Origin of the sequence: Corallococcus sp. bb12-1, from assembly GCF_026626765.1 — a bacterium.
In the GTDB taxonomy this organism is placed as follows: domain Bacteria; phylum Myxococcota; class Myxococcia; order Myxococcales; family Myxococcaceae; genus Corallococcus; species Corallococcus terminator.
In genome coordinates, this window is the sequence record NZ_JAPNJZ010000018.1 from 402540 (window position 1) to 863912 (window position 461373).

The following is a 461373-nucleotide window of genomic DNA, read 5'->3' on the forward strand; positions in this document are numbered from 1 at the left end:
CAAGGCGCGGGACCTGCGCGTGCTGGGCGCGGCGCGCGAGCGCGGACTGCCCGCGGTGCTCACGCTGGGCGGCGGCTACGCGAAGCCGTTGGCGCCGTCACTGGAAGCCCACGTCGGGACTTATGTGGCGGCCTGTTCGTTGTTCCGCTGACGCCCGCCCTTCCCCCTGGCCGCTTGCGGGCCCTTCTCCCCCAGCCCATGCTCCTCACCGCTTCGTCACCCAGGAGAGCCCCCATGCAGCGTCCCCTTTCCCGACTCACCCTCCTTGTCTGCGCCCTGGTCCTGGACATGGGTTGTGGCAGCGGAGCGCCGTACTACCGCCTGGACTGGGCGGGCGCGGACACGGTGACGGTGACGCCCGGCGATTCCGTCCCCTACGACATCGCCGTGCAGCGCATCGCGGACAACCTGACCGAGATGCCCATCCGCGTGACGGGCACGCCCGAGGGCGTCACCCTGGGCCCGGACTTCGTCCTCCCGGCGGGCGAAACCATCGTCAACGCCACCCTCACGCTCGCCGTCTCGGCCACCGTCACCACCTACGGCGTGGGCGGAATCCAACTGGTCGCCGATGATCCGGCCAACAACGTCACCGCCAGCAGCGGCATCGCCGTGGTCATCCTGCCGCCGCCCGTGACCCAGCCGGACTTCTCCGTCGCCGTGACGCCCCGCCAGGTGGACCTCATCCCGGGCGCGCGCGCCCAGACGACGGTCACGGTGACCCGCGCGGAGGGCTTCACCGGTCCGCTCGTCATCACGCTCGAGTCTCCTACCCAGCGTCTCACCGCCGACGCGCTCACCCTGGCCGAGGGCCAGACGAGCGCGCAGCTCTACGTCACGGCGGACCGCTCGCTCAGCCTCGTGCCCGTCGTCACGCGGTTCGTCGCCACCGCCGGGGATGGTCGAACCGCCAGCACCGGCTTCACGTTCAACCTGCGCAGCTTCTAGACGGCGGCCCCGGCTCCAAAGCCGGGGCCCGCCGCTCGCTTCAAGACGCCCTCAGGCCATGTCGAAGAGCAGCGCCTCCGTGGGAGCCTTCGCGGCGAACGCCAGCGCCGTCTCCTCCGACACCGCCGCGCCGTCACCGGCCTTCACCGTCACCCCGTTGAGCGTGGCCTCGCCCCGGATGACCTGGAGCCACGCGTGGCGGCCGGGCGAAAGCACGTAGTCCGCCTTCTCGCCTTCTGCGAGCACCGTCGCGGACAGCACCACGTCCTGGTGCACCGTCAGCGACCCGTCGCGCCCGTCGCGGGACGCCACCACGCGGAACCTGCCGCGCCGCTCTTCGTCTTCGAAGCGCTTCTGCTCGTAGCCCGGCGGCAGGCCCTGGCGCTCCGGCAGCAGCCAGATCTGCAACAGGTGCAGCGGCTCATCCAACGGGTTCATCTCGCTGTGCAGCACGCCCGTGCCCGCGCTCATGCGCTGCACCTCTCCGGGCCGGATGACCGCCTTCGTGCCCATGCTGTCCTGGTGCTCCACCGCGCCGCTCACCACGTAGGTGAGGATCTCCATGTCCCGGTGCGGGTGCTTGCCGAAGCCCCGGCGCGCCGCGACGGTGTCCTCGTTGATGACGCGCAGCGAGCGGAACCCCATGAAGTCCGGGTCGTAGTAGTCCGAGAAGGAGAAGGTGTGATGGGTGTCGAGCCAGCCGTGGTTGGCGTGGCCCCGCGCTTCGGACGTTCGTACGTAGATCATGGTGTCGCTCCCTGCTTGTTTCACTGCACATCGTGAGGTCCCGCCGCACGCGGGAAGGGCTGTCAGGCCGCCTTGTCCGCGGGCACCGTGGCCGGCACCGCCTGCACATCCAGGCTGATGTCCACCCGCTCGCCCACCAGCACCCCTCCCGCTTCCATCGCCTGGTTCCAGGTCAGCCCGAACTGCTTGCGGTCCAGGTGCGTGGTCGCCTGGAACGCGATGCGCTCCGTGCCGAACGGATCCTTCGCGCGGCCCAGCAGCTCCGCGTCCAGCACCACCTCGTGCGTCTGGTCGCGCACCGTCAGGTCGCCCACCACGCGGTAGTGGTCGCCCTTCACCGCCTCCACCCGCTTGCTGCGGAAGATGAGCTTCGGGAAGGCCGCCACGTCGAAGAAGTCCGGCGAGCGCAGGTGGTTGTCACGCGCCTCCACGCCGGTGTCGAGGCTCGCCGCCTCCAACTTCACCTCCACGGAGGCCTTCGTGAAGTCGTCGCCCTGGAGCGTCACCTTGCCCTCGAAGCGCGTGAAGCGGCCGTGCACCTTCGCCACCACCATGTGGCGCACCGTGAAACCCACGGTGGTGTGCGTCGTGTCGAGCTGCCAGGTCTGGAGGGGCATGGGGAAGGTCCTTTGGATTCGTGCAGCGGGTGGATGCCCTCCCCTAGAGCAACGCCCGGGCCATACCCCAACCCACTGGAATCACTCGAAAATGCCGCCTGCAAAAAGCGCCATTGCTTTCAAAATGAGAATCCACCCACTCAATCAGAGAGACATCCCGCCACTCCCGCCGACGGCTCCGCGCGAAAGGGATGGGAGGCCGCCGTCAGGGAGGCGGTACCCGTGTCGTCCCCCCGGCGCTACGTTGAGGACTGCCATGACGCCGACGACCCCCGTTGCACCCCCCGCACGACGCCAGGCCGCCCGGGCGGCCCTCGCCCTGGATGACGAGGCCCTGCTGAAGGTCTGCGACGTGGATTTCTTCATCGCCTCCGGTCCCGGCGGACAGCACCGCAACACCACCGCCAGCGGCGTGCGCCTCAGCCATCCGCCCACGGAGCTGTCCGTCACCGCGACCGAGCGCCGCAGCCAATCGCAGAACAAGGACGCCGCCGTGCGCCGCCTGCGCGCGGGCCTCCAGGCCCTCACGTTCGTGCCCAAGGTGCGCAAGGCCACCCGCCCCACCCTGGGCTCCAAGCGGCGCCGGCTGGAGGAGAAGAAGCGCACCTCCGAGAAGAAGGCCGGCCGCGGCGGCCGGGGCGGGGAGTAGACGGCCCGCCACCGCGCCGCGCTACGCAGCCCGGTGCGGACCTCGCAAGGTTTGCGTAGTCGCTGGCTGCGCCCGGCCACAACGCCACGGTTTGTTTCCAGGCCTCCCCTCGGGTGATGGCCGTCGTTGGCGGGGCACACGGCGTGCACAACGAGGGTGACCCCTGACCCCGAGGGGTCGGCTGGCCCCTCAACCCCCCGGTGAACCCTTGGCACACCCCTCCTTCGGAGCCTCCTCCTGGCGGCGCGCCCTGTTGGGCCTCGCGCTGCTGGCGGCCGCGCCCGCGTCGGCCACGGACATCGTCACCTTCAGCCAGGGCTCGCTCATCATCCCCGAGCAGGCCACCTTCCAGCAGGGCTGCGGCAGCCTGTCGGCCTACGGGCTGGTGTGGCGCCTCCTGCAGTCCAACGAGGCCGGCGGCTTCAACGCCGCGCACCCGGTGACGGTGTACCTGGCCATCGACGACACGAAGAAGTCGCCCAACCGGTGCGTGCCCACCAACAAGCACCTGCCGCCCGCGCCCAACAGCGGCCAGTGGAATGATCCGCAGTGGAATGACGGCTGTGACTTCCACGTCTCGCGCGCGGACGCGGCGCCGGTGGTGCCGGTGCCCCCGCTGACGGCGCTGCCCGCGAGCGGCCTGTTCCCCGAGGCCGAAATCGAGAACTTCACCACCACCACCGGCGAGGCCCGGCCGGCCTTCCGGCGCACGGCGCTCGACACCGGCAGCGGCTTTCGCGACGTGCAGTACATGGGCGGCAGCTTCATCATCGACGCGAAGGACGCGAAGAACGCGCTCGACTTCCTGAACTCCGCCGCCGGGGCGGACGCGCCGAACAAGTTCCGCACCGAGTGCTCCTGCAACACGTTCAGCACCGGCATTGGCTGCTTCTACGTGCGCATGCACCAGGCCACCATCGAGTTCAACGCGCCCATCGGCCGTCGCCTCAACCGCGTGCCGCCGAAGATCGCCCTGTTGGACCGGCACGACAACAACACCGGGGACAAGTCCTATGTGAAGGGCGGCATGCTGGACGACTACCTGCGCAACGCGGGCCTGGACTTCCCCGGCGCCGGCGGTTGCCCCGAGGGCACCAGCACCCCGTGCACCCTCAACGGCGGTCGCCCCGGGCTCATCTACGACGCGCTGCACGCCAACGGGGACCTCATCAGCACCGCCGCGTTCCCCAACGGCCTCATCAACGCCATCGACCCGGCGACACAGAAGCCGCGCTACCGCGTGTTCTGGGCGCCGCACTGGGAGATCGGCAACAGCACCCGCGCCGAGTACAGCGCCAACGGGGACGGCGCCGTCAACCAACGCGAGAACGTGCTCAACAACATCGCCCACTTCACCGACCAGCGCGGCAACGGCCTGTTCGCCGAGTGCGCGAGCATCTGGTCCTATGAGACGAGCACGCGCCCGGACGGTACGCCCATGGCCCGCTCGCGCTTCCAGGGCGACGCCAACTTCGAGATCAACAAGCTGGGAGGCCCCGGCGCCAACTGGGACGGCCGCAACTGCTCCGACCCGGACTACCTGAGCGAAAGCCGCGGCCGGCCGGCCTGCATGATCTACCCCAACCCGGGCGACCCGTTCTCCCAGATGGGCGACTTCCGCTACAAGAACGTGGCGGGCCACACGGAGAACTACCGCGCCGCCGCGTACAAGGACGGCGTGCGGCGGCTGGCGGTGAGCTGGAAGGACTACGACCGCGGCGAGCGCTATGACAGCGCCCTGGATGTGGCGGCCAACCCCTCCACGCGCGGCCATGACTTCTTCTCCTTCGGCCAGAAGGACAATGATCCGCAGAAGGCGACGGTCGTCTACCTGGCGGGCCACGACTTCAAGGACAGCGTCGCGGGCACGCGCATCGTGCTCAACACGCTGCTCAACCTGGGCTCCGAACCGCTGCAGAGCGAGCGCACCGTCTCCGCCCCGGTGACGCTGGACGACACCAACGGCAGCGACTCGAATGGCTCTCGCGCCCTGCTGTTCAAGACCTCCTACGACGCGGTGTCCGGCTACCCGCCCGGCGCGGACACGTACACCCCCGCGCAGGGTTCGCACTGGGTGTTCCCCTACTACCCGGGCACGCTGCGCGCCCACTCGCTCATCGGGGGCAACGCGCTGTCCACCGGCGAGAACAGCCTGGACGACGGCACCCTCTGGAACGCGGACGCGCGCATGCCCCGCCCGGGCGCGCGCAACCTCTTCACCTACTTCGGCGGCGAGGTGACGGAGAACCCGGTGCTGGGCCCCAACCGCACCGCGCCCCACGGAGTGCTCCAGGTGGGCTGGGTGCCAGAGGAGGTCTCCGGCACGCGCATCAACAGCAGCTACGGCAGCGCCCCCAACCCCGGCTGCGTGGACGTGATGAAGCTGGGCCGCGCCACGTCCCGCGACGGCAGCTTCCGCTATGACTTCGTGCGCGGCGCCGACGGCGTGTGCGACCTGCAGCAGGCGACGCAGTACACGCCGCAGGTGGGCGGCGCCGACTTCGGCGTGCTCAACACGCTGCTCAACCAGACCCAGTTGGCCATCGACTTCCGCGCGGTGACGCAGATGCTCCAGCGCGTGCGCGGCTTCTGCTTCGCCACCTCCACCGGCCGCGACGGCAGCGGCACGGCGGTGCTGGAGCCCAACGACAACGAGTGCAACAACGAGGACGCGGACAACCGCGCGCACCTGGGCGGCTTCATCCACTCGTCTCCGGTGGTGGTGCCCGCGAGCGAGAACATCCCGGACAAGAACAGCCCCCGTCCGACGGTGGCCTACGCGGCGGGCCTGGACGGCCAGCTTCACGCCTTCTACGTCTCCGGCGGCAAGCGCTACGACGGCCCCCAGGAGGACCTCCAGTTCGCCAACCCGGACGCCACCGCGCGCTTCAAGACGGACTACGCGGCGGGCTTCCGCGGCGGTTCCACGCCGCCCCCGGGCACGGAGCTGTGGAGCTTCCTGCCGGCCACGCAGCTCGTGGGCCTGCGCAACAACACCGCGCGGGTGAACAGCGCTCCGGTGGTGTTCGACGTGTTCGCGGACTTCGTCGGCACCGGCCGGCGCGAATGGCACACCGTGCTGGTGACCAACGTGGGCCAGACGGGCCGCGACCTGTTCGCCATGGACGTCACCAACCCGCTCAAGCCGGTGCTGCTGTGGCACCTGGTGGGCAGCCACTACGGCAGCGCCAGCGCGCCGCACACGGCCGTGTCGCTGGCGGACCGTGGCCAGGGCGGCCTGGACTGGACATACACCTGGGACGAGGACACCAGCCTCTTCCTGCTGCCGCCCGCGTCGGATCCAGGCCGTGGCGCCAGCGGCCTCTACGACTACAGCGGCCTGGGCGGTTCGCGCGGCCTGTCGGTAGGCGTGGGCCGGCTGGGGCTGGAGCCCGTCTACACCGTGTTCGTCGCGTCCAGCAGCTCCGGCGCGCCGGGCACTCCGGCCAAGGGCGTGCAGGTGTTCGCCATCGACGCGGCCAACGGCCAGAAGCTGTGGCAGTGGCAGCAGGGCTACACGACGGGCGTGGACAACAGCGCGCCCGCCGCGCCCACCGTGTCGCAGGACATGAGCGGCGCCGCGCGCCTCTACGTGGGCGACATGGAGGGACGGCTGTGGGAGCTGGACGCGTCCACCGGCGTGAACGTCAACGTGGCGCGCCTGGGCCCCGCGTGCAGCGAAGCCTCGCCCTGCAAGTACACCGCGATGAACATCGGCGGACTGCCGGCCACGTCGCAGCCCATCAGCACCAACGTGGGCCTGGCGCGGATTCCCCGCGAAGGGGTGGATGAGGCGTCCGCCTTCGCCAACTACCAGGGCAAGATGGTGGCCCTGGTGGGCACCGCCGGCATGGACTGGGTGTCGGACTCCGTCGCGGGCCGCTTCCACATCCTGCTGCTGGACGCGGAGTACCGGCTGCCCCTGAGCACGGATGGCAAGCAGCTGGACGGCGTCACGCCCATCTCCGCGAGCGTGGCCCATTCGGAAGCGACCACCTACGGCGTGCTGCGCGAGCCACCGCCCTTCCCGCTCGTCTTCAGCGCGCCCGAGCACGTCTACGGCAACATCACCATCGCCGGGCGCACCGCGTACTTCAGCACCGCGCAGGAGTCGGTGAACGACCCCATGCTGTTGAGCGGCTCCATCCGGGGCGCCACCTACAGCATCGACCTGGGCGAGGCGCCCACGTCCGCGGGCGGCTACCGGCCGATGGCGGGCACGTCGCTGGCCAACTACGGCGGAGTGGCCGTCTACCACCGCGACAACGGGGGCGCGTCGCAGGACTTCGTGGTGGGCGCGCAGGTCAGCGCCCTGCACGTCACGCGCATCGACAACGCCACCACCGAGGGCCCCTCCAGCCCCAACACGAAGGACTCCGTGAACGGCAACAACGGCGTGCTCTACCAACTGCTCAACTGGAGCCAGAGGTTCTTCGAATGAGCCCCTCCGTCCGCCTCAATGCCCGTGGCCGCGCGCGCGGCAGTGGCCTGCTGGAGGTGCTCATCTCCATGAGCATCCTGGCCCTGGCCGCCGTGGGCGCCGTGATGGGCATGGTGGCCGCCACGCGCGACGTGAAGGACGGCCAGGTGCTCCAGGGCCGGCGCATGCTGCTGGAGGCGCGCGTCCAGCGGCTGTGGCTGGCGTCGAAGTCGGACCTGCTGCTCCAGGCCGTGGACCGGCCGGGCACCTTCCCCCCGGAGATTCCCTTCGGCACGGCGCCGTGGACGCTGGACCCGAGCGCCCCCGTGGCGGCGGACATGGGCACCGGCGCCTACTTCCGCGTGAAGCCCACCGGCGAGGTGGAGCCCATGACGAGCGTGCCCGACAACACGCCGTGCGTGGACTCCACCCCGGACGCGGTGCTGCCCAAGGATGTCTACTGCCGCGAAATCCTGGTGACCAAGGGGCTGCCCCGCGACCTGCCGCCCGCGTCCCAGGCGCTGGTGCCCGCGGGCGCCCTGCCCTTCACCGTCTGGACGCGCGTGTTCCGCAAGGGCGACAGCCTGGAGCGCGCCGTCGTCCACAGCGAGGTGTTCGTCCAATGACGCGGGTGCACCGGATGGAAACGAAGCAGGCCCACGGGCGAGCCGCGCCGCGCGGCATGACGCTGCTGGAGACGATGGTGGCCTCGGCGCTGGCCACCATCATCCTCGCGGCCGCCGCGGCCCTGCTGCTGGCGGGCGGGCGCGTGGTGCACAACACGGAGCACGTGGGCGACAGCCACGACCACGCGCGGCTCGCCGGAGAAGCCCTGCTGTCGGCCGTGCGGCAGGCCGGCGCGGGCATGTCCGAGGGCCTCTGGGTGGTGTCCGCGGGCGTGCCCCAGCGCATCAACCCCGTCTTCGGCGGGGACGGCGCGGGCACGGGCCTGCTCACCGCCACCACCACCGGCAACGTGCCGGGCACCGAAGGCACCGACGACTTGTGGCTGGTGGTGCCGGACCGCGACTACCTGGGCCGCGACTGCGCGCCGGGCGCGGCGATGACGGTGGTGCAGCCGGGCACCGGCTCGCTCCAGGTCAACTGCGTGGGAACCCCGAGCACCGCCCCGGCCGCCAACGCCATGCTGGTGGCCAGCAACATGAAGAGCGCCGCGCTGCTCACCCAGGCGACGGTGGTGAGCAGCCCGCCCACCGCCACGGTGAGCTACCTGGAGACCGGCGTGCCGGGCTTCTCCAACGCGCCCCACAAGGGCGGCTTCCAGCGCGGGGACCTCGTGTACACCGCGCGGCTGTTGCACTTCTTCATCGCGCCGAACCCCGCCACGGGGGGCCGCAAGGCGCTGATGCGCGCGGAGGGCATTCCCGCCACCGACGCCGCGGGCCGCCCCTTCATGGACATGGGAGACCCGCTGGTGCTCCAGGACTTCGTGGAGGACTTCCAGGTGGCCTTCGGCGTGGACGCCACGAACTCGGGGGACCCTTCCCGCTACGTCTTCCAGGACGGGCTGTCGCCGGAGTTCACCCCGGGCCTGCGCTCGGTGCGCATCAGCGTGGTGGCCACCGGCCGCAATCCCCGGCGCGACACGCGGAACCAGGCGGTGCTCGCCGAGGACCTGCCCATCGCCGTGGAGAACCACACCCCGCCCGCCTCCGCCACCGCGGATGGCTACTTCCGCAGCCTCTTCTCGCGCCGGGCGGAGCTGCCCAACCTGGCGTCGGCCAGCCTGTGAGTCCGCCCATGTCCCCGCGACCCTCTTCCCGTTCCGCCCGAGGCGCCACGCTGCTGCTCGTCGTGCTGCTCGTCACCGTGCTGCTGGGACTGGTGGCGGGCGTGATGGCCTACGCCAGCAGCGAGCGCACCCGCGCGGTGTCCTACAGCCGCGTCGGCCAGCGGCAGAGCTGCGCGGGGAGCGGCCTGCAACTGGCGCGCGGCTATTTCGGCCGCAACTACGCGCAGTGGAACACCTTCCTCGCCGCGCCGTCCGTCTACGACCCCGTGGCCTCGTCCACCAACACCGCGCCCGCCATGCCGCGCGACCCCACGGCCGCCACGGGCCGCAACGCCATCAAGGCCGCCAACCCCGTGCTGTTCGCGGACCTGGACGGGGACGGCAACGACGACGTGTACCTCTACATCCGGGACAACGAGGACGAGTTCAAGCCGCTCGACAACGACTGGACGCGCGACAACGACCAGCAGGTGGTGGTGGGCGCGCTGTGCATCAGCGAGACGCTGATTCCGCGCCGGGGTGACACCAACCAGCAGGACACCACCGGCCTCGCCGTGGAGGGCATCCTCCAGTACAACGGCGGCGGCCAGGCCTACACCGCGCAGAACGCGGGCGGCACGGGCTCCGGGAACCTGAACCGTTGAACGGTTGAACCGGCACATGGCGGGCGTGAGAAGCTGCCCGTCATGCCCACGCTCGAAGACGCCATCGCCCTGTCGGTGGCCGCGCACCAGGGTCAGCGCGACAAGGCAGGACAGCCCTACATCCTCCACCCCCTGCGGGTGATGCTGCGCCTGTCCTCGGACGCCGAGCGCACGGTGGCCGTCCTCCACGACGTGGTGGAGGACACGCCCTACACACTGGAGCGCCTGCGCGAGCTGGGCTACGCGGAGGACATCCTCTCCGCGCTGGACTGCCTCACGAAGCGCGAGGGGGAGAGCTACGAGACCTTCATCGAAAGGCTCCTGCCCCACCCCCTGGCCCGCCGCGTGAAGCTGGCGGACCTGGAGGACAACATGGACGTGCGGCGGCTGTCCGCCGTCACGCCGAAGGACGCCGAAAGGCTGTCGCGCTACGTGGCCGCCTGGACGCGCCTGCGCGCGCAGTAGTCCCCGACACGCGCCGAAAAGACGACGGCCCGGCGACCCTCCGTGGAGCGAGGGCGGCCGGGCCGGGAACGGCAGACTCCGGAACGCGCGTTACGCCTTGGCGAGCTGGCGCAGCACGTACTGGAGGATGCCGCCGTTGCGGTAGTAGTCGAGCTCGTTGGGCGTGTCGATGCGGCACACCGCCGTGAACTCGATGGGGCCCTTCTCGCCGCCGGTGGCCTTCACGGTGAGCTTCTTCTGCGGCGCGAGTCCGTCCGCGACGCCCGTGATTTCGAACGTCTCCTGCCCGGTGAGGCCCAGCGACTGCGCGTCCTGGCCCGCGTCGAACTGGAGGGGCAGCACGCCCATGCCCACGAGGTTGGAGCGGTGGATGCGCTCGAAGCTCTTGGCGATGACGGCCTTCACGCCCAGCAGCTGCGTGCCCTTGGCCGCCCAGTCGCGGCTGGAGCCGGTGCCGTACTCGGCGCCCGCCAGCACCACGAGCGGGATGTTGTCCGCCTGGTACTTCATGGACGCGTCGTAGATGCTCATCCGCTCGCGGGTGGGGATGTGCACGGTGACGCCACCCTCCACGCCGGGAACCAGCAGGTTCTTCAAGCGGATGTTGGCGAAGGTGCCGCGCACCATCACCTCGTGGTTGCCGCGACGGGCGCCGTAGGAGTTGAAGTCCTTGGGCTCCACGCCCTCCGCCATCAGGTACTTCGCGGCGGGGCTCGTCTTCGCGATGTTGCCGGCGGGCGAGATGTGGTCCGTCGTCACGGAGTCACCCAGGAGCGCCAGCACGCGCGCGCCCTTGATGTCCTGCACCGCCTTGGGCTCCTTCGGGAGGTTCTCGAAGAAGGGCGGCTTGCGCACGTAGGTGGACTTCTCCTCCCACTGGAAGGTGGAGCCCTTGCTCACCTGGAGCTGCTGCCACAGCGCGTCGCCGTCCATCGCGTTGGCGTACTGGCTGCGGAACTGCTCCGGCTTCACGGCCGTGCGGATGGTCTCGCGGATCTCCTGGTCGGAGGGCCAGATGTCCTTGAGGAACACCGGCTTGCCGTTGGGGTCCGTGCCCAGGGGCTCGTTGTTCAGGTCGCGGCCCACTTCACCGGCCAGCGCGTACGCCACCACGAGCGGGGGGCTCGCCAGGTAGTTCATGCGCACGTGCGGGTTGATGCGGCCCTCGAAGTTGCGATTGCCGGACAGCACCGCGGCCACCACGAGGTCGCCCTCCACCACCGCGTTGGACACGGCCTCCGGCAGCGGGCCGGAGTTGCCGATGCAGGTGGTGCAGCCGTAGCCCACGACGTGGAAGCCCACGGCCTCCAGGTAGGGCAAGAGGCCCGCGTCGCGCAGGTACTCGGTGACGACGCGGCTGCCGGGGGCGAGGCTCGTCTTCACCCACGGCTGGGGCTTGAGGCCCTTCTCCACGGCGTTCTTCGCCAGGATGCCGGCGGCCACCAGCACGGCCGGGTTGGACGTGTTGGTGCAGGAGGTGATGGACGCGATGACCACCGCGCCATGGCCCACCTGGTAGCTCTGCTTGCCGTTCTTCACGGTGACGCTCTGGGCCAGCCGCTCCGGGGGCACCGGGGCCGCGGGGGCCTTGGCGCCGCCCTTGGGGCCTTCGTCATCCTCGCCCTTGCTCTTGCCGGCGGACAGCATCTCCACGAGCGACGCCTCGTAGCCCGCCTTCATGTCCTTCAGGGGCACGCGGTCCTGCGGACGCTTGGGGCCCGCGAGGCTGGGCACCACGGAGGCCAGGTCCAGCTCCAGCGAGTCGGTGAAGAGGGGGTCCTGGGCTTCATCCGTGCGCCACAGGCCCTGCTCCTTCGCGTACGCCTCCGTCAGCGCCACGACGTCATCCGGGCGGCCGGTGAAGCGCAGGTAGTTGCAGCTCTCCTCGTCCACGGGGAAGAAGCCGATGGTGGCGCCGTACTCCGGGGCCATGTTCGCGATGGTGGCGCGGTCCGGCAGCGACAGGTTCTTCAGGCCGTTGCCGTAGAACTCCACGAACTTGCCGACGACGCCCTTCTTGCGGAGCATCTGCGTGACGGTGAGCACCAGGTCCGTCGCCGTCGCGCCCGCGGGGAGCTTGCCGGTGAGCTTGAAGCCCACCACCTGCGGGATGAGCATCGTGATGGGCTGGCCCAGGAGCGCCGCTTCCGCCTCGATGCCGCCCACGCCCCAGCCGACCACGCCCAGGCCGTTGATCATCGTCGTGTGGCTGTCGGTGCCCACGAGCGTATCCGGATACACCATGGTGCCCTGGCGGAACGTCACCTGCGCCAGGAACTCCAGGTTCACCTGGTGGCAGATGCCGATGTCTGGCGGCACGACGCCAAAGCCCTTGAACGCGCTCTGGCCCCAGCGCAGGAACGCGTAGCGCTCACGGTTGCGCTCGAACTCCAGCTCCGCGTTCTCCTTGAAGGCCGCGGTGGTGGCGAACGAGTCGATCTGCACCGAGTGGTCGATGACGAGGTCGGCCGGGTTGCGCGGGTTGATCTTCGCGGGGTCGCCACCCATGGCGGCGAGCGCCTCGCGCATGGCGGCCATGTCCACGACGGCGGGCACGCCAGTGAAGTCCTGGAGCAGCACGCGCGCGGGGTGGAAGGAGATTTCAGTCTCGGGCGTGGCCTTGGGGTCCCAGGCGAGCATCTTCTCGATGTGCTCGCGCTTGACGACGCGGCCGTCCTCGTTGCGCAGCAGGTTCTCCAGCAGCACCTTGAGGGAGAACGGGAGGCGGTTCACCGCCGGGTGGGACTTCGCCAGCGTCCCCAGGCTGAAGAGGTCATAGGTGGTCGAGCCCACCTTGAGCTTGGCTTTCGTGCCGAAACTGTCCGTCATTTTCGTTGCCGTCCTTCCGTGCCGGAATGAGGCAACTTCTATGGCCCTCGCACGCGGCATGCAAAGGGTTCCTGCACCGCGTTGACGACGGTGGACGGTTGCCTGGAACCCCCTGTTTCCCCAGAGGGCTCCGGGGTCGGTTCCGGGATCGGGCTCAGAGGACCTTGCGGAAGAAGTAGAGCACCCGCTCCACGGCCTTCTGCCAGAGGGGCCGACGCTGGAAGACGGCCAGGTCCACCTCGCGACAGTCGCCGCAGTCCGTGCGAAAGGAATCCTCCAGCTCGCGCCCCAGTCGGGGGTCCGCGAACACCGCGTTCACCTCGTGGTTGAACGCCAGGGACAGCCGCTCCAGGTTGAACGAACCGATGGTGCCCCAGACGCCGTCCACCACCGCCGTCTTGGCGTGCAGTACGCCGCGCTGCCATTCGAAGATGCGGATGCCAGCGCTCATCAGCGGTTCATAGAACGCGCGCGTGGCGTGCTCCAGGAAGGGGTGGTCGCTCTTGCCGCCGTTGAGCAGCAGGCTCACCTCCACGCCGCGCTTCGCCGCGTCCTTCAGCGCGGCGACCAGCCGGCGGTCCGGCACGAAGTAGCCCGCGGCGATGAGCACGCTCTGTCGCGAGCGCTGGATGGCGTGCAGGTAGGCGCGGTGGATGCTGCGGCGGCTGGACAGCACCGCCAGCCCCACGTCCCCGCGCCGCGGCCCGGGCTCCGGCAGGCGCACGCCGCCCCGGATGCGCCGCTTGAGACGGCTCAGCCGGTCCTGGAACATCATCCGCCACGTGGCGAGGAAGCGGCGCTCCAACTCATGCACCGCGGGGCCCTCAATCTTGAGCACATCGTCGCGCCACGCGACGCCCTGCCCCTCCGGCGCCCAGTGCGCGGCGATGTTCACCCCGCCCGTGAAGGCCACGGTGCCGTCCACCACCAGGATCTTGCGGTGGTCACGGCGGAACAGGTGGCGCAGCCCGCGCGACAGGCTGAAGGGCTTGAAGGCCCGCACGTCCACGCCGCGCTGGCGCAGGCCCTCGAAGAAGCTCCTGCGGCTGGTCCATGAACCCACCGCGTCGTAGAGGACCTTCACGTGCACGCCGCGCTCGGCGGCCTCCGCCAGGGCCTGACCGAACAGTTCGCCCACCGCGTCGGTGACGAACATGTACGTCTCCAGGCGGATGGAGCGGCGCGCCCGGCGGATGGCCTCCAGCATCTCCGGATAGGCCTCCACGCCGTCGCGCAGGAGGCGGCACGCGTTGCCCTGCAGCGTGGTGTGGCGCTGGGGCAGGTAGTAGCGGGCGAGCAGCCGCCGGGACACCCCGGGGCTCCACACCGGGCCGTGCTCGGGCACCGGCCCCGGGCTCCGGGCCAGGGCCCTCACCGGCGGACCCCCTGTCGGAAGCCGCTCCTCCACCCCGCCCTCCTCCCCCCGAAGCTCGCGCATCACCCTTGTCAGGGTGGGAACGGAAGGGGGGGTCGGCAACCCGGACGGGCCCTGCCCGCCTCCCAGGCGGGGTTGCACCGTCGGCTATCGGACCTGACGGCTAGAGGCCGTACTCGGCGCGCTTGTTCTCCGCGCGCGTGGCGCACGGCTGGTCGAACTCGGGGAAGTACTCGCGCACGTGGTCCAGCGTGGAGGCGGCCTTCTTGAACTGGCTCTGGTTGTAGTAGCCCTCCACCTCCAGCAGCAGCTTGGAGCAGGTCCGATCCAACTCCTGCTGGGCGTTCTTCATGCCTTCCTGGGACTCGTAGTACAGCTCCGGCTTGGGGTCCGGGTGGGCCTCCAGCATCAGCCACGCCTCGCGGAAGGACTTCCACGCCTCGTAGCGGTTGCGCGCGCCGATGTCCGGCGTCTCGAAGTTCTTGCGGCCCTTCTTGTAGGACTCGCGGGCCAGGTTCACGAGCTGCACCGACGTCAACTGCTCGGGCAGCAGGGCGCGCTCCACCCAGACGTTCCACACGCGCCAGGGGTCCTCGCCGGGCGGGTTGCGGGTGTTGTCGAAGATGATGCGGTTGGGCTCACCCTTGCGCAGGTGCTGGGGCGGGATCATCAGCTCCAGCGAGCGCTCCTGGCTGGCCAGCGTGTCCGGGGGCACCTTGCCCACGTCCACGCCGTTGACGCTCACCACGACCTCGTCCTTGGAGATACCCGAGGCCTGGTAGTGGAGGATGACCACCGCGCGCGTGGCGGCGACGAACTCCCACTCGAAGACCTTCATGTCCGGCCGGCTCCAGGTGACGCCGTCGCCCAGACCGAACGAATCGTTGATGGGCTGGTTGGTCAGGCGCACCGGCTCCTCGCCGCGCTGCACCATGTCGTCGCCGCCCAGCACCAGCCAGTACAGCAGGCCGAAGAGGGCCAGCACCACCACGCCACCGCCGGCCATCACGCCCGTGCGGACCTTGGAGCTGGCCTCCGCCCAGAACAGGCGCAGGTTGGCCGCGAGTCCCGGCGTCTCACGGCGGATGCGGGCGCGCTCGGCGGCGGACAGGCCTCCGCCCCCGCCGCCAGCACCACTCCGGGGCGAGGAGACGCGGGCCACGGAGCGGGAGGACTGGGAGCCCGTGCGGCGCGCCGGAGCGGACGACCCGGACGGACGCGGCGCCAGGGCCTGGGGGGCGTCATCGGCGGGCGGGGGCGCGGCGGCGCGCTGGGGGTTGGTGGTGGGCCGGCGGATCGCGCGCATGTTCATGCGGGTGGACTCCGCGCGGATGCCCTGCAGCTCCTCCTCGTCGGCGCCTTCCGGGGCCATCGCCGCGGCGGCCTTCTTGTTGCGCTGCTTGCGCAGCGAGTCCATGGACACGATGCGGGTGCTGTTGGCGCCGTCTTCCGCGGGCGCGTCCTCTTCACCGGTGGTCGCGTCGTCCTGCGCGAACGCGAACAGGAACGTCACCGGCCCCAACGTGATGGCATCCCCGTCGGTGAGCGCCTGCTTCTGCACCGCCGCGCCGTTGATGAGCGTGCCGTTGGCGCTCTTCTGGTCCTCCACGCCGTAGCCCTCGCCCATCTTGAGGATGCGGCAGTGGCGGCGGGACACACCGGGGTCGTACAGCACCACGTCACACTCGGAGGTGCGACCGATGAGCACGGAGTCCTGGTCGAAGACGAACTCCTTGCCGGCGTCTTTTCCCTCGGAGATCGTCAGTTGGAAAGCCATGTCGTCCTAGGAGCCTATCGAGGCATGCACGGCTCGGGCAACGGCGGCGCGAGCGCTCGCCGGCTCCAGCACTTCCGCCTCGCCGCCGAAGGATAGCACCCACTGCGTGAGCCAGCGCTCACTGTCTCCAGCCACGCGCACTTCCACCCCTCCGTCAGCGAGCGGGCGGGCGTCCTGCCCGAAGCGCTCCTTCACGTAGGGCGCGGCGATGGGGGAGAAGCGGACCCGGACGGAGGCCTCGCTCGCGCCGCGCGCCGGGTTGGGCACGTCCGCGCGGGCGTCCGCCGGGGGCTGGAAGGCGGTGGTGGTGACGGCCAGGTCCTCCATCCGGTCCAGGCGGAACAGGCGCGCGTCCTGGCGGGTGTGGCAGAAGCCCTGGAGGTACCACTGGCCCCGGTTGCTCAGCAGCTCGTAGGGGCGCACCTGGCGCGACTCCGCCGGACGGCCCGGGGTGGCGTAGCCGAACGTCACCTCCAGGCGCTCCAGGATGGCCTGGGTGAGCGGCCCCAGGGCCAGGGGCGCCTCGCCCGTGGCGTCGATCTTCCGGTACATGTCCCGAAAGCGCTCGCGCGCGGCGGGCGGGATGATGTTCTCCAGCTTGGTGAGGGCGCTCTGGAGCGCGTCCCCGGTGGCCGGGCGCAGCAGCTCCGCCGCGGCGGCCAGGGCCGCGGCCTCGCCCGCGGTCAGCCGGGGCGGCGCGAACAGGCGTTGATCCAGGTCCACGTAGACGCGGTCGTTGTCCACGTAGATGTCGATGTAGTCGTCCGGATTGAAGGGCGGCCGGCCCACGCACGTGAGCAGGTCCAGCTCCTCCAGCAGGTCCTCCCGGCTGATGTTGAGGGCCTTGGCCAGGGCCTCCACCGTGACGCCCGGGTGCTTGGAGACGTAGGGGACGAGGAACAGCAGGCGGCGCAGCCGCTCGTGGACGTTGCTCATGCGCTCACCTGCTGGCCTTCCACCATCGCGTGCTTCTCCAGGATGCGCGCCGCCATCCGCTCCAGCGGCTCGCGCGCCTCCAGCGGGCCCTCCACGCGGCAGTCCGCGCCGAGCGACAGGACGAACCGCGCCAGCCCGTCCACGAACGTCACCGGGAAGCGGGCGCGCGTCACGCCCTCCTCCACCGGCTCCAGCGCCGCGCCGGGGAACAGCGAGGCCCCGCGCGAGGACAGCGGCCCCTTCAACAGGAGCGTCACCTCCATGGGCTCATGGAAGCGGTACTGCCAGGGGAAGTACGCCACGTGCGCGTCGAGCGAGAAGTCGGCGGGCACCTCGAAGTCCGGGGTGCGCGGCCGGGCGGTGTTCGCCTTCAGCTCGCGGATGCGATGCACGTGGAAGGTGCGCAGGCCCTGGCGCAGGTGGCAGTAGCCCACCAGCGTCCACACACCGCGCCGGAGCGCGAGGCCGTACGGGTCCACGCGCCGCTCGGTCAGCCCCGCCTGCTTGGGGCTGCCGTAGGTCAACTGCACCCACTTGTGGGCGGAGCACGCTTCCCAGAGCGTCTCCAGCCGGGCGGAGACCTCCTTCTCCTGGCCCACCTGGCCGGTGCCCAGCTCCATGCGCACGCGCGGGGTGGGCAGGGATTCCCCTGCGAAGAAGCCAATCTTGCGCAGGGCGTGCGCCAGGTCGTCGCGGCCCGGGAAGGCCCCGGATGCCAGCGCGGCGGACCCGGCGGCGTAGAGCACGGCCAGCTCCTCCTTCGTGAGGTCCGCCTCCGGCAGGTAGTAGACGTTGCGGTCGACGAGGTAGCCGTCGCGCCGCTCGTCGTCGCCCTGCACGTAGCTCAGGGGGAAGCCCAGTTCGACGAGCTCCGCCTTGTCGCGCTCGAACTTGCGCTCCGCGGCGTCGTCCGAACCGCCGTAGTCGGCGGGGAAGTGCTCGCGCAGCTCGGCCCACGAGATGGGTTCCCGCGCGTCGAGCAGCAGTGCCACGAGATCAAGGATGCGTTCCGTGCGGTCCATTCAGAAGATCGGTCACGATGGCGGACAGGACCCGGGAGATCAAGCAGACCGGGTACTTCCGGAGGGTTGGGGGCGAGGGCAGGGGGAAAGGGGCAGCGACATCAACAGCGGAGGCGGCCGCGCCCGTCCAGGAGGGATAGTCGCACCTACCTGAACAGGCAAGCAGGTATCGACAGGTACCCCCTGTTTCGTCCGCAAGGCAGCAGACAACCAGGGGCGTGGGGCTCGCACTCGGGGCGCGTCTGGGTTATTCCTTGGGAATTGTCGAATCGGGTGTGAAGCGACAGCGGCGCCTCCGGGCCCGCTGCCAGCCGTGGGGCCGACGCGGCGGACGGATGCTTTGGACGAGGGCTCAACCATGGACCGCACCTCCCTGCTGAAGACGTGGCTTCCCGGGCTGGCGCTGGTGCTGCTGGCCTTCTTCATGCCCACCCCGGCGCACGCCCGCTCCGAACCGCTCTACTTCGCGCTGGAGGTCCGGCGCGACGGCCGGCTCATCGCCCAGCCCAAGCTGCTGGGCCAGTCCGGCCGCACGCTGCGGGCCGAACGCCGCCGTCCGGGCGCGCTGGCCCCGGACTACCGGCTGGTGCTCACGCCCCGGGGCGAAGGGGATGGGTTCCAGTTGGAGCTGGACCTGTCGCTGCCCGAAGGCGAAGGCCATTCGCAGCTCGCCCTGCTGCACGGCCAGGAGCGCAAGCTCCAGCTCGGCCGGGTGCCGGGGGAGCTGGAAGTGTCCCTGCTCCTGATGAAGGTGGACTCGCCGGAGTTCCGCGCGCTGATGCGGCTCACGGAAGAGAAGCCCGGCACGGTGCAGTCCGTCTCCAGCTCCATCTAGGCGGCCTCCGTCTGCGGCCACCCCGCCCCCAGCTACAGCACGGCCAGGTCGTCGCGATGCACCGCTTCGTCCAGGTAGCGGTAGCCCAGCACCGCCTCGATGTCCGCGCTGCGCCGTCCGCTGATGCGCCGCAGGTCGCTGGCGTCATAGGTGGAGAGGCCCCGGGCGAACACCGCCCCGGTGGCATCCGCCAGATCCACCGGGTCCCCGCGGCTGAACTCCCCCTCCACGGCCTTCACGCCGCTGGGCAGCAGGCTGCGCTTGCCGGTGACGATGGCCTCCCGCGCGCCCGCGTCCACCACCAGCCGGCCCCGGGGCCTGAGGGCGTGGGCGATCCACGCGGTGCGAGCGCTGCGGCGGTTGCCGGCGGGCTCGAAGAGCGTGCCCACCTCCTCGCCCAGCAGCACGGTGCGCAGCCGGCCGGGCACCGCGCCGGAGGTGATGACGCACGGGATGCCCAGCTCCGCGGCGCGCGCGGCGGCGCGGACCTTGGACGCCATGCCTCCGGTGCCCACGGCGCTCGTCGCATCTCCCGCCAGGGCAAGCACCTCCGGGGTGACGCTCGGCACGGAGGGCATCAGGCGCGCGTCAGCGTCGCGGCGGGGGTCGGCGGTGTACAGGCCCTCCACGTCGGACAGGAGCACCAGCGCGTCGGCCTCCACCACGCCGGCCACCAGGCTCGCCAGCGTGTCGTTGTCGCCGAACTTGAGCTCGTCCACCGACACGGTGTCGTTCTCGTTGATGACGGGCACCACGCCCGCGGCCAGCAGCCGGTCCAGGGTGTGCTTCACGTTGAGGTAGCGCCGGCGCTCCTGCACGTCCTCGTGGGTGAGCAGCACCTGCGCCACCGCGCGGGCCGCGTGGCTGAAGGCCTCCTCGTACGCTTGCATCAGGCGGCTCTGCCCCACCGCCGCGCACGCCTGCTTGCCCGGAATGTCCCGGGGCCGGGAAGGAAGCCCCAGCCGCTCCATGCCCAGCGCGATGGCGCCGCTGGACACCACCACCAATTCCCGCCCCTGGGCGGCCCACAACAGGTCCTGGCCCAGCGCCTCGAAGTGGGCGCGGTTGAAGCGGCCGGTGGCGCTCGTCAGCGCGTTGGTCCCAATCTTCACCACCACGCGGCGGGCCCCGCGCAGGGCGTTGCGTGCGGAATCAGTCACAAGGCGGAGCGTAGGCTGGAAATGGAAAGACCGCGCGCCGCCCGATTGTTCTTGAGGGTCCGTACGCGTCCGAAGGGTGGTGGCTTTGTCATGAAACCCGAAGGCCCGCTGTCCATCCAAAGCCTTGAACGTGGCGCGGGCCTTTCGTTGGCCGTGCCAGGAGAAACGGTTTGAAGGAAATCTTCGGCAACACCCTGGGTCTCAAGTCGAGCGAGCAGCAGCGGCTGCGCAACACCTTCCGCCGCCGGGTGGATCCGCGCGAAATCGTGTCCGCGGAGCTCGCCCGCCACCTCACCGAGCTGTCGCACGAGTTCAACCGGCAGGTGGGCGTCCTCATCAACCGCAAGGGCGACATCGAGCACGTGGTGGTGGGCAACGCGCACAAGCTGGAGCTGCCGGACATCGGCCGTGCGCGCGCCGGGCAGATCCGTCTGCGTGGCCTGCGCCTGGTGCACACGCACCTCAAGAGCGAACCCCTGACGAAGGACGACCTCACGGACCTGGCGCTGCTGCGCCTGGACTGCGTGGCCGCCGTGGGCGTGGGCCCGGAGGGCCTGCCCGGGGTGCTGCACTACGCCTATCTGGTGCCGGAGAACGGCACCGGCGAGTTCTGGCAGGTGTCCAAGCTGCCCTCGGTGCACGTCGAACAGCCGGACGTCCTGGCGACGCTGGACGCGCTGGAGGAGGAGTTCAACCGCAAGGCGGCCGCGCGCAAGGTGTCCGGGCGCGAGCGCGCCATCCTCGTGGCGGTGTGCCTGGACGGCAACCGCGCGCGGGCGGAGTCCTCGCTGGATGAGCTGAAGGAGCTGGCGCGCACCGCGGGCGTGGAGGTGATGGACAGCGTGCTCCAGGTGCGGCGGGAAGCGGATCCGCGCTACCTCATCGGCCGGGGCAAGCTGGATGACCTGAACCTGCGCTCCATGCAGTCCATGGTGGACGTCCTCATCTTCGACAAGGACCTCACCCCGTCTCAGGGGCGCCACATCGGGGACGCGACCAGCCTCAAGGTGTTGGATCGCACGCAGCTCATCCTGGACATCTTCGCCCAGCGCGCGCAGACGGCGGAGGGCAAGCTCCAGGTGGAGCTGGCGCAGCAGAAGTACCGGCTGCCCCGGCTGGTGCAGGGCGACGATTCACTCAGCCGGCTCATGGGCGGTGGCGTGGGTGGACGTGGCCCCGGCGAGACGAAGCTGGAGATCGACCGTCGCCGCGTGCGCGAGCGCATCACCAATCTGGAGAAGCGCATCGACCTCATCAGCCGCGAGCGCAGCGTGCGGCGGGCCCAGCGCAACCGGCGCGAGGTACCGGTCATCTCCATCGTGGGCTACACCAACGCGGGCAAGTCCACGCTGCTCAACGCCATCACCAACGCGGAGGTGCTGGCGGAGGACAAGCTGTTCGCCACGTTGGATCCCACCAGCCGCCGGCTGCGCTTCCCGCGCGAACGCGAGGTCATCATCACCGACACGGTGGGCTTCATCCGGGACCTGCCCAAGGACCTGGTGGCCGCCTTCCGCGCCACGCTGGAGGAGCTCTATGACGCAACCCTCCTCCTGCACGTGGTGGACGCGGGCGACCCGGCGCGTGACGACCAGGTAGAGGCGGTGGAGACCATCCTCAACTCGCTCGGCCTGATGGAGAAGCCGCGCCTGATGGTGTGGAACAAGGCGGACCTGCTTCCCCCGGACGAGGTGGAGCAGTTGCTGCGCTCCCGGGGCGGCGTGGCCATCAGCGCCGCGAAGCGCGAGGGCCTGGCGACGCTGCTGGCCAAGGCGGACACCACCCTGTTCGCCGAGGGGGCTTCCGAGTCCATGGGCGTCGTCTAGGTAGGCGTGGGGTGGATGGCGGGTTGCCGGCAAGGGGGCCTCCCCTCTAGAGTCGAGGGGCCTTGGCTCCCTTGCTGAAACTGCTCATCCCCCTGTTGACGGCTCAAATCGAAGGCCTGCCCGGACAAGACTCCGAGCCGGCCTACGACAAGCCCGTCTCCTCCATCTCGACCGACTACATCGACGTGCTGGAGAAGAACAGCCACATCGTCTACCCGGTCATCGCCGTGGTGACGCTGGCGCTCATCGCCTGGGGCATCCTCTCCGCGTGGCGCACGCAGGACATGGACGGCCTGCAGAAGAACCAGTTCAAGCAGAACATCATCAACGAGCTGCGCCGGCAGATCAGCGGCATGCCCGGCGACCAGTTGGGCAAGACCATCGGGTTGGACCGGCTCAAGACGAACCGCCTGCTGGAGGAGATGCAGACGGAAGGCCTGGTGTTGAGCCACACCAACTCGGAGCGGCTCACCGTGTGGCGTGTACGAGGGGCCGGCCCCGAAGCCAAGCCCCGCAAGTACTGACCGCGCGCGGCCAGCGCGCTAGACGCCGGACAGCTCCGACTTCGGCTGGCGCGTCATCAGGTCCACCACCGCGTTCTTCGCGCTCTTGCCCTCGTAGGCAATCTCGTAGACCTGCTGGCAGATGGGCAGCTCCACGCCCGTCTTGAGCGACAGGTCGCGCGCGCTCTTCGCCGTCTTCACGCCCTCGGCGACCTCCTTCATCTCCGCGAGGATGTCCGGCAGCTTGCGGCCCTTGCCCAGCTCCATGCCCACGTGGCGGTTGCGGCTGAGCTCGCCCGTGCACGTGAGCACCAGGTCGCCCATGCCGGACAGGCCGGAGAGCGTCAGCGGGTTGGCGCCCTTCCTCACGGCGAGCCGGGTGATCTCCGCGAGGCCGCGCGTGATGATGGCCGCCCGGGCGTTGTGGCCCATGCCCAGGCCGTCCGCCATGCCCGCCGCGATGGCGATGACGTTCTTGAGCGCGCCGCCGTACTGCACGCCCACCACGTCCGTGGAGGTGTACGAGCGGAAGGTGTCCGTCTGCAGCGCCTTCTGACAGCGCAGGGCCACCTTGTCCCAGTGCGACGCGATGGTCACCACCGTGGGCATGCGCCGCGCCAGCTCCTTGGCGAAGCTGGGGCCGGAGAGCACCGCGACGTACGGGTGGAACTCCTCCGGCAGACAGTCCTCCAACAGCTCCGTCATGGTGAGGAGCGTTTCGTTCTCGATGCCCTTGGACACCGTCACCAGGGGCACGCCCTTGGGCAGGAACGTCTTCGCGCGCGCGAGCACTTCACGCGTGGCGTGGCTGGGCGTCGCGAGCACCACCATCTCCGACCCCGCCAGCGCCTCCTCCAGGTCGGTCGTGGCGCGCACGCGCTCGGAGAGGGGGATGCCCTTGAGATAGGTGGCGTTCTCGTGGCGGGTGTTGATGGCTTCCACCGCGCCGGGCTCACGGCCCCACAGACGGACCTCCTCGCAATTCACCGCGAGCACGTTCGCGAGCGCCGTACCGAACGAGCCTGCACCAATGACACTGCCGCGCATGGATGACCTCGAGTCCAGAAGGAGGGGCTTCAGAACAACGCGGACACCACGCCCATGGACAACGTGGGCATGAACTCCGCGTCCGTGGAGCGACTGCGGAAGTCGCCGCCGATGGAGACAGCGTAGGACGTCTTTTCACCGACCGGAAACTCAGCGCCCAGGCGCAGGAGGATGGACGCGTCCACCTTCCACGCGGGCGGCAGGCCTCCCAAAGGCGAGGACTGGATGGGGTCCAGGTCGAAGGCCAGCAGGCACCGCAGGTCCATGTACGGACGCACCGAGCGCGGCAAATCGCCCTGGATGGAGGCCACGACGCCCGGCGCCACGTTCCAGTCGCGCCGGCCGCTCAGGTAGCGCGCGCCCTTCTCCTCTGTGTCCGGGGGACGCAGGAAGAACGCCCGGCCGCCATCCACCACGACCGCCAGGCTGCCGTTCGAGCCATCCAACAGGTTGAAGCGGGCCGCCGCGCGCACCTCCGTCATCAGGCCGTAGACGCTGTCCACGCCCAGCCCCAGGTCCAGGCGCGGCAGGACGCCATACAGGCCCCTCGCGGACACGAAGGGGAAGCCCAGCTCCATGCCCACGCCCAGGTGCCCCGACCCCAGCGACCGCCCCCCGTAGAGCCCGTACCGGTTGGGTGCCTGGGGAGGGCGGGGAGGTCTTGGCGACTTCGGGGGCCTGACGGCCTGCCCCTGGCGCTCGGGCGGCGGGGGTGGCGTGTATCGAGGAGTGGCGTCCGGCGCCCCTGGGAACGCTTCCCAGCCGTCGTCACCGGCAGGAGGCGTCTGGGGGGACGCGCCCGGCTCACCCCGGGGAGGCGCCTTGGAGGGCGGGGGAGTTCCCGGCTCGCTCCAGGACTCGTCGGGCGATGCGTTCCGGCTCGGAGGCGGCGAGGCGGGGGCCTGGGCCAGGACGGGGGAACCCCAGCAGAGGAGCAGGGCCGACAGGGTGGGGAGTCCGGGGATGCGCATGGAAGAGGGCGGGCAGCCTAGCCCACGCTCCGGCCATGAACGAGGCCGGCCTGCCCGTCCTGCGTCCCGCCATCCGGTCGCGTCCGGAAAGTGGCAGCCGCGCCACAATGCTGACGAAGGGGGCTGGCCCCGGTCTACCATCCCGTACTCGCGACAAAGGCGTCGGTGAGGAGAGCAGACGGGATGAGGGTCGGACGGGGTGCACTGCTGATGGCGCTCGCCCTGGGCGCGTGCAGCAGGCCCGGCGCGAACAAGGAAGCGACGGATGCGGGCGTCATCGGGCTGCCGGGAAGGCCCTCCCCGCTGGCGATTCCCTTTTGCGACGTGCTGTTGCCGGAGGACCTGCGCGACCTCACGCTCAACGGGTTCGCGATGAAGGAGGAGCGGGCCTGTCCCACGTGTGGACCGCTCTGCACGTTGCATTCGGCCGCCATGCCGGACGTGTCCCTGTCGGTGGCCTATGACTGCCAGCCCGGCTACGCGAGCGCGGACGTGCGCGCATTGCTCGAGCCCACGTTGAACGCGGGCGGCGAGGAGGTGTCCGCGCTGGGCCGGGCCGCGGCTCGGCGCAGTCCCGTGCAGGGCATGACGCAGGTGGTGGCGTGGGATGACGACACGCCGTGCGTCGTCGTCGTCACCCTGCTGGGGGATGATCCCGACCGCGCGATGGATGTGGCCCGCCTCGCGGTGACCTCGCACAAGGGGATGGACGCGGCGGAGGATGCGGGCACGGAGGCACCGGGTGCCGCGGGCGACAACCCGTTCGGGGATGCGCCGCTGGAGCCGCTGGACACCCTCACCGCGCCGCGCGCTGGAACGACGGACGTGCTGTCCGCGCCTTCGGGCACCCGAGCGCCGCCGCCCGTCTTGCCCTCCCCTGCCCGGCCGCCTCCGCGCCCCACCACGATGGCACCGTCGGGCGTTGGAACCACGATGGGAGGAACGACGCCGGTCCGCCCCGCGGCGGTGCCGCCCCCCGTGGTGAAACCCCGTCCGGCGACGACGCCCGTGACGCCCGTGTTGGCGCCTGCTCCGATGGCACCGAGCGCCGCGACGCCCGCGCCGACTCCCGCCCCGAGCGCAACGACTCCCGCTCCGAGCGCGCCCACCGCTCCGGCTTCCGACACGACCGCACCCAATCCCGTGACTCCCGCTCCGAACTCCGGGTCGGTCGCACCCGACGTCGCGCCGAACGCAGGATAGGCATCGCGGCGCATCACGCCTGTGATTGCGCAAGGACGGGTGAATCCCTCCCAACCCCAGGCGCGCCACGACATCGAAATTCCGGCCCGCGGGGGAGGGGCGTGGAGGACGTGTGCTAGGACTCGCGGGGATCGGCAGACACTCTCTCCCACTCCTTCGCACCGGCTCCAGTCCTCTAAGGAGTACGTCTGGGGCCCCCGGTTCGGGGATCCGCGCAAGTGGAGCACGACCCTGTCCCTGGGCCGCCCCAACATCTCCGCCGGTGACATCCGGGGCGTCATCTTCAGCGACTTCCTGCCTCACCGCATGGAGGACGTGCCCGTCGCGCGCATCCGGGGCCCACTGTCGTTCTCCCTGCCCGCGACCATCGCGGTGTCATCCGTCACGCCGCTGAGCCTGCACACGCGGGCCACGCTCAGGGAGGCACGCTTCCATGTCATGTCCATCGAAGAGGAAGAGGTCAGCCTCCTGAGCGAGAACACGGAGCAGCCCGGCTTCTCGGCGGTGTTCACCGACGCGAAGGGAAACCCCATCCGCGCGAGCCTGAAGAAGCGCGAGGACTTCGACGACGCGACCTTCCGGCTCGACTTCGAAACCCGGAGGCCCGTGCGCCAATGGCAGAGGCTCCAGGCCCAGGGCGCGAGCAAGACCTATACGTACCCGTTTGAAATCACGGCCCACGTGCTCAAGCCCGTGTCCTCGCGGAAGAAGTAACGCCCCCCGGCGCAATGGCAGACACCTTGCGCCGGAGGTTCACTGCCCCCTGCGGGCTTCCATGAGGCTCATGCCCGTGCGGCTGGGCGAGATGCCTTCCAGCGTCCAACCGGTGGCGGCGAAGAGCGTTCGGAACTCCTCCACCGTGCGCTCCTTTCCGCCCACCACCGCCAGCATGTTCAGGTCCAACAGCGACGCGAACGAAGGACTGCCGTCGTCCGGAATCACCTGCTCCAGCACGAACAGCCGGGCCCCGGACGGTGAGCCGTCGTGGATCCGCTGGAGGATGCGGGAGGCCTGGGTGTCCGGCCAGTCGTGGAGGATGAACTTGAGCAGGTACGCCTCCGCTTCGGGGATGCCGGATGCGAAGAAGTCACCGCCCACCAGGTCCACGCGGTCCGCCAGCCCCTGCGCTTCCAGGCGGGCCCGGGCGCTGGGGATGACAGCCGGCTGGTCGAAGAGGATTCCCCGGCAGCCGGGATGGGCCTTGAGCACATGGCCCAGGAGGACGCCCTGGCTGCCTCCGATGTCCGCCACCCGCGCGAGGCTGGAGAAGTCGTGGAGCGCGGCGAGCTCCACGCCCACCTCGTCGGAGATGTTGCCCATGGCCTCCGCGAACTCCTCGGTCAGCACGGGGTCGCGGTTCAGCCACCCCCAGAAGTCCGTCCCCAGGGTTTCGAGCGTGCGCGGTTTTCCCGTGCGGACCGCTTCACCGAGCTGACCCCAGGGCAGCCAGTGGCCAGGGTTGCTCATCGCGAGCGCCATGCCCCGCATGGAGCCCGGCACGCCCCTGCGCAGGGCCTCCCCCAGGGGCGTCAACGCGAAGGTGCGCGGCGGGGCTTCCACGAGCATGCCCGCGGTGACGCCACCGCGCAGCAGCCGGTACAGGTGCTGGCCCTCCAGGCCCAGCGCCCGCGCCACGTCGTCACAGGGACGCGGGCCCCCGGCCAGTTGCTCCACCACCTCCAGCCGGACCAGGGTGCCGAGGATCTGCGTGATCCAATACCCCGTGACGTACTGCATGAACCGCACGGTGGGCGAAGCCATCTGTTCCGAGGGAGGAGCCATGCACGCCAGTGTGGAAGCCCCGGACGCGGGAGGACACCCCGCCCCGGAGGATGAGGTTTGTGTGTGAAAGCGTGTAACGCCTGCCGTTGCCTGGAGAAGGTACTCACAGGTTGTCGGGTGACGCGAACCAGGCCCAGTCCTCTTCCGTCAGGGGCAATCCCTCGCGCTGACGGCGGGCAAGCAGCACCTCCTGCCTCCACGCAGCGAACCCTCCCGCGACGGGCCAGGCCCGGGAGACGGTGCCCTTCAGGGGCTGCGCGAAGTTGAGCAACAGCATGCGGTTGACGCGTTCGACGACCTGCGGGCTCGCCCCGGTGCGCAGTTGGAACTCCGCGCTGAACAGGGCACCCGCTTCCCGCACGCTGCTCGCGGGGGTGCCCGCCACCAGGACCGAAGGCCACAATCCGAGCAGGGGCGGCTCCACGCCTTCGAGCAGCGCCGCGTGCAGCCGGTCATGCCCGTCCAACACCAGCCACTTCGCCAGGATGTCCACGTAGAGCAGCAACGCGGGTGGCAGCGTCCCGTCCCGCGCGCGCTTGCGCCAGCTCTTCACCCGGCCGTCGTCAGGGGCGGAAGGTGCGCGGAGCGGAAGCACGGCACCCGGCCGTTGCGCGGGCAGCGTGTCCCACCAGTTCTCGTTCCAGGCCGGACTGAACCGCGTCACGGCGTCCAGCGAATGGGGGGCCTGGGGTGGCTGGCCGAAGCACCACTCCATGGGAGAGACGGGATGGCGCTCCGCCTTGTCGGCGGACACGGCGCTCACGGGACGCAGGCACCACTGCCCGGAATGCAGCACCGACGCCGGAGCCTCCACGAGCTCCCGCGCCAGCTTCCACTGCCAGGCCTCCCACCAGGGGGCGGAGCCCGGAGCGTGGGATACGGCACGGACCTCGGGCGCTGACAGCGAAGGCAGCCTCCACGGGAATGGCGCCGTGCCGCGCAGGAAGACCGCGCGATCCCACCAGTCGTCGATGCGCACCCACAACAGCGGCGCATCCCCGCTCATCAAGCGGAGCCGGTAGCGCCCGGCCGCCTCCAGGCGCAGGGCCGGACGCCGGGCCTGTCGGGCTCCAATGGGCACGTCCAGCAACAGGCCGGGGCCGGGCGTGCGCAGGCCCCAGGTCTCCGCCGCGTCCACGGTGAGGGAGACGCCCGTCGGGCCTCGTGTCAGCGCCACGACGGGGACCTTCCGGGGCTCACCGCGCGCGGGCTTCGGGAAGACACGTGGCTTCGCAGAGGCACCGCGAACTCCTGGGGGACAGCCCTGTCCCGCGCCTGCACTCCGGGGCCCTGCTTCGCCCCGGAGCGAGGGTGGGGTCTACAGCGTCTGCAGGTACGCCACGAGGTCGTCCACGTCCGCGTCCGACAACTGCGACGTCTGGCCGTGCTTGTTCGTCTCACGGCCGTTCATCATGCGGGCCCGGAGCGTGGGCGCGCTGCCGTCATGCAGGTACGGCGCGGTGCGGCCCACACCCAGCAGCGACGGGGTGTTGAGCCCCGACTTGATGACCGCCGCGGCGTCCTGCAACACGCCCGTGCGCACGAACGTGCCCACGTCCGCGTTGGTGTTGTTGGTGAGCAGGGCGCCCGCGTGGCAGGTGTCGCACGCCGCCTTCTTGTAGAGCGCTTCGCCGCGCGTCTGCGCCTCGGTGAGCGGCGTGCCCTGGTGCGGGTTGTCCGTCGCCGGGATGGAGTCGATGAACGCCGCCAGCTTCGACACCGTGTCGGTGTCCAACTGCGTGCCGCCCATGCGGTCGATGACCGTGGCGTTCATGAACTCGCCCAGCCCGGAGAACTCCCCGCTCCAGTGGAAGGGCGCCGTCGACGTCGTCATGCGGCCCGCGAGGCTGGGCGTCTGGCGCGGCCCGTCCGGGAAGCCCCACACGTGTCCGTCCTCGCGGCCCTCCAGGTGGCACGACGCGCAGGAGACGGCCACCATGGGGCTGGTCATCTTCGGATCCGCCGCGGTGAAGAACAGGCGCCGGCCCGCCGCCGCCAGCGGGGACAGGACGTCGCCCGCGAGCGCCAGCCGCTGGCGCTCCTCGGACACGAAGCCGTCCCTGCCCTCGCCGCTGCTCACCAGCGTGCTGAGCGTGTGGTCGAACGCGTTGTAGACATACGCCTTGCTCCCATCGCGGGTGATGGCGATTCCGTTGGGCCCCGCGCCCACCGACACCACCTGCCGCACGGAGCTCGCCTCGTTCGGCAGGTCGCCGCCCGAACGGCGCCACGCGGGCACGATGGCCACGTTGTTCGTCTCCTGGTTCACCAGGAACAGCCACGCGCCCGACGGGTCCACCACCGCCGCGGCGGGGCCCTGAAGGGGTGAATCCATCGACGGGCTCGCGATGAGCGACGTGGGGAAGTCCGGCTTCTCTTCCGGCGGCGGCTTGCACTCGTCCAGGTCGTCCACCACCGGCGCGGGGGCATCCCCTTCCGCGTTGAAGGTGATGAGGCCCGCGGCCACCACGCCGCCGCCCACGCCCGCGCCGCACGGCGTTCCACCGCCGTACATCGAATCGCCGCCCCCCATCCCGTCGTCGGGCTCCGCGGCCAGCGGATCCTCGCGCGACCAGAGCACCGGCGCGAAGAGCCGCCGTCCATCCGGAGCGCCCAGCAGGTCCACCATGCCGCGCGCGCGGAAGGTGCGCGCCCCCTGGGGACTTCCAGGGTCGGACAGGGAGTCCAGGGCGGAGACGCGCCCCGGCCTGGAGGACGCACGGTTCGCTCTCGTGTTCAGGTCCGTCCCTTCGCGCAGCACCCGGGGCCGGTCCGCGTCCGACAGGTCCACCGTCATCACGTCGCCCTGCCGGAACAGCGTCACCGCCGCCTTCTTGCCGTCCTCCAGGAGCGCGATGCCGCGAGGCTCTTCCCCCAGCGGCAGCTCCCAGCGCGCGGTGAGCGAAGCGGTGTCGATGGCGGTGAGGCTGCCGTGCTCGCTGGAGGTGCGCGTGGCGCTGTTCACCACGTACAGCGTCCGGCCGTCCGGCGACACCGTGAGCCCCGTGGGCTCCACGCCCACGTCCACGCGCGCCGCCTCCACCGTGTCGCCCTTGCGGATGACGGACACGCTGCGGCCGCCGCGGTTCGTCACGTAGACCGTGTCGTCCGGGCCCACCGTCACGCGCTCCGGACGCGGGCCTACCCGCACCTCGCCCACCTTCTCCCGGCGCTCGGTGTCCACCACCGCGAGGATGCCGTTGTCGGCGTCCACCACGTACAGTGTCGAGTCGTCCCGGCTGAGCGCCACGGAACCGGAGGCATTGCTCCAGGTGCCCGCCACCTCGCGCTCACTGCACCCCGAAAGCACCAGCGTCGTCACCGCGCAGAACGCGGTCCATCCCTGCCGTCGCATCGGAATACCTTCCCCTCCCGTGTGGCCCGCGCGCCGTCCCGGCCTTCGCCTCTTGAGCGCGCATATTCCCCACGGCCTGTCGGGTGCGTGCCGGCCCTGCTCACACGCCGTCCCGAGGGCCGCATGCTCGCCCACCCGTCCACCGGAAGTCGATGCCCTCCACACCGGCCGTGCGCCTCCGGACAGTGTGGGGAAGCCTCCTCCCTCCCCCAAATGCCCCGAGCACCCGGCCCCCGTCGCGTGTAGACACGGAGGTCGTGTTACGCCCCGCGCCCGTCATCCTCAGCTTCCGGCGCACGTTCGCGCTGCTCATCCTGCTGGTCGTGCTGCCGTCGGCCGGCCTGTCGGGCTTCGGCGTGGTGGCCATCATCAACGAACGCGCCGCGGTGGAGAAACGCCTGGAGGCCGCCTGGCGCGGCACGCTCGCGGACCTGTCCGCGGAGGTGCCCCGCGCGCTCAACAGCGGACGGTTGGAGACGGTGGAGGGCGGACGGCTGGCGTTCCTGCTGCCGGACGACCAGGAGCTGTCCGACCCAGAGGGCACCTTCCACGTGGAGAACGGCCTGGTGCGCACGAAGGATCCGCAGCTCGCGGAGTCCCTGGCGGCGCTGGTGCCGGAGGCCGCCTCGCTGCCCACGGTGCCCACCGTGTTCTCGCTCGCCCCGGGCAACCGGGCGGTGATGGTGGCCGCCGAGCGCAAGGGCACCACGGTGCAGGGCGTGCGGCTGTCCGCCGTCGCGCTGGACAGCCTGTTGTCGGAGAAGGCTCAGGGACGCGCCACGTCGGAGCCGGTGCGCTTCACGCTCCTGCCGGTGCCGCGCGACACGTCCGGCGAGGGCGGGCTCGTCAACCGGCTGATGTCGGAGGTGGCGCAGGCGCGGCAGAACGCGATGGGGCCGCCGGTGCTCGCGGAGCGGGTGCTGTCCGCGCCGTTGCAAGACTTCCGGTTGGTGGTGCTGCCCACCGGCGAGGACCCCGTGGCGAGCACCTCCACGCGCAACCGCGCCGTGTACGGCGTGCTGCTGGGCTTGTTCTATCTGACGCTCACGTTTGGCGTCATCTACACCGGCCGCGTGCTCTACCGCGAGGCGCGCCTGTCGCGCATGAAGACGGACTTCGTGTCGCTGGTGAGCCATGAGCTGCGCACGCCGCTCACCTCCATCCGCATGTTCATCGAAACGCTGGCGCTGGGCCGGCTGAAGGACCCCGCGCAGATGCAGGAGGTGTTGGACCTGCTCACGCGTGAGACGGAGCGCCTGTCGGACCTCATCGAGCGCGTGCTGGACTGGGCCCGCGTCGAGAGCGGCCGCAAGGTGTACCAGCGCGAATCCGTGCCGGTGGCGGACGTGGTGGACGCGGCGGTGGCGGCCTTCCGCGCGCAGCGGCTGGGGGACGGCATGGAGCTGAGCGTGGAGGTCGCGGGAGGCCTGCCTCCGGTGGACATGGACCGCGTCGCGGTGTCGGGCGCGCTGCTCAACCTGTTGCAGAATGCGTACAAGTACAGCGGGCCGACGAACCGGAAGATCGCGCTAAAGGCGCTCAGGGACGGCAGACACGTGAACCTGTCGGTGGAGGACAACGGGGTGGGAATCGCCAGGAAGGACCGCAAGCGCATCTTCGAGCGCTTCTACCGCGTGGACAACCTGCTCACGCGCAAGACGGAGGGCAGTGGCCTGGGGCTCGCCATCAGCAAGCGCATCGTGGAGGCGCACGGAGGCCGCATCGACGTGCAGAGCGAGCCCGGCCAGGGCAGCCGATTCACCATCCAGCTTCCGGCGGGCCGCGCATGAGCACGCCCGACGAGAAGCCGCGCCGCATCCTGGTGGTGGAGGACGACCTGTCCATCCTCACCGGCGTGTCCATGAACCTGCGCTTCGAAGGCTACGAAGTGCTCCAGGCGCAGGACGGCCGCACGGGCCTGGCCAAGGCGTTGGACGAAGCGCCGGACCTGCTGGTGTTGGACCTGATGCTCCCGGAGCTCAACGGCTACGAGGTCATCCGCGAGCTGCGTCAGCGGGGCCGCGACACGCCCGTGGTGGTGCTCTCCGCGAGGGGCCAGGAGTCGGACAAGATTCTGGGCCTCAACCTGGGCGCGGACGACTACGTGGTGAAGCCCTTCGGGCTCCAGGAGCTGCTCGCGCGCATCAAGGCGGTGCTCCGGCGCAGGTTCGGGGCCACGGGCACCAGCGCGCCGCCGGTGACCTTCGGGGACGTGAAGGTGGACCTGGCGCTGCGCACGGTGGCGCGCGACGGGCAGCCGGTGGAGCTGACGGCGCAGGAGTTCAAGCTGCTGGCGCACTTCCTGGCGCACCCGGGCCGCACCTTCACCCGCGAGGAGCTGCTGTCCGGCGCGTGGGGCTACCACTACGAGGGCAGCGCGCGCACGGTGGACAACTTCATGCGCCAATTGCGGCTGAAGTTCGAAACCGACCCGGAAGCACCCAAGCACTTCCTCACCGTGCGGGGCCTGGGCTACCGCTTCGAGCGCTGAAGCCAGCGCCAAGGCTCCGGGGCGGCGTCACAGCCCCGCGACGCCGATCTGGCGCAGGTCCTCCAGATCGAAGGGCTTGCCGTCGAAGCGGCCGAAGCGCTCGCGGGGGGTGAGGCCGCTGGAGGTGAGGGCGACCTCCAGCTCCTCGGGGAGGAAGTGGCGCAGCTTGAGGCGGCGGATGGGACTGGAGCCCCCGGGAGTACGCCGTTCGCGCAGGTGCAGGGCGAACAGCGGGCGGCGGGGCTCCACGGCGGAGCCGGGCTCGTCCTCGTCGCGCGGCAGCACGGGTTCACGCGGGGCGTTGAGCACGTCGTAGACGAAGGTGCCCCCTGGGGCCAGGTGGTGGACGACGGTGGCGAGGAACGCCTCCACGTCATCGTGGCCGGGCATCAGGCCCAGCGCGTGCTGCGGGGCGAGCACCAGCGGGAACTTCTCCGGCAGCCGCAGCGTGCGCAGGTCCTGGGCCAGCAGGCGCGTGCGCTCGGAGACTTCGGGGGGTTCGGAGGCGCGGCGCTCCTCGGCGGAGCGGATCATCACGTCCGACGGATCCACGCCCACGGTGGCGAAGCCGTGGCCGGCCAGGGCCCAGGGCACGCGGCCATTGGCGGCGCCCAGCACCAGCACGGGCGAGCCGTGTTCAGTCGCCTGCCGCGTGTAGAAGACGAGATCCGGCTCCTGTCCCACGAGGGACAGCGGGGTGCGGCCGCGTGCGTCGTTCCCAGCCATTGTCGAGGCCCTAGCACGGTTGCGGGGCCCTTCGGGACTCCCGGGTGCGCACCGTGGGCAATCCTTTGCCCACACGCTGTCCAACAAGTGACTCCCTACGACGCTCCCCGACGGTTGTCCCATCCCGGAGGGCTGGCACCCTCCTTGCCTAGGACTCCCGCATCACGGGGTGCCCGCGTGGGTGCTCCGCCTTTGAGTGTGTGTGAGGTGTTCGTCATATGAGGCACGGCGGGTGGCGGTGGACGGGGGCGGTCCTGCTGGTGGGAACGCTGGGGTGGGCGGGCTGCGGCGGCGATGACGGCAACACGCGCGACGTGGATGATCCGGTGGTGCCAGTGGTCCCCGTGGAGGACCCAAGGCTCCCGGATGGCGGCACGGAGGTCCCGGACTCGGGCACGACGGTTCCCGACGCGGGGCCGGGTGGAGTTGACGCGGGCACGGGCGGCACCGACGCGGGCACGGGCGGCGGCACCGACGCGGGCACGGGCACGGATGCCGGCACCGGGGGGCCAAACGAGACGGTGCAGACCTATCCCCTGCCCTCCGCGCCGGGCTGGACGTTCTACAACCAGGAACTGGGCGCGCCGCGCTACGTGTACGGCATCTCCGCGGACCAGGGCGGCAACGTCTGGGTGGCGGGCGGCGAGGAGGGGCTCTTCCTCATCAAGAAGGGCGAGAACACCATCAAGCGCTTCACCATGTCCGAAGGCCTGCATCCCTTCGGGCGCATGCGCGACGGCGTAGGCGGTCCTCCGCCGGGCATCCCGTATCTCAAGGTCATCTCCGTGGCGGGTGGACCCGCGGGCACGGTGTTCGTCGGCTACGCCGGCAAGCCGCCCCAGCCGGGCATGCCCACGTGCGAGGACGAGTGGGACCAGTCGGAGCACGACGGTCGCGAACCGGACGCGAGCGTCTACAAGAGCGGTGACGCGGACAAGGTGACGCTCAAGGCGGACGGCACCCTCGACGTCGTGCACTACGACATCCACACCGGCCCCACCAAGGTGGGCGCGGAATTGCGCGGCCGTGAGAAGGTCTGCACCATCCACCGCATCGCCTACGACCCGGTGAAGGAACTCGTCTGGTTTGGCGGCAACCATGGCTTCGCCATGGGCGACGCGAAGTTCGATGGCAACGTCCCGTCCTACTGCTGGGATCCGCGCCCGTGGACCACGCCGGGCTTCAAGTGGGAGTTCGTGTGCGCGGGTCTCTACGAGCACGTGCATCCGCACATCTCGGGGTCGAAGGGTGAGCTGCTGTCGGACCGCTACTTCGGCATCGCCATCGCTGAGAACCACGACGTCTTCTTCGGCGGGCAGATCCGCTCGACACGTTTCCGCTACGGCACGAACGGCGATGACTACTGGACGGCCCAGGGGGAAACGGAAGATCCGCCCTACAGCGCGAACCGCTTCGACATCTGGGCGGACAAGGTTCCGGACTATCCGACCGCGGCGGACCGCGTGGATGACAACGTCTCCGGCATGGCCATGGCGGGCAACGGCGACGTCTGGGTCAGCTCCTTCTACTTCGGTCTGGCGCGCCTGGGCCCCAACGGCGAGGTGCAGGGCAAGGTGATGCAGGACCTGGTGAACTACACGCCGGCCAAGGGCAACACCGCCGCGATGGCACCCACCTCCGCGGTGGCGACGGATCCGCTGGATGGAAGCCTCTGGGTGGGCGCCAACTGGTGGGGCGGCCTCACGCGCCTGAAGGGCGGCGGCACGGTGAAGTACGGCGCGGATGTCTTCGGCACCACGCTCACCTCTGTCAGCGCCGTGTCGGACATCCAGTTCGACCGCTCCGGCGGCAAGCGCCGGGTGCTCGTATCCTTCGAAGGCACCAAGGTCGCGAAGACGGGCGTCGTCACCCCGGGCCTCATCGGCATCTACGACGGCGACTGACCGGCGGAGTCATCACGAAAGTACTTCACGGCCGTCCTTCTCATTTTCCGAGGAGGGCGGCCGTGGTGTTTCCGCCCACTTCCAAGCCGGGGCGCCCCGCCGCCATGACGCACCGTGCCCGGCCGTCCACCAGCCGGGCACCGACTTCCGACAGAAAGCACGCGCGGGCCGGAAGCCGACTAGAATGCCGTCCCGTTCATGTCCACCGTCCCTCCCGCCCCCATTCCCGCGCACACCGTCGTCGTCGCCCGTGCGCAGGCGGAGCGGCTGTCCGCGCAGCGCTTCCACCTGGTGCTGCTGGACACCGAACGCGCGGGGACCGTGTACCCGCTGGCCACCGAGGACCTGCGCGTCGGCAAGTCCACCGACAACGACGTCGTCATCGACCACCCCACGGTGAGCCGCAACCACCTGGTGGTGCGCCGCCAGGGGGACCGGTTCCTCGTGCAGGACCTGGGCTCCACCAACGGCACCTTCCTGGACGGCGCCCAGGTGCGTGAAGCCTACCTGCGCCCCGGTGCCCTGCTGGAAGTGGGTGACGTGCGCCTGCGCTTCAGCCCGCAGATGGCGCCCGTGCAGGTGGAGCCCACCGTCGAGGACCGGCTGGGCGACCTCGTGGGCCGCAGCGTGCCCATGCGGCAGATCTTCGCGCTGCTCCAGCGCATCGCCCCCACGGACTCCACCGTGCTGCTGGTGGGCGAGACGGGCTCCGGCAAGGGCGCGGGCGCCAAGGCCATCCACAAGTTGAGCACCCGCACCGCGGGTCCCCTGGTCGTCTTCGACTGCGCCAGCGTGTCCGACTCCCTCATCGAGAGCGAGCTGTTCGGCCACGAGAAGGGCGCCTTCACCGGCGCCGTGTCCCAGCGCATCGGATGCCTGGAGCGCGCCAACGGGGGCACGCTCTTCCTGGACGAAATCGACGACCTGGCGCTGGACCTGCAACCCAAGCTGCTGCGCGCCATCGAGGACCGGGAGTTCCGCCGCCTGGGCTCCTCCACGCCCATCTCCTTCGACGCGCGCATCGTCGTGGCCAGCAAGAAGGACCTCTGGTCGGAGACGCAGGCGGGCCGCTTCCGCGAGGACCTCTACTTCCGCCTGTCCGTCTTCACCGTCAGCCTGCCACCCCTGCGCGACCGCAAGGAGGACATCCCGCTGCTCGTGGGCGCCTTCGCGGGCGAAGGCCTGTGGCCCCGGCTGCCGGAGAAGATTCAGGAGCAGTTCCTGGGGCACACCTGGCCGGGCAACGTGCGCGAGCTGCGCAACGCCCTGGAGCGCGCCCGGCACATGGTGGACATCCCCGGCCTCACCGGGGACAACCTGCTGCGCGAGTTCACCCGCGATGTGCCGTCGCCCGCCGGGGACTTCCTGCCAGTGGAGTTCACCGGGCCGTTCAAGGTCTGCAAGGACGAGCTGGTGCGCGCCTTCGAGCGCGAATACCTCACGCGTCTGCTGGGCCGCGCCCGGGGCAACATCGCCCGCGCCGCCCGCGAGGCGGAGTTGGATCGCAAGCACCTCTATTCGCTGCTGCACAAGTACGGCCTCGTCCAGAGCGAGTCGGACTGACGCTTCGTGGCATGGTGGCGCCGCTTTCGCGGTTCCCCCTCCCCCTGGAGTGTCCATGAAGATGCGTCCGTCCCGCTGGCTGGGCGTGCTGTGCGCCAGTTTCCTGATGATGCATGCGACGGGCTGCTTCGGCTCGTTCAAGCTCACGCAGAAGATCTGGCAGTTCAACAAGGGCATCTCCGGAAACAAGTTCGTCCAGTGGCTGGTGTTCCTCGTGTTCATCGTCGTCCCCGTCTATGAAATCGGAACGCTCGTGGACGCGCTCGTCGTCAACAGCATCGAGTTCTGGACCGGCAGCAACCCGGTGAGCAGCGTGGAGGGCGAGGACCCCAACACGCGCATCGTGAAGCTCAGCCCCACCGACACGCTGAAGATGACGCGCGACCTGGAGTCCGGCGTCATGCGTCTGGAATTGCAGCGCGAGGGTCAGGCCCCGCTGGTGCGCTACTTCGAACCGCTGGAGGACGGCATGGTCGCGCGCGACGAAGCGGGCGCCCTGCTCATCCGCGCGCAGGGTCAGGAGGACGGCGCCGTGAAGGTGACGAACGCCACCGGCACCACGGTGACGGTGCACGCCCGGGACGCGGTGGACACCGCGCGGCAGCTCTTCCTGGACGGTGGCGCCCCGGCGCTCGCGCAGTTCGCCACGCACCAGGGACAGCTCTCCCAGGGCATGGCGGCGCTGAACACCTGCACGCCCTGAGTCCCAACGCTTGATGCAAGAGGGCTTCCGGTGAGTGTCTCCACCGGAAGCCTCCAGTCACGGCGGTCCGGGCAACGCCCAGAGGACCTGCAGGTAGTACAGCGTTGGAACCGGGCGGAAGAACACGGCCAGCATGAGCAGGACCGCCGTGGTCGCGCCCACCACCGCGCAGGCCAGCCGAAGTGCCCGGGGCGCTGGAAAGCGGCGCACCTGCACGAACGCCGAGACAAGGCTTGCCAGCAGCAGCAGGGGCCACCAGAAGAAGGCGGAGCCCACGAACACGCCAAGGGAATCCGGAAGCACTCCGCGTCCACGAAAATGGAGGAGCAGGAGCCCCAGCACCACCGGACCCGCGATCCACCGGAGGACTTCGGTGAGCGCGATGGAGGCCCAGAACAGCGAAGCGGCGTCATGACGCCAGGCACGCCGGGCTCCGGCGAAGCAGAGCCCCAGGATGACGGCGGCGCCAGCAACGTCCCCCACCTGCTCGCCGCCATGCATCGAATCCTGCAAGAGGATGATGGAGGGGGCGAACCTCCCCAGAAAGGTCGAAACCAGGCCTTCGGCCAGGACCGCGCAGAGGCTCCCCAGGAGCGCGGTGGCGAACCAGCGAGGCAGCGACGCGCGGGTTGATGCGTTCATGGGGTGGACACCCACCAAGCCCTGGGCTCCGGAGCAACACCGCCGCTCCCCTCCCGGAGGTGGGGAGCGGCGACACCGGACGACCTCTCAGGAGTTCAGGGTGCGGGCTCTTCCCCCACCACGTCACCCAGGTCCGGACCGAAGCCCGCGTCGAGCGCGGTGGCGGAGAACGTCCCCTCCAGGCTGCGGCCCGCGCCGTACCCGTCCCCCTTCTTGAATGACAGGGAGAAGTCACCGCGCGTGAGCTGATCCGGGTTGCCACCCTCGTCCAGCACCAGGTCGCCGCGCTCCACCAGGGTGAACACGCGCGCGGGCTCACCCGCCGCCACGTGCACCACCGAAGCGCGATCGCGACCGGACGGCGTGGTGCCACCCAGTTGCACCTTCGTGCCCGGCTTCAGGTCCACCCCTTCGGTGTCCACGGTGAGCCGCGCGATGAGGTCCACGTCCAGGTTGTTGTTGCGGAAGTAGCTCACCTGGAGCGCCTCCGGGTTGCGGCGCACCTCCACGCGCGACACGTCGGTGATGGTGAACAGCTCCGACACGCTGCCGGACAGCTCATTGTCCCCCCGGCAGCCGACGATGCCCGCGCCGGACACCAGCCCCGCGAGCCCCAGCGCCGCCAGGATGCGTCCCGCGTGGATCACCGCTCCACCGCCAGGTTCAGCGCGGTGGTCGCCGGATTGCGGTAGAGCACCACGCGCTGTCCCGTGGACAGGAACGCCAGCTTCGGCGACCAGCCTCCGTCGAAGTCCACCGTCGTCTCACGCCACTGGCCTTCCACGCGCGTGGCGATGACGAGCGCGTCGTCCGACGGCGAGCAGCCGCCCTCGTTGCGTCCGGGCTCCAGCGAGCAGACGTGGAACGCGATGGACGGATCATGCGTCGCCGGATCGAACGCCAGCGACGGGTACCAGCCGCCCGAGCCCGTCTGGTAGACGGGATCCGGCACTGTCCAGTCCGAAGCCAACGCGCACTTCGACCCCGTCTTGCCGTCGCAGGTGATGAAGGTGAGCTTGTTGTCCGAGCGATCCACCACCGCGACGCCGAAGCCCACCGTGGCGTCGTACGCCAGCGACGCGCCCAGCTGCGTGTTGCCCACCGACTGGATCTTCCTCGCGGGCGACCAGGTCTGTCCGTCCGCGCCCCGGCGCTGGAAGTACACGTTCGTTCCCGGCGCGTCCGCGGCCGCGATGGCCAGGTCGAACACCAGCGCAGGCTGCCCTTCCGCCATCACCACCTGGGAATGGCCGCCATACGCGGGCTTCTCCTCGCCTCCATTGCCTCCCGCGGCCGCCATCTGGTGCTGCCACGACGTCGGGCCACCAATGGCCAGCTCCATGTCACTGGCGTTCCAGTCCTGCTGCGGGTACTGCCCGTTGTGCACGTCCCGGTAGGCGACGATGGCCTGGTTCCCGTTGAACACCATGGACGGACTGACGCCCACCACGTGGCCTATGTCACTGACGGTGTTGGCCGGGGCCTCGTTGCTCATCCGCACGGCGACCTGTTCGGTCCACGTCCCGTTCGCGTTGCGGTAGGCCACCGCCAGGTCGCTCTGGAACCAGAAGATGGACTCTGGCGTGGTGCCGTCGTTGACGCCGCCCAGGTAGCTCACCGCGGGCTGCCCGTTCGCGGCGAAGGCCAGCGACACGCCGTACACGCGCTGCACGGTCCGGATGAGCTCCGGGGTCTGCTGCACCTGACCGTCCTTCACCTCGCGGTAGCGCAGCTCGTAGTCCAGCTCCTTGCCGGCCACCTTCACGAAGTACGCGATGCCGATGCGGTCATCGGGCCCCACCGCCATCGAGATGGAGGAGATGCGGTGCAATTCACTCGGGCCGGTGTCCACCACCAGCCGCACGAAGGGGGTTTCCGTCGTGCCCGCATCCGTTCCGGGCTTCGGTCCCGCATCGGGATTGGCCGGCTTGCCGCCGCCACATCCCAGCGCGAGCGCCGCACCCAGTAGCCACGCGTGCCGTTTCATGGGGTTCTTCTCCTTGGTCAAAGTCGGCCTGCTTGAGCGCGCCATCCTATGCCAGCCGAGCGACTTCCAGGTCGGACAAGCCGCGCGGTGCGAGCTTCCTGCACCCCGGCGGTGGGCGGCCAACCGACTCCGGACCCATCCTCGCACCGTGCAGGATGCGCATTTGGGCTAGGCTTCCTGCCCCATGGCTCGCGCGCGTTCGCTCCCCCGACGGTTGTCCCGGCGCACCTTCATCCAGCGCCTCACCTTCTTCGGAGGTGGCGTGGTGCTGCTGGGCGGCGCCGCCTGCAAGCGCTCCAAGGACCCGGAGCCCGCGAAACCTTCCGAGCCATCGGGGATCACCGCCACCGGGCAGCCCCTGCGCACCTTCTCCGCCTTCGAATACGCCGTCGTCGTCGCGGCCACCGAACGCCTCCTGCCGCGCGACGAGGACCCCGGCGCCCAGGACGCGGACGTGGCCCTCTACATCGACCGCATCCTGGAGACGCAGGGCCTGGAGTCCATGCACCGCGACTTCCTCCAGGGCCTCGCCGCTCTGGAGCGCCGAGCGGACCGCATGTTCCAGAAGGGCTTCGCCAAGGCCACGCCCGCCCAGCAGGACGAGCTGCTCGCCATCTTCAAGGACAGCCCGGCCGGCAGCGGCGAGGCGCACTTCTTCGAGCTCCTGATGACGCTCAGCCTGGAGGGCTTCCTGGGCGATCCGTCCTATGGCGGCAACAAGGGCCGCGTGGGCTGGCGGCTCATGGGCTTCGACACCGTGGGCACCGTCGCCATGGCGCCCCCGGAGGGCTACGACGGCCCCAAGTGCCTGCGCGAGTGCGGAGGTCACCCGTGAAGGCGGTGGACGTCTGCATCATCGGCAGTGGCGCGGGCGGCGCACCCCTGGCGCTGGAGCTGGGCCGCGCGGGCTTCAAGGTCGTGGTGCTGGAGAAGGGCCGGCACTACCAGGCCAAGGACTTCGTCCACGACGAGATCCTCAACAGCCGCCGCAACTTCTTCATGCCGCTGCCGTGGGATGAGCCCCACCTCGTCCGCCACGGCGCCAAGGCCCGCTACGAGCGCAGCAACGTCGCGTGGACCGCCAACTGCGTGGGCGGCGGCACCGTGCACATGAGCGGCTTCTTCTACCGCCTCAAGCCGGTGGACTTCCGCCTGCGCTCCACGCTGGGCGCTGTCTCCGGCACCACCGTGGCGGACTGGCCCATCTCCTACGAGGATATGGCGCCCTTCTACGACAAGGCCGAAGCGGAGATGGGCGTCTCCGGCTACGCCGTCCCCCACCCCTTCGCGGAGCCCCGGAGCGGCCCCTACCCGCTGCCGCCGCTGGACGTGCACCCGGTCGCCTCCGAAATCGACAAGGCGTGCTCGGCGCTCGGCTGGCACTCGACGCCCACCGCGCGCGGCATCCTCAGCAAGCCCTACAAGGGCCGGGCCTCGTGCGCGTACTGCGCGCTGTGCGGCAGCTACGGCTGTGAGACGGGCGCCAAGAGCGGCACCAACGTCAGCCTCATCCCCGCCGCGCTCGCCACCGGCAACGTGGAGGTGCGCCCCGGCAGCATGGCGCGCTCCATCGAGGTGGACCGCCAGGGCCGCGCCAAGAGCGTGGTGTACCTGGACAAGGACGGCGTCACGCAGGAGCAGCCCGCGAAGGTCATCATCGCCTCCGCCACCGCTGTGGAGAGCGCGCGCCTGCTGCTCAACTCCACCTCCAGCCGCTTCCCCAATGGCCTGGCCAACGGCAACGGGCTCGTGGGCAAGAACCTGCTCTTCAGCTCCTTTGGCGGCTCACGCGCCATCTTCCGAGTGTCGAAGCAGAAGGAAGCGCGGCCGTGGCTCACGGACCCGGCGCCCTTCGTCAACCGCAGCATCCAGGACTTCTACCTGATGCCGGACGCGCGCCACGGCTTCAGGAAGGGCGGCACGCTGGGCTTCATGTGGTCGCACCCCAACCCCATCTTCGCGGCGGTGGGGCTCGCGGGCGCAGGCAAGTCGGGCGTGTTCGGCAAGGAGTTGAAGGACCGCATGCGCGCGTACCGCGACTCGCGCATCCTTGAGTTCGAGGTCTACGCGGAGTTCCTCCCCACGCCCGGCACCTCCGTCACGGTGGAGTCCGGGGTGAAGGACAAGTACGGCATCCCCGTGGCCGCCATCACGTTGGACCGGCACCCGGCGGACTACGCCGCCACGCGCTTCCTCGTGGAGCGCGGTGAAGAGGTGCTGCTGCGCCTGGACCCGGACTCGGTGGAGCGCGTGGGCACGCAGGGCGAGACGACCATCCTGCAGCACGGCACCTGCCGCTTCGGCGACGACCCGGCCACCTCCGTGCTGGACAAGCACTGCCGCGCGCACGAGGTGCCCAACCTCTACGTGGTGGACGGCAGCTTCATGCCCACGGGCGGCAGCGTGCCCTCCACGCTCACCATCGCGGCCAACAGCTTCCGCGTGGCCCACCACCTGGTGAGCACCCTCAAGGGCTGAGCGCGCCGCGCGTCACTCCTGGACGCGCAGCGGCGTCACGTCCACCTTCACGACGTAGCGCGCCTGCATGTCGGAGTCGAACTCCACCAGGTGGTCGCCCACGCCGGTGACGTCCACCTGGCGCGTGAATTCGCCGAACTTCTCCATCTGATCCAACGCCGCGCGGCCCGTGGACGACTGGCGTTGCCGCGCCCGGCAGCCCTCCTCGTGCACGGTGACGGCCGTCTCCTCGCCCGCCGCCGTCACCTCCTCCAGGAAGAAGCTCACCTTGATGGTGGACGCCTCCGGCACCCGGACGATGAGCTGCCCGCGCCCGGGGAAGCGGCCTTCGGAATAGCTCTCAGGCCCCAGGATGCAGCCGGCGAACTGGTTGCACACGGGCCAGGACGCCTTGCAGACATCCTGCACGCGCGCACCGATGAAGTCCTCGCGCGAGCCGCCGCAACCGCCCAGCACCATCACCAGCAACGCCCCCGTCAGCACGCGGGCACTCCGTGTTACAACGCCAAACATTCTCTGAACCTCACCGAGGAGTGGATGTCCATGCGTCTGCGCAACCTGTGGCTGCCCCTCACCATCATCGCCCTTGCGGGCTGCGGAGACGAAGCGGAGGAGCTGCCCAACACGCCGCAGCTTCTCATCGACCGTACCGAGCTGAGCTTCGACACCGAGTTCTCCGCCGGCACCTACGTGGGAGCGACCACCTTCAACACGCTCTATCTGGAGAACCGCGGCCTCCAGACGCTGGAGCTCAACGAGGCCTCCATCTCCGGTCCGGGCGTCTTCACCATGAAGAAGCCGGAGACCTGGCCGGAGAACGGGCCCCTGAAGCTGGAAACCTACCAGCGCACCTTCATCGAGGTCGCCTTCAAGCCCAACGCGGAGGCGACGTTCGAGGGCAAGCTCACCATCAAGTCCAACTCCGCCGACGGCGACACCCGGGAGCTCGCGCTCAAGGGCAAGGGCATCGCCCGGTAGCGGTCCCGAAGCACCCGGAGGCGGCGGCGGTGTGAAACCCCGCCGCCCGCCCGGGCCCGCTAGCGGGTGAACTGGCAACCGCCCACCCACGTCCCAGCGTCCTGCGTGGGCGCCGGGCACTGGGTGGGGCTGCCACCATCCGGCGCCGTATAGGTGCGCGGGTAGTCGCCGTAGCCGGTGCGCACCGTGTAGCCCACGCGCCCGTAGTCGCTGCGCTCGGTGGCGCTCACCGCCACCTTGAGCGTGCCGCCCTGGATGAAGCGCCGCTCCAGGCAGGCGCACGCGTAGGGCGCCACCGTGACGCGCGTGGTGGTGGCCGTCTTCTCCAACTGGTACTGCGCCTGGTAGCTGCTCAGGGGCGTGCTCGCCGTGGTGTGCCACGCGCGCATCACCGACCCGCTGTACGCCAGCGTCAGCGCTCCACCCGTGCTCGTGGTCGACACCGGCGTGCACGTGCCGGTCCCGCCGTCGGTGGGAGGGGTGCCGTCGCAGAAGGTCAGATCCAACGCCAGCCCATGCGGGGTGCCACCGTCGGGCAGGTTGTCCACCTCCCACTGCACCAGCCACGACGCGTCTTCCGGCGCCGTGCGGCTGGGGAGCGTGTACGCGTACGTGTCCGTGTCGGACGGCACCGCGTCGTAGTCCGTGGGGCCGCGCACGCCCAGGCCCGTGGCACGGTCGTTGTCGCGCAGCCGGCCGTGGCCGTAGGACAACTGGCCCTTGGCCTCGAAGGTGGCGTCGTTCGCCGGCAGGTTGCCCGCGCCCACGCCGTTGAGCGTCTTGGCGCGCGGCTGTTCGACGCTTCCGCTGTAGGCGGCCACTTCCTCCGCGTCGTCGTCCTCCCAGCTCACCTCCAGCCGGTAGTCGCGGTCATCCGCCCAGTTGGTGCCGTCGTCCTGCACCACGAAGTGGTACGTCGCGAGCCCCGCGTGCGCCGGCACCGGCAGCGCGCCCTGGAAGTTGCTCAGGTTGGGGAAGCGCGCCGGCTCACCCTCCTCGCGCAGCGACTGGAGGCACAGCACCGCCTCCGCGTTGTTGCAGTAGGTCTGCACCAGCGACGGCGCATCCGGGTGCTCGCGTGCGTCGCGGGGGCACACGGTGGCGTCGTTGGAGCACTGGGTGCGCAGCTCGGGGGTGGGCGCCGCGCCCACGGTGGTGAAGACCAGCACCTGCCGGTCCGTCAGCTGGCCCAGCGGCAGGGGCAGCGGGTCGAAGCGGCCGCCCGTGGCCAGGGGCACCAGCCGGTAGCGCAGCACGCTGGGCTTGTTGTACGCGGGCACGCGCAGCGCGAACCAGTCGCGGTCGGACACGTAACCCAGCCGGCCGGAGAAGGACGTGGACGTGCCGGGCGCGCCCACCAGGTCGCGCGAGAACGCCCGCGCGTACGCGTCGTTGTCCCCGGACTGGTCCTGCGGATCCGCCTCGTCCAGGACGCGCACCTCCACCTCGTACGGCTGGCGCAGGTCGCCCGCGGGAGGCGGCTCATTGGCCGGGCGGTAGCCCTTCACCACCAGCGTCCACGTGCCGGCGAGCTTCACCTTGCGCGCGGTGGCCAGCACGCCCGGGTGCACCTTGGGCAGCACGTTGCCCTCCGACTCCTTGTCGGTGGTGCCCGGCCGGAGCAGCTCATAGGACAGGCGGTAATTGGGCGCGAAGCCCTGGTCCGGCGCGGTGACGCGCACGTAGGCAATCTTTCCCACCGTCAGCGGGAAGCTGAAGCGGTCCACGTCGTCGTCCGTCGCCAGGTAGCCTTGCGCGGTGCCCACCTGCACGGCGCCTTGCGCCGCGAGCGCGATGGGCGTGGGCGTGACGTCGTTGGGCTCGTTGGTGTCCGGGTTCTCGATGAGCTCCACCGTGAGCCGGTACGGATTGCGCGCGTCGTAGGCGGGGCGCGCGGGGTTCGTCGGCGCGTCGCGCACCACCACCACCAACTGCGTGTCCGGCGTGCCGTACGGCAGCACGATGTCCACCGGCCGGGGCGCGCCCGCGCCGTGCTGATCCGACTTCGACACCAGCGCGGTGTCCTTGTCCTTCTCCCGCACGCTGACGGACAGGTTCACCGGCGTGCTGGAGGCCAGGTACACGCCGGTGATGTGGACCAGCGTGCGCGCGTTGGCGCTGGCGGGGATGCGGATGCTGTACCAGTCCTCATCCCCCGCCTTCACGTCGCCGGTGAGCGCCAGGAAGCGCTCCATCGCCACGCCGGGCTTCAATTCACAGTCGGCGTTCGTCAAGGCCTCGTCGCGGCTGTTGCAGAAGTCCTCCACGACGCCAGTGCCGGCATCCGGCGTGTCCTCCCCATCCGAGGAACAGGCTGCCAGGAGGAAGAGCGCGAGCGGGAGCAGTCGGAAGCGGAGGCGCATGGGGAACTCGGGGAGGCTTTCAGGGGACAGGCGCGAGGGTGGGAAGGACGCCGGGGCAGCCCTCCACGAAGTCCTCGGGGTTCACGCGGATGACGCCATCCGGGGGCGACTTGATGCCGCCCACCGGGTAGCGCACGGAGTCCACGCGGAAGGTGCGCACCAGCGTGCGCGCGGTCGGATCATCCGCGGGCAGCATGGCCACGGACAGGTAGATGTCGTTGTAGCCCGCGCCGCGCTGCACCGTGCCGGCATCCACGCCACCGTCCACGCCGCCATCCGCGATGAGGGGCAGCGTGTTGGCCAGCAGCACGTTGTCCACGCGGAAGCGGTAGCACTGGCGACCGTCCGCATCCACGGGGCCATCCGCCTCCACGCTGTAGCGGTACGCCTCCGAGGCCAGGTTCGCGGTGTCCACCTGGAGCGGCCGCATGTGCATGCGCACCTCGTTGCGGTTGGTGAGGCTGTCGGTGTCCGGGTCCTCGTCCAGGTCGTTGCTCGCGCCCTGGGTGCCACCGCGCCACTCCATGCCGTCCGGCACGCCGTCGCCGTCGCTGTCCTGCAGCGTGGCGTTGGTGCCGATGAACTGCTCATCGCAGTCCAGCAGGCCGTCACAGTCGGTGTCCACGCCGCGCAGCGCGGGCGGGCAGCCCTTGTCCAGGCCGCCGCCGTCCGGCTGCACTTGCTGGTTCGGGTCGAACTGCACGCCCCGGTCGCGGAAGTAGACCTCCACGCCGTCGCTGAAGCCGTCGCCGTCCGTGTCGCGCAGGTTGGGGTTGGTCCCCAGCTCCGCCTCGCGCGCGTCGGTGAGGCCGTCGCCGTCCGTGTCCGCTTCGTCCAGCGGGCTGCCGGGGGGCGCGGAGAAGTTGGAGGCGATGAACTCCTTCACGATGAAGGCGCGGCGCACCTGGCCGAACTGGAAGTTGAGGAAGTTGATGGGCTCGTTGTTGCGGAAGTCGCGGAAGTTGCCGCCACCCAGGCCCGCCATCTTCTCCAGCCGGTCCGCGTTCTGGTTGATGATGAGCAGCGGGCAGCCGCCATCCCCCAGGCCGCCGTCCTCCGCCACCAGGTCGCACACCGAAGGCACCGGCTGCGTAGGGTTGAACACGTGCACGGTGTTGAAGCGCACGTCCTCCACCAGGTCGCGCAGCTGCCGGATGCGCACCACCGCGTCACCGCGGATGAGCTCGTCATCCTGGTTGTTCGTGGGCTTGCCGTCCGACAGGAAGATGACGGAGTAGCGCGCCTGCGCCAGCGCCTCGTTGCCGCCGGGCTGCAACCGCGCCCGCGCGATGTCCGTGTTGATGAGCGAGTAGATGTCCGACAGCGGCTTGACGAAGTCCGTCGAGTCCCGGTTCGGAGAGGTGTCGGTGTTGCGGAAGGTCAGCAGCTGTTCGGTGAGCTTCGCCTTCGCCGTGGCGTCCAGGAGCGACAGCTGTACGAAGCCGTCCTCCAGCGGAGGCCCCGGGTTCTGCGTGAGGAACGCCGTGGTGCTGCCGGCGAACAGCATCACCGCGATGGACACCTCGTCGTCCTGCGGGAGGTTCTCGATGAGGTCCACCAGCGCGGTGGCGCGGCTGCCGTCCGGGTCGCTCACGCGCATGGACTGGCTGGCGTCCATGGCGACGATGATCTTGATGGGCCGGAGCACCTCATTGGCGCCCAGCGAGCAGAACCGCCCGTCCAGCGCCACCGCCCGGTCCGCCGGCACGTCCGTGTCCCGGCGCGGGTCATAGAGGTACGAATCCGTGCAGGCCACCACCACGGCGAAGCCCACCAGGGCCAGCGCCAACAAACGTCCGGTGCGACTCACGGAGACGCGCCCCCCTGCGTCGGCGACACCCCGACGCAATTGCCCTGTGCCCTCCAGGGATCCACCAGTTGGTCCGGACGAATGAAGTTCCGGTCCTCCATCGCCAGGTCCGGCCCCAGCGGCACGCGCACGCTGGGCGGCGCGTACTGCGCCCAGGCACACGCGGTGCGCCAGACGCCGTAGTCCGTCGCGACGCCGCTCTCCGGCGCCTCCGCGAACCACACCTTGAACAGGTTGTAGCCCTGCTTCACGCCCGAGCGGTCCGGCGGCGTCACCATCTGGAGGTTCGACACGGTGAAGTCGTAGCAGACGCCGTCCGTGTCGGTGCCGCCCGCGACCTTCTTCACCTCGTACTGGATGCCGTACTTGTCATGGAAGGGCCGGTCGCGCCGGGTGGGGTCGCTGCCCGCCTTCATCTCCACGTCGTCCGGCACGCCGTCACCGTCGGTGTCGAGGCCCGACACGCTGGACTGCAGCGGGTTGAGGCCGTACTTCGCCTCCAGCCCGTCCGGGATGCCGTCGCCGTCGCTGTCCACGATGCCCTGGCGCGTCTTGAGGTAGTCCTCGGCGAACTGGGACAGCCCGTCGCCGTCCGTGTCGCGGCACACGCAGCCGGGCGTCAGGGGGGACTGGGGGTCGCAGCCGCGCGCGTCCAGGTCGTTGCCCGGGCGGAAGCCCTGGTCCTGGCGGCGGTATTCGAAGCCGTCGCTCAGGCAGTCACCGTCGCTGTCGATGGTGAAGGGGTTCGTCTTGAGCTGGAAGCTGTTGTCCAAATCGTCCGGCACGCCGTCGCCGTCGCTGTCCAGCACGCGGCCGGTGTCCCCGGGCGCGGAGCTCAGCGGCTCCACCATCAATGTCTTCATCACGTTGGGCGAGGCGAAAGACGAATAGTCCAGCGCGCCCAGGCCCAGCTCGCCAATCTCCGCCGTGTCGCTGAACTCCTGGTAGACGCCGTTGCCCATCTCCGCGAAGCGCTTGAGCAGGTACGAAGCGATCTTCTTCGCCGCCGCCGGGTACTGCGCCTCCGGGACGCCCGGGTAGGTGCCGTAGATGTCCTGGCAGATGGGGCCGCAGGCGCGCACCGCCTCCTCGTTGAAGAGCAGCACCGTGTGCATGCGCACGTCGCCCACGTTGTACTGCGTCTTCAACTCCATCAGCCGGCGCACGTAGCTGAAGAGCTGGTAGTTCTGGTTGCGGTCGGTGCCCACCTCGAAGCCGGTGATGGCGTCCGTGGTGCTGGTGGCGTTGCAGAAGCTGGAGATGGAGTCGCGCCAGGTGAGGTCCGGGCTGTCCGGCCCCGCGTAGACGGTCAGGTTGTCGTTGCCGGAGCAGCGCGGGTACGGCGTGCCGTCGGTGAGGAACACGACGACGTAGCGCGTGCGCGGCAGCAATTCCGGCGTCGCCTGCGACACCGCGGCGATGTCGCTGGCGATGAGGCTGTATGCGTAGCTGAGCGCGCCCTGGTAGTCGGTGCCCTTGCCCAGCTGCGACTGGAGGCCTTCGATGTAGCCGTTGATGTTCCCCGGAGGCGCGAAGCGGTCACCCGTCGCCGCGGGCGGCCAGGTGTTCTTCACGTTCGTCTCGAACGGGGCGATGGCGATGCTGATGTTGCCCTCGCGGCGGTCGTTGATGCGCTTGAAGCCCGCCACCAGGTTCTTCAGGGCGCGCACCCGCGCCGGCTCCGTGACGCCGGGCGGGATGATGCCCGTCACCTCGGCGCGCTCGCAGAAGCCACTGCCCTCCTGCGAGCCTGGAGGATCCGACACGCACATGCTGCCGGACTCGTCGACGACGAGCACCACCTTCACCGGGAAGCCGGTGGGGTTGGCCGGGCGCGTACACACCCGGCCGGTGAGCGTCAGCTTGTCATCCAGTTGCGACTGCTCCTGGGCACGAGGCTCCAGGAGCGAGTCGGAACAGGACAGCCCACCCACCAGGGCCAGGAGGCCGGTCGCAAGAAACGGAACCACGAGCTGACGGCGCATGCGATGCGGACCTCCGGGCATGGGGGTGTGGACCTTACGCCTTCCGACGGCGGCGCAAGAGCAGGCCGAGCACGCCCGCTCCCAGGGCGGCGACACTGCCCCCCGCGGGAAGCGACGTGCAGCCGCCGCCGGTGTCTTCCTTGCCCACCTTCAGGAACAGGCTGGACACGGAGGCGCGCTGGTCGGGGAACACGCGGTCGGCGAAGGCCAGGCGCGTGGAGACCTGGAGCTCGTACTCACCTTCCTTGTCCGGCTGGAAGTTGGGCACGCTGCCGTCCACGTACTGGTACTCCCAGTGGCGGCTGTAGGTGACGGCGCCCTTCGGGTTCTCCACCACCGCGGTGGAGCCGGAGGGGCGCTTCACCACCGTCCAGGTGTACTCGATGGCCGCGCCGTTGCGGTTGGCGAACAGCGGCGGGCGCACGGCGATGCCCGTCTTCTCCACGTTCAGCACGCCACCGGTGCCCACGCTGAAGGGCGCCTTCGGGTCGAGGCAGTCGTTGGGGCGGTCGCGGTTGAGCACCACGCAGTAGCGCGTGTCGCACGCGTCACCGAGGCCGTCACCGTCGTCGTCCGCCTGGTCGCGGTTGGCGACCGCCGGGCAGTTGTCCTGCGCGTTCAGCACCGAGTCGTTGTCGATGTCCGCGTCGCAGTCATCGCCGATGCCGTCCGCGTCCGAGTCCTTCTGGGTGGGGTTGGACAGGCCGGGGCAGTTGTCCAGGTTGTCGGAGACGTTGTCCCCGTCCGCGTCCACGCGGCACAGGCTGAGGTCCGCGGGCAGCACCGTCTGGTCCCGGTTCGCGACGAGCGGGCAGTTGTCATCGCCGTCGTTGTGCCCGTCGTTGTCGTCGTCGGCGTCACAGACGTCACCAATGCCGTCGCCGTCGTTGTCCGCCTGGTTGGCGTTGGGGATGGAGGGGCAGTTGTCCTCGCCGTCCGCCTTGCCGTCGTTGTCGTCGTCGGGATCGCAGTCATCACCGATGCCGTCGCCGTCGGTGTCCAGTTGCGTGCCGTTGGCGACCGCCGGGCAGTTGTCGCAGGTGTCACCGGCGAGGTCGCCGTCGCCGTCGTTCTGGTCGCGGTTGGACGTGAACGGGCAGTTGTCCTTGTCGTCCGCCTTGCCGTCGCCGTCCGCGTCATCCGTGTACGACAGCGTCTTGCCGTCGTCCGTGTACGCGACCCAGACGGAACACCCACAGCCACAGCCACAGCCGCCACCCACTTCCTTGGGGCGACCGCACTCATCTCCGAGGCACTCCGGGTTGTCCGCGTTCTGATCCTGAGCCTGCACGGTGCTGGGGGTCAGCACCAGGAAGGCGCCAAGCGCCAGCATGGGGGCAAAGCGAGCGATAGTCATGGTGACTCCTTTCACAAGCCCTCTCCTAGCAAGAGGCGATCCGTCTGCTTGTCTGCTGTGAAGGCCAGGAACTTCAAGGGGTTGCGGGCTCGTGTGGGGGTGCTACAGGCTGGGTGTGGGGGGCACACCCCATTGAGACTGTGGGGGAAACCCCACGTCCGTGCGGGGGCTCAGGTCCCGACGATGAAGTCGTCGGAGGTCAAGGGAACGATGCCGGCGGGGGTGCGGCCGGTGTCGGCGTCGTACTCAATCTCCTGGATGAAGAGGGACCCCACGCCGGCGCCGCGCGGATCATTGTCCCGGCCCACCTGGAGGTAGAGGTAGACCTCGTTGGTGCCCGCCTTGATGAACTCACCGGGGAAGAACGGGTGGGGGCGCTCCAGGGTGGGGACCAGGGAGACGTTCTCCACGCGGGTGCGGTAGCAGGCGCGGTTGCTGGTGCCCACCGGGGGCAGCGGGACGATGGAGTAGCCGTAGCCGCGCTCGCGGTGGAAGTCGCGGTCGGCGCTCAGGGGGTCGCCGTGGGCTTCGACCTCGGCGACGTTGGAGAGGCCGTCGCGGTCGCTGTCGAGCAGGTCCTCGGGGACGAGCGGGTTGGTCTGCGACAGGGCCTCCACCAGGTCCGGGAGCCCGTCGCCGTCGGTGTCGCCCACGCAGGGGTCGGTGCCGAGCACGCGCTCCTCGCAGTCGTTGAGCCGGTCACCGTCGGTGTCCAGCACCACGCTGCACCCGTTGATGATGTCCACGGCGAGCGGATCCAGGCCCATGCGCAGCTCGACGCCGTCCATCAGGCCGTCCTGGTCGGTGTCGGCCACGGTGGGGTCCAGGCCGAGCGCGCGCTCGTCGTCGTCACCGACGCCGTCGCCGTCGCTGTCGACGAGCATCTGGCCGTTGCGCACCTGGACGTTGCGGTTGAAGGCGAGGAAGCGCTTGAGCTTGAGCGCGTTGTCGAGTGAGCCGTAGTCCAGCCGCGCGAGCGCGTTGGGCAGGCCGGCGAAGTCCGTCTCCACCGGCTCGCTGCCGCCCGCGTTGGCGATGGCGGCCACCTGGAGGCGGGTGACGGGGTCCGGCACGGCGCCGCGCACGTAGACGGGCTGGATGCTGACCTCGCCCGCGCCGAACTGCTCCGCGAGCGCCTTGAGCTCGCCCACCACGGCGGTCAGCTCGCACTGGCTGCACGACGCGTTGCACGTGGCCTGGGATTCGGGGGTCGTGTTGCAGCCGGAGGCCTGCGCCAGCGCGGTGCAGCGGCTGTCGATGCCGATGTTGTACGCCGGGTTGTCGCAGCTCACGTCCGAGCTGCGGATGACGGGCACCACGATGTAGCGCGAGCGCGCGACCTCGCCCCGACAGGCGGCCTGCATGTCGCCGGACATCAGGCTCTTGGCCAGCCGCAGCGCGGAGCGGATGCTGATGGGGCCCTGCTGCTGGTAGCTGGCGTAGCGCGGCAGCACCGCCTGGAAGGAGGCCGCGTCGGTGTAGCTGCCCTGCAGGCCGGTGGCCACCGAGTGGAAGGCGACCAGCCCGAAGCGCAGCTGCGGGCCGGTGAAGCGCGAGGTGAGCGTCGTGAGCCCGTCCACCGCGTAGCCCACCAGCTCCGTCTCCACGCCGCTGCCGCCCTGGAGGGCGAAGATGACCTTCACGGGGAAAGCATCCCCGGTGGCCTCGGGGACGCACACGTCGCCCTCGAAGCTGGCGCGGTCCCGGGAGCCACCCGAGCGACGGTCGAGCGCGTACAGCCCCGCGTCGGAGCAGGACAACAACAGCGCTGGAACCAGGAGCCAGGCGACCCGGGGGGAGGAACGCATTCGTTGGATTGTAGACCCCAGCCCCCCAGTCCGACGCAAGCGTCCAGCGGCATGAGCCCGCGCGAGGACGCGCAGTCAGGACCGACATTTCGTGCCGGTGGAGAAAAACCGCGCCTGCCTGCCGCTCATGGGCGTCCGCGTCCTTCATGCCTCCAGCGCCCAACAGAATCCTGGGCTTACCGGGATGCTACCGATTTCCAGGGGAGGCAAAACATTGCCGTCGTTGTCCAATCCCAAGGAGCACACAATGAAGACTCACATGAAGCTGGGCGGCACGGTGGCGATGTTCGCGTTGGCGCTGAGCGCGACGGGGGCGCTGGCCCACGGCTCCGACGTGAAGAGCAACGACCCGCGTCAGGCGGTCGCGATGGAGGAGGTCGTCCTCGTGTCCAAGGACGGCGTGCTCGCGGGCGGTAGCGGCGGCAGCGGCAACGGCAACTGCGGCAGCTTCCTGGGCCTCCTCCTGGGCAACATGGTGGGCAACCTCCTGGGTAACGCCTCGGGCGCCATCCTGGGGGGTGCTCTCATCGGCAACGGGAACGTGAGCGGCAACGTCAACGGTGGCGGCAACTGCGCCATCTGAGCAGGCCCCCGCCTACTCATTCCTCTTGTAACGATTCTCCCCAGACGCATCCGACGCCGGAGGACGCATCCTCCGGCGCTCGGTCTGGAGCCCCCATGCGATACCCCCTGTCTCCCTGGCACGGACTGCTCACCGGTCTGGCCGTACTGCATCTGTCCCTGTCGGCCGCTGGCGCGCTGCATGTGTCCATCTTGAAGGCCGAGGGCTCCGCGACGCCCTGGGTCCAGGGGTACGCGCACTGGACGGGCGCGAGCAGTGGCTTCAGCTTCTTCGCCCCCGGGGTGAGCCCGGCGACGCGCGTGTCCTTCGAACTGGAGGACGCATCCGGCGAACGCCTGCGCGACGACTTCCAGTACGGCAGCAGCGCGGTGAACGTGCGCATCCATTCCATGTTGTTGCGCTTCGTCCTCCCGGACAGCCGGGACGCCCTGGCCCAGGCCTGGGCGGCGGCGATGTTCGGCCGGCATCCGGAGGCCCGTAAGGTCACCGTGCGCGTGGAAGCGCTCCGTCTGCCGAGCATGGAGGCGCATCGCGGCGGCGGCCAGCCCGAGTGGACGGACGCCTATCGCGCGGTGTTCGAGCGCCGGAGTCCGACCCCCTCTTCCGCCCAGGCGGTGACGCCATGACCTCGAAATCCGCGGCTTCCCCTTCGGCCGGTCAGCGCCTGGCCGCCTTCATCAGCGCCCCTTCCTCCGCGGGGCCGCTGGCCGTCTTCCGCATCGGTGTCGCGTCGTTGCTGCTGGTGCAGGCGTGGACGTTGGCGGGGAGCCTTCCGGAGCTGTTCGGCGAGCGGGGGCTGGTGCCCTCGAGCGTCTCCGGACCGATGGCCTCCCCGTGGGTGCCCCGGCTGGACGCGGTGGCGGGCGCGCTGGCTCCGCTGGGCATCTCCCAGGCGGCGGGCGTCCAGGGGCTGGCGTTCCTCTACGTGGTGGCGCTCGTCGGCCTGCTGCTGGGTGTTCGCACGCGGCTGTCCGCGGTGGCGGCGTGGGTGGTTCACACGGTGCTGATGAACAGCGGCAACTTCTTCGCCTACGGGGTGGAGACCTTCGCGCACATCAGCCTGTTCTACTGCGCGGTGATGCCTGTGGGCGAGGCGTTCTCCCGCGACGTGAGCACGGGGCGGCTGTCCGGCGCACCGTCCGCGGCGGCCACGCTTTCGCTGCGCGTGTTGCAGATGCACCTGTGCATCATCTACGCGACGACCGGCGTGGAGAAGGCGGTGGGTCCGGTCTGGCAGGATGGAACGGCGCTCTGGGAGGTGCTGATGCAGCCCCAGTACGGCCAGTTCGACTTCGCGTGGCTCGCGTCGGTGCCGTGGGTGGTGAAGCTGGCGACGTGGGGCACGCTGGTGGTGGAGGTGGGCTACCCCGTCTTCGTCTGGCCCCAGCGCACCCGGGGGCTCTGGGTGCTGATGACGCTGGGCATGCACCTGGGCATCGCGGTGATGATGGGACTGTGGCTGTTCAGCGGGATGATGTCGGTGCTCACGTTCGCGGCGTTCGGCTGGACCCTGTTCGCCGAAGCGCTGCGTGCGCGGGCCCGGGCCGCGGTGGTGCTCCCGTTCCACTCCACCCCGGCGCGGTGAGCCGCATCCACGCCTGCCTCACAGCGTGAGCAGGTAGGCGAGCAGGTCGTCGCGCTCTTCCGGGGTGAGGGCCTGCGCGTCGCCGTGCTTCAGGCCCGGCGTCTCCAGCAGCGTGCGCAGCGGGAAGCGGGAGTCCACCACGAGCCGGTCCTCCCGCACCGCGTAGCCCGCCGTGGCGCTCGTCAGCAGCGGCCAGACGTCCCAGGTCCCCACCAGCGACGGCGGCGCCGCGCCCGTCACCAGGTGCTGCTGCTCCAGCCGCAGGGGCAGTGCCACCGGCGTGCCGACGTCCTGATACTGCCCTCGCGTCGAGGGGTCTTGATCCAACGTGTACAGGGGCGCGGGATGGCACGCCATGCAACGGGCCCTTCCCTCGAACAGCGCCCTTCCCTTCGCCGGATGCCCGGGCCTGCCGTCTGGCAGCGTCACCGTCTCCAGTGGGGCTCCATCCGCGCCCCGGTAGGGATTCGGCGGCGTGGGCATCAGGGACGTGAAGAGCGCCAGCGCCTCTACCTCCTCGGGGGATGGATCCGGGTTGTGGTAGCGGTTGCGCCCGCCCACCGTGTGCGCCGTCTCCGCGAGGCTGCGCGTGCTCGCCGGGGTGAAGTAGGGCGGCGTGTCCCGGCTGCCCAGCACCGTCGTCGACCGGTAGATGCGCATGGGCCGCGTCTTCTCGAAGAACACGCCGCCGGTGTGCCCCTCGATGTGGCACGCATCGCAGCTCATCCCCGTGCGTCCCACGTCCGAGAAGTAGAGCACCTGCCCCAGCCGGCGCTGTTCGCGCGAACGCACGTCCACCACCGGCCACTGCCGCACCACCTGGGCCCGGCCTGCCCGGGCCTCGCGCACGTCCACCACCGCCACCGTGCCCGTGAAGCGGTTGAGCACGTAGAGCGTGCGCCCGTCCGGCGCCAGCACCAGCGAGCGCGGCCCCGAATGCAGTTCGTCCCCCGCCCTCCCCTTCGTCCCCAGCGCCTCCTTCGGGAGGATCCGGGGCGTGCCCTCGGCCACCGGGATGGGCAACGTCTGGAGCACCGCCGCCCTCGCGGCCGCGTCCCCCGTCACCAGCGCCTTCGCGTCCAGCACCCGCACCTGTCCCAGTCCGACATCCGCCGCGTAGAGCAGCCCGGAGCGGTCATCCAGCGCGAGGCCCTCCGTCACGCCCGCGCCGAAGCCCAGGTGCCGCACCACCTGCTGCCGGTCCAGGTCCAGCACCGCGACGCCGCTGTTCGCGCTCACCTCCATGCGCTGGGCGTTGGGCCCCACGTTCGGCCCCAGGCTCGCCATGAAGACGCGCCCCAGCCGCTCGCTCGCCACCAGCGCGCGCGGCGCCTTGCCGCCCATCACCTGCGCGGAGAACGCCTCCGTGGTCCCTCCGACGATGGGCACACCCGGCTTCGGCACCAGCGGCGCCAGCTCCCGACCGTCGTCCTGCCGCAGCAGCACCACCTGCCCCGTCTGGAGGCTGCCCACCGCCAGGAAGCCCTTCCACCGCGCCAGCGCTCGCGGATTCGGATCCACGGGTGCGCTCCAGCGCTCGCGACCGTCCTCCAGCGCCAGCGCATGCACCGTGTCGCGCACATGCTCGGCCACGTAGGCCGCGCCGCGTGCGCCATCCACCTCCAGCCCCCATACGCCCGCGGGCGTGGGCACGACGCGGGGCTTCCGCTCCGCCGCATCCAGCGCGTACAGCCAGAGCCCGGCGTCGGATTCGTGCGCCACCCCCAGCCAAGGACGCCCACCCGGGTCCTTCCACGTCGCGAGCGCCGACGGCCCGTCCCCCACCGGCAGCGCCTCCACGCGGCCGGACGCCACGTCGAGCGCCAAGACCGTGTCCGTGGGCGGCGAGGCGACGAAGAGCGTGCGCCCGTCCGGCGCGATCGCCAGCGCCGTCAGGTCCGGGAAGGCCACGTCATTGACCACCGTGAGCCGCGCGGTGCCCGTGGGCCGGGGCCCCGTGCTCGCGGCCAGCGACAACTGCACGTCCGCCTGGAACGCGCCCGCGGGCAGGGTGAGCCCCGTCGGCAGCCTCGCGTACGCGTGGCCCGCGTCCACCACCGTGAGCGGCAGCTCGCGCGAGAAGGGTGCGCCGAGCACCAGCTTCAACCCCGGCACGAAGGCCTCACCATACAGCGAGAGCGGCTGCGAGGTCTGGTTGCTGGTCAACCTGGGGCCCACGGCCCGCAGCACAGGCCGAGGCTCAGAGGGAACGGGTGCCGCGACAGGGGGCGCTCCGGGCGGCGCAACGGCTCCGCGCTGACGGATCCCCACGACCGCGAGGCCCAGGACCCCGAGCACTCCCGCAGCCAACCCCCACCAACGAATGCCTCCCTTCACGCGCGCGAACCTCCAGCCCGCGAGCATCCTCCATCCGCCCACCGTCCCGTGAAGACTTCGCACCACGTCTGCTCGCATGCTGGGGGAGCAAACCGATGGAGGGAATCCCACGCGACCTTTCCAGCGTGCCGGAAAGAAGCGGGACCGGCGTGGAGATCCCGCCCCACGTGAGGTGGACTGCCCCCCACACCTGCCCGACACCCGTCAACGCATGGCGCTGGAGTGTGCGTTGACAGCTTGGGGCTCGCATCGCTTAACCTGTTGATGATGCGACGTTTCCTCTTCTTCTGTGCCGTCGCCAGCGTGCTTGGCTTCGGTCCCCTCTCCACCGCGAACGATGCCTGGGCCCAGGGGCGTGGACGCTCCTCCAAGGCGAAGGCCGCCAAGGCCAAGAAGGGCGCGACCAAGGCGCCGCCGCGCATCGACACGAAGTCGAGTCCGGGCGCCTCCTCCGTCACGGATCCTGTGACGGGCGAGGCGGGCGCCACGGCGTCCTCCGCGCCTCCGCAGCGGGGACCCGCGCGCATCGACTTCGACGATCGGCTCATCCAGGGCCAGACGAACAAGTCCGGCGCGGTGTACCTGTATGACCGCAAGGAGTTGAAGGTGAGGTCGATGCTCCGTGAGCGCGACAGCTTCCGCTCCGAGACGCTCGCCACCGTCTACGATCAGTAGGGCTGTACCGCCCATCACCCTTCGAAGGGAGCGTCACCGTTGAGCGGCCAGCCCAGCGTCCTGCAAGTCGTCATCCTCCGCGACGGCCTCCTGGTGGGGACGGAGGTGTTCGTCCCCGGTACCTACGCGCTCGGCTCCGATGCGTCGTCGGACTTGCGGCTGGACGACACCTCCGTGTCCCCGCGCCACGCGATGTTGTACTTCCAGAACGGTCGCACCGCGATCCAGGACGCGGGCGGCGGCACCAGTGGCGTCTTCGTCAACGGGCACCAGGTCACCGCCTGTGAGATCCGCTCCGTGGACGAGGTGCTGTGCGGTCCGTTCGTCCTGAAGACGCGGATCCTGAACCAGCGCCCCGTCGAGTCCAAGCCGCAGCCGCCCCCCGAGGTCGCCGCCCTCTTCGGCAACGCCGGAGCACCGCCCGCCGCGCCGCTGCACGCCCCCGCGAACGGAGCGCCGCACGGCTTCGCGCCACAGCACGGCGCGCCGGCACAGCAGGCCGCGTATGCGCAGCAGCAGGCCCAGCAGGCCGCGTACGCACAGCAGCAGGCAGCGCAGGCCCAGCAGGCCGCTCACGCGCAGCAGCAGGCGCAACAGGCGGCCTACGCGCAGCAGCAGGCGGCACAGGCTCAGCAGGCCGCTCACGCGCAGCAGCAGGCGCAACAGGCGGCCTACGCGCAGCAGCAGGCGGCACAGGCTCAGCAGGCCGCGTATGCGCAGCAGCAGGCGCAACAGGCGGCCTACGCACAGCAGCAGGCGGCGCAGGCCCAGCAGGCCGCATACGCGCAGCAGCAAGCGCAACAGGCGCAGCACGCCGCTCACGCGCAGCAGCAGGCAGCCCACGCACAGCATGCCGCGCAGGCGCAGCACACTGCCCACGCGCAACACGCCGCGCACCCGCAGGCCTTGCACGCCCAGCAGCAGGGAGCCCACGCGCAGGCAGGGCATGCGCAAGCCGCCCATCCGCAGGCCGCCTTCGCCCAGGCGGCTCACGCGCAGCAAGCGGCGCCTCACGCCCAGCCCGCGCCCGCGACGCGCGCCCCTCCGCAGGGTGTTCCCGCAGGGACCGTCCCCTCCACCCGTCGCCGGCCTCCTTCCGAGGTCATGCCCAGCCTCCTCGTCGCGGACGAGCTGCTGGCGGACGTGGACCTGGAGGCCGCGGCCTCCTCCGGCCCGCTCCTGCACGACAAGGCCGTGGCCACCCGCCCCACGCACGCGCCGAAGATCGGCCCGGGCAAGGGCGCCTCCCAGCTCTACATGGAGCTGTACTGGGGTGCCGTGCGCCGCGACGCGCGCCGCTTCGCCCCGGACGCGAAGAAGCCCGTCAAGGCGGCCCTGGAAGAGCGGGCCCCCATGCCGCTGTGGGGCTTCACCCTCCCCGAGGGTGACGCCTTCACGCTCGCCGAATCCGTCAACGGCAACTACCGCCTCTTCGTGCCCCCCGGCACCGACGTGGAGAAGGGCGGCGCCGATGGCCGCTTCGCCCCCGTCACCTCCGCGGCGCTCGAGTCCGACGGCAGCCGCCGCTTCGTCACGCTGCGCGACGGCGCCGCGGCCCGCCTCACCCAGGGCAAGATGTCGCTCGTCGCCTACGCGGCGCCCAAACCCGAGCGCGTCTTCGTCAACCCGCTCAAGGGCCTGCCCTGGCTGACCCTCTTCTTCCTCGCCATCTTCGGCGGCGGCCTGGCCTACTTCATCGCCACGCGCCCGCAGGGCCCCGCGACCGCGGACTTCACCCAGAAGAACCTGCCCCCCGTGGCGCTGCGCCTCATCGCGCCCGAACCCAAGAAGAAGGAAGAGGCCAAGAAGAAGCTGGAGGCGCTCAAGAAGAAGGAGCCCGTGAAGGAGAAGCCCGTCGTCGCGGAGAAGGCCCCGCCCAAGCCGGTGAAGCAGGCCCCGCAGCCCAAGGCCGTCGCCGCCGCGCCGGAGAGCAAGGCCCTCAAGGCGCTCGCGAAGCTGTCCGCCGCCGGCCCCGCCGCCAACGACCTGCTGGCCGCCGTGGACAAGCTGGGCAGCGGCCCGGGCAGCAAGAACGTCAAGCAGACCAATTACAAACTCTCCGGCCTCATCGGCAAGGCGCCCATCGCCAACGCCGGCCTGGGCACCTTCGGCCTGGGCGGCGGGGGCAAGGGCGGCGGCGCCACGCTCGGCGCGGAGCTCTTGCGCGGCAAGGGTGGCGGCGGCATCGGCGCGCTGGGCGCGGGCGGCGTGGGCAAGGGCGCGGTGGGCGGCACCGTCACGCGCGCCACCGCTCGCAGCATCTCCTCCACCCAGGGCACCGTGGACCGTGAGGCCGTGGCCAAGGTCATCAACAGCCACCTCAACGAGGTGCACGGCTGCTACGAACGCGCGCTGCTCAAGGACCCGGGCCTCGCCGGCAAGGTCGTGCTGGAGTGGAGCATCGGGCTCAACGGCCGCGTGGCTTCCGCGAAGACCAAGTCCTCCACCCTGCGCAACGCCTCCGTCGAAGCGTGCATCCTCAGCAGCCTGAAGGGCTGGCAGTTCCCCACCCCCAAGGGCGGCCTCGTCATCATCACCTATCCATTCCTCTTCAACTCGGTCGGCTACTGACGCGGGGGCTCCACCCCCACCCGCGCCAGCCCCGTCCCCCCCGACAGGAAACATCCCCCGTGCGATTCATCCTGCTCACCCTCCTGTGCCTGGTGCCCGGCCTCGCGCGCGCCCAGGCCGAGGAACTCGAGAACCCCGGCACCGTCTCCGCGGTGCAGGACCGCCTCTACCGCATGCACCACGAGCTGACGCTCGGCGTGGGCGTGCTGCCCGCGGACGCCTACTACAAGGGGCTCATCGGCAACGTCGGCTACACGTACCACTTCAGTGACAGCTTCGCGTGGCAGGTGGGCCGCGGCACGTACAGCTACAACGTGCAGACCAGCCTGCGCCGCCAGTTGGAGCGCGACTTCGACGTGTCCCCCACCAACACCGCCTTCGAGGATCAGGTGCAGTGGATGGTGGGCTCCGACCTCGTGTGGAGCCCGCTGTACGGCAAGACGTCCTTCCTCAACACCAACGTCATCCACTTCGAGGTCTTCCTCCTGGGCGGCGGCACGGTGGTGAAGGTGGAGCGCAGCGACGGTTTCCGTCCCGCCATCAACCTGGGCCTGGGCCTGCGCGTGTTCTCCAGCCGCAACGTGTCCTTCCGCCTGGACGTGACGAACAACACCGTCTTCGCGGGCGCGTCGCGCATCATCAACGTGCCCACCGTGCAGTTGGGCACGGCCTTCAACTTCGGCGCCACGGAATGACGTCCCGCCCGCTCATCGTCGCAGCGCTCGCCAGCGCCGCGCTCTTCGTGTTCCCAACGGTCGCCCGCGCCGCCCCGGACGCGGGCCTGCCGCCCATGCCCGCCGCGCCCGCCACCGCGAAGCCCGGCACGCCTTCGGGCCCCGCCGACGCGGGCACGCTCCCCACCGACGCGGGCACCGCTGGCGCGCCCGCCGGCCCCGCGAAGGCCGCCGTCGCGGAGGCCCCGCCGCCTCCGCCCCAGAAGGTGCCTCCGGAGACCTTCGACAACGCCCTCAAGGCGTACTTCGACGGCAAGCCGCGCGACGCCGCGGGCCCGCTGTACGCGTGGCTCCAGGCCACGCCCCGCACGGACGACAACTATGCATGGGGCCAGTTCTTCCTCGCCAAGAGCCTCATCGACCTGGGCCTGACCCACGCGGGCGCCACGTATCTGGCGCGCATCGCTCGCGAGCGCACCAACCCCAACGTGCTGCCGCGCGCGCTGGACGCATTGAAGGACCTGACGGACCGGCCGCACGACGAGGTGATGATCGACGAGCAGGTCTTCGGCGCGCTGGATCTGGGCTTCCTGCCGGAGGAGACGGGCGCGTACGCGCACTACCAGCAGGGCCTGGTGGACCTGCGCGTGGGCAACGAGCGCTGGGCCGGCACGCACTTCTCCAAGCTCCCGGAGACGAGCGCCGAGGCGAGCCGCGCGAAGTTCGCCCTGCTCGTCACCCGCCTCAAGCAGGTGAAGGATCCGCCGGATGAGATGGTGAAGGACTTCCTGTCGCTGTCCGAGGACGAGAAGCTCACCCGCGAGTCGCGCAACGAGGCCGCCCTCGCGGTGGCCCGCCTGCGCTACGAGCGCAAGGACTGGTCGGGCGCGCTGGACGCGTACGGCAAGGTGAAGCTGCCGCAGTTGGATCCGGGCCGCGCGAGCCTCTACCTGGAAGAGGCGTGGACCCGCTACAAGCTGGGCGACCTGCGCGCGTCCCTGGGCATCCTCACCACGCTGGACGCGCCGTCCTTCCGCGACGAGTTCATGCCGGACAAGTACCTGCTGCGCGCGCTCATCTTCCGCGACCTGTGCCACTACCTGCCCGCCAAGCGCGCGGCGAAGGAGCTGACGCGGCGGTACGCGGACTCACTGGAGTCCGTGCGCTCCCGCGACGACCTGAGCCAGGACGCGCGCCTGCGCCGTGCCGCCAACGCGCACGGTGGCACCAAGCGCGCCGCCCGGTTCGTGTCGCTGCTGGACCTGGAAGGAGAGCGCCTGGGCCGCTTCGCCGGCAGCTTCGGCGACCGGCTCTTCGGACACCTGACGCGGCTGTATGACCTGTCCCACGCGGAGGCCGTGCGCGTGTACGACGCCCGGCTCGCGGAGGCCGTGCGCCAGGAGGCGGACACGCTCTTGCGCGCCGCCGAACAGGTTCGCCTGATGGAGTACGAGGTGGGCCTGAAGCTGTACGAGCGCGTGAAGAAGGGCGCCCAGGTGGTGGCCGCCGAAGAAGAGCAAATGTTGTCCCCCGCGCAGGTCGCCTTCCGCTTCGACAACGAATACTGGAACGACGAGCTCAAGTCCTACCGGGTCCGCATCGAGAGCCGTTGCATCGAGGAAACCCCATGACCGGCCCGTTCACCGGCCTCATCACCGCCGCCATGCTCGCGGCCGCAGCTCCTGGCGCCGCCGGCCGCGTCGGGCCCAACCTCAACCCCATCGTCTCCAAGGCGAAGGAGCGCGACGAGCTCATCGCCAAGCTCAAGCGCGACATCTTCAAGGTGGACCGCTCCATCGGCGAGACGGAGAAGCTCATCTCCAAGAGCCGCAACGCCCCGTACCTCCCGGACCTGCAGTTCCGGCTGGCGGAGCTGTACGTGGAGAAGAGCCGCTACGTCTATTACCTCCAGGCCGAGGAGCGGCCGGAGGGCGCGTCTGGCGCCATCGTCTCCCCGGAGACGCGCCTGATGAAGCAGAAGGCGGTGCAGATGTACTTCCGCCTGCTGCGCGAGTACCCGGACTTCAAGGACGGCGACCAGGTGACGTTCTACCTGGCGCACGAGCAGCGCGAACTGGGCCAGTTCGATGAGATGCTCAAGACGTTGGGCGACCTGACGCGCAAGTTCCCCAACAGCCCGCTGCGTCTGGAATCCGAACAGATTCTCGGCGACCACTTCTTCGACAAGGCGGACCTCGTCGAAGCGGAGAAGCACTACCAGGCCATCCTGGAGCTGCCGCCGTCGCCGGTGCACGACCTGGCCCGCTACAAGATGGGCTGGATCCGCGTGAACCAGGCCAAGCACGCGGAGGCCGTCACGTTCTTCGAGGCGGCGGCCGCCAGCGCGCCCCTGCCCGGCGTGGACGTGAAGAAGGCGCTCAACGTCAAGCGCGAGGCGCTGCTGGACCTCGTGTACAGCTACACGGAGGCCAAGCCCCCCAAGGGCGCGCTCAACTACTTCGAGAAGCTCAGCGACAGCCGCGCGACCTACGCGCTCGCGCTGGACAAGCTGGGCAACCGCTACTTCATCAAGCAGCAGTACGAGTGGGCCATCCCCACGCTGCGCAAGCTGATGGAAGTGCAGCCGGACCCGGAGCTGGACCTGGAGCGCGGGCAAAAGCTGTACGACTCGCTCAAGGCCGCCAAGGGCAAGGTGCTGCCGGAGCCGGACGACATCCGCTTCCTGGTGCGCGCTTCGGTGCAGAGCAAGACGGATCCGGAGCTCGCGGAGACGGAGCGCAAGAAGCAGCTCGTGGAGCTGGAGGAGATGGCGCGCGACCTGTCCACCCAGGTGCACCTGGCGGCGCAGAAGAAGGACGAGCGCGACCTGTACGTGAAGGCCGCGGCGGCCTACCGCGAGTACCTGGGCCTGTTCCGGCCCGAGCAGTACGTGCGTCCCATCATGAAGAACCGCGCGGACGCGCTCTTCGCGGCCAAGGAGTTCCCGGACGCCGCGCGCCAGTTCGAGGAGCTGGCCCGCTACGAGGACAAGGCCAAGGCCAAGGACGACAAGGCCGTGGACGCGGCGATGTACGGCGCGCTGCTGGCCCACTTCTCCACGCTCAAGCCCGAGGAGGCCCTCAAGCGCAACGCCTTTGAAGTGGCCGACGCGCGGCAGGCCCTGAAGCTGCTGGGCGCCAATTACGTGTCGCGCTACCCGCAGAGCCCGCACGTGCTGGACGTGAAGTTCAACATCGCGCGCGCCCACTACGAGGACGGCGACTACCCCAAGGCGGCGGAGCTGTTCACCGCGTTCGCGCTGGCGCATCCGCAGTACAAGGACGCGCCGGTGGCGGGCAACCTGGCGCTGGACAGCCTCCGGCAAGTGAACGACTTCAAGAAGCTGGACGAGACGGGGCGCAAGTTCCTCGCGTCGTCGCTGCCGGCCAACTTCCGTGGGGAGGTGCAGAAGATCCTCACGCAGAGCAAGTCCGAGGCGCTGGACGAGCTGGCCCTGCAGAGCGCGCAGGAGACGGGCGACGTCATCTCCGGCCTGATGAAGGTCGCGGACGAGAACAAGAACACCGACATCGGCGAGAAGGCGCTCTATGGCGCGTTCACCGCGGCGCGCGAGAAGCGCGACCTGCCCCGCGAGCGTGAGCTGGGCACGAAGCTGGTGCAGTCCTATCCGAAGAGCCAGTACCTGTCGGACGTGCTGTTGACGTTGGGCCGGCACTCGGCCGAAGCGGCGGCCTTCACGGAAGCGGCCGGCTGGTTCGAACAGGTGGGCCAGAAGCTGGGCGGCGACCTGGCGGCGGTGGACGGCTGGATGGCCGGCGCGCGGCTGCGGCTCGCGCTGGGTGAGTACAAGGAAGCGTCCCGCAACCTGGAGACGGCGGCGGAAGCGGCCGGCGCTCGCAAGGGCGAGGTGCTGTCACTGCTCGCCGAGACGCGGCTGAAGCAGAAGGACTACGCGCGGGCGAAGACGACCGCGGAGTCCGCGCTGCGGCTGGACAAGAACAACGTGGCGGCCGCTGCGGTGCTCGCCGAGGTGCAGGCGGCGACGGCGCCCACGGCGAGCCCCGACGCGCTCATCGCCACCCTCACCGCCGCGGTGCAGGGCCCCAACGGCCAGTCGGAAGAGGCGGCCAAGGGCCTGTGGTACCTGGGGGAGATCCTGTTCCGTGGCTACAAGGACCTGCCCGCCGACAAGGTGGAGGAGAAGGTCGCCGCGCTCCAGGCCATGGAGGGCGTCTACACGCAGGCCGCGTCGCTCGGGTATCCGGAGTGGGCGGTGGCGTCGCTGTGGAAGATTGCCCTCGCGTACGGCCACATCGCGGACGTGGTGGACCAGACGCCGGTGCCGGGCGGGCTGTCCGCCGCGGAGACGAAGCAGTTCCAGGACGCGGTGAAGCAGCAGGTGGGACCGCTGAAGTCCCGCTCGGACGACGCCTTCAAGGCGTGCCTGTCCCGCGCGGAGTCGCTGGAGGTCTTCAACGCGGCAGTGCTCGGCTGCCGCAACCGCACGGACGTGGCCTCGCTGCCGGTGCCTCCTACGGCCGCGCCCACGCAGCCGGCTGCCTTGGACGATCTGCGCAAGAAGGCGGAGAAGGTGCTGTCCGCCGAAGCGCTGGAAGCCCTGGGCATGGGCTACCTGGACGCGCACCAGTACGGCATGGCGCAGCTCACCTTCGGCCGCGTGACGGAGTTGCAGGACACGCGCGCCTCCGCGCACGCCGCGCTGGGCTGGGCCATGCTCAACCTGGGCGACGCGATGGGCGCTCGGGCCGCGTACGCCAAGGCGCTGGAGGCGGACCCCACCTACGACAAGGCCCGCCTCAACCTGGCCGCGCTGCGCTGCCGCTTCGGCGACACGGACGGCGCGCGCCGCGAGCTGGCCGTGCTCAAGGACATGGGCACGCTCAACGGTCCGGACGTGGACGCGGGCTGGAAGGCGTGCAAGTGAGCGCGCGCCTTCGCTTCATCGCTCCAGCGCTGTTCGCGCTCGCCGCCGCCGCGTGTGGCGATGGCGAGGGCGGCGCGCTGGAGGGCAGCGTGACGCCGCTGTTGGACCTGCGCTACCAGCGGTCCGAGGCGCGGCTGGCGGAGGGCACGCTGGCGGTGAGCTTCGTCGAAACGCAGGGCACCGGGCAGGACGTGGTGCTCAAGGTGAGCGCGCGCGTGGCGGACATGCTGCCGGAGGATCCGGAGTACGCGGGCTCGCTGGACATCAATCTGGCGGAGCCCCTGGAGGACGGCTCGCAGCGGGGCAGCGTGGACCGCAGCGTGCTGGATGAGCCGGTGCGCCCCTTCCCGCTGCTGGCGCGCGGCAACCTCTTCGTGAAGTCCCTTCCGAAAACCCCCGGTGACCGCGTGTCGGGCGAGTTCAACGTGACCTTCGTCAACGGCACCGACGTATACTCCGGCCGCACCATCTTCGGCCGCTTCGAGGCGACCGCTCCATGAAGCGCACCCTGCTGTTAAGCCTGACCCTCCTGGCCTCCGCCTGCGGCCCGCGCTACGGCATGCGCGTGCCGGACTCGCTGGTGAAGAAGCTGCCGTACGAGACGCGCATCGAGCTGCTGGAGTCGGAGAACGACCTGGCGCTGGCCATCGACCGCGTGGACGAAGCGGACAACGAGGTCAACCGCGCGCGGGACAACATCCGCCGGGCCAAGTCCCGCCAGGAGGCCGCCGAGGACGAGGAGGACCGCGCCCCGGACGCGTCGTCGCGCGAGGTGGCGCAGTTGGCCATCGCGGAGTCGGAGTCCCGCGTGGAGTTCCTGCGCGCGCACCAGCGCCTCAACGTGGGCCTGCGCGAGGTGGAGAAGCTGTCGCTTCGTTGTGCATTCGCGAAGTTCGAGCTGGCGCGATTGACAGCGGCTCGCAAGGCGAAGGTGCAGGGCAGTGAACGCCTGGAGCCCAAGGACTACGAAGCGCAGGTCTCCGAGTGTGAAGCGGCGGTGAAGGAAGAACGCGCGGGTCTTGCCGAGGACACGAAGGAAGCGCAGACCGCGAAGGAGGCCTGGGAGGCGAAGAAGGCCGCCCTCGCCAAGAAGACCTTCGACGCACGCGCCAGCCCCTACGTGGAGAACCTGTGATGACGAACGCCACCGTCCTCATCCTCCAGTTGCTCGCTGCCCAGGCCCCCGCTCCGGAGGCCGCGCCCCCGGAGAAGCCCGCCATCGCCGCGCCGCGCGCGGACAAGCTCCCGGATGATCCGGACGCGCTCTACAAGCTGGCCACGGCCTTCCTGTCGCAGAACCAGCCGCGCCGCGCGGTGGCCCCGCTGACGAAGCTGGTGGGCCTCACCCCGGACGGCGTGCCGGCGAGGGTCGCCCTGGCGCGCGCCCTGCGGCTGTCGGGCGACGTGGACAAGGCGAAGGCGGTGCTGGACTCGGCGCTGGCGGGCTTCCCGGAAGAGGCCACGCTGCGCTCGGAGCGCGGTTTGCTGGCGCGCATCCAGGACGACACGGACGAGGCCATCACCCAGTACTCGGTGGCGACGGAGCTGGCGCCGCAGGACGCGGAGCTGCGCTTCAACCTGGGCGAAGTGCTCCAGCGCGCCAACCGCACGGACGACGCCATCGAGGCGTACCGCGAGGCGCTGAAGCTGGACGGCAAGCTGCACGTCGCGCGGGTGAACCTGGGCAAGGCGCTGGCGGAGAAGGGCCAGAACGCGGAGGCCAAGGAGACGCTGCGCGAGGCGCTGCGCCAGAAGGACGGCGACGCGGAGGCGCACTACAACCTGGGCGTCATCCTGATGCGGGAGAACGACGCGACGGGCGCGTTCGCGGAGTACAACGCCGCCATCAAGGCGGACCCGAAGCACGCGCGGGCGCAGAACAACCTGGGCGTGGTGCTGGACGGTCAGGGCAACGCGCGCAAGGCGGCGGAGGCCTTCACGCGCGCCATCGCGTTGGATCCGAAGTACGCGGAGGCGCACTTCAACCTGGGGCTCGTGTGCTTCCAGTTGGGGGAGAACGCGAAGGCGACGCGCGCCTTTGAAAAGGCGCTGCTCCTGGAGCCCCGTCGCGCGAGCGGCCCGTACACGCAGCTGGGCCAGCTCTACCTCGCGCAGGGCAAGCAGAAGCAGGCCGTCACGGCGTTCCAGAAGGCCATCGAGAAGAGCGCCGACGACGGGAAGAAGACGACGGAGGCGTACCAGGGGCTCGCGCGTGCGTACCTGGGGCTGGGCAAGGTGGACGAGGCGGTGGCCACGCTGAAGACGGCGGTGGAGACCTTCCCGGACGAGCCCGGCACCCGCTCCGGCTACGGCGACGCGCTCCGCGCCAAGGGCGACCTGGACGGCGCCATCGCGCAGTACACGGAGAGCCTGCGGCTGGCGCCCACGACGGAGAACCGGCTGGTGCTCGCGGAGGCCTACGCGAAGAAGCACGTGGGCGCGCAGGCCAAGCCCCTCTACGAGGCGGTGCTCAAGGAGGATCCGAACCACCGCGGGGCGAAGCTGGGGCTCGCGGACCTGCTGCTGGCCATGGGCGACTACGTGGCGGCGGAGAAGCTCCTGACGCCCGCCGCGGGCGAGGAGCCGGACACGGCGGCGCTCGCGCGGCTGGGCATCCTGCACTCGCGGCGTGGCCGGCCGGACCTGGCCGTGCCGGAGCTGGAGGCGGTGGTGGCGAAGGACCCGGCGCAGTTGGAGGCCCGCGCGGAGCTGGGCTTCCTGTACCTGCGCGGTGGTGACGAGTCGAAGGCGGTGCAGGTGCTGAGCGACCTGCTGGCGGTGGAGCCGCGCAACTCGCTGGGCCTGCTGTACCTGGGCCACACGCTGTACCGGCAGGGCAAGGCGAAGGACGCGGAGAAGTCCTTCCGGGGTGCTTCGCAGGTGGACCCCATCGCGGGCGAGCCGCACTTCGCGCTGGCGCAGTTGCTGGAGTCCACGGGCCGCAAGGACGAGGCGAAGAAGGAATACGCGGAGGCGGTGCGGCTTCAGCCCGACCACGCGGACGCGAAGACGGCGTTGCAGAAGCTCGCAGCCGACGTGCCCTGAAGTCTCACGGGACCGGACCCGGGGTTCACTCGCGGGCCCGCATGAGGCTGTCGGGAAGAGGAGGCCCTTGGGGGACGGGAAGTGCTGCTTCGGCGAGCGTCCGTCCAAAGGAATAGCGGGCCTCCGCGTGGACTCCGAAGGACTCACCTTCGGCGCTCGCCAGCAGCACGAGGTCCTCTTCGGGACGCGTGCCCGCGGGAAGGTGCAGCGTCCAGGAGACTTCCTCCACGTCGGCCTCCAGGACCGCTGGCGACATGGGGCCGTCCTGGAGCAGGACCCGTGAAGGCACGCGCAGGGAGACCCGCACGGGAGCGGTGAAGCCGGGGCTGCGCTCCAGCCGCGCGACGAGCCGCACGGAGTCCTCGCGCGACTCCACCACCCGCCAGGAGACATGCAGGGGCGCGGGGATCCTGGCCGAGGTGTGAAGCACCGTCGGCGGTGATGCCGCGCTGTCCGCTGAGGAAGCGTCATCCCCCGAGTCCGGCGTGAGCGCCACGGAAACGGTGCTCGGGGAAGAAGCCAGGTCGTGCGGCTTTCCAGCACGGGGTGCCGAGCCCTGCCCTTCACCCGACAGCGCGTCCCGTGCGCCATCCGCGCGCGCGAGGAGGGAGGCCGGACGTGCCGACAGGTGCGGTGTCCGCGAGGAACGCTGGGGCACCTCCTCGGCCTGGGGTGGCGGCTCGGAAGCCCGTGGCAGCTTCTTGCGCCGCGCACGGTCCACGCCCGAGGCCATGCCCGCCGACAAGGCCCCCACGAGGGCCAGGGCCAGCATGGCGCCCGCCAGCCGTGTTCGCAGTCGGGAGCGAGGCAGCTTCATGGGCACAGGGGCTCGTGGCTGGGATACGGGAAGGCGGAGGCGGGTTCGGTGGCCGCATCCACGAGGGTGCGCGCAAAGCCCTGGCACACCAACGCATCCAGGAAGTCCGCGAGGAACGGCGAGGACCTGCCGGTGTCCACCACGTCCGTGAGCGCGCCCTTCGCGTCCCGGCTCCAGGTGTGCCGCGTGTAGCCCCGCGCCCAGGGAGCGCGGTTCATCGAGGGCGCGGCGAGCGCGTCGTACAGCGGCTGACTCGACGGAGTGGCGGTGGCGGTGCGGTAGAGGATGGCGGCCACCTCGTTTTCATCCACGCGTTGCAGCAGGCCCTCCTCCGCGTGCGGCCGCGTCCAGGGACTCACCGACGAGGCGCGCGCGGACAGGTCCACCCAGAACATCGTCCCGCCCTGCCGGTCGTAGTAGCGCGGGCTGCGCCGTGCGTCGGCGCTGAACCATGTGGCCCAGCCCTCGCTCCACGCCTGTCCCGGAAAGGTGGGCACGCCCACGTAGTGCGGTCCACCCTCGTCGGGGCTGGAGCCCCGGCTGGCCATCACCCAGTGCCCCAGTTCGTGCATCACCATCGCGTCCGACCACCACGCCGCATCCGAGTCCCCGGGCAACCACACCTGCGCGGACCACTCGCGGCCCACCGCCGTCACGGGCCACTGGGCGAAGCACGCGCCGCAGGACCAGGTCGTCCCGAAGCCCAGCCACGCCACCACGGGCAGGCCGTCCCGCCCGTTGTAGCGCTCACGCATGCGGCGCCACGCCGTGCCCAGCACGTCGAACACGGCCGCCGCGCCAGAGCCCTCCGCTTCGGTGAGGGTGAGCGTGGGTTGCTCCGACAACTCGCGCGTCGTGCGCGCCCAGCTCCAGATGCGAGCCGCGTCTCCTGGCGCTGTCGGCACCGCTTGCGCGCCCGGCAGTCCGGGATCCGCCACGGCGTAGGCCACCTCGCCGTCGCGGCCCCGCCCCGCCGCGTACACGACGATGCGGTCGTCCTCGTTGGAGGTGGAGGGCACCTTCAGCGTGAAGCGTCCGGCGTCGTCCGTCACCTGCGAGTCCAGCACGGTGCGACTCTGGAAGGACACGATGAGGAAGCCCTGCGCAGGCACGGTTTGCGCGTCCAGCGTCCAGGCGCGGAACTCCGCATCCGGGAAGCGGCGGGCGTAGCGCACCGTACCGCTCAGCGTGGGGCCGGGCGCGCCGCAGAAGCCCCGGCCCGGCGCGGCTTCACAGCCGGCGTCGCAGGCCCGAGAGGTCCACCGGCCGTTCAAACACACCTGCAAGCCCCGGGACTCCGTGCACCGCGAGACACCATCGACACACGCGGAGCCCGTGACACAGGCCACCGAGGGCGCTTCGACACAGGTGGTGTCAGCGGAGCAGTCCTCCCGGTGCACGGCGCCGCCTTCGCAGCGCTCCAGCACGCGAGGCCCCAGGCACCGCGATGGCGCCGGAAGCTGATCACACGCCAGCGCGGGGCGAAGCGATTCCTCGGGTCGCGAGGAGACACAGGCCAGGCAGGCCACGCCCTCGCAGTCGGCGGCGCACGGCGTCAGTTCCACGCCCGGGTCGCAGCCCGTGAGGCCCAGGGCCACGAGCGCCCAGAAGCAGAACCCTGTCAGCCACCGCGCCAGAAGCCCGCGCCCCACCGTGAGGAAACCTCGTTCGAGCCGCCCCTCTGAGTCAGGGCCGGATGCGTGCGAAAGACAGCACGCGCGCCCTAAAGCCCGGCATAGACAGGCGGCCTACAGCCCCCCTGCCCGCCCGCTCATCCGGGAGCGCCCCCTGAAGGTCCGTGCCTCCGGATGCATCCACCCGTGCGACACCTGCTACCGCGCAGGAGGCTCCGCACGAGCGAGGAACGCGGCCAGCAACGCCTGTCGCTCCTCCTCCCCCAGCACTGAATCCAACGCGGGGAACAGGTACGTCTCCTCGCGCAGCGAGTGGTGGTGCTCCAGGTGCTTGAACGTGCTCTCCATGTCGAACACCCGCAGCACCGCGCGGCGGTAGTCCGCAGCGGAGGGCTCCAACGCGTCCACCGCGTCCTGACACTTCGCCAGCAGCTCCAGCATGCGCTGGTGCTCGCCAGTGAAGAGCTCCGGCGCGGCCCCGCGAATCCTTCCGGCCCGGGGCAGCTCCGGCAGCAGCAGCGCCTCTTCGGCCTCCAGGTGCCGCGTGAGGTCCTCGCGGTAGCGCGACAGCCGCTCACGGGCCACGGGCAGCTCCATGCCCATCAGCGCTTCCTGGTGCAGGAGGAACAGCTCCTCCAGTGCGCGGTGGAGCGCGCCAAGGCTGACGAAGTCGGAGGGCACGGACATCACGGGTGACGCGCCTTCAGTGCACCTTGTCGTCGCGGGCGCCCGTCTCGCGGACCACCCGGGGACGCGGCGTCACCATGCGGGCCACGCCGGAGAAGAGCTGCTCCTCGGTGTAGACCTTGCGCACGCGGCGCTTCGCCATGCGCGGGTCGTACGCGGGGCCCGGACGCTCCAGCCATTGCAGCACGCGCACCTCGCCCGAATGGGCCAGGGCGGTGAGCAGCGCCTCCGGACACAGCTTGAGGTAGCGCCGCACCAGGGGCCGCAGCCGACGACCGAACTCGTCGCCCAGCTTCGCGTGACGGCGGCCCGCATGCAGCGTGCCGTCGAAGCGGCGCGACATGTGGAAGAGCTCGTGCATCAGCGTCTCCAGCCGCGCCTTCGCGGTGGAGCCCCGGAAGAAGAGCGGCCGCAGCGTGATGCAGTACAGCATGCGCCGGTCCCGGATGCGCACCACCGGCTTGCGCCGGCCCGCCTTGTCCACGCTCTTGCCGCCCTTGAAGCACAGCGGCTTCACCGTGCCACGTGACGCCCTCCGGGCCTCGCCCGCGACCACCAGGATGCGGCCCACCTTCACATGCCGGAACTCGGGCATGCGGGCGGCGATGTCCCGGATGAGGGAGCGCAGGGTGCGGTTGAAGTTGGGACGTCGGGGAGCCACGGTTGGTGGACAGTCTAGCGGAAAACCCCTTGGGGCCAGCCCCCCGCCTCCCCAGAATGTCCAACGTGAATCGCTCGACCTGCCGGCTGTCCGTGGTGTCCGTGGTGTTCGCCCTCCTTGCCGGGTGTGCTTCCGCCCCGGTCCGCTCCGGCGGCCCCCCCGCCCTCACGGCGCAGGAGACCGCCGTGGTGTCCCAGGGGCTCACCGACGCCGCCGTGCGCTACACCGGGCAGGTGACGGGCACCGCCAACGGCGTGATTGAACGCGCCGACTACGAGCTGGTCTCCGACGGACAGGTCATCAAGACGGGCACCGCGAAGCTGGGCGTGCCGTTCGCGCCGGGCACGCCCGCGGACTTCTCCTTCGAGGAGCGCTCCTCCTACGTGAAGAGCCCCGAGGACCTGACGCGCCTGAGCGCCCAGGGCGGCACGGTGCTCATCGCCCTGCGCGGCACGCTGGTGGTGCGCACGGGCGACACCGAGGACACCCTGCCCTTCGCCGCGAGCCGCGCCGTGCGCGTGCCCCGCCTCCCGGAGATCATCGTGGAGGGCCTGGACGGCGCGCGCTATTCGCCCGAGGAGGTGCAGCTCAACCTGCGCCTGGGCGTACGCAACCCGAACCCGTTCCCGCTGCGGCTCGACTCGCTCACCTACCAGGTCTTCGTGGCGGACAAGCCGCTGGAAGAGGGCACCGTCGCCCAGGCGGACACCGTGGATGCGTCCGCGACGGGCGTGTACCCGGTGGAGGTATCGGTGACGCAGCAAACGTGGGGGCCGGGCGTCAAGGCGCTCATCGCCAAGGGAACCCTGCCCTACAGCGTGAAGGGCGAGGTGAAGGGCCCCATGCTGCAACTGCCCTACACCCTGAAGGGTGACGTGAAGCTCAACGTGTCCCGCTAGACTGGGGCGCGAAAGTGCCCATCTACCTGTTGAGCGATGACGAGCCGGAGCTGTTTCCCCCTCCGGGCAAGGCGGACAAGAGCGGTCTTCTGGCGGTGGGCGGAGACCTGCGCCCGGAGCGCCTGGTGGCCGCCTACGCGCAGGGCATCTTCCCCTGGTACAGCGAGGGGCAGCCCATCCTGTGGCACTCGCCCGACCCGCGCTTCGTGCTGGAGCCGGCGAAGGTCCACGTGGGCCGCTCGCTGCGCAAGGTGATGAACCGGGGCACGTACACCGTGCGCTACGACACCGCGTTCGCGAAGGTCATCGACGCGTGCTCGCGCGTGCACCGCCCCGGGCAGGACGGCACGTGGATCACCGACGCCATGAAACAGGCGTACATCACACTGCACGGGTTGGGGCTCGCACACTCGGTGGAGGCGTGGGACGATGAGGTGCTGGTGGGCGGGCTGTATGGCGTGTCGCTGGGCGCGGCGTACTTCGGGGAGAGCATGTTCGCGCTCGCACCGGATGCGTCGAAGGTCGCGTTCGCCACGGCGGTGGAGCGCTTCAAGGGCTGGGGCTTCCACCTCATCGACTGTCAGGTGGAGACGGAGCACCTGGAGCGCTTCGGCGCGGAGACGTGGCCACGCAAGCGCTTCCTGGCGGCGCTCGCGGAGGCGCTGAAGGAACCCACCAGGAAGGGTCCCTGGACGGAGGTCGAACCGACGTAGCAGCACGGTGCGCCCCGGGAATTTTGAAGTCCTGGTGAACACGAAGGCGCGTCCATAGACTGCCGGCTCCTCATTCTCCTGGAGTCGCCGCGGATGGATGTCCACTACACCTGGATTGGCCCACCGCCGACGGATCGCCAGCGAGACATCGCCGAGCCCAAGCTGCTGGCGGCCCGCGTGGGCTCGGGCGTGAAGATCTACTTCTGGTGTCTCGACGCGCAGGTCGCGGCGTACACGCGGGACTTCGCCGCGCACCCGAACGTCACGGTGCGGGGCATGCAGGCGTTCCTGGCGGGGGCCACGAAGACGGCCTACCGCTGGTACTACTGGTACAAGGAATCCGACGACTGGGCGGTCGCGGCAATGACAGACATCCTCGACTGGGGATTGGCCCTGGCGACGCCGCCCTCGTATCGAGCGTTCGTGAAGGACGCGTGGTCACTCTTCCTCATGTACACCTGGGGCGGCTACGTGCTGGACGCGGGCGTGGGTCCGCACGGAGGCGGCGCGTTCGCGCTCCCGGAGCCCAAGGCGTTCATGGGTCCGTCGCTGACCCAGGACGACGCCCTGATGATGCGCCGCTTCACGTTGTCGCGGCTCGCGGGCTGGCAGGCGCAAGGTGACGTGACCTTCAACGAGGCGCGCGCGGACGAGGTCTGCGAAGCGATGCACTACGGCGCGGCGGACGACGGTGAGGGGGAGACGTGTCCCCAGCTGGAAGTGTGGATGCTGGCGAGCCCCCGCTATTCGAAGGGGGCCTGGGCGGCTCTGAAGCAGTACTGCGTCGTGTGGAAGGAGATGCAGCAGAACAACGAGCTGGTCAGCGTTACCGCGCCCCAGGTGTTCCGCTACCTCATCGCCGGATCCGTCTACAACGGGCTGACGCACGGGCATAACGGCGCGCTGCCACGGACTTCATTGTGGTTCTGCCAAAGCGGGCAGAACGGCACCGTGGAAGTGCCGGTCCTGAAACTGCGCAAGACGTATCATGGGTCCAGCGCGCACTGAGCGGTACGGCATCGCCCCTTCACAAAGGGCGAGGGCACCGTCGAAGCGCTTCTTCCCGGGTGCGTTCGAGCACTGCGGCGGGCACCTCGTGCTCCTCGCCCAGGTCCAGCTCCGTCAGGGGTTGGTCCGCCAGCCATTCAGGATGTGCTGCATCTCCCCACCGCCACACAGCGCCGTAGACCTCGATCTGGCGACGGGGCCACCCGTCCACGACCTCCAGGAAGGCAAAGCCCTCCCCATGTTCGGACTCAGCGACATGCTTGAAGTACCGCAGCTCCATTAGCGACTCCATCACTCCTGGGACGGCCACGCGCGCAACGCCGACCAATCATTCCGTGGACGATCCTCCACGAACGCGATGCGCGCGAAGTGCTCATCGAAGAACCGAAGCATGCCGTACGAGTGGAGCAGGAACCTTCCCTGCTTCGCGTCCGAGAACATCACCACCCTCAAGACAAATGAATCCCCAGCAGGGCTTCGCACCGGCTGGACCCAGAAGTCGGGCTGGGACAGCGACTGCCCGAGACGCGCAAGATCGTCGTCGGAAACAAGGTTCACCGCTCCGACCGTCCGGATCCTCCACTCCTGGACCCAGGTCCCGTCCTCCTGAGCCTTCGCCTCAGGGAAGACGACCTTCACGATATTCGCGGCATCCTTCGAATAGTCATCGACCACGAAACCCTCCTGGGAGTTCAAGCCCCCCATGGCTCCAGCTCACACAGGGCGGTGTGTGCTGGAGCCAGCCTCGAACTTCATCGGCGGCTGCGCGGGCACTGCGTCTTGCCCGCGAAACCAGACACAGCGATGCGCCAGACTTCAGCACGGCGCACGGGTGAAGCCATCATGAGGGCAGCGTGCGCGCCTGAACCCCCAAGGGTATCGAGGGGAACGCGCCAGCCCATACTCGCCTGATTGCGGCCAACAAAGCCGTCCCCTCGGCATTGCGCGGCGCATCCATGGCGACGTGCTGCTCCCAGTAGGGGAAATGCGCGAACACGGTTTCATGGTTCGCCACAACCTCCCCGTGGAAGTCCATCAGGCTGTACCTGTGAATTCCCCGGAGAGCCTCCAACTGGGCGCCAGCATCCTTGCCGCGCAGGGAGAACGCATTCGGCACGCGCCCCACAAAACCAGGCCCGAAGTACGCGGCGGCCAGGCGAATGATGCCCTGGATGTGGGAATTGAACTCATCCAGAGCCTCGGCGGGCACCCAGAGTTCCTGATGTATCCGTCCTCCAACCTGATGAGGCTCGAACAGTTTCGAGTACTCATCATCAACATCAAAAACCATCACATACCCCACCAACCCCTCACCCGCCGCATTCCAGTCGCGAGCAATCTGAATGGCGTACTCCTCATTGAGCACAGGGTAGAAAATGGGCTGTCCAGGCAGCCGTGGCGGGAAACACCTCAACCCCGAGCGATAGATCAACAGAAGCTCTTCAACACCCACGGGACGATAGAGAATCAATGAATCACCTTGATCCCACCCAGGAACCAATCATAAAAACCAGGGAACTCATACACGTCAATCCCCACGGCTCGACCCACCCCACCCGGATCAGGGTGTTCTGTCATAAAGGGAAGCTTCTCCGTCGGAATATCAACATATGTCTTCATATAGGTGCGATCCGGATTTGCCTTGATAAATGAATCCAGGTCAGCCTCAAGGAAAGCAAACCTCTTGAAGGTCGAATTCGGGTGGATATTGTAATCGCCAAATCGAAAAACATCAGCCAACTCGTCTGGCTCGACGGCCCGCCAGAGCCGCGTCGTCGAGCGCCCTCCGCCCTTCAGGGCGATACCCGCCCCATCCGTCAGACTCCCTGCGACAGCAACGGTCGCAACGGCGGCCATAGTTCCATTGAATCCAGCACTTCGGTAGTTACCATTATACCAAGCATCTTCCGCCTTGGAGAAGGCAGTCCAAGCACTGAACACGGGGACGACCGAATCAATGGCTCCCCGTCCAGCCCCCAGCACTCCGCTCTTGGAGTAGCCCGCGATCCCAGCTCCAAAAGCAACAGTCACCGGCTCCAGGCTCATGTAGGCCACGGGGTAGGCGGCGAACAGCGCCCGCTCCTGCCAGGACTTGTTGACTTCATGATCCCAAGCGGAATTCGCAAGGTTGGAGACGGCTTGACTGGAGCCATCGCTCACATCATCCATTTTCTGCGCGGTGCCGTTCCAATCCGAGATTCCCGTGACGATCTCAACAATCCCATGGGCCGCGGTAACGGCCGTGTCAGCCAGCCAGGCACCAATTGCGGCCGCAGGATTGGTCAGGTCCAGTCCCACTCCACCGCCTCGCCCGCCGCACCCGTAACAACCCGTGACGCCTTCGGCGGTGAAGCCCGAGGGGTCCGTCATCGACAGGGGATTGTTGAAGACGTAGCTGTAACGGTTGTACCCCTGGCTGGAGAACGGCGCGGAGACGAACGGATCCGCCGACAGGAAACGTCCCGCGCGCGGGTCGTAGAGCCGGCCTCTCATGTTCACCAGCCCGGACTCCGCGTCGTCCTCATGGCCCGTGAAGCCCAGGCGGATGGAGTCCGTCGTCGGCAGCACCCGTTGCGTCGGATTCAAGGGGTTCGCCTGCGCGCCGAAGGGCTGATACTTCCGCCGCTGGACCATGCCTCCCGCCTGGTTCGAGAGGGTCTCGATTGAGCCCAGGTGGTCGCCGTGGAGATAGAGGGTCTCGGCGTTGAATCCACCCCCTGCCGCCGTCCACTGCACCTGGGCTACCGGCCCGCTCGCCCCGGGAATCAGGAAGACGTGCGAGACGACACCCGCCGTCCCCCGCTTCTCGTAGAGCCCCGACACGTAGAGGGTGGAGTCCCCGTTGTTGCGCAGCTTCAAGACCCGCTTCTGGAAGGCGTCGTACGTGAAATCCAGCCGCCCCGCCTGCGCCGACTCCAAGACCTTGGGCAGGCTGAACGACGTGTACGTCACCTGGCGGTAGTCCCCGTTGGGCGCCGCCCAGGAGAGCTGATTGCCGGCGTCGTCATACCCGAACACCTCTCCGCCCATCCCGGTCATCGCGTTGGGACCAGCCCCTGCTTCGCCATACCGGTAGCCCTGCTGCTCGGTGAACGCGTCCGGCCCTTGCTGGACCACGTTGCGCTGCAACAGATTGCCGACGTTGTCGTAGGCGAAGCTCGTCGCCGAGGTATTGCAGGCAGTCTTCACATCCCACGTCGTCAACCGGCTCAGCGCGTCGTAGGAGAAGCTCTCCTGGACATTGGCCAGCATGTCATTCCGGAGACGGAGCTGCCCCCCTGAATGCCATGCATAGGCGAGCCGCTGGAGCGTGCCCTGGCTGCCCTGGGACTCGATGAAGCGGAGCCGCCCCTGATTGTCATAACGGCTCAGGGACGAAACACCGTTTCCGAAGAGCTCCCGCGTCAACTGCCCCGCGGCGTTGCTCTCCAGGGCGCGCCAGTAGGACTGCCCCGTCACCGTGTCGCGGATCCCGCTGAACCGCCCGTTGTGGCTGTTGTACTCAAGGGTCGTCCCCAGACGCAGCTGGGAGTCGACCTGCGGGTAGATGAGCGAAGCCATGCGCCCGTAGGCGTCGTAGCCCCGGTCGACCCGGTACGTGCTGCCCCCCCCATCCACACTCGTGGCCTCCCACAGTGAGCGGCCCAAGGCGTCGTAGCCATACGTCAGCACCACATCCGTCGGGCTCGAAGTGGCGGAAGGACCGGACCTGCTCCAGGCCGGGGCCCCCACGCCAAACGGAGCGGTGTCCCATTCGAAGCGCGAGACGCCCTCCGGCGTCTGCACCGACACCGGCCGTCCCAGGAAGTCACGAATGAAGGTGGTGACGTTCCCCAGGGAGTTGGTCTGCTCGCGGACGGCGCCCAGGGCGTCGTAGCGGGTCTCGGACGCACCTGCCTCCGGCGTCACGAGCCTCGTGCGGCGCCCGAGGACGTCGTAGTTCATCGTGGTGAGGTTGCCATTGGCATCCTCCACCGAATCCACCACTCCGAAGGGGCCGTAGCTCAGGTGCGTGATGACGGCACTCTGGGGATTGCCCACCGTCTTGTAGTCCTGGCTTTCCACCACCTGCCCACGGGCATTCACCACCAGCACCCGCTCCGACGTTCCACTCCGCTGCCGGACGTTGCGCCCTTCGTATTTGCGCCACTCCTTGATGGTGCCACCAGCCTCCTGCTGGAGAGGCCGTCCCGCCTTGTCATAGGTGAAGACGGTGAACGCGGGCGCTTCCCGGTCGGAATAGGGGAAGGACTGCCGCCACAGGCGTCCCAGCGCGTCGTACTCCCGGGACGCATGGCTCCAGGTCCCATCCGAAGCCCGCTCGCGCTCCTCGACGAGGCGCTCGAAGCCATCCAGGAGGCTCACGTGTTCCCCGCCGCCGTCCTGCTTCACCGTGACGGTCGTCCGGGACTGCTCCTTTCCGTAGCTCACGGTCCTGTGCGCCGCGGACGCCACCGCCTGGCTTCCCACCCGGTGCGGGGCACCCTGCCTTCTCAGGCGACCCAATCCGTCGTAGCGCCATTCCTCGCGCACGCCATTGGCGTCCTCCTGGATGGCCAGCACGCCCAGGCCCGGGTGATACAGCCGCTCCATGCGGTGTGACGGAGCCGAGAGGTCGTCGGCCAGGAACGTCTGGTCCACGACTGGGAAGATGCGCTCCACCGGGTCGTACTCGCGAAGCGAGAACGACTTGACGATGCCCTGACGGATCCGCTGCTTCTGGGACGTCACCTGTCCTGTCGCATCCCGTCCCACCGTCGTCGCCAACCAGACGTCGGCGCCCGCCGTCCCCGTCGCATTCGGTTCGACGACGACCTTGTGCAGCAGGTTGGAGTCCGGGCACTGCTCCGTCTCTTCCTCCTGGTACTCATGCTGCGTGCAGTAGCTGTAGCGCACGGTGCGCGAGGCAACGCCTCCCGCTGGATGTTGCGCATCTTGTGGAATGCTGTCGGTTTCGGTCCTGGACATCGGCATGCCCAGCGTCCAGTTGGGCGTGTAGTTCGAGTAGCTCACCTCCGCCCGATGGCGGTTGGGGTTCATGTCCTGGGCATCATTCGCCACGAGCGTTTCTTCGCTCACGATGTTGCCGTAGGCATCACAGTCCCGGTTCGTGACGACATCCCGGAGCTGGCCCTGCTCGCTGTCGGACTCCGAAGAGAACCCGAGGGTCGGGCACAGGAACTTCGTGCGGTTCTCGGGCCCGTTGCGCAGCTCCCATTTCCGGGTGGTCTGCCGCGAAAGGGTCACACTGGCGGACGCGGGAATCGAGGTCGTCTCCAGGTAGGGCAAGCGTGCCCAGGGATAGAGCGACCCGGCCTGCCGGGCGTTGTCCATCCGCACCGTGGACGTCTGCAGGGTGGTCGAGTCGTAGGTGGTCCTGGAGGCGAAACCCAGCCACCCCTGGCCTCGAAGCGCATAGCGGCTGTCCGCGTAGCTGAAGCTCGCGTAGCGGCTTCCCCCCTTGCCATCCGGGGCCTGCAGGCTTCCGACGACCGGGAGCGCGGACGAGGCACAGTACTGGGGATAGGTGCACGTTCCCGGCGTGTAGAGCGCGGTGCCGAACCGGAAGTCCGTCAACGCCCTGTAGCCCACCGTCGTCCGGTTGCCATTGGCGTCCAGCACCGCCTTCATCAAGTCGGGCCGGATGTTCTGGCGGCGGTAGATTTGAAGCGAGAACTCGTTGAGGTTTCCGGTGGGCTCCGCCTGCACCAGGTCCGTGAGGCCATCGCCGTCGACATCCAACAGGCGCGACAGGCGGTAGCCAAAACCGGTTCCCGGCTGCGTCTGGGGCTGGAGGGCACCACCACTGCCCGTGCTGATTCCCGTGGGGACGGTCGTCAGGGTCCGCGGCACGAAGCCACTGCCCGTCGACTCGAGGACCGTCACCTTCGAGCGGTTCACGGAGTTGGGATAGACCCCGTCATTGAACGAGTCCATCAACAGGAGGTCCTGTTTGCCGTCCATGTTGAAGTCCAGGATGCGGACCCCGTTGTCGATGTAGCGCCCCTCGTTGACCTGGACGGGGCTGGGCATCGCGCCCAGCGGAATGTCGAGGTGCACGGGCGACAGGTAGCCCACGCCCGTGTTCAGCGAGAGCAGGAGATCCCGGGGCGTGCGCACTCCGCCGATCTTGGCCTCCTTCGCCATGCTCACGACGTCCTGGAGGCCATCGCCGTTGACGTCCAGGAACCACCGCTGCAGGTGGTGATAGGGGCCCTGGGGCCGCTGGATGTAATCCCAGGGCAGGGCCGCCAGGGTGGCGACCGCCTCCGCGGGACACGACGTCCCCGCGGGTCCACCGGAGCACGGCGTCGGAGCGACCTCCACCGCCGAGTAGAACTGCTCGAAGCCATCCACCGTCGCGGTGGAGGCAGGCTGCCGCAACAACACGTCGACGGCGCCATCCCCGTCCATGTCCGTCGCGAAGCCGCCGGGCGCCGCGGTCCGAGCGAAGTCCCCTCCGATACGGGTGGGCGCCGAGAAGGTCACCCCGGCATTGGTGGTGGTGTTGAGGCGGTAGCTCCAGTTCGCGACGCTCGCGGACGCAATCGGCTGGCGCGAGCGCAGCAGGTCCGGCCGGCCATCGCCGTCCAGGTCCGCGACGTGCATGATGGGGGCCGGTACGTCCTGCACCGAGTCGTAGCAGAGGTCGTAGAGTTCCTCGCCGCTGTTCCACTTCGCTTCAAAGCCAGACCCCGTGGAGCGGTAGAGCTGGTAGTGCCCGTCACAGGGAGCCGTGGGATGACCGGAGTTCACCCGGTTCAAGCCGATGATGTCGGTCTTCCCATCCATGTCCATGTCGACGGTGATCAGCTCATCCAGCGAATCCCCCACCACGGCCCTGGGGAGGTTGTTGGCGGCCTGCGCGGGGCCGAAGCCCAGCCCGGTCGAGAGCCGGTACCTCCAGACAGGAGGCAGACGCACGCCATTGCTCGTCACGCCCGTGTATCGGTAGAGGATGTCGGCCCGGCCGTCCCCATTGATGTCCAGCGTCTGGAGCGTCCAGAAGTCGAGGCCCAGATAGTCAGCGCTCTGGAGGGGATCGTTCGGGTAGACGACTCCGTTGGCGGCCATGTCCGTGATGCCCGTGTTGATCTTCTCGTAGTAGTCGTCGCGATACGGCTCGATGCCCTTCTCCCACTCGAACTGGAGCGGGCTGCGGCAGACCTCCTTCCCGTCGCACTCCTCGATGCTGGTCAGCAGGCTGCGCTTCGAAATGCTGTCGTTCCGGTAGGTGAAGCGGTACTCGCGGAGCCGTTCGATGACCGCGCCCTGGGAATCCACCGGGGCCGCCATGGAGATGTGGGTCAACCGCTGGGAGGACCTCAGCTTCAAGCCCGCGACGTAATGGACATCCGCGTCCGGCCGGTCTTCGTAATGAAAGCTGACGCGCCGGAGCGGCTGGAGCTGGGGGACGGTCGCCGTCGAACCCGTGTATTCGATGGAGGACGGCACCTGCTCGACGGCGGAGTCATTCTCCGTCCGGGTGTAGAGCACGCGCATGAAGTTGCCGCTGCGGTCCTCGACCTTCGAGACGGACCAAGCGTACCGGACGCGAGGCGCCCCGGTGTACGTCGCGGAAACCCATGAAGGAGGAACGGCCGAGACGATCACCCGAGAGCCCTCCACCACGGAGCCTTCCGCGGCCCCGCCATAGCCGCCGTAGGTGAGGATCTGCCCATCGCGGGTGCGGACCTCGAACTGCTTCGGGCTGTGCGCGTCCGCGTCGGTGACCGTCACCTGCGAGAAGCTGTCGATCTCCGTCCGGTACTTCGCGCCGATGGAGCCCGCGGTTCCGGTGATGAGCACCAGCCGCGCCCCGTCCAGGCAGAGGTCATCCGCCTGGGTGAACTGCAGGGGCAGGCGCTTGCCCGCCCCGTCCAGTGAGGGATTGCAACGGGTGATGCGGGAGAAGCCGCTCACGGACCAGCCCATGCCCAGCAGGCCATTGCCGCCCCGGCTGTTGTAGGACAGCGTCGGCGACGGCTGGATGCCCGCCCGCCCCGGCGGAACCCACAGGGGCAGGGCATAGGTCGCGGCACCGTCCGTGGAGACATCCAGACGGCCCACCGTGAGTCCCGTGGCGACGCCGTTCACGGTCTCCGTGGGCAGGACCGTCGACGCGGGCAGCGTCAGGCTTGTCGCCCCGTCCAGATGGGACGAAGCCGCCCTGCGTGCATCCTCCACCGGGAGGGGGCCGCAGCTGCTCAACACCTGCACGAGGTACAGCGCCAGGACGGATGAGGCGAGGAACTGCTTCGAACGACGTGAACCTGAATTCCTGAGATCGGTTTCCATCACATCCCCCCCTTTCACTGACACATGCCACCTGCCTTGCAGTACGTGCCCTGGGAACACGTCCCGCATTCCACCAGGCCACCACATCGATTGCTGACGTTGCCGCACTCGCGCTCACCACAGACCTCGGCAGGGGTCTTCGGCGTGCATCCACAGACGTTGGGCGTGCCGCCGCCACCACAGCTTTGGGGACTCGTGCAGGTGGCACCACATGTATAGGTCCCACCGCACTCGTTGCTGACCGTGCCGCAGCTCTTCCCCGCGCAGGCCGTGGCCTGGGGAATGGGGGTGCAGCCACAGACATTGGCCGTGCCGCTGCCGCCACAGGTCTGCGGCGACGTGCAGACCCCGCTTCCGCAGGTGTACGTGCCCCCACAGCCATTAGGCACCGCGCCGCAGTTCTTCCCCGCGCAAGCCGTGGCCTGGGCCGTGGGCGTGCAGGCACACACATTGGGTGTTCCGCCGCCGCCACACGTCTGGGGACTGGTGCAGGTTCCCGTGCCGCAGGTGTGGGAGCCTCCACAGCCATCGGAGACCGTGCCGCAGTTCTTCCCCGCGCAGGCCGTGGTCTTGGAGACATAGGCGCAGGTCGCGCAGACATTGGCCACGCCTCCGCCGCCGCAGACCTGCCCTCCCTGGCAGGAGCCACACTCCAGCGTGCCGCCACACCCGTTCGAGACGCTGCCGCAGTTCTTCCCCAGGGAGGCACAGGTCGCGGGACAGCAGGCACTGGTGCTCAGACCGCACACCTCGCCGTCCCACCCCTGGGCCCCTTCGTCGATGCGGCCGTCACAGTCGTCATCCAGGCCGTTACAGCTCTCCGCGGTACTCGCGTTGCCGTCCCCGACCCCATCCCGGTCGTCATCACAGTCATTGCAGGACACTTCGCGCACAGCCACCGGGGGCTGACAGGGGCCGAGCGCGCCGTTCATCAGACACGCCTGGGTCCCTCCCGTGCCACAGGTGCTACAGGCCTTGCGGCTGTCAGGGCCGACGACACACGTGGGCCCCGACGCCGAACAGGCCACGACGCCGGAGCAGCCATTGGGCATCGTGCAGGGCCCGCCGGTGAGCCCTTCGTCCACCTCTCCGTCCCCGTCGTCATCACAGCCGTTGCAGAGTTCCGCCCGGTAGGCACTGCAGGACTGGGTGTTCAGCGTAAAGTCCGTGCAGGTCTTGAATCCAGCGCGACCACAGACGTTGCAGGTCACGCTCGAGGTGCCCGTGGGCTCGCATTCTCCCAGCGACGTTCCGACGCAGTAGGCGGCGCCACCACAGACGCCCTGCGAGCAGGTATGGGGCGAGGTATCGGATGCGCTGCACGGGGCCGCGGCGGCCGGGGTTGTCCCCGCCACCACGACCGCGACGCACAGCAAACGCAAGATGAGCGCGGCCTTCCGGCCCACGCGGAACAACCCAAGCCACTGCATGAATGAACTCCCCTTGACCGACCCACGGGTCGGCACCAACCCTGAAGAGGGCTGGCCGAAGCACTTCAGACTCTTCGTGCGTTCGCTTGGGGGAGCACTGCTTCAAGCGGGCATAGCAATAACGACGGGCCCACTTTTTCTTGAGCGGCTCGTGAAAATCAAGTGCTTTTCGAAAAGCCCTCTGGGCGTCTGGGCAAAGGGCGGCGTCCAGGGGCTCCGCGTATGACCGTCATTGTCCGGCGATGTCTTTCAGCTACTTCTTGCAGGGCGACAGGCTGCGCTTCGCGTGGATGAGGTCCTCTTCCGTGGGGCTGCCGTAGCGCACGGTCTTGGGCGTCATCTTCGGCCTGGGCGCCTTCAACTGCTGATAGTCGTACGCGTAGAACACGCCCATCTGCCGGCTCAGGACGTAGCGCAGGCCGTTGAAGTCCCAGAGCCCGCCGAACAGCACGCCGCCCGGCTTCAACTCCTGCAACGACGTGCTCTCCGCGTGCCGGACGAACAACTTGGACAGGTCATCCGTGGCCCAGTTGCAGGGGTTGCTGCCATTGCGGTGCAGATAGGACACCGTCAAATCAAACGCACCCGCCGAGTCCTCGCCGCCCGTCACGCCGAAGTACTCCCACAACCGCACGCACTCCGGGGACGCGCAGTCCTGCGGCGGGATGTGCTCCGCGTAGTCCGGCGGGAGGCCATCCGAATCCTTGCCCGTCTGACTGCGATTGGGCCGGCGCAGCCTGCACCCCGTGGGCTCGTCCTTCTGTCGCACCGCGATGGGCGTGCCCGACAGCCTTCCGGGCGGCAGCAGCTCACACTCCACCGCCACCTCCGCCATCAGGTACGTCTGCCGGTCCTCGTCCGTGCCCATCCGCACCGCCCACCACGCGGTGGGCGTCGCCTTGCACGCCTTCGAGTTCTCCTTGCCGAACACCCAGAGCGGCACCTTCGTGTCGGGCGCCCCCAGCTTGCGCGCCATCTCCGCCGGCACCGGCTTCACCCCGGAGCGGCTGCGCGCCCCCGCCTGGAAGAACTTGTCCTTCCCCGTGGGGATGATGGCCTGGTGCACCAGCCAGCCCATCCGCTCGATTCCCACCAGCGCCATGGGCGTCATCGGCATGAACTCCGGCTTCGCCGGGCAGCCGCGGTCCGGCTCCGGCATGTCCACCACCACCGCGTCGCCGTTGTCCGCATCCACCTGGGCCCGCGCGGCCATGGGCCACACCGCCAACACCAGCCCCCACGTGAGCACCGCGCGCATCGCTCTACCCGTCATCGTCGGACCTCCGCCGGAAGTCATACCGCAAGCGGAGGCCCGGGCGGAGGACGTCCCGCCTCATCCGGGGAACCCTACGCTCAGCGCTTCTTCTTGCCCGGCACGGCGGCCTTCGGCTTGCCCTTCACGGGCACCATCCCCGCGTCCGGCGCGGGCACGTCCGACACCGTCGGGTCCACGGTGTCCTCCTCCGGCGGGGACTCGGGCTTCGGGGGCGCTTCCACCTCCGCCCGGTCCTCCAGCGGAACGCGTCCCACCGCGCGGCGGAACAGCTCCCACAGCGCCTTGCGGTGCCCGGCCCGGTCGGTCTTGCCCGTCAGCACCAGCCCCGCGCCGCTGTAGCGCACCGCCAGTCCGGGTGGCAGCCCCGCCGTGAAGTCCTCCAACTGCGCCTGGAGCTGCGGCATGTCGAACGTCAGGTCCAGCTCCCGCGCCAGATACGCCTCCGTGCGCAGCAGCTCGCGCAGCGCCGTGCGGCACGCGCCGTTCTTCACGGTGACCGTCAGCGACTTGTCCACGCCCTGCGTCGCCTTCAGGTCCGGACACGCCTTCTTCGCCGCCGCCAGCTGGGGCGCGAAGTTCTCCAGTTCGGTGGGTCCCACCGCCAGACGCCACACGGCGAAGCGTCCCTCCGCGTAGAGCAGCATCTGCGTGACGCCGGGCTTGTGGGCCGTCAGCAGCAGCTCGCCACTGCCCGACAGCGCCTCCGCCGACACCACGGAGGGGTCCTCCACCTCCGCCCAGTCCACGGCGGTCAGCTTCTGGAAGGTCTCCTTGCCCGGCTCCAGCGTCAGGGCCTGGTCCACCGGCCAGGCCAGCGCCGCCGCGGGCGCCAGCAGGCCCAGCAGTCCGCCAATGACGTACATCCGACGTCCCCGCATGGTGCCTCCCGCCAGGGTGGTATGCCCGTCTAGCACGGGATAAGAACGTCGCCCTATGCCTACCTGGACCCTCTGGGTCGCCTGCCTGGCCCTCTGTTTCACGAGGTCCCTGGTCGCCGCCGCGGAGTCCGCCCTCTACGGGACCTCGGACCTGCGCGCCCAGGAGCTCGCCGAGGAGAGCAAGACCACCGCTTCCCGCCGCGTGCTCCGTCACAAGACGGAGCGTGAAGCCACCGCCACGGCCCTGCGCCTGGGCATGGTGCTCAGCGGCTTCCTGGCCGCCGCCATTGGCGCGTTCGTCCCCCCGCGCTTGCTGGACTTCAGCCGCTACGGCGAGGCCGCCTGGGTGCCCGTCGCCACCGTGTGCGCGGGCGCCCTCTTCGTGGGCGTGCTCGCGAGCCTCATGGAGGTCACCATGCGGGGCCTCGCCAACGGCAACCCGGAGCGCTGGGCCCTGCGGCTCGCGTCGCTGGTGTCCGTGCTGGTGCTGCTGCTCTACCCGCCCATGCGCATCATGCTGGGCCTGCTCAACCTGGGCGCCCGCACCTTCGGCCGCACCCTGCGCTTCGAGCCGCCGCCCCCGCCCCTGGAGGAGCTGGAGAAGCTGCTCGCCGCCCAGGCCGCCCGCAACGAGGTGGACAAGAGCGCGCCCCAGCTCATCCGCTCCATCTTCGAGCTGTCCGACAAGCGCTGCCGCGACGTGATGGTCAACCGCACGGACGTCATCTCCGTGGACGTCACCACCCCGCCGGACGAGGTGCTGCGCATCCTGGCGGAGGAGAACCACTCGCGCATCCCGGTGTACCTGGACGACGTGGACCACATCGTCGGCGTGCTGCACGCGCGCGACCTCATCCCGCTGCTCCAGCACCCGGAGCTCATCGTCCTCCAGGACGTCATCCGCCCCGCCCACTTCGTGCCGTGGATGAAGCCCGTGGGCGACCTGCTCCGGGACATGCAGAAGCGGAAGATCCACATGGCCATGGTCGTCGACGAGTACGGCGGCTTCATGGGCGTCGTCACGCTGGAGGACATCCTCCGCGAAATCGTGGGCGACATCGGCGACGAGTTCGAGGTGGAGGAGAAGCTCGTCGAGAAGATGGCCGACGGCTCCTCGCTGGTGGACGCCGCGATGGAGGTGGACCAGTTCACCAAGGTCTTCGGCTTCCCCCTGCCCGAGGGCGACTTCGACACGCTGGGCGGCTACCTGTCGTCGCTCGCGGGCCACCTGCCCGACGTGGGCGAGCGCTTCACCTACAACGGCTGGCAGTTCGTCGTGGCCACCAAGGAAGGCGCCCGCATCGACCGCGTGCGCATGAGCCGCCTCAAGAGCTCCGTGCCCGGCCTGCCCGAAGGCACGCCCCGCGACGGCGGGTCCTCGCCTTCCGTGAAGGAAGAAGCCCGGGACGCCGCGCGCCGCGCCGACAACGAGTCGCCTCCGGACTCCGGCTCGTCACCCGAAGCCAAGAGCTGAGCGAATCAGGGACCCGTCGGGGCCGCCGCTCCGCCCGGCATCCACGCGATGCCCAGCACGCGCGCATCCCGGAAGGGGGCTCTCCGCTCGGAGCCTCCGAAGCGCAGCACCACGCCCCCCTCCACTCGCACCGCATGGGGCGTGGGCTCCGGACGGGCCGCCGAACGGGGAACGGCCAGGGGGAAGCTCAGCTCCAGCGGGACTTCACTCCGGCCATCCAGCGGCACGACCATCACCTGCTCGCCGGTGATCATCCGCTGGCCATCCACCCGCAGGTCGATGTCCGCTCGGGTGAGCGAGGCCGCGTCGGAGGACGGGTTTGTCACCTTCAGCTTCAGCGTGAGCGTCCCGGTGCCCTCGCGCGTGAAGGCCAGGTCCACCGCCTCCACCCGCACCGCCTCGTCGTAGGCGCGCGGATGGAAGGGCACCACGCCCAGACAGCCCGACCCGACGACGGCGCTTCCCAGCACCAGCCCGAGCACCGCCCGGCGCGAGCGCATCAGCCGCCCAAGAGAGGCTGCAGCGCCTCCACCGTCAGGGGCCAGCCCGCGCGGCGCGACAGCACCTCCAGCGCCTTGATGAACTCCGCCGCGGACTGGAAGCGACGCGCCCGGTCCGCGAACAACGCCTTGCGCGCCACCTGCGCCGCGTAGTCCGGCAGGTCCGGCGACACCGTGGACAACAGCGGCACTCGCGCGTCCCGCACCTGGTGCATGAGCTGCGCTTCGTTCTCGCCGGTGAACAGGCGACGGCCGCCCCACAGCTCCCAGAGCATCACGCCCACCGCGTACAGGTCCGTGCGCGCGTCCACCGCCTGGCCCAACACCTGCTCCGGGCTCATGTACGGCAGCGTGCCGCGCAGCGCGCCGGACTCGCCGCGCATCATCCCTTCCACTTCCGCCACGCCGAAGTCGGTGAGCTTCACGTCGCCCTGGATGCCCAGGAGCACGTTGGCGGGGTTCACGTCGCGGTGGACGATGGTGGAGCCGTTCTCCCCCACCTTGGCGCGGTGGATGTAGTCCAGCGCCTTGAGCACGCACCACGCGATGTAGCAGGCGGACTCCGGCGGCATCGCGGCGCCCGCCTTGATGAGCAGCTCCTGCATGTAGCCGAGCGTCCGGCCACTCACGAGCTCCTGCACCATCAGGTAGTCGGGCCCGGCGCGGAACAGTCGGAAGGTCCGCACGATGTGCGCGTTGCGCAGGCGCACCGTGAGCTTCGCCTCGTCGACGAAGGCCTTCACATACGCGGGGTCGTTGCGGAAGGACGGGTGCAGCCGCTTGATGACGACTTCCTCGGGCTCGCCCGGGGAGCGCTGCGTCGTCTCGCGCGCGCGTGCTTGATACACCTCCGCCATGCCGCCGACCGCCAGCCGGCCGACCACTTCATAGCCACCCAGGTCCGGAGCTTCCGCCACGGCGGTAACACTATCCTGGTTCCGGAGCGCGCCCCACTATTCCGCTACCAGGGCGGCGAAGAGGGACTCGTACTTCCGGGCGGACGCCGCCCAGGAGAAGTCCTTGCCCATCCCCCGGCCCCGGAAGTCGCCCAGGCGCACGGGATCCGCGTAGAGGGCCAGCGCCCGGCGGATGGCGGCCAGGAGCGCCGAGCGGTGGAAGGACTCGAAGAGGATTCCGTTGCCGTCCAGCCCCCCCTCCACCGTATCCACCAGCCCCCCCGTGGCCCGGACGATGGGCACCGTTCCGTAACGCAGTGAATACATCTGGTTCAGGCCGCACGGCTCGTAGCGGCTGGGCATCAGGAAGAAGTCCGACCCCGCCTCCACCAAGTGTGACAATTCCGGGTCGAACCCGATGTGCACCCCCACCTGCTTCGGGAAACGCGCCTGCAACGCGAGCAGGCCCGCCTCCAGGACCGGATCGCCGTTGCCCACCGCCACGAAGCGCAGGTCCGCCTGGAGCGCCGCGGGCAGCGTCTCCAGCAGCAGGTCCACGCCCTTCTGCCACGCCAGCCGGCTCACGATGCCGAACACCGGCGCCCCGGTGTCCCCGGGCAGCCCGAAGCGCTCCAGCAGGGCGCGCTTGCAGGCAGCCTTGCCGCCCAGGTCGTCCGGGCCGTAGCGCTCCGGCAGGTAGGAGTCCGTGCGGGGGTTCCACTCGTGAGCGTCGATGCCGTTGAGGATGCCGGTGAGCGCGTGCGAGCGCCGCCGCAAGAGGCCATCCAGCCCGTAGCCCTGCTCCGCCGTCTGGATTTCGCGCGCGTACGTGGGCGACACGGTGGTGAGCGCCTCGGAGAAGACGAGCCCCGACTTGAGGAAGTTCACCTGGTCGTAGAACTCCACGCCGTCCGGGGTGAACAGGTCCCAGGGAAGCCCCAGGTCCCCCATCGTCCCCTTGGGGAAGTGCCCCTGGTAGGCGAGGTTGTGGATGGTGAAGACGCACTTCGCGCGGGCGAGCGGCGTGCCCTGGAAGCCCCGGCGCAGCGCCACCGGGACGAGCCCCGTCTGCCAGTCGTGCAGGTGGATGATGTCCGGGAAGAAGCGAAGCCGCTGCGCGGCCTGGAGCGCCCCGATGCACAGGTAGGCGAAGCGGCGGGGGTTGTCCGGGAACTCCCCGCCCCCATCGCCGTAGAGCCCCTTGCGGCCTCCGAAGAAGGCCTCGTTCTCCAGGAAGAGCACCTCCAGGCGTTCGGAGAGGCGCGCGGACAGGACGGGGCCTCCCGCCTCACCGAAGGGGAAGCGCAGCACCAGGGACTGGCCGGTGGGCTCCAGGTGGCCGGTGTTGCGCACGTCCTGGTAGCGGGGCGTGACGATCTTCACGTCGTGCCCCAGCGCGGCCATCGCCGTGGGCAGGGCCCCTGCGACGTCGCCCAGCCCCCCCGTCTTCGAGAAGGGGGTGACCTCCGAGGCGATGAAGAGAATCTTCATGAACACACGATCGCGGGTCCAGACAGGGAGTCAACCGCGAACGTGCGCCCCGAGGTGGGGTTTCCTATGGTGCGGCGCGTGACGATCCCGCCCGACCCCATCCAGCGCTTCGCCGAACTCTTCGCCCAGGCAAAACAGGCCATCCCCGTGGACCCCAACGCCATGGTGGTGGCGTCGGTGGACAACGAGGGCCGCCCGAGCGCCCGCGTGGTGCTGCTCAAGGACTTCGATGCGCGGGGCTTCGTCTTCTTCACCAACTTCCACAGCCGCAAGGGCCGTCAGCTCACCGCGCACCCGCACGCCGCGCTGTGCTTCCACTGGCAGCCCCTGGAGCAGCAGGTGCGCATCGAGGGTCGGGTGGAGCAGGTGACGGACGCGGAGGCGGACGCGTACTTCCAGAGCCGGGCGCGCGGCAGCCAGATTGGCGCGTGGGCCAGCCTCCAGAGTGAGGAGCTGCCGGACCGGAGGCTGCTGGACACGCGCGTGGCGGAGGTGGAGGCCCGGTTCCAGGGCAGGCCGGTGGAGCGGCCCCCGCACTGGAGCGGCTTCCGCGTGGTGCCGGAGCGCATCGAGTTCTGGCACGCCCGCCCCAGCCGCCTGCACGAGCGCAACCTGTACCTGCGCGAGGGCGAAGGCTGGAAGACGGAGCTCTTGTTCCCCTGAGCAGGTGCGGTGCTACCAGGGGATCTCCGCGCCCTCGTAGTCGAAGAACCGGCCGCTGTGCTCCAGCGAGACGCCGTCGATGACCCGGAGCATCCCGCGCACCGAGTCGTCCGCCGGCAGCGGCGCGTCCTGGCCGCCCATGTCCGTCTGCACCCAACCCGGATGCAGCAGCACGCACGCCAGGCCGTCGCGGCGCAGGTCGTTGGCCATGGAGCGCACGCCCATGTTCAGCGCGGCCTTGGACATGCGGTAGGCGTACGCGCCGCCTTCCGTGTTGCTGGAGAGCGAGCCCATCCGCGACGTCACGTGCGCCACCTTGCGGCCGACACCCTGGCGCAGCGCGGGCAACAGCGAGGAGGTGATCCGCAGCGGCCCGAGCGCGTTCACCGCGATCGTGCGCTGCAGGTCCTCGAAGTCCAGCTCGTGCAACCCCACCCACTGGCCCGACACGCCCGCGTTGTTGATGAGCACGTCCACCGGCTCGCGACTGACATTCTCCGCGAACGCGCGCACGCTGTCCCCGCTGGTGACATCCAGCGGGTGGATCCGCAAGCGATTGCCGGCCTCGTGCAGCAGCGGCTCCAGGCGACGCGCCATCTCCGGGGCGCGCACGCCCGCGTCGACGGTCTCTCCTCGCCGCAGCAGTTGCTGCACGAACTCGAAACCGATTCCGCGGCTGGCTCCCGTGATGACGTAGCGCATACCTGTATTAACGCGCGGGGTAGCGCTCCTTGGCAAAGCACCTTCCTTCGCACTAAGGCGCCCGTGGGTGCTCACCTCACGACAGCAGGGGTAGGACGACATGACGGTCGCGGTCATCGGCGGGGGGCTTTCAGGACTGGTCCTGGCTCACAGATTGCGGTCGCGCGGCACGGCTGCCGTGCTGCTGGAGTCCGCGTCGCGCGTGGGCGGAAACGTGCAGACCCGCACAGAGGGGGACTACCTCCTGGAAGCCGGACCCAACAGTTTCCTGGACCGGGAGTCCACCACGCGTTCACTGGCGGAGGCCCTGGGTCTTGAAACACGCATCCGTCCGGCGGATGCGGCGGCAAAAAACCGCTACATCTTCACTCGCGGTGCGCTCCGAAAGGTGCCGTCGTCACCGCCCGCGTTCTTTAAATCCGACGTGATTTCCCTTTCCGCGCGCATGCGGGTGCTGGCGGAGCTGTTCAGCGGCCGCGGCCCCACGGGCGTGGATGAAACACTGGCGCAGTTGGGCCGGCGCCACCTGGGCCGCGAGGCGACGACGGTGCTACTGGACGCGTTCCAGACGGGCATCTACGCGGGCGACCCGGAACAACTCAGCGCGGAGGCCACCTTCCCGCAACTCGTGAGGTTCGAACGGGAACACCGCAGCCTCATCCTGGGCGCCATCCGCTCCCAGCGCGCGGCGCGCAAGGCCCAGGCCCCGTCTCAGGACGGCGGCCAGAAGTCGAAGCTCACCGGCCTCTTGAGCACCTTCGACCGGGGGCTGGGCGTGCTGGTGGACGCACTGGCGGCGTCGCTGGGGGACGCGGTGCGCACCGACGCGAAGGTGGAGGGCCTCACGCGGACAGAGGACGGGTGGAAGGTCCAGGTGCGGGAGCGCGGACAACCCGTGGAGTTGCTCGCGTCCCAGGTCGTGCTGGCGGTGCCCGCGCACGTGGCGGCCGACCTGCTGCGTCCGCTGGACGCGCCCCTGGCGGGGACACTGGAGGGCATCGGGTACGCGCCCATCGCCGTGGTGCACCTGGGCTTCGCGCCGGGAGCGACGGCGAAGCCGGACGGGTTCGGGTTCCTGGTGCCGGCGGTGGAGGGCAAGGCGGTGCTGGGCACCATCCATGTCTCCACCACGTTCCCCTTCCGCGCGGAGGGCGGGCGGGTGCTGCTCACGTGCCTGATGGGCGGCACGCGCAAGCCGGAGGTCGTCGCGCGGGACGAGGACGCGCTGGTGGCGCTGGCGCGCGAGGAGTTGAAGGCGATGACGGGCCTCACCGCGACGCCGGAGCTGACACAGGCCGTCCGCTGGCCGCGCGGCATCCCCCAGTACACGGTGGGCCACCTGGGGCGGGTGGCGTCCCTGGACGCCGGACTGAAGCGCTGGCCTGGCCTGCACCTCACCGGCAACGCGTACCGGGGCGTGGGCGTCAACGACTGCATCCGCGAGGCGACCCGGCTGGCGGATGCGCTGGGGTAGCGGCGCGAGGAGCGGCCGGGGGCTCGGGAGCGACCGCTCACCTCGATTCCTCGACGGCCGGGTGCAACCCTCCCCCCGGGGCCCCTGGGGCACGGACAGAGTGCGTGGGCATGTTTCACGGACACTGGAGAAACCCCCCATGTTCTCACTGCGCTCGCCGCTGCTGTTCGTGCTCTCCGTCCTCTTCTTCCCGGCCGTCCTCGCCGGGGCGCTCGCCCTGGACCTGGTCCCGGCGCCCGTCCCCCGGCACTAGGACGCCGGACGGTGTAGCCTTCCGCTGGAGCATGTCGGAGACGCCGGAAGGCTCCATCGTTCGCGCCACGCTGCGCGCCCTCGTCGCGCCGTGGCGGCTGGTTCCCATCGTCCTGGTGTCGCTGCCGCTGCTGGCGGCCCAGGTGCGCTGGAGCATCGACCCCCATGCGTTCTGGCTGGGCCTGCTCCTGTGCCTGCTGTGCGTCGCCGTCGCGCCCGTGTCCTACCGGGTGCTGTTCCCGGAGGGGCTGGACCTGAGCCATGGCGGCATCCGCCTGCTGCTCTACGGGGCGGTGGGCTGCGGCGTGGTGCTGTCCGTGGGCTATGCCCTGCCCCGCGTCACCCAGATGCAGCCCACGTTCCTGTCGGAGCCGTACAACCTGGCCATCTGCGGTGGCCTGTTCCTCGTGGCCGGCTGGGGCCTGGGAAGGGACATCGGCTTCGAGGAGACGCTGCTGCGCGAGCGAGCGCGTGCCACCCGCTTCGCCTGGGAAGCCGAGCAGGCGCAGTTGCTGGCCATCCGCAGCCACCTGGATCCGCACTTCCTTTTCAACACGCTCAACGCCATCGCGGAGTGGTGCCGCGAGGACGGCGCTGTCGCGGAGGTCGCCGTGCTGCGGCTGTCCACGATGCTGCGCTCGGTGCTCGCGGGCGTGCGCAGCGTCACCTGGCCGCTGTCCCAGGAGCTGGAGTTGATGCGCACGCTGTTCGACCTGCACCTGTTGCGCGACCCGGACCTGTTCCAGCTCCACATGACGGTGGCGCAGGGGCTGGGCGACGTGCCCGTGCCGCCGCTGTTGCTGCTGCCGCTCGCGGAGAACGCGGTGAAGCACGGGCCAGCGTCCGGGCACCGGGGCTCGATGCGCGTGGACGTGGCGGCCCGCGACGGAGGGGTGGTGGTGTCCATCGACAACCCCGGCGCCTCCAAGGGGCCGCGCGAGGGCAGCGTGGGATTGCCCACCGTGGAGCGCCGGCTGGCGCTCGCGTATGGCGGACAGGCCTTGCTGGCGCTGGAGAGCGCGGACGGGCGCACCCGTGTCACCGTCACCCTGCCCCGTCGTGGCCCCCAACCTGGAGTCCTCACGTGAGAGAGCCCCTGCGCGTCCTCATCGCCGATGACGAACTGCTGGCCCGCAAGCGCTTGTCCCGCCTGTTGGCCGCGCTGCCGGATGTGAGCGTGTGCGGTGAAGCGGTGGACGGGGACTCGGTGCTCGCCGCGGTGCGCGCGGGCGGCGTGGACGTCGTGCTGCTGGACATCCACATGCCGGGCCTGAGCGGCCTGGATGCGATGGCGCTGCTGCCGGAAGGAGGGCCGCACGTCATCTTCTGCACCGCGCACGCGGAGCACGCGGTGAACGCCTTCGAGCACGGCGCGGTGGACTACGTGCTCAAGCCCGTGGAGGCGGCGCGGTTGCAGAAGGCGCTGGAGCGCGCCCGGGCCCGACAGCCGGTTCTCGCGCAGCCCGCTGTTCCGGCCGCTCGGGCGAAGAACGTCACCGTCCCGCCACCGGCCTCCGGAGGAATGGGGCCCGCCTTCGCGCGGCTGCCCATCCCCACGCGTCAGGGACTGGTGCTGGTGTCACCGGACGCCATCTCCCACGCGTCGCTGGAGGATGAGCTGGTCACGGTGTTCACCACGCAGGGGGACTTCCTCACCGACTTCACCCTCAACGAGCTGGCGGACAAGCTGCCCACCGAGCACTTCCACCGCGTGCACCGGCGGGCCCTGCTCAACCTGTCGCACGTGACGCGGCTGGAGCCGCTGGAGACGGGCGGCTACCTGGCGCGTACGGCGCGGGGGCACTCGGTGGAGGTGAGCCGCCAGTCCGCGCGTGAGCTGCGCCGCATGCTGGGGCTGCGCAAGGGCGCGGAGGACGAGGGCTGAAGCGCCCCCGCCCCGCCTTCCACGTCAGTTCCAGACGAACAACTGGTGCACCTGCCCGGCGTCGTCGCCCAGCGTGTCCACCAGCGCCTGCCGCGCGGGGCCGGGGAGCTCCGCACCACCCCGAGCGCAGCGGGCCGCCTCCTCACGGGTCAGCGCGGGCGCGGTGCAGAAGGAGTCCTGCCAGCGCGCCAGGAGCGTCCGGAAGAAGGTCTGCTCGTAGCCCTGGAGCTCGCCGTCCAGCCACCCGTCCTTGCTGGGCTGCGCGAACTTCTGCGGCGTCACGCCGCCAGGGGTGAAGGTGATGTTGTGGTCGTAGCCGGACGCGGTCAGCGACTTCTCCGCCTTCACCGCCAGGGGCGCGTGCTGTTCCTGGAGCACCGCCTGGGCCACCACCGCGAAGTGGTACTCCACCTCCCGGAGCAGCGCCCGGTACTCGAAGGCGCGCGGCACCTCGCGGTACTTCGTCACCTCCACCGTCGTCGTGTACTCCACCGTCTTCTTCTGGGTGACGAGCCGCTTCTTCATCACCCCCTGCTCCTCGTACGCCTCCTCCACCGAGTACGGCACCTCCGCCGTCGCGGTGCGGTCCTCGTGGTCGGTGTACGGCACCTGCTCCGTCCACGGCGCCGTCAGCGACACGGGCTGGCTGCTGCGGTCCTCGCTGAAGCTGCCCTCCAGGGTCAGCGGCACGCGGCGCGAGGAGGCCTCCGAATACCAGGGCGAGGCCTCGAACGCGCCCGACATCCGCGCCATCAGGTATTTGACGACGTCGTTGCTGATGCCATCCACGGACACCTGGAACACGGGCACGCCCAGCGCCTCCGGGAACAGCGGCGCCCGGGGCGCGTCCTGCTGGTAGTGCCGGCAGTAGCGCGACACCAGCTCCGCCCAGTGCGCGGTGCCCACGGAGGGCGCCTGCTTCAGCCGGGCGCACGTCGCCTCGCCGCCCTGCTGCACCGACTCCTCCATGTCGCGCCGGATGGGCGCCATCTCCGCGTGGGCCAGCAGCGCGCGCTTGCGGTTCAGGTGCGACTCCGCCGTCAGCGCGTGGCCCCGCTTCGCCTGTTCGACGATGAGCTGGCGCAGGTGCTGGTGCGTGCCCGCCATCTCCTCCAGGAGCGAGCTCTCCATGCCGCCGTCCAGCTTGGAGTTCCACTTCACCTTGTAGGCGAGGAACTGCTCCAGGTTCTGCTCCGCGTCCTCGTCCCGCCCTTCCACCCGCGCCTGCCGCGACCAGGTGAGCAATTGGGACAGGCCGCGCCAGCGCAGGTCGTCCAGCGAGGAGCGCAGCGACGGGTCATTGGGCGAATCCTCGACGACCTTCACGTACAGCTCGGCCGCCTCGACGAAGCGGCCCTTCTCCGCCAGGTCGTTCGCCCTGCTGCGGACGGTGGAGCACGCGGTCACCGTGCTCGCCAACACGAGCAGCGGCATGAGGAACAACCTCCGGCGCAGGCCGGAGCGGAGGGACGGGGAGGCGGAGGCGATCACGAACGGCACCCTTCAGCGCGTGGCGCGTGGCACGCGGGCTGACGACCAGGATGAGCGCCATATTCACCGCGACGCCCCGGTCCCGACAAGGGCCCCCCAGGTCAGCCCTGCCCCCGCCAGCACCGGCCGCCGCTCAGTCCACGGGCCACGTGTGCACCGGCAGCCCCTCCTCCGCGTGCTGGAGGTAGCGCTCCAGCATGGCGGCCAGCGCGTCCGGTCGGGGCATGTGGGCCTCCAGCTTCGCCAGCACCTCCCGCTGCCAGCGCGACCCGGTGCGCCGCAGGGCCACCCGCTGCGCGATGATGTCCAGCATCGCGTCCGCCTCTTCCGGGTCCACCCCGTGCTCCGTCAGGCCGCGCCGCGCCACCGGCAGGAGCTGCTTCACCAGGTCCACCACCGGCACCGGCCGGGGGCTGGGCGCGACCTCCGCCGGCCACAGCATCACCGCGTCCAGGCCGTGGCGCGCCGCCTGCTTGAAGTTGCGCCGCGCCTGCCAGAAGGGCAGCGCCGGCAAGAGCGCGTCCACCCGCTCCGCCAGCCCCAGCGTCAGGCCCAGCAGGAACGCCCCGTTGGCCACCATGTCCACCAGGGTCGGGCCCGCCGGCAGCGCGCGCAGTTCGATGCGCACGTGTCCGTCCCCGTGCGGATCATAGATGGCCCGGTTCCACGACCAGACGGTGCTCTGATGCAGCCGCAGCTCCCCCAGCCCCGGCACGCCCCCCGCCGCGACGACCTCCATCGGGGCCTCGTCGCCCACCACCGGCAACAACGGCGGGTAGAGCGCCACGGCCTCGGAGAACAGCTCGTGCACGCCCTCGCGCACCCAGCCGTGGCCGAACGTCACCCGCGGGTGCAGGTGGGCCACGTCGTCCCCGGCCTCGCCCCGGTCGTCGGTGGCCTGCTGGAAGAGCGCCACGCGCGTCTCCTCCCAGAGGCGCTTGCCCAGGAACAGCGGCGAATTGCCCGCCACCGCCAGCACCGGCCCCGTGGCCAGCTGCGCGGCGTTGTACACGTGCGCGAAGTCCTCCGGCGCCACGCGCAGGTGGAACTGGAGCGACGTGTTCGCCCCCTCCAACGTCACGTCGTCCCAGGAGAGGTTGAGCGTGTCGTCGCCCGCGATGGCCACCTGGAAGGGCCCGTTGCGCCGCTTGCGGATGGCCGAGTTCAGGGCCCGGTAGCGGGCCTGCTGCGTAAGCGCCCCCTTGCCCAGGTCCGCCTGCCTGAGCGTGGGCAGGATGCCGATGGCCGCCACGCGCGCGCCCTGCGTCGCCGCCGCGCGCCCCAGCTCCTTCAGAACGTCCTCGAACTCCGCCCGCAGCGCGGTGAACGGCCGCCCCGCCAGCAGCGAAGGCCGCACGTTCATCTCCATGTTGAAGCGGTTGATCTCCAGCGTCAGCCGTTCGTCCTTCGACTGGGCCAGCACCAACTGGTTCACCGGCAGCGGGTAGCCCGCGCGGTCCACCAGGTACACCTCCAGCTCCGCGCCCATCGTCGTGGGCCCCACGCCGAAACCGGGGCGGCGCAGCAGAGCCCTCAGGGCCTCCAGGCACTCCGCGAGCCGCTGCACGAACTGCTCGTGCTCCTTCGGTGTGAACTCCTCCTGCTGGATGGCGAGTCCCATAGACCCTCCACGATTGGCACGACGCGACGCGCTGGCACGCGAGGTGTCAGCCGCTGGACGCCGCACCTTCCCGCGAAGCGTCCGCCACCGGCCCCCACGCTCCCCTGGTCGCCCTCCGAGCCGGTTCCTGGCCCGGGCTCCGGTACACCCCGGGTGCGCGGGGGCACGGGTGTGTTATCTCGGCTTCGTCATGTCGGACGCCCCTACCGCCCCCAACCTCTACGACCTGCCGCGCCCCGCGCTGGACGCGCAGTTGGCCGGCTGGGGCTTCAGCCCCCAGTACCGCGAGCGCGTGTGGACGGGGCTGTACCGCGACGGGGTGATGGCGCTGGACGAAATGACGGGCCTGCGCCCGGACCTCCAGGCCGTGCTCCAGGAGCGCGCGCGGCTGGGCCACCTGGCCACGCACCACGAGAGCTTCAGCAGCGACGGCCTCACCCACAAGCTGCTGTTGCGCCTGCACGACGGGCAGACCATTGAAACGGTGCTGATGCGTTTCAAGGGCCGCGCCACCGTGTGCGTGAGCACGCAGGCCGGGTGCGCCATGGGCTGCGTCTTCTGCGCCACCGGACAGATGGGCCTGTCGCGCCACCTGACGCCGGGCGAAGTGGTGGGCCAGGTGCTCCACGTCACGCGCATCCTGAAGGCGCAGGGAGAGACGCTGCGCAACATCGTGCTCATGGGCATGGGCGAGCCCCTGCACAACTACGACAACACGATGGCCGCGATGGACATCCTCGTGGACCCCAAGGGGCTCGCGCTGGCGCCGCGCTTCATCACCCTGTCCACCGTGGGCGTGGTGCCCGGCATCATCCGGCTGGCGGACGAGGCGCGCCCGGTGCAACTCGCGGTGAGCCTCCACGGCGCCACCGACGCGGAGCGCGCCGCGCTGGTGCCCGCGGGCCGACGCTGGCCGCTGAACGAATTGATGGACGCGTGCCGCTACTACGTGGAGAAGCGCAAGCGTCGCATCTTCTTCGAGTGGACGCTCATCTCCGGCCGCAACGACACCGCCGAACACGCGCACCACCTGGGCGCGCTGCTGCATGGGATGGACGCGCACGTGAACGTCATCCCGCTCAACCCCACCGTGGGCTACGACGGCGGGCCCAGCGTGCCGGACGCGGTGCGCGCGTTCCAGGACGTGCTCACTTCGTACGGTGTGCCCAGCACGGTGCGCCAGCGACGGGGCATCGACATCGACGCGGGCTGCGGCCAGCTCAAGGCCGCCGTGGAGCGCAAGCCCCGCCGCCCCCTTCCCGTCGCGTCCTGAGCAACCCGCCGGAGCACGCGGGGTCGCTCGACACACCCGGGCACGTCCATCCGACCTGCCGTGTCACCCCCCTCCAGTAGCGTCCGCCCCGCCCCCACGTACAACATCACGTGTGGGCCTTCGCGCATTTCCAGGGCCCCTTGCATGGCACTGGCTCGTGGGCACATTCTTCACGACGGCTTCCACGCAACCCCAACGGCTTTCCCGGAGGAGGTGGGCATGCTTTCCATCCAGGAGCACGGCACAGTGGAAGAGGCGAGCAGCAATCTGCTCGACTTCATCCTCATCCCCGACAACTGGCTCGAACAGGCGGCGCCGCAGCCTGAGGGCTCCGCTTCGTGGCCTGCGTCGGACATGCAGTACCAGCGTCGCGTGGGCACCCTGCGCATCTGCGCGTCGGTGGACGTCGCGCCGTCGCTGGACGTCACGCTCCACATCGCGTTCCGCGCGCCCGGGCTCACGCCCATCAAGGCGGCGGACCACCTGGAGAGCTTCCTCAAGCAGCGCCTGCCGCTGACGCCCAACAGCGAGTGGCAGGTGGAGGTGGATGATCGCCGGTGGATCCACTTCTCGCGCCGCTACGCGGGCGCGTACCTGCTGGCCTGACCTCCACGGAAGGCCACTCGGCCCACGCCGCTCGCGCGCCTGCCGTTTCGCCTACAGCGACATCCGGTAGTGCCGCAGCGGCTGGGCCACGTTCTTCACCGGCGTCTCGGTGAGGGCCCCGAACTGGAGCTTGCGCACGAAGGGCTCCTGGGACGTCTTCAACGCCTCGTGCACGCTCTGCATCACCAGCGTTTCGCGGAAGCCCGCCAGGGACTGGAGCCGCGCGGCCTGGTTCATCCCGCTGGAGAAGGCCGTGTAGTTGCGGTTGGGACCGAAGAGGCCGCAGTTCGCGGTCGCCAGGTTCACGCCCACCGCCACGCCCAGCCCCGGCAGCCCCACCCGCTGACACAGGGCTGAAACCTCCTCGCGCGCGCCCAGCTCCGCGGTGAACGCCTGGATGTCGCACGCAGCGCGCACGGCGGCCTCCGCGCGGCGCACGGAGTCCGTCTGGAAGAAGGGCGGACCGAAGAGGCCGATGACGCAGTCACCCACCATCTTGTCGAACACGCCCCCGTGCGCCCAGATGCAGTCCACGGCGCGCGCGCTCCACTCGTCCACGAAGCGGCCGATGCTGCGGGGGCTGTCGAAGCCCTGCTCGCAGATGCGCGTGAAGCCGTTGATGTCCGCGAACAGGATGCCCACCTCCTGCTCCTGCGCCCGCAGGTGCCGCGCGTAGTCGGGGTCTTCCAGCAGCGAGTCGATGGCCACCGTGGGGAAGAACTGCGACAGGTGGATGCGCTCGCGGTTGTAGTCCAGGAGGCGCTGGCTGAGCGTGGAGGCCAGCACGCGGATGAGGTCCATCGCGTACGCGGAGAAGCCTTCATTGCTCCAGACGACGATCTTGCCCAGGGGCTCGCTGCGCGCGCCCGCGGAGATGAGCACCGCCTCCGTGGTGCGCCCGTCGAACAGGCGCTTGAGCACGCCCGCGTCGCCGTGCAGCAGCCGGGCGCCGTGCTGATGCAGCAGCGTCTCCAGCGGGGCGCTGGGCTGCTCCCCGCTCTCGTACTCCAACTGGCCGTGGCGGTACGTGCGGTAGTGCAGCACGTGCGGCTGCACGGCGTCGCGGTAGAGCAGGAGGAAGCCCGGCAGGCGCACGCGCTGCGCCAGCGTGCGCACCGCCTGGTCCATGCCCGCTTCGAAGACGGGGTTGGCCAGGTGTTCGTTGCACTGGAGGATGACCTGGTGCTTCTCCGACGCGGTGTGGACCAGCATCAGCACCGTGTCCAGTTCCTCCGCCAGCGCGTCCAGCGTGCGCACCTGACGGGCGCGGGTCTCCACGTCGCCGGGCGGACCCGCGAAGAGCAGTCCCATCGTGCCCACCGGGGAGCCCGCCACGTCCAGCGTCTGGGTGACGAGCGTGTGGCCCTCGTGGGCGCGCACGCCCGCGGCACCCGCGAGCAGCGAGCCCGGGAAGACGCCACCCCAGTCGCCCTCGCTCCAGGTCTGCTCCACCAGCTCCTCGTCGCGCGTGGTGAGGGCGATGGCGCGCGCGCCGGTGTGCTGGAGCAGCACGGGGAAGCAGCGCCGGAAGCACTGGGTGAGCGTTTCGCGCTCCCGGAGGCTCTCCTCCAGGAGGTCGTCCGCGACACGCCCGAGCTGGCGCAGGAAGCGGTACTCCTCCAGGGACAACTCAGCGGGTGGGGCGTTGGGCGCGGGGGTCATGTGCGCCCCTTGTACCGCCGCCCGTGGGCCCTGTCACAGGGCCGGCGCGTGCTTCGTGCCGCCCACCACCACGCCGCCTTCCACGTCGATGAGCCAGTAGCCCTCGCGGCCCGCCTGGGTGGAGGACCCCGCGCCGAACAGGTGGGGCCGGTCCGCCGTCGCCGGGTGGTGGTAGCGCTGGTGGATGTGGCCATGGAGCACCGCGAAGCGCGGGCCCGGCAGCAGCTTCAAGAGGGCGTCCGCGTCACGCAGCCCGTGGTGCCAGCCGTCCGCGTGGTCGGAGGCATTGCGCGGCGCGTGGTGCACCACCACCAGGATGGCGCGCCCGTCCAGGCGGGGGTCCGTCAGCAGGGCGGCCAGCCCTTCGAGCTGCGCGGGGCCCACGGTGCCGTAGGACAGCCCGGGCGTGGGCAGGGGCCGCGCCGAACACAGCCCCACCACCGCGGCGCCCTCCCCCACCAGGCGCACGAAGGGGAAGGCGCCCTCGCGGCGGTATTCGGGCAGGTCGCTCTCCAGCAGGTGGCCGAAGTGCTGGGCGAAGCGGCCACTCTGGTGGGCCCCCGGGGTGAACACGTCGTGGTTGCCGGGGATGACGGTGCAGCGTGAGGGCTGCTGGGCCAGGGGCCCCAGCGCGGCGCGGGCGGCGCGGAACTCGCCCTCCAGCGCGTAGGCGGTGAGGTCGCCGGAGAGGATGAAGTGATCCACGCCGGGCGCCTGCCCTTCGCGCGCGATGACGGAGAGCGTGTGCTGCGCGTGGCGGTAGGCCTTCGCGCGTCCGCCGGCCGTCAGCTCGACGAGGGCCACCCAGCGCCGCCAGCCCAGCTTGTGCAACGGGAGGGCGAAGTAGTCCTCGGTGATGTGGACGTCGGAGCAGTGCAGGAAGCGCATGGACGGGGTCACACCCAGGGGAACGCCAGGAGGCGGCGGGGCATTCTCTCCCAGTCGCGCGGAGGAGGAAGTTATGGTCGCGCCCACGATGAGAGGACGTTTCGCGCCCAGCCCCACCGGGCGGATGCACCTGGGCAACATCCGCAGCGCGCTCTTGGGCTGGCTCCAGGCCCGGGCCGCGGGAGGCGCGTTCCTGTTGCGCATCGAGGACCTGGACCGCGCGCGCTGCAAGCCCCAGTTCCTGGAGGACCTCTACGCCGACCTGCGCTGGCTGGGCCTGGACTGGGACGAGACGCCGCTGGTGCAGAGCGCCCGCGACGACGTGTACCGCGAGGCCCAGGCGAAGCTGGAACGCGAGGGCCTCATCTACCCGTGCTTCTGCACGCGCGCGGAGATCGCCCGCGCGGCGAGCGCGCCCCACGGCCTGTCCGACGAAGGCCCCCGCTACCCCGGCACCTGCGCGCACCTCACCGCGGAGCAGGTCTCCGAGCGCACCCGCACGCGCGCCCCCGCGTACCGCTTCCGCGCGCGCCCCGGCGAGGTGCGCTTCACCGACGACCTGATGGGCCCCTACGTCCAGGACGTGCAGGCGCTGGTGGGGGACTTCGTGGTGCGCCGCAACGACGGCGTGGCCAGCTACCAGCTCGCGGTGGTGGTGGACGACGCGGACAGCCGCATCACCCACGTCCTCCGGGGCGATGACCTGTTGCCCTCCACGCCCCGGCAGCTCCAGCTCTACGAAGCGCTGCGCCTGCCCGCGCCCGACTTCCTCCACGTGCCGCTGGTGATGGGCGAGGACGGCAAGCGGCTGGCGAAGCGGGATGGGGCGTTCGCGCTGGCGGAGCTGCGCGCGCGCGGCCGGCCCCCCGAGCACGTCCTGGGCCTGCTCGCCGCCTGGAGCGGCCTGGGCGATGGCAGCCCGGTGTCCCTGCCCTCGCTGGTCGCCCGCTTCGACCCGAACGTGCTGCCGCACGCGCCGGTGGTGGCGAGAGAGTCACAGCTCCTGGATGCGCTAGGGCTGCGCTGATGCGAGCGGGCCGTCCGCCCCACCCTCCGGGGTGGAGCGGCCGTGCGGAAGTGAAATGAACGCGTTCAAGTGGTGCGCACCTTCATTCCAGACACGTACGTCCTCGCCGTGACGACCGCGGCAGGCGACACACGGAAGCGAGGGTTGAAATCAATGGCAACCATTGTCGAAAGCGAACGCGCCGGAATCATCAGGGAACGCTCCGGAGGCATCCCGGCCATTCCGGGCACCGCCTCCAAGCTCAGTTGGGGGGCCATCTTCGGGGGCACCTTCGTGGCGCTGGGGGTGTGGATCCTCCTGTACACGCTGGGGCTCGCCCTGGGCCTGTCGTCGGTGGATCCCGCCAACGCGAGCAGCGCGCGCTCGGCGGGCATCTTCACCGGCATCTGGAGCGTCATCGTGCCGCTCGTCGCCCTCTTCGTGGGCGGAGTGGTGGCCGCGCGCACCGCGGGCATCGTGGACAAGGCGGGAGGCGCGCTGCACGGCGCGGTGCTGTGGGGCATGACGACGCTCGCGGGCGTCATCGTGCTGGGCATGCTGCTGTCGTCGGTCATGGGTGCGGTGTTCAACGTCGGCAAGGCGGCGGTGGGCGCGGGTGGCGCGGCGGCGGTGGGCGCCGTGACGGGAGGCGGCAACGCGGCGCAGGCGTTCGGCCTGAACGCCAATGACGCGCTCGCGCCGGTGAACCAGCGGCTGCGACAGGAGGGCAAGCCCGCCATCACGGCGAACCAGTTGGAGGCGGCGACCAAGGACATCGTCACCGAGGGCGTGCGCCAGGGCCGGATGGACCGAGAGCTGCTGGTGAGCAACATCGCGCAGAACACCAACCTGTCGCGCGCGGACGCCGAGGACGTGGCCAACCGCGTGGAGATGCAGGTGGATCAGGCCAAGGCCAAGGCCGGTCAGGTGGGCCAGGACGTGCAGCAGGGCGCGCTGAAGGTCGCGGACCAGTCCGGCCGCGTCTTCTGGGGCCTCTTCGCCGGGCTGCTCCTGGGGCTCATCGCCGCGGTGCTGGGCGCCACCCTGGGCGTCAGCCGCCGCCAGCGCATCCTCGGGGAAGGCGTGGTGGCGACGACCACCACCACGACCCCGACGACGCCGACGTCGCGTCGCGAGGTGTACCCGTAGTCTCGGGCGCTCGCGTGCATCCCCGCTTCACGGTGAACCCGTGAGGCGGGTATGACACGCGGGTGGCGCCCTCGCACCGCACCCTCCTCCACTGGCTCGTCATCCCCGGCGTGAGCCTGGGCCTGCTGCTGCTGTGCGCGCTCGTGGCCTCCTGGCTCACGCGGCCCGCGGAAGCCCCGGAGGAGTCGCACGTCCTCGCGCCCGCGCCGCCCCCGGTCGCTGGCCCCCGCGCGCCGGTCCCCACGAGCGAGCCGCCCCGCGTGACGGCGCCCCCCACGCCTTCGCCTCCCCCACCGGTACCGGCCCCCCCGCGCGAAGTCGCACCGCGCACGGGCCCCGACGCTCCCGACCCGCGCCGCGTGGCGCTCGTGGAGCCCCAGGTGGAGTCCTCTACCGGACGCATCGACGCGGAGGACCTGCGCCTGGCGCTCCAGGCCGTGACTCCGCTCGTGCAGCAATGTTTCGAGGACGCCGCACAACGCAACCCAGGCACACAAGAAGTGAAGTTGCGTTTCACCGTGGAAGGGGAGAACGGGGACGGAAAGATGAACCGGGGCGAGCTGCTCGCGAGCAGCATCCCCGACCCGATGGTGCAGGCGTGCGTGCTGGACTCGCTCCTGGACGCGCGCTTCCCGGCCCCCCGGTTGGGGGGGACGGCCACGGTCGTCCATCCGTTCCGCTTCGGACCCCCTGGGGAGGCTGGCCCGTGAGGTCGGGTTGCGCGTAAGGTTCGGCTCTCTTCCCCCGCGCATGCCCGTCACCGTCGAACAGCTCGTGCCTTCCCACACGGACGCCTTGCGCGCGCTGTTGGCGAAGGATGCCGTCCACAACCTCTACCTGCTGGGGTTGCTGGAGGAGTTCGGCATCGCGGCCCCGGCGCGCGAGGCGGCCTTCTCCTTCCACGGCCGCTTCGACAGCGGCGTCCTCACCGCGGCCATCTTCGTGGGCGGCGAGGGCGGACTCGTGGTGCCCAGCGCCAGCGACGCCAGCGCCACCGGCGTCATCGCGGACGCGCTCGCCGCGTCGCTGAAGCTGCGCGCCACCGTGGGGGACAAGTCCGCGGTGGACGCGCTGGTGCGCAGCCTGTGTGAGGGCAAGCCGCGCCTGTCGCGCACCCAGCGGCTGTTCAGCGTCTCCGCGGACGACCTGGGGCCCTTCACCAACCCCACCCTGCGCCTGGCCCGCGAGGAGGACGTGCCCCGCCTGCTGCCCCTGGCCCAGGGCTACGTGCGCGAAATCCTGGAGCGCGACCCGTTGGCGGAGGACCCGGCCCACTACGAGGCCCGCCTCCTCCAGCGCGTGCGCCAGCGCCGCACCTACGTGCTGGAAGGGAACGGCGAGCTCGTCTTCAAGGTGGACATCGGCTGCCGCTCGCAGTTCGGCGCGGAGCTGGAGGGCATGTACACGCTGGCCTCCCGCCGCCACGAGGGCCACGCCACGCTGTGCCTGGGACAGATTTCCCGGCACCTCTTGTCCTCGCTGCCCCGGCTCGCGATGCGCATCGACGAGCGCGACGAGAGCACCGCCCGCATCGCGCGCAAGGTGGGCTACCACGCCGGCCGCACCCAGCGGCTCGTGCTGGTGGAGTAGCCCCACCCGGGCCGCACGGAAGACAGCGCATCGGCCGGCCTGCCCACGAAGGAGGCGGGCTCATGGCGCCCCAAGACACGCGCACGGCGCCCGGCGGATGCCCTACAGTCGCGCCCCGCATGAGCCGTCCCACGCCCACCCGCCGTCCCCTCTCCGGAGCGGGCCCCGTCATCCTCCACGCGCCCACGGACCCCGGCTGGCTGCCGCTGGCCCTGGCGAACTTCGACGCGGTGCTGGTGGACCACGCCCACTGCGAGAAGAAGGCCGCCGCCAACGCGCTGTCCATGCTCCAGGCCTACCCGGACCTGCCCGGCCTGCCCGCGCAGATGGCCCGGCTGGCCCGCGAGGAGAGCGCCCACCTGGCCCGCGTGCTGGACCTGATGGCCGCGCGCGGCCTCACCCTCACGAAGGACGCGGGCGACCCGTACGCGCAGGGCCTCCAGAAGCACGTGCGCACTCCCGCCCTGGAGCGGCGCGTGGACCGGCTGCTCGTCGCCGCCATCATCGAAGCGCGCTCCTGTGAGCGGCTGTCACTGCTCGCCGAAGGGCTCACCGACCCGGCGCTCGCCCGGTTCTACGGAGAGCTGGCGCAGTCCGAGGATGGCCACCAGTCCCTCTTCCACCGGCTGGCCGTCACCGCATCGGGTGGAGACGAGGCCGTCGTGGACGCGCGCCTGCAACACCTGCTGACCCAGGAGTCCCAGGTGCTCGCGGCCGTGGGCCTGCGGGCCGCCATCCACTGAAGCGAAGCGCCGGAATACGGAGGTTGGGGGCCCAACATGGGCACGACGCGAGGCGCCGGCAGAGTGTGCCGCACCGCGCCGTTTACTGATGGGCGCCCGGGCGCTGATAAGTGGAATTAGGCCAGAGCGGTCGAAAGTCCGGTTGACTGCCGGACGTCAGTTGCTTTTGGGGCGCTGCTCCAGAAGGTTTGGTGTTCTTCCGCTGGTAGGTTCTCGCCCCCTTTGTGAACCGGTACGCGGGAGATCCGCTCATGAGACACCCCGAGGAAAACTCCATGACTTCGACGCACGCGGCAGCCGCCACCGAGCAGGCGCCCACGAAGAACCCCACGCTCCTGGCGTGGGTGGCCCGGATGGCCGCGATGACCCAGCCGGACAGCATCGTCTGGTGTGACGGCTCCGAGGCGGAGAAGCAGCGCCTCACCGAGCAGGCCGTGGCGGAGGGCACGCTCATCCCGCTCAACCCGGAGAAGCGCCCGGGCTGTTACCTGCACCGCTCCAACCCGAATGACGTGGCGCGCGTCGAGCACCTCACGTTCATCTGTACGCCGAACAAGACGGACGCCGGCCCCACCAACAACTGGATGGATCCGGAGGCCGCGTACACGAAGCTGGGCCACCTGTTCGAAGGCTGCATGAAGGGCCGCACGATGTACGTGGTGCCCTACGCCATGGGCCCGCTGGGCAGCCCCTTCACGAAGATCGGCGTGGAGCTGACGGACAGCAACTACGTGGTCCTCAACATGCGGATCATGACCCGCATGGGGAAGGCCGCCCTGGACATGCTGGGCGACAGCGACGACTTCAACCGCGGCCTGCACTCCACGGGCGACGTGAACCCGGACCGCCGCTACATCTGCCACTTCCCCCAGGACAACACCATCTGGAGCTTCGGCTCGGGATATGGCGGCAACGTGCTGCTGGGCAAGAAATGCCTCGCGCTGCGCATCGGCAGCTACCTGGGCCGCGAAGAGGGTTGGCTCGCGGAGCACATGCTCATCCTGGGCGTGACCAGCCCCAAGGGTGAGACGACCTACGTCGCCGCCGCCTTCCCGTCCGCGTGCGGCAAGACGAACTTCGCGATGATGATCCCGCCCAAGGAGTACAAGGGCTGGAAGATCGAAACGGTCGGCGACGACATCGCCTGGATGCGCCCCGGCCCGGATGGCCGGCTGTACGCCATCAACCCGGAGGCCGGTTACTTCGGCGTGGTGCCGGGCACCAACTTCAAGACCAACCCCAACGCGATGGAGACCATCGCGAAGGACACCCTCTTCACGAACGTGGCCCTCACGGCCGACGGCGACGTGTGGTGGGAGGGCAAGGACGGCGAGGTCCCCGAGGAGCTCACCGACTGGCAGGGCAAGCCCTGGAAGAAGGGCAGCCCGGAGAAGGCGGCGCACCCGAACAGCCGCTTCACCGCGCCCATGAGCAACAACCCGGTGCTCAGCACCCACGCCAACGACCCCATGGGCGTGCCCATCAGCGCGCTCATCTTCGGCGGTCGCCGCTCCAACACGGTTCCGCTGGTCCTCCAGGCCTTCAACTGGACCCACGGCGTGTTCCTGGGCGCCACCATGGGCTCCGAGACGACGGCCGCGGCCACCGGCAAGGTGGGCGTGGTGCGCCGCGACCCGATGGCCATGCTGCCCTTCTGCGGCTACCACATGGGCGACTACCTCCAGCACTGGCTGGACATGCAGAAGTCCATCCCGCAGCTGCCGAAGATCTTCCAGGTGAACTGGTTCCGCCAGGACAAGAACGGCAAGTTCATCTGGCCGGGCTTCGGGGACAACATGCGCGTCCTCGAGTGGATCGTGAACCGCGTCCACGGCCGCGTCCCCACCCAGGAGACGCTGCTGGGCTGGGTGCCGCGCCAGGACCAGGGCCTCAACCTGGAGGGCCTGGACCTGTCCAAGGAGGCCATCGCCGAGGCCACCTCCATCAAGGAGGACGAGTGGAAGTCCGAGCTCAAGAGCCAGGAGGTCTTCTTCGAGCAGCTGGGCACCAAGGCCCCCGAGGCCCTGATGCTCCAGCGCAAGCTGCTCATCGCGCGCCTGGACGGCTGACCGCCCTGTAGCACCCGGGTGTCGCACCCGGGATGAGCCCTCGGGGCTGCTCTGCTCCCCTCTGGAAACGGGGGGGTGTGGGCGGCCCCGGTGTATTTGGTGGGGTCGCCACTTCGACGGCCGGAGTGTTCGGGGCTAGGCTCTTCGTCCCATGAGACTGGTTTTCGTGTTGTCGCTGGCGCTCGCGCTGGCGCCGGGCTCGGCCCTGGCGCAGCGGAGCGGGACCAAGGCCCCCAATGTTCAGGCGCTGCTGAAGGAAGGCAAACGCCTCTATGACGCGGGTAAGTACAAAGAGGCCGCCGACGCGCTGAAACAGGCGCATGAGGCGCAGCCCCATCCGCAGCTCATGTACAACATCGCCGTGGCGCTGGAGTACGCGGGCGAGCCGCGCGAGGCCATGACCTGGTATCGCCAGTACGTCACGTCCAACAGCGAGGACACCAACCCCACCCTGCTGAAGAACAGCAACCGCGCCATCGACCGGCTGCGCGTGCAGCTGGACCGCGAGGACCAGGCGCAGGCGACGGCGGACGCGGACCGCAAGCGGCTGGAGGGCGAAGCGGACGCGGCGCGGCAGCAGGCGGAAGAGGAGCAGCTGGCGGCCCGGCGCGCGGAGGAGGACAGCTCGCGCCAGCGGCAGGCGGAGTTCGACCGCGCGATGAAGTCCTACCAGCGGCAGCGCATTGGCGCCTTCGCGGTGGGCGGCGTGGCGGTGCTGGGCGTGGGCGCGGGCGTGCTGTTCGGCATGCAGGCGAGGGACGCGCGTGAGCAGTTCGACAGCGCCTCCACGCTGGAAGACAAGGAAACGTTCTCGGACAGCACGAAGAGCAAGGCGCTGCTCGCGGACATCGGCTTCGGCGTGGGGCTCGCGGGAGCCATCACCGCCATCATCCTGTATCCCAAAGAAGGTCCCCCCACGCAGGGCGAGGTCCGGGTGACGCTCGCGCCGCGCGGTGTCGGGGCCGGCATGGAGGTCCACTTCTGATGCGCGCGCTGGGAATGATGACGTTGGGCATGGCGCTGTTGACCTCCGGGTGCAGCTTCACCACGGCGGGTGGCCTGTCCGAATGCGTGACGAGCAGTGACTGCGGCACCAACAGCGTCTGCACGGCGGGCTTCTGCCTGCCGCAGCCGGCGGGGTGCGGCCAGGTGGTGGGCGCCACGTCGGCGGCGAACACCATCGCGCTGGGCGCGCTGGTGCCGCTCACCAACCGCAGCGGCAACGCGGAGATTGAGCAGCAGCGGCTCAACGGCCTGAAGCTGGCGCTGGACGAGGTGAACGCGCTGGAGGGCGTGGGTGGCCGGCAGTTCGTCATGTACATCTGCGACACGCAGGCGGACGTGGAGACGGCCAAGACGCAGGCGCGCTGGCTGGTGAACGACAAGCAGGCGGTGGCGGTGTTCAGCGCGGGCAGCGCGCAGACCATCGGCATCAGCTCCATCACCATCCCCAAGGGCGTGCTGCTGATGAGCCACACGGCCACCAGCGCGGCCTTCACGTCGCTGGAGGACAAGAACAACGGCACGGTGGGTCTGGTGTGGCGCACGACGCCGTCGGACGCGCTCCAGGGCCGCGTCATCGCGGACGTGCTGCGGGGCACCACGGTCATCAATGATCCGGGCGTGACGTTCACCCCGCCGAACAAGGTGGGCGTGGCGTACGTCAACGACACCTACGGCCAGGGCCTGTATTCGGCGCTGTTGGACCGGCTCACCACGAAGACGCTGGACGGCGCGCAGTACGAGCGCGGCGGCGACGTGACGGGCGCGGTGACCCGCCTGGTCAACTTCAAGCCGGACCTGACGGTGCTCGCGGGCTTCACGGAAGACAACGCGCGGCTCTTGCCCCAGGCGGCGACGGCGGGCGTGTCCGTGACGAACAACAACCGGTGGTTCCTCACCGACGCCAGCAAGGACCCCACGCTGCTGACGAGCCTGGGCTCGAACAAGAACGAGATCGTCGGCGCCTACGGCACGGCGCCCGCGTCCGCGCGGCCCAACGACTCCACGTACAAGCTCTTCGCGGACCGCTTCAACACCGCCTACAAGGTGGATCCGGGGCAGTTCTCCTTCACCGCGCATGCGTACGACGCCATGTACGTGGTGACGCTGGGCGCGGCGTACGCGGTGGGCAACGACCTGGCCAATCCGCAGCCCGTCACCGGCACCCGCATCGCGGAGGGGCTCACGAAGATGACGCCCGCCGCGGGGCAGACGGTGAACAGCTACCCGTTGGGCCCGGTGGCGTTCACCGGCGCGCGCGACGAGCTGCGCCAGGGCAAGGTCATCAACGTGCGCGGCGCCAGCGGCGACCTGGACTTCAACAGCGAAACGGGTGAGGCGCCTTCGCCGTACGAGCTGTTCAAGGTGGAGAGCACCGGCTTCCGTACGCTGCAGCTCATCACCCCGCCGGCGGACTGAAAGCCTCAGGCGGTGAGTTCGCGCACCAGCGGCGCGAGCGCGGCGGTGAAGACCTCGGGCGTCGGCAGCAGCGACAGCACGAGGTACGCACCGCCGCCGAAGTCGTAGAAGTAACCCGGCTGCACGCGCACGCCGGCCGCGAGGAGGCGCAAGCAGGTGGCCTCCTCGCCGGGCTGAAGCGGGATGCGCAGCACCGCGCTCCAGCCTCCGTGCGCGGGCACCACGTCCCAGGCCGCGTCCTTCGGGCGCGCCGCGACCAGCCGCTCCCGGTTGCCCTTCACGCGCGCCAGCAGGGCCTGCTGGAAGCGCGGCGCATGGGCCAGCAGTCCTGGCAGGGCGAGCTGCACGGGCGTGCCCACGGACAGGGCCGCGTCCGCCACGTCCTCCAGCCGGGCCAGGGCCTCGTCGCGCGGGGACGTGGGGCCGCCCGCGTGCAGCCATGACAGCTTGAGGCCGGGCATGCCCGCCACCTTGGACAGGCCGGACAGGGCGAAGGTGAGGCACGGCAGGGGCAGGCCCGCCACCGACGTCACCCTGTCCGCGTCGGTGTCCCAGGCGAAGTCGGAGAACACCTCATCGCAGAGGAGCGCCAGGCCATGGCGCGCGCACACGTCCGCGAGCGCTTGGAGTTCGCCAGCGTGGAGGAAGTGGCCGGTGGGGTTGCCGGGGTTCACCACCAGCACCGCGCGGGTGCGCGCGTCGATGGCCGCCTCCACCGCGCCCGCGTCCAGGCCGAAGCCGTGCACGGAGGGCAACCGGTAGGGGCGCGTGTGAACGCCCTCCAGGCGCGCCAGCACGTCCAAGAGCGGATAGCCGGGCGCGGGGACGAGCACGGTGTCCCCCGGGTCGCACAGGAGCTTGAAGAGCCAGCCGTAGGCCTCGCTGGTGCTGGCGCCGAGGACGACGTGCGCGGCGGAGACGGGCGCGCCCCGCGTGGACAGGTAGTCGGCCACGGCCTCGCGCGCGGAGGGCAGGCCGAAGGGCTCCGGGGCGTAGTGGAAGGGACTGGCTCCGGGGGCATCGCGGCGAGGCGCGGACGGATCACGAACGCCTCGTCCATCCGGAGCGTGGAGGCCGGGTGCGGCGGGTGCTTCCGTCGCGGGCGGGCCATGCCCGGCGACGTCAGCCGGTGTGTTGGACGGAGCGCGGATCCGCTGCGCTCCGGACATCAGGAGGGCCGGTTCAGGCAGGGGCAGCCCGACGCGGGTGGGGTTGGTCTCCGAGAGATCCAGCAGGGGCAGCCCGCGCGACTGGCGCTCGGCCGCGGCCTGGGACAGCGGATTGGGCGTGCGCGAGAAGGCGGTGCGGAGCGAGAAGCGGCTCACAGCCCCGTCTGCAGCATGGCCGTGGCCACGCGGCGGATGAGCTCGCGGCGCAGCTCCTGCCGGCAGTGCTCGATGGCCTTCTCGTGCGGTTGTGGAAGCTCCGGGTTACGGGTGCGCATCGCGGTGCGGAGGACCAGCTCGACCTTGGAAGGCTCAAGCTGAAACAGCCGGGGACCGTCTTTCTGGAGGAAGTAGGACAGCCCGCGCTGTTCGATGAGCTTCTGGAAGAAGCGTCGGACGTCCGCGAGGAGCGTGATGTCGATGATGTCCGCCATTCGTGCCGGCTTTCTCGCGCGGAACAAACGGGTCGTCCATTTCGCGGCCACCACCACGCGAAAACTTGCGCGACCTGTAGCACGCGTCCGAAAGCCGAACGCGGCGGGGGCCGATTTATCGGGCCCGCGCGCGTTCGGGCACCAGCGGCGCCAGCGCCCGCCGGAACGCCAGATGGCGCCTGCGCGCGTCCTCCACATGCGGCACTGGACCCAGCACCTCCACCCCGTGTCGGGCCTCCAGGTAGCGTCGGTTGTCCCGCTCCGCCAGGTCGCTTCCGGGCACCCCGCGCGACAACACCACCGCCCGCACGGACAGCTTCCTTGACGCCAGCGCTTCCAGTGACAAGGCCACATGGTTGAGCGTGCCCAGCCCCGCCCGCGCCACCAGCACCACCGGCAGGTTGAACGTCTGGATCAGGTCCACCACGTCGCGCTTCGAATCCACCGGGACGAACAGTCCCCCTGCCCCCTCCACCACCACCGCCCCTCCCTTCAGCCGCTTCCACGCCGCCAGCGTCACCCGCCAGTCCGGCTCCTGCCCCAGCCGTTGGGCCGCGATGCCCGGAGCCAGCGGCGCGCGGAAGCGGTGCGGACACACGGCCTCCACCGGCAGGGTGCTGCCCGCCGCCTCCCGCATCGCCAGCGCGTCCGACGGGGCCTTCAGGGATGCACAGCCGCTCTCATAGGGTTTGAACCCCTGGGGTGACAGGCCCGCGTCCCGCATCAGCGAAAGGAGCGCGCACGACACCTGCGTCTTGCCCACTCCGGTGTCCGTGCCGGTGACGAAGAAGCGGGGTTCAGGACTGGACACGGGAGACTCCCACCCGGCGCAACGCCTCCAGCGCCAGGTCGATGTGGTCGTTCGAATGGGCCGCGGAGAGACAGAAGCGCAGTCGGCTGGTGCCCTCGGGCACGGTGGGCGGACGGATGGCCTTCACCAGCAGCCCCGCTTCCCGAAGGCGCTTCGCCGCGTCCATGGCCCGCGCGGGCTCGCCCAGGATGACCGGGAAGGTGGCGCTCCGCGCTTCCGCTGGCAGTCCCAGCGCGCGCAGCCCCGCGGTGAAACGGTGGATGTGTCCCCACAACCGCTCACGCAAGGCCGGGTCGTTCTCCACCAGGTCCACCGCGCATGCGGCTGCGGCGCACAGGGCCGCGGGCAGCGCGGTGGAATAGACGAAGGGCCGAGCGCGGCTCACCAGCAGATCCGCCACCGCGCGCGAGGTGGCCACATACGCTCCCAGCCCGCCCAGCGCCTTGCTCAGCGTGCCCATGCGCAGGTCCACGCGGTCCTCCAGGCCCAGCGCCTCGCACAGCCCCGCGCCCCTCGGGCCCAGGACGCCGGTGGCGTGCGCCTCGTCCACCATCAACGCGGCGCCGTGGGCCTCGCACGCCTCCACCAGTTCCCGCAGGGGCGCCACGTCTCCATCCATGGAGAAGACGCTGTCGGTGACGACCAGCTTGCGCCGGGCCGGCGTGTCCGCGAGCGCCCGCGCCAGGGCCCCAGCGTCCGCGTGCGGATAGACGACGACGCGAGCGCGCGACAACCGACAGCCGTCCACCAGGGACGCGTGGTTGAGGGCGTCGGAGAAGACAGCGTCACCGGGCCCCACCAGCGCGGGGAGGATGCCGGTGTTGGCCGCGTAGCCGGAGTTGAAGAGACGCACCGCTTCCGCGCGCTCGAAGCGGGCAAGCCGCGCCTCCAACTGCTGGTGCGGCACCATGTCCCCCACCACCAGCCGGCTCGCGCCGGTGCCCACGCCGTAGCGCTCCAGCGCGGACACGGCGGCGGCGCGCACGGCGGGCGACGCCGCGAGGCCCAGGTAGTCGTTGGAAGAGAAGTTGATCAGCCGCTCGTCCCCCAGGCGCACCTCGGCGCCCTGGGGTGAGTCGAGCGGTTCGAGCACGCGGCGCAGGCCCTTCGCGGACAGGGCCTCCAGGTCCTCGCGCGCCCAGCCCTCCGCGACCGGGCCGGCGGACTTCACCGGTCCTGCCGGGGCTCCAGGGGGCGGATGCCCGCCTTCTCCAGGAGCGCCATGTCCTGGGTGTACTCGGGGTTGCCGGTGGTGAGCAGCTTCTCCCCGAAGAAGAGCGAGTTGGCGCCCGCGAGCATGCAGAGCAGCTGCGCCTCCTCGTTCATCTGCATGCGGCCCGCGGACAGGCGCACCATGGCCTGGGGCATCAGCAGGCGGGCGGTGGCGATGGTGCGCACCATGTCCACCGTCTCCACGCGGTGTTGCTCGGCCAGCGGCGTGCCCTCCACGGGGACGAGCGCGTTGATGGGCACCGACTCCGGGTGGACCTCCTGGTTGGCCAGCGTACGCAAGAGGTTGCAGCGATCATCCACGGACTCGCCCATGCCGATGATGCCGCCGCAGCACACGGAGATGCCCGCGTCGCGCACCCGGTCCAACGTGCGCAGCCGGTCGTCGAAGGTGCGGGTGGAGATGATGTCGCCGTAGTGCTCCGGCGACGTGTCCAGGTTGTGGTTGTACGCGGACAGGCCCGCCTCGCGCAGGCGCTTCGCCTGGCTCTCGGACAGCATGCCGAGCGTGGCGCACGCCTCCATGCCCAGGGCCCGGACGCCGCGCACCATCTCCAGCACGCTGTCGAACTGCGGACCGTCCTTCACCTCACGCCACGCCGCGCCCATGCAGAAGCGCGTGGCCCCCGCCTGACGGGCCTGCGTCGCGGCGGCCAGCACCTCCGGCACCGCCATCAACTTCTCCGCCTTGACGCCCGTCTTGTAGCGCGCCGCCTGCGGGCAGTACGCGCAGTCCTCCGGACATCCGCCCGTCTTGATGGAGAGCAGCGAGCACAGCTGCACCTTGTTCTCCACGAACACCTGCCGGTGCACCGTCTGCGCCTTGTGCACCAGGTCCAACAGCGGCAACTGGTACAGCGCGCGAACCTCCGCGAGCGACCAGTCGTGTCGCACCGTCACCCCTTCCGGGGCGGGGGCGGCGTGGTGGGCGTGGCCGTGGAAGGACTCGGCGGTCTCGGACATGCGGGCTCGGGCTCCTGGAACAGGGACGTCAGGAGCCCGACGGTGCGTGGGCGAAAGCCCATTGTCAACGCTCTCGCGCCAGGGGGTTGACGATGCCCGTCCGGGGCGAACGCGAGAGCCCGCGAAGACGAAGGGACGTCCGTGCGTGACGGACGTCCCTCGTGCTGTCTTCCGCCTCATCGGCGGGGAAGACCTTGCGTGGCTAGACGTGGACGCGGCGACCGCGGCCGGCGAGGCCCACGAGGAACAACACCGCCAGTGCGCCCAGGACGGAGAAGAGCAGACCCGTGGGGTGGAGGTCGAAGACGCGACCATCACGCGAGAACAGTGAACCCACGAAGCCGCCCACGAACGAGCCGGCGATACCGAGCAGCGTGGTGGCGATGAGCCCCATCGACTGGTTCCCCGGCATGATGGCTCGAGCAATCAGACCCGCGACCAGACCAATCACCAGAAACGCGATAATCCCCATGACAACCTCCCTGTGTGTGGGGGGCTCGCTCGACGCGACGCCCGTGAACCAGAAACTGGGTTGCCCCTCCCTGTAGGGCAACTCGCTACCTGATCCTGGAGGGTGAGCTTGCCTGCTCCCCTGCCGTGGTCTCACACGGGACGAGGAAACGTCAGGGGTCTGGGCTAGACACCTCAACCCATGGCGAAGGCGAAGACGCACTACACCTGTCAGGCCTGCGGCTACCAGACGGCGAAGTGGCTCGGGAAGTGCCCGGACTGCGGCGCGTGGAGCTCGCTCCTGGAGGAGACCGAGGCGAAGGTGGACGACAAGCGCCCGGCGTGGGGCGCGTCGGGCGGGGCCTCGCGGCCGGTGAAGCTCCAGGACGTGACGGGGGAGACGGAGGTGCGCCGGCGCACGGGCATCGCCGAGTTCGACCGCGTGCTGGGCGGCGGTGTGGTGAGCGGTTCGCTGGTGCTGTTGGGCGGCGACCCGGGCATCGGCAAGTCCACGCTGCTGCTGGCGGCGCTGGACAAGCTGGCGCGGCACGGGCCGGTGCTCTACGTGTCGGGTGAAGAGAGCCTGCGGCAGACGAAGATGCGCGCCGAGCGCCTGAAGGTGGAGAGCGAGCACATCCACCTGTTCGCGGAGACGGACGCGGACCGGGTGCTGGCCGCGGCGGAGGCGATGAAGCCCCAGGCGCTGGTCGTGGACTCCATCCAGACCATGTACCTGCCGGAGCTGGGCAACGCGCCGGGCAGCATCACCCAGGTGCGCGAGGTGGCGGGCCGGCTGATGGCGTTCGCCAAGCGCAGCGGGGTGCCCACGTTCCTGGTGGGGCACGTAACGAAGGAAGGCTCCATCGCGGGTCCCCGGGTGCTGGAGCACATGGTGGACACGGTCCTCTACTTCGAGGGCGAACGGGGCCACCCGTTCCGCCTGCTGCGCGCGCACAAGAACCGCTTCGGCAGCACCAACGAGATTGGCGTCTTCGAGATGAAGGGCGCGGGGCTGATGGAGGTGGCGGATCCGTCCGCGCTGTTCCTCTCCGAGCGGCCCCAGGGCAAGTCCGGCAGCGTGGTGACGAGCACGCTCAACGGCACGCGTCCCCTGCTGGTGGAGGTGCAGGCGCTGGTGGCGCCCACGGGCTACGGCACGGCACGGCGCACGGCGATCGGCGTGGACGGCAACCGGGTGGCGCTGCTGGCGGCGGTGCTGGAGAAGAAGGAGGAGATTCCGCTGGTGGGCTGCGACCTGTTCGTCAACGTGGCGGGCGGCATGCAGTTGAGTGAACCGGCGTGCGACCTGGCGGTGTGCGCGGCGCTGGTGAGCAGCCTGCAGAACCGGCCGTTGGATCCGAAGACGCTGGTGCTGGGAGAGGTGGGGCTCGCGGGCGAGGTGCGCGCGGTGGGCCAGGTGGAGCCCAGGCTCGCGGAGGCCGCGAAGATGGGCTTCCAGCGGGTGGTGATGCCCGCCGGCAGCGCGCGGCGGTTGGAGAAGACGAAGATGCAGGTGGTGGGCGTGGAGACGCTGAGCGAAGCGCTGGCCGCGATGTTCGACTGACGGTTCAGGACACGCGAGGCAGTGAGGACACGTCGGGCACGCGCAGGGGCATGGCGTTCGTCTGGTGGTCGTAGAAGGACGCGGGCCCCAGGGTGGCGATGAGCCGGGCCTCGGCGGCGTCGCCGTCCGGGGTCATGGCCTGGCTGGGCAATTCGTAGGGCTGGACGAGCACGAGGCCGCCGTCCAGGGTCTGGCGTTGTTCTGGGGGAATCGCATCCAGGCGTGCGCCGAAGAGCTTCACGAACGGAGCGCCGAAGATGTTGCGCCAGAAGAGGCCATCCAGGCCTTCGCTGTAGTCGCGCACGTTGAAGACCAGCGTGGAGCCGAAGCCGTCCTCGTTCGGCACGATGCGCTGGGTCTTGCGGTTGAAGTCATCATCGAGCCCGGCCTGGACGAGGGGCGAACCCAGCAGGTGCATGACGTCAACGACCTGCCGCAGGTGGGCTTCGCGCCAACCGGGCTTCTTCGCCTCCGCGACGGATGTCATCCAAGTGAACTTGCCGGTGAAGGGGTACCTGCCGTGGCGCTCCGGATGGAAGTGGAGGAAGTCCCGATCCGTCTTCGCGCCGAGCATGAATCTCTTGAACTCGTCGTAGCAGGCCATCAGGGCTTCCGGGTCGAAGGGCCCGGGCGCCAGACGCTCAGACATGCCGCCGCTCCCGAAACGCGCGGGCTGGAACCACCGGTGCTCCGAGAAGAACCGCTGGACCAACTCACGGACGGTGCTCGTCCCGGGAACGCCGGGGGGAAGGTGGAAGTCTGTTGTGAAATACCGCAGGGCCATCACCTGTCCTCACGGGAAGGGCTTGATCGTCGCCCGACCCTCCATCTGGAGAATTTTCAGTTTGCTGCTCAGCGGCCCGGTGAGTTGAGTCATACCCGCCGCGTGCTTGGAGGACCGGACCCAGAGTTCGATGGAGCCACCGTATTCTTCGATGTACTCAAGCATGGCCTTCAAGTTGCCCGTGAGCGGCATCTCCGCGCGGCCCTTCACCTCCACGAAGTTGTAGGGCTGGCCCCAGACGAGGTCGCCCGGTTTTCCCAGCACGGAATCCGGAACGAAACCCTGGGCCGAGCTCCCAGGTGGTGGCAACAACAGGCTCGTGTTCTTCGGGTAGTTCCTGCTCTGGAGTACAGCCTGCTCGAACTCGCTGCCCACACCCTTGTTCTTGATGACCGTCTGGTAGAGCCGCTCCCATTCCGGATCCACCGCGTACTGGATGCGGGGGTATTTCATCGGATGGCGGAACTGGTAGTCCACCCACGCCTGCGCCAGGTGCTCCGCGCTGCCCGGCACCAACCGAGCCCCCTCCGCCGTCACCCGGGAGCCCACCAGCGCCACGCGCTTGCCCTGCGCCAGCACGCGACCCGCTTCCGCCAGCGGGGACTCCAGCCGCTTCGCCACGGCTTGCAGCTTCGCCAGGTCCTCCGCGGACACCGCATCACCGCGCGCCGCTGCTCGCAACACCCGACGGATCTCCTGCGCATCCTGGGGTGACAGGTGCTGCACCACGCGCTGCAACACCTGCACCTCGCGCAGGCTCCGGCCCGTCAACAGCGCCACCCGCTCCGCGCCCTGCGCGCCCTCTGACAACAGGCGCCCCGACACCACCGGCAGCGCCACGCTCACCGCGCACAGCAACCGCTCTCCGTCCGTCAGCGGGTAGCCCAGGATGCTCTCCCCGAGCACCACGCCCTTGATATCCGCCACTTCCCCGGCGACGGGCAGCATGCCCACCGCTATCTCCAGCACGAGTTCCTCGGGAGGAATGCCCGGAGGCTCCGGGCTCGGCTCCCACGTCGGGGGCGCGAGGCGGCCCGCCTCCACCGCCGAGGCCAGCAGGCTGTGGCGCGCCAACAGGTAGAGCGCCACTTCACTGGGGCTCTTGCGCACGAAGTCCGGATCCAGCGTGTGCGCGTAGGCCCAGTCGAGCACCGCCTCCACCAATGCCCGCTGCGTCTCTTCGTACAGCGCGCTTTCGGTGAGCAGCCCGTCCTGACCGAGCCTGCGGAAGTGCGCCTCGGCCAGGGCCCGACCGCGCGCATCCGCCCAGCGGTGGTACTCGTCCAGCTTCGCGTCCACCTGCGACGAGTGTGCCCCGTCCTCGCGCTGTCGCTGCGCGTTCTCGACCTTCAGGCGCAGGTACACCTCCAGCGGTGAGTCCGCCGCGAGTTGCTCCTCCGTCCGCGCAAGGGCCCAGATGAACAGCTCATTCAGCGCGGCATGGCCCGCCTGACGCTCCGCCTCCGTCACCGCGGGCTTCCTCAACTCCGCCCGCTTTTCATTGATGAACGCGAGGTAGCGGTCCAGGACGACTCCACCCACGGTGCCCACCGTGCCGCCCGAGCCACCCGTGCCCCGGCGCTCACGAGGGAACGGAGGCGGCGAAGCACTGTGATAGCGCGTGTAGCCATGCTGCCCCACCGGCAGCGCACCTGAGCCCGCCGTGGTGCACGCCGCGAGCGACAGCATCAACACCAGACTTCCGCCGAAACGCCCCAGACGTCCATCCGGCATGTCCTGCCTCCCCAGCACTTTCAAATATCAGTCAGCACTGACGTGCTCCGTGCGGCGCTTCCTGACGCGTGCCGCGACACGCATGCCCCCGCTGGAGCATTCGCGACATCGTCAGCAGCCAGTGCATCTGGACCGTTCATCGACGCGAGGACCCGACACGTGCGCGACATGTCTTTCCCCTGGGAACATCCACGGCACTGTCTGCCGTCAGGCGTTCGCGGCCCTGACGCGGGGAACCAACGCCTGGGGTGACACGTTTCACCTGCCGGCCCCGCCACGCATCCGCGGAGACGGCGCGCCCGGAGCGGATCCTGACGCGCGGCCCCAATGCGTGCCGCGACACGCATTTCCCCCGGACCTTCCACGCCCCCGCGTCCTGAATGGCTCCGGCCGTTCAGACAACACCGTGCCCGCGCGGGTTCCCGAAGCACTCCGGCCCCGCGTCTTTCATCCCCGTGCGCGCAGAACGAGTGCTGGTCATGGCCCGGGGCATGCCGTTTGATGCGTGACACGAGGAGCGCCGCCCGGATGACGCATCGCCCCCTTTCCTCCCGCCTGCGGGACGCGCTGGGCTCGCTGTCGGCACGGCTGCTGGTGGCGTTCCTGCTGCCCACCCTGCTCTTCCTCGCGCTGGCGGGAGCCTCCGTGTACGCGCTCGCCCGCGCGAGCCTGGAGGACGAGCTGGGATCGAGCCTGTCCGCGCTCGCCGCCGCCACCGCCAGCCAGGTCAGCGGCGAGCGCATGCTCACCATCGAACCCGGCGATGACGTGTCCGGCACCCGCACCTGGCGCAACCTCGTGCGACTGCTCGACGGCGTGCGCACCGCCAGCGGGGTGCGCCGCGTGTATGCGGTGGATGCGCACGGCCGCGTGCGCACCGACGTGGGCGGCAACCTGCCCGTGGGCACCGAGGTGCCGGAGCTCGCGCGCGACCGTCTGGAATTGACCCGCGTCCTCGCCGGCAAGCGTGCCGCCAGCCAGGTGCTCTTCACCGGCTCCGACGGGCTGCTCTACAAGACGGGCTACGCGCCCGTGGTCCAGGACGGTCAGGTAGTAGGCGCCATTGGCGTGGAGGGCAGCGCGGCCTTCTTCGGCCCGCTGCGCCGACTCTGGCGCACCTTCGCCATGGCCAGCGTCGTGGCGCTCGTCGCGCTCGCCTTCATCGCATTGCTCACCGCCCGGGGACTGGCCCGGCCGCTGCGGCGGCTGATGGACTCCGCGCTGCGCATCGGCCGGGGTGACCTGACCACGCCCGTGCCGCCGGAGCCCACCCGGGAGATTGGCGTGCTCGCGCGCGAGCTGGAGGTCATGCGCGGCGCCCTGGAGAGCCGGGACCGCCAGCTCAAGCTCATGCTCGCGGGCGTGGCCCATGAGGTGCGCAATCCCCTGGGCGGCATCGCGCTCTTCTCAGGCCTCCTCCAGGAAGACCTGCGCGCGGGCGCCCACGCGGACGCCGGCAGCCACGTGGACCGCATCCAGCGCGAGGTCACCTACCTCCAGCGCATCGTGGAGGACTTCCTCGCCTTCGCCCGCGAACAACCGCTGGCACGCGCGCCCATGGAAGCGCCCGACCTCGTGTCGAGCGCCTGCGAGCTGCTCTCCATGGAGGCCAGCGGCAAGGGCGTGACCCTGGACGTGGACGCAGCACCCGCGCACCTGGAGGCGGACGGAAGCCTGCTCACCGCCGCGCTCGTGAACCTGGTGAAGAACGCCGTGCAGGCCGCGCCTGGCGGCAGTCGCGTGAAGGTCCGCGGACAGCGACGCGACGGCGGCTATGCCATCGACGTCCAGGACTCCGGGCCCGGCGTCCCCGAGGCCGAACGCGAGCGCATCTTCGAACCCTTCTTCACCACTCGCGAGCAGGGCACCGGCCTGGGTCTGCCCTTGGCGCGGAAGATCGTCCGCGCGCACGGAGGCGAACTCGCCCTGCGCTCCGCCCCGGGCGACACCGTCTTCACGCTCACGCTGCCCTGCGCTCCAGCTTCAGGGGAGGCGCGGGCCCTGCCCTGAACCCCCACGAGCGCCCAGGGCCTCACGCGCCTTCTGCAACATGCGTCGCAGCGGTGCTTCATCCCCGCGAGCCAGCGCCTCGTCCCAGGACAACCACTGGATGCCGAACGACTCCGCGGGGTCGTGCGCGAGCGCTTCGGGGTCTTCCGCCACCACGAGGTAGCGCACGTCCAGGTGCCGGTGCTCGGGCTCGTCCTTGCGCGCGGGGATGGTGTGGATGTCCACGTCCAGCGGGCGGGGCGCGGTGGGGTGCAGGTGCACGCGACACCCGGTCTCCTCGCGGGCCTCGCGCAGGGCGGTTGCTTCCATGTCGCCTCCATCCCCGGACTCCGCGTGCCCCCCGGGCTGCAACCAGCGCTTCAGCTTCGCATGGTGCAGGAGCGCCACCTTCGCGCCGGTGGGATCCACCACCACCGCGCTGCCGGTGAAGTGCGCTTCGGCCTGCGCTCGGGAGAAGGGCTCCCCCAGCGACGTGGCGAAGTGGCGCATACGGGACAGGTCCTCGCGCTCCTTGTCGTCCTGGGGGACGTGGCGCGCGAGCAGTTCGACGAGGGCGTTGGAAGCATCAGCCATGCGCCAGGGTTTAGACACACGGCGCACGGGGGACGCCAGCGCTTTCACCTCTCCGGACGTGCGGCCGTCCCGGTCCGGTGTAGGGTGCCTCCCCCCAGGTGCGTCCCTTCCGGCGGACCCTTCGAGCAGGTGAGCAGGCCATGGCGCGCATCCTCGTCATCGACGACCACGACACCCTCCGCGAGGGCATGACCGTCACCCTCACCCGCTCCGGCCACACCGTGTCCGCCGTGAAGAGCGGGGCGGACGGACTGGCCGCGTACAAGAAGGCCCCGTTCGACCTGGTCGTCACCGACCTGAAGATGGACGGCATGGACGGCATCGCCGTCACGCGCGCCCTCAAGCAGTTGGACCCGGGCGCGGTGGTGATGGTGGTGACGGCGTTCGGCACCATCGAGACCGCCGTCCAGGCCATGCAGGAGGGCGCCTACGACTTCATCACCAAGCCCTTCCCCCCAGAGGTGCTGCGCGCCAAGGCGGACAAGGGCCTGGAGCTGTCCGCCACGCGCCGGCAGGTGGAGCGCCTCACCGCCCGCACCGACGCGCATGACGCCGACGCCGCCCTCACCCACCGCGACATCGTGGGCGACAGCGAGCCCATGCAGAAACTGCTCGGACAGGTGCGCAAGGTGGCCGCCAGCGACGCCACCGTGCTCGTGCGCGGAGAGAGCGGCACCGGCAAGGAGCTGGTCGCCCGGATGATCCACCAGCAATCCCCCCGCCGGGACGGGCCCTTCGTCGTGGTGCACTGCGCGGCCCTGGCGGAGACCCTGCTGGAGAGCGAGCTGTTCGGCCACGAGCGCGGCTCCTTCACCGGCGCGGTGAAGCGCAAGCTCGGCCGCTTCGAGCTGGCCGACGGCGGCACCCTCTTCCTGGACGAGATTGGAGAGATTCCCTCCTCCGTGCAGACCAAGCTGTTGCGCGTGCTCCAGGAGAAGGAGCTGCAACGCGTGGGCGGAGAAGAGACCCTCAAGGTGGACGTGCGCGTGGTGAGCGCCACCCACCGCGACCTCCAGGCGGAGGTGAAGGCGGGCCGCTTCCGCGAGGACCTCTACTACCGGCTGCACATCGTCCCGCTCACCCTGCCGCCCCTGCGCGAGCGCCCCGAGGACATCACCGCGCTCGCCCGCCACTTCGTCGCCAAGCATGCGCCCCGGGTGAACCGGCGCGTCACCGGCATCGAGGACGCCACGCTGCACGCCCTCACCCGCCACGCGTGGCCCGGCAACGTGCGCGAGTTGGAGAACGCGATGGAGCAGTCGCTCGTCTTCGCCGAGGGCGAAACGCTCACCCCCGCGGACCTGCCCCCGCACCTGTCCGGCCAGACGCCGCGCATGGACGCCGGGCTGCCCGTGCCCCAGGGCGACCGCCCCCTGCCCGAAATCCTGGAGGACCTGGAGCGCCAGCTCATCGCCCGCGCCTACGAGAAGGCCGGCGGCGTGAAGACGGAGACGGCCCGGCTCTTGGGCATCAAGACCTCCGCGCTGTACTACAAGCTGGAGAAGTACGGCTTCCTCCCCCGGGGAGAGCGCCCTGAAGAGGTATGAAGCCGAGGTATGAAGCCGGGCCCTGAGCCCCCGCGCCTCGGAAATCCGTCACCCCCGCCCTGGCCCCATGACTTTCCACCGCCCGGCTTCCCCACCCCTGCCCACCTCCTCCGCGCCAGGTGCCCGGAACCAGGAGACTTTCCGGCCGGGCAGGGAAGCAACCAGCAGGGCGGGACTGGCATCCGCCTTGCTGAAGGTTTCCCCACGATGACGCTGCGTGCCCTAGCCCTTCTCGCGTGCCTGCTCCTGGGCGCTCCCGCCGGGGCGGCGTCCGGGCTGGAGCAGGCGCGGGCGAAGGCCCAGTCGGCGCGAAGCGGCGTACGCACCCTGCGCACCCAGCAGCAGGGCCTGCGCGACGAGCTCAACGGGCTGGCCGCGCGCATCGAAACGCTCAAGTCCCAGCGCCAGGGGAAGCTGACGACGGGCGGGGAGCTGGAGTCCGCGCTGCGTCGCTCGCAGGAGCTGAGCGGGGAGCTCACGGGGCTGGCGCAGTCGGTGTCCGGCGCGGAGGGCGAGGTGGAGCGCGCGCAACTGGTGCTGCACGGCGCGCTGTCGCAGGAGCTGACGCGGCTGCGCTCGGCCTGGGACGCGACGACGGACCGGCCGGAGCGGGCGCGGCTGCTGGAGCAGATGCGGTCGGTGCGCGAGGAGCGGGAGGCCGTGCGCGCGGCGCTGCCCGCCTCCCAGGTGCCGGCGCTGGACGGGGCCGCGCGGGGGGATGACCCGGAGGACCTGCTGGCCCAGGCGGACGCGCTGCGCGACAGCCAGGACAAGGTGCGCCAGCGGCTCCAGGCGCTGAAGACACGCATCACCGAGGTGCGCGAGGAGCGCGACCTGGACCGGCGCATGAACGACTTCCTCGGCGAGGAGTCCATGTTCGATGACCAGGACCGGCGCCTGCGCCTGCGCTCGACGGGCGACCAGGGCCTCCAGGTGGCGCCTACGCAGCGGACCGGCCCCCGGGCGCCGTCGTTCGCCGCGGACGACATGGCGGACCCAGCTCCCACGGTGGGCGGCGGTAACGAAGCGGGCGGCGGGGAGACTCCCACGGGAACACCGGGCGGGTCGCTGTCGCCAATGTCCGGCTCCACCGCGAGCGACCGGCGGCCCCAGGTGGATCCGGTGCGCGCCCAGGCCCTGGCCGCGGGCGGGCTGGAGGACCTGAAGTCCCTGGAGCAGGAAGCCGCGAAGCTGGAGTCCCTGGCGCGCGAGCTGGACGGACGCGCGGGCGCCCTGGAGCGCCGGGCGAAGACGCTGGCCCCCTGAAGCACGGCCGGGCCCGCTAGAGCAGGCCCCCTTCCACCTCCAGCACCACCGTGGCCTGCAGGCGCACCTCGCGCTCCGGCAGGCGCCCGGAGCCGCGCAGGATGATGGCCATGGTGGGCGCGGCGACGTAGGGCCGCAGGTCCACGCTGCCGTCCGCCTTCAGGGTCAGCGTGGGGTTGGGCGGGTTCAGCCCCAGCCCGGCGATGCCGTCCCGTCCCGCGAAGCGCGACTCCCGGTCCCCCGCGCGGGCCACGGCCTCCAGCGAGTCCAGGAAGTCGAAGCCTTGATCATTTGGGTTGAGCACCTTGAGCGACAGCGACTTCACCTCCACGCGCGTCACCTCCTCCTTGGTGACGTCGCGGTTCTTGAAGTCCTGGTTCTCGTTGAAGTCCAGGGCCGCGAAGCTGCTGATGGCGGGAAAGGCATTGAGCAGGGTGGGCGCGCCGGTGGTGTTCGCCGGCACCGTCGCCTCGCCCTGGACCTGCGTGGTGAAGGACGACGGAGAACAGGCGACGAGCCCCAGGCCGGCCACCACCGCGAACAAGAACACTTGAGACATGGCCCCAATGTACCGGGCGTCCGGGTGCGGCGTCACCGACCGCTGGCGCCACCGGTTGTCCCCCGGAGGACGCCCGGCCGGGGGCTTCGTGAGGATGGGGCGTGCAGGCGGCCCGGAGTATGGTGCGCGCGTCTTGGCCCGCCGCCTCCGCCCGCTCCTGCTCGTCCTCGCCACCCTCTGGGGCGGGGGTGCGCGCGCGACCGAGTGGCAGGGCTCGCTCAAGGGCACCGGCCGGATGCTCGTGGACAGCAACGCCCCGCGCGACTTCTCCGACGGCGTCACGCCAGGGCCCGGCGCGGACCTGGCGCTGAGCGTGCTGGGCACCGCGGAGGGCCGGGGCACCGGCGAGGGCTCGCAGGTGGTGGGGCGCTATGAGCTGGGCGCGCGCAAGTACGTGGACTACGGCAACGAGGACACGCTGGTGCAGGCGGGCGCGCTGGAGGGTTCGCTGGCGCTGGGCACCGAGTGGGGCGTGGGCGCCGAAGGCCACGCCAAGGATCGGCGGGGCGGCAGCCGCGCGTACTCGGACCTGGGCGCCAGCCTCTTCGCCGAGTACGCCCCGGACGTGCGGCTCGCGCTGCGCGTGCGCCTGGGGGCCCGCCGCTTCGTGTACCGCCCGGACCACACCGCCGACTTCGGCGGACCGGAGGTGGGCGTGCTGGGGCGCTACCGGTTGGACCGGCGCCATTCCCTGAGTGTGTTTGGCGAATGGGGCTCGCGCCGCTACGGCCCCCTGGCCCGGCCCTTCCCGGGCTACATCCAGACGCTGGACCGGCGCCAGGACGGGGCCCTGGTGGCGGGGGCGGGCTACACGTACCGGGGGCCGGTGAAGCTGTCGCTCACGTATGCCTTCCAGGAGGTCAGCTCCAACAGCTTCGGTGAGACGGCGCTGCGCCACCGGCTCACCGGGAGCGCGGGGGTGCGGCTGCCGTGGAACGTGACGCTGCTCGCGCAGGGCAGCCTGGGCCTGGCGCGCTACCCGGACGGCATCTTCCTGTCCCCGGAGATCATCCTGGTGGAGGAGGACGAAGGGCAGAACTCCCTGTCCCTGAAGCTCGTCCGGCCTGTCTCCCCCCGGGTGGACCTGGAGCTGTCCTGGGGCATCTGGAGCACGCGCCTGCCGCGCAACGGCCTGGGCTACACCCGTCAGGTGTTCGGCCTGGGTTTCACCTGGCGCGACCAGGAGTAGGACTCGGGGCCTGGGGCCCGGGTCAGTCCAGGTCGGCGATGCGCTCGTCGATCTCCTCGGCCAGGCCGGGGTGACCCTGGGCGAGGGCGTGGTCCCGGCCGGTGGTCAGCACCTGGCGGGCCTTGTCCGTCTGTCCGGCGGCCACATAGGCGTCCCCGAGGGAGACCAGGGCGGCGGCATAGTTCGGGTCCAGACGGACGGCGGACTCCAGGCTCTGGATGGCGTCGGTGTATTCCTTTCGCTCCAGGTGCAGCTTCCCCAGGGAGAACCAGGCCATGGGGGCGTCGGGGAACTGGGCCACCATCTTCTTGAATTGTTCCAGGCGGGCGTCGCTCATGGACCAAACCCATTAGAGGACCGCTGGAAGGTTGCCAAGGGTGCGCTAGGGTAGTTGGCACATGGCCACGAAGAAGAAGACCCCCGCATCCAAGACGACGAAGACCAAGACGAAGGCGAAGGCGAAGAGCGCCACCCGCGCTCCGGCCCGGAAGAAGACGGCGGCGAAGAAGTCGGCGAAGTCCAGCCTCCGTCCGCCGCCGCGCAAGACGACCGCCGCCGCACGCAAGAAGGCTCCGCGCGCTCCGGCGCCGCCGCCTCCGCCGAAGATCGCGGAGAACCCGAAGGCGCGCGAGCTGGCGGGCCGCATCGGCGATCTGCTGCTCGACAAGAAGGCCTCCGACGTCGTCATCCTCGACATGCGCGGGATGACGTCCTACGCGGACTACATCGTCATCGCCTCCGGCGAGAGCGACCGTCAGGTGAGCGCCATGGCGGAGAACGTCCAGGTGCAGCTCAAGACGGGTTCGCAGCCCCTGCGTCCCATCAGCACCGAAGGCATGGAGACCGGCCAGTGGGTGCTGCTGGACTACGACGACGTCGTGGCCCACCTGTTCAACGGCGAGGTGCGCGCCTTCTACGACCTGGACGGGCTGTGGGCGGACGCGCCCCGGGTGAAGCTGGCCTGAGGTGAAGGTCCGCCTGCTGTCCATCGGCAAGGACCGCTCCGGGCTGTTCGAGCCCGCCGTGCAGGAGTACGCGCGGCGGCTCGAGCACTACACGCGCTTCGAGCTGATTGAGTTGACCGAGGCGTCGGGCAAGAAGCTCAAGCCCGGCGAGGCCAAGGCCGCGGAGGCCACCGCCATCCTGTCCAAGCGCAAGCCGCAGGACTGGGTGGTGGCGCTGGACGAGCGCGGCACGCTGCTGGATTCGGTGGCGCTGGGCCGCTACGTCGCCAAGGCCCAGACGGGCGCGAAGGACCTGCTCTTCGTCATTGGCGGAGACGAGGGCCTGGACGACTCGGTGAGGGCCGCGGCGCACCAGGTGCTGTCGCTGTCGAAGATGACGCTGCCCCACCGCCTGGCGCGGGTGGTGCTCATCGAGCAGATCTACCGCGCGTTCACCATCCTCAAGGGCGAGCCCTACCACAAGTAGGCGGCCGGGCAGCCCGCCCGGGTGATGGGGCCCGCGCGTCAGGGCGCGCGCGGAGCCCGCGTCCGAGCGGCCCATGTCCACGTCACTTCCTGAAACCTCCCCGGCCGTCGCGCCGGCCGCCACGGTGCGCATCATCGCTTCGCCCCAGTCCTGGGTGGAGGGCGAGGCGGTGCGCCAACTGGAAGCCGTGGCGCGACTTCCCGGCATGCGCCTCGCGGTGGGGCTGCCGGACCTGCACCCCGGCAAGGGCGCCCCCGTGGGCGCGGCCTTCGAATCCGAGGGTTTCCTCTATCCCTACCTCGTGGGCAGCGACATCGGCTGTGGCATGGGCCTGTGGGACGTGGACCTGCCGGTGCGCAAGGCGAAGGCGGAGCGGTGGGCGGCGAAGCTGGACCTGGAAGGTGCGTGGGAGGGAGACGCGGAGGCCTTTCTCGCGGAGCACGGCGGCAAGGCCACGGGCTTTGAAGCGGCGCTGGGCACGGTGGGTGGAGGCAACCACTTCGCGGAGGTGCAGCGGGTAGAGACGGTGCACGACGCGCGCGTCTTCGAGGCGCTGGGGTTGCGGGCGGAGCGGTTGCTGTTGCTCGTGCACTCGGGTTCGCGCGGGCTGGGCGAGGCCATCCTCCGGACGCACGTGGACCGGCACGCGGCGGGCGGGCTGGCAGCGGGAACAGCCGAGGCGCGTACCTATCTGGAGCGGCACGACGGCGCGGTGACGTGGGCCCGGGCGAATCGCGCGCTGGTGGCGCAGCGGACGCTGGACGGTATCGGGGCGACGGGGCGGCGGGTGCTGGACGTGTGCCACAACAGCGTCACCATGCGGCACTCGGACGGGCGCGTGGGGTGGTTGCACCGCAAGGGCGCGGCGCCCTGGGACGAGGGGCCGGTGGTGATTCCCGGCAGTCGCGGCGCGCTGAGCTATCTGGTGTTGCCGGTGGGCCCGGGCGAGCACAGCGCCCACAGCCTGGCGCACGGCGCCGGCCGCAAGTGGACGCGCACGGCGGCGCGGGAGCGATTGAAGGAGCGCTTCACCGCGGAGTCCCTGACGCGCACGGTGTTCAAGAGCCACGTCGTCTGCGAGGACCGGGACCTGCTCTTCGAGGAAGCGCCGCCCGCGTACAAGGCCATCGACCGCGTGGTGACGGACCTGGTGGAGGCGGGACTGGTGAGGGTGGTGGCGACGCTGGCGCCGGTGCTCACGTACAAGACGCGGGGCCGTTCAGCGGAGTGAAGAGGAGGCGGCACGGGGCTCGCACGAGGGACGCGGCATGCGCTGTCCCCCGGAGTCCCGGTGATGTGGAAGGCCCTGTTGGACCTGGTGTATCCGCCCATGTGTCTGGCCTGCGCGAAGGTGCTGCCGGGCGTGGGCGCGGTGTTCTGCGAGCCGTGTGACACGGCGCTGGAGCGATTGCCGCCGGTGTGTTGCCGGACGTGCGCGGAGCCCGGCACATTCCCGGGGAACACCTGTCCCCGGTGCCGGACGGTGCCACCGCCGTTCAGCCGGGGCTGGGCGCCCTTCGCGCACGAGGGGCCGGTGGCGCGCGCCATCCATCGCTTCAAGTACGAGGACCAACCGGACCTCGCCGCGCCGCTGGGGGTGCTGCTCGCGGACGAGGCGCGGAGGTTCCTCCGCTCAGCGCCGGAGTGCGTGGTGGCGATGCCGCTGCATGTCCGCAGATTCCGCGCGCGGCAGTACGACCAGGCGCAGCTGCTCGCGGGGACGCTGGCGAAGGCCACGGGGCGGGTGGCGCCGGTGGGGTGGCTGGAGCGGACGCGAGAGACGAAGCGACAGGTGGGGCTGAGCGAGGCGGAGCGCACGGGCAACGTGGCGGGAGCCTTCGTGGCGTCGCGGGCGGTGAAGGGGCGGGAGGTGCTGCTGTTGGACGACGTGTTCACCACCGGGTCCACCGCGCGGGCCGCCGCGATCGCCCTGCGGGAGGCGGGGGCCACGCGGGTGGAGGTGCTGACGTTGGCGAGGGCGTTCACCCTCGCCTGAGCGGGTGACTCAATCCGCGGACTGCTTCAGCCAGTCAATCTCGAGCTGCATCTGAACGATCCGGTGTTCCAACTGCTCCCTGTATTGCTCTTCCAGTTGGCGGATCCGTTCCGAGGAACGCAACAGCGGTGAATCGCCTGACCAGAAGCGCAGGCCGTCCTTCTCTACTTGGAGTTCAAGTCCCAGGATCTCGGAGACATACCGTCCCTCCCTCGACACCATGCGAGCGTAGACACCTGCCCCGGGAGCGGTCTGCCGATAGCCCTCCAGTGTGAGCCGGCCTCCGTCAAAGATGAAGTACTCAGGGATTCCCAATCGGGCGTAGCGCTGCACGTTGTCCTCGGCGGCCTTTTTCCGATCACCGCCAACGTGCATTTCCATGACCCAGTCCAACCCGTGCTCCTCGGCACTGCACACCCACTTGTCGCGACGGCGCTGCTCCGCATCCAGGACAACCAGCAGGTCGGGGGCGAAGCGTGGTTCCTCGGGGTAGTACACAGGCAAGGCTGAACTCACGTACGCGGTACGTGGCTGGTGATCCCAGTGCCTTCTCAGCACGTCCAGTACCTGAGCGCGGGGTCCGGTATGCCAGTCCCCTTCCGGCATCGGCATCTCGTTCCAGGTCACCTCGCCCGGAAGCGCCGCCACCACGAGCGCCCGCGCCTCCGTGCTCAGTGCATCCCATGCCTGCTGGGACGGGGCTCGTGGATAGGCGGACAATACCTCTGGAGTATGACGCCCCATCAACGACATAATGGGTCCTACTCCACGGGTAGGTCAATCGCCAGAAGCAATCGGCTGAGTACAAGCCCTGGCCACCACGAATCACTGCGGCAGCGCTCAGGGTGCCTTCGCCGTCTCCAGCGCCTGCGCCTCGCCGCGAAGCTGCGCGTCCAACCAGAACGTCCCGCCGGGCACCAGCGAGGCCGCGAAGGCCACGAAGATGCGCTTCACCCCCCAGCGGTATTCGATGGAGGCCATCAGCAGCGTGTACAGGTACGCCATGAAGAGCACGCCGTGCGCCATGCCCACCGCGCGCACGCCCTGGGGAAAGCCCAGCGCATACTTCAGCGGCATGGCGATGAGCAGCAGCACCAGGAAGGACAGCCCCTCCCAGAAGGCGACAGCGCGAAAACGTCCCAGGGCGGTCTTCAGCATGACCTCTTCTCGCCTCCGCACCGCGACACCGTCAAGCGGCGGAGCCTGAACCGCATGGGCCCACGTCGTGCCCCCGGTGAGCACGGGTGATGGGACGGCCCATGCTCGATGCCCCTCCTGACCACCTCGCGGGGGGCAGCTTCCCTGGTCGCCCGGAGTGCCCGCCCTGGCGGTATCGGGTCCGATGAGCCTCGCGGTCCAACCGGACGGTGCGGCCCGCCTTGCGCGTCACCATTGTCGGAAGGTGTTCCGCCCTCGCCTTCCTCCACCCGCGCGGCCCCGGAGACTGCTATCCCCTGCGCCGTGAGCACACCGCGATGACTCCTCCCCTCCCCCTCCTCGCGCGCGAGGCCGCCCAGGCCCCCGCCGCCGCCCGCCTCCAGCTCGACCGCTGCCGGGACACCCTGGCGTACCTGGGTGCCCGCCTCCGCCGGACCCCGCCCCGCTTCGTCGTCACCTGCGCGCGGGGCAGCTCCGACCATGCGGCCGTCTACGGCAAGTACCTCATCGAGACCACGCTGGGCCGCGCCGTCGCCTCCCTGGGCCCCAGTGTCGCGTCCGTCTACAACACCCGCTCGCTCGACCTGCGCGACTCGCTCTTCATCGCCATCTCCCAGTCCGGCCAGAGCCCCGACCTGCTGCGCATGACCGAGGCCGCTCGCGCGGGCGGCGCCGTCGTCCTGGGCTTCATCAACGACGAGTCCTCGCCCCTGTCCGCGCTGTGCGACGTGCGCGTCCCCCTGTCCGCCGGCCCCGAACACAGCGTCGCCGCCACCAAGTCCTATCTGCTCTCCGGCCTCGCCTTCCTCCAACTCGTCGCCTACTGGTCGGACTCACCCGAGTTGCACGATGCCGCCCGCCGGTTGCCAGACGCGCTGGAGGCCGCGAGCAAGCTCGACTGGTGGCCCGCGCTCGCCACCTTGAAGGACGCCTCCAGCCTCTACGTCGTCGGGCGCGGCAGCGGCCTGGGCGCGGCGCTCGAAATGTCCCTCAAGCTCAAGGAGACCTGCCGCCTGCATGCGGAGGCCTTCAGCTCCGCGGAGGTCCTCCACGGTCCGCTCGGACTCGTGCGTCCGGGATTCCCCGTGCTCGCGCTGGGCCAGGAGGACAACGCGGCGCAGGGCATGCGCTCCGTCGTGCAGCGCATGGTCGAACTGGGCGCCAGCGTCCACGCCACCCTGCCCGTCCCCGGCGCGCAGCTCCTGCCCACGTTGCCGAATCTGCCCTCGGTGCTCGCGCCCCTGTGCCAGGTGCAGAGCTTCTACTTCGCGGTCCACCAGCTCGCGACCGCGCGCGGATTGGATCCGGATGCCCCCGCGCACCTGCGCAAGGTCACGGAGACGGTGTGATGGCTGACGCCACGGTCGTCGTCCTCCACGGCGCGCGTGTCTTCACCGGGGACCTGCTCCTCGAAGGACAGGCCGTCATCATTGAAGGCGACACCGTGCGCGCCGTGGTCCCCACCGCTGAAATCCCCACCGGCGCCACCGTGCACACGCTGCCCGGGGACACGCTGCTCGCGCCCGGCTTCGTCGACGTGCAGGTGAACGGCGCGGGCGGCGTGCTCTTCAACGACACGCCCACCATGGAGGCCGCGCTCGCCATCGCCTCCGCCATGCGGCGCACCGGCACCACGGGCCTGCTGCCCACCTTCATCACCGACGACCCCTCGCGCATGCGTGAAGCGTGCGAGGCCGCGCTCGACGCCACCGCGCGCGCCGACAGCGGGGTGCTCGGCATCCACCTGGAAGGCCCCTTCATCAGCCGCGAGCGCGCCGGTGTCCATGCACCGGGCTTCATCCGCGCCCCTGACCCGAGCGACCTCGACTACCTCACCGCCCTGCCCCGCCGCTTCGCCGCGCACGGAGGACGCGTGTTGATGACGCTCGCGCCGGAGTGCGTGGACGACGCCACCCTGCGCCGCCTCGCCACCTCCGGCGTGGTGCTCAGCGCAGGCCACACCGCCGCCACCAGCGAGCGCACCACTCAGGCACTCAGGGCCGGCGTGCGCGGCTTCACGCACCTGTTCAACGCGATGCCCCCGGTGATGAACCGTCAGCCCGGCCCCATCGTCGCCGCGCTCACCCATGACGACGCGTGGTGCGGCGTCATCGCGGACGGCGTGCACGTGCACGCGGACAACCTGCGCCTCGTCCTCAAGGTCAAACCTCCCGGCAAGGTCTTCCTCGTGACGGACGCGATGCCGCCCGTGGGCACCTCCGTCACGTCCTTCATGCTCCAGGGCCGCACCATCCTGCGCCGCAACAAACGCCTGGAGACGGAGGACGGCACGCTCGCGGGCGCGGACATCGACCTCACCGCGGCCGTGCGTCACTGCGTCCACTCGCTCGGTGTTCCGCTGGAGGAAGCGCTGCGCATGGCGTCGCTCCATCCCGCGACCTTCCTGGGCGTGCACGGCCACCGGGGCCGCATCGCCCCAGGACATCGCGCGGACCTCGTGCTGTTGAAGGAAGACCTTTCCGCCCACACCACCTGGGTCGGCGGACAGGCGCGAAGCCCGGAAAAATAACTCCGCGATTAACCCTGAAAAATGGGGGCGTGACTCCTTCCGCGTGTACCGCAGGCGAGGAGAACACGAATGCTGCGTAGCAAGTGGATCATGGGCCTGGTCGCGTCCGCGCTGACCGTCACCGGATGTGGCCAGGAACTCTTCACGCCCGAGGCTGACGGCCCGGGCAGCGTGATGAAGGCGCCGCTGGAAGCCGCGTGGGCCGTGGGCGTCGCCTATACGTCGGGCACACGCGTCTCCTATCAGGGCCGCATCTATGAGTGCCGGCAGCCGCACACGTCCCAGTCGGACTGGACGCCCTCGGCCGTGGCCTCGCTGTGGCTCGACATCGGGCCCGCGACGGGCGGCGGTGACACGAAGGCCCCTGTCGTCACCGCGTCCAGCAGCGCGTCCAACATCACCGCCGCCGGCTCCATCACCGTCTCCGCCAGCGCCACCGATGAAGTGGGCGTGACGAAGATTGAAATCCTGGAGAACGGCACGCTCGTCGCTACCGCGTCGTCGTTCAGCCGAGCGTTCTCTTCCTCCTCGCAGAACGGCACGTACACGTACACCGTGAAGGCGTACGACGCGGCCGGCAACGTAGGCACCAAGACGCTCACCGTCACCGTGGCCATTCCCGGCACTGGCGACACGAAGGCCCCCGTCGTCACCGCGTCCAGCAGCGCGACCCACGTCACCACCGCTGGCTCCATCACCGTCTCCGCCAGCGCCACCGACGAGGTGGGCGTGACGAAGATTGAAATCCTTGAGAACGGCACGCTCGTCGCCACCGCGTCGTCGTTCAGCCGCGCGTTCTCCTCCTCCGCGCAGAACGGCACGTACACGTACACAGTGAAGGCCTACGACGCGGCCGGCAACGTGGGCACCAAGACGCTCACCGTCACCGTGGCGCTGACCACCACGCCTCCGCCGGGAGGCAAGCACATCGTCGCGTACTTCACCGCGTGGGGCATCTACGGCCGCAACTACCAGGTCTCCAACGTCCCGGCGTCCAAGCTGACACACATCAACTACGCCTTCTCCAACATCACGCCGGACGGCAAGTGCGTGCTCGGTGACGCGTTCGCGGACATCGACAAGGGCTTCGGCTACCCCGGCGAGTGGGACCCCGGCGCGCTGCGCGGCAACTTCCGCGCGTTCCAGGAGATGAAGAAGACGAACCCGCACCTCAAGCTGCTCATCTCCATTGGCGGCTGGTCCTGGTCCAAGTACTTCTCCCAGGTGGCGGCCTCCTCCGCGTCGCGCGCCGCCTTCGTGAAGTCCTGCGTGGACCTGTACGTGAAGGGCCAGTTCCCCGGCGTCACCCCGGCCAACGGCGTGGGCGTGTTCGACGGCATCGACGTGGACTGGGAGTACCCCACCGGCGGCGGCCTGCCGGACAACATCAGCAGCCCCGCGGACAAGGTGAACTACACCCTGCTCATGCAGGAGTTCCGCACCCAGTTGGCCGCCTTCACCGCGCAGACCGGCAAGCCCTACCTGCTCACCATCGCCACGGGCGCCTCGCCGGACCTGCTCGCCAACAAGCAGGAGACGCTGAAGCTGTCCAACATCCTCGATTTCATCAACGTGATGTCCTACGACTACCACGGCGCCTTCGAGCCCACGGTCAACTTCCACTCCGCGCTCAACCGCGTGACGGGTGACCCGGGCGCCAACGACGGCTTCTACACCGACGGCTCCATCGCGAAGATGCTCCAGTTGGGCGTGGCCCCGTCCAAGATTGTGTTGGGCGTTCCGTTCTACGGCCGCGGCTGGGGCAACGTGCCCAACGTGAACAACGGCCTGTTCCAGAGCGGCGTCCCCACCAAGGGCACCTGGGATGACGGCCAGTCGGGCCTCACCGGCGTGTTCGACTTCAAGGACATCAAGAACAACTACGAGCGCGCGGGCTCCGGCTACACCAAGTTCTTCCATCCGGAGAGCAAGCAGGCCTACGTCTACAGCCCGACCACGAAGGTGTGGGTGGCCTACGACGACGCGCAGAGCGTCACCGCCAAGTCGGACTACATCCTGTCCAAGGGCCTGGGCGGCGCGATGTTCTGGGAGCTGAGCGGCGACGACGGCACCCTCGTCAACGCCCTGTACTCCAAGCTGCACTGACGGCCGGGCAGCCTCCGGACCTCAACAGCGGCACACATCGGGGCCGGCACGGGCATCAGCGCCCATGCCGGCCCTGTGCATTTTCGACTTTCCGCCTCCACGGGCCCACCCCGCCCCACACCGGTCCGACATAGAGTGGAGCCCGATTGGGTTGCCTGCCCGCCGTCCGGGGCCACATGCAGGGGAAGGCCGCGACGGGTCCGCCTGTTCATCGGCGTCATCGCCCCCTGCTGTCCCGGCGTCGCTGCTGGCGCCGCTGCTCTACCGAGGAGAACGGATGTCGCGTTTCACATCGCTGGCCGCAGTCTTCGTGCTCACCTGCCCCGTGCTGGCGCTCGCGAAGCCGAACGCGGACGACCGGGCCCGCGAGTACGCGGCCGAGGCGCAGAAGGCCGCCACCTCACCGCGCGGGGGCGCGGCGCTGCTGCGGATGCACGCGCTGGTGGACGACGTGGAGGACCTCACCCCGCTGGTGAGCACCTACCAGCAGGTCGCGTCCCGCCGCACGTCCGACGTGAACACGCGCACCACCGCGCAAATCCTCCTGATGGACGCGGAGCGCTCCCGCGGCCGGATGGTGCGCGCCAACGAAGTCCGCCAGTGGCTGGGCTTCGTCAATGACTACTACGTCGTCGGCGGCTTCGAGAACGAGGGCAAGGCCGGCTGCGACACCCACTTCGGTCCGGAGACCGCCGCGTTGGACTTGACGGCGCGCTACCCCGGCGCCAAGGGCCACGAGGCCACCTGGCGCAAGCTGTCCGTCACGTCCGCGGACGGCTACGTGGACCTGGCCACCGCCGTGCGCCCCAACAAGGAGGCCGTGGCGTACGCACTCACCTGGCTGGAAGTGCCGCAGGACACGCGCGTGGCGCTGGGCCTGGGCACCTCCGGCGGCTACCGCCTGTGGGTGAACGGGCAGTTGGCCTCCAAGGAAGACCGCTACAACCTGCCCCGCCCCGACCAGACCCGCGTGTCGGTGAAGCTGAAGAAGGGCCTCAACCGCGTCCTCGTGAAGGTGTGCCAGGAGTCCGGTCCGCTGGGCTTCTACCTGCGCTCGGAGACGGCGTCCGCGCGCGCCACGCTGCCCGCCAAGGCCCCCGCGCTGGAGCGCATGCCGGCCCCCGCGCCGCAGGTGCTGCCCACGCTCACCTCGTCGCTGCGCGCGCTGGTGGAGAAGAACCCGGACGACGCGGCCCTGCGAGGCGACTACGCCCAGGTGCTCGCCTTCTTCCGCGCCTATGACGAGCGCGAGCACACCGCCAGCGCCGAGGCCGCCGCCGCCGCCGAGGCCGCCCCCAACGACGCGCGCCTCCAGTTGCTGGCCGCCAACACCCAGACGGACGACCTGAACGAGCGCCGCCGCTTCCTGGAGGCCGCCGTGAAGGCGGATCCGACGTTCGCTCCGGCGCGACTGGCGCTGTCGGACCATGAGATGGACCGTGGCCACCCGGAGCGAGTGCAGCCGCTGCTGGCCCCGCTGATGGAGAAGGACGACGGCCGCAACGAGCCGGGCGCCCGTCTGCTGCTGGCCCGCGCCGCCGAAGCCCTGGGCGAGCGCGCCCGCGCGCATGCGCTGGTGGAGGAGACCTTCCGGCAGCAGCCCCGCGTCCCCCGCGTGGTGCGCGTAGCGGCGGCGGCGTCCCGGCAGTTGGGCCGCAACCAGGAGGCCATGGACCGCATGCGCGTGGTGCTGGCGCTGCGCTTCGATGACACCAACACCCGCCGGCAGCTCGCCTCGCAGCTCGCGGACGCGGGCAAGGTGGACGCCGCCGAGCGCGAGTACGCGAAGCTCACCGACCTGAACCCGTTCGACAACGGCTCGCGCGTGCGGCTGGCGGAGCTCAAGGCCTCCAACGGCGCCGCCGAAGAGGCCGCCGCGCTCTTCACCGAGGCGAAGGCCCTGTCCCCCGACGAGCCGGAAGTCTACGAGCGCGAGGGCCGCGCGCTGCTCGCCGCGGGTCAGCGCGAGCCCGCCCTGGCCGCCTTCGAGCGCTCGCTGGTGCTGCGTCCGCAGAACCCCGGATTGAAGGAGGCCCTGCGCACGCTCAAGGGTGAGACGGAGAGCGCGGGCACGCAGTACCTGGTGGACGCGAAGCCGCTGGCCAAGGAGGCCGAGGGCTACGTGCACGAGGACGCCGTCTACCTCGTGGACAACACCTACGTGCGCGTGCAGAAGAGCGGCCTTTCCAGCCGCATCCAGCAGATGGTGGTGAAGGTCCTCAACACGCGCGGCGTGGACGCGTTCCGCAGCCTCCCCGTCAGCTACTCGCCGGACCGCCAGGAAGTGCGCGTGCTCAAGGCCCGCGTGACGAAGCCGGACGGCTCCGTGGTGGAGAGCTACGGCGACGCCGAGCGCAACATGAACGAGCCGTGGACGGGCATGTACTACGACGCCCGCATGCGCGTGCTGTCGTTCCCGTCGCTCGCCGTGGGCGACACGCTGGAGCTCACCTACCGCCTGGACGACACCGCGCAGGACAACCTGCTGTCGGACTACTGGGGCGACGTGGAGAGCGTGCAGGGCGTCTACCCGAAGGTGCGCTTCCAGTACGTCGTGGACATGCCCAAGGAGCGGCCGCTGTACTGGAACAAGAGCCGCCTTGCTGGCGTGGAGCAGCAGCAGTCGCCGCTGGAGGACAACACCCGCACGCTGTACCGCTTCGGCGCGAAGCACGTCTCCAAGGTGGTGCCGGAGCCGGGCATGCCGGGCTGGGCGGAGGTCGCGCAGAACCTGCACATCTCCACGTACAAGACGTGGGAGCAGGTGGGCCACTACTGGTGGGGCCTCGTGCGCGACCAGCTCCAGCCGAACGCGGAGTTGAAGGCCACGGTGGACCAGGTGCTCCAGGGCGTGGACCGCAAGAATGAGCTGGCCGTCGTGCGCGCCATCTACTCCTTCGTCGTCACCAACACCCGCTACGTGGCGCTGGAGTTCGGCATCCACGGCTTCAAGCCCTACCGCGTCGACCGCGTGCTGGCCCGGCGCTTCGGTGACTGCAAGGACAAGGCGAGCCTCATCTACTCCATGCTGAAGGTGGCGGGCGTGGACAGCCGGCTGGTGCTCCTGCGCATGCGCAACCTGGGCTCGCTGGACGCGGAGCCCGCGTCGCTGGCGGCCTTCAACCACGCCATCGCGTACGTGCCCAAGTTCGACCTGTACCTGGACGGCACCGCGGAGTTCCACGGCGCCAAGGAGCTGCCCAGCGCGGACCGCGTCGCCAACGTGCTGGTGGTGGACCCCAACGGCACCAGCACCTTCCTCACCACGCCGGAGGCGAAGGCGCAGGACAACACCACCACGCTGGCCATGGAGGTCGCCCTGCGGCCCGACGGCGGCGCGGAGGTGAAGGGCCAGAGCAGCGTGTCCGGCCAGTCCGCGCCGGACTACCGCCGCGCCTACCGCCCGGAGTCCACGCGCAAGTCCACCTTCGAGCGCTCGTGGGCGCAGAGCTTCCCCGGCCTCACCGTGCGCGAGGTGAAGCTCAGCGACACCACCCGCCTGGATGACGACGTGGCGCTGGACTTCAAGATGGGCATCCCGCGCTACGCGGAAGTGCTCCCCGGCGGCAGCCTGCGCTTCCTGCCCTTCGGCACCGGACGCACCTACCAGCAGGCGTACGCGTCGCTCGCCGAGCGCCGCTTCGACCTCGTCATGCAGAGCCCCTGGGTGAACACCTTCAAGCTGCGCTACACGCTGCCCGGCGGCTACACCGTGGCGGAGATGCCCCAGGCGGTGGAGGAGACGACGCCGTTCGGTCGCGTGAAGCTCTCCTACCGCGTGGAGGACGGCGCCCTCGTCGCCGACGGCGAGGTGGCCCTCTCCGTCGCCCGCATCAAGGCGGACGAGTACCCGCAGTTCCGTGAGTTCCTGGGCCGCGTGGACCGGGCCTTCGGACGCCGCATCCTGCTCCAGGGTCCGGGGCAGAAGACGGCATCTCGGTAGTCGCAGTGGAACACTCCCGGCGCGTCTCTTGCGCCGGCATGCACGGAGGGCTTGACCCGGATGCGGCCCTCCGTGCTTAAGCAACACATGCACCTTGCACGCGCGCTCGTCCTTGGCTGCCTGCTGGTGGCGGGCACAGCCGCCGCCGCCACCTCCGTCGTCCAGCTTCCCGAAGGAGGACGGGCGGTGGAGGTCGTCCCGAAGGGCATCCTCTGCGGCCCCGTGCGCGGCGGCTGGGTGCTCTCTTCGGACGGACGCTCCCTCAAGCCTCCCACCAAGGCGGAGGACGCCGCGCGCACGCTGGAGCTGAAGGTCGCCGCGGACGAAGCCGCGTGCGCCTCGGCCACCGACACCGTCGTCGTGGTGGCGACCGGGCCCTTCCCGCGCATCGACAGCGCCGCCACGACCTTCTACCCGGACGACGGCCGGCTGGAGCTCAAGGGCACCGGCCTGAAGAACGTGACCATCGCCTGGTCCGGCGTGCCCCGGGGACCGGATCCGCAGGGCAAGAGCGTGGACGGCGAGGACCTGTGCCTGGAGCCCAACGGCCCCTCCGAGTGCGCGGTGCCGGTGACACCCGGGCTGCCCACGGACGCGACGCTGTCGTGGCGCCCCGCCTTCGCCCGCTCGGGTGCGGGCGTGACGACGTACGACGCCAACGGGCGCTTCCTGGACGACGAGTACTTCCGCCTGCGCCCCGGCCGCACGGTGCTCACGCGACCCCTGGTGCAGTCCTCCGGCGTGGACCTGTCCAAGGGCCCCGGCTATGTGTCGGTGACGCACTCGGAGGCCATCGCCTCCGTGGACTGTGGCTCCGCGCGCTGCGAGGTGACGGACGGCGCCGTGTCCATCCGCAACGTGCCGGGGTTGAACCCCACCGTGTCCCTGCGACTGCGGCTGACGCCGCGCGTGTTCTTCGCCCGGGGGGACGCGCTGGAGACGTCCGTGGCGGAGACGCTGCCCGTGCTGGCGTGCCCGCTGACCGCAGTGGAGGGCACGGTGCTGCGCGACGCGGAGGACTCCGGGCTCGTCATGCGCCTGGACGCGGCGTGCGCGCATGATCCGCGCGGCCTCTTGTGGACGGTGAATGGCGCACGGACGCGCGTGGAGCGCGTGGTGAAGGTCCCGGAGGGCACCTATGTCCTGCTGCGCACCCGGGGCACCGACGAACCCCAGGTGACGGTGACGGCCACCACGTCGCGCGTGGACGGCACGGTGGTGGCCTCCGAAACGGCGGAGACTCGGCCGGTGCCGGACCCGCGCGCGATGCTGGAATTGCCCGGCCACGGCGGCATCGACTTCGTGCCCACCAACCGCCCGGCGGAAGTGACGGTGGCCTCCAACGGCGGCCTGGGCCGCTTCGTGCTGCGCCCCCTGGGCGGCGCCTACACCGTGACGATACGGGACACCGCCACCCTCGTGCAGGGTGAAGCCACCGCCGGCGGCTTCGTGTCGCTGCGCTTCGGCTACCGGCTGCCCACGCTGCCGGCGGAGCTGGCCACCACGGACCTGTTCCTCACCAGCGAGCGCGTTCAGCGCGCGGTGCGCGAGGCGAGCGTGCCCACCAACGTGGAGAACCTGGTGGAGTTCATCTGCGCGGACAAGGACGGCCATGACGAGACGCTCAAGCCCAGCCGCCCGCACCGGCTGGACTACGCCATGCGCAACACCTGCCGCGTCATCATCCACCGCGAGCGCCTGACGCCCCAGGAGGGCAACCAGGAAATCACCCTGCGCATCGATGTGACGAAGTCCGACGGCTCCAACCGGGGCGAAAGCCACGTGGAGCAGCGCCTGTTCCTGCGCCCCAATGGCGAGATGCGCGTCATCCCCGTGCAGGGCAACCTGGGCCAGTACGACCGCATCCTCGTGCAGGTGTCCCACGTGGCGGACGAATCCCGCTACGCGCTGTCCACCGTGGACCGCACCGGCCTGCCCTCCGCGCAGTGGACCGCCATCGTGCGCGGCGGCATGTTCCGCCTCTACACCATGGCCACCATCCCCGCGGGCCTCTACCGCGCCACGCAGCCCACGGGGCAGTTGGCCATCAACTTCGGCGTCCTGTCGCGTCTGGCATTGCTCAACAACGAGGGCCAGGAGCGCCTTTTGGGCATCGAGATGGGATTGATGGGATTGGGGTTGGTGCCGCAGTCCGGGGACATCCAGTTCCCGCCCACGCTCGCCGCCGTGCTGGGGCTGGGCCTGCGCGTGCCCATTGGCCCGGGCGCGGCGGTGGGTGCCAACGCATGGATTGCCCGCGAGTTCCGGGGCGACATCACCCGGCGCACCAACGGCGACCCCAACACCAACACCGTGGTGCCCTCCAGCAAGTGGTCCTTCATCTTCGGACCCAGCATCTCCGTCGGGAACGTGGGCTTCAATCTCTGAAGCCCCACCCCGTCCGGGCCACGCGCCAAGGACAGACAAGGCCAGGACCACGCGTCGCGTTGGCGCCCCGCGCCTTCACTGTCGGCATGGGTCAATCCCTGCTCATCCCGTGGACCCGGGGGAAACCCCGTAGCCGCGCACCCGGATCGCAATCCTTCACGCTAGCTGAAATTGCCTGAATTACCAGCTATCGTTTGATTTCCAGACAAACGTGCTGTTAGAAAGGAATTGGCTCCGGCCAACACCAGACACCACAGGACAAGACCATGACGAACAACGTGAAGCGCTTCCTGGCCGCCTCCCTGCTGTCCCTCATGCCTTCCGTCGCGCTCGCCGAGCACTACGACGTCAGTGGCCTGCTCGCCAACCGCAGCGACTATGTCAGCCTCCGTCCGACGGAGACGATCAAGCTCCCGTCGGGACGCCTGGAAGGAGTTTCGGCGACGCTCGCGGGCACCACCGTCGACACCTTCTTCGTGGCCAACTGGACCGGCGTGAACACCTTCCCCGGCTACACCCTGGTGGGCACGCCCAACATCCTGCCGCCCAACCCCCTGGCCCCCACCGCGCCTCCCAGCATCTCCGGCGTCTTCCAGATGGGCGTCCCGCAGCTGACGCCGCTGACCCAGGTCTACTACTACACGACCAACGCGGCGGATCCGACCGGCGCCGCGAAGACGTGTCTGTGGCAGCTCAACATCGCCGTCACCGGCACCACCTGCTCGGGCACCATCAACATGACCGCCTACGGCAATCAGGGCGTCCTCTGCAGCATCGACACGGCGCAGACCCTGGTCGACCCCACCACGTGCCAGGCGCAGGTCGTCACCATCATCCAGTAGGCTGAACGCATGCGCCGCTGGCGGTCCCCTCGTGGGGGCGCTGGCGGCGTCGCGCCCTTCGTCCGCGTGTCGCCCCCGGGCCGCCGCTACTGGCCGAGCAGCGCCTTCAGGAACCGCCGCACCTCCCGCGGGCCTTCCATGCGGTACGCCGCGCGCGTGTGCTTGTTGCCCGCGTGCACGGTGAGGCCGCCCTTGGGGATGGCCGCGAACAGGTCCTCGTCGGTGACGTCATCGCCAATCGCAAGCACGCGCACGTCTGGGGCTTCGTGCTTCAGCACCTCCGGCACGACGCGGCCCTTGTTGACGCCCCGGGGTCGCACCTCCACCACCCGGTCGCCGGGGAGGATGTGCATGGGCTCCTGGGAGAACTGCTCGAAGAGCAGCAGGCGCAATTCGCGCGCCTGGAGCGCGCCAAACTCCGCGTCCACCTTGCGGTAGTGCCACGCGAGCGACGCTGTCTTCTCCTCCACGAACGAGCCCGTCACCCGCCCAGCGAACGCTTCCAGCACGGGCTTCACCCGGGGCTTCCACTCGAAGGACACGCCCGGCAGGGCCTGCCACGGCTGTCCCCGCCGCATGCGCGACCACAGGCCGTGCTCCGCGTGCAGGCCCATGGGCAGCTCGCCGAACCACGCCTCCAGGGTCTCCTTCGGGCGTCCGCTCACCACGTGCACGGACATGTCCGGCCGGGCGCAGAGGTCCTGGAGCAGCTTCATCAGCTCCGCGTCCGGCGCGGCCTGCTCCGGCGTCGGCGCGAAGCCCACGAGCGTGCCGTCGTAGTCCAGGAACAGCACCTTGCGCCCGGGGCCCTTGAGCTTCTCCAGCGCCTGCATCCCGTCGGGCAGCGGCGGGCGCTCCTCCACGGACTTCAGCCCCTGGAGGCGGCCCAGGAAGCTGTCCACCCACCAGTGCACGTCGCGCGCCTTCACGCCCGCGCGCAGGCAGCGCATGCGCTGCTGACGTTCGGCCTTGGGCATCTCCAGCGCCTCTTCGATGGCGTCCGCCATGCCCTCCACGTCGTAGGGGTTGATGAGCAGCGCGTCGCGCATCTCCGACGCCGCGCCCGCGAACTCGCTCAGCACCAGCACGCCGTCCTCGTCCGGCCGGGCCGCGCAGAACTCCTTGGCGACCAGGTTCATGCCGTCGCGCACGGGCGTCACCAGCATCACGTCCGTGCCCCGGTAGAGGCTGACGAGCTGCTTTTCGTTGAGCGACCGGTAGAGATAGTGCACCGGCGTGCTGTGCACGGTGCCGTACTGGCCGTTGATGCGGCCCACCAGCTCGTCCACCGTCTCTCGGTATTCGGCGTACGCCTTCACCTCCGTGCGGCTGGGGACGGCGACCTGGATGAAGCGCAGCCGTCCGCGCAGGGCCGGCGAGCGCTCCAGCACGCGCTGCACCGCGAGCAGGCGCCGGGGAATGCCCTTGGTGTAGTCCAGCCGGTCGATGCCCAGCAGCAGCCGCTCGTCGTGGGCGCGCTCGTGCAGGACCTTCACCTCCTCCAGCACCGCGGGCTCCTGCGCCAGCGTTTCGAACGCGGTCGCGTCGATGCCCATGGGGAACGCGCCCACGCGCACCTCGCGCCCCTGGAAGAGGATGCGGTCGATGTCCGTGTCCAGCCCCAGTTGCCGCAGCAGCGTGCCGGAGAAGTGCCGCACGTAGCTCACCGCGTGGAAGCCGATGAGGTCCGCGCCCAGGAGGCCCTTCAACAGCTCCGCGCGACGGGGCAGCGTGCTGAAGATTTCCGACGACGGGAACGGGATGTGGTGGAAGTAGCCGATGCGCGCGTTCGGCAGACGCTCGCGCAGCAGGCCCGGCACCAGCATCAACTGGTAGTCGTGCACCCAGATGGTGTCGCCCGGCTGGTAGTGCTTCGCGGCCAGGTCAGCGAAGCGCTCGTTCGCCTTGCGGTACGCATCCCAGTCCCTGTCCTGCCGGGGGATGCGGTCCAGCATGTAGTGGCACAGCGGCCAGAGGACGCGGTTGGAATAGCCCTCGTAGAAGCGGCTGACCTCGCTGGCGGACAGGTACAGCGGCACGCAGTTGAGCTCCGCCAACTGCCCCTCCACCTTCGTGCGCTGGGCGTCCGTCAGCCGGGAGACATCTCCGGGCCAACCAATCCAGAGGCCTCCGGAGCGCTCATGCGGACGGCTCAGGCCGGTGGCGAGCCCCCCGGCGCTGCGCCCCACGGAGACGCTGTCCTTCTCCACCTTGACGGTGACGGGGAGACGATTCGAGACGAGCAGGAGTCGGGCCATGGCCCATATGCTCTATTCACCCACGTCGGGAATGGCTACGGCCGAGTGAGCCTGGCTGCTGGTTGCCGGACCCTGGGTGCCACGAGCCCAGCCCAGCCTGTTCAGCAGCGCGGGCTCCCGGCCGGCCTTCCAGATGAACGCGTCGAGCACATAATGCGTGGCCTGGGGAAGCGCCAGCAGCGGCACCACCAGCGCCATCAGGTCCGACTCCAACGCCAGGCCGCTGTCGCCGAACAACACCGGGCGGTCGTGCCACACCAGCACGTCCCACAGCCCTTCCTCCAGCAGCGCCAGCACCCCGAGGAACAGCAGGAAGCCGGGCAGCCCCGCGCGCAGGAGCACGCCCTTCGCGCCGAAGCCCCCTTCCGCGTGACGGCCCCGCGCGTAGCGGAACAGCAGCGCGAAGTACGGCACGCCATGCAGCACCACGTTCATCACCGTGAAGGCGAAGTCGTCGCGCGCGAGCACGATGCCCCCGAACCACGCGACCCACGTCGCCGCCACCAGCAACACCTTGCCCGCCTGCACCCCTTCGCCCCGCGCGATGCGCACGCCCTGGAACACGGCCCACGCGCCCAGCACCACCGCGTGCGCGCCCAGCGCCACCGTGCCCGCCCACGTCGGCAGGCCCGCGAGGAAGTCGTTCTCCACGAACCACCAGAAGGCGCGGGGCAGGTTCGCGTGCCACCAGACGACGGGGCCCAGCGTCGCGGCGTAGACGGCCGCCGCGTCCAGGCGCCGCTCGAACGCGGAGATGCGCGCCTTGCGGTCGTAGAGCGCCACCCAGCCGTACTGCTGGCGGATGAAGTGGAACAGCGCCACGTAGGCGAACACGCTCCAGAACGCGCCAGGGGACGCGGAGTACGCGAGCACGCCCACCGCGTACGCGGCGAGCGGCGCACCCACGTAGAGGCCGGGACGGCGCTCCACCTCCTCGCCATCCAGATACGTGCGGAACAACGTGGACCACACGTGCGCCACGTCCACGCCCACCACGAACAACAGCCACGCCCAGGCCGGCGTGTCCCCCACCGCGCCCAGCCACGGCGCGGCCAGCACGAACGCGATGGACGCGAGCGCACTGCCGGCGAACACGGTGAGGTCCACGGACGGGCCGAACAGCCAGGCCTGCGTGGGCGCGAGGAGACGGGGCATCGGGCCGGGAGGATAGCAACCTCCGCCCGTGGACGAAGACACGCCCGACGTGGGTCCGTTTCACCAACTGGCGGGGGCCCGCCTGGAGCGCGAACGCAAGGGACACCGCGCGTTCCGGTCCAGCGTGGACGCCCGGAGCCTCACACCAGGCCCTGGCGCACCAGGGACTCCGCGCTGGCGACCAGCGCCTCCGTCGCGGGGCGCGCCCGCCAGCCCAGCATCCGTTCAGCCTTCGCGGTGCTGAACGTCCGCCGCAGGCCCAGGTTGGGCATGAGCTGGCGGATCTCCGGATTGAACAGCGCCCCGAACCGCACCAGGAAGTCCGGCGCCGTCCGCGTGGACACCTTCGCGGCCGGCCCGCCCAGGTGCTCGCGCAGCACGCGGGCCATGTCGCTCATCCACAGGAAGTCCCCACTGCCCGCGAAGCGCTCTCCGGCGGCGCCGGGTGCGGTCATCGCCTTCAGGTGCAGGTCCGCCAGGTCCCGGACATCCACGATGCTGAAGCCCAGCCTGGGCAGCGGAGACAGCTCCCCTCGCAGCATCCGCGCCACCACCTCCAGCGAACCGGAGATGTCCCGGCCCAGCATGGGGCCCTGGATGAAGGCGGGCAGCACGGTGGAAAGCGTCATGGCGCCAGCGCCGCCCTGTCGCATGAACGCCCAGGCATCCTGCTCCGCCAGGGTCTTCGCCTGTGTGTAGTGGGTCGCGTCCCTGGAGGCGAGGTCCGTCCAGACGCGCTCATCGCTCGCGGGCGCATCCGCCGAGAAGTCCGCCGGCGGCAGCGCGGCCTGGAGCGACGACGTCATCACCACCCGCTCCACGCCCGCCTTCGCGCCCGCCTTCAACACGCGCAGCGTGCCCTCACGCGCCGGACGGATGAGGTCCTGCGTCTTGAACTCCCCCATGCCCATGGGGGATGCGACATGCAGGATGTATCGCGCGCCGTCCGCCGCCCGCTCCCAGCCCTCGTCCGCCAGCAGGTTCGCGGCGACGAAGGAGAGCCGGTCGCCTGGGTCCACCTGCGTGGCGACGTCAGCCCGGATTTCGGCCTCCCGCTCCAGGCTCCGCACCGTCGTCCGGACCCGGTAGCCCTGCTTCAGCAGGGAGACAACCGTCCAACCGCCCAGGTAACCCGAACCTCCTGTTACCAGCACCACGTCGTCCTTCAGCGCTGCGCCCATGGCTTACCCACCTCGTCCTACCCCTTGGAGAGTAGGTTTCAAAAAGAGAGTGGGTATATGTTGGTAACCGCTCCGCACTTCAAGAAGGCACCTGGATGAAACTCGGTAACGTCGACCTCCCCTCCGAAGTCTGCCGCTCGGTCGGCGACGTGCTCGGCCGCGTCGGTGACAAGTGGTCGGTGCTGGTCATCGTCCTGCTGGCGGACGGCAGCCTGCGCTTCAGCGAGCTGCGCCGGACCATCGGCACGGTGTCCCAGAAGATGCTGACGGCCACGCTGCGCGGGCTGGAGCGCGACGGCTACCTCACGCGCACCGTGACGCCCACCATCCCTCCCCGGGTGGACTACGCGCTCACCGAGATGGGCCGCGACGTGCTGACGCCGCTCAAGGCCCTGGCCCACTGGGCGCTCGCGCGCCGCGAACAGGTGGAGGCGGCGCGCAGGGCCTACGACGCGAAGGGGGCTTCGGCTTCCGGCGACGCACTGGCGGCGGACGAGCCCGCCTAGATTTCCCCGCGCATGCCGAACACCGGCACACCCTGGGGCAGCGTGCCCTCCGTGGACGCGCCCTCCTTCACCCAGTACTCGATGCCGCCCAGCAGCTCCTTCACGCGGAAGCCGAGCGCCGCGAAGCGCACCGCCGCCTTCGTCGCGCCGTTGCAGCCGGGCCCCCAGCAATACACGACCACGACGTCATCCTTCGACAGCGCCGCGGTGCTCGCTTCGCTGACCTGACGCCCGGGGATGTGCAACGCGCCGGGGATGTGTCGCCGCGCGTACGCCTCCGCCGACCGCACATCCACCACGACGAAGCCCTTGCGGCCCCGCTCCAGGTCCAGGCGCAGGTCCGCCGCGTCCGTCTCCACCGACAGCTTCGCCTGGAAGTGCAGGCGAGCAGCCTCCGGGGTCGCGGCGGGTGTCTCAAGCACAAATGAGAAGTGGGATTCGGATGTGCTGGCGGTGCGCATGGGCGGGCTCCTGACGTGTCATCCGGAGGGAAACGGAAGACGGGGTGACACATCGCCCCTCATGCGGGTTTCCACGCGGGTCCGCAATCCACCCACCCACTTTCTGCCTGATCAGAAAATGCGACCCGGGGCGGCCTGCGTGAACAGTTGCCGTGGAAACTTCCGCGCCCTGGCATGGCCCGAGTGCAACGTGTCTTAAGCGACAACCTTGTGCGTGAGACAAACTTGCAAGGAATTCCATGTTCGGCGTTAACATGGACAACGACACACACGCAGCGCCGATCGTGGAGGATGTCATGTCCGGAAAGACGATGATGGATGTCCTGGTGCACACCGCGGATGTGGAGTGGAAGCCGCTGGGGCCTGGAACCTCCTACCGTCTGCTGCGGGTGAGCTCGGAGACGGGTGTGTGGAGCGCCATCCTCAAGATGGAGAAGGGCGCCGTGTTCGCGCCGCACCGTCACCTGGCTCCGGCGGAGATCTTCATCCTCTCTGGCGCGACGCAGGACCGCCATGGCACCACCCGCCCGGGCGACTACGAGTTCGAGCCGCTGGGCGCGGAGCACCCCGCCACCACCGCGCTGGAGGAGTCCATCATCCACTTCACCGCGCACGGCCCCATCGCCTTCTACAACGACAAGGGCGGCATCGAGATGCTGCTCGACTCCGAGTTCTTCCTGAACGCCCAGGCGCAGGAGCCGCAGTACAGCATCAAGAAGGCGGCCTGACGCACCCGCCTGGCCGCCCGGCGCACCGCGTTTGACGCGCGGTGTCTCTGTTTCACCCCCGCCCGTGTCTGACTTTGGACACCGGCGGGAGCACGTGACGCTCAGTTCGCTTCGAGCAGGCGCAGGAAGACCCGGGCCGCGTCGGCGTCGCTGATGCGCCCCAGCCCCTCGCCCACCTGGAGCTCCGTGGACACGACGCCGGGCACGCGCGTCTGTCCGAAGCCCCCCGCCACCCAGACCTTGTCTTCGCGCGCGATTCGGTCGCGCTGGCGGTTGAACGCGCCGGGCGAGCCGCGCAGGAACACGTGGAACATGTTCGTCTGCACGGGCTGCGGCAACACGGTGACGCGGGGGTCGGCCGCCAGCAGCGCGGTGACGGCCTTCGCGCGCTTCACGTAGCCCGGGATGGCGGCCAGCGCCGGATCCAGGCGCATGGCGGCGGAGGCCACGTAGGGCGCCAGTTGGTACAGGTTGCCGCCGTGGCGGTGGCGCCACAGGCGGGACTCGCGGATGAAGTCGCGGCTGCCCGCCAGCATCGCGCCGCCGATGCCGCCCACCATCTTGTAGAAGGACACGTAGACGGAGTCGAAGCCCTTGCAGATGTCCGCGTAGGAGCGGCCATAGAAGGGCTGGGTCTCCCACAGCCGCGCGCCGTCCATGTGCAGCTTCACCTTGCGCTCGCGGCAGGTGCGCTTGAGCTCGGCGAGCTGCTCCCACGTCGGAAGTTGTCCGCCCAGCCACCGCACCGGCAGCTCCAGGCTGACGGTGCCAAGGGGCTCCCTGGCCTGGGCCACGTCCTCCGCCAGGAGGGGCCGCGTCCACGGGCCCAGGTACACGGCGCGCAGTTGGTGCAGCACCGCGTAGCTGTCGTCCTCGTGCAGCACGTGGTGGGAGGAGGGGTGCACGCCCACGGTCCGCACGCCGCTCGCGTCGGCATAGATGCGCAGCGCGATGAGCTGGCCCATGGTGCCGGTGGGCATGAAGCACGCGTCCTCGAAGCCGAGCATGTCCGCGACGCGCTTCTCGAATGCCTGCACGAAGTCGCCGTTGCCGTACACGTCGCTGGACAGCTTCTGGCGCTGCATCCATTCGCCGATGCGCACGTACTCCGCGCCGTCATCCGCCGTGGAGCCCGCGCTCAGCGACGCGGTGCAGCCCTTGCGCAGCTGGTCGAACTCCGCCTGGGTGGGCTGCGCGGGGACCGCCACCCCGCCGTCCGGAGCCCGGGCCGCCGCCGTGCTCGCGGCCGCGCGGACCGGGGCCACGCCACCGTCCGGCGCCGCGTCGCCCCGGGTCGGAAACAGCGTGGAGCCCGCGAGCAGGCTGCTGAGTGCGAGGAACTCCGACCGGCTGAAGCGCTTGTCCTGCATGGGCCCATCCCTCTCGAAGCGGCGGCTACAACCAACTGGTGGAGGTCCGTCCCAGTCCAGACAGCGCCCGCTCCGCGGCGCGCACCCCGAACCAGTTGGCCTCCTCGAACAGGGCCATACCACCCAGGTCCGTGTGCGCGAAGTGCAAGTGCCGCCCCAGGCTCTCCCCGGCGGCCCTGCGCGCCTCACCCCAGAGGAAGCCCGGCGCGGGACGAATCATCGCGTGGCCCCAGCGCTGCACCTCCAGCCGCTGCGTGAGCGCGCCCACGCCGGGGTGCGCCGGCAGCAGGTCCGCCATCACCAGCGCTTCCCAGTCCGCGTACGTGGCCAAGAGGGCCTTGTTGCGTTCGGCCTTCACGTCCTCGCCGGCCATGGGCAGGTACCACGTGAGGACCGTGGGCCCGCGCTCGTCCTGGCGCAGCGACTGGTGCGTGGCCACCACGTAGCCCAGGCTCTGGCTCTCATAGAGGACGTTGTCCCAGGCCAGCGGGAAGCCGCGCGACGCGGGCGGCCCCGACAGCGTCAGGTTCGCCACCACCCACGGGCTGTACACGAAGGCGTCCATCCACGCGGGCCGAGCCTCGCGCCACGGCGCCACCACGTGCGCGGCGACGAAGCGGGGACACGCCAGCACCACCTGCCGGGCCTGGAAGGCGCGGGGCGCTCCGGTGCGCGCATCCACCGCATGCACGCGGCAGCCGCCCTCCCCTGGCTCCACCGTGTGGACCAGCACGTTGGGCTCCACCTGGCGCGGGCCCAGCGAGGACAGCAACTGCCGCACCAGCCGGCCATTGCCCTCTGGCCAGGACAGGAACCCGTCGCTGCGCTCGCCCTGGCCGTTCTGCCGCGCGGCGAAGTACCAGATGCCCGCCCAGGCGGAGACGTGCTCGGAGGTGGTGCCGTAGTCGTCGCGGCACGCGTAGTCCACGAACCACTTGAGCCGGGGCGACTGGAAGCCCTCCGTCTCCAGCCAGCGCGCCATGCTCAGCGCGTCCAGCGCCGTCCACTCCGCGTCGTCGCTGGACAGCGCCACCGGCACCGCGAACGCCTTGCGGCCCTTCGCGTCGCGCGCGGCGGCGAAGGCGTTCATCCGCGCATCGAAGCGCTCCAGCTCCTCCAGGTCCTTCCCGCTCGCGCCCGCGCGCAGGTACAGCCCTTCGTACCAGTGGCCCCGGTAGAAGTGCCGCTCGTCGGGCTCCTGGATGAGCAGCTCCTCCGCGAACGACGGGCGGCCTTCCGCGTCCACGCCGGTGACGGCGTCCATCTCCCGCAAGAGGCGCATCACCGGGCCCCGGTCCTCCAGGGGCGATGGCAGGTAGTGCGCGCCCCACGGGAACGCGGACACGGCGTTCCTGCCCGAGCGCGACGTGCCGCCGGCCTCCGCCTCCAGCTCCACGACGCGCACGTCCGTCACGCCCGCGCTGGCCAGACGCCACGCCGCGGACAGCCCCGCCGCGCCCGCGCCGACAATCAGCACGTCCACCTTTTCGAAGGCCTCCGCGCGGGGCAGCGGACCGCCGCGCAGCTTGTGGCCGGCTTCCACAGCGCGGTCCACGATGGCGCCCGGCACCGTGGGGCGAGGGGCCTGCTGGCGCTGACAGGCGCTCGCCACGGAAGCGCCCAGGAACGCGGCCACCAGCTCCCGCCGCGTCAGTTCCACCGACGCCATTCCTCTTCGTAGTAGTGCACCAGCACCTGGTTGTTCAGCCGGTTCACCTCCGCCGGCAGGGGCGCCATGTCCGGAGGAAAGCGCGACATGCCCTCCAGCGTGTCTTCATCCAGGAACGTCAGCCCCTCCGGCAGCGGGCGGTGCCGGCCGGGCGGCTCCAGCGCCACCATCACGTAGCCCCACTCGCCAAAGGACGGCACCAGCGAGTGGTACGGCTGCGTCCAGAAGCCCGAGGCCTTCAGCGTCGTCTCCACGCACCAGAACGAGCGCCGCGCGAACAGCGGGCTGGTGCTCTGGATGACCGCCACCCCGCCCGGAGACAGGCGCTTCTTCAGGATTTTATAGAAGCCCGTCGTGTACAGCTTCCCCAGCGCGAAGTTGTTGGGGTCCGGGAAGTCCACCACCACCACGTCGTAGGTGCTCGTGCTTTCGGTGAGGAACTGCATCGCGTCCGTGTTGATGACGCGCATCTTCGGGTGCGTGAGCGAGTGCCCGTTGAGCACCGCCAGCTCCTTGTAGCCCGTGGCGAGCTGCGTGATGGCAGGGTCCAGGTCCACCAGCGTGACGGACTTCACGTCGGGATAGCGGAGCACCTCGCGCGCCGCGAGCCCGTCCCCACCGCCAAGAATCAGCACGTGGTCCAGCTTCCGTGCCCGCCCCATGGCCGGATGCACCAGGGGCTCGTGGTAGCGGTACTCGTCGATGCTGGCGAACTGGAGGTTGCCGTTGAGGAACAGCGAGAAGCCCCGCTTGCCGCGCGTGACGATGATGCGCTGGTACGGGGAGCTGGTCGCGTGCACCACCTCGTCCGCGTAGAGCTGGTCCTCGTAGAAGGTGGTGAGCCGGTCCCCCATCGCGAAGCACACGAGCAGCCCCATGCACAGCAGCACCGCCTTGATGCGCAGGCGCACGGGGTTGGCCAGCACCGGCGCGAGCAGCCACGTGCTCCACAGGCCCACCGCCGCGTTCAAGAGGCCAAAGAGCAGCGACGTGCGCACCAGCCCCAGCTTCGGGACGAGCAGCAGCGGGAAGGCCACGCTCGCGGCCAGCGCGCCCAGGTAGTCGAACGTCAGCACCTGGCTGACCAGGTCCTTGAACTTGAGCTGGTCCTGCAGGATGCGCAGGAGCAGGGGAATCTCCAGCCCCACCAGCGTGCCGATGAGGAGCACGCTGCCGTAGAGGACGACGGGGAAGACGCTGGTGAGCGTGAAGGTGAGGAACAGCATCGGCGCGCACAGGCCGCCGACGAGCGCCACGGCCAGCTCGATTTCGACGAAGCGCTGGGCCACCCCGCGCTCCACGAAGCGCGACAGGTAGCTGCCGATGCCCATGGCGAACAGGTAGCCGCCAATGACGGTGGAGAACTGCGTGATGCTGTCCCCCAGCAGGTAGCTGGCGAGCGTCCCGACGATGAGCTCGTAGATGAGCCCACACGTCGCGATGACGAGGACGGTGAGAAACAGCAGCGTCTTGTTCAAAGCGTCACGTCGCTCAACCGCCGATGGCCGCCGCGATGATGATGGCCAGGCCCAGGATGAAGGAGCCGATGACGATGCCCAGCGCCGTGTTCTGGTCGACCTCGATCTCCTTGTGCACGTCGTACGGGAGGATGAGGCGGATGACGTAGAAGCCGGCCACGAACACCACCAGACCGATGAGCGAATAGATGACGCTCGCCAGCACTCCCTGCAGGGTGACCACCACTCCAAGCAGCAGCATCACTTGCCTCCCATGAATCCACCGGTCCACAGCAGCACGCCGCCGGGGCCGCGCCGCACATCGCCTGTCACCCGTCCGCGCTCCTCGTTGCTGAAGGGAGCCCAGCCCGTATAGGTCGCCCACGCATACGCCAGCAGCACGAACCCACCCAGGTACTTCATCGTCCACCTCCACCGTGCTCCCCGTGAGGGAGCCCTACTGCAGGTTGCTTTCCTTCCAGCGCTCGGTCTCGAAGCCGTGGGCGCTGATGAACGACAGCACCGGCCCCACCAGCAGCAGCACCAGCGCGATGACGAACCAGCTCTCGTTCGGCGTGTCGTGCGTCAAGAGCACCCGGTAGCTGACGCCTTGCAGGCTCGACTTGAACTTCATCGCCGGGTCGAACGACGTGGTGGTGCGCAGCACGTACGTGCCCTTGGGCACCGTGGACAGGAACACGCTGCCGTGGTCGCCACCCTCGCTCCAGGAGCCGTCGCTGTCGCGCCCGTGGTAGTAGCTGATCTCCTCGTAGAAGCTCACCACCTCCTGCGTGCCCTGGTTCACCAGGTCGCCCTGCACGCCCACCCACGAATTGTCGAGCGTGGTGGCCATGGTCACCTCCGCGCGGATGTTGCCGTCGCGCGTGAGCTCGAACGGTTCGCTGAAGTGCATGGCGGAGGGCGTGCCCGACGCCGCATCCGGGGACACCTGCACCTGGAGGTCCAGCACCTGCGCGTTCATCGCCCGCGCGTGCAACACGGCCGACAGCGCGAACAGGCCCAGCAGCCAGACGCCCGTCCACTTCAGCGTCGTCGTCAGCGCCGCCCGGCGCTTGTTGGGCTGGCTGGGGGCGATGCCCCGGGGCGGAGGCAGCGTCTCCTTCAGCCTGAACGCGTCCCGCACCTGCTCCGGCGCCAGGTACTCGCCGTGGGTGTAGGTGACCTCGTTGTCGGTGGCGTCCTCGTTCACGGAGTACGGCGGCGCGACGTACTCGGTCGCCTGGGCCGTCTCGCCCCGGGTCACCTTCCAGTAGAATTCACCCACCACCGCGTCGGTGACGGCCTGGACGGACTGGAAGGCCTTGTAGCGCCGGCCTTCGTAGTGCGCGGAGACATGCGGGACGACCTCCGCGTCACCGGCCGCCAGCGGCTTCAAGAACACCCAGTGGCCGTTGGACTCCATCAGCCACGTGAAGCCGCGCGCCGGGTGGTAGAGCAGGTACTCCAGCCACGGGTAGCGCGTGCCCTCCACCGTGCACGAGCGCTCCTGGTAGCCGATGCAGATCCACTCCACCCCGTCGAACGTGCCCTTCGCGCCCAGCGGGATGTCCGCGGGGAGCTCCGGCTTCTGGAGCAGCTTGAGGAACTTCAGCTTGCCCTGGCTCGCGTCCATCAGCGCGCCGCAGTACGGGCACGCCACGCGCAGCGTCTGATCCGGCGCGCGCAGCTCCAGCGGGCCGTTGCACTGGGTGCAGCGCGCCTGCTGCAACTGCGCCTTGCGCACGCGCGGGCGCAGGTCGCCGGCCGGGATGCCCAGTTGCGACAGCTCCAGCTTCTGGCCCAGGAACACCTCCGGGTCGCGGTCGCGCGAGCCGAAGTCCAGCGACACGAACAGGCCCCGGGGACCCGTGGCGTCCACGTACCAGGAGTCCTCGGAGGGATCGACGTCGCTGGGCAGCTGGCCCTCCGCGGCGGTGACCTGCCCGTGGCCCCGCTCCTCCACCACCAGGGGGCGGTTGCGCAGGCGCAGGCGCTCGCCCGGGTGGAGGGAGTCCAGTTGCAGGCCCTCCTCCACGCCGCCGTCGAAGAGCAGGTGGAAGGCGCCCTCGGACTCGCTGAGCCAGCCGGTGCGGCCGTCGGACATCTCCACGTACCACTCGTCCCAGGGACCGGCGCCGTGGTCCTTCTGGAGGTGGCCCACCAGTTGGTAGGAGGCGCCGTTGATGCGCCCCTCCAGCCCCAGGCGCAGGGGAGAGTCGGTCTCCACGACGCGGGCCACCTGGCCGTGCGCCTCCAGCTCCGCGCCAGCGCGCGCCACCACCGCCTGGCAGTGGCCGCAGACCACGACCTGCGCCGAACCGGCGGTGAACTCCACGCTCGCCCCACACGACGGACACGCCCCCTGCGTCACGCCTCCACCCCTCTCGACAGTTCACGCACGCGGCACGACGTGGCCCCCAGGAAGCGGGCCACCAGCGCGTCGAAGTCCGGACGCGCGCGGGTGCGGCAGCAATAGACGTTGAGCGCGGCGAAGCCGTGCTCCGGAAAGGTGTGGACGGTCAGGTGGCTTTCGGCCAGCAGCGCGAGGCCGGTGATGCCCCCGGGCTCCGGGAAGACGTGCCACTGGGGCTGGCCCACGACCTTCAGGTCCAGGAGGACCACGAGCTGTTCGAAGAGCGCCGCCAACGCGGGCGCGTCCTTGAGCCGCTCCGGCGAACAGCCGCTCGCGTCAACCAGCCATTCCTGTCCGGTTGTCACAGGGCAAACCTCCGGGGATGGACGCACTCTTTAGCACGCCGTGGCCATGCCGAAAGCCGCTAGGATGCGCCCGCCATGCGCACCTCATTCCTGACCGTTGGTTTCCTCTGCCTCGCCCTGACCGCGTGCTCCAAGGACAAGGAGTCCGAAGGCGGCAAGGCATCCCCGACCCCCTCCAACTCCGCGGCGTCCCCCCGCACGGTGAGCCTGCAGACGGACACGGCCACCGCGAAGGGCTTCCAGAGGAAGGCGCTGGAGGGTCAGGACCTCTGGGCCAAGATGGAGACGAACCAGGGCACCATCGTCCTGAAGCTCTTCTCCAAGGACGCGCCCAAGACGGTGTCCAACTTCGTGGGGCTCGCGACCGGCGAGCAGCCGTGGATCAGCCCCAAGACGCGCGAGCGGGTGGAGGGCACGCCGCTGTACGACGGCGCCATCTTCCACCGCGTCATCCCGGGCTTCATGATTCAAGGCGGCGACCCCACGGGCACCGGCCGGGGCGACCCGGGCTACCGCTTCGGCGACGAGTTCAAGAGCATGCGCACCTTCGACAAGCCGGGCATCCTGGCCATGGCCAACGCGGGCCCGGGCACCAACGGCAGCCAGTTCTTCATCACCACCAGCACGCCGTCGAACCTGAACGGCAAGCACACCATCTTCGGTGAGGTGGTGACGGGCTACGAGGTGGTGGAGAAGATTGGCAACGTGCCGCGCAGCCGCCAGGACCGGCCCAACGAGGACGTGGTCATCCAGCACATCACCATCAGCGACGCGCAGCCGTGAGCGTCCGTCCGCGTGCGGTGCGCACGAAGCTGGGCGAGCTGGACTGCGTCGTGGTGGACGCGCTCCCCGAGGGCGCGAAGCCGGACCTGGTGGTCGTGCTCAGCCACGGCTTCGGCGCGTCGGGCACGGACCTGGTAGGGCTGGCGCCGGAGTTGATGAACGCCTCGCCCAGGCTGGCGGAGGCCGTGCGCTTCGTGTTTCCGGAGGCGCCCCTGTCGCTGGAGAACCTGGGCATGCCCCAGGGGCGCGCGTGGTTCGCGCTGCCGCAGTCGGTGCTGATGGGGCAGCAGCGGGACTGGGAGCAGTTCTCCCGGGAAGTGCCCCCGGGGATGCCCGCCGCCCGCCGTGCGTTGATGAGCACGGTGGCCGCGCTCCAGCAGCCCTTCGGCCGCATCGTGCTGGGAGGCTTCAGCCAGGGCGCGATGATGTCCACGGACGTGGCGCTGCGGCTGGAGGAGTGCCCGGCCGGCCTGTGCCTGCTGTCCGGTGCGCTGGTCGCGGAAGAGGAGTGGAAGCCCCGGGCCAAGGCCCGGCCAGCGCTGCCGGTGTTCCAGGGACATGGACGTCAGGATCCGGTGCTGCCCTTCCAGGAAGGCGAGCGCCTGCGCGACCTGCTGACCGGGGTGGGGATGCCGGTGGAGTTCCTACCTTTCGACGGTGGGCACACCATCCTCACCGAGGAGTTGGAGCAGTTGGCCGCGTTCCTCGTGAAGCGACTGGACGGACGCTGACCCGCGGGACGGAGGAAGCGTGTATCAGGCGAAGGAGCTGACGGTGTCCACGCGGGGCCGGGGCCTCGTGGACATCACCGACGACGTGCAGCGAGCGGTGAAGGGCACGGGCGTGCGCGAAGGCCTGTGCACGCTGTTCCTGCACCACACGAGCGCGTCGTTGATCATCAGCGAGAACGCGGACCCCGTCGTCCAGCGCGACCTGGAGGCGTTCTTCTCCCGGCTGGTGAAGGACGGGGATCCGCTGTTCCAGCACGACGCGGAGGGGCCGGATGACATGCCCGCGCACGTGCGGTCGGTGCTGACGCAGGTGACCCTGAGCATCCCGGTGAAGGACGGCGAGGCGGACCTGGGCACGTGGCAGGCGGTCTACGTCTGGGAGCACCGCACGTCGCCGCACCGCCGCCGCGTCACCGTGTCCGTGCTGGGCGGTTGAGCCGCGTGCTCACAGGTCGCTGACGGTGGCTACCACGGGAGCGCTGCCGCGGCGCTTCTTCGGCTGGACACGGGCCTGTCCGCGGATGCGCACCCAGGTGCCCGGGTCGTCGGGCATGGCGTGGGCCATGGACCAGCCGGTGGGCACTTCGGGCGTGGTCCAGCCGTAGAGGACGCGTGCGTCCTTCGGGGCCAGGTTGATGCAGCCGTGGCTCACCGGTTCACCGAAGCGGTCGTGCCAGTAGGCGGTGTGCAGCGCGAAGTCGCCTTCGAAGAACATGGTCCACGGCACGGTGGCGACGCGGTAGCTGGCGTTGCCCATGCTGCCGGTCATGTCGGCCTCGGCGAACTTCACCCAGACGCGGAACAGGCCCTCGGGGGTGTCGGTGCCGGGGCTGCCGGAGGAGATGAGCGTGGCGTAGACGGGGCGGTCGCCCTCGTAGGCGATGAGCACCTGGGACTCCAGGTCCACGTCCAGCCACTTCGCGCCGGGCTCCACGATGGACGGGGACGCCAGCGACCACGCGACGTGCAGGTCATCGCGGGCCACCCAGTGGTCCTCCGCGATGCGCACCCACTGGCCATCCGGGGACAGCTCGCGCACGGACACGAGCGTGCGGGGCGGGAGCACCGTCTCACGGTCGGCGTGGGAGTCCGGGGCCACGCGCACGACGACATCCGAGCGCGGAGCGGCGCGGGACTGGGCCCACGCGAAGGGCATGGGGAGTGAGGCGAGCGCCTCCGCGTCCAGGCCGCTGAAGTCGGAGGGGCGGTGTTCGCGCAGCACACGGGCTTCGAAGTACTGGCCGTCCGACGTGCGCCAGAAGGTGCGCCGGCCGACCTTGACCTGCCCCTGGAGCTTCACCGTCACGGAGCCCTTGAGCAGCACGCCCTGCTTGCGCCTGCGGGCGAGCGCGAGGCTCGGGTAGGCGCGCACGCGGCGGCCGACGACGCGAGCGTAGATGCCGGGCGTGAGCGCGCCCTCTTCCACGCGGGGCAGCGTGCGCACGCGGGGCTCGCGGAAGTTCTGCTCCAGGTAGCGCTCGCACACCCAGCCGCGGGGTTGCAGGTGTACCCACGTCTCGCAGTCGGGTCCGCGCATCGCGCCCTCCTGCCACGTCACGCGCATGTCCTGGGCCACCGTGCCCAGAGGCTGTGAATCCTGCCGGGGCTCCGAGCGCACCGCGATGGAACGGCGCACGCGCAGCGAGCCCGCATCCGGCGCGTAGGGAATGGCGTAGGGCTCCATGCCCGCGTCGAGCGCGGCGAGCGGTTCGTCGGGAACGGGGGCATCGTCGGAGTCCGGATCCACTGCGGGCGGTGTTCCATTCGGCTTGGAACCCATGTCCGCGACGGGGGTGCCCCCCTGCAAGGGCTCTACTGCGACAGGAGGCACAGGCTCCTGGGCGAAGTCATCAGCATCGAGCAGCGGTTCTCCATCGGGTCCCAGTTCCAGCACGGGGACCTCGGACTCGGTGATGACCTGCGTTTCCTCCTCGCCCGGCAGGGCCTCGGAGTTCGAGCCACGTAACGGGGCCTGCGAAAGCGAAGGCTCCAGCGACAGCGCACCACTCGCGCCTCCGTCCTCCGAGAGCTCCGAAGGTTCGATCAGCGCCGAGGCCGTGGCATGCGCCACGCCGCCATCCTCGGACGACTCCGGCGTGGTGGCCTGCCACGCGGAGCGCAGAGCCTCCGCGGATTGCGTCGGTAGAGGTTCGGCATCGGGCGAGGAGGCCACGGACGCCAACTCCGTCACGGCGCGCGCGCTGCCCGCATCCGCTGGAGTGAGGGGAGCGGGCGGCTCCACCGGAGCGCACGCGAAGAGCATCAGGGGAAGTCCGAGCGGGAACCAGCGGCGCATACAGGCCGCTACGGTACGGGTCCCCGCCGACATCCTCAACGTCGGCCCAGGTGCGATCTCCTGCGCGCGAAACCGCGTGGGTGGGCAGGACTTGCGCCCGCAGCGGTCATTGCCACGAACGGCGGAAAGCGCGTCCTTCCCTGCCCGAAGCGAACCGGATCAACTCCGCCCTTCAGCGGGAGGAATGCCCTCCGGCGCCTCGGGCGTCTCCAGCAACTTGTAGAGCGTCTTGCGGTCCACCGCCAACAGCCGAGCCGCCTCGCTCTTGTTGCCGCCCACGTGCTGGAGCACGTGCGCCGCGTACCGCCGCGACAGCTCCGCGAGGCTCGGCAAATCACCCGCGAGCCCGGTGAGCCGCTTGGGCGCGTCACCGATGGGCTCCGGGAAGTCCGGCGGCCCCAGCACGCCCGTGACGTTCAGCGCGAGCGCCCGCGCCATCACGTTCTCCAACTGCCGCACGTTGCCCGGCCAGTCGTACACCGTGAGCCGCGCCATCGCGTCCGCCGTCACCACCGGCCTCACACCTCCCCGCGCATGCAGCGCCGCGAAGTGCTCCACCAGCGCCGGGATGTCCTCGCGCCGCTCGCGCAAGGGCGGCAGGTGCAGGTGCACCACGTCCAGCCGGTACAGGAGGTCCTCGCGGAACAACCCATCCGTCACCCGGACCTTCAAGTCCTTGTTCGTCGCCGCCAGCACCCGCACGTCCACCTTCACCGGGACGCTCTCGCCCACGCGGCGGATCTCCCCCTCCTGGACCACGCGCAGGAGCTGCGACTGGACCTTCATGCCCACGTCGCCAATCTCATCCAGGAAGAGCGTGCCGCCGTTGGCCTCCTCGAACAGACCGCGCCGAGCACCCGACGCGCCCGTGAAGCTGCCCTTCGCGTGGCCGAACAGCTCGCTCTCCATCAGCGATTCGGTGATGGCGCCACAATCGATGGGGATGAACGGCCCGCTGGAGCGCGCCGAGCGCTTGTGCAGCGCCCGCGCCACCATCTCCTTGCCCGTGCCCGTCTCACCCGTAATCAGCACCGGCACGTTGCTGGTCGCGGCTCGCGCCACCTGCTTGTAGACCTCCAGCAGCGCCTGGCTGCGGCCCACGAGCGACGTGCGCTCCACCTGCTTGCGCAGCGTGCGGTTCTCCTCCACCAGCCGCTTCTGCTCCAGCGCCCGCTTCGCCACCCGCATGATGGCGTCCACGTCGAACGGCTTGGACAGGTAGTCGAAGGCGCCCTGCTGGATGCTGTCCAGCGCGCCCTCGATGTTGCCGAACGCCGTCACCACGATGACCGGCGTGTCCGGCAGGTTGGAGCGCACCGTCTGGAGCACCTTGAGCCCGTCGCCGGGGTCCGGCATCGCCATGTCCGTGAGGACCAGGTCGAAGGCCTGCTCACCCATCCGCTCCGCCGCGCCCTTCGGGTCCGCCGCCTGCACCACCGGGCCCAGCACACCCAGCAGGCGCTGCAACAGGTCCCGCGCATGCGGGTCATCATCCACGACGAGGATTCGGGCTGAGCTCATGAGGCCTTGCGGATGGAGGTGGAGTCCCGTTGAGCGCCGGACTCCACCACAAGCGGCGCCGCCGTGCGCGCGGCACGTGCGAAGCGCACGTGGATCCGCGTCCCCTTGCCTTCTTCTGAATGCACCGTGAGCGTGCCGCCGTGGGCCTCCACCACGCGCCGGGTGGTGGCCAGCCCCAGCCCATGGCCCGGAATGCCGCGCACCTCCGCGGCCCGGAAGAACGGCTGGAACAGCGACGCCTGCGTCGCCGCGCTCATCCCCAGCCCGTTGTCCGTCACCTCCACCACCGCGTCCGTGCCTTCCGTCGCCACGCGCACCTTCACGCGCGGGTCCGGCCGCCCCGCCGTGTACTTCACCGCGTTGGACAACAGGTTGCGCGCCACCACCTGGAGCAGCTGCGCGGGACAGTCCACCAGCACGCCCGGCTCCAGCTCGCGCTCCAACGCCACGCCCAGCGCCGACGCCGTCTGGCTCACCTCCAGCAAGAGCGTGCTCACCGCCGTGTCCAGTTCGCCCTTCGTGCCATCGCCCCGGTTGCCCGCGCGGCAGAAGCGCAGCAGCGCTTCAATCAGCTCCCCCATGCGCACCGCGCTGGATTCGCACTGCGAAATCATCTCCAGCGCGCCCGGGTCCTTCACCGAGCCCGAGCGCCGGATGAGCGTCAGGTAGCCCTTGAGCGGGGACAGCGGGCCCATCAGGTCGTGCGCCACGCGGCTGGTGAAGGCATCCAGCTCCTGGTTGTGCCGCCCCAGCTCTTCAATCTGCCCCTGGATGGTGGCGTCCTGGCGCTTGAGCAGCCGGATGATGTGCCAGCCCACCAGCGCCGACAGGAGGATGGCCAGCAGCGTGGTGCCCGCCCCCAGGGCGGTGTTGCGCACCCGGAGCGTGCCCAGCCGGCCCACGAGCACGCGGGCATCATCCGCGTTCTCCGTGGCGAGCTTCCCCGCGAGCGAGTCCACCTCCGCCGCCAGCGGACGGATGCTCTCCACCAGGTGGCGCCGGGCGCGCTCCGCTTCGCGCTGCCGCGAGAACACCGCCGCCGCGCGCACCTGATCCGCGAGGCCCTGGCAAGCGCCGTTGAAGCGCAGCCACACCTCCTTCTCCCCGGGGGGCAGGTGGCGCATGTACGCTTCGGAGGCCCGGCGGATGCTGCCCAGGATGTCCTCCATCACCGCGTCGGCTTCCCTGCGCTCGGCGTCGCCCGTGGAGCGCACGTGCGCCTCGATGGCGGACTCCAGCGACATCACGTCCACGCGGATGCGCCCGATGAGGCTCGCGCGCTCCAGCGCCTCCAGCACCAGCGCGTCCACCTGATGGCCGGTGCGCACCTCCGTCAAGAGCGTGAAGCCCGTGACGGCCGACAGCATCATCACCACGAAGAAGAAACCCGCGCGGTAGCCACGGATGGGGGTCCGCGAGTTCATCGCCACGCCCACGCTCCTTGAAGGACTGGAAGAAGAACACGCCCCGGACAACGACGGAGCTGCTTCGCAAACGTCACGGCACCGGCCGGGTGGCCTCGGTGGCCGTCTCGCCCGGCAGGGGCGGCTGGGTGCGGCGCCGCGCGCGCTCCAGCGCGGATTCGTACCACACGTCCGACAACTCCTCGTGCAGCGCCGCCAGCTCGCGCTGCCGCGCCAGCAATTGCGCGTTGTGCTCTTCCAACGCGTGGCGCTCCGTCTCCAGCCGCGCCAGCTCATCCACCGCCGTCGAACGGCCCTGTTCGGCTTCCGCGCGCGCCTGCTCCGCCTCCGCGCGCTCCTGCGCCAGCTCTTCCAGCGCGGACTCCAGCGCCGCCAGCTTCGTCGCCAGCACTTCGGTGCGATCGCGCTCGGACTGGTACTCGCGCTGCCAGCGTTCCGTTTCCAACACCTGGGCTTGCAGGCGCTCGGGCGGGATGGTCGCGGCGCATCCCAGGCCCAGCCACGCCATGCTCCATGCGACCAGCAGGTGCCGCATACGCCATCTCTCCCGACCCCTGGCCGCGCGACATGCGTGACGAGGACCGCCGGGCAACATGCTCATACAAGGTCCCGGCGCCTGACGCTCGGGAAGGCAGAGTGCGTCACAGCTTGCAGAAGAGCGTTGGTGCCGTCAAAGCACCGCAAGCCTGCCTGGGGAGCTTGCACCCATCGTTGCGATCCCAACTGAGGAGATTCTCCCCATGGCGGATCCACTCCCACCCGGGGAAACCCGCGTAGTTGCTCAAAACCGGAACTGGCACGGCGGATGCTCTTGGGTCAGCGCACAACAACCGATGCAATCCCGCGTCGGCGTGTCGTTCCCCGGAGCCATCCATGAAGACCGTCATCGTCGCCGCCCTGTTCGCCGCCTCCACCGCGTTCGCCAACTCCCCCGCGCCCGCCGCCGCCCCCGCCGCGCAGCCGGCTCCCGCCGCCGTCGAGGCGAAGACCGAAGCTGCCGCTCCTGCTCCCGCCACCGGTGAAGTGAAGACCGAGGCCAAGACGGAGACCAAGACGGAGGCCAAGCCGGCCGGCAAGAAGGCCACCAAGAAGACCACCACCAAGACCACCGAGAAGACCGAGAAGGCCGCGGAGTAATCCCGCCGCCGCACCGTCTGCCCGCCTCCAAGGGACGGACATGACGCTGTGCCCGACAGGGGCGCCTTCTTCACGAAGGTGCCCCTGTTGTCGTTCGCGCGGTGCCGTGCGCGGGAAGCCTCCACCGTCTTCCAACGCGCGGCTTCCGAGTGAATAAAAACGCCTCATTCTCCCTCTACAGCCGCGATGACGATGACCACCGCAATCACGCGATGGCAGGGCGTCATCAGACCTTCGAGACCCACCATGAAGACCTTCATCGCCGCCGCCGTCATGTTCGCCGCCACCGCCGCCTTCGCCGCCGCTCCCGCCAAGGCGCCCGCCGCCAAGACGGAGACGGCCCCCAGCGGCGTGCAGGCCGATCCTTCGACGGAGACCAAGACGGAGACCAAGACCGAGGTGAAGAGCGAGACCAAGCCCTCCGGCCGCACGCAGGCCGTCAAGAAGGGCACCGAGACGAAGACCCTCGACAGTGCCTCCGAGACGAAGACCGAAACGAAGACCGAGTCCGTGAAGGCGCCCGGCACCAAGTAGTCCCGGCGCAGCCAGCACCGCCGTGCCCGACGGGGGCCCCCTCTTCACGAGGGTGCCCCTGTCGTCGTTTCCGGCACCGGACATCCCAAAACATTCTCCTTCTTAGAATTTCAGCAAAACCACCATTTGACAGCGACAGAAGAATCCTGCTTAATGGGCTTTAGGTGGATGCCGCTGCATCCACGCCAAGAAGGGGCGTCCCCCTCCCCCCCTTCAAGCGAGACGGTCATGGTGGAAGCGTTCACGAAGGTGTCCGAAGCCTCCCGGTTGCTGCTGGACAAGGGCCTGTGCCCGGCCACGGGCGCGGAAGCGCTGGGCATGGTGGCCCGCACGCTGAAGGTGGATCGCGCCTGCATCTTCGAGAACCGCACCACGAACCTGGCGGGCCGGTTCCTCACGGACCTGCGCCACGCGTGGGCGGAGCCGGGTGTGGTGTCCCCGCATGCGCACCCGGTGCTGCGCTCCTTCGCGATGCGCGACTACGCGCTTTCCTGGATGGACATGCTGGAGGCGGGGATGGTGGTCTCCTCCTCGTCCCGCGAGGCGCCGCCCCTGATGCGCGAGGTCCTGGAGCGCCAGGGCGTCCAGTCGGTGCTCCTGTGCCCCATCACCCCGGCCAAGCAGTGGTGGGGGTTCGTGGCCTTCGAGGACTGCCACCAGGCGCGCGTCTGGCGCCCGGAAGAGGTGTCGCTGCTCAAGTCGCTGGCGCGGGCCATTGGCGCGTCGGTGCGGCACGCGAACATGCGCTCCTCGCTGTCCCAGGTGCGCACCAACCTCACCAGCGTGCTGCGCACCGCCTCCGGGGATACCTGAGCGCACCCGGGTCACGGCCGCCCGCCCACCGTGCGGACGGGGAGGTGATAAGCGGCAGGCGAGCAGCGGCAACGCGGCGTCCCGTTTCTGCTACCCTCGCCGCCCTGCGCCCCGCCCATGTCCTCGATTGAGCCCACCGCCATCAGCCGTGCCCGGACCCCTGACCTCATCAGCGGCTACCGCTTGGAGAAGCTCGTCGGTGCCGGAGGCATGGGAGAGGTCCACAAGGCCACCCAGCTCTCGCTAGGCCGCACGGTCGCGGTCAAGCTGCTCAATACGGAGCTGGCCAAGGACCCGTCGTTCATCGCGCGCTTCCAGAAGGAAGCCGCCGCGCTGGCGACCCTGAGCCACCCCCACGTCGTCGCCATCGTCGACAAGGGGAAGACGGACAGCACCTACTACCTGGTGATGGAGTTCGTGGACGGTCCGTCCCTGCGCGAGCTCATGCGCAGCCCGCAGATGGACACGCCGGTGCTGCTGCGCCGGATGCTCGAAATCTGCCGCGCCATCGAGTACGCGCACGGCCGGGGCGTCATCCACCGCGACCTGAAGCCGGAGAACATCCTGCTGGATCAGCAGGCTGGCGGCATCGCGAAGGTGTCCGACTTCGGGCTGGCGTCCTTCCTGGACGACTCGACGGTGGCGGCGCGCTACGCGCTCACGTCCACGCACGTGTCCATGGGGACCATCTCGTACATGGCGCCCGAGCAGCGCGTGGACGCGAAGAGCGCGGACGCGCGCGCGGACATCTTCTCCCTGGGCGTCATCCTCTACGAGACCTTCACCGGCGAGGTGCCGCTGGGCACCTTCGATCCACCGTCGCGCAAGCGCTCGGGGCTGGACGCGCGCGTGGACGCCATCGTGATGCGGTGCCTCAAGCCGGATCCGGACGACCGCTACCAGACGGTGGGCGCGCTCATCGCGGAGCTGGAACCGCTGGTGCCCGGTGGAATGCTGTCCATGCCCCCCATGCGGCTGACGCGCATGGCGCGGGCGAAGCGGACGGTGAAGAGCGCGGTGCGCGTGGTGGCACAGACGGCGGCGACGCTGCTGGTGCTGACGGCGGCGGGCGTACTGGGCGTGGCGTACTACCGCAGCGGACAGGTCCGGGCACAGCCGGTGATGCCGGGCGCCGCCATCATGGCGGAACACGCGCACGCGGACCCGCAGCGCAGCGCCCCCGGCCGGCGCGAGGACGTGCCCCCGGGCAAGCAGCGCGTGACGGTGGGCGAGGGACCGGATCAACTGGCGGTTCCGGTGGCCGGCAGGCCCGTGCTCTTCGAGAACAAGGCCGTCGTCTTCCCCCCCCTGAACCTCCCCCTCTTCTTCGCGAGCGAGGGTGAGAACCTGGCGCGCGTGGGACGGGTGCGCGCGGACGTGGTGGGGCTGGTGGGTGGCGTCGCGCGGCTGACCGCGCGCGTGCGCGCCGAATCGCCTCCTCCCACGATGAAGCGCCGCGTGAAGGAACTGTTGGAGGGCCCGCCTCCGGATGCGGTGGCCGCGCTGATGCTGATAGGCCGGGACGGCCGCTATGTGGCGCTGGTGCACCATGGAGCGGGCGCGCCCCTGGCCCTGGAGTGGGCGCTGGGCGAGCGCAGTGGCACCATGCTGGGCCTGCCCTCTCCCCAGGGTGAAGCTCGCCTGGAGCTGTTCGTCACCGAGGAGGGTGTGCTGCAGGCCTTCGTCGGGCAGGGCAAGGATCAGCGCCCCTTCGCGGAGCCGCTGAACCTGGGCCCGGACTGGCAGAGCCACTTCGGCGAGCCGCCCATGCCGGCCGTCGGCTGCATCGAGGGCACCTGCAGCATCGAGGGGCTCACCTACGCCGTGGACCGGCCCTCGCCCGTGGTGGAGACCCCGTCCGCGCCCGTGGTGATGGCCCCGCCCCAGCGCACGGTGGCCACGGCGGCGGTGCCCGCCAAGGCGGTGGTGCCCAAGCGCGTGGCGCCCCCGCCGCCCCCGCCCAAGCGGCAGCCGGTCAAGGCGGCCCCCGCCAAGTCCCCGAAGCGCCGCTAGGGAAACAGCCGGCGCGGACTTCGCACAAGCACCTCAAGGGGAATATGGCCACGCCGGGGGGATTGCATTATCCCTCGACTCCCCTATGCGCACCTTCCGCCGCGGCCTGACCGCGCTCGCCCTCGTCGCTGGCCTCACCGGCTGTCCCCGGCCGTCCTCCGTCGTCGCGCCCCACGTGCTCGAGTCCGCCGCCGAGCGCGCGGGCCAGGGTGACGCGGAGGCACGCACGCTCGCGTTCGCGGGCTTCCACGCGTACCTCGTCGCCGGTGACGTGGCGCTCGCGCAGCAGCGCTTCGACGCCGCCGTGCAGAAGGACCCCGGCGACCCGTACGCCCTGCAGGGCCAGGCGCTGCTCGCCCGGCGCAAGGGCCAGTCCGACCGCGCGCTCGCGGCGTCGCTGGAGCTGGTGAAGCGCGCCCCCCGCCATCCGCTGGCCGCCATCGCCGCCCGCTACATGCTGGACCGCGTGGGCACGTCGCGCGCGGAGGACGACACCATCCTCAAGGGCGTGGACGCCGGGCTCACCGCGGGCGCCCAGGGCGAGACGGCCTACCTGCTGCGCGCCGCGCGCCTGTCCGTGGCGAGCATCCGCGTGGACACGGCGACCCAGTCCCAGGCGCTCAAGGACCTGGGCGGCGCGAGCGAGGCCACGCTGGTGGGCCCCTTCTCCCCCTTCCACGTGCTGTCCATCAACGAGCCCCTTGCCCCGGAGAAGGACGGCTCCTTCGCGGGGCCCTTCACGGGTGCGTACGGCGCGCTGTCCGCGCGCACGCTGCGCTCGCCGGACGGCCGGCTGGACCTGGGCGGAGAGCCCGGCCACGGGGACATGTACGCGCTGGGCATCGACGCCGAAGTGGCCGAAGCCGGCGTGTACGTGCTGCGCACGGTGAGCCAGACGTCGCACCGCGTGCTGATGGATGGCGCCCCGGTGCTGGAGCGCAACGACTGGGCCCGCACCACCTCCACGGTGTCGGTGAAGGCGATGGAGCTGCCCGCGGGCAAGCACCGCTTCGTCGTGCGGCTGGCGAAGGACAACACCCAGGGCGGCCTCACGTTCGCGCTGCTCAAGGCGGACGGGAGCGCGGCCCAGGTGCGCCTCACCGCCGCCACCGGACAGGCGCCGCGCTGGAACGCGACCCTGGACGAAGCCGAGGCCCCTTCCCTGTTCCCCAGCGCGGAGGACCTGGCACAGGCCCTCCAGTCCGAGGCCGGCGAGACGCTGGGCGCGTTCCTCGCGGTGCGCGACGGCCTGTCGCGCGACCCGGACGGCACGCGGCGGCTGATGGCGAAGCTGGAGGCGGCGACGCCCGCGGTGCTGACCCTGCGCGCGGAGCAGGCCGCGCAGGACCGCGGCATCCCGTCCAAGGTGGCGCGCGGCCGGGCCACGCGCGACCTGGAAGCGGCGCTGGCGAAGGACCCGACCAACGTGGCCGCGCTGCTGTTGCGCGCGGACCTCTTCCTGGATGACGGCCAGGCGGCCACCGCGCTGGACACGCTGAAGACGGCGCGCGACGCGGTGAAGCCCGCGGGCTTCCCGGTGCACCTGCTGCTCGCCCGCGCGGCGCTGGCGCTGGACGTGGACGCCCAGGCGGAGACCGCCCTGGCCGCGGCGATGGAAGCCCAGCCCGGGCTGTGCGAGGCGCTGGGCCTCCAGTATTCGCTGGCGCGGCGCCGGGACGCGGTGGCGCGCACCGACGAGCTGATGAAGGCCCAGGAGGGCTGCCCCGGCGCGGACGCGCGGCTCGTGGAGCACCAGCGCACGCGGGGCGACATGGAGGCGACGGCGAAGGGCTACGCGCGGCTGCTCGCGCAGGACCCCGACAACCTCACCAACGCCGCCGCGCTGGCCAGCGCCTACGTCAGCCTGCGCCGCTACGACGACGCGGCGAAGGTGCTCCAGGCGGTCTCCATCGCGTGGCCGCGCAACACGGAGGTCCTCAAGCGGCTGGCGGACGTGCGCGAGTACGCCGGCCAGGGCGCGGAGGCGCTGAAGCTGCGCGAACAGGCGCTGAAGCTGGACGGCAGTGACCTGCCGCTGCGCCGCGCGGTGGAGCGCGCGAAGACGGGCAAGGAGCTGCTCGCCGCCTACGCCATCGACGGGAAGGAAGCGCTGAAGGCGTACGAGGCGGCCCCCATCACCGGCGGCAGCGCGGCGGCGTACGTGCTGGACGCGGCGGCGGTGCAGGCCTTCGCGGATGGCTCCATCGTCAACCGCATCCACACCATCCAGAAGGCGCTGGAGCAGTCGGGCGTGCAGGACATCGCGGAGGTGAACATCCCTCGGGGCGCGCAGGTGCTGGCGCTGCGCACGCTCAAGGCGGACGGCCGCGTGCTGGAGCCGGAGAACTTCGAGGGCAAGGACGCGGTCAGCCTCCCCGGCGTGCAGGTGGGAGACTCCGTGGAGGTCGAATACCTGCTGGCCGAAGGCGAGCGGGGCCCCGCGCAGCCGGGCTTCACCGCGTCCGCCTTCTACTTTCAAATCGCCAACCAGCCGAACGCGTGGAGCACGTACACCGTCGTCGCGCCCAAGGGCAGCGGCATGAAGGTGGACGCGCACGGGATGAAGGCCCCTCCCCCGGAGGTGAAGGGCGACGTGGAGGTGTTCCACTACGACGCGCGCCGCGTGCCGCCGTTCATCCCGGAGCCGGACGCGCCGCCCACGGGCAACGAATACCTGCCCTTCGTGATGGTGGGCGCGGGCGAGACGGGCAACGACGGACTGGCGCGCGTGTACGGCGACGCCTTCCAGGACCGGTGGATCCGCACCGCGGAGGTGGAGGCGTTCGCGCGCGAAGCCGTGGGCGACAAGAAGGGCCTGGAGGCGGTGAAGGCGCTGCACGCGGCGGTGATGAAGCGCTTCTCCGGACGAGACGCGAGCCTCGCGCAGTCCGCGGCCTCCACCGTGGCGCAGGACCGGGGCAGCCGGCTGTCGGTGATGAAGGCGAGCCTGGAGACGCTGGGCATCCCGTCGCGCGTGGCGGCGGTGCGCACCTTCAACACGGACCCCGCGCCCTACCTGTTCCCGGCGGACGCGCTGCTGCCCTACGCGACGCTGCGCGTGGAGGTGCCCGGTGAGGCCCCCGTGTGGGTGGACACGTCGGTGCGCTTCGGCCCCTTCGGCGAGTTGCCCGAGGCCGCCATGGGCGAGCGCGAGGCCTACCTCCTGCCGGAGCCCGGCAAGGCGCTGGAGAAGGTGAAGACGCCGCCGCTCAAGCCGCGCGCGGGAAAAACGGTGAAGCTCACGCTGGAGATTGGCACCGACGGCAAGCTCAGCGGCCAGGGCGAGGAGACCTACTCCGGCTTCGACGCCGCGCAGATCGCCGACGCCTTCGAACAGCTCTCCGCGGAGAGCCGCAACCAGGCGCTCCAGGGCGCGGTGGCGCGCTACTTCGGCGGCGCGGAGCTGTCGTCCGTGAAGCTGGAGCGCACGGAAGAGGTCGGCGCGCCCTTCGTGCTGCGCTACGCGTTCACCGTGCCCCGCTTCGGGCGCATGGAGGGCGACGGCCGCATGGCCATGGGCCCCCTCACCTTCCCCGCACTGCTGGGTCGGCGCTACGTGCAGCTCAGCTCCCGCACCACGCCGCTCTTCATCGACGACACGGAGGCCAGCCGCACCAACGTCACCCTCACCGTGCCCCAGGGCTGGAAGCTCAGCGACCCGCAGGCGGACCTGAAGGTGGACAGCGAGTTCGGCCGCTACACCCGCGCGGAGAAGCAGGACGGCCGCACGTTCTCCATCGCGGAGTCCCTGCTGCTGCCCCGCGCCCGCATCACCCCTGCCCAGTACGAGAAGTTCTCCGCCTTCGCCGGGGACGTGGACCTGCTCCAGGTGCGCGAGCTGTTCCTCGTGAAGAAGTAGCGGCCAGACATTCCAGGAATGCAGCTATTCCTGATTGATAGCGTCTTATGTTAACGGGCTCCTGTCCGGGGTGGTTGCTCCGGCCAGGAGCCTGTTCACATGAGACCGCAGGATTGGATGTCGCTGGGTGCGTGCGCGCTGTTGGGTTTGCTTGGCGCGGGGTGTGGTGCTCCGTCGTCCGTGGACGGCGCGGCGGGACCGGCCCCCGAATTGGAATCGCAGCGCGCGGGCGCGGCGGTGAAGGTCAGCAAGGCCGTGGGCAAGAAGGTGTACGTGCACCTGATGCCCTGGTTCGAGACGCGGGCCACGTCGGGCAATGGCGGGTGGGGCATCCACTGGACCATGGCCAACCAGAACCCGGACGTGGTGGACGGCTCCGGGCGGCGGCAGATTGCTTCGCACTACTACCCGCTCATCGGGCCGTACGGCTCCGGGGATCGGGACGTCGTCGAGTACCAGTTGCTGCTGATGAAGTACGCGGGCGTGGACGGGGTGCTCATCGACTGGCCGGGCACCATCAACGCGTTCGACTATCCGAAGAACCGGGCCAACAGCGAAGCGGTCATCGCGCAGACGGCGGCGGTGGGGTTGGACTTCGCGGTGGTGTACGAGGACCACAACGTCAAGTTCGCGTACGACGGCGGCTTCATCACCGACAAGCCAGGCGCCGCGCGCAACGACATGGCGTACCTGCGCGACCGGTACTTCAACCAGCCCAACTACATCCGGCAGGACAACGCGCCGCTGCTGCTCGTCTTCGGGCCGCAAACGTTCCAGTCCCCCGGTGAGTGGACGAACGTCTTCTCCCCGCTGAGCCAGAAGCCCACCTTCCTGACGCTCTGGTACGAGTCGGGGGAGGCGGGCGGGAACGCGAAGGGCGAGTTCGCGTGGATCTACCCGGACTTCACGGAGGGCCTCACCCACTTCTACAACAACCAGCCGTCGCCCCTGAAGTTCGGCTCCGTGTACCCGGGCTTCCGTTCGTTCTACGCGGCGGGCGGCTGGGGCGGGCCCACCTGGGAGATTGCCCACAACGGCCTCAACAGCTTCAACCAGACGCTGGACCTGGCGAAGAACGCGGCCAGCATCAACCACTTCCAGATCAACACCTGGAACGACTACGGCGAGGGGACGATGATCGAACCCACGCGCGAGTTCGGCTACGGCTTCCTCACGTCGCTCCAGCAGAAGCTGGGCGTGCCGTATTCGCAGAGCGAGCTGGAGCTCATCAACACGCTCTATCAGCAGCGCAAGCAGTACGCGGGGGACGGCAACAAGCAGGCGCAGCTCAACCAGGCGGCCGCCGCGCTCTCCGCGCTGGACGTCACCCAGGCGCGCAACATCCTCAACGGCGGTGGTGGCGGCGGCACGGGCGTGTCCATCACCAACGGCGGCTTCGAGTCCGGCATGACGGGCTGGTCCACGTGGACGCCCAACAACACGGCGGGCGCGGCCTTCGCGGAGACGTACAACGGCGGGCACAACAGCGCGAACCACCTGACGCACTGGAGCGGCGCGCCCTTCGAGACGTGGACGTACCAGGCGGTGTCCGGGCTGGCGTCGGGCAACTACAAGGTCCGCGCGTGGGTGCGCAAGGGTGGCGGCTTCGACATGGCGCGCTTCCAGGTGAAGGCGTGCACCTCCTGCACGTTCGCGTTCACCACGCTGGGCACGTACGGCGACTGGACCCAGGTGGAGACGCCCGCCGTGTCCGTGACGGGTGGCTTCCTGGAGTTCGGCTTCCACACGCGGGCGCTCACCGGAAACACCGCCAACTTCATCCACATGGATGACGTGTCGATCATCAAGCTGTAGCGCGCGGTGAGGGATGCCCGAGCTTCGCGGTGGACGCGGGCCTGGGCATTCACGTCACGGCCCCTGGAAGATGGCTACGTTCGGCTTGCCGTCCTCGCCGATGTAGCCGCGATACATGCCGGAGGAGTTGAAGGGCATGGCCACGTTGCCCTGGCGGTCCATGGCGATGACACCGCCCTCGCCGCCGGCCTTCACCAGCACGTCGAGGATGACGACGTTGGCGGCCTCCGGCAACGGCAGGTCCTGGTACTCGACGCGGGCGCAGATGTCGCGCGCCACCGTGTAGCGGATGAAGAACTCGCCATGCCCGGTGGCGGACACCGCGCAGCGCTCATCCGCGTAGGTGCCCGCGCCGATGATGGGCGAATCCCCGACGCGGCCGAAGCGCTTGTTCGTCATTCCGCCCGTGGACGTGCCCGCCGCGAGATTGCCTTCCTGATCCAACGCCACCGCGCCCACCGTGCCGAACTTGTGGTCCCCCGTCACCGGATCCACGCCCGGCTCCAGTGATGAGGCAGGAGACGTCCCTGGCGTCACGGGCGGCTGCGCTGGTGGTACGGGCGCTGCTCCTGGTGTCACAGGCGGCGGTTGCGTCGCGGGAGGTTGCCCTGGCGTCACGGGTGGAGCCGCCTTCGCCTTCTCCTGCTCCAACGCGCGCTGGAGGCCCTGCCAGCGCTCCTCCGTGTAGAAGTACTTCGCGTCCACCAACGGCATGCCCTGCGACTGGGCGAACGCCTCCGCGCCGTCGCCCACCATCATCACGTGCGGCGACTTCTCCATCACCAGCCGCGCCAGGTCGATGGGGTTCTGGATATGACGCACGCCCGCCACCGCCCCCGCCGCGCGCGTCTTCCCATCCATCAACGCCGCATCCAGCTCGTTCACCCCGTCGTGGTTGAACACCGCGCCCTTGCCCGCGTTGAAGTACGGCGAGTCCTCCAGCACGTGGATGGCGGCCGTCACCGCGTCCAGGCTGCGGCCTCCCTTCGCCAGCACCGCATGGCCCGCCTGGAGCGCCTGGGTGAGCACGGCTCGCATCGCGGCCTCGCGCTCCGGAGACAGGTTCTCGCGGGAGATGACACCCGCGCCTCCGTGGATGACCAGCCCCCACTTCGGCTTCACCCGGGGCGGCGCGTCCGTGCGCAGGGCCGCCTCGTCGCGCGCCTGGGTCGACGTGGCGCATCCCAACGGGGCCAGCAGCAGCGCGGCGGTGCCAGCAAGCAGGCTCCGGTGCGGCCGGAGAGAGAACGAAGCGAACATGCCTTTGTGCCTCCTGAAGAGGTCCCGACCTAAAGCTGTTCGTTCGCGGCCGTCCAGGCCCTCCCGCATGCCGCGGTGCACCCATCCTTCGGGGAGGGGCGAGCCGGCGAAATCCCGAGCCCCTGCCCGCCTGCCTGCCCTCCGCTTCCCCTCCCGACAGGGCATGTACACCCTGCATCATTGGGCTGTCAGAGCACCACGGACATCGGGAGGGTTTGGGCAATGAGGACGCTGAAGGGGATGCGGGTGGCCGTGCTGGCGGCGGATGGCTTCGAGCAGGTGGAGCTGACGCGGCCGGTGAAGCGACTGGAGCGCGAGGGCGCCCAGGTCACCATCGTCTCCCTCCACAAAGGCCGCATCCGGGGCATGAACCTGCTGGTGCCCGGCAAGAAGGTCCGCGTGGACGCCACGCTGCGCGAGGTGAAGGCGGCGGACTTCGACGCGCTGCTGCTGCCCGGCGGATTCATGAACCCGGACTTCCTCCGGCAGAGCGCGCTGGCGCTGGACTTCGTGCGCGACGCGGACCTGTTGGACATGCCCATCGCGGTCATCTGTCACGGGCCGTGGCTGCTCGCGTCGGCGGGACTCCTGGAGGGCCGGCACGTCACGTCCTGGCCCGGCATCCGCAACGACCTGGAGAACGCGGGCGCGCACTGGACGGACGAACCCGTGGTGCGCGACGGCAACTGGGTCTCCAGCCGGGGACCGCACGACCTGCTCGCCTTCGAACACGCGCTCGTGCAGCTCTTCGCCGAACGCATGACGCCCGCCATCGCCCAGCGGGAAGTGACCGCGCCGACCTGGCCCAGGTGGGTCGCGGGCGGGCTCGCCGCCGTGGCCACACTGGGACTCGTGGCGCGGGGCCGCAAGGCGCTGGCCTGAGGCTTCAGGGCACCTGGAGCCCCCGTCTCACAATTTCACATCCAGCCGAGTTGGAGCTTCGCCACGTCCGTCATGCGGCTCTGGTCCCACTGCGGTTCCCAGACCAGCTCCACGCTGGTCTCCTTCACGCCGGGCACGGACGACACCTTCTGCCGCACGTCCTCCACCAGCACCTGGCCCATGCCGCACCCGGGCGCCGTCAGCGTCATCTCGATGGACACGCGCTGCCCGCCCTCGTCCAGCGGCGTCGCCTTGCACGTGTACACGAGCCCCAGCTCCACGATGTTCACCGGGATCTCCGGGTCATACACCGTGCGCAGTTGCTCCCAGACCTGCTCCTCGTGGAACTCTCCGGGCGTGCCTTCGGTGGCGTCTTCCGGCTTCTTCGCCTTCGCCGCGTAGTCCTCGCCCAACGCCGACGCGTTCTTCTCGTCGATGCGGAAGAGCTGGCCGTACGGATCCTGCACCGTGACGTTGCCGCCCAACGTCTGCACCACCGTCAACTCGGAGCCCGCCGGCAGCAACACCTTGTCCCCGCTGGGGATGAGCATCGCGTCCACGTCGCGCTCGATGACCGTCATCGCACCTCGCATCGCGTCCCCTCCCCTATTCCGTCGACACCGACGTGGAGCGGCCATCCAGCGCCGCGTGTAGCGTGTGCCACGCCAGGCTCGCGCACTTCACCCGGGCCGGGAACTCACTCACGCCCGACAGCACCGCCAGCTTGCCCAGCGACTCCGGATCCACCTTCTCCGGCCCTTGCGTCACCAGCGTGTGCACGCGCTCGAAGAGCGCCTCCGCCTCCGCGCGCGTCTTGTCCTTCACCGCGCCCGTCATCAGCGACGCGGAGGCCTTGGAGATGGCGCACCCCTGGCCCTGGAAGCCGATGTCGCGGATGACGTCGCCGTCCATCTTCAGCGTCACGGAGAGCTGGTCGCCGCACAGCGGGTTGTAGCCCTCCGCCGTGCACGTCGCGCCCTCCACCACCCGGAAGTTGCGCGGGCGCTTGGAGTGCTCCAGCACCACCTCTTGGTAGAGGTCCTTGAGGTCCGAACTCATGCGAACACCTCCCTCACCTTGTGCAGGCCCTTCACCAACGCATCCACGTCCTGCGGCGTGTTGTAGAGCGCCAGCGACGCGCGCACGGTCGCCGCCACCCCGAAGCGCTGCATCAGCGGCTGGGCGCAGTGGTGCCCCGTGCGGATGCAGATGCCCTCCTGATCCAGGATGGTCCCCACATCGTGCGGGTGCACGTCCTCCAGCGTGAAGGACAGCACGCCCGTCTTCTTCGGCGCCGTTCCCACCAGTTTCACCCCCGGCACCGCCGACAGCGCCTGCGTCGCGTAGGCGAGCAACCACTGGTCGTGCTGCGCGATGGCGGAGAGCCCCACGCCTTCCAGGTAGCGGATGGCCGCGGCCAGCCCCACCGCGCCCGCCATGTCCGGCGTGCCCGCCTCGAAGCGGTGCGGCACGCGGTTGTAGACGGTCTTCTCCATCGTCACGGAGAGGATCATGTCCCCGCCGCCCTGGTACGGCGGCATCGCTTCCAGCATGGCCAGCTTGCCGTACAGCACGCCGATGCCCGTGGGCCCGAAGAGCTTGTGCCCGCTGAAGGCGAAGAAGTCACAGTCCAGGTCCTGCACGTCCACCTGGAAGTGCGTCACCGACTGCGCCCCATCCACCAGCACCGGGATGTTCTTCGCGTGCGCCTTCGCCACCAGCTCCTTGATGGGATTGATGGAGCCCAGCGCGTTGGACACATGGGTAATCGCCAGCAGGCGCGTGCGCTCCGTGAGCAGCGCGTCCACCGCGTCCATCTTCAATTCGCCCCGGTCATCCACCGGAATCACGCGCAGCTTCGCGCCCGCCGCGTCGCACACCATCTGCCAGGGCACGATGTTGGAGTGGTGCTCCATGGCGGAGATGAGCACTTCATCGCCCGGGCCCACGTGCTTGCGGCCATAGGTGGCCGCCACCAGGTTGATGGCCTCCGTGGTGCCGCGCACGAAGACGATCTCCCGCGCATCCTTCGCGTTCAGGAAGCGGCGCACCGTCTCACGCGCGTCCTCATACGCCTGCGTGGAGCGCTCGGAGAGGATGTGCACGCCCCGGTGCACGTTCGCGTTGTCGTGCGTGTAGTAGCGCGTCAGCGCGTCCAGCACCGCCTGCGGCTTCTGACCGGTGGCCGCGCTGTCCAGGTACACCAGCGGACGGCCCCGCACCTCCTGCCGCAGCAGGGGGAAGTCTCCCCGCACGCGCTCCAGGTCGAATCCAGGCCCCGTCATCCCGTCACCTCCGGCCGGGCACCGCCCGGCAGCTTCGCCGACAACAAGGCCTCCACCCGCTCGCGCACCGGACCCGCCGGCACCGCGAGCACCAGCTCGCTCGCGAACGCCTGCGTCAGCATCCGCTCCGCCTCCGGCTTCGGGATGCCGCGCGAGCGCAGGTAGAACAGCGCCGTGTCGTCCAGCCGGCCCACCGCCGTGCCGTGGGCGCACTTCACGTCGTCCGCGAAGATCTCCAACTGCGGTCGCGTGTCCACCTGCGCGCCCTCCGACAGCAGGAGGTTGCGGTTCGTCTGGCTCGCGTCCGTCTTCTGCGCGTCCTCGCGCACCCGGATGCGGCCGTGGAACGTCCCGCGCGACCGGTCGTCCAATACGCCCTTGTAGAGTTCCCGGCTGGAGCAGCGGGGCACCGCGTGGTCCAGGTCGGTGCGGTTGTCCAGGTGCTGCGTGCCCCGGCCCACGAACAGGCCATTGAGCAGACACTCCCCGCCCTCACCCGCGAACAGCGCGTGCACTTCGTTGCGAGCCACCGCGCCGCCGAAGGAGAAGGCGTGCGACTGGAAGCGGCTGTCGCGCCCCTGCCGTGAATACAGCCCACCCAGGTGCAGCGCGGCGTCGCCCTCCGTCTGGAGCTTGTAGTGGTGCAGGCTGGCATTGTCGCCCAGCGACACCTCCGTCACCGCGTTGGTGAAGGTCACCTCCGTCCCCAGCCCCGCGTACGTCTCCACCAGCGTGGCTTCGCTGCCCTCGCCCGCCACCACCACGATGCGGGGGCTGGCCAGCACCGGCCCATTTCCACCGCGCGCCAGGAACAGCAACTGCACCGGCACCTCGCTCAGGGCCCGGGGCGCGAGCGTGAGCAGCGCGCCCTCCTCCAGCAGGGCGGCATTGAGCGACGTGAAGGCATTGGCCCCCAGCCGCGTGCGCTGGCCCAGCGTCCCCTCCAGCAGCTCTCCATCCTCGCGCAGCGCCTGCGACAGCGGCTTGAGCACCACGCCGCGCGGCAGGCCGGTGAGCACCGACAGCGCCGGCACGAAGCGACCGTCCACGAAGACGAGCCTCGGGCCGGGCAGGGCCAGCCGGGCCACCGCCGCCGCCACGTCCTCGCCCGCGTACACGTCCCGCGCGGGCTGGAAGGGCTGCGACGACAGCGAGGAGACGGGCGTGTACTTCCACTCCTCGTCCTTCGACGTGGGCAGGCCCCGCGCCTCGAAGTGGCGCAGGCCCTCCGCGCGCAGCGTCTTGAGCCACGCCGGGTCGTTCACGCTCCCGCGCGCCTGGAACGTCCGGGCCACCTCCAGGTAGTGCGCAAGGCCCGCGCTCATCGCCGGACCTCCTTCGCCTTGCCGGCCCCGATGCCCTCCCCACCCAGCCAGCTGTAGCCCTTCTCCTCCAGCTCCAGCGCCAGCTCGCGCCCACCCGAGCGCACGATGCGGCCCGCAGCCATCACGTGCACGTGGTCCGGCACGATGTAGTCCAGGAGTCGCTGGTAGTGGGTAATCACAACCATCGCCCGGTCCGGCGCGCGCAGCGCGTTCACGCCGCCCGCGACGACGCGCAGGGCGTCGATGTCCAGGCCCGAGTCCGTCTCATCCAGCAGCGCCAGCTTCGGCTGGAGCACCGCCATCTGGAAGATCTCGTTGCGCTTCTTCTCGCCGCCCGAAAAGCCCTCGTTCACCGAGCGGCCCATGAAGGCGCTGTCCAGCTCCACCAGCTTCGCCTTCTCCTTGGCGAGCTGCATGAAGTCCATCGCGTCCAGTTCGTCCTCGCCCTTCGCGCGGCGCCGGGCGTTGAGCGCCGTGCGCAGGAAGTGCAGGTTGCCCACGCCGGGGATCTCCACCGGGTACTGGAACGCCAGGAACACGCCCGCCTGGGCGCGCGCCTCGGGCGACAGGCCGAGCAGGTCCTCGCCATTGAAGCGCACCGAGCCCTGCGTCACCGTGTACGTCTCACGCCCCGCCAGCACGCCCGCGAGCGTGCTCTTGCCGGAGCCGTTGGGCCCCATGATGGCGTGCACCTCGCCCGGGCGGACCTCAAGATGGATGCCCTTGAGGATTTCCTTGTCACCCACGCGGGCGTGCAGGTCCTGAATGCTGAGCAACGACATCACCCCACGCTCCCTTCCAGGCTCACGCCCAACAGCTTCTGCGCTTCCACCGCGAACTCCATGGGCAGTTCCTTGAAGACCTGCCGGCAGAAGCCATTGACGATCATCGACACCGCGTCCTCCTGGGAGATGCCCCGCTGCCGGCAGTAGAAGAGCTGGTCCTCGCCAATCTTCGACGTGGAAGCCTCGTGCTCCACCTGCGCGGTCGAGTTCTTCACCTCGATGTACGGCAGCGTGTGGGCGCCGCACTTGTCACCGAGCAGCAGGGAATCGCATTGCGTGTGATTGCGCGCGTTCGCCGCGCTCTTGAGAATCTTCACCTGCCCCCGGTACGTGTTCTGACCACGTCCGGCGGAGATGCCCTTGGACACGATGGTGGAGCGGGTGTTCTTCCCGATGTGCACCATCTTCGTGCCCGTGTCCGCCTGCTGCCGGTGGTTGGTGAGCGCCACCGAGTAGAACTCGCCCACCGAGTCATCCCCCTTGAGGATGACGCTGGGGTACTTCCAGGTGATGGCCGAACCCGTCTCCACCTGGGTCCACGAAATCTTGGAGCCCTTGTGCGCGATGCCGCGCTTGGTGACGAAGTTGTAGATGCCGCCCTTGCCCTCGGCATCGCCCGGGTACCAGTTCTGCACCGTGCTGTACTTGATGGACGCGCCGTCCAGCGCCACCAGCTCCACCACCGCGGCGTGCAGCTGGTTGGTGTCGCGCATGGGCGCGGTGCAGCCCTCCAGGTAGCTCACGGAGGCGCCCTCATCCGCGATGAGCAGCGTGCGTTCGAACTGGCCCGTGTCCGCCGCGTTGATGCGGAAGTACGTGGACAGCTCCATGGGGCACTTCACGCCCTTGGGCACGTAGCAGAACGAGCCGTCGCTGAAGACCGCGGAGTTGAGCGCCGCGAAGAAGTTGTCGGAGAACGGCACCACCGTGCCCAGGTAGCGCTCCACCAGCTCCGGGTGCTCCTTCACCGCGTCGGAGAACGAGCAGAAGATGACGCCCGCCCTGTAGAGCTTCTCGCGGAACGTCGTGGCCACCGACACGGAGTCGAACACCGCGTCCACCGCCACGTTCTGCAGCCGCTTCTGCTCCTCCAGCGGGATGCCCAGCTTCTCGTAGGTGCGGAGGATCTCCGGATCCACCTGCGACAGGCTGTCCTTCAGCGGCTTCTGCTTCGGCGCCGAGTAGTAGCGGATGGCCTGGTAGTCGATGGGGTTGTACTTCACCGCCTGCCACGTGGGCTCGCGCAGGGTGAGCCAGTGCCGGTACGCCTTCAGGCGCCAGTCGAGCATGAACGCGGGCTCGTTCTTCTTGCGCGACAGCACGCGGATGACGTCCTCGTCCAGGCCGGGCGGCAGCGTGTCCGACTCCACCTGCGTGACGAAGCCCGCCTGATAGCCCTTCCGGGTGAGTTCCTGGATGGTTTCGGTGCTGCTCATGACCGGACTCCCGTCGCGGAAGGAGGAGGAAGGGCGCTGTTCGCGGCGCGGCTTATGCCCGCAGCGCTCGTTGGCAGGCCCAGGCCCACCAGCCGCTCCGGCATGCGCGGCACGGGCGCGCGCAGGTCCGCCAGCGTCAGCTTCCCCAGCGCCTCCTGGATGGCTTGATTGATGAGCCGCCAGTGGCCCCGCACCTGGCAGACGGACTCCAGCTCACAGGGCGTGGCGGGTGCGGTGTGCTGGCCGCATTCGGTGAGGGCCACCGGGCCCTCCAGCGCTGTGACGAGCTCCGCCAGCGAGATGGCCTCCGCGGGCCGCGCCAGGCCGTAGCCTCCATTCGCGCCCCGGTGCGACACCACCAGCCCCGCCTGCAAGAGGCCCTTGAGCACCTTGCTCGCGGAAGGAAGGGAGACACGCGTGCGTGCCGCCAGCTCTCGCGTGGTCCGGGTGTCCCCGTCCGCGCGCGCCAGTTCGGCCATCAGCACGATGCCGTAGTCGGTCATCTTGCTCATCCGGAGCATGAGTGGGGTCTCTCCTGTGCCTGCCGTGGCGTCGCGGGCCCGATGCCCGACGGCCTCTTACGTAATGTGGACCTATTCAGTCCACATTCAAATCAAGGCTGTCCGCCTGTCCCTGCCGGGAGGGCCGCCAGGGTAGGGAGCGCACCGCGACGCCCGGTGCGGGTTCGCTGGCCACCACCGCTCAAGCTAGGGTGCGGCCGTCCGCTTTCCGGTCGAGGAGCCCCCTGATGCGCCGTCCCCTGCCCCTCCTGCTCACCGCGCTGGTCCTGGCCCTGGTGGGCTGTGAGAAGAAGTCCGCTGCTCCCGCGCCTGCCCCCGCGTCGCAGGACGCGAAGGCCACCGCCGCCCCGCCGGGTCCTCCGCCCGAGGGGAGCATCCTCATTGGCGAGGTGGGCAGCCTCACCGGCTCCGAGGCCACCTTCGGCATCTCCGCGCGCAACGGCATCGACCTGGCGCTGCAGGAGGCCAACGCCTCGGGTGGCGTGAGGGGCCAGAAGCTGGTGGTGCGCGTCTACGACAGCCAGGGCCGTCCGGAGGAAGGCGCCCAGGCCGCCACGCGGCTCATCGCGCAGGACAAGGTGGTGGCGCTCCTGGGCGAGGCCGCGTCCTCCGTGTCCATGGCCATGGCGGACAAGGCGCAGGCCGGGCGCGTGCCCATGATCACCCCCACGTCCACCAGCCCCGAGGTGACGAAGAAGGGCGACTACATCTTCCGCGTCTGCTTCATCGACCCGTTCCAGGGACTGGTGATGGCGAAGTTCGCGCGGGAGAACCTGAAGCTGTCCAAGGTGGCGATGCTCGTGGACAACAAGAGCGCCTTCTCCGTGGGACTGGCGGAGGTGTTCAACGAGAAGTTCAAGGCGTTCGGCGGAGAGGTGCTCACCCAGGAGAGCTACTCCAAGGGCGACACCGACTTCCGCGCGCAGCTGACCGCCATCAAGAACCGCAAGCCGGAGGCCGTGTTCGTGCCCGGCTACTACACCGACGTGGGCATCATCGCGCGGCAGGCGCGCGAGGTGGGCCTGCGCGTGCCGCTCTTGGGCGGTGACGGGTGGGACTCCGACAAGCTCTTCGAGTTGGGCGGATCCGCGCTGGACGGCAGCTACTTCTCCAACCACTACTCGCCGGACAACCCGGACCCCATCGTCCAGAACTTCCTCAAGAAGTACAAAGGCGCCTACGGCGCGGTGCCGGACAGCGTGGCGGTGCTGGCGTACGACGCCGCACGGCTGCTGGTGGATGCGATGAAGCGCGCGCCGGACACCTCCGGGCCCGCCATCCGCGACGCCATCGCCGCGACGAAGGACTTTCCGGGGGTCGCGGGCACCATCAACCTGGACGCCAACCGCGACGCGGTGAAGCAGGCCGTGGTGATGAAGGTTGAAGGCGGCAAGGCGGTGTTCGTCACCACCGTGAAGCCCTGACGTCGCGCCATCCATCCCCCGGGCCGTGAGGGCCCGGGGTCCCGCCCCACCTCAACGGCTCAGGGGATGGGGGACTGGATGACGTAGTAGATGGAGTGGAAGTACCGGTGCAGGCCGTCCAGCAGACCCACGAGGAACGGCCAGCCCAGCACGGTGAAGCCCAGGAGCGCGCCCGACACGACGGCGTACTCGGACATCGCCTGGCCGCGCGGGTGCAGCAGGCGCGCGGCCCTCCGCCTCGAAGCCCTACTCCTCTTCGTCATGGGCAGCCTCCTTCTGGGTGGACGGCGTCGACCGGCTGGCCGGCCGGCCTTCGTTCTTGCACTCATCCATGCAGCTGTTCTTCTCTTCGGTACAGGCCGTGGTGCACTTTCCCACGACGGAGCCCGCGTGCTTGGTGCAGATGTCCTTGCACTGCTTGGCGTCCTGGTCGCACGACCTGTAACAGGCGGGAGAGCTTGCGAACGCAGGGGTTCCCACCGTCGCGAAGGTCACCAGCGCCCAGAGTCCCATTCCCGTCATCCGCCGCATCTTCATGTCTCCTCGCGCCCGCTCAGGGCGCTGACTTCAGCCGCCGCATCACCGACAAGTTGAATTCCACCACGCCCTCGGACGAGGACTGCTTCAGCAAGGCCTGTCCGTTCAGGCCATCATGCCCCACCTCGAAGCCCAGGGCATTGGGCCCGGCCTCGGAGGACGGGCCTGCTTCCCAGCCCTTCGCAGCCATCGCCCTGCGCCAGTCCGCCTCCACCTCCGCCATGCTGCCCGTGGGGGATTCACCGGCCACCAGGAACTGGGTCACGCCCTCCAGTTGGAGCGTTATGACCTGGGGCTTGTCAGCACCCGCCGGCAGGGGCACCCACCGGGGCGGCGCGGACTGGCTCTCCAGGGCCTTGGCCACCTCGCCCGCGGAGACGAACACCAGCGTTTCGCCGCCCTGGTACAGCACGGAGACCATCCGCATCTCCTTGGTGGCGGGACTCCAGTAGCCCACGTAGCCGCCGTAGGCGCTGAACTCGTGCCCCAGCACCGGCAGCCCCGCGTCGCGCAGCACCTGCCGGTAGTGCAGGAGCACCTTCTGCGGCGGGTCCTGCGTGGAGAACCACGCCACCGCGATGGGCACGTCCGGGCCCAGGTAGTCCGCGGCGAGCGCCTCCGGACGGCTGGAGGCATTCGGGTAGGGCGGGAAGTGCACCAGCGCGCGGGCGAGGATGGCCTCGTCCGCCGCGGAGCGCCTGCCGCTGGGAGGAGGCTGGGCCAGCTCCAGGTCGGCCTTCGCCTGCACCTTCTCCAGCGGCGTGGGGGCGTCACGGTAGATGACGCCCTCCAGCGCGGCTCCCATCAATCCGCCCAACACCGCGAGGCACAGCAGCCCCCCGACGATGCGGGCCACCCACGACGAACGCTCCGACATCAGCAGCTTTCAGGCTGCTTGCAGCCCATATAGGAGACGCCCCGGTTCCCGTAGCTCTGCTGGGGGTTGTTCTTGTCCCAGTCGCGCCATTCGCTGTTGTAGAAGTACCGGCTCTGCCCCGCCTGCTCGACCTTCTGGCTGGGGGTCTGCATGCCGTTGGTGAACGGCTTGATGGAGACGTTGGGCGACCTGGGGTTGTCCGCCTTGATGGGCGAGTCCGCGTCGCTCGCCATCATGGTGGCCACCTGGATGGGGCTCAGCAGCTGCTTGCTGATGGCCTGGCCGAAGAACTGGGTCGTGGACAACAGCAGCATCGGGTAACCGAGGTTGGCGGTGTCCTGGTAGACGCTCTTCACCTCCGCGTAGAAGTGCTCGCCGCCCGTGCCAGAACCGCTCTTGTCGCCCGGCTCGATGGTCACGTCGTCGTTGATGGCCCACGTGTCCGTGAGGATGGACATCTGCTCGGTGGGCATCAGGTAGGTCTTCGTCCCCCCCGTGTCACCACCGGCGTTGCTGTGGACGCCGTCCGCCTCCGACTGCTGCTCCTTGGCCAGGTCCACGTCGGAGAACTCCGGGAACAACGTCTGCGGCAGCATGTAGTTCTGCACGCCGATGCGGGCCGAGCAGCGGATGAGGCCGCCGTGGTTGAACTCGTCGAAGTAGCTGCTGTGGATGGGAACGCCCAGGCTGCCGACGTCCTTGTCCGGCCCCTGGCACTCCACCTGCTGGGCCCCGGTGTTGAGCCAGCACGGGTGCGACGTGAGGGCGGCGTGCTGGTGGTGCGTCTCACCCTGGCAGTCGAAGGCCACGTTGTCGTAGCTGTCCACGCCGGACTCGTGGTCGCAATACATCTGGCGCGCGAAGCCCTGGACCTGGCTGAAGCCGCCGTACTCGCCGCCTTCCTTCTCAGCCCAGTTCTGGATGGTGTAATCCCAGACGGTGGCCACCGCGGCCTCCTGGGCATCCAGCGCGTAGCGCAGGAGGTCATCCAGGAAGAGCGCGTAGAGGAACACCGGGATGAAGACCAGCATGCTCAGCGCCATCTCCACGGAGGCGGCACCGCGAGAGGCGTGACGGCGAAGAGAAGGGCTCACAGGCTCAGCTCCGGGGTGGCGGCGAGTTGGGCGGAATCAGCGCTGCCGGCGGCACCCAGCACCGTGGCCGCTTCCTGCGCGGTGAAGGGATGCAGCTTCGCCCGCCAGAACGGGCTGAAGAGATTGGGCGCCTCGCGCCAGCCGTTGGCGCCCAGGCGGTGGTAGTAGACCAGCGCCTTGGACAGCGCGGCGCCCTCGTCCGCCGCGAGCGTCAGCTTCGCGGTGCCCTGCTCGCCATGCGTGAAGCTGAGCGTGGCGGAGCTGTTGAGTTCCCAGGGCGCCTGGCTGGCGTTGCCCGAGCGCAGCGAGCGCGTGACGTAGCTGTAGGAGCGGGGCTGACCGAAGTCCTTGTCCGCCTGCGAGTTGCCCCGGAACTTCATGAAGCAGTTGCCGGTCAGGACGCAGCCCAGGCCCGTCTTCGTGGCGATGCCGTCAAACTCCCCGTGTTTGCCGGAGTGCGCCTGCTTGGGGTTGTGGCCACCGCCGTTGGAGTCGCTCCAGATCTCCGCGTCGAAGGGCATGTAGGGCGCGATGCCGTCCTTCCACTGGTTGAACATGGCGCCGCCCTCGTCGCGGGAGACCACGGTGCTGCCCTTGGTGCCCACCTGTCCGGGCGGGGCCCAGTCACCCTTCTTGGCGCCGACACCGGCGGAGCCCTTCATCGTGGGCAGGGGCAGGTGCAGGCCCTCGCCGGGGATGTCGTTCATCAGCTCGTTGAGGAAGCTGGGGTGCAGGTAGTAGGGCGCGGGGATGCCGCCCGCGTCACGGTTGGCCGTCCACCCGGGACGGCTGGCGTTGGCGATGTCCGTCATCGTCTTCGAGTGGGCGATGGCCGCCGAGTTCGAGCCGCCGCCCATGCACGGCAGACCGTCCACCGCGCAGTTGAACTCGTTGGCGTTGAGTCCGCCCACGCCCCCGGCCACGGTCGACGCGCCCTTGGAGTTCCACTCGGTCAGCTTGTCCAGACCGCTGCCGCTGCCGTTCTGGACGGCCAGCGCCGTCTTGGCATGCGCGGCCATCTGCGAGGCGTGGACCGACTCCACGATGGTGTCCAGGGACTTGATGGTCTGGTTGAAGCTGTCCTCCACGTCCTTGATGTCGCTGGCGTAGCTGTTCGCCTTCTTCGAATACTTGTTCGCGACCTTCAGCGCCTGGATGCCGTGGATGCAGTGCTTGATGCACGTCCAGCAGGCGCACTGCGCGAACTCCATCGCCATGATGATGTAGAAGTTCGTCTGGGACGCCTTCAACATCTCACGGGTGAGGCTGGCCGTGGACATGTACGCGTGCATGCTGGCCATCGCCACGTAGGAGGCGGCGATGGAGCGGTTGCTGACCGCGTAGTAGTTGAGGGCGCGAGCCTCCATCACGGCCATGGAGTAGGCCATGGTGTCGCTGTGCTGCTGGAGGCCCATCTTGTTGCGCAAGGCGTGGGTGAGGTTGAAGCTCAACGTCACCATCAGGGCCAGCGTCAGGAAGGACAGGCAGGCCAGCACCATTGCTTGGCCACGGGAGCGGCGGCGGCGCGAGATTTCAGGCATTGGCTACTCCGGTTACTGCAGGGTGTCGAAGTTGAAGACGCACTCGTTCGAAGCCGGCAGGGGGTTGGCGCCCAGGTAGAAGTTGGACTGCATGCGCATGGTGTAGGTCGCGCGGATGGGAAGGATGTAGGTCGAGTTCTGGGCCGCGGCGTCGTACTGGGCCGCGCTCCCCAGCATCTCCCGGTCCCCGACGTACTCCGTCTTGTCCTTGCCGTTGCCCAGGCGCAGGACGGGGGGCATCTTCTTGGCGCGGGCGATGTTGTAGATGACCATGTCCGCGAACGGGATGGGCAGCCGGTAGTTGAACGTCACCTGGATGCGCAGCTTGGAGCGCTGGCTCTGGCCCCAGTTGCCGGTGGAGGTGATCTGCGACGGGTTGTCGAAGTCCAGCTCGCCGGAGGTCGCGCTGATATCCTCGCGTGTGGGGCCGCAGATCTTGACGTCCGCGTACTTCAGGCCGCCCGCGTCCATCATCTTGTTCTTGGACGCCCAGACGTACTTCATCTGGAAGTCGGTCGCGCTCTCGATGGCCTTGATGGTTTCACCGCCGCCACCCGTGGAGCTGCTGATGAGGGGCAGGAGCACCGCGATCGCCGCGCTCTCCATCTTCTTCACATTGGCGTTGTGCAGCGCCCCGGCGCGCACGGCCTTGTAGGCGGCGTACTTCGTCATCAGCCGCGCCTGGTGCATCATCCCGAGCTGGAGTGTTCCCAGGATCAGGAACACGAACATCGGCAGCACGATGGCCGTCTCGACCGCCACCTGCCCGGATTCGCGTCTGTCCCGCATGAAAGACCCCTGGGTGCGCATGAAGTGGGAGTCTTACCGACTCTCCTGAATGATCGCTACCTTGCCCCCACGGACCGTCCGGCGGAATCCGCCAAGTGGACGGGGAGGGGTACCCCAAACCACGCTGGCGGACATCCCGCCCCGGGTGCCGCCAGGGGGAACTTGACGGGTGTCCCTCCTCATGCTTGGCAGGCAAAAGGACCCTTCATGCAAGGAGCAGGATGATGAACTGGCACAAGGCACGGCTGGCGGGGTTGGTGGCGACGGTGCTGATGGCGGCGTGCAGCGGCTGCGGGGACGAAGACGGAGAGACTCCCGACGATGAGGATCCCACCGAGCAGACCGACCGCCCGGGGTTCGCCAACAGCGACAAGGAGCCGGAAGGCCTTCCCTTCAACCTGCCTGCGGGCATCGAGCTGACGGACCCCATCAAGGGGTTCAACCCGTTCGACCCGGACGGCAGCTGCAAGCGCGAAGAGGATGAGAAGGCGCTGGCTCCGCGGGGCAGCGGGGACCTCATCCGGCTGTGCATGGAGTTCCGCAACACCACCAACGGGCCCATCAACATCGAGCTGCCGCCGGGCCTCATCTTCGTGTCGTCGAGCCAGAAGGTGCAGCACGGCATGCTGGTGCAGGGGCTCACCATCGAGGTGCCTTCCGACCAGTACATGGTCGCGCCCATCAAGGGCTACTGCCTCAACGACACCCGTTCGGGCAACGCCCCCACCGACCTGTTCAAGAAGGGGCCCGTCACCCAGTACAGCGACTTCAAGGAGCTCTTCGCCCTGTTGGCGAGCAAGCAGCTGCCCGTGACGGGCGGCGCGGTGGCCCAGATCCAGAGCATCGTGTGGAACCTGACCCACGAAAAGGCGCTGACCCAGGCGGAGCGGGACTTCATCGCGGCGCTGCCGAACAAGTAGTCCCCGAGGGTGAGGGGGAGCCTGTCGCCTATCGCGCGGCCCCCTTCACCGCTTCCGGGCGATGTCCTGGATGAGCGCCACGTAGCGGCGCTGCTGGGGGTTCAACTTGAAGGCCTTGCGCAGCGCGTCCTCCGCGAGCGCCCACTGGCCCTCGCCCCGGGCCACGTCTCCCAGGAAGGCCCAGCCCTCCTCCAGCCCGGGCTCCTGGCGCACCAGCTCCTGGAGCTCCTGGAGCACGAGCCGGCCGTGGGCCTCCGGCTTCATCAGGTAGCGCGCCCAGGCGCGGTGGGCCTGGTAGAGCGGCCGGGGGTCGATGTCGCAGGCGTACTCGAAGTATTCGAAGGCGCCCGCGAAGTTGCGCGCCTCCAGGCGCCGCTTCGCTTCGTCGAACTGGGTGGTGGCGTCCAGCAGGTCGGTGCGGATGCGGAACTGTTCGGCCGCCGTGGGCCGGCCGGTGCCCCGAGCCTTCTCCCGCTGGGCCTGCCGGCGCTTCTTCCACAGCGCGTTCTGCTCCGGCTCCGACAGCGCGCCGTAGGCCCGGGCATAGGCGGCGAGCAGCCCTTCCGCCTTCTCCTTCAGCTCCGACGTCTGGAAGCGCAGCGGGGCGAACCGGTCCGCGGCGGCGAGGAACGCCTTGCGCAGCGCCACCGGCTGCACGTCCTCCGGCACGTCCAGGAGCGCGAAAGGGTCCTGGCTCCGGTGGGAGAGGAACGCGCCCACCAGCGCGTTGCGCGCGGCATCGTCGTCATCCGAGAAGGGCGTGCCGGTGGCGGACATCGCGGCGGAGGCCACGGCGGGCACGGGCGCGGAGGCCACGGCGGGGCTCACCGGCGCTGGGGTGGCCACTGGAGGGGCCTTCGCGGCGAGCTCCGCGGCCCTCAGGTCCACGTCCTCCACGAAGCCCGCCACGCCCAGCAGGCACAGCGCGTAGAGGCGGCGCAGCACGGACTCCATGTCGAAGCCGGTGCGCTCCAGCAGTTCGTTGAAGGTGGGCCGCTGGCGCAGGGCCTGGAAGAGGCGCGCGTCCTTGGATGACAGCTTGGGCGCGGACTCCACGCCGGGCAGCTGTCCGAAGCGGCGGTCGTCGGTGAAGGTGAAGTGCGTGGCGACGGCGTCGAAGGGCAGCTGGGTGGAGACGCCGGTGAGGATGAGCTGCGCGCTGTTGGCGCGCACGGTGGCGTCTGGAGTCTCCACGTCGGAGATGAGCCGGTAGCGCGCGTCCGTCCAGCGGAAGCAGTCCAGCAGCTTGTGCGCCAGGTTCGCCTGCAGTTGCTTGTAGAGGTCGAAGGGGCTGATGAGCGCCTTCTGCACGAGCAGCGCGCCCATCTGCATGCCGGAGGACACGCTCTCCGCCAGGGCCTTCTGGTAGTCGCCTTCCGCCAGGCGGCCCTTCTCCACCAGGTACTTGCCCAGCGTCTCGTGCAGGAGGTTGGAGTGGCACGCCACCGGCGCGCCGTCCTCGAAGGTGATGCGCTTCTCGCGCTGACGCACCTTGAGCTCCAGCGTGCAGGTGCGCTCCTCCACCATCAGCGCGTGCAGGAGCAGCGGGAAGGGCGTGTCCGCCAGCGTTCCCTCCCGCTGGCGCAGCACCTGGGACGGCAGGGGGAACATGCGCGGAGCCTTGGCCTCGGGTCGGGCGAAGGGCCCGGCGCGGGCTTCGGCGGACTACTCCGCGTCTTCCCCGCCCAGGTCATCCGCAGCGTAGGGCGCATCATAGTAGTAGCGCGGCGCCACGTCGTGCAGGGGCAGCTGGCGGGTCACGTAGGCCCCCACGCCCATCATCACCAGCGCCAGCGCTGCGTACGTCAGCGGACGGGACGGGCGAGCGCGGTACGCCCACCAGCGGTCCCGGCGGCGCTGGAAGCGGGGCGCCACGGTGTACTCGCGCCAGGCGGCGTCGCGCATCGCCTTCGCCTCCGCCACGAGGCCTTCCTTCGCCAGCACGCGCGACAGCAGCACGCGGCCCTCCACCGAGCCCTGACGCACCAGGAGGAAGCGCTCCAGGGCCTCGCGCGCGCCCTTGAGGTCGCCGCGCTGGAGGCGGAAGCGGCCGCGCTCCAGGTCGATGGCGCCCTGGCGGTAGTCGGCGTCCAGGTGGGCGGCCTCGTCGAGCAGCAGCTCGCCCTTGGGCGCTTCACCCGCGCCCAGGTAGGCCACGCCCAGGAGGTAGAGGGTGTCCACGTCGTCGTCGCCCGCGTCCAGGTTGGGGCGCAAGAGGTCCACCGCTTCCGGGTAGCGCTTCTGGCCCAGGCGGATGTCGGCCAGCTCCGCGCGGGCGCGGCGGTCGTGGGTGTTGGTGAGGATGGTGCCGGCCAGCTCTCCGGCGCGCTGCCACTTCTTCAGGGCGCGCACCGGGCTGGGAAACACCTGGAGGGTGAAGCGGTCCGCCGCGAAGAGCAGCACGGCCAGCAGGGCCAGGGACATGAGGGGGCTGCCCGTCAGCAGCGTGAGGCCCATCCACAAGAACCACTTGGTCAGCACGGTCGAACGTCCTTCCTCATCCGTCACGACCGCGCTTGCCGGCGGCCACCATCACGACCGCTTCCCAGCGGTCTGCCTAGAGCAACCGCGCACAGATGGCGCTGTGCACGTCCGCGCCCCGCTCCGTCAGGGCCAGCCTGGGCCCGTCCCGCGTGGCGAAGCCATGGGCCACCAGCCGCTCGACTTCCGCGCGTCGGGGCTCCACGGGCTGGCCGTATCGCTCACACACGGCCTCCCAGTCCACCCCCGACACCAGACGCAGGCCCATGCTCAGTCGCTCGGCGAAGAGTTCCTCGGGGCCCAGCTCCTCGCGGCTCGCCTCGGGCACCCTGCCCTCCTCCACCGCGCGCAGGTACGCCTCCGGGCTGCGCAGGTTGACGTAGCGGTGGGCCTGGGGGGACAGCAGCATGCCCGTGGCGCCCACACCCAGCGCCAGGTACTCGCCGCCCGTCCAGTACAGCGCGTTGTGCCTGGAGCTGAAGCCGGGGCGCGCGTGGTTGGACACCTCGTAGCGGGCCAGGCCATGGGCGCCGTACACGTCGCGCACCGTGCGGGCCATGGCCACCACGTCGTCGTCCTCCGGCAGCGTGAGCTCGCCTCGCGCCAGTTGCTTGGACAGCGGCGTGTCCTCCGCCAGCACCTCGCGCTCCACCGTCAGCGCGTAGGTGGACAGGTGCTCGGGTTGCAGCGCCACCGCCCGGAGCGCGTCCGCCTCCACCTGCGCGCGCGTCTGGCCGTGCACGCCGTAGATGAAGTCCAGCGCCACCACCGGGAAGTCCGCCTGGCGCGCCGCCGCCACCGCGCCCTCCACCATGGCCGCGTCGTGCGCGCGGCCCAGCGCCTTCAGCGTCTGCGGCTGGAAGGACTGCACGCCCAGGGACAGCCGGTTGATGCCCGCGGCGCGGTAGCCGGCGAAGCGCTCCGCGTCCGCGCGCTCCGGGTTGCCCTCCAGCGACACCTCCAGGCCCGGGGCCAGCGACATGCGCGCGGCGATGCCCTCCAACACCTGGGCCACGTAGCGCGGGTGCCACAGGGACGGCGTGCCTCCGCCCAGGAAGAGCGACTCCAGCGGCTTCGTGCGCAGGGCCGGGTCGGCGGACAGGCGCGCGTCCAGCTCCGCCAGCACCGCGTTCGCGTACCGCTCCTCCGGCACCTGCCGCGCCACCGCCACCGCGAAGTCGCAGTAGGGGCACTTGGCCAGGCAGTACGGGAAGTGCAGGTACAGCCCGAAGCGGGCCGCCTGCATCCCCGTCAGCGGATCCGTGGGCGCGGCGAAGGACATGGAGGTGGAACCTCTACTTCATGGCCTTCAATTGCGCTTCCAGCCTCGCCACCTTCGCCTTGGCGCTGGCAGCCGATTCGAGCGCCGACTCGGCCGCCATCAGCTTGCGCTTCATGGAGGCGAGGTCCGCCTTGAGCTGCTCGCGCTCCTGCGCCCATCCGGCGGGGGCATCCGAAGCGCCCGCCGAGGGGGCCTCCTCGAGCTGGGCTTCGAGCAGTTGCCGGGCCGCCTGCTCCGCCTGCAACGCGGCGTTGGCCTGCGCGAGCTGGGCTTCCAGGGCGGCGCGCTCCGTTTGCTGTGCGCCTCCAGCCTGGGCCTGCGCGGCGTTGGCTTGCGCGAGCTTCGCGTCCAGTGCGGCCTTCGCGGCCTGCTCCGCCTGCAACGCGGCGTGGGCCTGCGCCAGCTTCGCGTCCAGGTCCTTCGCCCGGGCCGCCTGTGTTTCAGCGACGCGGCGCTTGGACTCGGAGGCCTCCAGCGCACCCTCCACCATCTTCACGCGCTGGTGGAGCCGGTCCACCTTGTCCGCTTCGGCGCGGGTCGCCTCCAATTGCTCGGAGAGGGAGGCCAGCTCCTCGCGCTGTCCGCCCTGCCCCGCCGCCAGCGCGTCCACGCGGGCCTCGGCCTCGGCGAGGTTCACCCGGGCGTCCGCGACCTCGGCTTCCACCGCTTCGCGCCGGGTGCGCTCCAGCGACAGCTCCTCCTGCGCCTTCGCGACCTGGGCATGCAGACGCTGCAGCTCCGCGTCGCGCTGGCCCACGGCGGTTTCCAGCATGGACACGCGCGCGGAGAAGCCAACGCGCTCCGCCTGGGTGGTGGCCAGCTTGCGGTCCAACGCGGCCATCTGCTGCTGATGGGCCTCGTCACCGGCCTGCGCGGCCGTCATCTGGGCGGTCAGCTCCGCCACCTTCGCCTCGGCGGCCTGCACCCGGGCTTCGGCGTCGTGCACCCGCGCCTCGGCGTCGTGCACCGCTTCGCCGAGCGCCGCCGCGTCCGACTCCATCCGGTCGCGCAGCGAGACCTGTTCGACCTCCGCCGCCTCCAGCACCTCCCGGAGCGAGGCCAGGTCCGACTCGGCCATCCGCACGCGGACTTCCGCCGCTTCGACCTCCGCGCGCGACCCTTCCTTCGCCTGGGCCAGCTCCGCGTCCAGGGCACGCACTCGCGCCTGGGCCTGGGCGGCTTCCCCGGCACGGCCCTCCAGGGCGCTTCGCAGCGAGGGCAGCTCCGCGGCCTCCCCCGTGCGCGCGGTGAGCGCGGCGCGCAGGCCCACCGCGTCCGCGTCCTTCAGCGCGAGCGTCCGCTCCAGCTCCGTCACGTGCGTCTGGAGCGAGCGCAGCCCGTCCTCCACCACCGCGAGCTGCCGGCGCGCGGCGTCCCGCTCGCCCTCCAACAGCTTCGCGTGGTTGTGCGCCTCTTCCAGCGAGCTGCGCGACCAGTCGCTCTCGCTCTCCAGCGTGCCCAGCGACCCCTGCGCCTCCGCGAGCGCCGCCTCCAACTGGCCGCTGCGCAGGCTCAGCGCGTCGCGCTCCTGGATGAGCGCCTGGGCCTCCGCCGTCAGCCGCTCCACGTCCCCGAGCAGCGACTGGTACTGCTCCTGGACGGCCTCCAGCGCGCCCTGGGCCTCGGACTTGCCGGCGGCCAGCTCCGCCACCCGGTCCTGCGCGAGCCCCAGCGCCTCCTTGGCGCCGACCAGCTCCTCCGCCATCGAACCGCGCGACTCGCGTTCGATCTGGAGTTCCTCCGTCAGCCGGGGGACCTCCGACTCCACCTCCGCCAGCGCGCGCGTGAGGTCCCGGCGGTCCGCTTCCGACGCGGCCAGCTCCGCTTCCAGCGCGCCAAGCTTCGCCTGGGCCAGCTGCGCGCGCTGCTCGTCCTGGGCGCTCTTGCCCGGCGTCCCCGCCGCGCCCGCGTCCTTCTTCGCCTTCTCCAGCGCCGCGCGCAGGGGGGCGAGCTCCGCCTCGCGCTCCGCGTACAGGGCACGTGCTCGGGCCAGCGTCTCCGTCTTCTGCTTCAGGATGCCGCGGAAGAACTCCAGCTTGTCCTCGGGCGAGCCGCCCATGGGCAACCGGGGCTCGGCGGGCTCCGCGAATGGGTCTCCCTTGCCGGGACTGCGCGCCGCGGCCGCCGGGGACAGGGGGGCGGTCGTGGGCAACCCTCCACCGCCGATGGGCGCGGGGGTGGCCGGGACTCGGGCGGCGACCGGTGCTGGCGTGGTCGCGACGGAGCGGGCCGCCAGGTCGGCGGACAAGGGTGCGACCGGCCGACGGGGCGGCAGGGGCGGAGGCGCGCTGGTGGGAGGCTTGGGAACCGTGATGGGCCTGGAGGGCGCCGGGGCGGGCGTCGCCACCGGGGCGTCGCCGTCATCCAGCAAATCCTTGAGGTCCGCGAACGGATCCGCCTCATCCGGAGGGGACGGCATGTGCGCTTCCCAGGTTACCGGCGGCGGGGGGTTTCCACCAGTTACGCGACACACCCGCCGTCGCTTCGCCTGCCTGGCGGGAGGAAGGCGGCACGGTCCGCTCGACGCGGGGGGCGCCGGGCGTTAGCCAATGGGGCAAACATCACACCTCGCACACCTCGCCTTGCCTCCCCGGGGGGGCGGTGACAGCTTCGGACGCTCCCTATGGCCATCCGCTACGCCCTGCCCAACGGTCTCACCGTCGTTTTCGAAGAGCAGCACGCCGCCAAGGTCGCGGCCTTCCAGGTCTGGGTCAAGGCCGGCAGCGCGGACGAACGGCCCGACCAGGCCGGGCTCGCCCACCTGCACGAGCACATGCTCTTCAAGGGCACGGAGCGGCGCGGCCCCGGTGAAATCGCCCGCGACATCGAAGCGCACGGCGGGGAGATCAACGCGTGGACGTCCTTCGACCAGACCGTCTACCACATCGTCATCGCCAGCCAGTTCGCCCGCACGGGCCTGGACATCCTAGGGGACGCGGTGCGCCGCTCCGCGTTCGACAAGGACGAGCTGGCGCGCGAAATCGAGGTGGTGTGCGAGGAGATCAAGCGCAGCTTCGATTCTCCGTCGCGCCGGGCCTCGCGCGCGCTGTTCTCCACCGCCTTCCAGACGCACCCCTACCGGCTGCCCGTCATCGGCACCGAGGAGAGCGTGCGCGGGTTCACCCGCGAGAAGGTGCTGGAGTTCTACCACCGGCACTACACGCCCAGGAACCTGGTGCTGTCCGTCGCGGGCGACCTGCGCGAGTCGGAGCTGCGCGAGTGGGTGGAGGAGATCTTCGGCGGTGACTGGGGCCGGCCCTACGCGGGCCCGGTGGAGCGCCCCCGCGACACTGCGCCCACCGGCCGGCGCGTCCACGTGCAGACGGAGGACGTGAAGGAAGCGTACCTGCACCTGTCGTTCGCCATCCCGGAGCTGGAGCACCCGGACGTGCCCGCGCTGGACATGCTGGCGATGGTCATGGGCCAGGGTGAGTCGTCGTGGCTGGTGCGCGAGGTGAAGCACCGCCAGCACCTGGTCAATGACATCCACGCCTCCGCGTACACGCCCAAGGACCCGGGCATCTTCTCCGTGGGCCTGACGCTGCCGCCGGCCCAGGCCGCGAAGGCGCTCACCCAGACGGCGCGCGTGCTGGAGGCGCTGCGTACGACGCTGGTGCCCGAGGACGAGCTGCGCACGCTTCAGGCGGCGGTTGAGGCGGAGTCCGTCTACCGCAAGGAGACCGTGCAGGGCACCGCGCGCAACCTGGGCTCGTACCAGACGAGCCCAGGCGGCCTGGAGTCCGAAGCCCGCTACATGGAACACATCCGCGGTCTCACGCGCGAGGACCTGCGCCGCGTGGCGCAGAAGTACCTGCGGCTGGAGCACGCTGTCGTCACCGCGCTGGTGCCGCCCGCCGCGGAGCTGACGGAGGCCTCGGTGAACGCCGCGCTGGACGAAGCGGCGAAGAGCCCCGGACTCACGCCCCCGGAGCGCACCGCCCGGACCGCGCCCCCTGACGCCCCGGCGCGTCCGGCCCGGAGCACGGCGGCGTCCGCGCGCTCGGAGGTGTACCAGGAGAAGCTGCCCTCCGGCGCGACGCTGGTGGTGCGCGTGGAGCCCCACGTGCCGCTGTTCTCCATGCGCGCGGCCTTCACCGGCGGCCTGCGCTACGAGACGGTCGAGGACAACGGCATCACCACCCTGGTGAGCCGCACCCTCACGCGCGGCACCACCACGCTGAGCTCGGATGAAATCTCCCAGCTCAGTGACATCTACGCGGGCAACGTCAGCGCCCAGGGCGGCCGCAACTCGGTGAGCCTGAAGGCGGACTTCCTGTCGCGCTACTTCGAGCCCGGCTTCCGGCTGTTCGCGGACTGCCTGCTCAACCCGTCCTTCCGCGAGGAGGACGTGGCCCGGGAGCGCTCGCTGCTGCTCCAGGACATCCTCACCCGCGAGGACAAGCCGTCCGGCCTCGCCTTCGAACTGTTCGCGCGCACGCTGTACCGCGAGCACCCGTACCGCCTGCCGCTCACGGGCGAGAAGGCGTCGGTGGAGAAGCTGGGGCCGGATCAGCTCCGCGCGTACCACCGGCAGCACATGGACCCTTCGCAGATGACGCTCAGCGTGGTGGGCGACGTGCGCGTGGAGGAGGTGCGGGCGCTGGCGCTCGAATTCTTCGGAAAATCGCGCGGCGGCGCGGTGGCTCCGAAGCAGGTGCTGCCGGAAGCGCCGCCTTCGTCTCCTCGCTCGGAGAAGAAGGAGCTGGCGCGCGCGCAGACGCACCTGGTGATGGGCTTCCAGGCGGCGCGGCTGACGGACCGGTGGCGCATCACGCTGGATGTGCTGTCCACGGTGCTGTCGGGCCAGGGCGGCCGGCTCTTCGTCGAGCTGCGCGACAAGCGCTCCATGGCCTACAGCGTGAGCAGCTTCTCCATGGACGGGTTGGATCCGGGCTACTTCGCCGTCTACATGGGCACGAGCCCGGAGAAGGTGGACGCGGCCGTGGCGGGCATGCGCAAGGAGTTGGAGCGCATCCGCGACGAACCGATTCCGGACGCGGAGCTGGAGCGCGCCAAGCAGCACATCATCGGCTCGTACGAAATCGACCTGCAGCGCAACAGCGCCCGCGCGACGCTGCTCGCGCTGGACACCTGCTACGGCGTGGGGCTGGACAACTTCCTGCACTACTCCGAGCACGTGGCGAAGGTGACCGCCGCGGACGTGCAGGAGGTGGCCCGCCGGGTCATCGACTTCGACCGCGTGGCGATGGCCGTCGTGGGGCCGTAGCGACACGGCCGGGGTCGGGGCTGACGTGCGTGGGAGCGTCCAACGGCGCTTCCACGCCGCACCGGCTGGGGTAGAAGGGGCGAATGTCCCAGACCTATCTTTCACTCACCGTGGATATCGCGGAGGAAGCGTCCGAGATCCTCCAGGACCTCCTCCACGAGTCCGGCGCCCTGGGCCTGGAAGTCCGCGATTCCGACATGCCCATCATGCCGGGCGTGCGCGCGCCGGCCCCGGGTGAGGCCATCGTCGTCGCCTACTTCGAGGACCGCGACACCGCGGAGGGCGCTCGCGACGCGGTCGCCGAGTCCCATCCCAACGCGCGCATCACCCTGGACGAGCAGCCCCAGCAGGACTGGAGCAATGAGTGGAAGTCGCTCATCAAGTCCGTGCAGGTGGGCCGCCTCTGGGTGGGCCCGCCCTGGGAGGCGGAGAACGCGCCCAAGGACAAGGTGCGCATCGTGATTGAACCGAAGATGGCCTTCGGCACGGGGGACCACCCCACCACCGCGCTGTGTCTGGCCGCGGTGGACGACTTCATGGCCACGCACCCGGGCGCGAGCGTGCTGGACGTGGGCACCGGCACGGGCGTGCTCGCCATCGCCGCGAAGAAGCTGGGCGCGGGCACCGTCGTGGGCACCGACAACGACCCCGTCTGCGTGGAGCTGGCGCGGGAGAACTGCACCGACAACGCGACGCCGGACCTGGACATCTCCGAGCGTGAGCTGACGCAGGTGCCGGAGACGTTCGACCTGGTGCTCGCCAACATCCTGGCCAACACGCTGATTGAACTGGCGCCCCTCATCGTCGCCAAGGCGAAGGACCGGTTGGTGCTGGCCGGCGTGCTCGCGCACCAGCGCGTGGACGTGGAGGCCGCGTTCCGGAAGCTCGGGTGCACGGTGCTCGCGGGCGCGCAGCAGGGCGAATGGGTGCGCATCGATTTGCAGCGCTGAAAACAAAGGGGGGTCGGGTCGCGAACGATGGTCCGCCAACCCGACCCCTGCCTTGGACTCGCGAGGCTTTCCCCCTTGACCACAGGACCTCGCGACTCCCGCCGTGTGCCGGGAGTCATTGCAGTCCGCGTGCCCGCGTCACCCCTGATGGGGCGCGGGGACATGGAGCGCGGGGTTGTAGCGGGCCGGGTTACGGGGTGCGCGGCGCGTGTGACCTTCCGCGCTACAGCGGGCTCCGAGTCCCGCGAGTGGGGCTCACGCGAAGCCGAGTGAGCCGGCCGCGCGCAGGGAGCCCACGACTTCGCCCCGGGTGTTGAAGAGGCGCGGCTCCGCGTGGTGTTCCAGGCCCGTCATGGGCAGCGGGATGCCTTGCTGTTCAGCCACGAACCGCAGCACCGTGAGGAGCGCGGGCGCGGCGCAGCGGGCATCGCCGTCCTCCACCTTGAGGGCCACGCCCAGCCGGGCCTTGGGCAACGCGGCGCAGTAGACGCCCTCCGCGCCAATCTTCACCACGGCCTCGCCCTGGAAGGCGGTCATCAGGTCCGTGCACGCGCGGCCCTTGCCCGCGACCAGATCCGGGTGCGCGAGCATCGCTTCGCGCAGGCGGCGCGCGGCGGGGTCCTCGGAGATGCCGAAGCGGGCCCACGCGGTGGCCATGGCGCGCAGGGGCAGGCCGAAGCACACCGCGAGGCAGCCATCCACGCCCTTCACCAGCGCGTCGCGCGGCAGGCCCGTCCACTTGGCGATTTCATCCTGGATGCGCTCCTGCACCGGGTGGCCGGCGCTGGCGTAGCCCGTGGGGTCCCACCCGTGGTGACGGGCCAGCGCGAGCATGCCGGCGTGCTTCCCTGAGCAGTTGTTCCACCGGGGCGTGAGCGCCACGCCCGCGCGCAGGGCCTCCTCCGCCACGGCCTGCGACAGCGACGGATGCGGACCGCACGCGAGCTGGTTCTCTTCACAGCCGGACGCGCGCAGCATCTGCATGGCGAGCGCGCGGTGCACGGGTTCGCTGGAGTGGGACGCGCACGCCAGCGCCAGCTCTCGCGGGCCGAAGCCGTAGCGGTCCGCCGCGCCGTCCTGCACCAGCGGCAGCGACTGGAAGGGCTTGGCCGCTGAACGCCAGAAGGTGACGCGGTCCGGATCTCCCGCCGCCGCGACGAGCGTGCTCTCCGCGCTCACCACCGCGACGGAGACGACGTGGAAGGATTCGACGAAGCCGGAGCGGGTGGACTCGATGACGAAGGTGGACATGGGCGTGGCGGCCCATAGCAGGACGGGCGTCCGCGTGTCCTGCCGCACCGGGACCCGCACCCGGGGGACGTGTCCAAAAAAGGGGATGGCGGGGCTGGCGTCCGGGCGGGGCCTGCTGAATCCTTCGCGCCCCTCCTCCCAAGGAAGTCGCCGTGGTCCGCCTCTTCGTCCCCCTGCCCGAGCCCACCCCTTCCGACGTGACGCTCACGGGCGAGCGCCGCCACTACCTCGTGCACGTGCTGCGGCTGGAGGACGGTGACGCGCTGGAGGTGTTCGACGGCAAGGGCCGCGCCTTCGAGGCCCGCGTCACGGGCCTGGGCGCGGAGGAGGTGCGGCTCGTGCTGGGCACCGTTCGCGTGACGCCGCCCGCGCGGGAGATGAGCGTGCTGCAGGGGCTGCCCAAGGGGGACAAGCTGGAGTGGGTGCTGCAGAAGGGCACCGAATTGGGCGCCACCGCGTTCCATCCCGTGGCCACCGCGCGCAGCGTGGTGAAGCTGGAGCCGAAGCGCGCCGAGGAGCGCACCCAGCGGTGGGCCAAGATTGTCGAAGAGGCCGCGCGTCAGTGTCGCCGGGACGACGTGCCGCGCGTGCACCCGCCGCGTCCGCTGCTGGAGGCGGCGCGGTCACTGACGCCGGGCACGCTGCTGCTGGTGCTGGATGAGGAGGAGTCCGCGGTGCCGCTGGGTGAGGCGTTCCGGAGCGTGGGCCCCCAGACGCCGGTGGCGCTGGTGATTGGTCCCGAAGGCGGACTGGCGCGGGAAGAGGTCACCGGCCTGCGCGCGTTGGGAGCACGACCCGTCACGCTGGGAGCGCGCATCCTGCGGACGGAGACGGCGGCGCTCGCGGCGCTCGCGGTGATGCAGCATCTAGACGGGTCGCTCGGGTAGCAGGCGGGCGGACAACCCCTCCCCCCATCCCGGGTCACGGATCCGTGTGCCCATTCCTACGTTTCTGCCATTCGGGACCTCGCGGGTCCCTCAAAAGGAGAGACTCTCATGGGGATCATCGCATTCATCATCATCGGCCTCATCGCGGGCCTCATTGCTCGGGCCATCCTGCCGGGCAAGCAGAGCATGGGCCTGGTGGCCACCACCCTGCTGGGCATGGTGGGCTCGCTGGTGGGCGGCCTCATCGGTTCGCTGTTCCAGCGCAACGGACGCCTCTTCGACCTGCACGCCTCCGGCATCATCATGTCCGTGGTGGGATCGATCCTCGTGCTACTCCTGGTCGGAGCAGCGGGACGGCGCCGCGTCCACGCCTAGCGTGAACGCCCGCTCGCACCGTCCCTTGGAGGACGGCTGCCGAAGGGTTGATGAGCCCCTGACGGTTCCTCGGGCGAGGGACCTCGGGGGCTTGTCCTTTTCTTGCTACAGGCCTGAATGCGGCCTTTCATGGCGGCGGTTGTGCGCATCGCCAGGAGGATCCGTTGTCCAAGTGCCTGAAGTGCGGCGCCTCGCTGCCGCCGGTCGGAGATTGCACCGCTTGCGCCGCCACCGCCGCGCGCCCACCCACGGTCGCACCCGTCCCGAGCCTGCTCGACCGCGACATCCACATTGATCGCCGCAAGCTGGGGGAGCGCACCGCTCCGGTGGCCCACGAGGCCACCACCCTCGACGGCGAGCCGCTGGAGCCGGAGACCCTGCGGGGCACGCCCGTGTTCGCGATGGAGCCTCCGCGCAGCCCCATCACCCCGCCGGGCATGACCCCGACGGTGCGCCCGGCCGCCGGTGCGCCCGTTCCTCCCGCCGCTCCCCGCGCCGCCGCGCCCCGACCCGCGGCGCCTCCGCAGGTTCCGGCCGTGCAGCCCCCGCGTGCCGCCGCGCCCCGCGCCGCCGCGCCCGTGACGGATGGACCGACGATGCGCGCGCCCGCGTCTCCGGCGGATGCGACGGTGCGTGCCGCCGCGCCACAGGCCGATGCGACGGTGCGTGCCGCCGCGCCTCGTCCCGACGCGACCGCTCGGACCGTCACGCCGAATCCCGATGCGACGGTGCGTGCCGCCGTGCCGCAGGCCGATGCGACCGTTCGCATGCCGCCGCGTGCCCCTGTTCCGCCGACGGACGCAGCCACGCGGGCCGAGGCACCGGTTCGCGCCCCCGCGCCGCACGCGGAAGGTCAGGTCCGGGCTCCCGCCGCCGCAGCCCCGCGCGTGGCCCCGCCCGCTCAAGCGGCTCCGCGCGCCGCGCAGCCTGCCGCCCACGCCCCGTCCGGCGCCGTGCTCCCGCCGCGCCCCGCCACCGTGCAGGCGCCGAATGCGGCCCCGGTGGCTGCGAATGCCCCGCCGCGCGCCGCTCCCACGGCGGCCCTGTCGGAGGCGGGCTTCCAGAATCCCGGTGTCGCCGTGCCTCGCGCGGCGCAGTCCCCAGTGAACGCGGAGGCCCGCCCGGGTTCGGTGCCCACGCCGGCCTACGGTACGGAGGCGCACGGTGCGCGTCCCCTGCCGGCGCCCGGTCTGCCTCGCCGAGACGCCGCGCCCGCGCAGGCCCAGGCTTCCTCCGGACTCCCGCGCATGGAGGCACCCGCGCAGGTCCCGGCCGCCTCCGGTCTCCCCCGCATGGAGGCCCCCGCCCAGGCTCCGGCAGCCTCCGGTCTTCCGTACCGGGAAGCCGCATCCTCGTCGCACGAAGAGGACCCGTCCTTCCTTCCCCCGCTGGAGACGCCGGCCTACGCCGCTGCCTCCTTGCCGCCAGCCCCGGGAGTGTCCCGCATGGAAGCCGTGCCCTCCCCCGCCGCCCCTTTGAAGTCGAAGTCGAAGCCCCCCACGCCGGCTCCGGCCGCCGGAGAGGTGCACGCGCGCCCCGCGTCGCTGTGGCGGCGGCTGCTCTCCTTCACCGTCGACACCGCGGCCATTGGCGCCGTGGCGGCGGCCTACATCGTCCTCGCCTCGTCGATTGCGGGCGTGAAGGGTCCCCAGCCGGGACTGACGGGGCTGGATGCCTTCGTCGCCTGGCTGCGCGCACTGCACACCGTGCTGCTGCCGGGCGTGGTACTGGTGCTGGTGCTCGCCACCGTGTACTGCGCCGTCGCGGCCTTCCTCTGGAATGGGCGCACCCTGGGACGGTTGCTCCTGGGACTGCGGCTGGTGGACACCCACGGCATGGCGCCCACCCCGGGCCGGGCCATCTTCCGGGCGATGCTCGCCGGGCTTTCCTTCGTTCTCTTCCTGGGCGGCTTTTGGATGGCGCTGTTCGACCGGCGCGGCCAGACCCTGCATGACAAGCTGACGTCCACCTTCGTCGTCCAACCGAGCTGAAACCGGCTCATTGTGCCTTGCGGCCGTGGCCGTAAGATGCCGCGGCCTTCATGCCTTCCCGCCTTGCCCAGCACCTCGTCTCGCGCGGCCTCCTGAGCCAGGAGCAGGCCGGGGAGTTGTTGCGTCAACACCAGGCCCAGGGTGGCCACCTCGACACCGCGCTGATGGAGCGCGGCATGTCCGAGCAGGACGTCCTCGCGATGCTCGGCGAGGCCTCCGGCTTCCGGCCCGTCAACCTGGTGGACTTCGAGCCCAACCAGGAGGTCGCCACCTTCATCCCTCCGAAAATCGCGGAGCGGCTGAGCGTGGTGCCGCTGTCCCTGGACGGCACCACGCTGCACGTGGCGTGCGCCTACCCGGTGCCGAAGAAGGAGCTCGACGAAGTCGGCTTCCTCCTGGGCAAGCCGCTGGAGCTCTGGGTCGCCATCGAGCTGCGGGTGCGCGAGTGGATCTCCATCATCTACCGCCAGCCGCTGCCGCCGCGCTTCGTCCAGTTGGGCGAGGCGCTCGTCGCGCAGCAGGCCGGGACCCACACCCCACCGCCGCCTCCTCCTCCCGAGGACGAGTCGATGTCGGTGGACATGGTGGAGCAGCTCGCGCGCTCCGTCGCCCAGGAACCCCTGGCGTCCGAGGCCCGGCCCGCCGCCCCGCCTCCGGCCCCCGCTGACATCCCGCCGCCCGCGTACGTGCGCGAACCCCTGCGCCTCAACTCCTCCGCGGGCCCCGTCACGTCGGCCCGAGCAGTCCAGCGCCCCACCCCACCTCCGGCCCCCGCTGACATCCCGCCGCCCGCGTACGTGCGCGAGCCCCTGCGGCTGAACATGCCGGGCAAGCCGGCCCAAGCCACGCCCGCCGCACCGCCGGCGAACCGCACCGCGGCCGTACCCGCGAGCGGCGCGCCCCCGACGCTCTATCCCCCCGGCGAGAAGCCTCTCCCGCCCCCGCCGACCGTGCCCGTGCTGACGCCCGTGGGGCCAGCCACCGCCGCCCCGGGAACACCGCCGGCGAACCGCACCGCGCCCGCCGCCCAGGGACAGCCTCCCGCCACGCGCCCGGCCACGCCCCAGGCTCCCGCCCGGCAAATCGCCACGGACGGTGTCGCGGGAACGCCCGGTCCGCAGGGCGCGGCCCCCCCGGCTTCCGGCCAGAACGCCCGGCCCGGCACTTCCGCCCCGGCACAGGCCACCGCCACGGCGCCGCAGGCCCCGGGTCTGAATGCCCGGACGAGCCCCGCCGCGCCGGCAGCCCCGGTCCCGCCGCCCGCAACGGTGTCACAGCCCCCCGCGCAGAGCGCCCGGACGGGCCCCGCCGCGCAGCCGCCAGTGCCCCCGGCGAATCGCGCGTCCACGCCGCCCCCCGTGTGGCCTCCCGCGCCCGCGCAGCAGGCCCGTGAAGCCGCCCGGGCCGCGACGCCGACCCCGCCGCCCGTTCCACCGGCGCCGCCCCGGGGTGAGCCGTCGTTCATCATCTTCAGCAACCCGGCATCGAATCCGGGCGCCAACCGTCCGCGTGGCACGCAAGAAGGCCCGGCCCCGGTGGCGGGCGCTTCGAGCGCACCGGGTGCGCCCGTGCCGGACTGGACGCTGCCCCAGGCGCGCTCCGCGCTGCGCGAGGCGACGCGGGACCGGGACCGGTTGGTGGACGTGGCGCTGCGCTTCGGCCGCCGCACGTTCGACTACGTGGCCGCCTTCGCGGTGGTGCGAGGCGCCGCGGGCGGTTGGGACGCTCGGGGTGAAGGCCTGGACGCGAGCGCCCTGTCGCAGGTGTCCATCCCGCTGGATGCGAGCAGCGTCTTCCGCACCGTGGCCGTCACGCGGGGCAGCTACGCGGGCCCGCTGCCTCCGGACGCGCTCACGCGGCACTACCTGGAGCTGTTCGGCCGGCAGGCGCCGCGCACCGTCTTCCTGTACCCGGTGGAGGTGAAGGGCCGGCTGGTGGCCATCCTCTACGGGGACTGCGGCCAGAAGCCGATGAGCCAGCGCCGGCTGAGCGACTACATCCTGTTCTGCCAGGACCTGCCGGCCGCATTCCAGGAGCTCATCCTCTTCCGCAAGCAGCGCGTGTCCGAACTGCGCGCGCCGGAAGAAGAGGACATCACCATCGACGTGGACGTGCCCGGCTTCCCGGCCGCGTCCCTGCCCGCGCCCGCGCCCGCCGTGGTCGCGGGCCTCGGCTGGAGCCCGTTCTTCGGTCGGGGAGGCGTGGGCAACCTGGGCCGCGCCGCCGCCATGCCGCCGCGCGTGCTGTCCCCCGAGGAACGGCCGCCCCCGGACTTCACGCCCCTGTTGCGCCGGCTCACCGGCCCGGACGCCGCGCAGCGCTCCAGCGCGATGGCGGAGCTGGCGCGTTCGCCCGAGGCCAGCGCCCGCGTGCTCGCGCAGCACTTCCCCGGGCCCACGGCCTGGAGCCGCCTGCCGGTGGTGGAGTTGCCGGAAGCGGACGAGCTGGGGCCCATCCCCGCCGCGCTGTCGCGCCTGGGCCGTCCCGCGGCCGTCGCGCTGGCGCCGCTGCTGGATTCGAACGACGCGGACGCGCGCTACCTGGCGCTGCTCACCGCGGGCAATCTGCCCTACGCGGAGCTGGTGGACGGGGTGCTGCGCGGCCTCTTCGACATGGAGCCGGACATCTCCAGCGCCGCGCGCGTGGCCGCCGCCGCGCTCAAGCACCTGCCGCGCCTGGACGGGTCCTTGCGCGACCTGCGCCAGGAGCTCACCAGCCGGGACGCGCTGCGCCGCTCGCTGGCGGCCCGGGCCCTGGGCACGCTGCACGACCGCGACGCCATCGAGGGCCTCATCAACCTCACCGGCAGCGACGACGCGATGTGCGCGCAGGCCGCCGCCGAAGCACTGCGAGAAGTCACGCGCGCCACGCTGGGCCTGCAGCCGCGCCAGTGGACGTCCTGGTGGGCGGAGAACCGCAGCCGCCGCCGCGCGGACTGGCTCGTGGCCGCGCTGCGCCACCGTGAGCTGGACGTACGGCTGGCCTCCATCGAGGAGCTGAGCCGGGCCCTGCACGACACGCTCGGCTTCTACGCGGACGCGCCCGACACGGAGCGCGAGGCCGCGGTGCGACGCTGGGAGGCCGCGGCGGTGGATCCCGCCAACGCCCGCCGGCTGAGCATGCTCTGAGGTTCCCACCCGGGAGCGCGCGATGACGGGCGCGATGGGTCTCCGCCTGCTGGCTTACGCAGGACATCTCGCGCTCCGCCTTCTCACGCGGGCTCAGCGGTTAGAGCCCGGGAGCGCGCGATGACGGGCGCCATGTGGGTCAGCCTGTTGGCATGCGCGGGGCAGCTCGCGCTCGCCGGCATCGCGCTGGCCCGCGTGGGCCGGAGTCCCCTCGCGCTGCCGCTGTCGCTGCTGTCCATCGCGCTGTCCACCTGGAACTTCTCCGCCTTCGGACAGGCGCGCTCGGGCGACACGGGCTGGCGGCTGGTGGGCTTCGCCGCTGCGCTGATGACGCTGCCTTGCGCGGTGCACTTCATCCTCGCGTTCGTGGGCCGCAGGCGCCGCTCCGCCTGGGCCATGTACGGCACCTATGGCGTGCTGAGCACGCTCGCGTTCACCATGCTCGTGGCTATCGGCGTGCCCTCGCTGGCCCAGCGGATCAACACCGTCCGCTTCGGCATCGCGGTGAGCCTGCTCGTGCTGCCCATCCTCACCACGGGGTTCGTGCTGCTCGCGCGGCACCTGCGCCGTTCAGGACCGCCGGACGAGCGGGCCCGCGCGGGGCTGGTGCTGCTGGGACTGGCGCTGCTGGTCGCGATGCTGCTCACGGACCTGGCGGCGGACATGGGCCTGCCCGTGCTGAAGCTGGGCAACCTGGGCACGCTGCTGGGCTTGCCGGTGATGGCCACCGCGGCGCTGCGCTTCCAGCTCTTCGGCCAGGACGCGCGGGCCACGAGCGCGGCGGTGCACGCCGTCGTCCTCGCGCTGGTGGGCGTCCTCGCGTACCTCGCGCTCTTCCGCGTGTTCGCCGCGGAGTCCGGCGCGCTCGTCGTGGGCACCACCGCCATCACCTTCTCGCTGCTGGCGGCGGCCCGGCGCGTCGTCACCGGCTTCGTCACCCGGCGCGAACGGATGGAACAACTGGCCACGCTGGGGCGCTTCTCCGCGCAGATGTCCCACGACCTGCGCAACCCCATCGCCGCGCTCAAGGGTGCCGCGCAGTACCTCAAGGAAGAGCACGCGCGTGGCCACTCGTGGGAAGCGCACGGTGAGTTCCTGGACCTGTTGCTGGAGCAGGTGGAGCGCCTGGACCGGGTGGCGGGCACCTACCAGCGACTCGCGCGCGTGGAGCCGCTGCGCCGGCCGCTGGACCTGAACCGGCTGGTGGACGGCGTGCTGTCGCTCCAGGCCTTCGCGAATCCCGGCGAGGTGGTCCTGACGAAGGTGCTCGCGACGGGCCTGCCCGCCTGCGAGGGCGACGAGGACCTGCTCGCCAACGCGCTGGAGAACCTGGTGCGAAATGCCTTCGAAGCGATGCCCACGGGAGGCACCCTCACCGTGCGCACCTTCGAGGACGCCAGCGCGGTGGTGGTGAGCGTGGAGGACACCGGCAGCGGCATGGATGCCCGCACGCGCGAGCGCGCCTTCGACGACTTCTTCACCACGAAGGCGACAGGCAGCGGCCTGGGGCTCGCCTTCGTGCGGCGCGTGGCCGAAGCCCACGGCGGCACGGCGTCCCTGACGAGCGGCGAGGGCCGTGGCACCCTCCTGCGCCTGCGCCTGCCCAAGTCCCCCGCCCTGCCGTCCCAACAGTCCAAGGGAGAAGCCGCGTGAGCGAGCCACTGAAGGGCCATGTGTTGCTGGTGGATGACGACCCGGCCCTGCTCAAGGTGCTGGGCGCGCTGCTCACCCAGGCGGGCCTCACCCCGCACCCCGCCTCCAACGCGCGCGACGCCCTGGCCCTGCTCGCGCGCAGGCCCATCGACGTGGTGTTGAGCGACGTGCGCATGCCGGGCATGAGCGGCCTGGAGTTGCTCGCGGAGGTGGGACGCGGCTGGCCGGACGTGCCCGTGCTCCTGATGACCGCGCACGGCACGGTGCCCCTGGCGGTGGAGGCGATGAAGGCGGGCGCGGCGGACTTCGTGCTCAAGCCCTTTGACCGGGAGGAGCTCCTCTTCTCGCTCCACAAGGCCCTGCTGCGCGCGCAGAAGGAGCCCGAGCCGACGCGCGGCCCCGGCAAGGCACCCGACGGACTCTTCGTGGGCGCGAGCCGGGCCCTGACGGACGTGCAGTCCCTGCTGGCCCGCGCCGCGGTGGGCACGGCCACGGTGCTCCTGCGCGGCGAATCCGGCACGGGCAAGGAGCTGGCCGCGCGAGCGGTGCACGACGGCAGCCCCCGGCGCGCGGGGCCCTTCGTGAAGCTGCACTGCGCCGCGCTGCCGGACACGCTGCTGGAGAGCGAGCTGTTCGGCTACGAGAAGGGCGCCTTCACCGGCGCGGCGACGCGCAAGCCCGGCCGCGTGGAGCTGGCGCACGGCGGCACGCTGTTCCTCGACGAGATTGGCGACGTGTCCCAGGCCGTGCAGGTGAAACTGCTGCGCGTCATCCAGGAGCGCGAGTTCGAACGGCTGGGCGGCACGCAGACGGTGAAGGTGGATGTCCGCTTCGTCGCGGCCACGCATCAGCCGCTCGAGGACCTGGTGCGCCGGGGCACCTTCCGCGAGGACCTCTTCTACCGGCTCAACGTGGTGCCCCTCTGGCTGCCTTCCTTGCGCGAGCGCCCCGAGGACATCGAACCGCTGGCCCGCCACTTCCTGGACGTGCACGCGAAGGCGAACGGCCGGCCGCCGTTCACGTTGAGCGCGGATGGACTCGCGGTGCTCCAATCCCAGCCATGGCCTGGCAACGTGCGCCAGTTGCAGAACTTCATGGAGCGGCTGGTGGTGCTCTCCGACGGGCCCCACCTCACGGGCACGGACGTCGCGCGCGAGCTGTCCCGCCAGCCCGGCCTCGCGCCGCCGCCCGCCGCCGCGCCCCTGCCCTCCTCCGACACCGGCACGCTGGAGTCCCGGCGCAAGGACGTGGAGAAGGACGCGCTGGTGGATGCGCTGAAGCGCGCGGGCGACAACCGCACGCTCGCGGCACGGCTGCTCGGCATCAGCCGGCGCACGCTCTACAACAAGCTGGAAGAGCACGCCCTGCTCTGACGCCTGCCCACGGGCTCCAAGTCCGCCCATGACACGCTATTCCATCACCGCGGTTCTTCGCGGCGAGGGGGCCTGAGCGGCCATGAGTTCGTGACCTGCCAACAAGGGCACACAGGGAAGCAACCGGTGCACTCCGCATGTCAGGGAAATACACACGGCCGGGCGGCTGGCATTATGCTGCCGCCCCGCTCGCCCCCGACGAGACCGGAATCGAACCCCCACCAGCCGCACACCGGCTGGACGACAGAAGGAGCACCATCCCATGTCCCAGACACTCGCAAGCCGTGTGAGCTGCCCTGTCTTCAATTCGCAGGATGCCGGCTACGCGCCGGAGGTCGCCGGCTTCAACGTCACCATCGTCCACACGCCGGAGTACGTGGTCGCCGCGCAGTCCGCCTCGGACGTCGCGGAGGCGGTGCGCTTCGCCCTCGAGAACAAGCTGCGCGTGACGGTGCAGGGCGCGGGTCACGGGTCCTATGTGCCCGTCACCTCCGGCGTCTTCATCTCCACGCGGCGGATGAACCAGGTGAGCATCGACGTCGCGTCGCGCACGGCGACCATCGGCGCGGGCGCGCGCTGGGACGTCGTGGTGGAGGAGGCCGCGAAGCACGGGCTTTCGCCCATCGCGGGTTCGTCCACGAACGTCGGCGTGGTGGGCTACGTGCTGGGCGGCGGTATTGGCCCGCTCGTGCGCAGCCACGGCATCAGCTCCGACTACGTCAGCGGGTTCACGGTCGTCACGGGTGAAGGCGAGCGCGTGGAGGCGAGCGCGGAGCACAACCCCGACCTGTTCTGGGCGCTGCGCGGTGGCAAGGGCGGCTTCGGCATCGTCACCGAGGTGCGGCTGCGCCTCGTGGACCTGGCCATGCTCTACGGCGGCGCGCTCTTCTTCGCCGAGGAGCACATCGACGCGGGGCTGCGCGCCTGGGTCAAGTGGACCGAGGGGGCCGACGCGCGCGTCTCCACGAGCGCCGCCGTCATGCGCTTCCCGCCGTTCGACTTCATTCCGCCTCCGCTCCGGGGCCGCACGCTGCTCACCGTGCGCTTCGCGTTCCCGGGCAGCAGCGAAGAGGGTGCCCGGCTCGCGGCGCCCCTGCGCGCGGCGGCGCCGGTCTACATGGACATGCTGGGGGACCTGCCCGCCTCGCAGATCGCCCGCATCCACAGCGACCCCACGGACCCCATGCCCACCTGGACCGCCGGCGTGATGCTCACCCACGTGGATCAGGACTTCGCGTCCGCGCTGCTGCGCCACGTCGGCGCGGGCGTGCAGTCGCCGTTCCTGATGGTGGAGGTGCGCCACCTGGGGGCCGCGGCCTCGCGCGACGTCGCGGGCGGTTCGGCCGTCGGCGGTCGCGGCGCCAACTTCGTGGTGGGCGTCGTGGGAGCGATTCCGCCGCTGTTCCAGACGGCGATGCCCGCCGCCGAGGAAGGGATGCGCGCGGACCTGAAGTCCTGGCTGTCGCCGGAGATGACCATCAACTTCATGGGCAAGCCCCGCTCGGCCGAGCACTACGAGAGCTGCTGGCCCGCGGACACGCGGACGAAGCTCACGGAGGTCCGCGGCAAGTTCGACCCGCACGGCCTCTTCGCGAGCACGAAGTAGCGCTCAGGGAGCCACCGTCGCCAGCGCTTCCAGCTCCTCCAGGAACGCGGCGACGAGGGCCCCCGGGTCCGGCACCCGCGACGCATCCGACGCCACGCCCAGGGTCACCTGCCCGGCGTAGCTGAAGAGACTCACCCCCAGGCCCACGTGGCCGGCCTGGGGCACCCAGAACGTGAGCCCGTCGAGTCGCGCGCCCGCCAGGGACACCGGCTGGCGCGGTCCGGGCACGTTGGTGGCGACGAGGGACGCCTTGGTCCCCATCACATCCACGACGACGCGCTCCAGCGCGGCGGGCGTGCGCCCCAGCAGCTCCAGCGCGCCGGATGTCACCACCGCCTCGGGCGAGCGCTTGAGGGCCTCCATCCGCTTCGACACCTCGCGAAGCCGGCGGCGAGGGTCCTCCAGGTGCACGGGCAGCCGCAGGAACACCACGCCGAAGCGGTTGCCCAGCTCCCTCGGAACGGGTTCATCCAGGGGCCGCAGGTTCACCGGCACCAGCGCGTGCATGTCCTCCAACGGGGCCTCCCGCGACGCGAGGTAGCGCCGCAGCGCGCCCGTCACCGCCGTGAGCAACACGTCGTTCACGGTGCCACCGAGCGTCTGCCCCACGGCCTTCACACGCGCCAGGGCCACCGGCTCCGACCACGCGGCGAGCTTCCGCGCGCCCAGGGGTCCCCGCAGGGGGGAGCGCGGATCAGGAGGCATCACGAGCAACTTCCCCAGCGCCGCCGCGCCCCGCGCACCCTCCAGCACGAGGTCGCCCGCGAGGATGGGCTCCTGCACCAGCTCCACGCCCTTGCGGAACGCGGCCCGCGCCCCACGGGCCAGCCGCATCCACCCCGGGGCGGACAGGCGTTCCTCGCGCGAGCCACGAAGCGAACCGTCGGAGTCCGGATCCGCCGGAGTGCCCGCGTCGTCACGCGCCGGCACAGCCTCCGCACGAACCGCATCCTCAGGCCCCGTGCCCGCCCGCACCGGATCCGTGAGCGTCAGCAACACCCGCGCGAGCGCGATGCCGTCCGCCATGCAGTGGTGCAGCCGAGCCAGCAGCACGTCCCCGCGCGCCGCGCCCTTCACCAGGTGCAGGTGCCACAACGGCCGGGAGCGCTCCAGCGGCACGCCCAGCCAGTCGCCGACCACCGCCTCCAGCGCCGCGCGTCCTCCCGTCGCCGGCACGCGCAGCGTGGACAGGTGCGCGTCCAGGTCGAAGTCCGTCGCGTCCTCCCAGTGCGGCGCGCCCAGCGCTCCCGGCACCACGCGCTGACGGAAGCGCGGGTAGCGCTCCACCAATCGCTCGCGGACCACCGTGCGCAGCCGCTCGCGATCCATGGGACCGTCGAACCACAGCACCGCGGTGATCATCATCAGGTTCGCGGGCTCCTCCATCTGGAGCCACGCCGCGTCCATGCTCCCCATCCGCTCGCGGCCTGCCATGGCGTCCTTCTCTCCCGCCCGCGCCCGCCGGAGCAAGGCCCAACGCCCGACACCGTCACGGCTTGGGCGGCGGCTCCGGGGCCTGGGGCTTCTCACGCTCGAACTGGAAGGTCTGCCGCGTGGCGCCCGGCACCGTCAGGATGAGCGAGTCCTTCTCCTCGATGGCGTACGTGTAGTCCCCGCCCTTGAACTTCCCCTTCGACAGAGGCACCACGCGCTCCTTGCCGCACACCGGGCCCACCGCCTGTCCATCCTGCGCACGCAGCGCGAGCTTGTCCTTGCCTGACAGCTCCACCTTGCCCCACGCCCGCACCTCCAGCGTGCTGCCCCGGCCGAGCGTCGCGTCATCCAGCCTGGTACGCAGCACGAAGCACCCCGTCGGCGTCAGCCGCAGCGACCGCGCATAGTCCGAACGCGGCTGCACCTCGATGCGGTCCGCGTTCCCCTGCTCGACGTCCGGAAGGCTCGCCGCGGACAACACCCACGTGCCCACCAGCTCCGCCGGCACGGCCGTGCCCTGGAGCGCCTTCGGCCCCTCACACGGATCCTCCACCGGCTTCTCGGGGCTCTTCGGCGCGGGTTCGAAGGCCCGCTCACAGGTGAGGCCGCACGACTTCGCCGCGCACTGCGTGTCGTCCGGCGCACAGGCCGCCTTGCTGGTGCAGGACTTCAGCCGCTTGAGCGAATCCTCACAGCCCTCCCGCATGCACTTGTCGACGCACTCCGCGTCGATGCACTCCGACACGCAGACCCAGTTGGTGCGACCACACACCCCCGCCACCGTGCGAGGAGCCTGGGCCGCCGCGGGCAGCGCGGCACTGAAGACGAGGAGCAGGGCGAAGAGGCGGGACGGTCGCATGCGTACTGCAAGCTAGGCAGTCCCACCCCGGACGACACCCGGAGGCAGGACGCCTGTCCACCGGCCATCATTCCAACGCCCCGCCCTGCCGTCAGTTGAACTGCCACCGCCAGGTGCGTGGATCGGCCGGGTCGGGCAACGCCAGCTCGAAGTCCAGCGTCTCGTAGCGGTTGAACTCACGCGGCTCCACGCGCAGCAGCGTCATCGCCGTGGCGTTGCGCTCGCGCATCGGGGACACGGAGAAGTCCAGCTCGGAGTCGAAGGCCACCTTGTAGAACAGGCAGAAGCCATCCACCCGGCCGTCCTCCTCCACCGGCCGACGGATGTGCACACGCGAGGGCAAGCCCGCCTCGCGCATCGTCTCCAGGTCGAAGCTGAACGCGGCCTCCGGCTCACACAGGAGGTGGTCCACCTCATACGGGCGCACCAGCCGCGTGAAGTACGACGGGCTCATCGCCTCGCGCAGCGACTGGAGGCAGCGGAAGTCCACGTGGGGCAACTGCTGCGTCCAGATGAAGGGCATGCACGCCTCGTCGCGAAGCTGCACCGGCTCCACGAAGACCTCGAAGCGGTTGGGGAGGATGCGGCCCCCGGGCTTGAGCAGGCGCGAGCGCAAGTCCAACATCCGGGGCACCAGCCCCGCGTCGAACAGCGCATCTCCCAGCAGGTCATGCAGCAGCACGTCCACCTTCTCCTGGGGCTTGAAGCGCCAGGTGGACTCCCGCACGAAGTTGATGTGCTCCAGCCCGTTGCGGCGCGCCACCCACTGCGCGGTGTCCAGCAGGCGCGAGTCGTCCACCGCGTACTGCCGGCGCGGGCGCTGGTGCGCGGCGAGGAAGGTGCGCAGGCCCGTGCCGGCCTTCACGTCCACCACCACATGGTTCGGGCGCACGTAGCGCTCCACCGCGCGGCGCCAGGCCTCCACCCGCTGCGAATCCGCCAGCACCGAGTCCTGCGGCGTCGGGCTCGACAGCGTGAGGCTGTCCGGCGCATGCCGGCGGTGGAGGTGGGAGACGAGCGGCAGGTGGCTGATACGCGAGCGCAGGTCCATCAACGCCTGACGAGGCAGGTCGAGCAGGTTCAGCATGGCAATCCCCCCGGAAGGCCTGTGACGGTTCCAGGGACATGGGCGCGACGACCTTGTCCCCGAAGACCAGGACTCCGCACGATGCTGGAGTTCGCCCACCCGGCCCATCGGCCCTGGGGGCAGACCTCTGTCCCACCCTGAACAACCGACCTGTCCTCACTGGCGGTGTGCCCCCGCGATCCAGGAAATGCCGGTCCCGACAAGAGTAGAGGATGACCCTGGAACGACCTGACAGCCCCCGCCCAACCCCTCGGAATCCAAGTCCCCGAGAGGCTTTTTCCCAGCGGATGGGGTGTCCACGACTGGCACTTCCCTCACCCCTCCAGGGCCATCAAGAAATCGGGGCTCAAGCGTTTTCCTTGTTGAGTCCCCCAGCCCGCGAGAACGGCTCGCGGAACGGAGGCCCGATGTCGGTCATGCCAGTAGACGGACCCCGTGGTGGAGAGGGGGCACTGATGATCCGAGCCATTGAGTCGCAGCGGGCGCAGGACCTGCGGTCGAACCCGGTCGAGGGGGAGCGGGAGACCGAAGGGGACTCGGCCCGTGAGCGGTGGGAGGCGCAGCCCTGGCGGCGGCAGCTCCAGGACCCGCGCGACCACGAGCACCAGGTGGCGCGGCCGGCGCTGGTGGAGACGCTGCTGGCGGAGGGCTTCACGGTGGAAGCGGACGTGGCGCGCTTCGCGGGGACCCTGGAGGACCGGGGTGCCCTGAGCATCGGGCAGGTGGTGCGCTTCGCGGACGGCCTGCGGGTCCGGATGGCGCAGGCGACCACGGACGACGAGGTGTTGCAGCTTGCCTACCTGCGTCGCAACGCGGAGGAGCTGGCGGAGCGGATGATTGACTGGGCCAACGCGGGACGCCTCTAGAGCATCCAGGCGTTGGTGGTGGGCGTCCGGGGTGGGAGTGCCTTGACAGGGGCGGTGGGGTGCTCTCACTTGGGGGGATGCTCGCCCTCGCCCTTGCCGCCACCCTGGCGGCCGCACCCGCACCCGCGCCCCGCGTCGCCGCCTCCACGGTGACGGTCCTCCACGTTCCCCGGTTCGACCAGCTCCAGGGGCTGACCGCGTTCATGACGCGGGCGGGGGCGTCCTCGCAGATGCTCAACCCCACGTCGTGGCAGGGGGAGCTGCACCCGTTCCTGATACTGGACCCGACGCGGCCGGATTCGCTGGATGCGCTGGGCATCGACGCGACGGGGCCGCTGTCCGTGTCCATCCGGCAGGACGGCCGCCTGTCGTGCACGCGGGTGAAGGACCCGAAGGCGTTCCAGGACGCGTCCGCGAACGTGCTCGCGCGCAACGGCGACGTGAAGGCGGGCACGGTGAAGGGCGTGACGACGCTGCGCGCGCCCACGGGCCTGGGCGGCTACGCGGGCTATGTCATCAAGGGCCAGGAGGCGTGTGCCTTCGTGAGCGCGGACGCGGATGAAGCCCTGCGCAAGGAAGCCACGAAGCTCGTCACGAAGGCGCCGGCTGCGGATGCGCGGATGGGCGCGGTGCCGGGCGTGCTGTACGTGGCCACGCAGCAGGGCGTGGTGGGCCTGGACGGCACGGCCAACGGGCTGAAGGTGGAGGGCACGGCGACGAAGCTGCCGCTGCCGCCCTTCCAGTCCCAGGGCACGAGCCCCTACGGCGCGATGGCGCCCACGGGCCTGCTGTTCTCCCGAGCGCAGGTGGCGCCCACGGGCGTGGCGCAGGCGACGGGGTCGATGCGGAGCGTGGCGCGGACGGTGTGCCCCGACTGCGATGAAGCCCAGGTGAAGGGCGTGACGGACGCGCTGGCGAAGCAGCTCACCGGGAACATGTTGTTCGCGGTGGACTCGGTGCAGGTAAAGGGCTCGCTGCGCAAGCCGGAGGTGCGGTTCTTCGCCGCGAAGCAGGCGCTGGCGGCGGAGGTGCTGGACGCGGCGGCGGTGAAGGCCGCGCTGGCCCCGCTGACGCAGCTTCCGGGCGCGAAGGTGCTGGAAGACGGCTACATGCTGGAGGCGAAGGGAGGCCGCATCTACGTGCGGCTCAAGGGCAAGCACCTGGTGGTGGGCAATGATTCGACGGTGACGCAGACGGTGATGACGTCGCTGCCGGAGAAGGGCGCGCCGCTGGGAAGGGCGGTGGAGTTCACGCTGGATCCGAAGAAGCTGGCGCGAGGCCTGTCGCAGGTGTCGCTGATGGACGTCATGGGGGATGAGACCCTGGCGGCCTTCTTCGGAGCGAGCACGGAGCTGGGCCCGCTGCTCGCCAAGAGCGAGCGCATCACGGGGTGGCTGGACAGCGCGCCCAATGGCTCACACCGGTTCTCGGTGAACTGGACGCTGCCGGAGAAGCCCTGAAAAAGGCTGACACCAAGAACCTGCTCGCAACTCACCTGAGCATGAGAGACGATCCCACCCCTGGAATATTGGCCTCCGGGCGCGAAAATCGGACAGGTAGTTTCCGAACACGTGCTCACGCACGATGAAATGAGCGGCTGTTCACCGACCAGTCGCTCATTTCACCAACCAACTACATCCTTGTGCGCCTGGCGGATGCGAGTCATCGGCTCCCTCCCGTGACGGTCCAAGGCGGCTCGGTGCGGGTGGCTGCTGCGCCCTGGCGGACTCCACACGCCCCGAGGTGATTCGAGGTGCGGGGGATGATCCGCCGCGCACCGGCCGGATCCGTAGGCCCTGAGGGAATGCTCGACGCGCGGCGGATCCACGGGCCCCGCAGGTGAGCCTGGGCGCGCGAGGGCTCCACGGCCCGAGCCAAGGGCCGCGACGATGGCTGCCATACTGGCCCGCTCCACCTGCGCTCGTGTCGGGGCGTGCTGGTACACACTCTCGCGGAGAACCCGCGCAGCCTTGCCCCGCAGCACCTCGCTTGCTCGAAAGGACGTGGCCATGCGCTTCCGATATTGCAGCGCACTCCTGCTTCTGCTCTCGGCCTGCGCAACAACAGAGCCGAGCCTCGGAGAGTTGGAGGCCCCGAATCCGCGATTCGCCAACCTTCAGCGGGCTGCGCAGTACCCCTGGACGGATGACGGGCATTGCGTGGTGCGAGAAGCCTCCAACGAATGGCCTGTCCTGGCGGAGAGGTGCTATCGCGCTCTCTAACGCGACAGGGTCAAGTTTCGTGATGTCACAGGAAGATGCGCTGTCGCCTCCGCGGGTGCGGCGGCCGTGGGGGTGGGACTCTGCGTCTTTGTGGCACCGGAGATCATTGCTGGAGCGGTGATCATCATTGGCGTTGTCGTGGTGGCAGACGCCATCAAAGAGGCGTGGGATGCATACGAGCGGAGTGCATCCCGTGAGCGTGCGAGGCCGAAGACCCAGACACAGCCATCCCATGAGCAGGAGCCCTCTGCGAATCGAAAGCCCAACCCCAAGAACCAACCCGACCCCAAGGGAAACCCGGAGCCGTTCATTCCGCCCTCCACCACTCCGGAGAAATACGAGCAGTGGCGCGAGCGCTGTACAGAGCATTACGTCAGGTGTACGGGCTATTTCGCGGGGATGAAGGAGCCCCGCGTATACGGGGAGAGTCTGTGCCAATCTTGTTCGCGCATCTGTAGGCGCACGGGCCACTGGCCAGCAGAGTTCAACGGGCATCCCTGCCCCGGGGGTTGAGTGTGCGGAGCACGCGTGCGGATTGGTGGCAGAGCGTAGCGACGCGACGCGATGATCTCGCGGTCAAGCTGATGAAGGCCAAGGTGCCTTACGCGGAGCACAAGCGCGCGTTGCTTGAGCAGGCGGAAGAACTGATGCGGGAGGCGAAGAGTCCCGCTGAACGGCGCCACATCCAACGGATCACCCTGCAAGAGATCATCACGGAGGCATACGCGAGTACGGCTGGCTGGGACGAATTCGGCGCACTCTTGCGCCGGATTCAACGGCTTGGCTATGCGGACATGACCCACCGGGTCCATGTGGCGTGCCTCTTCGTCCAATCATTGCCCCGTTTCCCAGAACGAGCCCGGCAGGCGTTCGCCATGCTTGAAGAAGTAGAGGGGATGCTAAAGCGCATCCGCAAGAGCCACTACCTGCGTGGAGAAGGGATGCAGGGCATCGCCCATGCGCGCGCTGTAGCAGCGGAAGCAGGCATCACACCGCCGGGCTAGAGCGTGATTGACGATACGGGCCCAGCGGCTCCGAGGTGAGGCTCGGCGCACAGGTCTTCGCGCTTCAGCCAGAGCTGATGCCGGGAGCCGCGCTCCTCGGCAGCCGCACGGTGAACGTGGTGCCCGCTTCGACGGTGGACTGGACATCGACGTGGCCCGCATGGGCCTCCACGATGGACTGCACGATGTAGAGACCCAGGCCCACGCTGCGGCCCGCCTTGTCGATGTCCTCCGTGCCCCGTTGCAGCGGCTGGAAGAGGACCCCCAGCCGCTCGGGCGGAATCGGCGCGCCCTGGTTGTGCACCGACAGCACCACCGCGTCCCCTTCCGCTCGCGTCTCCACCCGGACCGGCGTGTCCTCCAGGCTGTACTTGAGCGCGTTGGTGATCAGGTTCTGCACCACCTGCGACAGCCGGTCCGGATCCCACATGCCCCGGCCATCTCCCGACCGTCGCACCCGCAGCTCTCGGTGCGGGTAGGCGGCTTCCACCTCGTCCACCACGCCGCGCGCCAGTTCGTGCAGGTCCGCCTGCCGCCGTTCGATGCGGATGCCTCCGCCCAGCCGCGCCTGCGTGAAGTCCAGCAGGTCCTTCACCATCCGCGTGGCCCGCTCCGCCGCGTTGTGGATGCGCGTCACGCTCTTGCGGCTGCGCTCGTCCAGGTCCTCCCGCCGGGCCATGGCGCTGACTCCCAGTTGGATGGCCGACAACGGGTTGCGCAAATCATGGCTCACGATGCCAATCAGGTGCTGCTCGAACTCCGCCTGGCGCTTGACCGCGACCTCCAGCCGCCGCTGCACCGTGATGTCCTGGAGGAGCGCGACGTAGCCATCCTCTTCTCCCTCCGCGTTCCGGTAGGGATTGAACGTCACCCTCACATCCCGGGTGCCCCCCAGGCGATAGGGCACACCGTGCTGCTCGAAGGACAATCCTTCTCCCGCCAGCCCCCGCAGCACGTAGGGCCCCAGCACCGCGTAGGCCGCCTCCCCGATGATTCCCCGGACGGGGCGCCCGAGCAGTTCTTCCCGCGTATAGCCGAACCAATCCTCGTAGGCCTTGTTGGCGAAGCCGTAGCGCTCATCCGCGGTCACCCGCGAAACAAGGAGCGGGATCGCGTCCGTCACCTGCCGCAGCTCGGCTTCACTCGCCCGGAGCTTCTCCGCCAGGGCCTCCGCGCGACGTCGTGCCTGCACCGGCTCCGTGATGTCGAAGCCGAAGACGACGATGCCGTCCACCTGCCCCTGGGCGTTCCGCAGCGGTTGATAGACGAAGTCGACGTACGCGTCCTCCAGCACGCCCTGGCCCGTGCGGTCGAAGCGCACGAAGGTCTCCCGCCCGATGTGCGGCGTGCCCGTCGCGTAGACCTCATCCAGCAACTTCACGAACCCCTGGGGCCCCAGCTCCGGCAGCGCCTGCGCGACGGTGAGGCCGAGCAGCTTGCGCTCGGTGCCGACGTGATGCTGGTAGGGCGGGTTGAGGGCCTCGTACACGTGCTCGGGACCGTTCAACAGGGCAAGGAACGCGGGCGCGTTCTCGAAGAGGCTGAGCAACCGGTTGCGCGCCGCCTCCACCTCGGCCAGCAGCTTCTCGCGCTCCGCGTCCGCCTGCTTGCGCACGGTGATGTCGGTGACGGTTCCCGTGACGCGCGCGGGGTTCCCATCCGGGCCAGGGAGGACCTGCCCCCGGGCTTCCACCCACCGGATGTCCTGGAACGGGGGCGAGGGCAGGACCCGGTGCTCGACCTGGAAATGGCTGCCGTTGCGTCCCGCCTTGGCGTCCTCGAACGCCTGGAGGAAGCGCGGCAGGTCCTCCGGGTAACAGGTCTGGATGGACTGTTTGAAGGTAAAGGGCGCGTCCTCGGGCAGACCGATGATGGCCCGGCAACGGGGATCCGCCTCCCCTTCCCCAGTGCCCAGGTCCAGGCGGAAGCTGCCCGCGGCCAGCCCCTCCACGACGACGCGCAGGCGCGCCTCGCTCTCCGCCAGCACCTCACCTCGCTGCTGATGCTCCAGCACCGCTTCGGTGATGGCGGCGGAGAAGAAGTCGGAGAGGACGCGCACCTCGCGCAGCGTCACCGCCAGCCGATGCACTTCCGCCAGGTCCAGGATGAGCCCGCGCAGGAGGCCGTACTCGTGGATGAGCACCTCCAGGTTGAAGCCGATGCGGTGGCGCTGGCGCCCGTGCTCCCGAGCGGTCGGATTCGCCGCCGGGACCGCGCCCTGTCGTAGACAGGAGGTGAACTCGCGCAGCACCTCCGGAATGCGGTCGCGCAGCTCGGGCTCGGAGCGCGTCTCAGGAGACAGGTGTTCCTGGAGTCGCTCGGTCCAGCGCCGCACCAGCGGCTCCCGCTCCGCGTCAATCAGCGCCGCGAGTTCACTCACGGCCCCTCCCCCATTGCAGCGAACAGCCTCGGCACGCGGAGCCTCCTCGGGCATCCAGGTCCCTGACGCGACGGACAGCTCCTCCATGGACGGCGGGCGTCATCTCCACCACAACCTACGCGCCACGCACGGTCATGGCGACCGTTTCAGCCGCCACGATCCGCCCCTGCGAGGCACGGCGCCGCTCACGCAGGACGCTCGCGCCGCCAGCCCGGCCGAGTGCCCGTCCGCTCCGACTCCTGCTCCGCCCGCGTCATGCCGCGCTGGAGGTCTTCCCACCCCAGCGTGCCCGCGAGCAGCCCCTCCTCATCCACCACCGCGACCAGCGGCACGCGCGCCTCCGCCATCCGCCGCAGCGCCGTCCACCCGTCCTCGTGCGGCTCCGCCACCACCCCGTCCTCCATCGCATCCCGGACGATGCACCCGGCGCGCTGCTCCTCCGGCAAGGCCTGCACCGCCGCCCACGTCACGCGCCCCACCGGTCGCCCCCCGCTCGTCACCGGCAGCACCGACACGTGCTCGCGCCGCAGCGCCCACTGCGCGTCCATCATGGACAGGTCCAGGTCCACGCCCACCACCCGGGGCGTCATCAACGTCCCCACCTGCACGCGCTCCAGCGCCACCCGCATCCGCACCTGCTTCGACTCCGCCTCCGCGCCCATCAACACGAAGAAGGCAATCACCAGCGTGAACGGGTTGAACGTCACCACGCCCCACACGCCGAACAGCACCGCGAACACCCGGCCCAACGCCGCCGCCACCCGCGTCGCCTTCACCACGCCCAACCGGGGCGTCAGCGCCGCCCGCACGATGCGCCCCCCATCCATCGGGAACGCCGGCAACAGGTTGAACAACCCCAGCACCAGGTTGAGCATCGCCAGCGTGAAGCAGGCGAACTGCCACTGGAACGCGCCCAGGCCATGCATCAGCCACGTCACCAGCCCCAGCACCACCGCCAGCCCCAGGCTCGTCAGCGGCCCCACCAGCGCCATCAGCGCCTCGTCGCGCGGCCGCTTCGGCACCTCCGCCAGCTCCGACACGCCCCCGACAATCATCAGCGTGATGCCGTGCACCTCCCCGCCATGACGCAGCGCATAAGACGTATGCGCCATTTCGTGAAGGAGGACCGACACGAAGAGGCCCACCGCCACGCCCAGGCCCCAGAGCAGCGGGTGGCCGCCCAGGGATTCCGGGGCCACCTCCGCGGCGCTGGCGGCCTGCTGGAACGCCGCTCCGAACGAGAAGGCCAGCAGCGGCAGCGCCAGCAGCAGCGTGAAGTGGACGCGGATGGGGACGCCCCGGAACGAACCCACCTGGAGTGCTCCTGGCCTCGCGTGCATGTCGCCTCCCCGCTCCCCCGCGCGCCCCGGCGAAGGACACGGTGTCGGAAATCCTGAACATCCATCCCACCCCCTTCCGCTGCACGAAATGCCCGCCTGTCCGCCCGTCCCTTTGGGAGCAAGGGAAGCGCTGCGACCGCCCCTGCAATCGTGTTAGAGCCGCCGGTCATGGACGCGACCCCCGAGAAGGATCCTCTCCGCGCACGGCTCCAGCAGATGGAGAAGCAGGCCGAGCAGGGCGGCGGTGCCGACCGCATCGCCAAGCAGCACGAGGCCGGCAAGCTCACGGCCCGCGAGCGCATCGACCTGCTCCTGGACCCCGGCTCCTTCAGCGAGTTGGACAAGTTCGTCACCCACCGCAGCCACGACTTCGGCATGGGCGACAAGAAGATCCTCGGCGACGGCGTCGTCACCGGATACGGCACCGTGGAAGGCCGGCAGATCTTCGTCTTCGCGCAGGACTTCACCGTGTTCGGCGGCTCGCTGTCGGGCGCCTACGCGCAGAAGATCTGCAAGATCATGGACCTGGCCACCCGCGTGGGCGCGCCCGTCATCGGCCTGAACGACTCCGGCGGCGCGCGCATCCAGGAAGGAGTGGAGAGCCTCGCGGGCTACGCGGACATCTTCCTGCGCAACACGCTGGCGTCGGGCGTGGTGCCGCAGATTTCGCTCATCCTGGGGCCGTGCGCGGGCGGCGCGGTGTACTCGCCCGCCATCACCGACTTCATCATGATGGTGAAGGACACGTCGTACATGTTCATCACCGGCCCGGACGTCATCAAGACGGTGACGCACGAGGAGGTCACCAAGGAGGCCCTGGGCGGTGCGCTCACGCACAACCAGAAGTCCGGCGTGGCCCACTTCGCCGCGGAGAACGAACAGGCCGCCATCGCGATGACGCGCGAGCTGCTCTCGTACCTGCCCTCCAACAACCAGGAGGACCCGCCCGCGCAGCCGTGTGACGACGACGCGTTCCGCGCCGAGGAGTCGCTCAAGACGCTGGTTCCGGCGAACCCGAACAAGCCCTACGACGTGAAGGAGATTGTCCGCGCCGTCGTGGACAGCAAGCACTTCTTCGAAGTGCAGGAACACTTCGCCAAGAACATCGTCATCGGCTTCGCGCGCATGAACGGCCGCAGCGTGGGCATCGTCGCCAACCAGCCCGCCATCCTCGCCGGCTGCCTGGACATCGACGCCAGCGTGAAGGCCGCGCGCTTCGTGCGCTTCTGCGACTGCTTCAACGTCCCCTTGATCACCCTGGTGGACGTGCCCGGCTTCCTGCCCGGCACCGACCAGGAGTGGGGCGGCATCATCACCCACGGCGCCAAGCTGCTCTACGCGTACGCGGAAGCCACCGTCCCCAAAATCACGCTCATCACCCGCAAGGCCTACGGCGGCGCGTACGACGTGATGGCGTCCAAGCACATCCGCGCGGACATCAACTACGCCTGGCCCACCGCCGAAATCGCGGTGATGGGGCCGGAGGGCGCGGTGAACATCATCTTCCGCGGCGAACTGCAGAAGGCCCCGGACGCCAACGCGGAGCGCAAGAAGCTCACGGACGACTACCGCGAGAAGTTCGCCAACCCGTTCAAGGCCGCGGAGCTGGGCTACGTGGACGAGGTCATCCGCCCGGAGGAGACCCGCGCCAAGGTCATCCGCGCCCTGGAGATGCTCAAGGACAAGCGCCAGGACAACCCGCCGCGCAAGCACGGCAACATCCCGCTCTGAGTCCCGGACCGTGCTCGCCCGCCCTCCTCCGCCCGGTGGGCAGGCGAGCATGGACACTTCTGGAAATTCTCGGGTAACGCCGGGGCTTTCACCGGGCCACCCAAGGAGCCCCCCGCGTGTCCCAGCAGCGACGCCTTGTCCTCTTCCTCTCCGACGTCGAAGGTAACCTCACCGCCCTGCGTCAGACGCTCAAGGGCGTGTGCGAGGGCCTGGACCTGCCCACTCCGGAAGTGAAGTGGGTGGAGGCCCGGCCGGACGCGCTCGCCGACGGCGGCTGGCACGTGGCGGAGATTCCGCTCGTGTCCGGCAAGGTGTCCGGAAAGGTGTCCTCCCCCGAGGAGCACCTGGACGCGATGACGCAGGCCCTGTCCAAGGACTTCCGCGACCGCTCCATGGGCATGTACGTGGACCGCGAGCACAGCTACGCCCGCGTCTGCATGGCCGCCCCCAGCCGGCCGCCCAAGGCCATGGAGGGCGAGTACCTGGACGTCCTCCGGCAGGCCGCGCGCTGGCTGGACGTGGAGACCACCACCCTGGCCCGGCTCTTCAGCGGGAACGCGGCGCGCAACCTGCTGGCCGCGGCGGTGGACTTCGGCCCGGACGGCAAGGCGGTGGAGGCCCCCGCCCACCCGCCCCAGCCCCCGGAGCCGGACGAGGACGACCGCTTCGTGGAAGCGAAGCTCGCCCAGGCGAAGCAGCTGATGGACCAGTACCTGAACCTGCGCAAGTAGGGGCGGGCAAACAGGGGCGCCCCATGGTACAGGGGCGCACATGCCCAAAATCCGCAAAGTGCTCGTCGCCAACCGCGGCGAGATCGCCATCCGGGTAATGCGCACCTGCAAGGAACTCGGCATCGCCACGGTGGCCGTGTACTCCGAGGCAGATCGCTCCGCGCTCCACGTGCGCACCGCCGACCAGGCCTTCCTCGTCGGTCCCCCGCCCTCGCGTGAGAGCTATCTGGTCCAGGAGAAGATCCTGGAGGTCGCGAAGCTGTCCGGCGCGGACGCCATCCACCCCGGCTACGGCTTCCTCTCCGAGAACGCGACCTTCGTGCGCGCCTGCGAGAAGGCCGGCATCACCTTCATCGGGCCGCCCGCCGCCGCCATGGACGCCATGGGCGAGAAGACCCGCGCGCGCGCCAACATGATCAAGGCCGGCGTGCCCGTCGTCCCGGGCTCCACCGAACCCATCCAGACGCCCGAGGAAGCGCGCGAGTACGCGCAGAAGATCGGCTTCCCCATCATGCTCAAGGCCGCCGGCGGCGGCGGTGGCAAGGGCATGCGCCGGGTGGAGGGCCTGCACGACTTCGACTCCGCGTGGAGATCCGCCAAGAGCGAAGCGATGAGCTCCTTCGGCAACGACTCGGTCTACATCGAGAAGTACCTGGAGAAGCCCCACCACGTGGAGATCCAGGTCTTCGCCGACCAGTACGGCAACACCATCCACCTGAACGAGCGCGAGTGCTCCGCGCAGCGCCGTCACCAGAAGGTGGTGGAGGAGACGCCCAGCCCCATCCTCACGCCGGAGCTGCGCGCGAAGATGGGCGAGGTCGCGGTGAAGGCGGCCAAGGCCGTCAACTACGTGGGCGCCGGGACGGTGGAGTTCCTCGTCGACGTGCACCGCAACTTCTACTTCCTGGAGATGAACACCCGCCTCCAGGTGGAGCACCCGGTGACGGAGTGGGTGACGGGTCTGGACCTGGTCGCCATGCAGATCCGCGCCGCAGAAGGGGAGAAGTTGCCCCTGTTCGAAGCGCCGGAGCCGCGCGGCCACGCGATTGAAGTGCGCGTGTACGCGGAGGACCCCGCGCGCAACTTCATGCCCAGCCCCGGCAAGATTACGTCCCTGCGCGTGCCGGGCGGGCCGAACGTGCGGGATGACTCGGGCGTGTTCGCGGGCTTCACGGTGCCCAACTTCTACGACCCGATGATCTCCAAGCTGTCCGTGTGGGGGCCCACGCGGGAAGTGGCCATCGCCCGGGCGAAGCGCGCGCTGTCCGAGTACGTGGTGAAGGGCATCACCACCAACATCCGCTACCTGCACGGCATCCTGTCGCACCCGGAGTTCGTGGGCGGCGACTACGACACCAGCTTCCTCACGCGCGAGCACACTGCGCTGTTGGGCAGCGAGGACACCGGCTTGAGCGAGGTGGCGCTGCTCGCCAGCACGCTCCACGCCTTCCAGCGCGACCAGAAGCGCGCGAAGACGCTGCCTGCGGGCGCGGGCGGTGGCAACGGCCGCATCAGCCCGTGGCGTCTGGCGTTGAAGAGCCGCCGCCGCTAGAAACTCCTCGTTCTGTTCACCTCCAATAATGCAAATAGATTGTGAGTCACCCTATGACTTCCTCTAAAATTGTGAGTCACCCTATGACTTCCTCTAAACCTAACCGCATTAGGTTCGACGATGCACTGACACAAGCCGTCACCATTGCGGCCCAATTCATCGAACAGCATAATTTTCAACTCATATTGGTCCGTGATGACTATGGAAGGATTCATATTGTCATTGATGATCGACAGCGTCCTTCTCCGTCAAAGCAGCTAATTCAGGAATTTTCAGAACACCTCAACAGTGCGATCGGCGAATTTCGAATGGGCGGGGACGCAATTGTTCTCGCGTCATCACGGCTGAAGCCTGACGAAATCTTCCTTGATCAAGACTGTCTACAACTCACCCCATCCCTAAAGTTGCTCGAGCGCTTTCCGATGGGGGCTAACTGGACAAAAGAGCCGCTCGTCAGCTCAGACGCACGGAGAGTAACATTCTTCGGAATTAAAGGTGGCGTCGGCCGCTCTTCCGCAACAGGCGCATGGGCTTGGCATCTCGCTAGCCGCAACAAGCGTGTCCTCATTATAGACCTTGATCTAGAGTCGCCGGGACTAAGCAGTACTCTCCTGCATACCGATAAGAACCCTGACTTTGGAGTAGTCGACTGGTTCGTGGAAGATGCAGTAGGCCAAGCAGATGCGCGTTTCATTCGAGAATTGATCGTCAAGAGTCCTTTGGCCAACGACACTGACGGCGACATACGCATCGTAACCGCCGGAGGCCGAGCACGAGATGGATATCTCTACCTCCCCAAGCTCTCGCGTACCTACAGAGATATCAACGGCTTGGATTTCGCCTCCAGACTTGATTTGTTCATCAAAAAGCTTGAAGCCGAATTCAAGCCGGATGTCACACTCATCGACAGTCGCGCTGGACTGCACGACATTGCGGCGGCCTGTATCACTCGACTGAATGCACTCTGCTTCCTTTTCGCAATCAACACGTCCCAAACATGGGATGGGTACAACACAATGTTCTCGAGCTGGAGAAACCACCAGAATCGAGCACGCGAATTCCGAGACAACCTCAAAATCGTCGCAGCACAAGTACCTGAGACTGAAACCCAGCGGTACCTCGAAGACTTCAACATAAACGCCTACAAACTCTTTCAGGACAATCTCTACGAAGAGGCGGACGCAACAGATTTAACCGCCTTCAATTTCGACCTAAATGTGCCAGATGCGCCTCACTACCCGCTCCGGATCAACTGGAGCCGGGCTCTGCAGCAATTCGATCCGGTGCGGCAACCAAACGCCATTAGTCCGAACCAACTCGAATCAGCATATGGAGAGTTCTTTACGGCGGCCAACCAGCTTGTTTTTGGAAAGGCCCTTCCATGAGCGATGATTCCAACTTTGAGCGTGACGCTCTCCGGACTGCAATACATGAATCACTCCCAATAGATGCCTCCAATTACGGCAAACCGCCTGATCCCAAGTATTTCTATGTTCCTCGCCGGCATGCGCACGCGCTTCATCCCGACAACGTCCTGGTTCGAGGAATCCGCGGCTCCGGGAAAAGCGTTTGGTGGTCTGCGCTACAGTCTGCCGAACACCGCAAGGTAATTGCGGCGGCATTGCCTCAAGTTGAAGTGGACGAAAGCACAAGAACCAGTGCCGGATTCGGCATCACCCCAAGCCCCGCAGACTATCCAGACAAGCGAGTCCTCAAGCAAATACTAGATACAGGATGCTCGGCGGATATCTGCTGGCAGACAATTATTGCTTGGCACACTTGGGCTGCACAAAGCGACCTTTCCAAAAAGAAAACTTGGGTTTCTCGCGTCGCCTGGATCAACTCAAACCCAGAGGAAGTGGCAATTCGCTTTTCAGAGTACGATGCGCACCTGGCAAAAAAGGGACTGCGTCATCTCGTCTTATTCGACGCACTAGACAGGGTAGCGGACACTTGGGATGCGCAACGCAATCTTTTATCAGGACTTCTAGCCACCCTATTGGAGTTTCGTTCTTATACATCGTTGCGAGCAAAGGCATTTGTGCGACCGGACATGCTCGAGGCGGCTGTCACGGGGTTTCCAGATGCATCCAAGGTAACCGCCAATGCAGCCGACCTCAAGTGGCAACCGCTCGACCTCTATAGTCTACTTTGGCAGTATCTTGGCAACGAACCCAACTACGGCAGCCACTTTCGCCAATCCAGCCAAAGCGTCATCCTTCAGCCGTGGAAGCGCGTTGCCGACGTTTGGCGAATTCCGGATCTTTTAAGAAGTGACGAAGAAACCCAGTTCGAACTATTCCACCAAATAACAGGGCCATGGATGGGAAGAGACGCACGTCGAGGTTTGCCCTACAAATGGCTACCAAACCATCTCGCCGATGCGCTTGGCCAAGTCAGTCCGCGAAGCTTTTTGTCCGCATTGCGCACTGCGGCTGAGGATGAACAGCATATCAGCCCTGACCATGCGCTACATTACGACGCCATTAAGCGAGGTGTTCAGACCGCATCTCAGATTCGCGTAGACGAAGTTAAGGAAGACTTTCCATGGGTCGCACACATCATGGAGCCCCTTCATGGGCTCGTCATTCCGTGCAAGTTTTCCGAGATCGCGGAGAGATGGAACGCATCTGACATCGTTGAAACGCTTGAGCATGGAGATGGGCTCCCTCCTAAGCGACTGGCTTCCGGCATTACCGGGTTGCGCCGAGATTTGGTGGAGCTAGGCCTGTTTCAAGAAATGCCAGACGGGCGAATTAACATCCCTGATGTCTATCGTGTTGGTTTCGGCTTGGGTCGGAGAGGCGGAATCAAGCCGGTGCGTTAGCCTTGCCAACTGGCCAGTTCTAATTGGCTATTAGGAAATACCCCATGCGTTACTTCACGAAGCAGCAGGGCCAGAAGGAAGCGGTGGCGGTGGACCTGGAGTCCCTGGGCCAGGACCGCTACCAGCTCACGTTGAACGGCAAGACATTCCAGGTGGACGCGCTGTCCGTGGAGCACGGCACGCTGTCGCTGCTGGTGGACGGCCAGTCGTACAACGTCGAGTTCGAGGAGAACGGCGACGAGATTGGCACCCTGGTGCGCGGGCAGGTGAACCGCGTGGACGTGGCGGACGAGCGCAAGCTGCGGATGCGCGCCGCGGCCGGCAGCTTCTCCGTCGAAGGCAAGCAGACCATCCTGGCGCCCATGCCCGGGAAGGTCGTGAAGGTGCTGGTCAAGGTCGGTGATGAAGTCACCGAAGGCCAGGGGCTCGTGGTCGTGGAGGCCATGAAGATGGAGAACGAGCTCAAGAGCCCCAAGGCCGGCAAGGTGACGGAGGTGTTCGCCAAGGAAGGCACCGCCGTGGAGAACAACGCGAAGCTCGTCGTGGTGGAGTAACCCACCCGTTTCCCTTTGCTTCGCGCAGCCCCCGAGGTCGAGCCCCATGAACATGCTCTGCACGCTGCGCAGCGCCACCGAGACGCAGCTCCAGTCCCTGCGCGAGGCCCCCACCCGGCTGGAGTCCTTCCTGGAAGATGAGGAGGACTTCGACGACGCGAAGGGCGCGGCGTTCCTGGAGCTGGACATCGGCGAGGCGTGGCACGGCCTCCAGTTCCTGCTCACCGACACGGCGTGGGAAGGCACCCCGCCCTTGGACTTCCTGGTGCGCGGCGGCGAGGACGTGGGCGACATCCCGTCCGACGAAGGCACCGCGCGCGTGTTCGACGCGGCCGGCGTGAAGGCCCTGGCGGAGGCGCTCAAGACGGTGTCCGAGGACACGCTGCGCCAGCGCTTCGACCCGGCGCGGCTCCAGGCGGAGGACATCTACCCCGGCACCTGGGAGGAGGAGGAGCCGGCGGAGGACGTGGATCCGCTGGAGGAACTCGTCTCCTACTTCGTGGAGCTGCGGAAGTTCACCGCCGCGGTGGCGAAGCGCGGCCACGCGTTGCTCGTGCACATCGGCTGACGCCGTGCCTGGACGGCCTCAGGCCGCCGTCCAGTTGCCCCACACGTCGTGCCCCAGCTTGAGCACCAGCGCGGCCACCACGCCCAGCACGACGATGCGCACCAGCTTGTCGCCGCCCTTCACCGCCACGTGCGCGCCCAGCCACGCGCCGGTGAACTGGGCCGCGGCCATGGGCAGCGCCACCTTCCACAGCACCACGCCCTTGAGCGCGAAGAGCGCCACCGACGCCAGGTTGGAGGCGAAGTTCACCACCTTCGCGTCCGCGGACGCCCTCGCCAGCCCGTGACCCAGCAACGACGAGAAGGCCACGATGAGGAACGTGCCGGTGCCCGGGCCGAAGAAGCCGTCGTAGGTCCCGATGACCAGCGCGATGAGCGCGCCAATCGCCTGCGCGCGCGGCCGGGGTGAGGGCTCGACTCCATCGCGCTTCGGCGGCGTGCGACGGAAGGCGAGGAACACCGCCACCGCGATGAGCAGCACCAGCACCAGCGGCTTGAGCACCTCCGGACGCAAGAGCATCACCAGCGCCGCCCCGCCGAACGCACCCATCAAGCCGAAGGGGAACGTCGCCTTCGCGAGCTTCTTGTCCACGAGCCCCGCGCGGGCGAAGCGCACCAGCGCGGCGCCCGAACCGAACACGGACTGCCCCTTGTTGGTGCCCAGCGCGATGTGCGCGGGAAAGCCCGCCGTCAGCAGCGCCGGCAGCGTGATGAGCCCGCCGCCTCCCGCGATGGCATCCACGAAGCCCGCGCTCAACGCGGCCAGACAGAGCAGCAGGAGCGTCAACGCGCCGACATCCAGGTCCACGTGAGGCCCGCCTCCCAGCGGGTGGCGCCCGCTTATCACCCCCGCGACAGGCCGTCCTGGCCGGTTGCTTGCGTCACGCCGAAGCTTGGGGGTCAATGCGGTCATGCTCGCGACCTTGATGACCGTGCTGGCACTGACGCTGGCCGCGCCGCCCTCGCCTCCAGACGCGTCCACCGCCACGTGCCGCTCCATCGACGGCCACGTGTCCTGTGGCTATGCGTGCAAGTCGGATGGACAGCGGGTGCGGTGCGCCCAGACGCTCCAGGGGCGCTGTACGGTCATCGACGGGCAGGCGTCCTGTTTCGACCCGCCGGCCTACGTGGTGAAGGCGTACGGCGCCGCGCTGCCGGAGTCGGAGTGCAAGACCATCGACGGGGTGGTGGGCTGCGGCTATTCGTGCGTCACCGACTTCGGCAAGGCGAAGTGCGCCCGGACGCCCGCGGGGGTGTGCAAGGCCCAGAGCGGCAACGTGACGTGCTTCGACCCGCCCGCCGCCGTGTTCGCGGTGTACGGCAAGCAGGTGCCGCGCGCGCAGTGCGTCAGCAACGGCCTGCAGATGGCGTGCGGCTTCAACTGCGTGAACGCCTCCGAGGGCGTGCGCTGCGCGAAGACGCCCGTGGGCGTGTGCAAGGCCCAGAACGGCAGCATCACCTGCTTCGACCCGACGCCCGCGGCGCTCTGCGCGTGGGGCCGCACCCTGCCCACGCCCCAGTGCAAGCTGGGCGAGACGGGCCCGGTGTGCGGCTTCAACTGCACCACGGCGTACGGCAAGGTGGCGTGCTCGGGCACCCCGGCGGGCATGTGCAAGGTGTTCGACAGCGAGGTCTACTGCTTCGACCCGCCCGCCGAGCAGCAGGCGGACGCGGCGTGTCTGGCCGCCGTGGGTCTGGCCGCGATTGACGGCGCCGCGCCTTGATTCGACGCCCGCCGGTCTCCCCCCGGTGGTCGTGTGCTTGGACCTTCGGGGAGGCGGCGGTAAAATTGCGCCATCCCGGCACTGGCGGGATTGGGAGCAGGACGGCACATGGCGGAGGGTGAGGTCCGGCAGTACTGGGTTCGCAACGATCGAGGCACCACGTGGGGGCCGCTGACGGGGCCCACCATCGAGCTGCTCATCGACAGTGGCGCCATCCAGGGCAGGATCCAGGTCTCCAACGACGGCCTCCAGTTCGCCTTCCCGTGGCGCTTCCCCGAGGTGCGTGACGTCTTCCCCCGGGAGCTGTGGGGGGACGGCGCGCCCGCGTCGCTGCTGCAATCCGCGCCCGTCGCCCCGCCCCCACCCGGTCCCGTCTCCCAGCAGCCCGTGGCGGGTCCGGGGGCCGCGCCCATGGCGGGTCCCGGAGCCATCAGCGCGCCGCGCGCGGGTCCCGGTCCCACGGCCGGCCCTGGCGCGATGCGGGGACCGGCACCGGCGGTCCGCGCGGGAGTGGATGCCTCGGGGCGCCCCATCGCCACGCAGACCGCGGGCCCTGGCGCGCCTCCCCGTCCAGGAGCCCCCGTCGTCGGAGCTCCGGTCGCCCGTCCGGTGGCGCCACCTCCGCAGCCGCCGACTCCGCAGGATGACGGCACCACCACGGTGCCGCCGCAGGGCCAGCTCCAGCAGGCCTCGCCCGTGCAGCTCTACGGCCGCATCGCGGCGGGCGAACACACGGGCCTGCTGACGCTGACGCTCGCGGACCGCACGCTGTGGATCCACTTCCGCAAGGGCAACCCGGAGTTCGTGGACTCGTCGCACGCGGAGGACGGGCTTGGCGCGTCGCTGCTGGCGGCGCGGCTGCTGACGGCCGAACAGCTCCAGCAGGCGGAAGGCTCGAAGGAACGCTTCGGAGGGGACCTGCTCGGGGCACTCTTCGGGCTGGGCATCCTCCAGCCAGCCACGGCCTTCACCCAACTGGCGCAGCGGGGCCTGGGCATCCTGGGCAAGGCGTTGCGCGCGGAGACCGGCACCTTCACCTTCGAGGCGCGCGACCTGCCTTCGGCGAAGGCGATGCCGCTGGGCAACCGCTGGGCCGTGCTCAGCGACCAGGTGCGCCGCATCCCGACGGCGGACCTCAAGCGCCGGCTCAGCTACGTCCTCCCGATGCCCATCATGAAGTCCGGGGGACGGGTGGCCGCCAGTGAGCTGCGCCTGACGCCGCATGAGGTGCGCGCGCTCGCGTTCATCGACGGGGTGCGCTCGCTGGGGCAGCTCCTCCAGGACGTTCCCCAGGACGCGGAGCACCTGCTGCGCATCGCCTTCCTGCTCAAGGAGCTGAACGCGGTGTCGTTCGCGGCCACGCGCACGCAGACGGCGACCCCGCCTCCGCCCGCCGGCCCTGTTCCGCCGCAAGGCGTGGCCCCCGCTGGAGCCCCCACCGCCGCGAGGCCCTCCGGCTCGATTCCGTCGGTGGGTGCGCCCTCCGGTGGAGCCCCCACCGCCGCGAGGCCCTCCGGTTCGATTCCGTCGGTGGGTGCGCCCTCCGGTGGAGCCCCCACCGCCGCGCAGTCCGGGACGCCCGCGCGCCCTGGCGTGCCCGTCGCGGGCCCCGGTGCACCGGTCGCCAGTCCCGGCGCACCTGCCTCCGGGCCTGGCGCGGCTCCCCGCCCTCCGGGTGCTCCCGCTGGCGCGGCCCCCACGGCGGGTCCCGGAGCCACGCCCCGTCCTCCAGGTGCTCCCGCCGGTGTCGCGCCCGCCGCCGGTCCGGGTGCACCGGCCGCCGGTCCTGGCGCGGTGCCCCGTCCCCCAGGGGCTCCCGCTGGCGCAGCGCCCACCGCGGGTCCCGGTGCCGCCCCCCGTCCTCCGGGTGCACCGGTCGCCGGCCCTGGCGCGGCTCCCCGTCCTCCGGGGGCTCCCGCCGGCGCGGCCCCCACGGCGGGTCCAGGCGCGGTACGGCCTCCTGTCGCGGGCCCGGGTGCCCGCCCCGGTCCCCCCGTCGTCGGAGCCCCGGCCCAGGCAGCGGCTGCGGCCCCGGCGGCGTCCGGCCCCGTACCCGGTGCGGAGGAACTGCCCACGCTGCGCGCGCTCGCCGCGACCCTGAAGGAACAGAACCACTTCCAGCGGCTCGGCCTCACCGAACAGACCGACGGCGGCGCGGTGAAGGTGGCCTACTTCCGCATGGCCAAGCTCTACCACCCGGACACCCTGCCCCAGGGCGCGCCGCCGGAGCTGGAGAAGCTCAAGGCGGAGGTGTTCGCGTACATCGGCGACGCCTACCGGACGCTCACGGACGACAAGAGCCGCGCGGCCTACCTGGAGGAACTCAAGAACGGCGGCGGCGACGGCGTGGACATCCAGTCCATCCTCCAGGCCGAGGAGCTCTTCCAGAAGTCCTGCATCCTGGTGAAGGCCCGCAAGTACCCCGAAGCGGTGAAGATGCTCAACGACGCCATCGGCCTCAACGCCGAGGAGCCGGAGTTCTTCGCGTGGCGCGGCTACGCCCGCTTCCTCGCCTCCCCGGACAAGAAGGCCGCCCAGCCGGAGGCGTTCCGGGAAATCCAGGCTGCCATCAAGAAGAACGAGCGCATGGCCCCCGCCCACTACTTCCTGGGCGTCATCGCCAAGCTGAGCGGCGACGTCAGCGGGTCCCTCAAGCACTTCAAGCGCACGGTCGAGCTGCAACCCGACCACATCGACGCGATGCGGGAAGTCCGCATGGCGGCCCAAAAGAAGTAGGGTGCGCCCCTTTTCGCCGGTCCGGGCCCTGAAAACGACCCGACCCCCGCGCCCTTCTCAAGGAGACACCCCATGCCCCTCACCGGGAAAGAACGCCGCCACCTGCGGGCCCTCGGCCACCACCTGGAGCCGGTGGTCCTCGTCGGCCAGTCCGGCGTCACCGAGGGCGTCATCGCCGCCGTCGAGCAGGCGCTGAACGACCACGAACTCATCAAGGTGAAGATCAACGAAGGCCCGGACGGCCGCCACGAAGTCGCTGACCGCATCGCCGCGGACACCGGCTCGGATCTCGCGCAGCTGCTCGGCCGCACCGCCCTCTTCTTCAAGCGGCGCAAGCTGAAGTCCCACTTCGAGGACCTCCTCAAGGGCCCCCACGAGCCCAAGGCGGTCGCCAAACCGGCCGAAGAGAAGAAGCCGCGCCGCCGTTAGTCGCACCGTTTTCCGGAGGTCGCGGGGAATACAGACCGGCCCGAGCATTTTATGCGGGCTTGAGTACCGCCGAACCCTCGCGCCGGTCTGCAACAGTCCCTACGCTGTGGGTCTCCCCCCGGAGGTGACGTTGCAGACCCCCTCGTCCGTCGTCCCCCCCACCGCTTCAGGTTGGCAAGACGTGTTGATGCGTCACCTGGAGCCATTGCTGGGCGGATTCACCGCGAAGATGGCCATCCAGACCGCCTCGCTGCGGGCCCTGAAGCGCCCCCCTGAACAGGTGGGCGTGCAGGACCTGCCGCAGTTGCTGGAGGGCCTCAAGCCCATGCTCAACACCTTCATCGGAGCCCTGCACACGAAGGTCATCCTCACGGAGTTCTCCACGGCCATGGAGAAGCTGCGATGAGCCCCTCCCCTTCCCCGGGCCGCGCGTCCGGGTCGGTGGTGCCCTGGCTGGGCGCCGTGGCGGTGCTTCAGTGCGTCCATCTGGCGGCGGTGGCCACGTCCCTTCAGGACGCGCACCGGCTGTCGCTCGTGGGGGACGTGGCGGGTTGGACCGTGGGCCTGCTGGCGGTGCTGGGCACCCTGGCGGCGGCGCTGTCGTTCGCGCCGGGCGACTACCTGCGCCGCGTGTGGGGCCTGCTGACGGTGGGCGCGGGGCTGTCGTTGCTCAGCACGGCGCTGCGCAGCTACTGGATGCACGCGGTGCCGGACGTGCCGTTCGTCGCGTCTCCGCTGTTGCCCGTGCGCATGGTCGTCGTGGTGCTGGCCAACGTGAGCACCACGTTCGCGCTGGTGATGCTGGCGCGCACCTACCAGCGGTCGGGCCTGCAGCCCCCGTCCAGTCCGCGCGCGACGCTGCTGTGGGCGGTGGCGGCGGTGTCCGCGCTCGTCGTGGGCGGGCCGGCGCTTGTCACCGCGATGGGCCACCTGGGCAAGGACTTCGCGTCCACGTGCACGGCGGTCATCGGGCTGGCCTCCACGCTGGCGGACATGACGACCATCCTGCTGGTCGCGCCCATCCTGCGCGTCGCGTACATGCTGCGCGGTGGGCGGCTGGCCTGGGTGTGGTGGGCCATGGGCGTGTCCGGCGCGGTGTGGCTCTTCTACGACGCGCGCGAATGGCTGGGGATGGTGTTGCCCGGCAACCCGACCGAAACGGTGGAGCTGCTGCGCACGCTGCGCACGTCGGGGCTCGCGATGCTGGGGCTCGCCGGGTGGTTGCAGCGCTCCGCCCTCGCCGTGACCCAGCGCGAGTCCCGCGCCGGGGCCGCCGTCTCCCTGAGCTGATCCAGCGCACCGCGTCCTGCGTGACGCGCGAAGCCAACGGCCCGCTTCCGGCAAGTCCGGGGCGGGCCGTCCTGTTTTCACCGCCCGCGCGGCGTACGGCCTGGGTCAGACTGCGACCTCCCTGGTTTCTCCAAGGAGGTGCTTCTCCATGCGAATGTCCCCGTGGTGGCTGCTGGCGGTCCCCCTCGTCCTCGGAGGTTGCAGGACGGCGCGCGAAACCCCGACGGCCTCCGAGGCCCAGGCCGCGAACCCGCGCGTGGACTGCGGTCCCGCCATCCCCGGCATGGAGACGGTGCTCAAACCCGCGGCCTTCGTGGTCTTGGGGGAGATGCACGGCACGCAGGAGGCCCCTCTCTTCGCCTCGATGCTCGCGTGTCACGCGGCGACGGCGGGACAGCCGGTGCGGCTGGCGCTGGAGCTGCCCGTGGAGGAGCAGGCGCGCCTGGACGCCTGGTTCGCGAAGGAGGACGGCGCATCCTGGGAGTTCACCGACAGCGACTTCTGGCGACGCGAGGTCCAGGACGGCCGCAGCAGCGAGGCCATGAAGCAGTTGCTGGAGCGCGTGCGGAACTGGCAGCACGCGGGGCTGCCCCTCCGCGTGGTGGCGTTCGACGCGGGCGGCAAGGACCGGGACGCCACCATGGCGGAACAGCTCCAGAAGGCGCGGGGTGAGGCACGTCAGGACACCTTCATCGTGCTGGTGGGCAACCTGCACGCGCGCCGCGACGTGGGCGCTCCGTGGAACAAGTCGCTGGAGTTCATGACGCACCGGCTGCTCGCGACGGAGCCTGGACTCGTATCGCTCGACCTCGCCTATCCGGGAGGCTCCGCGTGGATCTGCCGAGGCATGACGGCGGACACCTGCGGAGAGAAGTCCCTGCGCGGCGTTGGCGCGGCGCAGCCCGCCAGCATCTCGCTCCAGAAGAACGCGGACGACCCGGACGGCTACGACGGCACCTATTCCGTCGGAACGCTGAGTGCATCCCCTCCCGCGCTGGGTGCCAGCACCGCGACGCCCACTCCGCACTGAATCCCTGCATGGAGGCCGCGAGCCCATCCCCGCCGTGAAGTGTCGTCTTCCCGCATCACGGCCCTCGCGAAGTGGCCGCGCTCCCATCGGCCGCGCTACACGTCGGGCTCCATTTCGCGGCAAGAGGACCCACCACGATGCTCGCACGCACCTGGCGCGGGGTGACGAAGGCGGAAGACGCCGACGCCTACCTCACCTATCTCCACCAGACGGGCCTGACGCACTACCGCCGCACGCCGGGCAACCTGGCCGCGTACTGCCTGCGCAAGGTGGAGGACGACCGCGCGGAGTTCCTGCTCGTCACCCTCTGGGAGTCCATGGACGCGGTGAAGCGCTTCGCGGGCGACTCGCCGGAGCGCGCCATCTTCTTCCCGGAGGATGACCGCTACCTCATCGACCGCGACGTGCACGTCACCCACTACGAAGTGCCCTTCGCGGAAGGCCAGGCCTTCGTCGGCCACCGCGTCCGCTTCGACGACTTCCGCGTGGCCGGCCCTTCCGGGGACCTGCGGTTGGTGGACACCGGGGGCGGCGGGAAGTCACTGCCCGTCGTCTTCGTGCACGGGCTCGCGGGCAATGCCTCTCACTGGCAGGCCCAGTTGGAGCACCTGGCCGCCGCGGGCCGTCGAGGCATCGCACTGGAGCTGCGCGGACATGGCGGCTCCACGTTGCCGGAGCCGGAGGACTACGCGCTGGAGTCCCTGGCCGGAGACATCGGGGGCGTCGTGCGAGCCCTGGGCCTGCGCCGCTTCGTGCTCGTGGGACACAGCATCAGCGCGGGGGTGGCGTTGGCCTATGCGGGAGAGAATCCCCGACAGGTGGCGGGCCTGTTCCTGGTGGATCCGATGACGGACGCCCGGCGGATTCCCGAAGCCCAGCGGGAGACCTTCCTCGCCTCCCGTGACGCGCCCGATGTGGCGCAGGCCCTGCGGCAGGACTGGGCGGAGTCCGCCGGGGCCCGCGTGGACGTGCGCGAGCGGCTGCTCGCGGACCTGGAGGCCACCCCACTCTCCGCGGTGGTGGCGACCCAGCGCTCCTGGGCGACCTTCGACCTGACGGCGGCGCTCGAGCGCTACCCGGGCCCGAAGTTCTCGCTCGTCGCGGCGGACAACGACACGCCGCGCAGCCTCCACCGGCTGGCGGAAGGCGTGCCGCACCAGGTGGTGGAGGGCGCCGGACATTGGATCCAGTTGGACCATCCGGACGCGGTCAACGCCGCGCTGGACGCGTTCCTCACGAAGTCAGCACCAGCTTGACGAGCTCCGGGGGACTGCCCAGCCGCATCGGCGGTCCCCAGAAGCCGCAGCCCCGGCTGACGTAGATGTGCGAATCGCCGTGCTGGTAGTGGCCAGCGGAGTGCTCCCAGCTCAGCCCGATGAGGGCCGTCATGGGGAACAACTGGCCGCCGTGGGTGTGGCCGGAAATCTGGAGGTCCACGCCCTGTTCCGCGGCGACCTTGAAGTTGGCCGGCTGGTGCGCGAGCAGCACCGCGGCGCGCTCCGGGTCGCGTCCCGCGAGCGCCTTGTCCAGGTCATAGCCCTTCTGCCCCAGGCGCCGAGCACCGTGCCAGTCATCCACGCCGACGAGGTCGAACGCGCCGCCCGCATCCCCGATGCGCACGTGTCGGTTGCGCAGCGAGGTGATGTCGAGCGAACGCAGGTAGGCCACCCACGCATCGGCGCCGGACGCATAGTCGTGGTTGCCGGTGACGAAGAAGCGTCCGTAGCGAGCCTGGAGGTTGCCGAGCGCCGCGACGTGCGCGCCCAGCCGGGGCACGGAGCCATCCACCATGTCGCCGGTGATGGCCACCAGGTCCGGCTTCAGCGCGTTGGCCCTGCGCACCAGTTCGTCCATGAAGCGCCGCTGGATGAAGGGGCCCACGTGCAGGTCGGTGAGCTGCACGATGCTCAGGCCCTCCAGCACTCGGGGCAGCCGGGGAATGCGCACCACCAGCTCCGTCACCTCCGGAGCGGTGAAGGCACGCCAGCTCCCATAACCCGCGAGCCCGCCGCCCAGCGCGAGCGCACCGCCCGCCGTCGCCTGGGACAGGAAGCGGCGCCGGTCCGCATCCACGGCGGGCGCAGGAGCGGACACGGACGCGCGGGCCGCCTCGGGACGAAGGCGACGGCCAAGCCACAGCACGGCCCGTCCCAGGTCGAGCCCTGCGAGCGCGAGCACCAGACACAGCGCCACGCCCATCCACGAATAGGACACCAGCTCCACGACATCGCCGGGGGCTTCCGGAAGCGTGCGTTGCAGGTAGCGACGGGCCACCAGCACCAGCGTCATGACACCCAGCACGACCGCGGCGATGAGCCGGGGCACGCGGCGAGGGGTGAGGTTCCACACGAGCCGCCGGAACAGGTACAGGTGGCCCAGGAGGGCCGCCAGCGCGATGAGCAGGGAGAACGGAGACAACGGCATGACGCCAAGCCTCCCGCGCCTCGGTCCTCCGCGCACCTGAATCCGTCAGCGTCCGGTCGTCTGCTGTCCACGGCGAACGGCTGCGTCAGTGCGGCTCGTCCCAGAGGATTGCAAGCTCCAGTTCCACTGCGTCGAAGGGCTCGGCACGCACAGAGCCGGTGCCTGAGTGGGTGGCGAGCAGCGTGTAGCGGCCATCTTCGAGGCGAAACACCTCCAGGGTGTAGGACACCGGGTCGATGAGCCAGACATGCCTCACGCCTTCGCGCGCATACACCGGGAGCTTCACCTTTCGGTCCAGGAGCTGAGTCGAGGGAGACAGAAGCTCACAGACCCAGTCAGGTGCCAGGGTGAAGGCGGCAGCCTTGGGAGCTCGCGGCATCCGTTCACGCCGCCAGCCTGCGAGGTCCGGGACGAGGACGTCGCCCCTCAAATGGAGTTCGGGCTCGCTCAGGATGAGCCAGCCGCCTGGCCCGCCCACCCCCAGACAGAATCGATTGCCAAGGACTGCCATCAGCAATGAAGCCGCCGTGACATGAGGGGCCGCAGGCCGTGGGCTTGCATAAAGTTCCCCCGCGACAATCTCCCCGACCACATGCTCGGGAAGCGCCTCCAGGTCCGCATAGCTCGCGGGTTTCTTTCCCATGGATTCTCCCCAGTCCTCGCCGCCCATCACTCTATCCATGGTCGAAGGAGGTAGCACGCGCGTCTGACGTGCAGGGGTGGATGAATCTTCCAGGACCTTACGGGTCTATCACGTCCATCGAGGCTCTCTGTGGGGCAGCGTGAGCGTCACTTCACTGAGCATCCCAGATGAACGGCAGGTCCAGCTCCATCGCATCGAAGGGCTCCGCCCGAACAGGAGCGGTCCCCGTGTGCATGAGGAGCAACGTGTACCGGCCCTCGCTCAAGCCGAACACCTCCAGCGTGAGCGTCCGCGGATCCATCAGCCACACGTGCAGCACACCCTCGCGCGCGTACACCGGCAGCTTCGCCTCCCGGTCCAGCTTCTGCGTGGAAGGAGACAGCACTTCGCAGACCCAGTCGGGCGCCAGCGATGTCGCCGCGAGGTCGGGAACATGGGGCATCCGTTCGCTCCGCCATCCCGCGAGATCCGGAACCAATACGTCCTCGCCCACGTGCAACTCCGGCTCGTCCAGGAGCAACCAGCCCCCAGGGCCACCCCGTCCCCGCGCGAAGGGATTCATGAGTTCCCCCCCGAGACGGGACGAAACCGCCGAATGCCGCATCGCCGGCCGTGGGCTTGCATACAGCTCCCCCGCGACGATCTCCCCCACCACATGGTCCGGGAGCGCCTCCAGGTCCGCATAGGTCGCGGGTTTCTTTCCCATGGATTCTCCCCTGTCCTCGCCGCCCATCACTCTATCCATGGTCGAAGGAGGTAGCACGCACGTCTGACGTACCAGGGCGTCAACAACGTCCCCTACCCCACAGGTCTTTCCGGGAAGCAGTTCCTTTCCAGCACCCGACGCCCCGTGCCCAATTCCCTGCCCCGATGAAAGGTCGCGGTTAAGAGCCCGCCGCCCGGCGGCGCACGCCGGTCCTCCTCCAAGAAAGGCCCCCATGGCCCAGCCACTCAAGGGACGTGAAATCCACCTGAAGTCCCGCCCGAAGGGCGAACCCACGCCTGAAATCTTCGAACTCGTGGAGGCCGCCGTCCCCGAGCCCACCGAAGGTCAGGTGCTCGTGCGCAACCACTTCATGTCCGTGGATCCGTACATGCGCGGCCGCATGAACGACACGAAGTCCTACGTGCCGCCCTTCAAGCTGGGCGAAGTGCTGGACGGCGGCAGCGTGGGGCAGGTCGTCCGCTCGCGCTCTCCCGACCTCAAGGAAGGCGACTTCGTCGTCGGCGGCACCGGCGGCTGGCGCGAGTACGCCGTGGCCCCCGCGAAGCACTACCAGAAGGTCGACCCCAGCGTGGGCCCCCTGTCCGCGTACCTGGGCGTGCTCGGGATGCCGGGCATGACGGCCTACGTGGGCCTGCTCGACATCGGCAAGCCCGCAGCCGGTGAGACGGTCTTCGTGTCCGGAGCGGCGGGCGCGGTGGGCGGCGTCGTGGGGGAGTTGGCCCGCCTCAAGGGCGCCCGCGTGGTGGGCAGCGTCGGTTCGGACGCGAAGGCGAAGCACCTGCGGGAGCAACTCAAGTTCGACGACGCCATCAACTACAAGTCCGGCCCCGTGGCCGAGTCCCTGGCGAAGGCGTGCCCGGAAGGCATCGACGTCTACTTCGACAACGTGGGCGGCGACCACCTGGAGGCCGCGCTCGGCCTGATGAAGAACCACGGCCGCATCGTGCTGTGCGGTGCCATCTCCCAGTACAACGCCACCTCCCCCACGCCCGGTCCGCGCAACCTGATGCTCGCGGTGGGCAAGCGCCTCACGCTCCAGGGCTTCATCGTCTCCGACCACGGCAACCGCCGCGCGGACTTCCTGCGCGACATGGGCGGCTGGCTGCGCGAGGGCAAGGTGTCCGACGTGAACACCATCGTGGACGGCCTGGACAAGGCCCCCGACGCCTTCATCGGCCTGATGCGCGGCGACAACACCGGCAAGATGCTGGTGCGCCTGGTCAAGGAGTCCTGACGGAAGCCTGACGCTCGCTGGCCAACTTCCGGAACGAACAACACCGGACATCATCGCCGCGCTCCGTTTGGCACCCCGCAGACGGAGCGCGGGAAACGCGCGGCCTCCGCAACCTCGGGCAGTGTGCACGCCCCTTTGAAGGAGGCAGCACGTTGAGCGCTCAGAAGCAGCCGGACGCGGTGCACGTCGACGAGAAGAGCAAGGACACCCAGCTCGCGAAGGATCGCTCGGACGGCACGGGCAACTTCCTCACGACGGACCAGGGTCTGCGCATCGAGCACACGGACGACTCGCTCAAGATTGGAGCGCGCGGCCCCACGCTGCTGGAGGACTTCCACCTGCGTGAGAAGGTGATGCGCTTCGACCACGAGCGCATCCCGGAGCGCGTGGTGCACGCCCGAGGCTCCGCGGCCCACGGCTACTTCCAGGTGTACCAGCCCATGTCCAAGTACACGCGGGCCGGGTTCCTCCAGGACCCCTCGCGCAAGACGCCCGTGTTCGTGCGCTTCTCCACCGTGGCGGGCTCGCGCGGCTCCGCGGACACCGTGCGCGACGTGCGCGGCTTCGCGGTGAAGTTCTACACGGACGAAGGCAACTTCGACCTCGTGGGCAACAACATCCCCGTCTTCTTCGTGCAGGACGGCATCAAGTTCCCCGACTTCGTCCACGCGGCCAAGCCGGAGCCGCACCACGAGATGCCCCAGGCGGCCACCGCGCACGACTCCTTCTGGGACTTCGTGTCGCTCGTCCCGGAGACGATGCACATGGTCATGTGGGCCATGTCCGACCGGGGCATCCCGCGCAGCTACCGGATGATGGAGGGCTTCGGCGTCCACACGTTCCGCTTCATCAACGAGAAGAACGAGTCGCGCTTCGTGAAGTTCCACTGGAAGCCGCTGCTGGGCGTGCACTCGCTCGTCTGGGATGAAGCGCAGAAGCTCGCGGGCAAGGACGCGGACTTCCACCGCCGCGACCTCTGGGAGTCCATCGAGATGGGCGACTTCCCCGAGTACGAACTGGGCGTGCAGATCATCGAGGAGGCGGACGCCCAGAAGCTGGGAATCGAGCTGCTCGACGCCACCAAGCTCGTCCCCGAGGAGCTGGTGCCGGTGCAGCGCATCGGAAAGCTCGTGCTCGACCGCAACCCGGACAACTTCTTCGCGGAGACGGAGCAGGTGGCGTACTGCGTCTCCAACGTCGTGCCGGGCATCGGCTTCACGGATGATCCGCTGATGCAGGCGCGGCTGTTCTCGTACCTGGACACGCAGCTCACGCGCCTGGGCGGGCCCAACTTCGCGGAGCTGCCCATCAACCGTCCCGTGGCGCCGGTGCACAACCACCAGCAGGACGGCTTCGGGCGGCACACCGTCAACACCAGCCGCGCCAACTACCACCCGAACTCGCTGAGCGGCGGCTGCCCGTTCCTCGCGTCCCAGAAGCAGGGCGGCTACGTGCACCCGCCGGAGCAGGTGACCGGCAAGAAGCAGCGCGTGCGCGCCGAGTCCTTCCAGGACCACTACAGCCAGGCCGCGCTCTTCTTCAACAGCCTCACCCCGCCGGAGCAGGAGCACCTCATCGACGCGTGTCGCTTCGAGCTGGGCAAGGTGGAGACGCTGCACATCCGCGAGCGCGTGCTGGAGCACTTCGCCAAGGTCGACGGGAAGCTCGCTGCCGCCGTCGCCGCAGGGCTGGGCCTGCCCACGCCCGCCGCCCAGCCGTCCCCGGCCAAGGGCCCCGTCGCTACGTCCCCCGCGCTCAGCATGGAGCTGGGCAAGGGAGGCGGCATCAAGAGCCGGCGCATCGCGGTGCTGGTGGCGGACGGCGTGGACTCGGATGAACTGATGGCGGTGCGCAAGGAACTGGAAGGCCAGGGCGCGCACGTGAAGGTCATCGCGAAGCACCTGGGCACGGTGAAGGCGGCCAACGGGCAGGCAGTGAAGGTGGACAAGAGCGCCATCACCACCGCTTCCATCGAATACGACGGCGTCTACATCCCGGGCGGCGCCGCGAGCGTCGCCACGCTGAAGAAGGACGGCGAGGCGCGCCACTTCGTGCAGGAGGCCTATCTCCACTGCAAGACGGTGGCGGCGTCCACCGGCGCCACGGACGTGCTGAAGGCGTGCGAGGTGGATCCGGCCGCGCCCGGCATCGTCACCGGCGCCGCGCAGGCGCTGGGCAAGGCCTTCGTCGCGGCGCTCGCGAAGCACCGTCACTGGGACCGCAAGGACAACGACCGCGTCCCGGCCTGAGCCAGGAGCGCGACGGCGTCACCGCATCCACCTCACCGCGGTGACGTCGTAGTGCCGCATCTCCTCGCGGCCCGTGGCGGCGAGGACTCCCCGGGCGCCTCGCACGTCAACGAGCGGGGGCGGCAGGGGCCTTCCGCCGCCAGTCGGGCGGACAGCCCTCGCGCAGCACCCGGGCCACGGCGAGCGCGCAGGCGTAACTACTAGTCATCGGCAGCTCGCTCCAGGCGCCGGCCGCGTACAGCCGCACCGCGGGCGCGTCCTCGACATGGTCCACCGTGTCCGTGCGCCCCAGCAACCGGGCCGTCTTCGCATCCGCCACCGTCACCACCGCGCCCAGCCCCGCGGGCAGGCACGGCACGGGGCCCGCGGCGCAGACCACGACCGTGCCCTGCCGCACCGCGCGCCAGAGCACTTCGGTGAGCGGCGCCTCCAAGGCCCGGACCACGGTCCCCAGGCTCAGGTTGATGACATCCGGGCGCACGTCGTGCGTCAGCCACTCCAGCGCTTCGAGCAGGCACAGCGAGTCCCCGCGCATCGTCCCGTCCAGCACGCGCGCGACGTACCACTCCACGTCCGGCACGGGAGGCCCTGCGTCCATCAGGATGCTCAGCACCGCGGTGCCGTGCCCGTGCGTGTCCTCCAGGTCGTCCAGGGCCGCGCCTCCGCCGCACCACACGTCCAGTTCCTCACGGGAATGGACGCGGGACTCCAGGCGCCGGGTGGCCCGGTCCAGCGTGAAGCTCGCGGCCCCGGCGAGCCGTCCACCGCGCTCACGCAGGAAGCCCACCGACACGCCACTGTCCACGACGGCGACCTTCACGGCGACGCCTCGCCCGGCACCTGGGGCCATCGAGGGCCCGCGTCCATCCCGTCCCGCGTGGGACGCGAAGGCCTGCGCGTGTTCGGGACGGAAGGGAGGCGGTAATCCATGGGGAACATCCGGGGCGCACGGGGGACATGCCCCGGACAAGGTGAAGCCCTTCGCATCAGCAGCTCACGCTGTCCTCGCCCCGTGGCATCTGGAGCTGGGGGTGGTAGGTGCCCTGCCAGTTGGTGCCGTTCCACGTGAAGGCGAAGCCGTTCATGATCGACGAGCCACAGGCGTGGCCCACCAGGTCCTGCGTACCCTCGACGTCCGCCAGCAACGCCGACACATCCTTGCTCGTGAACTTCATCGCATGCCTCCTGGAATCCAAAGAGAGCTTTGGATTCCATGAAACGTTACGGGCCGCGTCCGACAAGTCAATCCACGGCGCGGCGCGAGGGACGCAAGGCGGTTAGGGTCTCCCGGTCCAACGCAGTGAGAGGTGTCTCGCGATGAAGCTCTGGGCCCGCTGGTTCCGCATCCCCTTCTGGCAGCGCGTGCTGGGCGCCTTCGTGCTGGGCGCCCTCGCGGGTTGGGCGCTGGGCGAGAAGGCGGGCACGTGGCTCCAGCCGCTGGGCACGCTCTACGTGCAGCTCATCCGGATGATCGCCACGCCGCTGGTCTTCTTCGCCGTCATCCACGCGGTGTCCGCGCTGCGCGGCCAGAAGAGCATGGCGAAGCTGGGAGGCCGCACCTTCCTCTGGTTCGCCCTCACCGCCGCGCTGGCCGTGGGCGTGGGCCTGGGCACCGCCGCCCTCACGAAGCCGGGCGTGGGCGTGGGACAGCTCCAGGTGGCATCTGACTACAAGCCCCGGCAGGTGCCCGGCCCGGTGCAGGTGCTGCTGGACGTGGTGCCCACCAACCCCTTCGCCGCGCTGGCGGAGGGCAAGATGCTCCAGGTCATCTTCTTCGCGGGCCTCGTGGGCTTCGCGCTGGTGAAGCTGGGAGAGCGCACCGCGCGCCTGCGCGAACTCGTGGGTGAAGCCAGCGACGCGATGATTCAGGTCACCCGCTTCGTGCTGGAGCTGACGCCGCTGGGCACCTTCGGCCTCATCGCCGCGCTGGTGGGCACGTACGGCTTCGAACGGCTCGTCCCCCTGGGCTCCTTCGTCCTCACGCTGTACCTGGCGTGCGCGCTGCACATCATCTTCGTGTACGGGGGCCTGCTGCTCGCGCACGGGCTCAACCCGCTGCGCTTCTTCCGGGGCGCCGCGCCCGGCATGCAGGTGGCGTTCGTCAGCTCCTCCAGCTTCGCGTCCATGCCGGTGGCCCTGCGCAGCGTCACCCACAACCTGGGCGTCAACCGCGACTACGCGGCGTTCGCGGTGCCGCTGGGCGCCACCATCAAGATGGACGGCTGCGGGGCCATCTACCCGGCGATGACGTCGCTGTTCATCGCGCAGTACTTCGGCCTGACGCTGTCCGCGCCCCAGCTCTTCATCATCCTGCTGGCGTCGGTGCTGGGCAGCTTCGGCACCGCGGGCGTCCCGGGCACCGCGGTGGTGATGACCACCGTGGTGCTGAGCGCCGCGGGCCTGCCGCTGGAAGGCCTGGGCTACCTGCTCGCCATCGACCGGGTGCTGGACATGATGCGCACCCTCACCAACGTCACCGGGCAGATGCTGGTGCCGGTGCTCGTCGCGCGCGAGGAGGGCCTGCTGGACCTGGACGTCTACAACCGCGCGTCCAGCAACGTGGGGCTGGAGGAGACCCAGCCCCCGTCGCCGACGGCGTGAACTACTTGCAGCTCTTCGGCGGAAGGGAATCGATCCAATCCGCGACGAGCCGCGAGCCCTCCGCGTGGTGAATGACGCGGCCAATCTGCGGCATCATCTTCCCGGACTCCTCCGTGTGCAGCCGGTACCAGAGGATGGACTCCGCGTGGTTGCCCGGGACGATGTCGAACTCACCGCCCACGCCACTGCCCGCTGAACCGGGGCGCTTGCACTCGCCCAGCGTGAACAGGTTCGCGTTGTCGATGTTCAGGAACAACTGGCTGGTGATGCCCGCCGTCCCTTTCGGGTTGTGGCAATGCGCGCAGTTGATGTCCAGGTACGTGCGCGCCCGGGTGGACAGGTCCGCCGCCGTCGGGTCGAACGCATCCGGCGCCTTCGGCAGCTCCGCTGGCGCGGGCAGTCCGTCCAGCTTGCCCAGCGACGCCAGGTACTCCAGCTGGTCGCGCTCCACGCCACCGTACGTGTTCGTGTGGTGCAGGTAGCGCGCCTTCACGCCGATGGGGTGCATCACCTGCTCCCCCGTTTCATCCTGGAGGTGGTGGCACTGCTGGCACTGGTTCTTGGACGGCACCGAGTACTTGAACGCCTGGGTGTTGCCCTGCAGGTCGATGAACGTCACGTCGCGGGAGCGGCCACCGGTGGCCTGCGTGGCCTCCGTCTGCTCCGTGTTCCAGACGTACGGCCACGCCTCCCAGCCCGACGGCTGGCGCACCAGGACGCGCGTCTCGATGTAGCGCACGTCCTGGTCCGGCTTCCGCAGGTCCGCCGGGAAGGCGAACGTCTTGGTGATGAGCGTCCCCACCGGCAGGTCCAGCGCGTCCATCGGCTGGTAGTGCGCCACCTTGCCGGCGGGGATGAAGAGGGTGCGTGACTTGACCGAGTAGTCGGAGAACAGCGCGGTGGACAACGTGTAGGGCACGTTGCCCTCCACCGGCACCAGTCCTCCCGCCGCCGGGCTTCCGGTGAACAGCCCGAAGCCCGACAGCGAGGTGGGAATGACCAGCGGAGGACCCGCGTCCTCCGGGCCCGCGTCCACGGCCCCGGCGTCCGGAGCGCCCGCGTCGGGCACCCCTGCATCCACCGTCCCCGAATCGGGAACGCCCGAATCAGGAACGCCCGCGTCCGCCGTTCCGGCATCTGGAACGGAGGTGCCCGCATCGGGCTGGGGCCCGGGGGTCTCCGGGTCGGATGAACCGCAGGCTGCCAGCACGAGGGCCAGCAGCACCACGGAGAGACGGGGCTTCACGAACGACGTCCGCATGGGTGTCACGCTCCCTGACCGCGATTACTTGATGAAGTCGCCAATCGTCAGCGCGGGAGAGAAGCCCGCGCAGGCGAAGTCGGTGCCCTTCGCGGCGTAGTGCCGCGTCTTGCCCCACGCGCCGACCAGATCACCGTCGGTCGCGGACTCGCCCGCACCCGCCAGGTCCATGTTCACGATGGCGCTCCGGGTGCCCGCGGGCAGCACGTTTTCCGTGAAGCAGATGTTGATGGGGTTCACCTGCGTGCGGGGATGGCCGGCCGGATCCACGCCGTCCCACAGCAGGTGCGGAACGCGCAGCTCGCCCTGCGTCTCGCCGTAGGCGTAGAGCGCCGCCAGCAGCGCGCCCAGCGGACGGCGCTGCGCGCTCAGGCTGCCGTTGTCCACCTGGTCACCGCTGCCACCCTTGAAGGTGTTGCCGTGGATGTTGATGTCCGCGCTCTCGAAGTTGAAGCCACCCGCTGCCCACAGCGTGGGGTCCGGCTCGATGGACAGGCCGCTCAGCACCGCCACGTCCAGGGAGTTGTTGTTCTCCCAGATGTTCCCCGTCAGCTCCACCCGGCGCGACGCCAGGATGAACGTGCCCGTGCCGGCCGGCACCTGCGACACCGTGCTGCTGCTGGCGGCCACCGACGCGAAGTTGGTCCGGTTGTTGTTGATGATGGTGTTGTTCAGCACCCGGACGTCGGTGCCCTTGATGGGGTTGCCCGGCAGGTCGAACACCACGAGGCCCGTGGTGTTGTCCTCGGCGAGGTTGAGCGTCACGTATGCGTACTTCGTGTTCTCGATTTCGATGCCCGCCACGTTCTGCTTCGCCACGTTGTTGCGCACGACGGCGTACTCCGTCTGGCCCACGTAGATGCCCGCGTCCGCGGCGTTGTAGGCCTCGCAGTCCTCGATGACGACGTACTTCGACTTCACCGGGTACAGGCCGTACTTGCCGTTGTTCTCGTCGTTGACCTTGGCCCACTCGGTGCGCACGCGGCGCATGATGACGTCGGTGGAGGACTCGATGCGCACCGCGTCCTTCTTCGCGTTCCACACCGCGACGTCACGCACCTCGAAGCGCTTGCCCACCACGTCCAGGCCGTTGGAGTTCGGGGCCGCGTTCGTGAACACCAGCACCGTGCTGGTCGCCGTGCCCGTGCCCTCGCCCTTCAAGCCCTTGCCCGCGCCCGCGATCGTGATGCCGTTCTTGCGGACGGTGATGGCGTTGTCGAACGTGAACGTGCCCGCCGCCAGTTGGATGGTGGTGCACTCGGCCAGCGTGTTCACCTGGTCCTGGAGCGCTTCCTCCTGGCCCGGCGTGAACGTCAGCGTCGCCTGCGTCTTGCCCTCGCAGGAGAAGTCCCCCGCGGCGCCGCCATCCCAGGCGATGCCCGTGTCCACCGGGGGGCCAGCGTCCGGCTCCGTGCCGGCGTCGGTGCCTGCGTCCGCCTGGGTCCCCGCGTCCGGCTTCGGGGTCGGAATCTCCTCGTCCTCGGAGCAGGCGGTCAGCGAAAGGGCCCCCAACAGGGCCAGAAGGGCGGCGCTCGAAGCGCGGGTCCACTGCAAACGGGGCATGTCATTCCTCCGCGAAGCCGCTCCGCTTGGGACCCTTGAGGAAACATCCGGGCCCGCGAAGCAGCGGGAAGGCGGCATGCTCGGAGCAAAGACACACGGGCGACAAGCATTAGTTGCACGTTTGTGTTTTGACGCGGCGCCACTTTGGCCACGCGGAAAAAGCACGCGCACGCGGTAAGCCTATCGCTTCGAATGTGTCCGGACCGGGGGTGACGCAAGGCTCCGGGGCGGACGGCCGGACGGGCGACCCTGGCCCCTTCACGGGGTCCCCGGCTCCCACCCGGGCGGTCATCTTCAAGGGGTGTCGCGGCGCCGCCTTCCCTCTCCCCGCGACGGAAAAAGAGGCTTTCCATGCGCGCAAGCACCCTGGCGACCCTGGTGGTGACGTTCGCGTCCGGCGCGGCCACCACCGCGATGGCGCAGCAGGACGAAATGTCGGTGCCCCTCCAGGGCAATGACTCGCAGGACCTGGATGCCCGGCAATCACTGACAACCACCCAGAGTGAAGGCACGTTCTGGGACAATTACTGGTATCAGCCCCAAGCCGGCACCGGGTTCCAGCGGCCCCTCGACGGGACCTACGAACTCCAGCAGCCGCTCAACGGGACGTATCAGCTCCAGCAGCCGCTCAACGGCACCTACGAACTCCAGCAGCCGCTGAATGGGACGTACCAGCTCCAGCAGCCGCTCAACGGCACCTACCAACTCCAACAGCCGCTGAACGGCACCTACCAGCTCCAGCAACCGCTGAATGGGACGTACCAGCTCCAACAGCCCCTCTACGGCACGGGCACCTCGCGGACCCCGCGCGCGCGTTAGCCAGGGCCGCGTCCCCCGGGACCTCCGGGGGACGTTCCCAGCGGACTTCAGCGACGCGCGTTGAAGGTGTCGCAGGCCTCCAGCGTGCCCTGCTCCAGGCCCCGCTTGAACCAGGTCATGCGCTGCGCGGCGGAGCCGTGGGTGAAGGACTCGGGGACGACATGGCCCCGGGCGCGCTTCTGGAGGGTGTCGTCGCCCACGGCGCTGGCCGCGCCCAGGCCCTCCTCGATGTCGCCCGGCTCCAGCAGGTTGCGCTCCTGCTGCGCGTGGCGGGCCCAGATGCCGGCGAAGCAGTCCGCCTGCAGCTCGGTCAGCACGGAGAGCTGGTTGGCCTGCTCCTCGCTCGTGCGGCGGCGCAGCGACTGCACCTTCTGGGAGACGCCCAACAGGTTCTGCACGTGGTGCCCCACCTCGTGCGCGACGACGTACGCGCGGCCGAAGTCACCGGGCGCTCCGAAGCGGCTCTCCAGCTCGTCGAAGAAGGTCAGGTCCAGGTACACGCGCTGGTCGCCCGGACAATAGAAGGGCCCCACCGCGCTCTCCTGCGCGCCGCACGCGGACTGCACCGCGTCCGAGAAGAGCACCAGCCGAGGCTGCACGTAGCGCACGCCCACGGGCTCCAGCAGTCCGGGCCAGGTGTCCTCGGTGTCCGCGAGGATGACGGACACGAAGTCCTTCATCTCCTCCTGCTGTGGATCCACCGCGCGTCCCGAGCCACCCGTCGCCGGATCCGAATATGGGGAGCGCGAGCCCACCTGTACGTCGGACGGGTCTCCGCCCAGCAACATCACCAACAGCGCCACCACCAGCGACGCGGCGCCACCGCCCACCGCGAGCGGGCGTCCGAAGCCGGAACCCCGTCGGTCCTCGATGTTCGAGCTGCGACGTCCGCCTTGCCACCTCATGCGATACCCCTCCCCTGTCGGGCTGCCCTGCGGACCAAGGTAGGCAGCCGGCCCGGGGTCAGCGACGGGGATTCCCAAGCCGACCGTTAGCCAGGAGGTCCGCGGGGCAGGCGGGCAGGCAAGCCGCGGAAGGGGGCGGCGGGCTCATTCCAGAGGGGAGAAGCCCACCAGCCCGGACGCCACGCGCGAGGCGGCACCCAGGCGCTCCATCAGGGCCGGGCCGAAGTACTGGCGTCGGGCCTCGCCCTGGCCGCTGAGCACCTGCTCCGGCATGTCCAGGTAGCCCACGTAACCGTTGGCGAGCCCCAGCACATGGGTCGCGCCCGTGAGCGCCATCAGCGCCTGTCCCGCGCTCGTGGTGGGTTCGCCCGGAATCGCCAGCAGCTCCAGCGGCCCCAGGGCCAGCGCATCCACTTCCGTCTCCCGGGGCGAGGACGCGCACAGGAAGTTGTCCCCCGCCGCGCGGGTGAACGTGGGCACCAGCCGCGACGAATCCGGCCGGGGCAGCGACGCCTGCACGCGCGCGAAGGCCAGCCGCACCGGCCCCTCCACCGCCGCCGGGGTGGCCCCGTCCGCCAGCGCCGACAGCCGACTCGCGAAGCCCGCGGCCCGCTCCGGCCCCTGCCCTTCGGAGAAGGCCACGGACGCATTGCCTTCGCTGCCCTGCACGAACAGCGTCACGCCGCTGCCCGCCGCTTCTCGCAGCGCACTCAAGCGGCCCGGGTAGTCCGGATCCACCAGCGCCCGCTTGCGGGGAATGAGCGTGGCGTGCGCGGCGAACACCAACACCTCCGCCACCGGAGCCTTCGGGCCCTTGAACACCACGCGCGTGAGCTGTCCGTCGGGGACCTGTCCGCCGCTGCGGGAGCTGACGAGTCCCGCGTCCGCCGCGCCGCCCACCTCCAACGTAACGTCCGTCATCGAAGCGGCGGCCTTCTCCAGCGCTTCGCTCGCGCCCGTCACCACCGCGCTCACCGCCGCCGGCAGATAGCGCCCCGTCCCGGAAAGCTGGGCCACCCAGCGCGCGTCGTAGCCTCCAAAGGAGGAGTGCGTGTGCGTGGCCACCACCAGCACCTCCTTCACGCCCACCCGCGCGGCGCGCTCGCGCACCTGCTCCACGATTTCCGGGGTAACGAAGAGCAGCTCCAGCGACACCACGCCCACGCGCGCGCTCCCGACCTCCAGCACCACCGCGCGGGCCTGGAGGGGCAGCTCGGCCTGACTCGCCTCGGGCCGGGGCGGCGAGTAGCCCGCCACCACCACCGGGAAGGGCGGCGACAGGGCCACCTTCGCCGCGCCTGCTCGGAGGGCACCTTCGCCCTGGACCTGCGACAGCACCACGGGCGTGCGTTCTTCCCAACGCCCACACCAGTTCCAGGAGGCGAGCGCGTAGGCCGCCCCCGCCGTTAGGAGAGCAAAGGGCAGCAGGGCTCGAAGCAGGGAACGCCGGGAAGAGGACATGCCGGAGGGAGCCTAACCGCTCCAGACCTCAGGACCGTGCCTACCTTTCCGGCCAGCGGCACCCTGCCTGGCCTACAGGAGCCGACGTCTTGCGACAGGTGGAATACCTTCCTTGAAGACGTGCGTTCCTGTTCCGCTTCGAGGTCGAAAGGGGTAAGGCAGCGCGCCATGTGCGGCATCTTCGGAATCGTGGGACACGCAGAAGCGTCCAACCTGACGTACCTGGGGTTGCACGCCCTGCAGCACCGCGGACAGGAGTCCGCCGGCATCGTCGCCTCCGACGGCCACATCCTGCGCGCGCACCGGCAGATGGGCCTGGTGGCGGACATCTTCACCGCGCCGGTGATTGATGGACTGCCGGGAGACGCGGCCATCGGCCACGTGCGCTACAGCACGGCGGGCGGCAGCCAGCTCAAGAACGCCCAGCCGCTGTTCGTCGCGTGGGCGGGCGGCCAGTTCTCCATCGCGCACAACGGCAACATCGTGAACGCGGCGGAGCTCAAGGCCTCGCTCGAAGCCGAAGGCGCGCTCTTCCAGTCGGACGCGGACACGGAGGTGGTGATGCACCTCCTCGCCCGCTCCAAGCAGCCCACCTTCGAGGCCAAGCTGGTGGAGTCCCTGCGCAAGGTGGAGGGTGCCTACAGCATCCTGCTCCTCACGGAGGACAAGCTCATCGCGGTGCGCGATCCGCACGGCTTCCGGCCGCTGGTGCTGGGCAAGATGAAGGAAGGCGCCTTCGTCGTCGCCAGTGAGACGACCGCGTTGGATCTCATCGAAGCGGAGGTGGTGCGCGAGCTGGAGCCCGGCGAGCTCATCGTCATCGAGAACGGGGTGCTGCGCGCCAGCATGCCCTTCAAGCCCGCGCCCCGGCTGGGCCGCTGCATCTTCGAGCACGTCTACTTCGCCAAGCCGGACTCGGTGCTCTTCGGCTCCAGCGTCTATGAGGTGCGCAAGCGCCTGGGCATGCAGTTGGCGCGCGAGCAGCCCGCGCCGGACGCGGACCTGGTCATCGCGGTGCCGGACTCGGGCGTGCCCGCGGCCATCGGCTTCTCGCAGACGAGCGGCATCCCCTACGACGTGGGCCTCATCCGCAGCCACTACGTGGGCCGCACCTTCATTGAACCGCAGCAGTCCATCCGCCACTTCGGCGTGAAGCTGAAGCTGTCCGCCGTGCGCAGCGTCCTCAAGGGCAAGCGCGTGGTGGTGGTGGACGACTCCATCGTGCGCGGCACCACCAGCCGCAAGATCGTGAAGATGCTCAAGGCCGCGGGCGCCGTGTCCGTGCACCTGCGCATCTCGTCGCCGCCCACGCAGTGGCCCTGCTACTACGGCATCGACACGCCCAGCCGCACGGAGCTCATCGCCGCCAGCCACAGCACGGAGGAGATCGCGAAGTACGTCACGGCGGACTCCCTGGGCTACCTGTCGCTGGAAGGCCTGGGCGCGGCGGTGGAGGATCCGAAGCGGAGCACCTACTGCACCGCGTGCTTCTCCGGGCAGTACCTCACGGAGAAGCTGTCCCGGGACCCGGACGCCAAGCTGAGCGCTTGAGTCCGGGCACACGGTTCCGGTGATGCCCTCGACCTCCGGCCGGCCGGAACTCGCGCAGGCGGAGCGGCAGTTCGTCCGCTCCGTGCTCGCGGGGCTGCTGCTGCTGGGGGTCGTCGCCGTCGCGGGCCCGCTGCTCTCCTACCGCAGTGACGTGGCGGGGGCCCGCGCGGAGTTCCAGACGCGCATGACGCGGGAGGCGCGCGTCTACGCGGAGGCGCTGGGCCTGCACCTGAAGCTGCTCCAGACGGAGCTCTTGCGCGTGTCCGAAGGCGTGGGCCCGGACGTGAAGCGTGAGCTGCCCACCGAGGACCTCCAGGACCTCACCACGCCCCACGCCGGCCTCTTCCACGCGGGCGTGATGGTGCTGGATGCGCAGGGCAAGCTGCGCTGGAGCGACCCGCCGCTCGCGGAGGACCCCTCTCAGGGCAGCTTCGCCACGCGCCCATGGTTCCAGCAGGTGCTGGCGCGGCAGACGCCGGTGGTGGATGCCATCGCGCCGGGGGCGTCCGCCTTCGTCGTCGCAGTGCCGGTGGTGCGCGCGGGCGTCACCACTGCGGTGTTCGCGGGCCTGCTGGACACGAACTCGGCGCTGCCGGGAGGCCGGCCGCTGAGCAGTGACCTGGAGCTGCTCGTCCTCAACGCCTCCGGAGACCTGTTCCTGCCGACGGCGCCACCGTCGTGGGCCAGCGTGCCGCGCGCCTCCGGGGAGCTGCGCGAGTTCATCCGGGAAGGCACCCGTCCCCCGTCGCTGGATGCGATGCCGGAGACCTTCGTCACCGCCACGCCGGTGCCGGGCACGGAGCTGCACCTGCTGCTCGCCGCCGACGAGACGGCGCTCCTGTCCGGGCTGCGCGACCGCTTCCTCGTGCAACTGCTGGTGCTGGCGCTGCTCCAGGTGGGCACCCTGGTGCTCTTCACCGTGCACTGGCGCCGCGTCTACGGCCTGTTCCGCGAGGTGGAGAGCCGCGCCGCGCAGCAGGAGAAGATGGCCGCGCTGGGCAGCGCCGCCAGCCTCATCGCGCACGAGGTGAAGAACTCCCTCAACGGCCTCAAGGCCGCCACCGGGCTCGTCCCGCCGGAGGGCGAAGGCGGACTCGTGGTGCGCACGTTGTACGGCCAGATTGACCGGCTGGCGCACCTGGCCACGTCGCTGCTCAACTTCGGCAAGCCGCCCGTCGTGCGCCGCGTGGACGTGGACCTGTCGCGGCTGGTGCGCGACGTGGTGGAGGGCCTGCGCTCGCTGCCGGAAGCGGACGAGGTGCGCGTGGACGTGGAGGTGCCCCAGGACGCAGCTCCCCTTTCATGTGATCCGCTGCTGCTCACCACCGCGTTGGACAACCTGGTGCGCAACGCGATGGAGGCCACGGTGGGGGCCAAGGACCTGGGCCGGGTCGCGCAGCCCCAGGTGTGGGTGCGGGCCCGCTTCGAAGCCGACGCCGCGGTGGTGACGGTGGAGGACAACGGGGGCGGTCCACCCGAAGGCGCCGAGGGCCGCCTCTTCGAACCCTTCCGCACCTCCAAGCCCAAGGGCATCGGGTTGGGGCTGGCCATGACGCGTCAGGCGCTGGAGCATCAGGGCGGACAGCTCACCTTCGAGCGCCTGCCCGACGGCAGCCGCTTCCTCCTCCACCTTCCCCGAGCCCCCCGGTCATGAGCATCCCCGCCCTCCTCGTGGACGACGACCGGGCCTTCTCCTCCATCGCGGCGGTGGCGCTCCAGCGCGAAGGCTTCAGCCTCACGGTGGCGCACTCGCTGCACGAAGCCCGGGCGACGCTCGCGAAGGCCACGCCCGCGCTGGTGGTGTTGGACCGCCGCCTGCCGGATGGCGACGGGCTCACGTTCCTGCCCGAACTCAAGGCCCACGCTCCGGGGGTCGCGGTGGTGATGGTGACCGCGCACGGAGACATCGCGAGCGCGGTGGACGCGGTGCGAGCGGGCGCGGCGGACTACGTGGCCAAGCCCGTGGAGCTGGCGGACCTCGTCCTGCGAGCGCGCCGCGCGGTGGATGCAGGCCGGCTGAGAGACCGGTTGGAGATGGCGGAGGCGGAGCTGTCCGGCCGTCGCCGGTTGGTGCCGCCCGCGTCCGCCGCGATGCAGCGGGTGTTCGCGATGCTGGAGCGCATCGCCGCGTCCCCGCGCAGTCCGGTGCTGCTGCTGGGTGAGACGGGCGTGGGCAAGGAGCAGCTCGCCCGTCACCTGCATGCGCTCGCGTCGAAGGACGGTGGCGCGCCCTTCGTGCACATCAACTGCGCGGCGCTGCCCGAGCAGACGGTGGAGAGCGAGCTGTTCGGCCACGAGAAGGGCGCCTTCACCGACGCGCGCACCGCGAGGCGCGGCCTGGTGGAGGTGGCGCACGGGGGCGTGCTCTTCCTGGATGAAGTGGGCGAACTGCCGCTGCCGTTGCAGGCCAAGCTGCTCACGTTCCTGGACTCGGGCCGCTTCCGGAGGTTGGGCGGCACGACGGAGCAGACGAGCACCGCGCGCATCGTGGCCGCCACCAACCGCGACCTGCCCGCGCTGATGAAGGGCGGCAACTTCCGCGAGGACCTCTGGTTCCGGCTCAGCGTGTTCCGCATCGACGTGCCGCCCCTGCGCAAGCGGCGCGAGGACATCCTCCCGCTGGCCGAGGGCATGCTGGCGAACCTGGGCCGCGAGCTGGGCCGGCGCGATGTCGGCCTGGGAGCCCGCGCCCGGGCGAGGCTCGCCACCTACGCGTTTCCGGGCAACGTGCGCGAGCTGCGCAACATCCTGGAGCGGGCGCTGGTGCTGGAGTCGGGACCGGAGCTGGAGCTGGAAGTGCTCGGAGGAGCAGTGCCCACGAACCGTGGAGCGCCGACGGAAGCACCGGCCGCCGTGGCTGCGGGAGCCTTCAGCGTGGACCAGCCCGTGCCGATGGAGGATCTGGAGCGCGCCTATGTGCGCTGGGTCCTGGAGCGACTGGGCGGGCGGCGCATGGAGGCGGTGAAGGTGCTCGGGCTGTCCTATCCGACCTTCGTGAAGCGCCTGGGCGACGACTGAAGCGGTTTGAAGTTTCGCGGTCCAGGCGATTGAAAGCATTTTGAAGTTGGCCGGCACTTCAAGGAATTTGAAGTCGCGGTGTGGCGCATCCGCCCGGATTTGCTGAAACCGGGTCGGGCACACGGCTTGCGATGGGGCTCTTCCGGATTCTCACCGGAGCCTGCCTCTTGCGCCGTTCCCTGCCAGTCCTCGCCGCCTTGAGCACCCTGCTCGGTCCCACCGCGCGTGCCGAGGAACGTCCCTCCCCACCCACCACGCTGTCGCTGGCCACGCTGCCAGATGAGGACCGGTTGGCCGCGCTCCTCTGGGAACGCTCCGCCGACTTCGCGGAGGCCCGGGCACGCATCGCCGCGTCGCGCGCGGAGCTCCAGCGCGCGCACCTGCTGCCCAACCCGGAGCTGGACGTGTCGATGAACACGATCCCCATTGGAGAAACCAATCCACCCGGCCTGCGCCGGTTGGACGATGTGCCCAACTACGTCATCGGCGTGTCGGAGCTGGTGGAGCTGGGCAAGCGGGGCCCCCGACAGGACGCGGCGAAGGCGACGCTGTCCGCCACCGCGCTGGACGTGCATGCCTCGCTGCGAACGCGCACCTACGACGTGCTGGAGCGCGCGGCGGAAGTGGCCACCACGGAGGTGCGCATCGCGGAGCTGCGGAAGCTCACCGAGGACGCGCTGAAGCTCACGGAGCTGCAACGCGCGAGGCAGCAGCACGGCGACGCGGCGGGGCTGGACGTGGATCGCTCCACGTTGGAGGCCCAGGCGCTGGAGACCTCGCTGGGCGAGGAACAGGTGAGGTTGGCGGATGCGCTCATCGCCTGCGCGCAGCTCGCGGGCCTGCCGTGTGAACCCTTCGGAGGAAGGGAGCCGGCGGCGGCCTTCCTCAAGACGCGCCTCGACCGGGCCTCGGTGCCGAGCGACATCGATTCGAGACCCGACCTGCGGGCCCTCGGCGCGCAGCAGGACGCGGCGCAGGCCTCCCTGAAGCTCGCGAGGCGCCGCTGGATTCCCGACCCGACGGTGCGCGCGGGCTACACGCGCGACCAGTTCATGATCTCCGGCAACCAGAAGAACTCCCTCTTCGTGGGCCTGTCGATTCCGCTCCCCTTCTTCGACCACGGGCAAGCGGATGCGCACGAAGCCAGCGCCAGCGCCGAGTCCGCCAGGGTCGCGCGTGAATTGCTCGCCGCCCAGGCGAAGCGAGAGGCGGAGGTGCTGGGCCAGCAACTGCGAGCGGTGCAGCAGCGACGCGACCGGCTCCACACGCAGACGCTCCCTCTGGCCGAGGGCGTGGTGCAGCGATTGGACGCGGCGGTGAAGGCAGGAGGCGCGGCATTGCAGGACCTGCTCCTCGCGAGGCGGACCTACGGAGAGCTGGTGTTGCACGCGGCCGACCTGGATCAGACCAGCCTACCGACTCACGGTCGCCATCGACCGGACGAGCGCCGCCGGTCCACGCGCCCCCGATGCCCTGGCCCATCCCAAGTCCTGAGTTTCCGTCCCCCTTCCCGAAAGAACCCCATGAACACCCCCGACACCTCCGCCGCATCGACGTCCGAAGTCTCCACCCCTCGCCGCACCCCGGTCTGGATGGCCTTCGCGGGAGCGGGCCTCCTGAGCACCGGAGCGCTGCTGTACGTGCTCGCTCCCACCGACTCCGTAGCTGAAAGCGAGACCTCCATCCCCGGCCCCACGGTGAAGGGCGAAACGGTGCACCTGCCGGATGGCGCGCCGCAGTGGCATTACGTGCAGCTCGCCGTAGCCGCCGAAGGCAGCGCCCTCACGCCCCTGCCCTCTCCCGCGCGAGTGCAGTTCGACGAAGCACGCACCGCCTCCGTGGGAGCCCCCCTCACCGGCCGTGTGGAGGAAGTGAAGGTGCGCCCCGGAGACCGGGTGAAGCAGGGCGATGATCTCTTCAGCGTCCGCTCCGGAGCCTTCGCGGAGATGCTGCGCGAACAACGAGGCGCGGAGGCGGAACTCACGGAGAAGCGCCGCAACGCCGAACGCCTCAAGGAACTGGTGGCCCTCAGAGCCGCCCCGGAGAAGGACCTGCTCGCCGCGCAGACGGAGCTGCGTCAGGCGGAGCTCTCCCTGGAGGCAGCGAAGGCCAAGCAAGGCAGCCTCCGAGTGTCCTCGCGAGGAGAGAACCTCTTCTGGGTGAAGGCGCCGCGCTCGGGCACGGTGGTGGATCTCGAAGTCGTGGGCAGCCAGGAGGTGACACCGGACCGGGACCGGCCGCTCGTGCGCCTGTCCGACCTCGACCAGGTGATGGTCGTCGCGGACCTCCAGGAAGCAGACGCAATGGACATGACGCAGGGCCAGGACGTGACCGTCACCACGCGCGACGGCATCGTCCGAGCCGGCAAGGTGGACCGCGTCTCCGAGGTGGTGGATCCGCTGCGCCGCACCGTGGAGGTGCGGGTGCGCGTCCCCAACGACGACCGCCGCTTCCGGCCCAACGCCTTCGTGGAGGTGACGCCGACGCCGCCCACAGGCGTCAAGCGCGTGCGGGTCCCCGACAGCGCGGTGGTGACGGACGGAGCACGCTCGGTGGTCTTCGTGGCCCGGGACGCCAACCGCCTGGAGCGGGTGGCCGTGACGCCGGGACGCCGCCGCGACGGTGAAGTGGAGCTGCGAGGCGGGCTGGCCTCCGGAGACAGGTTCGTCGCCAGGGGCGCGCTGCTCCTGGAGAACCAGATCGAACTGGCGGACTGAAGCAGGGAAAGGACAGACGCCCATGTTCGAAAAGATCGTCGACTTCAGTCTGAAGAACCGCGCGGCGGTGGTGTTCCTCACGCTGCTGACCGCCATCTGGGGCTACTTCTGCTTCCGCGACCTCACGGTGGAAGCCTTCCCCGACCCCACCGACACCCAGGTCAACGTCATCACGCTCTACCCGGGCCAGCCGTCCGAAGAAGTGGAGCGACAGATCGGCCTGCCGCTGGAGCGCGCCCTCAACGGCATGCCGGGCCTGACACGCCTGCGCAACCTCTCCATGTTCGGCCTGTCCTTCGTCACGTTGAGCTTCAATGACAACACGGACGTGCTCTTCGCCCGAGCCCAGGTGCTGGAGCGCCTGCGCGACGCGGAGTTGCCCGAGGGCCTCACGCCATCCCTGGGCCCGCTGGCGACGCCCATCGGTGAAATCTATCGGTACACGCTCAAGGGAGCGAAGGGCGACCCGATGCAACTGCGCACTCTCCAGGACTGGGTGGTGCGCCCCGGCCTCCTCCGGGTGGACGGAGTCGCGGACGTCGTCAGCTACGGCGGCCTGCTCAAGGAAGTGCACATCCAGCCGGACCCCGCGAGGCTCGCCGCGTTCGGCCTCACGCTGGACGACGTGGAGGACGCGCTCAAGGAAGGTTCGGAGAACGCAAGCGGCGGAGTGATGGAGCGTGGCTCCGAACAGTTCGTCATCCGCAGCGAAGGCCTCTTCCACACGCTGGAGGACATCCGCGACGTGCGAGTGGCCACGCACGAAGGAACCCCGGTCTTCCTCAAGGACGTGGCGGACGTGAACGAAGGCTGGTCCCCGCGTCAGGGCGTGGTCAGCCGCGACGGAGACGGCGACGTGGTGCAGGGCGTGGTGCTGATGCGCCGGGGAGAAAACCCCTCGGTGGTCCTGGAGCGGGTGCGCGACGCGGTGGCCACGGTGAACACGCGGCTGACGGCGGAGGACGCGCGCATCGACCCGTTCTACGACCGCACGGACCTGGTGAACACGACGTTGCGCACGGTGGGTCACAACCTGCTGGAGGGCGCGCTGCTGGTGACGCTGGTGCTGTTCATCTTCCTGTTGGACCTGCGGGCCGCGCTGGTGGTGGCGGTGCTGATTCCCCTCTCGCTGCTGGCGTCGTTCATCTACCTGAAGATGCGGGGCATGTCGGCCAACCTGCTGTCCATGGGCGCGGTGGACTTCGGCGTCATCGTGGACGGAGGCGTGGTCATCATCGAGAGCATCCTGTCGCGAATGTCCGGCCACCAGTACGAGGGAGAGACCCCCATCGAACGCATCCAGCGCGCGACGAAGGCCGTGGTGCGTCCCACGGTGTTCGCGCTGCTCATCATCATCGCGGCGTACCTGCCCATCTTCATGTTGGAGCGAGTGGAGGGCCGCATCTTCGCGCCCATGGCGAACACGGTGGTGGCGGCGCTGCTCGGGGCGCTCGTCTTCTCCGTCACGCTCATCCCGGTGCTGGCCTCGTTCGTCTACCGCAAGCCGGTGAAGCACAGGGAGTCCCCGGTGCTGCGGGCCGCGGACAAGGCCTATGGCCCCGTCCTCGGATGGAGCCTCAAGCACCCGGCCATCGTCATCGTCGTGTGCTCGGCGGCCCTGCTCTTCGCGGGAGCGCTGGTGCCGCGCATGGGCAGTGAGTTCCTCCCGGCGCTCAACGAAGGCAGCCTCTACCTGACCTTCACCATGCCTTCGAACATCTCCCTGTCGGAGGGCCGCAAGATGGTGCCGCGCATCGAAAGCCTGCTGCGTCAGGCGCCGCAGGTGGACGGGGTGCTCAGTCAGCTCGGCCGCCCGGAGGACGGCACCGACGCGAAGCTGACCAACAACCTGGAGTTCTTCGTGAAGCTCAAGCCGCCCGCGGAATGGCCCAAGAGCACACCGAAGCTCGACGACGTGCTGGCCGTCTTGCAGCGCTCCGTGTCGGAGGTGCCGGGCATGGAAGTGAGCTTCAGCCAGCCCATCGGCGACAACGTGAACGAGAGCATCAGCGGCCAGCAGGGACAGCTCGCGGTGAAGCTCTTCGGCGACGACCTCCAGGTGCTCCAGGCCTACTCCACGAAGGTGAAGAACACGCTGGCGAAGGTGGACGGAGTCGCGGACCTGGGCATCGTGAAGAGCGGCGAGGTGCCCAGCATCCAGGTGACCCCGGACCGCGTGGCCCTGGCCCGTCACGGAATGTCCCTGGGCGACTTCCAGCACGTCTTCCAGACAGCGGTGGGAGGCCGGCCGCTCAGCGAGTTCTGGGAGGGTGAGCGCCGCTTCGACGTGGTGATGCGCCTGCCCATGTCCAGCCGCGACGACGTGGAGAAGATCTCCCACCTGCGAGTCCCCGTGGAGGGAGGAGTCCTCGTCCCCCTGAACGAGCTGGCCAAGGTGAAGACCGGCTTCGGCCGGGCCTCCATCAACCGCGAGAACGGCCGCCGCTACATCGGCGTGCGCATGAACGTGCGAGGCCGCGACCTGGGCTCCTTCGTGAAGGACGCACAGGCCCGCGTGGAGAAGGAAGCTCCGCTGCCTCCTGGAACCAGCATCGAATGGGGCGGCGAGTTCGAAAGCAAGGAGCGCGCGATGAACCGGCTGCTCACCGTGCTGCCGGTGGCGCTCATCCTCACGCTGCTGCTGCTCTTCAAGGCCTTCAACTCCTTCGGTCGAGCAATGGTGACGCTGCTCAACGTGCCCTTCGCGCTGATGGGCGGCGTGTTCGGCCTGTATTGGGCGGGCATGCCACTGAGCGTGGCTGCTGCGGTGGGCTTCATCGCGCTCATCGGACAGGCGGCGCTCAACGGAGTGCTGGTGATGAGCGCCATCGCGGAGCGGCGAGAGGCCGGCGAGTCCCTGGACGACGCCATCCTCCACGGCAGCCGCGAACGCCTGCGCCCGGTGTTGATGACGGCGGCGCTGGCGGCGCTGGGCCTCGTCCCGGCGTGTTTGAGCAATGGGATTGGCTCGGAGATGCAGAAGCCCCTGGCCATCGTCATCGTGTCCGGAACGATCTCCGCGTGCGCGCTGACGCTGGTGCTGTTGCCGGTGCTCTTCCGTGTCTTCGCCCGCTTCACGGAGCAGTTCGTGGACCGGATGCCCCCGCAGTTGCTGCGCGTGGTGCCCGGCGCGAAGAACCTGCGCAAGGCGAGCTGAGCCTCAAGGCGTGGAAGACTCCGGCACTGAAGGGGCCGGGGTCTTCCCGTCGATGAAGTCCACCAGGTCCTGGGGCAGCGCGGAGACGAAGGTGACGGGCTCGCCGCTGCCCGGGTGCGGGAACGTGATGCGCTCCGCGTGGAGCGCATGCCGGGGCAGTCGCAAGCGCACCCACGCCTCGGGCTCCAGGGTGTGCTTGCTGAAGCGGTCAAAGTAGCCCGGGTCCGGCCCGTACATCTTGTCCCCCACCAGCGGGAAGCCCGCGACGTGGAGGTGGATGCGGATCTGATGCTGCCGTCCCGTCTCCGGAAAGCAGCGCAGGAGCGCGAACGGCGCGCCGTCATGCACGAAGCGCTGGAGCACCTGGAAGCGCGTGCGGCTGGGCTTGCCCAGCACCGGGTCGATGCGCACGGCGATGCGGATCAAGTCCGTGCCCTCCGCGATGGGAGCATCCACGTGGAAGGCGTCCTCGGAAGGATGGCCTTCACACAGCGCGAGGTATTCCTTGTGCACGTCGCGCGACACGAACAGCCCGCCCAATACCCGGCACGACTCCGTGGTGCGGCCACACACGACCAGTCCGCTCGTCTCACGGTCCAGCCGGTGCGCGGGCTCCGCGAAGCGCTCCCCGAAGCGTTCGCGCAAGAGCGTGACGAGGGTGCCCTTGTGGTAGCGCGCGGTGGGATGGATGGGCAGACCCGCCGGCTTGTCGAGCACCAGCAGCCAGTCATCGGAGAACACGACGGGCAGCGCCGTGGGCGTCGCGGGCTCCTGGCTCGAAGGGCGGCGGATGCGGAACGTCAGCCCCGGGTACACGGGCGTGGAGGGTTTGAGCCGGTACTCGTCGCACAGGACGCCGCGCAGGATGATGCCGCGCACGCGCTCCAGGTCCATGCGACGGATCTTCTCGCAGAGGTAGCGGTCCAACCGCCACCCGGCGTAGTTCGGCTCGACGACGAACGGGATGTCCACATAGCCGTCAGGCACATCCGTGGCGGCAACCGGAGCGGTGTCTTCGTCTTCACGCATGACGTTCCGCGCCGCTTAGCACGCCTGGAACGCGAAAACCGCCAGGTCCCCGCGCACGAAGACGCGAGCACCCGGCGGCCTGACTGCTTGAAGCAAGGCGCGTCAACTCACCCGAATGCGCGCTTCTGCTCCACGCCCAGCACGCGCGCGTACAGGTCCGCGATGCGCTCGCCGGTGCGGCCGTCCCACAGCTCCGGCACGCGGCCCTTCTTCACGTTGCCGGACAGGACGCGGTCCGCCGCCTCGCGGATGCGCGCGGGGTCGGTGCCGACAATCTCATTGGTGCCCACCTCCACGGTGACGGGCCGTTCGGTCTCCTCGCGCAGGGTGAGGCACGGCACGTTCAACGCGGTGGTCTCCTCCTGGAGGCCGCCGGAGTCCGTCATCACGAGCTGCGCCTGGGACGTCAGCGACAGGAACTCCAGGTAGCCCATGGGGTCCACCAGCTTGAGGGCCGGCGTCTTCTCCAGCTCCGGACCGTGGCCCTGCTCGGAGATCATCTTGCGCGTGCGCGGGTGCACCGGGAACACCACGGGGACCTTCCTGGCCACGTGGATGAGCGTGGACAGCAGGCCCGCCAGCAGCTTCGGGTTGTCCACGTTGGACGGCCGGTGCAGCGTCGCCACGACGTAGGCCCGGGGCGTGAGGCCCAACTGCTTCAGCGTGGGCAACTGGTCGGCCTTCTCCTTGGACGACAGGAGCGAGTCGATCATCACATTGCCCACCAGATGGATGCGCTTCGGGTCGATGCCCTCCTTCAAGAGGTTCGCGTCCGCGTCGCGCGACGGCGTGAGCAGCATGTCGGAGAGCCGGTCGGTGACGACGCGGTTGATCTCCTCCGGCATGTGCCGCTCGAAGCTGCGCAGGCCCGCTTCCACGTGGGACAGCGGGATGGCCAGCTTGGACGTGACGAGCGCCGCGGCGATGGTGCTGTTGACGTCGCCCACCACGGAGACCAGGTCCGGCTTCTCCTTGAGGAAGATCTTCTCCATCTCCACCATCATCTTGGCGGTCTGTTCGGCGTGGCTGCCGGAGCCGATGCCCAGATGGATGTCCGGAGCGGCCATGCCCAGGTCAGCGAAGAACACGTCGCTCATCTTCGCGTCGTAGTGCTGGCCGGTGTGCATGACCAACTGCTGCAGGGAGGTACGCGCGGCGATGGCCTTGTGAATCGGGGCCACCTTCATGAAATTCGGACGCGCGCCAACGATATGGATGACCTTCTTCATGTCGCTGCGCAAGCTAGGCACGCCCCCGTTTCTGACCAGTGGTGCCAGGGCGTCAGCCGCTCTCCCCCGGGGACGGGACGTCTGATAGATGACGCCCCATGCCCGCCTCCCGGACCGTGGCCGTCATCCCCGCCCGCCATGCCAGCACGCGCTTCCCTGGCAAGCCGCTCGCCCCCATCGCCGGCCGCCCCATGATCGAACATGTCTGGCGCCGCTGTCAGGAAGCCGACGCCTTCGACGAGGTGTGGGTGGCCACCGACGACGCGCGGATCCGCGACGTGGTGGAGGGCTTCGGCGGCCGGGCGGTGATGACCAGCCCCGCCTGCCCCACCGGCACGGACCGAATCGCGGAGGTGGCCCGCACCCGTCCGGACGTGGAGGTCTGGGTGAACGTGCAGGGCGACGAACCGCTGGTGGACCCCGCCGCGCTCAAGGTGCTCGCGGCCCTCTTCCAGGACGACACCGTCCACATGGGCACGCTGGTGCGCCCCCTGGAGCCGGACGAGTTGGAGAACTCCAACGTGGTGAAGGCCGTGCTCGCGCTCAACGGCGACGCGCTCTACTTCAGCCGAGCCCCGGTGCCCCACGTCCGCGAGCCCGGCACGCCCGTGCAGCGCCACGCCCACCTGGGCCTCTACGGCTACCGGCGCGACACGCTGCTGAAGCTCGCCACGCTCAGCCCCACCCCGCTGGAGGAGGCGGAGAAGCTGGAGCAACTGCGCGCCCTGGAGCACGGCCTGCGCATCCGCTGCGCCCAGGTGTCCTGGCGCACGGTGGCGGTGGACGTGCCGGAGGACGTGGCCCGCGTGGAGGCCCTGCTGCGCGAGCGCGGCTGAGAGCGCCCGCGCGGCCTGGCTCAGATGCTCGGCAGCTCGTCCGGTTCGTCGCCCCGGGGGAACGCCGCGTCGATGCGCCTCAGCTCCTCCGGCGTCAGCTTCAGCGACGCCGCCTTCGCGTTGTCGCGCATGTGGGACTCGTCGCTGGCCTTGGGGATCGCGAACATCGACGTCCCGCGCACCAGGAACTGGAGCGCCACCTGGTACGGCGTCACGCCACGCGCCTGCGCGATGGACGCCAGCACCTTGCCCCCCGTGCTGGAGGGCTTCGGAAAGCGACCGTTGCCGAACGGGCTGTAGGCCACCACCGCCACGCCCTCGGCCTCGCACCAGGGGATGACGGTGTGTTCGATGGCGCGCTCCTCCAGGTGGTACAGCACCTGGTTGCACGCGATGCGCTTCGGCCCCGCGATGGCCAGCACCTCTTCCAGCTCATCCACCGCGAAGTTGCTCACACCCCAGGAGCGGATCTTCCCGTCCGTCACCAACTGCTCGAAGGCCTCCACCGTGCCCTCCAGCGGGTGGGAACCGGGCCAGTGCAACAGGTAGCAATCCAGCCGGTCCGTGCGAAGCCGCTTCAGACTTCGCTCGCAGGCCGCCACGGTGCCACTGCGCGTCGCATTGGACGGCATCACCTTGGAGACGAGGAACACCTCGTCTCGCCGGCCCGCGATGGCCTTCGACACCAGCGCCTCCTCCACCCGGCCCTGGCCGTACAGTTCGGCGGTGTCCAGGTGGGTGAGGCCCAGATCCAGACCCGCACGCAGGGAGCGGATGGCACCTTCCGCGTCATCGCTCTCCATCTGCCAGGTGCCCTGACCGATGACCGGCACCTTCACCCCGGTGTTGCCAAAGACGCGCTTTTCCATGGCCGCTCCCTCGCGATGGGACCCCACCCCGGAAATAGCACCCCGGCCGCCCCGGCTGCATCCCGACCCGGCACCCACCTCCCGGGCTGCGTGACCGCCGACACTCCAGTAGGCTCCGCGGGTGCCTCCTCCTGAAACCCCTCCGCCCTCCCGACGTCCCACCCCGGGCGTGACCGTGCGCCGACTGCTGTCCCTGGCGCGCCCCGAACTTCCGACGCTGGCACTTGCCACCATCTTCCTGTTGCTCAGCAGCGCCGCCAGCCTGGTCTACCCACAGGGCATCCGGATCCTCATCGACGAGGCCCTCAACGGGAAGGACCGCACCCTCATCGACCGGGCCGCGCTCACCATGCTGGCCGTCTTCCTGGTGCAGGGCGTCGCCACCGCGCTGCGCGCCTACTTCTTCAGCGTCTCCGGCGAGCGCGTGGTGATGCGGCTGCGCCGCGACTTCTTCCGCGGGCTGATGAACCAGGAGGTGGCCTTCTTCGACACCCACCGCACCGGGGAGCTCACCAGCCGGCTCTCGTCCGACACCACCGTCCTGCAGAACACCGTGAGCGTGAACGTCTCCATGGGCCTGCGCCACGCCATGCAGGCGCTGGGCGGCATCGCGCTGCTCTTCTACACCTCGCCCTCGCTCACCTTCCTGATGCTCGCCATCGTCCCGCTGGTGGCGGTGGGCAGCGTGCTGTACGGGCGGCGCGTGCGCCACCTCGCGCGTGAGGTGCAGGACGCGCTGGCCAAGGCCGGAGAGGTCGCCGAGGAGAGCCTGTCTGGCCTGCGCACCGTGCGCAGCTTCGCGGCGGAACCGTCGGAGGTGACGCGCTACGGAAACACCGTGCAGCACGCCTTCGAGGTCGCCCGCAGCCGCGTGCGCCAGAGCGCCATCTTCATCGGCGCGGTCTCCAGCGCGGGCTACATCGCCGCGGTGGCGGTGTTCTGGTACGGCGGCCGGCTGGTGGTGGACGGACAGCTCACCGTGGGCGCCCTCACCTCGTTCCTCATCTACACGATGCTCGTGGCCATGTCCCTGGGCTCCCTGGCGGACCTGTGGGCGGACTTCATGCGCGCCTCGGGCGCCGCCGAGCGCGTCTTCGAGCTGATGGACCGCGAGCCCGCCATCCCCATCGCCCAGGGCGAGCGCCCCGCCACCGTCGAAGGCCGGGTGGACTTCCAGGACGTGAAGTTCGCCTACCCCTCACGCCCGGACGTGCAGGTGCTCCAGGGCATCGACCTCACCCTCCAGGCCGGAGAGGTCGTCGCCGTGGTGGGCTCCTCCGGCGCCGGCAAGTCCACCCTCGCCGCCCTCCTGTCGCGCTTCTACGACCCGCAGCAGGGCCGGCTGCTCCTGGACGGCCGCGCGCTGGACACGCTGGACCCCAGCTGGCTGCGCACGCACGTGGGCATGGTCGCCCAGGAGCCCCTGCTGTTCTCCTGCTCCATCGGGGACAACATCCGCTACGGCCGCCCGGACGCCACCGACGCGCAGGTGGAGGCCGCCGCCCGGGCCGCCCACGCGCACGACTTCATCAGCCGCTTCCCGGACGGTTACAAGACCGCGGTGGGCGAGCGCGGCGTGCAACTGTCCGGCGGCCAGAAGCAGCGCGTCGCCATTGCCCGCGCCGTGCTCAAGGACCCGCGCATCCTCGTGCTGGACGAGGCCACCTCCGCCCTGGACGCGGAGAGCGAGCACCTGGTGAAGGACGCCCTGGAGCGATTGATGCGGGGGCGCACCACCCTCATCATCGCCCACCGCCTGTCCACCGTGGCCAACGCCCACCGGGTGCTGGTGCTGGAGTCGGGCCGTGTGGTCCAGAGCGGCACACATGCCAGCCTCATGACGCAGGACGGCCTCTACCGCCGCCTCGTGGAGCACCAGGTGGTCGCCGCCTGAACGGTCGTTCCCCGACCGGCTCCCTCCATCCCGCAGTCCCCGTGGCGCGAAAAGCAGGGGCGCATTATCTCAAGCGCCTCAAGAAAGGAGGTGATGCCTTGATCGACAGCAAGAATCAGGCGTCTACCTCCGTCGCGGTTTCCTGCTAGCCCAGGGGTCTCCCGGCGGTGGTTGACGTCCGCGGTACCGGTCGCCCTCGTCACCCGACGGGGGCGACTTTTTTTGTCCGTCCTACCCCCTGGGAATGTCCGTCCGGCCTGCCGGTTCGAGCCGCCGGGGGAGAAGCGCCATCCACGACTGCCGTGGTCGCCCATCGGAGAGCTCCGTGTCCATCACGCCGTGTCCCATCCCCTTGCCTTCCGCCCTCCGTGACGAGGAGACGGTGGACGACCAGCGCAACCTCTTCTGCCCCAACTACGACGCCTGTCTCCACCAGGTCGTGAAGAAAGGCTGGGAAGGCTGGAGTTGCCGAGGTTGCGACCTGCGCCGCTTCCGCGTGGGGCAGCCGTCCGCCCAGCAGTTCGCGGTCGCCCGGCCGGGGGGTTGGGACGCGCAGTGAAACGCCGGCTGGCCTTCCGGGGCCAGCCAGCCGTTCACCCGGCAGAGATTATTTGACGCACCCTGGCCCTCTTGGCAGGAAGGGACATGCGCTCCAAGAAAACCAAGTTCATCTTCGTGACGGGCGGCGTGGTCAGCTCGCTGGGGAAGGGACTGGCCTCCGCATCCATTGGCGCCCTCCTGGAGAACCGCGGGCTGGACATCACGCTCATCAAGCTGGATCCGTACATCAACGTGGATCCGGGCACGATGAGCCCCTTCCAGCACGGCGAGGTCTTCGTCACCGAGGACGGTGGCGAGACCGACATGGACCTGGGCCACTACGAGCGGTTCACCCACGCCCGGATGAGCCGCCTCAACAACTTCACCTCCGGCCGCATCTACAACGCGGTCATCACCAAGGAACGTCGCGGTGAGTACCTGGGCAAGACGGTCCAGGTGATTCCCCACATCACCGACGAGATCAAGGCCAGCATCCGCCAGGCCTCGCAGGACGTGGACGTCGTCATCGTGGAGGTCGGCGGCACGGTGGGCGACATCGAATCGCTGCCCTTCCTCGAGGCCATCCGCCAGATGCGCTACGACGTGGGCAGCCAGAACGCGGTCTACATCCACCTGACGCTCCTGCCGTACATCGGCGCCGCGGGCGAGGTGAAGACCAAGCCCACGCAGCACTCGGTGATGAAGCTGCGCGAAATCGGCATCCAGCCGGACTTCCTCCTGTGCCGCACCGACCGGGAGATTTCGCGCGAGCTGAAGGACAAGATCGCCATGTTCTGCAACGTGGACAACGGCAACGTGTTCACGTCCCCCGACGTGCGCAGCATCTACGAGCTGCCCCTGGAGCTGCACCGCCAGGGCCTGGATGAGCGGCTGGCGGAGGTGCTCAACATCTGGAGCCGCGCGCCCCACCTGGAGAAGTGGGAGACCATCGTCCGCAAAATCTACGAGCCCGCGCGAGGTGAAGTCACCATCGCCATCGTGGGCAAGTACGTGAACCTCACGGAGAGCTACAAGAGCCTCAACGAGTCCCTGCTCCACGGCGGCATCGCCAACGATGTGCGCGTGAAGCTGCGCTTCGTGGACAGCCAGGACGTGGAGGCGCAGGGCCCGGAGACGACGCTCGCGGGCGTGGACGCGGTGCTCGTGCCCGGCGGCTTCGGCGTGCGCGGCACCGAAGGGAAGATCGCCGCGGTCCGCTACGCGCGCGAACAGAAGCTGCCCTTCTTCGGCATCTGCCTGGGCCTCCAGATGGCGGTGGTGGAGTTCAGCCGCTCCGTGCTGGGCCTCCAGGGCGCCAACAGCCTGGAGTTCGACGAGCACACCGCCCACCCGGTGGTGACGCTGATGGAGAGCCAGGTGAAGGTGCAGGACAAGGGCGGCACCATGCGCCTGGGCAGCTACGCGTGCGCGCTGAAGGACGGCACCGTCGCGCGCAAGCTCTACGCGCAGGAAGCCATCCAGGAGCGCCACCGGCACCGCTACGAGGTGAACAACGCCTACCGCGGCCGGCTCCAGGAGGCGGGGCTCGTCATCTCCGGACACAACCCGGAGCTGAATCTGGTGGAGATGATTGAACTGTCGGATCATCCCTACTTCGTCGGCTGCCAGTTCCACCCGGAGTTCAAGAGCAAGCCCTTCGCTCCCCACCCCCTCTTCTCTGGCTTCATCAGCGCGGCGCTCGCCCAGCGGGACTCCTCCCGCGGCACGGCCCCCGCCACCCCGGTGCGCGCATGAGCACGACGCCTTCCATCCAGCTGTGCGGCTACAAGGTCGGCCCCGGCGAGAAGCTCTTCGTCATCGCCGGCCCGGACAGCATCGAGTCCGAGGAGATGGCCCTGCGCCACGCCCACCTGCTCAAGGGCATCACCGACCGGCTGGGCGTCCCGTATGCCTTCAAATGTTCCTATGACAAAGCCAACCGGACCAGCGGCAAGTCGTTCCGCGGACCGGGTTTGAAGGAAGGTCTGAGAATCCTCGACCGCGTGAAGCGGGAGGTGGGCGTGCCCGTGCTCACGGACGTCCATGAAACCAGCCACGTCGGGCCAGCCGCTGAAGTCGTGGATATCATCCAGATACCTGCCTTCCTGTGCCGGCAGACGGACCTGGTGGAGGCGGTGGCGCGCTCGGGCCGGGGGGTGAACTTGAAGAAGGGACAGTTCGTGGCCCCCAAGGACATCGTCCACTCAGCGAAGAAAGCCGTGGAGACGGGCAACCCCAACATCCTCGTCACCGAGCGGGGCTCCTCCTTCGGCTACAACAACCTCGTGGTCGACATGCGCGGCCTCGCCCAGATGCGCGAAGCCGGCCTCGTCGTGTGCATGGACGCCACCCACGCCGTGCAGCTTCCCAGCTCCAGCGACGGGAAGACGGGCGGCGAGCGCAGGTTCGTCTCACTGCTGGCCCGCAGCGCCGCTGCCGCCGGGATTGACGCTTTATTCACAGAAGTCCACGAAGACCCCGACCGTGCCCTGTGTGACGGTCCGTGCTCGCTCAATCCACAGATGTTCGAGGACGTGGTACGAGATGTGCTCAGCATCCGTCGCGCGCTGGGTCACGAAGCCGGTTGATGGACGCGAAAGGTGAGGAGGCCATGCAGACGGAAGCGCCTTCCAAACCGGGCAGGGAAGAGCTGACGTCTCGTGCGTCACGCGTGCGACTGCTCGTGTTCGACGTCGACGGCGTCCTCACCGACGGCGGCCTGTATTACGGCGACAACGGCGAAGTGATGAAGCGCTTCAACGTGAAGGATGGCCATGCGCTGGTGATGGCCCGGCTGGTGGGCCTGCCCGCCGCCATCCTCACCGCGCGCACCTCTCGCATCGTGGAAGCACGCGGCCGCGAGCTGGGCCTGGCCGCCGTGTTTCAGGGCCGCAAGGAGAAGGGCCCGGCGCTGCAAGAGCTGCTCGCCCAGCTCCAGGTGCCCGCCGAAGCGTGCGCCTACATGGGCGATGACCTCAACGACCTGGACCCCATGTCGCTCGCAGGGCTTTCCGCCTGTCCCGCGGATGCGGTTCCAGAGGTGCGCCAGGACGCGCACTTCGTTACCCAGAACGTTGGCGGTCACGGAGCCGCCCGCGAATTGGTGGAGTTGTGCCTCCGTGCCAGTGGCCGTTGGGATGACGCCGTGGGTCTGATGAGAAGTCCTGATAAACGCAGCAGGTAGGTGGGTTGATCAAACCCCGCATCCAAGGTAGGTGTTTATTTCCATGGCAAGTGGAACGATGCAGTCAGAGGGGAGTACGGCGATGACGGACCAGCTCTACACGACGCACGACATCAGTCGGTTGCTTCAGGTGGATCCGTCGACGGTGAGCAAGTGGATCGACCGGGGCATCCTGATGGCCTTCCGCACGCCGGGCGGTCACCGCCGGGTGCGCTCGACCGACCTGCGCACCTTCCTGGTCACCCACCAGATGCCCGTGCCCGAGGAGCTGGGCAGCAGCACGGTGCGCCTGCTGATTGTCGACGACGAGCGACAGACGCTGGATGCCATCAAGCGCGCGTTCAAGCCTTACGCGAACCAGGTGGAGATCCAGACGACGACGAGCGGCGTGGAGGCGCTCCTGCTGGTGTCGGAGCAGAAGCCGCACGGGATGCTCATGGACATCAACATGCCGGACATCGACGGCATCGAAGTCTGCAAGCGCATCCGTGCGCGCAAGCAGATGGAGGGCGTGCGGCTCATCACCATGACGAGCAATCACACGCCGGACGTCGTGGAGCAGTCCAAGCAGGCCGGTGCGGTGGCGTGCCTGGCGAAGCCCCTGGACGTGAACGCGGTGCTGGAGCTGTTCCGGGTGCCCATGGCCCTCGGCGCCAGCGCCAACCGCAAGTAAAGGACGGGGGCTTCCGCCTGGCCCACAGCGGAAGCCCTCGGGTCGGTTGATGCTGGCGGGAGTCGCCGCACCTCGTCTTTCGCGAGGACAGCGGCCTCCCTGAGTGGCGTCGGGTGATGCACGTGCATCAGCCCTGGACCTTCACCTCGACGACGCGGGGCCTGGTCTCCTCGCGACGCGGCAGGGTGAGGGACAGCACGCCATTGTCGTAGCGGGCCTCCACACGGGTGGCATCCACCGTGTCGGGCAGGCGGAACTGACGCGCGTAGACGCCGGTGGAACGCTCCTGGCGGCGCAGCGTGGTGCCCTCCGCGACGGTCTCCGCCTTGCGCTCGGAGCGCACGGTCAGGACGTTGTTCTCCACCTTCACCTGGATGGCCTTGGCATCGTGGCCGGGCAGGTCGATGCGCAGCGTGATGCCGGCCTCGGCCTCGAGGATGTCGGCCGCGGGCGTCAGGGTGTGCTCCATGTCCGGGCGGGTGTTGGCGGACGCCGAGGACAGCTCGCGGAAGAGCAGGTCGAAGTCGCGCAGCAGGGGCAGCGTGACGGCGGCGTTGTAGGCGTTGCGGTGGTTGAGCATGGTCTTCTCCTGAGCGTGTCGTCCTTTGGGACGCACGTCGTGCGGGTTCACGGTCGTTGTTGAGTGCGGCGGGCGGGCCCAGGCTTCGGTGTTTCAGGAGGGCCCGTCAGCGCCTCACAAGACTCAAGAGAACCATGCTTTGAAACGTGTCAAGCAACGGCCCTGGCCATCCCGGGCGCGGTGCTGGAGGCGTCCTGTCCGCCCGCCTGCCCGCCTGCTCCCTTGCCGGAGAGGCATTGGCCGGCAGGCTCAGTCGTCGTCGCGGCCCAGGGTGACGGAGGGCCCGTCCTCGTCCCGGGTGACCTTCACCTCCCAGGGCCGGCAGCAGACGGGGCAGTCCTCCACGTAGGCCTCGGAGGAGGCGCCCAGCGAGTCCACGTCGACTTCCACCTCTTCACCGCAGTACGGGCACGTCTGGGTGGCGGCATCCGCGAAGGGCTGCATCTTCAGCCTCCTGGCCTCTTGGCGAGGCAGTTCGACGACGTGGACTGAGCGTCCGCGCCATCAGACGCTAGAATCCCCACCCCATGGCTCCCCCTTCCCGAAATCGCATCGCCGACATCCTCATCAAGGCGCGCGTCATCGACGAGCTGCAGCTGCGCAGCGCGCTCGCGTCGCTGGACCAGTGGGGCGGGCGCGTGTCGCGCGTCGTCTCGGACCTGGGACTGGCGTCCGAGGAGACCATCACCCAGGCCATCTGCCAGGGGTTGGGAATGCCGCGCGTGCAACTGGGCAACCTGACGAAGGACGCGGCCGCGCTGTCGCGCGTGGACGTCATCCTCGCCGAGCAGAAGGGCGTCTTCCCGGTCCAACTCAAGGACAACGGCAAGACGCTGGTGCTCGCGATGTCGGACCCCACGGACCTGGCGACGTTGGACCAGGTGGCGGCGCGCAGCCGCGCTCGCGTGGTGCCCATGGTGGCGGGCGACCGTGAAATCGAGCACGCCATCCTGCGCCACTACCGCAACCAGGAGCCGGTGGACAAGAAGCGCTTCAAGCCCGACTCGAAGCAGCAGGACGCGGGCGAGCTCCCGGAGGAGGAGGAGTTCAAGGTCGTGGACATGAGCGGCAAGACGGTCGTCAAGCGCATCAGCGACATCGTCGACCCGAACGCCGCCCCGCCCGCCGCCGCCGCGCCGGCCCGCTCCGCTGAGAGGGCCGCGCCGCCCGCCGCCGCGGCCGCGGGCTCCAGCGCCTCCGACATCCTGGATGAGATTCTCGCGGGCGGCTCGCCCACCTCCGAGTGGACGGAGGCGGACCTGCAGCGCCTGCAGACGGTGCAGCAGAACCAGGAGAAGAGCTCCAAAATCCTGCGCGCGCTCCTGGAGCTCGTCTTCGAGAAGGGCCAGGTGCAGCAGCGCGAACTGGCCGCGCGCATGCGCCTGTAGCGAAGGCGCTACGTCACCTCGCGCAGCTCGCGCGCGGTGAGGCCCAGCAGGTACAGGATGGCGTCCAGCCCGCCGGCGGAGATGGATGTGTCGGCGGCCTCGCGCAGCTTGGGCTTGGCGCGGAAGGCGATGCCCAGGCCCGCCTTCTCCAGCATCAGCAGGTCATTGGCCCCGTCGCCCACCGCGATGACCTGCTCCAGCAGGACGCCCTCCTGCTTCGCGAGCGTCTCCAGCAGCTCCGCCTTGCGGCGCGCGTTGACGATGGTGCCCACGGTGCGGCCAGTGAGCTTCCCCTCCTGGGCCTCCAACGTGTTGGAGTACGCGAAGTCGATGCCCAGGCGCGCCTGGAGCGCTTCGGCCGCCACGGAGAAGCCGCCGCTGATGACCGCGGTGCGGTAGCCCAGTCGCTTGAGCACGCGGATCAACGTCTCCGCGCCTTCGGTGAGCGGCAGGTTCGCCGCCAGCTCGCGCAGCACCTGGACGTCCAGCCCGGCGAGCAGCGCCACGCGCTGGCGCAGGGACTCGTCGTAGTCCATCTCCCCGTGCATCGCGCGCTCGGTGATGGCGGCCACCTTCGCGTGGACGCCATGCGCCCGCGCCAGCTCATCGATGACCTCGATGCGGATGAGCGTGGAGTCCATGTCCATCACCACCATCCGCTTGCCGCGCCGGTAGAGGCTCTCACGCTGGAGGGCCACGTCGAACGTGGGGCTCTCCATGGACAGCGCCAGCAGCGCGCGCTTGAGCGAGGACGGGTCCGCGTCCGGCGCCAGCGTGACGTGCAGCTCCACCGACCCCAGCGGTGTCTCACTCAGGCGGGTGATGCGCTCCACGCGAGCCCCCTGCTCCGCCAGCCGCGCCGTCAGCGCGTGCACCTCGCGCGCGCCCAGCGTCTTGCCCACGCCGGTGACGACGTAGCGCAGCGGTTCAGGGCCCGGAGGCGTGGCGACAGAAGCCACCGCGCGGACATCCACCGTGACGCCCAGCTCGCGCGCCGCGAGGAGCAGCGCCTGCCACGGGTCTTGTCCGTTGGGGGAACTGGCGGAGGGGCGCACCAGCAGTGCCAGGGTGAGCAGGCCCTGCACCACCACCTGCTCCACATCGAGCAGCTCCGCGCCTGCATCCGCGAGGAGTCCGGTGAGGCGGGAGGTGGTGTCGGGGCCGTCCCTTCCGGTGACGGTGAGGAGGACGGTGTCGGAGGGGCGCGCGGTCATGGGCGCGCCGCAGTCTGACAGTCCGCCCGGGGACGGGCGAGCCTCGCGTGGAGGCCCGCCTGCCCTTCAGGTCAGTCCTGCTGCGTGTCGGACGAGATGATGAGCGAGCCGCGCTCCAGGTACTCGCCATCCGGGAAGGCCTTGTAGAAGTCCTCCAGCATCGCATCCACGTCCGGGTAGCGCTGCTCGCGCTTGTCCTGGGTGGCCTTGTCGAAGAGATGATCCAGGCCGCTGGGCGCCTCCGGGTTCACCTCCGAGGGCAGGGGCGAGCGGCGGCCGGGGATCTGCCCGGTGAACATCTCGTAGAGCAGGATGCCCAGGCCGTACACGTCCGCGGACGGACCCGGCTCCTTGCCAGCCCGGTTCATCAGCTCGGGCGCCATGTACACCATGCCGCCCATGCCCATGAACACCTGGGGCATGCCCTTGGTGGCGTCCACCTCCACCACGCGGCTCATGCCGAAGTCGGCGAGCTTCGCGTTGCCGTACGCGTCGAAGAGGACGTTCTCCGGCTTGAGGTTGTGGTGCGTGAGGCCCGCGGCGTGCGCCGCCCGGAGGCCATAGGCCAGTTGCAGGAACGTGCGCAGCGCATGCGGCACGTCGATGCCCTTGCCGCCGCTGGACTCCAGCTTCTCCTTCAGGCTGCCGCGCATCAGCTCCACCACGAAGTACGGCCGGGTGGACTCCACGTTCTGATCGATGATCTGCACCACGCCCGGGTGGCGCACCTGCGCCTGCGCGCACAGCTCCTTCTTCAGGCGCTTGAGGACCTCACCGCGCTGGAGGAAGGAGAAGTAGCCGAAGATGTCCTTCAGCTCCTTGATGCAGATGTCCAGGCCCAGGGCGTTGTAGCGACCCTTGAAGACCGTACCCAGAGGGCCCGTGCCGATGGGGTCGAACTTCTGGTAGCGCAGGTCCAGGTCGCTGGAGCCCTTCGCCACCGCGGCGGCGTTCGGGACCGGAGCTGCGGGGGCGGGAGTCGTGGAGGGAGGGGGCATCGGAGCGGGCGCGGCGGCGAGCGGAGAGGTGATGACCAGGGGGTGGGGAGCGCTGGGAATCGGCGCGGGCGGCGCGGGGGTGGGCGGCGAGGGCGGCAGCCCGATGAGGGTCTCCCGCCGGGGCTCCGGCACGTCCTGCCAGGGCGACGGCTGCGGCGTCTGGATGGGAGGCGAGGAGACCGGGGGCGCGGCCGTGCCCAGCTCCAGCGCCGGCATCGCCACCCGGTGGGTGCGCGACGAAGGCACGGGGGGCGGCCCCATCTGCGAGGGCTGGGAGGCCCCGGCGCCACCGTCCACCTCCGCCTCGTCGAGCAGCAGCTCCGGCGGCGGCGGCGGGACGCTCATCGGCTCGTCCTCCTCCAGACGCCCGATGTGCGTCGGCTCCTCCGCCGTCAGCTGATCGGCGAAGAACTCGTCGACCTCCTGGGCGAAGCGGTCCGCCAGGTCCCCGCCCACCACCTTCTCGCCCTGCTCGGTGAGCTTGAGCTGGGCCTCGCGGTCCATGGCGATGTAGTGGAACTTGCGCAGGAAGAAGAAGTAGTTGTCGAACTCCAGCGAGACGGACGGTTCGAGGGCGGCCTTCACGTCGGCCAGCTTGTTCGAGCGTCCCAGGCGGCCGTTCTCCCGCAGATTCTGCAGGATGAGCAGCGCCTCGCCACTGACGGTGTCACGATGGATTGCGGGCTTCGTCATGGGTGCGCGGACTCTACGCGCCCCTACCCCGAAGCTTCAATATTTGGAGCGAGGAACCCGCACCTCGGGTTCCAGCCTGGGCCTACTGGATGCGAAGCAGCTGCTTCACCGTCTCCAGCACTTCCACGAACCGCACCGGCTTGCGCAGGTAGATGTCGACCCCCAGCTGCATCGCGCGATCCTGGGCTTCCTTGCCGCCCGCGGAGATGGCGATGACCGGAATCGACTTGAGCGCCTCTTCTTCGCGGATGCGCTCCACCAGCGCGAACCCGTCCATCACCGGCATGTACAGGTCCAGCATCACCAGGCTGAAGCGGTCTTCGCGCAGCCGCAGCAGGGCATGGTGCCCGTCCGGCGCGAAGTGGACCTCCAGCGGGACCTTGCCGTGCAGATCGTTGCTCGCGAGCTTCTTCAGCACATAGCTGTACATCTCGATGATGTGGGGGTTGTCCTCGACGATGAGCACGCGGTACCCGTCCTGTTCGGAAGGGTTCGTCGCGCTGTCGTCAGGTCCCGCCGCACTCAAGATGTCACCCAGTCGCCGCCGATCCTGCTCGCTCTCCACACGGATGCCGACACCCCCGGGCTGATCCGGAGCCGCCAGCCGCACCCAGGCCACGGTGCCGCTGACTTCTACCGGATCCAGCAGTCCCGGGAAAGAAAGTGCAAGCCGAAGCTCGTCGCCCACGACGAAGAGCTGCTCCGTCTGGACGAAGAAACCCCCGGCGGACAGGTTCTCCGTCACGTCCCGGAGCGGACGCCCATGCGGGTAGTCCACCCGGAGGACGGTGGGGATACGAGAGTGCTGCCGCTGGTCCGCAGGGTCCGGGCTCATAACAAGGGGTTGAAATCGCTCGGAAATTTGCTGATGGCGGTCCAGTCTACCGCCGAGGGTTTATGTTGACAACGAAGCCATTGCGGCAATACGTACGGCCCGCCATGGCGGAGCCCCTGTTCACTCCTGAAGAGCAGAAGAAGTTCGACGCGGGGATCGCGGAAATCCTCTCGCACTACCCCTCTGATCGCAAAAGCGCCGGGATGTTGCCCGCGCTTCGCCTTCTTCAGGACCTCAAGGGCTGGTTGCCGCCCGAAGGCCTGCGGTTGGTGGCGAAGAATCTGGAAGTCACGCCGGAGCGCGCCTACGAGGTCGCCAGCTTCTACGTGATGTACCACCTGAAGAAACCGGGCAAGTACGTCATCGACGTCTGCACGAACCTGTCCTGTTCGCTGTGGGGGGCGGAGAAGATGCTCGCCTACCTGGAGCAGAAGCTGGGCATGACGGCGGGGGAGACGAACGACAAGTTCACCCTGCGCGAGACCGAGTGCCTGGCGTCCTGCGGAACGGCGCCCTGCCTGCAGATCAACGAGGACCACCACGAGAGCCTGACCCAGGCCAAGCTGGACGCCATCCTGGCCCGGCTGTCGTGAGTCGCCCCTCCTCCCCCTCGCTTTCCTAGGACATCCATCCATGGCCTCTACGGCAAAGGCGGTTGAACCCGTCATCTCGGCGGCCTGGGGCAAGCCCCAGTCCTGGACCCTGGACAGCTACCGTTCGCGCGGCGGCTACGACGGGCTCAAGCGGGCGCTCACGATGGAGCCCCAGGCCATCATCGACGAGGTGAAGAAGTCCAACCTCCGCGGCCGCGGCGGCGCCGGCTTCCCCACGGGCATGAAGTGGAGCTTCGTCCCCAAGGACAGCCCCAAGCCCAAGTACCTCGCCGTGAACGGCGACGAGTCCGAGCCGGGCACCTTCAAGGACCGCTACATCCTGGAGAACGACCCGCACATGATGCTGGAGGGCATCGCCATCGCGTCGTACGCGCTGGGCGTGCACACCTGCTACGTGTACCTGCGCGGCGAGTTCAAGTTCCAGGCGGAGCGCACCCAGGCGGCCATCGACGAGGCCTACAAGGCCGGCATCTTCGGCAAGTCCATGCTGGGCAAGGACTTCCAGCTGGACTGCTACGTCGTCCGCGGCGCGGGCGCGTACATCTGCGGCGAGGAGACGGCGCTGCTGGAGAGCCTGGAGGGCAAGAAGGGCTGGCCGCGCCTGAAGCCGCCCTTCCCCGCCGTGGTGGGCCTGTTCGGCAGCCCCACCGTGGTGAACAACGTGGAGACGCTCGCCAGCGTGCCCCCCATCCTCGCCAAGGGCGCGGAGTGGTACGCCAAGCTGGGCACGGACAAGTCGGGCGGCACGCACCTGGTCTGCCTGTCGGGTTCGGTGAACCGCCCGGGCGTCTACGAGGTGGGGATGCACACCACCATCCTGGAGCTGATCCACGACGACCAGTACGGCCAGGGCATGCCCAAGGGCCGCAAGGTGAAGGCGGTCATCCCGGGCGGGTCCTCCGCGCCGGTGCTGGGCGCGGACGAGCTGGACGTGGCGCTGGAGTTCGAGGCGCTGAAGATGAAGCAGACGATGGCCGGCTCCGGCGGCGTCATCGTGATGGACGACGCCACCTGCATGGTGCGCAGCCTGTGGCGCGTGGCCCGCTTCTACGCGGAAGAGTCCTGCGGCCAGTGCACGCCGTGCCGCGAGGGCACGCCCTGGCAGACGCGCCTCTTGCGCAAGATTGAAGAAGGCCGGGGAGAGCCGGGCGACATCGACATGCTGTCGAACGTGGCGTCCTCCATCGCGCCCTACCCGCCCATCGGTCTGGGCAACACCATCTGCGCGCTGGGCGACGCGGCGGCGCTGCCCACGCACTCCTTCCTCATGCGGTTCCGGGACGAGTTCGAGGCGCACCTGCGGGAGAAGCGCTGCCCGTTCGGTGAGCACCCCTGGGGTTCCTACGGAGATTGGTCTTGAACACTGAGTTGGTTCTCTTCGGCGTTTTCGCCGTCATGACGCTGGTGTCGGCGGGGCTCGTCATCACCGCGCGGAGCCCCATCAACTCCGCCATGGCCCTGGTGTCGACGTTCTTCTTCCTGGCCGGTATCTACGTGCTCCTGTGGGCGCACACAGTGGCCGTCATCCAGGTGCTCGTCTACGCGGGCGCCATCATGGTGCTCTTCCTGTTCGTCATCATGCTGCTGAACCTGGGGGACGCGGCCCACCGCGGCCGCCCCACGGTGACGCGCATCCTGGGCGGGGCCTCCGCGTTCGGCCTGCTGGCCGTGCTGGCGGTGACGCTCGGCCGCACGAACGCCATGCCGGCCAACCTGGGCCCCCAGGCCCAGGCGACGTTCGGCACCATGGCCTCCGTCGGCCAGTCCATCTTCACCGTCTGGCTGCTCCCGTTCGAAGCCGTCAGCCTGCTGCTCCTGGTGGCGATGGTGGGCGCGGTGGTGGTGGCCAAGTCCCGGATCTGATCCCCGCCTTCGGACAACTTCTGCTAGATGGCGCGGGCGGGCTCTTGCAGCCGTCCGCCTGAAAGCCAAGAGCTTCCGCACATGGTTCCCATCACCTACTACCTCCTGCTGGCCGCCGCGCTCTTCTGCATGGGCATGTTCGGCGTGCTGGTGCGCACCAACGCGCTGGTCGTCTTCATGTGCGTGGAGCTGATGCTCAACGCGGTCAACCTCACGTTCCTGGCGTTCGCGCGGATGCACGGCGACGGCATCGGGCACGTGTCCGCCTTCTTCGTCATCGCCGTGGCGGCCGCGGAAGCGGCCATCGGTCTGGCCATCGTCATCGCGGTCTTCCGCAGTCGCGGCTCCGTGAACGTGGACGACATCCGGACGATGAAGCACTGAATCCCGTCACTCCCTGAGCCCATCCATGGACGGAATCGTCGAATTCTTCAGAACGGCACCCATCCCCCCCGAGGTGTTCGCACCCTCGCTGGGATTGATCATCCTGCTGCCGCTCCTGGGCGCGTTCGTGTGCGGCGTGTTCGGCAAGTGGCTGGGCCGGGCCAACGTGCACCTGGTGGCGTGCTCCGCCATCGCGGGCGCCTTCGTGCTGAGCCTGATGGCCTTCTGGGCTACCAGCGACGCGGCGGGCGGGCGCGTGGTGAGCATGCCCAACGCGTTCGGCCTGGAGCGCGACGTGGTGCGCTACGCCATCTCGTATGACTACGGCACCTGGTTCGCGGCGGGCGACTTCCGCGTGAACTTCGGGCTGCTGGTGGACCACCTGTCGGGCATCCTGCTGCTGGTCATCACCGGCGTGGGCTTCCTCATCCACCTGTACTCCACCAGCTACATGGAGCACGACGACGGGTACTGGCGCTTCTTCGCGTACCTGAACCTCTTCGTCGCCGCGATGCTGACGCTGGTGATGGCCGACAACCTGGTCCTGCTCTTCGTGGGCTGGGAGGGCGTCGGCATGGCCAGCTACCTGCTCATCGGCTTCTGGTACACGGACAGCGCGAAGGCGTGGGCAGGCCGCAAGGCGTTCGTCACCAACCGCATCGGTGACTTCGCGTTCCTCATCGCCACGTTCCTGCTCATCCTGACGGTGAACGCCTTCAGCCAGCAGGCGGACCCGCGCGACTACAACTCCGCGGGCAGCTCCCGCGCGCGCTACACGCAGGGCCTGCTGGAGAAGGGCCCCGTCACCTTCAAGGGCCTGGAGAAGATGGCCCTGGCCCTCCCGGAAGGCACGGGCGGCGCGGTGTCGCTCGCCACGCCCATCGAAGCGGGGCCGCTGGCCGGCTACACCTTCGGCGGCGTGATGACCGCCACCATGCTGCTGTTCCTCCTGGGCGCGGCGGGCAAGAGCGCGCAGCTGCCGCTGTACGTCTGGCTGCCGGACGCGATGGCCGGCCCGACGCCGGTGTCCGCCCTCATCCACGCCGCCACGATGGTCACGGCCGGCGTGTACCTGTTCTGCCGCATGAGCTCGCTGCTGGTGCTCAGCCCCACCGCCATGGCGACCATCGCCGTCGTGGGCGCGCTGACGTCGCTGCTGGCGGCGCTGATCGCCTTCGCGCAGGACGACATCAAGAAGGTGCTCGCCTACTCCACGGTGTCGCAGCTGGGCATCATGTTCATGGGCGTGGGCATGGGCGTCTTCTGGGCGGCCGCGCTGCACCTGCTGACGCACGCGTGCTTCAAGGCCTGCCTCTTCCTGGGCGCCGGCAGCGTGATGCACGGCAACGGGGATGAGACGGACATCAAGAAGCTGGGCGGCCTGTGGAAGGAGATGAAGTGGACGCACGCCACGTTCCTCGTCTCCACGCTGGCCATCACCGGCATCATTCCGCTGTCCGGCTTCTTCTCCAAGGACGCCATCTTCCACGGCGTGCACCACAACCACCTGCACGACCTGCACTGGGTGTCCGGCTTCGTCTACGCGATGGGCCTGCTCATCACCGCCTGCACCGCGTTCTACATGTCGCGCGTGTACCTGCTGACCTTCACCGGCAAGCGCTCCCCCGAGGCCAAGGTGGCGCACGCGCACGAGAGCTCCTGGTTCATGACGCTGCCCCTGGTGGTGCTGGCGTTCCTGAGCATCGTGACGCTGGCGTACGCGCTGCCGCTGATGCCCCGCTCCGGTGGCGGCATGCAGCCGGTGTTCGAGAACTTCCTCTCCCCGGTGCTGCGTCCGGCGGAAGCGGTCGCTCGCGCGGCCAAGACGGTGGCCCTGGACAACAGCACGCCGGCCTTCGTGGACTACCTCATCGCGTGGCTGGTGGCTCTGTCCGGCGGCGCGACGGCGGCGTTCCTCTACCTGAAGTTCTTCCCCGCCCAGGTGGGCAAGCCGGTGCCGGCGTTCGCCCGCGCGGTGCGCCGCACGGCCCACAACAAGTTCTACGTGGATGAGCTGTACGAGCTCATCCTCATCCGGCCGGTGAAGTTCGTGGCCTTCATCCTCTTCCGCGTGGTGGACGCGCTCGTCATCGACACGGTGCTGGTGCGCGGCACCGCCTACGTGACGGAGAAGGTGGGCTTCGGGCTGCGCCGGCTCCAGACGGGTGACGCGCAGGCCTACGCCGCCATCATGGCGCTCGCCATCCTGGGCGGCGCGGTCTACGCCCTCCTGCAGGTGCTTTCATGAGCTTCTTCGACACCCACCTGTTGAACGTCGTCATCTACCTGCCGCTCGTGTTCGCGGCGCTGGTGTTGATGCTGCCCTCCACGGAGCACGGGCAGGTCCGCGCCATCACGTTCGTGGGCATGCTGCTGGACCTGGCGTTCGGCGTCTGGGCCTACTTCCGCTTCGAGCCTTCCGGAGCGGAATTCCAGATGGAGTTCCGCGTCCCCTGGTTCCAGCAGTTCGGCATGAGCTACCACCTGGGCCTGGACGGTCTGGCGGTGAGCCTGCTGCTCCTGACGGTGTTCCTGGGCCCGCTGGTGGTGCTCGCCTCCACCACGTACATCAGCCACCGCATCAAGGAGTTCCATCTGGCGCTGCTGGTGCTCCAGACGACGATGCTGGGCGCGCTGGCGTCGATGGACGTCCTGCTCTTCTACATCTTCTTCGAAGCCATGCTCATCCCCATGTACCTGCTGGTGGGTGTGTGGGGCGCCGAGGACCGGCGCATGGCCGCAGTGAAGTTCTTCCTCTACACGCTGGTCGGCTCGCTGCTGATGCTGGTGGCCATCGTGGCGGTGTACTTCGTGAGCGGCGGCCCGGGCGTGCGCTCGTTCGACTACGGCACGCTCTACAACAACCTGCTCGCCGCCAATCAGCAGCTCGCCGCGTGCACCAATGGCCCGGAGGGCGCGTGCGCGTCACTCACGGGCCTGGCCGCCACGCTGCACACGTACGGGCCCTGGATGTTCGCCGCGTTCGCGCTGGCGTTCGCCATCAAGGTCCCCATGTGGCCGGTGCACACCTGGTTGCCGGACGCGCACGTTCAGGCGCCGGTGGCGGGTTCCATGATCCTTGCCGGCGTGATGCTGAAGATGGGCACCTACGGCTTCTGGCGCTTCGCCATCCCGCTGTTCCCGGTGGCGGCGCAGGCCGCGCGGCCGTTCCTCGCGGTGCTGGCCGTCATCGGCATCGTGTACGGGGCGCTGATGTGCCTGGCGCAGCGGGACATCAAGAAGCTCATCGCGTACTCGTCCGTCAGCCACCTGGGCTACTGCATGCTGGGCCTGCTGGCCGTCACGAGCGAGGGCGCCACGGGCAGCGCGTACCAGATGCTGAACCACGGCATCTCCACGGGCGCGCTGTTCCTCCTGTTCGGCTTCCTCTACGAGCGCCGCCACACCCGGCTCATGTCGGACTACGGCGGCATCGCGAAGGTGATGCCGGTGTTCACCGCGGCGTTCGTCATCATCACGTTCTCGTCGGTGGCGGTGCCGGGCACCAACGGCTTCATCGGTGAGTTCCTGGTGCTGATGGGCACCTTCAAGAGCACCCTGCCCCTGGGCTTCGGCGCGTTCGCCACCCTGGGCGTCATCCTGGGCGCCGCGTACATGTTGTGGATGGTGCAGAAGGTCTTCTTCGGCGGCATCACGCACCGGGAGAACCAGCACCTGCGCGACATGAACCTGCGCGAGATGCTCACCACGGCGCCCTTCATCGTGCTGGTGGCGGTGATGGGTCTGATGCCGCAGCCCTTCCTGGAGCGCATCGCCCCGTCCACGGAGCGCTACGTGGCGCGCGCCAGCGTGGGCGCTCCGGGTGCCCCCCAGGCGAAGGACGACCAGCTGCGCGTGGAGGTGATGTCGCTGCCCTCCACCGCCGCCGCGGCCCGCCCCTCCGTTCCCGCCGCGCCGCTCGCCGTGCGCGAGTAGGCCCCGAAAGACTCCATGAACCTGCCAAACCTCACCCTGGCGGATTTCCTCCCCCTGCTGCCCGCCATCATCATGGTGGTGGCGGCCTCCATCCTGCTGCTGTCGGAGGTGTTCCTCTCCGCCACCGCGTCGCGCGGCTACCAGGCGGTGCTCACCGTCGCGGCGGCGGCGGCCAGCGGCGCCGTGGCCGTGGGCCTGATGTTCGAGCCGCCCCAGGAGGTGTTCCTGGGCTTCGGCGTGTTGGACCCCTTCTCCAGCTTCCTCACCCTGGTGGTCAGCGTGGGCCTGGGGCTGGCGGCGCTGAGCGCGGTGGGCTTCCTGCGCAAGCGAGGCGCGGAGCGCGGTGAGTTCTACGCGCTGATGCTCTTCGCCTCCGCGGGCATGAGCCTGCTGGCCATGTCGACGGAGTTCATCACCATCTTCGTCAACATCGAGATCCTCTCCATCGCGACGTACGCGCTGACGGCGTACCTGCGCCGCGGCACGCGGCCCAGCGAGGCGGGCTTCAAGTACTTCATCCTGGGCGCCTTCTCGTCCGCCATCCTGCTGTACGGCACGGCGCTGCTGTACGGGGCCACGGGCACGACGAAGCTCAACGACATGGTCATCCCGCTGCAGCAGGCGCTGAACGGCAACCCGGCCCTGGTGTACGTGGGCGCGGTGCTCATCGCGGCGGGCTTCGCGTTCAAGGTGGCGGCGGTGCCGTTCCACATGTGGACGCCGGACGTGTACGAAGGTGCCCCCACGCCGGTGACGGCGCTGATGAGCGCGGGCGTGAAGGCGGCGGCGTTCGCCTCGCTGGTGCGCGTGTTCCTCACGGTGGGCAAGGGCATGGACCCCAAGCTGCCGCTGATGCTGTTCGCTACGCTGGCGCTGCTCACCATGGTGGCCGGCAACCTGATGGCCATCCCGCAGCGCAACGTGAAGCGCATGCTGGCGTACTCCTCCATCGCGCACGCGGGCTACCTGCTGCTGGGCGTGGCGGCGCTGTTCGTCGCGGCGCCGGGCGAGAGCTTCCGCGTGCTGTCCGCGTCGTCGCTGTCCGGTGGGACGCCGCTGGACGTGGCCCGTTCGGACGCGCTGCGCGGCATCCTGTACTACCTGCTGGCGTACACGTTCAGCGCCGCCGGTGCGTTCGCGATGGTGTCCGCGCTGGAGCGCCGCGAGGACGAAGAGAAGGGCACCGCGTGGGACCTGGAGCGCTTCGCGGGCCTCGCGCAGCGCCGGCCGGGTTACGCGTTCGCCATGGCGGCCTTCATGCTGTCCCTGGGCGGCATCCCCCCCACGGTCGGCTTCATGAGCAAGCTGCTCATCTTCCAGGCCGCCATCGACGTGGGCCTCGTGGGCCTCACCATCGTCGCGGTGCTCTCCAGTGCGGCGGGCGCGTATTACTACCTGCGCGTCGTCGTCTACATGTTCATGCACCCCGTCCCCGAAGGCGCGCAGCCGCTGGAGCGCAACTGGGGCACCGAGGCCGCGCTGGTCATCTCCACCGTCGCCGTCGTGCTCCTGGGCATCCTCCCCGGCCACGTGACGGATTGGCTCGCCCAGGCGGGCACGCTGTTCGGGCAGTAGCGCACGGACAGCGGTACGTCGCACCCGACGCCCGTCGCGGCCACCTGGCCCGGCGGGCGTTGTCGTTGCGGGGCATCGACGCGCGCACTCACCGCCTCTCGATGGGCTCGGATCCGCATGACGCGCGCCAGCATGCGCGCCGCGTTGCGCAGCCCGGCAACGGAGCCACGGGACGTGGCCCACGGCGTCATGCACCACGTGCGTTGCAGAAGTGAAATGGGCGGAAGGCCGAGGCGCTCACGGACACCTTCCCCACCGGCGTGTTTGGCGAAAGAACCGGCTCAGGAGGTGTGGCGTGGAGCGGAAAAGAAGGCGGCCCGGCACCCGTGAGGGTGTCGGGCCGCGGGTCTTCTCAAGGTGACACACCGGAAGTGCTGAAAGGGTGGGGGGGAACCACTTTCAGCCTCGCTTCGATGCGTCCCGGACCTAAGCCTTAGCAGGTGCCATGCCAGCCGCTTCGGAAGCCGAAACTCTAGACTTCTCAAGCACTTGGACGACAGGGCGACACTCCTTCCCCCTCCTCCAGGCATTGCAGGGCTGAAATCGGGTTTCAGATTTGAAAAGCCCGAACAAATCCGGGGGTTTGTTTTTTTCAACCTTGAACGGGTCCGATTTCGGATCTGAACCCACCCAGAAAGGGGGTGGGACACGGCCTGGACACCCACCTGAGGGGTTACCTGCACCTACTCGCGCGGGGCGCCGACGGGGGGCCGGAGGTTGAGCCGCTTCATCTTCCGCCACAGCGTGGTGGAGGAGACGCCCAGCTCGTCGGCCACGCGGGCCAGGTCCACGCCGTGGCGCTCCAGGGACTGGACGATGGCGCGGCGCTCGGCTTCCTCCACCACCTCCGCCAGCGTGGGGCCGGAGGACTCCGGGCTCCCCGCGCGGGCGTCCGTGGGCGGCAGGCCCGAGGCGGCCGCCGGCAGCACTCGGGACTGGGGGCGCAGCGGGAAGTCCTCGGGGAGCAGCTCGTCGGCTTCCGCCAGCGCCGCGGCCTGCTCCACCAAGTTCTCCAGCTCGCGCACGTTGCCGGGGAAGTTGTACGTCATCAGGTGCTCCACGGCCGTGGCGGACAGGCGCCGGGGCCGGGGGCTGCGGGCGTTGGAGCGTTGCAGGAAGTGCTCCGCCAGGGCGGGCACGTCCTCCAGGCGCTCGCGCAGGGGAGGCACGCGCAGCATCACCACGTTGAGGCGGTAGTAGAGGTCCTGGCGGAAGCGCTTCTCGCGCACCTCCAGCTCGATGTCGCGGTTGGTGGCCGCGGCGATGCGCGCGTCCACGCGCATGGCGGTGGACTCGCCCACGCGGCGCACCTCGCCGTCCTGGAGCGTGCGCAGGAGCTTGGACTGGAAGGTGGGGCTCGTCTCCGTCACCTCGTCGATGAAGAGCGTGCCGCCGTCCGCTTCCTCGAAGAGGCCCCGGCGCGTCTTCACCGCGCCCGTGAAGGCGCCCTTGGCGTGGCCGAAGAGCTCGCTCTCCAGGAGCGTCTCGCTGATGGCCGCGCAGTTGACGGGCACGAAGGGCCGGCCGTTGCGGCGGCTGTGCGTGTGGAGCGCCCGCGCCACCAGCTCCTTGCCCGTTCCGCTCTCCCCCTGGATGAGGACGGTGGCGTCACTCTGCGCGACGCGCATGAGGCGCGTGGTGAGATCCCGCATCGCCTGGCTGCGGCCCACCAGCGCGGACAGGTTGTGGTTCTGGTAAAATTCGGTGGCGAAGTTGGACACCGCCATCTGGAGCTTGGAGTGCTCCAGGGCGCGCTCCACGCGGTAGCGCAGCTCGCTATCCTTGAAGGGCTTGGTGATGTAGTCGCACGCCCCCAGGCGCATGGCCTCCACCGCGTTCTCGATGGAGCCGAAGGCCGTCATCAAGATGGCCTGCAGGCGCGGGGAGACCTCCAGCCCGCGCTTGAGCAGCGTGAGCCCGTCCATGGGCTCCATCTTCAGGTCCGTGAGCAGCAGGTCCACCTGCCCCTTCGCGAGCACGGCCAGGGCCTCCTCGCCGGTGCCGGCTTCGGACACGGTGTAGCCGAAACCCTTCAGGAGCAGCGCGGTGGTGGCGCGCATGTTGCGCTGGTCGTCCACCACGAGGATGCGTCCTTTGGAAATGGGCGTGGTCGCGTCGGTCATGGAAGGGACAGGGGCTGCGTGAGCGGCAACCGGAAGATGAACGTCGTACCGCGTCCCGGCACGCTCTCCACGGCGATTTCGCCGCGGTGATCCTCCAGGATGCGCTTCACCACCGCGAGGCCCATGCCGGTGCCCTGGGCCTTGGTGGTGAAGAAGGGTTCGAAGACGCGGTGGAGCAGTTCGGCCGGGATGCCCGGCCCCTGGTCCATCACGTCGATGCGCAACTGTTCGCGGCCGCCATGCGCCTCGCGGCGGGCCTTCACCTGCACCTCGCCGCCGTGGGGCATGGACTGGATGGCGTTGACGGCCACGTTGAGGATGGCCTGGCGGATGAGCCGCCGGTCGATGAGCACCGGCGGCATGCCGGGCTCCACCTCCGAGGAGATGCGCACCGGACGCTCCGCGCCTCCCTGCGCCTTCGCCGCCTCCACCGAGTCCTGGAGCACGCGCAGCAGGTCCTCGTGCTGGAGCACCGGGTTGCGCGGACGGGTGTAGTCCAGCAGGGCGCCCACCATCCGGTTGAGGCGGTCACTCTCCTCGCCCACGATGTCCAGCAGCATGGCGGCGTCCCCTTCCGGCTTCAGGATGCGCCGCAGCGAGGCCACCGCGTTGAAGATGACGCCCAGGGGGTTTCGCACCTCGTGCGCGACGATGGCGGACAGCTCACCCAGGGCGGCCAGCCGCTCGCGCTTCACCATCTCCGCGCGGGTGGCGGCCAGCTCCGCGTAGCTGGCCCACAGCGATTCGTACAGGCGCGCATTGGCGATGGACAGCGCGAGCTGGCCACACGTGGCCTCCGCCAGGTCGATGAGCTCCGGGCCGAAGGGACGCGGGCCGCGCACGTCGTCCACCATCACCACGCCGATGAGTTCCTCGCGCGAGGTGAGCGGCAGACCCAGCAGGGCCTTCTCCCCCAGCTGTTCAATGAGCGCGGCACCAGCGGCCGAGCCCCCCTGCCGCAGGTCATCGATGGCGATGGGCTTGCGCTCCCGGGCCACGCGCGCGGCCAGGGCGTCGCTGTCCAGCGGCACCACCACCGCGCGGAACAGGTCCCGGTGCGCCTCGGACGCGGCCGCGCCCCGGAGCACCTTGGCCTGTTCGTCGTAGAGCAGGATGAAGCAGTTGGACACGTCCAACAGGTGCACGAGGAAGTCCGACGCGACGTCCAGGATGCTCGCCGTCTCCAGCACGCCCGACGTGGTGCGCGACAGGTCCAGCAACAGGCGCGTCTCCGTGAGCTGGCGCGCGGATTCGGCCCGGAGGCGGCGCTGCTCCAAGAGCGTCACCAGCAGCTCCGCGAGCGTGGCCAGGAGCCGCGCGTCGCGCTCGTCGAAGGGCTTCTCCTTCGGACGCAGCGCCTGCACCACCCCCACGCCTTCACCGCCCCGGGTGAGCCTGGCCGCCGTGCCGGCGCCGAAGCGGCCCTGGGACACCGACGCCAGCGCGCGATTCTGGGCGTACGAGGACACCACGCCCCCGTCCGTCCGGAGCGACGCGGCCAGCAGCACGTCGGTGACGGGCGCGTCCGCGCCGCCCGCGAGACTCTCCTCCAGCCCCACGTGCGCGATGAGCCGTGGAGGCTGCCCCGGCTCCGGGGCGACGTGCAGCACCACCGCGGCGGCATGGAGCAGGTCCGCCACCCGGGCGAGGAACCTCTCCGGCGGAGGGGGCACCGGCTGCGCCACGAAGCGCGCCATCTCCGCCACCGCCTCCACCTCCCAGCGGCTGCGCGCGCCGTCCGCCTGGAGGTGCGCGTCCGCGAGCGCCGCGCCCACCACCTTCGCGAACAGCGTCAGCACCGAGCCGTGCCGAGGCGCCACCCACGGCCCCGCCACCCACAGCACCTCCGACTGCGGCCCGCCCACCGGCAGGTACGCGTGCGTGGGCTCCGCGTGGTCCGCCCCGCCAAACACCGGCCGCCCGTCCGACAGCGCCTCCAGCGCCAGGTGCGCGTCCACCGGTGGGGACACGCCGTCACGCACCACCAGCCGCGTGCCCTCCCAGCGCAACAGCCGCGCCCGGAAGCCCGCGCCCTCCAGGCCCGCCAGCGCCACGCGCCGCACCGCCTCCTCCGAGCGCGCGGACACCAGCGCCGCGGACGTGTCCACCAGCCGCTCCGCGACCGCCAGCTCCACGGGCCGCTCCGCCTGGACCAGGCAGTTGAGGAGCAGGCCGTAGCCGCCCCCCTCCAGCAGGAGCTGCGAGGCCTGCACGGACACCTCGTGCGTGCGGCCCTGCGCGTTGGTCACCCCGTAGAGCTGCGTGCGCCCGTCCAGCGGCGAGCCCGAGGCCAGCCGGCGGTAGCGATCCGCCAGGCGGCTGCGCTCCTCGGGCTGCACGAAGTCGAGGAAGGAGCGGCCCTCCACCTGGGTGCGCTCCAGGCCCAGCAGCCGCACATACCCGTCGTTGGCCACGTGCACGCGGCCCTCCCCGTCCAACACCAGCACGGGGTTGACGAAGGGGGCCACCAGGGCCCGAAGCTCCTGCTCGCTGTAGGCCTTGGGATTCATCCGCGACGCAGCACCCTTTTGTCACCCACCCTCAACGTCACCTTCTCCCGGTCGAAGTACTCCGACAAGGGAATGATGAACTTGCGGCTCTGGCCCACCAGGTCCTTGAAGCCCTGGGTGGTGATCTCCTTCCGCTCCCGCAGGTGCGTCACCAGCCGCTCGCGCAGGCCACCGAGCGCGTTCGCGTCGAAGCACAGCTCCTCGCTCACGCGCACCCCCACGCCCTGCGCCACCAGCACCTTCAGCAGCTCCTGGAGCTTCGCGGACGGCAGCTTCAGCTTCAGCGCCAGCTCCGTGACGGTGGGAGGGGCGAGCCCCGCCGCGGACAGCTCCGCCGACAGGCGCGCGCGCGCGGCCTCGTCCCCCAGGGTGAGCGTGCGGCCCCGGCCCTGGAGGCGCACCACGTCCTTCTCCGACTCCACCTTCCCCGCGTCCACCAGCGCCTGCACCACGCGCTGAAACAGGCGCGCGTCCAACTGCGCGGAGAGCCGCTGGCGGAGCTCCTCGCGCGACAGGCCCTCGCGCATGGGCTCGCGCTCGTGGAACGCGGCCAGCAGCGCGAGCGAGCGCTGGCGCAGCCCTTCGAACACATCGTGGGACACGTAGAGCCGCCGCTCGCGGTCCACGAGCAGCACCTGCCCCTTCGCCCCCAAGAGCTCCAGCGTGCGCGCCAGCACCTTGGGCGAAAGCCCCGAGCGGCCGAACAGCTCCGGCTGCGTGAGCCCCGCGTAGCCCGCCTGCCGCAAGAGCCACGCCACCTGCCCGCCCGCGTCCGCCTCCAACAGGGGCCGCACCACCCCGGAAGCGCCCCGGCGACGGCGCGGCGGGGTGATGGACAGCACGCGCCCTCCGGCCACCGTGGCGCCCCGGCCCGGCAGCGCGCGCGAGCCCCGCAGGATGAAGCGCTGGCCCACGAGCGCGCCCACCGGGGACGCAAGCCGCAGCTGCGCGAGCGCCGTCTCCCCCGGTGACAGCGTGTCCAGGTCCAGCAGCGCCACCGTGGCCTCCACCTGCGCGGTGCCCAGGTGCAACAGCAGCTTGCGGCGCTTGGGCAGCGGGGATTCGGCCGCGGGCAGCAGCGTCAGCTCCACGTCCAGCATGGACGTCTCCGGCAGCTCGCCCGCGCGCGTGAGCACCATGCCCCGGTGCACCTCCTCCGTCTCCACGCCCGTCACGTTCACCGCCGCGCGCTGCCCTGCCTCCACGCGCGTCACCGGTTGCCCGTGCACCTGCACGCCCCGCACGCGCAGCGGCCCCGGCCGGGCCCCGGAACCGGAGGGCAGCAGCGACACCGCGTCGTCCACCGCCAGGGAGCCGGACAGGAGCGTGCCCGTCACCACCGTGCCGAAGCCCTTGATGCTGAAGGCCCGGTCCACCGGCAGGAACGCGGGCCCCTCCGACGGACGCTCCGGCAACGCGGCCCCCGCGCGGCCGAGCGCCGCCTTCAGGTCCGTGAGGCCCGCACCCGTCCTCGCGGACACCGGCACCACGGGCGCTGTTTCCAGGAAGGTGCCCGTGGTGAGCGCGGCGAGGTCCGCCTCCACCAGCGCGCGCCAGTCGTCGCCCAGCGCCTCCAGCAGGTCCGCCTTGGTCAGCGCGACGACGCCCGCCTTCACGCCGAGCAGCCGGCAGATGTCCAGGTGTTCGCGCGTCTGGGGCATGACGCCCTCGTCGGCGGCCACCACCAGCACCGCCAGGTCCACGCCGCCGGCACCCGCGGCCATGGCCTTCACGAAGCGCTCATGGCCGGGCACGTCCACCACGCCGGCCACCTGTCCGTCCGGCAGGGGCAGGTGCGCGAAGCCCAGCTCCAGCGTGATGCCCCGCCGCTTCTCTTCCGGGAGCCGGTCGGTGTCGATGCCGGTCAGCGCCTTCACCAGGGACGTCTTGCCGTGGTCGATGTGGCCCGCCGTCCCGATGATCATCGCCGCGTCAGCACCCTTCCGGTGTCCAGCGGACTCAGGCTCCGGCCTTGTCGGGGTCCTCGTCGAAGTGCGCTTCGCCCATCCCGGGCTCGTAGTCCCACGGGAAGACGAAGAGCGAGTCGGTGGACATGCCCGCGTGGTCCGGCGTGAAGCCCTCCGGCCGCGCCACGAGGGTCGCCGTCTTCACTTCCTTCGCGCCCACCTTGCGCGCGAGCGCCGTGGCCAACTCCAGCGTGTCCCCGCTGGACGCGATGTCGTCCACGATGAGCACGCGCAGGCCCTTGATGGCCAGGGGCATCTCCTCGCTCACCTGGGGATCCAGCGCGCGGTTCTTCGCGCGGTCCGCCTTGTCACGGCTGCGGCGGCTGATGCGCACAGGGAAGAACTTGACCCCGAGCGCTCCGGCGAGCGCTCCGCCCACGTACACGCCGCCGTGCGCCACGCCCACCACCGCCTCCGGCTCCCAGGCCTGACGGATGGTGCGCGCCAGCTTCTGCACCGAGCGGTCGAACTCCGCCCACGACAGCTCCACCACGCCGCCGGGCTTCTTGCGTGACTGGTCGCGGCCGGTGGGTTGGCGCGGGGCCTCCACCTGGGGCGCGAGCACCAGGTCGTTGGGAATGGAAACGATGCGCTCCGCGCCCTGCTTCTGGGCGGCGGACGGCGCGGGGGACTTCGGGGAAGGGTTGCGCTGGTCCTGGGACTTCGGCCCAGGCGCTGCCCGCTTGGTGGCCACGGCGAAAGCTCCGGGTGAGGTGCGGTCCTGTCATATCCCGAGCACCGCGCCCTCGCCACAACCGCCGCGCCTGCTTCCTCGGCGGGTGTGAGGCGCTGAAACATCCCCCCGGCGCCGGAAGATGTCTGTCTTCAAAACAGAAGGCCCGTCCCCCGGCCCAGGAGGCTCAGACGCTGCCTTCGGCCAGCATCTGGGCAATCTCCGCGCCCGGGATGACATAGCGCGTCGTGCAGAACTGGCAGGTGGCCTCCGCCTGGCCTTCCTTCTCGAGCAGGTCCTGGAGCTCCTCCTTGCCCATGGCGAGCAGGGCCAGCTTCACGCGGTCGCGGCTGCACGAACAGGTGAAGCGCAGGGGGTAGCGCGACATCACCTCCAGGTCCGCCTCCGGCACCAGCGAGCGCAGCAGCGTCGTCGCCCCGTCCTCCGCGTGCGCCTGGACCGCCGTCTGGAACTGCGCCCTCAGGCGGGTGCCCAGCGCGTGGAAGGCGTCCTTGTCCCCGTTGGGGAGCGGCTGCACGAGCAGCCCCACCACGGTGCCCAGGGGGTCCTCCTTGCCGTCCACCACGCCCGGCAGCTGCGCCATCATCAGGTGCGAGGGCAACTGATCCGACTGGTGGAAGTAGCGCTCCAGGTCCGCCACCAGGTCGAAGTGCTCCAATTCCACGGACGACCGGTAGTACTCGCCGCCGCCCTGGTCGCGCAGCACGGACAGGAAGCCGTGGTTTCCCAGCACGGGACGCCAGTGGTACTTGCCCTCCGTCCCCACGTACTCCACCAGCGTGTTCTTCACGTAGCCGCGCACGACGCCATTCGCGTCGCCGTCCACGAAGAGGCCGCGCAGGGGGCCGTCGCACTCCAGTTGCAGGTTGATCCGGGAGTCCGTGCCCTTGCGGAGCGCGCCCATGAGGGCGGCGGCGGTGAGGCCCTGGGACAGGAGGGCGGCGGAGGCCGGCATGCTCTGGTGCGCGGCGCGGGCCTGGCGGGACAGGACGCTGGTGGTGGCCAGCATCAGCCGCAGGTCCGACGCCTTCAACAATCCACTGACAAGCTCATCGGGCATAGGGGGGCTTGTTAGCGCGCCGCACCCGTCCGTGCCCACCGGTGAAAGAGGGGCGGGGACGGGACGCCCGCGCGCCTGCCAGCAGCCGGGCCAGGGAGAAGGCATCGGCAGGGCTTATGAGTCGGTATTCCCCGGCTGGCACGGCCGGGCACGGTTGAATGCGGAAGAAATCCAGCCAGCGCTACGGAACAGCTATAAACCGCCTCCTGGCCGTTGCACCTGGCCCTGACTTGGGCGCGCGGGGGTTTCTCACCCCACCCTCCGCGTGCCCGCGCTGGAGACTCGATGAGCACCCAAGCCACCGCCGAAGCCATCACCAACCGGACGCCCCTGTTGAAGTCGCGGCTGGGCTCATTCCTCGCCGTGGTGCCCCTGAGCATCTGGGTCATCAACCATCTGTGGGACAACCTGTCCGCCTTCTACGGCGCGACGGCCTGGGAAAAGTCGGTGACGGAGTACTCGAACCCGTTCGCCCAGGCGTTCACGTTCATCATCGTCATGCTGCCCCTGCTCATCCACACGGCGTGGGGCCTGGTGCGCGTGTTCACCATCAAGCCGAACAACCTCGCGTACAACAACTACGGCAACCTCAAGTACATCGTGCAGCGCGTGGCGGGTCTGGGCGTGCTCGCGTTCCTGGGCGCCCACATCTGGCTGGCCTTCCTGCACCCGCGCCTGGTGGAGGGCCACGCGGAGCCGTTCGCGGACATCGCTCGGGAGATGTACCACCACGGCCCCACGCTGATGGTCTACCTGCTGGGCACGCTGGGCACCTCGTACCACCTGGCCAACGGCCTGCAGACCTTCGCCATGGGCTGGGGCATCGTCGCCAGCGACCGCTCCATGCGCCGCCTCGAGCCCGTCTCCATCATCGTCTTCCTCATCCTGCTGGCCATGTCGTGGGGCAGCATCTACGCCCTCTACACCGCCGGCGCGGCCTTCAGCCCCGCGGGCATGGACGTCGGCTGACAGCGGTTCCCAGCGCTTGAAACACGACCGGCCGCCCCTGACTTCCAGGAGCGGCCGGTTCGCTTTTCAGGGGTGCGGCTCAGGGCGTCAGAACGGGATGTCTTCGTCCGCGCCGCCGCCGGGGTTGCCACCGCCCATGCCGCCATCGTCCATGCCCATGGGGGGCGGCTGGCCGTAGTCGTCCCCGCCGCGCGAGGGGGCGCCGCCGCCCTGCGACCGGCGTCCACCACCGGAGCTGCCGGAGCTGGCCCCGCCGCTGTAGCCCTCGCCGGCGTCACGTCCGCCGAGGAAGGTCACGGAGGTGGCGACGACCTCGGTGGTGTAGTTCTTCTTGTTCTCCTTATCCATCCACTCGCGGGTCTGAAGCCGACCCTCGACGAAGCACTGCCGTCCCTTCTTGAGGTACTCGCCGCACAGCTCCGCGAGCTTTCCCCAGACGACGATGCGGTGCCACTCGGTGCGCTCCTGCTTCTGGCCGTTCTTGTCGTTCCAGCTCTCGCTCGTGGCGATGCGGAAGTTCGCCACGGCCTGACCGCCCGGGGTGAAGCGCACCTCGGGGTCCGCGCCGAGATTGCCGATGAGAATGACCTTGTTCACGCCTCCAGCCATGGTTCCTCCCTACCGAGACCTGGCCCACCAAGGGCCAGGTACAACCCGCGAGGACACACGCCCCGACAGGTCCTTCAGCCCATAGCATCCACCACTGACATGGCTCCGGCCAGATTCCTTCCGGAGGACACGGGGGACGCACGCCCGCCTGAGCCCCAGGCGGGAAGCCCCCGGATTCCGGGGGGTTGGACGGACTGAAGGGAAGGAGAGCTACCCGCCCGGACGGGTTTCGGCGGTGGTGGGCGCGCCGGGGGTGTTGGACGCGGGGGCGACCACCTCCACGGGCTGGGCCTTCAGCGCGCGGGCTTCGGCCGACTTGGTGGTGAGGGTGGTGTCCAGGCCCTTGGCGAAGCTGACGACCTGGGGGTCCGTGCCGGAGGTGCCCAGCTTGCGCAGCGACTTCCAGAACGGGTGCTCCGTGTCGCCGTTGCGCACCAGGCCCCGGGCCAGCAGCGTGGTGGCGGCGTCGCGCTCCGCGGGGCTGGAGGTGCGCAGGGTCGTCACGAGTTCCTGCGGCGCCGTGCGGGCGACCTCGCCCATGCCGCTGGCCATCTCCACCTGCGCGTCCAGGTCGCCGGAGAGGGCGGAGGCGCGGCACAGCTCCATCACCCGGGCCATGGCCTCCGTGTTGCCGCCCGCGGCCAGCTCCACCATGGAGCTGACGCCGGGCACGCCGACCTCCAGCGTGTGCGCCACCTGCCGCAGCCGGCCGTAGACGTCGTCTCCCGCGGAGTAGCTGTCCAGCAGCGTGCGCGTGCCCAGGTAGTCGTGCGGGTTGGACTGGTAGAGGCTCTCCGCCAGCACCGCGCGCACGGCGGGATCGCGCTCGCTGCGCCACGCGGTGCGCAGGAAGCCGATGTTGCGTTGATCGCGCTGCTTGCCCAGCTCCAGGTACGTCTTGATGCGGTTGGCGACGTCCGCCGTGGCGCTCGCGACGGCCTTGGGCCCATCCGCGAGCGAAGCCACCGCGGTGCCCGGCCCCAGGGTGGAGCCGGTGGCGGCCACCGCCGCGCCCAGCGCGTCCATGCCCGCGACGACGGGGCCCGCGCGGCCCGCGTAGTCGTTGACCATGATGGAGAAGGAGAACTTCTCCCCGCCCGCGGACTGCACGTAGCCGCTGAGCGCGGAGACACCTTCCAGGGTGCCCGTCTTGGCGCGCAGCCGGCCCACGGCGTCCGTGCCGTCGAAGCGGTACTTGAGCGTGCCGTCCTTGCCGGCGATGCCCAGCGAGGACATGTACTCCGGGGCCAACGGGAAGCGCTCGTACATGTGGCGCAACAGCCGGTCCATCTGCGCGGTGGAGAAGCGGTTGGCGTCGTTCAGACCGCTGCCGTTCTTCATCACGTAGGTGCCACGCGACAGGCCCACGTCGCGCTCCAGGAACTCCTCCACCACGTCGATGCCCTTGGCGAACGAGCCCGGCGCGCCGCGCAGCTCCGCGCCCATCGTCTTGAGGAGCGTCTCCGCGACGAAGTTGCTGGAGAGCTTGTTGAGGCGCTTGAGGACGATGTCGAACGTGTCGGACTGGGACACGTGCACCATGCGGGCGCGCGACGGCGTCAGGCCCTGCTTCACCTTGCCCTTCACCTTCACGCCACGCGAGACGAGCAGTTGCTTGAGCGTGTTGCCGAAGTACAGGGGCGGGCTGTCGATCTTCTTCCAGACGCTCACCGCGCCGCGCTCGTCGGGCACCTGGCCCTTCACGATAATCTTCTGCCGTTCCCCGAACGCGTCGGACTTCACGGACACGCGCCGCGCGCGACCGGGGCCGCTGGTGACGGTGTTGTCCACGACGAAGAAGTCGCTGGGCGGCTCCATGTCCACCACGGCCTTGCCGCCGGGACCGGAGCGCACGTAGACGGCCACCGCGTTCCAGTTGAGGCTCACCGCGCCGGTGGGCGCCATGTACGCGCGGTCGGAGTCCTCCTGGTCGTAGCCGGGCGGGGTGCGCTCAGGGTCGAACCAGGAGTCGTCCACGATGATGTCCTGGACCTCGCGCAGGCCCGCGTGGAGCAGCTCGGAGGTGATGCCGTACAGGCGCTCCGTGGTGATGGTGGGGTCGCCCTTGCCGCGCACGTAGAGCGTCTTGACCTTGCCGTCCGTGGGCAGCTCCGGCTCGACGAGGAACTCCGTCTCGTAGCGGTACTCGGGCCCCAGGGCCACGAGCGCCGCGGAGGACGTGACGAGCTTCACGTTGGAGGCGGGGTTGAGCAGTTCGTCGGCGTTGTGGCTGAACACCACCGTGCCGTCGTCCAGGCTCTGCATGTGCACGCCGACGCGGCTGCTCTTGAGCGCGGTGCGCTGCATGACCTGCACGAGCGCGCTCTTCAGCGCCTCGCGTTCAGCCTTTTTGTCGTTGGACGGCGACGCGGCAAGGGTGGCGGACGGCAGCCACAAGGCAATGGCGGTCGCTGCCCAGAAGGGTCTGGCTCGAAAAACCTGCACGCACGCTCCGGGGAAGTCGCGGACCATTATGAAGAAGGGATGAAAGGGGCGGCAAGGGTGGGGGCCCGGCGACTTGCATGCCTGGGCGCTCGCTCTTCCAGAAGAAGGCATGCCCGCCTGCCTGCTTCCTGGAAACCGAGAGGATGCTGTCGCAGCATGGACGTTCCCCCTGACATCCGGTCCGTGACAGAAGCCATGCCTCCCCTGCCCTTCCGCGCCGCCGCCCGGGTGGTGTCCGCCACGCTGGCCCTGCTGCTTTACGCCGGCTGCCGCGAAAAAGCGCCCCCGGCCGGAATCACGGTGTTGCTGGAGGCGCCACCGGACAGTCTGGATGACCGCTTCGCCCTCACGGCCCATGGACAACGGCTGGCGCAGCTCATCAGCCCGGGGCTGCTCACCTTCGACGACGCCAGCGCCCCGGTGCCCCAACTGGCCGAGTCCTTCCGCGACGTGTCCCCCACGGTGGTGGAGTTCGTCCTGCGGCCAGGCCTCACCTTCCACGACGGCACCGCTCTCACCGCCGAGGACGTGAAGGCCACCTATGACAGCCTGCGCGACCCGGCGCTGGGCAGCCCCAAGCGCGAACGGTACGAACCCCTAGAGCGGGTGGAGGTGGTGGATGCCCGCACGGTGCGCTTCCACCTGAAGCGCCCCTACGCGCCCCTGCTGGCGGAACTTTCCGCGGCCATCCTCCCCTCCGAGCGTGCCGGCCCCCAGGGCATCGAGGCCCAGGCCACGCACCCGGTGGGCGCGGGCCCCTTCCGCTTCGAGTCCTGGCCGGACGAGGAGCACCTGACGCTCACGCCCTTCGCGGGCTGGCACGGCGGGACGCCCGCGCTCTCGCGGCTGACATTCCGGGTGGTGCGGGACGAGACGACGCGGGTGCTGGAGCTGCTCAAGGGCCGGGCGGATCTGGTGGTCAACGGGGTGTCCCCGGCGGTGCTGCCCGCGCTCCGGGAGGCGCCGCACCTGCGCGTGGTGACGAAGCCGGGCACGGGCTTCACCTACGTGGGCATCAACCTGCGCGAGGGCCCGCTCGCGGACGTGCGCGTGCGGCAGGCGCTGTGCCACCTCATCGACGTGGGCCCGCTGGTGGAGCACAAGCTGCATGGGTTGGCGGAGCCCGCGTCCAGCATGCTGCCGAGGGCGCACTGGGCGTTCACGGCCACGCCCGCGTGCGGGTATTCGCCGGAGGAGGCGGGGCGGTTGCTGGACGCGGCGGGGTATCCGGATCCGGATGGGCCGGGAGGGCAGCCCCGGCTGGCGTTCACCTTCAAGACGAGCACGGACCGGTTCCGGCGCGCGGTGGCGCTGGTGCTCAAGGAGCAGCTTGCTCGGGGGGGCGTGGCCATCGAGGTGCGCGGGCTGGAGTTCGGCACGTTCTTCGACGACGTGCGCCGGGGCCGCTTCGAGTTGTTCACGTTGAAGTGGGCCGCCGTGATGGAGCCGGACCTGCTGAGAGGCGCGTTCCATTCCGGGAACATCCCCGGGCCGGAGAACCACTGGGGCGGCTTCAACCGGGGCGCGCTGAAGGATGCTGCGCTGGACCGCATGCTGGACGCGGCGACGCAGGCGCCCCGCGAGGAGCGGCGGGCGCTGTATGCCCGGGCGCAGCAGGAGCTGGATGCGGTCCTGCCCGTCATTCCCCTGTGGCACGAGTCCAGTGTCGCGGTGGTGTCGTCGAAGCTCGTGGACTTCGAGCCCAGCGCGCACGGTCTGCTCACGCCGTTGGCGAGGGCGCGGGAAGTGACGCATGCGTCCGATACAAGGAGGACGCCGTGAGGAAGCGATTGGTGTCGGCGGCCATCGCGCTCGTCGGTGCGCTGCTGCTGGTGTCGCTGTTCCTGTACCTCGTCCCCGGGGATCCGGTGGACGTGATGCTGGGGGAACAGGCGACGCAGGTGGACCGCGCGGCGCTGCGGCGGGCGGTGGGGTTGGACCTGCCCTGGTACGAGCAGCTCTGGACGTTCACGCGCGACCTGGGCACGGGGGAGCTGCGCACGTCGCTGCCTCCGTTCCAGCGCAAGGTGCTGCCGGCCCTGGGCGCGGCGCTTCCGTACACGCTGCTGCTCACGGTGGCTGCGATGGCCGTGTCCCTGTTGCTCGCGCTGCCCCTGGGCGTGATGGCGGCGGCGCGGCGGGGTACTCCAGTGGATGCGGCGGCGATGGGCGTATCGGTCGCGGGGGTCGCCCTGCCCCGCTTCTGGCTGGGCCCGGTGCTCATCATCCTGTTCGCGCTGAAGCTGGACTGGTTGCCCGTGTCGGGCGCGGAGTCGTGGCGGCACCTCGTGCTGCCGGCGTTCACGCTGGGCACCGCGCTGGCCGCGTTCCTCGCTCGGATGACCCGCGCGACGATGCTGGAGGCCCTGCGGGAGGACTACGTCACCGTGGCACGGGCCAAGGGGCTGTCGCCTCGCGTGGTGCTGTGGAAGCACGCCTTCCGCAACGCGCTGCTGCCACTGGTGACGGTGCTGGGCCTGGAGTTCGGCGCGCTGCTGGGCGGCGCCATCGTGACGGAGAAGGTGTTCGCGTGGCCGGGCATGGGCACGCTGCTGCTCACCGCCATCGAGAAGCGCGACTACAACACCGTGCGCGCCACCGTGCTGCTCTTCACCTTCTGCTACGTGATGGTGAACACGCTCACCGACGCGGCCTATGCGTGGGTCGACCCCCGCGTGCGGAGGCGCTCATGAGCGGGGCTCGCCGTTTCCGGTTGCAGTCGTGGGGGGCCCGGTTCGGGCTCGCCGTGGCGTGCGTCTGGGTGTTCACCGCGCTGTTCGCCCCGTGGCTCAGTCCCCATCCACCGGACGCCATCGACCTCACGCAGGAGCTGGCGCGACCGGGCCCGGGACACCTGTTGGGCACGGGAGAGAACGGCATCGACGTGCTCACCCATGTGCTGCATGGCGCGCGTGTGTCGCTGGAGGTGTCCTTCTTCGCCGTCCTGCTGTCGGGCGTGCTGGGCATCACGCTGGGCGGCATCGCGGGGTACGCGGGCGGACTCGTGGATGAAGGTCTGATGCGGCTGGTGGACGTGCTGCTCGCCTTCCCCGGCATCCTGCTGGCGCTGTTCATCACCTCCGTGATGGGCCCCAGCCTCACCAACGTCGTCTTCGCCCTCTCATTCACCGGGTGGACGGGCTACGCGCGACTGACGCGCGGGCAGGTGCTCACCCTGCGCGAGCGTGACTACGTGCAGGCCGCTCGCGCCCTGGGCAGTGGGCCCGGACGCATCCTCGTGCGGCACCTGTTGCCCAATGCCGCGGGGCCGTTGCTCGTGCAGGCCACGTTCGCGCTGCCGGGGGCCATCGTCGCGGAGGCGTCCCTGAGCTTCCTGGGCCTGGGCGTTCCTCCGGGCACTCCGTCGTGGGGCGCGCTGGTGGACCAGGGAACGCAGTACCTGCTGGTGGCGCCGCATGTGGCCCTGTTCCCCGGCATCGCGCTGGCTGTCACCGTGCTGGGCTTCAACCTGCTGGGCGATGCGCTTCGCGACGCGATGGATCCGCGTCACCAGGGGCCGTGAGTCGCGCTTGAAGCCTTGGTCCCTCCCTGGCAGGAAGCATGGGGCGGGACCTCTGGAGGTGATGCGCGATGAAGGCCGTGGTGCAGCGGGTGTTGGAAGCGTCGGTGACGGTGGACGGCCAGCGCGTGAGCGAGATGGGCCCCGGGCTGCTCGTGCTCCTGGGCGTGGGCAAGGGCGACACCGACGCGGACCTCGCGTGGATGGTGGAGAAGATTGCCCTGCTGCGCATCTTCGAGGACGCCGACGAGAAGATGAACCTGTCCCTGGAGGACACCTCCAAGCAGCTCATCGTCGTGAGCCAGTTCACCCTCTACGGGGATGCGCGCAAGGGCCGCCGGCCCAGCTTCATCGACGCGATGGAGCCGGTCGCGGCCAAGGCCCTCTATGAGCGCGCGTGCGAAGCCCTGCGCAAGCGGGGCCTCACCGTGGGCACCGGCATCTTCGGCGCGGACATGAAGGTCGCGCTGGTGAACGACGGGCCTGTCACCATCCTGCTGGAGAGCCCGCCGAAGGCAGCCCCTCCGGCCTAAACTTCCTCGTCGGGCTCTTCGCGCTGCGGAAAGTCCTGAAGCTGCTCGCGCAAGGACTTCGCAGCGGCCCCCAGCGCCGCTGCATCCAGGGCGAAGTGCGCGCTCACTTCCGCCTCGGGCGGATAGAGGTTGTGAGGGGGTCGCAGCTCGCCCTTCACCCGAACTTTCACGAGGACCTGAGGGCCTGGACTCGCAAGCCGCTCGAACTTCAGGTTGGGTTCGAGGAAGGACTTGGCGTCCTGAGCGGGCCTTGCCTCCGCGAGCGCCTCGAACCAGTTCGCAAGGCTTCTCACCTCGAAGGTCTCGAGCGCCGGGTCGGTGGCCCTCCACGCGACGGATGCGAAGGCCGCGTCGATCTCGATGTTCAACCAGTTCGCCGCGGACCCACCCTGCGGAAACTGGTAGCCCAGGATGCGGAGCCCGAAGTGGGTGCCATCTGTTCCCTTGAGCATCATGCGAGGTGCCTCCTTCCGACCTAACGCACGTCCAGCGTGCGCCGGAAGAACGTCACACCTTCCGCCTTCGTGCGCGCCTGTGAGGCCGCGCGCGTCCCCGCCACCGGGTCCTTGCACAGCATGGCGATGACCTCGAAGCCCTTCGGGTGGCACTCGGGCAGGAAGGTGAAGTGACCAGCCTCATCCAGCACCACCGTCGTGGTGATGGCCGGAGACAGCCGCCCGGACAACTGCATGCCGTGCTGCTCGTGCGGCATCAGTTCGTCGCCCTTCGCGAGGATGAGCTCCACGGGCTTCTGGATGTCCGCCGTGTCCTGCGCCTCGAAGGAGGCCGCCATGCCCGGCGCCATCGCGAAGGCCGCCTTCACGCGCGGGTCCAGGTACGACGCGCGCGATTCCTTCATGTCGATGCGGCGGTAGTCCACGTCGCGCAGGGCCTCGCAGCCAATCTCCTCGCGGGTGCCGGGCGTCGTGCAGCGCTTTTCAATCCACTCCAGGTTCAGCCGCAGCCCCACCAGCGCCATCGCCGTGTAGCCCCCCATGGAGTGCCCCGACGCGCCGATGCGCTCCGGATCCACGCGCGGTCCCCACGTCGGGTCCTTCAGCAACTGGTCGAGGATGACCGTGAAGTCCTTCGGCCGCTCATAGGCGCGCGCGAAGCCTTCCGGGCTCGTGTCCTTGTAGGAGTTGCCCGGGTGGTTCAACGACAGGACGATGAAGCCGTGCGCCGCCAGGTGCGCACCGAACCAGGACAGGTCGATGCCCGAGCCTCCGCTGCCGTGCGACAGCAGCACCAGCGGCCAGCGCGCCTGCGCGTCCGACAGCGGTGCGTCCTTCGCTCCGTAGAAGGGCTTGAACACGTCCGAGGGCGCGCGGTCATCCACCGGCGTACCGGGCGCCACCGGGTACCAGATGAGCGGCTTCAGCGTGCGGTGGCGGACCGCGTCCTCGAAGGACAGCGACTGGGTGACGCCCACCGCGTAGGCCGCGTCCTTGCCGTAGAGCGACGCGACATCCGTGCGCGGAGCCTCCGCCTTCTTCGAGGAAGCACAGCCCGACGCCAGCACGGCCGCGACCACGAGGGCCCCGCCCGTCATCCGGCGAACCGGGAGCCACGGGCGGAAGGCAGGGGAGGTGCGTCGCGAGCGGCGGTGCATGGACAGCTCCGGAAGCAGGGGCGTGCGGCCGGAGCATGGCCGGGAATGGCTCGGCAAGGAAACCGGCTTCGCGGGAACATCGGGAAGGCACGGAACGCGTCGGTGGCGCCGGAACGACCCGCGCGACCGCTCTTGGACAGAGCACGAGGCCCCTCTTCCACCTACGTCCCTGAGCAGGCCCCCTTGCGACGGGCCCCGCGCCTCACAGCCGGACGGTCGTCCCTCGCGTCACCAGCGCCGCCAGCCCCTGCTTCGTCTGCGCCGCTGAGCGCAGGTGCAGGGTGAGCGCGCCCAGCTCACGGATCCACGTGGCCGCGTTCGGCCCCAGTCCGGAGAACAGCACGGAGAGCGGCGGCGGCTGGGCCACCTTGCCCGACCAGTACCCCAGCACCTCGTCGCGCTCCGGCAGCACCGGCAGCTTCATCCGCTCCTGCTCGCGCGTCAGCAACCGCTCCAGCTTGCGCGGCAGGTTCACCTGCCAGTGCGCCACCGTGCGCGCCGGCCTCCAGGCCCAGTCCGCGAACGCGAACCGCTCCCGCGCCGCGTACTCACCCCGGCCCTGCGTGACGAAGACGCGGTCCGGCGGGAACTCCGGGAACGGATCCCACTGCCCGGCCAGGAGCGACGCCAGTCCCTGGTCCCCCGGAGGCCGCAGGCGGAAGCTGTCCCGCACCGTCCGCGCCGCCTTCGTGTCCCAATACGGATAGGCCGGGTCCTCCACCATCAGCGCCAGGTTCAGCGCCTCATCCCATTCGTCCGCGTAGCCCCCGTGCGCGCCGCCCACCTCCCAGCCACCCGGCGCCTCCTGCCAGGGCTGGAAGACGAGCCGGTCCACCAGGTCCATCCACCCATCCGAGTCGAGCGACCCCACGCCTCCCGGCATCGCCGACATGGACAGCCGCTGGCAGAGCGTGAAGGCCTGCGGGTCGCCCAGCTGGCTCGCCAGCAGCTCCAGGGCGCCGGAGGCATCCCCCATGGCGCGCTGGAAGAACGGCAGCACCTGTTCGTGGAAGAAACGGTCGTTGATGGGACGCAGGACGACGTCCATGGTGGGGCGCCTTGCTGTGCGGCCGTCAGGGCCGCGCGTCTTCCTGGACAATGAGGGCGTGGATGTCCGACGCCGTGGGGGCTTCCAGGATGGCGGCCCGGAAGCGCGGATTCTTGAACAGGCGCGAGATGCGAGCGAGCGCCTTCAGGTGCACCCCCGCGCTGTTCTCCGGCGCCACCAGCGCGAAGAACAGGTGCGTGGGCTTGCCGTCGATGGCCTCGAAGTCCACCCCCGCGCGCGACACGCAGAAGGCCGCCTGGAGACTGTCCATGCCCGCCAGCTTGCCGTGGGGGATGGCCACGCCCTCGCCAATGCCCGTACTGCCCAGCTTCTCCCGCTCCTGGAGCACCCCCACCAGCCGGTCCTCGCGCAAACTCGGATGCGCCCGCGCCAGCGTGGCACTCAGCTCGCGCAGCACCTCCGGCTTCGTGCGGGCCTGCATGTCCGCGACGACTGCTTGGGGGCTGAGGAAATCGGCGATTCTCAATGGCGCTCCCGCACTGGCGCTCCGGGCCGGCAATGATTCCTCGGCCGGCAATTACTCCTCACACTGGATTCGCGCAAGGGTCGCCTGGGTGGTGGAAAGCGCTTCGCTCACTGCGCATCAGCCCCCGAGGCTTCCGCGGACTTCGCGGACCCCTCCGGAGGCTTCCCCCGTGCCCACGGCTTCCCTTCCCGCCCCCCGCGCGTGAGCGGCGTGGGGGGCGGACCGGACTCCCTGACTTGCGAACTCCAGGCTCGAACCTGGAAGGTCGGGTCAGGTGCCGGTGGCGGCCACTGCTTCCGAGGGCAGGTGCGGCTCGATGAGCCCGAACCCGCCTTCCTTGCGGCGGTAGACGATGGACAACGCGTGCGACTGCTGGTTCTGGAACACGTAGAAGTCGTTGTTCATCAAGTTCATCTGCATCACCGCGTCGTCCACCGACAGCGACTGGATGGCCAGATGCGTGGTGCGCACCAGGCGCGCGATCCCCGACTCGGCCGCCTGCGCGGTGTCGTTCGAGGCCTCGGTGGTGGACGTCTGCGCCGCCTGGGCGGGTTCGGTGGACTCCAGGAACTCGGAGACCTCGAAGACGTCGTGGCGGACCTTGAGGCTGTTCACCAGGTCCTGACGGTGGTGGACCTTCTCCTTGCCGTGATGCGTCTTGAGCTTGTCGCGGTAGCGGCGCAGCTGGCGCTCGATCTTGTCCATCGCCAGGTCGATGGAGGCGTACATGTCATCGCTCTTCTCGCGGCCTCGGAGGATCCAGGCGCCCGAGTGGATGGTGATGTCCGCGTGGTGCAGGTGCCGCTCCAACGACAGCACCACGTGGGCCTCTCCAGCCCGGTCCAACAGTCGGTTCACCCGATCGACCTTTTCACGGGCGTATTCCTTCAGGGAATCCGACGCTCCGAACTGACGGAAGGTGATGTTGAGCTGCATGCGTGGTCGCCTCCTAGGGAGAGAGGTAAGCTCCGTCACAGATCAGAGACGGAGCCCACGCCGAAAGCAACCCGGCCCCCCACGTAGGAACTTCCCGTCCACGACACGCGGCCGCGCAAGCGACCGCCAGAGGACACGTGTTGTGTCCACTGCACACCACGTGAAGGGGATTCCGACCCGGGTCCCATTTTCCGGCCCGGGCCGTCCATTTCACCCTGTCACGCGAGCAGCCTCTGGCCGGTGACACCTGTCACTTCGCCAGCACTTCGCCATTGACGAAACGCGAAGGCTTCAGGGCACCACGGCGATGACGAAGTCCTGCGAGTGGAAGATGGTGCCGTCGCACGAGGCCACGCCCGTGCACTCGCGCACGATGCCCGCGAGGCTCGCCTCCATGCTGAGCAGGTGATTCGCCTGCGGCGTGGTGGCCGGAATCGTGATGCCCACCTTGCCGCCCTCTTGCGTGGCGGTGAGGGTGCCGGGCGCCCTGCCCCCTTCGCGCATGATGATGACGCTGACGGGACCGGGGACCTCCGAGGCCGGCTCCCAGAGGAAGTCGTACGTCTGTCCGACGCGCAGCTTGTCGGGGGTGCCCTCGCCCTGGAACGTGAAGCTGCGCTTGGCCTTGGCGCCCTGGAGCACCAGGCGCACGGTGGTGGTGGCGTCCTGGAGCTGCACCGTGATGTCGCTCACCGGCTCGCGGCTCCAGGCGCCCGGGTCGTAGTTGAAGTACGCGCGGCTGTTTTCGCACGCGTCCCCGCGCCCGCCCACCTCCGACGCGCCGCCCGGCACCAGCGTCATGGGCTGGCCGTTGAGGGTGGCCGTCACGTCGTCCGCGAAGCGTGAACACGGGCCGTCCGTCACGGAGTAGCTGACGGTGAAGCGGTGCGCGCCCTGCGCGTCCGGCGTCTCCTCGTCGTCCACGTCCGTCAGCGCGTAGATGAGCGTGCGGTCCGACAGCTCCGCGAGCGACATCACCTTCGTTTCGCCACCGCCACACCCCACCAGCGACACGAGCGCCCCAAGGGCTCCAAATCCACGAACGGTCCAGCGAGGCAGCGAAGAAGACACGGGAAGGGACATAGGGCCCGCGACCCTATCACTCCCGCGCGAGCAGTCCCGTGAGCCGTGCCTGCACCCCTGCCCACTCCGTGTCGAGAATGCTGTAGTACGCGCTGTCGCGCACGATGCCGCCGCGCACCAGCATGTGGTTGCGCAGGATGCCCTCGAACGTGGCCCCCAGCCGCTCGATGGCCGCCCGCGAGCGCACGTTGCGCCGGTCGGTCTTCAACTGCACACGCATCACCGCCAGGGCGTCGAACGCGTGGCGGAGCAGCAGGAACTTGCACTCGGTGTTCACCCGCGAGCGCCACACCCGCCGTCCCAGCCACGTGGAGCCGATTTCAAGCGTGCGGTGCGCGCGCTGGATCTCCATGAAGCGCGTGGTGCCCACCACGTCCCCGCCTTCGCGCAGGCAGATGGCGAAGGCCTGCTCGGTGCCCTCGGACGCGGCCCGGAGCGCGGTGGCGACGTAGTCCGCCACGTCGTCTTGCGTGCGCAACACGCGCGAGAAGTGCGTGAACAGCTCCGGCTCGCAGAGCGCCGTGAGCGCGGGCACGTGGTCGGCGGTCAGCGGCACCAGCCGCACCGTGGTCCCCTCCAACGTGACGGGCGGGACGACCAGGGGCAGGGGCTCCCGGCGGGGAGCGTCGGCGTCACCGGGGAAGGAAGCAGGGGGCAAGGGGTCCATGGACCGCTTCATGCCCCAACTCCGACCCTGACGGGCAGGGCCGGTTGAGACAAAGCGCTAGTAGTAGCGCTTGCGCTTGCTGCTGGGGAGGATGCCCAGCACCTCGCGGTACTTGGCCACCGTGCGCCGGGCGATTTCGGTGCCCTGCGAGCGCAGGAGCTCGACAATCTTCTGGTCCGAGTACGGGTTGCGCGAGTCTTCCTGCGACACGAGCTGCTTGATGTGGTGCTTCACCGCTTCGCTGGCCGTGTCCTCGCCGGACACGCGCGCGATGGACGAGTTGAAGAAGTACTTCAGCTCGAAGATGCCTTGCGGCGTGTGCACGTACTTGCTCGTCGTCACGCGGCTGACGGTGGACTCGTGCATGCCGATGTCCTCCGCCACGTCGCGCAGGATGAGGGGCTTGAGGTGCGCGATGCCCTTGTCCAGGAAGTCCTTCTGGAACTTCACGATGCTCTCGGTGACCTTGTAGATGGTCCGCTGCCGCTGGTGGATGGAGCGGATGAGCCACATCGCGCTGCGCAGCTTGTCCTGGATGAAGTCCTTCGTCTGGCCGGGGCTCACGGCGCCGTTCTTCAGCGCGTTCCGATACATGCCGGAGATGCGCAGCTTGGAGAGGCCGTCGTCGTTGAGGACGACCGTGTATTCCTCCTCGGCCAGCTTGTAGACGAAGACATCCGGGGTGATGTACTGCGCGTCGTCCCCGCTGAAGTTGCGGCCCGGCCGCGGATCCAGCTTGGGCAGCAGCTTCGCCGCCGCGATGACCTCGTCCAGGGTGACCTTGAGGTCCTTGGCGATGGCCGGCAGGTTCTTGGACTCCAGATACTTCATGTGCCGCTTGATGATGAGGCCCATCAGCGCGGCGTTCGGGTCCTTCATCGCCTGGAGCTGGATGAGCAGGCACTCCTGGAGGTCGCGCGCGCCACAGCCGCGGGGCTCCAGGTTCTGGATGCGGCGCAGGGTGCGCTCGGCGACGTGCATGGGCACGTCCGCCTCGTTGGACAGGCGGATGAGCGGGTCGCCTTCGATGTCCGGGAGCTTGAGGTAGCCGTCGTCGTCCAGGTTGCCCAGGATGAGCACCGCCACGCGGCGCTCGGCCTCGTTGAGCCGCAGCGTGCCCAGCTGCTCCTGGAGGTGGTCGACCAGGTCCTCCTTCTTCACCATGTTGGCTTCGAACGACGGCAGGTCGTCCGTGGCCACGTTGCCCTTGTTGGAGGCGGTGGTGGGCTCGTTGAACTGGTAGCTGTTGAGGTACGCCTCCCAGTCGATTTCAGGCGGGCCTTCCCCGTCCGCCTTGAATTCCTGGGCCGTCTCGGGATTCGCGGAAGGCATGTCGCCGTCGCGAATGGCCTCGGCGTTGTCGGCCTCCAGCGAGGCCTCGCCCGGCTCCTTCTCGCTCACCTCGCCCGGCATGCCCTCCTCGGGCTGCTCCAGGAGCGGGTTCTGCTCCATCTCCTCCCGGACCTGGTCCAGGAGTTCCATCCGAGAGAGCTGGAGGAGCTTGATGGCCTGCTGCAACTGGGGCGTCATCACCAGTTGCTGCGCGAGCTTCATGCTCTGTTTGAGTTCCATCGCCATGTGGGGGCGTCTCCAGAAGACGTGCGTGCCGACTCGATGGGAGTTCCCATCAAAGACCGTGCCAACCTAACAAGGCGACCCGGCCACGTCCAGTGCCCCTCCGCATGGTTCTTGATTTGCAGTGTGAAAAATCTGCAAGAAATCCAGAAGGTTGCCGCAACCCCCGCCTGCCTGCCCTGTGTTCAAACGTCGACGCAAAAGCGGGGCCAACTTCACGCTGAGCATCTGGAGACGTACGAACAGTGTGATTCGTCAAGGGACCTGGAGACGGAAGCGGTCTCCCAGGTAGACGGCTCGCGCACGGGCGGACCCGGCGATCTGCTCGGGGGTCCCCTCTTCAAGAATCTGACCCTGTGCGATGATGTAGGCCCGGTCACAGATGCCCAGGGTGTCCTGGACGTTGTGGTCGGTGATGAGGATGCCCAGGCCCCGCTCGCGCAGCAGGTGGATCTGCCGCTGGAGGTCGCCCACGTTGATGGGGTCCACGCCGGCGAAGGGCTCGTCGAAGAGGATGAAGCGGGGGGAGGGGATGAGGCTGCGGGCGATTTCGGCGCGTCGGCGCTCGCCGCCAGAGAGGGTTTCTCCCCAGGACTCGGCCACGTGGGTGAGGCCGAACTCCTCCAGGAGGGTGTCGGCGCGCTTCTTGCGGTCGGCGCTGCCCAGGCCCTTCTCCAGCTCCAGCACGGCGAGGAAGTTCTCGCGCACCGTGAGCTTGCGGAAGACGGAGGCCTCTTGCGGCAGGTAGCCCACGCCCCGGCGCGCGCGGCGGTGCATGGGCAGGTGGGTGAGGTCCTCGTCGCCCACGCGCACCCGGCCCGCGTCCGGCGTCACCAGCCCCACCACCATGTTGAAGCTCGTCGTCTTGCCGGCGCCGTTGGGGCCCAGGAGGCCCACCACCTCACCGGGGGCGACGTTGAAGGAGACGTCCCGCACCACCTGGCGGCGGCGGAAGGACTTCTGGAGCCCTTCCGCGTACAGCCTCGCGCCCGGGGTCATGGAGGCGTGCCCCCGGGCGCGGGGGTGGCGACTCCCGGCTTGGGCGCGGCGGGCGCCTTCTTGCGGGTGCCGGGAACAGCGGTGGAGGCCGGGGACTCCACGAGGATGCGGGCGTTCTCCACCTCCACGCGCTCGTTGCCCAGGATGAGGCGGACCTTGGTGCCGGTAACGTAGGTGTTGCCCTGCCGCGCTTCGGGCGAGCCCGTCACCACCAACACGCCGGAGGGGACGTCGTAGTCGGCGCGCTCCCCCCTGGCCTGCCGGTCGCCGTCCACGGCGCGCACGTTGCCGGAGCACACCACGCGCGTCACCTCGCGCGTCTGGTTGTAGTAGGCGGTCATCTTGTCGCAGCGGATGTCCATCGTCTGGTGCTTCACCTTCACGTTGCCGGTGAGCACCGCCTGGGTGCGGTCGCCGGAGACGAGGTCGGCGGACAGGTCCACCGGGTTCTGCAGCTTGCCGGGGGCCAGCGAGACGCCCGGCGCGGGGAGCGGCGCGGCCGGGGCGGGCGTCGCCACCGGGGTGCCAGGCTTCGTTGCCGGGGAAGTGGTCGCCCCCGCCGTCGGGGCCGGGCCCGCGGGCTTCGCGGCCAGGGCGGGCGTGGGCTGGGCCAGGAACAGCGCCATCACGAGGAACTCGATCACTGCGCGGCTCCACCCAGCACGGTTTCGACCGTGCCTTCGAAGGTGAACGTCTCATCCGGCGCGGACAGCTCGAAGCGGTCCGCGCGCATCTGGTAGTCGGGGCCCTGCATCGTCACGCCCTCATCGCCATGCGCCCGCTGCGTCGTGGCGTCGTAGGTGAGCCGCGGCGTGCGGGCCACCATGCCGTCACCGGTGCGCACGACGACGCCTCCGCTGCCCACCCACCGTTTGGACGCGAGGCTGCCGTCCATATTCGGCGCGGTGATGACCGTGCCTCCCGCCATGGGCAGGGGCGAGCCCTTCGCGCCCTGGCCGGGTGGCAGTCGCACGACCACGTCCGTGGCCTGCACCTCGCCGCCCGCGCGCCGGTAGTGCACGGTCCGGGCGGAGCCGGACACCATGAGCTTCTCGCCTTCGAACGAGCGCAGGCGCGCGCCCTCCAGCACCACGTCCGGGCGCGGTTCGGTCGCGACGCCCTCGGCGGGACGGCGCGGCGCGCAGGCGGTGGCGAGGAGTCCCAGGAAGCTCAAGGCAAGGAGGCGCGACACGGGGTCTTCCTTATCACCGCACCGGGGTGGACGCTGGGTCGGGAAGGGCCGGGGAAGCGGCCTGCGACGCCTCCATGACAGGGCGCGTCTTCCAGCGTTGGTGCATCCACACCCACTGTTCGGGCGCTCGGCGGATGGCGGCCTCGATGCGCTGGGACAGGGCGGCGGTGAGCGCCTGGACGGCCGCTTCACGCTCCGTCACCTCCGGCGCGGGGACTTCCTCCATGGTGAGCCGGTAGCCTTCGCCGTCCCGCTGGCAAAAACCCACCACCACGGCCGCGCCGGTGCGCAGCGCCAGGTCCGCCGCCGCGCGCGGGGTGGCGGCCAGCTCCCCGAAGAAGGGCACGAAGACGGACTGCACCTTGGTGTCCTGGTCGATGAGGATGCCCAGGATTTCGCCGCTGCGAAGGGTGCGGAGCATGGCCCGCGCCGCGCCCTCCTGGCCGCGCCAGATGCTGCGCACCCCACCCTTCGCCCGGAAGTCCTCCACGAGCGCGGTGAGGCGCGGGTCGCTGGACTCCTTGGCGATGCTCTGGCTGGGGTAGCCCGCCTTCGCCACGCGCCGGGCGAGCAGCTCCCAGTTGCCCACATGGCCGGAGACGAAGACGACGCCCTTGCCCTTCGCGAGCGCCGCCTCCAGCACGGCCCGGTCCTCCGGGGGCCAGGACACCAGGGCCTCCAAGCCCTCATCCAGTGCGCGCGAGGAAGCCACCTCCAGGGCGGCGGCGGCCAGATGGCGGAAGGCGCCACGGGCGAGTGCGTCACGCTCCGCGTCGCTCCGGTCGGGGAAGGCGCGGGCGAGTGACTTGAGGGCCTTGCGCCGCTCGCCTCCGGCGATGGCATAGGCCCAGCCGCCCAGCGTCATGCCCAGGGTGCGCGCGGCTCCCAGCGACAGGAACTGGAGCAGGCGCAACATCCCGGCGATGAGCAGGTAGCGCAGGTAACGCTTCAGGCGCTTTGTTAAGGGGGGACGCTCCACGACGCGTCTCCATATCCCATGCGCGAATACAACTTCGACGGCCTCATTGGTCCCACCCACAATTACGCCGGTCTCTCGCCCGGCAACCTGGCGTCACAGACCCACGGGGGCCAGCCGAGCCAGCCCCGGGCGGCGGCGCTCCAGGGGCTGGAGAAGATGCGCTTCGTGTCGGAGCTGGGCGTGGGGCAGGCGGTGCTGCCACCCCAACCGCGCCCGTCCCTGCGCACGCTGCGCGCCCTGGGCTTCACGGGCTCCGACGAGGAGGTCATCACCCGCGCGGCGCGCGACGCCGAACACCTGCTGCGCCTCACCTCCAGCGCCTCCGCCATGTGGACGGCCAACGCGGCCACCGTCGCGCCGTCGGTGGATACGGCGGACGGCCGGGTGCACCTGACGCCCGCGAACCTCACGCAGATGTTCCACCGCGCCATCGAGGCGGACACCACGCACGCGGTGCTGCGCGCCATCTTCGCGGATCCGAAGCACTTCCAGGTCCATGCCCCCCTGCCCGGCGCCGCGCACTTCGCGGACGAGGGCGCGGCGAACCACACGCGCCTCTTCACGCCCGGACACAAGGCCGTGCACGTGCTCGCCTGGGGCCGCAGCGCGTGGCAGGACGTGAAGGGCCCGCAGCGCTTCCCCGCGCGCCAGACGCTGGAGTCCAGCCAGGCCCTGGCCCGGCTGCACCAGTTGAATCCAGAGCAGGTGCTGATGCCGCAGCAGCATCCGGACGGCATCGACGCGGGCGCGTTCCACACCGACGTGCTCGCGGTGGGCAACGAGCGCTTCCTCATGCTGCACGCGCTGGCGTTCGCCGACCACCCGGCACTCCTCGCGACGCTGCGCCAGAAGCTGGGCGAGGACTTTCGCTCCGTGGTGGCGACGGACGCCGAGCTGCCGGTGAAGGACGCGGTGAAGGCCTACCCGTTCAACTCGCAGGTGCTGTCGCTGCCGGATGGCACCATGGCCATCATCGCGCCCATCGAGAGCCGCGAGACGCCCCACGCGCACGCCTTCCTGCAACGCGTGGTCGCCGAGGACAACCCGGTGAAGGCGGTGCACTACCTGGACGTTCGACAGTCCATGAACAACGGCGGAGGTCCGGCGTGTCTGCGCCAGCGCATCTCCCTGACGGACGCGGAGAAGGCCGCCATCACCGCGGACGTCTTCTACTCCCCCGCCCTCCATGAGGCCCTTGCCGCGTGGGTGCGCCGTCACTACCGCGAAGTGCTGCGCCCCGAGGACGTGAGGGATCCGCTGCTCGCGCGCGAGACGATGACCGCGCTCGATGAGCTGACGCGGCTCTTGAAGCTGGGCAGCGTGTACGATTTCCAGCAGTAGCCGTGCCTGCCTGCCTGCCCTCCGTCACACCCGGCGAGGGCAGGCTCCCACGTCCCCCTGAATGGGTGTGGCGAATGGCCGCCTGCGTCGTCCGGACACACCTTGAACGTTGAGGAGGTGAGGTCCCCATGATCCCGATTGCCATCCAGCAATACCTCCGGCGCCATCGCGTCCCCTTCGAGCGGTATGCCCACGCCCGGGCCGTGACCGCGACGGAGTTGGTGGACGTGCTGAACGTGCCCGGCTGGCGCGTGGCGAAGTCCGTCATCGTGAAGGCGAACCGTCAGCCGTGGATCGTCGTCGTGCCCGCGCTCGCGACCGTGAACCTGCGCCAGGTTCGAGACATCCTGGGCGTGCACACGGTGCGGCTCGCCGCCGAGTCCGAGTTCGTCGACCATTTCCCCGGCTGTGAAGTCGGCGCCGAGCCACCCTTTGGAGAGCTGTACGGCCTGCCCGTGGCCGTGGACGAATCGCTGAGCCTCAACGAGCGGCTGTTGTTCCGCGCGGGCTCACACGAGGAGGCCCTGGAGCTGCGCTTCCAGGACTTCGCGCGGCTGGAGTGGCCCCTGGTCGCGTCGTTCATCCACCCGCTCGTGAATGAGCGGGAGACGCGGGATTCGTATTCCACTTCCAGGGACGAGGGGTCGGGCGCTTCGGCCTGACTGCCTGGGCCCTCCGTCAAGGCGCCGGGGAATCGCTGACCGCCTGCGAGCGGCCCGAGGACGGCTCGTGCTCCCGCGCGTTCGGATCCTCCAGCAGCTCGCGACGACGCGTGTCCACGCGCGCACGCTCGCGTGACTCCAGCCGCACCGCCCAGGCCTCCACCTCCGCGCGCCGTGAGCCGCCGGGAGGCATGAGCCGCAGGCCCTCGTGCACCGAGCGCGCCGCCGCGTCGTAGCGCGACAGCAACTCCTGCAGGCGGGCCACCGCGAAGTGGTTCTCCGGACCGGGCACCAGCCCCGCGACCGAGCGCCGCTGCTCCAGCGCGCGGGCCAGCAGTCCCTCACGCTCGAAGCAGTCCGCCTCCAGCGAGAGCAACCGCGCGCGCTGCTGGAGGCTCGTCAGGAAGGGCGCCACCGCGGCCAGCGTGTCCCGGGACCGCCGCGTCAGGCCCACCTCCTGCTGCCGCGCGGCCAGGGTGAACGCCAGCTCCACGTCCTGGGGAAAGCGCTTCGCGAGGGACTCCAGCGACTGGAGCGCCTCCTTGAGCTTGCCTTGTGCGCGCCACACGTCGGCGCGCAGCAGGTGCGTGGCCAGGGCATCCGGAGCCCGTCGCTCCACCTCCACGCACGCCGCCTCCGCCGCCTCCAGTTCCCCCTGAGCCAGCCGGCCGCGAACCTCCTGCATCCACAGCGCGGTGGCCTCGGGGCGGCCCTCGAAGTGTTCCCGCGCCCAGGCGAGCCAGTCCAGCCCCAGCGCGCGGCGCTCCGGCACACCGAGCAGCGCCTGGGCCATCTCCGTGGCCTGTCCGGGAGCTTCGGACGTGAGGGTCGCGAGTTCCCCTGGCGTGCGCGCCCGGGGCATCGCTTCGGACAGCAACACGCGCGCGTCGCCGCCCTCATGCGCCAGGCGGTACTCCAGGAAGGCCTGCTCGCGCCGGCCCAGGTGCAGCAGGGCCCTCGCCACCACGCGGTGCGCCGGGGCATCCAGGGGCCGCAGGTACAGCACGTGGTTGACGAAGGCCAACGCGTCCTTCGCTCCCTCCACGCCGTCGCCTACGGAGGCCATCGCCACCAGGCGGTACAGCAGGTAGTCCGTCGGGTGCACGTCGATGAGCGACAGCCCCAGCGCGCGGACTTCCGCTCGGGGGGCCCGGGCCGACACGCGTTGGGCCAGCAGCGCTTCCGCGTCCTCCATCCTCCGCCTGCCCGGCACGAGCGCGACGAGCATCACCGCCGTGAGCGCCGCCGCCAACGCCAGCGCCGGGCCCGAGGGAATTCGATGGGTGCGCGTGCTCCGCGCGAACAGGCGCTCCGATTCACGGGGCCGCGCCACCGCGCCCAGGACCACCGCCACCGCCACCGCGCACGCGGGCAGCTCCAGGCTGAAGTCGAACAGGTTGTGCAGCGCCAGGGCCGCCACGCCCGACAGCACCGCCAGCTCCACGGGGCCGTGGCCTTCGCGCCGCACCAGCCCCACGAAGCCCCAGACGCCCAGCGCCAGCAGCAGCAGGCCCGGCACGCCCCACTCCGTCGCCACCTGCAACACCGCGTTCTCCGGGTGCGTGAAGGTGTTGGGGTTCGCTTCGGTCTGGTAGCGCGGGAACGCGGCCTCGAACGCGCCGCGCCCCATGCCCAGCACCGGGAAGGCGCGGGCCGCGCGGGCCATTATCGGCCACGGCTCCACCTTGCCGTGGCGCAGGGACTCCACGCTGTCCGCCGTGCGCGCCTCCGCCCACAACTGGTCCGCCGCCAGGTACGCGCCCACCGACAGCGTCGCCAGCAGCCCCAGCAGCACCGCCGCGCCCCGCCCCCAGGAGGGCTTCGCGGGCGTGCGCGCCTCCCTGCGCTGCTTCGACAGCCACGCGGCGAGCAGCACCTGCCCGAAGACGAAGAACACGATGCCCGCGCGCGACAGCGACAACAGCACGCCCGCGCCGGAGAGCAGCGCGGCCATCGCGAAGGGCCATGCGCTGGAGCGCGACGGCTTCGACAGCGCCAGCCCCACCGCCACCGTCGCCGCGAGCCCCAGGAAGCCCGCGAGGTGGTTGGGGTTGCCGAACGGCGTCACCAGCGGCGGCCTCGCATGCACGTACGCCCGCAGGCCGAACAGCGTCTCCACGTTGAAGAGCGCATGCCCCAGCCCCACCGCCGCCACCGCCGCGCCCGTGAAGGCCAGCACCGACAACAGCCGCTTGCGCGACGCCCGGGCCCGGCACACCTGCGCCGCCGCGAGGAACGTCAGGAGATAGGCCCCGTGCTTCGCCAGCTCCCTCCACGTGGCGGAAGGCTCCAGCGACACCGGCCGGAAGCCCGTGAGTCCAAGCGGCACGAGCACGTCCGCGCGCAGGGCCGCCGCCTCCGGGCTCACCCACCCGAGCAACACTGGCGGCAGCGGCACGAGTTGCAGCGCGCACAGCAGCACGCCCCCCACGAGCGGCGCCGCCAGGAAGGGAATCCTGGGAGTCTCCCCCTGCCGGCGAGCCCCCACCACCGCCAGCACCGCGGCCAGTCCGGCCAGGGCACTCAGGGGCCAGGACCCCCAGTGCGCCGCGCCGCCCAGCGCCACCGGGCCCAGCACCAGCAGCGCCGCGAGGGCCGCCTCAGCGGACAGGGTGTACCGGGAGACGCGACGGGACTCGGGAGCCATGCGGAGGGCGCGAGTATGTCACGCGGGCCGGGCGGGTCAGTTCCTTCACCCGCGCCCCTCCCTTCAGCCAGGAGACACACCGCCCGGACGCCTCCTTCCCGGACAGGGCCCGGGAACCGTCGAATGAACCAGGGCGCCGGGACATCGCTTGCATCCGGAGACCCATCTGGCATCGTCCCCGGCCCATGCGTCGCCTCCTGCTCACCGCCGCCGTTCTTTGCGCCTCCCTCTCCGGACTCACCGCGTGCAAGACGAGTTGCCGCGAACTGTCCGAGAAGCTCTGCGAGTGCGCTTTGAACTCGGTGGAGAAGCAGATCTGCCAGCAGCGCGCCGCGGACGAGGAAGCCCGCGTGGAGCCCACCGCGGAGAATGAAATCGTGTGCGAGGAGAGGCTCGAAGGCTGCGACTGCCGCACCATCGAGACCGAGGAAGGCAAGAAGGCCTGCGGCCTCGCCCGCTGAACGCCGTCCGCTGAAGACCGCCAGCCCCCCGCCGAGGCCCCCGACGTACGGGCGGGCCCGGAAGGTGCTTCAGGCCCCCGGAGCCACGCGCGCAGGCACCGGAGTTCCGCCGTCCACCCAAGGCTGGAGCCCGCGCTTCACCCGTGAGCGCCACGGCGTCTCCACCCAGCGGTGCATCGCCAGCGACGCGGGCACCAGCAGCACCATCAACACCGCCAGGAAGCGCCAGGGCGACGTCAGGTCCACGCGCGTCTCCAGCCAGTGCACGAACTCACTGATGGGGTACTGGAGCAGGTACAGCGCGTAGCTGGCCCCGCCCAGGTGCACCAGCCACGGCCGCGCGAGCACCGCCCCCAGCGCACCGCCTCCGCGCGCCAGCCCGTACACCAGCAGCGCCGACGCGGGCGCCAGCAGCGCGTTGTGCATCAGCGGGTACGGAATCCGCCCGCCCTGCGAGAAGCCCACGACCAGCAGCGCCGCGCCCGCCACCGCCATCACCGCGCCGGAGCGGGAGGGCGCGACGGTGTTCGCACGCTCGCGCACGAAGACGAGCCCCAGCAGCACGCCCATGAGGAACTCCGGCAGGCGCAGCAGCGGGTTGAACTTCAGCACCGCCAACCAGAAGCCCTCGGACGCGGCGTCCAGCGCGCCGGGACCGTCCGGCCGCAGGACGACGTAGAGCACCGGCGGCAACAGGCCCAGGGCCCACACGCCCACCAGGGCCACCTTCATCCACGCGCCCTTGAAGCCCTCCAACCGGCGTCCCAGCGAAGGGAACAGCGCGTAGAAGAACGCCTCCACCGACACGGACCAGCCCGGCGGGTTCCAGTACAGCGCGAGCTTGGGCACCCACGCCTGCAACAGCGCCAGCGTGCTGAAGGCCGCGGTGCCCAGCTTCGCCGCCGCCACGGGCAGCGAGTTCACCGCCAGCGAGCGCCCCATGGTGGGCGCCGCGGACAGCAGGAACGTCAGCAGGAACACCGGGTAGACGCGCGCCAAGCGGGCGCTCCAGAAGGAGCGGGACGGCGTCTGCATCCGGCCTTCGGTGTCCACGTAGTTGTACGCGAGCACGAAGCCGGACAGCAGGAAGAACACGCCGACGGACGCGTAGCCGGAGGCCACGATGTGGACCATCCACTCCGGCGCCCACCCCGTGAGGCAGGGTGTCCCGAAGTGGAAGAGGACCACGTGCAGGGCCGCCAGGAAGCGCAGCCCCGTGAGGGCATCCAGTGAAGCGCCCGTCTTCTGCTTCATCTCTAGCGGCGCCCGATGCCGAAGTAGGTGAAGCCCTGCTCACGCATGCGCGCGGGCTGGAAGATGTTGCGGCCGTCGAAGATGACGGGCGACTTCATCAGCGACTTCATGCGCGCGAAGTCCGGGTGGCGGAACTCGTTCCACTCGGTGACGACGAACAGGCCGTCCACGCCCTCCAGCGCGTCGTAGGGCAGCTCCGCGTAGCGGATGCGGTCGCCGAAGACGCGCTTGGCCGCGTGCGAGGCCACCGGGTCATGGGCAATCACCTGCGCGCCCTTGCCGATGAGGCCCTCGATGACCTCGATGGACGGCGCCTCGCGCATGTCGTCCGTCTTGGGCTTGAAGGCCAGGCCCCACACGCCGAACTTCTTGCCCTCCAGCGTGCCGTAGTGCTTCACGGCCTTGTTCACGAGCAGCTTCTTCTGCCGCTCGTTGGTGCGCTCCACCGCGCGCAGCAGGTCCAGCTCCAGGCCGTACTCACGCGCCGTGGTGACCAGTGCCTTCACGTCCTTGGGGAAGCAGGAGCCGCCGTAGCCCACGCCGGGGAAGAGGAACGGGTAGCCGATGCGCTTGTCCGCGCCCAGGCCCTTGCGCACGAAGTCCACGTCCGCGCCGACCTTCTCGCAGAGCGCGGACACGTCGTTCATGAACGAGATGCGCGTGGCGAGCATCGCGTTGGCCGCGTACTTCGTCAGCTCCGCGGAGCGCGTGTCCATGAAGAGGATGGGGTTTTCGGTGCGCACGAAGGGCGCGTACAGCTCGCCCATAAGGTTCCGGGCGCGCTCGGTGTCCGCGCCAATGACGACGCGGTCCGGCTTGAAGAAGTCGTCCAGCGCGGCGCCTTCCTTGAGGAACTCCGGGTTGGAGACGACGTCGAACTCCACGCTCGTCACCTTGGCGATGGCCTCCCGCACCTTGTCCGCCGTTCCCACCGGCACGGTGCTCTTGTCCACCACCACCGTGTACTGCTTGATGGCGCGGCCCACCGCCTGCGCCGCCGCGATGACGTACTGGAGGTCGGCTTCGCCGCTCTCTCCTTCGGGGGTGCCCACCGCGATGAACACGGCCTGGGCGTTCGCCACGCCCTCCGCCAGGTTCGTCGTGAACGTGAGGCGCTTCTCCTTCACGTTCTTGCGGATCAGCTCCTCCAGACCCGGCTCGTAGATGGGAACCTGCCCATCCTGGAGCATGCGGATCTTCCGCTCATCGATGTCCACGCACGCGACGTCGTTGCCCGAGTCCGCGAAGCAGGTGCCCGCGACGAGTCCGACGTAGCCCGATCCGATAATGGCAATACGCATTCTTGAAAGGTCCTGGGTTTTCGACAGGTGGCGTCATGAACTTCTACGCCGACCCGCGCACCGAAAGAAAGCCCAGGGGCGCTGAACGCCGAGCGACCGGACAGGCTTATCGCCCTGTGAGGAGACGTCGCAGCCGATCCACGCCCCGCAGGGCAGAGGCCCGTCCGGGGGTGCTCACTGGACCCACCACCCCCCGGTCCAAAAGCTCCCGGGTCGCCCGCCGCAGCGGAGGCATGGCGGCGGTGGCCTGCGCCGCCGCCTCCGGGAACAACCGCGCGACGATGGCCAGCGACGTGTACAGCGCGCGCTCCAGGCCGAACGCCTCCGCCCGCTCCAACAGGGCGGGAACGTCCATGGGTCGCGAATACACGCCGCCCATCCAGGTGGCCCCGGTGACGAGCTCGCGCAGGTCCACGAAGGACAGCCACGGCACGTCGTAGCCGTGGTGGGCCTGGTCCAGCGCGGTGAGCAGGAGCACGTCCTCCAGCTCCGGACGGAAGACGGACGCGCCGTAGACCTTCATGGGTCGGGCGCGGTCGAAGATGCCGGCCAACTGCTCACGTCGGCTCGCGCCCAGCACGTCCGAGTACAGATAGATGGGCGTGCGGCCGTCGGACACCACGCGCGCGGCGCCGCTGTTCGTCGTGTCGGTCTCCGGGACGAACTCGTGGTTGGACAGGTAGCCGGCGAAGCCGTCCACGTCCAGGCGGCGCACCAGCACCTGGATGTCCAGCACGGGGCGGAAGCCCACGTGGGGGTAGAGCGCCTCCGCGAAGGCGGCCCCACCCAGGAGCAGGATTTTGCGGCCCTCCAGCTGGTCCACGATGCGCTTGAAGTGGACCAGCTTCATGACGTTGTCGTTCACGGAGCCGGTGTAGATGGACATCATCCGGTCGCGGGCCCACTCGGGCGCCTCGCCTCCGCCCATCCGATACTCCAGGTTGTACGCGGCGAGCGGCGCCAGCCCCTGGGAGATGGCCCAGTCGACGTAGGCCTCCCAGGGAGCACCCCGGAGCTTTCCGCGCGGGGGCTCGAAGGAGGACAGGACCCGGAAGGTATCGAGAAGGCTGGGCGCCATGGTGCGGCACCTTTAATGGTCCGGGCCCATCCGCCGCAATGACCGTCTTGCACACGGTCCTGCCGAGCACCCTACCCGCCGCGCGCCCAGTGCCCGCGCAGCCGGCGGAGCGCGTAGCCCACCATGGGCCGGGCCCGGGGTGCCAGGGCGAGCTTCGCGGCCACCCAGGCGGGCTTGTTCCGGGCCAGCTGCGCGTCCACGAGCCGGGGCCCGGAGAACAGCCGGTGCGCCAGCGCGCGCTGCCACCCGGGCGGGGCCAGGGCCTTCAGCACCCACGCCGGCACGGGCGCGTCCAGCAGCCGGTGACCAGCGTCCCAGGCGTACCACGCCAGATGGGGCAGGCCCGTCTCCTTCGCGCGCGCCACCACGCGGTCCCAGTCCAGGTGGGGCTTCGCCCGCGCCAGCAGCTTCAGGTCGAAGAGCCACGTCAGCCGCTGCAACAGGTGGTTGCTCGCGTGGAGGGCCAGGTACACGGCCTCATCCTCCGCGCACAGGTAGCGCACGCGCAGGCCGGCCAGGTCCGCGTCCTCGGCGCGGGCCACCAGCGCGTCGCCCTCCAGCGCCTGGCCGTAGCCGGCGAGTGCCCGGTAGTGCAGCTCCACCAGCCCCGCGGGGCCGGTGAGCTCGACATGGTGCGTGTCGTCGCGGTCCCCTTCGCCGGCCTTCGTCGTCAGGCCCAGCCCTTCGAGCGCGTGCACGGCGCACATCACCCGGGCGCGCGGCACCAGCAGGTCCACGTCGGTCGTCGCCCGGAGGAGCGGCTCCGGGTAGAGCCTGCGGGCCAGGCCATAGCCCTTGAGCAGCACCGGCACCACGTCCACCGCCGCCAGCGCCTCCACGCTGCGCAGGAGCAGCGCCCGCACGCGCATGCCCCGGGCCGCGCCCGCCAGCGACTCGCGGCGCAGCAGGGCCCGCGACTCCTCGGGGAGGGACAGGTCCGCGCGGACGAGCGCGTGCTCGACGAAACCCGCGAGCCCGTGGCGCACGGCGGCCTTCACCAGCGCATCCGCTTCCTCCGGGGGCACGGGCGTGGCGGGGGCCTCCGGCCAGGCCTTCAGCAGTGACAGCAGGGCCAGAGGGGGAACCGGGCTCACGGGGGCCTACCGCCGCAGCGCGATGATGCGCCCGGGCTCGGCGACTTCCAGGGCCGCGAGTTGCACGGTGCGCTCCGCCACCGCGTCCGCGACCACTTCCAGCGCCAGCTCCTCGTCGCGGTCGATGGTGCTCCGCCCGTCGCGCCAGCACAGGCGCAGCGTGCCGAGCAGGACCTCTCCGTCCTTCACCTCGACGCTCACCTCCAGCGGGGAGGACGTGCCGGCCTCCGGACGCCGCGCCTCGAAGACGACGCCCTCGGTGTCCTGCTCATGCGGGCGGCGCAGGCGCAGCTCCTGTTGGGACGCGTCCAGGCCCTGCGCCAGGGGACGCACGGCGTTCCACACATCCTGGAGCGAACCGGCCGCGCGCACCGCGCCGGTGACGGCCTTCACCAGCGTGCGCAGTTGCTGGTTGCGCTGGCGCGTCTGCTGGACTTCGCCCGCGTGGCGCATGTCCAGGTAGCCAAGCTTGCGCATCAGCACCACGATGACGACGCCCACGCCGCTGAGCAGCAGCGCGCTCTGGACGCTGTTGGCGAAGTGGAGCCCCAGCGCGGTGACCATGAAGAGCGTGCACAGCCCGTAGAGCACCAGCACGGTGGTGCGGTGGGTGAGCAGCAGGCGGCTCATCAACCGGTGGTGGATGTGTTCCTTGTCCGCGCTGAACATGGGTCTGCCCAGGAGCGAGCGGCGCACCATGGCCAGCAGCGTGTCCATGATGGGCAGGCCCAGCGCCATCACCGGCACGAGCAGCGCCACCGCGGTTCCGCTCTTCGACGACGTCTTGATGGACACCGCCGCGAGCACGAAGCCCAGGAACATGCTGCCCGTGTCTCCCATGAAGATGGAGGCCGGGTTGAAGTTGAACACCAGGAACCCGAGGATGGCGCCCGCGAGCGCCGCCATCAGCAGGCACAGCAGCACGTCCCCGCGCATCAGCGCGAGCAGGAAGTGGGTGCCCACGCCGAAGAACGCGACGCCGCCCGCCAGCCCATCCAACCCATCGATGAGGTTGAGCGCGTTGATGACGCCCACCACCCACACCACCGTCAGCGGCAGGCTCAAGAGCCCCAGCGACAGCTCCGCGCCGAAGGGATTGGCGAGCACCTCGATGCGGAAGCCCAACGCGTACAGGCTCAACGCCACCGCGAACTGCACGGAGAACTTCAGCTTCGCGCCCGCGCCCTTCAGGTCGTCGTAGAGCCCCAGCGCCGCGATGACCGCGCCGCCCACGAAGAGCCCCACGATGAGGTCCGTCTGCGCGAGGAACTGGACGCCCACCCCCGAGTCCACCAGGAACAGCGCGCACAGCGGCGCGAAGAAGCCCCCGACGATGCCAATGCCGCCCAGCCTCGGGACGGGCCGCACGTGCACCTTGCGGCTGGAGTTCGTCTGATCCAACCAGCCCCACGCGAGCGCACGCTCACGGACGACCCACGTGAGCGCCAGCGCCACGAGAAGCGAAACAAGGAAGGCGGCGAGGAAGGTGATCATGCAGGAGGGTCAGGCCTCATCGTGACGGCCAGCGGTGCAGCGCGTCAATGTCCTGACCCCGGAGGGCAAGAACTGCGTGCCTGCCTACTTGCTGCCAACAGTCCGCTCGCGCAGGACTTCTTCGTAGAGCCCCTGCGTTCGAGCGGCGATGTCGGCCCAGGTGAGCCCCTGTACCTCCAGTTGGGCCGCACGGCGCAGGGCATACCGCCGGAGCGGATCCGCCACGAGCACCCGCACCGCCGCCACCAGCGCGGCCACGTCCCCGACGGGCACGAGCGAACCCGTGCGGCCCGGGTGCACGACGGAGGGCGCCACACCCACCGGGGTGGACACGGGAACGAGGCCTGAAGCCATGGCCTCCACCAACGCCATGCCGTAGCCCTCCGCGTGGCTGGGGAAGAGGAGCACCTCTTCTTGAGCGAGCAGGCCGGGCAGCGTCGCGTGGGCGTAGTGCGGCACCACGCGCAGTTGGGATTGGACGGACGGTGGAAAGGCGGCGCGGACCTCGGGTTCGGGGGTGCCGGTGCCGTACAGGGTCAGCGTGAAGGGCACGCCGAGCGCATGCAGCTGGCCCACCGCGGCGATGACATCCTCGCGCCCCTTGCGCTGGATGAAGGTGCCCACGGTCGCGAGGCGCAAGGGGCCGTCCGGGAGCGGCGCGGGCAGGGGCAGCCCGTGGAAGGCCTCGCCCAGGCCGTGCGGGATGAGGCGCAGCTTCGAGGCGGGGATGCGCAGCCGTTCTCGCGCGTAGGCCGCGTCCGCGTCGTTGAGGAGCACGGAGCGGTCCGCGAGGCGCAGCGACTGCGCCACCTCCCAGAGGCGGAAGCCGCCGTTGTACAGCGGGTACTTCCAGCTCAAGCGAGCCTTGCCCTCGCGTGCGTCGGCGCGGAGCTGTTCGGAGACGGTGTGCTCCAGGCCGTGGCTGCGGGTCACCAGCGCGTGACGGCGGGAAGCACCGGGACGTCCGGCCCGCGCCCAGGGCCACGCGTCGCCGGTGGTGACATCCAGCACGTCGTACTTGCGCGCCACGCGGGCGAGGTGCGCGGAGAGCTTCCACGGGAAGCGCAGGTTGTGGAGCGCGGTGTGGTGCTGCTCACCAGGGTAGGCGTCTCCGTAGCCGTAGTAGTCCACGGTGCAGCCCTGGGCCTGGAGCGCGCGGCCCAGCGCGAGCGTCACGCCGGGAGCACCCAGGTCCTGGGACAGGGGATGGTGGATGGCCAGGAGCACGCGCATGCAGGCGGACTCATAACAGGGGGTTCGACGGAGCCCGGGCATTTTGAAGGAGCACGGATGGCCTTCGCGGCCAGGACCCTGGCAGGCTGCCGCCCCCGGCGTTTGCCTTCCACCCCACAGGACGGTCCCCCATGCGCGTCAGCACCCACTTCGCCCTCTGGATGACGGGGCTGGCCCAGGCGGAGACCCAGACGACGGCGGGCGAACGCGCATGCCTTGCCCGGCACGCGGCGGGGCGGCAGCGGCTGGTGGAGATTGGCGTGTGGCACGGCGTGACGACGCGCGTGCTGCGCGCGGTGATGGACCCCACCGCGACCCTCTGGGCCGTGGATCCGTATCCGGTGGGACGGCTGCGCGTGAGCTTCCAGCAGCTCATCGCACACCGCGAGGTGGGCAGCGTGAACAACGGCCGCGTGGACTGGGTGCGCGACACCGGCGTTGGCGCCGCGCAACGGCACCGCGAGCGCGGCCTGCCCCCGGTGGACTTCGTCTTCATCGACGGGGACCACACCTACGAAGGGCTCCAGGGTGACTGGACCGCCTGGAGTCCGCTGGTGGCGCCGGGCGCCATCATCGCGCTGCATGACACCCACGCGAGCCCGTCGCGCCCGATGAACACCACGGGCAGCGCGCGCTACACGCGGGAGGTCATCCTCCACGACCCCGCGTTCGAGTGCGTGGACACGAACGATTCGCTGACGGTGATGCGCCGTCGCGACGCGTAGCCGGACGCCTCACATCCGCGGGCCCGCGAGCAGCGCCGCGCCGATGGCGCCGGACAGGTCGCCCAGCTCCGCCACGTGCATCGCGGGCTTGCGCTCCGTGATGAACAGGTGCGGGCCCATGGCGTCGCTGATGCGCTCCACGAATTGGGGGCCCAGCCGCGACCCCAGCCCCCCGCCAATGATGACGGCCTCCACGTCCAGCAGGTTGATGACGGACGCGACGGCCACGCCCATCATCGCCACCGCGCGGTGGATGAGGCGCGTCGCCAGCGGATCCTTCTCCTTCAGCGCTTTGGACCACACGCCGCTCGACAGCCGCGTGCGGCCCTTGTCGCGCATGATGTCGAAGAGGAGGGTCTTCTCCCCCCTCTTCACCGCGGCCTGGGCCTTGCGCTCCATGGACGCCCGGCCCGCGTAGGCCTCCAGGCAGCCGCGCCGGCCGCAGCCGCACCGCGCGCCGTTGGGCTTCACCACCATGTGGCCAATCTCTCCGGCGGAGCCCTGACCGCGCCAGGGGACGCCGTTGAGCACCAGTCCGCCACCAACGCCCGTGCCCCACCACACGCCCAGGACGGAGCGGTAGCCGCGACCCGCGCCCAGCTTGTACTCGGCGGCGACCGCCACCTGCACGTCGTTGCCCATGACGACCTTGCCGCCCACGAGGTCGCCCAGGTCCGACGCGATGGGATAGGGCTCTTCCCAGCCGCCCGCCACGTTGCTCGTATGCGCGAGCGTGCCGCTGTTCGCATCCACCGACCCCGGCGCGCCCACGCCCACGCCCGCGAGCTTCGCGGGTTCGAGGCCCGCGGTCCGCGCCGCCTCGCCCAGCGTGCCGTACAGTTCCTTCACCACCTCGCCCGGTCCGCCCTTGACGGGCGTCGTGTGGCGGGCGCGGCCCAGCACCTCGCCGCGAGCATCCACGACGACCGCTTCTATCTTGGTGCCCCCCAGGTCGATGCCTCCCCAGATGCGAGCCCGGTCGTTCGATCTTCCCTTCCCGTTCTTCACCGACGTGTCGGCCATGTCCCGCCCCCCCCGTGGATTCGCGGCACCTGTCGCCGCACCCGCGCAATCTGCGCAGCGCGGGCCTCCTCCGGGGCCATCGCACCAGGCACTCCCGCGCCCGCCCGCCCGCCCTCCAGGATTGCGGACAGGCCCTGCGTTCCAGCCGGTGAGCACGTCCGCATCCGCCGGCCCCTGTTCGCCGGAGGCAGGGAGGCATATAGGCTGGCCCGCGATTCCTCCCGCGGAGCACCCCGCCCCCTCATGAGCAGTTCCCCCGCACCGGAGATGGGCACCTCGGACGTGAAGGTCCGCGCCCGACGCTCCATCATCGCCCTGGGCCTCCGGACGCTCGGCTCCCTGGGATTGCGCGTGGTGAGCTCGCTTGCCCTGTCGCACCTGCTGTTCCCCGGGGACTACGGCGCGTTCGCCATCGTCGCCTTCACCGCCGCGATGGGTGCCTTCCTGGGCGACCTGGGGTTGAGCGCGGCGCTGGTGCGCCAGCAGCACGAGCCCACCCAGGATGAGATCAGCACCTCGTTCTGGAGCCATCAGGCGTTCACCGTCTGCATCGTGAGCCTGCTGCTGCTGCTCGCGCCGCTGCTGTCGCGCTCCTATGAGCTGGGGCCTTCCGGCACCGCCATGGTGAGCGTGATGGCGCTGGGGCTGTTCTTCCACTCGCTGCGCGTCATCCCCATCATGGTGCTGGAGCGGCAGCTGCACTTCCCCGCGCTCGCGCGCATCGAACTCATCGAAGGCGTGGCGCAGACGGCGAGCACCATCCTGCTGGCCTGGCTGGGGATGGGCGCGTGGGCGCTCATCGGCGGAGGGCTGGTCCGCGGTGGACTGGGGATGCTGATGCTCTGGTCGGCTGCGGGCTGGCGTCCCCGTGGCAAGGTCCGGTGGAGCATCGTCAAGCGGCTGCTGGGCTTCGGCATCTGGTTCCAGCTGACCGGGCTCATCCCCGCGGTGCTCAACGGTTGGATTCCCCTCGTCGTGGGGCGCATGGAGGGCAAGGACGCGGTGGGCCTCGTGAACTGGGCCACCGCGCTGGCCTCCGTGCCGCTGGCGCTGAGCAGCGTGCTCACCCGCGTCGCGTATCCGGCCTACAGCCGCCTGCAACAGGACTCGGCGGCCCTGGCGGAATACCTGCGCACCTCCATCCGACGGATCAGCGCCCTGCTGTGTCTGGTCATCCCCTTTGGAGTCATCGCGCTGCCGCCGTTCATCCCGGTGGTCTTCGGTGAGAGATGGAGCCTCGCGTCCACGCTGGTGCAGTGGTTCACCATCGAGGCGTCGATGCAGGCGGTGCAGGGCCTGCTGTTCTCCCAGCAGCACGCCAGTGGGCATGCGCGCGAACGGATGTACGTCGCCACGATTTCAAGCCTGCTGCGCTTCGGGCTGGGTGCGCTCGCGGTGATGCAGTGGGGCATCGTCGGCGTCGGCATCAGCGCGACGGCGGTCACCCTGACGGAGCTGTGGCTGACCGCGCGACTGGTGGCCCGCCGCGCCCCGGAGCTGGCGCGCCTGGAGTTCGAGGTGATGGAGCCCTTCCTCACGGTGGGCGCGCTGCTCGCGCTCGCGCTGGGCTTCTCCCGGCTCGCGACGGGACAGGGTGGGCTGCTCGTCCAGGCGCTGGTGGCGGCGGGCGTGCTGACGGCGCTGGTGCTCGCGCGAGAGGCCACGCGCCGAGGCCTGTCACTGTTGGGTGAGCTGCGCGCCCTGCTGCAACAGGTCCGCGCCCGGCGGGCACCTCCGTGAAGCATCCGTCGTCCACCGCTCCCACCTGGCACCTGCTGACTGGCGAGTATCCACCGGACGCTGGCGGCGTGTCCGACCACACGCGGAGCATCGCCCGCGCGCTGGCGAAGGCAGGAGAGACGGTGCGGGTGTGGGCCCCGGGCGCCGAGGGCGTGTCCGTCGACCAGGGAGTCACCGTGCATCGCTGGCCCGGCCTCTACACGCCGCCGGGCCTCGTGCGCCTGACACGCGAGCTGGAGGCGACCCCGGGCCCCCGGAAGCTGCTGCTCCTGTACGTGCCCCAGGCCTTCGGATGGAAGGCGATGAACGTGCCGTTCTGCGCGTGGTTCGCCGCGCGACGACACGACACGCGCGAGCTGTTCCTCCACGAAGCGGTGTATCCGTGGAGCCCCAACGCGCCCTGGCGTCATCAGGTCCTCGCGGGCGTTACGCGCGTCATGCTGCGCACGCTGGCCCATGGCGTGGACCGCGCCTACATCTCCATCCCCGCATGGGCGGATCACCTCCCGGAGCGGCTGCGCGCACGGGCCCGGTGGTGTCCCATTCCCAGTCCCCTGCCCCTCGATGCGCCCTCCGAGGACGTGCGCGCCGTGCGCGAGGCCCTGGGCGGTGGGCCGTGCGTGGCGCATTTCGGCACCTATGGCGCGGCCATCGCGGGGCCCCTGGAGGCGGTGCTCGTCCCCCTGTTGCAGCGCGATGAGCGACGTCAGGCGCTGCTGCTGGGCCGGGGCAGCACGGCCTACCGGGAGGCATTGAGCCGAGGGCATCCAGGACTTGCCCGACGGATCCACGCGCGGGATGGACTGGCTCCGGAGGCCGTGGCCGCGCACCTGCGTGCGTCGGAGCTGTTGGTGCAGCCCTACCCCGACGGGGTCAGCGCCCGGCGCAGCAGCGCGATGGCGGGCCTGGGCCTGGGTCTTCCCCTGGTCACCAACGCCGGACACTTGAGTGAACCGCTGTGGCGCGAGCAGCGACCGGTGGCGCTCGCAGACGGACCTTCTCCGGCCGCGCTGCTGGCGCTCGCCGAGCACCTCCTGGAGAACGAGGAGGAACGCCGGGCCCTGGGTGAGCGCGCGGCCCGCGTCTACCGCGAGCACTTCGCCCTGGAGCACACGGTGGCGCACCTGCTGCGCCGTGCTGGAGACAGCGCATGAGCACCCCGCGTGCGTCCCCGCTGCGCCTGAAGGTCCTGATGGATCCGCGCGAGGAGGGCTGGCCCAGCATGGACCTCGTAGGCGAGGCACTCGTGGAAGGACTTTCCGCGCTCACCTCCGAGGTCGCCGTCACCTCCGTGCGGCCCTCGATTCCCCGGGCCCTGCGGAACCTGCCGCGCGTGGGAAGTCGCAAGGCCGCCTTCAACGCGGATCGGCTGCTCACCCGCTTCGGCCTCTATCCGGCACGCCTGCTGAAAGAGCGTGGGTCCCCCGACATCTTCCACGTCGTGGATCACACCTACGCGCAGCTCGTCCACGCGCTGCCAGCGGACCGCACCGGCGTCTTCTGCCATGACCTGGACGCGTTCCGTTGCGTCCTGGAGCCGCACCGTGAACCCAGGCCGTCGTGGTTCCGCCTGATGGCGCGCACCACGCTCAAGGGACTGGAGCGAGCGGCCATCGTGTTCCACAGCACGCAACAGGTGCGGGAGGAACTGCTCGCGCACGGCGTGGTTTCCCCCGAACGGTTGGTGTGGGCGCCCTATGGCGTGTCGCCGGAGTATCGGACCGACCCCGTCCCCGGAGACGCCAGCGACGCGGTGCTCGCTCCACTCCACGGGCGGCCGTACCTGCTGCATGTGGGAAGCGCCATCCGTCGCAAGCGCCTGGACGTGCTCTTCGACACCTTCGCGGCGCTGCGGGCCCAGCACCCGGACCTGATGCTGGTGCAACAGGGTGGCGAACTGGACGAGGCCCAGCGGACGCAAGTGGAGCGATTGGGATTGAAGGACGCACTGCTGCAACCGCCCCGGCAGGAGCGGGCCACGCTCGCGGGCCTGTACCGACGCGCGAGCGCGGTGCTGGTGCCCAGCGACGCGGAGGGCTTCGGACTGCCCGTCATCGAAGCGCTGGCGTGTGGCGTCCCGGTGGTGGCCAGCGACCTGCCAGTGCTGCGCGAAGTGGGTGCGGACGCCTGCACGTACTGCCCGGTGGGGGATGTGCCCGCGTGGGCGAACGCGGTGGATGCGCTGCTCGCGGGACGCATCCCCGCGCCGTCACCGGAGACGCGCCGCGCCCGGGCCGCGCGCTTCACCTGGAGCGCGCACGCCCGCACCGTGCTGGATGCGTACCTGCATCGTCTGGTTGACCCCTCTGGACGGGTCTGATTCCATCGTTCGCACGTGCGCATCGTCTTCCTGAATCCCGTGGGCATCCTGGGCGGTGCCGAGCGCGCACTCGTGGATCTGCTCGCGTGTCTGCGCACGTTGGAGCCCGCGCTGTCGCTGCACCTCATCACCGGCACGGACGGTCCCCTTCTGGAGACAGCGCGCGGCCTGGGCGTGCAGGCCCGGGTGCTCGCGCTCCCAGACCGGCTGTCCGCGCTCGGGGACAGCGGCCTGAGGAACCAGGGACTCGCCGGTGCCTTGCGCTTCACGCGCGACGTCGCCCCCACGCCCCTGCTGCTGGCCCGCTACGGCGTCGCCCTGCGGCGCGCGGTGTGCGAAGTGGCGCCCGACCTGCTGCACTCCAATGGCATCAAGACGCACCTGCTGAGCGCGGCCACCACCGGCCTGGGGATTCCGCGCGTGTGGCATGTGCATGACTTCCTCGGCGAGCGCCCGCTCGTGCGTCGTGCGCTCGCGGGGATGCATCCGCTGGCCTCCGCCGCCATCGCGAACTCGCGGGCCGTGGGCGACGATGCGCGCACGGTGCTGGGCAACGTCCCCGTGCACGTCGTGCCCAACGGCGTGGACGTGGAGCGCTTCTCCCCGGGCCCCGGCGACGGTGCGCACCTGGATGCGCTCGCCGCGCTGCCCCCCGCGCCCCCGGGCACGCTGCGCGTGGGATTGGTGGCCACGTACGCTCGCTGGAAGGGACACGACGTCTTCCTGGAGGCCGCGGCCCTGTTGAACCGACAGGTGCCCCACCGGCCTGTGCGCTTCTACCTGGTGGGCGCGCCTCTCTACCGCACGGCCGACTCGCAGTTCACGGAAGCCGAATTGTGCGAGCAGGTGGAGCGCCACGGCCTTACGGGCCGCGTAGGGCTGGTGCCCTTCCAGTCCGAACCCGCGCGCATCTACCGGGCCCTGGACGTCTTCGTCCACGCGAGCACCCGCCGTGAGCCCTTCGGCCTCACCATCGCGGAGGCGCTCGCCTGCGGCCGGGCCGCCGTCATCTCGAAGGACAGCGGCGCGGCCGAAGCGCTCCAGGATGGCGAGGATGCCCTGGCCATCGCGCCCGGAGATGCGAACGTGCTCGCGGCGGCCCTGCGCCGGCTGCTGGAGGATGAAGCCCTGCGAACGACCCTGGCCCGCGCGGCCCGCCACACCGCCGTGCGCTGTTTCTCCCGCGAACGCTATGCCCGGGAAATCCTCGCGGTGTACCGGCGACTCGTTCCCACAGGCACGGCGCGAGGGCATTCCTGATGCGGCCCCGAAAGCTCGTCACCGTCTCCCATTCGTACGTCGTCACGCTCAACCGACGGCTGGCCAACGAGATGACCCGCGTGGGCGCGGGCCGCTGGGACGTCACCGCCGTGGCGCCGCGTTCCTTCCACGGGGACCTGGGCCCGCTGGTGCTCCAGCGCGAACCGGACGAACCCGCGCGCATCGAACCGGTGCGCGTCTTCTTCAGCCGCTCCCTGCACGGCTTCGTCTACGGACCGGAGCTGCGCGCGCGGCTGTCGGGCGTGGACCTGGTGCATGCGTGGGAGGAGCCCTATGTGTTCTCCGGCCTGGAAGTGGCCCTGTTGACGCCGCGCCACGTGCCGCTCGTCTTCTGCACGTTCCAGAACCTGGCCAAGCGCTACCCGCCCCCCTTCGCGCAGGCCGAGCGCTTCGTCGTGCACCGCGCCTCGGGCTGGGTCGCATGGGGCCAGACGGTGCACGACACGCTCCAGGTCCGGGCCGGCTATGCGAAGCGTCCCTCACGCTTCATCCCCGTGGGCGTGGACGTGGAGCACTTCCGGCCGGACTCCACCGTGGGCAGGGCCTTTCGCGAGCGCCTGGGTTGGACGTCGGAAGGTCCCCCGGTCGTGGGCTTCCTGGGGCGCTTCGTCCCGGAGAAGGGCCTGCGGCTGCTGATGGATGCGCTCGACGGGCTGCGCACGCCGTGGCGCGCCCTCTTCGTCGGCGGGGGTCCACTGGAGGCGGAGCTTCGCGCCTGGGCCGGACGCCATCAGGACCGCGTGCGGATCGTCACCGGCGTGTCGCACGCGGAAGTCCCCCGCGCGCTCAACGCCATGGACCTGCTCTGCGCCCCCAGCCAGACGACGTCCTTCTGGAAGGAGCAGTTCGGCCGGATGCTCACGGAGGGCCTGGCGTGCGGACTGACCGTGCTCGGCAGTGATTCTGGAGAGGTGCCCCACACCGTGGGCGATGGCGGACTTGTCCTCCCCGAAGCGGATGTCGGCTCCTGGACCACCGCGCTCGCGAACCTGCTGGAGAGCCCTACCGCGCGCCAGGACTGGGCCCGCAGGGGCCGGGAGCGCGCGGTGTCCCGCTTCGCCTGGCCGGTGGTGGCCCGGGCGCATCTGGACTTCTTCGAGTCCGTGCTCCAGCGCGGCGCCTGACGCTCACGCCTCCAGCCGCGCCACCAGCTCCGCCGCCATCGCATCCCACGTCCAGGCGCGCAGCTCCGACGACAGCGAGGCCACGGCGGGCAACAAGTCCGAGCCCCGGGCCCGCCAGTCCTCCAGGCGCCGCACCAGCGCGCCCACGTCTTCCGGATCCTCCAGCAGCAGGTCCTGGAGCGTGGAGGGATAGCGCTCGGCGACGCCCGCCGAGCGGCTCACCAACGCGGGGAGGCCCACGCACAACGCCTCATGGACGCCCAGCCCATAGGACTCGTAACGCGTGGGCGACACCAGCAGGTCCGCGGCGGCCAGCAGGCGGGGGACGTCGTCGCGGAAGCCCAGGAAACGGATCCGCTCCCCCAGTCCCCGCCCCCGCGCCGCGCGCTCCCAGGTCTCACGCTGCGCACCGCTGCCCACCACCCGCAGGTCCACGTCCCAGTCCTTGCGGATGCACAGCCGGGCCCACGCCTGGAAGAGCGTATCGAAGCCCTTGCGCCGGTCCCCCAGCGCGCCCACGAACAGCGCCACGCGCCGCTCCTGGGGCCAGCCCAGCGACGCCCGCGCCTCGCGCCGGAGCGCTGGGGACGTGGGCGGAAAGCGCGAGGGGTCGCTGCCCAGGTACACGACCTGGACGCGGGAGGGCTCCACGCCCGTGGCGGCCAGCACGTCCTGCCGCGTGCGCTCCGAATTGGCGATGAGGATGCGCGCCGCGTTCAGCGCCCGGTGCTCACGACGCAGCGCCACGCGGTGGCTCACGCGGCCCTTGAGCTGGCGCAGCGGTCCACCGACCGGCTCCGGCGTGTGCACGCCGTGGACGTAGTGGACCCAGTTGGCGGCGGGCACCACGCAGTTGCCGCCGTTGGCCACCACCTGCCCGCCTTCCGCCAGCGTGCGGGTGGCCCAGAAGCGCCCCACCGCATCCAGCAGCGGCTCGCCCAGCAGGTATGCGTTGGCGGGCTTGGGCACGCGGATGAAGCGCACGTTGGGGTAGCGCAGGAGTGAATCCTCCACCCGGTACGCCACGAGGCGCACGGGCCCGCCCTGGCGCGCGAGCCAATCCGCTAGCGCGAGGTTCGCGCGGTCCATGCCTCCGGTGGAGACGAAGTCACCGGAGATGAGGGTGTACGGCCGCATGCCGGTTCCAGTACGCGCTGAAGAAGGCCGCGTTGAGCAGCCAGAACTCCATGCCCATCTGGCTCATGTAGAATTGATAGCTGAAGGTCTGCGCCAGCGCGCCCAGGTCGTACGCGAAGAGGAGGCTGCCCCACAGCCAGAACTCGCCCCGGGCATCATCCCGTCGCCGCGCCACCTGGAAGCCCCACCACAGCGTCACCAGCAGCGCGAGCGGATAACACACGAGCCCCAGCCATCCCCCGTCGTAGGCCCAGGCCGTCCACTGGATCTCCGCCCAGAGGGGCGGGCTCTCCCGGTCGCTGTTGTCACCGAAGTAGGCGTTGGCCATGCCGTAGCGACCCAGGCCCGCGCCCAGGGGGAACTCCGGCAGGACCTCCTCGAAGGTGCTGTCCAGGAAGCGGCCCCGGTTGGACTGGTACACGCTCGACGGATCTTCGGACAGGAGGGTGTTCCATCGCGCGAGCACCGCGTCGCCACCCACCGCGACCGCCCAGCCGAAGGCCACCACGGCGAAGCCACCCACCACCGCGGCCAGCGTCAACAGGCGCACCCACCGGCCGCTCACCAGCAGCACCAGCGCCATGGCCGCCATGCACACCAGCAACGTCACCGCCGCGACGCGGACCTGTCCCAGGTAGAGGCAGATGAGGCCCACGCCGATTCCCGCCGCCCCCAAGGCCTTCTTGAACGCGCTCTGCCGGCTGAGCAGGAAGGCCCCGCCGAGCAGCACCGCGTAGAAGGCCCCCGTTGACGCCCCGCCGGGAACGTCCGTCAGGCCCATGGGCCGGAACACCCGGGCCCCGCTCGCCGTCTCGAACTGGAGGCTGCGCACGTAGCCCTCGCCCTGACTTTCGACCATGGACGACAGCGCGGGCTGGAACCGGCCAGGGAAGGACACCTGCAGGATGCCCACCGCGGCGCTCGCCATGTTGAACAGGAAGAGCAGCAGGACGATGCGCCCGAACATCTTCTCGTCGATGCGCAGGCGGCTGGCCCAGAAGAGGGGCGCGAACACGGACACCTGGATGCCGAGCTGCGCCGCCGCCGCCATCGGGGTGTTGGTGCCGGGATGGAAGAAGTTCAGCGCGGTGAGCGCCGCCGAGGCGAGCAGGAAGGGCATCGCCGGGTGCTTGAGTCGCGGACCCCTCACCACCGCCAACAGCGCGAGGCTCGTGCCGAACGACAGGATGCGGAACACCACCCGCACCGGCGCCAGCGCCTCCACCAGCAGCGCGAGCTGACACACGAACAGCAGCACGATGAAGACCACCACCACGCGGCCCGAGCCGAGAAACCCTGTCGGCGTCTCACGCGAAGCCGGCACCGCGCCAGCAGCGGCCTCCGGCGCGCGTCGCACGTACCGCTGGTGCAGCACGCCGGGTCCCCGCAGTCCGGGACGCCCGGGGGATACGGGACGGGCCGCCTTCAAGACAGGGGCTCCCGAATCACGGAGCGCACCGCCACCTCCAGCGCCTCCAGGAACGCGGACGGAGCACTCAGCGCCAACGCCCGAGCGGGCCCGCCGCGTCCCAGCTTGAGCCGCGCCGGTTCATCCTCGATGAGCTCACGCAGTGCCTGGGCCAGGGCCTCCACCTTCGGAGGCACCAGCACGCCACACGACACGTCGACGATCTCCAGCGGACCACCCAGCGCGGTGGTCACCACGGGAAGCCCGGCGTACAGCGCCTCCACGAACGCGAGTCCAAACGGCTCCGGCCCGATGTTCGGCTGGCAGTGCACGTCCGCCGCGCGCAGCAGCCGTGGCACATCCGTGCGCTGTCCCAGGAAGCGCACCCGGTCGGAGAGCCCCAGCCGCGCGGCCTGATCCGCGAGGCCGTCCGCGTACGCGACCTCCTCCGGACGCTGCGCGCCGCCCGCGAACCACGCCTTCCAACCCGGCACCTGTCGCAGCCTGCCCAATGACTCCAGCAGCAGCCGCTGTCCCTTCCACTCCTGCATGCGGCTGGCGTGGACGATGACGACATCCTCCGCGCTCGCGCCCAGCTCCCCGCGCAGCGAAGCACGCTCGGAAGGGGTGAGCCCCGCGCCACCCTCCGGCACGGGAGGATGGAGGACGCGCCACGGCGTGCGCGGATACACCCGGGCCAGCGTGCCCGCGGTGTAGCGGCTGTTGCACAGCGCCAGCGCCGGCTCGGTGACGCGCGCCCAGCGCTCCACCCAGTGCTCGCCCGTGAGCGCGTCGTGCTGGAAGAACAGGAGCGGCACGCCGGCCGCGCGCACCACCGGGCCGAAGAGCGCCTGCGGCCACGCCGCGTGACACACCACCGCAGAGAACGCCTCGCGCTTCAGCAGGGCCCTCAACGCGCGGCGTGCCTCCCACACCAACCAGGGACGGCTCACCTTCGCGGGTCCCAGCAGGTGCAACCCCGCGCCCGCCGAGCGCAGCTCCTCCGCGATGCGGCCCTCGAAGCACAGCGCGAACGCGTGCTCCGCGCCCCCGCCACGCTTCGCCCCTGCGAGCGCCAGCGTGCGCAGGAACGTCTCGACGCCGCCGTACAGGTTGCCGCTGGACACGTGCAGCACACGCATGGGGTCGGGCCTCAACTCCCGCCCGCGACGTGTTGGACCGACGACGAAGGCCGCGCCTCCACCAGGGGACTGCGCCCAAGCGCCTCCGCGTACAGCTCCAGGCTGCGCGCCGCCATCACGTCATGGGCGAACTCCGCCCGCGCGCGCTCCCGTGCCCCCTGCCCCAGCCGCTCCCTCAGTCCGGGCTCATCCACCAGCCGGCGCGCCGCCGCCGCCAGCGCCCGCGCATCGCCCACCGGCACCGTGAGCCCGGTGCGCTCGTGCACGCTCACCCACGCCACGCCGGAGTCCGGGATGGCCGTGTTGATCACCGGAAGGCCGCTCGCCAGGGCCTCCACCTGCGACAGGCCATATGCCTCGCTGCGCGCGTTGCTCGGAAACCACAGCGCGGTGGCGGCCCGGAACGCGCCCGCGAGCGCCTCCGGTGACAGGTAGCCCGCCCACGTCACGCGGTCCTCGATGCCCAATGCCCGCGCCCGCTCGCGGCCCTCCGCGGCCAGGGGCCCTTCGCCCACGACGACGAGCCGTCCCGGCGCGTGCACCAGCGCCTCCAGCGCCGTGAACAGGCCCTTGTAGTAGACGAGCCGCCCGACCATCAGCCACAGCGGTCCCCCCGCCGCCTCCGCCGTCCACCGCGCCTGGGCCTCGCGCGCTTCGGCCGAAGGGTGCAGGTACGGCGCAAGCTCGATGCCCAGCGGCAACACCCGCACCTTCTCCTTGAACGTGGAGAGCAGCGACGAGCCGCGCACATACGCATCGCTCGTGGCCAGCAGCCGCGCCGCGCGGGCGTACAGCATCCACTCGAAGGGACGGAAGAGCGCGCCCGCGACCTTCTGGCGGATGATGTCGCTCTGGTGCGTCACCACCACCGCGGGCAGGCGCGGCACCGCATCCAGCGCCAGCACCATGGACGGATTGGGCACGTGCAGGTGCACCACGTCCACGCCCCGCGCCAGCGCGCGACGCAGCGCCCAGGGCAGCACCGGCATCACATCCATGCGCGCCACGGACGCCAGCCGCCCCAGCCGCACCACGCGCACCGGACCGTCCCACTCCTCACGCGTGGGACTGCGGCCGTGGAACTCGTGGCTGGTGCCGGTGCCGTCCACGGAGTGGTTCGCGCACAGCACCTCCACCTGCGCGCCCAGCGCGGCCTGGGCCTGCGCCAGCGTCCGCACGTGCGCCTCCATGCCGCCGGAGGCCGGAGGGTAGAACTTCCCCAGGTGCAGCACCCGCAGGCCCGCGCCCGTCACGACGGTGCCACCCCACCCTTCGCGCCCTTCGGCCCGTCCTGGGTCGGGCCGTAGCCCTGATAGCCCAGGTACGTGTCGCCGTACCGCGGCTGGCGCAAGTCCACGTCGTTGAGGATGGCGCCGAACATGCGCGCCTGCACGTCCGCCAGCGAGCGCAGTGCGCGCTTCGCCGCGCCCCGGTCCGTCTTGCCCGCCTTGAACACCATCACCACGCCGTCCGCCTGCGTGGCCAGCACCGCCGCGTCCACCACGGCATTGAGCGGCGGGCTGTCCAGGATGACGCGGTCGAACTTCTCCGACGCCGCGCGCAGCAGGTCCTTGAAGGCGCGCGTGTGCAACAGCTCCGCCGGGTTCGGCGGCAGCGGACCGCACGGCAGCACGAAGAGGTTGGGCACCTCCGTGCTCTTCACGGCCTTGTCCAGCGAGCCCTCGCCCACCACCAGCGAACTGATGCCGAAGTCGTTGGGCACGCCGAACGCGCGGTGCAGCCGGGGCCTGCGCATGTCCGTGTCCAGGAGCAGCACGCGGTTGCCGCTCTGGGCCATGGCCACGCCCAGGTTGATGCACGTGGTGGACTTGCCTTCCTGAGGGCCGCTGGACGTCACCACCAGCGTCTTGCAGGGCTCATCCGGCGACATGAACAGGAGGTTGGTGCGCACCGCGCGGCAGCACTCCGCCACCGCCGAGCGCGGCGAGCGGTGCACGTACAGGTCGCGCTCCCCCTGCTCCCTTCCGCTCTCCATGCGCGGCACCACGCCCAGGAACGCCAGCCCCAGCCCCTCCTCCACGTCCGCCTGCGACGCGACGGTGTTCTCCAGGAACTCCAGCAGCACCGCCGCGACCAGCCCCAGGAGCAGGCCCATCACCCAGCCCACCAGCAGGTTGCGCCGCGTGTGCGGCCGCACCGGCACCAGCACCGGCCGCGCCTCGTCCAGCACGCGCACGTTGCTCGTGCGCAGGAGGCCCGACAGCTCCACGTCCTTGAGGCGCTTGAGGACATCCTCGTAGCGCCGCTGGTTGTCGTCCGACTCGCGCTGGAGCTGCCCGTACTCGATGGCCTTCTTGTTCACGACGAAGGCCTCGGCCTTGGTCTCGTCCAGGAGCTTGTTGAGGTTGCGCTCCTCGCCCTTCACCTCCACCAACTGCATCTCCGCCGAGCGCACCACGTTGCCGAGGCTCTTGAGCAGATCCTCGCGCACCACCTCCAGCTTGCGGTTGCACTCCAGCAGCTTCGGGTGCTCCGGCAGGTAGCGCTCCGACAGCTCCGCGCAAGCGACCTTCTGCTCGCCGTAGCGCATCTTCATGTCCTGGATGGGCCCGTCCTTCGCCCCGGGCACCGCCTCCGCCCACGTCTCGTCGGAGCCCGCGGCCTTGCGCAGCTGGTGGATGGCGTCCACGCGCGCCTGCTGCGCCGCGATGCGCGTGCGCACCTCGGTGAGCTTCAGGTTGTAGGAGTTGATGCGCTCGCTGACGATGGACAGCCGCGACTCCAGCGACGTGGACAGCATGTCCGCGTCCTTCTTCAGGTCGTAGACGGCCAGCTCGCCGGCCTTCGCCTCGCGGCCCAGCTCGTCCCGGCGGACCTCCAGCCACGTGCGCGCCTCGTCCGTGACGCGCATCTTGAGGGCCTGGTTCTCCGCCATGTACGCGGCGGCCACCTCATTGGCGAGCAGCGCCGCGCGCTTGGGATCCACGTCCTCCACGCCGATGTTCATCACCCGCGAGTCCTTGCCGGGCACCACGACGATGCGCGTGCGCAACAGGCCCACCGCGTCCGCCGCCTGGAGCGCCTGCACGCGCGCCTTCTCGTCCTGGTTCGCCGGCAGGCCCAGGAAGCCCGGATCATTGGCCAGCCCCAGCCGGTCCACCACGCGGCTCGCCACCGCGCGCGAGGTGATGACCTCGCTCTGCGTGCCGGTGTACTCCTTGTTGAACCAGTAGTTGCTGCGCTCCTCGCCCATCACCTCCTTCACCTCGCCGTCGAGGATGCGGGGCGCGGTGACGTCGATGATGAGCGACGTGCTGGCCGCGTAGATGCGCGGCTGCCGCAGCGTCCAGGCCGCCGTGAGCGCGGTGACGGCCAGCGCCACCCCGAGCATCACCCACCGCCTGCGCCACAACCCTCGCGCCCGATGCATCGCGCTCGCGGACGTCGCGCCGGGAGCACCTCCGGCCGGGTCCAACACCGTTCCTTCCACGTCGCATCTCTCCAGAAGGGGGGCTGCCGCGGGCGGCTTCAGCGGCCCGGCATCCGGACCCCGACCTGCACCCACATCGCACAGGGGTGAACAACGGAGGGAGCGTGCAACGGCCCGGGCAGGTTGTCCATCGAACCGACGCCGCCTGGATGCTCCTCGTCCATCCGGTCCGATCCACGAACGCGCGCCATGGAAGCGCCTGTGGTAGTGAGCCGCACCATGGTTGCAGCCCTCTCCGTGGTCCTCCCCTACACGCCGGCGACCGCCTCCGCGGCAGCGCACTTCGCCCACGCCCTTTCGGGTCAGGCCCAGGTCGTCCTCGCGGGAGAGGGCCCGGTGGATGTCACGCCCGGTCCCAACGTCCACATCCTGGCGGCCCAGGGAGGCAAGGGAGCGTCCATCCGCGCCGCGCTCCCCCACGTCACCGGCAGCATGACGGTGCTCCAGGATCCGGACGCAGCCTACTCACCGGACAGCTACGCCGCGCTGGTGCAGCCCCTGCGCGATGACACCGCCGACGGCGTCTTCGGCCGTCGCCCCGGCAACTCCGCGGAGCTCTTGGCCGAGCGCGCCCTGGGCGGCATCACCCGCTTCGTCACCGACGTGGCCCTCGCGGATCCGCTCACCGGCCTGCGCGCCTTCCGCACGGACGCGCTGCGCTCCATCCAGCTCACCAGCGACGACGACGCGGTGGACGCGGAGCTCGTGGTGAAGATGGCCGCGCAGCTCTTCCGCCTCACGGAAGTGCACCTGCCCCCGATGCAGGCCGTGCCGCGCCGCCCGGCCTCCGCGCACCTGGCCCGCCTGCGCACGCTGGTGCGCTACGCCACCGTGCGCGACGACGCGGACAACCAGCACGAGGGCTACTCCACCCTGGAGCGCATGGACGGCGCCACCCACTACAACCAGTGGCTGGGCCGCCGCTTCCGCGAACACCTGGGCCGCCGCGTGCTGGAGATTGGCGCCGGCATCGGCACCATCACCCGCGAGCTGGAGGCCGGCTGCGACATGCTGGTCGCGCTGGAGGTGGAGCGCTTCTACGTGGACCGCCTGAAGAACCTCTTCCGCGGCAAGCCCCACGTGCGCCCCTACCTGTCCGACGTGGCGCTCGCGGACTGGGAGTCGCTGCAGGCGGAAGAGCTGGACACCATCGTGCTGTCCAACGTGCTGGAGCACATCCCGGATGACGCGTCCGCGGTGCGCCGCTTCCGCCAGATTCTCCAGCCGGACGGCCGCGTGCTCATCCTCGTGCCGGCGCTGCCGCAGCTCTTCGGCGCCATCGACGAGGCGGTGGGCCACTACCGCCGCTACACGCCCGCCACCCTGCGCGCGGTGCTGGAGGAGAACGGCTTCCGCGTGGACACGCTGGAGTGGATGAACCTCGTCGGCCTGCCGGGCTGGTTCGTCAACAGCCGCCTGTTGCGCCGCCGCGCGGTGCCCAAGCTCCAGTTGAAGCTCTACGACACGCTGGCGCCCCTGTTCGCCCAGGCCGAGCAGCAGGTGAAGCTGCCGGTGGGCATGAGCCTGTTCGCCGTCGGCCGCGCCGTCTGACGCCCCCTTGAGCGCCGAGCCCCACCCCAACCCGCCCCCGCCCGACGCGGCCCCACCCGCCGCCGCGCCAGCGCCGCTTCGGGCTCCGGGCCTGCCCCGCGCGGTGTGGGCCACGGTGGTGGCGCTCTACGTGGTCCTCTTCCCGTACCACCCGGGCCTGCGCTCGCCCAACGAGCTGTGCCGGCTGTGGCAGACGCGCGCGCTCGTGGAAGATGGCACGCTGGAGATCAACCAGGCGCTGCGCGACTACGGTCACGTGGGCGACCTGTCGGTGATGAACGGGAAGTACTACCCGTCCAAGGCGCCGCTCTTGTCCTTCGCCGCGGTGCCCGTGTACGCGGCCCTGCGCGCCGTGGGCGGGGGCCACCGCTACGCCGTGCCGGAGGTGCCGCTGGTCTTCTTCAGCCGCCTCTTCCTCACGGTGCTGCCCACGCTGGTGCTGCTGTGGCTGGTGCGCCGCTTCCTGCGCGCCTGGCTGTCACCTGTCGTCGCGGACGCCCTCACGGTGACGTACGCGCTGGGCTCGCTGGCGTTCAGCTACTCGCTGCTCTTCATGAGCCACCAGACGACGGCGGTGCTGCTCTTCGCCGGCTTCTATGCGCTGTGGCGGCTGTCGCGCGGGGAATGGCGTGAACGCGGCTACGCCGTGGCCGGAGCCTGCGCGGGCGCCACCATCGCCGCCGAGTACACCGGCGCGCTGGGCGTCCTGGGCCTCATCCTCTACGCGGCCCTCACCCTGCTGGGGACCCCCGACGCGTGGAGCGCGCGGGTCCAGAAGCTGGGCCGCGCCACGGGGCTCGCCTTCCTGGGCGCGCTGCCCTTCATCGCGGCGCTGATGCTCTACCACCAGGCCACCTTCGGGCATCCGCTGGAGACGGGCTACAAGCACCTCAACGACGCGGCCTATCAGCCGTGGCACCTGGGCGGCTTCCTGGGCATCCGCACGCCGGATCCGCGCGCCTTCTTCCTGTCGTTCTTCTCCCCGCTGCGGGGGCTGTTCACGCTGTCGCCCTTCCTGCTGCTCGCGCTGCCCGGCCTGGGCCTCTTGAAGCGACAGGGCAGGACGTCCCCGGAGGCGCGCGCCCTGTTCTGGCTGACGGCGGTGACGCTCGCCGGCTACACGTACTTCACGTCGTCGTTCACCTATGACTCCTGGGGCTGGACGACGGGGCCGCGCCACCTCACGGGGCTCGTGCCCTTCCTGCTCCTGCCGGCGGGGCTCGTGCTGGAGCGGCTGCGCGAAGCCGGGCGGCCGTGGCTGTCGGGCATCGCGGCCATGCTGTGCGCGGCGTCCGTGCTCGTCACCGGCCTCGCCACCTTCGTCAACTACATCCCCGACGACGTCTCCACCCCCGTGCTCGCGCTGGCGCGACCGCTCTTCCTCGCCGGCTACCACGCGCCCAACGTGCTCGCCTTCCTGGGGCTCCCGACATGGCTCGCGGGCGGCATGCTGCTCGCGGCGCTCGTCGGCGTGGCGGCCTCCCTCTTCCTCGCCCTGGGACGCGACGCGGCCGGACGCCCCGCGACCCCCGTGGCGTGGGCGGCGGGACTCGCGACGCTGGCGGTGCTGGTGGGGACCCAGGCCGCGTTCACGCGCAACGACACGGCGGATCAGAACGCGGTGCGCTTCCTGGAATCCGTCTGGTTGCAGCCCCCTGGCCGACCGCCGACGCCCTTCTGGCCTCGCGCGGGATCCTGAGCGCGCCGCTATACTGGCGCCGCCTTCGCTTCAGGAGACGGTGCATGACGACGCGGCTGTGCCTGCTGGTATCCACCCTGCTGCTGTGCGCCCCCGTGGCCCGGGCCGAGGACGCCGCGGAGCTGTGGGGCAAGAGCTGCAAGTCCTGTCATGGCCCGGACGGTCGCGCGCAGACGCGCCTGGGCCAGAAGGAGGCCATCGTCGACATGAGTCAGGCCGCCTGGCAGAAGGCCGAAACGGACGCCGAGCTGCGCGCCGTCATCGCCAACGGCTCCTCCCGCAACACGAAGATGAAGGCCTACAAGGACCGGCTCACCCCGGAGCAGATGGACGCACTGGTGCGATACATCCGCACCTTCAAGGCGAAGTGACGCGCGTCGTGAATAACCCCTCGCGCTCAGGCGTCCAGGGAGTGGGAGAATCGGAGACACCCATGAAGACCCTCACTGTCGCCATCGTGTTCTGCCTGTCCATGGTCAGCCTCTTCGCGTCGGTGCGCGCCGACGCCAACGCCTTCCCGAGTGTGGAGGCGGGCATCTCCCAGCCGGTGGCGCTGATGCCCAAGGGCGGCGACAAGGGCGGTGGCGACGACAAGAAGGGTGGCAAGGGCGGCGAGGAGGACGAGGAGGAGTACCGCCAGCAGCCTCGCGGCCTCTCCCAGAAGGCCGCCCTGGAGCTGGTGGATCCGGGCGTCCTGGACGACATGCTCCGCCTGCGCGCCGCACTGCGCGGTGGCCAGCGCTAGCCGCACCGCCCCGCCCGAAAAGGGCGGGGACACCGCAAGGATTGGCGGGCTCGCAAACTTTGCGCAGCCGCATGACGTCAAACGGCACCCCCCGGCCTGCGCACACCCCCTCATTCCAACGGGTTGAGTTCCAGGCCGGATGGCACGCGGATTGCTGAACGTTGGACCCACGCTGCGCCTCCCCCAGGGCGCACGAAGGAGTCCCTGATGGTTCAGCGCACCCGCTCCCACCCCCGTCAGCCGCGAGGCTTCACGCTCCTGCTCGCTCTGGGCGTGGTCGCCGTCGTGACGATGGCGGTGATGCTCAGCTTCAGCGTGGTGGGCCGCGAGGCCGACACGCAGTCGGACACCCGCCGCAAGAAGGAGGCGTTCTACGCCGCCGAGGCGGGCATGGCCGAGGGCCGCGAGAAGATCCGCCTGCTGATGACCAACCTGGGGCCCGCGACGCTGGATTTCAACGCCGCCCTGGGCGCCCCCGTCAACGAGCCGGGCCTCGGCGACCCCGCCACCGACCCCTGGTTCGAGGTCCTCCCGGGACCCGGTGGCGCGGGGACCTGGAACTACTACGGCCTGAACGCCATGATGGCACAGCCGGAGGACCTCCAGAGCGGTCCCGACTCCCTGCCCGTGGCCAGTCAGGACTACGCGGACTACCCGGAGCAGAACCGGGTGCGCTACCGCGTGTTCCTGCGCAACGACAAGGAGCCCCTCAACGGGACCGGCGCGAGCCCCAGCGTCGACCGCAACCGCCAGGTCTGGCTCATCGCCGTGGGCGAGGTGGAGGGCATCGAGAACAGCCGCCCCACCCGGTCCGTGGTGCAGGCGCTCGTCTCCCAGCAGACCAAGGAGTCGAAATACAGCCCTGGCAGCGTCCAGCAGGGCGGCAGCGGCGGCCTCTCCGATTCCGGGAACGAGAACGGCGCCGCCCCTGGCGGGGAGATCCTCATCTCCAACAACGCGCAGACCATCTAGGCCGCCTTTCCCTCAGGCCCACCTCCCTTCCTTTTCCCCGAGCCCTTCATGAAACGCTTGACCCTGCTGATCCTCCTGCTGGCGCCAGGTCTCGCCAGCGCGCAGGCGGGAGGCCAGACCGCCTTCAGGAAAGCCTGCGCTCGCTGCCACATCGCCCGCGTCGACGCGCCTGGAACCAAGGCCCGGCCGCGGAGCAACCTCGTGGGCCGCTATCCCGGCGCGGGGCCCAACCTGGGTGAGCTGTTGCCCAAGCGCAACCTGTCCCAGGTGCGCACCTGGATCGACGCCCCCTACAAGGTCAAGGCCGGGACGGGCTGCGACACGCGGCTGCTCGCGGAGGCGGACAAGGACCGGCTGATCAGCTTCCTCGTCAGCCGCACCCAGCCGCCCGCGAAGCGGCGCGACGTGGCGCAGCGGCAGGAGCTGGAGAAGGGCCTCGCGGAGCAGCGCGAGCAGCAGGCGCGGCGCAAGGCGGATCCGAAGAACCCACCGAAGCAGGGGAGCAAGTGATGCGCGGAATGATTCGCACCTTCGGGACCCTCGGCCTGTTGGCATCCCTGGGCGCTTCGGCGCAGCAGGACCTTTGCCGCAACGAGCTGGACGCGAACAAGCAGCCGGAGTTCAGCGCCGAGTCGCTGGAACTCACCAACCCCACGATGCAGCTCACCGACGATCAGCGCCTGCAGCTCAACACGGCGTTGGCCGCGCTCAACGTGGAGAACATCACCCTCCCGTTCGACCAGCGGGTGACCATCAGCTACGTGTACGAGTCCGCCGGCGCCTCTCACGCGCTCGGCTACATGTACATGGACAAGGTGCGTGGGGCTGGCTACGTCGACAACAACGGCAAGCTGCTCGACACGAACTCGAACGGCATCTACGACCTGCACGAGGACATCTTCAACGTCGCCCCGACGACGGGCCCCAAGGCTCGCCCCTACGTGGGCAGGCTCGCCGACCGTCGCTGCAACAGGCCGTTCACGACCTCGACGGTCGCCGGAGCCCCGCCCCCGGTGAGCCTCACCGAGCCCGAACTGGCGATGGGTGACTGCGGCACCAGCACCTTCCTCGCCCAGCAGAACCTCACGGACGCGCGCCCCGGCCACGACCAGGACACCATCAAGGTGGACCTGGTGGGCAGGAACCCCACTGGCAACGTCAGCGACAATGCGGCGACCACCACCTTCTCCGACCGCGGGCTCTTCCCGCACATCCCCAACCTGCTGGAGCCAGCGGACGACGCCAACGCCAACAAGGGCCTGGGGCAGATGGTGTTCCTGCTGGCGGATGACGACGCGGGCTACGATGTCTGGCGCAACCTCGCGTCCCCCATCAAGGACAGTGGCGAGTTTGGCGAAGGCATTCCGGACTACGACGTCTCCAAGTACGACTACCGCGGCATCGAGCGCCAGGTGAACCTGGATCCCGGCGTCACCGAGTACGACCGCACGGTGGACCTGGGGGAGATCAAGGGCAACCGGGAGATCGTCTTCTTCATCGTCGTCTTCTACGAGCAGGGTCACAACATCGACGCGGGCAATGCGTACGCCTGCCTCCGCCAGGATGACCAGGGCAAGTGCCTGCTGCACCTGAGGACCCCCATCTCCGTCTTCTTCTCCAAGGCGGAATGGAACATGGATCAGAACCTCCAGGGCGGCTCCGTCGTCGCGCAGCGCAACATCGGCTGCAATTACGAGCCGGGGTGCAACCGTGACAACCCGAATGCGACGAGCAGCCTCAGCTGCCCGGTGGAGAACTCCTCGGAGAGGCTGTGCGGCTGGCTGGACGGCCCGAAGGACGAGGAAGGCACGACGCTGTGGCGCCTGAAGACGCCCTTCTTCGGCAACCTGGACATGCCCATGGAGAAGGTGTCCATCCCGCGTCCCGCCGGCGTCCGCAATCCGATGCCGCACGTCATCGTGGGCGCGCCCACCACGGACCCCTTCCGGTGGATCCTCGGCTTCGAGGACTTGAGCGGCGGTGGTGACCGCGACTTCAACGACGTGGTGTTCGTCATCAACAAGGAGAACGGCGGCCTCACGCGCTCCTCCACCGTCTCCGGGGACATCTCCCCCACCGTGGCCGAGGACTTCACCATCACCAAGGTGCGCTTCCGCCGCCAGGACGACATGGCGCCCGCGCCGCGCACCTGTCCCGGTGGGCCGCCCTGCTGGACGGAGGAGTTCCCCGGGGCCTGCACGCCCCCCGGCGGACCGGATGCCTCCATCGACTACTTCATCGCGGTGGACTGCCGCGAGTGCTCCGGCGGCGTCTGCACGCGCAAGGAATACCCCACGTGGATCCCCGTGGAGTTCCCCGACGAAACGCCCCCTGCCCAGGAAGTGGAGCTGGATCTGCTGTCCCTGGGCTTCACGGGCTCCCAGCTGTGCTGGAAGGTGGAGGTCAGCAGCCCCAACGAGCGCTGCCGTCCCATCATCGACAAGGTGGACGTGGGCTACCAGGCCGTGCGCTCCGGCGCCTTCTCGCGCTCGTCGCCCTCCACGCTGGGCAACGCCATCGTCTGGGGCGTGAATGAGACGCCGGGCATCGCCTGGGGTGACAACTTCCCCGGGGCGGGCCTGCCGGCGCCCTCCGTGCGCCTCTACGATGGCCGCAAGGACTACGAGGTCCGCGGCCGGCTCTACTTCAAGTCGCTGTACCCGCCGGAGAACCCCGCGACCCTCGCCTCGGAGCAGCGCTGGGAAGCCGGTCGCGTGATGGCCGAGTCGTTCCGCAACGGGACCAAGTCACCCGATGCGCGCAAGCTCTACACGACGAACGCCTCCACCAGCGCCCGCGTCGAAGTGAACACCCTCATCAGCACGTCCAACACCCTCTTCCCGGACGTGCTCTGTGACGACGTCAACGACGGGGTGCCCGTCTGGGACCTCAACCGCGACAACAAGTGCGGCACGCCGTCCATGACGGGCGGCCGGCGCAACAACACCGACACGAACGACCGCAAGTACCTGGTGGACTGGCTCTACGGCTGGGAGGACAAGTACGCCCCGGGCACGTCCAACGTGAAGCGTCCCTGGGCCATGGGTGGCATCAACCTGTCCACCGTCGCCCTGGCGGTCCCTCCGTACAAGGACTCCTGGTACGACAACGCCAAGCCGGTCGAGCAGGACAAGTTCCTCCAGAACTTCATCACCCCCCTGGCCCAGCGCCGCACCGTGGCCTACGTGGGCACGATGACGGGCATGCTGCACGCCGTCGACAGCGGTGCGTTCCTCAACAGCACCCTGGACAACTGCGGGACCCCTGAACAGTACCGGGGCTACTTCAAGCCCTTCAGCTGCAGTGGCGATGTGCCGCGCGACTACGGTTCGGGCGACGAACTCTTCGCCTACATGCCCTACAACCTGCTGTCGCGCTACCGCCACCAGTACGCGCGGTTCGCGGACTCCATCACGCAGCCGCGGCCCAGCCTGGATGCCTCGCCCACCATCGCCAACGTGGACCTGGCCGGACTGGCCGGCTCCAAGCCGCCATGGACCCCGTCCATGGCGGACAAGGACAAGGGCGCCAAGACCGTCCTCGTCTCCGCCTCGGGCAAGACCAGCCCCGTCGTCTTCTCGCTGGACATCACGGATCCGACCAACGCCAGGTACCCGAATCCCATGTGGGAGTTCAGCATGATGGAGACCCCCATGAACGACCACTTCAGCAGCCTGTTGATCAACCCGCTGGGCAAGCGTCCGGACTCCTCCAGTTCGCGCTTCTCGCCGTCGGTGGGCCGGATCCGCTGGGGCTCGGATGCCACCAAGACCGAGTGGGCCGCCATCGTCGGCAGCGACTTCGTCCCCGCGTCGGGCCGCGCTGGCGCCCTGTACATCCTCGACATGAAGACGGGCCAGCCGCTCAACTACAACAACAGCGGTGTCACTGGTAGGTACTCGGGCGTCATCACGCTGGAGACGGGCGTGGGCGTCGCCGCGGGTCCCGCGATGCTCGACCTGGACCAGGACGGCACCTATGACGTCGTCTACGTGGCGACCACCTCCGGCCACGTCTACCGCGTCAACCTGGATGACGTGAGCACCACCCGCGCGCCCGGAGCGAAGGTGAAGACGTGCCGCGTCGTCGACGCACCGCTCAGCCTGACGAAGGCCAAGTACAACACCTTCAACCAGGACCAGAGCTACCAGCAGATCCACTCCAACATGGCGCTGAGAGTGATCTCCAAGACCGACGGTGCGGCGGTGCGCTTCTTCTTCGGCACCAGCGACAACCCGGACCTCTACTCGGATGGCCCCCCCAACAAGGACACCAGCTACCACTACTACCTCATGGCGTATGAGGACTCGGACCCCTGGGGCAAGAACGGCTGCAGCAGCACCGTGCTGGAGCCCATGTGGGCCAACGCGCTGGACGTCGGGCAGACGGTCTGGGGCGGCGTGGTGCTCAGCTCCAGCCAGATCTTCGCCACCACGGCGGTGGGCAAGTCCGCGGACGTCTGCGGCCTGAGCCAGACGCAGAACGGCAAGTACTACTCCGCCGCGCAGCTCGGCGACGGTCCCAACGCTCCGAGCATGTCGTCGCAGGCGTTCGCCGGCCACGCCGTCTCCGCGCCCGTCATCCACGACGGACACATGATCTTCGTCACCGCCAATGGCGAAGCGAAGGACGCGACCGGTGGAGCCTTCAACAACGGCGGTGAAGGCACCGGCGAGATGCGCTCACGCACCCTCTTGTGGGAGCCGCTGCCTGACGGGCGGATGCCGAAGCCATGACGCACACGAGGATGACATCGGGTTCGCGGGGTGTGACCTTGCTGGAGGTCATGGCCACCATGGTCGTCATGCTGCTGGGGATCGCGGCGGCGATGACGGTCGTGTCCCAGACCAGCTACTCCAACCGGAGGACGCTGACGGCCAATCAGGCGGGGATGCTGGCGGAACAGACGCTGGAGTCCCTGCGCGCCCAGGGGTGCTCGCAGGATCCTCAACCCTGCGCGAACATGGCGGCGTGGGACAACCGGCGCATCATCTACTACCAGACGGCTGGCGGAGAGCCGACGCTGACGGCCCCCGCCGCCGGCATGATCATGCGGCAGTACGAGGTGGCCATCGACGTGGATGGGCTGCCCATCTTGGGCTCCATCGAAGGAGGAAGCCTGGGCGAGCCGCTCGTCACGCGTGAGCTGCTCCCCGGACTGCTGGGCAACGTCATCAACGTCCGGGTGTCCGTCAGCTGGGTGGAACCGAACCGGACGGGCCGCCAGGTGGTGGTCCTCCAGACGCGGATGTCGCCATGAAGAGACCGAGCTTCCGAAGCGCGGGGTTCACCCTGCTCGAAGTGATGATCGCCGCGGCACTGGGCGTCATCGTGCTGGGCGTGGGCCTGGCGGTGGGCGCGCAGTTGCAGCGGCGCGCCCTCTTCGAGGAACAGACGATGATGGCGCAGACCGCCGGCCGGGCGGCGCAGGACAACCTGACCGCCACGCTCTGGCGGGCCGGGACCGGCATGGGCAACACGCCCATCAGCTTCTTCGACAACGACGTGCGCTACGCGCTGCAGGTCTTCTCCGATCCGGGGTCGGTGCCGTTCTTCACCGACGACGGCAAATACATCCCCCCTCCCCCGGGCAAGGAGTCGGACGCCCTGCGCATCTACTGGGGCCCCTCGGTCAGCAGCACCTTCCTCGCGAACACCGGCCCGGGCAAGCTCGTGAGCGCCACCGCCGACGCGAACGAAACCAACTACCAGTTGACGGAGGAGGCCGAGGAGACCCTGAAGCCGGTTCCGCCCCTGGCCACCACGTCCGCGGTGTTCGTGAACGCCATCCAGTACAACGAGAAGAACCCGACGGTGCCCACGCAGCCGCCGGTGGCTTGCGCAGTGCAGGTGACGAACGTGGACAGCGGTAGCAACCGCCTCATCGCCGAGATGGGCGCGTCCGGCACGGGCCTGCTGAACGGGGTGTGCAAGAGCCGGAGCAACGGCGTCTGGGCCTTGCCGGGTTGGATCGCGTTGCGACTGGAAGGGATGGCCTACCGGGTGAACTGGAAGGACGGATTCCCGACGCTGGAAGGCCTGACCCACGGTTCGGATACCTGGCGGGTGATCAGCCGCGACGTGGAGCAGCTCAGGGTGCGCCAGGCGGTCGTCGACCTCCTCAACCCCATCGCCGAATACAGGTGGTTCCCGGCGGAGGTGCCCGTCATGCGTCCCGCCCTCGATGCCTGCACGGTCGCCCAGGGCTCCGCCGGTGGCATCTGCTCGGCGGAGTTCTTCACGCCGGAGTACGTTCCCGGCGCCATGACCGATGAGGTGGTGCGCGACCGGCTGCGCGCGCGCGTGCGCGTACTGGAAGTCACCCTGGTCGTCCGCACGCGCCGCCTGGACCGGGACGCGGTGGACGTGGGCGCGGTGGATGAGGACGGTCACGACCGGGACGGCTACAAGCGCCGGTCCGTCACCTTCCAGGTGGCGCCTCGCAACTTCGGCATGGCTGGCCTTCAGCCGCTGCCCCCACCCCCCACAGGGTCAGGAACATGAAGAACACCCGAGGCATGACGCTGCTGGAGTTGATGGTGGTGGTGGCCGTCCTGGGCATCATGGTGTCACTGGCCGTGGTGAACATGCAGGGCAGGATCATCGGCCAGCGCGAGAGCACCGCGACCCGGGAGCTGTGGTCCTCCGTGATCCGCGCGCGGCAGCTCGCCATCTCCACCAACCAGCCCGTGCGCTTCGTCGTGGATCCGAACGTCGTCCAGTCGAACGGGGTGAGCTACAGCGTGGCCCGCTGGGAGCGGCTGCGGTGCGCGGATGCGTGGAGCGACGTCGACTGTCCCCTGGCGGCCTGTGACAACAAGACCTGCCGCCAGGACGCCAACTGCTGCACCGACGTGGGCCAGGACATCGTCATCCCGGCCTCCATGAACGCGCAGGCCATCCACGGCCTGTGCTTCCAGCCCGGCTCCGCGAAGCCGGTGGTGGACCACATGGACTGCATGCGCGACTTCGTGAACGACGCCGAGGCCATGAGCGCGGCGACGCCGAACGACAAGTCCATCCGCTTCACGTACACGACGGACCGCGCCACCAGCCTGCTGGTCCTCGAACCGCTGACGGGCATCGCGGACCTGCTGGAGTGCGACTCCAACGCGGCGGACGCGAACCGCCCGAACCATGACCCGCGGTCCGTGGCGGCCTGCGCGCCCTGAGGTTGTCACTTCCCGTCCGGGCCCCTCCCGGGCCCCGGACGGGAGCCTCCACGCTCAGCGGCCGTCCTGTTTCACGGCCACATGACAGGTGTTCAGCATCCAGCGTTGATTTGGGGCAGGTAGCACCCTAATTAGCCACGAGGGCCCCTCCCCGGGCCCACGCATGGACACCTCCCCTCCTCCCAAGTCCGATGGCGCACCGTGGCCCGGTGGCGCCCCTTCTGCGTCCGGTGACGCCTTCGCCCGACTGCTGGCCTCTCTCCACGTCGGGCGCCGCACGCGCACGCAGGGGGTGAAGGGCGCGGCGCGCGGGCACCTGCTCGCCCGCCTGCACCGCTCGCTCCAGGCCCCGTTGGTGTGCGTGGCCGTGGATGAAGAGGCGGCGGACGCGCTCGCGCACGACCTGGCCTTCTTCCTGGGCGGCACCGGCAGCCTGCTGGCGCCGCGCGTGCTGCGGCTGCCCGCGGACGAAGTGCTTCCCTACGACGAGCTGTCCCCGGAAGCAGGCCCCATCACGGAGCGGCTGGGCGCGCTGTTCCACCTGGCGCGAGGCACGCCCTTCCCCGCGCTGGTGCTGTCGCTGCGCGCGCTGCACCGCCGCGTGCTGCCGCTGGCGGTGATGGGCCAGCTGGCCCAGCGCGTGGAGGTGGGCCAGGACTTCGACCGCGACACGCTGGCGCGGAAGCTGTCGCTGATGGGCTACCAGAACAGCCCGCTGGTGGAGGACAAGGGCACCTTCAGCGTGCGCGGCGGCCTGCTGGACGTGTTCAGCCCGCTGTACGAGCGGCCGGTGCGCCTGGAGTTCTTCGGGGACACCATCGAGTCCATCCGCGTCTTCGACCCGGAGTCGCAGCGCACGGTGGATGCGCTCAAGACCGTGGACCTGGTGCCCGCGCGCGAGCTGCTCCTCACCGACGACACGCGCCCGCGCGCCGAGGCCGCCGCCCGCGCCGTCGCCGACCGCATCAACCTGCCGACCATCAAGCTGCGCGAGCGGCTGGAGGCGCTGCGCGAGGGCCTGCCCGGCTTCGGCATGGAGGGCCTGCTGCCCGGCTTCTTCGAAGGCGGGCTCGTCACGGTGTTCGACTACCTGCGCGCCTGGGCCCCGGAGCCCGTCGTCTACCTGGACGACCCGGTGGGCCTGGACCGCGCCGTGGACGAGCTGTGGGACGAGCTGGCGCGCGGCGTGGCGGAGGCCGACGCCCGGCAGGACCTGACCTATCCGCCAGAGCACCACTTCCTGTCGCGCGAGGACGTGGCCGCACAGCTCCAGGCCCTGCGCGTGGTGGAGGGCGGCGGGCTGTCGCTCACGCAGACGGAGGTCCCCGTCGCCTTCACCTTCGGCACGACGCAGGACCTGCGCGAGGCCATCCTCGCGCACCACGGCGAGGAGGGCGCGCTCACCCCGCTGGTGGAGCGGCTGCAACGCTGGCGCGACACCGGCGTGGCGTGCGCGGTGGCGTGCGGGACGCTGAGCCAGGCGGACCGGCTCAAGCGATTGCTGTTGGACCGGTCGGTGATGGTGAAGGTGCACACCGAACCGATGGCGGACCCCGCGAAGCTCTATGAGCCCGCGGTGTGGGCGCACCTGTTCACCGGCGAGGTGAGCCACGGCTTCGTGGACGCCGAGGGCCGGCTGGCGGTGCTCGCGGACGAGGAGATTTTCGGCGTCCGTTCGCGCCGCCGCGTGAAGCGCAGCAAGAAGCTGGATGCGTTCGCCGCGGGCTTCAAGGACCTGAAGGAAGGCGACCTCATCGTCCACACCGACTTCGGCATCGGCCGCTACGCGGGCCTGACGAAGATGGAGGTGCAGGGCGTCCCCGGAGACTTCCTCGTCCTGGAGTACGCGGGGCGCGACAAGATCTACCTGCCGGTGGGCCGCATGCGGCTCATCCAGAAGTTCACGGGTGGGGACCCGGAGACGGTCCAGCTGGACAAGCTGGGCACGACGAGCTGGGAGAAGACGAAGAAGCGCGTCAAGGAGCAGCTGCTCAAGATGGCGGCGGAGCTGTTGCAGATGGCCGCCGCGCGCAAGGCGCACCCGGGCTACGCGTTCCAGCCCCCGGACCGCTACTACGCCCAGTTCGAAGCGGACTTCGAATTCGAGGAGACGCCCGACCAGGCGAAGGCCATCGAGGACGTGCTCTCGGACATGCAGAAGGCGCAGCCGATGGACCGGCTCGTCTGCGGCGACGTGGGCTACGGCAAGACGGAGGTGGCGATGCGCGCCGCCTTCAAGGCCACGTTGGATCGCAAGCAGGTGGCGGTGCTGGTGCCCACCACGGTGCTGGCGCAGCAGCACTTCCACTCGTTCAAGAAGCGCTTCAAGGACTACCCCGTCACGGTGGAAGTGATTTCCGGCATCCGCAAGCCGCCGGAGGTGCGCGACATCCTCAAGCGCGCCAAGGAGGGCCGGGTCGACATCGTCATCGGCACGCACAAGCTCCTGGCGGGCGAAGTGGCCTTCAAGGACCTGGGCCTGCTCGTCGTGGACGAGGAGCAGCGCTTCGGCGTGAAGCAGAAGGAAGCCCTCAAGCGGCTGCGCACGCAGGTGGACGTGCTGACCCTGACGGCCACACCGATTCCCCGCACGCTGCACATGAGCATGTCCGGCGTGCGCGACATGAGCATCATCGCCACGCCGCCGCAGGACCGGCGGGCCATCCGCACCTTCGTGATGAAGTACGACGAAGGCCTCATCAAGGAGGCCGTGGAGCGGGAGATTGCCCGCGGCGGACAGGTCTTCTTCGTGCACAACCGCGTGGAGTCGCTGGCCTCCATGGAGCGCGACCTGCGCAAGCTGATGCCGCACGTCACCATCGGCGTGGCGCACGGGCAGATGGCCGAAGGGCAGTTGGAGAAGGTGATGCTGGCCTTCACCGAACACAAGTACCAGGTGCTGCTGTGCACCAGCATCATCGAGAGCGGCATCGACATCTCCAGCGCCAACACGATGATCGTCGATCGCGCGGACCAGTTCGGCCTCGCGCAGCTCTACCAGTTGCGCGGTCGCGTGGGCCGCAGCAAGGAGCGCGCGTACGCGTACCTGCTGGTGCCCACGCGCCGTCCGGTGACGAAGGACGCGCAGCGACGGCTGGAGGTGCTCCAGAACTTCACCGAGCTGGGCGCGGGCTTCTCCATCGCCAGCCACGACCTGGAGATCCGCGGCGCGGGCAACCTGCTGGGCGAGAAGCAGTCAGGCGCCATCGCTGAAATCGGCTTCGACCTGTACGCGCAGTTGATGGAGGAGGCGGTGGCGGAGCTCCAGGGCCAGCCGCCCAAGGTGCACGTGGAGCCGGACATCAACCTGCCCATGCCGGCGCTCATCCCCGACGACTACGTGGCGGACGTGCACCAGCGGCTGGTGTTCTACAAGCGCTTCAGCCAGGCCGGCCACCCGGACGAAGTCACCGACCTGCGCGCGGAGCTGGTGGACCGCTACGGCGAGGCCCCCGACGAGGTGGACGCCCTCTCCGAGGTGACGCTCCTGAAAATCGACATGCGCGAGCTGCGGCTGCGCGCGCTGGAGGGCGGCCCCAACCGCCTGTCGATGGCGCTGGGCGCGGACGCGCTGCTGGACGGCGCGAAGGTGGCCGCCCTGGTGCAGCGCTCCAAGGGCTTCTACCGGCTCACCCCGGACATGAAGCTCATCGCCCGGCTGCCCCCGGAGGCCAAGGGGCACGCGATGCTGGCGGAGGCGCACAAGATGCTGCGCGACCTGGGCACCTGCGCGCTGCCCCGGCACTGACGCTTCAGCGTCCGGCGCAGAAGCGGGCCACCGCGCGCGTCAGGGCGTCCTCGCAGCGCACCAGGTCTTCCATGGGGACGAACTCCCCCGTCTGGTGCGCGACGCGGATGTCGCCGGGGCCGAACACCACGGCCTCCGCGCCCAGCTCCGTGAGCTGCGGGGCCTCCGTGCCGAAGGACACCGTTTCGGACGCGTTGCCGCTGACCTCCTCCAGGAAGCGCACCACGTCCGCGTCGCCCCGGGTGTGGACGCCCCGGTCCATGCGCAGCACCTGGATGCGCGCCTCGTAGGCGGGCTCGTCGCGCGTGAGCTCCTGGCGGATGTGCTCCAGCAGCTCCGGGACGCGCTCGGTGGACTGGCCGGGGATGGGGCGCCACTCCACGGTGAAGCGGCAGGAGCCGGGCAGGACGTTCTTCGCCTTGCCTCCCTGGATGAGGCCCACGTTCACCGTGGTGAAGGGGGGCTGGAAGCCCTCGTCGCGGTCCTCGCGCAGCACGGTGTTCGCCAGCGTCTCCAGCCGTTGCAGGAAGCGGCCGGCGCGGAAGATGGCGGACGCGCCCAGCTCCGGGTAGGCGCTGTGGCCTTCCTTGCCCAGCACCTCCACCTCCGCCAGGCAGTAGCCCTTGTTGGCGCGCACCGGGATGAGGCGCGTGGGCTCGCCGACGATGGCGTGTCGCGCGCGGCCCAGGCCCGCCGCCACCAGCTTCTTCGCCCCCACGAGGCCGACCTCTTCATCGGCGGTGAGGATGACGAGCAGCGGGGAGCTCAGCGCGGGCAGGTCCTTGCGCGTGGCAGCGTGCAGCGCGCACGCGATGAAGCCCTTCGTGTCGCAGGCGCCGCGGGCGTACAGCTTGCCGTCGCGTTCGGTGAGGCGCAGCGCGTCCGTCCAGGCCGTGTCATAGGGCACGCAGTCGGAGTGGCCCACCAGCGCCAGCGCCGCGCGGTCCGCGTCCCCCTTGCGCGCGACCAGGTTCACCTTCGCCACGCCCGCGTCGTCGGTGTAGTGCTGGCGCTCGGCGGTGAAGCCCGCGGCCTCCAGCCGCGTCTGGGCGTAGTCGATGAGGGGCGCGTTGGGGCGCGAGGACGTGGTGTCCAGCGCCACCAGTTCCGCCAGGGTGGCCCGCAGCGCGGGCAGCGTGTCGCTCATGGGATGGCCTCCAGTCAGGCCACCTGCATGCCACTGCCCGCCCCGCGATGCCAGCCTGCCCGCGCTTCAGCGTCGCGAGGAAGCCATCGCGTCCGTGTCCACCGCCGCCGGGAACACCGAGTTGTCATTCGCGCCCGGGCGGCCCAGCCCCCTGGCGATGGCCGGCTCCGACGCGCTCACCCGGCCTACGTAGAACACCCCGTGGTAGCCCTCCTCGTTGGGTGAGTCCCAGACGTGCACGAAGTAGCGGTCCCCGTTGTCCTTCCCCTTCGTCTCCTTCACGCCGCAGTCCAGCTTGCCCACCCGGGGATCCGCCGAGCAGATCCACGCCGACCCGCTGTTGTACGCCATGTCCAGGGACGTGACGTCCTTGAGCTGCGCCTTCAGCAACCGTCCCATCGGCTGGTACTGCTTGTCCCACGGCAGGCCCTGCGCCGTGCGCGGGTGGATGTTGCCGCTCACCACCAGGTGGAAGCGCGCGGGCCCCGCCTTCACGTGGCCCAGCACCGTCGCCGTGAGCGCGTCCTCACGCTTCTGGCCCGACAGCTTCGGGTGGTCGTAGACGAAGGCCTCCACGTCCAGGCCGCGCGCACGCAACTGCCGCAGCTGCTCCAGCATGTTCGCCACCGCCTCACTGCCACGCCCGTCCGGGTACGGGCTGCGCCAGAACGGGGCCTCCATCAGCTTGAGCCAGTCCTCCTCGGAGCCCTCGCTCTTCACGAAGGAGGTGATGCGCGCCTCGTTCTCCACCGGCAGCTCCAGCCCCAGCGACACGGGCGTCCCCGACGTGACGAGCTGGCAGACCGCCTGCGCGATGAAGCGCGGCACCTCCTGCGTGCCGTGCAATTCGCCCAGCAGCATCACCCCACCCGTCTTCGCCCGGCGCTTCAGGCCGATGATCTCCTGGCCGCACTCGGTGAACACGGGCGCGCTCCTGGTTTCGGACGCCTTCGCCACCTTCTGGGCGGCGGTGACCTCCTCCTGCTGCTTCGCGAGGCGGGGCGCGATGCCACGGAACACGCGCCACTCCATGTGCAGGTCCCGGTGGCCCTGGGCGGAGTCCACGTAGAAGGCGTTCTCCCCTTGCGGGAACGCGAGCCGGGCCTCCAGGTCCTCCGGGCTGAGCCCCGCTTCCCCTCTCCGGTCGAGGGTCTGGCCCCAGGCGATGTCCCTGCCCGGTGCCATGAGCGTCTTGTTCACGGACTTGGTGACGCGGATGACCCACAGCTTGCTCTTCGTGGGCGTCTCCTGCTTGCCGATGACGAGGTAGCGGTGCCAGTAGCCCGAAATCTTGGAGCCGCCGAACTCCTGCTTCCAGTCCGTCTCCAGCACCCGGCTGCCCTTGTCTTCGCGGTACGGCAGGTTCGCGTCCGTGAAGTACTCGCGCACAGAAGGCCACATCTCACCCAGCGGCACGTCGTAGACGGCCTCGTAGTCCGGGGTCTCCAGGTCCTGCCGCCCGGCGCACCCCGCCGCGAGGACCAACGCCATCCACCCCATGAGCCATGCCGAACGCATTTCGCGACCCCTTCCTGCGATTCCACGACGCAGGGACAACGCACCAGGATGCCAGACGTATCGGCGGAGCCTTCGCGACGCCCTGCCGCAACGCGCAAGGGCCGTGCGCACCACCGTTTCCGGTGACTCGCACGGCCCCTGGGTTCCACGGGCGGAGGGAGGCGCTGGCGCTACAGGCCGGGCGTGGACCCCGTCGGTTCCTGCGCGGGCACGGCGTCCGAAGGCCGTCCCAGGCCCTTCTCGATGGCCGGCTCCGACGCGCTCACCGGCCCCACATAGAACACCCCGTGGTAGCCCTCCTTGTTGGGCGAATCCCAGACGTGCACGAAGAAGCGGTTCCCGTTGTCCTTCCCCTTCGTCTGCTTCACGCCGCAGTCCAGCTTGCGCCCCTGCGTATCCGCCGCGCAGATCCACGCCGACCCGCTGTCGTACGCCATGTCCAGGGACGTGACGTCCTTGAGCTGCGCCTTCAAGAGGCGGCCCATCGGCTGGTACTGCTTGTCCCACGGCAGGCCCTGCGCCGTGCGCGGGTGGATGTTGCCGCTCACCACCAGATGGAAGCGCCCAGGCCCCGCCTTCACGTGGCCCAGCACCGTCGCCGTCAGCGCGTCCTCGCGCTTCTGGCCCGACAGCTTCGGGTGGTCGTAGACGAAGACCTCCGCGTCCAGCCCACGCGCACGCAGCTGCCGCAACTGCTCCAGCATGTTCGCCACCGCCTCACTGCCACGCCCGTCCGGGTACGGGCTGCGCCAGAACGGGGCCTCCATCAGCTTGAGCCAGTCCTCCTCCGTGCCCTCGCTCTTCACGAAGGTGGTGACGCGCGCTTCGTTCTCCACCGGCAGCTCCAGCCCCAGCGACACGGGCGTCCCCGACGTGACGAGCTGGCAGACCGCCTGCGCGATGAAGCGCGGCACCTCCTGCGTGCCGTGCAATTCGCCCAGCAGCATCACCCCACCCGTCTTCGCCCGGCGCTTCAGGCCGATGATCTCCTGGCCGCACTCGGTGAACTCCGGCGCCGCCTGCTTCGCATCGGGAGCCCGGGCCACCTTCTGGGCGACAGTGACCGGCGCCTTCTTCTCCAGGTGGGGCGCGATGCTCCGGAACACGCGCCACTCCATGTGCAGGTCCCGGTTGCCCTGGCCGGACTCCACGTAGAAGCCGTTCTCTCCCTGCGGGAAGTTGAACCGGTCCTCGTCATCCTCTCCGCTGATGGTCAGCGCCCCACTCGACACGAAGGATTCATCTCCGGGAGCGCCCGAGCCCCGAGAACCGGGAACGCTTCCCAGGCTCCGGGCCACTCCCCACTCCAGCTCCTTGCCAGGCCTGGAGAGCGCCTTGTTCATGGACTTGGTGATGCGGATGATCCACAGCTTGCTCTTCGTGGGCGTCTCCCGCTTGCCCAGGACGAGGTAGCGGTGCCAGAAGCCCGAAATCTTCGAGCCGCCGAACTCCTGCTTCCACTCCGTCTCCAGCACGCCGCTGCCCTTGTCCTCGCGGAATGGCAGGTTCGCGTTCGTGAAGTACTCGCGCACCGACGGCCACATCTCCTCCAGCGGCACGTCGTAGATGGCCTCGTAGTCCGGGGTCTCCAGGTCCTGCCGCCCGGCACAGCCCACGGCCAATCCCATCAACACCAGCGACAGCACGATTCCTGAACGCATCCGCACCCCCTGCTGAAACCGCATCCGGGGCCAGTCAACGCGCCGGTCCGGAGCCCATATCGCTCCCGGCCAACCTCACGGGTACAGGCGCGTGGCGAGCTGCTGGAACGCCTTCGCGCTCTCGTCCGCCAGGGCATGTCGGCCGTCCCGCACCACCCACCGGCCCGCCACCGCGACCTCCCGCACCGCCCCCGCCGTCGCGCCGAAGACAATGCCCGGCAGCAGCGACGCGAGCCCCGCGCCCACCAGCGACGGGTGCCGCAGGTCCACCGTGAAGAAGTCCGCGGGCGCGCCCGGCAGCAGCGCTCCCGTCTCCAGGCCCAGGCTGTGCGCGCCCTGCACCGTGGCCATGTCCAGGAGCCGCGCCGCCAGCCCGTCCAGCGTGCCCGTCCCCGGATCCAACACCGCCCGGCGCAGCCGCAACAGCCTCAGGTGCTGCTCCAACTGCCGCGCCTCGTCCAGCAGGTCCACCGCCGTCTGGCTGTCCGACCCCAGGCTCACGCGCGCCCCGGCCCGCACCAGCGCGTCCGCCGGCACGATGCCATCCCCCAGGTTGCGCTCCGTGGAGGGACACGCGCACACCGTGCTCTCCGACCGACCCAGCAACTGCACCTCATCGTCCGTCAGGTGCACGCCGTGCACCGCCGTGAAGCGCCCGCCCAGCAGGCCCAGGTCCGCCAGCAGCTCCACCGGACGGCGTCCGTGCTCCGCCAGACACGCTTCAATCTCCTTGGGCTGCTCCGCCACGTGCATGTGGATGGGCATGCCCACCGGCGCGTCGCGCTCCACCCGGGCCAGCCACTCCTTCGACACCGCACGCACGCTGTGCGGCGCCAGCCCCACGTTCACCCGCGCGTCGCCGCGCACCGCCCGGGCCAGCGCTTCCGTGGTGGACAGGAACGCGTCCACGTCCGCATCGATGAAGCGACGCTGGCGCGGATTCGCGGCCACGTTGAAGCCCGCCCGCGCGTAGCCCACCCGCAGCAGGCAGATGCGCAGGCCCACGTCGGTGGCCGCGCGGATGACCGCGTGCGCCAGCTCATTGCGGTCCGCGTAGGGCGTCCCGTCCGACTGGTGGTGCAGGTAGTGGAATTCGCCCACCGCGGTGATGCCCGCGAGCGCCATCTCCACGAACACCTGCCGCGAGGCGACGTAGACCTCCTCCGGCGTCAGCGCTTCGGCGGCGCGGTACATCGCCTCGCGCCAGGACCAGAAGTCGTCCTGTCCCCGGCCCGAGGCCACGTACTCGGTGCGCCCTCGGATGAGCCGCTGGAACGCGTGCGAGTGGCCGTTGACGAGTCCCGGCAGCAGCGCGCGGCCCGGGAGCCGCTCCACGCGCGCGCCCTGGGGCACCGCGTCCAGCACGCGTCCGTCCGCGCCCACCGCCAGCGCGAGGCCTTCCTGGAACCGACCGTCCACGAAGAGGAAGTCGGGTTGATAGACAGTGATGTCGCTCACGCGGGGCAGCGTACGCCAGCCCCTGGAGGACCGCAGCAGCGCCCTTCGGGTCAGGCCCCCTGCTCGGCGCCTTCCATGAAGGGGATGCGGCCCTCGACCCAGGGACGGGTGCGCGCCGCGTCGCGGATCCACGTGCCGTGGCGCCGCTCGTCCTCGCGGTGCTGCCGGATGAGGACCTTCACCTCCGGGGTCCACTCGAACTGGAGCGCCAGCTCATAGGCCCGGTCGAAGAGCTCCTCGTTGCCGAGCATGGCCCACAGCGTGGCCTCCGTGCCCATCAGGCCCGTCATCGCCGTCAGGCCCTTCATGGCGGAGCCCTTGAGGTCCGAGCGCAGCGCCACCGGTTCGCCGCCCAGGTCGCGGATGCACGTGTTGAGGTCCTGCACGTGGCGCAGGTGGTCCGCGCGGAAGCTGTTGAGGCGCTCGCGCACCAGGGGATGCGGGATGCGCGAGATGGCCACGTCATAGGCCCCCACGGCGTCGGCATCGAGTTGGGCCAGGCTGTGCAAACGGGCCACTTCGGACTTGTCGGCCATGGGCGCCTCCTCCGTGCGAGTGCAAAGGCTTCGCCAATGTGGGGAGTCCTCCTCGTGGAACCAACCGCCCTCCCGAGCACCCATCGGTTCATCGGCCCCAGAGCAGGCGGACGACCCCCGGGGATTCCAGTCCCCGAAGGGCGCGCACTGCACGCCGGAGGCTTGCGCCAAGCGGGCCGCGATGGGGAACAGAGGGGTTGCCTCCCTGGTCTCCTTCCAGTCGGTGTAGGGAATTGCGCGTTCCGGGTCCGGTGAAGAGCGTTGGGGGGTGAAGACCTCCGAGACAGAGAAGCGCCTGCGGCGCTACCGCACGAAGCGCGACTTCCTCCGCACGCCCGAGCCGGCTCCCGAGGCGGTGACTCCGACGGCCGGCGCGCCTGTCTTCGTGGTGCACAAGCACGACGCCACCCGGCTGCACTACGACCTGCGTCTGGAGATTGGCGGCGTGCTGGTGAGCTGGGCCATCCCCAAGGGGCCCAGCCATGACCCCGCGCAGAAGCGACTCGCGGTCCAGACCGAGGACCACCCGCGCTCGTACGCGGACTTCGAGGGCCACATCCCGGATGAGGAGTACGGCGGAGGCGATTCGCTGCTCTGGGAGTCCGGCACCTTCGAGACGGTGCCTCCGGGCCAGGCCGACGCCCAGTTCGCGCGCGGACACCTGGAGGTCGTGCTGCGGGGCCAGAAGCTCCAGGGACGCTGGCACCTCATCCGCACGCGGCCGCGCGGCGGCAAGACACAGTGGCTCTTCTTCAAGGCGAAGGATGAGGAGGCACGGCCCGGCTACGACGTCACCGTCGAGCGACCCGAGTCCGTGAAGAGCGGACGGAAGCAGACGCGTGGACCGCGCAAGCCGGGGGTGCTGCGCAAGAAGCCCGTGGCGCCAGAGAAGCTGCTCGAACGGGTGTGGCCGCCCATGCTGGCGCGGCTGGCGGTGCCCGACGAAGCGCACGACGAAACGCATGCCTACGAGGTGAAGTACGACGGCTTCCGCGCGGTGTTCGCCCTCACGCGCGACAAGATTGCCTTCCAGAGTCGCAGGGGCAATGACCTGTCGAGCCGCTTCGGACGGCTCGCCGCCTCGCTGCGCACCCTGCCGGTGAGCGACGTGGTGGTGGACGGAGAGGTCATCGCGCTCGACAAGAAGGGCCGCTCTAACTTCCAGCTCCTCCAGCACACGGAGCAAGGCGCGGAGCAGCGCTTCGTGGTGTTCGACATGCTCTGGCTGAACGGCGAGGACCTGCGGGGGCTGCCCTACGAGGAGCGCCGCGCGCGGCTGGAGAAGCTGATGGCCTCCGTCGAGCTTCCGCTCCAGGCCTCCGAGCGGCTGGAGCTGCCGCTGTCGCGCGCGCTGTCGGAGGCGCGGCGCAAGGGTTGGGAGGGCATCATCGCCAAGCGCAAGGATTCGCCCTACACGGGCACGCGCTCCGGGGACTGGTTGAAGCTGAAGGTGGTCGCGGGCCAGGAGGTCGTCATCCTGGGCTACCTGCCCATCAAGAACGCCCAGGCGAAATCGGAGATTGGCGCGCTGCGTGTGGGCGTCCGGGGCAAGGACGGCTTCCACGACGTGGGCAAGGTGGGCACCGGCTACACCACTTCGGACCGCCGGGAGCTGCGCTGGTTGCTGGACGCCACGCGCACGAAGAAGCCCAGCGCCGAGGATGCAGCCTCCAACACGGAGACCGTCTGGGTGAAGCCGAAGTACGTGGCCCAGGTGCGTTTCACGGAATGGACCCGGGATGGCCGCCTGCGCCACCCCGTGTTCCAGGGCCTCCGGACCGACAAGCTGCCCCGCGACGTCGTGCGCGAACGCCCCGCCCCCACCCAGAGCGCCCGGACCGCGAAGGGCGTCCGGCGCGCACCAGCCCAGGCCTCCGCTCGCACCACGACCCATCGGGATCCAGCGAAGGCTCCGCCAAAGGCTCCGGGCAGGACGAGCGCGAAACGCTCGGCGCGCGACACGGAGGCCCTGCTCACGCACGGCGACCGCGTGCTGTTCCCGGACTCCGGCCTCACGAAGGCGGACGTGTTCGAGTACTACCGGGACGTGGCGCCGTTGTTGGTGCCCGTGCTCGCGGACCGGCCCCTGGCCCACCAACAGTGGCCTGCGGGCATCGAGGCCCCGGGCTTCTTCCGGCACGAGCTGTCCGGCATCCCCCCCTGGCTGCCCACGCTGCGCGTGCGCCACGAAGGCAAGTCCCTGCGCCACGTAAACGTGAAGGACGCGGATGCGCTCCTGTGGCTCGCCAACCAGTCCGCGCTCACCCTCCACATGTGGCTGAGCCACGCACCCCGGCTCGCGCAGCCGGACTTCGTGGTGTTCGACCTGGACCCCGGCACCGGCGGCTGGAAGGACCTCGTGAAGGTGGCCAGGCGCCTGCACGCCCGCCTGGACGCGTTGGGGCTCCAGTCCTTCTCGAAGACCTCCGGCAAGCGCGGCCTGCACGTGCTGGTGCCCCTGGCCCCGGGACACACGTATGCGCGCGCGCTGGCGTTCGCGAACGCACGGGTGGCGGAGCTGGAGGAAGCGCTGGGCGACATCGCCACCACGGAGCGCTCCGTGGGCAAGCGCGGCGGCCGGCTCTACCTGGACGTGGGCCAGAACGCGCGCGGCAAGACGGTGGTGGCGCCCTACTCGCTGCGCGCCGTGGAGGGCGCGCCGTTCTCCGCGCCGCTCGACTGGAGCGAAGTCACCGCCCGGTTGGATCCGCACCGCTTCCGCCTGAAGACGCTGCGCAAGCGCCTGGAGGCCGTGGGTGACCTGTTCGCGCCCGTGCTCCGCGTGAAGCAGACGCTGCCCGGCGACCTGGCCGCCGGCTGACGCGCCGCGCCCTGAACGGATGTTTCGCCAAAGCGACGGGGCGCGTGCTACTGCCCGCGCCGCCATGTCGTCCGTCACCGCAGTGAGCATCGCCGCGAAGCCCGCGCCGCGTTGGAAGATCGCCCTCGCCTACGCCATCTGCTTCATCACCTGGGGCTCCACGTGGGCCGTGGTGAAGGTGGGGTTGGAGGACCTGCCGCCCCTGCGGTTCGTGGGCACGCGCATGCTCATCGCCGGGGTGGCGCTGTTGCCCTTCGCCCGCTCGCGCGGCGCGGCGCTGGGCGGCGGCACCGGGTGGCGCATCGCGGGGATTGGCGTGCTCCAACTGGCGGTGCCCTTCGGGTTGCTCTTCGTGGCGCAGCAGTGGATCCCGTCGAGCTGGTCCGCGCTCCTCTTCTCCACCTTCCCCGTGTGGCTGCTGCTGGTGGGGCGCGTGCTGCTGCCGGACCAGCCGCTCACCCCGCAGAAGCTCTTCGCGGCGTGCCTGGGACTGACGGGCGTGGTGGCGCTCCAGCACCAGGAGCTGGTGTCGCTGAGCCTGTCCACCCAGGTGCTGCTCGGGTGCGGGATGACGCTGGGCGCGGCGTCGGTGGTGGCGGTGGCCAACGTGCTGGTGCGCCAGCACATGACGCACGTGCCGCCCCACCTGCTCACGCTGGTGCAGACGCTGAGCAGCGCGGTGCTGCTCCTGGGCGCCTCCGCGCTGCTGGAGTGGAACCAGCCGATGCACTGGACGCCCCGGGCCATTGGCGCGCTGCTGTACCTGGCGCTGGGCGGGACGGTCATCACCTACCAGTGCCTGTACTGGCTCCTGCCGCGCATCTCGCTGGCGGCCCTGGGCGCGATGGCGCTCCTGGACACGCTGGTCGCGGTGACGCTGGGCGTGGCGCTGCTGGGAGAGCCGCTCACGCCGTCGCTCCTGGCGGGCGGCGTGCTCATCCTCACCGCGGCGGCCATCGCCAACCGCGAGCCTCCGGAGGCGAAGGTGCCTCCGGAAGCGTCGGTGTGACGCCCTGCCTCAGAACGGCAGGGGCAGGGAGAACGCGGTGCCGTTCTGCGTGCCGGTGCGGTAGCTCTTCGGCGCGCCGATGATGACGGTCGGCGGCGAGCCTCCACTGCCGGGGACGACCGCGAGCGACTGGCCCAGGGAGCTGCGCTCCGAGCCGTCGCCCACCACCAGCAGGAACGGGGACAGCGCGCCCTGCGACTTCGGGCCTCCGGCGAAGAGGAACGCAGCGCCTTCACCATCCGAGGCCACCGACGCGCCCGGCGCGCCCACCCACAGGTCCGGCACGCCGTCGCCGTTCAGGTCCTTGCCGCCCGCCAGCGACGTGCCGAAGCCCACCGCGCGTGAGCGGTAGGTCAGCGTCAGCGGCGTCAGGGTCCAGTTGGGATCGTTGAACGCCGCCACACGATTCTCACCAGAAGCGGGTCGGATCGCGTTGAGCTCCGCCACGTTGTAGAGCAGCACCGCCGGCTGGCTCACGCCCCCCACCAGGAAGTTGTTGGCCGTCACGGCGATGAAGTCCCGCGAGTCGCCCAGGAAGCGGCCCGCGCGCGTGCTGGCCACGCCCAGGTTGAGCATGGTGAGCGACACCTCGCCGTCACCCGCGATGCGCACCATCGACGCGGTCGTCCGCCCACCGCACCGCGCCCCCCCGGTGTCGTAGCCGTAGAGCACGACGATGCCGGAGCGCGTGCCGTCCGAGTAGCGCCACGCCACCTCGTCGCAGCCGTCCGCGTTCAGGTCGCCCAGCGTCGCGGGCGCGGTGGTCTGCTGCACGGAGGTGGGCCAGGAGTAGACGGGGTCGCACGCGAGGGTGAGCTTCGCGAGCGAGGCATCCTCCGGCGCGCGGCCCAGGAACAGGTCGAAGCCCTTGTCGCGCAGCACGGCCAGGTCCTGCTTGCCGTCCCCGTTGAAGTCGAAGCCGCCCACCACGCCCCGGCCCATCAAGGAGCGCTTGCAACTGGCGGCCGTGGGGTCCGCGCAGCCGGCGATGGTCGCCGGCCCGAACACGCGGTAGCCCGGCTTGAAGGTGCCGTCCGTCTGGCCCAGGGACACCAGGAGTCCGCCAAACGACTGCGTGCCCGTCGTCATGCACGTGGTCGACGCGTAGACGTCCTTGTCCCCCGCGGGCGAGTTCGTGCCCGGGATGACCAGGGCCGTGGCGCCCGCCGCCATGTCCGGCCGGCCGTCACCGTTGAAGTCCGTGAACGCCACGTCCACGCCCACGTTGCGTCCGCCCACCCACGGAGAGCTCGCGCCCTCGCCCGCCACCGTCGCCTTCGTGGGCTCCGCCGTGTCGAACGTGTACGCGCGCCCCACGTTGAGGTCGTTGCCGTCGCCATTGGGGCCCGGGCCGGAGAAGCCCTGCGCGCCCACCAGCGCCATCACGCGGTTGGCCAGCCGGGCCACCGCCACCGACTCACCGAAGCGCTCCACGCTGGCCTTCGTCGTCACCTCCAGGCCACTGCGAGACCACTCGGCCAGCGTCGCGCCCGCCTTCTGGAAGATGTCCACGCGGCCGGTGAAGGCACCCTGCGCGGAAGAAGCCCGGCCGGAGAAGCCCGCCAGCACCGGGCCCGACGGCAGCGGCCACGCCACCAGCCCGGAGCCCAGCACCTCCGCCTTCGCCGCGCCGCCCAGCGCCACCAGCGGCTTGTTCTGCACACTGCCCTTCGCGAGCGTGGCCAGCGGGAACACCAGCACCTTGCCCGCGTTGCCCAACTGCGTCGTGCCCACCGTCGCCGTCGCGTACGGCGCGCCCAGGAGCAGCTCCGGCCCCGCCACGCCATCCACGTCCATCACCGTCCAGCTCCGGCTCGCGGTGATGCTGCGCGCGTCGCCGTAGAGGCGCCCGAAGGCGTCCGCCAGCGGCACCTTCACGGGCTTCCCCGACGGGTCGCCCGAGGGCGTGTTCCCGCGCAGGTCGAACAGGAACGCGCCGCCCGCGTCCACCTGCGCCGCCACGCCGCCCACCTTGCTCAGGTCCGGCGAGTCCGCCCTGTCCGCCATTACCAGCAGCAGCGGGGGACGGCTGCCTTCAGCCGGAATCGCGCCCAGCCGCCACGTGCCCTCGTTGCCCAGGGTCTCCACGGTGGTGTTGGACGGCAGCACGTACAGGTCCGCGGTGGGACGGAAGCGCGGCGCCGCGTCGCGCGCGAAGTACACCGCCACGCCCATCTGCTGGCCGTCGGTGCTGCCATCCGCCTTGTAGCGGGTCAGCTTGCTGAGCGACGCCAGGTCCGGCCGGCCGTCGTCGTTGAGGTCCGCCACCACGATGGCGCGCCCCAGCTCCGTGTTGCTGCGCAGGGTGAAGCTTCCGTCCACCAGCAGGTCCTGCCCGCCCAGCCGGACGGCCGGGAGGTCCGGGACGGGCTGGCCCTTGGTGAGCAGGAAGATGTCCACCACGCCGCGCCGGCTGATGCCCGCGAGGCTGGACAGGTCGCCCGCGGGCGAGCCCACGAACAGGTCCAGGTCCCCGTCGCCATCCGCGTCCGCGATGGCCATGCCCGTGCCGAAGCCGCCCCGGCCCAGGCCGGTGAGCGCGGGCCGCAAGAGCGCGGGCGCCTGCCCCGCCTTGAAGGTGTAGAGGTACACGGCGCCCGAGTCGCCGATGGTGACGTCCGCGCCCGGCGACGACACCGCCAGGTCCGCTCTCCCGTCGCCGTCCAGGTCGCCCGCGGCCAGCATGTCGCCGAAGAGCGCGCCTTCCGTCTCACCCGCCAGCACCCAGGTGGGCTTGGTGGGCAGGCCGGACGCGCTGCCCTTGTAGACGAACACCGCGCCGCCGGTGGGCCGCGACAGTTCGCTCTCGCGCTGTCCCACCGCGAGGTCCTGGATGCCGTCTCCGTCGAAGTCCGCGGTCACCATCGTGGCCACGTCCGTCAGCCGGCCGTGCGCCAGCAGGGGCCGCGACAGTTCATCCAACACGCGCACCGCCACCGGGGCCACCTCGCCGGTGAAGCGGTCCTTCGCCTCCAGCGTGATGAGGCCGGACGCGCCCGCCTCCACCACGATGCGCCCATTGGCCACCGTGCCGGGGCCGGACTTCTTCGTCCACACCATGCTGTCCGTGCCACCCGCCGTGCCCAGCGGCGCGGACGCGCCCGACGGTATGCCCAGGTACGGCGGGTCACCCACCAGCTTCGCGGCCTTGCTCACGGTGTACAGGAGCAACTCCGTGTCACCGGACTTCGGGTCGCGCACGGTGACGACGTCCTGCCCCTCCGTCGGGCCCGCCGTGTAGACGCCCGTCTCCGAGAGCGAGCCTCCGGAGGCATTGATGGTGAACGTGAAGGAGGCCGCACCCACCAGTCCGTCGAGGGCGATCTGGAAGGTCGTGCCCGGCTTCAGTGTCGCCTTCACCGGCGCGACGCCGAAGCCCGCGATGACCTGCACGCGCACGGTGGCGGAGCCGCCGCACTGCTCGTCCACCACCACCAGCGTGTCCTGCGCCGGCGTGGCCCCCGCGACGAAGCGGTTGCCGCGCATGTCCCCGGACGAGCCGCCCGCTTCCGCCTTGAAGCTGTAGTGGCCGCTGCCACCCGCGGCCGTCAGCGTGGCGACGCTGCCCGAGCGCACCGTCGTCGGCTCCACTGTCAACGACATGGGCGTCAGGCCTTCGCACGGGCCCACGTAGGGCAGCACCACGGCGGGGTCCTGCCCGCCCTGGCAGGCCAGGGTCAGGAGCGCGAAGAGGGGGGTCGCGCGGGTGAAACGCTTCATGGGGGTGGCCTCGGGGGGGTGCCCTCCCCAAGGGGAGGGACACCGTCAAGGGAACATCAGGGGAAGGACCGCGACGACTTCAAGGCAGCGCGCCGGAGGCGACCCAGCGCTGGATGAGGGCGATGCCCTGCGGATCCAACGGCCCGTCCGCCGGCATGCGCAGGTCGCGCACCGACGCGTTGATGAGCTGGGCGTTGGACTTCCACAGTTCGTACGTGTTCAGCGGCCGGCCGGGGCTGGTGGTGTGGCACTTGGCGCACCGGGCCTCGTGGATGGGCCGGATGTCACGCGCGTACGAAGGCGTGGTGGTGAGCGGCTGATAGGTGAAGGGCACCGCGCGGCGCGCCTCCGTGCCGTCCTCGAAGCGGGACACCACGGACAGCGTGTGGTTGCCCGGCGTCACGGTGGCGAACGAGAACGCCTTGAGCGTGGTCGCGTCCGCCTCCAGGCCGCCCATGCTGTAGTCAGGGCCGGCGGAGGCGATCTCCTGCGCCTGATCCAACTGGAACGCGACGCTCTTCGGGGGGGAGCCCGGCGGCAGCGTGGCCCGGAGCACCAGCCCATCCTCCACCAGGAGCATGCCCTGGTGCAGCCCCTGCAGGCGCGGCACCGCGCCCTTGCTCACCGCCAGCGACTGCCCGTTGAGTTCCACCCACGCGCAGCCGCTCTCGTCCACCGCCAGCAGCGTCGGCGTCCCGGACGGCAGGCCTTCGGCCACGCCCCAGGTGCCCGCGTCCGCGTCGAAGACGAAGAGCTTCGTGTCCGAGCGGGCCCAGAGAAAGCGCCCCGCGCCCATCAACTGCTGGGGCCGCGACGGCAACTCCACCGTCGTCCATCCTTCCGTGTTCCGGCGCAGCACGCGGGTGCTGGTGAGCACCCACACCTCGCCGGAGGTCCCGGTGCCAGCGCCCAGACCCGCGAGCGCCTCCACCGTCTCACCGGCGGTGAGCGACGCGTCGGTGCCGCGCACCTGGTAGACGCCCGGCGCGGAGGCCACCACCACGTTGAGCTTGCCCTGGCGCGCGAACCACAGGCCCGGCAGGCCGTCCTCCGCGGGCGCCGCCGTCATCGTGGTGATGCCGGACAGGGCCTGTCCCGACAGCTTCAGCGACGCGAGCGTGCCGCCCTGGATCTGGAACAGGCCCGTGGGGTGCGCGATCCACGCCGCGCCGTCCGCCGTCTGCGCGGTGGCGACGATGCCCGTGCCCAGCACCTGCTGCCACAGCGGTTCGATGAGCCAGCCCTGGTTCGCCAGGAACAGGCCCGTGTCCGTCTCCACCAGGGCGCTGTGCGGCCCCAGGCGGAAGGTCGCGAGCACCTTGCCTGCCGTGGCGATGTTCTTCGGGTGTGGCTCCAGGGCCGCCCGTGAGCCGTCCAGCCGAAGCCGCACGGCGCCGCCTTCCGGGGTGGCGAAGATGCCGCCGCCGGACTGGTCCGCGAAGCCACGGGTCGGCGCCAGCCCCTGGGAGCTCGCGACCTGGGTGGCGGTGAATGCCGCGGGCTTCGCCGGGTTGCTCCCCGGCGGGGCGTCCTCGCCACACGCGACAACCAGCATCGCGGCGCAGAACAGGAGCGAGGAGGGGATGAAACGCGCCACGGAGGGGGAACCGTGGCGCGGCCAGGGACGCGAGGAGGGAGTGCTCATCAAGACTCAGGCAAGGATGAACCGCAGCGGGTCCACCCGCGTGATGCTGTAGTCCAGCTTCGCCGAGGCCAGCACCGTCGCGATGATGTGCTCGGGGAAGATGTTGGAACCGTTCGGATCATTGGCGCCGGTGCGCAGGTCCACCGTGCCGGGCGACATGCCGATGTCACCGCTGCGGCCCACCACCAGGTTGTGCTTGATGCCCGCGCCCATCATCAGGCAGCTGTTGGACAGGTGATGGTCACGCCCGCCCGTGGCGTTGATGGTGGGCGTGCGAGCGAACTCGCTGAACACCAGGATGGTGGTGTGGTCCATGAAGTTGCCGCCACCCGGATGCTGCGTGCTCCGCAGGTCCGTGACCAACAGGTTGAGCGCGTCGAAGCCGGCGCGCTGGTTGCTGGCGTGGGTGAGCTGCGTGCCGAAGTGGGTGTCCAGGCCGCCGGCCAGGTTGATGGACACGCACTGGCTGATGCCCTTCTTCAGGGCGGTGGCCACCATGGCCGCGCGGCCGTTGGCGCTGTTGTACGGGTAGGACTGCCCGTTGAGGCCGTAGGTGGCGCGCACCTGGTCGTTGGCCGCCAGGTTGAAGCGGAACGAGTCCGACAGCTTGTTGGCCATCACGGACTGCATCTGTTCGCGGCTGTTCTCGTACGTCGTCCCCACGCCCCGGGCCGCGAACGCCTGCTCCTCGCAGGTGATGGGCATGCCGTTGAGGTCGATGAGGCTCTTCTCGATTTCGCTGTCCAGCTGGCGGGCCGCCGAGGGCGGGTCCAGCGTGAGCACCAGGTCCGCCAGACCGCTGACGCGCAGCGCGTTGGCGTAGCCACCGTAGCGGTCGTTGTACGACTCCACGTTCTGCGCGATGGACGGGATGGGCACCGCGGGCTTCATCTGCCCGACGATCTCCGTCGCGGTGGAGGAGCCACGCGCCGCGCTGCCAATGGGCATCTTCCCGGTGAGGAAGTAGCGGTAGCCCACCTCGTGCGTGAGCGTGCTCATGTTGATGCCGCGCACCACGGTCATCAGGTCGTAGTGGTCGGAGAGGTTGGCCATCCCCGGCCGCACGTCACCAATGGCCGGGCCGAACGTCATCGTCGGAGCGCCCGCGCCCGCGCGCTCCTTGGGGACGATGGGCATCGTCGAGAAGCGCGCGTCGGTGGAGAGCTGGTTGTAGCCCGGCATGATGCGCGTCTGGCTGACCGCGTCGTCCGTGAACACGGTCGGGTCGCGGGGGTCGAACGCGAGCAGCTGGTCCCACCCTCCGGAGAAATAGACGAACACGAAGCAGCGGTCGGCGGGGGCCAGGTTCGTCGCCTGGGCCACGGCCTTGAAGGGGATGCCTCCCAGGAGGAGGGAGCCCATGAAGCCGGCTCCGGCCTTGAGGAAGGTGCGGCGCTCGGGGAGCTGGAGGTCGTCTTGGCGCGTCTTCTTCATCGCGGGCACCAGAAGGTCAGTAGGTGATGAAGCGCGAGTCCGTCAGCATGGCGATGCACACGACCGCCAGCGCCTGGTCCCGCTTCTTGAGGGTTTCGGCACGGGCGGCGGCCTTGCGGAAGAAGGTCGCGTAGCGGGCCAGCTCTTCACCTGCCAGGGGCGCGCCCCAGAAGCGGGTGGACAGGTAGACGATGGTCTCGTTCACCTGCGCGTCCGTGAGCCTGGTCAAGTCGCTCATGGGCGTGGGCAGCGTGCGGCCCAGCGTGCGCAGCGACAGGTCCGGCTGCGCGATGTCCTTCTGCGCCTGCGCGATGCACACCTTGCGCGCGCCGTCGTCCAGGAAGCGGGCGAAGACGAGGTTCGGCTCGGTGTTCTCCGTGGTGATGAGCGCGTAGTCGGCGCGGCCCAGCGACTGGGCGCGGGCCTCCAGCTCATCCCACTCCATGCCCACGGCGATCTTGATGGACTCCTTGAGCTGCGCGACGGTGAGCCGGCGCGCGGCACGGCCCACGCTGCCACCCTGGGCCTCCGGGTCCGGCAACGGGTCGATCTGCGTGCCGTCCCCATGCGGGTTCGGAACGGGGTCCAACTGGGCATCCAGCGGCACCGGCTTCGCGGGAGCATCCACGGAGCCCTGGGTGCAGCCCGCTGCGAGCGCGAGGAGCGCGGTCAACACGAGGCGGCGCATCAGTCGATCCTCCGGTACGCGTCGGACATCACCACCTGCTCGATGAGGCCCTTCATGCTGTGGTTGTTCTTCGCGAAGTCCTGCGACAGCGTCTGGAGGTACATCCGCTGCTCCTCGGTCGTCATCGCGCGGCCCAGGAACTCGTTCCACACGCGCTTGACGGTGCAGCGCTCCAGGTCACCGGTCTCCATCATCCGCTTCACCAGCGTCTGGGGACCACCCTCGATGTTCTTCTCCTCGTCCGCGGAGCGGTAGAGGTAGGTCTTCAGGAGGCCCAGCGAGTTGGCGCCGTCGCCGTCGAAGGCCTGCATCACGTACTGGCTGCACTCGCCGCCGCAGTTGGTGTCACCGGCGATGGCGCAGTCGCGGCACTTCGGATCCAGGCGGGGGAACTGATCCGGCGACAGGAACAGCGCGGAGCGCTCCGCGTACCGGCCCCAGTGCGCGCCCGTGGGCTCGATGGTGGCGTGGCAGTAGTTGCAGCCGCAGCGCTTGGCCAGGTTGTTCTCCCGGTTGCAGGCGTCATCCGGGGACGGCAGTGTGGCGTCCGCGGCCGGGGAGAAGTGCTTGCAGAGGAACGCCTCGTAGAACTCGTTCACGCGGGCGCGCTGGGTGGGGAAGCGGTAGAGGAACGAGGGCGTGGTGAGCACGCCGGAGTGGGTGTTGTCGCGCGTGTACCCGGACCAGGTGGTCTTGTCCTCGTACGGCACGGCGGGCAGCGTGGCCACCTCCGCGGGCGCCTTCACGTTGAAGACGGCGACGCCCTGCTTCTGCCGGTAGAACTCCGACAGCGTGCCGTTCACGAAGGAGCGGCGGGTGGTGAGGATGTTGAAGTAGGGCTCGTCGTTGCGCACCACCGCGTCGGTGATGAGCAGCGGCTCCTCGTTGAAGGAGGCGACGCGCGCGGTGTGCACGTCGGCGATTTCGCACCGGCGCATCTTGTCGCCACAGCCGCAGCTGCGGTCGCCGTTGAAGCGGCCCGTCTCACAGGACTCGCCCGTGTACGGGTTGGTGGCGCGGTTCTGCGCCTCCACCGCGCACACCTTCACCGGCTCCGTGGTGGCGGACCAGTACGGTTGCACGGTGGTCGTCACGTAGCCGTCGCGCTGCACACAGCCCTGCTGCGGCTGCCACGTGCCCTGGACGGTTCGCGTCGGCAGGGTGAGCGTGCAGCGCGACAGGCGCTTCAGGTTCGGATTCGTCTCCGGGTTCGGGTGCTCGAAGGACGTGATGTTGCCCGTCTCCGGGAACGGCTTCAGCACGTTGGTGCTCGTCTTGGCCGGGTCCGGCAGGCACAGATAGCCCACCGACTTGCCCGCGGTCGCGTTGTAGCGGTTGTCGCAGAAGTTCACGTACCGGCCCCACTTCGCGTCGGCCTTCAGCGCGTTGCAGTCGGCGAACTTCAGCTCCTCCACCGTGGAGGCCGGGTCCAACTGGCGGCACTGGTAGAAGTTCGTGTCGTAGTCGTAGCTGACCGGATTCGGCACGCCCTGCGGGTCGCGGCAGGCGACGGCCGGCGACGCGTCATGGTGCCCGTCCTGCGGGTTCGCCTTGCAGCTGTCCTGGGCGATCTCTCCGTCACAGCGCTGGCTCTGGCCACCGCGCAGCGCGTTGGAGTTGTTGCCCGCGAAGCTCAACGGCGTTCCGGAAACCCGGTAATCCCCGTTGCCGTTCACGCTGGAGTTGATGTTGGAGCGCAAAAGGGCGCGGTGGAATTCGCGCATCCGGGCGTAGAAGGGCTCCTGGCCCATCATCTGCCTGACGTCCTCCGCCGTGACGGAACCTTTGGCCTGGAAGGTCTTGTACTCCTCCATCGTGGGAGGGCGGCCCAGGAGGTCGAGGGAAAGCTGCCGAAGATGCCGCTCCAAAGGGACTTTCGCCACGGGCGCGCACACCGCTTCTTCAGCGGCTGCGGGCAGGGCGAGCAGGAGGGCGGCGCTCGCCAGTGGGGCAAGGCTACGCACGCTGAACACGGGGAACCTCCGAGAGGGGGGGTCGGGGGCGACGCGTAGGAGTATGAAGGAATTTCCGGTTTGAGATCCAGTTGACCTAACCGATTCCATTCGTGCGACATGTACCCCGATGTAGGCATCCTCTCCGGGGAGAAGTTGCGCGCGGGCCGTGACGCGGTCCACAAGGGGGGCCATGTCCAACGCCGCGTTCGGGATGTCCCCCCCCTCGTCGCCGTCGCGCGACCGGTCGTTCTTCATCGCCATTGGCGTGGTGTCCGCCGGAGCGCTGGCGCTGCTGGCGTGGCTGCTGCTCATCCGCCGGGGCGGCGCGGGCGTAGGCGTGGACCTGCGCTTCATGCCGGCGGTGAACGCGGTGCTCAACGCGACGGCGGCGACGCTGCTGTTGGGCGGGTGGATCGCCATCAAACGGGGCGCGCGCCGGGTGCACCAGAACCTGATGGTGAGCGCGTTCGCGGCGTCCGCGCTGTTCCTGGTGGGCTACCTCGCCTACCACTACGTGCACGGGGACACGCGCTACGTGGGCGACTTCCGGGGGCTGTACCTGACGCTGCTGGCCAGCCACGTGCTCTTGTCCATGCCGGTGCTGCCCCTGGCGCTCGTGGCCTTCTACTTCTCCTGGCGGCAGCAGTTCGCGCGGCACCGCAAGGTGACGCGGTGGCTGGCGCCCATCTGGCTCTACGTGTCGGTGACGGGCGTGGTGGTGTACTTCATGCTGCGCGGCGGCATCCCCGCCGTCTCCTGAAGCCCCGCCCTCCCCTGCGCGTCACCGCGCGGAGTGCGTGGACCCCCCGGACGAGGCCGGCCCCTGCTGCGGAGCGGCCGTCGAGGGGAACGCGCTGACCTGGAGGCCCCGGGGCAGACGCACGATGAAGGTGGAGCCGATGCCCTCCTGGCTCTCCACGGCCAGCGTGCCGCCGTGCAGCTCCACCATGCGCCGCGCGCTGGCCAGGCCCACGCCGCTGCCGGACACGTCCTGGGACACGTTGCGGCCGCGGTGGAAGCGCTCGAAGACGAAGGGCAGGTCCGCCGCGGGGATGCCGATGCCCTGGTCCACCACGTAGAGCAGCACGGACTGATGGGGGTCCTGTTCCTCCACCCCCAGGCGCACGGTGACGGTGGAGCCCGCGGCGCTGTACTTCACCGCGTTGCCCATCAGGTTCTCCAGCACGCGCTCCAGGGCATGCGCGTCCCAGTCCCCCGTGAAGTCACGGCCTTCCGGCGCCTCCAGGACGAAGGTGTGGTGCGTCGCCGTGGCTTCCAGTTCGCGCACCTTGCCGTGCACCATGGCGCGCAGGTCCATGGGTTCGCGCTTGAGGGGACGCTCCTGACCGCGCGTCACCTCCAGGAAGTGGTCGATGAGCTCTCCCATGCGGTGCGCGGCGCGCACGATGTGGCCCAGGCGCGTCTCCAGCGCGGGCGTCATCACGGCGGCGGGAATCTGCCGGCGCAGCACCTGGGCGTTGAGCGTCATGATCTGCAGCGGGCCCTTGAGGTCGTGGGTCGCCAGCGAGAAGAGCTCGTCGCGCACGGCCAGGGCGTCCCGGGCGACGGCCTCGGCCCGCTCCGCACGCAGGCGGCGCTCTTCCAGCTCGCGCGTCATGCGCACCGCGTCCACGGCACCGCGCAGGCTGTGGCGCAGGCGCTCCGGGCTGAAGGCATCCTTGACGAGGTAGTCCTGGGCGCCGGCCCTCATCGCGGCCACCGCCACGCGCTCATTGCCACTGCCCGTGAGCACCACGACCGCCGGCAAGGTGGGAAGGCCCAGCTCCGCGAGCTTCTGGAGCAGGGCCACGCCGTTCATGCCAGGCAGGTGGTAGTCGAGCAGCATCGCGTCCGCGGCATGGACGGACAGGTACTCCAGCGCCTCCTCCGCGGAGGCCACCTGCGCCACCTCCCACTTCATGTCCGGATCCTTGGCCAGCGCACGGCTGACCGCGATGCGATCCGCCATTCCGTCGTCGACCAGGAGCACGCGCAGGGTCATGCGCCCTGCGCTTCCGGCGCGGGCAGCCGCGCGGCCTTGAACCAGAAGTCGTGCAGCGCCTCCGCGGTCGCCTGGAGCTGGGGACCGATTTCCGGCTTGAAGAGGTAGCTGTTGGCGCCGTCCGCGTACGCCCCGTCCACGTCCTCCGCCGCCACCGAACTGGAGAAGATGATGACCGGGATGGGGCGCAGGTTCGGATCCGCCTTCAGCCGCGTCAGCACGTCGCGCCCGCTCATGCCCGGCATGTGCATGTCCAGCAGGACGAGCACCGGCCGCTCCGCATCCGGATAGGCCCCCCGCTGGTAGAGGTAGTCCAGGGCGCTTTCACCGTCGCGCACGCGCACCACCGGCACGGGCAGCGGCAGCCGCCGGGCGATGCGCAGCAACGCCTCCGCGTCCGGATCACTGTCTTCCACGAGCAACAGGGGACTCATCCGCGGGGTTCCTTGCCAAGCGTGAAGAAGAAGGTGGAGCCCCGTCCTGGCGCGGAGTCCACCCACAACAGCCCTCCGTGCAATGACACCAGACGCCGCGCGATGGCCAGCCCCGCCCCACTCCCGCCTCCGAACGCCTGCGCGGGGTGCAGGCGACGGAACAGTTCGAAGATGGCCTCGTGGAATTGAGGGGCGATGCCGATGCCGGGATCCCTCACGAAGAAAAGATAGGGCGCGGTGACGTGCCGCGCCGCCTCCGGACGCGTTTCTCCCGGCCCGAGGAAGCCCACCTCCACCCAGCGGGGCTCGGCGGTCTGGTACTTGGCCGCGTTGGAGATGAGGTTGGCCCACACCTGCCGGATGCGGATGGGGTCGCACGCGACGGTGGGCAGCCGGCGGGGCAGCCGCACCTCCACCCGTCCCTCCTCCAGCCGCGCCCCCAGCGTGCGCAGCACGTCGTCCACCAGGGCCTGCTGGTTCGTCTCCTCCCAGGCCAGCTCCAACCGGCCCAGGCGGCTGTATTCGAAGAGGTTGTCGATGAGTTCGTGCGTGCGCTTCGCCAGCCACGTCAGGGCTTCCAGCTGCGCGCCCCCGGCCTGTCCCAGCACCGGGCCGAAGTCCTCCTGGAGAAAGGAGCTGTACTGGAGGATGCCGCGCAGGGGCTCCTTGAGGTCGTGCGCCACGGTGCCGCCGAAGGCGTCCAGCTCCGCGTTGGAGCGGGCCAGCTCCCGCGACAGCCGGGCCAGCTCCTCCGCGTGCCGCAGCACCACCCCCACGAGGGCGCCCTTGAGGGCGCGCGCCGCCTCCACGTCCTGCGCCGACCACGGCAGGGACGCGTCCCGCACCTCCTCGCGCCACACGTCGAAGGAGGCGCGAGGGAGCAGCCGCGAATGTCCCGGCTCCGGACGCACGGGCTTGTTCGGATTGCCGGCCCACGACACGGTGCGCGCCACCTCCGGCCGGAACCACAGCGCGAAGTGCGGCACCGCGGGATCCAGGCGCACGGCCAGCAGGCCCGCGGCCACCTCCGCGCGCGAGGCCAGCCCCGGGTAGACATCCCCCAGACGGTCCACGTGGAAGACGTCGTCCGGAAGCTCCTGCTGCGACAGCCAGGCCACCAGGGCGAGCACCTCCGCCTCCGACGGCGTGTCCCCCAGCAGCAGCGGGGCGCCGCCCTGGAGTCCCGCGCTCGCACCCAGCACCAGCGCCACGCCCTTGGCGCCGGTGAGGTCCATCAGCAGCGGAGCCTGCGCCTCCAGGGCCCGCGCGGGGGAATACTCGCCCAGGCCCGGCACCACGAGGACGTTGAGCAGCGACGCGCGCCGCGCCTGGGCCGCGGACTCCACGGCACGCTCCTCGGCGGCGAGCTGGAGCGACAGCAACCGCGCCAGCACTTCACACGCCTGGCGCCGCGCGGCCGACACGCCCCGGGGCGACAGGTGGTGGCAGGCCATGAGCCCCCAGAGCTGCCCGTCCTTCAGGAGCGACACGCTGAAGGACGCGCCCACGCCCATGTTGCGCAGGTACGCCAGGTGGATCTCCGACACGCTGCGCAGCGCCGAGCCGGACAGGTCCAGCGGACGGTCCGTGCCGGGCAGCGTGGCGGGGACGAGCCCCACGACCTTCGCGTCCACGTCCGCGATGAGGCGCAGGGTGTTGCGCGTGTAGAGGGCCCGCGCCTGCACCGGGATGTCGGTCGCCGGGAAGTGCAGGCCCATGAAGCGATCGACGCCTTCACGCACGCTTTCCGCCACCACCTCGCCGTGGAAGTCCGAGTGGAAGCGGTACACCATCACGCGGTCGTAGCCGATGAGCGCCCGCACCGCGGCCGCGGCCTCCTGGAGCAGCGCGCCCACGCCCTTCGCCCGCGCCAGCGGCGACACCAGCCGGTGCACCGCGCTCAGCGCGTCCTCCTCCGTGCTCGTGTCCGCGTCCGACAGCGGCTCCAGCTCCAGCACCCGCAGGCCGTCACTCTCGTGCAGCAGCGCGGAGCACCTGCGGCCGCCCACCTCCACGTTGACGGGCCCCAGCGCCACGCCCGCCTCCACGCGCGTCAGCACCTCGCGGGACACGATGCGGCCGAGGGGCTGGCCCACGAGCGCGTCCGGCCCCACGCCGAGCAGCGCGGCCGCGTTGGAGCTCACCACGGCGATGGCTTCGCCCACCTTCTCGAAGGCGACGAGGACCCCGCGGGGCTGGATGCCGCCCAGCAGGTGGATGGGTTCACGGTCGCAGACACTCAGGTCGGCGTCAGACACGGACGGGGACATCGTTCTCCCGCATCAACCAGTCAGCGAAGGTGTCGAAGGTGTCGCGGGCCCCCTGGACGACGGCTGCGTCGAAGGTGTCGGAGGACGCCCGTTCGGACGCCTGGGTGACGACGTCGCCGAAGGCCCGCCACATGGGCCCCACCTGCTCGCGGTAGGCCCGGAAGAAGGCGAAGGTGCCCACGCGCGCGTCCGTTCCAAAGTGGCGCGTCAGGTGGCGCAGGATGAGCTGGCCGCCCAGCGTGGAGCCCTCCAGCACATACGCGCAGCCGAGCGCCTCGGCGAGCCCCGGCAAGGACGGCAACGGGGAGGCACGCGGCAGCCGCGCGAGCGAGGCCGTGTCATGGCCCAGTGCCCGCAGGTCCTCCTCCAGCAGCGGCACCTTCCAGCGCGATTCGAGCGCCAGCGCGGGCCCCACCGCCGCCAGGGGGCCGGCGAGCCGCGCCTCCAGGGGGACGTAGAGCCCGTAGAAGTCCTCCAGATGGCGCAGGTAGTCAGCGGGCGTCAGGTGCGCGTCCATCAGGCGCACCACCCCTTCCGTGCGCTCGTGGTGAGGGCGCGTCTCCGTCTTCAGTCGCTGCAGCAGTCCCAAGATGGCTCCGAGGATGTGAAGCACCGCGGCAACAGGAAACAACCATCTGTCCAGAATGTTGGCCGTTCATCCGTTCATCCGGGTCCCGCGGGGCATGTTCAACGCACGGTGCGTGATGTTTCACGGACCCGTCCCCCCGGTCCCACTCCGCTTGAGGCACCAACCCCCTGAGCCGCCCTGCCTTTACGGGGTGCGACACGGCGCGTTAGCCTGCAAGCTCCACAGCTTGGCTTCCCGTGTCATGCGGGAAAGGGGTCCACACGATGTCGTTCACCCTCCCGCGGCGCTACGGCCTGTATGAGCCGGAGACCGAGCACGACGCGTGCGGCGTGGGGTTCGTGGCCCACATCCGGGGTCAGCGCTCGCGCGGCATCGTGGAGGACGCGCTGGAGCTGCTCAACCGGCTGAGTCACCGCGCCGCGGCGGGTCGCGACCCGGAGACGGGTGACGGCGCCGGCATCCTGGTGCAGCTGCCCCACCGCTTCTTCAACCATGAAGCCCCGAAGCTGGGCTTCGATTTGCCCCCGCGCCGCCAGTATGGCGTGGCGCAGGTGTTCCTGCCGCCGGAGCCCGAGGCGCGCCGCGCGTGCGAGGCGCTGTTCGAGGACGTGGTGGAGGAGGAGGGCCAGCGGCTGCTCGGCTGGCGGGATGTGCCGGTGGCCCCGGAGGAGCTGGGGTCGCTCGCGCGGCAGGTGGCGCCGGTCATCCGGCAGCTCTTCATCGCGCGCCGTCGCGTGGTGCCCAGCGCCTTCGAGCGCAAGCTGTACCGCATCCGCAAGCTGGTGGAGAACCGCGTGCTGGCGCGCGGCGTGGATCCGCAGGGGCGCTTCCACGTGGCCAGCTGTTCGTCGGAGACCCTCATCTACAAGGGGCTGCTATTGCCCCGGCAGCTGCCGCGCTTCTACGCGGACCTGCGGCACCCGGAGTTCGTCAGCGCGCTGGCGCTGGTGCACTCGCGCTTCTCCACCAACACGTTCCCCACGTGGGAGCTGGCGCAGCCGTTCCGCTTCATCGCGCACAACGGCGAAATCAATACCCTGCGTGGCAACCGCAACTGGATGACGGCGCGGCGCGGCCTGCTCCAGACGGCGAAGCTGGGCGGCAGCCTGGAGCCCCTGTGGCCCATCATCGTGCCGGGCAAGAGCGACTCCGCGCAGTTCGACAACATGGTGGAGCTGCTCTATCTGGGCGGCCGCACCCTGCCCCACGCCATGATGATGATGATCCCGGAGGCGTGGGAGGCGCACAAGCAGATGCCCGACGAGCGCCGGGCCTTCTACGAGTACTCCGCATCGCTGCTGGAGCCCTGGGACGGGCCGGCGGCCATCGCGTTCACGGACGGTCAGCTCATTGGCGCGACCCTGGACCGCAACGGCCTGCGGCCCGCGCGCTATCTGGTGACGGAGGATGACCGCATCATCCTGGCGTCGGAGACGGGCGTCATCGACGTGCCCCCATCGCAGGTGCGCCGCAAGGGTCGGCTGACGCCGGGCCGCATGCTGCTGGTGGACACCGCCGAGGGGCGCATCATCGAGGACGAGGAGGCCAAGCGCGAAATCACCACGCGCTGGCCGTACCGCCGCTGGTTGCAGCGCAACGTCTTCACCTTCGAAGACCTGCCCGCGGTGCCCGCACCGGAGCGGCTGAAGGGTGAGTCGCTGTGGAGGCTCCAGCGCGCGTTCGGCTTCACGGACGAGGACGTGCGCACCACGCTGGTCCCCATGGCGGAGACGGGCAAGGAGCCCACCGGCTCCATGGGCACCGACACGCCGCTCGCGGTGCTGAGCGACCAGGCCCCCACCCTCTTCAACTACTTCCACCAGCTCTTCGCGCAGGTGACCAACCCGCCCATCGACCCGCTGCGCGAGGCGCTGGTGATGACGCTGGCCACCGCGCTGGGCCCCGAAGGCAACACCTTCGAGGAGACCCCCGAGCAGTGTCACCGGCTGTCCCTGCCGGGCCCCATCCTGACCAACGGGCAACTGGCGCGGCTTGCGAACCTGCGCGGTGACACCGGCCTGTTCGAGCCGCGCACGCTGAGCCTGCTGTACCCGCACGCGGGCGGCGCGGCCACGGCGCTGGAAGTCGCGGTGGAGCGGCTGTGCATGGCGGCGGTGGACGCGGTGGACGCGGGCGCCAGCGTGCTCGTGCTGAGCGACCGGGGCGTGGACGCGGCGCACGCGGCCATCCCGGCGCTGCTGGCCGTGTCCGCGGTGCACCAGCGGCTGGTGCGCGACGGCACCCGCATGTACACGGGCATCGTCCTGGAGACGGCCGAGCCGCGCGAGGTGCACCACTTCGCGTGCCTGTTCGCCTACGGCGTGTCGGCGGTGAACCCGTACCTCGCGCTGGACACGCTGCGCGCGCTGGCGGACGCCGGGGAATTGAAGGCGGGCGAGGACAAGGCCCAGGAGCAGTACCTCCACGCGCTGGAGGAGGGCCTGCTCAAGGTGATGTCCAAGATGGGCATCTCCACGCTCCAGTCCTACCGAGGGTCGCAGCTCTTCGAGGCGGTGGGCCTCCAGCGCGGGTTGATTGAAAAGCACTTCACCGGCACGCCGTCCCGCATCGAAGGCGTGGGCCTGCCGGAGCTGGGGCGCGAAGTCTCTGAACGGCACGCGCGCGGCTTCGGTCAGGCGGCGGACGGCGAGGAGGGCCTGCTCCCCGTGGGCGGTCAGTTCCGCTGGCGCCGGCAGGGCGAGCGGCACAAGTGGAACCCGGCCACGGTGGCGAAGCTCCAGGCGGCGGTGCGCGCGGACGACGCGGCGGCGTTCCAGGAGTATTCGAAGCTGGCGGACGACGAGACGCGCGAGCACAGCAACCTGCGCGGCCTCTTGGACGTGGTGACGAAGGGCTGTACGCCGGTGCCGCTGGAGGAGGTGGAGCCCGCGCTGGAGCTGGCGCGCCGGTTCGTCACCGGGGCCATGTCCTTCGGCTCCATCAGCGCGGAGGCGCACGAGACGCTGGCCATCGCGATGAACCGGCTGGGCGGCAAGTCCAACAGCGGCGAGGGCGGCGAGGAAGCGCGGCGCTACACGAAGGAGCCCAACGGCGACTCGCGCCGCAGCGCCATCAAGCAGGTGGCGAGCGCGCGCTTCGGCGTCACCGCCGAGTACCTGGTCAACGCGGACGAGCTTCAAATCAAGATGGCCCAGGGCGCCAAGCCCGGCGAGGGCGGACAGCTTCCGGGCCACAAGGTGGATGAGAGAATCGCGCGCGTGCGCTGGTCCACGCCGGGCGTGACGCTCATCTCCCCTCCGCCGCACCACGACATCTACTCCATCGAGGACCTGGCGCAGCTCATCTACGACCTCCAGTCCGTCAACGCGAAGGCGCGCGTGAGCGTGAAGCTGGTGAGCGAGGTGGGCGTGGGCACCATCGCCGCGGGCGTCGCCAAGGCGGGCGCCAGCGCCGTGGTCATCGCGGGCTACGAGGGCGGCACGGGCGCATCCCCCCTCTCCAGCCTCCAGCACGCGGGCCTGCCGTGGGAGCTGGGGCTCGCGGAGACGCAGCAGGTGCTGGTGCAGAACGGCCTGCGCTCGCGCGTGCGCGTGCAGGTGGACGGCGGCCTGCGCACCGCGCGCGACGTGCTGGTGGCGGCGCTGCTCGGCGCGGAGGAGTTCGGACTCGCCACCGCGAGCCTCGTCTCCGTGGGCTGCATCATGCTGCGCAAGTGCCACCTCAACACCTGCTCGGCGGGCATCGCCACGCAGGACCCCGCGCTGCGCGAGCGCTACCAGGGCACGCCCGAGAACGTGGTGAGCTTCTTCATGATGCTCTCCGAGGACCTGCGCCGGCAGATGGCCCAACTGGGCATCCGCAAGCTGGAGGACCTGGTGGGCCGCGTGGACCTCTTGCGCCAGCGCACGGCGGTGGACCACTGGAAGGCGCGCAAGGTGGACCTGTCCGCGCTGCTCGCCGCGCCGGCCGCGCCGGCCTCCGAGCCCCGGCACTGCGTGGTGCCGCACCGCAAGGATGTGTCGGACCACCTGGACCATGAGCTGCTGGCGAAGGCGCAGTCGGTGCTTTCGGGCGGGCCGCCGCTCCTGCTCAACCTGCCGGTGGCGAACACGCACCGCGCGGTGGGCGCGATGCTGTCCGGAGAGATTGCCCGCCGCCACGGCGCGCAGGGGCTGCCGGACGGCAAGCTGCGGGTGAAGCTGAAGGGCTCCGCGGGCCAGAGCTTCGGCGCGTTCCTGGCGGCGGGGGTGACGCTGGAGCTGGAGGGCGACACCAACGACTACCTGGGCAAGGGCCTGTCCGGCGGACGCGTCATCGTCTATCCGCCCGAGGGCAGCCGCTTCGTGTCGGAAGAGAACGTGCTCGTGGGCAACACGGTGCTCTACGGGGCGACGGCCGGCGAGGTGTACCTGCGGGGGCTCGCGGGCGAGCGCTTCGCGGTGCGCAACAGCGGCGCGCAGGCGGTGGTGGAGGGCGTGGGCGACCACGGGTGCGAATACATGACGGGCGGCGTGGTGGTGGTGCTGGGACCCACGGGCCGCAACTTCGCGGCCGGCATGAGCGGCGGTACCGCGTACGTGTTGGACCGGGACCGCTCCTTCCGCGAGCGCTGCAACCTGGAGATGGTGGAGCTGGAGTCGCTGGTGGACGAGTCCGAAATCTGGCTCGTGCACGGGATGATCGAACGCCACCTGCACCACACCGGCAGCACGCTGGCGCGGCGGGTGCTCGACAACTGGGAGCTGATGGTGCCGCAGTTCATGAAGGTGATGCCCACCGACTACAAGCGCGTGCTCCAGGCGCGGCGGGCGGCGCGGCGGCCCCCACCGGCCGCGGGCGTGCAGCAGCTCCACGTCGTCGGCGGGGGGGTCTAAGCGATGGGCAAGCCCACGGGTTTCGTCGAGTGGCCGCGCGTCCACGCCCCCAAGCGGGAGAAGGCGGAGCGCCTGGAGGACTGGCGCGAGCTGCACCTGCCCCTGGCGGCCGAGGAGTCGAAGCGGCAGGCCGGGCGCTGCATGGACTGTGGCGTGCCCTTCTGTCACCAGGGTTGTCCGCTGGGAAACCTCATCCCGGACTTCAACGACGCGGTGTACCGGGGCCAGTGGAAGGAGGCGTACCAGGTGCTCAGCCGCACCAACACCTTCCCGGAGTTCACCGGCCGGCTGTGCCCCGCGCCGTGCGAGGCCTCGTGCGTGCTGGCCATCGATCGGGACCCGGTGACCATCGAGCAGATTGAAAAAGAGATCTCCGAGCGTGCGTTCGCGGAGGGCTGGGTGAAGGCCCGGCCTCCGGCGCGCAGGACGGGCAAGCGCGTGGCGGTGGTGGGCTCCGGCCCCGCGGGGCTCGCGGCGGCATCCCAGCTCAACGCGGCCGGGCACACCGTGACGGTGTATGAGAAGGACGCGAGGGCGGGAGGGCTGCTGCGCTACGGCATCCCGGACTTCAAGCTGGAGAAGTCGGTGTTGGACCGGCGCCTCGCGCTGATGGAGGCGGAGGGCATCGTCTTCCGCACGGGCGAGGACGTGGGCGCGACGACGGGCTACCGCGTGCTGCGCGAGCAGTACGACGGCGTGGTGCTGGCGATGGGCGCGCGGCGGGCCCGCGAGTTGGACGTCCCGGGCCGTGAGCTGTCCGGCGTGTTGCAAGCCATGGACTACCTGGAGCACCAGAACCGGGTGGTGACGGCGGGAGCGACGCCGGACGCGCGGCTGGAGGCGAAGGGCAAGCGGGTCATCATCCTGGGCGGCGGCGACACGGGCTCGGACTGTCTGGGGACGGCGCTGCGCCAGGACGCGGAAAGCGTCATGCAGGTGGAGCTGCTGCCCGCGCCGCCGTCGGTGCGCGCGAAGGAGAACCCGTGGCCGCGCTGGCCGTTGGTATTCCGCACGTCGTCCAGCCAGGAGGAGGGCGGCGAGCGCGCCTTCGCGCTGCTGACGAAGCGGCTGGAGGGTGAAGACGGCCAGCTCAAGCGGCTGCACGCGGTGCGCGTGGAGGTGCAGCGCGAGCCGGGCGGCGCGATGAAGCTGGTGGAGGTGCCGGGGTCCGAGCAGGTGTTCGACGTGGACCTGCTGGTGCTGGCCATGGGCTTCACCGGGCCGGAGACGGGGCCGCTCGCGGAAGAGCTGGGCGTGAAGCTGTCGCCGCGCGGCACGGTGCAGGTGGACGCGAAGTTCGCCACGTCCGCGCCGGGCGTGTACTGCGCGGGCGACGCGAGCCGGGGCGCGAGCCTCATCGTCTGGGCGCTCGCGGACGGACGTGAGGCGGCGCGAGCGCTGGACACGTGGCTGTCCGGCACGGCGTCCGCGCTGCCCACGCGCGGTCAGGACTGCGCGTTCTGAAGCAACGGGCACGGGGCCCCTTCCCGCCTCGCGCGGAGAAAAGGGGCCCCGGGTCCTTCCTGATGGCGCGTCAGTGGACGAAGACCTGCGGCGGCTTGAGGAAGCTCAGCGGCGCGTCCCAGGACTCCTGCTTGAAGCCGGGGCGCAGCTCCAGGAGCCGCGTCACCATCGCGACATCGTGGATGGCCCCCACCTTGAACGGCGGTGGCTCCGCGCCAGGGGATACGTCCAGGGGTACCGCCCCGGCGAGCGCCTCCATCCGCACCAGGAAGCCTTCATCGACCCCCAGGAAGCGTCCACACGAGGAGCAGGTGGCGAGCTCATACAACTGTTCGTGCCGACGCTGCAGGTCCGCGAAGGGCCACGACGCCACCGACGCACCGAACTGCGCGTCCGGGACGCTGTACATGAAGCCGGGGCCGCCGCCCGTCAGGAACTTCGACAGCCTCGCCGGGATGCCCGACGTCGGACTGATGTGCGTGAAGGCGGTGTTGTTGACGCCAGAGAAGTCATTGGTGCCGGTGTCCTGGAAATGGCAGCCGTTGCAGGTGTTGAGGGAGAACTCCTTGCGCGCGCAGACCTCGCTGGCGTCGCTCGCGGAGGCATTGCGGGCCGCCCAGTGGGTGGGCGGAGCCACCAGCGAGTTGCCTCCCAGGAAGGGCCGGCCCTTATACCGGTAGGGTACGGTGAACTCCGCGGCGCACCGGGTGGGCACCAGCACCGGCTGATCCACCCCGCTCTTCACCTGGGTCCGCACGAAGAGGTCGACGTCGGCATCCGTCTGGGATTCATGGGCCGCGTCATCGGGGGTCAGCGACAGCGTATGCACCTGAAGGAACCCGTGGGCGGGCGTGTTGTTGCCGTTGGAGGTGTCCTCGGTCACCAGCCGGAACTCCCGCAGCTCCCACGGCCGTCCCTGCGTCGCGCCCAGGACCGCTTCATTGGTGCGCAGTTGGTTGAGCGCGCTCCAGTTGCCCTTGCCGGAGCCCATTCCGGCCAGGACGACGCTCTCGGTCATCGCCGCGAGCTGCACGCGGTAGAGCGCGTCGAAGGAGGCACGGGTGCCCAGCTGCGTCCACTGCCGTGCCCAGGCGACGACCTTCTGGCATCCCGTGCCAGGCACCCCATATTCGAAGATGGCGGTGAAGGGCTTGAGGTTGCACGTCGCCTCCGTCCCACCCGCGCCCCAGGGCGAGGGACGGGTCAGGCCGAACACGAAGCGCAGCTCGCCGGGAGTGGCCTGCCGCCCGTAGCCGCCCCCCGTGTTGTTGCCCAGGTCGATGCGATTGACGATGGCCAGCAGCCGGAAGGGCGCGATGCCCAGGTCCAGGGGCTTGTCGAGCCGGACCTCCCAGTTGCCCGTGCTGGCATTGAGCAGGAGAGAGGACTGCGTCCCGCTGGCGGTGGCCCAGGGGGCAATGACCTCGTCGTACATCTTCCGACGCGCCGGCACGGTGTCGCCGTTGATGGTGGAGTCATTGAGCCAGCGAGACAGCCAGTGCGTCACGAAGGCCTCCGGGGTGGCCCCCGAGCGCAGCGCCATCTGCCGCATGAGGTGCGCGAAGGTCCACACCCCACCCTTCGTGCCGGCGCCGGTACAGGGGTCCCACGTGCGCGCCGGATCCAACACCACGGCCGGATCCCGGACGAGCAGCGTCTTCTCCCACCCCGCCAGGGTGGAGACCGGCACCTCCTGGCATTGGGCCAGGGGCACCATGTTCCCCTCCCGGAAGCCCCGGGCGTCCACGGCAAGGCCCGTTAAGCGCGCGGCCGGGTGGCGACCGTTGAACAGGAGGTGCTCCCGGGTGATGGCTCCGAACTCACCCTGGGCCACCTGCGCCTCGCTGCCCTGCCGGCGCAGCAGCTCCGAATCCGGGAGGCGCGAGAAGAGGGTGAAGAACCCGGGGCCCGGGCTCTTGGGGATGGCACCCATCTCCGCCAGGGTGTCGGAACGGAACAGGACCACGGGCGCCTTCGACTCACCCACCACGCGCACCAGGCTGTCCGCCAACGCTTCATTGGCGGGGGCCGGCAACTTCACGTGCACGGCCGTCGTCTCCCCCAGGGGCGTGGGCTGTTCCAGCTTCTGGGCGAAGACGCTGACGACCGGGCTGCCGTCCACGGCGGGCAGCTTGCGGAACCTGGACGCGGAGCCCCCTACCGCCGCCACCCGGGCGGTTTGCGCGCCCGGTGCTTCCACGGGTGCTGGCTCCTTTGAGCAGCCACTGCTCGCCAGCAGGATGCCCAGCAGCCACGGCGGCCTGAACCGCCACACCCTCAAACCCTTGCGTTCCCGCGACATTCTCCCCCCCTGGGTGAAGCCATCCCCGCTTCGAGGTCTGGCACTCACTCGACGCACGGGGCCCCAGGCCAATGGCATACAACTCCGGACGAAGTCACCCGCAGGACACGCGGCGCAGGGCGTGACAGTCATTGCATCCACGCGCATCCCATTCCCGACAGGGGCCGGCCTCGCGGGACCACCCGGCTCCGGAAAGCACCACGGGGCCCACCCGCGTGAAGCGAGGGGCCCCGTGTCTTGCGGCGCGGACGTGTGGGGGTGTGGCCTACGCGGGCACGGGCTCCGACGGGGCCGGCGCTACGGGGGCCGGGCTGGCGGCGGGCGGGGTCTCGACGCGGGCGGCGGTGGGGACCTCGCCCACCGTCTCTCCGTGCTGGCTCAGGTCCAGGCCCTCTTCCTCCTGCTCGCGGGTGACGCGCAGGGGAACGATGCGGTCGACGATCTTGTAGAGGATCCACGAGCCCACGAAGGAGAAGACGGACACGACGCAGAGGGCCAGCAGGTGCATGAGGAAGGTGCGGGTGCTGCCGTGGATGAGGCCCACGTCCTTGGCGAGCACGCCGGTGAGCACCATGCCCACCACGCCGCCCAGGCCGTGGCAGGGGAAGACATCCAGGGTGTCATCCAGGGCGGTGCGGCTCTTGAAGTGGACGGCCGCGTTGCTGACGAAGCTGGCGACGAGCCCCACGACGATGCTCTGGCCCACGGTGATGAAGCCCGCGGCGGGCGTGACGGCGACCAGGCCCACCACGGCGCCCACGCAGGCGCCCATGGCGCTGGGCTTGCGGCCGCGCAGCCAGTCGAAGGCAATCCACCCGAGCATGGCGGCGGCGGAGGCGGTGTTGGTGGTGGCGAAGGCGAGCGTGGCCAGCGAGGACGCGGACAGCGCGGAGCCGGCGTTGAAGCCGAACCAGCCGAACCACAGCATGCCCGTGCCGAGCATCACGAAGGGCACGTTGGCGGGAGCATGCGTGGCGTGCGTCAGGTGCACCTGACGGCGGCCCAGGACGAGCGCGCCGGCGAGCGCGGCGAAGCCGGCGGACATGTGCACGACGGTGCCGCCCGCGAAGTCGAGCACGCCCCACTGGCGCAGGAAGCCCTCGGGGTGCCACGTCCAGTGGGCGAGCGGCGCGTAGATGAAGAGGCTGAAGAGCACCATGAAGAGCAGGTACGCCTTGAAGCGCACGCGCTCCGCGAACGCGCCGGTGATGAGCGCCGGGGTGATGATGGCGAACTTGAGCTGGAAGAGCGCGAAGAGCAGCAGCGGCACGGTGGGCGCGAGGTCCGGGTGCGTCTCACCGCCCACGCCACTGAACATGAAGAAGGTGCGAGGGTCCCCGATGAAGCCGTGGAAGCTGTCGCCGAAGCACAGGCTGAAGCCCACGACGACCCACAGCAGGCTGATGACCGCCATGGCGATGAAGCTCTGCATCAAGGTGGAGACGACGTTCTTCAGCCGCACCATGCCGCCGTAGAAGAACGACAGGCCGGGCGTCATCAGCAGCACCAGCGCCGTGGCGGTGAGCAACCAGGCGGTGTCCGCGGCATTGATGGGACCGCCCTGCTTCACCTGCGCCGCCGGGGCCACCACGAGTCCCGCGACCGCCACGCCCACCAGCAGGACCATCGCCATCCACTTCTGCATCGACGCACCTCTCCCAAGAGCTGACGCGATGCAGTGTAGATACGACCTGGGCTAATTTCAATTCCGGCTGAGCTAGAACGATTGAGATTTAGCCTAAAGTGATGGCCAGGAGACCCAGTTGGACGGGCATAGAAGGTTGGTGGAGCAAGGGGCCGGGCGGGGTCCTGCTCACTCCCCTGACTCCTCCTCCGCGTTCAGTTCCTCGGGTAGGGGGGCGACCATGAGGGTGAGTCGTCCTGGCAGCCGCACCACCAGGAAGCCCTTGCCGTCGATCCGGATGTGCATGCGGTCCTCGGCCTTGCCGCTCTGGACCCAGGCATCCGCTTCGGCACGCGTCGAGAAGTCCCGCTCGACCTTGATCTTGAAGTTGGGGTCCAGGGCTTCCCGGTAATAGGCCGCGAAGTCCTCCATTTTGCCGATGTGACGAACGTAGGTGAGGCAGAGCGCCGCAATCTGGAGGTGGGTCCACTCCCTCGATCCCTTCTCATGTCGATGCGTCGCTTCATCCAAGACAGTGAGCACATCCTCGACATCGATTTCTGGGTCCTTGCTCACGAGCACTCCTTTTCTTCAGATAGGGCTCAGGATCAGCATTCCAGCGGGGGCCACGGTAAGTGCGAACGCCACACCCGCGACGACGACTACGGTTCCCAGTACCACCTCAGTCTTATGGTCTCGCAGCCAGTCCAGCGCTGTCCCCATGTTGGGAAACCGCAATTCTCGTTTTGAGTCCTGCCGCTCCAACTCCTCCTGCTTCTCGATGCACTTCATGAACTCCTCGCGGCACAACTGCGTGCAGAACACGTTGTGCATTCCGGAGTGTTTCGGGATGCTCGTTACAGAAGGCTTTCGCCTCCAGCACTTCTGGAAGCACTGCTTCTCCATTTCGTTGCAGTAGGCCTCCGCGCCAGAGCCACCCGTTCCAGGCCCCTCCGCAGTACCGACCCCTCGCGCATCCTCGGAGACGACATAGGTCCTCCGCTCGGGTCGCTGGGTGTGACTACAGGCGGAGCCCATCAGCACCAGGGAGGTAAGGATGGCGACACCCAGTTGGATTCGCTCCTTCCCGTACCGAGCGCCTGAGTCCATGAAAGGCATTCCACCAGCGATCCTCTGGCGTCAGCAATGCTGGCCAACCCCTCATCCCCACGACGGGTCTTCTATCCATCACTCCTCGCGCCCCGCTGACAGTCGATAGACGTGGCGGAGCAGGAACGGTTCGCCAGGACGACGTGTCAGCCTGCTGATGGTGAGCACAGCGCCTCGCCGGGTCAGCACCGTGCGCACCTCGACGGGCAGCGTGTTCTCCTGTCCCCTGCCCTCCGCCACCAGCGTCAACTCCGTGGCCTCACCTCCACCGCGACGCTCCATGATCTTCATTTCCGCACCGTCACCCGTGATGAGCGTCCCTCCTCCGGCGCCGAGCCTCCAGGACTCCGTGGAGCGGACCGTCTTTCCAGGCCCGTCATCGAAGGTGAATGCGAACCGGACCTCGTCTCCGTCTCCCGCCGCCTCCAGCATCGTGGGAAGCACCACGCGCCGGTCGCTCTGGAAATCACGGTAGTCGAGCGTGCCGCGCCATGAGCCCGTCAACACGGCTGCGAGCCCGGGCACGACCGCCGTCCCCTTCTCCTTCGCGACCTCCACCGCGCGGTCCCGTCCCGCGTCGAAGTCCGCGACCGTGGGGATGACCGTCTCATCCACCGGGACGCCGCGCCCGGGGACGAAGTGCTCGATGGTCGTCCGGTTCCACGCGTTGGGGATGCGGACCCGCAGGCCGCTGTGAGGCAGCGTCAGCAGGAAGATACGTCCAGCGGTCGGCCCCTCCGCGCTGCCCGCGCTCTCCTCCCCGAGCAACCGCGCGCCAAGCTTCTCCTTCAACTGCGCCAGGGTCCTCGTCGTGCCAGAGCCATTCATCGGCCCGCTGAGCACTGTCACTGTCCCCGTGAAGCGATCAGGTGACACGTCCTGCATTCGCAAGCCCTCGTCATCGGGACGCGGCAACCGCTCCCACCAGCCATCGCTCGTGCGGCGAAAACCCTTCTCGTCCGGTTCGAACACGGCCTTTCTGTCCCCCCAGCTCTCGATGTGCGAGGGAAGGTCGCCATAGCGGATCGCCTTGAGCAGGGACGGCTTCGACCAGAGGAAGGGCTCCTTGAGCAGATAGCGGCTCAACGCGACCGATACGTCCTCCGAACCTCCACCGCTCTCGCGCAGGTCCAGAATCAGCTGCTCCACGCCCTGGGCCTTCAGCGTCTTGAAGAAGCTCCCCAGGAAGGTCGTCGCATCGACGGGGTTGCGGTAGTTCACGAAAGTGTCGATGCGCAGCAGGGCGCGCTTCCCGTCGATTCGCCAATGGAGCGCTTTGTAGAACTCGTCGCGATACGGACTGCCGGGCCACGGCAGTGCGGTCCACTGCTTGAATGGAACGGGCTCCAACACACTGTGCGACAGGCGCAGTTCCCCCGAACGCTTCCAGTCGAGATTCCACTTCGTGGGGAACCCATGGAAGGCGGGCCAGTACTCGTTGAAGTCGTCCCCCATCAGGTCGCTGTCCGACCCCAGCTTCGCGGCGATGGCGTGGTCGGTGCTCCCGTCATAGGCGACAGCGCGTCCCAGCTCCGTCAACACCCGGGGCACCGGCAGCCCGTTGATTCCGACAAGCTCCGAGCCCGGCGGTGGCGCTCCGGACTGGCCGTCGTTCGACACGACGATCATCCGTCCTTCGATGAGCTTGAAGCGCAGCGGCAGGTGCGTGGGATGCGTCCGCCGGAACGCCTCCAGCGCGACCGAAGGCTCCGGCTTGGTGTGGTCGCAGTGGAGCTCCGCCAGCATCAGCGCGAGGGCCCGCCACAGCGCGAGGTCCGTGGTCGGCCGCGACGCCGCCGCCTCCAACCGGGCGAAGGCGGCCTGGAGATCCGCCCGGCTCCGGTAGCGATACAAGCCCGGGTGGATCGTCTCCAGGGCCCGCCGCAGGAGCGCCACGTCGGCGCGGGCCTTCACCGCGTCCAGGGTGACCGGCGCGTAGGGCGTGACCACCGGAGCCGGGGGCTCGGCGACACCCAGGGAGGGAACCATGAGGAGCAGGGCCGAACAGCTCAGGGCCAGCAAACGCAGGGACATCGGAGGTCCTGTCGCATCGCTGGCGGACGCGCTCCGCCAGGGAGGCGCGGACCTACGCCCTCGCCTCCCCTACGTCGTCTCAAGCCTTGGATTTATTGGCTTTTCGTTGAAATGAGCCGTCCGCCAGGCCGTGGGACTCAGGCCGGTGTGCTCGCGGAAGACGCGGTTGAAGCTGGCCTTGGAGGAGAAGCCCTCCTCCAGCGCCATCACCAGCACGGGCGTCTCCTCCCCGGATGCGAGTCGCACCTGCACCGCCTCCACCCGCAGGGCGTTGATGACGGCGTTGAAGTTGCGCCCGAGCCCCTGGTTGAACGCCCGCGACGCGTAGGTCTCGTTGGTGCCCAGCCGGTGGGCCACTTCGGAGAGCGTCAGCCCCGGCTCGCGCCACCAGCCCTCCGCGCGAATGCGCTCCACCCAGGCGCCCCCTGTCGTCGCCCAGTCACGGGCCGGAGCGACCACGGGCGGTGGCGGCTCGGCTCGCGCGCCCCACTGGGGGAAGCGATGGCCCGCCTGACGCCAGCCCTCCAGCCCGAGCCCGAGGATGATGACAGCGAACAGGAGGTACTGCGGAAAACGGTCGTAGTGGTTCAGCCGCGTCAGGAAGCGGTTCACGAACTCGAAACCCACCGTCACGACCCACCACAGCTCCAACGACACGAGCACCGTCGCGAGCCAGGGCTGACGGTGCTCCTCCCGGTCGCTGACGTTCTGCTGAAGCCAGGCCTGGTAACGGCGCTGGAACCGGACCGAGGCCACCAGATAGGCCGCGAGCGACACGATGCTGGCGGCGGACTCCAACGGATCCACCCAGCGCTCATGGACGACGTCGTTCCACCAGTGCTTGCGCGCGAGGGGCAGCGCGAAGGCACAGAGCGTGTAGCCCAGCATGACCGCGGCGGGCAGGAAGTGCCGCCACCACCGCGCGGGCAGCCCGGGCGACACGAGGCGCCGGACATAGAGATACAGCAGCGGCCCTGTCGCCAACCCCAGGTCGAATGGGGCAAAGGACAACCAGGGATGCACTTCATAGAAGCCGGCGAAGCCCAGGACGTAGGGCATCAGTCGCAGCACGACGACGCCCAGCAGCGCCGCCAGCAGTCGGTTCGCCGCGCGATTCCCGGGTGCCGCCAGGAGCAGCACGGACACCAGGGCGCCGAAGCCGGCGGCCAGACCGAGGGTGGTGCTCCATGGTCCGAATCGAATCACCTGAAGTCCCCTGCGTCGTGGGGCTCAGTTCACCTGCGCGAGCGGCCCCTCGACCTCAGTGTCCTCGTTCTCCGAAGCGTCTTCCACCGCGTCCACGCCCTGCGGAATCCCGTCCACGTAGGTGACGACGTTGTTCGGCATCGAGGCCACGCGCGGACCCGGCGTCACCACGCCCGTGAGGTTCAGCGGATCCACGCCGGACAACTGGATGCGCACACCCGACGGGGCCGTCCTGCGCACCGCTCTCGCCGTGTCCACCGCCTCCGGCAGCGCGAACTGCTCCCCCACGAAGCCCGACACGAAGCGCCCGCCCCGCAGTTCGCCTCGCGCCTCCATGCGCCGGTAGACGAACAGCAGCTCCCGCCACGTCGGCGCCAGGGACTCGCGCATCACCAGGTCGCGCCAGACGATGCCGTAGCGCTGGAGGAACAACCTCGCCAGCGACTCCATCACCTCGTCCTGCGTCTTGGGCTCCGCGGGCGCCAGGAGGCTCCAGCGGCCCGGGCCTCCGCGCTGCAACAGCTTCTGGCGCTTGCGGTGCGCCGGGCTCTGGAGGATGCGCAGGTTCTGCACGGCGTCCGCCGTGACGAGCCCCTTCGCCACCAGCTCCCACAGCGCGTCCTCCACCTCCGCCGGCAGCCGCCGCGCCCGCGTCACCAGGTCCTGGAAGAAGCACGCGCCCCGCCGGTCCAACACGCCCACCACGTCCTTCGCCGCCGCGCTCAGGTCCGGTGGCGTCCACACGCCCCCGTCCGCCAGCACCGCGTGAGGACGCGCCGCCGCCAGCATCCACTCCAGGTCCTCGCGCAGCGTGAACGTCAGCGGCGCGTTGCGCGTGGGCGATGCCCGCTTGTGCACCACGGGCTCCGGCGCTTCCGTCACCGGCGCCCCCCGACGCGGACCCGCCGGCTTCGGTGGGTCCTTCAGCGTCACCCGCCCCCACGCCACCTCGCCCGCGTAGCACGCGCGCTCCAGCTGATCCGGCGTGTAGCCGCGCATGCGCGCAGGCAACAGGAAGCGCTCCCACGCGGAGGCCGGCGCTTCGTACCCCTGGAGCAGCCGCACCGCCTTGAGCAGGCCCGTGGAGCCGCGCAGCGCGTCCACGTCCTCCAGGTGGTGCCACCGGAAGAGGAAGCGCATGAAGTCCTGCGGACTCAGCGGCTCAATCTCCCGTCGCAGCCGCCCCACCGTGAGCCGGTGGATGCGCTGGAGCAGGCGCCGGTCGCACCACTCCAGCACCGGCCCGCCGTCCTCGCCGGGCGCCACCGGCACGTCCTCGCTCGCACGGAACTGGCCGCGCAGCACGCTGCCCTGGCCCTCCAGCGCATGCAGCGCCAGGTTGATGTCGTCCGCTTCCAGCAGCGTCAGCCGCGCCAGCTCCGCCACCGTGGTGGGCCCGACCATCTCCATCCGGCCCCGCACCACCTGGAGCACCGCCGCGTCGCGCTCCACCGGACGGTCGTACTCCAGCACCGGCAACACCGGCTGCGTCCGCACATCCGGGAAGAGCGCGCGCACCGCGTTGCCCCGCTCCGCGGACACGAGGAAGCGCCCGCCCGGACGCTCCAGCCACGCCACGCGACCCTGCGCGAACAGCCCTGTCTCCAGGCCTCGCGGCACCTCCGACGCCCGCACCAGCACCAGTTGCAGGAGCGCGTCGTGCAGCTCGTCCTCGTCGCGCATGGGCGGCGCGGCGTCCTCCACCACCTGCGCGATGGCGGCGGCGTCCAGCGCGCCGAACGCCGCGGCGTCCTCCGCGGGCATCGCGCGGCGCAGGGCCACGTTGCGCACGCGGCGCTCCTCGGCCGGCGCGTCGTCCAGGAAGGTGTAGGGCTGGCTGTTGATCAACGCGTGCGCGAAGACGCTCGGTTCGGGCACGTCGCGGGCGACAAGTTGGATGCTGCCGTCGCGCATGCGCCTGAGCACCTCGCGCAGCCCGTCCACGTCCATCGCCTCGCGCAGACAGTCGTCCATCGTCTGCTTCACCAGCGGATGGTCCGGCAGCTCCACGTCCCCGCCGCCGTGGTTGTCCTGGCAGCCCACCTGCGCGGGGAACACGGCGGCCAGCAGGTCCTCGCTGCGCGCGCGCTGGAGGTTCGGCGCCACGCGCTTGCCTCCCATCATCCGGTACAGCGTCAGGGCCCGCGTGGCCACCCAGCGGAAGCGCGTGCCGAAGATGGGCGCCTGCAACACCGCCTGCACCAGCACCTCCTCCACGTTGTCCGGGTGCAGGAAGTCGAAGATGTCCGCCAGCGGGAACGAGTGCTGTTCGCCCAGGCTCAGCAGGATGCCGTCCTCGGTGGCCGCGGCCTGCAACTCGAAGTCGAACGAACGGCAGAAGCGCTTGCGCAGCGCCAGGCCCCACGCGCGGTTGATGCGACTGCCGAAGGGCGCGTGGATGATGAGCTGCATGCCGCCCGCTTCGTCGAAGAAGCGCTCGGCGACAATCTGGGTGTGGCTGGGCACCACGTCGCCCAGCATCTTCTTGCCCAGTCGCAGGTAGCCCATCAGCGCGTCCACCGCGGGCGGCGGCACGCGCAACAGCTTCTCCAGGAAGCCCGTCGGGTCCTCGTGGCGCAGCAATTCCTCGCGCAGCCGTCCCACCTGGAGGCTCAGTTCGTCCGTGCGCCCCGGCGCCTCGCCGCGCCAGAAGGGCACGTTGGGCGGAGCGCCTCGCGCGTCCTCCACCATCACGGTGCTGCCCATGACGCGCTGGATGCGCCACGCGGTGCTGCCCAAGAGGAAGATGTCCCCCGGCGAGGACTCCACCGCGAAGTCCTCGTCCAGCGTCCCCACCACCTTGCCCTCCGGCTGCGCGGTGACGCTGAAGCTGAAGGTGTCCGGGATGGCGCCGCCGTTGGTGAGCGCGGTGATGCGCACGCCCCGGCGGCCCTTGAGCCGCTGGTTCACCCGGTCACGGTGCAGGTGGATGCTGGCGCGGCCCCGGCGCTCGGCCACACCTTCGGACAGCATCTCCAGCACCTGCTGGTATTCCTCCCAGGTGAGGTCCTGGTACGGGTACGCGCGCTGGAAGACGCTGAAGAGCGCGCGCTCGTCCCACTCCTCGCATGCGCACGCGGCGACGATCTGCTGCGCGAGCACATCCAGCGGCTTCTTGGGGATGCGGACCGCGTCCAGGTCGCCTTCGCGCACGGCGTTGAGGAGCGCGACACACTCCACCAGCTCGTCGCGCGTCATCGCGAAGAGGATGCCCTTGGAGATGCCCGCCTTGTGGTGGCCCGCGCGGCCCACGCGCTGGAGCAGCACGGAGATGGCCTTCGTGGTGCCCAACTGCACCACCAGGTCCACGTTGCCCACGTCGATGCCCAGCTCCAGCGACGCGGTGGCGACCATCACGCGCAACTTGCCCGCCTTCAGGCGCTCCTCGGCGGACAGGCGCATCTCGCGTGACATGCTGCCGTGGTGCGCGGCCACCCACTCCTGGCCCAGCCGTTCGCCCAGGTCGTGCGCCACGCGTTCGGACATCTTGCGCGTGTTGACGAAGATGAGCGTGGTGCGGTGTTCGCCCGCCAGTTGCACGAGCCGGTCATACACCTGGCCCCACATCTCATGGCTCGCGATGGAGGACAGCTCCGCGTCCGGAATCTCCACCTTCAGGTCCCACGGACGCTGGTGGCCCACTTCCACGCGTCGGCACTCGGTCAGGGAGGCGCCGGTGAGGAAGCCCGCGATGGCGTCCAGCGGCTTCTGCGTCGCGGACAGGCCCAGCATCTGGGGGCGTACGTCGGTGAGGGCCTTGAGCCGCTCCAGCGACAGGGTGAAGTGACTGCCGCGCTTGTCGCGGGCGAGCGCGTGGATTTCGTCCACGATGACCGTGCGCACGGCGCGCAGGGTGGCGCGGGCGCGCTCGGCGGTGAGGTAGAGGTAGAGCGACTCTGGCGTGGTGATGAGGATGTGCGGCGGGCGGCGCACCATCTGCGCGCGCTCGCTGGCGGGCGTGTCACCGGTGCGCACCTGCACGCGCAGGGTCTGGGGCGTGTAGCCCTCCGCGCGCGCCAGCGCCATCAGCTCCTCCAACGGCTGGAGGAGGTTCTTCTGCACGTCGTTGCCCAGGGCCTTCAGGGGCGACACGTAGAGGACCTGGGTGTGGTCGGGCAGCGTGCCCTCCAGCGCCAGCCGGAACAACGAGTCCAGCGCGGCGAGGAACGCCGTGAGCGTCTTGCCGCTGCCGGTGGGCGCGGCGATGAGCACGTCGTGGCCGGCGTGGATGAGCGGCCAGCCCTCCACCTGCGGACGGGTGGGCTCCCCCAGGCGCGAAGCGAACCAGCGCCGCACCACCGGGTGGAAGGCGGCGAGGGCCGGATGCGCGGCGAATTCAGTCGCGAAATCGAGATGGATTTGAGGGGACATGGCGGGCTCCCAGCAGGCCAGCCTGAACACAGGTACAGCGCGTCGTCAACGTACGCCGGGTGTCGCCAACGTGCGCCTTCCGCCTGGCTTCCAGCCGGGCAGGCGGAATGCCTTGGGATAGCGTCGCGGGCGTGTCCACCATCGCCTACGCCGACCGCGTCGCGACCTCGCCAGATGGGCGATTCACCCTGACGGCCCACTCACCCGAAGACGGGACGACTCCCGACCCGCCTGGGCCACCTGCCTCCACGGAAGGGTTCGCCTTCAAGGGCCGCGAGTTCCAGAACGGATTTCGCTACCGGTTGATGGAGCACTCCCCTGGGAGCCCCGAGGCCCGGGTCGTCTGGGAGCGATGGCAGGTCGGGCGGGAGAATTCGCCGCACGAGCTCCGGGTGTCGGATGACGGCTGGTCCGTGCTGCGGACCCATGGATTCAACCCGGAGGTCATCGCCGTGGCGCCCTCCGGACGGGATGCGGTCCGCGTGCGGATCCACGGTCCGGAGCCGACGCCAGTCCAGTGTGAGGCCCCGGTGGCGGGAAGTCATGACTGGCTGGCCCTGCGCATGGTGGGGTCGACCGGGGGGATGTTCTGGACATCGCATGCGTGGCCGTACTTCTTCCGCGACGGGGGGACGGACTTCTTCGTCTGGCGGACGCACTGGGGCCAGCGGCTGGTGCTCGACCTCACCCATGCGACCCTCGTCCCGGAGGACGCAGCGGACGCCGCACGGGTTCACGCGATGGACGCCGCGGAGGAGCGCGGGGTGTCCGCATTGCTTGCCGAACTGGCGGAGCGGTGGGAGGAGGTGCGGGCCCTCGTGGCGGAACCCGGTGCCTTCGCGGGGCCGGAGACGTCGGATCCCCTGAGGGACAAGCTCGCGCGCGTCGTAGCCGCGCTCCATCTGGTGGGCGTGCACCGCATCCAGGCGTGTCTGCCTTTCCTCCAGCAATGGGAGACGGTGGACGCGCCGCTCTACACCACGTCGAGCACCGCGTGCCGGGGGGCTTCGCTGGAGGTCCAGACCTTCCGCCCCATCGCTCAGCATTCGCAGCGGCTGCTGGGAGTCAGTCCCCTGGGATTCGCGGCCTACCGTTTCCTCGATTTCGACGAAGCACGGCGGCAGGTGCCTGGACATCTGACGGGCCGGCGCGAACGGCTCATGTCTGTCAAGAGGAAGATGTCGGCCCGACAGGTTCTTGAGCAGGTGGGAACCCCGGATCATCTCTCACAGCAATCGCTTTCAGCCGAAGATGGGACCCGATGGACCGAGCACTGGGACTACGACTCCCAGGTCGAGGACCGGTGGGTGACGTTCCGGATCACCTGGGAAGCACGAGGGTCGAGGGCTCGCATCGTCACCCTCGAGGAAGTGGCCGCCCCGTGGCGCCAGTCGGATGCGCGCGTGAGGGAACTCCTGGCGGTCTGATCAGCTCAGCCGGATGTCGCAGTGGGGACACCGCTCGGAGAAGGGCACGTAGGCCGGAGACTTGCCGTCCTCGTCCACGGGGGGCTTGTCCTCTCCCACCAGCGCGGGAAGGTGCCTGCCTTGCCTGCCCCCGTTCAGGTCGAACCCGTCGAAAACCAGGGCACGCTCATCATCCTGACCCCCGAGCGCTTCACCGCCAGCAACCCAGACCATCTGACGCTGGCCGGACAGGTCCAGGAACTCCTGGGCGACGCGGGACTCCTGAAACCCGTCACGGAGCGTCTGTCGCGTTAGCGCCCCAAGCGTCCGGGCAAGGACCGTCCCCGTCAAAGTGGACCCGCAGCGTTCGAACTGCGGCAGACTCACGCCCCGAACCGGAAGAGGAGCCACACCATGAGCTGGGAAGAGGACCTGCAGGGCCGCGAGCCCCCACCGTCGCTGGAGACGCTCATCGTCCCCCGCGTGCGCGACCTGGGTGACGGCTTCACCGTGCGCCGCGCCCTGCCCTCCGCGCGCCGCCGCATGGTGGGCCCGTTCATCTTCCTGGATCAGATGGGCCCCGCGGACTTCAACTCCGGCCACGGCCTGGACGTGCGGCCCCATCCGCACATCGGCCTGTCCACCGTCACCTACCTCTTCGAGGGTGAAGTCCTCCACCGCGACTCGCTGGGCGTCGTGCAGTCCATCCGCCCCGGCGCCGTGAACTGGATGACCGCGGGCAAGGGCATCGCCCACTCCGAACGCACCGGCCCGGAGACCCGCGCCGCCGGCAGCCGCCTCTTCGGCATCCAGGCCTGGCTCGCCCTTCCCCATCAGCACGAGGAGACCGAACCCTCCTTCGTCCACCACCCGCAAGACACCCTGCCCTCCGGCCAGGACGATGGCGTGCGACTGAACGTCATCGCGGGCGCCATGCACGGCCTGAAGTCCCCCGTCCGCACCCACTCCGACCTCTTCTACGCGGAGGCACGCCTGGACGCCGACGCCCGCTTCAAGCTCCCCGCCGAACACGAGGAGCGCGGCCTCTACCTGGTCGAAGGCACCGTGGACGTGGAGGGCACGCGCTTCCAGGCCGGCGAGCTGCTCGTGTTCAAGCCGGGCAGCGAGATCCTCCTGAAGAGCGAAGGGCCCGCGCGGATGATGCTGCTGGGCGGCGAGCCCATGGACGGCCCGCGCTACCTGTTCTGGAACTTCGTGTCGTCCTCCAAGGAGCGCCTGGAGGTCGCCAAGTCGGACTGGAAGGAAGGCCGCTTCGCCCAGGTGCCGCAGGAGACGGAGTTCATCCCCCTGCCCCCGGACGATCCGCCGGCCCCCGTGCGCTACCCTTAAGCCGCTACCCGAACAGTCGGCGCACCGGCGCGACCGTGCCCGCCGGCCGCTGCGACTTCGCCTGCGTCCACGTCAGCCGGTACGTGGCCGCCGTCCCGTCGAAGGCGATGGGCTTCACGTCCAACGAGCCCGCGCCCGACGCGCGCAGCGTCTCCGCCAGGAACCCGCAGGCGAAGAAGGGGTTGTCCGCCAGCACGTCCTTCACCCAGAGGGTGGCGGCGTTCTTCGACAACTCCTCCACGCGCACTTCATTGAAGTTGTTGCCCGCGCGCAGGTTGTACGGCACGCGCTCCAGCGTCTTCTCCGGGCCCAGGTGCGTGACGAGCTGCATGCTCGCCCGCCCCACGGACGTCTGCCGGAAGCCCTGCAGGTAGCGCGCGCCCAGCTCCAGGTAGGCCGCTTCCGCCGGCTGCCCCGGGAACACGTCCCGCGCCGCCACCTCCAGGAAGGCCCGCCACTGCTCCAGCGAATAGTTGTGACGCAGCGGTCCGGCCACGTCCAACCCCGCCGCCTTCAGCCGCTGGCGCCCATCCCGCGTCAGGTGCGGCCCCAGGGCACGCACGAAGAGGGCTTCCACGCTCTGGGCGAAGATTCGCTTTTCGGATGGGACCATGCCCCCAGGGTGGGGTTGCCCCTGCGCATCCGGAAGTGGCGACGCAACGCATTCGTCCAGGAGTGATCAGATGTCCCGGCCGTTTCCTGGAACCACACTCCGGGTCAGCCGCGCGGCAGCCGCACCGTGAAGGTCGTCCCCCGGGCTTCGGTGGAGGTCACCTGCACCGTGCCCCCATGGGCGCGGACAATCTGTTCGGTGATGTAGAGCCCCAGCCCCAGCCCCGCGGACACGCCCTGCTCCCGTTCACTGCGGCCCGCGCGGCGCCAGGCGCCGAAGAGGTTGGGGAGCTGATCCGCCGGGATGGGCGCACCCAGGTTGTGCACCCGCACGAGGACCTCCGTCGCCGTCCCCTCGGCGCTCACCCGCACGGACGTCTCCGGCGGGCTGAACTTGAGCGCGTTGGACACGAGGTTGCCCACCACCTGCTCCAGCCGGTCCGCGTCCCAGGCCCCGCGCCCATCGCCCAGCACTTCCAGCATCACCTCGCGGTTCGGGTGGCTGGCGCGCGACTCGTCCACCGCGCCGCGCACCACGTCGAACAGGTCGCACCGCGAGCGCACCACCGGCAGCCCCGCGCCCAGCCGGGCCCGGGCGAAGTCCAGCAGCTGGCGGATCATCCGGTCCATGCGGTCCGCGCTGATGAGGATGCGCCCGGTGAAGGTCTTCTGGCGCTCCGTCATCTCCCCCTGGCGCTGGAGCTGCTGCGCGGACATGGACAGCGCGTTGAGGGGGTTGCGCAGGTCATGGCCCAGGATGCCGATGAACTGCTCGCGGAAGTCCTCCGCGTTGCGCACCTCCGTGATGTCCCGCCCCGTGGCGATGACCGCCTCCAGCGCACCCGAGGGGCCGGGGGCCGGGGACAGCGTGTACTCGAAGTGCCGCAGCCCCTGGTCCGAGGACAGGGCGACGTTCGTCCGCTGCACCTGCCCCGTGCGCCTCGCCGCCTCCAGCGCCTTCGCGTAGGGCTCCAGCTGCGGATCCATGGCGAGCAGCGCGTCCATCGTCTTTCCGGGCACGTGCACGTGGTGCGAGCCGCGCGACGTGGCCACCGCCTGGTTGGCGAAGATGAGCGTTCCATCCCCGTCGTGGAGCGCGATGGGGTCCGCCGCCGCGGACATCGCCAGGTCCAGGAGCCGGCGCTGCTGCTGCACCTGGTCGGAGAGGGCGCGCACCTCGCGCTCGGCGCGGCGCAGGCGCAGGAGCGCGTGCACCTGGGCCACCAGCTCCTCCGGATCCACCGGTGCGACCAGGTACGCGTCCGCGCCATGCTCCAACCCCTGTGCCCGCTCCGCCGCCCCCACCGCCCGAGCGGACAGGTGCAGCACCAGCGCGCTGCGCGTGCGAGGAGAGGCCTTCAGGCGCCGACACACCTCCAGGCCGCTCAGGTCCGGCAGGCGGACGTCCAGGATGACCAGGTCGGTGTTCTCGTCCGCGAGGGCCAGCGTCTCACCGCCGGTGCTCGCCTCCAGTACCTGGAAGCCCGCCAACGACAGGACGCGGGAGGTGACGTAACGGCTGGCGAGGTCGTCGTTGACGTTCAGGATGATGGGCGCTGGAGATGACATGCGAGCGGAAGGCGGTTCCCCATTCGTAATGGCGGAACCCCGGCCCGCCAAGTGTCATCCAGTCGTGAATGTCGGTTCCAGGGGAGAGTGGACACACGGACAAGGGGGCGAGCATGCCCGAGGAGCACCAGGGTGGCTCCCCCCCTGGCCGGTTTCGAGGTAGGGATGACCTCATGCGCGCTCCCTGTCGCCCGCTTCCCGCCGATGGTCGCTTCCTCCAGTCCGTGGGACCCACGCCGCTGGTCCCCGTGCGGCTGGACCCCGAAGGCCCGACGGTCTGGTGCAAACTGGAATTCCTCAACCCGAGCGGGTCCACCAAGGACCGCATCGCCCGCTACATGCTGGAGAAGGCGTGGCGGTTGGGGGAGCTGATTCCGGGCGGGGACGTGGTGGAGGCGTCCAGCGGATCCACGAGCATCGCCATGGCGCTGGCGAGCGCGCAGATGGGATGCCGCTTCACGGCGGTGATGCCGGAGGGTGTGACGGAGGAGCGCCTCATCGCCATCCGCGCGTACGGCGGCGAAGTGGAGCTGGTGCCGCGCTCGGAAGGCATCCGGGGCGCCATCGCGCGCGCGGCGGCGCTGGCCACGGAGCGCGGCGGCTACGCGCCCCGCCAGTTCGAGAACCCGGACAACGCGGAGGCGCACCGGGTGTGGACGGGGCAGGAAATCTTGTCGCAGGTGCCGGGCGGGCTGGTGCACGGCGTGGTGAGCGGCGTGGGCACGGGCGGCACCATCGTGGGCCTGTACCAGGCGTTCGCGGAAGCCGGCTGTCCGGTGACGGCCTTCGTCGCGCGGCCCATCTCCGGGCTGGGCTGCGACATCGAGTGTTGCAGCTTCAGCGCGCGCGTGCCGGGCGTGGTGGACGGCCTGTCCAAGCTGTACCGCGAGGCGGACATGCCGGGCCGCGTGGAGCTGGACGTGTCGGACGACCTGGCCATGGGCACGGCCCGGGCGCTCATCCGCCGGGGCTTCCCGGTGGGCCCGTCCTCCGGGCTCAACTACGCGGCGGCGGTGGAGGCGGCGAAGCGCCTGGGCCCGCAGGCCCAGGTGGTGACGGTGTTCCCCGACCGCATGGAGCGCTACTTCTCCACGGAGCTCATCCTTCCCCGGCCTGGAGCGACGCCCAAAGCCAGTTGAGCTGGCTTCAGGCGGGCGGCTCAGAAGCCCCAGGGCAAACCCAGCACCTGCCAGGCCGCCAGCAGCAGGGGCCACAGGATGAAGAGCGTGATGACGTAGGGCAGCATCAAGGCCACCACCGTGCCCACGCCGGCGCCCTTCTGGTACTTCTGCGCGAAGGTCACGATGAGCGCGAAGTATGCGTTCAGGGGCGAAACGGAGTTCATCGGCGAGTCACCCACGCGGTAGGCGGCCAGCACCGCGGCGGGGTCGACATTGAGCCGCATCAGGAGCGGGACGAAGACCGGGGCGAAGATGGCCCACTTCGGGATCGCGCCCGTCATGATGAGGTCCAGGACGGCGACGACCAGGACGAACCCGATGAGCAACGGCAGCGCACCCAGGCCTGCTTTCTCCAGGGCATCCCCCACCTTCACGGCCGCGAGCGTCGCCATGTTGCTGTAGGTGAAGAAGGCGATGAACTGGCTGATGATGAACAGCAGGAAGATGAGGCCCGCCAGGCTGCCCACGGCCTTCTCCATCGCGCTGATGACATCCACCGTGCCCTTGATGGTCCCGGCGCCAATGCCATAGGCCACACCCGCCACCAGGAAGAGCAGCGTGACGGCGACGATGAGGCCGCTCATGAACGGGGAGTCTCCAATCAGCGCTCCCGTCTCCGGATTGCGCAGCGGCGCGCCGGAAGGCACCGTCAGGAGGAGGAAGACCGCCACCAGGGCGAGCACGCCCCAGGTCGCGAACTTCAGCCCGCGCGACTCTTCCTTGGTGGGGCTCTTGCCTTCGTCCGCGGGCCGCTCACCGGTGTACTTGCCCAGACGCGGCTCGACCAACTTCTCGGTGATGAGCGACACCACGACGGTCAGCAGCACGACGGAGGCGCAGGAGAACCAGAAGTTCGCCGTCAGGTCGATGGAGAGCGCCGGATTGAGGATGTGGATGGCGTCGTTGGTGATTCCCGTCAGGATTCCGTCCAGCGGCTTGATGAGGATGTTCACGCTGAAGACGGAGGCCACGCCCGCGAAGGAGGCGGCCAGCCCCGCGACCGGGTGCCTGCCGACACTCAAGAAGGCGATCGCCGCCAGCGGAATCAACACCAGGTAGCCGGCGTCGGCGGCGACGCTCGACACGATGCCGACGAACACGAGGATGTACGTGAGCGCCTTGGGCGGCGCGACCATCACCAGCTTGCGGATCAACGCGGACACCAGGCCCGACGATTCGGCGACCCCCACGCCCAGCATGGCCACGATGATGACGCCCACGGCGGTGAAGCTCATGAAGTTGTCGATGACGCCGGCGAACATGAAGCGGAGTCCCTCCCCCGTCAGCAGGCTGCGCGCCGCGGTGGTGGTCTCCTCCAGCTTGTGTGTCTCTGGATTGATGGCCTCGTAGGTGACCGAGGCTCCCAACAGATAGAAGATGTGGGAGAGCACCATCACCAGGAGGATGAGCGCGACAAAGATGACCGCTGGATGGGGTACCTTGTTGCCCACCCGCTCAATGGTGTCGAGCGCCCTCGCCATGCCCTTCTTCTTCGGCTCCGGCCTCGGCGGGATCATGCGATGGTCTGCGATCTCGGTCATCTGGCGCTCCCCATGCCATGCATTGCTTCTGCGGATCCGCGAGAACGTCCGCATGACGGGGGGTGCGAGCCATCAGGCTTTGGACGCAGAAGGTAGGTGGATTACAGACAATCAGTGCATGGTTTCGCGCAATTCCAGGAGGAGCGAGTCGGCCTCTTCCGTGCTGACGATGCCGGTGCGGGGGTACTCCAGGTCCACGACGACGTGGATGGCCGAGGAGATGACCAGGGCGAAGAGCAACCGGTAGGGCCAGTTGCGGCCCTCGCCCTGCGCCGTCGTCAAGCCCACGAGCATGGCCCCGACCACGGCAAGCCCGAGCATGAAGAAGAAGGTGGGCGAGGTGATGTGCGTTCGCACCGCGAGCGTCCGCTTCGCAGCGACCTCCGCCATGAGGCGCACGGGAGGAAGCAGCAGGACCTCCTTGTCGGGAGCGACCTTCGTGATGGTCACCATCCGCGCCCAGATCTGCTTCTGGAGGCGGGCGGCCCGGGCACGGCGCGCTTCGAACTCCTCCACCCGAGGGAGCGCATGGTGGGCCTCGACGCGCTCGTCCAGGTACAGCCGGAGCAGGTCGCGCAGCGGCGGCTGGTCCGCCTCCGGCACCACATCCACGAGGAACCACACACTGCTGATGGCGTTCGCCTCGTCGACCACCAGGTTTCGGTGCACCTCCAGACGCTTTCCCGCCTCGGAGTAGGAAAAGGCCAGGATGAGCCCCATGAAGGAGAAGACGACGTTGGTGACCGCGTTGACGGAGCGAAGCTGAGTGGAGGGGAACTTCCGTTTGCGCGCGATGCGGTAGGCCACTTCGATGGCCAGCAGCAACGTGAGGAAGAGCACCAGCTCCAGGGCCAACACCAGCACCGTGGTGACCGCCCAATCCTGCATCGAAGCCTCCTCAGCCGTGGGGCTTCGAAATGAACAGGCTCAAGCCGAGCCGCTGGGCCAGGAACCGCGCGACGAGCTGCCCCTTGATACTGTTGCCAGCCGGGTCGAGCAGCGGGGCGAAGGTGCCCAACGCACCTTTTCCCGGCGCGACGGCGACGATGCCGCCCCCAATGCCACTCTTGCCTGGGATCCCTACGTCGTAGAGCCAGTCCCCCGACGTTTCGTACATCCCCGCCGTGGCCATCACCGCGAGCGTGTGGTGGCAGACCTCCTCGTCCACGACCCGCGTCCCGGTGAGCGGGTTGACGCCGCCGTCCGCCAGGGTCGCCCCCATCACCGCGAGCTCCCGGGCGGTCACCGCCAGCGAACACTGGCGGGTGTAGAGCTCCGTCGTCACGACCGGGTCTGTCTCCAGACGGCCCAGCCCGTGCAGCAGGAAGGCAAGTCCCTGGTTGCGGTGGTGGGTCTTCAACGCGGATGCATACACCTCTTCGTCGAGCGCGAGGCGGCTGCCAGCGAAGCGGGACAACCCCTCATGGATGAACCGCCACTGGGCCTCGGGATTGGAGCCCGGAACCAGGCTTGTGGTCGCCAGCGCGCCCGCGTTCACCATGGGATTGGTTCGTCCGTCCGGGCTCTGGTCTATCGCCATGGCCGAATTGAATGACAGGCCCGTGCCATTGACCCCCAGCTTGCGCCGGACCACCTCCGGCCCCAGGGCCTGGCAGATGAGGGCGAAGAGGAACGGCTTGGAGACGCTCATGATGGTGAAGGGGTGGTCCGCGTCTCCCGCTCCGTGGCTGCTGCCGTTGATGCCCGCCACACAGACGCCAAACAGCCGTGGTTCCGCCCTCGCCAGCGCGGGATAGACCTGGGAGCACTGTCCTTCCGTGTTCCCCCGGTGACGTTGGTACGCCTCGTCCACCAGCGCCCGGACCCGCTCCGCGGAGGGGAGCTGCCCGGTGGAGATGAAGGGGGGCTCGCCTGTCTTTTCCATTCGTGGCGGCTCTCGGGTTCTTGGAGCGGAATTGAAATGTCAGTCGCGACTCAATGGATGTCAATGCGCCGGGTTGGATACAGCACGACGCAGCCGACCATGGGACCGGTTGAAGCGGGCTGCCCCCACCGTCAGCTTTGACGGCGCGTGGGCATGCCCCGCCTCTCACCGCTTGGGGATACCCATGGCCCTGCCGCTTCCGCTTCTCCTCGCCGCGCTGGCCCAGGCGCCGGAGCCCAATCCCCCGCCGGCTTCCGTCCCGGCGGCATCGACGTGCGTGGAGAAGGAGGACCTCAAGGCCCTCTGCGAGGACCTCCCGGAGGAGGAAGCGGGCCCGTGGTCAGGCTCCGCGGCCCTCTCGTTCATGCTGCTCGCCGGAAACAGCCGGGCGCTCACGTTGACCACGAATGGTCTGGCCGAGTACCGCACGGACGTCTGGGTCGCGACCTTCAAGGCGGATGTCATCGTGGAAAGCGCGGCCTCCGCAGAGGAGGACGACGGTGACGAGGACGTGGTCGCGGAGGCGCTGGTGGCGTCCGTTCGCGGTGAGCGGCGCTTCACCCCGCTGCTGGGCGTCTACGCCCTGGTCTATGGAAAGACCGACCACCTGGCCAGCGTCGAGCTGCGCCTGGACGGGGAGGTCGGGATCGCGTTCACCTTGCTCGAGCGCGACACGCCGGACGGGGAGGAGCAGTTGCTTCGTCTGGACCTGGGCCTTCACTACTCGAACGAGGCCCGGTTCCAGTATTACGAGGACGAGCAGGACCTGCCCGACGTGGACCTGCTCGCTCCGGCTGGAAGGTTGACCTTCTATTATCCCTTCAACGATCAGTTGAAGTTCACCCAGTACCTGGAGGTCTTTCCGAACGTCCTGGGGGATTCCCGCTTCGTCGCCGACGCCACCACCAAGTTCTCGGTGGACATCACTGACCGTCTGGCCTTGAACACGAACCTGCTGGTGCAGTTGGACACCGCGCCCGCGGCGGGGAAGGCCGTCGCGGACGTGGCGCTCACCCTGGGCGCTGAGTTCGAATTCTGAAGGGTCCGGAGCCCGGGCACTTTCGGCCCCGGGCTCCTTCTCCTCCTGCGCCCGCGATTCTTCAGTGGCGGGTTTCCCCGGGAGCCTTGAACCCGAGCAGGAACTCGATGAGCAGGCGCGTGCCGTAGCCGGTCGCGCCCTTGGAGCGCCACGACTTGTCGGTTTCAACCCGCGAGGTCCCCGCCATGTCGATGTGCGCCCAGGGAATGCCGGCGACGAACTCCTCCAGGAAGAGGGCCGCGGTGATCTGCCCCGCGTTCACCCCGCCGATGTTCTTGAGGTCCGCGACCTCTGAATCGAGCTCCTGGCGCAGGCGCTTGTCGAGCGGGAACTGCCACACCGTCTCGTCGGACTTCTCCGCCGCCGCGCACACCTGGTCGACCACGCCCTGGTGGTTGCCGATGACGCCTGCGTTGTCATTGCCCAGCGCCCGCTCGCAGGCCCCGGTGAGGGTGGCGATGTCGAGGATGGCGTCGGGGGCCGGCTGCTCCTCCGTGGCCAGGACCAGGCCGTCCATCATGACCAGCCGGCCTTCGGCGTCTGTGTTCAGGACCTCCACGGTCTTGCCGCCCCGGGCCGTCAGCACATCCCCCAGCCGCATCGCCTTGCCGCCCGGCATGTTGTCGGTGCACATGAGATACCCCGTGACGGAAGCCTTCGCGCCGAGCGAGGCCAGGGCTGACATGGCGGCCAGGATGGCCGCCGCGCCGGACATGTCTGTCTTCATGGCGGCGTGGACGAGGTCGTTCGGCTTCAGGCCGAGTCCGCCCGAGTCGTACATGATGCCCTTGCCAATCAGCGACACGCGGCCCACGGGTTCGAGGGCCTTCCCCTTGCCGTCCTTCGGCCGGTAGGAGAGCTTGATGAGGCGCGGAGGTTCGGAGCTGCCGGCGTTCACGCCGAGCATGCCGCCGCAGCCCATCTTGGCCAGGGCCTTCTCGTCGAAGACCTCGATGTCCAGACCCGACGACTCCGCCACGACGCGGGCAATCTCTTCCAGGCGGCGGGCGGTGAGGAGCGTGGCCGGTGCGTTCGACAGGTCGCGGGCGAGTTCGGTGGCCCGGGCGGTGACGCGGCCGCGCTCGACGCCGCGCTTCACCTCTTCGGGAGGAAGCGACGACAGGAGCGTGAGGGCTTCGAGCGGCGGCTCCTGCTGGGACATGCGCTTGAGGGGGCGATAGCGGTAGCGCGCGAGGAGCACGCCCTCGACGACCGCCTGCGCCGCGTCCGCGGGCGCGACACCGACCAGGTCCGGCAGGGTGATGGCGAGGTGGGCGTAGCGGCTCCCCGCCCTGGCGAAGGCGGCCGCGGCGTGCCGGAGGGACGTCAGGTCACGCCCGGCCTTCTCTCCCATGCCCACGACCACGAGCGCGGGGCCATCCGCGCGGGGGATGACGAGGGACTGGCCGACCTTTCCCGCGAAGCCGGCGGACGCGAGCCGGGGCCGATCCAGCCCAAGCTCACGCGGCACGTCTCCTTCGACTCCGACGAACATGCCGATGCCGCCCGCCTCCTTGGGCATGGCTTTCGCGACTTGGATCTGGGTCGCCGCGATCTCATCCACGGAAGGGGCGGGATGAAAGTCAGACACAGCTTCGGCATGGAAGGTTGGAAACGTCATGGCTCTGTCCTCGTGTGCCGCACCCGCGCGGCAATCACTGTCGATCTCGCGAGAACGTATTCACGCGCTGACCGGCGCCAAGCCTGGGCTCCAAAGAGGCGAGCGCTGGCTCAGCGCGCAAGGATGGGACGGGAGCGGAGACGCAACCCAAGCAATGACAGATTCAGGACTCCGGCATCGTCCGGAGGGCAGGCATTGGGACTACGTGCGCATGCGCACGCGCGTCTCGTGCACCGTGTCCGGCGGGGGCGCGGTCCGCTCGCGCTCCTGGGCGCGCATCAGGCGCAGGATGCTGGGCCCCAGCACGTCGATTTCGGTGGAGGCATAGGCTTCCGTTCCGAAGCGGCGGATGGAGTCCGTCTGCTTCGCCAGGATGCGCGCGTCCTGTCCGAAGATGTGCAGGGCCACGGGCAGGACGAAGGGCATCGCGGCCGACAGCAGGAAGCGCGGCACCGGCAGCTTCACCGTCACCACCGCGTACACGAGCGTTTCAAAGTCGCTCACCGGCGTCATCGCGGAGTTGACCAGGATGTGGCTCTTCTCCCCGATGCGGTACTCCACCTGCGCGATGGAGGGCATCAGGAAGCGGTCGAAGTGCTGCACCACCCCACCGCCCGGCGCGAGCAGCCTCCCGACGAGCCCCTTGGGCGCGGGCTCCCCGACGTACTCCGCCTCCACGCGGTCCGCGCTCCTGCGAACCACCACGTCAATCTCATTGCGCTTCTCCGCGGTGCGGAACAGGCCGCCGTGGAGGAACGCGGTGTGCGGCACATCCAGCGTGTTCTCCAGCACCGCGTGCAGCGACCCTGGCGCGCGCAGCACCTGACGCACGGTGCGGTAGTCGGGCGCGTCCAGCAGCGGGAAGCGGAAGGGCTCCGTCGTGGGCTCCACGCCGGGCGTGGAGTAGACCCAGACGAAGCCGTCCTGCTCGCGGGTCTCGTAGGCGGTGGCGCAGCGCGACTTCGCCTCGGGCTCTCCCACGAGGCCGGGGATGAGCCGGCACTGGCCTCCTTGGTCGAAGCGCCAGCCGTGGTAGCCGCACTCCAGCAGGCCCCCCTGCACGCGTCCCAGGGAGAGGGGCACGTTGCGGTGCGGACACCGGTCCATGAGCGCGCCGGGCTTGCCGCCCTCGCCCCGGAACAGCACCAGGGGCGTGCCCTGGAGCGTGCGCGCGAGCGGCTTGCTGCCCAGCTCGCGCGACGTGCAGAGGATGAACCACGAGTGCGGAAGCTTGACGACGGAGATGTGGCTGGGAGACGCACCTGGGGTGCGCCCCTCCTCGCGGGCGGTCATGCGCCCAGTCTAATGGGCCCGGGCCCGCGTGCACGCCCCCTTCAGGCTGGCAGGTCGGCGGCGCGCTGGGCGGCCTCCGGGTTGGGGGGCTGGGGCATCACCCCTCCGCTCATCCTCCGGCAGGACTCCTCGCAGCGACGGCACGCCTCCGCGCAGGCCTTCATCAGGTGCTCCGCGTCCTTCTGCTCGCAGGCCGCCGCGCACGGGCCGCACACCTCCGCGCAGGCGAAGCAGGTGCGGGAGTGCAGCCTGGAGCCTCGCAGCAGGAAGCGGGCGCTCGTCTCGCAGATGTCCGCGCAGTCCATCAACAGCCGGAGGCGGCCCGGCTCGGTGTGCGTGCCTCCCTTCTGGAAACAGTCCGCCAGCGTCTCCAGACAGAGGCGGTGACAGGCCAGGCAGTGGTTGATGCACGCCTGCATTTCGTCCTGCTCTCGCACCGCTTCGGCGCTCGCCATGGGCTTTCCTTCCGGCAGAGGGGTTCCCTGCTCAGGGTGCGCACGCGCGGGGCCGGGCTCCTTTTACCCCCGCGCGGTCGCCTGCCCGGGTGGCCTAGGCCTTCAGCCGTCGCAGCCGCAGGGCGTTGGCGATGACGGACACCGAGGAGAGGCTCATCGCCGCGCTCGCGAACAGCGGGCTCAGGAGCAGGCCGAAGACGGGGTACAGCACGCCCGCGGCCAGTGGCACGCCCAGCAGGTTGTAGATGAAGGCGAAGAAGAGGTTCTGCCGGATGTTGCGCAGCACCCCCTGGCTCAAGCGGCGTGCTCGCGAGATGCCGCGCAGGTCGCCCTTCACCAGCGTCACGCCCGCGCTCTCCATCGCGATGTCCGTGCCCGTCCCCATCGCGATGCCCACGTCCGCCCGCGCGAGCGCCGGTGCGTCGTTCACGCCGTCGCCCGCCATCGCCACCACGCGTCCCTGGGATTGCAGCTGCTTCACCGCGTCGCCCTTGGCGTCCGGCCGCACTCCGGCGATGACTTCCGTGATGCCCAGCCGGCGCGCCACCGCGTGCGCCGTGGTCGGGCTGTCGCCGGTCAGCATCACCACGCGCAGGCCCTCGCTTCGCAGGAGCGCCAGGGCCTCCGGTGTGGACGCCTTCACCGGGTCCTCCACGCCCAGCAGGCCCGCGACCCGGCCCTCCACCGACACCAGCACCACCGTCTGGCCCTCCTGTCGCAGCGCTTCGGCCCGCTCCGTCAGCGCTTCCACCGGCACTCCCAACGTCCGCATCAGGGCCGCGTTGCCCAGGGCGATGTCGTGCCCGTCCACGCGCCCCCGCACGCCCTGGCCCGGCAGGGACTGGAAGTCCTCCACGCCGACCAGGGAGATGCCCCGCTCCCGTGCGCCCGCGACCAGCGCCGCCGCCAGCGGGTGTTCGCTGCCCCGCTCCAGGCTCGCGGCCCGTCGCAGCAACACGGTGGCGTCCTGGCCCGCTACGGGCTCCACCGACACGAGTCGCGGCTTGCCTTCCGTCAACGTGCCCGTCTTGTCCACCACCAGCGTGTCCACCGCGGCCATCCGCTCCAGCGCCGCCGCGTCGCGGATGAGCACCCCCATGCGCGCGCCCTGCCCCGTGCCCACCATCACGGACATCGGCGTGGCCAGTCCCAGCGCGCACGGGCACGCGATGATCAACACCGCCACCGCGTTCACCAACGCATGCGCGAGCCGGGGCTCCGGGCCCCACACCGCCCAGACCCCCGCCGTCACGACCGCCACCGCGATGACCGCGGGCACGAAGACGCCGGCCACCCGGTCCGCCAACCGCTGGATGGGCGCCCGCGTGCGCTGGGCCTCGGAGACGCGCTGGACGATGCGCGCCAGGAGCGTGTCCTGGCCCACCCGCTCCGCGCGCATCACCAGCGAACCCGTGCCGTTCATCGTGCCCCCCGTCACCTTCGCGCCCGGTCCCTTCTCCACCGGCACCGGCTCTCCGGTGACGAGCGATTCATCCACCGCGCTCGCGCCTTCCAGCACCTCGCCGTCCACCGGCACCTTCTCCCCGGGGCGCACCCGCAGCCGCTCCCCCACGTGCACCCAGGACAGCGGCACGTCCTCTTCATGCCCGTCGTCCTGGATGCGCCTCGCCGTGGCGGGCGCCAGTGAGAGGAGCGCGCGCAGGGCCCCGGACGTCGCGTGGCGGGCCCGCAGCTCCAGCACCTGCCCCAGCGCCACCAACGTGAGGATGATGGCGGCGGCCTCGTAGTACACGGGCGCGGTGCCGCCGTGGCCCGTGCGCGCACCTTCGGGCAACAGGTGCGGGAACAGCGTTGAGACGACGCTGAACAGGTACGCCGCGCCCGCGCCCAGCGCGATGAGCGTGAACATGTTGAGGTGCCGGTTGCGCACCGACGCCCAGCCCCGCTGGAAGAACGGCGCCCCGACCCAGACCACCACCGGCGTCGCCAGCGCGAACTGCGCCCACAGCAGGGCCGCCGGGGACACCGCGTGCTGCACGGGCTGCCCCGGCAGCATGTCCGACATGCCTAGCGCCATCAGCGGCACGCTCAGCGCCAGGCCCACCCAGAACCGCAGCGTCATCGAACGCAGCTCCGGATCCGGCTTCTCCTCCACCGTCACCGTGCGCGGCTCCAGCGCCATGCCGCACTTCGGGCAGGTGCCGGGCCCGTCGCGCACCACCTCCGGATGCATCGGGCAGGTGTACTCGACCCGCGTCTCCAGGGCCGGCGGCGCGTCCGGCTCCAGCGCCATGCCGCACTTCGGGCACGCCCCCGGCACGTCCCTCCGCACCTCTGGATCCATGGGGCACACCCACGCCGTGCCCGGTGCCGTGGGGGGTGGGGAGACCTGGGGATGGAGGAAGCGCTCGGGGTCCGCCTGGAAGCGCAGGCGGCACTTCTCCCCGCAGAAGAACCAGGTGTGGCCAGCGTGCTCCCACTGCCCTCCGCGAGGCGCGCGCGGATCCACCTCCATGCCGCACACGGGGTCGATGGCCGGTCCTCCGCCCTCCAGGGTAGGGGGCGGCCGGGGTGAAGGCGAAGCAGGGGGATGGGGATGGGGGTGCGTCATGGGGTGAAGCCTCCTTTCCCCGGGCCAACGCGGCACCCGGCGCGCTCTTACACATGCTTGAGACCATGGGGCGGACATGGAAGGGGCGCCCTGGGTTCCTCCCGATGGAGGCAGGGCAGTCAGCCGGGCCCTGCACAGCGGAGGACTTTTTCGATAGGACGTGGGCTCGCGGCAGGCCCCCAACGCCTGGAGTTCCAGGGCCTTGCGGGGAAGCATTCGCAATGCACAGCGGGAAATGGCCCGGATAATTCCCTCCCTCCGTATGGACAGGGAGGCGAGCCGGGGGCCCGAAGGGAGAGGGCAACGAATGCGACGCATCTGGGGGACCTGGGGGTTGGTGCTCGCCTTGATGGGCAGCGGCTGCGACGTCATCGACATCTCCAAGATCTCCCAGCGTGACGCGCGGACGCGGGTCCGCCCCGAGCCCGCCGGTGAGCACTGTCCCTTTGGCGGCCAGGCGGTCCTGACGGGGCTGGACCAGGACCGCGACGGGGAGCTGGACGACGCGGAGGTCACCGCCACCGACTACCTCTGCGACGACGCTCCCGCCCAGGTCCGCACCCGCACGCGGGCCGAACCCCACGGCGCGAACTGCGCCCTGGGAGGACAGGCGGTGCAGTCCGGCCTGGACCGGGACACCAACGGACAGCTCGACGACGCGGAGGTCACCGCCACCGACTACGTCTGCGCCACCACGGTCGCCAACGTGCTGGTGCGCGTGCGCCCGGTGGCCCCGGGCGCGAAATGTGCCCGGGGCGGGCAGGTGACCCACGCCGGCCATGACGTCAACGGCAACGGGCTGCTGGAGGACGCGGAGATTTCGCGCGAGGTCTACGGCTGCGACGAACCGGCCCCGGTGCTCGCGCGGGTGCGCGAGGTGCCGAGCTCCGTCGCCCCCTGCGACCGCGGGGGTTCGGTGGTGGAAGCGGGCGCGGACATGGACCTGGACGGGGTGCTGGACGCGGCGGAGATCCATGCCACCGCCTACGCGTGCGACGTGTCACCCGACCACGTGAAGCTGCAGCCGTACGCGGCCGAGCCCGGCGGCATGAACTGCGCCACCGGCGGCACGGCCGTGGCCGCCTTCGAGGACGGCGACGGAGACGGCGCGCCGGATGCCGGCGGCTTCAGGACGACGGTGTACGTGTGTCAGGTCTCCCGCCTGCACGACGGGAGCTTCGTGGTGGCCAGCGCCGTGGATCTCATCGCGCTCGAAGGTGTCGACCGCCTCCGGGGCGACCTGCGCATCGACGCGCCCACCCTCGCCGAGGCCTTCCTCCCCGTCCTGACCATCATCGACGGGTCCCTGACCGTGGTGGGCAACTCCAGCCTGAAGCGTCTGGGAATGACCAGCCTGCGCTCCATTGGCGGCAGCCTGGAGCTGCGCTCCAACGCCCGACTCGAAACGATGCAGTTGGGTGACAGCTCCCGGGGCCTGCTGCGCGTGGGGGGCAGCCTCATCCTCACGGACAACCCCATGATCACCTCGTTGCAGGGGCTGGCCGCGGTGGCGCCCACCGACAGCGTCACCCTGGTCGCGAACAACGCCCTGGAGGACCCCGGCCCGCTGCCCCACGTCGAGACCCTCCGGGGCACGCTCACCGTCGAGGACCATCTCCGGTTGGACCGGCTGCCCTTCTACAAGCTGACCCGGGTGGACGGCGACGTGCACCTCGTGAACAACACCCTGCTGCCGGGCCCCTTCGGACTGGAGAAGCTGGTCCGCGTGGACGGCCTGCTGGAGCTGAAGGAGAACGCCCACCTGGAGACCCTGAACCCGCTGGGACAGCTCACCTCCGTCGGCGCCCTGGAGATCATTGGCAATCCCAGACTCCCGAACACGAGCGGACTCGCCAACCTCCTCCGCGCGGGCCGCATCTTCCTCCAGGGCAACTCGGCGATGGTGTCCGCGGGCGACATGCCGGTGCTGGCGCAGGTCGAGCAGGGCTTCAGCGTGAGATACAATGAGGTGTTGCAGCGGGTGTACCGCCTGCCGAAGCTGCGCACCGCGAGCGCGGTGTCCGTCATCGGCAACGAGCGGCTGACCTCGCTGGAAGGCTTTGGACAACTGCCCGAGCTGGGCTCGCTGGAGGTGCTGGGCAACCCGAAGCTTGCGACCCTGGGGGAGTTCACGTCCCTGCGCGAGCTGGAGCGGCTCAACCTCCAGGGCAACGTGGAGCTCACGACCTTCGGCCTGGACGCGCTGACCCGCGTGGCGACGGACTTCGTCGTCGTGGGCAACCCGAAGCTGCCCACCTGCAAGGCCACCGCGCTCGCGACGAAGGTGTTCCAGGGCGACCCGGACGTCCTCCACATCGACATGAACGACAACACGGCCACCTGCCCCTGAGGAGGCCCGTCAGCGGCGGGGCTTGCAGGTGCAGTCCAGGCATCCGTGCGTCGCGCACGCGCCGCAGCCGCGCTCCAGCGAACGCTTGAGCGCGAGCCGCGCCCGGTGCAGCCGCACGCCCGCGTTGTTCGCGGTGATGCCCGCCTCGCGCGCCACGTCCGGCACCGCGCGCCCTTCCAGGTCCACCTGGCGCACCAGCTCCGCGTAGGACGGCTTGAGCGTGGGCAGCAGGTCCGCCAGGCACTCGCACACCACGCCCTTCAGCTCCACGTCCTCCGGGGCGGCCTGCGCGTCGCGCGCCTCCACCTCCAGCGCGCGCCCTTCGGCGGACTGCCTGCGGTGGTAATCGATGAGGGCGTTGCGCAGCAGGCGGTAGAACCACGCCACCGCGCCTTCGCCGTCGTGCAGCGCCCCACCCTTCTCCAGGGTGCGGGCGAAGGCCGTCTGGAAGAGGTCCTCCGCGACGGCCCGGCTTCCCACGCGCCGCTCCAGGAACGACAGGAAGCGGCGCTGGTGGGCCAGGAGGGCCGCCACCACGTCCTCGCGGTCCGGGGGTAGCCCAGCTTCTGGCCCTTCTGCATCCATGCGCTTTTCGACCGGCTACGGAGGGCCGTGGCCCTGGCGAACGGAGTTCAGCTCCACCGCCGTGGCGTAGATCTGCGCCCACGCGCGGTACTTGAAGCGGTTCAGCGCGCCCTTCTGGTCGTTCGCGTAGTCGAACATGTCATTGCGGAACAGCTTGTCCGCCGCCTTGCGGGCCTCCGGCTTCAGCGGCGTGCCCTTCTTCTCGAAGTAACGCAGCAGGTCATAGCCGTAGTCGTGCGTCTTGGCCGCCTTGTCAAACTCCTTGACCGGGCCAATCTGGCCAGGGACGGAGGCGTAGCCGAGCGGGTCCTGCATGCGCTGCCCGTGCGGCGTCTGGATGGCGAAGGGCTTGTAGCCCATCACCTGCTCGAAATCCGCCGGGGGCGGGATCGCGCCGGTGAGGTAGTCGTTCATCAGCTTGCCGTGGTCGCCCGGGGGGGCGGCCGTGACGGCAGCGGTGCGCTGGGTGGCGGCGGTGCCCGCCGAGAAGGAATCCTTCACCACGTTGCGCGCGGGCTGGGTCGCGGGGCGCGCGGAGGTGGAGGCCGTGCCGGAGGTCTGCGGGGGGCGGACGGGCTTGTTGCCGATGATCATGGGGGACCTTGAAGTGAAGACTTATCGATTTCTCGCGGATCGACTGCCCAAAGTTGCGGACGCCGCTCCAAAGTCGCGCAGAATGAGACAACGCGCCGCGTGGTGCACTGGAGGACGCCGTGGGAAGTGACCTGTACCGCCAGGGAATCGACCAACTGAATGCCGGCAACACCGCCGAGGCCCAACGACTCCTGGAGGAGGCGAGGAAGCAGGCGCCCGACTCCGTGGAGGTCCTGCACGGCCTCGCGTTGGTGCTGGATGCCAAGGGGGAGCGGGCCGCGTCCGTGGCCCTGCTGAAGGAAGCGCTCCAGCGCGACCCCACGGCGCCGGGACCGGCCTGTGACCTGGCCATGTTCCACCTGGAGCATCAGGAGGACGAACAGGCCGTGCGAGTCCTCACGCCGGTGCTGGCGGCGTCCCCGGAGCACCCCCAGGCGAACCTGGCCATGGCCATGGCCCTGGCGAAGACGGAGGCGGTCCGCGCGCGCACCTTCACGGCGCGGGCGATGAAGACCGCCGACGCTGAAGCGCGGGCGCAGGCGGAGGAGTTGGACAAGGTGCTCGCGAAGCACGTGGCCTAGGACGACTCGCCGCGCTTGAAGTCCTCCGTGCGCACGCCGTAGCGCTTGAGCAGGCGGTGCAGGCTCTCGCGCTCCATGCCCGCGCGCTCGGCCGCGTGGGTGACGTTGCCGGAGAACTCCTGCATCAGCGCGGTGAGGTAGTCGCGCGAGACGGCATCGCGCACCTGATCCACCGCCTCGCGGTAGGGCCGCTTCGCCAGCGCTTCCGTCGGGAGCGCCCCCGGCGTCGCGGCGGGACGCAGCGGGCCGGACTCCGGGGGCAGGTCCTCCGGGGTGATGCGCGGCCCGGCCGCCATCGCCACCGCGCGCGCCACCGCGTTCTGCAACTGCCGTACGTTGCCCGGCCAGGGCGCGGCGCTGAGCACCTGGAGCGCCTCCGGCGTGAAGCCCTCCAGCTCCGGCCGGTGCGCGGTGGACAGGAAGTGCATCGCCAGCAGCGGGATGTCCTCGCGCCGTTCGCGCAAGGAGGGCATCCGCACCGTCACGCCGTCCAGCCGGTAGTAGAGGTCCTCGCGGAAGCGCCCTTGCGCCACCTCCGCCGCGAGGTCCCGGTGCGTCGCGGCCACCACGCGCACGTCCACCGTCACCGGCGTGGTGGTGCCCACGCGGCGCACCTCCTTCTCCTGCAACGCGCGGTTGAGCTTCACCTGCACCGGCAGCGGCAGGTCGCCCACTTCATCCAGGAAGAGCGTCCCGCCGTGCGCCTCCTCGAAGAGCCCGGCCTTCGCGCCCGTCGCGCCCGTGAAGGCGCCCTTCGCGTGGCCGAACAACTCACTCTCCACCAGGTCCGCCGGCAGCGCGCCGCAGTTCACCGCGACGAAGGGCCTGTCCCGGCGCGGGCTCTCCCGGTGCAGCGCGCGGGCGGCCAGCTCCTTGCCCGTGCCCGTCTCGCCGGTGAGCACCACGGTGAGGTCGCGCGCCGCCACCTGCGCGAGCAGCGCGTGCGTCTTGCGCAGCGCGGGGCTGGTGCCGAGCAGCCCGTGGAAGTCCGGCATGCGCGCTGCGCGGGCCTGGAGCCCCGCTGCGTCCTTGCGTTGACGGCGGCGCTCCAGCGCGCGCGCCACCACCAGCGCCACCTCGTCCGGGTCGAAGGGCTTGGACAGGTAGTCGTACGCGCCCTCCTTGATGGCCTCCACCGCCTTGGGGACGCTCGCGTAGGCGGTGACGAGCACCACCTCCGTGTCCGGAGCGCTCCGCTTCACCTCGCGCAGCACCGTGAAGCCATCCGCGCCCGGCATCTGGATGTCCGTCACCACCACGTCGAACGCGCGCGTGGACAGCAGGGCCAGCGCCCGCGCTCCGTCCGGCGCCGTCGTCACCGCGTACGCGTCCCCCAGGATGCGCGCGAACAGCTTGAGCATGTTCTCCTTGTCGTCCACCACGAGGACCGCGGGCCTCGCGTCGGGCCCCTGTTCACGCGCGTCCGGGGTGCTCATGCCGCGGTCTCCTGTTCCCGCGAGGGCGCGGGCAGCGACAGCGTGAAGCGCGCACCGCCCAGGGGCCCCGTGTCCACGTCGATGCGTCCACCGTGCGCCTCCGCGATGGCCTGACTCACCGCGAGCCCCAGCCCCGTGCCGCCTGTCCGGGTGGTGAAGAACGGTTCGAACAGCCGCGCCCGCGCCTCCGCCGTCATCCCCGGTCCCGAATCCGACACCGCCACGCGCGCGGCGCGGGCCGCATCCACGTCGATGCGCACCTCCACCCGTCCGCCCTCCCCCGCCGCCTCCGCCGCGTTCTTCATGAGGTTGAGCAGCACCTGCCGCAACCGGGGCGGCTGCACCCACGCGACGCCTTCACCGTGGACCTCCACCGTCACCGGACCCAGGAGGGCGGACTCACGCAGGCGGGCCACGACGTCCTCGCACGCCTCGCGCAGCGCCACCGGCTCCACCGGCCCGCGCCCCGGCCGGGACAAATCCAACAGCCCCTCCACGATGTCCTGGCAGCGCACCGCCTCCTCCTCCACCACGCGCAGGTCCTCCGCGAGCGTGCCCTCCGCCCGCCGCTGCAACAGCCGCACGTACCCGAGGATGACGCCCAGCGGGTTGTTGATTTCATGCGCCACGCCCGCCGCCAGCCGGCCGATGCCCGCGAGCTTCTCGTGCTGGACCAACTGTGACTGGTGCTCGCGCAGCGCCCCCGTCATCCGGTTGAGCTGCGCGGCCAGATGGCCCAGCTCCCCCGGGTCATCCTCCGGGATGCGCACGTCCAGGTCCCCGCGCGCCAGCCGCGCCGCGCCCTCCGACAGCCGCGCCACCGGACGGGCCACCGAATTGCCGATGTAGACGCCCACGCCCGCCGCGAACAGCGTGGCCCCGCCCAGGAACAGCAGCGCCCAGCGGAAGCTGTCGCGCTCCACCGCGCCCACGTGCGCCTCGAACGCCCCCATCGACGCATCCCACCGCTCCGTCAGCCCATCCACTCGCGCCTGGATGCGCGACACCCACTCCAGGGCCCGCCCGTGGGCCGCCTCCGCCCCGCGCGCGTCCTTCGCCATCACCGCCGGCAGCAGCGCTTCCCGGTAGAGCACGTCCAGCGCGTCGCCCGCCTCCTGGATGTCCGCCACCGCCGCGCGCTCCTCCGGGTCACGGGCCTGCTCCGAAAGGCTGCGCGTCAGCGCCTGCACGCGAGCGCGGGCTTCGGTGTGGAAGTGCCGGTGGCTGTCATTGCCCAGGATGAGGGTGTGCGCCAGGTGCGCGTACTGGTCGCGCACCGCCGTGGCCAGCTCGCGCGCCTCCCGCGCCCGTCCGCCCACCTCGCGCAGGGCATGCGTGCCCTCATGGATGTCCGACAGCCGGCCGAGCGCATAGCCCGACGCCGCCGCGAACAGCGCCACCAGCGCGCCGAACGCGAGCAACAACCTGCGGGTGGTGGTGCCGGAGCCAGCGCGCATCGCGGGCCTTCTTATAAGGCCAGGACGAAAGGCCCGCGCGCCCTTCCGTGTCCTCCAGCGACGCCCCGGCGCGACCCGCACCTCATTCCCCTTGCGCCCCGACCCGCCAGCCGAGCATGACTCCACCTGAGAGGCGTGCGGGTCCATCCTCAAGGGATGCCCGACACGGGGAGCCACTCATGGCGATGCGCTTCAAGAACCTGGATGGCAGCGGACCGCACCCGTTCAACAATGTCTTCAAGTGGGCCGTGGTGGACAAGCTGTCGGGCAAGCGCCGCAAGTCGCCCGCGCGCGCGCCCGTGCCGCACGTGGAGCCGGACCTCGCGGTGCTCGCCACCCCACCCGCCCCGGGCGAAGGCGCGCGGCTGACGTGGCTGGGCCACGCGAGCTGGCTCGTGCAACTGGATGGCGTGTCGCTGCTCATCGACCCGGTGCTGCGCGACGCCATCAACGTCGTCATCCACCGCAACGTGCCGCCCGGCGTGCCGGTGGAGAAGCTGCCGCCCATCACCGCGAGCCTCGTGTCCCACAACCACTACGACCACCTGGACCTGCCCACCCTCAAGCAGGTGGGGGCCCGCGTCATCACCGGCCTGGGCCACGCGCCCATCTTCCAGGGCGAGGGTCTGCCCTTCAGCGAGCTGGACTGGTGGGAGTCCACGCAGGTGGGCCCCGTGCGCGTGCACTACGTGCCGTCGCAGCACTGGAGCCGCCGCGGCCTCAACGACGCCAACCAGATGCTGTGGGGCGGCTTCGTCGTGGAGGGCTCCAGCGCGCGCGTCTACCACTCCGGCGACACCGCCTACTTCCAGGGCTTCAAGGAGATTGGCGCCAGGTTCCCGCACCTGGACGCGGCGCTCCTGCCCATTGGCGCCTATGACCCGGCGTGGTTCATGCGCTTCCAGCACATGAACCCGGAGGAGGCCGTGCAGGCCTTCGAGGACCTGGGCGCGCTCGCGTTCTTCGCCATGCACTGGGGCACGTTCAAGCTCACCGACGAACCGCTCGAGGAGCCCCCCATCCGCCTGGACGCGGAGTGGCTGCGCCGGGGCTGGCCGCGCGACCGAGTGCACGTGCTGCCCGTGGGCGGCACGCACACCGTGCGCCAGGGTTGAGCCCCGGCGGGGCTTGTGTTCTCAAGCAGGCATGCTCCTGCCCACCCTCACCGCCCTGGTCCTCACGCAGGCACCACCCCTCACCTCCACTTCCGAGCAGAGCGGCTGGACGCGCACCGGCCGCTACGCGGAAGCGGAAACCCTCTGCCGCGCCTTTCCCAAGGCGTTCCCCGGCAGGGCGCGCTGCGACACGCTGGGCCTGTCCCCGGAGGGCCGCCCGCTGGTGGCGTTGGTCGTCAGCCAGGACGGCACCCTCACGGCGGACGCGGCGCGCAAGAAGCAGCGCCCCGTCGTCTTCTTCCAGGGCGGCATCCACGCGGGTGAAATCGACGGCAAGGACGCCGGCTACTGGCTTTTGCGCGACGCGCTCCAGGGCAAGGCACTGCCGGACGTGCTCAAGGGCGTCACGGCGGTCTTCGTCCCCGTCTTCAACCTGGACGGCCATGAGCGCTTCAATCCCAACCACCGCCCCAACCAGGTGGGACCGGAGGAGATGGGCTTTCGCACCACCGCGCAGAACCTCAACCTCAACCGCGACTACGTGAAGGTGGACGCGCCGGAGATGGCGCTGCTGCTCAAGTACCTCAACGCGTGGGATCCGCTCGTCTACGTGGACCTGCACGTCACCGACGGCGCCAAGTTCGAACCCGACGTGTCCGTCGCAATCGAGCCCCAGAAGTCCGGCCCGCCCGCGCTCCAGGCGCTGGGCACGAAGCTGGTCGCGGAGCTCTTCACCGGCCTCACCGCCCAGGGCCACCAGCCGCTCGGCTTCTACCCGTCCTTCATCCAGGACGACGACCCGACGAGCGGCTTCGCCTACGGCGTCCCCCCGCCGCGCTTCAGCCACGGCTTCTGGGCCATCCACCACCGCTTCGGCGTGCTGGTGGAGACGCATTCGTGGAAGACCCACGCCCAGCGCGTGAAGGCCACCCGCGACGTGATGGACGGCCTCTTGCGGCTCGTCGCCCGGGACGGCGCGGCGCTCCAGGCCGCCGTGAAGGCGGAGGACCAGAAGGCCATCTCCGGCCAGGTGCGCGAGGTGGTGCTCGGCTGGGAGAACACCGCGAAGCGGGAGACGCTCGCGTTCAAGGGCTACGCGTACGAGCGCACGCCGTCGGACATCTCCGGCCAGCCGTGGATCCGCTACGACGACACGAAGCCCCAGACGTGGACGGTGCCGTACGCGCCGGAGCTGAAGCCCGCGCTCACCGTGACGCTGCCCACGGGCGGCTACGTCGTCCCCGCGGGCCACGCCGCGTGGGTGGAGCCGAAGCTCGCCGTCCAGGGCATCACGTTCCAGCGCATCCCCCGCGCGGTGCCCGCCGCGAAGGTGGAGTCGTTCCGCACGAAGGACTTCCAGTTCCGCGCCCAGTCCAACGAAGGCCACCAGGGCCTCAGCGCGAAGGGCGACTGGAAGCCGGACACGCAGGACGTGCCCGCGGGCTCGCTCTTCGTGCCCGTGGCGCAGAAGAACGTGCAGCTGGTGGCGCACCTCTTCGAGCCTTCCGGCCCCGACTCGCTCCTCGCGTGGGGCTTCTTCAACGCCCACTTCGAGCAGAAGGAATACATCGAGGACTACGTCGTGGAGCCCTTCGCCCGGGAGCTGCTCGCGAAGGATGCGGGCGTGAAGGCCGCCTTCCAGGAGCGCCTGAAGGACCCCACCTTCGCCAAGGACCCGCACGCCCGCCTGCGCTTCTTCGCGGAGCGCCACCCGGCCTGGGATGAGCGCTTCGGCCTCTACCCCGTCTACCGCGTCGCCGGCCTTCCCCAGGCCGCTGGCGGGACGAAGTAGCGAAAGGAACGAAGAAACCCCCGACCCTCAGGCCCCGCGTGGGGACGTGAAGACCGGGGGCTTCGGGATGCAGTGCTTCAGTCACCGCCGCTCCCCCGGTCCGCGTGGCGCCGGGGGAGCGTCTTCATTCCAGCCGCATCAACCGATGGGCTTCTCGCAGGCGCACGCGCTGACGTTGCACGTGAAGCCCGGGGCGCAGCCGCCGCAGTCCGGCTGGCAGACGCAGGCGCAGAGGCCCGGGTCGGCCGCGAAGCCGGTGCCGCAGTTGAGCGCGCCCGTGTCGCAGACGCAGCCGCAGACGTTCGCGTTGTTGTCGAACTTGTAGCCCGCCGCGCAGGACGCGGACTGCACGCAGGAGCACGAGCAGGAGTTCGTGTTGCACGTCTCGAACGTGCCGCACTCGCCACCGCAGTCCGGCGCGCAGGTGAAGTCACACACGGCGCGGTCGGTGTTGCACACCTGGCCCGCGGGCGCGGTGCCGCCGCAGTCGGCCGGGCACTCGCACTTGTCGGTGACGCGGTTGCAGGCGAGCTTGCCCGTGCAGAAGTCCGCTTCGTTCGGGTTGTAGTACTGGGTGTCCGTCGAACAGGGCGGCGGGCTGCCGTTGGCGTTGTTCGAGCGGTCGATCCAGTAGCGGTACGACAGCGCCGCCTGCGTCTGACCGGACGTCTTGGGACGGCACGCGCCGTAGAACGAAACGGTGCGGTTGATGCCGTCCACGTCGAAGCCGTTGGTGCGGCTGCGCGGCAGGTCCCCGATGTTCGGGCACAGCGCGGGGTCCGCCACTTCGGCCACGGCCACCTTCAACGACGCGCCGATGGGCGGCTTGAGCGTCCGGTAACCCACCGAGGCGATGACGCTGTCCACGATGGCGTTGATGGTGTTGGTGATGGACGCGTTGTCCCGGATGCTGCCGGACACGCCGCCCGTGGCCTGGATGACGTCCAGGTGGCGCGGGGTCTTGTTGTCCTCACCCGCGTAGCAGGGGGCGCCATCCGGCGGGCAGATGATGCCGTGGACCTGGATGGGCTGCGCGGTGGGGTTGCTCGTCGTCCCGGACGTGGTGCCGGTGTTGAGGAAGTACGCCGAGTAGTTCGCGATGGTGTCCGTGGACTGGTCCTTCACATCCGTGAGGATGACCACCACCACCTTGGCGCCCGGACGCAGCTTCGTGTCCGCCGTCCCCGTGGACGCGGCCATGTCGTTGATGGCCTTGCGCGCCGCCTCCAGCGAACGCTCGCTGCCGTCACCGGCCAGGCCAACCCAGCACTGCGTGTTGGCCGCGCACGTGGTGTTCGGCAGGGGCGTGTACGTCGGGTTCTGGGTGGTTCCGCCCTGCACGGCGCACACGCTGTTGTTGCACACCGCTTTCTGGGTCAGCCACGCCTTGAACTGGTTGACGTTGGTGGTGAAGGGGCGCAGCACGTTGCGGTTGACGCTGTTGCCCACGGTGTAGCTGGTCGTCACCATGGCCAGGCGCCAGTCCAGCGTCGCGTTGCCCAGCTTGTTGGCCACCGCCGTGCCCGCGTTCGCCAGCGACGTCTGCGACGACGCCATGGAACCGCTGTCGTCCACGACGAAGAGGAAGTCCACCACCGCGGTGTTGCCGGTGAAGACCTCGCACTGCACCGCGTCCGCGTCGCCGAACTGCGCCAGCGCGGAACCGCCCGCCGTGTCCGCCAGGGTGAACAGGCTGCCCGCCTCGTTGTAGCGGGCCGCCGGGGTGATGGCGAGCACCACCACCACGCTCTGGTCGGAGCGGTGCACGTACTGCGCCTGGATCTTGAACGGACCGGAGATGCCGGCGTTGCCACCCAGTTGCTCCGTGGTGGAGGGCACGAGCGCCTTGGCCAGCGCGTTGGTGAAGACCTTCAGGTCCGTCGTGCCCGCGAGCGCGTAGCGGGACACCGCCGCGGGGAAGCCGTCCCACGTCGTGAACGTCTGGGTGAACTCCACGTCCGCCGGCGCCAGCATCGGCGTGCCGGTGCGGATGCCCGACTCGTCACCCGAGGGGGTGGTGGAGCCCGTCACCTGACCGCGCTTGTAGGCGATGAACGTCACCTGCTTGGTGTCGTCATAGCCCATCACGCCCACCGTCTGTCCGGAGGCCTTGATGTTGATCAGGTTGGCGGTCTTGAAGGTGTTGGGCAGCGCCAGCCGCATGTCCGCGCCGCTGTCCTCGCGGAACGTCACCGTGCGCAGGTTCTGCACGCTGCACGCCTTGCCCGCCGGCGTGTTGGCCGCGCCGTCCGCCGGGTTGTTCGGGTTCAACTCGCCCGGATCCACGCGACCGTTCTGGTCGGAGTCCTCCGCGCCGTCGGGGATGCCGTCACCGTCGGTGTCCGGCTTGTTGGGGTCCGTCTTCGTCGTGGGATCCGCGTCGCCCGTGTAGCCGCAGTTGTTGCGCGGGGCCGCGGCGGTCGCCACGCCACGCTCCACGCCGTCCAGCAGGCCGTCGCCGTCGGTGTCCGGGTTGGTGGGGTCCGTCTCGCCGGCCTCCACGAGGCCGTTGGAGTTGGGGTCTTCCCCGAGGAAGCCGTTGCGGCCGGCGCCGTCCTGGAGGCCGTCGCAGTCGGTGTCCGTCAGGCGCGGGTCCGTCTCACCGGAGTCCACGCGGCCGTTCTTGTTCTTGTCCTCGACGCCGTCCGCCACGCCGTCGCCGTCCGTGTCGGCCTTCGTCTTGTCCGTGCCGGTGGCGTCCTCCACCGAGTCCGGGATGCCGTCGAAGTCCGTGTCCGGGACGGACGCGGCGCAGTCCGCCACGCGCGGGTTCGTCTCACCCGGGTCGTGCTTGCCGTTCTTGTTCACGTCCTCCGCGCCGTCCGAGCAGGTGTCGCCGTCGGTGTCGGGCTTGAGCGGATCCGTGCCACTGGACTTCTCCAGGCCGTCCGGCAGGCCGTCGCCGTCGGTGTCGCGCAGGCGCGGATCCGTTTCGCCAGGGCTCACGGCGCCGCTCTTGTTCGCATCCTCCGTGCCGTCGGGCAGGCCGTCGCCGTCGGAGTCCGCGGTGTTGGGGTCCGTCTCCCCGAGGTCGCGCCTGCCGTTGCGGTTGGCGTCCTCCAGGCCGTCGTGCAGGCCGTCGTCATCCGTGTCCATCTTCACCGGCGACGTGCGCGTGGTGGGGTCCAGATCCGCGTGGAACAAACAGGTGGGGTCCACGCTGGTGGTGCGGCCTACTTCCACGCCGTCGCGGATGCCGTCGCCGTCGGTGTCGCGCAGGCCGGGGCTCGTCTTCAGCCCACCCGTGTAGACGGTGGAGTACTCCTCCTGGTCCGACAGGCCGTCGCAGTCCGAGTCCTTGGTGGCGTTGTTCGGATCATACGGGTCGGTGGGGACCTTGCCCGGGTCGGGGTCGGGGTCCAGGATGATGCCTGCGTCCTCGACGTAACCGGCATCGAAGCCCGCGTCGACTTCACCGGCGTCGGTGCTGGGGCCCGCGTCAGAGCCCCCGTCGACGACCGGGTCCGGGCCGGGGCCCGGATCGGGGTCTGGGTCAGTGCCGCCGCAGCCCGCAAGCAGCGTGGCCGCGAGCAGGGTGCCGGAGAAGAGTCGGATCCAATTGCGCATACGAGTTGGCACTCCGGGAAGGGGGGTTACGGAGAGCCCCAAGCATAGAGGGAGCCGAGCGGATTTCCGATGTAGGTGCTCCCCTGGTTGGAGGGACGCATCTCGATTTGGAAACTTTGCGTCCGCCGCTATCGCCTGTTTCCGACCGCACTGTCTGGACGTGGGAGAGGAGGGCTCGGTTATCGTCCGGCCCGTGCCTGTCTTCGGTCTCGCGGCGGTGTGGAGGGGAGGGGCGTCGCCCGCGAAGGCGGCGTCCGTGGTGGAGGGCCTGGGCGCGTTGCTGCCGTCCGCGCAGTCCATGCAATTGCTGGTGGCGTTCCGCGACGAGGAGGGCGCGCTGGAGGTGAAGGTGGAGGTGCCCGGATATCCGCGCGCGGCGGTGGAGCGCTTGGGCGAGGAGGTGCGCAAGAGCGGCGGCACCTTCGTGGAGTTGTGGCGGTTGCCCAAGTCGGAGCGGGACGCCCTGCGCTCGAAGACGCTCGCGGGCGGCACGCCGTTCACCGGCGAAGAGCGCGCGCAGGCGGCGCAGGAACTCCAGCAGCACCTGGAGGCCCTGGCCGCGCGAGGACCGTCGCCGTCCGCGTCCACGCCCCCCACGCCCGCGCCCGCGCCGGAAGCCTCACCCGCGCCCACGCGGGGCGGCGAGCCCTACCGCGCGCCGGAGGAGGAGCCGCAGGAGGAAGGGGTGCAGCGCCGCGGCCGGCGCTTCGCCGTGAAGCTGGAGCTGGAGTTCCGCACGGAGCTGGACTTCGTGCGGGAGCACGCGCTGAACATCTCCAACGGCGGCCTCTTCGTGCGCACGGCGCACCGTCCGCCGCAGGACAGCGTCGTCACCGTGGACGTGAAGCTGCCCAACGGCCAGCGGTTGCAGGGCGAAGCGCTGGTGGTGCACGTGGTGGACGCGCCGTACACGGGCGGCGTGGGGTTGGCATTCCTGAGTGACGACGCCACCTTCTCGCGGACGCTGGACGACTACCTGGCGAGTCTGGTCGGGGAGAAGGCGTGACGACGCAGGAGGAAGGCTCACCGGAGAAGTGGCCCCGCGACTGCGGACGCTTCCAGTTGCTGTCCCGGCTGGGGCGCGGCGGCAACGCGGAGGTGTTCCGCGCGCGGATGCTGCAAGGCATGCTGGCGGGCGAGGAGGTGGCCCTCAAGCGCGTGCGCCCGGAGCGCGCGAGGGACCCCGAGGCGCGCGAGCAGTTGCTGCACGAGGCGGAGCTGGCGCGCTGTCTGAACCATCCGCACATCGTGGGCTTCCGCGAGTACGGCGACCAGGCGGGCGGCCCCTATCTGGCGCTGGAGCTGGTGGAGGGCACCGACCTGGGCCGGGTGCTGGCGCAGTGCCGGCGACGGCGCATCGAGCTGCCCATCGACATCTCGGTGATGATGGTGCGGCACGTACTGGAGGCGCTGGCGCACGCGCACTCGGCCACCAACTCCAAGGGGCGGCCGCTGGCGGTGGTGCACTGCGACGTGTCGCCGCACAACGTGCTGCTGTCGCGCGGTGGCGAGGTGAAGCTGGCGGACTTCGGCGTGGCGCGCTCACGCGCGGGCGCGACAGTGGACTGGCGGCGCATGGGCAAGCTGCACTACCGCTCCCCGGAGCTGCTCGCGGGCGAGGTGTCGGTGGCGGTGGATCTGTGGGCGGCGGCGGTGCTGCTGTACGAGCTGCTGTCGCTGGAGTCGCCGTTCGAGGGAAGCACCGAGGAGGAGGTGGAGGCCTCCATCCGGGGTGTGCGGGTGACGCCCGTGCGCATGCTGGCACCCGAGGTGTCCGACCCGCTGGCGCTGGTGTTGGACCGCGCGCTCGCGCCCCATCCGGCGCAGCGCTTCTCGTCGGCGGAGCAGTTCGCCCGGGCGCTGGCGGCGCTGAGCGACGACCGGGTGGCGACGCCGCTGGCGGTGGCCGCGGTGGTGCGCGGCCTGATGGGCGCGGAGCCGGTGTCGGGCTGACGCCCGGACGCTTCACGCCACCTGCTGTCCCGGGGACATGGCGATGCCCGCGTCGCCTTCCACCACCAGCCGGCTGCGACCGCCGCCCTGCTTCACCACGCGCACCTGCACGCCGATGCGCTCCGCCAGCCCGCTGACGTGGGAGATGATGCCCACCTGCCTGCCGGTGGCCTGGAGCGCGTCGAGCGTGGCCAGCGCCACCTCCAGCGTCTCTGGGTCCAACGTGCCGAAGCCCTCGTCGATGAAGAGGGTCTCCACCTGCGTGGTCTCCGACGATAGCGAGGCCAGCCCCAGCGCGAGCGCCAGCGACACGAGGAAGCTCTCGCCGCCGGAGAGGCTGGCCACGCTGCGCACCTCGTCGCCCATGTCTCCGTCCACCACCTGGAGATCCAGGTCGTGGCCGGGCACGCGCTCCAGCCGGTAGCGACGCGCCAGCTCGCGCAGGTGCGCGTTGGCGTGAAGCAGCAGGGCATCCAGCGTGAGGCTCTGGGCGAACACCTTGAACTTCTTCCCGTCGTGCGAACCGATGAGGTCGCCCAGCGTCTTCCACACCTCCGCCTCACCCCGGCGCAGCTCCAGCGCGCGGGCCTCCGCGCCGTGGCGTGCGCGGGCCGCGTCGTCGTGGTCCAGGCGGGCGCGCAGCATGGCCTCCGCGTGGCGGCGCACGTCGACATCCGTGAGCAGTTGCGCGCAGAGGGCAGCGACGTCGGCTTCGGCCAGCGAGGGGAGGCCCGAGGCTTCATGCCGGACGCGGCGCTCACGGCGCTCCACGAGCACGGCGCGGGCCTGGGCCACGGACTCGCGAAGGGCGTTGAGCGCGCGCGCCTCGCTGTCGCACCAGGCGGCATCGCGGGAGAGCAGGGCCTTGAGTGCCTCCAGCGTGGTGCCCTGGCCCGCGAGGCGCTCGGCGAGGACCGCCTGGGCGCTGTCGAGCGCACGGACGGCTTCGGCACGCAGGCGCACCGCGTCCTCGGCGCGCGCGGTGGCCACCTTCTCCGCCTGCTGGAGGGATTCGGCGGCCTCGCGGGCGCGCTCGTAGGCGTCCACGGCCGTGTCGAGCCGGGCCTGGATCTCCGCGCGCACCTCCTGCGTGGGGCGGCCCTGGAGCAGTCGCGCGCGGGCCTGCGAGGCGTCCTGGAGGGCCGCGTCCTTGAGGCTCGCGCGGGCCGCCGCGGTCTCCGCGTCCTCGTGCCGGGACTGGAGGCGGACTTCTTCCCGGGCACGGCGGCCCTGCTCTTCGTCCAGGCGCTTCTGCGCGGCTTCAAGTTCCGCGACGCGCTCGCGCCACTTCGTCACGCGCTCCAGGCACCGGCCCTGGAAGCGCAGGGGGTCCTCCGCGAGCCTCTCCTGCCATGGGGAAGCTTCGTTGGCGAACGGCGGAGCGACCTCGGTGAGCGCACGCTTTCGCGCATCGCTGGCGGTCTCGCGGCGGAGCAGGGCCTCCCGATGGGCCTGCACCGCGCGGGCAAGCGCATCCTCGGCCTTGCGCAGGGCATCGGCCGCGCCTTCGCGCCGCGTGCGCAGGGTCTCCAACCGGGCACGGGCCTCTCGCGCGGCGGCGGCGCGGACCTCCACGGACTCCTCTTCCTCACGCAGGGTCGCGAGCCGGACGCGCACGTCCTCCTGCGCGCCCCGGGCCCACATCTGCGCGGTGGCGGACTCCGCGTGCTCGGGGGGCAGCGCGTCCTCCGCACGGGAGTTGTCTGCCCTGCCCGATGAGGACGCGGAGTCCACCGTCTCCTGATCAACGCCTGCGTCCAACGTGCCCGGCACCTTCACCCGACGCGAGGACTTCCGCGCCTGCGACGCCGTGCGAGTCCACTTCGCATCCGCTGAATCCCGTGCATCGACACCAGGAAGCACCGCGCGGATCCACCGCTCGCGCGCCGCGCGCCAGGACTCCTGATGGCCCTTGCGCTTGCGGGACGCGGTCTCGCGCCGGCTTTCGGCCTGCGTCGCGGCCGTGTCCGCCGTCGCCTGCCGCACGCTCGCAGCGCCTTCCTGCTTCGCCGCGACATCCCGCGCCGACTCCAGCTCCGCCACCCGGGCCGCGGTCTCCGCGACCAGCCCCTCCAGCGCCGAACCCTCGCGGGCATACGGATGCTCGAGCGCGCCGCACAGCGGACAGGCTTCGCCCTCGTGCAACGCGGCCCGGTGCGAGGCCAGTCCCTGCGTCGCCTCCGCGCGCGACTGTGCCCGCCGGGCCTCCTGGAGCATCGCTTCCTGCGTCGCACGCCGCGCCGCCGCGTCCTTCGCCTCTCCACGCGCGTGTTCGGAGGTCTCGCGGTGCGCCTTCATTTCCGCGTCCGCTTCGCCCTCCGCCGTGCCCTCAGCCCGCGCGCCCTCGCCCGCGAGCGCCAGTGCCCCCAACGCGTCCTGCCGCGCCAGCAGGGCCTCCCGAAGTGCCCGTCGCGCCGCGCCCCCGTCCTCCCCCAGCGCCGCCTCCGCGTGGGTGGCCAGTGCCAGCGCCTGCGCTTCGGCCTCGACGGAGCCCTGGTGCTCCTCGCGCCGCGCCTGGGTCTCGCCGCCCAGCCGGTCCACGTCCTTGCCCAGCCGGTCCGCGTCCGTCCCCGCCGCCTGCTCTTCCTTGAGGGCGCCCGCGTAGCGCTCCAGTTCGCGCTGCCAGCGGGGCCACTCCGTGGCCAGGGGCTCCCAGCCCGCATGCGACACGCGCCACGCCTGGGCCGCATCCACCAGCCCCTGGGCCTTCGCCTCCGCGTCCCGCACCAGCGCCAGCGCATCCCGCGACACGGTCTCCGCCGCCCGGGCCTGCTTCGCCAGCTCCGCGGTTTCACGGGCCTCGCGTTCGGCCTCCGCGCGCCGCGTGTCCAGCCTCGCCGCCTCCTCCAGGGCCGGACGCATCGAAGCCTCCGCCTCCTGCGCCGCCGCCCTCGCCACCTCCGCCTGCATCCGCACCTGGCGCTGCGACGCCGACGCCGCGAGCGCCGCTTCCGCCCGCGACGCCCGGCTGACCTGTTCGGCCTCCGCCATCACACAGCGCTGCTCCGCGGTCTCCACCGCCGACACGACCGCGCGGAAACCCTCCGCCGCGCGCACCGACTCCAGCAGGGCCTCACGAGGCGCCGCCGCGTCCTTCTCCGCCACCGCCCGCGTCACCGCGACGTCGGAGGCCTGTTCCTGTCCCACCAGCTCCGCGCGCAGCGCGTACCAGGCCCGGGCTCCTTCCGCCTCGCGCAGCCGAGCCTCCTCCCGCACCCGCGCGGCCTCCTCCTCGCCCAGTTGACCGCGCGCGCCCTCCCGCTCCACCTCCGACATCAGCGCGATGGCGGCGAGCCCGTGCGACAGCCGCGTCAACTCCTCCTGCTCCAGCGCGTTCTTCTTGTGCGCCGCGACGGACAGCCGGCTGTACACCTCCGTGCCCGTCATCCGCTCCAGCAACTCCGCGCGCTCGTTCGCGTCCGCGCGAAGGAACGCCGCGAACTCCCCCTGCGCGAGCAGCGCCGAGCGACGGAACTGGTCGAACGACAACCCCAGCCGTTCCTGGATGGCCTGGAGCACCTCGCCCTTGGTGCGTCCGTACAACTGCCCCGTGGCCACGTCCGTGAGGCTCAGCTCCTGCGGCCGGAAGCGCCCCTCCGCGCGCTCGCGCGCCCGCCACACGTTCCAGCGCGCCCGGTAGCGCCGCCCGTCCTTGCCCTGGAAGTCCACCTCCGCGTGGCCCTTGCCCGCCCCGCGCCGGAGCATGCCGCGCACGTCGTAGGCCGAAAGACGCGCCTCCTCGTCCTCGTCCGCGCGTCCCACCAGCACCTTGCTGGGCCCACCGAGCCTTGGCGTGCGGTCGAACAACGCCAGACACAGCGCATCCAGGAGCGTGCTCTTGCCCGCGCCCGTCGCGCCGGAGATGGCGAACAGGCCCAGCCGGTCCAACGGCGCCTGATCCAACTCCAGCTTGAACTCCCCGGAGAAGCTCGTGAGGTTGCTGCCGCGAATCGCGAGGATCTTCACGGCGCGTCCTCCTGCACCTGGGTGAGCAACGCGTGGAATGACTCCAGCAGTTCCGGCGTGGGCGCCTCCTTGAAGTCCCGCGCATACCGGGCGAGGAACACCTCCTCCGGCGTGCGCTCCCGCAGGGACATCCCCGGCCGCACGTCCGCCAGCGCCCCACCCGTCCCCGTGTAGAAGGGCGTCAGCTTCACCAGCCGCGCCGCACGCCCCTCCAGCGCATGCTCCACCTTGTGGCGCAGCGCCGGCTCCGGGCGGGGCAGCGACACGCAGACCTCCAGGTACGGCCGCATCGACTCCGGCATCCCCGGCTCGTACGCAGGCAGCGCCGCGAGCAGGTCCAGCACGTCCGTGAGCGCCAGCGCGTCCCGGGCAGGCACGCGCACCATGTCCGTCGTGCGAGGCACCGGCAGCGGACGCACCTGCTTCAGCGCCCCGTCCTCCACGTCCACCAACATCACCTGATGCTTGTAGTGCGCTTCCGACAGGGACAGCGGCAACGGAGACCCGCTGTAGCGCACGCCCTCGCGCCCACCCACGCGCTGGGCCTTGTGAAGATGCCCCAGCGCCGCGTACGCGACGTCCTCCGGGAACAGGTCCACCGGCAGCGCGTGCTGGTTGCCGCCGAGAATCTTCCGCTCGCTCAGCTCGCTCAGCTCCGAGCCCGTCATGTAACAGTGGCCCATGGTCACCAGCGCCTGTCCGGAGCGCTGGCGCCTGCGCGCTCCGTCCAGCACCTCCGCGTACACGGAGCGCACGCCCTCCACCAACCGATCCACCGTCGCATCCCCCACCAGCGGCAGGTCCGACGGCCGCAGGTACGGCACCGCCGCCACCCACGCGCCCACCTTCCCGCGCGCGTCGTGCACCGGCACCACCAGCCGCTCCAGCTCCAACGTGCCCTGGTGGCGCGGCAGTCCGCCCACCACGCGCACGCCCAGCGCGGTGAACAGCGGATCCGGCGCGTCCAGCCGCGCCGCGGAGTCGTGGTTGCCGCCCACCACCACCACGTCCAGCTTCGGCAGCGCACGGCGCGCGCGCGCGATGAAGTGATACCAGGCCGCCTGCGCCTCCGCGCTGGGGTTGGCCGTGTCGAAGATGTCCCCGGCCACCAGGAGCGCATCCACCTCTTCCGACTCCAGCGTGGCCAGCAGCCACGTCAGGAACGCGGTGTGCTCCTCCTCGCGCGAGACGTCATACAGCGTGTGTCCCAGGTGCCAGTCCGACGTGTGCAGCAGGCGCATCCGGTGTTCACCCTCCCTCGCGGCCCGGCTCCAGGTGCCAGCCGGGCAGCCTCTCCCGGTGACGTTCCGACTCCAAGCGGCGAGCCCCCGCTCCCTTACCTGCCCCCTCTGACATTGTCGAAAAAGGACGTCATTCCGGGAGGTTGCACTCGCGCCCCTCCTCCCACGTCCTCCCCTTCCCGCCGCACGCCCCACGGCGCATCCCGAAGGGCCAGCGGACGACCCACGAGGACACGGCCCGAGCGCCCGCCCTCCGTCACACCGTGCGTGCAACGCGGGCGCGCCCCGTGCGCATCCCGGTGGAGCGAAGTGCCGGCCGGGAGAAATGCAGGCACGCGGGATTCCACGCGTTTCCATGCGCGCGGATTCCTTCCCGCGTGTTCACGTTCGGGCGCTGCAAGCCTGCCCGGAGCACGGCGGTGCGCACGCGATCGGATTTGAGGGTCCACCTGTCGCGCGACGGTGCACAATGCGCCGCCATGCTTCCCGGCGTCTCTTCTCCGCTCGGCATCCTCGCGTCCCTGCTCGTCCTGGGTGCCCTGGCCCTCTTCATCCTGTTCCAGCTCAAGCGCCGGCAGCGCGCGGCGTGGGAGGCGTTCGCGAAGGCGAATGGGCTCACCTGCGCGGAGAAGCGGCTGGAGGTGCAGGGCCGCTACCAGGGACGACCGCTGCTGCTGGCCACGGGGAAGCGCGGCGCGGGGGGCAAGAAGCGCCACACCGTCACCGTGTTGCGCCTGGACCTGGAGGGCGCGCTGCCCGCGGACCTGCTCCTGGAGTACGAGCGCCCCGACGACAAGCTGCCCGGTGCCACCACGCCGCGCGAAGAGCATCTGGGCGACGCGGACCTGGACGCGGCCTTCCTGGTGGAGAACCTGCCGCCGGAGGCACGTCCCGTGCTGCTGGCCCCGGACGTGCGTCAGCGCCTGCTGGGACTCAGGGGCCACCGCCGCGTCAGCATCAAGGGCGGCTGGCTCCAGGTGGAACAGCGCGGCGTCCCCGCGAGCACCGACGCGCTGGAGGCGTTGCTCCGCGCGCCCCATGAGCTGGTCCGCGCCGTCATCGAGGCCGCTCCCGCCCGGCCCTCATCGCATGCGATGGGGGAATCCCCGCACTCGGACGCGCCGACGGACGAAGAGCTGCCCGGCTCCGAGCACGCCTGAAGCACCCACGCGGCGCCAGGCGCGAGACCGGGCGAAGCAGCGCACGCAGCGCCGCTCCAGCCCCTCGGGCCGTCAGCTCGCGACCGCGAGCGCTTCCACGTACTGCTCACGCACGCGCGTGGCCAGCGCCACCGCGTCCGGACCGAAGCTCTCCGGAGGCAGCGCCGGCAACACGCGCACCGTGACGGTCGCGCGAGGGCTCATCCACGGCCCGTCCCCGTCCACCAGCTCCCGCGTGCCCCGCACCAGCACCGGCACCACCGGCACGTGCTCCTCCAGCGCCAGTTGGAACGCCCCACGCTTGAACGGCAGCAGCTCCCCGGGCGAATAGGTGCCCTCCGGGAAGATGAGCACCGGGATGCCCCGACGCAGCCACCGGCGGCACGGCCCCAGCAACTGCTCCATCGACTGCGAGCTGCCGCGCACGATGGGCACGTACCCCAGCAGCGTCATCATCCAGCCCACCAGCGGCGTGCGGAACAGCGACGCCTTCGCCACGAACTTGTACGGGGTGAACAACCCCATCACCGCCAGGATGTCCGCGAAGGACTGGTGGTTCACGACGTAGACGCACGGCCCCTTGGGCAACAGCTCCCGGCCCTCCACGCGCACCTTCCACCCGGGCGAGGCGTGCATCCACAGCCCGTAGCACCACCGGCACACCAGCACGTGCAGCCACTGGCGGTCGGGGTCCAGCGGGTACGCCACCACGAACAACACCGCGCCCAGCGTGAAGAGCAGGGGCGCGGTGACCAGGAACAACACGAAGAACCACAGCGAGACGACGTAGCGCATGGAAGGCGGCGACGGTCAGCGCGAGGACGGCGTCGTCATGTTCGCGGCGAAGCCCATCGCGTAGTTGACCTCCAGGCCGCCATCCACCACCAGCGTCTGGCCGTTCACGTACGCGGAACCTTCCGAACACAGCCACTCGATGGGGCGCGCAATCTCATCCACGCTGGCCACGTGGCCCACGGGCACCTGCTCCTTCACCCTCTCCTCCAGGCCCGCCCACGCATCGCCCATGTAGAAGCGGCTGGAGTCCGTGTCGATGTAGCCCGGGTTGACCGCGTTGACGCGGATGCCCGAACCGGTCAGCTCCGCGGCCAGGTACTTCACCATGATCTCCATGGCGCCCTTCATCGCGCCCAGCAGGCCATGGAACGGCAGCGGCATGCGCGAGTCCATGCCGGACACCGCGACGATGCGCCCCCTGCGCCCCTCCATCAGCGGCACCGAGCGCTGCGCGCCCAGCAGGAAGCTCTTCACCGTCACGTTGAAGGTCTTGTCCATCTGGTGCAGCTTCGTCTGCATCAGCGGCGTGAAGACGGTGGAGGCCGCGTTGGCGACGAACACATCCAGGCCTTTGAACTCCTCCTGGATGACGTCGAACACGCCGTGCAGGGACGCGGGCTCCAACTGGTCCGCCATCACCGTGCGACAGCGGCGGCCCAACGCCTCCACTTCCTTCGCCAGCGTCGCCGCGGCATCCGCGTCCCGACGGTAGGTGGAGACGATGTCATAGCCAGCACGGGCCAGCCGGAGGGAGACCGCGCGGCCCACGCCACGCGACCCCCCGGTGATGAGCGCCACGGGAGGAGTCGTCATGACCCCCGGAAATATCATGTTCCCCGGCCGCTGACGCCGCCCGGCTGCCCGCGCGCTCCCCGAAGGAGCCGGGACGGCCCCAACCGCTGGGGCAGGCAAGACGTCAGGCCCGCATCATTCTCCTGCAATGCGCTTGCAGGGCCGCCAGATTAGCGCCTTAAGGTCCCCGGTCGAACCGGAGGAGACACCGCATGGATGCGCAGGGCGTTCACATCGAAACCCATCCCCGAGAAGGCGAACCGGTGTTCAGCGCGGGCCGCCCCGACCCCTGCGCCATGGTCCTCTTCGGCGCCACGGGCGACCTGGCCGAGCGCAAGCTATTCCCCGCGCTCTACGAGCTCGCCCGCTCCAACCTTCTCCCGGAGCACTTCGCCATCGTCGCCTTCAGCCGCTCCCCGCTGGAGGACAAGGCCTTCCGCGAGCACGTGAGGGAGGGCCTGAAGAAGTTCGCCCGCACGCAGCCCGTGGACGAAGCGGCCTGGAAGACCTTCTCCGAACGGATTGAATGCGTCTCCGGCGGCTATGACGACCCGGACACCTTCAAGCGCCTGAGCGACAAGCTGGCGGATGTGTCCAAGCGTCACAAGACGGGCGACAACCAGCTCTATTACATGGCGACGCCCGCCTCCACGTTCCCGCAGATCATCCACAGCCTGGCCGGCGCGGGCCTGCTCAAGCGCGAGGAGCAGCCCGGCCAGAAGCCCTGGCGGCGGCTCATCATCGAGAAGCCCTTCGGCCACGACCTGGAGAGCGCGCGCGAGCTCAACCGCGAGCTGGGCGCGGTGCTGGATGAGAAGCAGGTCTTCCGCATCGACCACTACCTGGGCAAGGAGACGGTGCAGAACATCCTCGTCTTCCGCTTCGCCAACGCCATCTTCGAGCCGCTGTGGAACCGCCAGCACATCGACCACGTCGAAATCACGGCGGCGGAGACGATTGGCGTGGAGGGCCGCGGCGGCTTCTACGACGAGACAGGCGTGCTGCGCGACATGGTGCAGAACCACCTGCTCCAGGTGCTGGCCCTGTGCGCCATGGAGCCCCCCGTGTCCTTCGCCGCGGAGGACATCCGCGATGAGAAGAACAAGGTTTTCCGCGCGCTGCGCCCCGTGGAGGGCTCGGACGTGCCGGACCACGTCGTCGTGGGCCAGTACCAGGGCTACCAGGACGAGAAGGGCGTGAAGAAGGGCTCGCGCACGCCCACGTACGTCGCGCTGAAGATGAACGTGGATTCGTGGCGCTGGCAGGGCGTGCCCTTCTACCTGCGCGCGGGCAAGAACCTGAAGCGGCGCATGACGGAGGTGTCCATCCACTTCAAGTCGGTGCCCATCGGCCTGTTCGGCGGCGCGGGCGCCACGTGCCAGCGGCTCCAGCCCAACGTGCTCACCCTGCGCATCCAGCCGCACGAAGGCATCGCGCTGTCGTTCGAATCCAAGGTGCCCGGCGAGGACGTCAACATCGGCGGCGTCACCATGGACATGGACTACGCGGAGAGCTTCAAGAAGCCCGTGCCGGAGGCGTACGAGCGGCTGCTCCTGGACTGCATGCGCGGCAACGCCACCCTCTTCGCGCGCCAGGACAGCGTGGAGCAGGCCTGGGCCTACATCACGCCCATCCTGCGCGCGCTGGAGACCGACGCGGGCGGCAAGCTGCACACGTACGAGAAGGGCAGTACCGGCCCCGATGCCGCGAACGCACTGCCCGCGAAGAACGGCCGCCGGTGGTCCACGCTATGACGAAACCCCTCATCGTCCCCCCGGAGAAGCTGGCCCTGGAGGCCTCCGACTGGCTGGCGCGCGAACTCCAGAAGGCGCTCGCGACGAAGCAGCGGGTGAGCCTGGCGCTGTCGGGCGGCAACACGCCGCGCCCCGCGTACCGCGCGCTCGCGGAGCACACGCTGCCCTGGGAACGGGTGGACGTGTACTTCGTGGACGAACGCTTCGTGCCGCCCGACCACGCGGACAGCAACTACAAGCTGGTGAAGGAGTCGCTGCTCACGCCGCTGAAGCTCGCGGACGCGCAGGTGTTCCGCATGCAGGGCGAGCGCGAGGACCGTGACGCCGCCGCCGCCGACTACGCGAAGACGCTGCCCGACAGGCTGGACGTGGTGCTCATCGGCGTGGGCGAGGACGGCCACACCGCGAGCCTGTTTCCCGGCCACCCGGCGCTTTCGGAGCGCACCGCGCGCGTGCTGGCGGTGAAGGGCCCCAAGCCCCCGCCGTGGCGGATGACGCTGACGTTCCCCGTGCTCCAGGGCGCGGGGGCGGTGCTGGGACTGGTGGCGGGTGAGGGCAAGCGGGACGCCATGCGGCGGGTGCTTCAGGGCGATATGCAACTGCCCGCGTCGCACGTCACGAACACGCAGTGGATGCTGGACCCCGCCGCCTACGGGTAGGCCGGGCTCGGAGAAAACATGGGCACACAGACAAAGCCTGCGCAGTTCGGCGTGGTGGGCATGGGCATCATGGGCGCAAGCCTCGCCCTCAACATCGCGGACCATGGGTTCAGCGTCGCGGTGTGGGACCGCCACCCGGAGGCCATCACCAAGGTCCAGCAGGAGAACCCCAAGCAGGCCCTGGCGGGTTACCCGGAGCTGGAGGCGTTCGTCTCCGGCCTGGAGCGTCCGCGCCGCATCCTGCTGATGATCACCGCCGGCGCTCCGGTGGACCAGATGATGGAGCGGCTGTTCCCGCTGCTGTCGCCCGGCGACGTCATCATGGACGCGGGCAACTCCTGGTACCTGGACACGCGGCGCCGCGAAGCCCTGTGCAAACAGAAGGGCTTCCACTTCCTGGGCATCGGCGTGTCCGGCGGCGAGGAGGGCGCGCGCAACGGCCCGTCCATCATGCCGGGCGGGCCCAAGGATGCGTACGCGCTGGTGCAGCCGGTGCTGGAGGCCATCGCCGCGCGCAGCGAGGAAGGCCTGTGCGTCACCCACGTGGGCCCGGAGGGCGCGGGCCACTTCGTGAAGATGGTGCACAACGGCATCGAGTACGCGGACATGCAGCTGCTCGCGGAGACGTACGACGTGCTCCACCGCGGCCTGGGCCTGGACACCGCGGCCCTGGCCGACCTGTTCTCCAAGTGGAACGAGGGCATCGCTGAATCGTTCCTCCTGGAGACCACCATCAAGGTGCTGCGCAAGCGCGACCCGGAGACGGGCAAGCCCCTGGTGGACATGGTGCTGGACAAGGCCGGCCAGAAGGGCACGGGCAAGTGGACCGTGCAGGTGGGAATCGACAAGGGCGTACCGGTGCCCTCCATCGCGTCCGCGCTGGATGCGCGCAACCTGTCCGCGCACAAGGACGACCGCGTCGCCGCGAGCAAGAAGCTGCACGGCCCCTCCGTGTCGCTCTCCTCCGAGGAGCAGCAGCACCTGGCCCAGTGGGCGCACGACGCGCTCTACGCGGCGCGCGTGGTGACGTACGCGCAGGGCATGCGGCTCATCCAGGTGGCGTCCGACGAGGACAAGTGGGGCGTGTCGCTTTCGGAGATGGCGCGCATCTGGCGGGGCGGCTGCATCATCCGCGCGAAGCTCCTCACGCCGCTGCGCGAATCCTTCCAGCAGCAGCCCACGCTGCCCAACTTGATGGTGTCGGAGGCGTTCGCCCCGGTGCTGGAGAAGCTGGCGCCGTCGTGGCGCAAGCTCGTGGGCACGGCGACGAAGGTGGGCATCCCCGTGCCGGTGTTCAGCAGCAGCCTGGCGTACATGGACAGCTACCGCAGCCCGGAGCTGCCGCAGAACCTCACCCAGGCCCAGCGCGACGCGTTCGGCGCGCACACGTACCAGCGGCGGGACAAGCCCGACGCCGGCTTCGTGCACTCGGACTGGCTGAAGTAGTCCCCTTCCGCTGCGCGCCGCCTACTTCTTCTGGGTGGCGCGCAGCTCCGCGCGGCGGATCTTCCCGCTCACCGTCTTGGGCAGCTCCGCGACGAACTCAATCTCACGCGGGTACTTGTAGGGCGCCGTGGTCTTCTTCACGAAGTCCTGAAGCTCCTGCGCGAGCGCGGGCGACGCGGTGTGGCCCGGCGTCAGCAGCACGTAGGCCTTGATGCGCTGGCCAATCTTGTCGTCCGGCACGCCGATGACGGCGGACTCGGCCACCGCGGGGTGCTCCAGCAGCGCGGACTCCACCTCGAAGGGGCCCACCCGGTAGCCGGACGTCTTGATGACGTCATCCGAGCGCCCCACGAACCACAGGTAGCCCTCCGCGTCGCGCACCGCGCGGTCGCCCGTGACGTACCAGTCGCCCCGGCTGCTGGCCGCGTTGGCCGCGTCGTCATTCAGGTAGCCGTGGAACAGGCCCACCGGGCGCTCCGGCTTCACGCGCACCGCGATGTCGCCCTCCTGTCCGTCCGCGACCTCCTCGCCCTGCTCGTTGATGACGCCCACGGTGAAGCCGGGGGACGGCTTGCCCATGGAGCCCATGCGCGGCGGAAGCGACGGGAACATGCCCACGATGACCACCGTCTCCGTCTGGCCGTAGCCTTCGCGGATGAACAGCCCGGTGGCCTCCTTCCACGTCTCGATGACCTCCGGGTTGAGCGGCTCGCCCGCGCTCACCGTGTGGCGCAGCGAGGACAGGTCCACCGCCTTCAGGTCCTGCAACACCAACGCACGCCACGCGGTGGGCGGCGCGCAGAAGGTGGTGACGCGCTCGCGCTCCAGCACCTTGAGGAAGGCCACGGGATCAAACCGCCCGCGGAAGTCGTAGACGACGTTGCACGCGCCTTCGCTCCACGGACCGAAGAGCTTGCCCCACGCGCACTTCGCCCAGCCGGTGTCGCTGAGCGTCAGGTGCCGGTCCTCCGGCCGCAGGTCCAACCAGTAGCGACCGGTGATGAGGTGCCCCTGGCCGTAGCTGGCCTGCGTGTGCTGCACCATCTTCGGCATGCCGGTGGTGCCGGACGTGAAGTAGATGAGCAGCGGCTCCTCCGCGCGCGTCGGCGGGAACGCCACGGCCTGGCCTTCCGCCAGCGCCTCCGACGCGTAGCGCGTCCACGGCGCGGGAGCGTCCCCGGTGGACACCCACGTCGTCACGCCCGCCACGTCCATCACGCCCTCGAAGCGGTCCAGGCAGCTTGAGTCGGTGAGGACGGCCTTCGCGCTGGCGGCCTCCAGCCGGTAACGGATGTCCTTGGCGGTGAGCATGGGCGTGCCGGGCATGAAGACGATGCCGGCGCGGATGCAGCCCAACACCAGGAACCACCACTCCGGCACGCGCGGCATCAGGATGAAGGCCCGGTCGCCCCGCTTCAGGCCCAGCCCGGTGAGGAAGCGCGCCGCGTGCAGCGAGCGCTCCTTCAGCTCCTGGAAGGTGAAGTGTTGGGAGCGCCCGGACTCGTCGGACCACTGGAGCGCGGGGGCCTGGGGCCGCTCGGCCGCGTGCCGGTCGATGACGTCGGTGGCGAAGTTGAAGTGGCCGGGCCGCTCCCACCGGAAATCACGGCGAGCGGTCTCGTAGTCGGCGGAGGCGCGGGGGGAGGACTCGGGCATGGGCAAGCTCCTGGAGTGTTCCGACAACCCCAGGAGCCTGACACGTCATCCCGTGTCCGAAGGCGAAACTCCCGCGCGGGGCGCCCATTGGTGGACGCTCCAGCGCGCGGAAAGGGCACCACGAGGATGCTTAAGGCGCCGAGGTACCGCGCTGCCGCTGCGCCTGCGCGCGCGCCTCGTCCACCCGACCGCGCGCCTCGTCGCTCCAGCCGGGCTCACCCAGGGCCGCCACCTGCTCGAAGTCACGCGCGGAGCGGTCGTACTGCTTCAACCCGTACAGCGCGAGGCCGCGGTTCCACAGGGCCTGCGCATGCGCCGGCTCCGCGCGCACCACGGGGTCCAACAGGTTCAGCGCGTCCTGGAAGCGGCTGTCGTGCAGCGCCACCACCGCCAGGTCGTTGTCGCGCGCCAGCGACGCGGGCTCGCGCACCAGCACCGCCTGCGCCTGCTGCCACTGACCGTGCAGCACGTAGGCCGCGACGATGCCGCGGAACTCCTTGCGCTCCTCCATCTCCGCCAGCGGGCGCAGCGGCAGGGGGGTCGGGGCCAGGGCCTCCGAGGCCTCCGCGCCAGAAGCGTTGCCATTGCCGCGCATGGGCACGTAGCGGCGCCACTGGTCCGCGCGGGCATGGGAGACGCGGCCTTCCAGCGCGCGCGTGGACTGGTTCTCCAGGAAGACCACCGCCGGAACTTCCGGCGCCGGCATCATGCGCGGCACCATGACGGCGCAGAGGCTGGCGGCCATGGCCAGCGGCGCCACCACGCGCGCATTGCGGCGCACCCACGCGCCCAGCGCCACCACATTGCTCCGAGGCTGTTCCACGGGCTGCTCCGCGACGCCCGCGCCCAGCGCGCGCGCCGCCAGCAGCTCCAACTGGAGCAGGTCGCGGAGGCCGCCTTCACAGCCAGGGCAGCGCGGCAGGTGGTGCCGGAAGCCCTCCGCATCCGCTTCGGACAGCTCTCCGTCCATGAAGAGATGCAGCTTCGTGCAATGCGCGTTCATACCTGGACTCCCCGCTCCCGGGCCACGGCGACGCTCGGAAGCAGCAGTTCCCTGAGGTCCCGGCGCGCCAGCGTCAGCCAGCTGCCCACGGTGCCTACGGGGACGTTGAATTTCTCGGCAATGGCCTGGTAGCGGAGGCCTTCCGCGTGCAGCTTGTACGCGTCCCGCAGGTGCGGCTTGAGCTGCTCGATGGCCGCCTTGAAGGCGTCATTGCCCACCAGCTCCCAGTTCTCCTGCTCCCCATCCCCCGTCGCTGGCAGGTCCTGCACCAGCGCCAGGTGCGGCAGCCCCCGGACCTCCGTCCGCTGCCTTCGGCAGTGGTCGAGGAACCGGTTCGTCATCGTCGTGCACAACCACGCCGCGCACGCCGCTTCCGTGCGGTCCTTCAAATGGCCGTACTCCGGCATCGCCCGCTCGAAGGCCTCCTGGACCAGGTCCTCTGGATCCAGGATGCCGCGAGCGCACAACCGGCGGGCCACGGCCAGCAGGCTGGGCCGGTGTCGCTGGCTGAACGCTTCGAAATGGCGTCGTTCCCGGTTGAAGAGGTTGGCCATGACGCAAGGACCCGAAGTGACTGGTGGGCTTCCTGACTAAAGACGCCGAGCGCTCTGTTTCTTGAGAGAAAAATGCCCGGAAGCGCGGACAGGCCCGCCGGGCCGGACGCTCACCGGGCGACTTCTGCCCCCTCCAGCAGGGCGGGGACTGAAGGCGGCGGCAAAGGACGCCGGCGCGGCCGCGGCTCGCGCTGCTCGCAGTTCACATACGAGCCCTTCACGTGTGGGGCGCTGTGGTCGGGCTCGAAAGCTCCGGGTCGGGCAAAGGACACGTCTCCGGGGGTCATGGATTGCTTCTCCTGGTACGACGGAAGTCCGGCGTAAGCCTGGGATGGGTAGAAAAAGACGGACGGGGCCAGTCCATAGCACGCCCTGGAGCACTGGCAGGAGGGGCCCCCTTCGGGCCAATCCTTCAAGAATTTCAAGGAGTTCCGAATGAGCGAGGACAAGTCCCTGTTGCGTCCGGAGTGGCGTCAATGGCTGGCGGAGAATATGGCCCTGGGGGTAGGGCCGGAAGAAGTGCGACAGGTCCTGGTGGGTGCGGGCGTGGATCCGGCGCTGGCCCACGAGGAGATGGAGGCGGTGCGAAAGCACCCCTACTTCCAGGCGTGTCTCCAGGTGGCCCGGCACTTCGGGTGGCTGGAGTCGCTGATGGACGTCTACAGCGAGCTGCGCTCCCAGGACGGGGGCCGCCAGTTGGAGGTGCGCGAGCACCTGGCGCCGGAGGAGTTCTTCCACCGCTACTACTTCGGCCACCGGCCGGTGGTGCTGCGCGGGCTGATGAAGGACTGGCCGGCGCTCCAGAAGTGGTCGCTGGGCTACTTCCGCGAACACTTCGGGCCGGTGGAGGTGGAGGTGATGATGGGGCGCGACGCGAACCCGGAGCACGCGGCCCAGCATGAGCGGCACCGCACGCGGATGCCCTTCGCGGACTTCCTCTCCATGGTGGAGTCCGGGAAGGAGACGAACGACTACTACATGGTGCCGCGCAACGATAACTGGCGGCACGAGGGGCTCTCTCCACTGCGCGAGGATCTGCGCGCGCCCGGAGGGCTCATCGACCCGTCGTTGCAGGCGGACATGATGACGATGCTGTTGGGGCCCGCGGGCACCGTCACCCCGCTGCACCACGACAACATGAACATCCTGTTGTGCCAGGTGATGGGCCGCAAGCACGTGAAGCTGGTGCCATCCTTCGAGCGCCACCGCGTCTACCCGCACCGGGGCACCTTCAGCCATGTGGACGCGGGCAGGCCGGACCTGACGGCGCACCCGCTGTTCGCGCAGGCCTCCGTGCTGGAGACGGTGCTGGAGCCCGGGGACATGGTGTTCCTGCCCGTGGGCTGGTGGCACTGGGTGAAGGCGCTGGACGTGAGCGCCAGCGTCACCTTCCACCACTTCCTCATCCCCGGCGGCAACACGCACCTGGACGCCCCCTTCTAGTCGCGGCGGTCAGTCCGCCTTTTCCACCAGCAGCACGGAGCGCGTCCACGCGGCGCGCGCATCGCGGGCCAGCCACGCCTGACGCTCGTCGCGCAGCGCGACGGCGGCGGGCGTCCCCGCGTGGATGCGGCGACGAACGCCGTCGAAGAAGCGCCCCGCCGCGTCCGGGATGTCCACCGTGGAGGCCAGCACCGCGCGGGCGCCGGAGTCGATGAAGGCCGCCGGCAGGCTGAAGGGCTCCGTGCTCTGCAGGGCCGTGGTGCGGCCCGCGCTGCACGCGGCCAGGAACACGGTGGGCGAGCCGGTGAGCCGCTGCTCGCGCACCACGTCCGCGGTGAGCGCGTAGCGGCCGTTCACCTCCGGCGACAACACCACCAGCGACGCGCCGGAGATGCTGGGGTCGGTGATGCCGTGCGCGTGGATTTCAATCTCCGTGGCGTCCGCCATGCGGGCCAGCACGCGCGAGGGAGTGGCGTCCGAACCGGACAGCACGTCCGGCGGCGCGGCCCCTGGCTCCGCGTCCGGCGTCCACGCGGGAAGCCGCGGCAGCTGCAACAGCGATGGGGCCTCCACTCCGGCCACCACCAGACGGCGCGAAGCACTGGCGCCCGGCGTGGGACGCGGCCCCTGGGCGCGGCCCAGGCGGAAGCTCCACGCGATGTCCACCGGCAGCAGGTCGGTGCGGCCGAAGACGGGGGCCCACGCGAGCACGTCCACCCGGTCGCAGCCGGAGAGCGTCTTGCGCAGGGCCTCCGGCACCAGCCGCGAGGAATCCGCCCGCGCGAAGGGCTCCTTGCGAGCGGCGTCGTAGTGTCCCTTCACATCGCCCTGCGGGCCCAGCGCCACCAGCACGGCGCGCTCGGCGTGGACGCTGGCGGCCAGCGCGCACCGTGTAGGCACGGGCGTGCCCAGCTGCCCGGCCATCAACGCCACCACCTTGGGGAACTCGCCCGCGCGGCCCGCGTCCACCGCGAGCGACGAATGGCTGAGCGCCCAGGACTCGCGCGCCAGCGCATCCCCGCGCGGCAGCGCATCCGCTTCCGAGATGGTGGTCTTCAAGAGCGCCTCGCCCCGGGTCCGGTCCTGATCCAGGAAGAAGCGGCCCTCCAGATAGTGCGCATAGGCGCGCTCGCCGCCCAGCACCGCCAGGCCCGACACGGCGTTGGAGGTGACGCGGGACAACCAATCCGCGTCGTGGGGACCGGAGCCGGAGCGCGTCAGCTCCGCGAGCGTGGCGCCGAACACCAGCTCCATGCGGTTGTCGGCGCAGGCGGCGGCGATGTCCAGCTCGCGCCGCGCGTCCGCCGGCCGCAGGTCCAGGTAGTGCAAGTGCGCCAACTGAACGTGGGGCCACGCGCAGTTTCGCGTGGGGCCGCGCGCCATCCATTCCTCCAGATAGGCGCGGGCGCTGCCCAGGTCGTTGCGGGAGCGCGCCACCTGGGAGAGCGACTCCAGCGCATTGAACTCCAGGTCCCATTCGCGAAGCTGCCGGGCCCCCGCCCACAGCATGCGCGCGTGCTGCTCCGCTTCCGTCACGCGCTGCATGTCGTAGTAGAAGACCGCCAGCCGTCGCTCCAGCTCCAGGCAGCGCACCGTCAACGTGCCCTCGCGGCAGTGCTGGAGCGCGGAGAAGAGCCGCTGCTCGCCCTTCCACCACGCGCCGTCCGCGACCTCCTTGTAGGCCTGGTCGCGCTCCGCCTGGTACGTGAACCATGGGTCGTCCAGGCGCTTGATGCGCTCCAGCACGTCCTTCAGGTTCTTCATCGTGCCGTTGCGCGTGCGGAGGATGGCCCCCATGTAGAGGTCTTCGTCACCGGGCAGGCGCGCCTTGTCCAGGAAGCCGTCGGGCACCGTGCCGCCCGGGCGCATCGCCGCCGCGTACTGCCGCGCCAGCTCCCCGCGACGGGTGAAGTCGCGCTTCGACACACGCTGCACGTAGTCCGCGAGCGTGCTGCCGCCCTGCAACCGATCCAACTCCTTCGCCAGCGGCATCAGCGCCAGCGCGCGCTCCTTGGATGCCGCGGTGCGCACCACGTCATAGAAGACGCCGCGCACCGTGCCCGGAAGCTGGCGGGCGGCGTCCAGCGGCAGCGGCGCGTTCGCGTCCTCCACCAGGGCCAGCGTCGCCTCGCGCGCCGCCTTCCACTGACGCTGGCGCTCCAGCGTGCTCTCACGCAGGGACAGCGCCTGGGCATGGGCCTCGCGGCTCCAGCCCTGCTCGCCCAGCTTCGCCACCTGTTCAAAGAGCTCCGACGCGCGCAGCGTCAGGCCCATCTCCCGGAACACCAGCGCGCGGTTCCACAGCGCCTGCGGCAGGTTCGGCTTCGCCGCGAGCGCGCCATCCAGCAGCCGCAGCGCCCGTTCGAAGTCGCCGCGCGCGAGCGCCACCGCGCCCAGGTCGCTGTCGCGCTCCGGAGAGGCCGGCATGCGCTCCAGGAAGGAGGCCGCCTGGTTCCACTCCGCTTCCAGCGCGTACGCGGACGCGATGCCGCTCCAGTCCTCCCGGGCCTCCATGCGAGCGAGCGGGCCCAGGGGCATCGGCTCGGCCGGCACGGGACAGCCTCCGGCGGGCGCGCGTGAGCGGTAACGGTCCGCTTCCGCGTGCGTGAGCCGGGACTCGATGCGGGCCGCCGCCCTGCGCTCCACCCAGAAATTGTCGGTGACGGGCAGCGGGGTCGCCGCGGGCTTCAGGGCCGCGACTCCGGCCGCCATCAATGGGAGGGCCAACGCCAGCGCCCAGAGCATCTTCTTCGCCGGCTTCACCATGCGGTCCCCTCGGGCGCCTCCCCCGTGCCGCCGCCCCTGCTGCCCGTTCTACACCAACCTCCGACGAACGCCGACCCGCCTCCGCCCCCACCCGCCGGGCGTCCCATGACGCGGTGGGCAGCAAGCCGCTGGAAATTCATGCACGCCGGATGTTTTTCGATCCCCACGAATCAATAGACGGACATGTCCGCCGATCTTGAAAAAGACCGGTCTTCCCACCGCTGACGCGAGTGAGGGACGGAACGCCGGGCCGTCAGGTTGTTGGGGGGATGACGCTCGGGGGCCCGCCTGCATGGCTGCTGGCGTCAGAAGGTTTGAGCGCCCGCATCCTCCCGGAATCACGCGCTTCGGCATGCCTGGGGAAGTGACGGGCGGCAGGGCCCTGTGTCCCTCTCACCCCGGCAGGCGGCCCAGGGAGCCCACGGACGACAGGGGCTTGGCAGGCGGGGACGCGCGGGAAGGAGTTTCGCGCGCCACGTGTCCCCTCCGCCCAACCCGGACCGAAAGGACCCCTGTTTGAAGCAACTCCTTCGACTCGTCGCCGCGGCCTCCCTCATGCCCGCCCTCGCATCCGCTGGCATCCTCTGGAAGGGCGACTTCGAGACCGGCAACACGTCTCAATGGACCCGGAGCCAGACCGTTGCCTCCAGCCGTCTGCAGGTCGTGACGGACATGGTGCGCGATGGGAAGTACGCCCTCAAGGCCGTCGTGAAGCAGGGCGATGATCCCATCAACGCCAGCGGCAATCGCAACGAGCTGCTGTACCTGACCCACGAGACGCAGGGGAAGGAGTACTTCTACAAGTGGAGCACCCTGTTTCCGAAGAACTACCCCGTCCATGACTCCTGGCAGGTCATCACCCAGTGGCACCAGGAGAGCTGCTGCGGCTCACCGCCGCTGGAGTTCTTCGTGCGCGGGGACAAGATCAACCTGCGCGTGGGCGGCAACACCACGCCCGTGCTCTGGCAGACGACGCTGGACCAGGGCAACTGGCACGACTTCGTGCTGCACGTGAAGTGGTCGTCCGACAAGAAGGTCGGCTTCGTGGAGCTGTACCACAACGGCAAGCTGGCCCTGCCGAAGACCTACGGGGCCAACCAGTTCGGCAAGGAGCTGAACTACCTGAAGATGGGCCTGTACCGCGATGACGCCATCAAGCCCGAAGGCACCATCTACCACGACGGTTTCACGATGGCCTCCGCCCTGGAGGACGTGATGCCCCCCGCGCCCGCTCCGGTGCCCGTGGAGCCCGCGCCCGCGCCCGTGCCGGACGACACCACCATCCCGACCGAAGACCCCACCATGCCCCCCGTGGCGGAAGTCCCCGTGACGCCCACGCCCGAGGCGCCCGTCGTCACGCTGCCCAACATCGGCGGCCAGGCGCCCACGGGCACCACCACGCCCATCTCCAACAACCCCAATGGCCTGCCCGGGGACTCGTCCCTCGGTGAGCCCGTGGCGGGTGGCTGCAGCGCGTCCGGCACCTCCGGCACCCTGCCCTTCGCCGCCGCCCTCCTGATGCTGGGCGCCGCCACGCTGCGCCGTCGCCGAGCCCCCGCCCGCGTGCGGAGCAACGCGTCGAAGCGCTGACTTTCCCCTGATATCGAAGCAAGTCCCTGGCCCGGTGCGCCCTCATGGCGCGCCGGGCCATTTTCGTTTCTCTTACTTTCTTCGATGACACAAATATGTCAGAGATTTTTACTATTCCTTGAATTGATTGACCTCCAGGGCTCAATCGGGTTTGCCTGCGCGCCTCCCCCGCAGCACGAAAGGCAGGACCCGATGAAGCGGAGCTTCGGTCTGTTCTCCACCGCGACGGTGCTGTTCGCAGGCGCGACCCTGGGTGTCATCCCGTCCGTGGCGCTGGCGGCTTCGTCCCAGCAGGACACGGCGTTCGCGCTGGACGCGTCGCCGGAGCTGCTCTCCGCGATGCAGCGGGACCTGGGCCTCACGGCGGAGGGCGCGCGCCGTCGGCTGGCGGCGGAAGCGGCGGCGGTGCGGGTGGAAGGCTCGCTGCGCACGGAGCTGGGTGAGCGCTTTGGCGGCGCGTGGATGAACGCGGACGGCAGCCAGCTGGTGGTCGGCGTCACCACGGACGCGGACGCGGCCCTGGTGCGGCGCGCGGGCGCGGTGGCCCAGAAGGTCAAGCACACGCAGGCGGCGCTGGAGCAGGTGAAGGCGGAGCTGGATCGCGCGGGCACGTCGGCCGGCCGCACGGTGCATGCGTGGTACGTGGACGTCATCACCAACAGCGTGGTGGTGCTGGCGCAGGACTCCGCGCTGACGGGCGGCACGGACTTCCTGGCGAAGGCGGGCGTGAAGAGCGACGCGGTGCGCGTGGTGCCTTCGCGCGAGGAGTTCAAGCCCCTGTACGACACGCGCGGCGGTGACGCGTACTACCCGGGCAACGCGCGCTGCTCCATCGGCTTCCCGGTGGCGGGCGGCTTCGTGACGGCCGGCCACTGCGGCGGCGCGGGCACGGGCACCAGCGGCTTCAACGGCGTGGCCCAGGGCACGGTGGTGTCGGCCAACTGGCCCGGCAACGACTTCGCCTGGGTGCGCACCAACGGCTCCTGGGGTTCGCAGCCGTGGGTGAACAACTACGCGGGCGGCAACGTGCTGGTGTACGGGGCGCAGGAGGCGGGCCTCAACGCGTCCATCTGTCGCTCGGGCTCCACCACCGGCTGGCGCTGTGGCGTCATCCAGGCGAAGAACGTCACGGTCAGCTACTCGGCGGGCCTCGTGTACGGCCTCACCCAGACGAACGCGTGCGCGGAGGGCGGTGACTCTGGCGGCTCGTGGCTGTCCGGCAACCAGGCGCAGGGCGTGACGTCCGGCGGCTCCGGCAACTGCTCCACCGGCGGCACCACCTTCTTCCAGCCGCTCAACCCCATCCTGGGCGCGTACGGCCTGTCGCTCACCACCACGGGCAGCGGCGGCGGCACGGGCAGCCCCCTCATCGGCCTGGCGAACAAGTGCATCGACGTGCCGAACTCCAACACGACCGACGGCACCCGCCTGCAGCTGTGGGACTGCAACGGCACCAACGCGCAGAAGTGGACCTTCATGTCGGACGGCACCGTGCGCGCCTTCGGCAAGTGCATGGACGTGGCCTGGGGCTCGCGCGACAACGGCGCGGCCATCCAGCTGGTCACCTGCTCCGGCAACGCGGCGCAGCAGTTCATCCTCTCCGGCGCTGGTGACCTGGTGAACCCCCAGGCCAACAAGTGCGTGGACGTGTCGGGCGGCAACTCCGCCAGCGGCACCCCCCTGCAGCTCTGGGAGTGCAACGGCTCTAGCGCGCAGAAGTGGCGCCGGTAGTCGTCCCGCGCATCCCC

At 70.0% G+C, this 461373-nt stretch carries 365 protein-coding genes (1 of these 365 cut by a window edge); 177 read left to right on the plus strand and 188 right to left on the minus strand.

Annotation, left to right across the window (positions count from 1 at the left end):
* Both OV208_RS22375 and OV208_RS22380 read left to right on the plus strand, forming a co-directional pair.
* A protein-coding gene (locus OV208_RS22375; RefSeq protein ID WP_267575906.1) for a histone deacetylase crosses the window boundary here: on the plus strand, positions 1-151 show its end. The gene continues 689 nt to the left of window position 1, outside the view; only the last 151 of its 840 coding nucleotides appear in the window; its start codon lies beyond the left edge, outside the window; the stop codon is at positions 149-151.
* An 83-nt stretch (positions 152-234) separates the two neighbouring features.
* Positions 235-948, plus strand: coding sequence for a hypothetical protein (locus OV208_RS22380; protein WP_267575907.1), 714 nt, complete (start codon positions 235-237; stop codon positions 946-948).
* 51 nt (positions 949-999) lie between these two features.
* Here the strand turns inward: OV208_RS22380 and OV208_RS22385 are convergent, their stop codons facing one another.
* Together OV208_RS22385 and OV208_RS22390 are read right to left on the minus strand one after the other, a co-directional pair.
* Positions 1000-1695: a pirin family protein gene (locus OV208_RS22385; protein WP_267575908.1), complete on the minus strand. Its 696-nt coding sequence runs from the start codon at positions 1693-1695 to the stop codon at positions 1000-1002.
* A gap of 62 nt (positions 1696-1757) precedes the next feature.
* The gene (locus OV208_RS22390) at positions 1758-2312 is read right to left on the minus strand and encodes a YceI family protein (protein ID WP_267575909.1); all 555 of its coding nucleotides are present in this window, start codon (positions 2310-2312) and stop codon (positions 1758-1760) included.
* A gap of 256 nt (positions 2313-2568) precedes the next feature.
* On the opposite strand from OV208_RS22390, the gene OV208_RS22395 reads away from it, so the two are divergent.
* From OV208_RS22395 to OV208_RS22420, 6 genes are all read left to right on the plus strand, one after another.
* Positions 2569-2961, plus strand: coding sequence for a peptide chain release factor family protein (locus OV208_RS22395; RefSeq protein WP_267575910.1), 393 nt, complete (start codon positions 2569-2571; stop codon positions 2959-2961).
* A gap of 208 nt (positions 2962-3169) precedes the next feature.
* Complete coding sequence (locus OV208_RS22400) at positions 3170-7402, plus strand: hypothetical protein (protein WP_267575911.1); 4233 nt, start codon at positions 3170-3172, stop codon at positions 7400-7402.
* Positions 7399-8007, plus strand: coding sequence for a PulJ/GspJ family protein (locus OV208_RS22405; protein WP_267575912.1), 609 nt, complete (start codon positions 7399-7401; stop codon positions 8005-8007). Before OV208_RS22400 ends, OV208_RS22405 begins: the two co-directional genes overlap by 4 nt.
* Positions 8008-8021: 14 nt before the next feature.
* Positions 8022-9134, plus strand: coding sequence for a PilW family protein (locus OV208_RS22410; RefSeq protein WP_267575913.1), 1113 nt, complete (start codon positions 8022-8024; stop codon positions 9132-9134).
* An 8-nt stretch (positions 9135-9142) separates the two neighbouring features.
* On the plus strand, positions 9143-9778 hold the full coding sequence (locus OV208_RS22415; protein ID WP_267575914.1) for a hypothetical protein: 636 nt from the start codon (positions 9143-9145) through the stop codon (positions 9776-9778).
* A 42-nt stretch (positions 9779-9820) separates the two neighbouring features.
* A complete protein-coding gene (locus tag OV208_RS22420; protein ID WP_267575915.1) occupies positions 9821-10243 on the plus strand; it encodes a GTP pyrophosphokinase in 423 nt (140 codons plus the stop codon).
* A gap of 90 nt (positions 10244-10333) precedes the next feature.
* Here OV208_RS22420 and acnA read toward each other — a convergent pair whose 3' ends face one another.
* From acnA to OV208_RS22445, 5 genes are all read right to left on the minus strand, one after another.
* Positions 10334-13072, minus strand: a complete 2739-nt coding sequence (acnA, locus tag OV208_RS22425; protein ID WP_267575916.1) for an aconitate hydratase AcnA — start codon at positions 13070-13072, stop codon at positions 10334-10336.
* Positions 13073-13226: 154 nt separating this feature from the next.
* Positions 13227-14510, minus strand: coding sequence for a phospholipase D-like domain-containing protein (locus OV208_RS22430; protein WP_267575917.1), 1284 nt, complete (start codon positions 14508-14510; stop codon positions 13227-13229).
* Positions 14511-14610: 100 nt separating this feature from the next.
* The gene (locus tag OV208_RS22435) at positions 14611-16224 is read right to left on the minus strand and encodes an FHA domain-containing protein (protein WP_267575918.1); all 1614 of its coding nucleotides are present in this window, start codon (positions 16222-16224) and stop codon (positions 14611-14613) included.
* A gap of 6 nt (positions 16225-16230) precedes the next feature.
* A complete protein-coding gene (locus tag OV208_RS22440) occupies positions 16231-17160 on the minus strand; it encodes a helix-turn-helix transcriptional regulator (protein WP_267575919.1) in 930 nt (309 codons plus the stop codon).
* Entirely contained in the window at positions 17157-18182 is a 1026-nt protein-coding gene (locus tag OV208_RS22445) for a helix-turn-helix transcriptional regulator (protein WP_267575920.1), read from the minus strand. The genes OV208_RS22440 and OV208_RS22445 overlap by 4 nt, the downstream gene beginning before the upstream one ends.
* Before the next feature lie 358 nt (positions 18183-18540).
* Here OV208_RS22445 and OV208_RS22450 point away from each other — a divergent pair, with 358 nt between their 5' ends.
* Positions 18541-19017: a hypothetical protein gene (locus OV208_RS22450; RefSeq protein WP_267575921.1), complete on the plus strand. Its 477-nt coding sequence runs from the start codon at positions 18541-18543 to the stop codon at positions 19015-19017.
* 32 nt (positions 19018-19049) lie between these two features.
* On the opposite strand, the gene proB is transcribed toward OV208_RS22450, so the two are convergent.
* Entirely contained in the window at positions 19050-20177 is a 1128-nt protein-coding gene (gene proB, locus OV208_RS22455) for a glutamate 5-kinase (protein ID WP_267575922.1), read from the minus strand.
* A gap of 170 nt (positions 20178-20347) precedes the next feature.
* Here proB and hflX point away from each other — a divergent pair, with 170 nt between their 5' ends.
* Positions 20348-22003: a GTPase HflX gene (gene hflX, locus OV208_RS22460; protein ID WP_267575923.1), complete on the plus strand. Its 1656-nt coding sequence runs from the start codon at positions 20348-20350 to the stop codon at positions 22001-22003.
* A gap of 62 nt (positions 22004-22065) precedes the next feature.
* A complete protein-coding gene (locus OV208_RS22465; RefSeq protein WP_267575924.1) occupies positions 22066-22527 on the plus strand; it encodes a hypothetical protein in 462 nt (153 codons plus the stop codon).
* Positions 22528-22545: 18 nt separating this feature from the next.
* Here OV208_RS22465 and OV208_RS22470 read toward each other — a convergent pair whose 3' ends face one another.
* Complete coding sequence (locus OV208_RS22470) at positions 22546-23553, minus strand: NAD(P)H-dependent glycerol-3-phosphate dehydrogenase (RefSeq protein ID WP_267575925.1); 1008 nt, start codon at positions 23551-23553, stop codon at positions 22546-22548.
* 29 nt (positions 23554-23582) lie between these two features.
* Entirely contained in the window at positions 23583-24524 is a 942-nt protein-coding gene (locus OV208_RS22475; protein WP_267575926.1) for a hypothetical protein, read from the minus strand.
* Between the two features lie 183 nt (positions 24525-24707).
* On the opposite strand from OV208_RS22475, the gene OV208_RS22480 reads away from it, so the two are divergent.
* Both OV208_RS22480 and OV208_RS22485 read left to right on the plus strand, forming a co-directional pair.
* Positions 24708-25727 (plus strand): hypothetical protein, encoded by a 1020-nt coding sequence (locus OV208_RS22480; protein ID WP_267575927.1) that lies wholly within the window; start codon positions 24708-24710, stop codon positions 25725-25727.
* Positions 25728-25766: 39 nt separating this feature from the next.
* On the plus strand, positions 25767-26441 hold the full coding sequence (locus OV208_RS22485) for a hypothetical protein (protein ID WP_267575928.1): 675 nt from the start codon (positions 25767-25769) through the stop codon (positions 26439-26441).
* 39 nt (positions 26442-26480) lie between these two features.
* Here the strand turns inward: OV208_RS22485 and OV208_RS22490 are convergent, their stop codons facing one another.
* The 3 genes from OV208_RS22490 to OV208_RS22500 form a co-directional block, all read right to left on the minus strand.
* Positions 26481-27509 carry a methyltransferase gene (locus tag OV208_RS22490; RefSeq protein ID WP_267575929.1) on the minus strand — a complete coding sequence of 343 codons (1029 nt, stop codon included), beginning with the start codon at positions 27507-27509 and terminating at the stop codon, positions 26481-26483.
* Between the two features lie 103 nt (positions 27510-27612).
* Complete coding sequence (locus OV208_RS22495; protein ID WP_267575930.1) at positions 27613-28686, minus strand: hypothetical protein; 1074 nt, start codon at positions 28684-28686, stop codon at positions 27613-27615.
* 141 nt (positions 28687-28827) lie between these two features.
* The gene (locus OV208_RS22500; RefSeq protein ID WP_267575931.1) at positions 28828-30864 is read right to left on the minus strand and encodes a c-type cytochrome; all 2037 of its coding nucleotides are present in this window, start codon (positions 30862-30864) and stop codon (positions 28828-28830) included.
* Positions 30865-31121: 257 nt separating this feature from the next.
* Here OV208_RS22500 and OV208_RS22505 point away from each other — a divergent pair, with 257 nt between their 5' ends.
* Complete coding sequence (locus OV208_RS22505) at positions 31122-32654, plus strand: sensor histidine kinase (protein ID WP_267575932.1); 1533 nt, start codon at positions 31122-31124, stop codon at positions 32652-32654.
* On the plus strand, positions 32651-33355 hold the full coding sequence (locus OV208_RS22510; RefSeq protein WP_267575933.1) for a response regulator transcription factor: 705 nt from the start codon (positions 32651-32653) through the stop codon (positions 33353-33355). Before OV208_RS22505 ends, OV208_RS22510 begins: the two co-directional genes overlap by 4 nt.
* Positions 33356-33382: 27 nt before the next feature.
* Here OV208_RS22510 and OV208_RS22515 read toward each other — a convergent pair whose 3' ends face one another.
* Entirely contained in the window at positions 33383-34081 is a 699-nt protein-coding gene (locus tag OV208_RS22515) for a class I SAM-dependent methyltransferase (protein ID WP_267575934.1), read from the minus strand.
* 218 nt (positions 34082-34299) lie between these two features.
* Between OV208_RS22515 and OV208_RS22520 the strand changes: the two genes are divergently transcribed.
* The 3 genes from OV208_RS22520 to OV208_RS22530 all read left to right on the plus strand — a co-directional run bounded on the left by OV208_RS22520 (position 34300) and on the right by OV208_RS22530 (position 38251).
* On the plus strand, positions 34300-35985 hold the full coding sequence (locus OV208_RS22520) for a hypothetical protein (RefSeq protein WP_267575935.1): 1686 nt from the start codon (positions 34300-34302) through the stop codon (positions 35983-35985).
* Between the two features lie 198 nt (positions 35986-36183).
* Positions 36184-37548 carry a sigma 54-interacting transcriptional regulator gene (locus tag OV208_RS22525; RefSeq protein ID WP_267575936.1) on the plus strand — a complete coding sequence of 455 codons (1365 nt, stop codon included), beginning with the start codon at positions 36184-36186 and terminating at the stop codon, positions 37546-37548.
* 55 nt (positions 37549-37603) lie between these two features.
* Entirely contained in the window at positions 37604-38251 is a 648-nt protein-coding gene (locus OV208_RS22530; protein ID WP_267575937.1) for a DUF3332 domain-containing protein, read from the plus strand.
* Between the two features lie 57 nt (positions 38252-38308).
* On the opposite strand, the gene OV208_RS22535 is transcribed toward OV208_RS22530, so the two are convergent.
* The 3 genes from OV208_RS22535 to OV208_RS22545 all read right to left on the minus strand — a co-directional run bounded on the left by OV208_RS22535 (position 38309) and on the right by OV208_RS22545 (position 40880).
* On the minus strand, positions 38309-38893 hold the full coding sequence (locus OV208_RS22535) for a hypothetical protein (RefSeq protein ID WP_267575938.1): 585 nt from the start codon (positions 38891-38893) through the stop codon (positions 38309-38311).
* A gap of 95 nt (positions 38894-38988) precedes the next feature.
* On the minus strand, positions 38989-39540 hold the full coding sequence (locus OV208_RS22540; protein WP_267575939.1) for a hypothetical protein: 552 nt from the start codon (positions 39538-39540) through the stop codon (positions 38989-38991).
* On the minus strand, positions 39537-40880 hold the full coding sequence (locus OV208_RS22545) for a hypothetical protein (protein WP_267575940.1): 1344 nt from the start codon (positions 40878-40880) through the stop codon (positions 39537-39539). Before OV208_RS22545 ends, OV208_RS22540 begins: the two co-directional genes overlap by 4 nt.
* Before the next feature lie 184 nt (positions 40881-41064).
* On the opposite strand from OV208_RS22545, the gene OV208_RS22550 reads away from it, so the two are divergent.
* Together OV208_RS22550 and OV208_RS22555 are read left to right on the plus strand one after the other, a co-directional pair.
* The gene (locus OV208_RS22550) at positions 41065-41715 is read left to right on the plus strand and encodes a gluconate 2-dehydrogenase subunit 3 family protein (protein WP_267575941.1); all 651 of its coding nucleotides are present in this window, start codon (positions 41065-41067) and stop codon (positions 41713-41715) included.
* Positions 41712-43358 carry a GMC family oxidoreductase gene (locus tag OV208_RS22555; RefSeq protein WP_267575942.1) on the plus strand — a complete coding sequence of 549 codons (1647 nt, stop codon included), beginning with the start codon at positions 41712-41714 and terminating at the stop codon, positions 43356-43358. Before OV208_RS22550 ends, OV208_RS22555 begins: the two co-directional genes overlap by 4 nt.
* A 12-nt stretch (positions 43359-43370) precedes the next feature.
* Here OV208_RS22555 and OV208_RS22560 read toward each other — a convergent pair whose 3' ends face one another.
* On the minus strand, positions 43371-43841 hold the full coding sequence (locus OV208_RS22560) for a hypothetical protein (protein WP_267575943.1): 471 nt from the start codon (positions 43839-43841) through the stop codon (positions 43371-43373).
* A gap of 60 nt (positions 43842-43901) precedes the next feature.
* Between OV208_RS22560 and OV208_RS22565 the strand changes: the two genes are divergently transcribed.
* The gene (locus OV208_RS22565; RefSeq protein ID WP_267575944.1) at positions 43902-44336 is read left to right on the plus strand and encodes a hypothetical protein; all 435 of its coding nucleotides are present in this window, start codon (positions 43902-43904) and stop codon (positions 44334-44336) included.
* Positions 44337-44395: 59 nt separating this feature from the next.
* Here OV208_RS22565 and OV208_RS22570 read toward each other — a convergent pair whose 3' ends face one another.
* From OV208_RS22570 to OV208_RS22590, 5 genes are all read right to left on the minus strand, one after another.
* Positions 44396-46699 (minus strand): hypothetical protein, encoded by a 2304-nt coding sequence (locus tag OV208_RS22570; protein ID WP_267575945.1) that lies wholly within the window; start codon positions 46697-46699, stop codon positions 44396-44398.
* Between the two features lie 19 nt (positions 46700-46718).
* The gene (locus tag OV208_RS22575) at positions 46719-48509 is read right to left on the minus strand and encodes a VWA domain-containing protein (RefSeq protein ID WP_267575946.1); all 1791 of its coding nucleotides are present in this window, start codon (positions 48507-48509) and stop codon (positions 46719-46721) included.
* Positions 48506-50494 carry a cell-cell cohesion protein MtsD gene (gene mtsD, locus OV208_RS22580; RefSeq protein ID WP_267575947.1) on the minus strand — a complete coding sequence of 663 codons (1989 nt, stop codon included), beginning with the start codon at positions 50492-50494 and terminating at the stop codon, positions 48506-48508. Before mtsD ends, OV208_RS22575 begins: the two co-directional genes overlap by 4 nt.
* A 34-nt stretch (positions 50495-50528) precedes the next feature.
* A complete protein-coding gene (gene mtsC, locus OV208_RS22585) occupies positions 50529-51851 on the minus strand; it encodes a cell-cell cohesion MYXO-CTERM protein MtsC (protein WP_267575948.1) in 1323 nt (440 codons plus the stop codon).
* Between the two features lie 170 nt (positions 51852-52021).
* Positions 52022-53659: a calcium-binding protein gene (locus tag OV208_RS22590; protein ID WP_267575949.1), complete on the minus strand. Its 1638-nt coding sequence runs from the start codon at positions 53657-53659 to the stop codon at positions 52022-52024.
* 247 nt (positions 53660-53906) lie between these two features.
* Between OV208_RS22590 and OV208_RS22595 the strand changes: the two genes are divergently transcribed.
* The 3 genes from OV208_RS22595 to OV208_RS22605 all read left to right on the plus strand — a co-directional run bounded on the left by OV208_RS22595 (position 53907) and on the right by OV208_RS22605 (position 55827).
* Entirely contained in the window at positions 53907-54242 is a 336-nt protein-coding gene (locus tag OV208_RS22595) for a hypothetical protein (protein ID WP_267575950.1), read from the plus strand.
* A 95-nt stretch (positions 54243-54337) separates the two neighbouring features.
* Positions 54338-54868: a hypothetical protein gene (locus OV208_RS22600; RefSeq protein ID WP_267575951.1), complete on the plus strand. Its 531-nt coding sequence runs from the start codon at positions 54338-54340 to the stop codon at positions 54866-54868.
* Positions 54865-55827, plus strand: a complete 963-nt coding sequence (locus OV208_RS22605; protein ID WP_267575952.1) for a hypothetical protein — start codon at positions 54865-54867, stop codon at positions 55825-55827. The genes OV208_RS22600 and OV208_RS22605 overlap by 4 nt, the downstream gene beginning before the upstream one ends.
* 18 nt (positions 55828-55845) lie before the next feature.
* Here the strand turns inward: OV208_RS22605 and OV208_RS22610 are convergent, their stop codons facing one another.
* On the minus strand, positions 55846-58191 hold the full coding sequence (locus OV208_RS22610; protein ID WP_420715046.1) for an MtsA protein: 2346 nt from the start codon (positions 58189-58191) through the stop codon (positions 55846-55848).
* 237 nt (positions 58192-58428) lie between these two features.
* Here OV208_RS22610 and OV208_RS22615 point away from each other — a divergent pair, with 237 nt between their 5' ends.
* Genes OV208_RS22615 through OV208_RS22650 form a run of 8 tightly spaced genes read left to right on the plus strand, consistent with a single transcriptional unit; the run spans position 58429 to position 70035 of the window.
* On the plus strand, positions 58429-58839 hold the full coding sequence (locus OV208_RS22615) for a hypothetical protein (protein ID WP_267575954.1): 411 nt from the start codon (positions 58429-58431) through the stop codon (positions 58837-58839).
* Between the two features lie 39 nt (positions 58840-58878).
* Positions 58879-61410 carry an AgmX/PglI C-terminal domain-containing protein gene (locus OV208_RS22620; protein ID WP_267575955.1) on the plus strand — a complete coding sequence of 844 codons (2532 nt, stop codon included), beginning with the start codon at positions 58879-58881 and terminating at the stop codon, positions 61408-61410.
* Positions 61411-61469: 59 nt separating this feature from the next.
* Positions 61470-62105 (plus strand): outer membrane beta-barrel domain-containing protein, encoded by a 636-nt coding sequence (locus OV208_RS22625; RefSeq protein WP_120540223.1) that lies wholly within the window; start codon positions 61470-61472, stop codon positions 62103-62105.
* A complete protein-coding gene (locus tag OV208_RS22630; protein ID WP_267575956.1) occupies positions 62102-63715 on the plus strand; it encodes a hypothetical protein in 1614 nt (537 codons plus the stop codon). The genes OV208_RS22625 and OV208_RS22630 overlap by 4 nt, the downstream gene beginning before the upstream one ends.
* A complete protein-coding gene (locus tag OV208_RS22635; RefSeq protein WP_267575957.1) occupies positions 63712-66990 on the plus strand; it encodes a tetratricopeptide repeat protein in 3279 nt (1092 codons plus the stop codon). The genes OV208_RS22630 and OV208_RS22635 overlap by 4 nt, the downstream gene beginning before the upstream one ends.
* The gene (locus OV208_RS22640; RefSeq protein WP_267575958.1) at positions 66987-67490 is read left to right on the plus strand and encodes a hypothetical protein; all 504 of its coding nucleotides are present in this window, start codon (positions 66987-66989) and stop codon (positions 67488-67490) included. The genes OV208_RS22635 and OV208_RS22640 overlap by 4 nt, the downstream gene beginning before the upstream one ends.
* Complete coding sequence (locus OV208_RS22645) at positions 67487-68125, plus strand: hypothetical protein (protein WP_267575959.1); 639 nt, start codon at positions 67487-67489, stop codon at positions 68123-68125. The genes OV208_RS22640 and OV208_RS22645 overlap by 4 nt, the downstream gene beginning before the upstream one ends.
* Entirely contained in the window at positions 68125-70035 is a 1911-nt protein-coding gene (locus OV208_RS22650; RefSeq protein WP_267575960.1) for a tetratricopeptide repeat protein, read from the plus strand. Before OV208_RS22645 ends, OV208_RS22650 begins: the two co-directional genes overlap by 1 nt.
* Before the next feature lie 25 nt (positions 70036-70060).
* On the opposite strand, the gene OV208_RS22655 is transcribed toward OV208_RS22650, so the two are convergent.
* The 4 genes from OV208_RS22655 to OV208_RS22670 all read right to left on the minus strand — a co-directional run bounded on the left by OV208_RS22655 (position 70061) and on the right by OV208_RS22670 (position 73834).
* A complete protein-coding gene (locus tag OV208_RS22655; protein ID WP_267575961.1) occupies positions 70061-70852 on the minus strand; it encodes a hypothetical protein in 792 nt (263 codons plus the stop codon).
* The gene (locus OV208_RS22660) at positions 70849-72504 is read right to left on the minus strand and encodes a hypothetical protein (RefSeq protein ID WP_267575962.1); all 1656 of its coding nucleotides are present in this window, start codon (positions 72502-72504) and stop codon (positions 70849-70851) included. The genes OV208_RS22655 and OV208_RS22660 overlap by 4 nt, the downstream gene beginning before the upstream one ends.
* Before the next feature lie 180 nt (positions 72505-72684).
* Entirely contained in the window at positions 72685-73173 is a 489-nt protein-coding gene (locus OV208_RS22665) for a hemerythrin domain-containing protein (protein WP_267575963.1), read from the minus strand.
* A gap of 16 nt (positions 73174-73189) precedes the next feature.
* Positions 73190-73834 (minus strand): hypothetical protein, encoded by a 645-nt coding sequence (locus tag OV208_RS22670; protein ID WP_267575964.1) that lies wholly within the window; start codon positions 73832-73834, stop codon positions 73190-73192.
* 56 nt (positions 73835-73890) lie between these two features.
* On the opposite strand from OV208_RS22670, the gene OV208_RS22675 reads away from it, so the two are divergent.
* The 3 genes from OV208_RS22675 (at position 73891) to OV208_RS22685 (ending at position 76454) form a co-directional block, all read left to right on the plus strand.
* The gene (locus OV208_RS22675; RefSeq protein ID WP_267575965.1) at positions 73891-74733 is read left to right on the plus strand and encodes an LEA type 2 family protein; all 843 of its coding nucleotides are present in this window, start codon (positions 73891-73893) and stop codon (positions 74731-74733) included.
* Positions 74734-74747: 14 nt separating this feature from the next.
* Complete coding sequence (gene aat, locus OV208_RS22680) at positions 74748-75446, plus strand: leucyl/phenylalanyl-tRNA--protein transferase (protein ID WP_267575966.1); 699 nt, start codon at positions 74748-74750, stop codon at positions 75444-75446.
* Positions 75447-75539: 93 nt separating this feature from the next.
* Positions 75540-76454, plus strand: a complete 915-nt coding sequence (locus OV208_RS22685) for a hypothetical protein (RefSeq protein WP_267575967.1) — start codon at positions 75540-75542, stop codon at positions 76452-76454.
* 19 nt (positions 76455-76473) lie between these two features.
* Here the strand turns inward: OV208_RS22685 and OV208_RS22690 are convergent, their stop codons facing one another.
* The 7 genes from OV208_RS22690 to OV208_RS22720 form a co-directional block, all read right to left on the minus strand.
* Positions 76474-76746, minus strand: a complete 273-nt coding sequence (locus tag OV208_RS22690; RefSeq protein ID WP_267575968.1) for a hypothetical protein — start codon at positions 76744-76746, stop codon at positions 76474-76476.
* On the minus strand, positions 76746-77150 hold the full coding sequence (locus OV208_RS22695) for a hypothetical protein (RefSeq protein ID WP_267575969.1): 405 nt from the start codon (positions 77148-77150) through the stop codon (positions 76746-76748). The genes OV208_RS22690 and OV208_RS22695 overlap by 1 nt, the downstream gene beginning before the upstream one ends.
* 145 nt (positions 77151-77295) lie before the next feature.
* Complete coding sequence (locus OV208_RS22700; protein WP_267575970.1) at positions 77296-77925, minus strand: hypothetical protein; 630 nt, start codon at positions 77923-77925, stop codon at positions 77296-77298.
* Positions 77922-84752 carry an RHS repeat-associated core domain-containing protein gene (locus OV208_RS22705; RefSeq protein ID WP_267575971.1) on the minus strand — a complete coding sequence of 2277 codons (6831 nt, stop codon included), beginning with the start codon at positions 84750-84752 and terminating at the stop codon, positions 77922-77924. The genes OV208_RS22700 and OV208_RS22705 overlap by 4 nt, the downstream gene beginning before the upstream one ends.
* 14 nt (positions 84753-84766) lie before the next feature.
* Positions 84767-86182: a hypothetical protein gene (locus OV208_RS22710; protein ID WP_267575972.1), complete on the minus strand. Its 1416-nt coding sequence runs from the start codon at positions 86180-86182 to the stop codon at positions 84767-84769.
* A 253-nt stretch (positions 86183-86435) separates the two neighbouring features.
* Positions 86436-87455: a hypothetical protein gene (locus tag OV208_RS22715; protein WP_267575973.1), complete on the minus strand. Its 1020-nt coding sequence runs from the start codon at positions 87453-87455 to the stop codon at positions 86436-86438.
* A gap of 80 nt (positions 87456-87535) precedes the next feature.
* Positions 87536-88336, minus strand: a complete 801-nt coding sequence (locus OV208_RS22720; protein ID WP_267575974.1) for a hypothetical protein — start codon at positions 88334-88336, stop codon at positions 87536-87538.
* A gap of 55 nt (positions 88337-88391) precedes the next feature.
* Here OV208_RS22720 and OV208_RS22725 point away from each other — a divergent pair, with 55 nt between their 5' ends.
* Positions 88392-89810 carry a hemolysin family protein gene (locus tag OV208_RS22725; protein WP_267575975.1) on the plus strand — a complete coding sequence of 473 codons (1419 nt, stop codon included), beginning with the start codon at positions 88392-88394 and terminating at the stop codon, positions 89808-89810.
* Between the two features lie 5 nt (positions 89811-89815).
* Here OV208_RS22725 and OV208_RS22730 read toward each other — a convergent pair whose 3' ends face one another.
* The 3 genes from OV208_RS22730 to glgA are packed head-to-tail and all read right to left on the minus strand — an operon-like array spanning position 89816 to position 92697.
* Positions 89816-90310: a hypothetical protein gene (locus tag OV208_RS22730; RefSeq protein ID WP_267575976.1), complete on the minus strand. Its 495-nt coding sequence runs from the start codon at positions 90308-90310 to the stop codon at positions 89816-89818.
* A complete protein-coding gene (locus tag OV208_RS22735) occupies positions 90310-91227 on the minus strand; it encodes a serine/threonine protein kinase (RefSeq protein WP_120540240.1) in 918 nt (305 codons plus the stop codon). The genes OV208_RS22730 and OV208_RS22735 overlap by 1 nt, the downstream gene beginning before the upstream one ends.
* A gap of 36 nt (positions 91228-91263) precedes the next feature.
* Positions 91264-92697, minus strand: coding sequence for a glycogen synthase GlgA (glgA, locus tag OV208_RS22740; RefSeq protein WP_267575977.1), 1434 nt, complete (start codon positions 92695-92697; stop codon positions 91264-91266).
* Positions 92698-92739: 42 nt separating this feature from the next.
* On the opposite strand from glgA, the gene pdxH reads away from it, so the two are divergent.
* A complete protein-coding gene (pdxH, locus tag OV208_RS22745) occupies positions 92740-93360 on the plus strand; it encodes a pyridoxamine 5'-phosphate oxidase (protein WP_324291402.1) in 621 nt (206 codons plus the stop codon).
* 12 nt (positions 93361-93372) lie between these two features.
* Here the strand turns inward: pdxH and OV208_RS22750 are convergent, their stop codons facing one another.
* Entirely contained in the window at positions 93373-94062 is a 690-nt protein-coding gene (locus OV208_RS22750; protein WP_267575978.1) for an SDR family oxidoreductase, read from the minus strand.
* Positions 94063-94162: 100 nt separating this feature from the next.
* On the opposite strand from OV208_RS22750, the gene hemG reads away from it, so the two are divergent.
* The 3 genes from hemG to OV208_RS22765 all read left to right on the plus strand — a co-directional run bounded on the left by hemG (position 94163) and on the right by OV208_RS22765 (position 97673).
* Positions 94163-95536: a protoporphyrinogen oxidase gene (gene hemG, locus OV208_RS22755; RefSeq protein ID WP_267575979.1), complete on the plus strand. Its 1374-nt coding sequence runs from the start codon at positions 94163-94165 to the stop codon at positions 95534-95536.
* A gap of 284 nt (positions 95537-95820) precedes the next feature.
* Positions 95821-96876: a sensor histidine kinase gene (locus OV208_RS22760; protein WP_267575980.1), complete on the plus strand. Its 1056-nt coding sequence runs from the start codon at positions 95821-95823 to the stop codon at positions 96874-96876.
* Positions 96873-97673 carry a LytR/AlgR family response regulator transcription factor gene (locus OV208_RS22765; protein ID WP_267575981.1) on the plus strand — a complete coding sequence of 267 codons (801 nt, stop codon included), beginning with the start codon at positions 96873-96875 and terminating at the stop codon, positions 97671-97673. Before OV208_RS22760 ends, OV208_RS22765 begins: the two co-directional genes overlap by 4 nt.
* A gap of 24 nt (positions 97674-97697) precedes the next feature.
* Here OV208_RS22765 and OV208_RS22770 read toward each other — a convergent pair whose 3' ends face one another.
* Together OV208_RS22770 and OV208_RS22775 are read right to left on the minus strand one after the other, a co-directional pair.
* The gene (locus tag OV208_RS22770; RefSeq protein ID WP_267575982.1) at positions 97698-99164 is read right to left on the minus strand and encodes a hypothetical protein; all 1467 of its coding nucleotides are present in this window, start codon (positions 99162-99164) and stop codon (positions 97698-97700) included.
* Between the two features lie 133 nt (positions 99165-99297).
* Positions 99298-100785, minus strand: coding sequence for a glutamate--cysteine ligase (locus OV208_RS22775; protein WP_267575983.1), 1488 nt, complete (start codon positions 100783-100785; stop codon positions 99298-99300).
* Between the two features lie 190 nt (positions 100786-100975).
* On the opposite strand from OV208_RS22775, the gene rlmN reads away from it, so the two are divergent.
* Positions 100976-102058, plus strand: coding sequence for a 23S rRNA (adenine(2503)-C(2))-methyltransferase RlmN (gene rlmN, locus OV208_RS22780; protein WP_267575984.1), 1083 nt, complete (start codon positions 100976-100978; stop codon positions 102056-102058).
* Positions 102059-102277: 219 nt separating this feature from the next.
* Positions 102278-102664, plus strand: coding sequence for a hypothetical protein (locus OV208_RS22785; RefSeq protein ID WP_267575985.1), 387 nt, complete (start codon positions 102278-102280; stop codon positions 102662-102664).
* A gap of 51 nt (positions 102665-102715) precedes the next feature.
* On the opposite strand, the gene OV208_RS22790 is transcribed toward OV208_RS22785, so the two are convergent.
* Both OV208_RS22790 and OV208_RS22795 read right to left on the minus strand, forming a co-directional pair.
* Complete coding sequence (locus tag OV208_RS22790; RefSeq protein WP_267575986.1) at positions 102716-104326, minus strand: adenylate/guanylate cyclase domain-containing protein; 1611 nt, start codon at positions 104324-104326, stop codon at positions 102716-102718.
* A gap of 33 nt (positions 104327-104359) precedes the next feature.
* Positions 104360-105214 carry a metallophosphoesterase family protein gene (locus OV208_RS22795; RefSeq protein ID WP_267575987.1) on the minus strand — a complete coding sequence of 285 codons (855 nt, stop codon included), beginning with the start codon at positions 105212-105214 and terminating at the stop codon, positions 104360-104362.
* Between the two features lie 88 nt (positions 105215-105302).
* Between OV208_RS22795 and gluQRS the strand changes: the two genes are divergently transcribed.
* From gluQRS to OV208_RS22835, 8 genes are all read left to right on the plus strand, one after another.
* On the plus strand, positions 105303-106241 hold the full coding sequence (gene gluQRS / locus OV208_RS22800; RefSeq protein ID WP_267575988.1) for a tRNA glutamyl-Q(34) synthetase GluQRS: 939 nt from the start codon (positions 105303-105305) through the stop codon (positions 106239-106241).
* 153 nt (positions 106242-106394) lie between these two features.
* Entirely contained in the window at positions 106395-107369 is a 975-nt protein-coding gene (locus OV208_RS22805; protein ID WP_267575989.1) for a hypothetical protein, read from the plus strand.
* Positions 107370-107431: 62 nt separating this feature from the next.
* Positions 107432-108079: an AgmX/PglI C-terminal domain-containing protein gene (locus OV208_RS22810; protein ID WP_267575990.1), complete on the plus strand. Its 648-nt coding sequence runs from the start codon at positions 107432-107434 to the stop codon at positions 108077-108079.
* Between the two features lie 40 nt (positions 108080-108119).
* Positions 108120-108959, plus strand: coding sequence for a GNAT family N-acetyltransferase (locus OV208_RS22815; RefSeq protein ID WP_267575991.1), 840 nt, complete (start codon positions 108120-108122; stop codon positions 108957-108959).
* 119 nt (positions 108960-109078) lie between these two features.
* A complete protein-coding gene (locus OV208_RS22820) occupies positions 109079-109702 on the plus strand; it encodes a tRNA-(ms[2]io[6]A)-hydroxylase (RefSeq protein WP_267576450.1) in 624 nt (207 codons plus the stop codon).
* A gap of 275 nt (positions 109703-109977) precedes the next feature.
* Complete coding sequence (locus OV208_RS22825) at positions 109978-111771, plus strand: phosphoenolpyruvate carboxykinase (GTP) (protein WP_267575992.1); 1794 nt, start codon at positions 109978-109980, stop codon at positions 111769-111771.
* Positions 111772-111922: 151 nt separating this feature from the next.
* Positions 111923-112756 (plus strand): tetratricopeptide repeat protein, encoded by an 834-nt coding sequence (locus OV208_RS22830; RefSeq protein ID WP_267575993.1) that lies wholly within the window; start codon positions 111923-111925, stop codon positions 112754-112756.
* Positions 112756-114192 (plus strand): ABC transporter substrate-binding protein, encoded by a 1437-nt coding sequence (locus OV208_RS22835; protein WP_267575994.1) that lies wholly within the window; start codon positions 112756-112758, stop codon positions 114190-114192. The genes OV208_RS22830 and OV208_RS22835 overlap by 1 nt, the downstream gene beginning before the upstream one ends.
* 5 nt (positions 114193-114197) lie before the next feature.
* Here OV208_RS22835 and OV208_RS22840 read toward each other — a convergent pair whose 3' ends face one another.
* The 6 genes from OV208_RS22840 to OV208_RS22865 all read right to left on the minus strand — a co-directional run bounded on the left by OV208_RS22840 (position 114198) and on the right by OV208_RS22865 (position 119268).
* A complete protein-coding gene (locus OV208_RS22840; RefSeq protein WP_267575995.1) occupies positions 114198-115517 on the minus strand; it encodes a pyridoxal phosphate-dependent aminotransferase in 1320 nt (439 codons plus the stop codon).
* A complete protein-coding gene (locus OV208_RS22845) occupies positions 115514-115792 on the minus strand; it encodes a hypothetical protein (protein WP_120542656.1) in 279 nt (92 codons plus the stop codon). The genes OV208_RS22840 and OV208_RS22845 overlap by 4 nt, the downstream gene beginning before the upstream one ends.
* A gap of 115 nt (positions 115793-115907) precedes the next feature.
* On the minus strand, positions 115908-116603 hold the full coding sequence (gene bioD / locus OV208_RS22850) for a dethiobiotin synthase (protein ID WP_267575996.1): 696 nt from the start codon (positions 116601-116603) through the stop codon (positions 115908-115910).
* Positions 116590-117774, minus strand: a complete 1185-nt coding sequence (bioF, locus tag OV208_RS22855; RefSeq protein ID WP_267575997.1) for an 8-amino-7-oxononanoate synthase — start codon at positions 117772-117774, stop codon at positions 116590-116592. The genes bioD and bioF overlap by 14 nt, the downstream gene beginning before the upstream one ends.
* Positions 117771-118796: a biotin synthase BioB gene (bioB, locus tag OV208_RS22860; protein WP_267575998.1), complete on the minus strand. Its 1026-nt coding sequence runs from the start codon at positions 118794-118796 to the stop codon at positions 117771-117773. Before bioB ends, bioF begins: the two co-directional genes overlap by 4 nt.
* A 202-nt stretch (positions 118797-118998) precedes the next feature.
* Complete coding sequence (locus tag OV208_RS22865; RefSeq protein ID WP_267575999.1) at positions 118999-119268, minus strand: GlsB/YeaQ/YmgE family stress response membrane protein; 270 nt, start codon at positions 119266-119268, stop codon at positions 118999-119001.
* A gap of 180 nt (positions 119269-119448) precedes the next feature.
* Between OV208_RS22865 and radA the strand changes: the two genes are divergently transcribed.
* Positions 119449-120810 carry a DNA repair protein RadA gene (radA, locus tag OV208_RS22870; protein WP_267576000.1) on the plus strand — a complete coding sequence of 454 codons (1362 nt, stop codon included), beginning with the start codon at positions 119449-119451 and terminating at the stop codon, positions 120808-120810.
* A 4-nt stretch (positions 120811-120814) separates the two neighbouring features.
* On the opposite strand, the gene OV208_RS22875 is transcribed toward radA, so the two are convergent.
* Together OV208_RS22875 and OV208_RS22880 are read right to left on the minus strand one after the other, a co-directional pair.
* The gene (locus OV208_RS22875; protein WP_267576001.1) at positions 120815-121459 is read right to left on the minus strand and encodes a hypothetical protein; all 645 of its coding nucleotides are present in this window, start codon (positions 121457-121459) and stop codon (positions 120815-120817) included.
* A gap of 144 nt (positions 121460-121603) precedes the next feature.
* Entirely contained in the window at positions 121604-123328 is a 1725-nt protein-coding gene (locus OV208_RS22880) for a hypothetical protein (protein WP_267576002.1), read from the minus strand.
* A 528-nt stretch (positions 123329-123856) separates the two neighbouring features.
* On the opposite strand from OV208_RS22880, the gene OV208_RS22885 reads away from it, so the two are divergent.
* Positions 123857-125338, plus strand: a complete 1482-nt coding sequence (locus OV208_RS22885) for a sensor histidine kinase (protein WP_267576003.1) — start codon at positions 123857-123859, stop codon at positions 125336-125338.
* Here OV208_RS22885 and OV208_RS22890 read toward each other — a convergent pair.
* Positions 125312-125911, minus strand: a complete 600-nt coding sequence (locus OV208_RS22890) for an NUDIX hydrolase (RefSeq protein WP_267576004.1) — start codon at positions 125909-125911, stop codon at positions 125312-125314. The genes OV208_RS22885 and OV208_RS22890 overlap by 27 nt on opposite strands.
* Positions 125912-126051: 140 nt before the next feature.
* On the opposite strand from OV208_RS22890, the gene OV208_RS22895 reads away from it, so the two are divergent.
* Together OV208_RS22895 and OV208_RS22900 are read left to right on the plus strand one after the other, a co-directional pair.
* Positions 126052-127458 carry a sigma-54-dependent transcriptional regulator gene (locus OV208_RS22895; RefSeq protein WP_267576005.1) on the plus strand — a complete coding sequence of 469 codons (1407 nt, stop codon included), beginning with the start codon at positions 126052-126054 and terminating at the stop codon, positions 127456-127458.
* Positions 127459-127665: 207 nt separating this feature from the next.
* The gene (locus tag OV208_RS22900) at positions 127666-128724 is read left to right on the plus strand and encodes a TetR family transcriptional regulator (RefSeq protein ID WP_267576006.1); all 1059 of its coding nucleotides are present in this window, start codon (positions 127666-127668) and stop codon (positions 128722-128724) included.
* Between the two features lie 16 nt (positions 128725-128740).
* On the opposite strand, the gene OV208_RS22905 is transcribed toward OV208_RS22900, so the two are convergent.
* Entirely contained in the window at positions 128741-129283 is a 543-nt protein-coding gene (locus tag OV208_RS22905; RefSeq protein WP_267576007.1) for a hypothetical protein, read from the minus strand.
* A gap of 133 nt (positions 129284-129416) precedes the next feature.
* Between OV208_RS22905 and OV208_RS22910 the strand changes: the two genes are divergently transcribed.
* Positions 129417-130472 (plus strand): hypothetical protein, encoded by a 1056-nt coding sequence (locus OV208_RS22910; RefSeq protein ID WP_267576008.1) that lies wholly within the window; start codon positions 129417-129419, stop codon positions 130470-130472.
* A 22-nt stretch (positions 130473-130494) separates the two neighbouring features.
* Here the strand turns inward: OV208_RS22910 and OV208_RS22915 are convergent, their stop codons facing one another.
* Positions 130495-130809 carry a tetratricopeptide repeat protein gene (locus tag OV208_RS22915; protein ID WP_120537724.1) on the minus strand — a complete coding sequence of 105 codons (315 nt, stop codon included), beginning with the start codon at positions 130807-130809 and terminating at the stop codon, positions 130495-130497.
* Positions 130810-130870: 61 nt separating this feature from the next.
* Between OV208_RS22915 and rsfS the strand changes: the two genes are divergently transcribed.
* The 4 genes from rsfS to OV208_RS22935 all read left to right on the plus strand — a co-directional run bounded on the left by rsfS (position 130871) and on the right by OV208_RS22935 (position 133899).
* On the plus strand, positions 130871-131437 hold the full coding sequence (rsfS, locus tag OV208_RS22920; RefSeq protein WP_267576009.1) for a ribosome silencing factor: 567 nt from the start codon (positions 130871-130873) through the stop codon (positions 131435-131437).
* 1 nt (position 131438) lies between these two features.
* On the plus strand, positions 131439-131903 hold the full coding sequence (locus OV208_RS22925) for a 23S rRNA (pseudouridine(1915)-N(3))-methyltransferase RlmH (RefSeq protein WP_120545094.1): 465 nt from the start codon (positions 131439-131441) through the stop codon (positions 131901-131903).
* Positions 131904-131976: 73 nt separating this feature from the next.
* Positions 131977-133134: an RNA ligase RtcB family protein gene (locus tag OV208_RS22930; protein WP_267576010.1), complete on the plus strand. Its 1158-nt coding sequence runs from the start codon at positions 131977-131979 to the stop codon at positions 133132-133134.
* Between the two features lie 63 nt (positions 133135-133197).
* A complete protein-coding gene (locus OV208_RS22935; RefSeq protein WP_267576011.1) occupies positions 133198-133899 on the plus strand; it encodes a ComF family protein in 702 nt (233 codons plus the stop codon).
* Positions 133900-133908: 9 nt separating this feature from the next.
* Here the strand turns inward: OV208_RS22935 and OV208_RS22940 are convergent, their stop codons facing one another.
* Both OV208_RS22940 and OV208_RS22945 read right to left on the minus strand, forming a co-directional pair.
* Positions 133909-134550 carry a Uma2 family endonuclease gene (locus OV208_RS22940; RefSeq protein ID WP_267576012.1) on the minus strand — a complete coding sequence of 214 codons (642 nt, stop codon included), beginning with the start codon at positions 134548-134550 and terminating at the stop codon, positions 133909-133911.
* A 189-nt stretch (positions 134551-134739) separates the two neighbouring features.
* Positions 134740-135057, minus strand: a complete 318-nt coding sequence (locus OV208_RS22945) for a DUF3817 domain-containing protein (RefSeq protein WP_267576013.1) — start codon at positions 135055-135057, stop codon at positions 134740-134742.
* Between the two features lie 317 nt (positions 135058-135374).
* On the opposite strand from OV208_RS22945, the gene OV208_RS22950 reads away from it, so the two are divergent.
* The 6 genes from OV208_RS22950 to OV208_RS22975 all read left to right on the plus strand — a co-directional run bounded on the left by OV208_RS22950 (position 135375) and on the right by OV208_RS22975 (position 146866).
* Complete coding sequence (locus OV208_RS22950) at positions 135375-136406, plus strand: SIS domain-containing protein (RefSeq protein ID WP_267576014.1); 1032 nt, start codon at positions 135375-135377, stop codon at positions 136404-136406.
* Entirely contained in the window at positions 136406-137587 is a 1182-nt protein-coding gene (gene nagA, locus OV208_RS22955; RefSeq protein ID WP_267576015.1) for an N-acetylglucosamine-6-phosphate deacetylase, read from the plus strand. The genes OV208_RS22950 and nagA overlap by 1 nt, the downstream gene beginning before the upstream one ends.
* Before the next feature lie 69 nt (positions 137588-137656).
* The gene (locus OV208_RS22960) at positions 137657-139693 is read left to right on the plus strand and encodes a glycosyl hydrolase family 18 protein (protein ID WP_267576016.1); all 2037 of its coding nucleotides are present in this window, start codon (positions 137657-137659) and stop codon (positions 139691-139693) included.
* A 277-nt stretch (positions 139694-139970) separates the two neighbouring features.
* The gene (locus OV208_RS22965) at positions 139971-143636 is read left to right on the plus strand and encodes a DUF3857 domain-containing protein (protein WP_267576017.1); all 3666 of its coding nucleotides are present in this window, start codon (positions 139971-139973) and stop codon (positions 143634-143636) included.
* 87 nt (positions 143637-143723) lie between these two features.
* Complete coding sequence (locus OV208_RS22970) at positions 143724-146024, plus strand: hypothetical protein (RefSeq protein WP_267576018.1); 2301 nt, start codon at positions 143724-143726, stop codon at positions 146022-146024.
* A gap of 266 nt (positions 146025-146290) precedes the next feature.
* Positions 146291-146866: a hypothetical protein gene (locus tag OV208_RS22975; RefSeq protein WP_267576019.1), complete on the plus strand. Its 576-nt coding sequence runs from the start codon at positions 146291-146293 to the stop codon at positions 146864-146866.
* A gap of 86 nt (positions 146867-146952) precedes the next feature.
* On the opposite strand, the gene OV208_RS22980 is transcribed toward OV208_RS22975, so the two are convergent.
* The 3 genes from OV208_RS22980 to OV208_RS22990 form a co-directional block, all read right to left on the minus strand.
* Complete coding sequence (locus OV208_RS22980) at positions 146953-149124, minus strand: bifunctional alpha,alpha-trehalose-phosphate synthase (UDP-forming)/trehalose-phosphatase (protein WP_267576020.1); 2172 nt, start codon at positions 149122-149124, stop codon at positions 146953-146955.
* A gap of 12 nt (positions 149125-149136) precedes the next feature.
* Positions 149137-150279 carry a hypothetical protein gene (locus OV208_RS22985; RefSeq protein ID WP_267576021.1) on the minus strand — a complete coding sequence of 381 codons (1143 nt, stop codon included), beginning with the start codon at positions 150277-150279 and terminating at the stop codon, positions 149137-149139.
* Positions 150280-150419: 140 nt separating this feature from the next.
* Positions 150420-151460, minus strand: coding sequence for an NAD-dependent epimerase/dehydratase family protein (locus tag OV208_RS22990; RefSeq protein WP_267576022.1), 1041 nt, complete (start codon positions 151458-151460; stop codon positions 150420-150422).
* Positions 151461-151555: 95 nt separating this feature from the next.
* Here OV208_RS22990 and OV208_RS22995 point away from each other — a divergent pair, with 95 nt between their 5' ends.
* On the plus strand, positions 151556-151966 hold the full coding sequence (locus OV208_RS22995) for a winged helix-turn-helix transcriptional regulator (protein ID WP_267576023.1): 411 nt from the start codon (positions 151556-151558) through the stop codon (positions 151964-151966).
* Here OV208_RS22995 and OV208_RS23000 read toward each other — a convergent pair.
* Positions 151963-152427 (minus strand): rhodanese-like domain-containing protein, encoded by a 465-nt coding sequence (locus OV208_RS23000; protein WP_267576024.1) that lies wholly within the window; start codon positions 152425-152427, stop codon positions 151963-151965. The genes OV208_RS22995 and OV208_RS23000 overlap by 4 nt on opposite strands.
* 296 nt (positions 152428-152723) lie before the next feature.
* Between OV208_RS23000 and OV208_RS23005 the strand changes: the two genes are divergently transcribed.
* Complete coding sequence (locus OV208_RS23005; protein ID WP_267576025.1) at positions 152724-153155, plus strand: cupin domain-containing protein; 432 nt, start codon at positions 152724-152726, stop codon at positions 153153-153155.
* A 101-nt stretch (positions 153156-153256) separates the two neighbouring features.
* Here OV208_RS23005 and OV208_RS23010 read toward each other — a convergent pair whose 3' ends face one another.
* The 7 genes from OV208_RS23010 to speD are packed head-to-tail and all read right to left on the minus strand — an operon-like array spanning position 153257 to position 160369.
* A complete protein-coding gene (locus OV208_RS23010; protein ID WP_267576026.1) occupies positions 153257-154525 on the minus strand; it encodes a threonine aldolase family protein in 1269 nt (422 codons plus the stop codon).
* Positions 154526-154550: 25 nt separating this feature from the next.
* Positions 154551-156194, minus strand: a complete 1644-nt coding sequence (locus OV208_RS23015) for an FAD-dependent oxidoreductase (RefSeq protein WP_267576027.1) — start codon at positions 156192-156194, stop codon at positions 154551-154553.
* Positions 156176-157672, minus strand: coding sequence for a polyamine aminopropyltransferase (locus OV208_RS23020; protein ID WP_267576028.1), 1497 nt, complete (start codon positions 157670-157672; stop codon positions 156176-156178). Before OV208_RS23020 ends, OV208_RS23015 begins: the two co-directional genes overlap by 19 nt.
* A 13-nt stretch (positions 157673-157685) precedes the next feature.
* Positions 157686-157913 carry a DUF350 domain-containing protein gene (locus tag OV208_RS23025; protein WP_120534707.1) on the minus strand — a complete coding sequence of 76 codons (228 nt, stop codon included), beginning with the start codon at positions 157911-157913 and terminating at the stop codon, positions 157686-157688.
* Entirely contained in the window at positions 157913-158074 is a 162-nt protein-coding gene (locus tag OV208_RS23030) for a hypothetical protein (protein ID WP_167509839.1), read from the minus strand. The genes OV208_RS23025 and OV208_RS23030 overlap by 1 nt, the downstream gene beginning before the upstream one ends.
* 34 nt (positions 158075-158108) lie before the next feature.
* Positions 158109-160022 (minus strand): DUF4178 domain-containing protein, encoded by a 1914-nt coding sequence (locus OV208_RS23035; protein ID WP_267576029.1) that lies wholly within the window; start codon positions 160020-160022, stop codon positions 158109-158111.
* On the minus strand, positions 160019-160369 hold the full coding sequence (gene speD, locus OV208_RS23040) for an adenosylmethionine decarboxylase (RefSeq protein WP_267576030.1): 351 nt from the start codon (positions 160367-160369) through the stop codon (positions 160019-160021). The genes OV208_RS23035 and speD overlap by 4 nt, the downstream gene beginning before the upstream one ends.
* A gap of 75 nt (positions 160370-160444) precedes the next feature.
* On the opposite strand from speD, the gene OV208_RS23045 reads away from it, so the two are divergent.
* The 3 genes from OV208_RS23045 to OV208_RS23055 are packed head-to-tail and all read left to right on the plus strand — an operon-like array spanning position 160445 to position 162319.
* Positions 160445-161152 (plus strand): peptidylprolyl isomerase, encoded by a 708-nt coding sequence (locus OV208_RS23045; protein WP_267576031.1) that lies wholly within the window; start codon positions 160445-160447, stop codon positions 161150-161152.
* Positions 161149-161883: an alpha/beta hydrolase gene (locus OV208_RS23050; RefSeq protein WP_267576032.1), complete on the plus strand. Its 735-nt coding sequence runs from the start codon at positions 161149-161151 to the stop codon at positions 161881-161883. Before OV208_RS23045 ends, OV208_RS23050 begins: the two co-directional genes overlap by 4 nt.
* Positions 161884-161902: 19 nt before the next feature.
* Positions 161903-162319 carry a secondary thiamine-phosphate synthase enzyme YjbQ gene (locus OV208_RS23055; protein WP_267576033.1) on the plus strand — a complete coding sequence of 139 codons (417 nt, stop codon included), beginning with the start codon at positions 161903-161905 and terminating at the stop codon, positions 162317-162319.
* A gap of 9 nt (positions 162320-162328) precedes the next feature.
* Here OV208_RS23055 and OV208_RS23060 read toward each other — a convergent pair whose 3' ends face one another.
* The 4 genes from OV208_RS23060 to OV208_RS23075 form a co-directional block, all read right to left on the minus strand.
* The gene (locus OV208_RS23060) at positions 162329-164179 is read right to left on the minus strand and encodes a L,D-transpeptidase (RefSeq protein ID WP_267576034.1); all 1851 of its coding nucleotides are present in this window, start codon (positions 164177-164179) and stop codon (positions 162329-162331) included.
* A gap of 159 nt (positions 164180-164338) precedes the next feature.
* Positions 164339-165700: a sigma-54-dependent transcriptional regulator gene (locus tag OV208_RS23065; RefSeq protein WP_267576035.1), complete on the minus strand. Its 1362-nt coding sequence runs from the start codon at positions 165698-165700 to the stop codon at positions 164339-164341.
* Positions 165697-167124 (minus strand): sensor histidine kinase, encoded by a 1428-nt coding sequence (locus OV208_RS23070; protein ID WP_267576036.1) that lies wholly within the window; start codon positions 167122-167124, stop codon positions 165697-165699. The genes OV208_RS23065 and OV208_RS23070 overlap by 4 nt, the downstream gene beginning before the upstream one ends.
* A gap of 73 nt (positions 167125-167197) precedes the next feature.
* Positions 167198-167659 carry a hypothetical protein gene (locus tag OV208_RS23075; protein WP_267576037.1) on the minus strand — a complete coding sequence of 154 codons (462 nt, stop codon included), beginning with the start codon at positions 167657-167659 and terminating at the stop codon, positions 167198-167200.
* Between the two features lie 338 nt (positions 167660-167997).
* On the opposite strand from OV208_RS23075, the gene OV208_RS23080 reads away from it, so the two are divergent.
* The 6 genes from OV208_RS23080 (at position 167998) to OV208_RS23105 (ending at position 177295) form a co-directional block, all read left to right on the plus strand.
* Complete coding sequence (locus OV208_RS23080; protein ID WP_267576038.1) at positions 167998-168261, plus strand: hypothetical protein; 264 nt, start codon at positions 167998-168000, stop codon at positions 168259-168261.
* A gap of 246 nt (positions 168262-168507) precedes the next feature.
* Positions 168508-168795: a hypothetical protein gene (locus OV208_RS23085; protein WP_267576039.1), complete on the plus strand. Its 288-nt coding sequence runs from the start codon at positions 168508-168510 to the stop codon at positions 168793-168795.
* Positions 168796-169023: 228 nt separating this feature from the next.
* Positions 169024-169608: a GAF domain-containing protein gene (locus tag OV208_RS23090; protein ID WP_267576040.1), complete on the plus strand. Its 585-nt coding sequence runs from the start codon at positions 169024-169026 to the stop codon at positions 169606-169608.
* Positions 169609-169725: 117 nt separating this feature from the next.
* Positions 169726-171621, plus strand: a complete 1896-nt coding sequence (locus OV208_RS23095) for a serine/threonine-protein kinase (RefSeq protein WP_267576041.1) — start codon at positions 169726-169728, stop codon at positions 171619-171621.
* Between the two features lie 85 nt (positions 171622-171706).
* On the plus strand, positions 171707-175480 hold the full coding sequence (locus tag OV208_RS23100) for a DUF3858 domain-containing protein (protein ID WP_267576042.1): 3774 nt from the start codon (positions 171707-171709) through the stop codon (positions 175478-175480).
* Positions 175481-175579: 99 nt separating this feature from the next.
* Entirely contained in the window at positions 175580-177295 is a 1716-nt protein-coding gene (locus tag OV208_RS23105) for a glycoside hydrolase family 71/99-like protein (protein ID WP_267576043.1), read from the plus strand.
* A gap of 54 nt (positions 177296-177349) precedes the next feature.
* On the opposite strand, the gene OV208_RS23110 is transcribed toward OV208_RS23105, so the two are convergent.
* A complete protein-coding gene (locus OV208_RS23110; RefSeq protein ID WP_267576044.1) occupies positions 177350-178555 on the minus strand; it encodes an isoaspartyl peptidase/L-asparaginase family protein in 1206 nt (401 codons plus the stop codon).
* Positions 178556-178777: 222 nt separating this feature from the next.
* Between OV208_RS23110 and OV208_RS23115 the strand changes: the two genes are divergently transcribed.
* Positions 178778-179437 carry a type 1 glutamine amidotransferase domain-containing protein gene (locus OV208_RS23115; protein WP_267576045.1) on the plus strand — a complete coding sequence of 220 codons (660 nt, stop codon included), beginning with the start codon at positions 178778-178780 and terminating at the stop codon, positions 179435-179437.
* A 35-nt stretch (positions 179438-179472) separates the two neighbouring features.
* Here OV208_RS23115 and sufT read toward each other — a convergent pair whose 3' ends face one another.
* Genes sufT through OV208_RS23150 form a run of 7 tightly spaced genes read right to left on the minus strand, consistent with a single transcriptional unit; the run spans position 179473 to position 185789 of the window.
* On the minus strand, positions 179473-180030 hold the full coding sequence (sufT, locus tag OV208_RS23120; protein ID WP_267576046.1) for a putative Fe-S cluster assembly protein SufT: 558 nt from the start codon (positions 180028-180030) through the stop codon (positions 179473-179475).
* 13 nt (positions 180031-180043) lie between these two features.
* Complete coding sequence (gene sufU / locus OV208_RS23125; RefSeq protein ID WP_267576047.1) at positions 180044-180496, minus strand: Fe-S cluster assembly sulfur transfer protein SufU; 453 nt, start codon at positions 180494-180496, stop codon at positions 180044-180046.
* Positions 180493-181722, minus strand: a complete 1230-nt coding sequence (locus OV208_RS23130) for a cysteine desulfurase (protein WP_267576048.1) — start codon at positions 181720-181722, stop codon at positions 180493-180495. The genes sufU and OV208_RS23130 overlap by 4 nt, the downstream gene beginning before the upstream one ends.
* Positions 181719-183047, minus strand: coding sequence for a Fe-S cluster assembly protein SufD (sufD, locus tag OV208_RS23135; protein WP_267576049.1), 1329 nt, complete (start codon positions 183045-183047; stop codon positions 181719-181721). Before sufD ends, OV208_RS23130 begins: the two co-directional genes overlap by 4 nt.
* Entirely contained in the window at positions 183044-183829 is a 786-nt protein-coding gene (gene sufC, locus OV208_RS23140; protein ID WP_267576050.1) for a Fe-S cluster assembly ATPase SufC, read from the minus strand. The genes sufD and sufC overlap by 4 nt, the downstream gene beginning before the upstream one ends.
* Entirely contained in the window at positions 183829-185268 is a 1440-nt protein-coding gene (sufB, locus tag OV208_RS23145) for a Fe-S cluster assembly protein SufB (RefSeq protein WP_267576051.1), read from the minus strand. The genes sufC and sufB overlap by 1 nt, the downstream gene beginning before the upstream one ends.
* Positions 185265-185789, minus strand: a complete 525-nt coding sequence (locus OV208_RS23150; protein ID WP_267576052.1) for an SUF system Fe-S cluster assembly regulator — start codon at positions 185787-185789, stop codon at positions 185265-185267. Before OV208_RS23150 ends, sufB begins: the two co-directional genes overlap by 4 nt.
* A gap of 227 nt (positions 185790-186016) precedes the next feature.
* Here OV208_RS23150 and OV208_RS23155 point away from each other — a divergent pair, with 227 nt between their 5' ends.
* Positions 186017-187213: an ABC transporter substrate-binding protein gene (locus OV208_RS23155; RefSeq protein ID WP_267576053.1), complete on the plus strand. Its 1197-nt coding sequence runs from the start codon at positions 186017-186019 to the stop codon at positions 187211-187213.
* A 59-nt stretch (positions 187214-187272) separates the two neighbouring features.
* Here OV208_RS23155 and OV208_RS23160 read toward each other — a convergent pair whose 3' ends face one another.
* From OV208_RS23160 to OV208_RS23185, 6 genes are read right to left on the minus strand one after another with little or no spacing between them, the layout of a single operon-like run.
* The gene (locus OV208_RS23160) at positions 187273-187476 is read right to left on the minus strand and encodes a hypothetical protein (RefSeq protein ID WP_267576054.1); all 204 of its coding nucleotides are present in this window, start codon (positions 187474-187476) and stop codon (positions 187273-187275) included.
* Positions 187460-187750, minus strand: coding sequence for a hypothetical protein (locus OV208_RS23165; RefSeq protein WP_267576055.1), 291 nt, complete (start codon positions 187748-187750; stop codon positions 187460-187462). Before OV208_RS23165 ends, OV208_RS23160 begins: the two co-directional genes overlap by 17 nt.
* 16 nt (positions 187751-187766) lie before the next feature.
* Complete coding sequence (locus OV208_RS23170) at positions 187767-188627, minus strand: hypothetical protein (protein ID WP_267576056.1); 861 nt, start codon at positions 188625-188627, stop codon at positions 187767-187769.
* On the minus strand, positions 188627-189658 hold the full coding sequence (locus OV208_RS23175) for a hypothetical protein (protein ID WP_267576057.1): 1032 nt from the start codon (positions 189656-189658) through the stop codon (positions 188627-188629). Before OV208_RS23175 ends, OV208_RS23170 begins: the two co-directional genes overlap by 1 nt.
* Before the next feature lie 59 nt (positions 189659-189717).
* Complete coding sequence (locus OV208_RS23180) at positions 189718-191262, minus strand: hypothetical protein (protein WP_267576058.1); 1545 nt, start codon at positions 191260-191262, stop codon at positions 189718-189720.
* Between the two features lie 12 nt (positions 191263-191274).
* The gene (locus tag OV208_RS23185; RefSeq protein ID WP_267576059.1) at positions 191275-192051 is read right to left on the minus strand and encodes a TadE/TadG family type IV pilus assembly protein; all 777 of its coding nucleotides are present in this window, start codon (positions 192049-192051) and stop codon (positions 191275-191277) included.
* 221 nt (positions 192052-192272) lie between these two features.
* Between OV208_RS23185 and OV208_RS23190 the strand changes: the two genes are divergently transcribed.
* Complete coding sequence (locus OV208_RS23190) at positions 192273-192971, plus strand: hypothetical protein (protein WP_267576060.1); 699 nt, start codon at positions 192273-192275, stop codon at positions 192969-192971.
* A 45-nt stretch (positions 192972-193016) separates the two neighbouring features.
* Here the strand turns inward: OV208_RS23190 and OV208_RS23195 are convergent, their stop codons facing one another.
* The 4 genes from OV208_RS23195 to OV208_RS23210 all read right to left on the minus strand — a co-directional run bounded on the left by OV208_RS23195 (position 193017) and on the right by OV208_RS23210 (position 199153).
* Positions 193017-194582, minus strand: coding sequence for a DUF4388 domain-containing protein (locus tag OV208_RS23195; protein WP_267576061.1), 1566 nt, complete (start codon positions 194580-194582; stop codon positions 193017-193019).
* A gap of 54 nt (positions 194583-194636) precedes the next feature.
* A complete protein-coding gene (locus OV208_RS23200) occupies positions 194637-195449 on the minus strand; it encodes a hypothetical protein (protein WP_267576451.1) in 813 nt (270 codons plus the stop codon).
* 79 nt (positions 195450-195528) lie between these two features.
* Positions 195529-196734 carry a radical SAM family heme chaperone HemW gene (gene hemW / locus OV208_RS23205; RefSeq protein ID WP_267576062.1) on the minus strand — a complete coding sequence of 402 codons (1206 nt, stop codon included), beginning with the start codon at positions 196732-196734 and terminating at the stop codon, positions 195529-195531.
* 13 nt (positions 196735-196747) lie between these two features.
* The gene (locus OV208_RS23210; protein ID WP_267576063.1) at positions 196748-199153 is read right to left on the minus strand and encodes a plectin 1 isoform 8; all 2406 of its coding nucleotides are present in this window, start codon (positions 199151-199153) and stop codon (positions 196748-196750) included.
* 204 nt (positions 199154-199357) lie between these two features.
* Here OV208_RS23210 and OV208_RS23215 point away from each other — a divergent pair, with 204 nt between their 5' ends.
* Complete coding sequence (locus tag OV208_RS23215) at positions 199358-201961, plus strand: M16 family metallopeptidase (protein ID WP_267576064.1); 2604 nt, start codon at positions 199358-199360, stop codon at positions 201959-201961.
* A gap of 83 nt (positions 201962-202044) precedes the next feature.
* Positions 202045-202911, plus strand: a complete 867-nt coding sequence (locus OV208_RS23220) for a 50S ribosomal protein L11 methyltransferase (protein ID WP_267576065.1) — start codon at positions 202045-202047, stop codon at positions 202909-202911.
* 255 nt (positions 202912-203166) lie between these two features.
* On the opposite strand, the gene OV208_RS23225 is transcribed toward OV208_RS23220, so the two are convergent.
* Positions 203167-204162: an asparaginase gene (locus tag OV208_RS23225; RefSeq protein ID WP_267576066.1), complete on the minus strand. Its 996-nt coding sequence runs from the start codon at positions 204160-204162 to the stop codon at positions 203167-203169.
* A 152-nt stretch (positions 204163-204314) separates the two neighbouring features.
* Between OV208_RS23225 and OV208_RS23230 the strand changes: the two genes are divergently transcribed.
* The 7 genes from OV208_RS23230 to OV208_RS23260 all read left to right on the plus strand — a co-directional run bounded on the left by OV208_RS23230 (position 204315) and on the right by OV208_RS23260 (position 215175).
* Positions 204315-205049 carry a 16S rRNA (uracil(1498)-N(3))-methyltransferase gene (locus tag OV208_RS23230; protein WP_267576067.1) on the plus strand — a complete coding sequence of 245 codons (735 nt, stop codon included), beginning with the start codon at positions 204315-204317 and terminating at the stop codon, positions 205047-205049.
* 108 nt (positions 205050-205157) lie between these two features.
* Positions 205158-205424 carry a GlsB/YeaQ/YmgE family stress response membrane protein gene (locus tag OV208_RS23235; protein ID WP_267576068.1) on the plus strand — a complete coding sequence of 89 codons (267 nt, stop codon included), beginning with the start codon at positions 205158-205160 and terminating at the stop codon, positions 205422-205424.
* A 164-nt stretch (positions 205425-205588) separates the two neighbouring features.
* Positions 205589-207415, plus strand: a complete 1827-nt coding sequence (locus OV208_RS23240) for an RDD family protein (RefSeq protein ID WP_267576069.1) — start codon at positions 205589-205591, stop codon at positions 207413-207415.
* Between the two features lie 50 nt (positions 207416-207465).
* Positions 207466-210543 carry a FrgA protein gene (locus OV208_RS23245; protein ID WP_267576070.1) on the plus strand — a complete coding sequence of 1026 codons (3078 nt, stop codon included), beginning with the start codon at positions 207466-207468 and terminating at the stop codon, positions 210541-210543.
* 120 nt (positions 210544-210663) lie between these two features.
* Positions 210664-212196 (plus strand): ATP-binding protein, encoded by a 1533-nt coding sequence (locus OV208_RS23250; RefSeq protein WP_267576071.1) that lies wholly within the window; start codon positions 210664-210666, stop codon positions 212194-212196.
* Positions 212193-213569 carry a sigma-54-dependent transcriptional regulator gene (locus OV208_RS23255; protein ID WP_267576072.1) on the plus strand — a complete coding sequence of 459 codons (1377 nt, stop codon included), beginning with the start codon at positions 212193-212195 and terminating at the stop codon, positions 213567-213569. Before OV208_RS23250 ends, OV208_RS23255 begins: the two co-directional genes overlap by 4 nt.
* A 262-nt stretch (positions 213570-213831) precedes the next feature.
* A complete protein-coding gene (locus OV208_RS23260; protein ID WP_267576073.1) occupies positions 213832-215175 on the plus strand; it encodes an FAD-binding oxidoreductase in 1344 nt (447 codons plus the stop codon).
* A gap of 3 nt (positions 215176-215178) precedes the next feature.
* Here OV208_RS23260 and OV208_RS23265 read toward each other — a convergent pair whose 3' ends face one another.
* From OV208_RS23265 to OV208_RS23275, 3 genes are all read right to left on the minus strand, one after another.
* A complete protein-coding gene (locus OV208_RS23265) occupies positions 215179-216609 on the minus strand; it encodes a WS/DGAT/MGAT family O-acyltransferase (RefSeq protein WP_267576074.1) in 1431 nt (476 codons plus the stop codon).
* Positions 216610-216664: 55 nt separating this feature from the next.
* Positions 216665-217468: a hypothetical protein gene (locus OV208_RS23270; protein ID WP_267576075.1), complete on the minus strand. Its 804-nt coding sequence runs from the start codon at positions 217466-217468 to the stop codon at positions 216665-216667.
* Positions 217469-217559: 91 nt separating this feature from the next.
* Entirely contained in the window at positions 217560-218555 is a 996-nt protein-coding gene (locus tag OV208_RS23275; RefSeq protein WP_267576076.1) for a class I SAM-dependent methyltransferase, read from the minus strand.
* Positions 218556-219010: 455 nt separating this feature from the next.
* Here OV208_RS23275 and OV208_RS23280 point away from each other — a divergent pair, with 455 nt between their 5' ends.
* The 3 genes from OV208_RS23280 (at position 219011) to OV208_RS23290 (ending at position 222647) form a co-directional block, all read left to right on the plus strand.
* On the plus strand, positions 219011-219421 hold the full coding sequence (locus tag OV208_RS23280) for a hypothetical protein (RefSeq protein WP_267576077.1): 411 nt from the start codon (positions 219011-219013) through the stop codon (positions 219419-219421).
* Positions 219422-219498: 77 nt separating this feature from the next.
* The gene (locus OV208_RS23285; protein ID WP_267576078.1) at positions 219499-220881 is read left to right on the plus strand and encodes a hypothetical protein; all 1383 of its coding nucleotides are present in this window, start codon (positions 219499-219501) and stop codon (positions 220879-220881) included.
* A 1346-nt stretch (positions 220882-222227) separates the two neighbouring features.
* On the plus strand, positions 222228-222647 hold the full coding sequence (locus tag OV208_RS23290) for a hypothetical protein (RefSeq protein ID WP_267576079.1): 420 nt from the start codon (positions 222228-222230) through the stop codon (positions 222645-222647).
* A 64-nt stretch (positions 222648-222711) separates the two neighbouring features.
* Here OV208_RS23290 and OV208_RS23295 read toward each other — a convergent pair whose 3' ends face one another.
* Both OV208_RS23295 and OV208_RS23300 read right to left on the minus strand, forming a co-directional pair.
* Positions 222712-225027: a PAS domain-containing protein gene (locus OV208_RS23295; RefSeq protein ID WP_267576080.1), complete on the minus strand. Its 2316-nt coding sequence runs from the start codon at positions 225025-225027 to the stop codon at positions 222712-222714.
* A gap of 185 nt (positions 225028-225212) precedes the next feature.
* Positions 225213-226367 (minus strand): site-2 protease family protein, encoded by a 1155-nt coding sequence (locus OV208_RS23300; protein WP_267576081.1) that lies wholly within the window; start codon positions 226365-226367, stop codon positions 225213-225215.
* 168 nt (positions 226368-226535) lie between these two features.
* Between OV208_RS23300 and OV208_RS23305 the strand changes: the two genes are divergently transcribed.
* The 7 genes from OV208_RS23305 to OV208_RS23335 all read left to right on the plus strand — a co-directional run bounded on the left by OV208_RS23305 (position 226536) and on the right by OV208_RS23335 (position 234330).
* Positions 226536-228098: an acyl-CoA carboxylase subunit beta gene (locus OV208_RS23305; RefSeq protein ID WP_267576082.1), complete on the plus strand. Its 1563-nt coding sequence runs from the start codon at positions 226536-226538 to the stop codon at positions 228096-228098.
* Positions 228099-228214: 116 nt separating this feature from the next.
* Positions 228215-228829, plus strand: coding sequence for a hypothetical protein (locus OV208_RS23310; RefSeq protein WP_267576083.1), 615 nt, complete (start codon positions 228215-228217; stop codon positions 228827-228829).
* Positions 228830-228869: 40 nt separating this feature from the next.
* Complete coding sequence (gene accC / locus OV208_RS23315) at positions 228870-230381, plus strand: acetyl-CoA carboxylase biotin carboxylase subunit (RefSeq protein WP_267576084.1); 1512 nt, start codon at positions 228870-228872, stop codon at positions 230379-230381.
* An 83-nt stretch (positions 230382-230464) separates the two neighbouring features.
* Positions 230465-231766 carry a ParA family protein gene (locus OV208_RS23320; protein WP_267576085.1) on the plus strand — a complete coding sequence of 434 codons (1302 nt, stop codon included), beginning with the start codon at positions 230465-230467 and terminating at the stop codon, positions 231764-231766.
* Entirely contained in the window at positions 231763-233208 is a 1446-nt protein-coding gene (locus OV208_RS23325; protein ID WP_267576086.1) for a hypothetical protein, read from the plus strand. Before OV208_RS23320 ends, OV208_RS23325 begins: the two co-directional genes overlap by 4 nt.
* A 44-nt stretch (positions 233209-233252) precedes the next feature.
* Positions 233253-233762, plus strand: coding sequence for a biotin/lipoyl-containing protein (locus OV208_RS41250; protein WP_324291403.1), 510 nt, complete (start codon positions 233253-233255; stop codon positions 233760-233762).
* A 46-nt stretch (positions 233763-233808) separates the two neighbouring features.
* The gene (locus OV208_RS23335; protein ID WP_267576087.1) at positions 233809-234330 is read left to right on the plus strand and encodes a YfbM family protein; all 522 of its coding nucleotides are present in this window, start codon (positions 233809-233811) and stop codon (positions 234328-234330) included.
* Between the two features lie 18 nt (positions 234331-234348).
* Here OV208_RS23335 and OV208_RS23340 read toward each other — a convergent pair whose 3' ends face one another.
* Positions 234349-235137, minus strand: coding sequence for a TSUP family transporter (locus tag OV208_RS23340; RefSeq protein WP_267576088.1), 789 nt, complete (start codon positions 235135-235137; stop codon positions 234349-234351).
* A gap of 103 nt (positions 235138-235240) precedes the next feature.
* Between OV208_RS23340 and OV208_RS23345 the strand changes: the two genes are divergently transcribed.
* From OV208_RS23345 to OV208_RS23375, 7 genes are all read left to right on the plus strand, one after another.
* Positions 235241-236053: a hypothetical protein gene (locus OV208_RS23345; RefSeq protein WP_267576089.1), complete on the plus strand. Its 813-nt coding sequence runs from the start codon at positions 235241-235243 to the stop codon at positions 236051-236053.
* 108 nt (positions 236054-236161) lie between these two features.
* Positions 236162-238789 (plus strand): DnaJ domain-containing protein, encoded by a 2628-nt coding sequence (locus tag OV208_RS23350; protein ID WP_267576090.1) that lies wholly within the window; start codon positions 236162-236164, stop codon positions 238787-238789.
* A 72-nt stretch (positions 238790-238861) separates the two neighbouring features.
* A complete protein-coding gene (gene yhbY, locus OV208_RS23355; RefSeq protein WP_267576091.1) occupies positions 238862-239218 on the plus strand; it encodes a ribosome assembly RNA-binding protein YhbY in 357 nt (118 codons plus the stop codon).
* A gap of 187 nt (positions 239219-239405) precedes the next feature.
* A complete protein-coding gene (locus tag OV208_RS23360; RefSeq protein WP_120545209.1) occupies positions 239406-239624 on the plus strand; it encodes a hypothetical protein in 219 nt (72 codons plus the stop codon).
* A complete protein-coding gene (locus OV208_RS23365; protein ID WP_267576092.1) occupies positions 239621-240508 on the plus strand; it encodes a hypothetical protein in 888 nt (295 codons plus the stop codon). The genes OV208_RS23360 and OV208_RS23365 overlap by 4 nt, the downstream gene beginning before the upstream one ends.
* 148 nt (positions 240509-240656) lie before the next feature.
* Complete coding sequence (locus OV208_RS23370) at positions 240657-241538, plus strand: hypothetical protein (RefSeq protein ID WP_267576093.1); 882 nt, start codon at positions 240657-240659, stop codon at positions 241536-241538.
* A 137-nt stretch (positions 241539-241675) separates the two neighbouring features.
* Complete coding sequence (locus OV208_RS23375) at positions 241676-242794, plus strand: alpha/beta fold hydrolase (RefSeq protein ID WP_267576094.1); 1119 nt, start codon at positions 241676-241678, stop codon at positions 242792-242794.
* Here OV208_RS23375 and OV208_RS23380 read toward each other — a convergent pair.
* From OV208_RS23380 to OV208_RS23390, 3 genes are all read right to left on the minus strand, one after another.
* On the minus strand, positions 242772-243962 hold the full coding sequence (locus OV208_RS23380; RefSeq protein ID WP_267576095.1) for a metallophosphoesterase: 1191 nt from the start codon (positions 243960-243962) through the stop codon (positions 242772-242774). The two genes, OV208_RS23375 and OV208_RS23380, sit on opposite strands and share 23 nt — an antisense overlap.
* An 85-nt stretch (positions 243963-244047) precedes the next feature.
* Positions 244048-244632 carry a Uma2 family endonuclease gene (locus tag OV208_RS23385; RefSeq protein ID WP_267576096.1) on the minus strand — a complete coding sequence of 195 codons (585 nt, stop codon included), beginning with the start codon at positions 244630-244632 and terminating at the stop codon, positions 244048-244050.
* Positions 244633-244756: 124 nt separating this feature from the next.
* Positions 244757-245311 carry a Uma2 family endonuclease gene (locus OV208_RS23390; protein ID WP_267576097.1) on the minus strand — a complete coding sequence of 185 codons (555 nt, stop codon included), beginning with the start codon at positions 245309-245311 and terminating at the stop codon, positions 244757-244759.
* A gap of 232 nt (positions 245312-245543) precedes the next feature.
* Between OV208_RS23390 and OV208_RS23395 the strand changes: the two genes are divergently transcribed.
* A complete protein-coding gene (locus OV208_RS23395; protein WP_267576098.1) occupies positions 245544-246566 on the plus strand; it encodes an NADP-dependent oxidoreductase in 1023 nt (340 codons plus the stop codon).
* Between the two features lie 152 nt (positions 246567-246718).
* Positions 246719-248815, plus strand: a complete 2097-nt coding sequence (locus OV208_RS23400; protein WP_267576099.1) for a catalase — start codon at positions 246719-246721, stop codon at positions 248813-248815.
* A gap of 106 nt (positions 248816-248921) precedes the next feature.
* On the opposite strand, the gene OV208_RS23405 is transcribed toward OV208_RS23400, so the two are convergent.
* The gene (locus tag OV208_RS23405; RefSeq protein WP_267576100.1) at positions 248922-249635 is read right to left on the minus strand and encodes a S8/S53 family peptidase; all 714 of its coding nucleotides are present in this window, start codon (positions 249633-249635) and stop codon (positions 248922-248924) included.
* A 166-nt stretch (positions 249636-249801) separates the two neighbouring features.
* Positions 249802-249990 carry a hypothetical protein gene (locus OV208_RS23410; protein WP_267576101.1) on the minus strand — a complete coding sequence of 63 codons (189 nt, stop codon included), beginning with the start codon at positions 249988-249990 and terminating at the stop codon, positions 249802-249804.
* Between the two features lie 142 nt (positions 249991-250132).
* Here OV208_RS23410 and OV208_RS23415 point away from each other — a divergent pair, with 142 nt between their 5' ends.
* Positions 250133-251416 (plus strand): dicarboxylate/amino acid:cation symporter, encoded by a 1284-nt coding sequence (locus OV208_RS23415; protein WP_267576102.1) that lies wholly within the window; start codon positions 250133-250135, stop codon positions 251414-251416.
* 1 nt (position 251417) lies between these two features.
* On the opposite strand, the gene OV208_RS23420 is transcribed toward OV208_RS23415, so the two are convergent.
* Together OV208_RS23420 and OV208_RS23425 are read right to left on the minus strand one after the other, a co-directional pair.
* Entirely contained in the window at positions 251418-252677 is a 1260-nt protein-coding gene (locus OV208_RS23420; RefSeq protein WP_267576103.1) for an SO2930 family diheme c-type cytochrome, read from the minus strand.
* Between the two features lie 24 nt (positions 252678-252701).
* Positions 252702-254240, minus strand: coding sequence for a parallel beta-helix domain-containing protein (locus OV208_RS23425; protein ID WP_267576104.1), 1539 nt, complete (start codon positions 254238-254240; stop codon positions 252702-252704).
* A gap of 351 nt (positions 254241-254591) precedes the next feature.
* Between OV208_RS23425 and OV208_RS23430 the strand changes: the two genes are divergently transcribed.
* A complete protein-coding gene (locus tag OV208_RS23430; protein WP_267576105.1) occupies positions 254592-255059 on the plus strand; it encodes a hypothetical protein in 468 nt (155 codons plus the stop codon).
* Positions 255060-255106: 47 nt separating this feature from the next.
* On the opposite strand, the gene OV208_RS23435 is transcribed toward OV208_RS23430, so the two are convergent.
* Together OV208_RS23435 and OV208_RS23440 are read right to left on the minus strand one after the other, a co-directional pair.
* A complete protein-coding gene (locus OV208_RS23435; RefSeq protein ID WP_267576106.1) occupies positions 255107-255964 on the minus strand; it encodes a neutral zinc metallopeptidase in 858 nt (285 codons plus the stop codon).
* Positions 255965-256108: 144 nt separating this feature from the next.
* Entirely contained in the window at positions 256109-257425 is a 1317-nt protein-coding gene (locus tag OV208_RS23440) for a neutral/alkaline non-lysosomal ceramidase N-terminal domain-containing protein (protein WP_267576107.1), read from the minus strand.
* Positions 257426-257593: 168 nt separating this feature from the next.
* On the opposite strand from OV208_RS23440, the gene purF reads away from it, so the two are divergent.
* The 5 genes from purF (at position 257594) to OV208_RS23465 (ending at position 267868) form a co-directional block, all read left to right on the plus strand.
* Positions 257594-258976, plus strand: coding sequence for an amidophosphoribosyltransferase (gene purF, locus OV208_RS23445; protein WP_267576108.1), 1383 nt, complete (start codon positions 257594-257596; stop codon positions 258974-258976).
* 22 nt (positions 258977-258998) lie between these two features.
* Positions 258999-260630, plus strand: a complete 1632-nt coding sequence (locus tag OV208_RS23450) for an ATP-binding protein (protein WP_267576109.1) — start codon at positions 258999-259001, stop codon at positions 260628-260630.
* A complete protein-coding gene (locus tag OV208_RS23455; protein ID WP_267576110.1) occupies positions 260627-261994 on the plus strand; it encodes a sigma-54-dependent transcriptional regulator in 1368 nt (455 codons plus the stop codon). The genes OV208_RS23450 and OV208_RS23455 overlap by 4 nt, the downstream gene beginning before the upstream one ends.
* 167 nt (positions 261995-262161) lie before the next feature.
* Positions 262162-264711: an efflux RND transporter periplasmic adaptor subunit gene (locus tag OV208_RS23460; RefSeq protein WP_267576111.1), complete on the plus strand. Its 2550-nt coding sequence runs from the start codon at positions 262162-262164 to the stop codon at positions 264709-264711.
* Between the two features lie 22 nt (positions 264712-264733).
* The gene (locus tag OV208_RS23465) at positions 264734-267868 is read left to right on the plus strand and encodes an efflux RND transporter permease subunit (RefSeq protein ID WP_267576112.1); all 3135 of its coding nucleotides are present in this window, start codon (positions 264734-264736) and stop codon (positions 267866-267868) included.
* A 3-nt stretch (positions 267869-267871) separates the two neighbouring features.
* On the opposite strand, the gene OV208_RS23470 is transcribed toward OV208_RS23465, so the two are convergent.
* Positions 267872-268897, minus strand: a complete 1026-nt coding sequence (locus OV208_RS23470) for an RluA family pseudouridine synthase (RefSeq protein WP_267576113.1) — start codon at positions 268895-268897, stop codon at positions 267872-267874.
* Between the two features lie 107 nt (positions 268898-269004).
* Complete coding sequence (wecB, locus tag OV208_RS23475; protein ID WP_267576452.1) at positions 269005-270126, minus strand: non-hydrolyzing UDP-N-acetylglucosamine 2-epimerase; 1122 nt, start codon at positions 270124-270126, stop codon at positions 269005-269007.
* A 98-nt stretch (positions 270127-270224) separates the two neighbouring features.
* Here wecB and kdsB point away from each other — a divergent pair, with 98 nt between their 5' ends.
* Positions 270225-270962, plus strand: a complete 738-nt coding sequence (kdsB, locus tag OV208_RS23480; protein ID WP_267576114.1) for a 3-deoxy-manno-octulosonate cytidylyltransferase — start codon at positions 270225-270227, stop codon at positions 270960-270962.
* A gap of 20 nt (positions 270963-270982) precedes the next feature.
* Here kdsB and OV208_RS23485 read toward each other — a convergent pair whose 3' ends face one another.
* A complete protein-coding gene (locus OV208_RS23485) occupies positions 270983-271831 on the minus strand; it encodes an aldo/keto reductase (protein ID WP_267576115.1) in 849 nt (282 codons plus the stop codon).
* 169 nt (positions 271832-272000) lie between these two features.
* On the opposite strand from OV208_RS23485, the gene OV208_RS23490 reads away from it, so the two are divergent.
* From OV208_RS23490 to OV208_RS23515, 6 genes are all read left to right on the plus strand, one after another.
* A complete protein-coding gene (locus OV208_RS23490; protein WP_267576116.1) occupies positions 272001-273725 on the plus strand; it encodes an ABC transporter ATP-binding protein in 1725 nt (574 codons plus the stop codon).
* Between the two features lie 325 nt (positions 273726-274050).
* Positions 274051-274284, plus strand: a complete 234-nt coding sequence (locus tag OV208_RS23495) for a hypothetical protein (protein ID WP_120533363.1) — start codon at positions 274051-274053, stop codon at positions 274282-274284.
* 86 nt (positions 274285-274370) lie between these two features.
* On the plus strand, positions 274371-276020 hold the full coding sequence (locus tag OV208_RS23500; protein ID WP_267576117.1) for a CTP synthase: 1650 nt from the start codon (positions 274371-274373) through the stop codon (positions 276018-276020).
* Positions 276017-276853, plus strand: a complete 837-nt coding sequence (gene kdsA / locus OV208_RS23505; protein WP_267576118.1) for a 3-deoxy-8-phosphooctulonate synthase — start codon at positions 276017-276019, stop codon at positions 276851-276853. Before OV208_RS23500 ends, kdsA begins: the two co-directional genes overlap by 4 nt.
* Before the next feature lie 23 nt (positions 276854-276876).
* Complete coding sequence (locus OV208_RS23510) at positions 276877-277449, plus strand: KdsC family phosphatase (RefSeq protein WP_267576453.1); 573 nt, start codon at positions 276877-276879, stop codon at positions 277447-277449.
* Positions 277450-277492: 43 nt separating this feature from the next.
* Entirely contained in the window at positions 277493-278122 is a 630-nt protein-coding gene (locus tag OV208_RS23515; protein WP_120533359.1) for a response regulator, read from the plus strand.
* A gap of 127 nt (positions 278123-278249) precedes the next feature.
* Here OV208_RS23515 and OV208_RS23520 read toward each other — a convergent pair whose 3' ends face one another.
* Together OV208_RS23520 and OV208_RS23525 are read right to left on the minus strand one after the other, a co-directional pair.
* Positions 278250-278702: an Hsp20/alpha crystallin family protein gene (locus OV208_RS23520; protein WP_267576119.1), complete on the minus strand. Its 453-nt coding sequence runs from the start codon at positions 278700-278702 to the stop codon at positions 278250-278252.
* A gap of 249 nt (positions 278703-278951) precedes the next feature.
* Complete coding sequence (locus OV208_RS23525) at positions 278952-279146, minus strand: CPXCG motif-containing cysteine-rich protein (RefSeq protein WP_120541511.1); 195 nt, start codon at positions 279144-279146, stop codon at positions 278952-278954.
* A gap of 83 nt (positions 279147-279229) precedes the next feature.
* Between OV208_RS23525 and OV208_RS23530 the strand changes: the two genes are divergently transcribed.
* Positions 279230-280090: a general secretion pathway protein GspE gene (locus OV208_RS23530; protein ID WP_267576120.1), complete on the plus strand. Its 861-nt coding sequence runs from the start codon at positions 279230-279232 to the stop codon at positions 280088-280090.
* Between the two features lie 8 nt (positions 280091-280098).
* On the opposite strand, the gene serB is transcribed toward OV208_RS23530, so the two are convergent.
* From serB to OV208_RS23545, 3 genes are all read right to left on the minus strand, one after another.
* Positions 280099-281304 (minus strand): phosphoserine phosphatase SerB, encoded by a 1206-nt coding sequence (serB, locus tag OV208_RS23535; RefSeq protein WP_267576121.1) that lies wholly within the window; start codon positions 281302-281304, stop codon positions 280099-280101.
* Between the two features lie 71 nt (positions 281305-281375).
* Complete coding sequence (locus OV208_RS23540; RefSeq protein ID WP_267576122.1) at positions 281376-282995, minus strand: serine/threonine protein kinase; 1620 nt, start codon at positions 282993-282995, stop codon at positions 281376-281378.
* An 82-nt stretch (positions 282996-283077) separates the two neighbouring features.
* Positions 283078-283830: a TIGR02266 family protein gene (locus tag OV208_RS23545; protein ID WP_267576123.1), complete on the minus strand. Its 753-nt coding sequence runs from the start codon at positions 283828-283830 to the stop codon at positions 283078-283080.
* A gap of 104 nt (positions 283831-283934) precedes the next feature.
* On the opposite strand from OV208_RS23545, the gene nuoE reads away from it, so the two are divergent.
* The 7 genes from nuoE (at position 283935) to OV208_RS23580 (ending at position 292202) form a co-directional block, all read left to right on the plus strand.
* Positions 283935-284423, plus strand: coding sequence for a complex I 24 kDa subunit family protein (nuoE, locus tag OV208_RS23550; protein ID WP_120535507.1), 489 nt, complete (start codon positions 283935-283937; stop codon positions 284421-284423).
* 40 nt (positions 284424-284463) lie between these two features.
* Positions 284464-285804, plus strand: coding sequence for an NADH-quinone oxidoreductase subunit NuoF (gene nuoF, locus OV208_RS23555; protein WP_120542541.1), 1341 nt, complete (start codon positions 284464-284466; stop codon positions 285802-285804).
* A complete protein-coding gene (locus OV208_RS23560; protein ID WP_267576124.1) occupies positions 285801-286307 on the plus strand; it encodes an NADH-quinone oxidoreductase subunit J in 507 nt (168 codons plus the stop codon). Before nuoF ends, OV208_RS23560 begins: the two co-directional genes overlap by 4 nt.
* Before the next feature lie 81 nt (positions 286308-286388).
* Positions 286389-286691: an NADH-quinone oxidoreductase subunit NuoK gene (gene nuoK, locus OV208_RS23565; protein WP_120535510.1), complete on the plus strand. Its 303-nt coding sequence runs from the start codon at positions 286389-286391 to the stop codon at positions 286689-286691.
* Between the two features lie 25 nt (positions 286692-286716).
* The gene (gene nuoL, locus OV208_RS23570; RefSeq protein WP_267576125.1) at positions 286717-288939 is read left to right on the plus strand and encodes an NADH-quinone oxidoreductase subunit L; all 2223 of its coding nucleotides are present in this window, start codon (positions 286717-286719) and stop codon (positions 288937-288939) included.
* The gene (locus OV208_RS23575; RefSeq protein WP_267576126.1) at positions 288936-290627 is read left to right on the plus strand and encodes a complex I subunit 4 family protein; all 1692 of its coding nucleotides are present in this window, start codon (positions 288936-288938) and stop codon (positions 290625-290627) included. Before nuoL ends, OV208_RS23575 begins: the two co-directional genes overlap by 4 nt.
* 15 nt (positions 290628-290642) lie before the next feature.
* Positions 290643-292202: an NADH-quinone oxidoreductase subunit N gene (locus OV208_RS23580; protein WP_267576127.1), complete on the plus strand. Its 1560-nt coding sequence runs from the start codon at positions 290643-290645 to the stop codon at positions 292200-292202.
* Between the two features lie 683 nt (positions 292203-292885).
* Here the strand turns inward: OV208_RS23580 and OV208_RS23585 are convergent.
* From OV208_RS23585 to OV208_RS23605, 5 genes are all read right to left on the minus strand, one after another.
* Positions 292886-294325 carry a sigma-54-dependent transcriptional regulator gene (locus OV208_RS23585; protein ID WP_267576128.1) on the minus strand — a complete coding sequence of 480 codons (1440 nt, stop codon included), beginning with the start codon at positions 294323-294325 and terminating at the stop codon, positions 292886-292888.
* On the minus strand, positions 294322-296835 hold the full coding sequence (locus OV208_RS23590; protein ID WP_267576129.1) for an ATP-binding protein: 2514 nt from the start codon (positions 296833-296835) through the stop codon (positions 294322-294324). The genes OV208_RS23585 and OV208_RS23590 overlap by 4 nt, the downstream gene beginning before the upstream one ends.
* Positions 296832-298760 (minus strand): selenocysteine-specific translation elongation factor, encoded by a 1929-nt coding sequence (gene selB, locus OV208_RS23595; RefSeq protein WP_267576130.1) that lies wholly within the window; start codon positions 298758-298760, stop codon positions 296832-296834. The genes OV208_RS23590 and selB overlap by 4 nt, the downstream gene beginning before the upstream one ends.
* Before the next feature lie 34 nt (positions 298761-298794).
* Complete coding sequence (locus tag OV208_RS23600; protein WP_267576131.1) at positions 298795-299496, minus strand: phosphoribosyltransferase; 702 nt, start codon at positions 299494-299496, stop codon at positions 298795-298797.
* Between the two features lie 166 nt (positions 299497-299662).
* Positions 299663-300556: an Hsp33 family molecular chaperone HslO gene (locus tag OV208_RS23605; RefSeq protein ID WP_267576132.1), complete on the minus strand. Its 894-nt coding sequence runs from the start codon at positions 300554-300556 to the stop codon at positions 299663-299665.
* 285 nt (positions 300557-300841) lie between these two features.
* Here OV208_RS23605 and OV208_RS23610 point away from each other — a divergent pair, with 285 nt between their 5' ends.
* Positions 300842-301525, plus strand: coding sequence for a succinate dehydrogenase (locus OV208_RS23610; protein ID WP_267576133.1), 684 nt, complete (start codon positions 300842-300844; stop codon positions 301523-301525).
* A gap of 87 nt (positions 301526-301612) precedes the next feature.
* On the opposite strand, the gene OV208_RS23615 is transcribed toward OV208_RS23610, so the two are convergent.
* Together OV208_RS23615 and dacB are read right to left on the minus strand one after the other, a co-directional pair.
* A complete protein-coding gene (locus OV208_RS23615) occupies positions 301613-302134 on the minus strand; it encodes a single-stranded DNA-binding protein (RefSeq protein WP_267576134.1) in 522 nt (173 codons plus the stop codon).
* A 210-nt stretch (positions 302135-302344) separates the two neighbouring features.
* On the minus strand, positions 302345-304579 hold the full coding sequence (gene dacB, locus OV208_RS23620; RefSeq protein ID WP_267576135.1) for a D-alanyl-D-alanine carboxypeptidase/D-alanyl-D-alanine-endopeptidase: 2235 nt from the start codon (positions 304577-304579) through the stop codon (positions 302345-302347).
* 156 nt (positions 304580-304735) lie between these two features.
* Here dacB and OV208_RS23625 point away from each other — a divergent pair, with 156 nt between their 5' ends.
* The 4 genes from OV208_RS23625 (at position 304736) to dtd (ending at position 308632) form a co-directional block, all read left to right on the plus strand.
* The gene (locus OV208_RS23625; RefSeq protein WP_267576136.1) at positions 304736-306361 is read left to right on the plus strand and encodes an ABC transporter substrate-binding protein; all 1626 of its coding nucleotides are present in this window, start codon (positions 304736-304738) and stop codon (positions 306359-306361) included.
* Complete coding sequence (locus OV208_RS23630; protein WP_267576137.1) at positions 306358-307272, plus strand: ABC transporter permease; 915 nt, start codon at positions 306358-306360, stop codon at positions 307270-307272. The genes OV208_RS23625 and OV208_RS23630 overlap by 4 nt, the downstream gene beginning before the upstream one ends.
* A complete protein-coding gene (locus OV208_RS23635; protein WP_267576138.1) occupies positions 307269-308102 on the plus strand; it encodes an ABC transporter permease in 834 nt (277 codons plus the stop codon). The genes OV208_RS23630 and OV208_RS23635 overlap by 4 nt, the downstream gene beginning before the upstream one ends.
* A 68-nt stretch (positions 308103-308170) precedes the next feature.
* Positions 308171-308632: a D-aminoacyl-tRNA deacylase gene (gene dtd / locus OV208_RS23640; protein ID WP_267576139.1), complete on the plus strand. Its 462-nt coding sequence runs from the start codon at positions 308171-308173 to the stop codon at positions 308630-308632.
* On the opposite strand, the gene OV208_RS23645 is transcribed toward dtd, so the two are convergent.
* The 12 genes from OV208_RS23645 to OV208_RS23700 all read right to left on the minus strand — a co-directional run bounded on the left by OV208_RS23645 (position 308629) and on the right by OV208_RS23700 (position 319210).
* Entirely contained in the window at positions 308629-309087 is a 459-nt protein-coding gene (locus OV208_RS23645) for a hypothetical protein (RefSeq protein WP_267576140.1), read from the minus strand. The two genes, dtd and OV208_RS23645, sit on opposite strands and share 4 nt — an antisense overlap.
* Positions 309088-309107: 20 nt before the next feature.
* Positions 309108-310244, minus strand: a complete 1137-nt coding sequence (locus OV208_RS23650) for an alpha/beta hydrolase family protein (protein ID WP_267576141.1) — start codon at positions 310242-310244, stop codon at positions 309108-309110.
* 202 nt (positions 310245-310446) lie between these two features.
* A complete protein-coding gene (locus OV208_RS23655; RefSeq protein WP_267576142.1) occupies positions 310447-311292 on the minus strand; it encodes a hypothetical protein in 846 nt (281 codons plus the stop codon).
* Between the two features lie 25 nt (positions 311293-311317).
* Positions 311318-311779 (minus strand): PTS sugar transporter subunit IIA, encoded by a 462-nt coding sequence (locus OV208_RS23660; protein WP_267576143.1) that lies wholly within the window; start codon positions 311777-311779, stop codon positions 311318-311320.
* Positions 311780-312049: 270 nt separating this feature from the next.
* Positions 312050-312715, minus strand: a complete 666-nt coding sequence (gene hpf / locus OV208_RS23665) for a ribosome hibernation-promoting factor, HPF/YfiA family (protein ID WP_267576144.1) — start codon at positions 312713-312715, stop codon at positions 312050-312052.
* A gap of 291 nt (positions 312716-313006) precedes the next feature.
* Positions 313007-313798, minus strand: a complete 792-nt coding sequence (locus OV208_RS23670) for a hypothetical protein (RefSeq protein ID WP_267576145.1) — start codon at positions 313796-313798, stop codon at positions 313007-313009.
* Between the two features lie 16 nt (positions 313799-313814).
* The gene (locus tag OV208_RS23675; RefSeq protein WP_267576146.1) at positions 313815-314477 is read right to left on the minus strand and encodes a GNAT family N-acetyltransferase; all 663 of its coding nucleotides are present in this window, start codon (positions 314475-314477) and stop codon (positions 313815-313817) included.
* Positions 314478-314522: 45 nt separating this feature from the next.
* Positions 314523-316043, minus strand: a complete 1521-nt coding sequence (gene rpoN / locus OV208_RS23680) for an RNA polymerase factor sigma-54 (protein WP_267576147.1) — start codon at positions 316041-316043, stop codon at positions 314523-314525.
* A 252-nt stretch (positions 316044-316295) separates the two neighbouring features.
* Entirely contained in the window at positions 316296-317039 is a 744-nt protein-coding gene (gene lptB, locus OV208_RS23685) for an LPS export ABC transporter ATP-binding protein (protein ID WP_267576148.1), read from the minus strand.
* A complete protein-coding gene (locus OV208_RS23690) occupies positions 317036-317683 on the minus strand; it encodes an LptA/OstA family protein (protein WP_267576149.1) in 648 nt (215 codons plus the stop codon). The genes lptB and OV208_RS23690 overlap by 4 nt, the downstream gene beginning before the upstream one ends.
* Entirely contained in the window at positions 317680-318231 is a 552-nt protein-coding gene (lptC, locus tag OV208_RS23695; protein WP_267576150.1) for an LPS export ABC transporter periplasmic protein LptC, read from the minus strand. The genes OV208_RS23690 and lptC overlap by 4 nt, the downstream gene beginning before the upstream one ends.
* Before the next feature lie 13 nt (positions 318232-318244).
* The gene (locus OV208_RS23700) at positions 318245-319210 is read right to left on the minus strand and encodes a lysophospholipid acyltransferase family protein (RefSeq protein ID WP_267576151.1); all 966 of its coding nucleotides are present in this window, start codon (positions 319208-319210) and stop codon (positions 318245-318247) included.
* Positions 319211-319228: 18 nt separating this feature from the next.
* On the opposite strand from OV208_RS23700, the gene astB reads away from it, so the two are divergent.
* Both astB and OV208_RS23710 read left to right on the plus strand, forming a co-directional pair.
* On the plus strand, positions 319229-320551 hold the full coding sequence (gene astB, locus OV208_RS23705; protein WP_267576152.1) for an N-succinylarginine dihydrolase: 1323 nt from the start codon (positions 319229-319231) through the stop codon (positions 320549-320551).
* Between the two features lie 128 nt (positions 320552-320679).
* Positions 320680-321213 (plus strand): aminoacyl-tRNA deacylase, encoded by a 534-nt coding sequence (locus tag OV208_RS23710; protein WP_267576153.1) that lies wholly within the window; start codon positions 320680-320682, stop codon positions 321211-321213.
* A gap of 16 nt (positions 321214-321229) precedes the next feature.
* On the opposite strand, the gene OV208_RS23715 is transcribed toward OV208_RS23710, so the two are convergent.
* Positions 321230-323860, minus strand: coding sequence for an O-antigen ligase family protein (locus OV208_RS23715; protein ID WP_267576154.1), 2631 nt, complete (start codon positions 323858-323860; stop codon positions 321230-321232).
* A 185-nt stretch (positions 323861-324045) separates the two neighbouring features.
* Between OV208_RS23715 and OV208_RS23720 the strand changes: the two genes are divergently transcribed.
* Complete coding sequence (locus OV208_RS23720; RefSeq protein ID WP_267576155.1) at positions 324046-324321, plus strand: hypothetical protein; 276 nt, start codon at positions 324046-324048, stop codon at positions 324319-324321.
* Positions 324322-324390: 69 nt separating this feature from the next.
* On the opposite strand, the gene OV208_RS23725 is transcribed toward OV208_RS23720, so the two are convergent.
* The 6 genes from OV208_RS23725 to OV208_RS23750 form a co-directional block, all read right to left on the minus strand.
* Entirely contained in the window at positions 324391-325575 is a 1185-nt protein-coding gene (locus tag OV208_RS23725) for an acyltransferase family protein (RefSeq protein ID WP_267576156.1), read from the minus strand.
* A 2-nt stretch (positions 325576-325577) separates the two neighbouring features.
* Positions 325578-326876 (minus strand): UDP-glucose dehydrogenase family protein, encoded by a 1299-nt coding sequence (locus tag OV208_RS23730; RefSeq protein ID WP_267576157.1) that lies wholly within the window; start codon positions 326874-326876, stop codon positions 325578-325580.
* A 106-nt stretch (positions 326877-326982) separates the two neighbouring features.
* The gene (locus OV208_RS23735) at positions 326983-327954 is read right to left on the minus strand and encodes a nucleotidyltransferase family protein (RefSeq protein ID WP_267576158.1); all 972 of its coding nucleotides are present in this window, start codon (positions 327952-327954) and stop codon (positions 326983-326985) included.
* A 71-nt stretch (positions 327955-328025) separates the two neighbouring features.
* Complete coding sequence (locus OV208_RS23740) at positions 328026-329048, minus strand: nucleotidyltransferase family protein (protein WP_267576159.1); 1023 nt, start codon at positions 329046-329048, stop codon at positions 328026-328028.
* 6 nt (positions 329049-329054) lie between these two features.
* Positions 329055-330542, minus strand: coding sequence for an MraY family glycosyltransferase (locus tag OV208_RS23745; RefSeq protein WP_267576160.1), 1488 nt, complete (start codon positions 330540-330542; stop codon positions 329055-329057).
* Between the two features lie 84 nt (positions 330543-330626).
* Complete coding sequence (locus tag OV208_RS23750) at positions 330627-331775, minus strand: glycosyltransferase family 4 protein (RefSeq protein WP_267576161.1); 1149 nt, start codon at positions 331773-331775, stop codon at positions 330627-330629.
* Positions 331776-331906: 131 nt separating this feature from the next.
* Between OV208_RS23750 and OV208_RS23755 the strand changes: the two genes are divergently transcribed.
* Entirely contained in the window at positions 331907-332500 is a 594-nt protein-coding gene (locus tag OV208_RS23755; protein ID WP_267576162.1) for a class I SAM-dependent methyltransferase, read from the plus strand.
* Positions 332501-332509: 9 nt separating this feature from the next.
* On the opposite strand, the gene OV208_RS23760 is transcribed toward OV208_RS23755, so the two are convergent.
* The gene (locus OV208_RS23760; RefSeq protein WP_267576163.1) at positions 332510-333523 is read right to left on the minus strand and encodes an ROK family protein; all 1014 of its coding nucleotides are present in this window, start codon (positions 333521-333523) and stop codon (positions 332510-332512) included.
* Between the two features lie 243 nt (positions 333524-333766).
* Here OV208_RS23760 and OV208_RS23765 point away from each other — a divergent pair, with 243 nt between their 5' ends.
* The 5 genes from OV208_RS23765 to OV208_RS23785 are packed head-to-tail and all read left to right on the plus strand — an operon-like array spanning position 333767 to position 339988.
* Positions 333767-335263 (plus strand): oligosaccharide flippase family protein, encoded by a 1497-nt coding sequence (locus OV208_RS23765; RefSeq protein ID WP_267576164.1) that lies wholly within the window; start codon positions 333767-333769, stop codon positions 335261-335263.
* The gene (locus OV208_RS23770; protein WP_267576165.1) at positions 335260-336417 is read left to right on the plus strand and encodes a glycosyltransferase family protein; all 1158 of its coding nucleotides are present in this window, start codon (positions 335260-335262) and stop codon (positions 336415-336417) included. Before OV208_RS23765 ends, OV208_RS23770 begins: the two co-directional genes overlap by 4 nt.
* The gene (locus OV208_RS23775) at positions 336414-337583 is read left to right on the plus strand and encodes a glycosyltransferase family 4 protein (protein WP_420715041.1); all 1170 of its coding nucleotides are present in this window, start codon (positions 336414-336416) and stop codon (positions 337581-337583) included. Before OV208_RS23770 ends, OV208_RS23775 begins: the two co-directional genes overlap by 4 nt.
* Before the next feature lie 15 nt (positions 337584-337598).
* Complete coding sequence (locus tag OV208_RS23780) at positions 337599-338843, plus strand: glycosyltransferase family 4 protein (protein ID WP_267576166.1); 1245 nt, start codon at positions 337599-337601, stop codon at positions 338841-338843.
* Positions 338840-339988 carry a glycosyltransferase family 4 protein gene (locus OV208_RS23785; protein WP_267576455.1) on the plus strand — a complete coding sequence of 383 codons (1149 nt, stop codon included), beginning with the start codon at positions 338840-338842 and terminating at the stop codon, positions 339986-339988. The genes OV208_RS23780 and OV208_RS23785 overlap by 4 nt, the downstream gene beginning before the upstream one ends.
* A gap of 3 nt (positions 339989-339991) precedes the next feature.
* Here the strand turns inward: OV208_RS23785 and OV208_RS23790 are convergent, their stop codons facing one another.
* Genes OV208_RS23790 through OV208_RS23810 form a run of 5 tightly spaced genes read right to left on the minus strand, consistent with a single transcriptional unit; the run spans position 339992 to position 347126 of the window.
* Entirely contained in the window at positions 339992-341125 is a 1134-nt protein-coding gene (locus tag OV208_RS23790; RefSeq protein ID WP_267576167.1) for a glycosyltransferase family 4 protein, read from the minus strand.
* On the minus strand, positions 341097-342500 hold the full coding sequence (locus OV208_RS23795; RefSeq protein WP_267576168.1) for an O-antigen ligase family protein: 1404 nt from the start codon (positions 342498-342500) through the stop codon (positions 341097-341099). The genes OV208_RS23790 and OV208_RS23795 overlap by 29 nt, the downstream gene beginning before the upstream one ends.
* 50 nt (positions 342501-342550) lie before the next feature.
* Entirely contained in the window at positions 342551-343675 is a 1125-nt protein-coding gene (locus OV208_RS23800) for a glycosyltransferase family 4 protein (RefSeq protein ID WP_267576169.1), read from the minus strand.
* A gap of 11 nt (positions 343676-343686) precedes the next feature.
* Positions 343687-344865: a glycosyltransferase gene (locus OV208_RS23805; RefSeq protein WP_324291409.1), complete on the minus strand. Its 1179-nt coding sequence runs from the start codon at positions 344863-344865 to the stop codon at positions 343687-343689.
* A 59-nt stretch (positions 344866-344924) separates the two neighbouring features.
* Positions 344925-347126 carry a GumC family protein gene (locus tag OV208_RS23810; protein ID WP_267576171.1) on the minus strand — a complete coding sequence of 734 codons (2202 nt, stop codon included), beginning with the start codon at positions 347124-347126 and terminating at the stop codon, positions 344925-344927.
* A gap of 219 nt (positions 347127-347345) precedes the next feature.
* On the opposite strand from OV208_RS23810, the gene OV208_RS23815 reads away from it, so the two are divergent.
* The 11 genes from OV208_RS23815 (at position 347346) to mfd (ending at position 363013) form a co-directional block, all read left to right on the plus strand.
* The gene (locus tag OV208_RS23815) at positions 347346-348677 is read left to right on the plus strand and encodes a bifunctional glycosyltransferase/class I SAM-dependent methyltransferase (RefSeq protein WP_267576172.1); all 1332 of its coding nucleotides are present in this window, start codon (positions 347346-347348) and stop codon (positions 348675-348677) included.
* A 7-nt stretch (positions 348678-348684) separates the two neighbouring features.
* Positions 348685-350376, plus strand: coding sequence for a hypothetical protein (locus OV208_RS23820; RefSeq protein ID WP_267576173.1), 1692 nt, complete (start codon positions 348685-348687; stop codon positions 350374-350376).
* A gap of 44 nt (positions 350377-350420) precedes the next feature.
* A complete protein-coding gene (locus OV208_RS23825; RefSeq protein WP_120540653.1) occupies positions 350421-350747 on the plus strand; it encodes a c-type cytochrome in 327 nt (108 codons plus the stop codon).
* Between the two features lie 62 nt (positions 350748-350809).
* A complete protein-coding gene (locus OV208_RS23830) occupies positions 350810-351121 on the plus strand; it encodes a hypothetical protein (RefSeq protein WP_267576174.1) in 312 nt (103 codons plus the stop codon).
* A 207-nt stretch (positions 351122-351328) separates the two neighbouring features.
* Positions 351329-352093 carry a hypothetical protein gene (locus OV208_RS23835; RefSeq protein WP_267576175.1) on the plus strand — a complete coding sequence of 255 codons (765 nt, stop codon included), beginning with the start codon at positions 351329-351331 and terminating at the stop codon, positions 352091-352093.
* 48 nt (positions 352094-352141) lie between these two features.
* On the plus strand, positions 352142-352603 hold the full coding sequence (locus tag OV208_RS23840) for a c-type cytochrome (RefSeq protein WP_267576176.1): 462 nt from the start codon (positions 352142-352144) through the stop codon (positions 352601-352603).
* On the plus strand, positions 352603-356829 hold the full coding sequence (locus OV208_RS23845) for a DUF4114 domain-containing protein (RefSeq protein WP_267576177.1): 4227 nt from the start codon (positions 352603-352605) through the stop codon (positions 356827-356829). Before OV208_RS23840 ends, OV208_RS23845 begins: the two co-directional genes overlap by 1 nt.
* Before the next feature lie 50 nt (positions 356830-356879).
* Positions 356880-357353, plus strand: coding sequence for a pilus assembly protein (locus tag OV208_RS23850; protein WP_267576178.1), 474 nt, complete (start codon positions 356880-356882; stop codon positions 357351-357353).
* A complete protein-coding gene (locus OV208_RS23855; RefSeq protein ID WP_267576179.1) occupies positions 357350-358597 on the plus strand; it encodes a PilW family protein in 1248 nt (415 codons plus the stop codon). The genes OV208_RS23850 and OV208_RS23855 overlap by 4 nt, the downstream gene beginning before the upstream one ends.
* Positions 358594-359265, plus strand: coding sequence for a pilus assembly FimT family protein (locus OV208_RS23860; RefSeq protein ID WP_267576180.1), 672 nt, complete (start codon positions 358594-358596; stop codon positions 359263-359265). The genes OV208_RS23855 and OV208_RS23860 overlap by 4 nt, the downstream gene beginning before the upstream one ends.
* A gap of 163 nt (positions 359266-359428) precedes the next feature.
* Positions 359429-363013, plus strand: a complete 3585-nt coding sequence (gene mfd / locus OV208_RS23865) for a transcription-repair coupling factor (protein ID WP_267576181.1) — start codon at positions 359429-359431, stop codon at positions 363011-363013.
* Between the two features lie 4 nt (positions 363014-363017).
* Here the strand turns inward: mfd and argE are convergent, their stop codons facing one another.
* From argE to OV208_RS23890, 5 genes are all read right to left on the minus strand, one after another.
* Positions 363018-364160 (minus strand): acetylornithine deacetylase, encoded by a 1143-nt coding sequence (argE, locus tag OV208_RS23870; RefSeq protein ID WP_267576182.1) that lies wholly within the window; start codon positions 364158-364160, stop codon positions 363018-363020.
* Positions 364161-364226: 66 nt separating this feature from the next.
* A complete protein-coding gene (locus tag OV208_RS23875) occupies positions 364227-365678 on the minus strand; it encodes a hypothetical protein (RefSeq protein ID WP_267576183.1) in 1452 nt (483 codons plus the stop codon).
* Between the two features lie 170 nt (positions 365679-365848).
* Positions 365849-367339, minus strand: a complete 1491-nt coding sequence (locus OV208_RS23880; RefSeq protein WP_267576184.1) for a hypothetical protein — start codon at positions 367337-367339, stop codon at positions 365849-365851.
* Between the two features lie 75 nt (positions 367340-367414).
* Positions 367415-368797: a formimidoylglutamate deiminase gene (gene hutF, locus OV208_RS23885; protein WP_267576185.1), complete on the minus strand. Its 1383-nt coding sequence runs from the start codon at positions 368795-368797 to the stop codon at positions 367415-367417.
* A 50-nt stretch (positions 368798-368847) separates the two neighbouring features.
* Complete coding sequence (locus tag OV208_RS23890) at positions 368848-369333, minus strand: ferritin-like domain-containing protein (protein ID WP_267576186.1); 486 nt, start codon at positions 369331-369333, stop codon at positions 368848-368850.
* Between the two features lie 268 nt (positions 369334-369601).
* On the opposite strand from OV208_RS23890, the gene ligD reads away from it, so the two are divergent.
* Both ligD and OV208_RS23900 read left to right on the plus strand, forming a co-directional pair.
* Entirely contained in the window at positions 369602-372154 is a 2553-nt protein-coding gene (ligD, locus tag OV208_RS23895) for a DNA ligase D (protein WP_267576187.1), read from the plus strand.
* Between the two features lie 64 nt (positions 372155-372218).
* Entirely contained in the window at positions 372219-373163 is a 945-nt protein-coding gene (locus OV208_RS23900; RefSeq protein WP_267576188.1) for a DMT family transporter, read from the plus strand.
* Positions 373164-373172: 9 nt separating this feature from the next.
* Here the strand turns inward: OV208_RS23900 and OV208_RS23905 are convergent, their stop codons facing one another.
* The 5 genes from OV208_RS23905 to OV208_RS23925 form a co-directional block, all read right to left on the minus strand.
* Positions 373173-376883, minus strand: coding sequence for a VCBS repeat-containing protein (locus OV208_RS23905; protein ID WP_267576189.1), 3711 nt, complete (start codon positions 376881-376883; stop codon positions 373173-373175).
* A 79-nt stretch (positions 376884-376962) separates the two neighbouring features.
* Positions 376963-378480 carry a hypothetical protein gene (locus tag OV208_RS23910; protein WP_267576190.1) on the minus strand — a complete coding sequence of 506 codons (1518 nt, stop codon included), beginning with the start codon at positions 378478-378480 and terminating at the stop codon, positions 376963-376965.
* A gap of 54 nt (positions 378481-378534) precedes the next feature.
* Positions 378535-379962 carry a DUF1501 domain-containing protein gene (locus tag OV208_RS23915; RefSeq protein ID WP_267576191.1) on the minus strand — a complete coding sequence of 476 codons (1428 nt, stop codon included), beginning with the start codon at positions 379960-379962 and terminating at the stop codon, positions 378535-378537.
* Between the two features lie 16 nt (positions 379963-379978).
* Positions 379979-380650, minus strand: a complete 672-nt coding sequence (locus OV208_RS23920) for a hypothetical protein (protein WP_267576192.1) — start codon at positions 380648-380650, stop codon at positions 379979-379981.
* Positions 380650-382623: a DUF1585 domain-containing protein gene (locus OV208_RS23925; RefSeq protein WP_267576193.1), complete on the minus strand. Its 1974-nt coding sequence runs from the start codon at positions 382621-382623 to the stop codon at positions 380650-380652. Before OV208_RS23925 ends, OV208_RS23920 begins: the two co-directional genes overlap by 1 nt.
* A gap of 172 nt (positions 382624-382795) precedes the next feature.
* Here OV208_RS23925 and OV208_RS23930 point away from each other — a divergent pair, with 172 nt between their 5' ends.
* Positions 382796-383365, plus strand: a complete 570-nt coding sequence (locus OV208_RS23930) for a DUF420 domain-containing protein (RefSeq protein ID WP_267576194.1) — start codon at positions 382796-382798, stop codon at positions 383363-383365.
* Between the two features lie 21 nt (positions 383366-383386).
* On the opposite strand, the gene OV208_RS23935 is transcribed toward OV208_RS23930, so the two are convergent.
* From OV208_RS23935 to OV208_RS23950, 4 genes are read right to left on the minus strand one after another with little or no spacing between them, the layout of a single operon-like run.
* Positions 383387-384607: a hybrid sensor histidine kinase/response regulator gene (locus OV208_RS23935; protein WP_267576195.1), complete on the minus strand. Its 1221-nt coding sequence runs from the start codon at positions 384605-384607 to the stop codon at positions 383387-383389.
* Positions 384604-385041: a response regulator gene (locus OV208_RS23940; protein WP_267576196.1), complete on the minus strand. Its 438-nt coding sequence runs from the start codon at positions 385039-385041 to the stop codon at positions 384604-384606. Before OV208_RS23940 ends, OV208_RS23935 begins: the two co-directional genes overlap by 4 nt.
* Complete coding sequence (locus OV208_RS23945) at positions 385038-387299, minus strand: ATP-binding protein (protein ID WP_324291404.1); 2262 nt, start codon at positions 387297-387299, stop codon at positions 385038-385040. The genes OV208_RS23940 and OV208_RS23945 overlap by 4 nt, the downstream gene beginning before the upstream one ends.
* On the minus strand, positions 387292-387900 hold the full coding sequence (locus OV208_RS23950) for a biliverdin-producing heme oxygenase (RefSeq protein WP_267576198.1): 609 nt from the start codon (positions 387898-387900) through the stop codon (positions 387292-387294). Before OV208_RS23950 ends, OV208_RS23945 begins: the two co-directional genes overlap by 8 nt.
* 263 nt (positions 387901-388163) lie before the next feature.
* On the opposite strand from OV208_RS23950, the gene gltB reads away from it, so the two are divergent.
* Together gltB and OV208_RS23960 are read left to right on the plus strand one after the other, a co-directional pair.
* Complete coding sequence (gene gltB, locus OV208_RS23955) at positions 388164-392735, plus strand: glutamate synthase large subunit (RefSeq protein WP_267576199.1); 4572 nt, start codon at positions 388164-388166, stop codon at positions 392733-392735.
* 3 nt (positions 392736-392738) lie between these two features.
* On the plus strand, positions 392739-394199 hold the full coding sequence (locus tag OV208_RS23960) for a glutamate synthase subunit beta (protein WP_267576200.1): 1461 nt from the start codon (positions 392739-392741) through the stop codon (positions 394197-394199).
* Positions 394200-394269: 70 nt separating this feature from the next.
* Here OV208_RS23960 and OV208_RS23965 read toward each other — a convergent pair whose 3' ends face one another.
* From OV208_RS23965 to OV208_RS23995, 7 genes are all read right to left on the minus strand, one after another.
* The gene (locus tag OV208_RS23965; protein ID WP_267576201.1) at positions 394270-396501 is read right to left on the minus strand and encodes a hypothetical protein; all 2232 of its coding nucleotides are present in this window, start codon (positions 396499-396501) and stop codon (positions 394270-394272) included.
* Positions 396502-396766: 265 nt separating this feature from the next.
* Positions 396767-398146 carry an ammonium transporter gene (locus OV208_RS23970; protein WP_267576202.1) on the minus strand — a complete coding sequence of 460 codons (1380 nt, stop codon included), beginning with the start codon at positions 398144-398146 and terminating at the stop codon, positions 396767-396769.
* Positions 398147-398314: 168 nt separating this feature from the next.
* Positions 398315-398701, minus strand: coding sequence for a hypothetical protein (locus OV208_RS23975; protein ID WP_267576203.1), 387 nt, complete (start codon positions 398699-398701; stop codon positions 398315-398317).
* A gap of 15 nt (positions 398702-398716) precedes the next feature.
* The gene (locus tag OV208_RS23980) at positions 398717-398917 is read right to left on the minus strand and encodes a hypothetical protein (RefSeq protein ID WP_267576204.1); all 201 of its coding nucleotides are present in this window, start codon (positions 398915-398917) and stop codon (positions 398717-398719) included.
* A 396-nt stretch (positions 398918-399313) separates the two neighbouring features.
* Entirely contained in the window at positions 399314-401269 is a 1956-nt protein-coding gene (locus tag OV208_RS23985) for a S41 family peptidase (RefSeq protein ID WP_267576205.1), read from the minus strand.
* A gap of 69 nt (positions 401270-401338) precedes the next feature.
* On the minus strand, positions 401339-402475 hold the full coding sequence (locus tag OV208_RS23990; RefSeq protein ID WP_267576206.1) for a helix-turn-helix transcriptional regulator: 1137 nt from the start codon (positions 402473-402475) through the stop codon (positions 401339-401341).
* A 24-nt stretch (positions 402476-402499) separates the two neighbouring features.
* Positions 402500-406846 carry a DEAD/DEAH box helicase gene (locus OV208_RS23995; protein ID WP_267576207.1) on the minus strand — a complete coding sequence of 1449 codons (4347 nt, stop codon included), beginning with the start codon at positions 406844-406846 and terminating at the stop codon, positions 402500-402502.
* Positions 406847-406953: 107 nt separating this feature from the next.
* Here OV208_RS23995 and OV208_RS24000 point away from each other — a divergent pair, with 107 nt between their 5' ends.
* The 3 genes from OV208_RS24000 (at position 406954) to OV208_RS24010 (ending at position 409602) form a co-directional block, all read left to right on the plus strand.
* On the plus strand, positions 406954-408273 hold the full coding sequence (locus tag OV208_RS24000; RefSeq protein WP_267576208.1) for a hypothetical protein: 1320 nt from the start codon (positions 406954-406956) through the stop codon (positions 408271-408273).
* Positions 408274-408294: 21 nt separating this feature from the next.
* The gene (locus OV208_RS24005; protein ID WP_267576209.1) at positions 408295-408567 is read left to right on the plus strand and encodes an Imm52 family immunity protein; all 273 of its coding nucleotides are present in this window, start codon (positions 408295-408297) and stop codon (positions 408565-408567) included.
* A gap of 99 nt (positions 408568-408666) precedes the next feature.
* Positions 408667-409602 carry a pirin family protein gene (locus OV208_RS24010; RefSeq protein ID WP_267576210.1) on the plus strand — a complete coding sequence of 312 codons (936 nt, stop codon included), beginning with the start codon at positions 408667-408669 and terminating at the stop codon, positions 409600-409602.
* Between the two features lie 4 nt (positions 409603-409606).
* Here OV208_RS24010 and OV208_RS24015 read toward each other — a convergent pair whose 3' ends face one another.
* Both OV208_RS24015 and OV208_RS24020 read right to left on the minus strand, forming a co-directional pair.
* The gene (locus OV208_RS24015; RefSeq protein WP_267576211.1) at positions 409607-410215 is read right to left on the minus strand and encodes a DUF2378 family protein; all 609 of its coding nucleotides are present in this window, start codon (positions 410213-410215) and stop codon (positions 409607-409609) included.
* Between the two features lie 104 nt (positions 410216-410319).
* Complete coding sequence (locus tag OV208_RS24020; protein ID WP_267576212.1) at positions 410320-411783, minus strand: sensor histidine kinase; 1464 nt, start codon at positions 411781-411783, stop codon at positions 410320-410322.
* Between the two features lie 173 nt (positions 411784-411956).
* Here OV208_RS24020 and OV208_RS24025 point away from each other — a divergent pair, with 173 nt between their 5' ends.
* Positions 411957-412922 carry a PLP-dependent cysteine synthase family protein gene (locus OV208_RS24025; RefSeq protein WP_267576213.1) on the plus strand — a complete coding sequence of 322 codons (966 nt, stop codon included), beginning with the start codon at positions 411957-411959 and terminating at the stop codon, positions 412920-412922.
* Between the two features lie 20 nt (positions 412923-412942).
* On the opposite strand, the gene OV208_RS24030 is transcribed toward OV208_RS24025, so the two are convergent.
* The 3 genes from OV208_RS24030 to glsA form a co-directional block, all read right to left on the minus strand.
* Complete coding sequence (locus OV208_RS24030) at positions 412943-414505, minus strand: AbgT family transporter (protein ID WP_267576214.1); 1563 nt, start codon at positions 414503-414505, stop codon at positions 412943-412945.
* A 111-nt stretch (positions 414506-414616) separates the two neighbouring features.
* Positions 414617-415393 carry a hypothetical protein gene (locus tag OV208_RS24035; RefSeq protein ID WP_267576215.1) on the minus strand — a complete coding sequence of 259 codons (777 nt, stop codon included), beginning with the start codon at positions 415391-415393 and terminating at the stop codon, positions 414617-414619.
* Positions 415394-415403: 10 nt separating this feature from the next.
* Positions 415404-416390, minus strand: coding sequence for a glutaminase A (glsA, locus tag OV208_RS24040; protein ID WP_267576216.1), 987 nt, complete (start codon positions 416388-416390; stop codon positions 415404-415406).
* Between the two features lie 184 nt (positions 416391-416574).
* On the opposite strand from glsA, the gene OV208_RS24045 reads away from it, so the two are divergent.
* Positions 416575-417429 carry a DUF481 domain-containing protein gene (locus tag OV208_RS24045; protein ID WP_267576217.1) on the plus strand — a complete coding sequence of 285 codons (855 nt, stop codon included), beginning with the start codon at positions 416575-416577 and terminating at the stop codon, positions 417427-417429.
* 61 nt (positions 417430-417490) lie between these two features.
* Here the strand turns inward: OV208_RS24045 and OV208_RS24050 are convergent, their stop codons facing one another.
* The 4 genes from OV208_RS24050 to OV208_RS24065 form a co-directional block, all read right to left on the minus strand.
* Positions 417491-419050: a leucyl aminopeptidase gene (locus OV208_RS24050; RefSeq protein WP_267576218.1), complete on the minus strand. Its 1560-nt coding sequence runs from the start codon at positions 419048-419050 to the stop codon at positions 417491-417493.
* 201 nt (positions 419051-419251) lie between these two features.
* Positions 419252-420343: an aromatic ring-hydroxylating oxygenase subunit alpha gene (locus tag OV208_RS24055; protein WP_267576219.1), complete on the minus strand. Its 1092-nt coding sequence runs from the start codon at positions 420341-420343 to the stop codon at positions 419252-419254.
* 41 nt (positions 420344-420384) lie between these two features.
* On the minus strand, positions 420385-420798 hold the full coding sequence (locus OV208_RS24060) for a four-helix bundle copper-binding protein (protein ID WP_267576220.1): 414 nt from the start codon (positions 420796-420798) through the stop codon (positions 420385-420387).
* Between the two features lie 94 nt (positions 420799-420892).
* On the minus strand, positions 420893-423370 hold the full coding sequence (locus OV208_RS24065; RefSeq protein WP_267576221.1) for a heavy metal translocating P-type ATPase: 2478 nt from the start codon (positions 423368-423370) through the stop codon (positions 420893-420895).
* 307 nt (positions 423371-423677) lie between these two features.
* Here OV208_RS24065 and OV208_RS24070 point away from each other — a divergent pair, with 307 nt between their 5' ends.
* Entirely contained in the window at positions 423678-425720 is a 2043-nt protein-coding gene (locus tag OV208_RS24070; protein ID WP_267576222.1) for a DUF7151 family protein, read from the plus strand.
* A gap of 9 nt (positions 425721-425729) precedes the next feature.
* Here the strand turns inward: OV208_RS24070 and OV208_RS24075 are convergent, their stop codons facing one another.
* Both OV208_RS24075 and OV208_RS24080 read right to left on the minus strand, forming a co-directional pair.
* Positions 425730-426305 carry an RNA polymerase sigma factor gene (locus tag OV208_RS24075; RefSeq protein ID WP_267576223.1) on the minus strand — a complete coding sequence of 192 codons (576 nt, stop codon included), beginning with the start codon at positions 426303-426305 and terminating at the stop codon, positions 425730-425732.
* 15 nt (positions 426306-426320) lie between these two features.
* A complete protein-coding gene (locus tag OV208_RS24080) occupies positions 426321-426899 on the minus strand; it encodes a hypothetical protein (RefSeq protein WP_267576224.1) in 579 nt (192 codons plus the stop codon).
* Between the two features lie 119 nt (positions 426900-427018).
* On the opposite strand from OV208_RS24080, the gene OV208_RS24085 reads away from it, so the two are divergent.
* The gene (locus OV208_RS24085; RefSeq protein WP_267576225.1) at positions 427019-427480 is read left to right on the plus strand and encodes a tetratricopeptide repeat protein; all 462 of its coding nucleotides are present in this window, start codon (positions 427019-427021) and stop codon (positions 427478-427480) included.
* Here OV208_RS24085 and OV208_RS24090 read toward each other — a convergent pair.
* A complete protein-coding gene (locus tag OV208_RS24090; protein WP_267576226.1) occupies positions 427477-428916 on the minus strand; it encodes a sigma-54-dependent transcriptional regulator in 1440 nt (479 codons plus the stop codon). The genes OV208_RS24085 and OV208_RS24090 overlap by 4 nt on opposite strands.
* Entirely contained in the window at positions 428913-430373 is a 1461-nt protein-coding gene (locus OV208_RS24095) for a sensor histidine kinase (protein ID WP_267576227.1), read from the minus strand. The genes OV208_RS24090 and OV208_RS24095 overlap by 4 nt, the downstream gene beginning before the upstream one ends.
* A 179-nt stretch (positions 430374-430552) precedes the next feature.
* Between OV208_RS24095 and OV208_RS24100 the strand changes: the two genes are divergently transcribed.
* On the plus strand, positions 430553-431488 hold the full coding sequence (locus OV208_RS24100) for an MBL fold metallo-hydrolase (protein ID WP_267576228.1): 936 nt from the start codon (positions 430553-430555) through the stop codon (positions 431486-431488).
* A gap of 31 nt (positions 431489-431519) precedes the next feature.
* Complete coding sequence (locus OV208_RS24105; protein ID WP_267576229.1) at positions 431520-433280, plus strand: M14 family zinc carboxypeptidase; 1761 nt, start codon at positions 431520-431522, stop codon at positions 433278-433280.
* 138 nt (positions 433281-433418) lie between these two features.
* Here OV208_RS24105 and cglD read toward each other — a convergent pair whose 3' ends face one another.
* The gene (gene cglD, locus OV208_RS24110) at positions 433419-436847 is read right to left on the minus strand and encodes an adventurous gliding motility lipoprotein CglD (RefSeq protein ID WP_267576230.1); all 3429 of its coding nucleotides are present in this window, start codon (positions 436845-436847) and stop codon (positions 433419-433421) included.
* A 193-nt stretch (positions 436848-437040) separates the two neighbouring features.
* Between cglD and OV208_RS24115 the strand changes: the two genes are divergently transcribed.
* A complete protein-coding gene (locus OV208_RS24115) occupies positions 437041-437853 on the plus strand; it encodes a TIGR02266 family protein (RefSeq protein ID WP_120542940.1) in 813 nt (270 codons plus the stop codon).
* On the plus strand, positions 437850-438800 hold the full coding sequence (locus OV208_RS24120; RefSeq protein WP_267576231.1) for a serine/threonine-protein kinase: 951 nt from the start codon (positions 437850-437852) through the stop codon (positions 438798-438800). The genes OV208_RS24115 and OV208_RS24120 overlap by 4 nt, the downstream gene beginning before the upstream one ends.
* A gap of 12 nt (positions 438801-438812) precedes the next feature.
* On the opposite strand, the gene OV208_RS24125 is transcribed toward OV208_RS24120, so the two are convergent.
* Both OV208_RS24125 and OV208_RS24130 read right to left on the minus strand, forming a co-directional pair.
* Positions 438813-442766 (minus strand): AAA family ATPase, encoded by a 3954-nt coding sequence (locus OV208_RS24125; RefSeq protein WP_267576232.1) that lies wholly within the window; start codon positions 442764-442766, stop codon positions 438813-438815.
* A complete protein-coding gene (locus OV208_RS24130) occupies positions 442763-444007 on the minus strand; it encodes an exonuclease SbcCD subunit D (protein WP_267576233.1) in 1245 nt (414 codons plus the stop codon). Before OV208_RS24130 ends, OV208_RS24125 begins: the two co-directional genes overlap by 4 nt.
* A 419-nt stretch (positions 444008-444426) precedes the next feature.
* Here OV208_RS24130 and OV208_RS24135 point away from each other — a divergent pair, with 419 nt between their 5' ends.
* Positions 444427-445167, plus strand: coding sequence for a hypothetical protein (locus tag OV208_RS24135; RefSeq protein WP_267576234.1), 741 nt, complete (start codon positions 444427-444429; stop codon positions 445165-445167).
* A gap of 72 nt (positions 445168-445239) precedes the next feature.
* Here OV208_RS24135 and OV208_RS24140 read toward each other — a convergent pair whose 3' ends face one another.
* Positions 445240-445962: a lysophospholipid acyltransferase family protein gene (locus OV208_RS24140; protein WP_267576235.1), complete on the minus strand. Its 723-nt coding sequence runs from the start codon at positions 445960-445962 to the stop codon at positions 445240-445242.
* Positions 445963-445977: 15 nt separating this feature from the next.
* On the minus strand, positions 445978-446775 hold the full coding sequence (locus OV208_RS24145) for an SDR family NAD(P)-dependent oxidoreductase (RefSeq protein ID WP_244238347.1): 798 nt from the start codon (positions 446773-446775) through the stop codon (positions 445978-445980).
* 191 nt (positions 446776-446966) lie between these two features.
* Between OV208_RS24145 and zwf the strand changes: the two genes are divergently transcribed.
* The 3 genes from zwf to gndA are packed head-to-tail and all read left to right on the plus strand — an operon-like array spanning position 446967 to position 450613.
* Positions 446967-448508 carry a glucose-6-phosphate dehydrogenase gene (zwf, locus tag OV208_RS24150; RefSeq protein ID WP_267576236.1) on the plus strand — a complete coding sequence of 514 codons (1542 nt, stop codon included), beginning with the start codon at positions 446967-446969 and terminating at the stop codon, positions 448506-448508.
* Positions 448505-449167, plus strand: coding sequence for a 6-phosphogluconolactonase (pgl, locus tag OV208_RS24155; protein WP_267576237.1), 663 nt, complete (start codon positions 448505-448507; stop codon positions 449165-449167). Before zwf ends, pgl begins: the two co-directional genes overlap by 4 nt.
* Positions 449168-449185: 18 nt before the next feature.
* A complete protein-coding gene (gene gndA, locus OV208_RS24160; protein WP_267576238.1) occupies positions 449186-450613 on the plus strand; it encodes an NADP-dependent phosphogluconate dehydrogenase in 1428 nt (475 codons plus the stop codon).
* A gap of 21 nt (positions 450614-450634) precedes the next feature.
* Here the strand turns inward: gndA and OV208_RS24165 are convergent, their stop codons facing one another.
* From OV208_RS24165 to OV208_RS24175, 3 genes are all read right to left on the minus strand, one after another.
* Positions 450635-452269: an acyl-CoA synthetase gene (locus tag OV208_RS24165; RefSeq protein WP_267576239.1), complete on the minus strand. Its 1635-nt coding sequence runs from the start codon at positions 452267-452269 to the stop codon at positions 450635-450637.
* Between the two features lie 130 nt (positions 452270-452399).
* Positions 452400-453272 carry a zf-HC2 domain-containing protein gene (locus OV208_RS24170; RefSeq protein WP_267576240.1) on the minus strand — a complete coding sequence of 291 codons (873 nt, stop codon included), beginning with the start codon at positions 453270-453272 and terminating at the stop codon, positions 452400-452402.
* A complete protein-coding gene (locus OV208_RS24175) occupies positions 453269-453826 on the minus strand; it encodes an RNA polymerase sigma factor (RefSeq protein ID WP_267576241.1) in 558 nt (185 codons plus the stop codon). The genes OV208_RS24170 and OV208_RS24175 overlap by 4 nt, the downstream gene beginning before the upstream one ends.
* A gap of 435 nt (positions 453827-454261) precedes the next feature.
* Here OV208_RS24175 and OV208_RS24180 point away from each other — a divergent pair, with 435 nt between their 5' ends.
* On the plus strand, positions 454262-455269 hold the full coding sequence (locus tag OV208_RS24180; RefSeq protein ID WP_267576242.1) for a cupin-like domain-containing protein: 1008 nt from the start codon (positions 454262-454264) through the stop codon (positions 455267-455269).
* 9 nt (positions 455270-455278) lie between these two features.
* On the opposite strand, the gene OV208_RS24185 is transcribed toward OV208_RS24180, so the two are convergent.
* A complete protein-coding gene (locus OV208_RS24185; RefSeq protein WP_267576243.1) occupies positions 455279-458035 on the minus strand; it encodes a CHAT domain-containing protein in 2757 nt (918 codons plus the stop codon).
* 516 nt (positions 458036-458551) lie between these two features.
* Here OV208_RS24185 and OV208_RS24190 point away from each other — a divergent pair.
* Both OV208_RS24190 and OV208_RS24195 read left to right on the plus strand, forming a co-directional pair.
* Entirely contained in the window at positions 458552-459625 is a 1074-nt protein-coding gene (locus tag OV208_RS24190; protein WP_267576244.1) for a polysaccharide lyase, read from the plus strand.
* Between the two features lie 192 nt (positions 459626-459817).
* The gene (locus OV208_RS24195; protein ID WP_267576245.1) at positions 459818-461356 is read left to right on the plus strand and encodes a ricin-type beta-trefoil lectin domain protein; all 1539 of its coding nucleotides are present in this window, start codon (positions 459818-459820) and stop codon (positions 461354-461356) included.
* The last annotated feature ends 17 nt before the right edge of the window (positions 461357-461373 follow it).

Bases quoted from the DNA above. Each gene is read 5' to 3' on its own strand.
- OV208_RS22380 (WP_267575907.1), top strand. From the start codon at position 235: ATGCAGCGTCCCCTTTCCCGACTCACCCTCCTTGTCTGCGCCCTGGTC.
- OV208_RS22385 (WP_267575908.1), bottom strand. From the start codon at position 1,695: ATGATCTACGTACGAACGTCCGAAGCGCGGGGCCACGCCAACCACGGC.
- OV208_RS22390 (WP_267575909.1), bottom strand. From the start codon at position 2,312: ATGCCCCTCCAGACCTGGCAGCTCGACACGACGCACACCACCGTGGGT.
- OV208_RS22395 (WP_267575910.1), top strand. From the start codon at position 2,569: ATGACGCCGACGACCCCCGTTGCACCCCCCGCACGACGCCAGGCCGCC.
- OV208_RS22405 (WP_267575912.1), top strand. From the start codon at position 7,399: ATGAGCCCCTCCGTCCGCCTCAATGCCCGTGGCCGCGCGCGCGGCAGT.
- OV208_RS22410 (WP_267575913.1), top strand. From the start codon at position 8,022: ATGGAAACGAAGCAGGCCCACGGGCGAGCCGCGCCGCGCGGCATGACG.
- OV208_RS22415 (WP_267575914.1), top strand. From the start codon at position 9,143: ATGTCCCCGCGACCCTCTTCCCGTTCCGCCCGAGGCGCCACGCTGCTG.
- OV208_RS22420 (WP_267575915.1), top strand. From the start codon at position 9,821: ATGCCCACGCTCGAAGACGCCATCGCCCTGTCGGTGGCCGCGCACCAG.
- acnA (WP_267575916.1), bottom strand. From the start codon at position 13,072: ATGACGGACAGTTTCGGCACGAAAGCCAAGCTCAAGGTGGGCTCGACC.
- OV208_RS22430 (WP_267575917.1), bottom strand. From the start codon at position 14,510: ATGCGCGAGCTTCGGGGGGAGGAGGGCGGGGTGGAGGAGCGGCTTCCG.
- OV208_RS22435 (WP_267575918.1), bottom strand. From the start codon at position 16,224: ATGGCTTTCCAACTGACGATCTCCGAGGGAAAAGACGCCGGCAAGGAG.
- OV208_RS22440 (WP_267575919.1), bottom strand. From the start codon at position 17,160: ATGAGCAACGTCCACGAGCGGCTGCGCCGCCTGCTGTTCCTCGTCCCC.
- OV208_RS22445 (WP_267575920.1), bottom strand. From the start codon at position 18,182: ATGGACCGCACGGAACGCATCCTTGATCTCGTGGCACTGCTGCTCGAC.
- OV208_RS22450 (WP_267575921.1), top strand. From the start codon at position 18,541: ATGGACCGCACCTCCCTGCTGAAGACGTGGCTTCCCGGGCTGGCGCTG.
- OV208_RS22470 (WP_267575925.1), bottom strand. From the start codon at position 23,553: ATGCGCGGCAGTGTCATTGGTGCAGGCTCGTTCGGTACGGCGCTCGCG.
- OV208_RS22475 (WP_267575926.1), bottom strand. From the start codon at position 24,524: ATGCGCATCCCCGGACTCCCCACCCTGTCGGCCCTGCTCCTCTGCTGG.
- OV208_RS22480 (WP_267575927.1), top strand. From the start codon at position 24,708: ATGAGGGTCGGACGGGGTGCACTGCTGATGGCGCTCGCCCTGGGCGCG.
- OV208_RS22490 (WP_267575929.1), bottom strand. From the start codon at position 27,509: ATGGCTCCTCCCTCGGAACAGATGGCTTCGCCCACCGTGCGGTTCATG.
- OV208_RS22500 (WP_267575931.1), bottom strand. From the start codon at position 30,864: ATGCGACGGCAGGGATGGACCGCGTTCTGCGCGGTGACGACGCTGGTG.
- OV208_RS22510 (WP_267575933.1), top strand. From the start codon at position 32,651: ATGAGCACGCCCGACGAGAAGCCGCGCCGCATCCTGGTGGTGGAGGAC.
- OV208_RS22515 (WP_267575934.1), bottom strand. From the start codon at position 34,081: ATGGCTGGGAACGACGCACGCGGCCGCACCCCGCTGTCCCTCGTGGGA.
- OV208_RS22520 (WP_267575935.1), top strand. From the start codon at position 34,300: ATGAGGCACGGCGGGTGGCGGTGGACGGGGGCGGTCCTGCTGGTGGGA.
- OV208_RS22525 (WP_267575936.1), top strand. From the start codon at position 36,184: ATGTCCACCGTCCCTCCCGCCCCCATTCCCGCGCACACCGTCGTCGTC.
- OV208_RS22530 (WP_267575937.1), top strand. From the start codon at position 37,604: ATGAAGATGCGTCCGTCCCGCTGGCTGGGCGTGCTGTGCGCCAGTTTC.
- OV208_RS22535 (WP_267575938.1), bottom strand. From the start codon at position 38,893: ATGAACGCATCAACCCGCGCGTCGCTGCCTCGCTGGTTCGCCACCGCG.
- OV208_RS22545 (WP_267575940.1), bottom strand. From the start codon at position 40,880: ATGAAACGGCACGCGTGGCTACTGGGTGCGGCGCTCGCGCTGGGATGT.
- OV208_RS22550 (WP_267575941.1), top strand. From the start codon at position 41,065: ATGGCTCGCGCGCGTTCGCTCCCCCGACGGTTGTCCCGGCGCACCTTC.
- OV208_RS22565 (WP_267575944.1), top strand. From the start codon at position 43,902: ATGCGTCTGCGCAACCTGTGGCTGCCCCTCACCATCATCGCCCTTGCG.
- OV208_RS22570 (WP_267575945.1), bottom strand. From the start codon at position 46,699: ATGCGCCTCCGCTTCCGACTGCTCCCGCTCGCGCTCTTCCTCCTGGCA.
- mtsD (WP_267575947.1), bottom strand. From the start codon at position 50,494: ATGCGCCGTCAGCTCGTGGTTCCGTTTCTTGCGACCGGCCTCCTGGCC.
- mtsC (WP_267575948.1), bottom strand. From the start codon at position 51,851: ATGACTATCGCTCGCTTTGCCCCCATGCTGGCGCTTGGCGCCTTCCTG.
- OV208_RS22590 (WP_267575949.1), bottom strand. From the start codon at position 53,659: ATGCGTTCCTCCCCCCGGGTCGCCTGGCTCCTGGTTCCAGCGCTGTTG.
- OV208_RS22595 (WP_267575950.1), top strand. From the start codon at position 53,907: ATGAAGACTCACATGAAGCTGGGCGGCACGGTGGCGATGTTCGCGTTG.
- OV208_RS22600 (WP_267575951.1), top strand. From the start codon at position 54,338: ATGCGATACCCCCTGTCTCCCTGGCACGGACTGCTCACCGGTCTGGCC.
- OV208_RS22605 (WP_267575952.1), top strand. From the start codon at position 54,865: ATGACCTCGAAATCCGCGGCTTCCCCTTCGGCCGGTCAGCGCCTGGCC.
- OV208_RS22610 (WP_420715046.1), bottom strand. From the start codon at position 58,191: ATGCTCGCGGGCTGGAGGTTCGCGCGCGTGAAGGGAGGCATTCGTTGG.
- OV208_RS22615 (WP_267575954.1), top strand. From the start codon at position 58,429: ATGATGCGACGTTTCCTCTTCTTCTGTGCCGTCGCCAGCGTGCTTGGC.
- OV208_RS22630 (WP_267575956.1), top strand. From the start codon at position 62,102: ATGACGTCCCGCCCGCTCATCGTCGCAGCGCTCGCCAGCGCCGCGCTC.
- OV208_RS22635 (WP_267575957.1), top strand. From the start codon at position 63,712: ATGACCGGCCCGTTCACCGGCCTCATCACCGCCGCCATGCTCGCGGCC.
- OV208_RS22645 (WP_267575959.1), top strand. From the start codon at position 67,487: ATGAAGCGCACCCTGCTGTTAAGCCTGACCCTCCTGGCCTCCGCCTGC.
- OV208_RS22650 (WP_267575960.1), top strand. From the start codon at position 68,125: ATGACGAACGCCACCGTCCTCATCCTCCAGTTGCTCGCTGCCCAGGCC.
- OV208_RS22655 (WP_267575961.1), bottom strand. From the start codon at position 70,852: ATGAAGCTGCCTCGCTCCCGACTGCGAACACGGCTGGCGGGCGCCATG.
- OV208_RS22665 (WP_267575963.1), bottom strand. From the start codon at position 73,173: ATGTCCGTGCCCTCCGACTTCGTCAGCCTTGGCGCGCTCCACCGCGCA.
- OV208_RS22675 (WP_267575965.1), top strand. From the start codon at position 73,891: ATGTCCAACGTGAATCGCTCGACCTGCCGGCTGTCCGTGGTGTCCGTG.
- OV208_RS22685 (WP_267575967.1), top strand. From the start codon at position 75,540: ATGGATGTCCACTACACCTGGATTGGCCCACCGCCGACGGATCGCCAG.
- OV208_RS22690 (WP_267575968.1), bottom strand. From the start codon at position 76,746: ATGGAGTCGCTAATGGAGCTGCGGTACTTCAAGCATGTCGCTGAGTCC.
- OV208_RS22705 (WP_267575971.1), bottom strand. From the start codon at position 84,752: ATGGAAACCGATCTCAGGAATTCAGGTTCACGTCGTTCGAAGCAGTTC.
- OV208_RS22710 (WP_267575972.1), bottom strand. From the start codon at position 86,182: ATGCAGTGGCTTGGGTTGTTCCGCGTGGGCCGGAAGGCCGCGCTCATC.
- OV208_RS22715 (WP_267575973.1), bottom strand. From the start codon at position 87,455: ATGACGGGTAGAGCGATGCGCGCGGTGCTCACGTGGGGGCTGGTGTTG.
- OV208_RS22720 (WP_267575974.1), bottom strand. From the start codon at position 88,336: ATGCGGGGACGTCGGATGTACGTCATTGGCGGACTGCTGGGCCTGCTG.
- OV208_RS22725 (WP_267575975.1), top strand. From the start codon at position 88,392: ATGCCTACCTGGACCCTCTGGGTCGCCTGCCTGGCCCTCTGTTTCACG.
- OV208_RS22730 (WP_267575976.1), bottom strand. From the start codon at position 90,310: ATGCGCTCGCGCCGGGCGGTGCTCGGGCTGGTGCTGGGAAGCGCCGTC.
- glgA (WP_267575977.1), bottom strand. From the start codon at position 92,697: ATGAAGATTCTCTTCATCGCCTCGGAGGTCACCCCCTTCTCGAAGACG.
- OV208_RS22750 (WP_267575978.1), bottom strand. From the start codon at position 94,062: ATGCGCTACGTCATCACGGGAGCCAGCCGCGGAATCGGTTTCGAGTTC.
- hemG (WP_267575979.1), top strand. From the start codon at position 94,163: ATGACGGTCGCGGTCATCGGCGGGGGGCTTTCAGGACTGGTCCTGGCT.
- OV208_RS22760 (WP_267575980.1), top strand. From the start codon at position 95,821: ATGTCGGAGACGCCGGAAGGCTCCATCGTTCGCGCCACGCTGCGCGCC.
- OV208_RS22775 (WP_267575983.1), bottom strand. From the start codon at position 100,785: ATGGGACTCGCCATCCAGCAGGAGGAGTTCACACCGAAGGAGCACGAG.
- rlmN (WP_267575984.1), top strand. From the start codon at position 100,976: ATGTCGGACGCCCCTACCGCCCCCAACCTCTACGACCTGCCGCGCCCC.
- OV208_RS22785 (WP_267575985.1), top strand. From the start codon at position 102,278: ATGCTTTCCATCCAGGAGCACGGCACAGTGGAAGAGGCGAGCAGCAAT.
- OV208_RS22790 (WP_267575986.1), bottom strand. From the start codon at position 104,326: ATGACCCCCGCGCCCAACGCCCCACCCGCTGAGTTGTCCCTGGAGGAG.
- OV208_RS22795 (WP_267575987.1), bottom strand. From the start codon at position 105,214: ATGCGCTTCCTGCACTGCTCCGACGTCCACATCACCGAGGACTACTTC.
- gluQRS (WP_267575988.1), top strand. From the start codon at position 105,303: ATGAGAGGACGTTTCGCGCCCAGCCCCACCGGGCGGATGCACCTGGGC.
- OV208_RS22805 (WP_267575989.1), top strand. From the start codon at position 106,395: ATGGCAACCATTGTCGAAAGCGAACGCGCCGGAATCATCAGGGAACGC.
- OV208_RS22815 (WP_267575991.1), top strand. From the start codon at position 108,120: ATGCCCGTCACCGTCGAACAGCTCGTGCCTTCCCACACGGACGCCTTG.
- OV208_RS22820 (WP_267576450.1), top strand. From the start codon at position 109,079: ATGAGCCGTCCCACGCCCACCCGCCGTCCCCTCTCCGGAGCGGGCCCC.
- OV208_RS22825 (WP_267575992.1), top strand. From the start codon at position 109,978: ATGACTTCGACGCACGCGGCAGCCGCCACCGAGCAGGCGCCCACGAAG.
- OV208_RS22830 (WP_267575993.1), top strand. From the start codon at position 111,923: ATGAGACTGGTTTTCGTGTTGTCGCTGGCGCTCGCGCTGGCGCCGGGC.
- OV208_RS22835 (WP_267575994.1), top strand. From the start codon at position 112,756: ATGCGCGCGCTGGGAATGATGACGTTGGGCATGGCGCTGTTGACCTCC.
- OV208_RS22845 (WP_120542656.1), bottom strand. From the start codon at position 115,792: ATGGCGGACATCATCGACATCACGCTCCTCGCGGACGTCCGACGCTTC.
- bioB (WP_267575998.1), bottom strand. From the start codon at position 118,796: ATGTCCGAGACCGCCGAGTCCTTCCACGGCCACGCCCACCACGCCGCC.
- OV208_RS22865 (WP_267575999.1), bottom strand. From the start codon at position 119,268: ATGGGGATTATCGCGTTTCTGGTGATTGGTCTGGTCGCGGGTCTGATT.
- radA (WP_267576000.1), top strand. From the start codon at position 119,449: ATGGCGAAGGCGAAGACGCACTACACCTGTCAGGCCTGCGGCTACCAG.
- OV208_RS22875 (WP_267576001.1), bottom strand. From the start codon at position 121,459: ATGTCTGAGCGTCTGGCGCCCGGGCCCTTCGACCCGGAAGCCCTGATG.
- OV208_RS22880 (WP_267576002.1), bottom strand. From the start codon at position 123,328: ATGCCGGATGGACGTCTGGGGCGTTTCGGCGGAAGTCTGGTGTTGATG.
- OV208_RS22885 (WP_267576003.1), top strand. From the start codon at position 123,857: ATGACGCATCGCCCCCTTTCCTCCCGCCTGCGGGACGCGCTGGGCTCG.
- OV208_RS22890 (WP_267576004.1), bottom strand. From the start codon at position 125,911: ATGGCTGATGCTTCCAACGCCCTCGTCGAACTGCTCGCGCGCCACGTC.
- OV208_RS22895 (WP_267576005.1), top strand. From the start codon at position 126,052: ATGGCGCGCATCCTCGTCATCGACGACCACGACACCCTCCGCGAGGGC.
- OV208_RS22900 (WP_267576006.1), top strand. From the start codon at position 127,666: ATGACGCTGCGTGCCCTAGCCCTTCTCGCGTGCCTGCTCCTGGGCGCT.
- OV208_RS22905 (WP_267576007.1), bottom strand. From the start codon at position 129,283: ATGTCTCAAGTGTTCTTGTTCGCGGTGGTGGCCGGCCTGGGGCTCGTC.
- OV208_RS22915 (WP_120537724.1), bottom strand. From the start codon at position 130,809: ATGAGCGACGCCCGCCTGGAACAATTCAAGAAGATGGTGGCCCAGTTC.
- rsfS (WP_267576009.1), top strand. From the start codon at position 130,871: ATGGCCACGAAGAAGAAGACCCCCGCATCCAAGACGACGAAGACCAAG.
- OV208_RS22930 (WP_267576010.1), top strand. From the start codon at position 131,977: ATGTCCACGTCACTTCCTGAAACCTCCCCGGCCGTCGCGCCGGCCGCC.
- OV208_RS22935 (WP_267576011.1), top strand. From the start codon at position 133,198: ATGTGGAAGGCCCTGTTGGACCTGGTGTATCCGCCCATGTGTCTGGCC.
- OV208_RS22945 (WP_267576013.1), bottom strand. From the start codon at position 135,057: ATGCTGAAGACCGCCCTGGGACGTTTTCGCGCTGTCGCCTTCTGGGAG.
- OV208_RS22950 (WP_267576014.1), top strand. From the start codon at position 135,375: ATGACTCCTCCCCTCCCCCTCCTCGCGCGCGAGGCCGCCCAGGCCCCC.
- nagA (WP_267576015.1), top strand. From the start codon at position 136,406: ATGGCTGACGCCACGGTCGTCGTCCTCCACGGCGCGCGTGTCTTCACC.
- OV208_RS22960 (WP_267576016.1), top strand. From the start codon at position 137,657: ATGCTGCGTAGCAAGTGGATCATGGGCCTGGTCGCGTCCGCGCTGACC.
- OV208_RS22965 (WP_267576017.1), top strand. From the start codon at position 139,971: ATGTCGCGTTTCACATCGCTGGCCGCAGTCTTCGTGCTCACCTGCCCC.
- OV208_RS22970 (WP_267576018.1), top strand. From the start codon at position 143,724: ATGCACCTTGCACGCGCGCTCGTCCTTGGCTGCCTGCTGGTGGCGGGC.
- OV208_RS22975 (WP_267576019.1), top strand. From the start codon at position 146,291: ATGACGAACAACGTGAAGCGCTTCCTGGCCGCCTCCCTGCTGTCCCTC.
- OV208_RS22980 (WP_267576020.1), bottom strand. From the start codon at position 149,124: ATGGCCCGACTCCTGCTCGTCTCGAATCGTCTCCCCGTCACCGTCAAG.
- OV208_RS22985 (WP_267576021.1), bottom strand. From the start codon at position 150,279: ATGCCCCGTCTCCTCGCGCCCACGCAGGCCTGGCTGTTCGGCCCGTCC.
- OV208_RS22990 (WP_267576022.1), bottom strand. From the start codon at position 151,460: ATGGGCGCAGCGCTGAAGGACGACGTGGTGCTGGTAACAGGAGGTTCG.
- OV208_RS22995 (WP_267576023.1), top strand. From the start codon at position 151,556: ATGAAACTCGGTAACGTCGACCTCCCCTCCGAAGTCTGCCGCTCGGTC.
- OV208_RS23000 (WP_267576024.1), bottom strand. From the start codon at position 152,427: ATGCGCACCGCCAGCACATCCGAATCCCACTTCTCATTTGTGCTTGAG.
- OV208_RS23005 (WP_267576025.1), top strand. From the start codon at position 152,724: ATGTCCGGAAAGACGATGATGGATGTCCTGGTGCACACCGCGGATGTG.
- OV208_RS23010 (WP_267576026.1), bottom strand. From the start codon at position 154,525: ATGCAGGACAAGCGCTTCAGCCGGTCGGAGTTCCTCGCACTCAGCAGC.
- OV208_RS23015 (WP_267576027.1), bottom strand. From the start codon at position 156,194: ATGGCGTCGGTGGAACTGACGCGGCGGGAGCTGGTGGCCGCGTTCCTG.
- OV208_RS23025 (WP_120534707.1), bottom strand. From the start codon at position 157,913: ATGCTGCTGCTTGGAGTGGTGGTCACCCTGCAGGGAGTGCTGGCGAGC.
- OV208_RS23030 (WP_167509839.1), bottom strand. From the start codon at position 158,074: ATGAAGTACCTGGGTGGGTTCGTGCTGCTGGCGTATGCGTGGGCGACC.
- OV208_RS23045 (WP_267576031.1), top strand. From the start codon at position 160,445: ATGCGCACCTCATTCCTGACCGTTGGTTTCCTCTGCCTCGCCCTGACC.
- OV208_RS23060 (WP_267576034.1), bottom strand. From the start codon at position 164,179: ATGCGCCGCTGGTTCCCGCTCGGACTTCCCCTGATGCTCTTCGCGTGC.
- OV208_RS23065 (WP_267576035.1), bottom strand. From the start codon at position 165,700: ATGAGCTCAGCCCGAATCCTCGTCGTGGATGATGACCCGCATGCGCGG.
- OV208_RS23070 (WP_267576036.1), bottom strand. From the start codon at position 167,124: ATGAACTCGCGGACCCCCATCCGTGGCTACCGCGCGGGTTTCTTCTTC.
- OV208_RS23075 (WP_267576037.1), bottom strand. From the start codon at position 167,659: ATGCGGCACCTGCTGGTCGCATGGAGCATGGCGTGGCTGGGCCTGGGA.
- OV208_RS23080 (WP_267576038.1), top strand. From the start codon at position 167,998: ATGAAGACCGTCATCGTCGCCGCCCTGTTCGCCGCCTCCACCGCGTTC.
- OV208_RS23085 (WP_267576039.1), top strand. From the start codon at position 168,508: ATGAAGACCTTCATCGCCGCCGCCGTCATGTTCGCCGCCACCGCCGCC.
- OV208_RS23090 (WP_267576040.1), top strand. From the start codon at position 169,024: ATGGTGGAAGCGTTCACGAAGGTGTCCGAAGCCTCCCGGTTGCTGCTG.
- OV208_RS23095 (WP_267576041.1), top strand. From the start codon at position 169,726: ATGTCCTCGATTGAGCCCACCGCCATCAGCCGTGCCCGGACCCCTGAC.
- OV208_RS23100 (WP_267576042.1), top strand. From the start codon at position 171,707: ATGCGCACCTTCCGCCGCGGCCTGACCGCGCTCGCCCTCGTCGCTGGC.
- OV208_RS23105 (WP_267576043.1), top strand. From the start codon at position 175,580: ATGAGACCGCAGGATTGGATGTCGCTGGGTGCGTGCGCGCTGTTGGGT.
- OV208_RS23110 (WP_267576044.1), bottom strand. From the start codon at position 178,555: ATGTTCGCTTCGTTCTCTCTCCGGCCGCACCGGAGCCTGCTTGCTGGC.
- OV208_RS23115 (WP_267576045.1), top strand. From the start codon at position 178,778: ATGAGGACGCTGAAGGGGATGCGGGTGGCCGTGCTGGCGGCGGATGGC.
- sufT (WP_267576046.1), bottom strand. From the start codon at position 180,030: ATGCGAGGTGCGATGACGGTCATCGAGCGCGACGTGGACGCGATGCTC.
- sufU (WP_267576047.1), bottom strand. From the start codon at position 180,496: ATGAGTTCGGACCTCAAGGACCTCTACCAAGAGGTGGTGCTGGAGCAC.
- OV208_RS23130 (WP_267576048.1), bottom strand. From the start codon at position 181,722: ATGACGGGGCCTGGATTCGACCTGGAGCGCGTGCGGGGAGACTTCCCC.
- sufD (WP_267576049.1), bottom strand. From the start codon at position 183,047: ATGAGCGCGGGCCTTGCGCACTACCTGGAGGTGGCCCGGACGTTCCAG.
- sufC (WP_267576050.1), bottom strand. From the start codon at position 183,829: ATGTCGTTGCTCAGCATTCAGGACCTGCACGCCCGCGTGGGTGACAAG.
- sufB (WP_267576051.1), bottom strand. From the start codon at position 185,268: ATGAGCAGCACCGAAACCATCCAGGAACTCACCCGGAAGGGCTATCAG.
- OV208_RS23150 (WP_267576052.1), bottom strand. From the start codon at position 185,789: ATGCTCCGGATGAGCAAGATGACCGACTACGGCATCGTGCTGATGGCC.
- OV208_RS23155 (WP_267576053.1), top strand. From the start codon at position 186,017: ATGCGCCGTCCCCTGCCCCTCCTGCTCACCGCGCTGGTCCTGGCCCTG.
- OV208_RS23160 (WP_267576054.1), bottom strand. From the start codon at position 187,476: ATGACGAAGAGGAGTAGGGCTTCGAGGCGGAGGGCCGCGCGCCTGCTG.
- OV208_RS23165 (WP_267576055.1), bottom strand. From the start codon at position 187,750: ATGAAGATGCGGCGGATGACGGGAATGGGACTCTGGGCGCTGGTGACC.
- OV208_RS23170 (WP_267576056.1), bottom strand. From the start codon at position 188,627: ATGTCGGAGCGTTCGTCGTGGGTGGCCCGCATCGTCGGGGGGCTGCTG.
- OV208_RS23175 (WP_267576057.1), bottom strand. From the start codon at position 189,658: ATGCTGGTCTTCATCCCGGTGTTCCTCTACGCGCTCTTCCTGGATGAC.
- OV208_RS23180 (WP_267576058.1), bottom strand. From the start codon at position 191,262: ATGCCTGAAATCTCGCGCCGCCGCCGCTCCCGTGGCCAAGCAATGGTG.
- OV208_RS23185 (WP_267576059.1), bottom strand. From the start codon at position 192,051: ATGCGGGACAGACGCGAATCCGGGCAGGTGGCGGTCGAGACGGCCATC.
- OV208_RS23190 (WP_267576060.1), top strand. From the start codon at position 192,273: ATGATGAACTGGCACAAGGCACGGCTGGCGGGGTTGGTGGCGACGGTG.
- OV208_RS23195 (WP_267576061.1), bottom strand. From the start codon at position 194,582: ATGTTCCCCCTGCCGTCCCAGGTGCTGCGCCAGCGGGAGGGAACGCTG.
- hemW (WP_267576062.1), bottom strand. From the start codon at position 196,734: ATGTCCTTCGCCGCGCCCACGGATCCGCTGACGGGGATGCAGGCGGCC.
- OV208_RS23210 (WP_267576063.1), bottom strand. From the start codon at position 199,153: ATGCCGTCCCCTCCGGATGAGGCGGATCCGTTCGCGGACCTCAAGGAT.
- OV208_RS23215 (WP_267576064.1), top strand. From the start codon at position 199,358: ATGGCCATCCGCTACGCCCTGCCCAACGGTCTCACCGTCGTTTTCGAA.
- OV208_RS23220 (WP_267576065.1), top strand. From the start codon at position 202,045: ATGTCCCAGACCTATCTTTCACTCACCGTGGATATCGCGGAGGAAGCG.
- OV208_RS23225 (WP_267576066.1), bottom strand. From the start codon at position 204,162: ATGTCCACCTTCGTCATCGAGTCCACCCGCTCCGGCTTCGTCGAATCC.
- OV208_RS23235 (WP_267576068.1), top strand. From the start codon at position 205,158: ATGGGGATCATCGCATTCATCATCATCGGCCTCATCGCGGGCCTCATT.
- OV208_RS23245 (WP_267576070.1), top strand. From the start codon at position 207,466: ATGCCTTCCCGCCTTGCCCAGCACCTCGTCTCGCGCGGCCTCCTGAGC.
- OV208_RS23250 (WP_267576071.1), top strand. From the start codon at position 210,664: ATGACGGGCGCCATGTGGGTCAGCCTGTTGGCATGCGCGGGGCAGCTC.
- OV208_RS23260 (WP_267576073.1), top strand. From the start codon at position 213,832: ATGTCCCAGACACTCGCAAGCCGTGTGAGCTGCCCTGTCTTCAATTCG.
- OV208_RS23265 (WP_267576074.1), bottom strand. From the start codon at position 216,609: ATGGCAGGCCGCGAGCGGATGGGGAGCATGGACGCGGCGTGGCTCCAG.
- OV208_RS23270 (WP_267576075.1), bottom strand. From the start codon at position 217,468: ATGCGACCGTCCCGCCTCTTCGCCCTGCTCCTCGTCTTCAGTGCCGCG.
- OV208_RS23275 (WP_267576076.1), bottom strand. From the start codon at position 218,555: ATGCTGAACCTGCTCGACCTGCCTCGTCAGGCGTTGATGGACCTGCGC.
- OV208_RS23280 (WP_267576077.1), top strand. From the start codon at position 219,011: ATGATCCGAGCCATTGAGTCGCAGCGGGCGCAGGACCTGCGGTCGAAC.
- OV208_RS23285 (WP_267576078.1), top strand. From the start codon at position 219,499: ATGCTCGCCCTCGCCCTTGCCGCCACCCTGGCGGCCGCACCCGCACCC.
- OV208_RS23290 (WP_267576079.1), top strand. From the start codon at position 222,228: ATGAAGGCCAAGGTGCCTTACGCGGAGCACAAGCGCGCGTTGCTTGAG.
- OV208_RS23300 (WP_267576081.1), bottom strand. From the start codon at position 226,367: ATGCACGCGAGGCCAGGAGCACTCCAGGTGGGTTCGTTCCGGGGCGTC.
- OV208_RS23305 (WP_267576082.1), top strand. From the start codon at position 226,536: ATGGACGCGACCCCCGAGAAGGATCCTCTCCGCGCACGGCTCCAGCAG.
- accC (WP_267576084.1), top strand. From the start codon at position 228,870: ATGCCCAAAATCCGCAAAGTGCTCGTCGCCAACCGCGGCGAGATCGCC.
- OV208_RS23320 (WP_267576085.1), top strand. From the start codon at position 230,465: ATGACTTCCTCTAAACCTAACCGCATTAGGTTCGACGATGCACTGACA.
- OV208_RS23325 (WP_267576086.1), top strand. From the start codon at position 231,763: ATGAGCGATGATTCCAACTTTGAGCGTGACGCTCTCCGGACTGCAATA.
- OV208_RS41250 (WP_324291403.1), top strand. From the start codon at position 233,253: ATGCGTTACTTCACGAAGCAGCAGGGCCAGAAGGAAGCGGTGGCGGTG.
- OV208_RS23335 (WP_267576087.1), top strand. From the start codon at position 233,809: ATGAACATGCTCTGCACGCTGCGCAGCGCCACCGAGACGCAGCTCCAG.
- OV208_RS23345 (WP_267576089.1), top strand. From the start codon at position 235,241: ATGCTCGCGACCTTGATGACCGTGCTGGCACTGACGCTGGCCGCGCCG.
- OV208_RS23350 (WP_267576090.1), top strand. From the start codon at position 236,162: ATGGCGGAGGGTGAGGTCCGGCAGTACTGGGTTCGCAACGATCGAGGC.
- yhbY (WP_267576091.1), top strand. From the start codon at position 238,862: ATGCCCCTCACCGGGAAAGAACGCCGCCACCTGCGGGCCCTCGGCCAC.
- OV208_RS23360 (WP_120545209.1), top strand. From the start codon at position 239,406: ATGCGTCACCTGGAGCCATTGCTGGGCGGATTCACCGCGAAGATGGCC.
- OV208_RS23365 (WP_267576092.1), top strand. From the start codon at position 239,621: ATGAGCCCCTCCCCTTCCCCGGGCCGCGCGTCCGGGTCGGTGGTGCCC.
- OV208_RS23370 (WP_267576093.1), top strand. From the start codon at position 240,657: ATGCGAATGTCCCCGTGGTGGCTGCTGGCGGTCCCCCTCGTCCTCGGA.
- OV208_RS23375 (WP_267576094.1), top strand. From the start codon at position 241,676: ATGCTCGCACGCACCTGGCGCGGGGTGACGAAGGCGGAAGACGCCGAC.
- OV208_RS23380 (WP_267576095.1), bottom strand. From the start codon at position 243,962: ATGCCGTTGTCTCCGTTCTCCCTGCTCATCGCGCTGGCGGCCCTCCTG.
- OV208_RS23385 (WP_267576096.1), bottom strand. From the start codon at position 244,632: ATGGGCGGCGAGGACTGGGGAGAATCCATGGGAAAGAAACCCGCGAGC.
- OV208_RS23390 (WP_267576097.1), bottom strand. From the start codon at position 245,311: ATGGGAAAGAAACCCGCGACCTATGCGGACCTGGAGGCGCTCCCGGAC.
- OV208_RS23395 (WP_267576098.1), top strand. From the start codon at position 245,544: ATGGCCCAGCCACTCAAGGGACGTGAAATCCACCTGAAGTCCCGCCCG.
- OV208_RS23410 (WP_267576101.1), bottom strand. From the start codon at position 249,990: ATGAAGTTCACGAGCAAGGATGTGTCGGCGTTGCTGGCGGACGTCGAG.
- OV208_RS23415 (WP_267576102.1), top strand. From the start codon at position 250,133: ATGAAGCTCTGGGCCCGCTGGTTCCGCATCCCCTTCTGGCAGCGCGTG.
- OV208_RS23420 (WP_267576103.1), bottom strand. From the start codon at position 252,677: ATGCGGACGTCGTTCGTGAAGCCCCGTCTCTCCGTGGTGCTGCTGGCC.
- OV208_RS23425 (WP_267576104.1), bottom strand. From the start codon at position 254,240: ATGCCCCGTTTGCAGTGGACCCGCGCTTCGAGCGCCGCCCTTCTGGCC.
- OV208_RS23430 (WP_267576105.1), top strand. From the start codon at position 254,592: ATGCGCGCAAGCACCCTGGCGACCCTGGTGGTGACGTTCGCGTCCGGC.
- OV208_RS23435 (WP_267576106.1), bottom strand. From the start codon at position 255,964: ATGAGGTGGCAAGGCGGACGTCGCAGCTCGAACATCGAGGACCGACGG.
- OV208_RS23440 (WP_267576107.1), bottom strand. From the start codon at position 257,425: ATGTCCTCTTCCCGGCGTTCCCTGCTTCGAGCCCTGCTGCCCTTTGCT.
- purF (WP_267576108.1), top strand. From the start codon at position 257,594: ATGTGCGGCATCTTCGGAATCGTGGGACACGCAGAAGCGTCCAACCTG.
- OV208_RS23450 (WP_267576109.1), top strand. From the start codon at position 258,999: ATGCCCTCGACCTCCGGCCGGCCGGAACTCGCGCAGGCGGAGCGGCAG.
- OV208_RS23455 (WP_267576110.1), top strand. From the start codon at position 260,627: ATGAGCATCCCCGCCCTCCTCGTGGACGACGACCGGGCCTTCTCCTCC.
- OV208_RS23465 (WP_267576112.1), top strand. From the start codon at position 264,734: ATGTTCGAAAAGATCGTCGACTTCAGTCTGAAGAACCGCGCGGCGGTG.
- OV208_RS23470 (WP_267576113.1), bottom strand. From the start codon at position 268,897: ATGCGTGAAGACGAAGACACCGCTCCGGTTGCCGCCACGGATGTGCCT.
- wecB (WP_267576452.1), bottom strand. From the start codon at position 270,126: ATGAAGAAGGTCATCCATATCGTTGGCGCGCGTCCGAATTTCATGAAG.
- kdsB (WP_267576114.1), top strand. From the start codon at position 270,225: ATGCCCGCCTCCCGGACCGTGGCCGTCATCCCCGCCCGCCATGCCAGC.
- OV208_RS23485 (WP_267576115.1), bottom strand. From the start codon at position 271,831: ATGGAAAAGCGCGTCTTTGGCAACACCGGGGTGAAGGTGCCGGTCATC.
- OV208_RS23500 (WP_267576117.1), top strand. From the start codon at position 274,371: ATGCGCTCCAAGAAAACCAAGTTCATCTTCGTGACGGGCGGCGTGGTC.
- kdsA (WP_267576118.1), top strand. From the start codon at position 276,017: ATGAGCACGACGCCTTCCATCCAGCTGTGCGGCTACAAGGTCGGCCCC.
- OV208_RS23510 (WP_267576453.1), top strand. From the start codon at position 276,877: ATGCAGACGGAAGCGCCTTCCAAACCGGGCAGGGAAGAGCTGACGTCT.
- OV208_RS23515 (WP_120533359.1), top strand. From the start codon at position 277,493: ATGGCAAGTGGAACGATGCAGTCAGAGGGGAGTACGGCGATGACGGAC.
- OV208_RS23520 (WP_267576119.1), bottom strand. From the start codon at position 278,702: ATGCTCAACCACCGCAACGCCTACAACGCCGCCGTCACGCTGCCCCTG.
- OV208_RS23525 (WP_120541511.1), bottom strand. From the start codon at position 279,146: ATGCAGCCCTTCGCGGATGCCGCCACCCAGACGTGCCCGTACTGCGGT.
- OV208_RS23530 (WP_267576120.1), top strand. From the start codon at position 279,230: ATGGCTCCCCCTTCCCGAAATCGCATCGCCGACATCCTCATCAAGGCG.
- serB (WP_267576121.1), bottom strand. From the start codon at position 281,304: ATGACCGCGCGCCCCTCCGACACCGTCCTCCTCACCGTCACCGGAAGG.
- OV208_RS23540 (WP_267576122.1), bottom strand. From the start codon at position 282,995: ATGACGAAGCCCGCAATCCATCGTGACACCGTCAGTGGCGAGGCGCTG.
- OV208_RS23545 (WP_267576123.1), bottom strand. From the start codon at position 283,830: ATGAGCCCGGACCCTGCGGACCAGCGGCAGCACTCTCGTATCCCCACC.
- nuoE (WP_120535507.1), top strand. From the start codon at position 283,935: ATGGCGGAGCCCCTGTTCACTCCTGAAGAGCAGAAGAAGTTCGACGCG.
- nuoF (WP_120542541.1), top strand. From the start codon at position 284,464: ATGGCCTCTACGGCAAAGGCGGTTGAACCCGTCATCTCGGCGGCCTGG.
- nuoK (WP_120535510.1), top strand. From the start codon at position 286,389: ATGGTTCCCATCACCTACTACCTCCTGCTGGCCGCCGCGCTCTTCTGC.
- nuoL (WP_267576125.1), top strand. From the start codon at position 286,717: ATGGACGGAATCGTCGAATTCTTCAGAACGGCACCCATCCCCCCCGAG.
- OV208_RS23575 (WP_267576126.1), top strand. From the start codon at position 288,936: ATGAGCTTCTTCGACACCCACCTGTTGAACGTCGTCATCTACCTGCCG.
- OV208_RS23580 (WP_267576127.1), top strand. From the start codon at position 290,643: ATGAACCTGCCAAACCTCACCCTGGCGGATTTCCTCCCCCTGCTGCCC.
- OV208_RS23585 (WP_267576128.1), bottom strand. From the start codon at position 294,325: ATGACCGACGCGACCACGCCCATTTCCAAAGGACGCATCCTCGTGGTG.
- OV208_RS23590 (WP_267576129.1), bottom strand. From the start codon at position 296,835: ATGAATCCCAAGGCCTACAGCGAGCAGGAGCTTCGGGCCCTGGTGGCC.
- selB (WP_267576130.1), bottom strand. From the start codon at position 298,760: ATGATCATCGGGACGGCGGGCCACATCGACCACGGCAAGACGTCCCTG.
- OV208_RS23605 (WP_267576132.1), bottom strand. From the start codon at position 300,556: ATGCCCGATGAGCTTGTCAGTGGATTGTTGAAGGCGTCGGACCTGCGG.
- OV208_RS23610 (WP_267576133.1), top strand. From the start codon at position 300,842: ATGAGCACCCAAGCCACCGCCGAAGCCATCACCAACCGGACGCCCCTG.
- OV208_RS23615 (WP_267576134.1), bottom strand. From the start codon at position 302,134: ATGGCTGGAGGCGTGAACAAGGTCATTCTCATCGGCAATCTCGGCGCG.
- OV208_RS23625 (WP_267576136.1), top strand. From the start codon at position 304,736: ATGGACGTTCCCCCTGACATCCGGTCCGTGACAGAAGCCATGCCTCCC.
- OV208_RS23635 (WP_267576138.1), top strand. From the start codon at position 307,269: ATGAGCGGGGCTCGCCGTTTCCGGTTGCAGTCGTGGGGGGCCCGGTTC.
- dtd (WP_267576139.1), top strand. From the start codon at position 308,171: ATGAAGGCCGTGGTGCAGCGGGTGTTGGAAGCGTCGGTGACGGTGGAC.
- OV208_RS23645 (WP_267576140.1), bottom strand. From the start codon at position 309,087: ATGATGCTCAAGGGAACAGATGGCACCCACTTCGGGCTCCGCATCCTG.
- OV208_RS23650 (WP_267576141.1), bottom strand. From the start codon at position 310,244: ATGCACCGCCGCTCGCGACGCACCTCCCCTGCCTTCCGCCCGTGGCTC.
- OV208_RS23655 (WP_267576142.1), bottom strand. From the start codon at position 311,292: ATGGACGTCGTCCTGCGTCCCATCAACGACCGTTTCTTCCACGAACAG.
- hpf (WP_267576144.1), bottom strand. From the start codon at position 312,715: ATGCAGCTCAACATCACCTTCCGTCAGTTCGGAGCGTCGGATTCCCTG.
- OV208_RS23670 (WP_267576145.1), bottom strand. From the start codon at position 313,798: ATGTCCCTTCCCGTGTCTTCTTCGCTGCCTCGCTGGACCGTTCGTGGA.
- OV208_RS23675 (WP_267576146.1), bottom strand. From the start codon at position 314,477: ATGAAGCGGTCCATGGACCCCTTGCCCCCTGCTTCCTTCCCCGGTGAC.
- rpoN (WP_267576147.1), bottom strand. From the start codon at position 316,043: ATGGCGATGGAACTCAAACAGAGCATGAAGCTCGCGCAGCAACTGGTG.
- lptB (WP_267576148.1), bottom strand. From the start codon at position 317,039: ATGACCCCGGGCGCGAGGCTGTACGCGGAAGGGCTCCAGAAGTCCTTC.
- astB (WP_267576152.1), top strand. From the start codon at position 319,229: ATGCGCGAATACAACTTCGACGGCCTCATTGGTCCCACCCACAATTAC.
- OV208_RS23710 (WP_267576153.1), top strand. From the start codon at position 320,680: ATGATCCCGATTGCCATCCAGCAATACCTCCGGCGCCATCGCGTCCCC.
- OV208_RS23715 (WP_267576154.1), bottom strand. From the start codon at position 323,860: ATGGCTCCCGAGTCCCGTCGCGTCTCCCGGTACACCCTGTCCGCTGAG.
- OV208_RS23720 (WP_267576155.1), top strand. From the start codon at position 324,046: ATGCGTCGCCTCCTGCTCACCGCCGCCGTTCTTTGCGCCTCCCTCTCC.
- OV208_RS23725 (WP_267576156.1), bottom strand. From the start codon at position 325,575: ATGAAGCAGAAGACGGGCGCTTCACTGGATGCCCTCACGGGGCTGCGC.
- OV208_RS23730 (WP_267576157.1), bottom strand. From the start codon at position 326,876: ATGCGTATTGCCATTATCGGATCGGGCTACGTCGGACTCGTCGCGGGC.
- OV208_RS23735 (WP_267576158.1), bottom strand. From the start codon at position 327,954: ATGGCGCCCAGCCTTCTCGATACCTTCCGGGTCCTGTCCTCCTTCGAG.
- OV208_RS23745 (WP_267576160.1), bottom strand. From the start codon at position 330,542: ATGATCACCTTCCTCGCCGCCTTCCTTGTTTCGCTTCTCGTGGCGCTG.
- OV208_RS23750 (WP_267576161.1), bottom strand. From the start codon at position 331,775: ATGCGCGTGCTCCTGGCCATCCACCATCCCCTGTCCCAGGACCTGGGT.
- OV208_RS23755 (WP_267576162.1), top strand. From the start codon at position 331,907: ATGCGCGTCAGCACCCACTTCGCCCTCTGGATGACGGGGCTGGCCCAG.
- OV208_RS23760 (WP_267576163.1), bottom strand. From the start codon at position 333,523: ATGGCCGACACGTCGGTGAAGAACGGGAAGGGAAGATCGAACGACCGG.
- OV208_RS23765 (WP_267576164.1), top strand. From the start codon at position 333,767: ATGAGCAGTTCCCCCGCACCGGAGATGGGCACCTCGGACGTGAAGGTC.
- OV208_RS23775 (WP_420715041.1), top strand. From the start codon at position 336,414: ATGAGCACCCCGCGTGCGTCCCCGCTGCGCCTGAAGGTCCTGATGGAT.
- OV208_RS23790 (WP_267576167.1), bottom strand. From the start codon at position 341,125: ATGCGGCCGTACACCCTCATCTCCGGTGACTTCGTCTCCACCGGAGGC.
- OV208_RS23800 (WP_267576169.1), bottom strand. From the start codon at position 343,675: ATGCGTGTGCTGCACGTGTCCAGCGGCAACCTGTACGGCGGCGTCGAG.
- OV208_RS23805 (WP_324291409.1), bottom strand. From the start codon at position 344,865: ATGGAGGCGCACGTGCGGACGCTGGCGCAGGCCCAGGCCGCGCTGGGC.
- OV208_RS23815 (WP_267576172.1), top strand. From the start codon at position 347,346: ATGGTTGCAGCCCTCTCCGTGGTCCTCCCCTACACGCCGGCGACCGCC.
- OV208_RS23825 (WP_120540653.1), top strand. From the start codon at position 350,421: ATGACGACGCGGCTGTGCCTGCTGGTATCCACCCTGCTGCTGTGCGCC.
- OV208_RS23830 (WP_267576174.1), top strand. From the start codon at position 350,810: ATGAAGACCCTCACTGTCGCCATCGTGTTCTGCCTGTCCATGGTCAGC.
- OV208_RS23835 (WP_267576175.1), top strand. From the start codon at position 351,329: ATGGTTCAGCGCACCCGCTCCCACCCCCGTCAGCCGCGAGGCTTCACG.
- OV208_RS23840 (WP_267576176.1), top strand. From the start codon at position 352,142: ATGAAACGCTTGACCCTGCTGATCCTCCTGCTGGCGCCAGGTCTCGCC.
- OV208_RS23845 (WP_267576177.1), top strand. From the start codon at position 352,603: ATGCGCGGAATGATTCGCACCTTCGGGACCCTCGGCCTGTTGGCATCC.
- OV208_RS23850 (WP_267576178.1), top strand. From the start codon at position 356,880: ATGGCCACCATGGTCGTCATGCTGCTGGGGATCGCGGCGGCGATGACG.
- OV208_RS23855 (WP_267576179.1), top strand. From the start codon at position 357,350: ATGAAGAGACCGAGCTTCCGAAGCGCGGGGTTCACCCTGCTCGAAGTG.
- OV208_RS23860 (WP_267576180.1), top strand. From the start codon at position 358,594: ATGAAGAACACCCGAGGCATGACGCTGCTGGAGTTGATGGTGGTGGTG.
- mfd (WP_267576181.1), top strand. From the start codon at position 359,429: ATGGACACCTCCCCTCCTCCCAAGTCCGATGGCGCACCGTGGCCCGGT.
- argE (WP_267576182.1), bottom strand. From the start codon at position 364,160: ATGAGCGACACGCTGCCCGCGCTGCGGGCCACCCTGGCGGAACTGGTG.
- OV208_RS23875 (WP_267576183.1), bottom strand. From the start codon at position 365,678: ATGCGTTCGGCATGGCTCATGGGGTGGATGGCGTTGGTCCTCGCGGCG.
- OV208_RS23880 (WP_267576184.1), bottom strand. From the start codon at position 367,339: ATGCGTTCAGGAATCGTGCTGTCGCTGGTGTTGATGGGATTGGCCGTG.
- OV208_RS23890 (WP_267576186.1), bottom strand. From the start codon at position 369,333: ATGGCCGACAAGTCCGAAGTGGCCCGTTTGCACAGCCTGGCCCAACTC.
- OV208_RS23900 (WP_267576188.1), top strand. From the start codon at position 372,219: ATGTCGTCCGTCACCGCAGTGAGCATCGCCGCGAAGCCCGCGCCGCGT.
- OV208_RS23905 (WP_267576189.1), bottom strand. From the start codon at position 376,883: ATGAAGCGTTTCACCCGCGCGACCCCCCTCTTCGCGCTCCTGACCCTG.
- OV208_RS23915 (WP_267576191.1), bottom strand. From the start codon at position 379,962: ATGAAGAAGACGCGCCAAGACGACCTCCAGCTCCCCGAGCGCCGCACC.
- OV208_RS23920 (WP_267576192.1), bottom strand. From the start codon at position 380,650: ATGCGCCGCCTCGTGTTGACCGCGCTCCTCGCGCTCGCAGCGGGCTGC.
- OV208_RS23930 (WP_267576194.1), top strand. From the start codon at position 382,796: ATGTCCAACGCCGCGTTCGGGATGTCCCCCCCCTCGTCGCCGTCGCGC.
- OV208_RS23935 (WP_267576195.1), bottom strand. From the start codon at position 384,607: ATGACCCTGCGCGTGCTCCTGGTCGACGACGGAATGGCGGATCGCATC.
- OV208_RS23940 (WP_267576196.1), bottom strand. From the start codon at position 385,041: ATGAGTCCCCTGTTGCTCGTGGAAGACAGTGATCCGGACGCGGAGGCG.
- gltB (WP_267576199.1), top strand. From the start codon at position 388,164: ATGTCGTTCACCCTCCCGCGGCGCTACGGCCTGTATGAGCCGGAGACC.
- OV208_RS23960 (WP_267576200.1), top strand. From the start codon at position 392,739: ATGGGCAAGCCCACGGGTTTCGTCGAGTGGCCGCGCGTCCACGCCCCC.
- OV208_RS23965 (WP_267576201.1), bottom strand. From the start codon at position 396,501: ATGTCGCGGGAACGCAAGGGTTTGAGGGTGTGGCGGTTCAGGCCGCCG.
- OV208_RS23970 (WP_267576202.1), bottom strand. From the start codon at position 398,146: ATGCAGAAGTGGATGGCGATGGTCCTGCTGGTGGGCGTGGCGGTCGCG.
- OV208_RS23980 (WP_267576204.1), bottom strand. From the start codon at position 398,917: ATGAAGTGCATCGAGAAGCAGGAGGAGTTGGAGCGGCAGGACTCAAAA.
- OV208_RS23985 (WP_267576205.1), bottom strand. From the start codon at position 401,269: ATGTCCCTGCGTTTGCTGGCCCTGAGCTGTTCGGCCCTGCTCCTCATG.
- OV208_RS23995 (WP_267576207.1), bottom strand. From the start codon at position 406,846: ATGTCCCCTCAAATCCATCTCGATTTCGCGACTGAATTCGCCGCGCAT.
- OV208_RS24000 (WP_267576208.1), top strand. From the start codon at position 406,954: ATGCCTTGGGATAGCGTCGCGGGCGTGTCCACCATCGCCTACGCCGAC.
- OV208_RS24010 (WP_267576210.1), top strand. From the start codon at position 408,667: ATGAGCTGGGAAGAGGACCTGCAGGGCCGCGAGCCCCCACCGTCGCTG.
- OV208_RS24015 (WP_267576211.1), bottom strand. From the start codon at position 410,215: ATGGTCCCATCCGAAAAGCGAATCTTCGCCCAGAGCGTGGAAGCCCTC.
- OV208_RS24020 (WP_267576212.1), bottom strand. From the start codon at position 411,783: ATGTCATCTCCAGCGCCCATCATCCTGAACGTCAACGACGACCTCGCC.
- OV208_RS24025 (WP_267576213.1), top strand. From the start codon at position 411,957: ATGCGCGCTCCCTGTCGCCCGCTTCCCGCCGATGGTCGCTTCCTCCAG.
- OV208_RS24030 (WP_267576214.1), bottom strand. From the start codon at position 414,505: ATGACCGAGATCGCAGACCATCGCATGATCCCGCCGAGGCCGGAGCCG.
- OV208_RS24035 (WP_267576215.1), bottom strand. From the start codon at position 415,393: ATGCAGGATTGGGCGGTCACCACGGTGCTGGTGTTGGCCCTGGAGCTG.
- glsA (WP_267576216.1), bottom strand. From the start codon at position 416,390: ATGGAAAAGACAGGCGAGCCCCCCTTCATCTCCACCGGGCAGCTCCCC.
- OV208_RS24045 (WP_267576217.1), top strand. From the start codon at position 416,575: ATGGCCCTGCCGCTTCCGCTTCTCCTCGCCGCGCTGGCCCAGGCGCCG.
- OV208_RS24050 (WP_267576218.1), bottom strand. From the start codon at position 419,050: ATGACGTTTCCAACCTTCCATGCCGAAGCTGTGTCTGACTTTCATCCC.
- OV208_RS24055 (WP_267576219.1), bottom strand. From the start codon at position 420,343: ATGACCGCCCGCGAGGAGGGGCGCACCCCAGGTGCGTCTCCCAGCCAC.
- OV208_RS24060 (WP_267576220.1), bottom strand. From the start codon at position 420,798: ATGGCGAGCGCCGAAGCGGTGCGAGAGCAGGACGAAATGCAGGCGTGC.
- OV208_RS24065 (WP_267576221.1), bottom strand. From the start codon at position 423,370: ATGACGCACCCCCATCCCCATCCCCCTGCTTCGCCTTCACCCCGGCCG.
- OV208_RS24070 (WP_267576222.1), top strand. From the start codon at position 423,678: ATGCGACGCATCTGGGGGACCTGGGGGTTGGTGCTCGCCTTGATGGGC.
- OV208_RS24075 (WP_267576223.1), bottom strand. From the start codon at position 426,305: ATGGATGCAGAAGGGCCAGAAGCTGGGCTACCCCCGGACCGCGAGGAC.
- OV208_RS24080 (WP_267576224.1), bottom strand. From the start codon at position 426,899: ATGATCATCGGCAACAAGCCCGTCCGCCCCCCGCAGACCTCCGGCACG.
- OV208_RS24090 (WP_267576226.1), bottom strand. From the start codon at position 428,916: ATGAGCACCCCGGACGCGCGTGAACAGGGGCCCGACGCGAGGCCCGCG.
- OV208_RS24095 (WP_267576227.1), bottom strand. From the start codon at position 430,373: ATGCGCGCTGGCTCCGGCACCACCACCCGCAGGTTGTTGCTCGCGTTC.
- OV208_RS24100 (WP_267576228.1), top strand. From the start codon at position 430,553: ATGGCGATGCGCTTCAAGAACCTGGATGGCAGCGGACCGCACCCGTTC.
- OV208_RS24105 (WP_267576229.1), top strand. From the start codon at position 431,520: ATGCTCCTGCCCACCCTCACCGCCCTGGTCCTCACGCAGGCACCACCC.
- cglD (WP_267576230.1), bottom strand. From the start codon at position 436,847: ATGCGCAATTGGATCCGACTCTTCTCCGGCACCCTGCTCGCGGCCACG.
- OV208_RS24130 (WP_267576233.1), bottom strand. From the start codon at position 444,007: ATGCGCCTGCTGCACACGTCGGACTGGCACCTGGGACACACGCTGTAT.
- OV208_RS24140 (WP_267576235.1), bottom strand. From the start codon at position 445,962: ATGCGCTACGTCGTCTCGCTGTGGTTCTTCGTGTTGTTCCTGGTCACC.
- OV208_RS24145 (WP_244238347.1), bottom strand. From the start codon at position 446,775: ATGACGACTCCTCCCGTGGCGCTCATCACCGGGGGGTCGCGTGGCGTG.
- zwf (WP_267576236.1), top strand. From the start codon at position 446,967: ATGGATGCGCAGGGCGTTCACATCGAAACCCATCCCCGAGAAGGCGAA.
- pgl (WP_267576237.1), top strand. From the start codon at position 448,505: ATGACGAAACCCCTCATCGTCCCCCCGGAGAAGCTGGCCCTGGAGGCC.
- gndA (WP_267576238.1), top strand. From the start codon at position 449,186: ATGGGCACACAGACAAAGCCTGCGCAGTTCGGCGTGGTGGGCATGGGC.
- OV208_RS24165 (WP_267576239.1), bottom strand. From the start codon at position 452,269: ATGCCCGAGTCCTCCCCCCGCGCCTCCGCCGACTACGAGACCGCTCGC.
- OV208_RS24170 (WP_267576240.1), bottom strand. From the start codon at position 453,272: ATGAACGCGCATTGCACGAAGCTGCATCTCTTCATGGACGGAGAGCTG.
- OV208_RS24175 (WP_267576241.1), bottom strand. From the start codon at position 453,826: ATGGCCAACCTCTTCAACCGGGAACGACGCCATTTCGAAGCGTTCAGC.
- OV208_RS24180 (WP_267576242.1), top strand. From the start codon at position 454,262: ATGAGCGAGGACAAGTCCCTGTTGCGTCCGGAGTGGCGTCAATGGCTG.
- OV208_RS24185 (WP_267576243.1), bottom strand. From the start codon at position 458,035: ATGGTGAAGCCGGCGAAGAAGATGCTCTGGGCGCTGGCGTTGGCCCTC.
- OV208_RS24195 (WP_267576245.1), top strand. From the start codon at position 459,818: ATGAAGCGGAGCTTCGGTCTGTTCTCCACCGCGACGGTGCTGTTCGCA.